Annotated in this window: 419 protein-coding genes, 1 tRNA gene, 16 pseudogenes and 1 riboswitch (1 of these 437 running past the window's edge); of the genes and pseudogenes, 202 read left to right on the top strand and 234 right to left on the bottom strand. The window is 63.9% G+C overall.

Annotation, left to right across the window (positions count from 1 at the left end):
• The 10 genes from QFZ70_RS02925 to QFZ70_RS02880 form a co-directional block, all read right to left on the bottom strand.
• A protein-coding gene (locus QFZ70_RS02925) for a dynamin family protein (protein WP_307094017.1) crosses the window boundary here: on the bottom strand, positions 1 to 202 show its 5' end (the start). The gene continues 1,289 nt to the left of window position 1, outside the view; the window shows 202 of its 1,491 coding nt (coding positions 1-202); it begins with the start codon at positions 200 to 202; the stop codon falls past the left edge of the window.
• Positions 199 to 2,103 carry a dynamin family protein gene (locus tag QFZ70_RS02920; RefSeq protein ID WP_307097780.1) on the bottom strand — a complete coding sequence of 635 codons (1,905 nt, stop codon included), beginning with the start codon at positions 2,101 to 2,103 and terminating at the stop codon, positions 199 to 201. The genes QFZ70_RS02925 and QFZ70_RS02920 overlap by 4 nt, the downstream gene beginning before the upstream one ends.
• 156 nt (positions 2,104 to 2,259) lie before the next feature.
• The gene (locus QFZ70_RS02915; protein ID WP_307094016.1) at positions 2,260 to 3,357 is read right to left on the bottom strand and encodes an IniB N-terminal domain-containing protein; all 1,098 of its coding nucleotides are present in this window, start codon (positions 3,355 to 3,357) and stop codon (positions 2,260 to 2,262) included.
• A gap of 164 nt (positions 3,358 to 3,521) precedes the next feature.
• Positions 3,522 to 5,594: a LuxR C-terminal-related transcriptional regulator gene (locus tag QFZ70_RS02910; protein WP_307094015.1), complete on the bottom strand. Its 2,073-nt coding sequence runs from the start codon at positions 5,592 to 5,594 to the stop codon at positions 3,522 to 3,524.
• A 1-nt stretch (position 5,595) separates the two neighbouring features.
• On the bottom strand, positions 5,596 to 7,659 hold the full coding sequence (locus tag QFZ70_RS02905) for an Hsp70 family protein (protein ID WP_307094014.1): 2,064 nt from the start codon (positions 7,657 to 7,659) through the stop codon (positions 5,596 to 5,598).
• A gap of 154 nt (positions 7,660 to 7,813) precedes the next feature.
• Positions 7,814 to 8,899, bottom strand: coding sequence for a c-type cytochrome biogenesis protein CcsB (gene ccsB, locus QFZ70_RS02900; RefSeq protein WP_307094013.1), 1,086 nt, complete (start codon positions 8,897 to 8,899; stop codon positions 7,814 to 7,816).
• A complete protein-coding gene (locus QFZ70_RS02895; RefSeq protein WP_307094012.1) occupies positions 8,899 to 10,668 on the bottom strand; it encodes a cytochrome c biogenesis protein ResB in 1,770 nt (589 codons plus the stop codon). The genes ccsB and QFZ70_RS02895 overlap by 1 nt, the downstream gene beginning before the upstream one ends.
• Positions 10,668 to 11,423 carry a cytochrome c biogenesis CcdA family protein gene (locus tag QFZ70_RS02890; RefSeq protein WP_307094011.1) on the bottom strand — a complete coding sequence of 252 codons (756 nt, stop codon included), beginning with the start codon at positions 11,421 to 11,423 and terminating at the stop codon, positions 10,668 to 10,670. The genes QFZ70_RS02895 and QFZ70_RS02890 overlap by 1 nt, the downstream gene beginning before the upstream one ends.
• 12 nt (positions 11,424 to 11,435) lie before the next feature.
• Complete coding sequence (locus QFZ70_RS02885) at positions 11,436 to 12,014, bottom strand: TlpA disulfide reductase family protein (RefSeq protein WP_307097779.1); 579 nt, start codon at positions 12,012 to 12,014, stop codon at positions 11,436 to 11,438.
• A 62-nt stretch (positions 12,015 to 12,076) separates the two neighbouring features.
• Positions 12,077 to 12,757 carry a histidine phosphatase family protein gene (locus tag QFZ70_RS02880; RefSeq protein ID WP_307094010.1) on the bottom strand — a complete coding sequence of 227 codons (681 nt, stop codon included), beginning with the start codon at positions 12,755 to 12,757 and terminating at the stop codon, positions 12,077 to 12,079.
• A gap of 200 nt (positions 12,758 to 12,957) precedes the next feature.
• Here QFZ70_RS02880 and QFZ70_RS02875 point away from each other — a divergent pair, with 200 nt between their 5' ends.
• The 3 genes from QFZ70_RS02875 (at position 12,958) to QFZ70_RS02865 (ending at position 14,981) form a co-directional block, all read left to right on the top strand.
• Positions 12,958 to 13,506, top strand: coding sequence for a YceI family protein (locus QFZ70_RS02875; RefSeq protein WP_307094009.1), 549 nt, complete (start codon positions 12,958 to 12,960; stop codon positions 13,504 to 13,506).
• 99 nt (positions 13,507 to 13,605) lie between these two features.
• Positions 13,606 to 14,061, top strand: coding sequence for a hypothetical protein (locus tag QFZ70_RS02870; RefSeq protein WP_307094008.1), 456 nt, complete (start codon positions 13,606 to 13,608; stop codon positions 14,059 to 14,061).
• A 161-nt stretch (positions 14,062 to 14,222) separates the two neighbouring features.
• Positions 14,223 to 14,981: a hypothetical protein gene (locus QFZ70_RS02865; protein ID WP_307094007.1), complete on the top strand. Its 759-nt coding sequence runs from the start codon at positions 14,223 to 14,225 to the stop codon at positions 14,979 to 14,981.
• Between the two features lie 50 nt (positions 14,982 to 15,031).
• Here the strand turns inward: QFZ70_RS02865 and QFZ70_RS02860 are convergent, their stop codons facing one another.
• On the bottom strand, positions 15,032 to 15,736 hold the full coding sequence (locus QFZ70_RS02860) for a redox-sensing transcriptional repressor Rex (RefSeq protein WP_307094006.1): 705 nt from the start codon (positions 15,734 to 15,736) through the stop codon (positions 15,032 to 15,034).
• Positions 15,737 to 15,839: 103 nt separating this feature from the next.
• Complete coding sequence (locus QFZ70_RS02855; RefSeq protein ID WP_307094005.1) at positions 15,840 to 16,094, bottom strand: glutaredoxin family protein; 255 nt, start codon at positions 16,092 to 16,094, stop codon at positions 15,840 to 15,842.
• Positions 16,095 to 16,172: 78 nt separating this feature from the next.
• Here QFZ70_RS02855 and QFZ70_RS02850 point away from each other — a divergent pair, with 78 nt between their 5' ends.
• Complete coding sequence (locus QFZ70_RS02850; protein ID WP_307094004.1) at positions 16,173 to 16,991, top strand: HAD family phosphatase; 819 nt, start codon at positions 16,173 to 16,175, stop codon at positions 16,989 to 16,991.
• Positions 16,992 to 17,072: 81 nt separating this feature from the next.
• On the opposite strand, the gene QFZ70_RS02845 is transcribed toward QFZ70_RS02850, so the two are convergent.
• The 8 genes from QFZ70_RS02845 to QFZ70_RS02810 all read right to left on the bottom strand — a co-directional run bounded on the left by QFZ70_RS02845 (position 17,073) and on the right by QFZ70_RS02810 (position 25,789).
• A complete protein-coding gene (locus tag QFZ70_RS02845; RefSeq protein ID WP_003792170.1) occupies positions 17,073 to 17,171 on the bottom strand; it encodes a 30S ribosomal protein bS22 in 99 nt (32 codons plus the stop codon).
• A 190-nt stretch (positions 17,172 to 17,361) separates the two neighbouring features.
• Positions 17,362 to 17,574, bottom strand: coding sequence for a helix-turn-helix domain-containing protein (locus QFZ70_RS02840; protein ID WP_307094003.1), 213 nt, complete (start codon positions 17,572 to 17,574; stop codon positions 17,362 to 17,364).
• A gap of 162 nt (positions 17,575 to 17,736) precedes the next feature.
• Positions 17,737 to 18,876, bottom strand: a complete 1,140-nt coding sequence (locus tag QFZ70_RS02835) for a 3-deoxy-7-phosphoheptulonate synthase (RefSeq protein ID WP_307094002.1) — start codon at positions 18,874 to 18,876, stop codon at positions 17,737 to 17,739.
• 212 nt (positions 18,877 to 19,088) lie between these two features.
• Positions 19,089 to 20,465, bottom strand: a complete 1,377-nt coding sequence (locus QFZ70_RS02830) for a glycoside-pentoside-hexuronide (GPH):cation symporter (RefSeq protein WP_307094001.1) — start codon at positions 20,463 to 20,465, stop codon at positions 19,089 to 19,091.
• Positions 20,466 to 20,598: 133 nt separating this feature from the next.
• Positions 20,599 to 22,107 (bottom strand): rhamnulokinase family protein, encoded by a 1,509-nt coding sequence (locus QFZ70_RS02825; protein WP_307094000.1) that lies wholly within the window; start codon positions 22,105 to 22,107, stop codon positions 20,599 to 20,601.
• Positions 22,104 to 24,155 (bottom strand): bifunctional aldolase/short-chain dehydrogenase, encoded by a 2,052-nt coding sequence (locus QFZ70_RS02820; RefSeq protein ID WP_373461517.1) that lies wholly within the window; start codon positions 24,153 to 24,155, stop codon positions 22,104 to 22,106. The genes QFZ70_RS02825 and QFZ70_RS02820 overlap by 4 nt, the downstream gene beginning before the upstream one ends.
• 2 nt (positions 24,156 to 24,157) lie before the next feature.
• A complete protein-coding gene (gene rhaI / locus QFZ70_RS02815) occupies positions 24,158 to 25,336 on the bottom strand; it encodes an L-rhamnose isomerase (protein WP_307093998.1) in 1,179 nt (392 codons plus the stop codon).
• A 105-nt stretch (positions 25,337 to 25,441) separates the two neighbouring features.
• Positions 25,442 to 25,789, bottom strand: coding sequence for an L-rhamnose mutarotase (locus QFZ70_RS02810; protein WP_307093997.1), 348 nt, complete (start codon positions 25,787 to 25,789; stop codon positions 25,442 to 25,444).
• 150 nt (positions 25,790 to 25,939) lie between these two features.
• Here QFZ70_RS02810 and QFZ70_RS02805 point away from each other — a divergent pair, with 150 nt between their 5' ends.
• Positions 25,940 to 26,962, top strand: a complete 1,023-nt coding sequence (locus tag QFZ70_RS02805) for a LacI family DNA-binding transcriptional regulator (RefSeq protein ID WP_307093996.1) — start codon at positions 25,940 to 25,942, stop codon at positions 26,960 to 26,962.
• Between the two features lie 32 nt (positions 26,963 to 26,994).
• On the opposite strand, the gene QFZ70_RS02800 is transcribed toward QFZ70_RS02805, so the two are convergent.
• A complete protein-coding gene (locus QFZ70_RS02800; protein ID WP_307093995.1) occupies positions 26,995 to 27,369 on the bottom strand; it encodes an STAS/SEC14 domain-containing protein in 375 nt (124 codons plus the stop codon).
• Between the two features lie 127 nt (positions 27,370 to 27,496).
• On the opposite strand from QFZ70_RS02800, the gene QFZ70_RS02795 reads away from it, so the two are divergent.
• The 4 genes from QFZ70_RS02795 to QFZ70_RS02780 all read left to right on the top strand — a co-directional run bounded on the left by QFZ70_RS02795 (position 27,497) and on the right by QFZ70_RS02780 (position 30,551).
• The gene (locus QFZ70_RS02795) at positions 27,497 to 28,111 is read left to right on the top strand and encodes a thymidylate kinase (protein ID WP_307093994.1); all 615 of its coding nucleotides are present in this window, start codon (positions 27,497 to 27,499) and stop codon (positions 28,109 to 28,111) included.
• 77 nt (positions 28,112 to 28,188) lie between these two features.
• Positions 28,189 to 28,398: a hypothetical protein gene (locus QFZ70_RS02790; protein WP_307093993.1), complete on the top strand. Its 210-nt coding sequence runs from the start codon at positions 28,189 to 28,191 to the stop codon at positions 28,396 to 28,398.
• A 149-nt stretch (positions 28,399 to 28,547) separates the two neighbouring features.
• Positions 28,548 to 29,045 (top strand): hypothetical protein, encoded by a 498-nt coding sequence (locus QFZ70_RS02785; protein ID WP_307093992.1) that lies wholly within the window; start codon positions 28,548 to 28,550, stop codon positions 29,043 to 29,045.
• Positions 29,046 to 29,288: 243 nt separating this feature from the next.
• Entirely contained in the window at positions 29,289 to 30,551 is a 1,263-nt protein-coding gene (locus QFZ70_RS02780; protein WP_307093991.1) for a Gfo/Idh/MocA family protein, read from the top strand.
• A 63-nt stretch (positions 30,552 to 30,614) separates the two neighbouring features.
• On the opposite strand, the gene QFZ70_RS02775 is transcribed toward QFZ70_RS02780, so the two are convergent.
• From QFZ70_RS02775 to QFZ70_RS02755, 5 genes are all read right to left on the bottom strand, one after another.
• On the bottom strand, positions 30,615 to 31,886 hold the full coding sequence (locus tag QFZ70_RS02775; protein ID WP_307093990.1) for an MFS transporter: 1,272 nt from the start codon (positions 31,884 to 31,886) through the stop codon (positions 30,615 to 30,617).
• Positions 31,887 to 31,980: 94 nt separating this feature from the next.
• Positions 31,981 to 32,610: a Poxvirus protein I5 gene (locus tag QFZ70_RS02770; protein ID WP_307093989.1), complete on the bottom strand. Its 630-nt coding sequence runs from the start codon at positions 32,608 to 32,610 to the stop codon at positions 31,981 to 31,983.
• Between the two features lie 24 nt (positions 32,611 to 32,634).
• The gene (locus QFZ70_RS02765; RefSeq protein WP_307093988.1) at positions 32,635 to 33,552 is read right to left on the bottom strand and encodes a carbohydrate ABC transporter permease; all 918 of its coding nucleotides are present in this window, start codon (positions 33,550 to 33,552) and stop codon (positions 32,635 to 32,637) included.
• Positions 33,549 to 34,502 (bottom strand): carbohydrate ABC transporter permease, encoded by a 954-nt coding sequence (locus QFZ70_RS02760; RefSeq protein ID WP_307093987.1) that lies wholly within the window; start codon positions 34,500 to 34,502, stop codon positions 33,549 to 33,551. The genes QFZ70_RS02765 and QFZ70_RS02760 overlap by 4 nt, the downstream gene beginning before the upstream one ends.
• A 45-nt stretch (positions 34,503 to 34,547) precedes the next feature.
• Positions 34,548 to 35,840 (bottom strand): ABC transporter substrate-binding protein, encoded by a 1,293-nt coding sequence (locus QFZ70_RS02755; RefSeq protein ID WP_307093986.1) that lies wholly within the window; start codon positions 35,838 to 35,840, stop codon positions 34,548 to 34,550.
• Positions 35,841 to 36,017: 177 nt separating this feature from the next.
• On the opposite strand from QFZ70_RS02755, the gene QFZ70_RS02750 reads away from it, so the two are divergent.
• A complete protein-coding gene (locus QFZ70_RS02750; RefSeq protein ID WP_307093985.1) occupies positions 36,018 to 38,033 on the top strand; it encodes a beta-galactosidase in 2,016 nt (671 codons plus the stop codon).
• Between the two features lie 131 nt (positions 38,034 to 38,164).
• Entirely contained in the window at positions 38,165 to 39,565 is a 1,401-nt protein-coding gene (locus QFZ70_RS02745) for an HNH endonuclease (protein WP_307093984.1), read from the top strand.
• Between the two features lie 140 nt (positions 39,566 to 39,705).
• On the opposite strand, the gene QFZ70_RS02740 is transcribed toward QFZ70_RS02745, so the two are convergent.
• The 3 genes from QFZ70_RS02740 to QFZ70_RS02730 form a co-directional block, all read right to left on the bottom strand.
• Positions 39,706 to 41,064: an ABC transporter substrate-binding protein gene (locus QFZ70_RS02740; protein WP_307093983.1), complete on the bottom strand. Its 1,359-nt coding sequence runs from the start codon at positions 41,062 to 41,064 to the stop codon at positions 39,706 to 39,708.
• 247 nt (positions 41,065 to 41,311) lie between these two features.
• Positions 41,312 to 42,256, bottom strand: coding sequence for a carbohydrate ABC transporter permease (locus QFZ70_RS02735; protein WP_307093982.1), 945 nt, complete (start codon positions 42,254 to 42,256; stop codon positions 41,312 to 41,314).
• Entirely contained in the window at positions 42,246 to 43,190 is a 945-nt protein-coding gene (locus tag QFZ70_RS02730) for a carbohydrate ABC transporter permease (RefSeq protein WP_307093981.1), read from the bottom strand. Before QFZ70_RS02730 ends, QFZ70_RS02735 begins: the two co-directional genes overlap by 11 nt.
• A gap of 484 nt (positions 43,191 to 43,674) precedes the next feature.
• Here QFZ70_RS02730 and QFZ70_RS02725 point away from each other — a divergent pair, with 484 nt between their 5' ends.
• From QFZ70_RS02725 to QFZ70_RS02710, 4 genes are read left to right on the top strand one after another with little or no spacing between them, the layout of a single operon-like run.
• Entirely contained in the window at positions 43,675 to 44,841 is a 1,167-nt protein-coding gene (locus tag QFZ70_RS02725; RefSeq protein WP_307097778.1) for an ABC transporter substrate-binding protein, read from the top strand.
• Positions 44,842 to 44,893: 52 nt separating this feature from the next.
• A complete protein-coding gene (locus QFZ70_RS02720; RefSeq protein ID WP_307093980.1) occupies positions 44,894 to 46,117 on the top strand; it encodes an acetylxylan esterase in 1,224 nt (407 codons plus the stop codon).
• Complete coding sequence (locus QFZ70_RS02715; protein ID WP_307093979.1) at positions 46,117 to 48,189, top strand: DUF6807 family protein; 2,073 nt, start codon at positions 46,117 to 46,119, stop codon at positions 48,187 to 48,189. The genes QFZ70_RS02720 and QFZ70_RS02715 overlap by 1 nt, the downstream gene beginning before the upstream one ends.
• Positions 48,186 to 49,304, top strand: coding sequence for a Xaa-Pro peptidase family protein (locus QFZ70_RS02710; protein WP_307093978.1), 1,119 nt, complete (start codon positions 48,186 to 48,188; stop codon positions 49,302 to 49,304). Before QFZ70_RS02715 ends, QFZ70_RS02710 begins: the two co-directional genes overlap by 4 nt.
• 154 nt (positions 49,305 to 49,458) lie before the next feature.
• Here QFZ70_RS02710 and QFZ70_RS02705 read toward each other — a convergent pair whose 3' ends face one another.
• Genes QFZ70_RS02705 through QFZ70_RS02685 form a run of 5 tightly spaced genes read right to left on the bottom strand, consistent with a single transcriptional unit; the run spans position 49,459 to position 55,381 of the window.
• Positions 49,459 to 50,910, bottom strand: a complete 1,452-nt coding sequence (locus QFZ70_RS02705) for an aldehyde dehydrogenase (NADP(+)) (protein WP_307093977.1) — start codon at positions 50,908 to 50,910, stop codon at positions 49,459 to 49,461.
• A 30-nt stretch (positions 50,911 to 50,940) separates the two neighbouring features.
• A complete protein-coding gene (locus tag QFZ70_RS02700) occupies positions 50,941 to 52,044 on the bottom strand; it encodes a mandelate racemase/muconate lactonizing enzyme family protein (RefSeq protein ID WP_307093976.1) in 1,104 nt (367 codons plus the stop codon).
• Positions 52,044 to 52,949, bottom strand: a complete 906-nt coding sequence (locus QFZ70_RS02695) for a 5-dehydro-4-deoxyglucarate dehydratase (RefSeq protein WP_307093975.1) — start codon at positions 52,947 to 52,949, stop codon at positions 52,044 to 52,046. The genes QFZ70_RS02700 and QFZ70_RS02695 overlap by 1 nt, the downstream gene beginning before the upstream one ends.
• Positions 52,946 to 53,911, bottom strand: coding sequence for an NAD(P)-dependent oxidoreductase (locus tag QFZ70_RS02690; protein ID WP_307093974.1), 966 nt, complete (start codon positions 53,909 to 53,911; stop codon positions 52,946 to 52,948). The genes QFZ70_RS02695 and QFZ70_RS02690 overlap by 4 nt, the downstream gene beginning before the upstream one ends.
• A 24-nt stretch (positions 53,912 to 53,935) precedes the next feature.
• On the bottom strand, positions 53,936 to 55,381 hold the full coding sequence (locus QFZ70_RS02685; protein WP_307093973.1) for a Gfo/Idh/MocA family oxidoreductase: 1,446 nt from the start codon (positions 55,379 to 55,381) through the stop codon (positions 53,936 to 53,938).
• A 363-nt stretch (positions 55,382 to 55,744) separates the two neighbouring features.
• Here QFZ70_RS02685 and QFZ70_RS02680 point away from each other — a divergent pair, with 363 nt between their 5' ends.
• Entirely contained in the window at positions 55,745 to 56,779 is a 1,035-nt protein-coding gene (locus QFZ70_RS02680) for a LacI family DNA-binding transcriptional regulator (protein ID WP_307093972.1), read from the top strand.
• Between the two features lie 169 nt (positions 56,780 to 56,948).
• Here the strand turns inward: QFZ70_RS02680 and QFZ70_RS02675 are convergent, their stop codons facing one another.
• Positions 56,949 to 57,659, bottom strand: a complete 711-nt coding sequence (locus QFZ70_RS02675; RefSeq protein WP_307093971.1) for a FadR/GntR family transcriptional regulator — start codon at positions 57,657 to 57,659, stop codon at positions 56,949 to 56,951.
• 106 nt (positions 57,660 to 57,765) lie between these two features.
• Here QFZ70_RS02675 and QFZ70_RS02670 point away from each other — a divergent pair, with 106 nt between their 5' ends.
• Positions 57,766 to 59,115: an alpha-hydroxy acid oxidase gene (locus tag QFZ70_RS02670; protein ID WP_307093970.1), complete on the top strand. Its 1,350-nt coding sequence runs from the start codon at positions 57,766 to 57,768 to the stop codon at positions 59,113 to 59,115.
• Between the two features lie 82 nt (positions 59,116 to 59,197).
• Here QFZ70_RS02670 and QFZ70_RS02665 read toward each other — a convergent pair whose 3' ends face one another.
• Both QFZ70_RS02665 and QFZ70_RS02660 read right to left on the bottom strand, forming a co-directional pair.
• Positions 59,198 to 59,776 carry a helix-turn-helix transcriptional regulator gene (locus tag QFZ70_RS02665; RefSeq protein ID WP_307093969.1) on the bottom strand — a complete coding sequence of 193 codons (579 nt, stop codon included), beginning with the start codon at positions 59,774 to 59,776 and terminating at the stop codon, positions 59,198 to 59,200.
• A 77-nt stretch (positions 59,777 to 59,853) separates the two neighbouring features.
• Positions 59,854 to 61,065 (bottom strand): acetoin utilization protein AcuC, encoded by a 1,212-nt coding sequence (locus QFZ70_RS02660; protein WP_307093968.1) that lies wholly within the window; start codon positions 61,063 to 61,065, stop codon positions 59,854 to 59,856.
• Between the two features lie 104 nt (positions 61,066 to 61,169).
• Here QFZ70_RS02660 and QFZ70_RS02655 point away from each other — a divergent pair, with 104 nt between their 5' ends.
• Together QFZ70_RS02655 and QFZ70_RS02650 are read left to right on the top strand one after the other, a co-directional pair.
• Positions 61,170 to 62,603, top strand: coding sequence for a TrkH family potassium uptake protein (locus QFZ70_RS02655; protein ID WP_307093967.1), 1,434 nt, complete (start codon positions 61,170 to 61,172; stop codon positions 62,601 to 62,603).
• Between the two features lie 40 nt (positions 62,604 to 62,643).
• Positions 62,644 to 63,282 carry a TrkA family potassium uptake protein gene (locus tag QFZ70_RS02650; RefSeq protein WP_172801511.1) on the top strand — a complete coding sequence of 213 codons (639 nt, stop codon included), beginning with the start codon at positions 62,644 to 62,646 and terminating at the stop codon, positions 63,280 to 63,282.
• Between the two features lie 33 nt (positions 63,283 to 63,315).
• Here QFZ70_RS02650 and proC read toward each other — a convergent pair whose 3' ends face one another.
• From proC to QFZ70_RS02625, 5 genes are all read right to left on the bottom strand, one after another.
• A complete protein-coding gene (gene proC, locus QFZ70_RS02645) occupies positions 63,316 to 64,149 on the bottom strand; it encodes a pyrroline-5-carboxylate reductase (RefSeq protein WP_307093966.1) in 834 nt (277 codons plus the stop codon).
• Positions 64,150 to 64,447: 298 nt separating this feature from the next.
• On the bottom strand, positions 64,448 to 65,434 hold the full coding sequence (locus QFZ70_RS02640) for a Ppx/GppA phosphatase family protein (protein WP_307093965.1): 987 nt from the start codon (positions 65,432 to 65,434) through the stop codon (positions 64,448 to 64,450).
• Positions 65,435 to 65,506: 72 nt separating this feature from the next.
• Entirely contained in the window at positions 65,507 to 65,959 is a 453-nt protein-coding gene (locus QFZ70_RS02635) for an SseB family protein (protein ID WP_307093964.1), read from the bottom strand.
• A gap of 47 nt (positions 65,960 to 66,006) precedes the next feature.
• On the bottom strand, positions 66,007 to 68,733 hold the full coding sequence (gene topA, locus QFZ70_RS02630; RefSeq protein WP_307093963.1) for a type I DNA topoisomerase: 2,727 nt from the start codon (positions 68,731 to 68,733) through the stop codon (positions 66,007 to 66,009).
• Between the two features lie 124 nt (positions 68,734 to 68,857).
• A complete protein-coding gene (locus QFZ70_RS02625; RefSeq protein WP_307093962.1) occupies positions 68,858 to 70,519 on the bottom strand; it encodes a methyltransferase in 1,662 nt (553 codons plus the stop codon).
• A 68-nt stretch (positions 70,520 to 70,587) separates the two neighbouring features.
• Here QFZ70_RS02625 and QFZ70_RS02620 point away from each other — a divergent pair, with 68 nt between their 5' ends.
• Complete coding sequence (locus tag QFZ70_RS02620) at positions 70,588 to 71,064, top strand: hypothetical protein (RefSeq protein WP_307093961.1); 477 nt, start codon at positions 70,588 to 70,590, stop codon at positions 71,062 to 71,064.
• Positions 71,065 to 71,102: 38 nt separating this feature from the next.
• Positions 71,103 to 71,672 carry a hypothetical protein gene (locus tag QFZ70_RS02615; RefSeq protein WP_307093960.1) on the top strand — a complete coding sequence of 190 codons (570 nt, stop codon included), beginning with the start codon at positions 71,103 to 71,105 and terminating at the stop codon, positions 71,670 to 71,672.
• Between the two features lie 45 nt (positions 71,673 to 71,717).
• On the opposite strand, the gene QFZ70_RS02610 is transcribed toward QFZ70_RS02615, so the two are convergent.
• Entirely contained in the window at positions 71,718 to 72,611 is an 894-nt protein-coding gene (locus QFZ70_RS02610) for a rhodanese-related sulfurtransferase (protein ID WP_307097777.1), read from the bottom strand.
• A gap of 159 nt (positions 72,612 to 72,770) precedes the next feature.
• On the opposite strand from QFZ70_RS02610, the gene QFZ70_RS02605 reads away from it, so the two are divergent.
• Together QFZ70_RS02605 and QFZ70_RS02600 are read left to right on the top strand one after the other, a co-directional pair.
• Positions 72,771 to 73,463 (top strand): GNAT family N-acetyltransferase, encoded by a 693-nt coding sequence (locus QFZ70_RS02605; protein ID WP_307093959.1) that lies wholly within the window; start codon positions 72,771 to 72,773, stop codon positions 73,461 to 73,463.
• Between the two features lie 84 nt (positions 73,464 to 73,547).
• A complete protein-coding gene (locus QFZ70_RS02600) occupies positions 73,548 to 75,923 on the top strand; it encodes a DEAD/DEAH box helicase (RefSeq protein WP_307093958.1) in 2,376 nt (791 codons plus the stop codon).
• A 90-nt stretch (positions 75,924 to 76,013) separates the two neighbouring features.
• Here the strand turns inward: QFZ70_RS02600 and QFZ70_RS02595 are convergent, their stop codons facing one another.
• The 7 genes from QFZ70_RS02595 to ssd form a co-directional block, all read right to left on the bottom strand.
• On the bottom strand, positions 76,014 to 76,394 hold the full coding sequence (locus QFZ70_RS02595) for an Rv3654c family TadE-like protein (protein ID WP_307093957.1): 381 nt from the start codon (positions 76,392 to 76,394) through the stop codon (positions 76,014 to 76,016).
• 32 nt (positions 76,395 to 76,426) lie between these two features.
• A complete protein-coding gene (locus QFZ70_RS02590; RefSeq protein ID WP_307093956.1) occupies positions 76,427 to 76,957 on the bottom strand; it encodes a TadE family type IV pilus minor pilin in 531 nt (176 codons plus the stop codon).
• The gene (locus tag QFZ70_RS02585) at positions 76,954 to 77,304 is read right to left on the bottom strand and encodes a DUF4244 domain-containing protein (RefSeq protein WP_307093955.1); all 351 of its coding nucleotides are present in this window, start codon (positions 77,302 to 77,304) and stop codon (positions 76,954 to 76,956) included. The genes QFZ70_RS02590 and QFZ70_RS02585 overlap by 4 nt, the downstream gene beginning before the upstream one ends.
• Before the next feature lie 199 nt (positions 77,305 to 77,503).
• Positions 77,504 to 78,121 (bottom strand): type II secretion system F family protein, encoded by a 618-nt coding sequence (locus QFZ70_RS02580; protein WP_307093954.1) that lies wholly within the window; start codon positions 78,119 to 78,121, stop codon positions 77,504 to 77,506.
• The gene (locus tag QFZ70_RS02575) at positions 78,118 to 78,792 is read right to left on the bottom strand and encodes a type II secretion system F family protein (RefSeq protein ID WP_373461514.1); all 675 of its coding nucleotides are present in this window, start codon (positions 78,790 to 78,792) and stop codon (positions 78,118 to 78,120) included. Before QFZ70_RS02575 ends, QFZ70_RS02580 begins: the two co-directional genes overlap by 4 nt.
• A gap of 191 nt (positions 78,793 to 78,983) precedes the next feature.
• Complete coding sequence (locus tag QFZ70_RS02570) at positions 78,984 to 80,249, bottom strand: TadA family conjugal transfer-associated ATPase (RefSeq protein ID WP_307093952.1); 1,266 nt, start codon at positions 80,247 to 80,249, stop codon at positions 78,984 to 78,986.
• Entirely contained in the window at positions 80,246 to 81,310 is a 1,065-nt protein-coding gene (gene ssd, locus QFZ70_RS02565) for a septum site-determining protein Ssd (protein ID WP_307097776.1), read from the bottom strand. The genes QFZ70_RS02570 and ssd overlap by 4 nt, the downstream gene beginning before the upstream one ends.
• A gap of 269 nt (positions 81,311 to 81,579) precedes the next feature.
• Between ssd and QFZ70_RS02560 the strand changes: the two genes are divergently transcribed.
• The gene (locus QFZ70_RS02560; protein WP_307093951.1) at positions 81,580 to 83,295 is read left to right on the top strand and encodes a bifunctional 3'-5' exonuclease/DNA polymerase; all 1,716 of its coding nucleotides are present in this window, start codon (positions 81,580 to 81,582) and stop codon (positions 83,293 to 83,295) included.
• A gap of 173 nt (positions 83,296 to 83,468) precedes the next feature.
• Positions 83,469 to 83,660 (top strand): DUF1508 domain-containing protein, encoded by a 192-nt coding sequence (locus QFZ70_RS02555; protein WP_307093950.1) that lies wholly within the window; start codon positions 83,469 to 83,471, stop codon positions 83,658 to 83,660.
• A gap of 46 nt (positions 83,661 to 83,706) precedes the next feature.
• Here the strand turns inward: QFZ70_RS02555 and QFZ70_RS02550 are convergent, their stop codons facing one another.
• The 3 genes from QFZ70_RS02550 to QFZ70_RS02540 all read right to left on the bottom strand — a co-directional run bounded on the left by QFZ70_RS02550 (position 83,707) and on the right by QFZ70_RS02540 (position 86,594).
• Positions 83,707 to 84,384 (bottom strand): CoA pyrophosphatase, encoded by a 678-nt coding sequence (locus tag QFZ70_RS02550; RefSeq protein WP_307093949.1) that lies wholly within the window; start codon positions 84,382 to 84,384, stop codon positions 83,707 to 83,709.
• Positions 84,381 to 85,175 carry an endonuclease III gene (nth, locus tag QFZ70_RS02545; protein WP_307097775.1) on the bottom strand — a complete coding sequence of 265 codons (795 nt, stop codon included), beginning with the start codon at positions 85,173 to 85,175 and terminating at the stop codon, positions 84,381 to 84,383. The genes QFZ70_RS02550 and nth overlap by 4 nt, the downstream gene beginning before the upstream one ends.
• A gap of 66 nt (positions 85,176 to 85,241) precedes the next feature.
• Positions 85,242 to 86,594: a hypothetical protein gene (locus QFZ70_RS02540; protein ID WP_307093948.1), complete on the bottom strand. Its 1,353-nt coding sequence runs from the start codon at positions 86,592 to 86,594 to the stop codon at positions 85,242 to 85,244.
• Between the two features lie 402 nt (positions 86,595 to 86,996).
• On the opposite strand from QFZ70_RS02540, the gene acs reads away from it, so the two are divergent.
• Together acs and QFZ70_RS02530 are read left to right on the top strand one after the other, a co-directional pair.
• Complete coding sequence (gene acs / locus QFZ70_RS02535; RefSeq protein ID WP_307093947.1) at positions 86,997 to 89,018, top strand: acetate--CoA ligase; 2,022 nt, start codon at positions 86,997 to 86,999, stop codon at positions 89,016 to 89,018.
• Positions 89,019 to 89,121: 103 nt separating this feature from the next.
• Entirely contained in the window at positions 89,122 to 89,910 is a 789-nt protein-coding gene (locus QFZ70_RS02530; protein WP_307093946.1) for a DeoR/GlpR family DNA-binding transcription regulator, read from the top strand.
• A gap of 11 nt (positions 89,911 to 89,921) precedes the next feature.
• On the opposite strand, the gene QFZ70_RS02525 is transcribed toward QFZ70_RS02530, so the two are convergent.
• Together QFZ70_RS02525 and QFZ70_RS02520 are read right to left on the bottom strand one after the other, a co-directional pair.
• Entirely contained in the window at positions 89,922 to 90,944 is a 1,023-nt protein-coding gene (locus QFZ70_RS02525) for a LacI family DNA-binding transcriptional regulator (protein WP_307093945.1), read from the bottom strand.
• A 10-nt stretch (positions 90,945 to 90,954) separates the two neighbouring features.
• Complete coding sequence (locus QFZ70_RS02520; RefSeq protein WP_307093944.1) at positions 90,955 to 92,160, bottom strand: Gfo/Idh/MocA family protein; 1,206 nt, start codon at positions 92,158 to 92,160, stop codon at positions 90,955 to 90,957.
• Positions 92,161 to 92,369: 209 nt separating this feature from the next.
• On the opposite strand from QFZ70_RS02520, the gene QFZ70_RS02515 reads away from it, so the two are divergent.
• From QFZ70_RS02515 to aroQ, 5 genes and pseudogenes are all read left to right on the top strand, one after another.
• A complete protein-coding gene (locus QFZ70_RS02515; RefSeq protein ID WP_373461513.1) occupies positions 92,370 to 93,311 on the top strand; it encodes a carbohydrate ABC transporter permease in 942 nt (313 codons plus the stop codon).
• Between the two features lie 9 nt (positions 93,312 to 93,320).
• Positions 93,321 to 94,248: pseudogene (locus QFZ70_RS02510) on the top strand (carbohydrate ABC transporter permease).
• 53 nt (positions 94,249 to 94,301) lie between these two features.
• Positions 94,302 to 95,639 (top strand): sugar ABC transporter substrate-binding protein, encoded by a 1,338-nt coding sequence (locus QFZ70_RS02505; protein ID WP_307093943.1) that lies wholly within the window; start codon positions 94,302 to 94,304, stop codon positions 95,637 to 95,639.
• A gap of 156 nt (positions 95,640 to 95,795) precedes the next feature.
• Positions 95,796 to 97,976 (top strand): alpha-galactosidase, encoded by a 2,181-nt coding sequence (locus tag QFZ70_RS02500; RefSeq protein WP_307093942.1) that lies wholly within the window; start codon positions 95,796 to 95,798, stop codon positions 97,974 to 97,976.
• A gap of 110 nt (positions 97,977 to 98,086) precedes the next feature.
• Complete coding sequence (aroQ, locus tag QFZ70_RS02495) at positions 98,087 to 98,545, top strand: type II 3-dehydroquinate dehydratase (protein WP_307093941.1); 459 nt, start codon at positions 98,087 to 98,089, stop codon at positions 98,543 to 98,545.
• A gap of 4 nt (positions 98,546 to 98,549) precedes the next feature.
• Here the strand turns inward: aroQ and QFZ70_RS02490 are convergent, their stop codons facing one another.
• Positions 98,550 to 99,734: a MarP family serine protease gene (locus tag QFZ70_RS02490; RefSeq protein ID WP_307093940.1), complete on the bottom strand. Its 1,185-nt coding sequence runs from the start codon at positions 99,732 to 99,734 to the stop codon at positions 98,550 to 98,552.
• Positions 99,735 to 99,918: 184 nt separating this feature from the next.
• Between QFZ70_RS02490 and QFZ70_RS02485 the strand changes: the two genes are divergently transcribed.
• Both QFZ70_RS02485 and QFZ70_RS02480 read left to right on the top strand, forming a co-directional pair.
• Positions 99,919 to 100,596 (top strand): Crp/Fnr family transcriptional regulator, encoded by a 678-nt coding sequence (locus QFZ70_RS02485; RefSeq protein WP_009359192.1) that lies wholly within the window; start codon positions 99,919 to 99,921, stop codon positions 100,594 to 100,596.
• An 89-nt stretch (positions 100,597 to 100,685) separates the two neighbouring features.
• Entirely contained in the window at positions 100,686 to 100,868 is a 183-nt protein-coding gene (locus tag QFZ70_RS02480) for a hypothetical protein (RefSeq protein ID WP_307093939.1), read from the top strand.
• Here the strand turns inward: QFZ70_RS02480 and QFZ70_RS02475 are convergent.
• Genes QFZ70_RS02475 through QFZ70_RS02465 form a run of 3 tightly spaced genes read right to left on the bottom strand, consistent with a single transcriptional unit; the run spans position 100,865 to position 102,482 of the window.
• The gene (locus QFZ70_RS02475; protein ID WP_307093938.1) at positions 100,865 to 101,776 is read right to left on the bottom strand and encodes an NUDIX hydrolase; all 912 of its coding nucleotides are present in this window, start codon (positions 101,774 to 101,776) and stop codon (positions 100,865 to 100,867) included. The two genes, QFZ70_RS02480 and QFZ70_RS02475, sit on opposite strands and share 4 nt — an antisense overlap.
• A 15-nt stretch (positions 101,777 to 101,791) precedes the next feature.
• On the bottom strand, positions 101,792 to 102,325 hold the full coding sequence (locus QFZ70_RS02470; RefSeq protein WP_307093937.1) for a RidA family protein: 534 nt from the start codon (positions 102,323 to 102,325) through the stop codon (positions 101,792 to 101,794).
• Position 102,326: 1 nt separating this feature from the next.
• Positions 102,327 to 102,482 (bottom strand): DUF4177 domain-containing protein, encoded by a 156-nt coding sequence (locus QFZ70_RS02465; RefSeq protein ID WP_146336647.1) that lies wholly within the window; start codon positions 102,480 to 102,482, stop codon positions 102,327 to 102,329.
• A 37-nt stretch (positions 102,483 to 102,519) separates the two neighbouring features.
• On the opposite strand from QFZ70_RS02465, the gene QFZ70_RS02460 reads away from it, so the two are divergent.
• The 5 genes from QFZ70_RS02460 to QFZ70_RS02440 all read left to right on the top strand — a co-directional run bounded on the left by QFZ70_RS02460 (position 102,520) and on the right by QFZ70_RS02440 (position 109,774).
• The gene (locus QFZ70_RS02460; RefSeq protein ID WP_307093936.1) at positions 102,520 to 104,883 is read left to right on the top strand and encodes a transglycosylase domain-containing protein; all 2,364 of its coding nucleotides are present in this window, start codon (positions 102,520 to 102,522) and stop codon (positions 104,881 to 104,883) included.
• Complete coding sequence (locus QFZ70_RS02455; protein WP_373461512.1) at positions 104,873 to 105,835, top strand: metallophosphoesterase; 963 nt, start codon at positions 104,873 to 104,875, stop codon at positions 105,833 to 105,835. Before QFZ70_RS02460 ends, QFZ70_RS02455 begins: the two co-directional genes overlap by 11 nt.
• 146 nt (positions 105,836 to 105,981) lie before the next feature.
• A complete protein-coding gene (locus tag QFZ70_RS02450; RefSeq protein ID WP_307093935.1) occupies positions 105,982 to 107,799 on the top strand; it encodes an ABC transporter ATP-binding protein in 1,818 nt (605 codons plus the stop codon).
• Positions 107,796 to 109,622: an ABC transporter ATP-binding protein gene (locus tag QFZ70_RS02445; protein WP_307093934.1), complete on the top strand. Its 1,827-nt coding sequence runs from the start codon at positions 107,796 to 107,798 to the stop codon at positions 109,620 to 109,622. Before QFZ70_RS02450 ends, QFZ70_RS02445 begins: the two co-directional genes overlap by 4 nt.
• 75 nt (positions 109,623 to 109,697) lie before the next feature.
• Positions 109,698 to 109,774: transfer RNA gene (locus QFZ70_RS02440), tRNA-Pro, on the top strand.
• 134 nt (positions 109,775 to 109,908) lie between these two features.
• Here QFZ70_RS02440 and QFZ70_RS02435 read toward each other — a convergent pair.
• Positions 109,909 to 110,133: a hypothetical protein gene (locus QFZ70_RS02435; protein WP_307093933.1), complete on the bottom strand. Its 225-nt coding sequence runs from the start codon at positions 110,131 to 110,133 to the stop codon at positions 109,909 to 109,911.
• 128 nt (positions 110,134 to 110,261) lie between these two features.
• Here QFZ70_RS02435 and QFZ70_RS02430 point away from each other — a divergent pair, with 128 nt between their 5' ends.
• Positions 110,262 to 111,536, top strand: a complete 1,275-nt coding sequence (locus QFZ70_RS02430) for a helix-turn-helix transcriptional regulator (RefSeq protein WP_307093932.1) — start codon at positions 110,262 to 110,264, stop codon at positions 111,534 to 111,536.
• Positions 111,537 to 111,590: 54 nt separating this feature from the next.
• On the opposite strand, the gene QFZ70_RS02425 is transcribed toward QFZ70_RS02430, so the two are convergent.
• Together QFZ70_RS02425 and purD are read right to left on the bottom strand one after the other, a co-directional pair.
• Positions 111,591 to 112,529, bottom strand: coding sequence for a phosphoribosylaminoimidazolesuccinocarboxamide synthase (locus tag QFZ70_RS02425; protein ID WP_307093931.1), 939 nt, complete (start codon positions 112,527 to 112,529; stop codon positions 111,591 to 111,593).
• 1 nt (position 112,530) lies between these two features.
• Positions 112,531 to 113,847: a phosphoribosylamine--glycine ligase gene (purD, locus tag QFZ70_RS02420; protein WP_307097772.1), complete on the bottom strand. Its 1,317-nt coding sequence runs from the start codon at positions 113,845 to 113,847 to the stop codon at positions 112,531 to 112,533.
• 92 nt (positions 113,848 to 113,939) lie between these two features.
• Between purD and QFZ70_RS02415 the strand changes: the two genes are divergently transcribed.
• Positions 113,940 to 115,499, top strand: a complete 1,560-nt coding sequence (locus QFZ70_RS02415; RefSeq protein WP_307093930.1) for a molybdopterin-dependent oxidoreductase — start codon at positions 113,940 to 113,942, stop codon at positions 115,497 to 115,499.
• Positions 115,500 to 115,535: 36 nt separating this feature from the next.
• Positions 115,536 to 116,552 carry an asparaginase gene (locus tag QFZ70_RS02410; protein WP_307093929.1) on the top strand — a complete coding sequence of 339 codons (1,017 nt, stop codon included), beginning with the start codon at positions 115,536 to 115,538 and terminating at the stop codon, positions 116,550 to 116,552.
• A 22-nt stretch (positions 116,553 to 116,574) separates the two neighbouring features.
• On the opposite strand, the gene QFZ70_RS02405 is transcribed toward QFZ70_RS02410, so the two are convergent.
• On the bottom strand, positions 116,575 to 116,787 hold the full coding sequence (locus QFZ70_RS02405) for a VOC family protein (protein WP_307093928.1): 213 nt from the start codon (positions 116,785 to 116,787) through the stop codon (positions 116,575 to 116,577).
• Positions 116,788 to 116,935: 148 nt separating this feature from the next.
• Between QFZ70_RS02405 and QFZ70_RS02400 the strand changes: the two genes are divergently transcribed.
• Positions 116,936 to 117,313 carry a sterol carrier family protein gene (locus QFZ70_RS02400; RefSeq protein WP_307093927.1) on the top strand — a complete coding sequence of 126 codons (378 nt, stop codon included), beginning with the start codon at positions 116,936 to 116,938 and terminating at the stop codon, positions 117,311 to 117,313.
• 7 nt (positions 117,314 to 117,320) lie between these two features.
• Here QFZ70_RS02400 and QFZ70_RS02395 read toward each other — a convergent pair whose 3' ends face one another.
• The 3 genes from QFZ70_RS02395 to QFZ70_RS02385 are packed head-to-tail and all read right to left on the bottom strand — an operon-like array spanning position 117,321 to position 120,470.
• Positions 117,321 to 118,085, bottom strand: coding sequence for an SDR family oxidoreductase (locus QFZ70_RS02395; protein WP_307093926.1), 765 nt, complete (start codon positions 118,083 to 118,085; stop codon positions 117,321 to 117,323).
• 58 nt (positions 118,086 to 118,143) lie between these two features.
• A complete protein-coding gene (locus QFZ70_RS02390; protein WP_307093925.1) occupies positions 118,144 to 118,887 on the bottom strand; it encodes an aspartate/glutamate racemase family protein in 744 nt (247 codons plus the stop codon).
• Between the two features lie 14 nt (positions 118,888 to 118,901).
• Positions 118,902 to 120,470 carry an NCS1 family nucleobase:cation symporter-1 gene (locus tag QFZ70_RS02385; RefSeq protein ID WP_307093924.1) on the bottom strand — a complete coding sequence of 523 codons (1,569 nt, stop codon included), beginning with the start codon at positions 120,468 to 120,470 and terminating at the stop codon, positions 118,902 to 118,904.
• 307 nt (positions 120,471 to 120,777) lie between these two features.
• Here QFZ70_RS02385 and aceE point away from each other — a divergent pair.
• Positions 120,778 to 123,520, top strand: a pseudogene (gene aceE, locus QFZ70_RS02380) (pyruvate dehydrogenase (acetyl-transferring), homodimeric type).
• Between the two features lie 82 nt (positions 123,521 to 123,602).
• Positions 123,603 to 124,292 carry a nicotine blue oxidoreductase gene (gene nboR, locus QFZ70_RS02375; RefSeq protein ID WP_307093923.1) on the top strand — a complete coding sequence of 230 codons (690 nt, stop codon included), beginning with the start codon at positions 123,603 to 123,605 and terminating at the stop codon, positions 124,290 to 124,292.
• A gap of 62 nt (positions 124,293 to 124,354) precedes the next feature.
• On the opposite strand, the gene QFZ70_RS02370 is transcribed toward nboR, so the two are convergent.
• The 8 genes from QFZ70_RS02370 to QFZ70_RS02335 form a co-directional block, all read right to left on the bottom strand.
• Entirely contained in the window at positions 124,355 to 124,546 is a 192-nt protein-coding gene (locus QFZ70_RS02370) for a DUF5655 domain-containing protein (protein WP_307093922.1), read from the bottom strand.
• Between the two features lie 64 nt (positions 124,547 to 124,610).
• A complete protein-coding gene (locus QFZ70_RS02365; protein ID WP_307093921.1) occupies positions 124,611 to 125,258 on the bottom strand; it encodes a uracil-DNA glycosylase family protein in 648 nt (215 codons plus the stop codon).
• An 18-nt stretch (positions 125,259 to 125,276) separates the two neighbouring features.
• Positions 125,277 to 126,257: an aldo/keto reductase gene (locus tag QFZ70_RS02360; protein ID WP_307093920.1), complete on the bottom strand. Its 981-nt coding sequence runs from the start codon at positions 126,255 to 126,257 to the stop codon at positions 125,277 to 125,279.
• Between the two features lie 84 nt (positions 126,258 to 126,341).
• Positions 126,342 to 129,179, bottom strand: a complete 2,838-nt coding sequence (locus tag QFZ70_RS02355; RefSeq protein WP_307093919.1) for a molybdopterin-dependent oxidoreductase — start codon at positions 129,177 to 129,179, stop codon at positions 126,342 to 126,344.
• Between the two features lie 2 nt (positions 129,180 to 129,181).
• Positions 129,182 to 130,102 carry an FAD binding domain-containing protein gene (locus QFZ70_RS02350; protein WP_307093918.1) on the bottom strand — a complete coding sequence of 307 codons (921 nt, stop codon included), beginning with the start codon at positions 130,100 to 130,102 and terminating at the stop codon, positions 129,182 to 129,184.
• Complete coding sequence (locus tag QFZ70_RS02345; protein WP_307093917.1) at positions 130,093 to 131,310, bottom strand: XdhC family protein; 1,218 nt, start codon at positions 131,308 to 131,310, stop codon at positions 130,093 to 130,095. Before QFZ70_RS02345 ends, QFZ70_RS02350 begins: the two co-directional genes overlap by 10 nt.
• A gap of 107 nt (positions 131,311 to 131,417) precedes the next feature.
• Positions 131,418 to 132,932, bottom strand: a complete 1,515-nt coding sequence (locus tag QFZ70_RS02340; RefSeq protein WP_307093916.1) for an NCS2 family permease — start codon at positions 132,930 to 132,932, stop codon at positions 131,418 to 131,420.
• Between the two features lie 9 nt (positions 132,933 to 132,941).
• Positions 132,942 to 133,436, bottom strand: coding sequence for a nucleoside deaminase (locus QFZ70_RS02335; RefSeq protein WP_307093915.1), 495 nt, complete (start codon positions 133,434 to 133,436; stop codon positions 132,942 to 132,944).
• A gap of 409 nt (positions 133,437 to 133,845) precedes the next feature.
• On the opposite strand from QFZ70_RS02335, the gene QFZ70_RS02330 reads away from it, so the two are divergent.
• On the top strand, positions 133,846 to 135,213 hold the full coding sequence (locus QFZ70_RS02330) for an 8-oxoguanine deaminase (protein ID WP_307093914.1): 1,368 nt from the start codon (positions 133,846 to 133,848) through the stop codon (positions 135,211 to 135,213).
• A 98-nt stretch (positions 135,214 to 135,311) separates the two neighbouring features.
• On the opposite strand, the gene QFZ70_RS02325 is transcribed toward QFZ70_RS02330, so the two are convergent.
• Positions 135,312 to 135,500 (bottom strand): hypothetical protein, encoded by a 189-nt coding sequence (locus QFZ70_RS02325; RefSeq protein WP_307093913.1) that lies wholly within the window; start codon positions 135,498 to 135,500, stop codon positions 135,312 to 135,314.
• Positions 135,501 to 135,861: 361 nt separating this feature from the next.
• Between QFZ70_RS02325 and pucL the strand changes: the two genes are divergently transcribed.
• Entirely contained in the window at positions 135,862 to 136,770 is a 909-nt protein-coding gene (gene pucL / locus QFZ70_RS02320; protein WP_307093912.1) for a factor-independent urate hydroxylase, read from the top strand.
• A gap of 177 nt (positions 136,771 to 136,947) precedes the next feature.
• A complete protein-coding gene (locus QFZ70_RS02315; protein ID WP_307093911.1) occupies positions 136,948 to 138,453 on the top strand; it encodes a nucleobase:cation symporter-2 family protein in 1,506 nt (501 codons plus the stop codon).
• Between the two features lie 104 nt (positions 138,454 to 138,557).
• Here the strand turns inward: QFZ70_RS02315 and QFZ70_RS02310 are convergent, their stop codons facing one another.
• Positions 138,558 to 139,313, bottom strand: a complete 756-nt coding sequence (locus QFZ70_RS02310; protein ID WP_307093910.1) for an IclR family transcriptional regulator — start codon at positions 139,311 to 139,313, stop codon at positions 138,558 to 138,560.
• Positions 139,314 to 139,524: 211 nt separating this feature from the next.
• On the opposite strand from QFZ70_RS02310, the gene QFZ70_RS02305 reads away from it, so the two are divergent.
• The 5 genes from QFZ70_RS02305 (at position 139,525) to QFZ70_RS02285 (ending at position 145,946) form a co-directional block, all read left to right on the top strand.
• Positions 139,525 to 140,961: an NAD-dependent malic enzyme gene (locus QFZ70_RS02305; protein ID WP_307093909.1), complete on the top strand. Its 1,437-nt coding sequence runs from the start codon at positions 139,525 to 139,527 to the stop codon at positions 140,959 to 140,961.
• Between the two features lie 37 nt (positions 140,962 to 140,998).
• Positions 140,999 to 142,597 carry a malate synthase A gene (aceB, locus tag QFZ70_RS02300; protein WP_307093908.1) on the top strand — a complete coding sequence of 533 codons (1,599 nt, stop codon included), beginning with the start codon at positions 140,999 to 141,001 and terminating at the stop codon, positions 142,595 to 142,597.
• A 3-nt stretch (positions 142,598 to 142,600) separates the two neighbouring features.
• Positions 142,601 to 143,878: an aldolase gene (locus QFZ70_RS02295; RefSeq protein ID WP_307093907.1), complete on the top strand. Its 1,278-nt coding sequence runs from the start codon at positions 142,601 to 142,603 to the stop codon at positions 143,876 to 143,878.
• A gap of 8 nt (positions 143,879 to 143,886) precedes the next feature.
• Positions 143,887 to 144,699 carry a bifunctional allantoicase/(S)-ureidoglycine aminohydrolase gene (locus QFZ70_RS02290; protein ID WP_307093906.1) on the top strand — a complete coding sequence of 271 codons (813 nt, stop codon included), beginning with the start codon at positions 143,887 to 143,889 and terminating at the stop codon, positions 144,697 to 144,699.
• A gap of 92 nt (positions 144,700 to 144,791) precedes the next feature.
• Positions 144,792 to 145,946, top strand: a complete 1,155-nt coding sequence (locus tag QFZ70_RS02285) for a serine hydrolase (RefSeq protein ID WP_307093905.1) — start codon at positions 144,792 to 144,794, stop codon at positions 145,944 to 145,946.
• Between the two features lie 62 nt (positions 145,947 to 146,008).
• Here QFZ70_RS02285 and QFZ70_RS02280 read toward each other — a convergent pair whose 3' ends face one another.
• Positions 146,009 to 147,184, bottom strand: coding sequence for a zinc-dependent alcohol dehydrogenase (locus tag QFZ70_RS02280; protein WP_307093904.1), 1,176 nt, complete (start codon positions 147,182 to 147,184; stop codon positions 146,009 to 146,011).
• Between the two features lie 178 nt (positions 147,185 to 147,362).
• Between QFZ70_RS02280 and QFZ70_RS02275 the strand changes: the two genes are divergently transcribed.
• Positions 147,363 to 147,611, top strand: coding sequence for a hypothetical protein (locus tag QFZ70_RS02275; RefSeq protein WP_307093903.1), 249 nt, complete (start codon positions 147,363 to 147,365; stop codon positions 147,609 to 147,611).
• 71 nt (positions 147,612 to 147,682) lie between these two features.
• Here the strand turns inward: QFZ70_RS02275 and QFZ70_RS02270 are convergent, their stop codons facing one another.
• From QFZ70_RS02270 to QFZ70_RS02260, 3 genes are all read right to left on the bottom strand, one after another.
• Positions 147,683 to 148,393 (bottom strand): HAD family hydrolase, encoded by a 711-nt coding sequence (locus QFZ70_RS02270; RefSeq protein WP_307093902.1) that lies wholly within the window; start codon positions 148,391 to 148,393, stop codon positions 147,683 to 147,685.
• Positions 148,393 to 148,683 (bottom strand): hypothetical protein, encoded by a 291-nt coding sequence (locus QFZ70_RS02265; RefSeq protein WP_307093901.1) that lies wholly within the window; start codon positions 148,681 to 148,683, stop codon positions 148,393 to 148,395. The genes QFZ70_RS02270 and QFZ70_RS02265 overlap by 1 nt, the downstream gene beginning before the upstream one ends.
• 117 nt (positions 148,684 to 148,800) lie before the next feature.
• Positions 148,801 to 150,609, bottom strand: coding sequence for a glycoside hydrolase family 15 protein (locus QFZ70_RS02260; RefSeq protein WP_307093900.1), 1,809 nt, complete (start codon positions 150,607 to 150,609; stop codon positions 148,801 to 148,803).
• Between the two features lie 87 nt (positions 150,610 to 150,696).
• Here QFZ70_RS02260 and QFZ70_RS02255 point away from each other — a divergent pair, with 87 nt between their 5' ends.
• The gene (locus QFZ70_RS02255; RefSeq protein ID WP_307093899.1) at positions 150,697 to 151,428 is read left to right on the top strand and encodes a DUF72 domain-containing protein; all 732 of its coding nucleotides are present in this window, start codon (positions 150,697 to 150,699) and stop codon (positions 151,426 to 151,428) included.
• A gap of 67 nt (positions 151,429 to 151,495) precedes the next feature.
• A complete protein-coding gene (locus tag QFZ70_RS02250) occupies positions 151,496 to 152,587 on the top strand; it encodes an App1 family protein (protein ID WP_307093898.1) in 1,092 nt (363 codons plus the stop codon).
• 72 nt (positions 152,588 to 152,659) lie between these two features.
• Here the strand turns inward: QFZ70_RS02250 and QFZ70_RS02245 are convergent, their stop codons facing one another.
• Positions 152,660 to 154,222, bottom strand: a complete 1,563-nt coding sequence (locus QFZ70_RS02245) for a glycoside hydrolase family 1 protein (protein ID WP_307093897.1) — start codon at positions 154,220 to 154,222, stop codon at positions 152,660 to 152,662.
• Between the two features lie 122 nt (positions 154,223 to 154,344).
• Here QFZ70_RS02245 and QFZ70_RS02240 point away from each other — a divergent pair, with 122 nt between their 5' ends.
• A complete protein-coding gene (locus QFZ70_RS02240) occupies positions 154,345 to 155,733 on the top strand; it encodes an ATP-binding protein (RefSeq protein WP_307093896.1) in 1,389 nt (462 codons plus the stop codon).
• 69 nt (positions 155,734 to 155,802) lie between these two features.
• Here the strand turns inward: QFZ70_RS02240 and QFZ70_RS02235 are convergent, their stop codons facing one another.
• The 3 genes from QFZ70_RS02235 to QFZ70_RS02225 form a co-directional block, all read right to left on the bottom strand.
• Entirely contained in the window at positions 155,803 to 156,180 is a 378-nt protein-coding gene (locus QFZ70_RS02235) for a hypothetical protein (RefSeq protein ID WP_307093895.1), read from the bottom strand.
• 88 nt (positions 156,181 to 156,268) lie between these two features.
• Positions 156,269 to 156,691: a J domain-containing protein gene (locus tag QFZ70_RS02230; RefSeq protein ID WP_307093894.1), complete on the bottom strand. Its 423-nt coding sequence runs from the start codon at positions 156,689 to 156,691 to the stop codon at positions 156,269 to 156,271.
• A 98-nt stretch (positions 156,692 to 156,789) separates the two neighbouring features.
• A complete protein-coding gene (locus QFZ70_RS02225; RefSeq protein WP_307097771.1) occupies positions 156,790 to 157,215 on the bottom strand; it encodes an Hsp20/alpha crystallin family protein in 426 nt (141 codons plus the stop codon).
• A 136-nt stretch (positions 157,216 to 157,351) separates the two neighbouring features.
• Between QFZ70_RS02225 and QFZ70_RS02220 the strand changes: the two genes are divergently transcribed.
• Positions 157,352 to 157,672, top strand: coding sequence for a MerR family transcriptional regulator (locus tag QFZ70_RS02220; RefSeq protein WP_307093893.1), 321 nt, complete (start codon positions 157,352 to 157,354; stop codon positions 157,670 to 157,672).
• A 98-nt stretch (positions 157,673 to 157,770) separates the two neighbouring features.
• Here the strand turns inward: QFZ70_RS02220 and QFZ70_RS02215 are convergent, their stop codons facing one another.
• Positions 157,771 to 158,574: a phosphatase PAP2 family protein gene (locus QFZ70_RS02215; protein WP_307093892.1), complete on the bottom strand. Its 804-nt coding sequence runs from the start codon at positions 158,572 to 158,574 to the stop codon at positions 157,771 to 157,773.
• Positions 158,575 to 158,715: 141 nt separating this feature from the next.
• Here QFZ70_RS02215 and QFZ70_RS02210 point away from each other — a divergent pair, with 141 nt between their 5' ends.
• Entirely contained in the window at positions 158,716 to 159,828 is a 1,113-nt protein-coding gene (locus QFZ70_RS02210) for a DNA alkylation repair protein (RefSeq protein WP_307093891.1), read from the top strand.
• Positions 159,829 to 159,864: 36 nt separating this feature from the next.
• Here QFZ70_RS02210 and QFZ70_RS02205 read toward each other — a convergent pair whose 3' ends face one another.
• From QFZ70_RS02205 to QFZ70_RS02195, 3 genes are all read right to left on the bottom strand, one after another.
• Entirely contained in the window at positions 159,865 to 161,664 is a 1,800-nt protein-coding gene (locus tag QFZ70_RS02205) for a S8 family serine peptidase (RefSeq protein WP_307093890.1), read from the bottom strand.
• 184 nt (positions 161,665 to 161,848) lie between these two features.
• Positions 161,849 to 162,721, bottom strand: a complete 873-nt coding sequence (locus QFZ70_RS02200) for an NAD(P)-dependent oxidoreductase (protein WP_307093889.1) — start codon at positions 162,719 to 162,721, stop codon at positions 161,849 to 161,851.
• Positions 162,718 to 163,311, bottom strand: a complete 594-nt coding sequence (locus QFZ70_RS02195) for an adenylate kinase (RefSeq protein ID WP_307093888.1) — start codon at positions 163,309 to 163,311, stop codon at positions 162,718 to 162,720. The genes QFZ70_RS02200 and QFZ70_RS02195 overlap by 4 nt, the downstream gene beginning before the upstream one ends.
• 291 nt (positions 163,312 to 163,602) lie before the next feature.
• On the opposite strand from QFZ70_RS02195, the gene QFZ70_RS02190 reads away from it, so the two are divergent.
• Positions 163,603 to 164,346 (top strand): GAF and ANTAR domain-containing protein, encoded by a 744-nt coding sequence (locus QFZ70_RS02190; protein ID WP_307097770.1) that lies wholly within the window; start codon positions 163,603 to 163,605, stop codon positions 164,344 to 164,346.
• Between the two features lie 146 nt (positions 164,347 to 164,492).
• Here the strand turns inward: QFZ70_RS02190 and QFZ70_RS02185 are convergent, their stop codons facing one another.
• The 5 genes from QFZ70_RS02185 to QFZ70_RS02165 form a co-directional block, all read right to left on the bottom strand.
• The gene (locus QFZ70_RS02185) at positions 164,493 to 165,329 is read right to left on the bottom strand and encodes an alpha/beta fold hydrolase (protein ID WP_307093887.1); all 837 of its coding nucleotides are present in this window, start codon (positions 165,327 to 165,329) and stop codon (positions 164,493 to 164,495) included.
• A 96-nt stretch (positions 165,330 to 165,425) separates the two neighbouring features.
• Positions 165,426 to 165,623, bottom strand: a complete 198-nt coding sequence (locus QFZ70_RS02180) for a hypothetical protein (protein ID WP_307093886.1) — start codon at positions 165,621 to 165,623, stop codon at positions 165,426 to 165,428.
• 244 nt (positions 165,624 to 165,867) lie between these two features.
• On the bottom strand, positions 165,868 to 167,052 hold the full coding sequence (locus QFZ70_RS02175; protein WP_307093885.1) for an acyl-CoA desaturase: 1,185 nt from the start codon (positions 167,050 to 167,052) through the stop codon (positions 165,868 to 165,870).
• 13 nt (positions 167,053 to 167,065) lie between these two features.
• Entirely contained in the window at positions 167,066 to 168,163 is a 1,098-nt protein-coding gene (locus QFZ70_RS02170) for a ferredoxin reductase (RefSeq protein ID WP_307093884.1), read from the bottom strand.
• 389 nt (positions 168,164 to 168,552) lie between these two features.
• Positions 168,553 to 169,071: a hypothetical protein gene (locus tag QFZ70_RS02165; protein ID WP_307093883.1), complete on the bottom strand. Its 519-nt coding sequence runs from the start codon at positions 169,069 to 169,071 to the stop codon at positions 168,553 to 168,555.
• A 327-nt stretch (positions 169,072 to 169,398) separates the two neighbouring features.
• Here QFZ70_RS02165 and QFZ70_RS02160 point away from each other — a divergent pair, with 327 nt between their 5' ends.
• A complete protein-coding gene (locus QFZ70_RS02160) occupies positions 169,399 to 169,803 on the top strand; it encodes a YidH family protein (protein ID WP_307093882.1) in 405 nt (134 codons plus the stop codon).
• A 4-nt stretch (positions 169,804 to 169,807) separates the two neighbouring features.
• Entirely contained in the window at positions 169,808 to 170,146 is a 339-nt protein-coding gene (locus tag QFZ70_RS02155) for a DUF202 domain-containing protein (protein ID WP_307093881.1), read from the top strand.
• 14 nt (positions 170,147 to 170,160) lie between these two features.
• Here QFZ70_RS02155 and QFZ70_RS02150 read toward each other — a convergent pair whose 3' ends face one another.
• Positions 170,161 to 170,559: a DUF3592 domain-containing protein gene (locus QFZ70_RS02150; protein ID WP_307093880.1), complete on the bottom strand. Its 399-nt coding sequence runs from the start codon at positions 170,557 to 170,559 to the stop codon at positions 170,161 to 170,163.
• Positions 170,560 to 170,615: 56 nt separating this feature from the next.
• Here QFZ70_RS02150 and QFZ70_RS02145 point away from each other — a divergent pair, with 56 nt between their 5' ends.
• From QFZ70_RS02145 to QFZ70_RS02135, 3 genes are all read left to right on the top strand, one after another.
• Positions 170,616 to 170,852, top strand: a complete 237-nt coding sequence (locus QFZ70_RS02145) for a DUF2630 family protein (protein WP_307093879.1) — start codon at positions 170,616 to 170,618, stop codon at positions 170,850 to 170,852.
• Positions 170,852 to 171,646, top strand: coding sequence for a carbon-nitrogen hydrolase family protein (locus tag QFZ70_RS02140; RefSeq protein ID WP_307093878.1), 795 nt, complete (start codon positions 170,852 to 170,854; stop codon positions 171,644 to 171,646). The genes QFZ70_RS02145 and QFZ70_RS02140 overlap by 1 nt, the downstream gene beginning before the upstream one ends.
• Before the next feature lie 278 nt (positions 171,647 to 171,924).
• Positions 171,925 to 173,262: an ammonium transporter gene (locus QFZ70_RS02135; RefSeq protein WP_307093877.1), complete on the top strand. Its 1,338-nt coding sequence runs from the start codon at positions 171,925 to 171,927 to the stop codon at positions 173,260 to 173,262.
• A gap of 19 nt (positions 173,263 to 173,281) precedes the next feature.
• On the opposite strand, the gene QFZ70_RS02130 is transcribed toward QFZ70_RS02135, so the two are convergent.
• Entirely contained in the window at positions 173,282 to 173,896 is a 615-nt protein-coding gene (locus QFZ70_RS02130) for a PadR family transcriptional regulator (RefSeq protein WP_307093876.1), read from the bottom strand.
• Positions 173,897 to 174,074: 178 nt separating this feature from the next.
• Between QFZ70_RS02130 and QFZ70_RS02125 the strand changes: the two genes are divergently transcribed.
• Positions 174,075 to 176,240 carry a transglycosylase domain-containing protein gene (locus QFZ70_RS02125; RefSeq protein WP_307097769.1) on the top strand — a complete coding sequence of 722 codons (2,166 nt, stop codon included), beginning with the start codon at positions 174,075 to 174,077 and terminating at the stop codon, positions 176,238 to 176,240.
• A gap of 46 nt (positions 176,241 to 176,286) precedes the next feature.
• The gene (locus tag QFZ70_RS02120) at positions 176,287 to 176,850 is read left to right on the top strand and encodes a GNAT family N-acetyltransferase (RefSeq protein ID WP_307093875.1); all 564 of its coding nucleotides are present in this window, start codon (positions 176,287 to 176,289) and stop codon (positions 176,848 to 176,850) included.
• Here the strand turns inward: QFZ70_RS02120 and QFZ70_RS02115 are convergent.
• Positions 176,847 to 177,440 carry a DUF1992 domain-containing protein gene (locus tag QFZ70_RS02115; protein ID WP_307097768.1) on the bottom strand — a complete coding sequence of 198 codons (594 nt, stop codon included), beginning with the start codon at positions 177,438 to 177,440 and terminating at the stop codon, positions 176,847 to 176,849. The genes QFZ70_RS02120 and QFZ70_RS02115 overlap by 4 nt on opposite strands.
• A gap of 71 nt (positions 177,441 to 177,511) precedes the next feature.
• Between QFZ70_RS02115 and QFZ70_RS02110 the strand changes: the two genes are divergently transcribed.
• Complete coding sequence (locus tag QFZ70_RS02110) at positions 177,512 to 177,808, top strand: PaaI family thioesterase (RefSeq protein WP_307093874.1); 297 nt, start codon at positions 177,512 to 177,514, stop codon at positions 177,806 to 177,808.
• Between the two features lie 128 nt (positions 177,809 to 177,936).
• On the opposite strand, the gene QFZ70_RS02105 is transcribed toward QFZ70_RS02110, so the two are convergent.
• Together QFZ70_RS02105 and QFZ70_RS02100 are read right to left on the bottom strand one after the other, a co-directional pair.
• The gene (locus tag QFZ70_RS02105; protein WP_307093873.1) at positions 177,937 to 178,434 is read right to left on the bottom strand and encodes an SRPBCC domain-containing protein; all 498 of its coding nucleotides are present in this window, start codon (positions 178,432 to 178,434) and stop codon (positions 177,937 to 177,939) included.
• Positions 178,435 to 178,448: 14 nt separating this feature from the next.
• The gene (locus tag QFZ70_RS02100; protein WP_307093872.1) at positions 178,449 to 178,781 is read right to left on the bottom strand and encodes a metalloregulator ArsR/SmtB family transcription factor; all 333 of its coding nucleotides are present in this window, start codon (positions 178,779 to 178,781) and stop codon (positions 178,449 to 178,451) included.
• A gap of 101 nt (positions 178,782 to 178,882) precedes the next feature.
• Between QFZ70_RS02100 and QFZ70_RS02095 the strand changes: the two genes are divergently transcribed.
• Entirely contained in the window at positions 178,883 to 179,611 is a 729-nt protein-coding gene (locus QFZ70_RS02095; RefSeq protein WP_307093871.1) for a Type 1 glutamine amidotransferase-like domain-containing protein, read from the top strand.
• A gap of 32 nt (positions 179,612 to 179,643) precedes the next feature.
• Here QFZ70_RS02095 and QFZ70_RS02090 read toward each other — a convergent pair whose 3' ends face one another.
• The 3 genes from QFZ70_RS02090 to QFZ70_RS02080 all read right to left on the bottom strand — a co-directional run bounded on the left by QFZ70_RS02090 (position 179,644) and on the right by QFZ70_RS02080 (position 182,134).
• Positions 179,644 to 180,378, bottom strand: coding sequence for a GAF and ANTAR domain-containing protein (locus tag QFZ70_RS02090; RefSeq protein ID WP_307093870.1), 735 nt, complete (start codon positions 180,376 to 180,378; stop codon positions 179,644 to 179,646).
• A gap of 552 nt (positions 180,379 to 180,930) precedes the next feature.
• Positions 180,931 to 181,188, bottom strand: a complete 258-nt coding sequence (locus QFZ70_RS02085; RefSeq protein ID WP_307093869.1) for a hypothetical protein — start codon at positions 181,186 to 181,188, stop codon at positions 180,931 to 180,933.
• A 154-nt stretch (positions 181,189 to 181,342) separates the two neighbouring features.
• Entirely contained in the window at positions 181,343 to 182,134 is a 792-nt protein-coding gene (locus QFZ70_RS02080) for a GAF and ANTAR domain-containing protein (protein ID WP_307093868.1), read from the bottom strand.
• A gap of 280 nt (positions 182,135 to 182,414) precedes the next feature.
• On the opposite strand from QFZ70_RS02080, the gene QFZ70_RS02075 reads away from it, so the two are divergent.
• Together QFZ70_RS02075 and QFZ70_RS02070 are read left to right on the top strand one after the other, a co-directional pair.
• Positions 182,415 to 182,963, top strand: a complete 549-nt coding sequence (locus tag QFZ70_RS02075; protein ID WP_307093867.1) for a GAF domain-containing protein — start codon at positions 182,415 to 182,417, stop codon at positions 182,961 to 182,963.
• A gap of 276 nt (positions 182,964 to 183,239) precedes the next feature.
• Entirely contained in the window at positions 183,240 to 183,434 is a 195-nt protein-coding gene (locus tag QFZ70_RS02070) for a hypothetical protein (protein WP_307093866.1), read from the top strand.
• A gap of 78 nt (positions 183,435 to 183,512) precedes the next feature.
• On the opposite strand, the gene trxB is transcribed toward QFZ70_RS02070, so the two are convergent.
• On the bottom strand, positions 183,513 to 184,511 hold the full coding sequence (gene trxB / locus QFZ70_RS02065) for a thioredoxin-disulfide reductase (RefSeq protein WP_307093865.1): 999 nt from the start codon (positions 184,509 to 184,511) through the stop codon (positions 183,513 to 183,515).
• Between the two features lie 128 nt (positions 184,512 to 184,639).
• Here trxB and QFZ70_RS02060 point away from each other — a divergent pair, with 128 nt between their 5' ends.
• The 4 genes from QFZ70_RS02060 to QFZ70_RS02045 all read left to right on the top strand — a co-directional run bounded on the left by QFZ70_RS02060 (position 184,640) and on the right by QFZ70_RS02045 (position 186,599).
• On the top strand, positions 184,640 to 184,990 hold the full coding sequence (locus tag QFZ70_RS02060) for a metalloregulator ArsR/SmtB family transcription factor (RefSeq protein ID WP_307093864.1): 351 nt from the start codon (positions 184,640 to 184,642) through the stop codon (positions 184,988 to 184,990).
• Complete coding sequence (locus tag QFZ70_RS02055) at positions 184,987 to 185,829, top strand: CPBP family intramembrane glutamic endopeptidase (RefSeq protein ID WP_307093863.1); 843 nt, start codon at positions 184,987 to 184,989, stop codon at positions 185,827 to 185,829. Before QFZ70_RS02060 ends, QFZ70_RS02055 begins: the two co-directional genes overlap by 4 nt.
• A 66-nt stretch (positions 185,830 to 185,895) precedes the next feature.
• Positions 185,896 to 186,174: a hypothetical protein gene (locus QFZ70_RS02050; RefSeq protein ID WP_307093862.1), complete on the top strand. Its 279-nt coding sequence runs from the start codon at positions 185,896 to 185,898 to the stop codon at positions 186,172 to 186,174.
• Positions 186,175 to 186,188: 14 nt separating this feature from the next.
• Positions 186,189 to 186,599: a nuclear transport factor 2 family protein gene (locus QFZ70_RS02045; protein ID WP_307093861.1), complete on the top strand. Its 411-nt coding sequence runs from the start codon at positions 186,189 to 186,191 to the stop codon at positions 186,597 to 186,599.
• A gap of 17 nt (positions 186,600 to 186,616) precedes the next feature.
• On the opposite strand, the gene QFZ70_RS02040 is transcribed toward QFZ70_RS02045, so the two are convergent.
• From QFZ70_RS02040 to QFZ70_RS02030, 3 genes are all read right to left on the bottom strand, one after another.
• Positions 186,617 to 187,393, bottom strand: coding sequence for a hypothetical protein (locus QFZ70_RS02040; protein ID WP_307093860.1), 777 nt, complete (start codon positions 187,391 to 187,393; stop codon positions 186,617 to 186,619).
• A gap of 181 nt (positions 187,394 to 187,574) precedes the next feature.
• Positions 187,575 to 188,615 carry an NAD(P)-dependent alcohol dehydrogenase gene (locus tag QFZ70_RS02035; RefSeq protein WP_307093859.1) on the bottom strand — a complete coding sequence of 347 codons (1,041 nt, stop codon included), beginning with the start codon at positions 188,613 to 188,615 and terminating at the stop codon, positions 187,575 to 187,577.
• 259 nt (positions 188,616 to 188,874) lie between these two features.
• Positions 188,875 to 189,060, bottom strand: coding sequence for a hypothetical protein (locus tag QFZ70_RS02030; protein ID WP_307093858.1), 186 nt, complete (start codon positions 189,058 to 189,060; stop codon positions 188,875 to 188,877).
• 137 nt (positions 189,061 to 189,197) lie between these two features.
• On the opposite strand from QFZ70_RS02030, the gene QFZ70_RS02025 reads away from it, so the two are divergent.
• Entirely contained in the window at positions 189,198 to 190,082 is an 885-nt protein-coding gene (locus QFZ70_RS02025; RefSeq protein ID WP_307093857.1) for a helix-turn-helix transcriptional regulator, read from the top strand.
• A gap of 13 nt (positions 190,083 to 190,095) precedes the next feature.
• Here QFZ70_RS02025 and QFZ70_RS18915 read toward each other — a convergent pair whose 3' ends face one another.
• From QFZ70_RS18915 to QFZ70_RS02000, 6 genes and pseudogenes are all read right to left on the bottom strand, one after another.
• Positions 190,096 to 190,308, bottom strand: a complete 213-nt coding sequence (locus QFZ70_RS18915) for a PQQ-dependent sugar dehydrogenase (RefSeq protein ID WP_373461509.1) — start codon at positions 190,306 to 190,308, stop codon at positions 190,096 to 190,098.
• Positions 190,262 to 191,233 (bottom strand): sorbosone dehydrogenase family protein, encoded by a 972-nt coding sequence (locus QFZ70_RS02020; RefSeq protein WP_373461508.1) that lies wholly within the window; start codon positions 191,231 to 191,233, stop codon positions 190,262 to 190,264. Before QFZ70_RS02020 ends, QFZ70_RS18915 begins: the two co-directional genes overlap by 47 nt.
• Positions 191,234 to 191,326: 93 nt before the next feature.
• Entirely contained in the window at positions 191,327 to 191,947 is a 621-nt protein-coding gene (locus QFZ70_RS02015) for a suppressor of fused domain protein (protein WP_307093856.1), read from the bottom strand.
• Positions 191,944 to 192,336, bottom strand: a complete 393-nt coding sequence (locus tag QFZ70_RS02010) for a hypothetical protein (RefSeq protein ID WP_307093855.1) — start codon at positions 192,334 to 192,336, stop codon at positions 191,944 to 191,946. Before QFZ70_RS02010 ends, QFZ70_RS02015 begins: the two co-directional genes overlap by 4 nt.
• A 281-nt stretch (positions 192,337 to 192,617) precedes the next feature.
• Entirely contained in the window at positions 192,618 to 193,430 is an 813-nt protein-coding gene (locus QFZ70_RS02005) for a phosphatase PAP2 family protein (RefSeq protein ID WP_307093854.1), read from the bottom strand.
• Between the two features lie 75 nt (positions 193,431 to 193,505).
• Positions 193,506 to 194,301 (bottom strand): annotated as a pseudogene (locus QFZ70_RS02000) (oxygenase MpaB family protein).
• A gap of 160 nt (positions 194,302 to 194,461) precedes the next feature.
• On the opposite strand from QFZ70_RS02000, the gene QFZ70_RS01995 reads away from it, so the two are divergent.
• From QFZ70_RS01995 to QFZ70_RS01985, 3 genes are read left to right on the top strand one after another with little or no spacing between them, the layout of a single operon-like run.
• A complete protein-coding gene (locus QFZ70_RS01995) occupies positions 194,462 to 194,971 on the top strand; it encodes a LacI family DNA-binding transcriptional regulator (protein WP_307093853.1) in 510 nt (169 codons plus the stop codon).
• Positions 194,972 to 195,026: 55 nt separating this feature from the next.
• Positions 195,027 to 195,167 (top strand): hypothetical protein, encoded by a 141-nt coding sequence (locus QFZ70_RS01990; RefSeq protein WP_307093852.1) that lies wholly within the window; start codon positions 195,027 to 195,029, stop codon positions 195,165 to 195,167.
• Between the two features lie 48 nt (positions 195,168 to 195,215).
• Entirely contained in the window at positions 195,216 to 195,641 is a 426-nt protein-coding gene (locus QFZ70_RS01985) for a universal stress protein (RefSeq protein ID WP_307093851.1), read from the top strand.
• Positions 195,642 to 195,838: 197 nt separating this feature from the next.
• Here the strand turns inward: QFZ70_RS01985 and QFZ70_RS01980 are convergent, their stop codons facing one another.
• The 12 genes from QFZ70_RS01980 to QFZ70_RS01925 form a co-directional block, all read right to left on the bottom strand.
• The gene (locus QFZ70_RS01980) at positions 195,839 to 196,081 is read right to left on the bottom strand and encodes a hypothetical protein (RefSeq protein ID WP_307093850.1); all 243 of its coding nucleotides are present in this window, start codon (positions 196,079 to 196,081) and stop codon (positions 195,839 to 195,841) included.
• Positions 196,082 to 196,234: 153 nt separating this feature from the next.
• Positions 196,235 to 196,450, bottom strand: coding sequence for a hypothetical protein (locus QFZ70_RS01975; RefSeq protein ID WP_307093849.1), 216 nt, complete (start codon positions 196,448 to 196,450; stop codon positions 196,235 to 196,237).
• Between the two features lie 4 nt (positions 196,451 to 196,454).
• Positions 196,455 to 197,396: a formyltetrahydrofolate deformylase gene (gene purU / locus QFZ70_RS01970; protein WP_307093848.1), complete on the bottom strand. Its 942-nt coding sequence runs from the start codon at positions 197,394 to 197,396 to the stop codon at positions 196,455 to 196,457.
• The gene (gene cycA, locus QFZ70_RS01965; protein ID WP_307093847.1) at positions 197,393 to 198,868 is read right to left on the bottom strand and encodes a D-serine/D-alanine/glycine transporter; all 1,476 of its coding nucleotides are present in this window, start codon (positions 198,866 to 198,868) and stop codon (positions 197,393 to 197,395) included. Before cycA ends, purU begins: the two co-directional genes overlap by 4 nt.
• The gene (locus QFZ70_RS01960) at positions 198,858 to 199,691 is read right to left on the bottom strand and encodes a methylenetetrahydrofolate reductase (RefSeq protein ID WP_307093846.1); all 834 of its coding nucleotides are present in this window, start codon (positions 199,689 to 199,691) and stop codon (positions 198,858 to 198,860) included. The genes cycA and QFZ70_RS01960 overlap by 11 nt, the downstream gene beginning before the upstream one ends.
• A 53-nt stretch (positions 199,692 to 199,744) precedes the next feature.
• Positions 199,745 to 200,752: a lipoyl synthase gene (gene lipA, locus QFZ70_RS01955; protein ID WP_307093845.1), complete on the bottom strand. Its 1,008-nt coding sequence runs from the start codon at positions 200,750 to 200,752 to the stop codon at positions 199,745 to 199,747.
• Positions 200,753 to 200,765: 13 nt separating this feature from the next.
• Entirely contained in the window at positions 200,766 to 202,193 is a 1,428-nt protein-coding gene (locus tag QFZ70_RS01950; protein WP_307093844.1) for an L-serine ammonia-lyase, read from the bottom strand.
• Between the two features lie 213 nt (positions 202,194 to 202,406).
• The gene (gene glyA / locus QFZ70_RS01945; RefSeq protein ID WP_307093843.1) at positions 202,407 to 203,708 is read right to left on the bottom strand and encodes a serine hydroxymethyltransferase; all 1,302 of its coding nucleotides are present in this window, start codon (positions 203,706 to 203,708) and stop codon (positions 202,407 to 202,409) included.
• A gap of 11 nt (positions 203,709 to 203,719) precedes the next feature.
• A complete protein-coding gene (gene gcvH / locus QFZ70_RS01940; RefSeq protein ID WP_307093842.1) occupies positions 203,720 to 204,103 on the bottom strand; it encodes a glycine cleavage system protein GcvH in 384 nt (127 codons plus the stop codon).
• Positions 204,104 to 204,201: 98 nt separating this feature from the next.
• Positions 204,202 to 205,338 carry a glycine cleavage system aminomethyltransferase GcvT gene (gene gcvT / locus QFZ70_RS01935; protein ID WP_307093841.1) on the bottom strand — a complete coding sequence of 379 codons (1,137 nt, stop codon included), beginning with the start codon at positions 205,336 to 205,338 and terminating at the stop codon, positions 204,202 to 204,204.
• Between the two features lie 9 nt (positions 205,339 to 205,347).
• Positions 205,348 to 208,212, bottom strand: a complete 2,865-nt coding sequence (gcvP, locus tag QFZ70_RS01930) for an aminomethyl-transferring glycine dehydrogenase (RefSeq protein WP_307093840.1) — start codon at positions 208,210 to 208,212, stop codon at positions 205,348 to 205,350.
• 161 nt (positions 208,213 to 208,373) lie between these two features.
• Positions 208,374 to 208,471: riboswitch (glycine riboswitch) on the bottom strand.
• Positions 208,472 to 208,670: 199 nt separating this feature from the next.
• Entirely contained in the window at positions 208,671 to 209,234 is a 564-nt protein-coding gene (locus tag QFZ70_RS01925) for a DoxX family protein (protein WP_307093839.1), read from the bottom strand.
• 376 nt (positions 209,235 to 209,610) lie between these two features.
• Here QFZ70_RS01925 and QFZ70_RS01920 point away from each other — a divergent pair, with 376 nt between their 5' ends.
• The gene (locus QFZ70_RS01920) at positions 209,611 to 209,949 is read left to right on the top strand and encodes a hypothetical protein (RefSeq protein WP_307093838.1); all 339 of its coding nucleotides are present in this window, start codon (positions 209,611 to 209,613) and stop codon (positions 209,947 to 209,949) included.
• 70 nt (positions 209,950 to 210,019) lie between these two features.
• Positions 210,020 to 210,124: pseudogene (locus tag QFZ70_RS01915) on the top strand (VOC family protein); the annotation flags it as partial.
• A 98-nt stretch (positions 210,125 to 210,222) separates the two neighbouring features.
• On the opposite strand, the gene QFZ70_RS01910 reads toward QFZ70_RS01915, so the two are convergent.
• The 3 genes and pseudogenes from QFZ70_RS01910 to QFZ70_RS01900 form a co-directional block, all read right to left on the bottom strand.
• A complete protein-coding gene (locus QFZ70_RS01910) occupies positions 210,223 to 210,567 on the bottom strand; it encodes a hypothetical protein (protein WP_307093837.1) in 345 nt (114 codons plus the stop codon).
• A 1,232-nt stretch (positions 210,568 to 211,799) separates the two neighbouring features.
• A pseudogene (locus QFZ70_RS01905) lies at positions 211,800 to 212,556 on the bottom strand (GPP34 family phosphoprotein).
• Between the two features lie 89 nt (positions 212,557 to 212,645).
• Entirely contained in the window at positions 212,646 to 214,289 is a 1,644-nt protein-coding gene (locus tag QFZ70_RS01900) for a serine hydrolase (RefSeq protein ID WP_307093836.1), read from the bottom strand.
• A 162-nt stretch (positions 214,290 to 214,451) separates the two neighbouring features.
• Here QFZ70_RS01900 and QFZ70_RS01895 point away from each other — a divergent pair, with 162 nt between their 5' ends.
• Both QFZ70_RS01895 and QFZ70_RS01890 read left to right on the top strand, forming a co-directional pair.
• A complete protein-coding gene (locus QFZ70_RS01895; RefSeq protein WP_307093835.1) occupies positions 214,452 to 214,775 on the top strand; it encodes a hypothetical protein in 324 nt (107 codons plus the stop codon).
• Positions 214,776 to 215,081: pseudogene (locus QFZ70_RS01890) on the top strand (GNAT family N-acetyltransferase); the annotation flags it as partial.
• 84 nt (positions 215,082 to 215,165) lie between these two features.
• On the opposite strand, the pseudogene QFZ70_RS01885 reads toward QFZ70_RS01890, so the two are convergent.
• Positions 215,166 to 215,638, bottom strand: a pseudogene (locus QFZ70_RS01885) (SRPBCC family protein).
• 215 nt (positions 215,639 to 215,853) lie between these two features.
• Here QFZ70_RS01885 and QFZ70_RS01880 point away from each other — a divergent pair.
• The 3 genes from QFZ70_RS01880 (at position 215,854) to fdhA (ending at position 220,752) form a co-directional block, all read left to right on the top strand.
• A complete protein-coding gene (locus QFZ70_RS01880; RefSeq protein ID WP_307093834.1) occupies positions 215,854 to 216,408 on the top strand; it encodes a hypothetical protein in 555 nt (184 codons plus the stop codon).
• Positions 216,405 to 219,248 carry an ATP-binding cassette domain-containing protein gene (locus QFZ70_RS01875; protein WP_307093833.1) on the top strand — a complete coding sequence of 948 codons (2,844 nt, stop codon included), beginning with the start codon at positions 216,405 to 216,407 and terminating at the stop codon, positions 219,246 to 219,248. Before QFZ70_RS01880 ends, QFZ70_RS01875 begins: the two co-directional genes overlap by 4 nt.
• Positions 219,249 to 219,534: 286 nt before the next feature.
• On the top strand, positions 219,535 to 220,752 hold the full coding sequence (fdhA, locus tag QFZ70_RS01870) for a formaldehyde dehydrogenase, glutathione-independent (RefSeq protein ID WP_307093832.1): 1,218 nt from the start codon (positions 219,535 to 219,537) through the stop codon (positions 220,750 to 220,752).
• A gap of 579 nt (positions 220,753 to 221,331) precedes the next feature.
• Here fdhA and metH read toward each other — a convergent pair.
• Entirely contained in the window at positions 221,332 to 224,994 is a 3,663-nt protein-coding gene (gene metH / locus QFZ70_RS01865) for a methionine synthase (RefSeq protein ID WP_307093831.1), read from the bottom strand.
• A 314-nt stretch (positions 224,995 to 225,308) separates the two neighbouring features.
• Between metH and QFZ70_RS01860 the strand changes: the two genes are divergently transcribed.
• Positions 225,309 to 226,400 carry a type I restriction endonuclease gene (locus QFZ70_RS01860; protein ID WP_307093830.1) on the top strand — a complete coding sequence of 364 codons (1,092 nt, stop codon included), beginning with the start codon at positions 225,309 to 225,311 and terminating at the stop codon, positions 226,398 to 226,400.
• Between the two features lie 430 nt (positions 226,401 to 226,830).
• Here QFZ70_RS01860 and QFZ70_RS01855 read toward each other — a convergent pair whose 3' ends face one another.
• The 4 genes from QFZ70_RS01855 to QFZ70_RS01840 all read right to left on the bottom strand — a co-directional run bounded on the left by QFZ70_RS01855 (position 226,831) and on the right by QFZ70_RS01840 (position 233,125).
• Positions 226,831 to 227,625, bottom strand: coding sequence for a hypothetical protein (locus QFZ70_RS01855; protein ID WP_307093829.1), 795 nt, complete (start codon positions 227,623 to 227,625; stop codon positions 226,831 to 226,833).
• A gap of 230 nt (positions 227,626 to 227,855) precedes the next feature.
• On the bottom strand, positions 227,856 to 229,163 hold the full coding sequence (locus tag QFZ70_RS01850) for a hypothetical protein (RefSeq protein ID WP_307093828.1): 1,308 nt from the start codon (positions 229,161 to 229,163) through the stop codon (positions 227,856 to 227,858).
• Between the two features lie 213 nt (positions 229,164 to 229,376).
• Positions 229,377 to 231,395, bottom strand: a complete 2,019-nt coding sequence (locus tag QFZ70_RS01845) for an ABC transporter ATP-binding protein (protein WP_307093827.1) — start codon at positions 231,393 to 231,395, stop codon at positions 229,377 to 229,379.
• On the bottom strand, positions 231,392 to 233,125 hold the full coding sequence (locus QFZ70_RS01840; RefSeq protein WP_307093826.1) for an ABC transporter ATP-binding protein: 1,734 nt from the start codon (positions 233,123 to 233,125) through the stop codon (positions 231,392 to 231,394). The genes QFZ70_RS01845 and QFZ70_RS01840 overlap by 4 nt, the downstream gene beginning before the upstream one ends.
• A gap of 203 nt (positions 233,126 to 233,328) precedes the next feature.
• Here QFZ70_RS01840 and QFZ70_RS01835 point away from each other — a divergent pair, with 203 nt between their 5' ends.
• The 4 genes from QFZ70_RS01835 (at position 233,329) to QFZ70_RS01820 (ending at position 235,159) form a co-directional block, all read left to right on the top strand.
• Positions 233,329 to 233,817, top strand: a complete 489-nt coding sequence (locus QFZ70_RS01835; protein WP_307093825.1) for a hypothetical protein — start codon at positions 233,329 to 233,331, stop codon at positions 233,815 to 233,817.
• Positions 233,818 to 233,826: 9 nt separating this feature from the next.
• A complete protein-coding gene (locus QFZ70_RS01830) occupies positions 233,827 to 233,991 on the top strand; it encodes a hypothetical protein (protein WP_307093824.1) in 165 nt (54 codons plus the stop codon).
• A gap of 406 nt (positions 233,992 to 234,397) precedes the next feature.
• Positions 234,398 to 234,769 carry a TM2 domain-containing protein gene (locus tag QFZ70_RS01825; protein WP_307093823.1) on the top strand — a complete coding sequence of 124 codons (372 nt, stop codon included), beginning with the start codon at positions 234,398 to 234,400 and terminating at the stop codon, positions 234,767 to 234,769.
• Between the two features lie 18 nt (positions 234,770 to 234,787).
• Positions 234,788 to 235,159, top strand: coding sequence for a PH domain-containing protein (locus tag QFZ70_RS01820; RefSeq protein WP_307093822.1), 372 nt, complete (start codon positions 234,788 to 234,790; stop codon positions 235,157 to 235,159).
• Between the two features lie 114 nt (positions 235,160 to 235,273).
• Here the strand turns inward: QFZ70_RS01820 and QFZ70_RS01815 are convergent, their stop codons facing one another.
• The 8 genes from QFZ70_RS01815 to QFZ70_RS01780 form a co-directional block, all read right to left on the bottom strand.
• Positions 235,274 to 235,564: a hypothetical protein gene (locus tag QFZ70_RS01815; RefSeq protein ID WP_307093821.1), complete on the bottom strand. Its 291-nt coding sequence runs from the start codon at positions 235,562 to 235,564 to the stop codon at positions 235,274 to 235,276.
• Positions 235,565 to 235,593: 29 nt separating this feature from the next.
• Positions 235,594 to 236,040 carry an HPP family protein gene (locus QFZ70_RS01810; protein ID WP_307093820.1) on the bottom strand — a complete coding sequence of 149 codons (447 nt, stop codon included), beginning with the start codon at positions 236,038 to 236,040 and terminating at the stop codon, positions 235,594 to 235,596.
• Positions 236,041 to 236,137: 97 nt separating this feature from the next.
• A complete protein-coding gene (locus QFZ70_RS01805; RefSeq protein WP_307093819.1) occupies positions 236,138 to 237,514 on the bottom strand; it encodes an NAD-dependent succinate-semialdehyde dehydrogenase in 1,377 nt (458 codons plus the stop codon).
• A 59-nt stretch (positions 237,515 to 237,573) separates the two neighbouring features.
• Entirely contained in the window at positions 237,574 to 237,816 is a 243-nt protein-coding gene (locus QFZ70_RS01800) for a hypothetical protein (protein ID WP_307093818.1), read from the bottom strand.
• 35 nt (positions 237,817 to 237,851) lie between these two features.
• A complete protein-coding gene (locus tag QFZ70_RS01795) occupies positions 237,852 to 238,946 on the bottom strand; it encodes a DUF3445 domain-containing protein (protein ID WP_307093817.1) in 1,095 nt (364 codons plus the stop codon).
• A gap of 11 nt (positions 238,947 to 238,957) precedes the next feature.
• Entirely contained in the window at positions 238,958 to 239,929 is a 972-nt protein-coding gene (locus tag QFZ70_RS01790) for a PDR/VanB family oxidoreductase (protein WP_307093816.1), read from the bottom strand.
• The gene (locus QFZ70_RS01785; protein ID WP_307093815.1) at positions 239,926 to 240,531 is read right to left on the bottom strand and encodes a dimethylamine monooxygenase subunit DmmA family protein; all 606 of its coding nucleotides are present in this window, start codon (positions 240,529 to 240,531) and stop codon (positions 239,926 to 239,928) included. The genes QFZ70_RS01790 and QFZ70_RS01785 overlap by 4 nt, the downstream gene beginning before the upstream one ends.
• 23 nt (positions 240,532 to 240,554) lie before the next feature.
• Positions 240,555 to 242,066, bottom strand: a complete 1,512-nt coding sequence (locus QFZ70_RS01780; protein ID WP_307093814.1) for an APC family permease — start codon at positions 242,064 to 242,066, stop codon at positions 240,555 to 240,557.
• A gap of 338 nt (positions 242,067 to 242,404) precedes the next feature.
• Between QFZ70_RS01780 and QFZ70_RS01775 the strand changes: the two genes are divergently transcribed.
• The 5 genes from QFZ70_RS01775 to katG all read left to right on the top strand — a co-directional run bounded on the left by QFZ70_RS01775 (position 242,405) and on the right by katG (position 248,426).
• Positions 242,405 to 243,166, top strand: a complete 762-nt coding sequence (locus tag QFZ70_RS01775) for a FadR/GntR family transcriptional regulator (protein WP_307093813.1) — start codon at positions 242,405 to 242,407, stop codon at positions 243,164 to 243,166.
• Entirely contained in the window at positions 243,163 to 243,864 is a 702-nt protein-coding gene (locus QFZ70_RS01770; protein ID WP_307093812.1) for a cache domain-containing protein, read from the top strand. The genes QFZ70_RS01775 and QFZ70_RS01770 overlap by 4 nt, the downstream gene beginning before the upstream one ends.
• Positions 243,865 to 244,095: 231 nt before the next feature.
• Positions 244,096 to 244,314 carry a hypothetical protein gene (locus tag QFZ70_RS01765; protein WP_307093811.1) on the top strand — a complete coding sequence of 73 codons (219 nt, stop codon included), beginning with the start codon at positions 244,096 to 244,098 and terminating at the stop codon, positions 244,312 to 244,314.
• Between the two features lie 215 nt (positions 244,315 to 244,529).
• A complete protein-coding gene (locus tag QFZ70_RS01760) occupies positions 244,530 to 245,933 on the top strand; it encodes an MFS transporter (RefSeq protein WP_307093810.1) in 1,404 nt (467 codons plus the stop codon).
• 198 nt (positions 245,934 to 246,131) lie between these two features.
• Positions 246,132 to 248,426, top strand: a complete 2,295-nt coding sequence (gene katG / locus QFZ70_RS01755; RefSeq protein WP_307093809.1) for a catalase/peroxidase HPI — start codon at positions 246,132 to 246,134, stop codon at positions 248,424 to 248,426.
• A 126-nt stretch (positions 248,427 to 248,552) separates the two neighbouring features.
• Here katG and QFZ70_RS01750 read toward each other — a convergent pair whose 3' ends face one another.
• The 6 genes from QFZ70_RS01750 to QFZ70_RS01725 all read right to left on the bottom strand — a co-directional run bounded on the left by QFZ70_RS01750 (position 248,553) and on the right by QFZ70_RS01725 (position 257,683).
• The gene (locus tag QFZ70_RS01750; protein WP_307093808.1) at positions 248,553 to 250,919 is read right to left on the bottom strand and encodes a multicopper oxidase domain-containing protein; all 2,367 of its coding nucleotides are present in this window, start codon (positions 250,917 to 250,919) and stop codon (positions 248,553 to 248,555) included.
• A 490-nt stretch (positions 250,920 to 251,409) separates the two neighbouring features.
• Positions 251,410 to 252,648, bottom strand: a complete 1,239-nt coding sequence (rlmN, locus tag QFZ70_RS01745) for a 23S rRNA (adenine(2503)-C(2))-methyltransferase RlmN (protein ID WP_307093807.1) — start codon at positions 252,646 to 252,648, stop codon at positions 251,410 to 251,412.
• Positions 252,649 to 252,969: 321 nt separating this feature from the next.
• Positions 252,970 to 254,013, bottom strand: a complete 1,044-nt coding sequence (locus QFZ70_RS01740; RefSeq protein ID WP_307093806.1) for an alcohol dehydrogenase catalytic domain-containing protein — start codon at positions 254,011 to 254,013, stop codon at positions 252,970 to 252,972.
• Positions 254,014 to 254,066: 53 nt separating this feature from the next.
• Positions 254,067 to 255,365 carry a four-carbon acid sugar kinase family protein gene (locus QFZ70_RS01735; protein WP_307093805.1) on the bottom strand — a complete coding sequence of 433 codons (1,299 nt, stop codon included), beginning with the start codon at positions 255,363 to 255,365 and terminating at the stop codon, positions 254,067 to 254,069.
• 1 nt (position 255,366) lies between these two features.
• Positions 255,367 to 256,632 (bottom strand): RuBisCO large subunit C-terminal-like domain-containing protein, encoded by a 1,266-nt coding sequence (locus QFZ70_RS01730; protein WP_307097767.1) that lies wholly within the window; start codon positions 256,630 to 256,632, stop codon positions 255,367 to 255,369.
• A 40-nt stretch (positions 256,633 to 256,672) separates the two neighbouring features.
• Positions 256,673 to 257,683, bottom strand: coding sequence for a 2-keto-3-deoxygluconate permease (locus QFZ70_RS01725; protein WP_307093804.1), 1,011 nt, complete (start codon positions 257,681 to 257,683; stop codon positions 256,673 to 256,675).
• A gap of 149 nt (positions 257,684 to 257,832) precedes the next feature.
• Here QFZ70_RS01725 and QFZ70_RS01720 point away from each other — a divergent pair, with 149 nt between their 5' ends.
• Positions 257,833 to 258,693, top strand: a complete 861-nt coding sequence (locus QFZ70_RS01720) for a GntR family transcriptional regulator (protein WP_307093803.1) — start codon at positions 257,833 to 257,835, stop codon at positions 258,691 to 258,693.
• A 277-nt stretch (positions 258,694 to 258,970) separates the two neighbouring features.
• On the opposite strand, the gene QFZ70_RS01715 is transcribed toward QFZ70_RS01720, so the two are convergent.
• Positions 258,971 to 260,071: a calcium:proton antiporter gene (locus QFZ70_RS01715; protein ID WP_307093802.1), complete on the bottom strand. Its 1,101-nt coding sequence runs from the start codon at positions 260,069 to 260,071 to the stop codon at positions 258,971 to 258,973.
• A gap of 378 nt (positions 260,072 to 260,449) precedes the next feature.
• Here QFZ70_RS01715 and QFZ70_RS01710 point away from each other — a divergent pair, with 378 nt between their 5' ends.
• The gene (locus QFZ70_RS01710; protein WP_307093801.1) at positions 260,450 to 261,472 is read left to right on the top strand and encodes an LLM class flavin-dependent oxidoreductase; all 1,023 of its coding nucleotides are present in this window, start codon (positions 260,450 to 260,452) and stop codon (positions 261,470 to 261,472) included.
• Between the two features lie 170 nt (positions 261,473 to 261,642).
• Here the strand turns inward: QFZ70_RS01710 and QFZ70_RS01705 are convergent, their stop codons facing one another.
• Positions 261,643 to 262,377, bottom strand: coding sequence for a GAF and ANTAR domain-containing protein (locus tag QFZ70_RS01705; protein ID WP_307093800.1), 735 nt, complete (start codon positions 262,375 to 262,377; stop codon positions 261,643 to 261,645).
• Between the two features lie 293 nt (positions 262,378 to 262,670).
• Here QFZ70_RS01705 and QFZ70_RS01700 point away from each other — a divergent pair, with 293 nt between their 5' ends.
• The 3 genes from QFZ70_RS01700 to QFZ70_RS01690 all read left to right on the top strand — a co-directional run bounded on the left by QFZ70_RS01700 (position 262,671) and on the right by QFZ70_RS01690 (position 264,975).
• A complete protein-coding gene (locus QFZ70_RS01700; protein ID WP_307093799.1) occupies positions 262,671 to 262,973 on the top strand; it encodes a DUF4193 domain-containing protein in 303 nt (100 codons plus the stop codon).
• Between the two features lie 318 nt (positions 262,974 to 263,291).
• Positions 263,292 to 263,717: a YciI family protein gene (locus QFZ70_RS01695; RefSeq protein ID WP_307093798.1), complete on the top strand. Its 426-nt coding sequence runs from the start codon at positions 263,292 to 263,294 to the stop codon at positions 263,715 to 263,717.
• 4 nt (positions 263,718 to 263,721) lie between these two features.
• Positions 263,722 to 264,975, top strand: coding sequence for an RNA polymerase sigma factor (locus QFZ70_RS01690; RefSeq protein ID WP_307093797.1), 1,254 nt, complete (start codon positions 263,722 to 263,724; stop codon positions 264,973 to 264,975).
• Positions 264,976 to 265,209: 234 nt separating this feature from the next.
• Here the strand turns inward: QFZ70_RS01690 and QFZ70_RS01685 are convergent, their stop codons facing one another.
• The 4 genes from QFZ70_RS01685 to QFZ70_RS01670 form a co-directional block, all read right to left on the bottom strand.
• Positions 265,210 to 265,527: a plasmid pRiA4b ORF-3 family protein gene (locus QFZ70_RS01685; RefSeq protein WP_307097766.1), complete on the bottom strand. Its 318-nt coding sequence runs from the start codon at positions 265,525 to 265,527 to the stop codon at positions 265,210 to 265,212.
• Positions 265,528 to 265,915: 388 nt separating this feature from the next.
• Positions 265,916 to 266,257: a hypothetical protein gene (locus QFZ70_RS01680; protein ID WP_307093796.1), complete on the bottom strand. Its 342-nt coding sequence runs from the start codon at positions 266,255 to 266,257 to the stop codon at positions 265,916 to 265,918.
• Positions 266,258 to 266,874: 617 nt separating this feature from the next.
• Entirely contained in the window at positions 266,875 to 267,354 is a 480-nt protein-coding gene (locus QFZ70_RS01675) for a hypothetical protein (protein WP_307093795.1), read from the bottom strand.
• A gap of 771 nt (positions 267,355 to 268,125) precedes the next feature.
• Entirely contained in the window at positions 268,126 to 268,452 is a 327-nt protein-coding gene (locus QFZ70_RS01670; protein ID WP_307093794.1) for a hypothetical protein, read from the bottom strand.
• A gap of 249 nt (positions 268,453 to 268,701) precedes the next feature.
• On the opposite strand from QFZ70_RS01670, the gene QFZ70_RS01665 reads away from it, so the two are divergent.
• Both QFZ70_RS01665 and QFZ70_RS01660 read left to right on the top strand, forming a co-directional pair.
• Entirely contained in the window at positions 268,702 to 268,935 is a 234-nt protein-coding gene (locus tag QFZ70_RS01665) for a hypothetical protein (RefSeq protein ID WP_307093793.1), read from the top strand.
• Positions 268,936 to 269,097: 162 nt separating this feature from the next.
• Positions 269,098 to 269,856, top strand: coding sequence for a diacylglycerol kinase family protein (locus tag QFZ70_RS01660; RefSeq protein ID WP_307093792.1), 759 nt, complete (start codon positions 269,098 to 269,100; stop codon positions 269,854 to 269,856).
• A gap of 27 nt (positions 269,857 to 269,883) precedes the next feature.
• Here the strand turns inward: QFZ70_RS01660 and QFZ70_RS01655 are convergent, their stop codons facing one another.
• A complete protein-coding gene (locus tag QFZ70_RS01655; RefSeq protein ID WP_307093791.1) occupies positions 269,884 to 270,363 on the bottom strand; it encodes a hypothetical protein in 480 nt (159 codons plus the stop codon).
• A gap of 679 nt (positions 270,364 to 271,042) precedes the next feature.
• On the opposite strand from QFZ70_RS01655, the gene QFZ70_RS01650 reads away from it, so the two are divergent.
• Complete coding sequence (locus QFZ70_RS01650) at positions 271,043 to 271,195, top strand: hypothetical protein (RefSeq protein ID WP_307093790.1); 153 nt, start codon at positions 271,043 to 271,045, stop codon at positions 271,193 to 271,195.
• 5 nt (positions 271,196 to 271,200) lie between these two features.
• The gene (locus tag QFZ70_RS01645) at positions 271,201 to 272,352 is read left to right on the top strand and encodes a N(5)-(carboxyethyl)ornithine synthase (protein ID WP_373461506.1); all 1,152 of its coding nucleotides are present in this window, start codon (positions 271,201 to 271,203) and stop codon (positions 272,350 to 272,352) included.
• Positions 272,353 to 273,306: 954 nt separating this feature from the next.
• On the opposite strand, the gene QFZ70_RS01640 is transcribed toward QFZ70_RS01645, so the two are convergent.
• The 3 genes from QFZ70_RS01640 to QFZ70_RS01630 all read right to left on the bottom strand — a co-directional run bounded on the left by QFZ70_RS01640 (position 273,307) and on the right by QFZ70_RS01630 (position 274,963).
• Positions 273,307 to 274,050 (bottom strand): GAF and ANTAR domain-containing protein, encoded by a 744-nt coding sequence (locus QFZ70_RS01640; protein WP_307093788.1) that lies wholly within the window; start codon positions 274,048 to 274,050, stop codon positions 273,307 to 273,309.
• A gap of 104 nt (positions 274,051 to 274,154) precedes the next feature.
• Positions 274,155 to 274,289: a hypothetical protein gene (locus tag QFZ70_RS01635; RefSeq protein WP_307093787.1), complete on the bottom strand. Its 135-nt coding sequence runs from the start codon at positions 274,287 to 274,289 to the stop codon at positions 274,155 to 274,157.
• 419 nt (positions 274,290 to 274,708) lie between these two features.
• Positions 274,709 to 274,963 (bottom strand): hypothetical protein, encoded by a 255-nt coding sequence (locus tag QFZ70_RS01630; RefSeq protein WP_307093786.1) that lies wholly within the window; start codon positions 274,961 to 274,963, stop codon positions 274,709 to 274,711.
• Positions 274,964 to 275,273: 310 nt separating this feature from the next.
• On the opposite strand from QFZ70_RS01630, the gene QFZ70_RS01625 reads away from it, so the two are divergent.
• From QFZ70_RS01625 to QFZ70_RS01610, 4 genes and pseudogenes are all read left to right on the top strand, one after another.
• Complete coding sequence (locus QFZ70_RS01625; protein ID WP_307093785.1) at positions 275,274 to 275,969, top strand: TetR/AcrR family transcriptional regulator C-terminal domain-containing protein; 696 nt, start codon at positions 275,274 to 275,276, stop codon at positions 275,967 to 275,969.
• 337 nt (positions 275,970 to 276,306) lie between these two features.
• A complete protein-coding gene (locus QFZ70_RS01620; protein WP_307093784.1) occupies positions 276,307 to 277,038 on the top strand; it encodes a GAF and ANTAR domain-containing protein in 732 nt (243 codons plus the stop codon).
• 91 nt (positions 277,039 to 277,129) lie between these two features.
• Complete coding sequence (locus QFZ70_RS01615; RefSeq protein ID WP_307093783.1) at positions 277,130 to 277,318, top strand: hypothetical protein; 189 nt, start codon at positions 277,130 to 277,132, stop codon at positions 277,316 to 277,318.
• Between the two features lie 127 nt (positions 277,319 to 277,445).
• Positions 277,446 to 278,077, top strand: a pseudogene (locus QFZ70_RS01610) (YsnF/AvaK domain-containing protein); the annotation flags it as partial.
• 89 nt (positions 278,078 to 278,166) lie between these two features.
• Here the strand turns inward: QFZ70_RS01610 and QFZ70_RS01605 are convergent.
• On the bottom strand, positions 278,167 to 278,433 hold the full coding sequence (locus QFZ70_RS01605) for a hypothetical protein (RefSeq protein WP_307093782.1): 267 nt from the start codon (positions 278,431 to 278,433) through the stop codon (positions 278,167 to 278,169).
• A gap of 138 nt (positions 278,434 to 278,571) precedes the next feature.
• Between QFZ70_RS01605 and QFZ70_RS01600 the strand changes: the two genes are divergently transcribed.
• The 3 genes from QFZ70_RS01600 to QFZ70_RS01590 all read left to right on the top strand — a co-directional run bounded on the left by QFZ70_RS01600 (position 278,572) and on the right by QFZ70_RS01590 (position 279,894).
• Positions 278,572 to 279,231: a TetR/AcrR family transcriptional regulator gene (locus QFZ70_RS01600; protein ID WP_307093781.1), complete on the top strand. Its 660-nt coding sequence runs from the start codon at positions 278,572 to 278,574 to the stop codon at positions 279,229 to 279,231.
• Between the two features lie 82 nt (positions 279,232 to 279,313).
• Positions 279,314 to 279,595, top strand: a complete 282-nt coding sequence (locus QFZ70_RS01595; protein WP_307093780.1) for a hypothetical protein — start codon at positions 279,314 to 279,316, stop codon at positions 279,593 to 279,595.
• Positions 279,596 to 279,720: 125 nt separating this feature from the next.
• On the top strand, positions 279,721 to 279,894 hold the full coding sequence (locus tag QFZ70_RS01590; protein WP_307093779.1) for a hypothetical protein: 174 nt from the start codon (positions 279,721 to 279,723) through the stop codon (positions 279,892 to 279,894).
• 970 nt (positions 279,895 to 280,864) lie between these two features.
• On the opposite strand, the gene QFZ70_RS01585 is transcribed toward QFZ70_RS01590, so the two are convergent.
• Positions 280,865 to 282,460, bottom strand: a complete 1,596-nt coding sequence (locus tag QFZ70_RS01585) for an IclR family transcriptional regulator (protein ID WP_307093778.1) — start codon at positions 282,458 to 282,460, stop codon at positions 280,865 to 280,867.
• A 158-nt stretch (positions 282,461 to 282,618) separates the two neighbouring features.
• On the opposite strand from QFZ70_RS01585, the gene QFZ70_RS01580 reads away from it, so the two are divergent.
• The 4 genes from QFZ70_RS01580 (at position 282,619) to QFZ70_RS01565 (ending at position 285,989) form a co-directional block, all read left to right on the top strand.
• On the top strand, positions 282,619 to 283,935 hold the full coding sequence (locus QFZ70_RS01580) for an MFS transporter (RefSeq protein ID WP_307093777.1): 1,317 nt from the start codon (positions 282,619 to 282,621) through the stop codon (positions 283,933 to 283,935).
• 10 nt (positions 283,936 to 283,945) lie between these two features.
• Entirely contained in the window at positions 283,946 to 284,935 is a 990-nt protein-coding gene (locus QFZ70_RS01575) for a hydroxyacid dehydrogenase (protein WP_307093776.1), read from the top strand.
• A gap of 30 nt (positions 284,936 to 284,965) precedes the next feature.
• Positions 284,966 to 285,607, top strand: coding sequence for an RraA family protein (locus tag QFZ70_RS01570; RefSeq protein WP_307093775.1), 642 nt, complete (start codon positions 284,966 to 284,968; stop codon positions 285,605 to 285,607).
• Between the two features lie 91 nt (positions 285,608 to 285,698).
• Positions 285,699 to 285,989, top strand: a complete 291-nt coding sequence (locus tag QFZ70_RS01565; protein WP_307093774.1) for a hypothetical protein — start codon at positions 285,699 to 285,701, stop codon at positions 285,987 to 285,989.
• Positions 285,990 to 286,022: 33 nt separating this feature from the next.
• On the opposite strand, the gene QFZ70_RS01560 is transcribed toward QFZ70_RS01565, so the two are convergent.
• Together QFZ70_RS01560 and QFZ70_RS01555 are read right to left on the bottom strand one after the other, a co-directional pair.
• Positions 286,023 to 286,652: a cysteine hydrolase family protein gene (locus QFZ70_RS01560; protein ID WP_307093773.1), complete on the bottom strand. Its 630-nt coding sequence runs from the start codon at positions 286,650 to 286,652 to the stop codon at positions 286,023 to 286,025.
• 50 nt (positions 286,653 to 286,702) lie between these two features.
• On the bottom strand, positions 286,703 to 287,797 hold the full coding sequence (locus QFZ70_RS01555; protein ID WP_307093772.1) for an LLM class flavin-dependent oxidoreductase: 1,095 nt from the start codon (positions 287,795 to 287,797) through the stop codon (positions 286,703 to 286,705).
• Positions 287,798 to 287,884: 87 nt separating this feature from the next.
• Here QFZ70_RS01555 and QFZ70_RS01550 point away from each other — a divergent pair, with 87 nt between their 5' ends.
• Complete coding sequence (locus QFZ70_RS01550) at positions 287,885 to 288,472, top strand: CGNR zinc finger domain-containing protein (RefSeq protein WP_307093771.1); 588 nt, start codon at positions 287,885 to 287,887, stop codon at positions 288,470 to 288,472.
• A gap of 177 nt (positions 288,473 to 288,649) precedes the next feature.
• On the opposite strand, the gene QFZ70_RS01545 is transcribed toward QFZ70_RS01550, so the two are convergent.
• From QFZ70_RS01545 to QFZ70_RS01525, 5 genes are all read right to left on the bottom strand, one after another.
• On the bottom strand, positions 288,650 to 290,098 hold the full coding sequence (locus tag QFZ70_RS01545) for an MFS transporter (RefSeq protein WP_307093770.1): 1,449 nt from the start codon (positions 290,096 to 290,098) through the stop codon (positions 288,650 to 288,652).
• 235 nt (positions 290,099 to 290,333) lie between these two features.
• Complete coding sequence (locus tag QFZ70_RS01540) at positions 290,334 to 290,600, bottom strand: heavy-metal-associated domain-containing protein (protein ID WP_307093769.1); 267 nt, start codon at positions 290,598 to 290,600, stop codon at positions 290,334 to 290,336.
• Between the two features lie 540 nt (positions 290,601 to 291,140).
• The gene (locus tag QFZ70_RS01535) at positions 291,141 to 292,304 is read right to left on the bottom strand and encodes an aldo/keto reductase (RefSeq protein WP_307093768.1); all 1,164 of its coding nucleotides are present in this window, start codon (positions 292,302 to 292,304) and stop codon (positions 291,141 to 291,143) included.
• A gap of 43 nt (positions 292,305 to 292,347) precedes the next feature.
• The gene (locus QFZ70_RS01530; protein ID WP_307093767.1) at positions 292,348 to 293,109 is read right to left on the bottom strand and encodes an SDR family NAD(P)-dependent oxidoreductase; all 762 of its coding nucleotides are present in this window, start codon (positions 293,107 to 293,109) and stop codon (positions 292,348 to 292,350) included.
• A gap of 259 nt (positions 293,110 to 293,368) precedes the next feature.
• Positions 293,369 to 294,214 carry an SDR family oxidoreductase gene (locus QFZ70_RS01525; RefSeq protein WP_307093766.1) on the bottom strand — a complete coding sequence of 282 codons (846 nt, stop codon included), beginning with the start codon at positions 294,212 to 294,214 and terminating at the stop codon, positions 293,369 to 293,371.
• A 127-nt stretch (positions 294,215 to 294,341) separates the two neighbouring features.
• On the opposite strand from QFZ70_RS01525, the gene QFZ70_RS01520 reads away from it, so the two are divergent.
• Positions 294,342 to 295,271: a helix-turn-helix transcriptional regulator gene (locus tag QFZ70_RS01520; RefSeq protein ID WP_307093765.1), complete on the top strand. Its 930-nt coding sequence runs from the start codon at positions 294,342 to 294,344 to the stop codon at positions 295,269 to 295,271.
• Positions 295,272 to 295,759: 488 nt separating this feature from the next.
• On the opposite strand, the gene QFZ70_RS01515 is transcribed toward QFZ70_RS01520, so the two are convergent.
• The 4 genes from QFZ70_RS01515 to QFZ70_RS01500 all read right to left on the bottom strand — a co-directional run bounded on the left by QFZ70_RS01515 (position 295,760) and on the right by QFZ70_RS01500 (position 299,614).
• The gene (locus QFZ70_RS01515) at positions 295,760 to 295,969 is read right to left on the bottom strand and encodes a hypothetical protein (protein ID WP_307093764.1); all 210 of its coding nucleotides are present in this window, start codon (positions 295,967 to 295,969) and stop codon (positions 295,760 to 295,762) included.
• Between the two features lie 222 nt (positions 295,970 to 296,191).
• Positions 296,192 to 296,935, bottom strand: coding sequence for a GAF and ANTAR domain-containing protein (locus QFZ70_RS01510; protein WP_307093763.1), 744 nt, complete (start codon positions 296,933 to 296,935; stop codon positions 296,192 to 296,194).
• A gap of 424 nt (positions 296,936 to 297,359) precedes the next feature.
• The gene (locus QFZ70_RS01505; RefSeq protein ID WP_307093762.1) at positions 297,360 to 298,823 is read right to left on the bottom strand and encodes a glycosyltransferase; all 1,464 of its coding nucleotides are present in this window, start codon (positions 298,821 to 298,823) and stop codon (positions 297,360 to 297,362) included.
• A gap of 335 nt (positions 298,824 to 299,158) precedes the next feature.
• A complete protein-coding gene (locus QFZ70_RS01500; protein WP_307093761.1) occupies positions 299,159 to 299,614 on the bottom strand; it encodes a hypothetical protein in 456 nt (151 codons plus the stop codon).
• Between the two features lie 310 nt (positions 299,615 to 299,924).
• Here QFZ70_RS01500 and QFZ70_RS01495 point away from each other — a divergent pair, with 310 nt between their 5' ends.
• Both QFZ70_RS01495 and QFZ70_RS01490 read left to right on the top strand, forming a co-directional pair.
• Complete coding sequence (locus tag QFZ70_RS01495) at positions 299,925 to 300,980, top strand: zinc-dependent alcohol dehydrogenase family protein (protein WP_307093760.1); 1,056 nt, start codon at positions 299,925 to 299,927, stop codon at positions 300,978 to 300,980.
• A gap of 71 nt (positions 300,981 to 301,051) precedes the next feature.
• Positions 301,052 to 303,487, top strand: coding sequence for an HAD-IC family P-type ATPase (locus QFZ70_RS01490; protein ID WP_307093759.1), 2,436 nt, complete (start codon positions 301,052 to 301,054; stop codon positions 303,485 to 303,487).
• 175 nt (positions 303,488 to 303,662) lie between these two features.
• On the opposite strand, the gene QFZ70_RS01485 is transcribed toward QFZ70_RS01490, so the two are convergent.
• The 4 genes from QFZ70_RS01485 to QFZ70_RS01470 form a co-directional block, all read right to left on the bottom strand.
• Positions 303,663 to 304,622 (bottom strand): IS481 family transposase, encoded by a 960-nt coding sequence (locus QFZ70_RS01485; RefSeq protein ID WP_307093758.1) that lies wholly within the window; start codon positions 304,620 to 304,622, stop codon positions 303,663 to 303,665.
• A gap of 89 nt (positions 304,623 to 304,711) precedes the next feature.
• Positions 304,712 to 304,936 (bottom strand): hypothetical protein, encoded by a 225-nt coding sequence (locus tag QFZ70_RS01480; protein ID WP_307093757.1) that lies wholly within the window; start codon positions 304,934 to 304,936, stop codon positions 304,712 to 304,714.
• Between the two features lie 38 nt (positions 304,937 to 304,974).
• Positions 304,975 to 305,409, bottom strand: coding sequence for a hypothetical protein (locus QFZ70_RS01475; RefSeq protein ID WP_307093756.1), 435 nt, complete (start codon positions 305,407 to 305,409; stop codon positions 304,975 to 304,977).
• A 110-nt stretch (positions 305,410 to 305,519) separates the two neighbouring features.
• Positions 305,520 to 306,695, bottom strand: a complete 1,176-nt coding sequence (locus QFZ70_RS01470; protein ID WP_307093755.1) for a DUF6544 family protein — start codon at positions 306,693 to 306,695, stop codon at positions 305,520 to 305,522.
• A gap of 655 nt (positions 306,696 to 307,350) precedes the next feature.
• Between QFZ70_RS01470 and QFZ70_RS01465 the strand changes: the two genes are divergently transcribed.
• Positions 307,351 to 308,775, top strand: a complete 1,425-nt coding sequence (locus QFZ70_RS01465) for an alpha/beta fold hydrolase (protein WP_307093754.1) — start codon at positions 307,351 to 307,353, stop codon at positions 308,773 to 308,775.
• A gap of 89 nt (positions 308,776 to 308,864) precedes the next feature.
• Here QFZ70_RS01465 and QFZ70_RS01460 read toward each other — a convergent pair whose 3' ends face one another.
• The 4 genes from QFZ70_RS01460 to QFZ70_RS01445 all read right to left on the bottom strand — a co-directional run bounded on the left by QFZ70_RS01460 (position 308,865) and on the right by QFZ70_RS01445 (position 312,336).
• Positions 308,865 to 309,743: a universal stress protein gene (locus QFZ70_RS01460; RefSeq protein WP_307093753.1), complete on the bottom strand. Its 879-nt coding sequence runs from the start codon at positions 309,741 to 309,743 to the stop codon at positions 308,865 to 308,867.
• A gap of 942 nt (positions 309,744 to 310,685) precedes the next feature.
• On the bottom strand, positions 310,686 to 311,168 hold the full coding sequence (locus tag QFZ70_RS01455; protein WP_307093752.1) for a pyridoxamine 5'-phosphate oxidase family protein: 483 nt from the start codon (positions 311,166 to 311,168) through the stop codon (positions 310,686 to 310,688).
• Positions 311,169 to 311,246: 78 nt separating this feature from the next.
• Complete coding sequence (locus QFZ70_RS01450; protein WP_307093751.1) at positions 311,247 to 311,708, bottom strand: pyridoxamine 5'-phosphate oxidase family protein; 462 nt, start codon at positions 311,706 to 311,708, stop codon at positions 311,247 to 311,249.
• Between the two features lie 142 nt (positions 311,709 to 311,850).
• On the bottom strand, positions 311,851 to 312,336 hold the full coding sequence (locus QFZ70_RS01445) for a pyridoxamine 5'-phosphate oxidase family protein (RefSeq protein ID WP_307093750.1): 486 nt from the start codon (positions 312,334 to 312,336) through the stop codon (positions 311,851 to 311,853).
• A gap of 91 nt (positions 312,337 to 312,427) precedes the next feature.
• Between QFZ70_RS01445 and QFZ70_RS18910 the strand changes: the two are divergent.
• Positions 312,428 to 312,736: pseudogene (locus QFZ70_RS18910) on the top strand (hypothetical protein); the annotation flags it as partial.
• A gap of 91 nt (positions 312,737 to 312,827) precedes the next feature.
• Positions 312,828 to 313,307, top strand: a complete 480-nt coding sequence (locus tag QFZ70_RS01440; RefSeq protein WP_307093749.1) for a hypothetical protein — start codon at positions 312,828 to 312,830, stop codon at positions 313,305 to 313,307.
• A gap of 408 nt (positions 313,308 to 313,715) precedes the next feature.
• On the opposite strand, the gene QFZ70_RS01435 is transcribed toward QFZ70_RS01440, so the two are convergent.
• Together QFZ70_RS01435 and QFZ70_RS01430 are read right to left on the bottom strand one after the other, a co-directional pair.
• Entirely contained in the window at positions 313,716 to 313,919 is a 204-nt protein-coding gene (locus QFZ70_RS01435) for a cold-shock protein (RefSeq protein WP_104046164.1), read from the bottom strand.
• A 224-nt stretch (positions 313,920 to 314,143) separates the two neighbouring features.
• On the bottom strand, positions 314,144 to 315,370 hold the full coding sequence (locus QFZ70_RS01430) for a GAF domain-containing sensor histidine kinase (RefSeq protein WP_307093748.1): 1,227 nt from the start codon (positions 315,368 to 315,370) through the stop codon (positions 314,144 to 314,146).
• A 219-nt stretch (positions 315,371 to 315,589) separates the two neighbouring features.
• Here QFZ70_RS01430 and QFZ70_RS01425 point away from each other — a divergent pair, with 219 nt between their 5' ends.
• Positions 315,590 to 315,754 (top strand): hypothetical protein, encoded by a 165-nt coding sequence (locus tag QFZ70_RS01425; protein WP_307093747.1) that lies wholly within the window; start codon positions 315,590 to 315,592, stop codon positions 315,752 to 315,754.
• Between the two features lie 564 nt (positions 315,755 to 316,318).
• On the opposite strand, the gene QFZ70_RS01420 is transcribed toward QFZ70_RS01425, so the two are convergent.
• From QFZ70_RS01420 to QFZ70_RS01395, 6 genes are all read right to left on the bottom strand, one after another.
• Positions 316,319 to 317,167 (bottom strand): ABC transporter substrate-binding protein, encoded by an 849-nt coding sequence (locus QFZ70_RS01420; RefSeq protein ID WP_307093746.1) that lies wholly within the window; start codon positions 317,165 to 317,167, stop codon positions 316,319 to 316,321.
• Between the two features lie 34 nt (positions 317,168 to 317,201).
• A complete protein-coding gene (locus QFZ70_RS01415) occupies positions 317,202 to 317,858 on the bottom strand; it encodes an amino acid ABC transporter permease (protein WP_307093745.1) in 657 nt (218 codons plus the stop codon).
• Positions 317,855 to 318,508: an amino acid ABC transporter permease gene (locus QFZ70_RS01410; protein WP_307093744.1), complete on the bottom strand. Its 654-nt coding sequence runs from the start codon at positions 318,506 to 318,508 to the stop codon at positions 317,855 to 317,857. The genes QFZ70_RS01415 and QFZ70_RS01410 overlap by 4 nt, the downstream gene beginning before the upstream one ends.
• The gene (locus QFZ70_RS01405) at positions 318,505 to 319,281 is read right to left on the bottom strand and encodes an amino acid ABC transporter ATP-binding protein (protein WP_307097765.1); all 777 of its coding nucleotides are present in this window, start codon (positions 319,279 to 319,281) and stop codon (positions 318,505 to 318,507) included. Before QFZ70_RS01405 ends, QFZ70_RS01410 begins: the two co-directional genes overlap by 4 nt.
• A 1,047-nt stretch (positions 319,282 to 320,328) precedes the next feature.
• Entirely contained in the window at positions 320,329 to 321,771 is a 1,443-nt protein-coding gene (locus QFZ70_RS01400; RefSeq protein ID WP_307093743.1) for an APC family permease, read from the bottom strand.
• A 393-nt stretch (positions 321,772 to 322,164) separates the two neighbouring features.
• Complete coding sequence (locus QFZ70_RS01395; protein WP_307093742.1) at positions 322,165 to 323,232, bottom strand: LacI family DNA-binding transcriptional regulator; 1,068 nt, start codon at positions 323,230 to 323,232, stop codon at positions 322,165 to 322,167.
• 126 nt (positions 323,233 to 323,358) lie between these two features.
• On the opposite strand from QFZ70_RS01395, the gene QFZ70_RS01390 reads away from it, so the two are divergent.
• Positions 323,359 to 324,621, top strand: coding sequence for an MFS transporter (locus tag QFZ70_RS01390; protein WP_307093741.1), 1,263 nt, complete (start codon positions 323,359 to 323,361; stop codon positions 324,619 to 324,621).
• A 78-nt stretch (positions 324,622 to 324,699) separates the two neighbouring features.
• Positions 324,700 to 326,463, top strand: a complete 1,764-nt coding sequence (locus QFZ70_RS01385; protein ID WP_307093740.1) for a glycoside hydrolase family 3 protein — start codon at positions 324,700 to 324,702, stop codon at positions 326,461 to 326,463.
• 342 nt (positions 326,464 to 326,805) lie between these two features.
• Here the strand turns inward: QFZ70_RS01385 and QFZ70_RS18905 are convergent, their stop codons facing one another.
• The 5 genes and pseudogenes from QFZ70_RS18905 to QFZ70_RS01365 form a co-directional block, all read right to left on the bottom strand.
• The gene (locus QFZ70_RS18905; RefSeq protein ID WP_373461661.1) at positions 326,806 to 326,976 is read right to left on the bottom strand and encodes a glycine betaine ABC transporter substrate-binding protein; all 171 of its coding nucleotides are present in this window, start codon (positions 326,974 to 326,976) and stop codon (positions 326,806 to 326,808) included.
• Between the two features lie 82 nt (positions 326,977 to 327,058).
• Positions 327,059 to 327,793, bottom strand: a pseudogene (locus QFZ70_RS01380) (glycine betaine ABC transporter substrate-binding protein); the annotation flags it as partial.
• A gap of 651 nt (positions 327,794 to 328,444) precedes the next feature.
• Entirely contained in the window at positions 328,445 to 329,695 is a 1,251-nt protein-coding gene (locus QFZ70_RS01375) for a glycine betaine/L-proline ABC transporter ATP-binding protein (protein ID WP_307093738.1), read from the bottom strand.
• On the bottom strand, positions 329,643 to 331,673 hold the full coding sequence (locus QFZ70_RS01370; protein ID WP_307093737.1) for a proline/glycine betaine ABC transporter permease: 2,031 nt from the start codon (positions 331,671 to 331,673) through the stop codon (positions 329,643 to 329,645). Before QFZ70_RS01370 ends, QFZ70_RS01375 begins: the two co-directional genes overlap by 53 nt.
• Positions 331,674 to 331,808: 135 nt before the next feature.
• The gene (locus tag QFZ70_RS01365) at positions 331,809 to 332,831 is read right to left on the bottom strand and encodes a glycine betaine ABC transporter substrate-binding protein (RefSeq protein ID WP_307093736.1); all 1,023 of its coding nucleotides are present in this window, start codon (positions 332,829 to 332,831) and stop codon (positions 331,809 to 331,811) included.
• Between the two features lie 1,090 nt (positions 332,832 to 333,921).
• On the opposite strand from QFZ70_RS01365, the gene QFZ70_RS01355 reads away from it, so the two are divergent.
• Positions 333,922 to 334,110: a hypothetical protein gene (locus QFZ70_RS01355; protein WP_307093735.1), complete on the top strand. Its 189-nt coding sequence runs from the start codon at positions 333,922 to 333,924 to the stop codon at positions 334,108 to 334,110.
• 11 nt (positions 334,111 to 334,121) lie between these two features.
• On the opposite strand, the gene QFZ70_RS01350 is transcribed toward QFZ70_RS01355, so the two are convergent.
• Both QFZ70_RS01350 and QFZ70_RS01345 read right to left on the bottom strand, forming a co-directional pair.
• Complete coding sequence (locus QFZ70_RS01350; RefSeq protein WP_307093734.1) at positions 334,122 to 334,517, bottom strand: DUF4913 domain-containing protein; 396 nt, start codon at positions 334,515 to 334,517, stop codon at positions 334,122 to 334,124.
• Between the two features lie 139 nt (positions 334,518 to 334,656).
• Complete coding sequence (locus QFZ70_RS01345; protein WP_307093733.1) at positions 334,657 to 334,869, bottom strand: hypothetical protein; 213 nt, start codon at positions 334,867 to 334,869, stop codon at positions 334,657 to 334,659.
• Between the two features lie 549 nt (positions 334,870 to 335,418).
• Between QFZ70_RS01345 and QFZ70_RS01340 the strand changes: the two are divergent.
• Positions 335,419 to 336,022, top strand: a pseudogene (locus tag QFZ70_RS01340) (amylo-alpha-1,6-glucosidase); the annotation flags it as partial.
• A 68-nt stretch (positions 336,023 to 336,090) separates the two neighbouring features.
• On the opposite strand, the gene QFZ70_RS01335 reads toward QFZ70_RS01340, so the two are convergent.
• Entirely contained in the window at positions 336,091 to 337,773 is a 1,683-nt protein-coding gene (locus tag QFZ70_RS01335) for a choline dehydrogenase (protein WP_307093732.1), read from the bottom strand.
• A gap of 355 nt (positions 337,774 to 338,128) precedes the next feature.
• Here QFZ70_RS01335 and QFZ70_RS01330 point away from each other — a divergent pair, with 355 nt between their 5' ends.
• The 5 genes and pseudogenes from QFZ70_RS01330 to QFZ70_RS01320 all read left to right on the top strand — a co-directional run bounded on the left by QFZ70_RS01330 (position 338,129) and on the right by QFZ70_RS01320 (position 342,708).
• The gene (locus QFZ70_RS01330; protein WP_307093731.1) at positions 338,129 to 339,580 is read left to right on the top strand and encodes an aldehyde dehydrogenase family protein; all 1,452 of its coding nucleotides are present in this window, start codon (positions 338,129 to 338,131) and stop codon (positions 339,578 to 339,580) included.
• Positions 339,581 to 339,613: 33 nt separating this feature from the next.
• Entirely contained in the window at positions 339,614 to 340,762 is a 1,149-nt protein-coding gene (locus tag QFZ70_RS01325) for an alcohol dehydrogenase family protein (RefSeq protein WP_307093730.1), read from the top strand.
• 61 nt (positions 340,763 to 340,823) lie between these two features.
• Positions 340,824 to 340,982 (top strand): annotated as a pseudogene (locus QFZ70_RS18900) (aldehyde dehydrogenase family protein); the annotation flags it as partial.
• On the top strand, positions 340,913 to 341,122 hold the full coding sequence (locus QFZ70_RS18895; protein WP_373461660.1) for an aldehyde dehydrogenase family protein: 210 nt from the start codon (positions 340,913 to 340,915) through the stop codon (positions 341,120 to 341,122). The pseudogene QFZ70_RS18900 and the gene QFZ70_RS18895, both read left to right, overlap by 70 nt.
• A 338-nt stretch (positions 341,123 to 341,460) precedes the next feature.
• A complete protein-coding gene (locus QFZ70_RS01320) occupies positions 341,461 to 342,708 on the top strand; it encodes an MFS transporter (protein WP_307093729.1) in 1,248 nt (415 codons plus the stop codon).
• A gap of 291 nt (positions 342,709 to 342,999) precedes the next feature.
• Here the strand turns inward: QFZ70_RS01320 and QFZ70_RS01315 are convergent, their stop codons facing one another.
• The 6 genes from QFZ70_RS01315 to QFZ70_RS01290 all read right to left on the bottom strand — a co-directional run bounded on the left by QFZ70_RS01315 (position 343,000) and on the right by QFZ70_RS01290 (position 350,207).
• A complete protein-coding gene (locus QFZ70_RS01315) occupies positions 343,000 to 343,776 on the bottom strand; it encodes an alpha/beta fold hydrolase (RefSeq protein ID WP_307097764.1) in 777 nt (258 codons plus the stop codon).
• 70 nt (positions 343,777 to 343,846) lie between these two features.
• Complete coding sequence (locus QFZ70_RS01310; protein WP_373461503.1) at positions 343,847 to 344,419, bottom strand: NUDIX domain-containing protein; 573 nt, start codon at positions 344,417 to 344,419, stop codon at positions 343,847 to 343,849.
• A 167-nt stretch (positions 344,420 to 344,586) separates the two neighbouring features.
• Positions 344,587 to 345,597 carry an alcohol dehydrogenase catalytic domain-containing protein gene (locus tag QFZ70_RS01305; protein ID WP_307093727.1) on the bottom strand — a complete coding sequence of 337 codons (1,011 nt, stop codon included), beginning with the start codon at positions 345,595 to 345,597 and terminating at the stop codon, positions 344,587 to 344,589.
• 40 nt (positions 345,598 to 345,637) lie between these two features.
• The gene (locus QFZ70_RS01300) at positions 345,638 to 346,147 is read right to left on the bottom strand and encodes a MaoC/PaaZ C-terminal domain-containing protein (RefSeq protein ID WP_307093726.1); all 510 of its coding nucleotides are present in this window, start codon (positions 346,145 to 346,147) and stop codon (positions 345,638 to 345,640) included.
• A gap of 18 nt (positions 346,148 to 346,165) precedes the next feature.
• A complete protein-coding gene (locus QFZ70_RS01295; RefSeq protein ID WP_307093725.1) occupies positions 346,166 to 347,008 on the bottom strand; it encodes a citryl-CoA lyase in 843 nt (280 codons plus the stop codon).
• A 307-nt stretch (positions 347,009 to 347,315) separates the two neighbouring features.
• Positions 347,316 to 350,207: an FAD-binding and (Fe-S)-binding domain-containing protein gene (locus tag QFZ70_RS01290; RefSeq protein ID WP_307093724.1), complete on the bottom strand. Its 2,892-nt coding sequence runs from the start codon at positions 350,205 to 350,207 to the stop codon at positions 347,316 to 347,318.
• Between the two features lie 379 nt (positions 350,208 to 350,586).
• Between QFZ70_RS01290 and QFZ70_RS01285 the strand changes: the two genes are divergently transcribed.
• From QFZ70_RS01285 to QFZ70_RS01255, 7 genes are all read left to right on the top strand, one after another.
• Positions 350,587 to 351,366, top strand: a complete 780-nt coding sequence (locus QFZ70_RS01285) for an SDR family NAD(P)-dependent oxidoreductase (RefSeq protein WP_307093723.1) — start codon at positions 350,587 to 350,589, stop codon at positions 351,364 to 351,366.
• A 111-nt stretch (positions 351,367 to 351,477) separates the two neighbouring features.
• Positions 351,478 to 352,524, top strand: a complete 1,047-nt coding sequence (locus QFZ70_RS01280) for a nitronate monooxygenase family protein (RefSeq protein WP_307093722.1) — start codon at positions 351,478 to 351,480, stop codon at positions 352,522 to 352,524.
• A 111-nt stretch (positions 352,525 to 352,635) separates the two neighbouring features.
• Positions 352,636 to 354,177 carry a class I adenylate-forming enzyme family protein gene (locus QFZ70_RS01275; protein WP_307093721.1) on the top strand — a complete coding sequence of 514 codons (1,542 nt, stop codon included), beginning with the start codon at positions 352,636 to 352,638 and terminating at the stop codon, positions 354,175 to 354,177.
• 84 nt (positions 354,178 to 354,261) lie between these two features.
• The gene (locus QFZ70_RS01270; protein WP_307093720.1) at positions 354,262 to 355,488 is read left to right on the top strand and encodes an FAD-binding oxidoreductase; all 1,227 of its coding nucleotides are present in this window, start codon (positions 354,262 to 354,264) and stop codon (positions 355,486 to 355,488) included.
• A 56-nt stretch (positions 355,489 to 355,544) separates the two neighbouring features.
• The gene (locus QFZ70_RS01265) at positions 355,545 to 356,030 is read left to right on the top strand and encodes a MaoC/PaaZ C-terminal domain-containing protein (protein WP_307093719.1); all 486 of its coding nucleotides are present in this window, start codon (positions 355,545 to 355,547) and stop codon (positions 356,028 to 356,030) included.
• 60 nt (positions 356,031 to 356,090) lie between these two features.
• Positions 356,091 to 357,017, top strand: coding sequence for a polysaccharide deacetylase (locus tag QFZ70_RS01260; RefSeq protein ID WP_307093718.1), 927 nt, complete (start codon positions 356,091 to 356,093; stop codon positions 357,015 to 357,017).
• On the top strand, positions 357,014 to 357,604 hold the full coding sequence (locus QFZ70_RS01255) for an adenylate kinase (protein ID WP_307093717.1): 591 nt from the start codon (positions 357,014 to 357,016) through the stop codon (positions 357,602 to 357,604). The genes QFZ70_RS01260 and QFZ70_RS01255 overlap by 4 nt, the downstream gene beginning before the upstream one ends.
• Before the next feature lie 120 nt (positions 357,605 to 357,724).
• Here QFZ70_RS01255 and QFZ70_RS01250 read toward each other — a convergent pair whose 3' ends face one another.
• Entirely contained in the window at positions 357,725 to 359,398 is a 1,674-nt protein-coding gene (locus QFZ70_RS01250) for a CdaR family transcriptional regulator (RefSeq protein WP_307093716.1), read from the bottom strand.
• A gap of 356 nt (positions 359,399 to 359,754) precedes the next feature.
• Here QFZ70_RS01250 and QFZ70_RS01245 point away from each other — a divergent pair, with 356 nt between their 5' ends.
• The 5 genes from QFZ70_RS01245 (at position 359,755) to QFZ70_RS01225 (ending at position 363,398) form a co-directional block, all read left to right on the top strand.
• Positions 359,755 to 360,957, top strand: coding sequence for an FAD-binding oxidoreductase (locus QFZ70_RS01245; protein WP_307093715.1), 1,203 nt, complete (start codon positions 359,755 to 359,757; stop codon positions 360,955 to 360,957).
• A 394-nt stretch (positions 360,958 to 361,351) separates the two neighbouring features.
• A complete protein-coding gene (locus QFZ70_RS01240; protein ID WP_307093714.1) occupies positions 361,352 to 362,257 on the top strand; it encodes a nitrilase-related carbon-nitrogen hydrolase in 906 nt (301 codons plus the stop codon).
• Positions 362,257 to 362,706, top strand: coding sequence for a thioesterase family protein (locus QFZ70_RS01235; protein ID WP_307093713.1), 450 nt, complete (start codon positions 362,257 to 362,259; stop codon positions 362,704 to 362,706). Before QFZ70_RS01240 ends, QFZ70_RS01235 begins: the two co-directional genes overlap by 1 nt.
• Before the next feature lie 63 nt (positions 362,707 to 362,769).
• Positions 362,770 to 363,132, top strand: a complete 363-nt coding sequence (locus tag QFZ70_RS01230) for a hypothetical protein (protein ID WP_307093712.1) — start codon at positions 362,770 to 362,772, stop codon at positions 363,130 to 363,132.
• A 14-nt stretch (positions 363,133 to 363,146) separates the two neighbouring features.
• Positions 363,147 to 363,398 (top strand): hypothetical protein, encoded by a 252-nt coding sequence (locus QFZ70_RS01225; protein ID WP_307093711.1) that lies wholly within the window; start codon positions 363,147 to 363,149, stop codon positions 363,396 to 363,398.
• Between the two features lie 272 nt (positions 363,399 to 363,670).
• Here the strand turns inward: QFZ70_RS01225 and QFZ70_RS01220 are convergent, their stop codons facing one another.
• From QFZ70_RS01220 to QFZ70_RS01205, 4 genes and pseudogenes are all read right to left on the bottom strand, one after another.
• Positions 363,671 to 364,054 carry an MmcQ/YjbR family DNA-binding protein gene (locus QFZ70_RS01220; RefSeq protein ID WP_307093710.1) on the bottom strand — a complete coding sequence of 128 codons (384 nt, stop codon included), beginning with the start codon at positions 364,052 to 364,054 and terminating at the stop codon, positions 363,671 to 363,673.
• Positions 364,055 to 364,454: 400 nt separating this feature from the next.
• Positions 364,455 to 364,598: pseudogene (locus QFZ70_RS01215) on the bottom strand (zinc-binding dehydrogenase); the annotation flags it as partial.
• A 333-nt stretch (positions 364,599 to 364,931) separates the two neighbouring features.
• The gene (locus QFZ70_RS01210; protein WP_307093709.1) at positions 364,932 to 366,392 is read right to left on the bottom strand and encodes an APC family permease; all 1,461 of its coding nucleotides are present in this window, start codon (positions 366,390 to 366,392) and stop codon (positions 364,932 to 364,934) included.
• A gap of 393 nt (positions 366,393 to 366,785) precedes the next feature.
• The gene (locus QFZ70_RS01205) at positions 366,786 to 366,989 is read right to left on the bottom strand and encodes a hypothetical protein (protein ID WP_307093708.1); all 204 of its coding nucleotides are present in this window, start codon (positions 366,987 to 366,989) and stop codon (positions 366,786 to 366,788) included.
• A gap of 189 nt (positions 366,990 to 367,178) precedes the next feature.
• Here QFZ70_RS01205 and QFZ70_RS01200 point away from each other — a divergent pair, with 189 nt between their 5' ends.
• Together QFZ70_RS01200 and QFZ70_RS01195 are read left to right on the top strand one after the other, a co-directional pair.
• On the top strand, positions 367,179 to 369,470 hold the full coding sequence (locus QFZ70_RS01200) for a molybdopterin-dependent oxidoreductase (RefSeq protein ID WP_307093707.1): 2,292 nt from the start codon (positions 367,179 to 367,181) through the stop codon (positions 369,468 to 369,470).
• Positions 369,471 to 370,162: 692 nt separating this feature from the next.
• Entirely contained in the window at positions 370,163 to 371,521 is a 1,359-nt protein-coding gene (locus QFZ70_RS01195; RefSeq protein WP_307093706.1) for an MFS transporter, read from the top strand.
• A gap of 1,344 nt (positions 371,522 to 372,865) precedes the next feature.
• Here QFZ70_RS01195 and QFZ70_RS01190 read toward each other — a convergent pair.
• On the bottom strand, positions 372,866 to 373,246 hold the full coding sequence (locus tag QFZ70_RS01190) for a RidA family protein (protein WP_307093705.1): 381 nt from the start codon (positions 373,244 to 373,246) through the stop codon (positions 372,866 to 372,868).
• 204 nt (positions 373,247 to 373,450) lie between these two features.
• Here QFZ70_RS01190 and QFZ70_RS01185 point away from each other — a divergent pair.
• The 6 genes and pseudogenes from QFZ70_RS01185 to QFZ70_RS01160 all read left to right on the top strand — a co-directional run.
• Positions 373,451 to 373,669 (top strand): annotated as a pseudogene (locus QFZ70_RS01185) (aldo/keto reductase); the annotation flags it as partial.
• Positions 373,670 to 373,826: 157 nt separating this feature from the next.
• The gene (locus QFZ70_RS01180; RefSeq protein ID WP_307093704.1) at positions 373,827 to 374,000 is read left to right on the top strand and encodes a hypothetical protein; all 174 of its coding nucleotides are present in this window, start codon (positions 373,827 to 373,829) and stop codon (positions 373,998 to 374,000) included.
• A 188-nt stretch (positions 374,001 to 374,188) separates the two neighbouring features.
• Positions 374,189 to 374,665: a hypothetical protein gene (locus tag QFZ70_RS01175; protein ID WP_307093703.1), complete on the top strand. Its 477-nt coding sequence runs from the start codon at positions 374,189 to 374,191 to the stop codon at positions 374,663 to 374,665.
• Positions 374,662 to 376,512, top strand: a complete 1,851-nt coding sequence (locus QFZ70_RS01170; protein WP_307093702.1) for a glycoside hydrolase family 15 protein — start codon at positions 374,662 to 374,664, stop codon at positions 376,510 to 376,512. Before QFZ70_RS01175 ends, QFZ70_RS01170 begins: the two co-directional genes overlap by 4 nt.
• Positions 376,513 to 376,544: 32 nt before the next feature.
• Positions 376,545 to 377,051: a DUF2231 domain-containing protein gene (locus QFZ70_RS01165; protein WP_307093701.1), complete on the top strand. Its 507-nt coding sequence runs from the start codon at positions 376,545 to 376,547 to the stop codon at positions 377,049 to 377,051.
• A gap of 90 nt (positions 377,052 to 377,141) precedes the next feature.
• A complete protein-coding gene (locus QFZ70_RS01160; protein WP_307093700.1) occupies positions 377,142 to 377,318 on the top strand; it encodes a CsbD family protein in 177 nt (58 codons plus the stop codon).
• A 310-nt stretch (positions 377,319 to 377,628) separates the two neighbouring features.
• Here the strand turns inward: QFZ70_RS01160 and QFZ70_RS01155 are convergent, their stop codons facing one another.
• Both QFZ70_RS01155 and QFZ70_RS01150 read right to left on the bottom strand, forming a co-directional pair.
• A complete protein-coding gene (locus QFZ70_RS01155) occupies positions 377,629 to 378,225 on the bottom strand; it encodes a carboxymuconolactone decarboxylase family protein (protein ID WP_307093699.1) in 597 nt (198 codons plus the stop codon).
• Between the two features lie 290 nt (positions 378,226 to 378,515).
• On the bottom strand, positions 378,516 to 379,082 hold the full coding sequence (locus QFZ70_RS01150; RefSeq protein ID WP_307093698.1) for a TetR/AcrR family transcriptional regulator: 567 nt from the start codon (positions 379,080 to 379,082) through the stop codon (positions 378,516 to 378,518).
• A 22-nt stretch (positions 379,083 to 379,104) separates the two neighbouring features.
• Between QFZ70_RS01150 and QFZ70_RS01145 the strand changes: the two genes are divergently transcribed.
• Positions 379,105 to 380,304, top strand: a complete 1,200-nt coding sequence (locus tag QFZ70_RS01145; RefSeq protein ID WP_307093697.1) for an MFS transporter — start codon at positions 379,105 to 379,107, stop codon at positions 380,302 to 380,304.
• A 147-nt stretch (positions 380,305 to 380,451) separates the two neighbouring features.
• Here QFZ70_RS01145 and QFZ70_RS01140 read toward each other — a convergent pair.
• The 4 genes and pseudogenes from QFZ70_RS01140 to QFZ70_RS01125 all read right to left on the bottom strand — a co-directional run.
• Positions 380,452 to 380,677: pseudogene (locus QFZ70_RS01140) on the bottom strand (IS30 family transposase); the annotation flags it as partial.
• 497 nt (positions 380,678 to 381,174) lie between these two features.
• Positions 381,175 to 381,363 (bottom strand): hypothetical protein, encoded by a 189-nt coding sequence (locus QFZ70_RS01135; RefSeq protein WP_307093696.1) that lies wholly within the window; start codon positions 381,361 to 381,363, stop codon positions 381,175 to 381,177.
• A gap of 73 nt (positions 381,364 to 381,436) precedes the next feature.
• Positions 381,437 to 381,856, bottom strand: a complete 420-nt coding sequence (locus QFZ70_RS01130; protein ID WP_307093695.1) for a YkvA family protein — start codon at positions 381,854 to 381,856, stop codon at positions 381,437 to 381,439.
• Positions 381,857 to 381,935: 79 nt separating this feature from the next.
• Entirely contained in the window at positions 381,936 to 382,772 is an 837-nt protein-coding gene (locus QFZ70_RS01125) for a response regulator transcription factor (protein WP_307093694.1), read from the bottom strand.
• Positions 382,773 to 383,100: 328 nt separating this feature from the next.
• Between QFZ70_RS01125 and QFZ70_RS01120 the strand changes: the two genes are divergently transcribed.
• Positions 383,101 to 384,192: a hypothetical protein gene (locus QFZ70_RS01120; protein WP_307093693.1), complete on the top strand. Its 1,092-nt coding sequence runs from the start codon at positions 383,101 to 383,103 to the stop codon at positions 384,190 to 384,192.
• 1 nt (position 384,193) lies between these two features.
• Here QFZ70_RS01120 and QFZ70_RS01115 read toward each other — a convergent pair whose 3' ends face one another.
• Together QFZ70_RS01115 and QFZ70_RS01110 are read right to left on the bottom strand one after the other, a co-directional pair.
• Positions 384,194 to 384,358: a hypothetical protein gene (locus QFZ70_RS01115; RefSeq protein WP_307093692.1), complete on the bottom strand. Its 165-nt coding sequence runs from the start codon at positions 384,356 to 384,358 to the stop codon at positions 384,194 to 384,196.
• Between the two features lie 4 nt (positions 384,359 to 384,362).
• On the bottom strand, positions 384,363 to 385,412 hold the full coding sequence (locus tag QFZ70_RS01110; RefSeq protein WP_307093691.1) for a glycosyltransferase family 2 protein: 1,050 nt from the start codon (positions 385,410 to 385,412) through the stop codon (positions 384,363 to 384,365).
• 264 nt (positions 385,413 to 385,676) lie between these two features.
• Here QFZ70_RS01110 and QFZ70_RS01105 point away from each other — a divergent pair, with 264 nt between their 5' ends.
• The 8 genes from QFZ70_RS01105 (at position 385,677) to QFZ70_RS01070 (ending at position 394,609) form a co-directional block, all read left to right on the top strand.
• The gene (locus QFZ70_RS01105) at positions 385,677 to 386,606 is read left to right on the top strand and encodes an aldo/keto reductase (protein WP_307093690.1); all 930 of its coding nucleotides are present in this window, start codon (positions 385,677 to 385,679) and stop codon (positions 386,604 to 386,606) included.
• A gap of 116 nt (positions 386,607 to 386,722) precedes the next feature.
• Positions 386,723 to 387,766, top strand: coding sequence for a LacI family DNA-binding transcriptional regulator (locus tag QFZ70_RS01100; protein ID WP_307093689.1), 1,044 nt, complete (start codon positions 386,723 to 386,725; stop codon positions 387,764 to 387,766).
• A complete protein-coding gene (locus tag QFZ70_RS01095; protein WP_307093688.1) occupies positions 387,763 to 388,737 on the top strand; it encodes a sugar ABC transporter permease in 975 nt (324 codons plus the stop codon). The genes QFZ70_RS01100 and QFZ70_RS01095 overlap by 4 nt, the downstream gene beginning before the upstream one ends.
• A gap of 7 nt (positions 388,738 to 388,744) precedes the next feature.
• Positions 388,745 to 389,704 carry a carbohydrate ABC transporter permease gene (locus QFZ70_RS01090; RefSeq protein ID WP_307093687.1) on the top strand — a complete coding sequence of 320 codons (960 nt, stop codon included), beginning with the start codon at positions 388,745 to 388,747 and terminating at the stop codon, positions 389,702 to 389,704.
• Positions 389,705 to 389,786: 82 nt separating this feature from the next.
• Positions 389,787 to 391,394 (top strand): ABC transporter substrate-binding protein, encoded by a 1,608-nt coding sequence (locus QFZ70_RS01085; RefSeq protein WP_307093686.1) that lies wholly within the window; start codon positions 389,787 to 389,789, stop codon positions 391,392 to 391,394.
• Between the two features lie 125 nt (positions 391,395 to 391,519).
• Positions 391,520 to 393,022: a glycoside hydrolase family 32 protein gene (locus QFZ70_RS01080; RefSeq protein ID WP_307093685.1), complete on the top strand. Its 1,503-nt coding sequence runs from the start codon at positions 391,520 to 391,522 to the stop codon at positions 393,020 to 393,022.
• A gap of 26 nt (positions 393,023 to 393,048) precedes the next feature.
• On the top strand, positions 393,049 to 393,981 hold the full coding sequence (locus tag QFZ70_RS01075; protein WP_307093684.1) for a carbohydrate kinase: 933 nt from the start codon (positions 393,049 to 393,051) through the stop codon (positions 393,979 to 393,981).
• Positions 393,982 to 394,135: 154 nt separating this feature from the next.
• A complete protein-coding gene (locus QFZ70_RS01070; RefSeq protein WP_307093683.1) occupies positions 394,136 to 394,609 on the top strand; it encodes a sensor histidine kinase in 474 nt (157 codons plus the stop codon).
• A gap of 57 nt (positions 394,610 to 394,666) precedes the next feature.
• Here the strand turns inward: QFZ70_RS01070 and QFZ70_RS01065 are convergent, their stop codons facing one another.
• Positions 394,667 to 395,278 (bottom strand): NADPH-dependent FMN reductase, encoded by a 612-nt coding sequence (locus QFZ70_RS01065; RefSeq protein WP_307093682.1) that lies wholly within the window; start codon positions 395,276 to 395,278, stop codon positions 394,667 to 394,669.
• A 212-nt stretch (positions 395,279 to 395,490) separates the two neighbouring features.
• Here QFZ70_RS01065 and QFZ70_RS01060 point away from each other — a divergent pair, with 212 nt between their 5' ends.
• Both QFZ70_RS01060 and QFZ70_RS01055 read left to right on the top strand, forming a co-directional pair.
• Positions 395,491 to 395,640, top strand: coding sequence for a hypothetical protein (locus tag QFZ70_RS01060; protein WP_307093681.1), 150 nt, complete (start codon positions 395,491 to 395,493; stop codon positions 395,638 to 395,640).
• Between the two features lie 174 nt (positions 395,641 to 395,814).
• On the top strand, positions 395,815 to 396,744 hold the full coding sequence (locus tag QFZ70_RS01055) for an SRPBCC family protein (protein WP_307093680.1): 930 nt from the start codon (positions 395,815 to 395,817) through the stop codon (positions 396,742 to 396,744).
• Positions 396,745 to 396,873: 129 nt separating this feature from the next.
• On the opposite strand, the gene QFZ70_RS01050 is transcribed toward QFZ70_RS01055, so the two are convergent.
• On the bottom strand, positions 396,874 to 398,871 hold the full coding sequence (locus QFZ70_RS01050; RefSeq protein ID WP_307093679.1) for a rhamnogalacturonan lyase: 1,998 nt from the start codon (positions 398,869 to 398,871) through the stop codon (positions 396,874 to 396,876).
• Between the two features lie 332 nt (positions 398,872 to 399,203).
• Positions 399,204 to 400,139, bottom strand: a complete 936-nt coding sequence (locus QFZ70_RS01045; protein ID WP_307093678.1) for a hypothetical protein — start codon at positions 400,137 to 400,139, stop codon at positions 399,204 to 399,206.
• A gap of 200 nt (positions 400,140 to 400,339) precedes the next feature.
• On the opposite strand from QFZ70_RS01045, the gene QFZ70_RS01040 reads away from it, so the two are divergent.
• A complete protein-coding gene (locus QFZ70_RS01040; protein ID WP_307093677.1) occupies positions 400,340 to 400,678 on the top strand; it encodes a hypothetical protein in 339 nt (112 codons plus the stop codon).
• Positions 400,679 to 400,711: 33 nt separating this feature from the next.
• On the opposite strand, the gene QFZ70_RS01035 is transcribed toward QFZ70_RS01040, so the two are convergent.
• The 3 genes from QFZ70_RS01035 to QFZ70_RS01025 all read right to left on the bottom strand — a co-directional run bounded on the left by QFZ70_RS01035 (position 400,712) and on the right by QFZ70_RS01025 (position 402,823).
• Positions 400,712 to 401,644 (bottom strand): threonine/serine dehydratase, encoded by a 933-nt coding sequence (locus QFZ70_RS01035; protein WP_307093676.1) that lies wholly within the window; start codon positions 401,642 to 401,644, stop codon positions 400,712 to 400,714.
• Between the two features lies 1 nt (position 401,645).
• Complete coding sequence (locus tag QFZ70_RS01030) at positions 401,646 to 401,906, bottom strand: hypothetical protein (RefSeq protein WP_307093675.1); 261 nt, start codon at positions 401,904 to 401,906, stop codon at positions 401,646 to 401,648.
• A gap of 86 nt (positions 401,907 to 401,992) precedes the next feature.
• Positions 401,993 to 402,823, bottom strand: a complete 831-nt coding sequence (locus QFZ70_RS01025) for a hypothetical protein (protein ID WP_307093674.1) — start codon at positions 402,821 to 402,823, stop codon at positions 401,993 to 401,995.
• 220 nt (positions 402,824 to 403,043) lie between these two features.
• Between QFZ70_RS01025 and QFZ70_RS01020 the strand changes: the two genes are divergently transcribed.
• Complete coding sequence (locus tag QFZ70_RS01020; protein WP_307093673.1) at positions 403,044 to 403,802, top strand: GntR family transcriptional regulator; 759 nt, start codon at positions 403,044 to 403,046, stop codon at positions 403,800 to 403,802.
• A 21-nt stretch (positions 403,803 to 403,823) separates the two neighbouring features.
• Here the strand turns inward: QFZ70_RS01020 and QFZ70_RS01015 are convergent, their stop codons facing one another.
• Positions 403,824 to 404,282, bottom strand: coding sequence for a PTS glucose transporter subunit IIA (locus QFZ70_RS01015; RefSeq protein ID WP_307093672.1), 459 nt, complete (start codon positions 404,280 to 404,282; stop codon positions 403,824 to 403,826).
• The gene (locus tag QFZ70_RS01010) at positions 404,282 to 404,512 is read right to left on the bottom strand and encodes a PTS glucose/sucrose transporter subunit IIB (protein WP_307093671.1); all 231 of its coding nucleotides are present in this window, start codon (positions 404,510 to 404,512) and stop codon (positions 404,282 to 404,284) included. Before QFZ70_RS01010 ends, QFZ70_RS01015 begins: the two co-directional genes overlap by 1 nt.
• A gap of 228 nt (positions 404,513 to 404,740) precedes the next feature.
• Here QFZ70_RS01010 and QFZ70_RS01005 point away from each other — a divergent pair, with 228 nt between their 5' ends.
• The 5 genes from QFZ70_RS01005 to QFZ70_RS00985 are packed head-to-tail and all read left to right on the top strand — an operon-like array spanning position 404,741 to position 410,755.
• Positions 404,741 to 405,991, top strand: a complete 1,251-nt coding sequence (locus QFZ70_RS01005) for a PTS transporter subunit EIIC (RefSeq protein ID WP_307093670.1) — start codon at positions 404,741 to 404,743, stop codon at positions 405,989 to 405,991.
• A 55-nt stretch (positions 405,992 to 406,046) separates the two neighbouring features.
• Complete coding sequence (nagB, locus tag QFZ70_RS01000) at positions 406,047 to 406,826, top strand: glucosamine-6-phosphate deaminase (protein ID WP_307093669.1); 780 nt, start codon at positions 406,047 to 406,049, stop codon at positions 406,824 to 406,826.
• A gap of 2 nt (positions 406,827 to 406,828) precedes the next feature.
• Positions 406,829 to 407,575 carry a copper homeostasis protein CutC gene (locus tag QFZ70_RS00995; RefSeq protein WP_307093668.1) on the top strand — a complete coding sequence of 249 codons (747 nt, stop codon included), beginning with the start codon at positions 406,829 to 406,831 and terminating at the stop codon, positions 407,573 to 407,575.
• A 2-nt stretch (positions 407,576 to 407,577) separates the two neighbouring features.
• A complete protein-coding gene (locus QFZ70_RS00990) occupies positions 407,578 to 408,828 on the top strand; it encodes an N-acetylglucosamine-6-phosphate deacetylase (RefSeq protein ID WP_307093667.1) in 1,251 nt (416 codons plus the stop codon).
• Between the two features lie 40 nt (positions 408,829 to 408,868).
• Complete coding sequence (locus QFZ70_RS00985) at positions 408,869 to 410,755, top strand: HNH endonuclease signature motif containing protein (RefSeq protein ID WP_307093666.1); 1,887 nt, start codon at positions 408,869 to 408,871, stop codon at positions 410,753 to 410,755.
• Between the two features lie 132 nt (positions 410,756 to 410,887).
• On the opposite strand, the gene QFZ70_RS00980 is transcribed toward QFZ70_RS00985, so the two are convergent.
• The gene (locus tag QFZ70_RS00980) at positions 410,888 to 411,790 is read right to left on the bottom strand and encodes a Rieske 2Fe-2S domain-containing protein (protein WP_307093665.1); all 903 of its coding nucleotides are present in this window, start codon (positions 411,788 to 411,790) and stop codon (positions 410,888 to 410,890) included.
• A gap of 107 nt (positions 411,791 to 411,897) precedes the next feature.
• The gene (locus QFZ70_RS00975) at positions 411,898 to 412,197 is read right to left on the bottom strand and encodes a putative quinol monooxygenase (RefSeq protein ID WP_307093664.1); all 300 of its coding nucleotides are present in this window, start codon (positions 412,195 to 412,197) and stop codon (positions 411,898 to 411,900) included.
• A 127-nt stretch (positions 412,198 to 412,324) separates the two neighbouring features.
• Between QFZ70_RS00975 and glgX the strand changes: the two genes are divergently transcribed.
• Both glgX and QFZ70_RS00965 read left to right on the top strand, forming a co-directional pair.
• Complete coding sequence (glgX, locus tag QFZ70_RS00970; RefSeq protein ID WP_307097763.1) at positions 412,325 to 414,523, top strand: glycogen debranching protein GlgX; 2,199 nt, start codon at positions 412,325 to 412,327, stop codon at positions 414,521 to 414,523.
• Complete coding sequence (locus QFZ70_RS00965; protein ID WP_307093663.1) at positions 414,520 to 414,648, top strand: hypothetical protein; 129 nt, start codon at positions 414,520 to 414,522, stop codon at positions 414,646 to 414,648. The genes glgX and QFZ70_RS00965 overlap by 4 nt, the downstream gene beginning before the upstream one ends.
• Positions 414,649 to 414,659: 11 nt before the next feature.
• On the opposite strand, the gene QFZ70_RS00960 is transcribed toward QFZ70_RS00965, so the two are convergent.
• Positions 414,660 to 415,058 (bottom strand): cupin domain-containing protein, encoded by a 399-nt coding sequence (locus tag QFZ70_RS00960; RefSeq protein WP_307093662.1) that lies wholly within the window; start codon positions 415,056 to 415,058, stop codon positions 414,660 to 414,662.
• A gap of 325 nt (positions 415,059 to 415,383) precedes the next feature.
• Between QFZ70_RS00960 and QFZ70_RS00955 the strand changes: the two genes are divergently transcribed.
• From QFZ70_RS00955 to bcp, 8 genes are all read left to right on the top strand, one after another.
• Positions 415,384 to 415,866 carry a hypothetical protein gene (locus QFZ70_RS00955; protein ID WP_307093661.1) on the top strand — a complete coding sequence of 161 codons (483 nt, stop codon included), beginning with the start codon at positions 415,384 to 415,386 and terminating at the stop codon, positions 415,864 to 415,866.
• A 194-nt stretch (positions 415,867 to 416,060) separates the two neighbouring features.
• Complete coding sequence (locus tag QFZ70_RS00950; RefSeq protein WP_307093660.1) at positions 416,061 to 416,861, top strand: hydroxypyruvate isomerase family protein; 801 nt, start codon at positions 416,061 to 416,063, stop codon at positions 416,859 to 416,861.
• Positions 416,862 to 416,899: 38 nt separating this feature from the next.
• The gene (locus QFZ70_RS00945; protein ID WP_307093659.1) at positions 416,900 to 417,814 is read left to right on the top strand and encodes a 2-hydroxy-3-oxopropionate reductase; all 915 of its coding nucleotides are present in this window, start codon (positions 416,900 to 416,902) and stop codon (positions 417,812 to 417,814) included.
• 50 nt (positions 417,815 to 417,864) lie between these two features.
• Entirely contained in the window at positions 417,865 to 419,655 is a 1,791-nt protein-coding gene (gene gcl, locus QFZ70_RS00940) for a glyoxylate carboligase (RefSeq protein ID WP_307093658.1), read from the top strand.
• Between the two features lie 15 nt (positions 419,656 to 419,670).
• A complete protein-coding gene (locus QFZ70_RS00935) occupies positions 419,671 to 420,870 on the top strand; it encodes a glycerate kinase (RefSeq protein WP_307093657.1) in 1,200 nt (399 codons plus the stop codon).
• A complete protein-coding gene (gene allB, locus QFZ70_RS00930) occupies positions 420,863 to 422,206 on the top strand; it encodes an allantoinase AllB (protein WP_307093656.1) in 1,344 nt (447 codons plus the stop codon). The genes QFZ70_RS00935 and allB overlap by 8 nt, the downstream gene beginning before the upstream one ends.
• Positions 422,207 to 422,215: 9 nt before the next feature.
• Complete coding sequence (locus tag QFZ70_RS00925) at positions 422,216 to 422,971, top strand: winged helix-turn-helix domain-containing protein (protein ID WP_307093655.1); 756 nt, start codon at positions 422,216 to 422,218, stop codon at positions 422,969 to 422,971.
• A gap of 81 nt (positions 422,972 to 423,052) precedes the next feature.
• Positions 423,053 to 423,532, top strand: a complete 480-nt coding sequence (gene bcp / locus QFZ70_RS00920) for a thioredoxin-dependent thiol peroxidase (protein ID WP_307093654.1) — start codon at positions 423,053 to 423,055, stop codon at positions 423,530 to 423,532.
• Between the two features lie 108 nt (positions 423,533 to 423,640).
• On the opposite strand, the gene QFZ70_RS00915 is transcribed toward bcp, so the two are convergent.
• Both QFZ70_RS00915 and QFZ70_RS00910 read right to left on the bottom strand, forming a co-directional pair.
• Positions 423,641 to 425,137: an MFS transporter gene (locus tag QFZ70_RS00915; protein WP_307093653.1), complete on the bottom strand. Its 1,497-nt coding sequence runs from the start codon at positions 425,135 to 425,137 to the stop codon at positions 423,641 to 423,643.
• Between the two features lie 59 nt (positions 425,138 to 425,196).
• Positions 425,197 to 425,400 carry a hypothetical protein gene (locus QFZ70_RS00910; RefSeq protein ID WP_307093652.1) on the bottom strand — a complete coding sequence of 68 codons (204 nt, stop codon included), beginning with the start codon at positions 425,398 to 425,400 and terminating at the stop codon, positions 425,197 to 425,199.
• Positions 425,401 to 425,503: 103 nt separating this feature from the next.
• Between QFZ70_RS00910 and QFZ70_RS00905 the strand changes: the two genes are divergently transcribed.
• The gene (locus QFZ70_RS00905; protein ID WP_307093651.1) at positions 425,504 to 426,076 is read left to right on the top strand and encodes a GNAT family N-acetyltransferase; all 573 of its coding nucleotides are present in this window, start codon (positions 425,504 to 425,506) and stop codon (positions 426,074 to 426,076) included.
• A gap of 181 nt (positions 426,077 to 426,257) precedes the next feature.
• On the opposite strand, the gene QFZ70_RS00900 is transcribed toward QFZ70_RS00905, so the two are convergent.
• A complete protein-coding gene (locus tag QFZ70_RS00900) occupies positions 426,258 to 426,614 on the bottom strand; it encodes a hypothetical protein (protein WP_307093650.1) in 357 nt (118 codons plus the stop codon).
• 251 nt (positions 426,615 to 426,865) lie between these two features.
• Here QFZ70_RS00900 and QFZ70_RS00895 point away from each other — a divergent pair, with 251 nt between their 5' ends.
• From QFZ70_RS00895 to QFZ70_RS00880, 4 genes are read left to right on the top strand one after another with little or no spacing between them, the layout of a single operon-like run.
• Complete coding sequence (locus QFZ70_RS00895) at positions 426,866 to 427,978, top strand: PP2C family protein-serine/threonine phosphatase (RefSeq protein ID WP_307093649.1); 1,113 nt, start codon at positions 426,866 to 426,868, stop codon at positions 427,976 to 427,978.
• Entirely contained in the window at positions 427,975 to 429,945 is a 1,971-nt protein-coding gene (locus QFZ70_RS00890) for a glycosyltransferase family 2 protein (protein WP_307093648.1), read from the top strand. The genes QFZ70_RS00895 and QFZ70_RS00890 overlap by 4 nt, the downstream gene beginning before the upstream one ends.
• Positions 429,935 to 430,267: an STAS domain-containing protein gene (locus QFZ70_RS00885; RefSeq protein WP_307093647.1), complete on the top strand. Its 333-nt coding sequence runs from the start codon at positions 429,935 to 429,937 to the stop codon at positions 430,265 to 430,267. The genes QFZ70_RS00890 and QFZ70_RS00885 overlap by 11 nt, the downstream gene beginning before the upstream one ends.
• Positions 430,260 to 430,682: an ATP-binding protein gene (locus QFZ70_RS00880; protein ID WP_307093646.1), complete on the top strand. Its 423-nt coding sequence runs from the start codon at positions 430,260 to 430,262 to the stop codon at positions 430,680 to 430,682. Before QFZ70_RS00885 ends, QFZ70_RS00880 begins: the two co-directional genes overlap by 8 nt.
• A gap of 44 nt (positions 430,683 to 430,726) precedes the next feature.
• On the opposite strand, the pseudogene QFZ70_RS00875 reads toward QFZ70_RS00880, so the two are convergent.
• A pseudogene (locus tag QFZ70_RS00875) lies at positions 430,727 to 431,954 on the bottom strand (ATP-binding protein).
• 266 nt (positions 431,955 to 432,220) lie between these two features.
• Here QFZ70_RS00875 and uraD point away from each other — a divergent pair.
• From uraD to QFZ70_RS00825, 10 genes are all read left to right on the top strand, one after another.
• Positions 432,221 to 432,718, top strand: a complete 498-nt coding sequence (gene uraD / locus QFZ70_RS00870; RefSeq protein WP_307093645.1) for a 2-oxo-4-hydroxy-4-carboxy-5-ureidoimidazoline decarboxylase — start codon at positions 432,221 to 432,223, stop codon at positions 432,716 to 432,718.
• Positions 432,715 to 433,053 (top strand): hydroxyisourate hydrolase, encoded by a 339-nt coding sequence (uraH, locus tag QFZ70_RS00865; RefSeq protein WP_163165858.1) that lies wholly within the window; start codon positions 432,715 to 432,717, stop codon positions 433,051 to 433,053. The genes uraD and uraH overlap by 4 nt, the downstream gene beginning before the upstream one ends.
• 91 nt (positions 433,054 to 433,144) lie before the next feature.
• The gene (locus QFZ70_RS00860; RefSeq protein WP_307093644.1) at positions 433,145 to 433,459 is read left to right on the top strand and encodes a hypothetical protein; all 315 of its coding nucleotides are present in this window, start codon (positions 433,145 to 433,147) and stop codon (positions 433,457 to 433,459) included.
• 59 nt (positions 433,460 to 433,518) lie between these two features.
• A complete protein-coding gene (purF, locus tag QFZ70_RS00855; protein WP_307093643.1) occupies positions 433,519 to 435,189 on the top strand; it encodes an amidophosphoribosyltransferase in 1,671 nt (556 codons plus the stop codon).
• Positions 435,186 to 436,334: a phosphoribosylformylglycinamidine cyclo-ligase gene (gene purM / locus QFZ70_RS00850; protein ID WP_307093642.1), complete on the top strand. Its 1,149-nt coding sequence runs from the start codon at positions 435,186 to 435,188 to the stop codon at positions 436,332 to 436,334. The genes purF and purM overlap by 4 nt, the downstream gene beginning before the upstream one ends.
• Before the next feature lie 166 nt (positions 436,335 to 436,500).
• Positions 436,501 to 437,316, top strand: coding sequence for an ATP-binding cassette domain-containing protein (locus tag QFZ70_RS00845; protein WP_307093641.1), 816 nt, complete (start codon positions 436,501 to 436,503; stop codon positions 437,314 to 437,316).
• Positions 437,313 to 438,116, top strand: coding sequence for an ABC transporter ATP-binding protein (locus tag QFZ70_RS00840; protein ID WP_307093640.1), 804 nt, complete (start codon positions 437,313 to 437,315; stop codon positions 438,114 to 438,116). The genes QFZ70_RS00845 and QFZ70_RS00840 overlap by 4 nt, the downstream gene beginning before the upstream one ends.
• The gene (locus tag QFZ70_RS00835; RefSeq protein WP_307093639.1) at positions 438,113 to 439,381 is read left to right on the top strand and encodes an MFS transporter; all 1,269 of its coding nucleotides are present in this window, start codon (positions 438,113 to 438,115) and stop codon (positions 439,379 to 439,381) included. The genes QFZ70_RS00840 and QFZ70_RS00835 overlap by 4 nt, the downstream gene beginning before the upstream one ends.
• Positions 439,382 to 439,471: 90 nt before the next feature.
• The gene (locus QFZ70_RS00830) at positions 439,472 to 441,037 is read left to right on the top strand and encodes an ABC transporter substrate-binding protein (RefSeq protein ID WP_373461501.1); all 1,566 of its coding nucleotides are present in this window, start codon (positions 439,472 to 439,474) and stop codon (positions 441,035 to 441,037) included.
• Positions 441,037 to 442,836 carry an ABC transporter permease subunit gene (locus tag QFZ70_RS00825; RefSeq protein WP_307093638.1) on the top strand — a complete coding sequence of 600 codons (1,800 nt, stop codon included), beginning with the start codon at positions 441,037 to 441,039 and terminating at the stop codon, positions 442,834 to 442,836. Before QFZ70_RS00830 ends, QFZ70_RS00825 begins: the two co-directional genes overlap by 1 nt.
• A 220-nt stretch (positions 442,837 to 443,056) precedes the next feature.
• On the opposite strand, the gene QFZ70_RS00820 is transcribed toward QFZ70_RS00825, so the two are convergent.
• Positions 443,057 to 443,290, bottom strand: a complete 234-nt coding sequence (locus QFZ70_RS00820; RefSeq protein ID WP_307093637.1) for a DUF3073 domain-containing protein — start codon at positions 443,288 to 443,290, stop codon at positions 443,057 to 443,059.
• Between the two features lie 264 nt (positions 443,291 to 443,554).
• On the opposite strand from QFZ70_RS00820, the gene QFZ70_RS00815 reads away from it, so the two are divergent.
• On the top strand, positions 443,555 to 444,283 hold the full coding sequence (locus QFZ70_RS00815; protein WP_307093636.1) for a septum formation family protein: 729 nt from the start codon (positions 443,555 to 443,557) through the stop codon (positions 444,281 to 444,283).
• 46 nt (positions 444,284 to 444,329) lie between these two features.
• On the opposite strand, the gene clpB is transcribed toward QFZ70_RS00815, so the two are convergent.
• Entirely contained in the window at positions 444,330 to 446,987 is a 2,658-nt protein-coding gene (gene clpB / locus QFZ70_RS00810; protein WP_307093635.1) for an ATP-dependent chaperone ClpB, read from the bottom strand.
• A gap of 155 nt (positions 446,988 to 447,142) precedes the next feature.
• Between clpB and QFZ70_RS00805 the strand changes: the two genes are divergently transcribed.
• Positions 447,143 to 447,526 (top strand): hypothetical protein, encoded by a 384-nt coding sequence (locus QFZ70_RS00805; RefSeq protein WP_307093634.1) that lies wholly within the window; start codon positions 447,143 to 447,145, stop codon positions 447,524 to 447,526.
• 156 nt (positions 447,527 to 447,682) lie between these two features.
• Here the strand turns inward: QFZ70_RS00805 and QFZ70_RS00800 are convergent, their stop codons facing one another.
• The 4 genes from QFZ70_RS00800 to QFZ70_RS00785 are packed head-to-tail and all read right to left on the bottom strand — an operon-like array spanning position 447,683 to position 450,780.
• Complete coding sequence (locus tag QFZ70_RS00800; protein WP_307093633.1) at positions 447,683 to 448,741, bottom strand: sulfate/molybdate ABC transporter ATP-binding protein; 1,059 nt, start codon at positions 448,739 to 448,741, stop codon at positions 447,683 to 447,685.
• Positions 448,738 to 449,586, bottom strand: a complete 849-nt coding sequence (locus tag QFZ70_RS00795) for an ABC transporter permease (RefSeq protein WP_307093632.1) — start codon at positions 449,584 to 449,586, stop codon at positions 448,738 to 448,740. Before QFZ70_RS00795 ends, QFZ70_RS00800 begins: the two co-directional genes overlap by 4 nt.
• Positions 449,587 to 449,596: 10 nt before the next feature.
• Complete coding sequence (modA, locus tag QFZ70_RS00790; protein ID WP_307097761.1) at positions 449,597 to 450,331, bottom strand: molybdate ABC transporter substrate-binding protein; 735 nt, start codon at positions 450,329 to 450,331, stop codon at positions 449,597 to 449,599.
• Positions 450,332 to 450,372: 41 nt separating this feature from the next.
• Positions 450,373 to 450,780, bottom strand: coding sequence for a molybdopterin-binding protein (locus tag QFZ70_RS00785; protein WP_307093631.1), 408 nt, complete (start codon positions 450,778 to 450,780; stop codon positions 450,373 to 450,375).
• A gap of 119 nt (positions 450,781 to 450,899) precedes the next feature.
• Between QFZ70_RS00785 and QFZ70_RS00780 the strand changes: the two genes are divergently transcribed.
• The 3 genes from QFZ70_RS00780 to QFZ70_RS00770 all read left to right on the top strand — a co-directional run bounded on the left by QFZ70_RS00780 (position 450,900) and on the right by QFZ70_RS00770 (position 453,057).
• Entirely contained in the window at positions 450,900 to 451,769 is an 870-nt protein-coding gene (locus QFZ70_RS00780; protein ID WP_307093630.1) for a DUF4031 domain-containing protein, read from the top strand.
• Positions 451,766 to 452,575 carry a 2-phosphosulfolactate phosphatase gene (locus tag QFZ70_RS00775; protein WP_307093629.1) on the top strand — a complete coding sequence of 270 codons (810 nt, stop codon included), beginning with the start codon at positions 451,766 to 451,768 and terminating at the stop codon, positions 452,573 to 452,575. Before QFZ70_RS00780 ends, QFZ70_RS00775 begins: the two co-directional genes overlap by 4 nt.
• Positions 452,576 to 452,670: 95 nt before the next feature.
• On the top strand, positions 452,671 to 453,057 hold the full coding sequence (locus QFZ70_RS00770) for a VOC family protein (protein ID WP_307093628.1): 387 nt from the start codon (positions 452,671 to 452,673) through the stop codon (positions 453,055 to 453,057).
• Positions 453,058 to 453,089 lie beyond the last annotated feature (32 nt).

The following is a 453,089-nucleotide window of genomic DNA, read 5'->3' as shown; positions in this document are numbered from 1 at the left end:
TGGGCGCTATCTCTTCACCGAGGATGGCGTTCAACAGGGTGGATTTTCCGGCTTTTACCATCCCGGCAACGGCGATCCGCAGTGGTTCGGCAAGCCGTTTGGCATAACCCTGCAGCGCTGCCACTGCTGCAGGATCGTCGCGGTAGACCTCCAGCGCCTCCTGGACCAGGTCCGCCGCTCCGGTGATGGTTGAGGCTGTCATCCCACTGCCGCCGACGGCGCCGACACCATGCGGGCTGCGCCGGACGTTGATCCGGAATTGTCCGGGCCGGCAGTGTTCGGGACGGCGGCCGGCCCGGCAGCCACTGCTCCCGCCGCCTGGGACAGGGCATCCACATTTTTTAGTTCGGCCTTGATCTCGCGGATGCGGACGTCCTTTTTCAAGGCGTACGTGGTGGCGGCCTTTTGCGCTGCGGCCACGGAATCCTGCAGGGAGCGGTGATGCTCGTCCGCGATCTCCGTGAAGTGGTCGCGGGTGGAGCGCTGCACAAGCCGCAGCCGGTCCTTTAGCTGCTTGCCCACCTGGAAGGTAACGTCGTCCAACTGCCGCCGGACAAGTGCCTTCGCTTCGCTTTGCCGGCGCTTGAGCCGGGCCTCCTTGTCTTCCCGGTAGGCCTTGCGTCCCAGCAACAGTCCGGCACCAACGGAGAGGGGGTTGATCAGTGCCATGCCGAAGATGCCGGTCAGGAGGCCAAACATCAGCACCCCGCCGTAGGACCCGCGCATGCCGATCAGCACTTTCTGCGCGGAGTTGAGGCGCCCGTCGTCGAGGGTTGGCATATCATCCACGGGGTCAAGGGCATCTCCCGTGTCCGAGACCTGCAGGACGGGCAATGTCACTTCCTCGGCGGCAAAGTGCTCGGCAACCTGGCCTGCCAGCCACAGCGCGCGCTCGTTGGTCCACACGAACGTGTCCGAGATGGCGGCAGCCGCGCATTCCTCAAGCCACTTGGAGAACTCGGGCCAGGCCGGCCCGGGATCGCCCTGGTCAATGGCGGCTTCGGCTTCGCGCTGTATCCGCCGCAGCCGGTCCCGGAGGTCATATTCCATGTCCGCGATGAGATCGCTGATGCCGTCGTTGAGCGTGATCTGCCACCGCGCGGACCGTTTGCGGAGGTCGTCAGCTTCGGCCCGCGCCGCCTCGAGGCCGGCGATCATCTGCGGGGTCCGTTCCGGGTTCTCGAGTGCTTCAAGTTCGGACTGCAGCGACAAGCGGAGGTTCTCGCACACGGAGAGCAGGTCCTGGCTGACTGATCGCCGTTGGAGGCGCTCGGCCTTGCCCACGATGTCGCTGCGGATATAGGCCATCAATCCGGGGAAGCCGGACTCCGCGTTCAGTTCGCCGTCCTGCAGCCGCGCCGCTTCCAGCCGGAGGTCGGAGGAAACGGAGAACAGCGGGATGTCCTGTGCCACGTGGGCGAGGTGCCCCCGGTCGATCTCTTCGACGCGCCGCCAGTCCGGATACAGGTCGGTCTTGGACAGGACACCCACCACGCTGGGGGTGATCCGCATGGCCTGGCGAAGGAAACGCAGCTCCGGTTCCGTGTACTCCTGGGAGGCGTCGGAAACCAGCAGCATGGCGTCTGCAGTGGGGAGTGCAGTCAGGGTGGTGAGAGTGTGGGATGAGTTCAGCCCGCCCACGCCCGGGGAGTCAATAACAGTAAGACCACCCATGAGCAATTTCCGCGGGAGGTAAACCTCGCCCGCCGCAAGTTTCTTGCTGTTTCCGGGGTTGCCCCGCTCGGAGACATAGTTGGCGAGCTCAGATATCGGGACGGGTTGGCGCTCGACGTCGGCCTCGTCGCCGGCGTCAGCGTCGGCTTTGGAAACCAGGATGGCGGCGGAGGCGGGGTCTCCATAGCGGACCACGGTGGGGACAGAGGTGGCGATGTCATCATCGACGGGACATACCGGAGCGTTCACCAGCGCGTTGATGAGCTTGCTTTTGCCTTGCTTGAATTCGCCGACGACGATGACGCGAATGCTGGGGTCCTTCAGCCTTCCCATGGCCTGTTCCAGGCGTTTACGGAGATCAGCACGGTCCCCCGGCCCCACCAACGCGAGGCCTTGTTGCACCAGTCGTACGAGTTGGGCCGCCGTCATGGGTGCTGACGGCGATGCCAGTCCTGCTTCTGCCACAGCGTGTCCTCTGCTCAGGTCTCGATCGGAAACGAGGGATAACCCGAGGAGAGCCCGGAAGGAGGTTAGGCCTCCTGCCGGGCCCCTACTGCACCTCGGGAACGGGTGCTTAGCGATTCATTAGTCCTCGATTGTGGCTTCCTCGCCGGCTACAGCGGTGTTAACCTCCGCAGCGTTGTCGGCCACGATGAGCGATTCCTCGATGCTGGTGAACTCAGCATCGACCTCAGTAACACTCACGGATTCTTCGTTGTTGCCAAAGTTCTCCAGCTCAGTGTTCTGGTTGGCGACATTTTCAAGCTCGATCTTGGTCGACTCAAACTCGTTTCCGACGTTTTCAAGCTCGGTGTTCTCGTTGCCGACGTTCTCCAGGTTGGTGGTCTCGTTGCCGACGTTATCAAGCTTGATTGTCTCGTTGCCCACGTTGTCCAGGTTGGTGTTTCCGATGTTCTCGAACTCGGTCTGGGAGTTGTCCGAATCGTCGTTGTAGGAATCGTTCGTGGAGTTGTCCGATTTGTCGTTGAAGGACTCATCGACGTCCACTTCAACCTCGTGGTTGAACGAATCATCGGCATCAATATCGGTGTTGCCAATGTTGACGTCCGCGCCGGCGTTGATGGAGTTGTCCTTCGAGTTATCCGAGGAGTTGTCCGTGTTGTAGGAATCCTCGATGTTGTTGGAATCCTTAACGTCCGCATCGTCGCCGGCAGCAATTGCGCGGTCGCCGGAGGCGACTACGGCGTCGTTGTCGAACAGCTGGTCAACATCACCCTCAGCCCAGATGTTCTGGTTGACGGACTGGTCGGTGATGGTGTCCCGGTCGTCCACGGTGGAGGTGTAGGAGTAGTTGTTGACTACGTGGTGGAGCTGCTGGACGGCGTGGGCGTGATCGTCGCCGCCGTGGTTTCCCCCGCCGTGTCCGCCGCCATGGTGGCCGCCGCCGTGGTTTCCACCGCCGGTGCTGCCGCTACCGCCGTTGTCATCAGTGCGGGCGCTGTTGCCACCGGTGTTGTACTCCCGGTCAAACCGGGAGGCGTTGACGGTTACAGGCGCGAAGTCCAGGACAACCGGCAAAGCTGCATCAACATCAGCGGAGCAGACCCCGCCCAGGCCGTGGTCCTCAAGGGCCTTTTCCGGATCATTCAGGAAGTCTTGTGCGGCCTGGCGGTCCCCGAAGAGGTTCATCAGGAACTGGACGAGGTCATTTGCGAGTGTCATTTGATGGTCCTCAATCTTCTCTAAGTGGCGGATCGCCCGGCGTCGTTACTGGGCTTGAATCAAACGTACGGTTCCCCTTGCGGACCGGGCATCGGGCCCTTTCCCCGTACTGGGGGTTCCCGCGGTGGGAAGCGGCAGGCACCGCTGTTAGGGGTATTAGGGGATCACTCCTCCGGAGGGTTTTCGGGACCGAGTGCCAGGCGAAGCCTCGCGAGCAAGTCCGAACGGTTTTCCGCGCCGAGGCGCCGGCGCATCCGGGCAATGTGGTGTTCGGCAGTCCGGGGAGAAATATAAATGGCCTCGCCAATTTCCCGGTACGTCTTGCCCTCCAGCACCAGCCTGGCCACTTCCTTTTCCCGTTCACTCAGTCCTGAGTCATCCGACTGCACGCCCTTGGCCGCATCGGCCGCCGGGGCGCTCCGGGACTCCGGCACCCCTGAGGCTCCGTTCCCGGCCGAGTGTCCTTGCGGATGCAGGTCCCTGGCGCAGGACAGCAGGCGCACCATGTCCTTGCGATCACCAGCACGGGCAGCAGCGTGTCCGGCCAGCCGGGCACCTTCCCAGGGCATTCCCACCCTGCCGAGCCCCCGCGCTGCCGCTTCGGCGTCGGCGGGAAGGGCCCTTCCTGCCAGTACAGACACCCAAGCCTTGCCCGCGGCTGCGAGCACCGCGGCCAGGTGGCTGTGCTGGGCGGCCCGCGCCAACGCAGTAGCATGCGGTGCAAGATCAGACGGACTCTCGGCGAGGAGTGCTGCCTGGACGGCCGCCCAGTGGAAGGGCACTGCCCATAGCGGCGGATTATCGAGGCGCCCCAAAAGTTGTTTGGCCTCGTCGAGGTAATGCGCCACACGGCGGGTTTCCCGCAGCCGTGCAGCCGTGATCATCAGTTCGCCCCACGGCAGCAAGCTGTAAAGGTCCACGGAAGTGTGCAGCATTGCTTCACGCGCCCGTTCCCAGGCCATCACCAGTTCGGCTATCTCGCCGTTCCGCCGGGCGAGGCCGACTTCCAGCGCTGCCCGCAGGAACTCATCCCTGGGTACCAAAGGCCAATGGTTGGCCTTCGACGCCTCATTGATCGCAAGCCTGGCGTCCTCGAATTTGTCCTGCTGCATGGCCGACCATGCCTGAAGCAGGAAGAGCCGCGGCTTTGCGGCGTTACCGCCCTGCCCCGCGGCAGCGGCAGACCGGCACACCGTTTCGGCCATGTGCGGCTCCCCACTGTGCAGGGCCATCAGTGCGGCAAGGGCGGCGGGAGTATCCGGAAGAGGAATGGCGGCACCGGTTGCGTTGAGCATGTCCGACGCATGAATCAGCAACGGGAGCGCCTCCTGCGGATCCTGCGCGAGCGACTCCAGAATCCCCTTTCCGGTCTGCGCCAGCGCAACGGCAAGCAGCGTGGGAGAAGCCGGGGGAACATCCGCCGGGAACAACGATTCGGCCCCGGACCGGCTGCCGCAGCCAATGGCGGCGACGGCGGCCAGCGGCGCCGAGGGCCCCAGTCTCGAGGCACCCAACCAACTGTAGGCGTCGGCACTGCGCGCCAGCATTCCCCGCTGGGCCCAAACCGCTGACGCTACGTCCACCCCGCGGCGAACGTCGGGCGGATCCGGACAGACCAGGAGGGTGTCAATCATTCGGGTGGCAGTGTCAAGGTCCCCATCTGCTGCGGCGGCCTGGGCGCGCCGTGCGGCGGTTGCCATTTCATCCGCTCCCGCCAGCAACGCTTCGTCGTAAAGCTGGGCGGCCAGCGCGGGATCATGCTCCAGTGCTCTGTCGCCCGCGTGCTCCAGCTCAGAAGCCACATGGGGATCTGCCAGGCCGCCCCGGGCCAGCTCACGGGCAAAGTCGCCCAGCGGCTGGCGGTCCGCAACGTACAGCGTTACAAGTTCGCGCTGGAGTGAGTGCACCCTGGCTGTGGGGGCTCCGTTCAGCAGTACATGCTGTGCCGGTCCGACGACACTTCCGTCCGGCGAGAGCAGACCGGCCGACTCTGCCCGTTCCACCAGGGCATCAACGCCCTCCACCTCGCCGCCGTCCATCCTCCGCTGCAGGTCTGCGGGCAACGGTCCGGGCAGCACGAAACCCACCGACAGTGCCAGCAGCAGTTCACGCACCGCGGCGTTCTCACCCTTGAGCTGCCGGGCCATCTGCTCGGCAACCTTGGGACTTTGGCCTTGGGGGTTCAGCTCCGGGTGCACGAAACCATGCACTTGCTCGCGCGTTTCCTGGCCAGTCATCCTAGGCCCCCGGCTCGGAGGTGGTTAAGGGCGCAGAAGCGGGAACCGTGCCCGTCGGTGTTACGGGGTCCACGGACTGTGTCACCAGTGTCGGCTCCGGAGCAGGCTCCACGGGCGCCGGGTCCGCAGGAGGCGGATCAGCAGGCGCCGGATCAGCAGGAGGCGGATCAGCAGGCGCCGGGCCCGCAGGTGGAGGATCCGCAGGAGGCGGATCAGCTGGCGCCGGATCCACAGGAGGCAGAGTGCCCGGCGCGGTACCGGGATCAGTAGTTCCAGGGACGGTCGGTTGGCCAGTCCCCGGATCAGTCCCGACGACAGGCGTCACGGCGGGATCCTGCGTTCCGGGACCCGCTCCGCCGCCGGCTCCAGCACCAGTTGTGCTGCCACCGGCCCCGGCAGGTGCACCCGTGCCCGAGCCGGCAGCCGCGCCGCCATTGGTGCCGGCACCTGCCTGGCCCTTGCCTGGGGCTGCACTCGATGGCGGCCTGCTGGTGGGCGAGGCCGCTACTTCGAGGCCCGCTCCGCCTGCTGGCGCGACGTTCGTGTTCAAACCTGCTTCTATGCCTGCCACCGGACCTCCGCCGGCTGCTGCGGCTCCCTGGCCGGGCCCGCTACCGCCGCCGCCGATGCCACCCGGGACGGATTCGGTGCCTGGGGCAGCTCCTGCCTCCGGCACAAGAATTGACGTGAGGCTGCTGAAGCCTCCGGGGCTCTGCGCGGCGGTGGCGGTAAGGACAGACACCACGGCTGCAGCAGCTGCTATGGCGGTCAGCCGTACGGCCGGCTTGGGAGCATGCGCGCCGCCGTGGCTGTGCCCGTGTCCGTGGGCTGCCGCGGCAACCGCACCAGCCGCCGTCGCGCTCTTGCGTGACCAGCTGGCCGGGTGGCCGGGGAAGTGGCCGGCAGCTGCCGGAAGCCCGACGGCGGTGAGGCCGGCTTCCACGGGCGCCGCCGCCGTCGCGTCCTTGGCTTCGGGAACTTCCGCGCGTGCCAGAACTGACGAGACTGCTGCCCCCATGCAGATGGATGACTTCGGATCGGCGTCGACGGCAATTGGCCGGTCCAGTTGTTCCGATATCAACTGGGCCACGAGCGGAATCCGCGATGATCCACCGATGAGCAGCACGGCGGAAAGGTCGGCTGGCTTCAGTTCCATCTCGGCCAGTGATTGTTCCAGCGCGTCCACGGTGTCGCGGACTGGATCCTCGATCAGTGCTTCGAACTCCGAGCGGACCAGGCGGACCTGTTGCTGGACGCCGGGAAGAAGCACGGAAATGGTTGCCTCACTGTCCCCGGAAAGCGCCTCCTTGGCTTCCACGCACTCCCGCCGCAGCCGGGCCAGCGCCGCGCGCACCCCTGCATCCGCCGGATTGAGTTTGGAAAGGGCATCTCCGGTGTGTTCGGCCACGTAGCGGAACACTTCCGCGTCAAAGTCGGCGCCGCCCAGGTTTTCGATGCCTTCCGGGCGCCCCACCAACTCAAACCGGCTGCTGCCGGCCTTCCTCAGGACAGCGGTGTCAAAGGTACCTCCGCCCAGGTCGTAAACCGCGATGGTGCTGCCGTCCCCCACTCTCACCTGGGAGGCGTAATACAAGGCGGCCGCTTCAGGCTCGGTGATGAGGGTGACGTTTTCCAGGCCCCGTGCGGCCATGGCCGCCAGGATCACCGAGGTGCGGTGGTTGCCCCAGGCGGCAGGATGGGTGAGGACAACCTCCGACGGAGGCTCGCCCTCCCGCTCCTCGGCCCGGTCGGCCACCCAGCGTGCCATCGTGGCAAAGACGTCTTCCGGGGGAAGCAACAGCGCCCCCACCGAAATAGGCACGGCGTCGCCTACCCGGCGCTTAAATTCGCGCACCACGCGCGATGGGGAATCGAGGCCACGGCGTTCTGCCGCCTCCCCTACCAGGATGGGACCATCCTCAGGATAGAAAATGACGGAGGGCACAGATGTCCCGCGGAGGCCCAAGGGCACGCATTCGGGGGCGGGGGAAGATCCTTGGTCAAACCGGGCGATTGCGGCAGCAGTGAAACTTGTGCCGACATCAATGGCGAGCGCGTAGCTCATGGGGACCTCGGTAAAGCTGGTGTTTCGCCGGCAAGCTTCATTACGGGCGGACTTCACCAAGGTAGCATCACGGCGGGACCGTCGAACAGCCCTTCTTGCTACACCGAATTGTTATTGCCTGAAAGTATCCTTGCCGCCCGCGCGTAAACCCCGTTTAGAGGCCTGAGTACGAATGCAGTCCATTGAAAAATTGGTTGACAATGGTGAAGTTGAAGATGACACAGAGGTAGCCCACGATTGACAGCCAGGCGGCCCTGGTGCCGGTCCAGCCGCGGGTTGCACGGGCGTGGAGGTAGCCGGCGTAGACAACCCAAATAACGAACGTCCACACTTCCTTTGTGTCCCAGCCCCAGAAGCGGCCCCAGGCTTTTTCAGCCCAGATGGCACCGAACATCAGCGTGAAGGTCCACCCGATAAACGCGATGGCATTGATGCGGTAGGAAAGATTCTCGAGGCTCAGCGCGGACGGCACCAGACGCATAAAGCCCAGCCTGTCCGCACCGCCGGCGGCGACGGTCTTCGACCGTCGTGCCTGAACGAGTTGCAGCGCCGACATCGCGAATGTCAGGGTGAACAGGGCAGAGGAGAGCACTGCGATGGACACGTGGATGATCAGCCAGTAGCTCTGCAGGGCGGGAACCAGGTGGCCCACGGGCGTCCAGTACGCCACGGAGGCGGCCACGAGCATAATGATGACCAGGCCCACCACGAACGTGCCGAGGAAGCGCAGGTCGCGACGGATCAGCACCAGCAGGAACACTGCGACGGCAACGAAGGCCCCGGTGGTGAGGAACTCATACATGTTGCCCCACGGCACCCTGCCCGCACCCAGCGCGCGGGTCAGCACGCCGGCGCCGTGGATCAGCGCACCAAGGACGGTCATGGCCACGGCCACCCTGGCGGGAGCGCGCCGCTCGCCGGCGTACCGCATGTCGGCGTCGGCGGTAACCACTCCCCCGGCCCCGCTGGCTGCTGCCTGGGCAGCAGACGACGACGGCCGTTCGGCCCTGCCCGCAGGCCCGGCGAGCTGGGACTCGCTGCGGTCCCCTGCACGGGCGCCTACCGGCACCCTGGCCGGTTCTTCGGCCTGCGCGGCCTTGAGGTCAATGGCGCGCAGGGCCTTGCTGCTCTTGGCCAGATCCCACGCGAATGCGATGAATGCCACCGTGTAGGTGCCAGCGGCCAGCAGCATAAAGAGCTCGCTGTACTGGCCCATCGTTTCGTTGATTCCGTAAGGCATTACTGGTCCTTTTCGGGCCCGGTGGGGCCTGCTGGGGTGGTGGCTGGGCCTGCAGTTGTGGCAGGGCCCGCGTTATTATCGCGCGCGCTGCTGGGAGTTTGTTGTGAGGGCCCGTTTGCGCCTGGCCCGGGGTCCAACTTCCATTCCTCCGACAGCAGCTTCCGCACTGCCGCGGCTTCAGCGGCGAGCCGGTGGTCCTCGCCGCGGGCCAGGAGTCCGTACTCCACCATGGTGCGGCCGTCGGCGTGGGTGCCGGTGCGGACCCAAACGCGGCGGCGGTTGACGTAGAGGGACAGGATAAGGCCGGCCACCGCGAGGAGCGCGAAGATGAGGGCGTAGAGCTGGCCCGGGTTGTGGTGGATGTCCACGCCGATGTAGCGCTTCACGCCGTCGAAGCTAATGGTGCCTTTGCCGTCGGGAAGGGTGTAGCTGCTTCCGGGGGCAAGGGTGATGCCGCCGGCGTCCAGGTTCCTGGCGTTCAGGGGCGTCAGGTCCTGCACATCCAGTTCGAAGACGTTCTGCGGGGAGCCGTCGTCCAGGCCCAGATCGCCGTAGTAGGAGTTCAGGGTCAGCTGCGGGTTGAAGAGTTCGGGGTCGCCGCTGAAGGAAATCCCCTCGTTGGAGATGAAGGCCGTGGGCAGGAAGAAGCCGGCGAAGCCCAGCTGGTCCGGCTTGGCATCGGGAACCTTGATCACCACTGAGGAGTAGTAGTTGTCTCCCTGCAGCTTGGCTACCACCGGTCCCTGCATGGCGACGTTTCCCTCGCCGTCCCGGATGGTGACCACGGGCGCGTAGCCGTTGCCGGTGAGGTAGATGCTGGTGCCGCCCAGGGTGACGGGGTCGTTGACCTTCAGGATCTCCTTTTGCGCGGGCGCATCCGGGTTCTCCTTGGTGGTCACCGCGGCGGAGAAGTCGATGGGCTGGCCTTCCTTGCCCTGCGACTCACGGTCGAACGTGATGTCGAACTTGTCCAGCTGCACGGAGTAGGGCTGGAGATGGCTGGACTGGAAGTTGGTGCCGGGGGTGAACTGGTCGTAGCCCACCAGGGTGTTCACAAAAGTATCGCCCTCCACCAGGATCCGCTGGCCGCTGTAGCCGAACAGGCCGCCGACGGCCACGGACACCAGGACCCCGATCAAGGAGGTGTGGAACACCAGGTTCCCCACCTCCTTCGCGAAGCCGCGCTCGGCGCCCAACGAGGGACGCTCGCCGCCGCTGTCCCGGACCTCCACGCGGTAGCCGCGCTTTTTCAGCACCCCGGCGGCACTGGTGATGGCGTCCGACGCCGGGATCCCGGCGTCGGACGGAATGACCAGGGTGCCGTGCTCGGGGAGGCGGGACAGGCGTCTGGGGGTCCGCGGCGGCTGGGAGCGCATCGCCTTGTAGTGGGCGATCGCGCGGGGCACCACGCAGCCGATCAGGGAAATGAAGAGCAGCAGGTAGATGGCCGAGAACCAGGCGGAGGAGTAGACGTCGTACAGCTGCAGGGTGTCCAGCAGCTCGCCGTAGTCCGGGTTGTCCTTGATGTACTGGGTGACCACTGACGGGTTGGCCGGACGCTGCGGGAACAGCGAGCCCGGGACTGCCGCGACGGCGAGGAGCAGCAGCAGGAACAGCGCAGTGCGCATGCTGGTCAGCTGGGTCCAGGCCCATCGGAGCATACCCAGCGGTCCGAGCGTCGGCAGCGCGGCTTCAGCCTTGGCTGCGGCCACCTTGGCGCCGCCCACCGGGTCCGAAGTCTTCTTCTCTACGTTCACACGCTCGCTCATCAGATCGGTAGTTTCACATCGGTTTGGAACCAGTACTGCAGCCCGGTTACCCAGGTTCCCCAGATGCCGCTGGCCATCAACAGCCCAAGGACCACCAATATGCCGCCGCCGATGCGCTGGATGGCGAGGCGGTGCTTGCGGAAGAACGCCATAACGCCCATCCCCCGGCGGAGCGCCAGGGCAATGAGCAGGAAGGGGATTCCCAGCCCGAGGCTGTAAACGAAGGCAAGGAATGCACCTTTGGCGGCGGACGAGCCGCCGGAAAGGCTCAGAAGCTGGACGGCTGAGTAGGTGGGCCCGATGCACGGGGCCCAGCCCAGTCCGAACGTCAGGCCCAAGAGCGGCGCCCCCCACAGGCCGGCAGGCGGTTTGGCGTGGATTTTGGCATCGCGCTGCAGCCAGCTGAAGCCACCCATAAACACGACGCCCATCACGATCACCAGGATGCCCAGGACCTGGGTGATCCAGGCATTCTGCGAGCCGGTGATCAGGCTGCCCAACTGGCCGAACGCACCGCCGAGGAGGACGAAGATCACGGAGAAGCCCAGCACGAACAGCCCGATGCCCGCCAGCATCCGGCCGCGCTTCTGCTTCTCCAGGTCCACGCCGCTTAACCCGGTGACGTAACCCAGGTAGCCGGGAACCAGCGGCAGGACGCAGGGTGACAGGAAGGAGACCAGTCCGGCCAGCAGCGCCACCGGAATGGCAAGGAGGAGTGAGCCGTTGAGGATGGCTTCAGCGAAGGGGCTGTTCACGGGGGTCCGCCGCTACTCTGCCACGGCGCCAGCGATGAGGGCTTTCAGGGTGCCCTTCTGGATTTCGCCGAGGACGCGGGAGGCCACGCGCCCCTGCTTGTCCAGAACCAGGGTGGTGGGGACGGCTCCGGGGGGAACCAGCCCGGAAACGGCCAGCAGGACGCCGCCGTCCTTGTCGTCGAAGCTGGGGTAGGTCAGGTTGAAGGACTTGTCGAAGGCTTCCGCCGTGGCCTTCTCGTCCCGCAGGTTGACGCCGAAAAACTGCACGCCCTGGGGCTTGAATTCCTGGTGGAGCTCTTCAAGGATGGGCGCCTCAACACGGCAGGGGGCGCAGGCAGCGAACCAGAAGTTCAGGACGGTGACCTTGCCCTGGAAGTCCGCGGGCGCAACAGCCGTGCCGTTGAACAGCGTTCCGTTGATCTGGACGGCGGACTTGCGGTCGCCCGCAGCGAACTCGGTGACGGAGCCGTCACCGGCCACATAGTTTTTGTTGTCCCCGGCCCTGGCCTGCTCGGCGAGGGCATCCTCCTGGGCGCACGCCGAGAGGCCCAGGGTGAGCGCGGTCAGGGCGAGGCCGCCGGCAGCGAGCACGCTGCGGCGGGAACTCACGGGCAGGCCGGGCCGTCCCTTGTGGGTAAAACTGTCAGTCACTTCTAGGCTCCAGGGGTGGTGGCAGCACCGGGAAGAAGGGACGCCGCGGGTTCGCTGTAGGTGACGCGCACAAGGGCGCCGTCGTCGTCGAACACCAGCGACGTGATGGAGGTCAGCGTGCACTCACGCTTGCGGGGATCGTGCCACAGGGGCTTGCCCTCGGCGCTGAGCCGGGTGGCCCAGATGGGAAGCTGATGGCTGACCATGATCGCTTCCGGCCCTTCTGTTCCAAAGTCGCCGTCAGCCAGCTCGATGGCCCGGAGGCGAGCCTCCTGCACCGCTTCCATGACCCTTGCGGCCTGCTGCTTGTAGGGCTCGCCCCACGATGGCCGGAGGGGGTTGACCAGCCGCGGCCAGTGCTTGGGCCGGCGCAGTTCGGCCTTGGTGACCTTCATGCCCTCGAAGTAGTTCTTTGCCTCGATGATCCGCTCCTCCGTGTGGATTTGCAGATGCAGGGCGTCCGACGTCGGCCGGGCAGTTTCCTGCGCACGGTCCAGCGGCGAGGCGGCCAAGTAAGTGATGCGGGCACCGCTTTCGGCGCGCTGCCGGAAGTGCTCGGCGAGGGTGCGTGCCATCTCCTGCCCCAGCTCGGAGAGGTGGAATTCGGGCAGCCTTCCGTACAAAACGCCGTCAGGATTGTGGACCTCGCCGTGGCGGAGCAGATGGACAGTGGCTTGGGGCATGTTTACCAGTTTCTCAAAGATGGCGTGCGATCCGAAATCTTCTACATCCAGTAGAACTCAACTTTTTGAAGAAATGTTCCAGAACCGGGAAGAAAACATGCAAATGCATGCTTATACTGGATGCAGCAGTTAGTTGATGCTTCAACCGATGAAGCTTCAATACCGATCCGACCTACAGGTAACACCTAAGGAGCAACACCATGGCACTTCCCGCAGACGTCACCACCGGCACCTGGACCCTGGACAACTCGCACAGCGAGATCGGCTTCACCGTCCGCCACGCGGGCATCAGCAAGGTCCGCGGCCAGTTCAAGGAAGCAGCAGCAACCCTGGAACTCGGCCAGGACGTGGCTGATTCCAGGATCGCCGCCACCATCCAGACCGCAAGCTTCGATTCCGGCGACGCCAACCGCGACGGCCACGTCCGCGGCGAGGACTTCTTCGACGTTGAGAAGTTCCCCGAGATGTCCTTCGTCTCCAACGGCCTGGTGGCCAAGGGCAACAGCTACGAGCTGACCGGCGACCTCACCATCAAGGGTGTCACCCGCCCCGTCACCCTCGAGACCGAGTTCAACGGCGTGGCCGTGGACCCGTTCGGCAACACCCGCGCCGGCGTCTCCGCTGAGACCACCATCAGCCGCAAGGACTTCGGCTTGACCTGGAACGCTGTCCTCGAAACCGGCGGCGTCCTGGTGAGCGACAAGGTTGCCATCAACCTCGAACTCGCCTTCATCGCTCCCGCAGCCTAATTCCCACTCAGATTCGGCGCCCCGGCACCGGCTTCGGCCAGTGCCGGGGCGCCGTCCTTTAAGCCGTCGCGCGTGGTCCGCAGGGCTACAGTGATGGCCATGAGCAACTTCGACAGCACCGGGCCCCGCAACGGCTTCGCCGGCATGTTCTCGGTGGCGGGACTTCCCACCGAGCTCAAAGTATCGTTCTGGATCTGGTTCGTCGCCGGCGTCCTCGGCCTATTGGGAGGAATGCTGGGCATGCTTGCCTCGCTGGTGCTTTTTGCCGCTGCCCCCGGTGCGGCGGTTGGGGTTCTGCTGCTCATGCTGCTGGCCGCTGCCGTGGGCGCCGCGCAGATCGTTTTTGCGCTCAGGATGAAAGAGGGAAGGCAGTGGGCGCGGCTGGCCCTCACGGTCCTGGCCGGCGTCACGCTGGTCCTGGCGCTTATCAATCTGGCGATGCGTGTTGGCCAAGGCGGGAACTGGGTGGGCTTCGTGATCAGCCTCGCAGCAACGGTCCTGCTCTGGCTGCCCAACTCGCAGGCCTGGTTTGCGGCGGTAAGGCACAGAGGCTGAGTAGGCGTGGCGGGGCAACCGCCAAACGAGGCGGAATACCTCCCAGGAATGACTCATCTGCCGCCAGTCCGGGGGTACGGTGGACTTAAGCCATGCTGGGGGTAGGGCGCAGGACCGAAACCCGGCAGCCTACCAGAACCCGACACGCCAAAGGACAGCTCATGAGCAACCCTCCCGTCCCGCCTCCCGTGCCCAACGATCCGGAGCAGGGCAACCAGCAGCCGCGCTACGGGGAGAACGCCCCGCAGTACGGGCAGAATGCTCCCCAGTACGGACAGAACCCGCCTCAGTACGGCCAGTCCGGCGCCCCGCAGTACGGGCAGAATGCTCCCCAGTACGGACAGAACCCGCCGCAGGCTCCGGGCTTCGGCCAGCAGCCGTACGGGCAGCAGCCATACGGCCAGTCCCCCTACGCCCAGTACCCGTCGGAGCAGCCGCAGCCCACGGGCAGCAAGGGCGTGCCGCAACTGGTCAACATCTCGTTCTGGCTGCTGATTGCCTCCGCCGCGATCTTCGTCATCTCGATGCTCACCGGACTCACCCAGCTGGATGATCCTGTTTTCCGCCAGACCTTTGAGCAGCAGGTGGAGGGCACCGGAGCCGGCGTCTCGTACGAGGACATCAAGGGCGTCATCGCCGGCACCCTGGTGGTGTTCGCGATCCTCGGCGCAGGACTCTACCTGCTGGTGGCCTTCTTCATCCGCAAGGGCAAGAACTGGGCCCGGATCCTGGGGACCGTGTTCGCGGCGCTGTCCATCTTCGGCCTGTTCGGCGTCCCGAGCCTCGGCACCCTCGGCACCCTCCTGGGGATCGCCGCCATCGTCCTGCTCTACCTGCCGGCGGCTGCCCCCTACTTCCAGAAGCAGCAGCCCTTCGCCAACCCTTACGGCGGCGGCATGGGGAACCCCTACGGCCGGTAAATAACGCACTTCCCACCCCTGCGGGCGTGGGTCCCGGAACTGCCTGAAACCTAGGCGGTCTGCCCCGGGGCCTGCGCCCGCTGTGCGTGGTAGGCCAGGATCTGCAGTTCCGTGGCCATGTCCACCTTGCGGAGGTTGACCCCCTCCGGCACCTGGAGCATAACGGGGGCGAAGCTCAGGACGCTGCGGACACCGGCGGCAACCACCCGGTCGCAGACATCCTGCGCCACGGCGGCCGGCAGCGCCAGCACCACCATGTTCGCTCCGGTCCGGTGCAGGACCGTTTCCAGGTCGGCCACGTCGCTGACGCGCAGCCACCCCACTTCATTGCCCACCACCATCTGGTCGGCGTCAAAGATGGCAACGACGTCGAATCCCCGGGACTCGAAGCCGCCGTACCGCGCCAGCGCCTTGCCGAGGTTGCCGGCACCAACGATGGCAACCTTCCAGTCATGCGTCAGACCCAGCGCCGCGGCAATGTGCCGGCTAAGATACTGCACTTCGTAGCCAACGCCGCGGGTACCGTAGGAGCCCACGTGGGACAGGTCCTTGCGCAACGTGGCTGAACTGACACCGGAAGCTTCAGCGAGGGATTCGGAGGAGACCCGCTCCACTCCCTCGGCGAGCAGGGTATTCAAGGCGCGCAGATAGAGCGTCAGCCGGGCCACCGCTGCGGGCGGAATCTGTTTGGCTGGCGTACCCGTGGTGTCCGGAAGATCCGGGACAGCCTGGGGAGTCGGTTCCAGCGAAGCCACCAGCCCCTCCCTCGCATCGCGTTGTGACTCCACTCTAGAGCCCTCCGGCCGGTGCCAACAAAGCAGCCGGCCACAAAACGTACGCGGTCACGGGCGCTGCTCCCTATTGGGCCATGGCCCGCTGCAGCACGCGTTCCAGCCGGATCTCATCGATCTTCCAGAAGTCGCGCTGCACGCCGTCCACCAGCACCACCGGGATTTCTTCGGCGTAGCGGTCCCGCAGTTCCGGCTGGTGGTCCACCAGCTCTTCCGTCCACTCAAGCCCCAGCGAGGCGGTAACCCGGCCAACGGCGTCGCGCGCTTCTTCGCAGAGGTGGCAGTCAGCTTTGGTGATCAGGACGACGCGAGGTGTGGCCATGACTTAACCGTAGCCCCGTTGACTATGCCCCGCGACGCCGCACGGTGGCCACTGACGGGATTGACTAGACTCAGCCTTATGCCCGAGGAGAAATACGTCGCCGTAGTTACCAAGCCGGTTGCTGCGCCACAGCCGGGCGAGGCGGCGTTCTTCGATGTGGACAACACCCTCATGCGCGGCGCCAGCCTCTTCCATGTTGCCCGCAAGATGCACCAGCGCGGAGCCTTCACCCTTGCCCAGGCGGCGGGGTTCGCGTGGAAGCAGTTCAAGTTCGTGGCCCGCGGCGAGAACATGGACGATGTCCACGCTGTCCGGGACTCCGCACTGACCCTCGCCGCCGGCATCACGGTCGACGACGTCAAAGCCCTCGGCGAAGAGGTCTACGACGAAATGATCGCCTCCCGGATCTGGCCCGGCGCAAAGGCCCTGGCCGAGCAGCACCTGCGGGTGGGCCGGCGGGTCTGGCTGGTGACCGCGACGCCGATCGAGGTTGCCACCGTGATCTCGACCCGGCTGGGGCTCACCGGGGCGCTGGGTACTGTCGGGGAGATCTCCGAAGGTGTGTACACCGGCCGCCTGGTGGGAGACATCCTGCACGGTTCCGCCAAGGCAGTGGCCGTCCAGGCCATCGCGGACGCCGAGGAACTGGACCTCAGACGCTGCTGGGCCTACAGCGACTCCTATAACGACATCCCGCTGCTCACCCTCGTGGGCCACCCGGTGGCCATCAACCCGGACGTCCGCCTCCGCCGCCACGCCCGCGACCACAACTGGCCGGTCTACGACTTCCGGGCCGGCCGCCGCGCAGCAACCCTCGGCCTGAAGGCAGCCACCGCCTGCGGCGCCGTCTACGGACTCTGGAAAGGCTTCGCCCGCATCCGCGGCCCCCGGGCGTAACAAACCGCCGCAACGTCCACAGAACAGAAATGCCCGCCGCCTCGGAAGGCGACGGGCATTTCCACGCTGTTCGAAGTATCTCTACTTCTTGTTGCGGCGCTGGTGACGGGTCTTGCGAAGCAGCTTGCGGTGCTTCTTCTTGGCCATACGCTTGCGACGCTTCTTAATAACTGAACCCACGAAAGTTCCTCACAAACTAGATGCAGTACCTGTCTGATGGAAAGTGTTCGTGGACAGAGCTACGAACTGAACAACTGACAGATTCTTACAATGACGTAAAACGTTCCTTAACAGGGTACCGCTTATCGGGAGCGGGTTCTGACCGCGGGGGCTCCGACCGGCGGAAATAGGGCCATGGCGACGGAAAGGCTCAGGCGGTTTCCGTGTGGCCGTCCACTACGGCGCCTTTGAGGTACTGCTCCACCGCGGTCTCGGGTACCCGGTACGAGCGGCCGAACCGCACTGCCGGCATGTCGCCGGAGTGGACCAGCCGATAGACGGTCATTTTGGAGACGCGCATGACCTGGGCTACTTCAGCCACGGTCAGGAACTTCGCGTTGGAGAAGTTCTGTTCTGCCGACATTTCGCTATTTTCCTTTGCTGACGGATGGACAACAGTGACCCCATGTACGTGCCAATGCGGTGTTCCGATGCTGAGCCATCCACCAACCACCTTCTAGATACTCTAGATGTTCCTGTGGCCAATGTGAAAGTACCGCAAGGGAGCATTTCGCCCCCCCCGCACTCACCTCCTGCGCTTGCGGGCGGATGCGGCCAGCTGGTCCAGCACTGAAACCGAAACGTCCCAGTCCATGCACGCGTCCGTTACGCTCTGCCCGTACACAAGTTCCGACCGGCCGGCCGCGTGCTCCGCGACATTGAGGTTTTGCGCGCCGCCCACCAGGAAGCTTTCCAGCATGACCCCGGCGATGGCCTGCGCCGATGCCCCGGCGTCCTCGAGCTGGGAGCCGATTTCCAGCGCCACCTCAGCCTGGCGGTGGTGGCTCTTGCCGCTGTTGGCGTGGCTGGCGTCAACGATGAGGCGCGGGTTCAGCTGCTTGTTGGCGAGCTTCGCCGACGCGGCCTCGACGTCGGCGGCAGAGTAATTGGGTCCCTTGCGGCCGCCGCGGAGGATGACATGGGTGTCAGGGTTGCCGGCGGTGGCAACCAGCGCGGCCCTGCCGTCCCCGTCAATGCCAAGGAAGGCCTGGGCCGCCGCGGCCGCCCCGCATGCATCGATGGCTACCTGAAGGTCGCCGTCGGTCCCGTTCTTGAACCCGATGGGCATGGAGAGTCCGGAGGCGAGCTGCCGGTGGATCTGGCTCTCGGTAGTGCGGGCCCCGATGGCGCCCCAGGAAATGAGGTCCGCCATGTACTGCGGGCTGATGGGCTCGAGGAATTCGGTGGCGGTAGGCAGCCCGAGCGCGGTGACCTGCTGCAGGAAGTGCCGTGCAGTCCGGAGCCCGGTGACCATGTCGTGGCTGCCGTCCAGCCGCGGATCGTTGATCAGGCCTTTCCAGCCCACGGTGGTGCGCGGCTTCTCGAAGTAAGTCCGCATGACGATCAGCAGGTCTTCCTTGTGCTTTTCCGCCTGGCTGACCAGCCGCCGGGCGTACTCCAGCCCTGCCTTGGGATCGTGGATGGAGCAGGGTCCCACGATCACCAGCAGCCGGTCGTCCACGCCGTCCATGATGGCGCGGACTTCGTCACGCCCGCGTTCGACGACGCCTGCCACCCGGGCGTCCAACGGCAGTTCGGTGATGAGTTCCTGCGGAGTGGGCAGCGCTGTGAATTCGCTGACGCGCAGGTTGGACGTCGATTTTTCGGTGGGTTCCCTGCGAAGGTTGCCGGCAGTGGTGCCTGCGGGGGCTGTTGCGGTGCTCATGTTCGGGTCCTGTTCCAGATAGGAGCGGGCCCAGTCAGAACCCGCCGGAGAAACGGCGAAGGGCAGAGAATGATCTCTGCCCTGTTGGCTCTGAAGGAAAGTTGGATGCGTGTCAGTTAGACGCGGGCCCCTCCAGAGCCAACGAAAAATACGCATACCAACGGTTTGTCATGCCATGAACCATAACCGCAGCCCGCCGCGGCCGCAAAGTGTTACGTCGCGTCACGCGACAGGCTGGCCACAAGCTCCGCGTGCTTTTGGTCCGTCAGGCGGTACCAATACATGATCCCGACGGATGTCAGCACCAGGGCCCCCGGCAGCAGGCCTGCCGCCGCCCTGATGGCGAGGGTAGCCGCGTCCGTCTGCTCAGCCGTCCCGGAGACGTAACCGCCCCAGGCGAGCGAGAAGGCCACCACGCCGGCCCCGAATCCCATGCCCAGTTTCCGGGTGGCGGCCAAAAGGGCGTAGTTGATGCCCTGGACCCGGACGCCGGTTTTCCACTCCCCGTATTCCACGGTGTCGGCGATCAGGGCCCACGTCACGATGCTGACCGAAGCAGAAGCCAGGAGCCCCAGGACGAGGCCCAACAGGCCGAGCAGTGGTGCGTCCGCCGGGGCCAGGAAAACCAGTACGCCGCCCAACGCCCCGAATCCTCCGCCAACGCTGTAGACCGCCCGCTTGCCCCAGCGGGCCACAGGACGCGGCATCAGCACAGCCAGCGTCAGGGTAATGACCACCTGCGCAGCGGCCATGACCGGGAACAGGTCCACCCGGGACAGGACATCGCGGAGGTAGTAGAACTGGGAGGCACCCGTCGCGGACGTTCCCGTGACGAAAAGGACGGAACTGACGCAGAGGATCACCAGCGGGGAATTTGCCTTCAGCGCCGCCATGCTCTGGCGAAGGGTGATTTTGGGGACGCTGCCGTAGACCTGCTCAACGCAGACGGTGCCCGTGAAGATGTAGAGCAGGGACCCCACGACGGCGAAGGCCAGGGTCAGCCAGGTGAAGATCTGCTGCATATCCTGGCCGGCACCCAAGAGCGGTGCGATAAAAAAGCCCAGGGTGGCTCCGACCGACAAACCGCCGATGGTCCTTGCCCCGGCAAGCCGCGCGCGGTCTTTGGCGTCCTGCGTCATGGCCCCCACCAGGCAGCCATATGGCACGTTAACCATGCTGTAGGTAACACACACGAGCCCATACGTGCAGGACGCGTAAAGCAGTTTCATGGCTGGGTCGACGTCCGGAACATAAAACACAGCCACGCTCAGCAGCAGGGGAACAAACCCGAACATCAGGAACGGGCGGAACTTTCCCCACCGTTTGCTGTGGACGCGGTCCACGATGCGGCCGGCCGCCACATCGGTGAAGGCGTTAAAGACCCGGGCAACCAGCAGCAGCGTTCCTGCCGCCGCTGCGCCGATGCCCGCGACGTCCGTGTAGTACACAAGCAGGAACATGTTCCCGGTACTGATGATCATGCTGTTGGCTGCGTCGCCGGCGCCGTAGCCGAAAACGCTGAGCCTGCTGAGTTTCTTCATTGCTTCCTTGTTCCCGCCGGGCTCGGAAACCGTTTTCTTGAAGCCCACAAAAGGAACTTACCCGAAGATTTTGCGCAGAAACAGCAATGGCCTGATCAAGTGGCATTCCTGGCCGGCCGTCGAAGGTATCGATGACGGACAGGCAGCCCCGGGTGCCCGAAGGCGCCGGGGGCCAAGGAAGCTACAGCCGCGAGAGCTCCGGCACAAAAACCTGCAGTGGACTGCTGCCCGCCACCAGGGCACGGAGTTCTCCGAGCCCGCCGGTAACGGAACCTGCAGCGCGCGCCTGCACCAGGACGTTGCCCAGCGCTGTGGCTTCCACCGGTCCTGCTACCACTTTCCTGCCCGTGGCATCCGCGGTGAGCTGGCAGAGCAGCCGGTTCTGGGAACCGCCGCCCACCACATGCACCACGTCCACCGTACGGTCGGCGAGCCGCTCGGCGTCGCGGATGGTGCGGGCATAGCCGGCGGCAAGACTGTCCATGATGCAGCGGGTGATGGCGGCAGGATCGTTCGGCAAGACGTCTCCGGCGCGGCGGACCGCGCCCCGGATGCGCTCGGGCATGTTGTCCGGGGCGATGAAGTAGGGGTCATCCGGATTGATCTGCGGCCCGCCCGTGGGCAGTGCGGCCGCTGCGCTCAGCAGGGCGGGAAGATCGGGCCGGAACCCTTCCTGTGCCCACGTCCGCTGGCATTCGCTCAAAAGCCAAAGCCCGCCCATGTTGCGCAGGTAGCGGATGGTGCCGTCCACGCCGCGCTCGTTGGTGAAGTTCGCCTCGCGGCTGGCCTCCGTCAGGACCGGGTGCTTCAGTTCCAGTCCCACCAGGGACCAGGTGCCGGAGGAGATATACGCGAAGTTCTCCTCTTCCTTGTCCACTGTCGCCGGAACTGCTGCGACGGCGGACGCCGTGTCGTGCGAGCCCACTGCCACTACCCGGGTGTCCTGGGGCAGGCCCACCTGCGCGGCGATGACCGGCAGGAGGGTGCCGACGGTTTCGCCGGGCTGGACCAGCGGCGGGAAGAGGTCCTTCCGGAGGCCCAGGGCGGCGAGGAACTCGGTGGCCCACTCCCCCGCGACGGCGTCGAACAGGCCGGTGGTGGAGGCGTTGGTGGCCTCGGTCCGGCGCTGTCCGGTGAGGAGGAACGCGATCAGGTCCGGGATCAGGAGTGCCTGCACCCCGTCCAGGTCCGGCTCGCTGGCCAACTGGTAGACGGTGTTGAACTGCAGGAACTGCAGCCCCGTCGTCCCGTACAGGCGCGCAGGGTCCAGTTTCCGGTGCACGGGCTCGACGGCGGCGCGGCTGCGGTCATCGCGGTAGCTGAACGGCTGGGCCGTCAGCTCGCCGGCGGCGTTGACCAGGCCGTAATCCACGGCCCAGGTGTCGATGCCGATACTGGCCACCCGCTCACCCTGCACGGCGGCGACGGTGGCTGCCGCTGAAAGTCCCTTGAGCACCTCCGCGAAGAGGGCGTTGAAGTCCCAGCGGAGGCCGCCGTCGATCTCCACCACGCCGTTGGGGAAGCGGTGAACCACTTCCAGTCCCACGCCGTCTCCGGTGACCCGGCCCAGGATGACCCGGCCCGAGGAGGCGCCAATATCGACAGCGGCGAACACCTGGCGGTGGGATGTGGCGGCGGACACCGCCCCGGCTGGTGCCGGGGCGGTGTCCGGTGCTGCTGCTTCGCTCATCGGAGGAAGGCTGCGGCTACGCCGGCGTCCACGGGGATGTGCAGGCCGGTGGTGTGGGACAGTTCGTTGCTGGTGAGGACGGCGGCGGCGTTGGCCACGTGCTCGGGCAGGACTTCGCGCTTGAGCAGGGTGCGCTGGGCGTAGTACTCGCCCAGTTTTTCCTCGTCAACGCCGTACACCGCAGCGCGCTTGGCGCCCCAGCCGCCGGCGAAGATGCCGGAGCCGCGCACCACGCCGTCGGGGTTGATGCCGTTGACGCGGATGCCGTGCTCACCGAGTTCGGCCGCGAGGAGCCGGACCTGGTGGGCCTGGTCGGCCTTGGTGGCGGAGTAGGCGATGTTGTTCGGGCCGGCGAACACGGAGTTCTTGGAGGAGATGTAGATGATGTCCCCGCCCAGGCCCTGGGCGATCATGACCTTCGCCGCGGCCTTGGCCACCAGGAACGAGCCCTTGGCCATGACGTTGTGCTGCAGGTCCCAGTCCTTCTCGGTGGTTTCCAGCAGCGGCTTGGAAATGGACAGGCCGGCGTTGTTGACCACCAGGTCCACGCCGCCGAACGCCATGACGGCGGCGTCGATCGCTGCCGCGACCTGGGCCTCGTCGGTCACGTCAGCCTGGACACCGATGGCAACGTCCGGGCCGCCAAGCTCTTCGGCGACCTTCTCGGCGTTTTCAAGGTTCAGGTCGGCGATGACAACGCAGGCGCCTTCGGCGGCGAGGCGGGTGGCGATGGCCTTGCCGATGCCGGACGCCGCGCCGGTCACCAGGGCGATGCGGGTGGCGTGGGACTTGGGCTTGGGCAGGCGGGCCAGCTTGGCTTCCTCCAGCGCCCAGTACTCAATCCGGAACTTCTCGGATTCCTCGATGGGGGCGTACGTGGAGATCGCCCCGGCGCCGCGCATCACGTTGATGGCATTGATGTAGAACTCGCCGGCAACGCGGGCGGTCTGCTTGTTCGCGCCGTACGAGAACATGCCTATGCCCGGGACCAGCACGATGGCCGGATCCGCGCCGCGCAGTGCCGGGGACTCGGCGTCCGCGTGGCGGTCGTAGTACGCCTGGTAGTCCTCGCGGTAGTCCGCGTGCAGCTCGTGCAGCCGGGCAATGGAGTCCTCGACGGATGCATCGGCGGGCAGGTCCAGAATCAGCGGCTTGACCTTGGTGCGCAGGAAGTGGTCCGGGCAGGAGGTGCCCAGTGCCCCCAGGCGCGGGTGCTCGGCAGCTTCAAGGAAGTCCAGGACGACGGCGTCATCGCTGAAGTGCCCCAGGACCGGCTTGTCCGTGGAGGCCAGGCCGCGGATCACGGGTGCCAGGGCTGCGGCCTTGGCGCGGCGCTCTGCCTCGGGCAGGGCAGCGTAGCCCGGAAGCTTGGCGCCGAACGGTTCGGCCTTGCCGTTGTCCGCGATGTACTTCTCGGCCTGTTCGATGATCCAGAGCGAGTTGGTTTCGGCTTCCTCGCTGGTGGTGCCCCAGGCCGTGATGCCGTGGCCGCCGAGGATGGTGCCGATGGCCTGCGGGTTCGCGTCCTTGATCGCGGCGATGTCCATGCCCAGCTGGAACCCGGGGCGGCGCCAGGGAACCCAGACCACCTTGTTGCCGAAGATCTTGGTGGTCAGCGCCTCGCCGTCCACAGCGGTGGCGATGGCGATGCCGGAGTCAGGGTGCAGGTGGTCCACGTGTGCGGCGTCCACCAGCCCATGCATGGCCGTATCGATCGAGGGGGCAGCGCCGCCCTTGCCGTGCAGGCAGTAATCGAACGCGGCCACCATCTCGTCCTCACGCTCAACGCCGGGGTAGACGTTCTTCAGCGCGTTCAGGCGGTCCAGGCGCAGCACTGCAAGGTTCTGGGCCTTCAGCGTGCCCAGGTCACCGCCGGAGCCCTTGACCCACAGCAGCTGGACGTCCTCGCCCGTGACGGGGTCCTTCGCGGTGCCCTTGGCGGAGGTGTTGCCGCCGGCGAAGTTGGTGTTCCGCTTGTCCGCGCCGAGCCGGTTGGAACGCGAAATCAGGTCTTCAACAGTTTTGTTAGCTGTGTTCTGCATGGTCATGCTTATGCGCCCCATCCGGCTTGCTGGCCGCCTGCGCGGTCCTCGTTGATCTTCTTCTGGTAGCCGCTGGCCTTGAACGCTGCCAGCGGGTCCCCGGGCAGGCCGCGGGATTCACGCCACTCGGCCAGGACCGGGCGGACATCGGTGTAGAAGGCATCGTTGAGGATGCCGTTGGCGGCCAGCACATCGCCGGCGCGCTGTGCCTCCGCCAGGGCTTCGGTGTCGATCAGCAGGGCGCGGGCGGTCATTTCCTGGACGTTCAGGACCGAGCGGATCTGGCCCGGGATCTTCTCTTCCAGGTTGTGGCACTGGTCCAGCATCAGAGCGACAGCGGAATTCCCCACAGCGTCCTTGCCGTAGCCGCCGCCGCGGATTACCTCGTGCATGATGCGGAACAGCTGGAACGGGTCAGCCGCGCCAACAATCAGGTCATCATCCGCGTAGAAGCGGGAGTTGAAGTCAAAGGACCCCAGCTTGCCCAGGCGCAGCAGCTGCATCACGATGAACTCGATATTGGTGCCCGGGGCGTGGTGGCCGGTGTCCAGGCAGACAAACGCCTTCTCGCCGAGTGCCAGGGTCTGGGCGTAGGAGGTGCCCCAGTCAGGAACATCCGTGTGGTAGAAAGCCGGCTCGAAGAACTTGTACTCCAGCACCAGGCGCTGCTCGTCACCCAGCGCGGCGTAAATTTCCTGCAGGGATTCGGCCAGGCGGTCCTGGCGCCCGCGCATGTCGTCCTGGCCCGGGTAGTTGGTGCCGTCAGCAAGCCAGATCTTCAGGTCCTTCGACCCGGTGGCGTGCATGATCTGGATGCAGTCCAGGTGGTGGGCCACGGCGCGGCGGCGGACCGTCTCGTTCGAGGACGTCAGCGAACCGAACTTGTACTCATCATCCTGGAAGGTGTTGGAGTTGATGGTGCCCAAACCAACGCCCAGCCCGGCGGCGTACTCCTTCAGGGCGGCGTAGTCATCCACCTTGTCCCACGGAATGTGGAGCGCAACGGTGGGAGCCAGCCCGGTCAGTTCGTGGACCTTGGCCGCATCCGCAAGCTTTTCCTGCACGGTGCGCGGGGTGCCGGGGGTACCGAACACCTTGAACCGCGTCCCTGAATTTCCATAAGCCCACGAGGGGACCTCGATGGCAAGCTCCTCGAGCCTGCCCAGCGCCGTTGCTACTTCATTCATGATGTTGGTTCTTTCCGGTGTCTTTGTTGGGCTGTTGCCTGATGGGTGTTGCTGTGTTGTGCGGCCCCGCTGCTGGAGCGCCCTGTGCGTGGAAGTTTGTGCCCGTCAGCCTGTGGAGGACTCCGCCGCCGTGAGCTGGTTGTCGAGGTTGAAGACTTCCTCAAGTACTTGGAACCCCTCATCGGGTGCCTGGTCCGTGTCTTCGAAGAGTGTGGCCATTTCAGCCTGCCAGCGGGCGTTCACGTCCGCGAGGGCCATGCGGGCCCGGGCTGCGTTGAAGTCGTCGCATTCCAGGTAGCCAATCAGGAGCCCGTCTTCGCCGAGGAACAGCGAGTAGTTGTTCCAGCCGGCATCCTTGAGCGCCCGGAGCATCTCCGGCCAAACGGCGGCGTGCCGGCGGCGGTATTCGTCGATCAGCGCTGGCTGGACCGAGGCACGGAAGCACACCCTCATTTGGAACTCTCCTGAACTCGCAAATCTTTGAATCGTTTCATTAGTACGATTCAAAGTACTCTTGAATCTGACTAGGTGTCAAGCATTCCGGGACCTGTTTCCCACCAAAACCGGGAGGCATGTGCACTCGGCCCACCAGCACGGAGAATCATGAATCGCTCAGCCAGCATCAAGGACGTAGCCAACCACGCGAACGTGGCGGTGGGCACGGTTTCGAATGTGCTGAACTACCCGGACAGGGTCTCGCAACGGACCAAGGAACGGGTGCTGCGTGCCATCGACGAACTGGGTTTCGTCCGCAACGACGCCGCCCGTCAGCTGCGCGCCGGCCACAGCCGCACCATAGGCCTCATTGTCCTGGACGTGGGCAACCCCTTTTTCACTTCCGTGGTGCGCGCTGCCGAGGATGCGGCCGCCCTCCAGGGCAGTGCCGTCCTGCTCGGCGACAGCGGGCACGACGCCGGCCGGGAAGCGAACTACATCGACCTGTTCCAGGAGCAGCGCGTCCAGGGCCTCCTCATTTCACCCGTGGGCGATGTCACGGAGCGCCTGGACCTGCTCCGCGAGCGCGGCGTGCCCACCGTCCTGGTGGACCGGTTGGCTGACGAGGATAAGTTCAGCTCAGTGGCCGTTGACGACGACGCCGGCGGGTACCTGGCTGCGCGGCACCTGCTGGACACCGGCCGCCGTCGGCTCGCCTTTGTGGGTGGCTCCGCTTCCATCCGCCAGGTGGCTGACCGCCTGCAGGGCGCCCAGCGCGCAGTAAAGGAAGAACCGGACGCCACGCTGGAGGTGCTGGTTTCGGAAGGCCAAACCGTCCTGGCCGGGCGCAGCGTCGGCAACATGCTGGTGGAACGGGAGCGCGGCGGGCTTCCTGACGGGATCTTCTGCGCCAACGACCTCCTGGCGCTCGGAGTCATGCAGTCGCTCACCATGACGCACACCTTCCGGATTCCGGAGGACATTGCCTTGATCGGCTACGACGACATCGACTTTGCGGTCTCCGCCGTGGTGCCTCTCTCGTCCATCCGGCAGCCCACCGAGGCCTTGGGCAGGACGGCCATCGAACTCCTGGCGGAAGAGGTTGAAGCCCAGCACCCCCGGCACCGCGCGGTCATCTTCACCCCGGAACTGGTGGTCCGGCAAAGTACCGCGGCGCCGTCCGCGGGCTGACCGGACTTTCGCCCTGCCTAGCATCAGGCGGATTAGCCTGCCTGCTGCAGCCAGTCCATGGACTCCGTCCTGGAAGTAAAGAATCGGGTGGGGCACGGCGGAACGTGCACCCCGAGGAAAAAGTTCGCCAGGATCCGGTCTACGGGGCTGGAACCCAGCAGGGCGATCCGGTTTGCAGCGCAAGGGATGGAGAACACCGAGCGGGCCGCCCTGGTGACGTTTTCCGTGGTGGCCATGTCCACGAGCATGGGGAAAGTCCCCTCCCCTGCTATCTCGTTGACAGCTGCCATTGCCGCCTGGGCGTCATGTTGTTCTATACGGACTTGCGGCTCCCAGATAAGGTGGATGACGCCGTCGGAACGCAACTCCACCGTACCTTTGCCACCATCGACAATTACAGGCTCCATGCCAGTCTCCCTCCAGTGCAGACTCCCCTATTCTGCTCCAACCTCGACCCGGGGGCGTCCTCACCTGCTCAGCCTGTCCACAGGCTTCCAGAACCGCAGCCACAGGGCACCACCGTATGAAAGAGATATGACACAACGCTCAAGACGACCATCAGCCCTCATTGTGGTGCTGGGCATTGATGGCGCGGGCAAGTCCACTGCCGTTCAAGGTGTGGAGGAACTCATGCCAAGCACACCGGTGCTGGTCCTGGGCAACTATTCGGGGCGCAAAACAATCTCCGCCCTCGCCCGGCGCTTCGGGCTGCCACTGCCCGCCCAGGTGGCGGATATCCTCGAAACCGTTGTCCGGGTCTACAACGTCCTGCTCAACCACCTGCGTGCAGGGCGCTTCGACGGGCTGGTCATTATGGACAGGCACCTGTACTGCCAGCTGGCCCTCCGGAAGGCACGGGGCATACACCGCCACCGGATGCTGGAAGCCCTGCTGGAGATGCTGCCGAAGGCCCAGGCAATAGTCTATTTCGACCTCACGGCTGAGCAGGCGTACGAACGGATTGCGCTCAGGGGCGAGGACCAGGAAAACCTCGAGGACCTCCAGAGGTTCAGGATGGCCTACACGGACCTGCCATGGTTTCCACGTTTCGTTGTTATTGATGCGGGCGGCTCCACCGAGAACAGTGCCCTGCAGCTGCAGCAGGCCATCGCCGGTGCGTTGGAATCTCCCTCCTCCTGCCCCCAGTGACGCCGCCACCACAATTCGCCACCGCAAACGCCGTTGATGCTCTTGTGGGGCGGGGGTAGCAGAAGCAAGGATTGGTTATGGACCACCTGCGGCACACAGCCAGACACCTGCTGCAGCGCAAGGACCTTGGCCTGATCGATCTCTGGATCTTGTACTGGAACCATGGCGGGCACTGCCACCCCTTTGACTTTGATGCCTTTATCCATGAGGTGCTGCCCGTCGAGTGGTTCGACATGGACGCCCTGCAGTCCGCGGTCGAGGAACTCTCACTGGAAGCCATCGCCTGACCTGGCTCCCCCGCATGGCCCAAACTGCCGCCGTCGGCATTCTCCAGGGGGATGCGCAGGCGCTCAAGGGCGGTTGCAGGTTAGGGCCTCCACCCTGCTGGGTACGTACCAAGGACTCGGGTACGTCTCAAGCTGGATTGGAGCAATACATGCAGGGCGAAATGAGGGGACGGCGACTGCTCGCAGCCGCGAGCAAGGGCGCGGTGTGCGGCCTGGTCGGAGTGGCGGTGATGACTGCCGGCGAGAAAGCCGAGCAGCTCTTCACAAAGCGGCCAAATTCCTATGTGCCTGCCCGCACCCTTCTCGCGCTCCTGGCCAAGGCTCCCCGGCAGGCGGAGAAACCCCTGGTGTGGAACCATGTGATGCACTGGGGCACGGGGGCGGTACTGGGCTCACTTCGCGGCATGTGGGCGGTCACCGGGATCCGCGGAACCCTGGCCAACACCAAGCACACGGCCGTACGGCTTGCCTTTGACCAAACCCTTGAGAATGCCAGCGGCATGGGCGCACCACCCGCCTCCTGGAGTCCGCAAGAACAGGCGGTCGACGTCCTGCACAAAGCTATCTATTCGATTGCGACGGGCATTGCAGCGGACCGCTGGATCCCACCTCTGCTGGAGTCCCGCCAAGGAACCACCAGCCACTAGGGGGCAGCAGTCAGCTGCAGCTTCTCCGCTACCACGTTCCGGCATACGGCACGCAGCGGCGCCATCTGTAGGAGCCTTATGTAGCCTCCGCCCCAGCACCTTGCCGAAGGAATCCGTCGGAATATTTGAATCGTTACATAACTGGACATTCACGACAGTCACCCCGCACACTGGGAAGCGGAAAGCGCTTGCCACAAGGGCGGCCGAAGAACGCCGTGCCCTGTCCGGGCGGAATGGAGCACCATGGAAACGCCAGCCGGCACCGTCGCCGGGACCCAGCCCCGCAACCAACACCGCCTGACCCCTGCCGCCACGCACGCCGCCGAGCCCGGTGCGGAGCACCCCGGCGTGCCCGCTGCAAGGGTGGCGCTGGTAGGTGTCCACGGCTTCGGCACACACCACCTGCGGAACCTGGAACGCCTTCAGGGCGCCGGCGTCGTCCACCTTGTTGCCGTTGCTGACCCCACTCCCCCGGCTCCCGGCTCAGTCCCTGCAACAACCGCCGTCTTTCCGGGGCTGACCGAACTGCTCGCGGACACCAGCGGGCTGGATCTGATTATTGTTGCCACCCCCATCCAGACCCATGCCCCGCTTGGCCTGGCAGCACTGGCCACCGCCGCCGACCTCTACCTGGAAAAGCCGCCGGTCGCATCGCTGGCGGACTTCAGCCGGCTCTGCGACGCTGCTGCGGCCAACGGCAGGAGTGTCCAGATCGGCTTCCAGAGCCTGGGTTCCCACGCGCTGAAGGCCATCGAAAAGCTCCTCGCGGACGGAACCATCGGCACCTTGCAGGGCATCTCGGCCACTGGCCGCTGGGTCCGGGACCGGGCCTACTACAAGCGGTCCCGCTGGGCCGGCAAACGCACCATCGACGGCGTGGACGTGGTGGACGGCGTGGCCACCAATCCGCTGGCCCATGCGGTGGCGACAGCGCTGAGGATTGCCGGGGCACGTACCACTGCAGACATCGCTTCCCTGGAAACCGAGCTCTACCGCGCCAACCAGATCGAGTCGGATGACACGTCGGTGATCCGGATCCGAACCAGCGCAGGGCTGCCCATCACCTGCGCCCTCACACTGTGCGCCACCGAGTCCGTGGAACCGTATGTGACCCTCCAGGGCTCGGAAGGAACAGCCGTCTTCCACTACACCGAGGACCGCCTGACGGTGGAGACAGCAGCCGGCCGCTCCGAGGAGGTCTTCGGACGGGACGACCTGACGGAAAACCTGCTGGCCCACCGCAACACCGGGGCTCCGCTCATCAGCCCTCTCCTGGACAGCGGTGCGTTTATGCTCGTCCTGGAAGCCATTCGAACTGCCCCGCTGCCGGCACCTCTTGACGAGGCGCACTTCCGCTGGGTGGGCGAGGGGGATGCGGCGCATGCAGTGGTCCCCGGCATCGAGGAGGCCCTGGCACGTGCCGCCCGGCAGCATGCCACCTTCAGTGAACTGGGGCTTCCCTGGGCAGGAACGGCCCCGCACGCCTTCGAACTTCCAGCTTCCTGACATGCCCCCCACCCCGGCCGCGGAACACGTAGCGTGATGGTCCATGCTTCGCCGAGGGACGGGTCAGGCGGACCGCACGCGGCGGGAATTACACCACAGTAAAAGACCGATCACGGCTGCGGACAGCATGCCCAGCCCGCCGGTGGTCACGAGCCCCAGCCGCACGCCAAACTGCTCCGTCAGCCAACCGGCCAGCAGGCCGCCCAGGGCGTGTCCGCCCAGCAGGAGGGGCAGATACAGCGCCATCACCCGGCCGCGGATCTCCGGGCCGGCCTCAAGTTGCACCGCGGTAGCGGCGCTGGTGAGGAACAGCAGGGTCATCAGGCCAACCACCACCAGCATCACAATGAAGAGGATGAGGCTGGGCATCAGTGCCGCAACCAGCTGGGACAGCCCAAACAGGCCTGCCGCAAGCACGATCCCCTTCCGTCCCAGGCTCCGAAGGCGGGCCGCCAGCAGCGCACCGGCAAGGGCACCGATGGCACTGACTGTGTTGAAGAGCCCGAACCCTTCAACCCCGTTATGCCATTCACGTTCCGCAAAGGCTGCCAGCACCACGGGCCCGTTCATGCCGAACATCCCCAGGAGCCCGGCCAGGGCAATAATCAGCAGCAGCGAAGGCCGCTCGCGGACATAACGGAACCCGGCCAGGAGTTGGCCCCGGCCCCGTTCCGCCGGGATGCTCGGATGCAGCTCGGCCGGACGGATGGCGGCAATCAGGCAAAGCACCAGCAAGCACAGCACCGAGTTCGCAGCAAACGCCGCCGCAGAACCAACCTGTGCAATAACTATTCCGGCCAGCGCTGGTCCTGCCATCGCGCCCAGTTGGCCGATGGCGTTGTTGATGCCGATGGCGGGCCTGAGGGCGGCGTCCCCCACGACTTCATTGACGAACACCTGGCTGGCAGGCTGGTTGATGGCTGAAGTCACTCCGAGCGCTACGCAGCTGGCGTAAACGGCCCAGACGGTGATGGTCCCGCTCGCCGCCCATGCGGCCAGGCCCATGGCCAGGAAGGCAATGACCACCTGGCAGAACAGCATGATCCGGCGTTTGGGAAACATGTCCACCAGTAAGCCGCTGAGTGGTCCCACAATCAGCATGGGCAGGAACTGCAGCGCAACGGCCACACCCACGGCGGCGGGGCTGCCGGTCAGTTGCAGCACCAGCCAGTCCTGGGCGAGCCGCTGCATCCACACACCAACACTGCCGGTGAATACCAGTGCCAGGAAGAGCCGGTAGTTGCGCTGCTTCAGGGGCTGGTACCACGGCGCCTGCTTGGGTTGGCTCGTCGGAGAAGGGAGGGACTGTTCGGAACGCTGGCGGTCGGAAGACACGTCGGACTCGTCTCAAATTAGTGACGGGCGGAACCTGAAAATGTTTACAGCGTGCCGTTCTTGCCGGCCGCCGGGGTATTGCTTCCCGCCGGGTTCAGGCGCGGGCGGAGCGCAGCTTTACTGCTGCGGCGGCGAGGATCAGGGTGCCGGGAACCACCACGAAAAGCGCCGCCAGCATCCACACAAACACCACTGCCCCGAAGAGCGCGGCGGCAAGCAGGAGGGACCCGCTCCAGTCCTTAAGTGACAGGGCTTGGCCGGCCTCAAGTGCGGAGCGCCAGGCACTGCGGGCGTCGTCCCGGGAGCCTGCGAAATCGGACCAGGCGGCCGTGGTGCGCAGGAGCAGGATGGCCGCCTTGGCAGCAAGGATCAGGGTTGCCGGCAGGACCACTTCCCGGCCCGGAAGCTGTCCCACCCAAGCGAGCAAAAGGTTCAGGACAATCACGACGGCGGCTGCCGCCGTCGTGATTCCAAGCTTCCAGCTGCCTGGCAGGGCTGCCTTGAAGGTGTCCCAGAGGCCGCGGACGGAATCGTCCCTCCCGGAAAGGTGCCGTTCAAGATGGGCGATCCCCGCCGCATATGCGGCGGGGATCGTTACCAGTGGAAGGGACAGCACCAGCACCAGCACCCCTGCCAGGAGGGTCTCGGAGAACAGCGCAAAGCGGTTCACCGGGACGGGTTCGTGGTGGCTGGGGGCGGGTATGGTGCTGTCCATAACGCTCATTTTCTGTCTCGGTTTTCCGGGCCGTTAGCCCTTGAGGCCCTGGGTGGAGACGCCTTCAACAATGTACCGCTGGAACACCAGGAAGAAGATCAGCACCGGCAGCAGGGCCAGGACGGACATGGCGATCATTGCACCGTAGTCCGAGCTTTGGGTCTGGTCCACGAAGAGGCGCAGGGCCAGCGGCAGCGGGTACTTGTCCGGGGTGTTCAGGTAGAGCAGCGGGCCCAGGAAGTCGTTCCAGCTCCAGATGAAGGAGAAGATCGAGGTGGAGATCAGGGCCGGCTTCATCAGCGGCAGCATGATGGACGTGAAGATCCGGACGTGGCCGGCGCCGTCGATCCTGGCTGCCTCGTCCAGCTCACCGGGCAGGTTGCGCATGAACTGGACCATCAGGAACACGAAGAACGCGTCAGCGGCCAGGAATTTGCCGATCAGCAGCGGCACGTAGGTGTCCACCAGGCCCAGCTGCTGGAACACGATGTACTGCGGGATGATCACCACGTGGAACGGCAGGAGCAGGGTGGCGATCATCATGCCGAAGAACACGCTGCGGCCCGGGAACTTGATTCTTGCGAACGCATACGCTGACACGCTGGCGGAGAGAACGGTGCCCACCACGGCGCCGATGGCCAGGATCAGCGAGTTGGTGAAGAACTGCAGCGTGGACACGCCGCCGATGCCGTCCATGGCCGTGACGAAGTTGTCGAAGCTGAAGTTGTTGGACCACAGCGACGTGTTGGCGCCGCCGATCTCGGCGTTCGGCTTGAACGAGGAGGCGATCATCCACAGGCCCGGGTACAGGACCACTGCCGTGAGGGCCAGTGCCACGATGTGGAAGAGGGTGCTCTTGGCGCGCTTGGCCCCAACCGATTCGGACTTGGGGTTGTAGTTAGGCACCTGAGCGTCCGGGGTGGACTGGGTGGGGGTTGCCGTGGTTGTCATTTTGCATCACCGCTGTAGTGGACCCAGGACTTGGACGTGCGGAAGAAGATCAGGGTGATAATGCCGACGACGATCACCAGCAGCCAGGCCATCGCCGAGGCGTAGCCCATCCGGAAGTCGCTGAAGCCCCGCAGGTACAGGTAGAGGGTGTAGAAGAGGGTGGAACCGGCTGGGCCGCCTTCACCGTTGGAGATGATGTAGGCCGAGGCGAAGATCTGGAACGCGTGGATGGTTTCCATCAGCAGGTTGAAGAAGATCACCGGGGAGAGCATGGGCCAGGTGATGTTGAAGAACTTCCGCACCGGACCGGCGCCGTCCATGGACGCAGCCTCGTAGAGGTCTGCCGGGATCTGCTTCAAACCGGCGAGGAAGATCACCATCGGGGCGCCGAACTGCCACACGGTCAGCAGGATGAACATCGGCATGGTCATGGACGGGTTGCCCACCCAGCCGCCCAGGTTGATCCCGAAGAAGGACAGGCCCTGGTCCACCGGACCGGCGTCGCCGAACATGGCCTTCCAGACGATGGCGATGGAGACGGACGCGCCGATCAGGGACGGTGCGTAGAACGCCGAGCGGTAGAAACCCTGGCCGCGGCGCTTGCTGTTCAGGAGCATTGCCACTGCCAGTGCGGCGGCGAGCTTGAGCGGGGTACCGAAGACCACGTAGCCCACGGTCACGCCCACGGACTGCAGGAAGCGTTCGTCCTGGAAGAGGGTGGTGTAGTTGTCCAGGCCAATCCACTTGGGCGGATCGAACAGGTTGTAGTTGGTGAAGGACAGGTAGAGCGAGGAAATCATAGGCCCAACAGTGAGGGCGATGAATCCCAGCAGCCAGGGCAGCAGGAAGGTGTAGCCGGCGCGGGCATCCGCTCCACGCTGCCGCGACTTGCGCGGCAGCGTGGAATCGGACTGCGCCGAACGCCTGCTCAATGTTGGGCTTTGAGTCACGAGTTCAATCCGTCAGTTGTGATCGTCGGGCAGACACTATGCTGCTCAGGCGTTCTGCTTGATGAGGTCTTCGGCTTCCTTGAACCATGCGTCGGCTGCGCCGTCGATGGTCAGCTTGCCGTAGTTCAGGTCCGAGCTGACGCGCTTGAAGGAAGCCTCGAGGGTGCCGAAACCGACAATGGGCGGCTCGGGGGCGTCCTTGAGGTACTGCTCGATGGACTTTTCGTAGTCCACCACGAGCTTGTCAGTACCTTCGAAGGTGGTGCCGTCACGCTGGGTCTTGGACGCCGGCACGCCGCGGGAGGTCTTGAAGATCTGGCCCACCTCGGGGTCGTTGACCATGAAGTCGATGAAGCGGGCAGCAGCATCCTTGAACTTGGTCTTGGCGCTGGCCACCATCAGCATGGACGGCTTCAGGAACAGGCCCAGGTTGTCCGGGCTGTCAGACGGAACGGGAACAAGCTTGAGTTCCTTGGCGCCGCTGTCCGCCAGGTATCCGGCCATGAAGTTGTCCCAGGTGACTTCGGTGGCGGTGACGTTGGAACCGAACGGGGACTTGGGTGCGAGCTGGGTGACACGCTCTTCGGTGATGATGGCGGGGGTGCCGCGAAGACCGGCGGTCTGGTTCCACCACTTCTTCATATCGTCCTTGGTGAAGCCGAGCTTGCCGTCCTCGGTGAAGGCCTCGATGTTGTTCTGGCGGAGCCAGATGTTGAACATCCACCAGACACCGGTGTAGTCGGTCGAGCCGAAGACCGCACCCTTGCTCTTGGTGCCCACCTCCGTCAGGAAGTCGTTGAATTCCTTGTAGGTCCACTTTCCTGTCGGCTCGGTGATGCCCAGGGACTTCAGCTTGGCCGGATCGTAGTAGACGGCGAACGCGTTGGTGCTGGTGGGGATGCCGTAGGTCTTGCCCCTGATCTGGCCCGAGGGCAAAAGGGACTTGTCAAAGGCGTCGGTGTTGATCTTCACCGTGCCCAGGTCCAGGAGCTGGTTGCGCTGGCCGTAATCGCGCAGGTACGAAAGGTCCCACTGCATCACGTCCGGCAGGCCGCCGCCGGCAGCCTCGGTGGCGCGCTTCTGCCAGTAGCCGGCGAAGTCAGTAAAGTTGCCGTTGACCTTGATGTCCGGGTTCTTCGCCTCGAACAGGGCAATTGCCTTGCGGGTACGCTCGGCGCGGTCGTCGTTGCCCCACCAGGTGTAGTTGATGGTGACAGGGTTTTCCGCAGAGCCAGTCTCGCCGGCGCTGGTGCCGCCGCCCGTTCCACAGGCCGCCAGGGCCGCGGCAGATGCGGTGCCTACGGCTACGGTGGTGAGGAAATTCCTTCTGTTGATCATGAGAGCCTCCTTGCTCGATGTGTGCAACCCCAGTCGCCCAACCTACAACGTGAGTAGTGAGCTGGCTTACACGGCTTCTGAAACGATACAATATCGGCATTCCCGGAAATGGGCAAGCGTTTTCCAAAGATCTGATTTTCAGGCCAGTTCCATCTTCCCAGCAGACAAAGGAGTCCCATGACTTTGCAGGAAACCTCCAGCCCGGCCAGCGTCTGGAACAACATCGAAGGCATCGCCTATGGGGGCGACTATAACCCCGAACAGTGGCCGGTCAGCGTCCGGCTGGAGGACCTGGAGCTGATGAAGGAAGCCGGCGTGAGCTTCCTCAGCGTGGGGATCTTCTCCTGGGCACTGCTGGAGCCGGAAGAGGGCAAGTACGATTTCGGCTGGCTGGACGAGGTGCTGGACAACCTCGCCGGAATCGGAGTCAAAGTAGCCCTGGCCACTGCCACCGCCGCTCCCCCGGTCTGGCTGGTACGCAGGCATCCGGAAATCCTCCCCGTCACGGCGGACGGAACCGTGCTGGGACCGGGCTCGCGGCGGCACTACTCGCCGTCGTCGGCCGTATACCGCCGCTACGCCACGGGCATCACGCGCGTCCTCGCCGAGCGCTACAAGGACCACCCCGCCCTGGCGCTCTGGCATGTGGACAATGAGCTCGGCTGCCACGTCTCCGAGTTCTACGGCGAAGAAGACGCCGCAGCATTCCGCACCTGGCTTGAGCAGCGTTATGGAAGCATCGGCGCGCTCAACGCGGCTTGGGGTACCGCTTTCTGGTCCCAGAACTACGGATCGTTCGAAGAGATCCTGCCGCCGGGTGTTGCGCCTTCCACCCTGAACCCGGGCCAGCAACTGGACTTCCAACGCTTCAACTCCTGGGCCCTGATGGACTACTACCGCGAACTCGCCGCCGTCCTCCGCGAGGTCACCCCGGGGGTCCCGTGCACCACCAACCTGATGGCATCCAGCGCCACGAAGTCCATGGACTACTTTGACTGGGCCAAGGACCTGGACGTCGTCGCCAACGACCACTATCTCGTGGCCGCCGATCCAGAACGGCAGATCGAGCTCGCGTTCAGCGCGGATCTCACCCGCGGCATCGCGGGAGGTGACCCGTGGATCCTGATGGAACATTCGACGTCGGCCGTCAACTGGCAGCCGCGAAACCAGCCCAAGATGCCCGGGGAAATGCTGCGTAACTCGCTGGCCCATGTGGCCCGCGGCGCGGACGCCGTGATGTTCTTCCAGTGGCGGCAAAGCTTTGCCGGCTCCGAGAAGTTCCACTCGGCCATGGTGCCGCACGGCGGGCGGGACACACGGGTGTGGCGGGAGGTAGTGGACCTTGGCGCTGCTCTGAAACGCCTCGCCCCCGTCCGCGGTTCCCGGGTGGAATCGCGCACTGCGATCGTGTTCGACTACGAGGCATGGTGGGCGAGCGAAATCGACTCCAAGCCGAGCCAGGACGTGAAGTACCTGGACCTGCTGCGGGCGTTCCACCGGTCCCTGTTCCTGCGGGGCGTGTCCGTGGATATGGTCCATCCGTCGGCCTCTTTAGAGGGCTATGACCTTGTGCTGGTGTGCACCCTGTACACGGTCACGGACGAGGCCGCCGCGAATATTGCCGCTGCCGCTTCTGCCGGCGCAACGGTCCTGGTGAGCTACTTCAGCGGGATCGTGGACGAGAAGGACCACGTCCGGCTGGGCGGCTACCCGGGCGCGTTCAGGGAACTGCTCGGCGTGCGCGTGGAGGAGTTCCATCCGCTGCTGGCGGGCGCTCAGCTGAAACTGAGCGATGGCGGCGTGTCTTCCATCTGGAGCGAGCACGTCCACCTTGCGGGCGCCGAGGCGGTCCAAACCTTTACGGAGTATCCGCTGGAGGGCGTGCCATCGCTGACCCGGCGGACCGTGGGCGACGGCGCCGCGTGGTACCTCGCTACGTTCCCTGACCGGGACGGGGTTGAGTCGATCGTGGACCGGTTGCTGGAGGAGTCGGGCGTTGCGCCCGCTACTGTGGCGGACCCGGGAGTTGAGCTGACGCGCCGGCGTTCCGACGACGGCCGCAGCTTCCTGTTCGCCATCAACCACTCACGTACTTCTGGCGCTGTTGAGGCTTCAGGCGTGGACCTGCTCTCCGGCCAGCCGTTCGAGGGGGTTGTGCCGGCCGGCAGCGTGGTGGTGGTTGCCGAGGACTGACGCGGAGTGCTGGGCGCCACTGCAGACACTTCAGGCTCCTGCGGTGGCGTCCTGCCGGCCCGCAAAACGGGGTTTTCCACATAAGGGTTTTGGCTGGGGAAATTGTCCCACCAGGCTGGAAGACTTTGTTCATGGAAGCGTTTGGGGCATCGGCAGGAGCAGCTGGGGCAGGGACCCGCTATGTACCCTCTGTCTCCGATGTCCGGACTGCCCTGCTTTCGGTCGCGGTCAGTACTGATGGCGCGGGAATGGTTGACCAGCTCCGAGAGCTGGAGGATTTGAAGTCGTTGGCTGCTGCCAGGCAGGCCGAGATCGCCGTGGCCTTCGATCATTCACTGCGGCAGGAGCGGGCCGCGGCCGGGGTTCCGGCCGACGAGCAGGGCACCGGAGTGGGGACGCAGGTCGCGCTGGCCCGGCGGGAATCGCCGGCAAGGGGCGGAAGGCTCTTGGGTCTGGCCAAAGCCCTGACGGAAATGCCCCGCACCTTTACTGCGTTCCGGTCTGGACAGTTAAACGAGTGGCGGACCACTCAGGTGGTGAAGGAAACGGCCTGCCTGTCGGTGGAGGACCGGTTCGCGGTGGACGAGGAACTCGCCGCCGACACCGGCACCTTCGACGGTGCCGGAGACCGCGCCATCACCGGCGCCGTCCGGGCTGCCGCCTACCGGAGGGACCCGCTGTCGGTCACGAAGCGGGCTTCGCATGCGGTCACAGAACGCACCGTCACCCTGCGCCCGGCACCAGACACGATGGCTTACGTGACTGCCCTGCTACCGGTCGCCCAGGGCGTCGCCGCCTACGCAGCGCTCACCCGGCAGGCCAACACTCTGAAGTCCTCCGGCGATGAGCGTTCCAAGGGCGCAATCATGGCCGATACCCTGGTCGAACGGGTCACCGGCACTCCGGGCGGCATCACCGGCATCGAGGTCCAGTTGGTGATGACAGACCGCACTCTGTTCCAGGGGGACAGTGAACCCGCCCGGCTGACCGGCTACGGCGTCGTCCCCGCGGGATGGGCCAGGCAAGCCACTCTGAGAGCAGCGGCTAGTCCGGAATCCGCAGGCACCCCGGAAAGGGCAGAGCTCAAAGTCTGGCTTCGCCGGCTTTATACAGCCCCCGGAACAGGCGAACTCGTGGCGATGGACTCGAAGGCCCGAATTTTTCCAACCGGACTCAAACGCTTCTTACAGGTCCGGGATGATACCTGCCGCACCCCGTTTTGCGACTCGCCAATCCGCCATCACGACCACGTCGTCTCCTGGCACAACAAGGGTGCAACGACTCATCAAAACGGCCAAGGCCTCTGCGAAGCGTGCAACCACACTAAAGAAACAACCGGCTGGGCGGCCCGCCCAGTTTCTGGAGCAAGGCATTCGGTGGAATTTACAACCCCCACCGGCCACACCTACCGCTCGATGGCGCCCCCACTGCCTGGCATGCCTCTGGAACCCGTGCGGACGAAACCAGGCGTCCTCGTACTCGGCCGCGTCGTGCCGCACCGGCCCCTGGTCCGGGCGGCCGCAGGACCTTAGCGGCAGGGCCTTAAACAGCTCCGTCCCGGGAGGAACCAAAGGTTCCCACCGGGACGGAGCTGCCACCCGCCGTCGGACGTTATGGGTGGAGGAGCCTTCCTCCCAAGTCGTCCAGAGTCGTGTTGTTGGCGGCCTGAAATCTAGCTGCTGATAGCGGACGCCATCTCGGCGTGTGCCTTCTTGCCTGCTTCCTCCGTGGAGAGTCGTTCGAAGAGAACCTCGGAGGTGTAGCGCTTGATGATTTCCTGGATTGCGCCGGCACCCTTCGGCGGCGGGGCGGGAGCCTCACCGAGCTCATCCTTGATCTGGTCGATGAACTTGACCACCTTGACGTCGGCAGGGGTCAGCTTGGATTCGATGGCTGTCCGGACGTCCGAGTTCGGATAAACGCCGCGATCGGCCAGGAGGGTTTCGCCGGCTTTGACGTTGTTGGTGAGGAAGTTGATGAACTTGGCGGTTTCCTCAGGGTGTTTGGTGCGTGAGGAGGCTGACCAGAACTGCGATGCCTTGTACCAAAGTCCGGCATCAGCGGAGGATCCGGTCTTGGTGGGGAACCGCAGGATCTTCAGGTCAGCGCCGGATGCCTTTTCCAAAGCAGGAGCCTGGTTGGACCACCAGAACGCCATGCCGTTCTTGCCGGTGGCGAGCCCGGACTGGTCAAGCGGGGCAGCTTCAGCTTCCACCACCTCGGATGCCGTGGGAACTGCCTTGTTCTGGCTGAGCTGCTTCAGGAATTCCCACCATTCGGAGATGTCGCTCGGCTCAAAGCCCAGCTTGCCCTCGGAGGTGTACAGGGACTTGCCGTTCTGGCGGAGCCAAACGCCAAGCGAAGCCTCATCCGTGCCATAGGCGGCGGCGCCGTAAGTACCCTTCGGGGACTTCTGCGTGATCTCGGAGGCGATCCGTTCGAAGTCGTCCCAGGTCCACTTGGAGTCATCGGGCAGCGGAACACCGGCAGCTTCAAATACCTTCGGGTTGGCCAGGATGGTGGCGGCGTTGATGCCTGCCGCAATGCCGGTCAGCCCGTCCTCGCTCTTGCCGGCGTTGAGTGCCGCTTCGTCGAGCTTGGAGGTGTCAATCTCGTACTTGGAGAGGTCAAGAAGGGCGCCGCGGCTGGAGTACTCGGTAATGTACTTCTCGTCCATCTGGATGATGTCCGGGGCATCGTTTGCTGCCACCTGGGTGGCGAGCTTGTCCCAGTAGCCGCTCCAGTCGCCGAACTCGGGCTTGATCTTGATGTTGGGGTTTTCAGCTTCGAACTGCTTGATGGCTTCCTGGGTCAGCTGGGCACGCTTGTCGCCGCCCCACCAGGAGAACCGCAGTTCAACGGGACCATCAGCGCTTTCCGAAGCGGCTCCCCCGCCACAGGCACTAAGGGCCATTACGACGGCGGCGGCCGCTGCTACGAGGCCGGTCTTACGCAGCGGACGGCGTGCGCCCGTGGAGGGTGTCTCTGCCGATAGCTTGGCAGCAGACGCAGGGCGGGAAAAAAGCGGCACTGGATACTCCGATCTTCTTTGATCATGGTGCTGGTTGATCAGGTGCGGGGATGTTGGGGAATAAAACCAAGAGCAGGAGGGGAAGCGGGAAACCGCTTTCTGAACCTAATGCTACAAGTGCTGAACTTGTATTACAAGAAGTTTTTGATGACTCTTTCGTAACGGCGGAGACGGCCCGCCAGCGGACGGGCCGTCTCACCAAAAGCCATTCCCCTGCAGCACAAACAGCGAGCGCGAGCGGCGGAGGCTACTTGATGCCGGTGGTCGCGATGCCCTTGATGAGGAACCTCTGACCAAAGAGGAAGACCAGGAATACCGGCAGGAGGGACACGATGGACATCGCGAACAGCGATCCCCAGCTCGTGGCGGACTGCGAATCGACGAAGGCCCGCAGCGCCACCGGGACGGTGAACATATCGGGATCCGTCAGGTAGATCAGGGCGCCGAAGAAGTCGTTCCAGGTCCAGATGAAGGTGAAGATGGTGGTGGTGGCCAAGGCCGGCACCATCAGGGGCAGGATGACCCGCAGGAAGATGCGCGGGTGCCCGGCGCCGTCGATACGGGCGGCCTCGTCGAGGTCCTTGGGTATGCCGCGAATGAACTGGACCATCAGGAAGACGAAGAACGCTTCCGTCGCCAGGAGCTTGGGCACGATCAGCGGCCAGAAGGTGTTCACCCAGCCAATCTGCGAGAACAGGATGTACTGCGGCACGATCACCACGTGGAACGGAAGCATGATGGTCAGCAACATGATGCCAAACAGCAGCTTCTTGGCGGTGAACTGCAGCCGTGCGAAGGCGTACGCGGCCATTGAGCAGGAAATCAGGTTGCCCAGGATCGATCCGATCACCACGATCGCGGAGTTGATCATGTAGTGGCCGAAGGGGTGGGTCAGGGCGGACCAGCCGGAGGTGTAGTTGCTCATTTCCAGGCTGTTCAGCCAGAGGCCGGGCTCGCGGAAGATCAGCTCGTTGGGCCGCAGCGAGGAAACCACCATCCACAGCAGCGGGTAGATCATCAGTGCGCCGGCCAGGATCAGGATTGCATGTTTCATCAGCGCTTTGCTGCGCTGCGCCTTGCTGAAGGCCAGGGTGCCCCGGGACTCCCTGACTTTGGGCTTGCGGTTCGTTGGCTTGCCCGCGTCGGCAGACTTCTTCTCCGGGGTGGGCAGCGTCTCAAGCTTAGTCGTCATAGAAAACCCAATACTTAGAAGCGATGAAGTTGATGGCGGTGAAGATGCCGATGATTACCAGCAGGAGCCAGGCCATGGCGGACGCGTACCCCATGTCGAACTGGCCGAACCCCTTTTGGTACAGGTACAGGGTGAAGAACATGGTGGAGTCCGAGGGCCCGCCGTTACCGCCGGAGACGATGAACGCCTGGGTGAACGACTGGAACGAACCGATGATTTGCAGTACCAGGTTGAAGAAGATGATGGGGCTCAGCATTGGCAGGGTGATACGCCAGAACTGCTGGAGGGTTGTGGCGCCGTCGACCTTCGCGGCCTCGTAATACATGGTGGGGATCTGGCGCAGGCCGGCCAGGAAGATGATCATGGGGGCCCCGAAGGTCCAGACGTGGAGCAGGATGATGGAGCCAAGAGCGGTGCTGGGGTCTGAGATCCAGCCCGGACCCTGGATGCCGAACATCGCCAGGACCTGGTTGACCAGGCCGGTTGTGCCGAAGATCTGCTTCCATAGGATGGCCACGGCGACCGATCCGCCCAGGAGGGACGGCAGGTAGAACACCGAGCGGTAAAACGGCAGACCGCGCAGGCCCTTATCCAGGACGAGGGCGATCAGCAGCGCCACAGCTAGCTGGAGCGGAACACCGACGAATACATAGGTGAAGGTCACGCCGAGCGAGTTGTGCAGCCGCGCGTCCGAGAGCATCCGGGTGAAGTTATCCAACCCGACCCACTCCGGGGGCTGGAGGAGGTTGTAGTCCGTGAAGGACAAGTAAAGGGACATGAGCATCGGACCGATGGTGATGGCAATGAGGCCCACCAGCCACGGCAGCAGGAAGATATAGGCCGCCTTGTTGTCGCGACTGTTCGCCTTCTTCTCTTCGGCGGTGGCCTTGCCCTTCCGCCGGGATATCGAGCTGAGTTCGCTGATGGCACTCACTGCGGCAACCCCGTTCCGTGAAGCAGGCCCGCTGCAGCCGGCTGTCCAGCCGGGCGCGGTGCCCTGGGTATGTGTTTAGCGGCCATGTGGTCTCCTTTGGTCATCGTGGCCTCCACGTGTTGGTATCGCCGGAGCGATGAGGGACGTGCGCGCTCCGGCCGTGCTTCCGTCAGAAGCGGACCAGGAGAGGCGATCATCCGATCTTCCACCTGTCGGTGGTTCGGATTCAAAAGCGGCTCCGTACCAAAGTAAACGGTTTCTTGACTCTTGTATAGCCCTTTGTTAGTTTTTGAGAAAGCGCTTTCTGTAACGAGCGTCACTTCAAGGTAGATCACTTACTGAGGGGCAGGACAATGAGGTTGAGTCTCAAAAAGTCATCAATGGCAGTCGCAGGGGCAACAGCTGCGCTGGCACTGGTTTTGACCGGCTGCGGAAACAGCAGCCCGGAAGCCGGCAAGGTGGGGACGGTTGAAGATCCGTCACCATCCGCTTCGCCTGGTGGGGCAACGATTCCCGTGCCAAGACCACCCTCGAAGTCATCAAGGACTTCGAAGCCGCGAACCCCACCATCAAGGTCCAGGGAGAAAACACCGAGTTCAGTTCCTACTGGGACAAGATGGCCACCCAGATCGCCGGCGGCACCACCCCCGACGTTTTCGCCATGAGCGGCGCCTACCCCAGCGAGTACGCGAGCCGGGGTGTGCTGCTGGACCTCGACAAGGTCAAGGACCAGATCGACACGTCAAAGTTTGCCGAGGGCACAGTGGATCTTGGAAAGATTGACGGTAAGCAGTACACCATCACCGCCGGCGTTAACTCCATGTCCATGGTGATCGATCCAAAGGTCTTCGAGGCCGCTGGAGTTGAGCTGCCCGATGACGAGACGTGGACCTGGGACGACTACGCGGACATCGCCGCCGAAATCACCAAGAAGTCCCCTGTCGGTACTTTCGGCACAACCCCCATGGCCAACGACTCATTCCTGGCCGCCTGGGCCCGCCAGCACGGCGAGGACCTCTACACCGACGACGGCAAAAAGCTCGGCATCAGCGAGGACACCGCCACCGAGTGGTTCGAGCTGAACAAGAAGCTCATGGAAACCGGCGGCGCACCCTCCGCCTCCCAAACCGTGGAAGACGGATCAGCCCAGCCCGAGATGACCCTCATGGGCCAAGGCAAGCAAGGAATGAAGATCTCCTGGAGCAACCAGATGAATTCCTACTCCGGTTCACCACTGGTCATGATGAAACTGCCTGGCGAGAACAAGCAACCCGGCACCTGGCTGCGGTCCTCCATGGAATACGCCATCTCGTCCAAGTCGGCGCACCCCAAGGAAGCAGCCATGTTCATCAACTACCTGGTGAACAACGTTGACGCCGCCACCAGGATCAAGAGCGACCGTGGCATGCCCGCCAACACCGAGCTCAAGGCGGCCATCACTCCCCTGCTGAAGGAGTCCCAGCAGAAGGAAGCTGAGTACCTGGACCGCATCGCTGAACTAAAGATCGAACCGCCACTGCCCTTCCCCGCCGGGTCATCCGCCACCATGGAGGTCCTCAACCGGCTCAACACGGACGTATTGTTCGGGAAGATCTCCCCGCGGGACGCCGCCAAGGGCTTCATCCAAGAGGTCAACTCGAACCTCGGCTAACCCCACGCACACAGCCAATTTCGCACTATCAAAGGGAAAAGGAGGCAGGCCAGTGAGCCGTGATATCGAACTGACCAATGACGCACGGCCGCCGCGGCCCAGCGCGATCGCCGGCTACGACGACTGGCCTCCCTACGTCCAGCAGCACCCCCGGTACAAGGGAGCAACCCCGGCGGCGCAGGAACTTGCGGACGCGCTTGGGGTACCGGGTGCGCAGCAGCGGCCAGAGGTAACGGTCCACTGGCAGGAGACGTACGACGGCGTCACCACCTCACAGCTCAGCTGGCAGCTGGGCTTCGGCCCCCGCACTACTGGCTGGCTGATCAGGCCGGCCGGCGTTCCCGGCGCCCTGCCCGGTGTCCTTGCCCTGCACTGCCACGGGGGCAACAAGTTCGGCGGCGCCGACCGGCTGGTGGAGCTCCCGGAATCCCACCCGTCGGCGGAAAACGCGCGGGCAGGCCACTACGACGGCCGTGCCCTCGCCACCGAGGTGGCCCGGCAGGGTTTTGCCGTCCTCGCGCACGACACCTTCGCCTGGGGCAGCCGCCGCTTCGACCTTTCGGTTCCGCCGTGGCGGACCGCGGCAGCGCTGGAGGCAAGGCAGGCGCAGTGGCGGGAGGACGGCGTCGTGCCTTCCGATGCTGTCGAATACAACGCCGCCGCCGCATTCCACGAGGAAACCGTGGCCAAGACCGCCGGCTTGTTGGGCACCAGCCTGGCCGGCATGGTGGCCCACGATGACCTGGCTGCCCTGGAAATCCTCGCCGGGCTGCCCGGCGTGGACCAGGACCGGCTGGGCTGCATCGGTTTTTCCGGTGGCGGCGGCCGCTCCCTGGCTCTTGCTGCCCTGAGCCCACGGATCCGCAGCTACGTGGTGACGTGCATGATGACCACTTTCCAGTCGCTGCTTCCCGCCCACCTGGACGCCCATTCCTGGCTGCTGCAGACTCCTGGGCTGTGGCGGCTCGGTGACTGGCCGGAGCTCACGGCAAGATCAGGGGCCCGCGGACTGCTGGTGCAATTCGCCCTGGCCGATGAACTCTTTCCCGAAATCGGCATGCGCGACGCCCACCGCACCTTGGAGTCGCTGCACCGCCCCGGAAGCTACACCGGAAGCTTCTGGCCGGGCGGCCACGTTTTCACGGCCGACATGCAGGAGGAAGCGCTCCACTTCCTGTCCGGCACGCTGCACGGCAAGCAGGCGGCCCCACCCAGCCCGGCAGCTGCCGGCACTCCCAACGTCCAAACCACCTTCAGCCCTCGAGGAACCTCCTGATGTTTCAGCAAGCCGCCACCGCGGAGAACAGCCCCCTCCCGGCTGGCCATCCGGCGCCAGCAACTGACCCGGCAGCAGTTCCGCGGATAGCCCTGGTAGGCGTCCACGGATTCGGCGAACGCCACCTTGCCAACCTGGCTCGGCTTGAGGCAGCCGGTGCGCTGGAACTGACGGCGGTGGCGGACCCCAACCCGCCGGCGGAGGGACGGCTGGCGGGGTCGGTTGCCGTCTTCGATGACCTGGCACAGTTGCTGGCAGCGGAGCCCGGCGTCGACGTCGTAATTCTTGCCACCCCCATCCAGACGCATGCTCCCCTTGCCCTTGCCGCGTTGGCAGCGGGCAAGGACGTTTATGTTGAGAAGCCGCCGGTGGCGTCCCTCGCCCAGTTCCAGGAGGTGCTGGCCGCGGCCGAGGCTTCAGGGCGGCTGGTCCAGGTGGGCTTTCAAAGCTTGGGGTCGCACGCGTTGCCGGCCATCAGGAACTTGGTGGAGTCCGGCGGCATCGGGGACGTCCTCGGCCTGAGCGCCAGAGGGCAGTGGGTGCGCAGCAAGGCCTACTTCAAGCGATCCCGGTGGGCAGGAAAGCGCAGCCTGGACGGCATCGACGTGTTGGACGGCGTTGCAACAAACGCCCTGGCCCACGCGGTTGCCACTGCCCTTCAGATGGCGGGGGCACACACGCTCGCGGACGTTAAGTCAGTGGAGACGGATCTGTACCGCGCCCATGAGACCCAGAGTGACGACACCTCCATCATCCGCGTCCGCACCACCGGGGGCACCACGTTGCTCTGCGGGCTGACGCTGTGCGCACCCGAACAACAGAATCCCTCCGTCACGGTGCACGGCACCCGCGGCGAGATCACACTCTTCTATACGGAGGACGAGGTGTTCATCAGCACAGCCGACGGCGAGCGCCGGCAGACGTTCGGCCGCACAGACCTGCTGGAAAATCTGTTGGACGCCCGCTCCACTGGTGCCCCGCTGCTTTGCTCACTTCCGGACACCGGCGCGTTCACCACAGTGCTGGAGGCCATCCGCACTGCACCGGCACCGCAGCTCATCAGCGCGGACTACATCACGTGGGAAGGTGAGGGCGACGACGCCCATCCAATAGTCCACGGCATCGGCCCCCTGATGGAACGCGCCGCCAAGGCCCAGGCCACCTTCGCCGAACTAGGGGTGCCCTGGGCACGGAAACTCCCGCCCGTCCGCACGTTGACCGTAGACGGCAAAGCCGTTGCCGATTACCAGGACGGCCGCCGGATCCGGGACGTTTCGTCGCCGCGGCCCTACCTGCACCCCGTCCGGACCCTCAACGGCGCCGTTGTGACGGACCACCAGCCACTGGACCACGTGTGGCACCTCGGCGCAGGCGTCGCGCTGCAGGACGTGGACGGCATCAACTTCTGGGGCGGCCGCACCTACACCCGTGAAGCCGGGCAGTACGTCTGGCGCTCGGACCACGGCAGCATCAGCAATACCGGAACGTCTGTTGAAGAAACGGACGCCCGGTCAGGCGGCCCGGCCGGCCGGCTGCAGGAAACCTTGAGCTGGAACCGGCCCGGCGGCTCTCCGATCCTGGTTGAGGACCGGACCTGGACGTGGTCCAGCGTCAGCTCGTCCGCCTGGCAGCTATCCCTGGACTTCGCCCTCTCCCCCGCCGGTGACCAGCCCGTCAGCCTGGGCAGCCCCGGCTCCAATGGCCGCCACGAAGGCGGGTACGGCGGATTCTTCTGGCGGCTGCCCGCCTGTGACGGTGCCGCAGTATGGACGCCGGCCGGCGCCGGCGAATCCGAGGTGCACGGCTCCCTAACACCCTGGCTCGCCTGGGCGGGCGAGTTTCCAGGCGGCAGCGCCACCCTCATTTTTGTGGCGGCGGAAGGCTCCACCGACCCCTGGTTCGTCCGGGTGGACGGCTATCCGGGAGTTGGACAGTCATTGGCCTGGGATACCCCGGTCATCTCTGAACCGGGTACTCCCGTGCAGCGCAGCATCACCGTTTTTGTGGCCGACGGCATCCTGGGCACAGCAGACATCGAAGCATTGATTAACCGGCAGGGGAACCGTTCATGAGCCAGACAACAGTAGACAACGTATTGCTTTCAGGTAGGGTGGCACCGGCCTCCCCGGAGGACCGCGCCATCAAGCGGCGCCGTGTCCTGGACATCCTCGATGCCAAGGACCAGGCTTCCCTGCTGCTCACCACCCACACGGCGCTGACCTGGTACCTGGACGGCAGCCGCGTGCATATCAGCCTGGCCGGCGATCCCATCGCGGCGGTCCTCGTGGACCACGATGGCGACCACCTGGTCACCTTCAACAATGAAGCCGGCCGCATCGCCGCCGAGGAACTGCCCTCCGGCGTCTCCCTCCATTCGGTGCCCTGGTACGGCAACCTCCACGAGGCGGCGGCCGCCGTCGGCACTGCCGGAAACGACGCCGCGCCGCTGGCCGAAGCAGCAGTAGTTGCTGAGTTGCGCGCGGCCCGCCAGCAGCTGCTCCCTGCTGAGAGCGCCCGCTACGCCCGCCTCAGCGCCGACGTCGCGGCCATCATGACGGACGTTCTCTCCACGGCCCGGCCGGAAACCACCGAATTCGAACTGGTATCCGCCCTCGCCGCCCGGGTTGTCGCCGCCGGCGCAGAGCCGCTGGTCCTGCTGTGCAACGGCAGCAGCCGGAGCGACTTCCGGCATCCACTGGCCACCCACTCGCCCCTTGGCCGCCGCGCCATGGCCGTGGTGTGCGCCCGCAGGGACGGCTTGGTTGCCAACATCACCCGCTGGGTGAGGTTCGACGCCGGCACTCCCGAAGAGCGCGACGCCGAGGCCCGGATCGCAGCAGTAGAGGCCGACATCTTCGACGCTACGGTCCCCGGCGCCCGGCTGAACCGGATCTTCAATGAGATCCAGGCTGCCTACACCCGGCATGGTTTCGGTGCCGAACAGTGGGAACAGCACCATCAGGGCGGGCCCGCCGGCTACGCAGGCCGCGACCCCCGCGTCACCGCAGCCGCAACTGACGCGGTGGTGGTGAACCAGGCCTTCACGTGGAACCCGTCGGGGCCCGGTGTCAAAATCGAGGACACTGTCCAGCTCACGGAATCGGGCCTGCAGGTCCTCACCGTGGATCCCCGGTGGCCCTCGACTACGGTCAACGGACTCGCGCGGCCTGCCACCCTCCAGCTGTAGGCAGGTACGACGCTCGCTCACATCCTGCCGCCAAACACAAAACGCTCTCTCAGCTATGGCCGTAAGCCCGGCCTTAACGGAGAGAGCGTTTCGCTTGAGACGACATCGTCTGAGAGAGCGTTTCGCTTGAGACGACATCATCTGAGCGGGCGTTCTACGGAAGTTGCAGTTCCCCATCGACGCGGCGCGGAATGCCCAGCGGGTTGCTCTCGCGCAGTGCCGGGTGCAGGACCGCCTCGGGGGCATCCTGGTAGGCGACCGGACGCTGGAACCGGCGCACCGCCGTCGCGCCCACAGAGGTGAACAGCGAGGTGGTGGCCGGGTAGGGGCCGCCGTGCTGCTGTGCCCAGTTGACGGCCACGCCCGTGGGCCAACCGTCGAAGAGTACACGCCCGGCGAGGTTGGACAGCTGATCGACGAGCGCGCTGACGTCCTCGCCCGGCTGGGCGTGCACCGTGGCCGTGAGGCTGCCGGGCACCTTGGCCAGGACCTCGGCGAGCTCCTCCTGGTCCGTGTATTCGATCAGCATGGTGGTGGGACCGAAGCACTCCTCCAGCAGTTCCTCGGGACGCTCCAGGACCTTCGCGGCGGAGGTGGAGAAGACCACAGGGGCGGCTCCGTCGGATACTGCATCCTGGTCCACGCTGCCGCTGACCACGTCCACGCCCTCGACGGAAGCGAAGCTGCGCAGGCCGTCCGGGTACGCCTCGGCGATCCGGCTGGTCAGCATGCCGAGGGCAGGCTTGTCCTTGCTGGCTGCTGCCACTTTCGCCGCGAAGTCGGTCCCGGCCGGAGTGAAGACCAGGCCGGGCTTGGTGCAGAACTGTCCGGCGCCAAGGGTGAAGGATCCTGCCAGGCCCTCCGCCAGTTGCCCTGAGCGCTCCGCCAGTGCTGCCTCGGTGACAACCACCGGGTTCAGGCTGCCAAGCTCACCGTAAAACGGGATGGGCTCGGGGCGCGACGTGGCCAGGTCAAAGAGGGCACGGCCACCGGGGATGGAACCGGTGAAGCCCACTGCCTTGATGGCGGGATCCTGCACCAGTGCGGTTCCCACCTCACGGCCGCTGACCAGGGCGAAGAGCCCCTCCGGCGCTCCAGCGCCACGCAATGCCTCCGCCACAATCCCGGCGGTCCGTTCAGAGAGCCGCAGGTGGCCCGAGTGGGCCTTGACGATCACTGAGCACCCTACGGCCAGGGCAGAGGCGGTGTCTCCGCCAGCCACCGAGAAGGCGAACGGGAAGTTGGACGCGGAGAAAACCGCCACAGGACCAATGGGCCGCAGGATGCGGCGGAGGTCCGGCTTGGGCGGTGTGGAACTTGGGTTCGCGTGGTCGATCACGGCTTCGAGGTAGGACCCCTCCGTGATGACGCGCGCGAACAGGCGCAGCTGGCCGGTTGTCCGGGCCACTTCGCCGGTGAGGCGGGGTGCCCCCAGACTGGTTTCGGAATCGGCAAGCTCCACCAATTCTGCGGCGTTGGCATCCAGCGCATCAGCCACAGCGGTCAGCCAGGCGGCGCGTTCAGCGTCGGTGGCCGCTGCGGAAATTTTGGCTGCTTCCGTGGCGGCGGCCGTGAGCTCGGACAGGGAAAGGGTTGCAGTTGTCACGTGGAGTACCTGTTCTGTGGATGTACGTTCTTACGGTGCGTCGTGAAACCGGAAGCCGAGCCCTGGCTGGTCCGTGAGTGTCACCCGGCTGTCGCTGAACCGGACCGGTGACGGGCCGGCCAGGATCCCCAGCTGCTCGAAGGATGCCTCCTCCACGTCCTCCACCAATGTGGGCTCGGCGAGCGTTAGGGCCAGCTGGCCGGACAGCTCCGGGAGCAGGTGCGGCATTACCTTGATGCTGTTGGTCCGGGCGAGTTCAACAATCCTCCGGAACGGTGTGATGCCACCCACCCGGATGATGTTCGGCTGGATGATGTCCACTGCTTCCGCTTCTATGAAATCCCGGAAGCGGTAGATGGTGTGCAGGTTTTCACCGAGGGCGATCGGCACGGGCGAGTGCTTGCGGAGCCTGCGGTAGGCCCAGAGGTCGTCCGCGCGGATGGGTTCCTCGAGCCACTCCAGGCCGAACCCGGACAGGACGTCCAGGGCTTTGAGCGTGGTGGGCAGGTCCCAGCGCTGGTTCGCGTCGATCATCAGCTTCCGGTCCGGCCCCAGGACGGAGCGGACCGCGGCCACGCGTTCGGCGTCTTCGCGGATGTCCGGTTTGCCCACCTTGATCTTCACCGCCGGGTGCCCGGCGGCAACCCACCGCTCGGTTTGGGCCACCAGTTCTTCCAGGGTGTAGTGCAGATTAACCCCGGAGCCGTACACCTCCGCGGATTCCTGGCGGTGCCCCAGGAATCCGGTGACGGAGGTATTGGCGCGGGAAGCCTGCAGGTCCCACAGCGCCAAATCCACCCCGGCCATCGCGATGGTGGTCAGTCCCCCGCCGCCGGCCTCGTGCAGCCGTTTCCACAGTGCGTCCCAGACCGTCTCCGGGTTGGCGGGCAACCCGGAAACGAACGGCGCGATGTCATAGTCCAGCAGTGCTTTGACGGCCTGCGGCCCGATGGTGGGCGTCCAGGAGAAACCATGCCCCGCGCCGCCGTCGTCCGTTCTGATTTCCGTGACGATCACATGGTTTTCCGGCGCCTCAGCACCCCAGCTGCGCCGCAGCGGAACCGTGATGAGCCGGGTGGAAAGGCCCGTGATGCGCGGGATGGTGCGGACAGCAACAGCTGCGGGGGCACTCATCAACGGCCAGCCAGCTCGTAGCCCCTGGCGAGGATGGCCTTCAGCTGCACCAGCTGCTCCTCGGTCGGATCCACCAGCGGCGGGCGCACGGGGCCCACCGGCAGGCCGCCCAGGCGCAGGCCCGCCTTGATCAGCGAAACGCCGAAACCGGGGGTCTGGTCACGGAGGCGGACCAGCGGTGCGTAGAAACCTTCGAGCAGGGCGTTGCGGCGGTCCTCGTCGCCGGCCACGTACGCGTCGTAGTAGGCCTTGGCAATCTCCGGGGCCATCGCGAAGGCGGCCGAGGAGTAGAGCGGGATGCCGAGGCCGCGGTAGGCGCCCTGGGTCAGTTCGGCGGTCAGCAGGCCGTTGAAGAAGGCGAAGTCCTCGCGTCCGGTGGCACGCACGGCAGACACGATTTCCTGGGCCAGCCCAACATCGCCTAGTCCGTCCTTGAAGCCGATGACCTTGGGGTTGGCGGCCAGGCGTGCCATCGAGGCTGCGGTGAACTTGGCGTTGCCGCGGTGGTAGACGATCACCGGCAGGCTGCTGGCACCGGCGACGGCCTCGATGTAGGCCACGAGGCCGTCGGTGGGGCCGGTCACCAGGTACGGCGGCAGCACCAGAAGCGCATCGGCGCCGGCCTCTTCGGCTGCCCGGGCCGCTGCCATGGCGTGGCCCAGCGGTCCGCCGGCTCCGGCTACTACGGGTACTTTTCCGGCAACAACCTCGACGGCGGCCGTCACTACCGTGCTGACCTCCTCAATGCTGAGGGCGTGGAATTCGCCCGTGCCGCAGGCGGGAAAAACGCCGCCGGGCCCGAACGGAAGCCGGGAGCTGATGTGCTCCTTGAGCAGTTCCACGTCAACGGCACCTTCGGCCGTGAAGGGGGTGACGGGAAAGAACAGTACGCCGTCGAATTTCATGGTGTCTCCTTGGCTCCGCTGCCGGCACTGATCAGCGCGGAGTTCTCGTCGTTGAGGGTGGGGTGGGACTTGAGTTCGGTGCGCCAGCTGCGCGTGGGGTGCCAACCCAGGAGTTCCTGTGCCTTGGCAATGGAGAACGCCGGGCTGGTGCCAGTGAGTCCTGCGCTGATGGCCTCGCTGCCGGGCAGGAATTGCGGCATCAGTTCCGCCAGGGGCGCGGTGGCAAGGGCGTCCGCGGCTCCGACGAAAAAGGTTTCCCCGTTAGGGATGGACGGCATCTTGTCCAGCAGCAGGTCCAGGAAGTCCGCTACGTCCCGGGCATCCACGTAGTTGAACAGCGCGGGTGCGGACAGGGCGGGATCTGCCAGCCGTTCAGCAAGGGTGTGGCCCTGCTGCGTTGGCGCCCCTTCCCATTCCTCCGGCGAGATCACGAAGCAGGGGCGGAACGCCGCATAGCGGATCTTTTCGCTCTGGGCGGCAGCGAATGTTTGCACGGTCTGCTCCGCAATGAGCTTGGACAGAGCGTACGCGTTCCACGGCTTTGGCGGGGTCCGCTCATCCAGCGGGAATGACGGCGGAAGCCAGCCCGCGGGTGAACCGTAGCCCAGCACGGTGGGGCTGCTGGCGGTCACGATTTTCTGCACGCCGACTTCGGTCGCCGCACTGACCACGGCAAAGGCGAGCCGCGTGTTGGTGGCGAAAATGACGTCCTCGGGAGCACTGAACGGTACCGCTATCGCCGCGAGGTGGATAACGGCGTCGGGCGTGGTTTGCCGGAGGAGGCGGAGCGCCTCGCCCGGGGCCAGGAGGTCGGCAGTTTCCTGCACGACGCCGGCCGGCAGCTGGTCCGCCGGGACGGCGTCGCGGTCCACCGAGATGACGTGGTGGCCCTTTCCGGCGAGTCCGGCCACAACGCTGCGGCCCAGGCGGCCGGAGCCGCCTGTGACAAAGATTTTGCTCATGGTGTTTTCCTTTTGGGCCGTGCGTCAGTTGCCGCGTCGGAGGTCGACGCCGAGGTCCAGGTCTTCGATGCGCACGGGTAGGGAGGACTCAAGGGAGCGGTTGCCGGCGATGCCCACCGAGACGGAACGCAGCCCGTCAAGGTAGCCGGAGGGGCGTCCCAGCGGATCCTCGCCCGGGCCGTTGAAGAGATCGGACAGGAGGAGCTCGTCGCCGCCGCCGTGGCCGCCTTCGCCGTTGACGATCGGCACTTCGTAGGCGGCTTCCCAGTGGCGCTGGACCACGAGGCGTTCGCCGTTGCGGCGGATGGCGTCATCCTCTTCGATGGGGGTTGCGCTCGGATCCACCACGGTCTTCTTGTCCGTGCTGGATTCGACGGCGGCGCGTTCCACAACCTCCAGCTCGGCGCGGCCTTCGGTTCCGTTGACCGCCACGCGGTAGCCCTCCCAGGGGCTGTGGGCGTTCAGGGAGTAGCTCAGGCGCGGTCCGCCCTGGTACTCCACTACCAGCGCGAGGTTGTCCTCGATGGTGATGCCTTCGGTGAAAACGTCCTGGTCGCGGCGGTAGCCGTCGTAGTGCTCGTTGTCCAGGAACAGCGCCTTAAGGCGCTCATCTTCCCGCAGGTCCAGGGTGAACGGGTCCTTTTCGGCGGTGGCCGGTGCACCGGCGTCCGGCGTACCGCGTTCGGGGCGGGGGCCAAGGCCGCGCTCTGCAGCGTTCTTGTCGCCGTAGAACTTCAGGCCGCCCGAGGCGAACACGCGCTCGGGGACGTCGTCGATCCACCAGTTGACGAGGTCGAAGTGGTGGGAGGCCTTGTGGATCAGCAGGCCGCCGGAGTTTTTCTTCTCGCGGTGCCAGCGGCGGAAGTAGTCCGCGCCGTGAACAGTGTCCAGGACCCAGCTGAAGTCGATGGAGGTGACCTTGCCGATCACGCCGCTCTGGATGATTTCCTTGAGGGCGCTGTTGCGCGGCGAGTAGCGGTAGTTGAAGGTGACCACTACGTTGCGGCCGGTTTCATGGACGGCCTGCGAGATGCGGCGGCAGCCCTCGGCGTCGATGGTGAGGGGCTTTTCGACGACGACGTCGGCACCTGCGCGCAGTGCCTCAACGATGTAGTCGGCGTGGGTGTAGTCCGGCGTAGTCACCACAACGCGGTCGATGGTGTTGTCCTGGATGAAGGCGGTGAGGTCGGCAGGATCAAAGGACGCGACGGGTCCTGGTGCGCCGAGTTCCTGGATAAGCTTCTGGTAGAACTCCACGCGGCCCGGGTTGACGTCCGAGAACGCCACCAGTTCGGCGGTGTCTGCGTGCTTGCCCAAGATGGCGCGGATGTACATCTCGGAGCGGCCGCCGGTGCCGATCAAGGCGATGCGCGCTTTACCGCCGCGTCCTGCGGCACGGACAGCGGTGGCGGTGTCTGCGGCAGTTCCAGCCGCCCCTGCAGCAGTACGTGACTCGGCTGTGTTGACCATGAGGGTCCCTTTCGAAAGCTGTTACCCGGCCGCGCCGGCGGCCTCTGACGTTCGACATTCGGTGCACGGGTGCACCTGCCTAAGAAAGCGTTTTCTCAGGTGGCTATTAGATTTGTACCAACCTGGACGGGCATCCGTCAACCATTATCAGCGTTGAGAGAAAGCGTTTTCTACTCTTTAACCGGGGGAAGTGTGCTGCTTGAGGCAGAAAGTTCCGGGAAAACTTGGGAAAACAATAGAAATCGCTTTCCCGCGCCGGTATATGCTTTGTCTCAGTACCCGTCGGGCAAAGGCGGCAAGAACCTGCCAGCGGGCAGCACAAAGCGCAGGGCAAGGCCCCGCCGCGCTACGGAAGGGACCACCATGGCCAGGAGATCGGCAACCGGCAGGATTGGGATCGCAGATGTTGCGGTCAAGGCTGGGGTGTCCCACGCGACAGTATCCCGGGTGATGAACGGCAACTTCACTGTGGACCCGGACATCGCGTCCCGTGTCCGGGCCGCAGCGGCGGAGTTGAAGTACCAGCCCAATCCGGTGGGCCGCAGCCTTGCCCTGGGCAAAACCGACACAATCGGTATTGTGGTGCCGGACCTTGCAAACCCCACGTTCCAGGCAATTCTTCGCGGCCTGAGCCGGGCCGCCGCCCAGGATGGTTACCGCGTTCTGATCGCAGACTCGTTCGAGGTATCCAGCGAAGAAACCATCCTCGCCGGCGAAGCCCGGCGCCGGTGCGACGGCCTGGTCCTCTGCGCCCCGCGCATGAGCGACGCTGAATTGGAAGAGATTGCGCCGTCGCTCCACCCCCTGGTGCTCATAAACCGCACCACTGCGGCCCCGAATGTACCCAGCCTGGTGGTGGACTACGGGCAGGGCGTGCAGGACCTCGCAGAGCACTTGGTGGACCTGGGCCACACCCGCCTGGCATTTTTGGCCGGCCCGCCGCGAAGCGCCTCGAACGGCATGCGGCTTCAGGGCCTGGAGGCCTTTAGGGCTGCCCATCCGCAGGTGGATGTCCGGATGCTTGAGGGCGGTTCGGACTTCGACACCGGGCATGAAGCCGTGGATGCCGTGCTGGAAAGCGGCGCCACCGGGATCCTTGCCTTCAATGACCTGGTGGCAATGGGGCTGATGAGCGGGCTGCACGAACGCGGCGTCGACGTTCCGGGCGACATTTCGGTGACCGGATTCGATGACATCCCCTTTGCCAGGTACACCACCCCTGCCCTCACCACAGCAGCCGTCCCCATCACGGAACTGGGCGAGCAGGCCTGGCAACAGCTTCGCGCATTGATCCGCAAGGAAGAGAATGACGCGCCCGGCAGCCGGTACCAGCCGCGGCTCCAGGAGCGGGCCAGCAGTGGCCCGGCCAAGGCCCCCCGTTCAACGGTGCACGGCTGACCCAGCCCCCGAACCGTCGGCTAACGCTGCGCCGGCGGCTTCAGGAGCACGTCGATGAACTGGGACAGTCCATCAGCTACGTCGTCCGCGCTCCCACGGCGGTCTCTTTCTGCGAGCACCGCCGTCAGCAGCTCCTGCTTACCTAAAACGCTCCGCCAGGAATACCGCGCTAAGGCCGGGCTGGCTCCGGACCTCCGGAAGCCAGCCCGGCCTCTTTGTAGTACCCCTCGATGTGCGCGGCCACAAGCTTTGCCGCCCGTTCGCCGTCGTCACTTTGCACTGCCGCAAGGATGCCATGGTGCTCGGAACGGAGCCGCGCCGCGGTGGCGTGCCAGTCCGGCAGGTTGCCGGTAAGCAGGGACGCGTAGCCCGTAATGGATTCGCGCAGGGATCCCATCATGGCGCTGACCACCGCATTGCCCGCGGCATCGGCGAGGGCCAGGTGGAAACGGACGTCCAGGGCGAGGAACTCCTCCACCGCTATCTCTTCCGCCTCCATCTCGTCCAGGAGATTTGCAGCGCTGGCGAGTTCCGGCGAGTCAGGCCTGGCATGGGACACCGCCCACGATTCCAGGAGCACGCGCGTCTCCACGATGTCCGCCACGGGAAGGTGCTGCGTGGCGACGTGCAGCCGCAGCGCAGATCCCAGGGCCGCCGTCGGATCCGATATAACCACCGTCCCCGCCTCAGGGCCGGACCCTACGCCGGCCCGGACCACGCCCATGGCCTCCAGTATCCGGATAGCCTCCCGAACGGAGGTCCGTGATACCTGCAGTTGCTCGGCCAGCGAACGCTCGGCTGGAAGTCGTCCGCCTACGGCCAGCCGTCCCTCGGAGAGCTCGTTCTCAATCCAGGTCAAAACAAGCTGGTGGGTCTTCATGTGGCAATAGTAGTTGATGTGGTCGGACCACATGGCCTACAGTGTGGTTAGACCACAGCAGGGTCCGAGCATTGCTGGACCTGCCACCGGCCCGACGGAGGACCTCATGACCCACACCATCCAGCCCAACAACCCCGAGGCCACCTCGGCGCCGGAGGCCATGGCCATTCCTGCGACGTCCGCACCTTCGGCAGCCACCAGCCACGGCGCTGCGGCTTCCGCCGTGCCGGCCGCCTTGAAGCGCCGTATCCCCAAGTACTCGGACCTCGCTCCCCTGATGCAGTTCAAGAAGCCGGAGTTCAGCAAGGAAGCCCGGCTCAAGCGCGCCAGCACCGTGTGGGAACTGCGCGACATCGCCAAGCGCCGCACCCCGCAGGCACCCTTTGATTACACGGACGGCGCTGCCGAAGAGGAGATCACGCTCCGCCGGGCCCGCCAGGCCTTCCTGGACATCGAGTTCCGTCCGGGCATTCTGCGTAACGTCTCCGCCATCGACCTGAGCACCGAGATCCTGGGCGAGCCTTCCCGCCTCCCGGTGGGCATCGCCCCCACCGGCTTCACCCGGATGATGCAGTCCGAAGGCGAGTATGCCGGGTCCCAGGCCGCCGAAGCTGCCGGGATCCCCTATACCCTCTCCACCATGGGCACCGCCTCGATCGAGGACGTTGCCGCCGCCGCCCCGAACGGCCGCAACTGGTTCCAGCTGTACCTGTGGACGGACCGCGACCGGTCCCTTGAGCTCATCGAGCGTGCGGCCAAAGCCGGCAATGACACCCTGATGGTCACCGTGGACACGGCTGTGGCCGGCGCGCGCCTCCGCGATGTCCGCAACGGCATGACCATCCCGCCGGCGCTGACCATCAAGACCGTCCTGGATGCGTCCTACCGCCCGGCCTGGTGGTTTAACTTTCTCACCCACGAGCCGCTCACGTTCGCCTCGCTGTCCCGCTACACGGGCACCGTGGCCGACCTGATCAACTCCATGTTCGACCCCACCCTCACCTTCGAGGACCTGGACTGGCTGCGCGAAACCTGGAAGGGCAAGCTGGTGGTCAAGGGAATCCAGACCGTCGAAGACGCCCGCCGGGTGGTGGATCATGGCGCAGACGGTGTGATCCTCTCCAACCACGGCGGCCGCCAGCTGGACCGGGCACCCATCCCGTTCCACCTGCTCCCCGAGGTCAAGCAGGCGTTCACCGCGGACAACACCGACGCCGCGATCATGCTGGACACCGGCATCATGAGCGGCGCGGACATCGTGGCAGCCCTTGCCCTCGGCGCGGACTTCACCCTGATCGGCCGCGCTTACCTTTACGGTCTGATGGCCGGCGGCCGCGCGGGCGTTGACCGCACCATCCAGATCCTCGAAAAGGACATGGCCCGCACCATGGCCCTGCTGGGTGTCAGCAAGATCTCCGAGCTGACCCCGGACCACGTGCGGCTGCTGGACAAGTAGGGCGCACCCCAACCTGACTCGCAGTCAACGCACCCAAAAAGCCATTTAGGGTCGGTATCTGCGAGTCAGTTGGGTAAAGGGGCTACTTTTTGCGGCCGAATTTGGGAAGGTTGGGCAGGTTCGCCAGCAGGTCGGCCGCCTTGGTGGCGGCGCGGCCCACTGTCCGGCCGATCTGCTGGGGCACGCTGTCATCACTAAGAGGCGCGGTTGTTCCGCCAGGGATCACGACGGCGGGACTCAGGTCAGTGCCGTCCGGTGCCAGCACCCCGGCTGAGACAGCGTCGGCGGCGACTGCATCAGCTGTGACGTCTTCCCGTGTGGTTTCAGCAGCAGGCGCCGCTGAGGCGCCGTCCGGGATGGGGACAACAGCCGCCGGTGACTGCGGAGCGGGAGCCGCAGCGCCGACGTCGAACGTCTCAAGCCAGCTGGCGATCCCTTCCAGCGGCTTGCGGTTCAGCGCGTAGTAGCGCTTCTGGCCCTGCGCCCGCATGCTCACCAGCTGGGCTTCACGCAGGACCTTCAGGTGCTTGGAAATGGTGGGCTGGCTTGCCGCCAGTTCCTCCACGAGCTCCCCCACTGCCTTGTCTCCGGAACGAAGGGAGGTCAGGATATCCCGCCGGGTCGATTCCGCAATGACGGCAAATACGTCGTCTGTCACCATGCCTCTTACCCTAGCGACATATGCCCCGAAAGGCATCAACTATTTCGCCGGTCAGGGGCATAAGGAAGAGGAGGTCCTCAATCGAACCAGGGGTCCAGTCCGTGCATCGGAAAGACTGCCTTGCGGGTGGCCATAACCGTGCGGTCCACGGCGTCGTTGGGGTCGAACCCCACTTCCCAGGACCGCCACCAGAGCTCCACGTCATCCCCCATCAGTCCAGGCGCCTCGGCCCCGAACTTCTCCTCGACGTACCTCCGCCAGTCCTCCGGCACCGGGGTCCGCAGCGGCACCGGCCTGCCCGCGGCGATGGCAATCAGGTGGCTCCAGGACCGGGGAACCACGTGCAGTACGTTGTACCCGCCGCCGCCGGTGGCAATCCAGCGGTTGCCGCAGTAACGGGCCGCAAGGTTCCCGACGGCAGTGGCCGCCTCCCGCTGCCCGTCCACGCTGAGGTTAAGGTGCGTGAGCGGATCCGTCCGGTGCGAGTCGCAGCCGTGCTGGCTCACGATCACCTCGGGCTCGAACGCTGCCACCAGCTGCGGCACCACGGCGTGGAAGGCACGCAACCAGCCGGCGTCATTCGTCCCTGACGGCAGGGCGATGTTAACGGCAGTCCCCTCAGCACGGGGTCCGCCGATTTCGTTGGAGAACCCGGTACCGGGGAACAGGGTGAGTCCGCTTTCGTGCAGGGACAAGGTGAGCACCCGGGGATCGTCCCAGAAGATGCTTTCCGTCCCGTCCCCGTGGTGGGCGTCCACATCGATGTACGCCACCTTGCGGATGCCGCCATCGAGCAGCTTCTGCACGGCAAGCGCCGCGTCGTTATAGATGCAGAACCCGCTGGCCTTGTCCCGGGCGGCATGGTGCATGCCGCCGCCGAAGTTCACCGCGTGCAGGGCAGACCCGTCCAGGATCCGGGAAGCGGCGAGCAGGGAGCCGCCTGCCAGCCTTGCGGCGGCCTCGTGCATTCCGGCGAACGCGGGATCGTCCTCGGTGCCCAGGCCGCGCGACTCGTCAGTCGCGTACGGGTCCTCACTGACCCTGCGGACCGCGGCCACGAATTCGGCCGAGTGCACGGACTCCAGCTCGGCGTCGGTGGCGACGTCGGGAGCTGCCACTGCGAGGTGCTCAAGGTCGAAAAGTCCCAGGCTTTGGGCAAGGCGGGCCGTGAGGTCCATCCGTTCGGGCGCCATGGGGTGGCCCGGACCGAAGTTGTAGGCAGTCATGTCAGCGCCCCACACCACCGTCGTTGGCGGCGCGGGCTTGCTGAGACCGGGCAGATATGTCATCAATCACAGGCTACCCGAGCCTGCAGCCCTTCCCGCCCGGCCATTACGCGGGCATAAGTGGTTTACTACTGAGGGAAGCAAACCAACCGAGGAAAAAGCCACACATGACGCAAAGCCAGTCGAGGCCCCGGACTCCGGCCAGCTGGCATCCCGCCGCGCAGGAACGGGAGGGCCTCTGGGTTCTCACGCGGATCCGCGATTTTATCGACGACATTGCCAACACGTCGCCGGCCCGGCTTGCCCTGAGTGCGTTCGCTGCTGTCTGCCTGGTGTTCACGTTCCTGCTGTCCCTGCCCATCTCCTCCGCTGCCGGCATTGTCACACCACCCCACCAGGCTTTGTTCACGGCCGTCTCGGCGGTCTGCGTTACGGGCCTGACGGTGGTATCGACGGCCGTGCACTGGTCCTTCTTCGGCCAGCTCGTAATCCTGATCGGCATCTTCATCGGAGGCCTCGGCACCCTGACCCTGGCGTCGCTGCTGGCGCTGATGGTGAGCAAACGCCTCGGTGTTCGCGGAAAAATCATTGCCGCGGAATCCATGAACAACGCCGGCCGCCTCGGCGAAGTGGGTACCCTGCTGCGGATCGTTATCACCACCTCCGTGGTTATCGAGGGAATCCTCGCGCTGGCGCTCATCCCGAGGTTCCTGACCCTGGGCGAGCCGTTCTGGCAATCCGTCTGGCACGGCATCTTCTACGCCATTTCCTCCTTTAACAACGCCGGTTTCACCCCGCATTCGGACGGCATCGTTCCCTATGAGACAGACCTGTGGATCCTGGTTCCGCTGATGCTGGGCGTCTTCCTGGGAAGCCTCGGTTTCCCCGTGGTGATGGTCCTCCAGCAGAACGGCCTGAACTGGAAGAAATGGAACCTCCACACCAAGCTCACCATCCAGGTGTCCCTGATCCTGCTGGTCGCGGGCACGTTCCTCTGGGGGCTGATGGAGTGGGACAACGCCCGGACCATCGGCGGGATGGACCTGGGTGAGAAGATCACGCATTCGCTCTTCGCTTCGGTTATGACGCGGTCCGGCGGATTCAACCTGGTGGACCAGAACCAGATGGAGTCCACCACCATGCTCCTGACCGACGCGCTGATGTTCGCCGGCGGCGGTTCAGCCTCGACGGCGGGCGGCATCAAAGTGACCACCATCGCCGTGATGTTCCTGGCCATCATCGCCGAAGCCCGTGGCGACGCAGACGTGAAGGTTTACGGCAGGACCATCCCCCAGGGCAGCATGCGCGTGGCCATCTCGGTGATCGTCGCCGGAGCCACCCTGGTGTCCGTCTCCGCCTTCCTCCTGCTGCAGATCAGCGGCGCTTCCCTGGACCGGGTGCTGTTTGAAACCATTTCCGCGTTCGCCACGGTGGGGCTGAGCACCAACCTCAGTGCCGAGCTGCCGCCGTCGGGCGTGTATGTCCTCAGTGCCCTGATGTTCGCCGGCCGTGTGGGCACTGTGACGCTCGCCGCTGCCCTGACCCTGCGCCAGCGCAGCCAGTTGTACCACTATCCCGAAGAGAGGCCCATCATTGGCTAGTTCCCCAGACGCTCCCAGGCGCCCCGCCCACAATGCCCCGGTGCTGGTCATCGGGCTGGGCCGCTTCGGTTCCTCCACGGCTGAGCAGCTCGTCAAGCAGGGCCGTGAAGTGCTGGCCATCGAACGCGACAGGACCCTCGTGCAGAAATGGGCGCCGCTCCTGACGCACGTGGTGGAGGCCGACGCCACCAACATCGACGCCCTCCGCCAGCTGGGCGCACAGGAGTTCAGCTCCGCCGTCGTGGGCGTTGGCACGTCCATCGAGTCCTCGGTGCTGATCACCGTGAACCTGGTGGATCTTGGCATCGAGCACCTTTGGGTGAAGGCCATTACACCTTCGCACGGCAAGATCCTTACCCGCATCGGCGCCAACCACGTCATTTACCCTGAGGCCGACGCCGGTGTCCGGGCAGCCCACCTGGTGTCCGGGCGCATGCTGGACTTCATTGAATTCGACGACGACTTCGCCATTGTAAAGATGTACCCGCCGCGCGAGACAGTCGGGTTCACCCTCGACGAGTCCAAGGTCCGGTCCAAGTACGGCGTGACAATCGTGGGCGTCAAGTCGCCCGGCGAGGACTTCACCTACGCCCGACCGGAGACCAAGGTGTCCTCCCGCGACATGCTCATTGTGTCCGGGCACGTGGACCTCCTGGAGCGCTTCGCCGCCCGCCCGTGACCACTGGGCCCTACCCTCGCAAGCTCGGCCAGGTCAACCGAGCTGTTTGGTGATCTCCGCGGCCCTGTCCGCAGCAGCACGTGCACCGGCAGCGATGATGGACGGAATGCCCCGCTCGTCGAAGGTTGCGATGGCCCGTTCCGTGGTGCCGTTGGGGCTGGTCACCGCCTTGCGCAGTGCCGAGGGATCGGCGCCCGGCTCGGCGAGCATAAACCCGGCCCCCGCCACGGTCTCGCGGGCAAGGAGCAGGGACAGTTCGGCGTCGAGGCCCAGCTCCCGGCCTGCGGCGGCCATGGCCTCGGCCAGGTAGAACGCGTAGGCCGGTCCTGAGCCGCTGATGGCCGAAAGCGCGTCCACCTGCTCCTCGGGAACTTCGACGACGGTTCCCGCACCCTGCAGGATGCCCTTGACCTTCTGGAGCTGTTCGGGGGTGCAGTTGGAGCCCGGCGAGACTGACACCACGCCGCGGCCCAGCTTGGCAGGAGTGTTGGGCATGGTCCTGATGACCGGCTGGCCGGCGGGGAGCGCGGCTTCCAGTTGGGCGATGGATACCGCCGCGGCCACGCTGACCACCACTGTATCCGGCGCGAGGGCGTCGCTGATTTCCCTGGCCAGGTCCGTGATGCCAACCGGCTTCACACCCAGAATCACGACGCCGGACCCCTTGGTTGCCTGCTTGTTGTTGTCCGGCTCCTCCTCACCGGCGATCGCCGTGATGCCGTGATGGCGTTCCGCCAATTCCGCGGCACGCTCGGCGCGACGGACGGTGGCGACGATGTCAGCCGGGTCCGTCCCGGCTTCCAGCAGACCGCCTAGGATGGCTTCGTTCATGGACCCACAGCCAAGGAATGCGATTCGGTTGCTCATGGCTCCATCATTGCAGTTCGGCCCTGCCCGTGCAGAAATCCGTTAAGCGGCGGAAACCCGGTAACGGGGAACTCGAAAAATTGGGTTCACAGGTGGCTCACATGTTGAATGCAGCTTCTTCACAAGTGGCGTCCCTAATGTAGTTATTACCTCATTGAGGGTGCGAGTGATGCGGCAGGCATGGGGATGCCTGCCCGGGCACCGGCGTACGCAACAGGTTTTCCCCCATTTTCCTGTCGCGGCCGCCGGTGCTTCCGCGTTTAAGCAGCGAAAGAACCGGTAAGCAGTGGCTTTCTTTTCAGACCGCAGCTTCGATGGCCGCCGGCGCAACGTGCGGGGCGGGCTCCAGGGGCCCGGAGAACACCAGCTGGTCGAGGCGGCGCAGGATCAGGCCTTCGCGGAGTGCCCACGGGCAGATCTTGATCTTTTTGAACTTGAAGAGCTCCAGCGCCGCCTCCGCCACCAATGCACCTGCCAGCAGCTGATGCGCACGGGCTTCTGAAACGCCCGGCAGATGGAGCCGGTCTTCAGCTTTCATGGCCGAGATCCGCTGTGCCCAGACCCCAAGATCCGAGGCGTGCAGGTCGCGCTTGACGTAAGGGCCGGCAGCGCTGGGGGCGGCACCCGCTATCCGGGCCAGCGACCGGAATGTTTTGGAGGTTCCCGCAACGACGTTGGCCCGGCCGAGCCCGTCGAATTCCCGGACGGCGGGCTTGAGGGTGGCCTGGATGTAGCGCCGCAGCTCTTTGACACTCTTGGCCGACGGCGGGTCCTCAGCCAGCCAGTCCCGGGTCAGCCGGCTCGCACCCAAGGGCACAGACGTGGCAACCTCCGGCAGTTCGTCCTGGCCGAAGGCCATCTCGAAGGAACCGCCGCCTATGTCCAGGTTCAGGATGGGTCCGGCGCCCCAGCCATGCCAGCGCCGAACGGCGAAGAATGTCATGGACGCTTCTTCGCTTCCCGTAAGCTCTTGCAGCGTCACGGTGGTTTCGTGCTTGACCCGGGCCAGGACCTCGGGGCCGTTAGTGGCCTCGCGGATGGCTGAGGTACAGAAGGCAAGCAGGTCCTCGGCCTTGTGCCGGGCCGCAAATTCCCACGCTTCCAGCACAAATTCGGTGAGCTCGTGCTGCCCCGCGTCACTGATGCTGCCGTCCGCCTCCAGATACTGGACCAGGGAAAGCGGGCGCTTGTGGGAGGCGAACGGCACTGGCCGCGCGCCTGGGTGGGCATCCACCAGTAGGAGGTGGACAGTGTTGGACCCGATATCGAGGACGCCTAGCCGCATGCTGCCATTATTCCCCGGCGCGGTGGTTCTGGCCCAACCGGCACGTCATGTCAAACCACCCCGGGGAGAACGTCAGTTCTCGGCCGGGTCGGCAGGTGCGCCGTCGGGAAGCTCATCGGCGCGCTTGAAGTCGCGCTTGATGTTGGCAACGCCTTCGGGGTTGATCTCGAAACCGTAGGCTGCGCCCGGGTTGATCACCATGCCCAGCTCCTCGCCGATGTTAGCGATGATGGCAGCACCCTGGGTGCCGAGGACGTTTGGCGCTGCCTCCAGGTACTGCTGGTCCACGCGGCTGGGGTGGGAGAAGACGGCCAGGACGGGATCGCCGTCGGCATTGGCCAGGACCAGCGGCTCCACCTGGGAATCCTCGCCCTCGATGCCGTCCGAGCTGATGATGTAGACCTCGCTGTTCAGGAAGGACAGGATGACGTCCACGGGACTGGCGTCTGGCTGTCCTCCCTGGGCGAGCTTTTCCTCGAGGTCATTAAGCGGAGTGGTGTCGGCAATTCCGGGCTGTTCAGTCATACATCTACCCGACCACGTTGCGGTGCGCTGCGCAAACGTAGCCGCCGCTACTTCTTGGCGGTGGCCTTCTTCTTGGCCGGAGCCTTGCGGGTGGCGGTGCGCTTGACCGGACCCTTGGCCCGTTTCTCGGCGAGGAGCTCAACGGCCTGTTCACGGGTGAGTTCCTCCAGTGAAGTGGCCCGTGGAACGGTGATGTTGGTGATGCCGTCGGTGATGTAGGGGCCGAAGCGGCCTTCCTTCACCACGATGTTCTTCTCCGACACCGGGTCCGGCCCGAACTCCGCCAGCGGCGGCACGGCTGCACGGGCACCGCGCTGCTTCGGCTGGGAGTAGATCTCCAGCGCCTGCTCCAGCGTGATGGTGAAGATTTCCTCTTCTGAGCCGATCGAGCGGGAGTCAGTCCCCTTCTTCAGGTACGGACCAAACCGGCCGTTCTGCACGGTGATGAGGTTGCCTTCGGCGTCCTCACCCAACGCGCGCGGCAGGCTCATCAGCTGCAGTGCCTCGTCCAGGGTCACGGACTCCACGGTCATGGACTTGAACAGTGAACCCGTCCGCGGCTTGGCCTTCACCGGTTTCTTGGGCGGCTTGGGCTTGCCGTTCTTGTAGTACTCCACCGGCTGGTTGGCGATTTGTTCCTCGGTCATCTCGGGGATAACTTCGGTGACGTAAGCGCCGTAGCGGCCGTTCTTGGCAACGATGGTGTGCCCAGTGTGGGGATCGGTGCCCAGCACGCGTTCCTCCGGAGCGGCCGTTTCCATCAGTTCGATCGCCTTTGCGGCGGTCAGCTCGTCAGGGGCGAGGTCCTCCGGCACGTTGGCACGGGCTGACTCCACCACTTCCCCGGTTTTGGCATCCACCGTCGGCAGCGAGCTTTCCAGGTAAGGGCCGAACTTGCCCACACGCAGGGTAATGCCGTCGGCGATGGGAACGGAGTTGATTTCCCGCGCATCGATCTCACCGAGGTTGTTCACAATGCTCAGCAGACCTGGATCGGCGTCTTCGCCGTAGTAGAAGTGCTTCAGCCAGGCGGCACCTACGGCCTGGCCGTTGGCGATCTTGTCCAGGTCGCCTTCCATGTCCGCGGTGAACTCGTAGTCCACGTAGTCGCTGAAGTGCTGCTCCAGCAGCCGGATGACCGAGAAGGCGATCCAGCTCGGGACCAAAGCGGAACCCTGTTTCCGCACATAGCCGCGGTCCTGGATGGTGGAAATGGTGGACGCGTACGTGGACGGGCGGCCGATGCCCTTTTTCTCCAGCTCCGCCGTCAGCGATGCTTCGGTGTAGCGCGGCGGCGGTGAAGTTTCGTGGCCCACTGCGATGATGTCGGAAGCCTTGAGGGCATCGCCCTTGGCGACATTGGGGAGACGGCGGGCTTCGTCCGAGTCTTCGTCGCCGCGGGTCTCGTCCTTGCCCTCCTCGTAGGCCGCGAGGAAGCCGGGGAAAGTGATCACGGTGCCGGACGCGGAGAACTCAGCGTCCCGTCCGTCGGAGGCCACCGCGCCCAGGCGGATGGTCGCCGTCGACCCCTTGGCGTCGGCCATCTGGGAGGCGACGGTCCGCTTCCAGATCAGTTCGTAAAGCCGGAATTCGTCGCCGGAGAGCTGTTTCGCCACCTGCGCGGGGGTGCGGAACGAGTCGCCGGCGGGGCGGATGGCCTCGTGCGCTTCCTGCGCGTTGGCTGCCTTGCCGGTGTACACGCGCGGCGACTGCGGGATGTACTCGGGACCGTAGAGCTCGGAGGCCTGGCGCCGGGCAGCCGTCACGGCCTCGTCACTCAACGCCGAGGAGTCCGTACGCATATAGGTGATGTAGCCGTTTTCGTACAGCCGCTGGGCCACCTGCATGGTGCTCTTGGAGGAAAAGCGCAGCTTGCGGCCTGCCTCCTGCTGCAGTGTGGAGGTGGTGAAAGGCGCAGCCGGACGCCGGGTGTAGGGCTTGGTGTCGACGGAGCGGACGCGGAACTCCGCGCCCTGCAGCCCGGCGGCCAGAGAGGTGGCCAGCTCCTCGTTAAGGTGGGTGACGTTCTTGGACGTGAGGACGCCGTCGTCGTTGAAGTCCCTGCCGCTGGCCACTTTGGCGCCGTCAACGTTGGCGAGCTTCGCCTTGAAGGAACCGGCGTCGGCGCCGAACTGGCCGGTGAGGTCCCAGTAGGACGCAGCCTTGAAGGCCATCCGCTCACGTTCGCGGTCAACCACCATGCGGGTGACCACGGACTGCACGCGGCCGGCGGACAGACCGCGTGCCACCTTGCGCCACAGCACCGGGGAGATTTCGTAGCCGTACAGGCGGTCCAGGACACGGCGGGTTTCCTGGGCGTCCACCAGCGCCGAATCAACGTCGCGCAGGTTGCCCATGGCGCGCTGGATGGCTTCCTTCGTGATTTCGCCGAACGTCATCCGGTACACCGGGACCTTGGGCTTGAGCACTTCCAGCAGGTGCCACGCGATGGCCTCGCCCTCGCGGTCCCCATCGGTTGCGAGATAAAGTTCGTCGGCGTCCTTGAGCGCAGCCTTGAGCTCAGTCACCTTTTTCTTTTTGTCCGCGGACACCACGTAGTAGGGCTTGAAGTCGTGTTCAATGTCGACGGCGAACTTGCCGACCGAGGTTTTCTTCAGTTCGGCAGGGAGCTCCGACGGCTGCGGCAGGTCGCGGATGTGACCAATGGAGGCCTCTACGATGAAGCCCTCGCCCAGGTACTTGGCGATGGTCTTGCTCTTGGCCGGAGACTCCACAATCACGAGTTTCTTGCCGGTTTTGGCCTTGCTTGGCACGGTGCTCCTACAGAAAAAGGTTGCTCGGGCAGATGCGCCCATACTGGCCTAGTTCACCATATTTTGGACAATTTTGCGCATTCATGTGGAAAACAAGGGGGTTATCCGGTAGGCCTTCCGCGCCTTATTCAGGGGCCGGGATCAGGAAGCCGTCGCGGACCAGGTTGGCCACTTCGGCGAGCAAACCAGTCCGGAACGAGCCGGCGTCGAACCCTTCCCCGCCCGCTCCGCCGCCGCCCAGCAGAGCCTCCAGGGCACCGGCAATCTGGCCGGCGCTCAGGTCGCCGTCGCAGGCGGAAATGAATCCGGCGAGTTCCGTGCTGAGGAGGTTGGTCCGGCGCAGGCCTGTGCCCTGCCGGAGCAGGATTACCCCGGGGTGCTCGGCGCCGGGCCGCTGGTGGCGTTCCTCAGTGACGTCGTCCGCCACCAGCAGGTGCGCGTCGCTGATGCTGTTCGCGGACAGCCAGTCCTGGCGCTCCAAAGCCGCGCCCAGGTGGGGCCCAATGGGCTGCTCAATGGGGTACGTGATTTCCTCGAACCGGCTGACCGGTTCCTGTCCGGGAGACAGGGGCCGACGGAGCAGCACCATCCCGAACCCGATCCCTTCCACGTTCCGGGACTCGAAGTCTGCCAAATAGGCCGCGTAGGCGTCCTTGTAATGCTGCCGGTCCCGGCTCTCGGACGCGTCGCGCAGCCACGTCTCGGCGTATTCCTCCGGGCTCACCACTTCGCGCTGGATGAACCAGGCGTCGGCGCCGTCAGGGACCCACCCCTCGGGGCGCTCCTGCCAAGCAGCGCCGGCGGGGACCTCCCAGTTTCCGAGCATCTGTGCCGTGCCGCCGGGAGCGAGTACAGCGGGCAGTCCCGCCACGAGGGCTGCCACAATCTGATCGCCCGGAAGGCCGCCGTCGCGGTAGGTAAATTGCCCGGACGCCTCCTCCCCGGCGCTCCGCGGTGTGATGACGAAGGGCGGGTTGGAGACCACCAGCCCGAATTCCTCGCCGGCTACGGGCTCCAGGAGCGAGCCAACCCGCAGGCTCACCCTGTCCTCAAGCCGGGCCGGATCCACCGACAGTGCCTCGGCGTTAAGCAGGATGTTGAAGCGGGTAAAAGCCAGCGCCCTTTCGGAGATGTCGGTGGCCGTCACGTGCTCGCAGTGGTGCAGCAGGTGGAAGGCCTGGATGCCGCAGCCCGTCCCCAGATCCAGCGTCCGCCTGGTGTGCCGCCGGAACGTGGTCTGCACCAGGGTGGTGGAGGCCTGGCCGATGCCCAAGACGTGATCGTGCCGGAGAACGCCCTCCTGCTGGTGTGCCGCCAAGTCGCTGGCAACCCACAGCTCGGCACCGCCGTTGCCGTCTGCCTTGTCATCTTCGGTACCCTCCCAGCCGTAGGGCCGCAGGTCAGCCTTGGCAGCCATAAGGGTGCCGCCGGGAACGGGCTCCACCAGCCCCAGCAGCTGCAGGCCTTCCGCGCGGATGCCCTTCAGCGCGGCATCGAGCGATTTGCTGGGCTGCGGCTCGGCGAGCAGCCACAAACGGACGACGGCGGCGAGTGCCGCGTTGCCCTCGTCCTGCCGCACCGCCCGCTCGGCAGCCAGCAGAGCCGGGATGATCTGGTCGCGGTTCAGCGCGGCGTAGGCCGATTCGCCGAGGAGCCGGGCGACGCCGTCGAGCGTGTAATCAACCAGGCGCAGGTCCTCGGCAAGTGCCGAAAGCAGCTCCGGGAGGTCGCTGCGGGGAGCGTCGGGGGTGTTGCCGGCGGTGAACTCGTATGGGGATTTAGGCACCGCCCAAGTTTAGTCCGGCGCCGGGAGCTGGAAACCGGGTTAGGCCCTGGACGGGGTAGCGTGGAGGTATGCCAGCACCGCTTTCCATCCTTCCGCGCGCCCGGACGCAGCCTGCCAACACCCGGCGCTTCCCGCTTACGGCCTGGGCACTTGCGGGTGTGGCGGCGGTGGCCCTGGCGGGGTGTTCGCCCGTGGTCTCGATCGAGAACGCGGACGTACCGGAGTGGCGCGCCACTGCGCTGCCAGCCGCCCCTGGCAGCGTTATCGGAGATGCCGGCAAGATCCTCAACCGGGACCGGATTATCCAGGAGGCGGCCAATGTCCCCGCCGGCCGGTACACCCTGACGGCAACCTGCGAGGGCGGCGGCAAGGCCTTCTTCGCGGTGTCGCTGGAAGGGGAGGCTGTGGTGGACGCGGGAGCGGCCTGCAACGGCAGCAAGGAAATCACCAGGATCACTTTGCCGCGGTCCGGCAAACTGGAAATCAGCACCTCCAGCGTGGACTCACCCCTTATTTATGCCTACCAACTGACGCCCGCAGAATAGGTATGGCCCGCAGGAGCGCGCGGGCTTAAAGTCGGACTATGCCCAGCGTGCGGACGTCCTCCGCGCCTTCTCCGGGGCGGACAGCCGGGGTGCCGTTGATGCGGAACCCGGCAGCCGCCGTCGTCCTCGGTGTGCTGACGGCAGGGCTGGCGCTGGGCGGCTGTGAATACTCGTACGACGACGGCCGGACCTGGGGCGACTCTGCCGAGGCCGGGGAGACGGTCGCCCCGGCGCCGGTGTTCACCCGGGACCCGCCACAGCGCGAGCCCGTCAGTGAGGCCGAGCTTGGAGCCTGGGTGGCGCGGACCCTGCCGGACACCGGGCATCCGGTGGTCGATGCAGGAGCCGGGCTGCTGGCCGCGGGCGAGGTGCGGACTGAAACCACCGCCGTGGTGGGAACCGGTACCTATGCGCTGGCGCTGACCTGCCGAAGCCAGCGGCGGGTGACGTTCACCGTAGAGAGCGACTCACTCACCCTGGTGGACCTGGGGCTCCGGTGCGGGGTCAACCGCGAAAACGTCATCTATCTTTCTGCTGAAACTGCCTTGACGATCACGGTGGAGGCCAGGAGGGATGCCAATTACGCCTACCGCCTCCGGCGGCTGTGACACCTGTTTGCCTGGCAGCCTGGCACCTTCCCCGCTTGACGGATTCTAGGCGGTGCAGCCTCCCGGGCACCGCAGGGTTTCCGGGCTGGAAGCGCACTCGGCGCAGTACAGGGTGAGGGTACGGCAACTGGGGTTGGAACAGTTTTCGAACTTGCTGGTGGGGGCCGCGCAGCGGGTGCATTCTCCGATGGTTTTGGCGTCCTCGCTGAACTCGAGGTGCATGCGCTTGTCGAAGACGTACAGCGAGCCTTCCCACAGGCCCTGGTCCTTGAAGGTTTCGCCGTACCGCACAATGCCGCCGTCCAGCTGGTACACCTCTTTGAAGCCGCGGTTGACCATGAGGCTGGAGAGCACCTCGCAGCGGATGCCGCCGGTGCAGTAGGTGACTACAGGCTTGTCTTTGAGGGAGTCGTACTTGCCGGAATCGAGCTCCTTGATGAAGTCGTGGGTAGTGGCGACGTCCGGCACCACCGCGTCCTTGAAGCGGCCAATCTGGGCCTCGAACGCGTTCCGGCCGTCGAAGAAGACCACCTCTTCGCCGCCCTGCTTCTTGGCGTCAACGAGTTCGTGCAGCTCTTCGGGCTTGAGGTGGGTGCCGCCGCCGACCACGCCGTTGGCGTCAACCTTGAGTTCGCCCGGCGCACTGAAGGAGACGATCTCATCGCGCACTTTGACGCTGAGCCGCGGAAAATCCTCCGCGCCGCCGTCGGACCATTTGACGTCGATGCCGTGGAACCCCTTGTATTCACGGGTGGTCTTGAGATACTGCTTGACGGCGCCGATCTCGCCGCCCACCGTGGCGTTGATGCCGTCCGTGGAGATGAGGATGCGGCCGGTCAGCCCCAGCTTCTCGCAGAGCGCACGCTGCCAGAGCCGCACCGCTTCCGGGTCCGCGATGGGGGTAAAGCCGTAAAAGAGCACAATTCGGTTCAAAGCCACGTATTTAAGGGTACCGGCTTGGCTTCCGGCAACCTCCCCGTCCCGTTCGTCCGGGCACTCCAGGAGGACAGCATCCTGGCTCATCACAATTGCATAAGCACCGGGTTTCTGCCCTGCCTACCCCTGTTGCTTGTGACCGCGCTGGAATAGTCTCATCCCATGAGCCCGGAAACCATGGTTAACGACATCACTGGCCTTCTCGAAGTATGGGTGGCCGGCTGGGCAGGTTGTCGCGGGTACCGGACATCCTCCGAAGGCCGGTTCCCCGCCGCACTCCGCGCTGACACCACCGGCGAATGGGAGTTCTTTGGTTCCGAGCCCACGGATGTGGAATTTGCGGCTTTGGCTGCGAAGACGGCGGAAGTGCCGGCCAGGGGCCTGACCATCCTGACCAATGACCTTGCCCGCTTCTCCGTCCTTGCCCTGCAGCATGGGCTCAACGTCACCTCCGATTCCCAGGCCATGATGATCGTGGATATGGAGACCCAGGATGCTGAGGATCCCTGGCTTTCGGATGACGATCTGGCCCTGACTACATCAGTGCAGGACGGTGTGCACTACGCGGTGGTCCGGTCCGGGGATACTCTTGCCGCCAGCGGCCGTGTTTTTGTGGTGGGCGAAACCGCAGTGTTCGACAAAATCATCACAGAACCGGCCTTCCAGCGGCGTGGACTGGGCAGTTTCATCATGCGGGCACTGGCGGCGAAGGCTTTTGAACATGACGTACAAACTGGCCTGCTCCTGGCTTCCCTGGACGGCCAAAAGCTTTATTCCCACCTGGGTTGGACCACCGTCTCACGCGTGCTGATGCTTTCGGCATCCCGCGACGGGGCCGACCTGTCCCTGAGCTGAGCACGCGTCACCGGCCCGGCTCGCCCGGTTACCCCTAGGGCGAACCGGGCCTGCTGGTCAGTTGCGGGGTGAAAGAATATTGGGGTGAACCCCCATGACTCGCTGATTCCCTTGCTGGGCCGCGGCCCGGACCCGGAACAGCTCCGTCATGTCCGCACCATCCCTGCCCGCGAAGCCGTCCACGAGCAGTGGCCGGGCTGGGTTCACCCGGATCTGGTGGCTGCTTATGGTTCGCTTGGCGTCCAGGAGCCTTACCGCCATCAGGTTGAAGCGGCAAACACCGCCCACGGCGGGGAACATGTTGTGGTTGCCACCGGGACCGCCTCCGGAAAGTCCCTCGCCTATCAGTTGCCGGCGCTGGATGCCATCCACCGCTCGGAACTGCGGGTTCTTGCCGACCCCGGAAAGATCCACGACGACGGCGCCGTCACCCTCTATTTGTCCCCCACCAAGGCCCTCGCGGCCGACCAGCTGAACGCCATCAGGGCGTTGAAACTGCCCACGGTCCGCGCGGAAACCTACGACGGCGACACCGACCCGGCTTCCCGGCGGTGGATCCGCGACCACGCCAATTTCATCCTGGCCAACCCGGACATGCTGCACTTCGGCATCCTTCCCAACCACGCCTGGTGGGCGGGGTTTTTCCGCCGCCTTCGCTACGTGGTCGTGGACGAGGCGCACAGCTACCGGGGCGTTTTCGGCTCGCACGTCGCCAACCTGATGCGCCGCCTGCGGCGGATCTGCGCGTACTACGGCGCGGGCTCGGCCTTCCCCGAACCTGTTTTCATCGCGGCTTCAGCGACCGCTTCCGAGCCTGACGTTTCCTTCGCCCGGCTTATCGGGGCGCCGGTCAAAGCGGTGTCGGAGGATGGTTCACCGCATGGTGCCACCACGGTGGCGTTCTGGGAACCTGCCCTGACCGAACTAAAGGGCGAGAACGGTGCCAACGAGCGGCGCACCGCCGTCGCTGAAACTGCGGACCTGCTGGCGAACCTGGTGTCAGCGCAGATCCGCACCATCGCCTTCATCAAGTCCCGGCGCGGAGCCGAGACCATCTCGTCCATCACCAAACGCCTCCTGGACGAGGTGGATCCGAGCCTTCCGCAACGTGTGGCTGCCTACCGTTCCGGGTATCTTCCGGAGGAACGCCGGGCGGTGGAGAAGGCGCTGCGCTCGGGCAGGCTCCTGGGTGTTTCAAGCACCTCCGCCCTGGAGCTGGGCATCGACATTTCCGGGCTGGACGCTGTCCTGGTGGCCGGCTGGCCAGGCACCAGGGCTTCGCTTTTCCAGCAGATCGGGCGGGCCGGCCGTGCCGGGCAGGACGCCATCGCCGCGTTTGTTGCCAGCGACGATCCGCTGGACACATTCCTGGTGAACCATCCGGAAGCCATCTTCGATGTCTCGGTGGAAGCTACCGTCTTCGACCCGTCGAATCCGTACGTGCTGGGCCCGCACCTGTGCGCCGCCGCGGCCGAACTTCCGCTCGGTGTCGGCGAGCTTGAGCTGTTCGGGAGCACCGCGGAAGGACTCCTGGACCGCCTGGTAGCCCAAGGATATCTTCGTCGCCGGCCGGCCGGCTGGTTTTGGACGCATTCCCAGAGCGCCGCGGCAATGGTGAACCTGAGGGCCGACGGGGGCGGGCCGGTGAGCATTGTTGACGCTGACACCGGCTCCCTCCTCGGGACGATGGACTCTCCCCAGACCCACTACCAGGCGCACACCGGTGCTGTTTACATTCACCAGGGCGACAGCTACGTGGTGGAGGACCTCAACGAAGACGACCACTGCGTAGTGGTCCGCCGAGCCAACCCGGACTACTACACCACGGCGCGGGATGTGACCCAGATCGAGGTGCTGGAAACCCAGCGCAGCGCAACGTGGGGTGACGTTTCGCTGCACTTCGGCGACGTGAAGGTCACCACACAGGTGGTCTCCTTTCAACGCAAGGCCCTGATTTCCAACGAGATCCTCGGCGAGGAACCACTCGATCTTGGCGCCAGGGAACTGTTCACCAAGGCCGTATGGTTCGTGGTGGACAACCGGTCCCTCGCAGCAGCCGGACTGATCGAAGCGCAGTTCCCGGGCGCCCTGCACGCGGCGGAGCACGCAGCCATCGGACTCCTTCCCCTGGTGGCCTCCAGTGACCGGTGGGACATCGGTGGTGTATCCACTGCCCTGCATGCCGACACCGGGGTGCCCACCATATTTGTGTATGACGGGCACCCGGGCGGGGCCGGCTTTGCCGAACGCGGTTTCGACAAGGCCAAGGTGTGGCTGGCCGCGACACGGGACGCCATCAAAGCCTGCGAGTGCGAATCCGGCTGTCCCTCCTGCGTCCAGTCGCCCAAGTGCGGGAACAAAAACAATCCCCTGGACAAGGCGGCCGCAGTCACCCTGCTCGATGTCCTGCTCAAGGACGCCACCGAAGCCAGCGCGCTGAGTGTGGAAGCCCCGCGCTGACAGTGAACCACCGCTTGCTTCGCGGGAGATCGCCTTCCTGGGAAGCTCCGCGCGTGCCAGGGAGCGCCCCCTCGTGGGAGGACCAGCCAGCTAAGGGGGAGGTCCCGCCCGGGCGCGGCCGGTGGCTGTGCCCACGATGGTCCTTTCCGTCAGCTCAGTCATGACTTCAAGGGTGTGGCCCTCCCCTTCGGAGCAGCTGAGCACGGCGGCAGCATGCCGTGCAGCAACTTCCGCGGCCACCGTACAAGGATTCCCGTCCGTGACGCCGCGCAGGGCATCCGCCCCGGCGAGCGCAGCAAGATCAGCGGCGGCGGCTGCCCTGCTGGCCATCACAGCCGACTGCGCCAGAAGCAGCAACAGCGCCATGGCCGTCATCACCACCAGGGCCAGTCCCGCGGCCAAGACCGTCCCGGATCCGCGTTCCCGGCGGTCCGGTCCTTGCTTCGCCGGCGCGGTGGACTTTCGTTGCACAGCGCTCCTTCCTGTTGTGCTGCACCAGCCCTTCATCCGGCGCCTGCCCCGGCCCCCGCCCCGGCAGTTAGCAGTGCGTGCGAGCGTGCGACTGCTGTTTCGCTGCGGGTCGACGCACGGGCCGTCAGCGTCCAGGGAATTGCTGCCCCCAGCGGGCCACCGACCCGGTCAGTGACGGTGACGTTGAGCCACTCGCCCTCAGTTGCGACAACCGCCGAGGCTGACGCGCCCGAGAGGGTCTTAACGATCCGTTCCACCGAGGCGGAATCGTCACCGCGGGCCAAGGCCCTGGCGCCGGCGCGTGCTCCCTCTTCCAACCGCAGCTGGGTAACACCGGCCGCGGCACCTGTGAGGAGCATGGCAAGCAGCAGCAGGACGGCAGGCAGCGTCACGGCAAACTCTGCGGTGACGGCACCGCGGGATTTGACCAGCCGCCAGCTCCTTCTTCTGTGCCAACGATCCCCTGGCCCGCGACGACCGGCCGCTTCCGCCATCAGCCACTGGCCCTTCTGGTTGCTTTCACCCGGAAGCAGGCGAAGGAGCGCGTCCGGTGCGCAGGTCATGGCAAGGCCAGCGCCGTGCGGATCAGATTCAGCAGGAACCCCCGTACTTCCTCGCTGCGGAGGATGAAGACCAGCAGCCCGGCAAAGCCGACAGCGGCGAGAGTGGTGATGGCGTACTCCGCGGTGGCCATCCCTGCTTCCGACCCCAACAGCCGGCGCATACCCGAACGGTTGCGGGCAGCAGTTACTCCGGGGTAAAGCTCCACGACGTTGGCCGGCTGCGAAGGAGTGCCGGAGTGTTGCGGGTAAGCGGACTGGCCGCCGGTGATGCGTCGCTTTGTGTTCGATCGGGCTGCTGCGAGCGCTGCTGATCCAGCGGCGTAGTGGCGGTCCTGATTGATGGACATGGGGTGCTTCCTTTCTGTGGGCCGGCAGGGTTGCCGGCTGCTTCGACTCTTCCGGGCCCCGCCCGGAGCGATAAGGCCAGCGCTTGTGTAAGTGGAAAAGTCAGGTCTGTTCCTCGTTGTGGAGGGAAAGAGCGGGGCCGTGTCAGTCCGGTGACGTCTCCGGCTGGCGGCCTTGATCCGGCTGATAACCCTGTCCCGGCTACGATCCGGACGGCACCAGGGCAAGCAGGACGGGTACTACGCCGAGGCAGATGAAGGCCGGCAGTGAACACAGGCCCAGCGGGACCACCAGCTTCACGCCCAGCGAGGCTGCCCGCTTTTCGGCAGCGCGGAACCTTTCGCGGCGGAGCCTGGCGGCTTGGGCGTAGAGAATTGCCGAGGACGGGGCACCCGTCAGCGCCGCGAACCCCAAAGCGTCCCGCAGCTCGATAATTTCGGGCAGCCGGACAGCAGAGCTGCGCCACGCGGTTTCCCAGTCCGCTCCAATCGCGAGCGCCGAAACAACCGGCCGGAGGGCCTCCCTGTACCGCACGGAGGCAGAGGCTGATACCAGTTCGAGGGAGCGCCCAATGCCGGACCCGGCGTCCAGCATGGCCGCCACGAGTTCGAGCATCATGGCAGTGTCCTTCAGGCCATCAGGACCTGCCCGGTTCCGAGGCCGCCCGTCCGCGTCCGGCGCGGTGTCCGAAGGCCCGATCTCCCCCGGCGCCAGGTGGAGCAGCCGCCTCCGAATACTGCCTTGGCCCGGACACAGGAGACAGGCGGCCCCGGCCATGGCGAGGAAGAGTGCTAAACCCAAAATACGAGGATCGGTCATGGTGCCCCCACGCCGGCCGCTGCTGCCACCAGCTTTGCGGACCACACCCTGCCCGCCACAGTCAGCGCAATCCCGGCTGCCAGCGTTGCGAGCCCCAGCGGAGTACCCAGCAGTATGCCCAGCGGGTCCACGCCAAGGGCGATTCCCAGGCCCAGCCCCATGAGCGGAAGCCAGGTCAACAGATTGACCGTGGCCTTGGGCCCGGCCAGGGCGGTCTGCCGGGCGGCGTCGGCGTCGTCCTCCACCTCGAGCTGAGCCGCGAACCTCGTGAGCACGTCGGCCAACGGGCAGCCGCTTGCTTCTGCGATGTCAAAGCACGCTGCCAGTTCCGACCAGATCCGGAATTCCCTGTCTGGCCTCGGGAAGGCCGCGGGTAAAGAACGGCGAATGGCGTTCGATACCGGAGTTCCGGTCCCGGCAGCAGCGCGGGCTGCGGCCAGCATTGCAACCGATCCTCCGGTCAGGCCGCTGGCCCTCAGTCTTCCCGCGTCTGCATCTACCGCGTCGGACGTTGATGCGGGTTGCATCCCGGGACCAAGCCCGGACGCCGAGGTGCCCGTGGACCCGTGCGGGGTGGCAGCGCCGTACACAAACCACAGCTCGTCCCACAGCCGTACGGGGGTTCGCCCGCCTTTGAGCAGTGCGGCCAGTTGCTGAACCACAAGGGTCATGGGTACCGCGGCACCAGGTTCTGCCGCTTTCCTGCCGCCGGGCCTGGACCCTCGGAGCCGAGGAAACCAGATCCTGCCAGCCATTAAACGGTCAGAACCACCAGTTGCACGGCGGAACCTCGCTGGCGCGCCCCGGGCCGGGCGAAGAATCATCACCGCAGCCAGCACCAGGGCACCGGCAAGAACAGCCGTCACAGAGATTCCCCCGGATCGAATCCGAGCCGGCCGGCGAGGGCCGGCCATCCGGGGCCCGGAACGGGGACGCCTGCAGCTGCTTCCAGCGCAGGCAGGACGCGCAGACCGTCGGGGCCGTCATTGATGACGCCAACACAGGTCACTTCCCTGCCGCGGATGGTCCGTTCGACATGGATCACTACGTCCAGGGCGCTGGACGCCTGAAGCCGTACCCCGTCCGGGCTCAAACCGGCCAACGCACCAAGTGCGGTAAGACGCGCCGGAACTGCCGTGGCAGTGTTCGCATGGATGGTTCCGCCCCCGCCGCTGTGGCCGGTGTTCATTGCAGTGAGCAGTTCCCGTACCTCCGCACCACGGCACTCCCCCACCACCAGCCGGTCAGGCCTCATGCGCAGGGCCTGCCGGACAAGTTCGCCCAGGCCCACTTCCCCGCCGCCTTCAAGATTTCCGTGCCGGGATTCAAGGGAAACCACATGCGGATGGACCGGGTTCAGTTCAGAAGCATCCTCAATGAGGACCAGCCGCTCCTCCGGTGCGCAGAGCCCCAGCAAGGTGGACAGCAGCGTGGTCTTGCCGGACCCGGTGGCTCCACTGATCAAGAAAGTCAGCCGATGCTCCAGCACCCTCACCAAAACGTCCTTGACGAGGGGACCGAACAGGCCGGCCGCCTGCAGTTCCTCCATCGTGAATACACGCTCGCGGCGGATCCTGATACTGAGCAGAGTACCTGCGGTGGACACCGGCGGCAGCACCGCATGGACACGGTAACCGCCCGGCAACCGCACATCCACGCAGGGGGAGCCGTCATCCAGGCGCCGCCCGCCGGCAGCAACCAGCCTGCAGGCGAGCGCCCGCAGCTGCGTCTCGTCGCCAAAAACCACGGGAACGCGTTCAATGCCCCGGCCACGGTCCACCCACACAGCGTCCGGTGCATTCACAAAGATGTCCGTGACTGCCGGGTCGCGGGTGAGCACCTGCAGAGGTCCCAGGCCGTTCAATTCGGCGCTGATCCGCTCCACCGCCGCGAGCGAACCCGCCGTGCCCAACAACCTCCCCGTGGCCTGCACCGCGGCTGCCACCCGGGAGGGAGTCACCACCCCGGCGTCCGCCATCATTGACTCGCGGACCGATTCCAGCAGCCCGGAGTCCAGCGGCAGGCGGGCATCCCGGCGCGGATCATGGCGCTGGCCCTCAAGGTTCCGGGTACGCCGCCGCAGACCATCCGCCTGCCCGGCTCCATGAGAGGAAGGTTGCTGCTTCATCCGGGCTCCCCTGCCGGCAACTCGTCCCCGAGGGAATCGAGCACCGAGGCAGCAAAGTGCCGGACACTTCGACGCTTGCCCAGGTCCAGGAGGCGGCCGGACTCCATGGCCGCACTGACACCGCGCAGCTCAGGTACGCGTCCCAGCACGGGAAGCCCGATGGCCTCGGAAATCAGTGAGCCGTCCAGTGCGGCGCCCGGCCTCCCCCGCACCAGGAGTGCAGCCTCAATCGGCGGAAACTCCTGCAGCAGCCGTACCGCCGCAACGGCCGCCTTCAGCTGCGCGGGAACCACCATCATGATGCGGTCACAGTCCCAGCCATAGGCCAGCAGCGGCCCTGTCCCCCTGCCAATGTCGACGACAACGAGCTCATAGCCACGGCGCGCGGCATCGAGGACCCCGGCGGTGGTAGCAGCTGCCACGGGAACAGGCTGTTCCCGGCTGGCTGGCCAGGACAGGAACGAGAACCCTCCTGAGACGGGCAGCGAATCAGAAAGCTGGCCGGGATCGATGCTGCCGCGGGCTTCTGAGAGGTCAGGCCAGCGCAGGCCGGCGCTCTCTTCCGCGGCAATGGCAAGTTCCAGCCCGCCACCCCATGGGTCGCCGTCAATCAGCAACACGCTGGCCCCCATCCCGGCGGCCGCCTGTGCTATCCAGATGGCGGCCGTGGTGGCTCCGGCCCCGCCGCACCCGCCGGTCACCCCGAGGATGAGTCCGCCAGGGCCGGGCGACCGGGAGCGGCTCAGGTGGTCGGCGAGCCACGCGGCGGCATCCGGCAGCACTGCCACCCGCTCGGCGCCGAGGGCGGCAGCGAGGTGCCACAGGCTGTCCCCTTCACCATCCAGCCCAACCAGGACTGCCGGTGCCTGCCGTCGGGGCGGCAGTTCCCGGATGTCACTTCCCACCAGAACTGCCGCCGTCCCGTCCCAATATCTGCCCGCCTCAAGTGCATCGGCCACAACTCGAAGGCGGGCTCCGGCCGCAGCGACAATACGCTCCACTTCCGCGCGCAGAAAGGGGGATGAGGTCACCAGCAGCACTTCTTCCGCACCGTCCGGCAGCCAGGCCTCGCCATTCTCTACCGAATTCCCGGCGTAAGCGGCCGCGCCCGGCGGGGGCGCATCTGCAACCCGCCGGGACGAGGGCACGGACCGGCTTGGATCAGAGTGGGAGGGGGTCAGCTGGTGCCTGCTCATGGAGCCACTGTCCACCCGCTGCCCCGCTTGGATAAGGAGACCGGGCCCGTATGTGGATAGCGCCCCTTTCAACAGCCCTGTGCAGGAAAAGTCGCCCGGCTTGAGGGGCCTCGCAGACAAGGCAGAATTGGAGCATGTACCTCCTGCTGGCCGCCCACCCCCAGGGCGCGGTCCTGCAGGAACTCACACAGGCCGGCCACCCCCACCCCTCCAACCCGGAACCCCGGCCTGTTCCCGCAAGTGAACTGCCCGCCGTCGTACGCGGCCTGGAACGCCGGCGGCAGGGCGGGCCTCCCCGCTGGATCTGGCACCGGACGCAGGACTGGTACCCGTCCCTGCTGGCATCCGGGGTGGAACTGGACAGGTGCCATGACCTGGGTTTGTGCGGAAACATCCTGGCCCATTCGCAGTTCACAGCGCACACCGAATATGCTCTGAACGCGGACCGGGTCACCCTCGACGACCCGCAACAGCCGCCCCGGGTCCTCCAACCGCCTCCGCCGCCACCCGAACAAGGCGCCCTTTTCGATGATCCGGGCACCGGCGTCGAAACCCGGCACACGCTGGAGGACCTCCGGGAGGAATACGCCGCCCAGCAGATAGCCCTGGCGTCCGTCAGCCCCGAGGAGAACCGGCGCAACCGGCTGCAGCTGCTCCTGGCCGCGGAATCGGCCAGCGCCATGATCGCCGCCGAGATGCAGCACGCCGGCGTCCCTTGGCGGGAGGACCTGCATGAGGAGATCCTGGCTGATTATCTCGGGCCCCGACCGCCCATGGGCCACCGCCCGGCGAAACTTGAGGCCTTGAACCTCGAACTGCGCGGCCTGTTGAACGCGCCAACCCTGAACCCGGATTCCCCGCAGGACCTGATGCGGGCCCTCCACCGGAACGGGATCGAAGTCAAGAGCACCCGGCAGTGGGAGCTGCAGGAATCCAAGCACCCCGCCATAGCCCCGCTCCTGGCCTACAAAAAACTTTCGCGGCTGCACGCGGCCAACGGCTGGGCCTGGCTTGATGCGTGGGTGGCCGGTGGCCGCTTCCGCCCTGAGTACGTTGTGGGCGGCGTGGTTTCGGGCCGCTGGGCGTCCAGGGGCGGTGGTGCCCTGCAGATACCGCGCCAGATCCGCGGCGCCGTCCACGCCGATCCCGGCTACAAACTGATCGTCGCGGACGCCTCACAGCTCGAACCCCGCGTCCTGGTGGCGCTGGCAAAGGACTCGATCATGGCCGAGGCCGCCAGGGACCAGGACCTCTACGCAGGCATCGCCGCCAAAGGGTTCGGCGGCGACCGCTCGAAAGCGAAAGTAGCGCTGCTGGGTGCCATGTACGGAGCCACCTCCGGTGAAGCCGGGCGCCTCATGCCGCAGCTCGCCAGGACGTATCCCCGGGCCGTGGACTTCGTGGAACGGGCGGCCCGCGCCGGCGAGTCCGGCGGAACGGTCACCACCAGGCTCGGCCGCAGCTCCCCGCCGCCGTCGGAACGCTGGTTCCAGAGCCAGCGCTCGTCGTCGGCGGAGGAGCAGCGGCGGGCGGAATCAATTGCCCGTTCCAGGGGGCGTTTCACACGGAACTTCGTGGTCCAGGGCTCCGCGGCGGACTGGGCAGCGTGCTGGCTTGCGGAATTACGACGGCGGCTGCGCGCCTTGGCCGCGGAAGGTCCGGCCCGGGCGGAGCTTGTTTTCTTCCTCCACGACGAAGTGATGGTCCACGCGCCTGAGGACCTGGTGGACGCCTGTATCAAAGCAATCGAGGATGCCGCGGGCGCGGCCAAGGACCTGCTGTTCGGACCTATACCTGTGGAGTTTCCAGTGAGTGTGGCGGTGGTTGATTCCTACGACCACGCAAAGTAGGACCTCCCCTGAACGGGCACCAGAAGCCCTCCAAGGCGACATTTGTCGAGAAAAGTAACCTACCCGGCGGTAGCTCGCCGGGTCCCCGTGACCCGGGATACAGTCGTGTGGTGACTGAAACAGATCGGTCCAGAGGTTGATGCAACGACGCACACCAAGGGGAGGTCCGGCACATGGCGGGCAGGTTTGAAATTCATCGGGTAGGGGACGAGTCGTACCGGCTTCGGCTGACGGACGGAGAGGGCAACATCGTTGCCGTCTCCCCGAACTTCAAGTCCCTCAATACATTGCTGGAGGGCGTCAACGCCATGCGGGAGAACGCGGCCACGGGAATCGTGGTGGATCTCCGCCAGCAGCAGGCCTGACACCCGTCGAGGCGAAAGAAGCCGGCCGGGGCCAGCAACCCGGACGTTAGACACCCATCGGGTGGACCCTGCTCCGGTCCCAGGGCACAGCCCAGCCGAGCTGTTCAAATAGGCCATTCAGGACAATTCCGGTAAACCCCCACACCACCACGCCATTGACGGTGAAAGCCGGGCTGTCGAAAGTGCGCCCGGCCCGGTGGACTGTGGCCATGACCCTGTTGTCCGGGTCCAGCAGGTCCCGCACCGGGACCCGGAACACCTGGGCAGATTCGGCATAGTCCACCACATGGACGGGCGACGGCGACTTCCACCACCCGAGCACTGGGGTGACGAGGAAGTTGCTGTGGGCAAGGCCAAGCTCCTGAAGGGTGCCCAGCACCTCGACACCGTCTGAGTCCAGGCCCGTTTCCTCTTCCGCTTCGCGCAAAGCTGCCTGTACCGGCGTTTCCCGGGCGTCAATGCCGCCGCCCGGAAACGCCATCTGGCCGGGGTGGGATCCTAAGGTGTGGGCCCGCTCCAGCAGCAGGACATCCAGGTCCGCCGGTGCCAGCGGTTTCCCGGAAACCGCCGGAACGTCGTCCAGTGCACCGAAAAGCATCAGGACGGCAGCCCTGCGCGCCCGTTGCGCATCAACGGTGAGGGCGGCCCACAGGGGATCAGGGGACGCCGCGGATCCGGCCTCTGCCCTGCGGGCCAATTCGATCAGGTCTTCACGCGCGCTCAAGGTGTCCTCTTCTGGGATTCCATCCTGATTTCGGCGGCCCTGTCCGTTTCGGCCAACAGTTGAGACAGCAGGGCTTCGTTGCCCGGGGCGAGCTCGTACTTGAGCAGCTTGGCTGCCTTGACGGGGTCCGTTTCGCCCAAGCCGTAGCTGGGGCACCAGTTCGCCACGGGGCATGCACCGCACGCGGGCCTCCGGGAGTGGCACACCCGCCGCCCGTGGAATACCACCCGGTGGGACAGCATGGTCCAGTCCCGTTTTTCGAAAAGTTCGGCGACGTCGTACTCGATTTGGACCGGGTCCTCGGATGTCGTCCAGCCGAACCTGCGGGCGAGGCGGCCAAAGTGGGTGTCCACTGTAATGCCGGGGATGCCGAAGGCGTTGCCGAGCACGACGTTGGCAGTCTTCCGGCCCACGCCCGGCAGCGTCACCAGGTCCTCCAGGCGCCCCGGCACCACGCCGTTGTATTCGTCCACCACCCGGGTGCACAACGCGATCAGGTTCCGTGTTTTGGCGCGGAAGAACCCCGTGGGCTTGATAATTTCTTCCACCACGGCCGGATCCGCTTCCGCCATGGACCTCGGATCCGGGAAACGTGCGAACAGCAGGGGCGTAACTTGGTTGACGGTGACGTCCGTGGTCTGCGCTGACAGGACAGTGGCCACCAGCAGTTCAAACGGGCTGCGGAAATCAAGCTCCGCGTGGGCGTAGGGGTACTTTTCGGCCAAAGCCCTGTTGATGCGCCTCGCCCGCCGCTTCAGGCCAAGCATCGACTCCGCGGAGACCACGGGCATGCCCGGAGCCGGGCCGGAGGGTGCTGCCACTCCGCCGGCCCTTGAAGCCCGGGGCGAGGCCATGTGTTAGCCGCGCTCGATATTGGTGAGGTCGCGCAGCACGCCCAGCCGTCCATCGGTGTGCTGGACCAGGAACTCGTGTCCGCGGTCTTCGAGGGCGAGCACCCAGCCGCCCGGCTCAATGACGAAAGCGGGGGCCCCGGTGCGGGGGTCGAAGGCTGTACGGTGCTGCGCCACAGCAAACCAGAAAGCCTCGTGGATGGGCTGTTCCTCTGATTCCTCGGGCCGGCTTGACGGGTCCACCGTTGCCCCGATGGGCTCTTCGACACGGACCTGCTGGTGCACCGCCGTAGCGGCGGGCGGCTCCCATGTCCCCTGGGCCGCAGGCGCCGCCGTGGCGCCGCCGTCGTGTTGGCCGGCAGACTGCTGGGCCGCAGACTGATGGGCCGCAGCAGCCGAGGCACCCGGGCCGGCAGCAGCACCGGCCGTGGGGATGTCTCCCAACTGCGTCTCTTCCGCCGCCGGAGCTGCGGAGGGACGGACGACGTCGGCGGCCTGGGTTGCAGGCCCCGGGTCACCTGCGGAGGTGAAGTCGGAAACCTCGGGTGCGGTTGAAACCGGGGCAGCGCCCGTGGCCCCGGCGGCGGGCGCCGCAGTGGGAACCGCTGCTGTTGCGGGTGCGTGGTGCGAGGTGCCCGGCTGGACGGCGGAGGAACCGGCTCCGGCACCGCCGAACAGCGCTCCGCCTGCTGCCTTGGCAGCGGAAGCGGGCACAGCCTTGCTGGAGTCTGCCTTGCCTGACTCAGCCTTCGGCGGTTTGGGCGCCCGCGGCTTCTGGACGGGAACGGCTGCTTCCCGGGCCACCACATGCGCCGGGGCTTCGGTCCGGCCCTGGAAGTCCGGGGAGATGTACGGAAGGAACCGGCCGAGGACCGTCACGGCGAAAAGCACCACGGCCCCGATCAGGCCCACCAGGAGACTGGGAACGTAGGCTCCGGCCACGGACAGGAAGAAAAAGGCGACGGCGAAAGACGCCACCACGGAAGCGAACTGGTCAATGGACAGCGAACCGATGCGGATCTTCGTGCCCGGCGCCAGCCTCCGCGCGGCAAAGAGGGCGCTCACTGCCAGGGGCAGGACGATGCCCAGCCCCAGGAAGAAGAGGTTGTTCAGGTTCCACAGGTTGTACCGCCCGCCGAACATGGGGAGCAGGGAAGCAACGAACAGGATTACGGTGGCGGCAAACACGGCGAGGTCGCGGATGGTGAATGGACCGAGCACCGCCTGGTGGGCGTTCGCGCCGCCCTTCAATCCGGTTGTGGCCTGTTGGCTGGTGCCCGAAGCCGGGCCGGCGCCGGTGGTGCTGGAGCCTGCCTCCGTATCGGGGCCAATTTTATGGCCAAAGCTCTGCTGGTTCATTCTGTTCTCCTTAGCGTGGCGGCACCAGGGCTGGTGGCCCCGAAACCGTGCCGTCTTAAAGCGGATCCGACCCGTCCCGGGCGCTTGCCCGGGGCGGGGAGGGCGGTCCGCAGTGAAGTCACAATTCCATCTCAGCCTAGTCAACAGCCTGACTGATCACTAGCTGGGCACGGCGCGGAATGCCTGCCGGAGGTTGGGCCTGCAGCCATTCATCGCTTAATAAATGCCGTTCACGGGGTGGTCTGTGACACCGCACACATGCACTGCCGGGCAAGCATTAGTCTTGATTCCGGAACGGCTCTTTGCGGAAGTCCGTACCCAGCAGGTGCCCGGCGTCGTGCAGGCGGCGGAGCCCGGCGGCGGATCTCCGCGCAGCAAAGATCGATGAATGATGAGGTTCACATGTCCCACGACACTTCAAGCTCCACGGCCACCGCTCCTTCAGGCTCGGGGCAGGGCGGCCAGCAGGGCGATGCCTTTGAAAACCTGCTTCACGAGACCCGGGCGTTTCCACCGTCTCCTGAGTTCGCTGCTGACGCCGTTGTCACCGCCGGGGAGTATGAGGAAGCTGCTGCTGACCGTCCCGCTTTCTGGGCGAAGAAGGCCCGGGAGCTGCTGACCTGGAGCAAGGACTTTGACCAGGCACTTGACTGGTCCAACCCGCCGTTCGCGAAGTGGTTCGTGGGCGGGGAAGTCAACGCCGCCTACAACGCGCTGGACCGGCATGTGGAGAACGGACGCGGTGACCGGGTGGCCATCTACTTCGAGGGCGAACCCGGCGACACCCGCACCTACACTTACTCCCAGCTCACCGAAGAGGTGAAGAAGGCCGCCAACGCCTTCGAGTCCCTGGGCGTGGTCAAGGGTGACCGGGTGGCCGTCTACCTGCCGATGATTCCCGAAGCAGTCATCACCCTACTGGCCTGCGCCCGGATCGGTGCCGTGCACTCGGTGGTGTTCGGCGGCTTCTCCGCGGACGCCCTGCGGTCCAGGATCGACGACGCCGAGGCGAAACTGGTGGTCACCGCTGACGGCACCTACCGGCGGGGCAAGCCCAGCGCCCTGAAGTCCGCGGTGGATGAAGCGTTGTCCCGCCAGGGAGATGCAGATGGCCACACGGTGCAGAACGTGGTGGTGGTCAAGCGCAACGGCCAGGACGTGGACTGGCACGAGGGCCGGGACCACTGGTGGGCCGACACCGTGGACGCCGCCTCCCCCGAGCACACCGCGGTGGGCCATGATTCCGAGCACCCGCTCTTCATCCTCTACACCTCCGGGACCACCGGGAAGCCGAAGGGCATCCTGCACACCACCGGCGGGTACCTCACCCAGACCGCGTACACGCATAAGGCAGTGTTCGACCTGCACCCGGACACGGACGTGTACTGGTGCACGGCCGACGTCGGCTGGGTCACCGGCCACTCCTACGTCGCCTACGCACCGCTCATCAACGGCGCCACGCAGGTGATGTACGAGGGCACCCCGGATTCCCCGCACCAGGGCCGCTGGTGGGAGATCGTGGAGAAGTATAAGGTCTCCATCCTCTACACCGCTCCCACGGCTATCCGGACGTTTATGAAGTGGGGCCGGGAAATCCCGGACAAGTACGACCTGATCTCCCTCCGGGTGCTCGGTTCCGTGGGCGAACCCATCAACCCCGAGGCCTGGATGTGGTACCGGAAGGTCATTGGCGGAGACCGGACCCCCATCGTGGACACGTGGTGGCAGACCGAGACCGGCGCGCAGATGATCGCCCCGCTGCCCGGCGTCACCGCCACCAAGCCGGGCTCGGCGCAGGTCCCGCTGCCCGGCATCGCCGTGGACGTGGTGGACGAGATGGGCGAATCCGTGCCCGACGGTCACGGTGGGTTCCTGGTGATCCGCGAACCCTGGCCCGCCATGCTCCGCGGCATCTGGGGCGACCCCGAACGTTTCAAGGACACCTACTGGTCCCGCTTCGAGAACATGTACTTCGCCGGGGACGGCGCCAAAAAGGACGAGGACGGCGACATCTGGCTCCTGGGCCGGGTGGACGATGTCATGAACATCTCCGGGCACCGGCTCTCCACCACCGAAATCGAATCCGCCCTCGTATCCCACCCCGCCGTGGCCGAGGCCGCCGTCGTGGGCGCAACCGACGAGACAACCGGGCAGGCCGTCGTCGCGTTCGTGATCCTGCGCGGGGACGCCGCCAACAACGGCGATGAAACCGTCCAGGAACTTCGCAACCACGTGGGTAAGGAGATCGGCCCCATCGCGAAGCCGAAGAACATCCTGGTGGTCCCCGAACTGCCCAAGACCCGCTCAGGCAAGATCATGCGGCGCCTCCTCAAGGACGTCGCCGAAGGCCGGGATCCGGGCGACGCCACCACCCTCTCGGACCCGACCATCATGCAACAGATCGCGGAGTCGCTCCGGAAGTAGGCAAAGCAGGCGCACGACGACGGCGCGGCCCACCGAACGGCCGGGCGGCGCCGTCGTCGTATGCTGGGAGCAGCCCTGCCCCCTGCCCTGAAGGATCGCTTAGATGCTTGCCGTCGCACGCCACCAGGCTATTTTGGACGCTCTTCAGCGCGAACGGGTTGTCCGGGTTTCAGACCTGGCGCAGCAGCTGGGCGTATCCCTGATGACAGTCCGCCGTGACATCGAAGTGCTGGAGGAGGGCGGCCGCCTTGAGCGCATCCACGGCGGGGCGAAAATTCCGGGCGACACCAGTACCCACGAGCCCGGCTTCGACCTCAAATCCACCCAGTTGACTGCCGAGAAGCGGGCCATCGCGGTGGAAGCAGCCGGCCTGGTGCAGGAAGGCATGGCGGTAGGCCTCAGCGCAGGCACCACCACGTGGGCGCTGGCCAAGGAACTCACCAACGGCCCCCGGATCACGGTGGTCACCAACTCGGTGCGCATCGCAGACTTGTTCCATCATGGCGCTTCCGCCGGTTCCGCCCGCTTCGCCTCAACGGTGATCCTGATCGGCGGCGAGCGCACGCCGTCGGACGCCCTGGTGGGCCCCATCGCAACCGGCGCCCTCAAGCAACTGCACCTGGACGTGCTGTTCCTGGGTGTCCACGGGATGGATGCCGCCGCAGGATTCACTACTCCCAACCTGCTGGAAGCCGAGACGGACCGGGCGTTCGTGGCCGCCGCACGCAAAACCGTGGTGCTCGCCGACCACACCAAGTGGGGGCTGCTGGGCATCAGTTCAATCGCTGCGCTTGAGGAGGTGGACGAGGTCATCAGTGATCCCGGCCTCGGCACCGAGGCGCAACGCATCCTGCAGGAGCGGGTGGGCCGGCTGCGGCTCGCGGAGCTCTAGCGCGGAAGGCATTACGGGCAGCCGCAGGATTGCCGGACGTGCAGGGTGGTGTCGAAGATCCGGTGCCGGGGCTTCTCGCCGCGGCTGGCTCCCACCAGCGCTGCCACCGCAGCTTCCGCCATGCCGGCAACAGGCTGTTCAACCGTGGTCAGCGGCGGCCAGGAGTATTCGGACTCGGCGGAACCGTCAAAGGAGGCCACCGCGATCTCGCCCGGGACGGCCAGCCCTGCCTCATGGACCGCCCGGAGCAGGCCGATCGCCTGCATGTCCGAGGTGGCGAAAATGGCTGTAGGCCGGTTCACCGACGCCAGCAGGCGCTGACCGGCAAGGTAGCCGCCGGGCCGGGTGAATGCGCTGTACACAATCGGGCCTTCGGGCAGGCCGGCCGCCTGCAAGGCCTCCCGCCAGCCCACCTCACGGCCGTCGGTGGCGCCGGAGACGTTGGTACCCATGGCCAGCCCGATGTTGGTGTGTCCGTGGCCAATCAGGTGTTCCACGGCAATCCGGGCGCCGGCCGCGAGATCCACGCCGATGCTGTTGAACCCGGGGGCGTCCCGTTCCTGGTTCAGCAGGACCGAAGGGATGTCCGCCGTTTCCAGGACCTCCAGGTCCGGTTCAAAAAGGACACTTGCCAGCAGCACGCCGTCCACCTGCCTTGCGGCGAGGTTCCGGATATTCCGCCGTTCCTTTGCGAGGTTCCCGTCCGAGTTACTCAAAACCAGGGCGTACCCCAGGGCAGCGGCGGCATCTTCCACGGCATGGGAGAAGAGGGAGAAGAACGGGTTGGAGATATCCGGAACCACAAGCCCCAGCGTCTCGCTGGAACCCAGCTTGAGCGCGCGGGCGGCCGCGTTGGGGCGGTAGCCCAGGACGCGGATGGCGTCCTGGACCTTGGCTTCGGTGGCAGGAGCCACCTTCTTCGGCCCGCCGTTGACAACGTAACTGACGACGGCGGTGCTGACGCCGGCATAGCGCGCAACGTCCTTACGGGTCACGGGTCCGCCTCGCGCCACCTGCACTGCCGGAGTAGTCATGCTGTCCATATTAAGTACTCGCACCCGGAGCATCACCGAAATCACGGATCGGAAGCCGCGCGCCGTTTTGAAGGGCAGACTGGTGGGCCACAATTCCCGGGAGGGTAAAGCGGGCCGCCACCCAGGCGTTCACGGGAGGAAGGGTGCCCTGGTTGACCGCCGTCACGAAGTCGTCCACCAGGAAGTGGTGGCTTCCTTCATGCCCGTTGGGTGCGCCCCGGAACTCCTCCGGAAGCCGCTCGGGGTTATGGACCGGGGCCAGACCGGAAACAAAAGCGTCCCGCAGCTCCGGGGCCACGTTGGCCAGCGAGGGATCGTCCAAGGGCAAGCTGGGCCGTGTCTCCAGTTGCTCGGAGATGTCGTGGACGCTGATCTTGTCCTGCCAGACAGTGACTTTCGCCAATTGCTCGAAGCTGGCCTCGGTGCCGAAGAACCGGAACCGGGATTCGCGGATGTGTGAGGGGTAACCCACCCGGCGCATCTCGTTGGTGCGCATCACGCCGCCGTCGTTCAGTTCAAAGAGTGCGGTGGCGTTGGAGAAGTCGTTGCCGGACATGCTGACGTCCTTGTCGAAGACGCCGTCGTTGCGGTCATCCCTGACCCCTACGCAGCTGACGCTGACCGCGTGGGCGGGAACCGCGCCCAGCACTCCCCCCACGGCGTGGGTGGGATACAGCATCGGCGGGTAGCTTGCGGTTTCCTTCCACCGGTCACCTCCGCTGTACTGGTACGCCTCGTAGAAGCCCAGGTCCATGTCGTGGACGTAGTCGCCTTCGGTGTAGAAGATCCGGCCGAACTTCCCGGCGGCATGCTGCTCGCGGGCATACACGGTGGCAGGGTTGTAGTAGCTGGTCTCCCCCATCATGTACACCAGGCCGGTCTCCCGGACCGCCTCAATGATGCGGGCAATCTCCTCCTCGGAAATTGCCATGGGAACAGCCGAGTAGACGTGTTTTCCGGCCCGGAGCGCCTGCTCTACGAGCGGACCGTGGGTCCACCGTTGGCTGAATATGGCCACGGCGTCGACGTCGGAGGCCAGGAGTTCTTCAAAGCTCCCCTTTGAGCCGGCGAGGTGATACCGGTCCACGGTCTCCGCAGCACGCTCCGGCAGCTCATCCACCATATGCACGGCGGTTACTCCGGGGTGGAGATTGAAAAGGTGGGCGAACTGGCTGCCGAACTGTCCTGCTCCTACTACGCCTATTGAAAACGTCATTGTTTGCCTTCCGTGGGTGGGGAGGGGCGCCGGGCAAGCGCTGTCCGTCAAAAGGCCAGTGTGGCAGGCGGATCTACTCGAGTCAACAGAACCAGTGAATGGATGAAAGCTCGGTGGAGAAGTAGCGAAATAATCCTTGCAACCACATTTCTACTCGTGTAGATTGCTTTCCAGTTGTTACCCCCATCACAGTCAGGAAAGGGTCGAAGATGACCACCCTTGCCAAACACTCAAGAGCCGTTTCGCCAACACTGGACTCCCCTAAGCCGCACGGCGGCCTCCGCCGGTTCGGGGACCTCAAAATCGCACTGCTCTTCATCGCCCCCGCCATGATCGGGTTCATCGTTTTCTACGTCGTTCCAACCATCCGCGGCGTGTACCTGAGCTTCACGGAGTACAACATCCTCGGCGACCCGGAATGGGTCGGAATGGACAACTACACGGCGATCACGAAGGATCCGCTTTTCTGGAATTCCCTGGCCGTCACCGGGCAGTACGTCTTCCTCAACATCGTGCTCCAGACTGCACTGGCTCTAGGCCTTGCCCTCCTGATGCACAACGTGGCGAAGTCCACAATCATCCGGGGCGCGCTGCTCCTGCCTTACTTGATGTCCAACGTGATCGCCGCATTGCTGTGGTTCTGGATGCTGGACTACCAGATTGGTGTGGTGAACCAGTTCATCGAGTGGAGCGGGCTCTCCCGGGTCGCGTTCTTCGGCAGCGAGGAGTGGGCCATCCCCACCCAGGCCTTGATCAACACCTGGCGCCACATGGGCTACACCGCTCTTCTGATCTTTGCCGGACTGCAGGCCATCCCCGGCCACGTCTACGAAGTAGCCAAACTGGACGGCGCCTCGGCGTTCCAGACCTTCCGGAAAATCACCATCCCACTGCTGCGCCCGGTCCTGGTCCTGGTCCTCGTGGTAACGGTCATCGGCTCCTTCCAGGTCTTCGACACGGTCGCCGTGACCACGGCGGGCGGCCCGGTCAACGCCACCCGCGTGATCCAGTACTACATCTACCAGCGCGCCTTCACGGAGTCGGACTTCGGCTACGGATCCGCCATCGCCGTCATTCTCTTCCTCATCCTCGCCCTCGTGGCCTTCATCCAGATGAAGTTCCTCAAGGGCAACGAATCGGACCTGGACTAGGAGTCCCGCATGACCACCACCACCAGCCGCGCATCGACGCCGGCCCCAACCCGCCGCCGTCGTCCTTTCAATGCCCGCCGCGCCGGCGCCTGGGCCCTCCTGGTCCTCGCCATCGCAGTCTCCGTCCTCCCGTTTCTTTGGGTCCTGCGCACCGCGTTGTCCACCAACAACGCGCTCGCCGCAAACGCAGCCAGTCTCCTGCCGGCAGAATTCAGCTTCGGCGCCTTCAAGCGGGTCTTCGGGCTGCAGTCGCCGGCGGAAGCCCTGGCAGAGGGCGGGTCAGGAGCAGACATCAATTTCTGGCTGTACCTGCGCAACTCGATCATCTTTTCCTCCATCACCACCGCAGGCGCCGTCTTCTTCAGCGCAATGGCCGCCTACGCCTTCGCCCGCCTGCGCTGGAAGGGCCGCAACGCGGTCTTCAGCCTGTTCCTGGGCACGATGTTGGTCCCCGCCGATCTTTACCGCCCTGCCCAACTTCCTGCTGATCAAGAACCTGGACCTGCTCAACACGATGCTCGGCATGGTCCTGCCCTACGTGTTCATGACCCCGTTTGCCATCTTCTTCCTGCGGCAGTTCTTCCTGAACATGTCCCGTGAGGTGGAGGAGGCGGCCATGCTCGACGGCGCCAAGCACCTGCGCATCTTCTTCCAGATTGTCCTGCCCAACGCCGCAGCCCCCCTCGCCACACTTGCCCTCCTCACCTTCATCGGGCAGTGGAACGAATACTTCTGGCCCCTGCTGGTGGGATCGCAGGATGAAGTCCGCGTCCTCCAGGTGGGGCTCGGCGTCTTCAAATCCCAGTCCCCGCAGGGCGCCCCCGACTGGTCCGGCCTGATGGCCGCGACCCTCATCTCGGCCCTGCCGGTGCTGATCCTCTTCGCCGCCTTCGGCAAGAAGATCGTCAACTCCATCGGCTTCTCCGGCATCAAATAAGCACCCTCACCACCCCTGCACTCCCATCCCATTCCCGAACGGAAAGTAGAACCATGAAGAAATCCCTCGGCGCCGTTGCCGTCGCCGCAGCTGTTGCACTCTCACTGTCCGCCTGCAGCGGATCCTCCTCCGAAGAAGCCGCCAAGGGCGAGATCAGCTACTGGCTGTGGGACGCCAACCAGCTCCCCGCCTACCAGCAGTGCGCTGACGACTTCACGAAGGCCAACCCGGACATCACCGTCAAAATCACCCAGCGCGGCTGGGACGACTACTGGAGCACCCTTACCAACGGCTTCGTTGGCGGCACCGCGCCGGACGTCTTCACGAACCATCTGGGACGCTACGGCGAACTGGCCGAGAACGGGCAGCTGCTGGCCATTGACGACGCCGTCGAAAAGGACAACATTGATCTCTCCGCTTACCAGGAGGGCCTAGCCGATCTCTGGGTGGGCCAGGACGGCAAGCGCTACGGACTTCCCAAGGACTGGGACACCATTGGCCTGTTCTACAACAAGGCCATGCTGACCGCCGCCGGCATCTCCGAGGACCAGATGAAGGACCTCACCTGGAACCCGAAAGACGGCGGCAGCTACGAAAAGGTGATTGCCCACCTCACCGTGGACAAGAACGGCAAACGCGGCGACGAGCCCGGCTTCGACAAGAACAACGTCGCTGTCTACGGCCTGGGCCTGAACGGAGGCGGTGACTCCTCCGGCCAGACCGAATGGAGCTACTTCACCAACACCACCGGCTGGTCCCACACCGACAAGAACCCTTGGGGCACCAGGTACAACTATGACGACCCCAAGTTCCAGGAAAGCATGGAATGGTTCGCCGGGCTCGCAGAAAAGGGATACATGCCCAAGCTGGAGACCACTGTGGGTGCGGCCATGGCGGACACCTTTGCCGCAGGCAAGTCCGCCATCAATGCCCACGGCTCCTGGATGATCGGCCAATACACCGGCTACAAGGGCATCAAGGTGGGCATCGCTCCCACGCCGGAAGGCCCCGAAGGCAGGCGTGCCTCCACCTTCAACGGTCTTGCCGATTCGATCTGGGCCGGGACAGAGAAGAAGGAAGCGTCGGTCAAGTGGGTTGAGTACCTCGCCTCGGCTGACTGCCAGGACGTTGTAGCCTCCAAGGCCGTGGTCTTCCCCGCGATCAAGACATCCTCGGACAAGGCTGCCGAAGCCTTCAAGGCCAAGGGCGTGGACGTCACCGCGTTCACCGACCACGTCAAGAACAAAACCACGTTCCTGTACCCCATCACGGACAACACCGCCAAGGTCAAGGGCATCATGGAGCCCGCCATGGACGCCGTCGTCTCAGGCAAGGCACCAGCCAGCTCCCTCACGGCAGCCAACGAACAGGTCAACGCCCTCCTCAAGTAGGCCCTGCCCCCTGCGTGGCTGTGTATGTGGTCGCAGCCACCCACTGGATGCCGCCGTCCCCTCCTCGCGGCGGCGGCATCCAGCCACCCTCTTCCCCCCTCTGAGCCACCCGTTCCGCGTCATTGGACGCACACTGTGAAGACCGAAAGAGATCCTATGGACCCCCTCCACCTCCGTTCCGCCGGCACCAGCCTGGTGATCAGCTTCAACAGCGGGGAGGCCGAGATCATTCACTGGGGCGCGGACCTCGGCAGTGCCCTGCCGGACCTCGCCATCCTCGGTGAGCCGATCCCCCACTCCGCCATCGACGCCACCGTTCCCGCCGGCCTCCTGCCCCAGGCCTCCTCCAGCTGGCGCGGCCGTCCGGGCCTCCGCGGCCACCGCATCGCCGACGGCGTCTCCGGACTCGACTTCTCTCCGCGCCTTCGCACGGTGTCAGCGCGCACCGAGGGAAACACTGCCCTCATTGGCCAGGCGGACCCGGACGCCGCGATCTCTGTCGAATCCACCCTGACGCTGCACGACGGCGGCCTGCTGGAGTTGCGGCATACCGTCACCAATGACGGCACCACGCCTTACCAGCTGGATGAACTGGCGACGGTCCTCCCGGTGGCCCCGGACGCCGTCGAGCTCCTTGACCTGACCGGCCGCTGGTGCCGGGAAAACCACCCGCAGCGCCGTGCCATCCAGCAGGGCACGTGGGTGCGGACCGGCCGGCACGGCCGCACCGGGCACGATTCGTCCCTCCTGCTGGCAGCCGGCACCGCCGGCTTCGGCAACCGTCACGGGAAGGTCTGGGCCACGCACCTGGCGTGGAGCGGCAACCATGAGCAGTTCACTGACACCCTTGGCGATGGCCGCACCATGATCGGCGGTTCGGAACTCCTGGGACCGGCCGAGGTCATCCTCGAGCCGGGCGCCAGCTACACCACGCCTGCCCTGTTTGCCGCTTACTCGGACCGCGGCCTGGACGGGATCAGCGAGGCGTTCTACAGCTGGTTCAGGTCCCGCCCGCACCACGTGCTCCCTGCCGCCGGCGGCGGCAAGCCCCGCCCGGTGGTGCTGAACACCTGGGAAGCTGTCTACTTCGACCACAATCTCTCCACGCTGATCGAGCTGGCAGACTCGGCCGCGGAGCTCGGCGTCGAACGCTTTGTGCTCGACGACGGCTGGTTCCGCGGGCGCCGTGACGACCACGCCGGCCTCGGTGACTGGTACGTGGACGAATCCCTCTGGCCCGAGGGGCTCACCCCGCTGATCGAGGCCGTCACGTCCCGGGGCATGGAATTCGGCCTGTGGGTGGAGCCGGAGATGGTGAACCTCGACTCTGACGTTGCCCGTGCACACCCCGACTGGATCGTGGGTCCGGCCGCCGTGTCCTACAAGGACGGGGGCCGCCTGCCGTTGGAGTGGCGGAACCAGCACATCATCGACCTGGTGAACCCTGAGGCGTGGCAGTACATCCATGACCGCATTGATGCCCTGCTGAGCGAAAACAACATCAGCTACCTCAAGTGGGACCAGAACCGGGACCTGCTGGAGCATGGCCACGGGGGACGCGCCTCGGTGCACGAGCAGACCCTTGCCGCCTACCGGCTGTTCGACGCGCTCAAGAAGGGACACCCCGGCGTCGAAATTGAAAGCTGCTCCTCCGGCGGCGCGCGCGTGGACCTGGGAATCCTGGAGCGGACGGACCGCATCTGGGCATCGGACTGCAACGACGCACTGGAGCGGCAGACCATCCAGCGCTGGACCGGGCTCGTGGTTCCGCCGGAACTGGTGGGCGGGCACATCGGGCCCACCACCTCGCACACCACGGCCCGCACGCACGACCTGTCCTTCCGGGCCATCACGGCCCTCTTCGGGCATTTCGGCATGGAATGGGACGTCCGGCAGGTCGCGGGTGCCGAGCGGGAGGAACTCAAGCGGTTCATCGCACTGTTCAAGGAGCACCGGGACCTCATCCACAGCGGTCGGATGGTCCGCGCCGACGTTCCGGACGAGTCCCTGATGCTGCACGGCGTGGTTGCTGCCGGGCCAGCACAGGCCGGCACGACGGCGGCGCTGTTCGCCCTTGTCAGCACACGCACTACGTTTGCCGAGCAGCCCGGCAAAGTGACCATCCCCGGCCTTGATCGGGACCGGACGTACCGGGTGGAGGCGATCTCCCCCACCCCTGGCGACACCGACTACGCCCACACGTATACGCAGGTCCAGCCGCCGGCCTGGCTGGCGGACGGGGCAGTGGCCAACGGCCGCTTCCTGGCCGAGGTGGGGGTGCCAATGCCGATCCTCAACCCTGAGCACGCGCTGCTGGTGCGCTTTACGGCTCTCTAAAATCCATCGATTGCTCCGTACGCGCCCTTTCCACGCCTCATAAGGGCGCGTACGGAGCACTGGATGGTAAGAATGCGCGCCAGCCGTTTCAAGGCACTAGATTTGCTGGCATGACCGAACCCTCTTCATCAATCAGCCGCGGAACAATCCTGGTAATCAACGGACCCAACCTGAATCTCCTGGGCACCCGCGAACCGGAAAAGTACGGCACCTCCACCCTGGCCGACGTGGAGGAACTGGCCGCCCGGACTGCAGAGGCGCACGGGTTTGCGGCCGAGTGTGTCCAGTCAAACCATGAGGGCGTCCTGCTGGATACCATCCACGCGGCCCGTGGCTCCGCCGTCGGAATCGTCCTGAACGCCGGTGCCTTCACGCATACGTCGGTTGCCCTGCGTGATGCCCTGGCTGCGGTGCAGCTGCCGGCGGTGGAAGTCCACATCACCAACGTGCACCAGCGCGAGGAGTTCCGCCACCACTCATTCCTCTCGCCGGTCTGCTCAGCTGTGATTGTGGGCGCGGGGGTGTTCGGCTACAAGCTGGCCATCGACTACCTGGCCGAGGTTTGTTAAGCAGCTATTTTTGAATGCACTGTCCCGAGGAAACCGGCGCACTCAGTGACGGCGCCTGGGCTGCCACGGGGTTGAGGTCGTCCATGGTGATGGCGAATCCCATCTCTGCATCCGACGTCGCCTTCGCAAAGATCACTCCCGCCACCTGCCCTTCGGTGGTCAGCAGCGGACCGCCGGAGTTCCCTGGCTGGACGTTTCCAGCCAGCCGGTAGATCTCTTCCGGGGAGGGGTTGGTGCCGTAGATGTCCGGCACCAGCACCGTGGTGATGTCCTGGACCGTGGCCGGCCGGGACTGGAAGGGGCCGCCGTGCGGATAGCCGGCGAACGCGGCCGCGCTGCCGTTCGGCAGGTCCGCGCTGAGGGCCAGCGGCTGGGCAGGCAGGTCCTCAACCGCCAGCACCGCCAGGTCATGCCGGGTGTCGAAGTAGACCACCTGCCCGGGCATCGCGCCGCCGTCGGGCATCTCCACGACCGGCTGCGACACGCCCGCCACTACGTGCGCATTCGTGACAACGCGGTCCTCGGATACAACGAAGCCTGTGCCGGTCTGGTTCTGGCCGCAGTGGTAAGCGGTGCCGGCAATTCTCAGGACAGATTCGGCGGCCCTGTTCAAGGCAGGGGTGTCGGTGCTGGCGTCCGGCACTGGTGCTGCCGGGCCATGGTCCAGTCCCTGAATCAGGGTAGGAATCCCGTTGCCGATGACCGTCGAGCGCAACTGCGCCATCGTAGCTTTTACGGGGTCCGGCGTCAGGCCGTCGATGAACCGGATGACCCGGGATTCGGCCAGCTGCTGGGAAACAAAGGGGACACCAAGGGAGCTGACGCTGAAGGCCAGCATGGACATAACCAGCGCGGAAACCACCACGTTGACGGCGCCGCCCACCAGCCGGTCAACGGCGCGGAGGGGCCGGATCCGCACTGCGCCGCGGATTGTCCGGCCAATCATGGTGCCGAGGCCATGCCCCAGAACCACCAGCGCGACGGCGGCGGCAATGATGGCGGTCAGCCGCCACCCGGAGTCCTCGACAAAGCCGCTGACGAGGGGGACCGCGAAGAAAGCTGCCACGGCTCCTGCAGCGAATCCGGCGATACCGCCCACTGTCACAAGGAAGCCGTTACGCAGGCCGTAGATCAGATAGGACAGCAGCGCCAGGATCAGGACCAGGTCCAGGACAGTCAAGCCGACCACTAAGGCTCCTTATAAGCAGTTGTAACCCCATTCTAGTGGCGTAGGCTGACAATCTTCTGTGGGTCCCCGTCGCCCCCGGCGCCCGCCGTTTGGGCGTTTTGGCTGCCAAGTTCGTCACAGAACCTTGAAAATTCTGAAACAATGGCACAAGCGCCACAGCCGACACTTTTATTCAGGAGATTTTATGGACATCGAGGTACTGCGCCGAGCACCACTTTTCGCCACGCTCGACGACGACGCATTCCGTCTGCTGACGGACGAGCTCACCGAGGTGGACCTTTCCCGCGGTGCTTCGGTTTTCCGTGAGGGCGACCAGGGCGACCAGCTCTACTTCATCGTCTCCGGCAAGGTGAAGCTTGGGCGCACCTCGCCCGACGGCCGGGAATCCCTGCTGGCCATCCTCGGCCCGGGCGAACTTTTCGGCGAAATGGCACTGTTCGATCCGAGCCCGCGCACTGCCACCGCCACTGCGGTGTCCGAGACCCGCCTGGCGGGGCTGAAGAACGAAAGCCTGAACAACCTGCTGCGCACCCGGCCCGAGGTTTCCGCGCAGCTCCTGCAGGCCCTGGCCCGCCGGCTGCGCCGCACCAACGATTCCTTGTCGGATCTGGTGTTCTCCGACGTTCCCGGCCGCGTCGCCAAGGCCCTCCTGGACCTGGCGGACCGCTTCGGCCGGCCCGCCACGGACGGTGTCCTGGTGGCCCACGAACTCACGCAGGAAGAACTGGCCCAGCTGGTGGGCGCCTCCCGCGAGACCGTGAACAAGGCCCTCGCCGAATTCGTCCAGCGCGGTTGGCTGCGCCTGGAAGCCCGCGCCGTGGTCATCCTGGACATGCAGCGCCTCCGCCAGCGCTCCCGCTAGTCCCCTCAGCACAAAGGCCGCCCCAAGGGGCGGCCTTTTGCGTGTCCACGGCAGCCCGGCGGTAAAATTAGGGCTAGAGGTGCATGGCAATGTCCGTGGCTATGGCTGTTGTGTTGATCCTGTTGGGCCTGGCGTCAGTTGCCGCGATAATCGGCACGGTGGTCCTGGTGGTCAAAGACGGCCACGGGCAGATTCCGCTGGAACCGCCCGTGAGGCGGTGGACCGCAGGCAACCTGCCCAGCCGCCCGTACTCAACGCTCCGCCGCATCTAGCGTTCGCGCTGGGGATCCCCGGCGGTGGTCTTTGCGGCTTCGACTTCGAGCAGCAGCCTTCCGTCTTCTTCCACGAGCTGCGGCTGGTACACGTGGGCCTTGCGCTTGTAGCTGAGGTAGGCGATGCACCCGTTGGCAGCCGCCATTTTTTCGAGCATGATTTCGGAACCTGGCACCAGGAGGCCGCCGAGGGTGCGCCCCACGGTGTTTTCCTGGCCCACCTCGTCGCCGAGGTCAGTGGTGTCACGTCCGGCGATGACATTGGCCGCATTCACCCACCGGCCCCACACCCCTTTGCCGTCAAGCAGGGTGGGCTGCTGGTTCAGGGGCACCGTTGCGGCGAAGTAGCGGGTGTCGAACCTGCGGTGCGCGAAGTCCGGGCTGCGCCAGTTCACCAGGGACTTCAGCAGGTCGGTCCGGACGGACAGCCCACGCTTGGCCAGCACCTCCGGAAAGGTTTTTTCCTGCTCGGCCACGGCAAGGCGGGCCCGCATGTATTCCGGCGTGGACGTGGCCTCGACTGTGCTTGCCATATCGGCACCGGCAAGCAGTACTCCGGTTTCCTCGAAGAGTTCGCGGATGGCGCCCAGCACGTGCCGCCGCGCCAGCCCGACGTCGTCCGTCCCCATCTGCTCAGCCCAATGCTGTGGTGAGGGGCCCAGCCAGCCGACGGGGTCGTCGTCGGCAGCGTCCAGGGAACCGCCGGGGAACGCGAGGACCCCCAGCGGCGAGGAGCCGGGCCGGTAACCCAGCCACGTTTCCAGGCCGGTGGGGGAATCACGCAGCAGGACAACGGATGAAGCAAGGCGCGCGGCCCGCGGGGTCCGTTCGCCGTGTTCGAGCCAGCTCTGCGCTGCCCCTTCAAGATCCTGAGGGAGTGCAAACAGGCGTCGGGCTAGCTGAGGCAAAGGAAGCGACCGGTCCTAGCTGAATTCGGCGATCAGTTCGACCTCTACGGGAGAGTCGAGAGGCAGCACGGAAACGCCGACGGCGGAACGCGCGTGCTGGCCTGCGTCACCGAGGACCCGGCCCAGCAGCTCCGACGCACCGTTGATGACGCCGGGCTGTCCCGTAAAGGAGGGGTCTGAAGAGACGAATCCCACAACCTTGACAATGCGGGTGATGCGGTCCAGATCCCCGATGACGCTCTTAACGGCGGCCAGGGCGTTGACGGCGCAGACTGCGGCGAACCGCTGTGCGTCCTCCGGCGAAACGGTGGGCTCGTCCGCGAAGCCCCCGGTCCCGGCGGAAACCTTGCCGGTGGCCTCGAGCTTGCCGTTGACGAAGGGCAACTGGCCGGAGGTGTACACGTGGTTGCCGGAGATTACTGCCGGAACGTAGGCGGCTACCGGCGCGGCAACCTCAGGAAGTGTGATTCCCAACTCGGCGAGCCGCTGCTCAACGGCCGAGATCGGCGCAGCGGACGTGCCGGAGTGGGCTTCTGCAGAAGCGCTCATGCTAAGGCTTCTCCCTCTTCAGGTAGGCAACCAGGCCGTTTCCGTCCGGTCCGGGGACTACCTGGACGAGCTCCCAGCCGTCATCTCCCCACTGGTCCAGAATCTGCTTTGTGGCGTGAATAATGAGCGGAATCGTGGCGTACTCCCATTTGGTCATGAGAGAAAGACTAGTCCTTGCCGGTAAAGTGGAAAACATGGCTCCTCGTAAGAACCCATTATTCGACACTGCCACCACCCTTGGAAAGATCCTGGTCTTCCTTGGCGTGAGTGCTATTTGCGGTGTCCTGGTAGCAGGCCTGTTGGTCCCCGCGGCGGCCGTTTCAGGCAGCGCAGCCAGCGGTTCGATCGAGTTCTTCGACACCCTTCCGGCGGAGCTGAAGGTGGATCCGCCCAACCAGACCACCCGGATTTTGGCCGCGGACGGCAGCGAGATCGCCAGCGTCTACAAGGAAAACCGCACCAAGGTTGCCCTCAACCAGATTTCGCCTTTCGTGAAAGAAGCTGTCATCGCCGTCGAGGACAGCCGTTTTTATGAGCACGGCGGTGTGGACACCACAGGCATCCTGCGGGCAGTTGTCAGCACCGCACGCGGAAACAGGCAGGGCGCCTCCACCATCACCCAGCAGTACGTGAACAATGTCCTCAACTCCAATCTCGCCGCCGAGGGCAGGGACGAGGACATCAAGCTCAATGGTGTGAACAAGGGTGTGGGCGACAAGCTCCGCGAAATGAAGCTGGCCATCGCCCTGGAGAAAGAGTTCAGCAAGGAGCAGATCCTTGAGGGCTACCTGAACATCGTCTTCTTCAACCGCGACGCGTACGGCATTGAAGCCGCCTCCCGTTTCTTCTTCAGCACCACAGCCAAGAACCTGAGCCTTCCCCAGGCTGCTCTGCTGGCGGGCCTGGTCAACAGCCCGTCCGCGTTCGACCCCATCAGCAATCCGGAGAACGCCAAACAGCGCCGCGACCTGGTACTGAGCCTGATGCTCAGCCAGGGCAAAATCACGAAGGCTGAGCACGACGCTGCTGTTGCCACTCCGGTGAAAACCAAGGTGACCCAGCCGAAGCAGGGCTGCGCCTACGCTTCCACCGCCCCGTACTTCTGTGACTATGTTCTCCACCTGCTGGAGAACAACCCGGCCTACGGCGCCGAACTTGCAGAGCGGCAACGCCTTATCTACGGCGGCGGCCTGACCATCAAGACCACATTGGATCCGAACGCGCAGGCCGTGGCTCAGGAGCAGGTCAACGCTTCGGCCGGCGCCAACCCGGACAAGTGGGGCGCAGCCATGGTCTCCGTGCAACCCAACAGCGGCAAAATCGTCTCAATGGCCCAGAACACGAAGTTCCTGCCGGCCAAGGGGTCCTTCGACTCGCAGGTGAACTTCAACGTGGACAAGCTGGATAAGGACGGCAACGACCTTAACGGCCTGGGTGGCGCCCAGCCCGGGTCCACCATGAAGCCGTTCACGTTTGCCCAGTGGCTCAATGAGGGCAAGTCCATGAACACCGTGGTTGACGCAGCCCAGCGCGTCTACCCGCTGGGCTTCCCCTGGCGCAACTCCTGCGGCCAGGTGACCGGCGGGTACAGCACCGAACAGAAGAACCAGAACCTGGGCACGGCAGATGACCTGCAGAACGCCGAACCCCAGTGGTACCGCCCCCTGTCCGTCCTTGAAGGCCTGTACAACTCCATCAACACCGTCACGTTCGCCTCAGCAGCGCAGCTGGACTTCTGCGGCATCCAGAAGATCGTGGACGCCACCGGACTCCACGGCGGGCTGCCCAAGATGGACCAGAACGGCAAAATCGTCCTCGATGACGCAGGCAGGATCGCCGAACCGAACCCGAAGGTCAACATGTCCACGCTGGCCAACCTGCTGGGTTCCACCCAGACGGCCCCGCTCACCATGGCCAGCGCCTTCGCTACGTTCGCCAATGACGGAAAGTACTGCGAGCCCATCGCCATCTCGTCCGTCACGGACCAGACCGGCGCCCAGCTTCCGGCACAGTCCACCAGCTGCCGCGACGCCGTGACGCCGGAGGTCGCCCGCGGCGTGAACTACGCCCTGCAGGAAGTCCTCAACCAGGGATCGGGTTCGTTGATCCAGCCCCGGATTTCCACCCGGACCAGCTTCCCGATCGGCGCAAAGACCGGTACGTCCAACAACAACGGATCCACCTGGGTTGTTGGCCACACCACCGGCCTGGCCACAGCTGCCTGGTTCGGTGACCCGCTGGGCGCCCAAGGCCGTTCCGGCCAGAACATCACCGTCAACGGAACGTTTTACCAGGGCATCGACGGCTACATGATCGCCGGACCCATGTTCTCCAACTTCATGTCGCGGGTCGCCCCGTCGTTCGGTACCGAACCCTTCCCGGCGCCGCCAAACGAGATGCTTTACGGCGGCGGTGGATTCAACCGCGACAACAATTCCGCCGCACCCGAAGCGCCCCAGGAGCAGGGGCCCGCTAACTCCACCCCGGCAGCCCCTGAGCCCGCCCCCGAGCCGAGCAACAACGGGAACGGCAATGGAAACGGGAACAATGACGATTAGCCCGATGATCCCGATCAGTGCATTGGCCGGCCGCGCCCGAACCATCGGGCGCGGCTTTGCCGTCACCGCAGGAGCCGGGGCTGCTGCCGGAATCGCCGCCTTTGGCTATGGCCTGTGGGAGAAGAACCAGTTTGAGCTCCGCGAAGAGACGCTGGACATCCTCCCTCCCGGGCAGGCGCCATTCCGCGTCCTCCATCTGAGCGACATCCACTTTGTCCCCGGGCAGCAAAAGAAGGCTGCCTGGCTGGAATCACTTGCCGGTCTTGAACCCGATCTGGTGGTCAACACAGGCGACAACCTCAGCCACGCCAAGGCGGTGGACCCGCTTCTGCAGGCTCTCCGCCCCCTCATGGAGTTCCCCGGCGTCTTCGTCCCCGGTTCCAATGATTACTTCGCCCCCAGCCTGAAAAACCCGGCTTCGTACCTGCGGGGACCATCCAGTGCCAAACCGAAACCCACCGTGCTGGACTGGCCGCGGCTGCGTTCCGGTTTCGGCATGGGCGGCTGGGTGGACCTGACCAACCGGCACCAGTCCGTGGTCCTGAAGGGCATCCGTTTCGACTTCTCCGGCGTGGACGATCCGCACCTGAACAGGGAACGCTACGCGGGCTGGCCCCGGGGCACCATCAACCAAAATGCCACTCCGCACCTCAAGGTCGCCGTCATCCACGCCCCCTACCAGCGCGTGCTGGACCACTTTACGGAGGACGGCGCGGACCTCCTGCTCGCCGGCCATACGCACGGCGGTCAGTTGTGCCTCCCCGGTTACGGCGCGCTGGTGTCAAACTGTGATCTCCCCACATGGCGGGCCAAGGGGCTTAACGACTGGCAAAGCAACGGAAGTACGACGCCGGTCAACGTCTCGGGCGGCATCGGCACTTCCCGCTTCGCCCCGGTCCGCATCGCCTGCAGGCCGGAAGCCGTCCTGCTTACCCTCACCTCACCCAGCTAACCGCCTTGCAGTTACGGGAGTCATTGCCAATCGCAATAACTGGCCAACCTCTGAACGCAGCATAGTTGCCTGTGAATCGGCTCACGCCATGGCATAGGGTAGTTGCTACGGGAAACTACATTCGTTTTAGAGCTTGAGAAGCGGGCATGGCCAAGCAGACATCTTTTTTTCGATCCATCAGCCGTCTCTATCCCCATGTCAGGCCAATCATCCCCCGGCTTCTCATGGGACTTCTGTGCGCACTTCTGGCCAGTGTTGTTGCCTTGGCCATTCCGCAGGTTCTCCGGGTACTGATCAACGAATCGCTCCAGCCGGGCGGCACCACCGAAGCCGTCTGGATCCCGGCCGGCGTCATCCTGGCACTGGGTGTGGCGGAGGCCGGGCTGGTGGCCCTTCGCCGGCAGTTCGTCATCAATCCTGCCACCTCCGTTGAGACCCGGATGCGGGTTTCCTTGTACGGCCACCTGCAGGACCTGACGGTCTCGTTCCACGACCGGTGGGGTTCCGGCCAACTTCTCTCCCGCGCCATGACGGACCTGAACTTCTTGCGCCGCTGGATGGCCTTCGGTGCCATCATGCTGGTGGTCACCACCCTGACGGTCATCATCGGAATCGGGGTCATGTTCGCGATGAGCTGGCAACTGGCCCTCATCTTCCTGGCCGCTGCCGCGCCCATCATGGCCTACAGCTTCCGGTTCCGGACCCGCTTCAGCAGGGTGGCGCGCCGCAGCCAGGACCAGGCCGGCGACCTTGCCACCACCGTGGAGGAGTCGGTCCACGGTATCCGCGTGCTCAAAGCCTTTGGCCGCAGCCGGGAAGCCCTCGAAAACTTCGAGGAACAAGCCGAGGAACTGCGCCAGACGGAGATCGATAAGGCGCGCCAGCAGGCCACCTTCACAATGGTGGTCACCTTGTTGCCGGAACTAGCCCTTGGCGCGGGACTCGTGGTGGGTGTGATGCTGTGTGCCAGCGGGCAGCTGAGCATCGGCGCGCTGGTGGCCTTTTTTGCCACTGCCGCCGTCATCGCCTCCCCCGTTGAGTTCTCCGGCATGCTGCTGGCCATGGCACTCACCGCCAAGACCGCCGTCGACCGTCACTTCGAGGTGATGGACACAGCCAACAGCATCACCAGTCCCCCTGAGCCCCGGCTGCCCAGCCGGCTCGCCGGTGCCCTCCGCTTCAACAACGCCACTTTTGCCTTCGAGGACGCTCCGGACAAGCCCATCCTGAAGGAGATCAACCTCGATCTCCGGCCCGGCGAGACGATGGCCCTGGTGGGCATCACCGGAAGCGGCAAAAGCGCCATGATCCAGCTCGTGCCCCGCCTGTACGACGTCACCGATGGCTCCATCACCATCGATGGCGTGGACCTGCGGGACTTCGACGTGGAGGAACTCCGCCGCATCGTGGGAGTGGCCTTCGAGGACACCACCCTGTTCTCCAATTCCGTCCGGGACAACATCCTCCTCGGCGCCCCGGTCCGCAACGATGCGGTTCTCGAGGAGGCGCTGGACGTGGCCCAGGCGCACTTCGCCTACTCCCTGCCCGAAGGCCTGGAGACCCTCATCGGCGAGGAAGGCCTGAGCCTGTCCGGCGGGCAGCGGCAGCGCATTGCCCTGGCCCGTGCCATCGCCGCACGCCCTCTCGTGCTGGTGCTCGACGATCCGCTGTCCGCCCTGGACGTTCACACCGAGGAACTCGTGGAGACCCGGCTCCGGGCCGTGCTGAAGGACACCACCACTCTGATCGTGGCCCACCGGCCGTCCACAGTCGCGCTGGCGGACCGGGTGGCGCTGCTGGAGGACGGGCGCATCACCGCCGTCGGGACCCACACCGAATTGCTGGCCGGCAACGATCACTACCGCTACGTCATCGCCAGCCTTGACCAGGAACCACGGGACCTGGACTCCGAGCTGTCGGAGCTCAAAGAAGCCGGTATCCAGGCAGAGGAAGTCACCCGATGAGCACGGCCACCTTCGGCACCGCCAACGAAGACAACGCCCACCTGAGCAGGAGTGACAGCAGGGCTGTACGACGGCGGTCGCTGGCACTGCTGCGCTCCCTCATCCGGCCCGTGCGGCTGCGGTTCTGGCTGACGATAGCCACAGTGGTCCTCTCGCAGGCGGCGCGGGTGGCCGGCCCGGCGCTCATCGCCTTTGGCATCGACCATGCCCTGCCCGCGCTGCAGGCCGGAGATAACCTGCCCCTGGTGCTCACCGGCGTCGCCTATCTGCTCGCGGCGATTGCGACGGCGGGACTCACCGCCCTGTACGTCACGTCCACGGCGAAGTTGAGCCAGGCCATGCTGCTGGACCTGCGCCTCAAGGTTTTCCGGCACACTCAGCGCCTAAGCCTCGAGTTCCACGAGAAGTACACGTCCGGCCGGATCATTGCACGGCAGACTTCGGACTTGGAGGCTCTTCGCGAACTCCTGGATTCCGGGGTCAGCTCGCTGGCGTCCGGAATGCTGTTTATGATCTTCACCGCTATTACCGTGTTCGCCCTGGACTGGCGCAGCGGCCTGCTGGTGCTGGCCGCCGGCGTGCCGATGTATTTCCTGGCCCGCTGGTACCAGAAGCATTCACAGATCGCCTTCCGCGAATCCAGGGTGGTGTCTGCCCGGCTGATCGTGCACTTCGTGGAGACCATGACCGGCATCCGGGCCGTGAAAGCCTTCCGCAAGGAACGGGAAAATTCCGAACGGTACGGAAAACTCGCGGAGGACTACCGGTTGGTCACCGTCCGCTCCATTAACCTCAACGGCATCTTCCAGCCAGGACTGGTGCTGATCGGCAACGTCTGCGTGGCTGTGGTCCTGCTCTTCGGCGGTTTCCGCGTCCTCACCGGCGATATTGCAGTGGGAGTGCTGTTGGCGCTCATCCTCTCCACGAAAAGGTTCTTCCAGCCGGTGGACCAGATGGCGATGTTCTACAACTCCTTCCAGAGTGCGCAGGCGGCGCTGGAGAAGGTGTCAGGGCTGTTGGAAGAAGTACCGACGGTGCGGCCGCCCAAAAATCCCGTCACGCTGAAAAACGCCAAGGGGGCAATCGACTTCAAGGACGTGGAATTCCGCTACGGCGACGGGCCGGTGATCGTCCCCACGCTTAACCTGCACATTCCGGCTGGCCAGACCGTTGCACTGGTAGGCCAGACGGGAGCGGGAAAGTCCACCCTGGCCAAGCTGATCGCCCGCTTCTACGATGTCTCCTCAGGCTCCCTCACCCTTGATGGGGTGGACCTCCGGAACCTGAGCACAACGGACCTGCGGCGGAACATCGTGATGGTGACACAGGAGGCCTTCCTGTTCAGCGGTTCCGTCGCTGACAACATCGCCCTGGGCCGGCCCGAGGCTTCCCGGGCCGAAATCGAGGAAGCAGCCAAGTCCGTAGGGGCACATGAATTCATCCTTGAACTGCCGGACGGCTATGACACAGATGTCAATAAGCGCGGCGGCCGGGTGTCCTCCGGCCAGCGCCAGCTCATCAGTTTCGCAAGGGCGTTCCTAGCCCGCCCGGCCGTGCTGATCCTGGACGAGGCAACGTCCTCGCTTGATATTCCTTCAGAGAGGCTGGTGCAGGCCGGCCTGGCCCGGCTCCTCGCGGGCACCGACACTGCCAGCAGGACTGCGCTGATCATCGCCCACAGACTGTCCACGGTGGAGACGGCGGACCGCGTGCTGGTGGTCCACAACGGCCGCATTGTTGAGGATGGATCGCCCGCAGAACTGATCGGGGGCGGCGGACGCTTCGCGGACCTGCACGGCGCCTGGAAGGACTCTTTGGTCTGACCGGCCGTGGAGGCTGCGGATTTCGCATCGAGGGCCCGCATCGGCTATTCTTGTAAAGTTGCTTTTGCAGCGGATCGGGATGTAGCGCAGCTTGGTAGCGCGCTTCGTTCGGGACGAAGAGGTCGCAGGTTCAAATCCTGTCATCCCGACCAAACAAAAGAGGGTCTCCACACGGAGGCCCTCTTTTTGCGTGACCGGATCCCCCGGACCTGCGGCTTCCCGGGAAAGGGAAAGGCCCCGAAGCAGATGCTCCGGGGCCTCCCTCGCCTCCTTGTTGAGGAAGCTACTACATCGGGTTAGGCCAGTTGCCGCTGTACGTGTCGTACGTAGCGTCCGTGCTCTTGACCTTCTTCCCTTTCTCTTTCTCTGTCATGGGGTTCGGCCAGTTGCCGCTCCCTGCAGAGATGCCGGCGTTATCCGCAGGGGAACCGGCCGCCAGTACGGCCGGGGCCGCGGCGGAAAACGCCAGGGCACCCGCAAGTACTGCGGCCGCTGCAATCTTCTTCAACATATTAGTTCCTCTATACGAGTCGGATACCTCACAAAGCCAGCACTGTCCTTGTTGACACTCATTGTAAAATGTTTTGCACAGGGACTGTCAAGCACCGGTTTCAGGCCGTCCGAATGAAAGGAGATCCCGTGGGCAACGGATTCGGGGAGAAGCTCCGGGCAGAGCGGCTCGAACGTGGGATGACGCAGGCCGAACTGGGGAAGGACCTGTATTCGCCAAGCTATATCTCACTGCTTGAAACCGGCCGACGGGAGCCCACGGCTGAAGTGATCGAGGAGCTGGCCAGAAGGCTCGAACTGGCGCCCAAAGCCTTGGAAGCCTGGAGCCAGCCAATCTCTCTCAGCGACGCGGAATACGTGCTGGCAGGTCTGTACGCCCGGCAAGCGTGGGATTTGCGGGATTACCCCCTGGCAGCCAGCCATGCTGCAACTGCCGCCAAAATCGCTCTCGAGGGTAAGAACACCAGCGCGTGGTGGAATATGACTTACATGCAGGCGGAATGCTTGTTGCGCCATGGTGATTTGGTGGAATGCCAGCAGATTACCGAACGCCTGCTGGAACACCCGATGGCGAGGGAGTCCGTGGGACTGGGTGTGCGCGCCCGTCAAATGCTTGCGGCTGTTTTGCAACGGCAGGGACAGCTGTCTGCCGCTGTGGATCAAGCAATGGAAGCGATGAAGCTGGCGGAGCAGCTGCCGCCAAGTTCCACCATCATTACGGGCGCTTTGCGGGTCCTCATCGGGGCTCTGGCGGAAAGCGGCCGACTGGACGAGGCGTGGACCCACTGCCGGGTCCTCGTCACGCAAGTGGACGAAGATTCAATGCCCCAGCTTGCCGGTGAAGTGGCATGGGTCGTGGGAAATGTCGCCTTTATGCGGCATGACTACGGAGAGGGAGTCAAGGAACACGAACGGGCGGCAAAGCTGCTTTCCCCGGCCAATGACATCGAGATGTGGGCACGGTTCAACAAAGCTTCTGCGGCCGTGCGGCTACAGGCCGGCATTGTGGAGCCCGAGACGCTCGCCTCGATCGAGCGGGCCGAACTCGCGTTTTCGATTGTTTACGAAATGAAAAGCGACGAGCTCGAAGTCGCTTTCATCCGCGCCCGCTGGCTGTACCTGACCGGTGACATTGTGGCCGCAATCCAGAAGCTCCGGGAGGTCCACGCACAGCGTGACGCACTCGCCAAGCACACGGCCGGCGAGGTTTCATTACTACTCGGCAAATCGCTTAAGGCCGCAGGCGAAGCCGATGAAGCTCTGATATTCCTTCAGGAAGCACAAAAGGCCTTCAGCTCCGCCGGGGCCCAGGATCTCATCCAGCAGGCATTGGACGCGATGCTGGAGATCCGGCTCGCCCAACAGCGGACAGATGCCGCGACTAAAGACGCAAAGGCCAGCTGACTAGAGCCAGCAGCGTAGGCGAGGGGCGGGCCGGGTCCGAACCTGCACAGCGGTTTACGCGAACGCCCGCCCGGTCAGCTTCTCGTAGGCCTCCACGTAGCGGCCGCGGGTCCGCTCTACAACTTCGGCGGGCAGGGCGGGCGGAGGCGTGTCCGTTGCCCTGTTCCAGCCGGACTCAGCCGAGGTCAACCAGTCCCGGACGTACTGCTTGTCGTAGGAGGGCTGCGCCTGTCCCGGCTGGTAGGTGGCAGCGTCCCAGAACCGTGACGAATCCGGTGTCAGAACCTCGTCGCCCAGGGTAATGGAACCGGAGACGGCGTCGTAGCCAAACTCCACCTTGGTGTCGGCAAGGATGATGCCGCGTGCGCGGGCGATTCCCTCGGCCTTGGTGTAGATCTCCAGGGTGAGCTGGCTCAACCGGCCTGCGATATCATCGCCGACCATTGCCACCACGGCGTCATACGGGATGTTCTCGTCATGCTCACCCACTGCCGCCTTGGCCGACGGCGTGAAGATGGCCTGCTCCAGCCGTGAACCGTCCACCAGGCCTTCCGGCAGCGGGATACTGCACACAGTCCCCGCGGCTTTGTACTCCAGCAGGCCTGAGCCCGTGAGATAGCCGCGGGCGATGCACTCCACCGGGAACATGTCCAGCTTCTTGCAGATCATGGCCCGGCCTTCAACGGCCGCCGGCACACCGTCCTCCACTGTGGAGGCCAGGACGTGATGCTCCACGCCCAGCTGGTCGAACCACCAGAGGCTGAGCTGGGTGAGAATTCGCCCCTTGTCCGGAATTTCGCTGGTGAGGACGTGGTCGAAGGCACTGATGCGGTCACTGGCCACCACCAGTACGCAGTCCCGGCCCACCCGCTGCCGGACGGACTCGTCGGCCGGTTCGTAAAGGTCACGGACCTTGCCGGAGTAGACGTGCGTCCAACCCGGCAGGTCCAGGGTGGTGGTACTAAAACCGCGTGCTGCGGAATTCGCGCTCATGCTAGGCCTTCCCCTTCGTTACGGGCAGCGATCCGGTAGCGGCTGATGATACCCGAATCTCGCCACGGGCGGCTTTGCGGCCGATGTCCGTGCGGAACTGCGAGCCTTCCAGCTGGACCAGCTCCACGCCGTCGTAGGCTCTTTCCCGCGCCTCCACCAGGTCGCTGCCCAACGCCACGACCGCAAGTACACGCCCGCCGGCGGAGACAACCTTGCCGTCCTCGTCAAAGGAGGTGCCGGCGTGGATCACGTGCACGCCGTCCAGGGCTTCGACCTTTTTCAGCCCGCGGATCCTGTCACCGGTACGGGGGCTGTCAGGGTAGTTTTCGGAAGCGACGACGACGGCGACGGCAGTGTCCTTCGCCCAGCGCAGCTCCTCTGCCTTGTCCAGTTCGCCCTTGGCGGCTGCGAGCAGCAGGGCACCGAGCGGCGTCTTGAGCCGCGCCAGCACGGCCTGGGTTTCCGGGTCGCCAAAACGGACGTTGAATTCGATCACGCGGGTGCCGCGCGAGGTCAGCGCGAGCCCCACAAACAGCACGCCCACGAACGGGGTGCCGCGGCTGGCCATCTCGTTGACCGTGGGCTGGGCTACACGGTCCAGGACCTCCTGGACCAGCCCTTCCGGTGCCCATTCCAAGGGCGTGTAGGCACCCATTCCGCCGGTGTTAGGTCCTTCGTCGTTGTCGAAGATCCGCTTGAAGTCCTGGGCCGGTGACAGCGCCACGGTGTTGTGCCCGTCGCAGAGGACAAAGAGGGAAACTTCGGGCCCGTCCAGGAACTCCTCGATCACCACGGAGCCGCCGGCATCGAAGCAGGACTGTGCGTGTGCCAGGGCCTCGTCGCGGTTCCTGGTGACCACCACACCCTTGCCGGCAGCGAGGCCGTCGTCCTTCACCACGTACGGCGCGCCGAACGTGTCCAGGGCCGAAGCGGCTTCGTCGGCGTTGGTGGCGACCATTGCCATGGCCGTCGGCACGCCGGCCTCGGCCATGATTTCCTTGGCGAATGCCTTGGAGGCTTCGAGCTGCGCGGCCGCCTTGCTGGGGCCGAACACCGGGATCCCGGCATCGCGGACGGCGTCGGAGACACCTGCCGCCAGCGGCGCCTCGGGGCCCACTACCACGAGGTCCACGGCGAGCTTCATGGCCAGGGCGGCGACGGCGTCGGGATCATTGCCGTTGATTGTGTGGGTGGGGACCAGCTTGCTGATGCCGGCATTGCCGGGAGCGGCATGGACCTCGGACACGTTGGGGTCGGCGAGCAGGGAGCGGACAATGGCGTGTTCGCGGCCTCCGGGGCCGATGACGAGTACCTTCACAGTCACCAAGGGTACTTTGTGCACCCGCCCGCTCCTAAGCTGTGTCAGCCTTGCAGAACAATCCCCGGCCCGCTTCGCTCCGAACCCATGTCATGAAAAAGCTTCGGAATTGGCTCAAGGGTCCCACCGCCATGGCTGCGCTGGCAGGCGTGGTGGCTGCCGCCGTCGTCCTGGCCGTGGCTGAGCTGGTTGGAGCCTTTTTCACCGCCCGCGCCACACCCGTCATCGCGCTGGGATCCACGTTCATCGACTTCACGCCGTCCTGGCTGAAGGATTTTGCGATCGCCACGTTCGGAACCAATGACAAAGCCGCCCTCTTTGTGGGCATGGGACTGACCATCGCCGTCCTGGCCTGCGTACTGGGAGTGGTGGCGTACCGGCGCTGGGCGCTGGGAGTTTTGGGCGTCCTGTTCATGGGTGCGGTGATCGTGGCCAGCGTGGTGACCCGGGCAGGCGTAGGGCCGGCGGATGCCATACCCTCGTTGGTGGGCACGCTCGCGGGCCTGGCCGCCCTGCGGTTCTTGATTGCCCCACTGTGGGACACGAATGTTGCGCCCGCCGACGCCGCAGCGGACACTCCGGGCGGCAGCCGCCGCCGATTCTTCACCGCAGCCGGGATCACCGCAGCCGCTGCCGGCATCGCTGCCACGGGCGGCCGCCTCCTGAGCACTGCCCGCAGCAATATCGCCCAGGCGCGGGATGCCGTGCAGCTTCCCGTGCCTGTGAAGGCTGCTGCTGCCGTTCCGGCCGGCGTCCAGTCGCCGGTGCCGGGGGTCGCGCCGTGGGTGACGCCCAATGGTGAGTTCTACCGCATTGATACGGCCCTCAGCGTCCCGGAAATTAACCTGGACGAGTGGGAGCTGCGGGTCCATGGGCTGGTGGAGGAGGAGGTCCGGCTCACGTTCCAGGACCTGCTCGACGCCGACCTGATCGAATCGCACGTGACCCTCACCTGCGTCTCCAATCCGGTCGGCGGCAACCTCGCCGGCAACGCCAAATGGCTGGGCCTGCCCATCCGCGAGGTGTTGAAGCGGGCGAAGCCGAAGGACGGGGCGGACATGGTGCTCTCAACCTCCGTCGACGGCTTCAGCGCGTCCACCCCGCTCGAGGTCCTGCAGGACGGCCGTGACGCCATCCTGGCCATCGGCATGAACGACGAGCCGCTCCCCCTCGAACACGGCTACCCGGTGCGGATGGTGGTTCCGGGACTCTACGGGTTCGTTTCCGCCACCAAATGGGTGGTGGACCTCGAGGTCACCCGGTTCGCCGACAGCAAGGCGTACTGGACGGAGCGGGGCTGGTCCGAACGGGGGCCCATCAAGACCATGGCGCGCGTGGACGTCCCCAAATCCTTCGCTAAAGTTCCCGCCGGGAAGGTTGCCGTGGGCGGTACCGCCTGGGCGCAGACCCGCGGCATCACCAAGGTGGAGATCCAGATCGACAACGCCGGCTGGGTGGAGGCGGACCTGTCCACCGAGGCGTCCCTGGTGACGTGGCGCCAGTGGTCCTATGAATGGGACGCCGCGCCCGGGCCGCACTACATCAAAGTGCGTGCCACCGACGGGTCCGGTGAGGTGCAAACTGACCAGCGGGCGGATCCCGTTCCCGACGGCGCTTCCGGCTGGCAGTCGGTCATGGTCACCGTGGAGTAGCCCGGCATCCGGCATGCGGGCCCCTAGACTGGCACCATGCCGCATAATCCGCACGCCACCTTCACCGTGGACTCCGCCGTCGAACTGGCCGTGATCGAGCGCAGCGGCTTTGTTGAGTCGCGGCACATCGGCTCGGCCGTGCTGCTCGCAGCAGACGGGACAGTGGTCACAGAGCTTGGCGACATCAGCACCCCCATTTTCGCCAGGTCAGCCCTGAAGCCGTTCCAAGCACTGGCGTCGATGCAGTCCGGAGTACCGCTCCGGGGCGCACAGGTGGCCCTGGCCTGTGCAAGCCACGTGGGCTCGCTGGACCATATGGACGTGGTGTCCGGGATGCTCAAGGCGGCCGGCGTCCGCGAGGACCAGCTGCAGTGCCCGGAAGCGTGGCCGCAGGATGAAACCGCACGCAACTGGCTGGTGCGCTCCGAACGCGGAAAAACGAGGCTGGCGTTCAACTGTTCCGGCAAGCACGCTGCCTTCCTGTGGGCGTGCACGGAAAACGGCTGGGATACCCACAGCTATTTGGAGCCCAACCACCCGCTGCAGCAGCGGGTCCGCACGGTCATCGAGGAGTACGCGGGCGAAAAGATCGCGCATCTGGGGATTGACGGCTGCGGCGCGCCCGTGGCGGCGGTTTCCCTCAAGGGTCTGGCCCGGGGCTTCTCCCAGCTGGCCAAGGCGCCCGGCGACCAGAGTTTCAGCGCCCGTGCCGCCACCATCGCAACGTCAATGCTCGACTACCCCTGGGCTGTCCAGGGGCGCGGCGAAGCCAACACCCTGGTGATGGACGAGCTGGAGGTCATCGCCAAGGTGGGCGCCGAAGGCGTGCTCGCCATGGCAACGCAGCAGGGTGTTTCCGTGGCCGTCAAGATATTGGACGGGAATGTCCGGGCCACCTCGCTGGTGGCGCTGACCCTTCTCGCTGCGGCCGGCGCGGTGGAAATTCCGGGGATTGCGAGTGTCCTGGAGAAAGTCGTGGAGCCCGTGCTGGGCGGCGGCCGCCCGGTGGGACAGATCCGGCTGGGCCCGGCCGTTTCAGCGCTCCTGGACTAGGGCTCGCGGCAGCAGCGGATTCTCAGACGTGCTGGTCCACGATCACCGGATTGCCGTCCGGATCCACCACAATGAAGCTCGCCGGCCCGGTTGTTCCTTCATCTGCTTCCGCGAGGAACTGGATGCCATGGCCCTGGAGTTCCTGCTGGAGCTCCCGCACGTCGGTGAAGGAGCCCACCGGCTGCGCGTCCTGGTCCCGGCCCGGATTGAAGGTCAGCGCGTTCCGCTCCAGCACTCCTTGAAGAGCCCGACGACGGCCGGGCCGTTCTTCAGGATCGGTGCTACCGATGGTACCCGCGGGCTGCCGCGATTCCGTCCCGATCGCTGTTCGCGGTACCCTGATTGCCTTGCCACTGCGTCCCCACCCGAAGGAAGCCGGAAACATGCCTGTAGCCCGCCGTCGTATCGACGTTGAAGAAGGCGCCGCGGCGCTGGCGGCGTGGCGGAAAGCCGCCGGGCCGCCGTCGGACGTTCCTGTCCCCCGGCCCCTTCTGGCCACCGCGGTGAGGTACACGCTTGAGGAGGTCACCGCGCGGGCGCCGGGAAATTCGGTAGAGGTGCGCGTCCCGCCCTTCGGCGTGACGCAGTGCGTGGAGGGGCCGCGCCACACGCGCGGTACGCCGCCTAATGTGATTGAGTGCGACGCCGCCACCTGGCTTGCGATGGTGACCGGCCAGTTGAGCTGGGCAGAGGCGGTCGCTGCCGGCAAGGTAGCCGCTTCAGGCCTGCGCGCGGATCTCTCTGCGTTGCTGCCGCTGTAACTGCTGCTCAGCCGCGGCCGATGAACGGCATGCCCGCAGCGGTCACAACTACTGATCCGACACTGGCCGTCGGCGGCATGTTGGCGATCATCAGCACCGCGCGGGCAGCATCCTCCACAGGAAAAGTGGGTTCCACCCGGCGGCTTCCGTCAGCTTGGAGCGCACCCGCCCCGACGCCGATGGTGTCCATGATCTCCGTGGCCGTGTTGCCTATGTCGATCTGCCCGCACGTGATCCCGAAGCCCCGCCCGTCCAGCTCGATGCTCTTGGTCAGGCCGGTCATGGCGTGCTTGGTGACGGCGTAGGCCACCGTCCGGGGCCGGGGTGAGTGCGCTGAGATGGAGCCGTTGTTGATGATCCGCCCGCCCTGCGGATCCTGCGCCTTCATCGCCCGGACGGCGGCCGCAGCACACAGCATGGATCCGGTCAGGTTGACCGCAACAACGGCGTCCCAGTCTGCCAGCGAGATCTCATCCACACCCGCCGCCGGCCCGAACACCCCGGCGTTGTTGAACAGGAGGTCCACCCGGCCCCATCGCTGGCGAACCGCCTCGAAAAGATGCTCGACGTCGTCGGGCCGGGTGACGTCGCAGGCCATCGGTAGCGCGTGCTCATGACCGCCTGCCGTCTCCACCAGTTGCGCCTCGCGCCGCCCGGCGAGGGCAACGGCGTAGCCATCGGCCAGGAGGAGGCGGACCACCGCCCGGCCAATGCCGGAGCCGGCACCGGTGACCACGGCGACTCGCCGCCCCGGATGCTGGGGTTGATTCAAACTCTTCTCCTGTTGCCGAGGGCTGCACGGTACTTTGCCCTGCCGGGAGGGGTGCCGGCTACAGCGCAGCCGGCACCCCTGTGTTGTTCAGCGGCCAGCCTACGACGGTCTTGGGCCGCGGCGCAGCGTAGGTCCGGACTTTGGAGGTGGACAGCCGCATGCGGACCAGGGATTCGGCGATGGCCACGGCAGACGCAACCCCGTCCACCACCGGGACGCCCGCACGCTGCCGGATCTGCTCATCAAGGCCGGCCATGCCGCCACAGCCAAGCACAATCACCTCAGCTTTGTCCTGGGATACGGCCAGCATCGCCTGGCCGATGATGGCTTCCACCGCACGCTCAGGATCCTCCTCAAGTTCCAGGACGGCCATGCCGCTGGCCCGGACCGACGCACAACGTGCGTCCAGGCCGGCAAGCTTGAGCCGGTCCTCGATGAGCGGGACGGTCCGGTCCAAGGTGGTGACCACCGAGTACTTGTGGCCCAGGAACATGGCGGTGCTGGCCGCTGCCTCGGTGATGTCCACCACCGGAACGTCCAGCAACTCCTGCAGCCCCTCGCGTCCATGCTCGCCGTATCCTGCCTGGATCACGGCGTCGAACGGTTCCGGGTAACGGGTCACGGCGTCCATCACGGCGATGGCCGCCAGGTAGCTTTCAAAGTTTCCTTCACAGGAGTCGGCGCCGAACCGCGGCGTTATCCCGACGATTTCCGTACCGGGAGCAGCGATGCTGCGGGCCTGGGCGGCGATGGAGTCCGTCATGGACGCGGTGGTGTTGACGTTCGCTACGAGTATGCGCATTGGGGTTTCCTCCCTCAGTGGGTGCTGGCGACGGCGATGGCCTCGCCGTCGCGGTCTTCCAGCCGCTGCGAGCGGTCCGCGATGAAGAAATACACCACGGCGGCGATCCCTGCCGCGAAGAACCATGCGAAGGGTGCCGCTGCTGCCAGCCCCGGGACGAAGGCAATGAGGAGAGCGACGACGGCGGCCGGCACCATGGCGACGATCGCCCGCGGGTTGACGCCGTTCCTGTAGTAATAGGCTCCGGCCGGGGAGGCGGTGTACAGCTCGGGAACGTTGACCTTGCCGCGGCGGATCAGCCAGTAGTCCGCCATAACCACGCCGAACAGCGGGCCGAGCAGCGCGCCGAGGCCGCCTAGGAAGTACACAATGACCACGGGGTTGTTGTAGAGGTTCCAGGGCAGGATGACCAGGCCGATGACGGCGCTGACAATGGCCGCTTTACGGAAGTTCAGTTTCCGGGGAAACAGGTTGGTCAGGGCATAGACGGGCGCCACGAAGTTGGCCATGAGGTTGACCGCGATGGTGAGGATCAGCAGGGCGAGGCAGGCCAGCACCAGGAAAACTGTATTGGGAATGGTCTGGACAATGTCCGAGGGACTTTCGATGATGGTGCCGTTGATCTTGAACTGCCCTCCGGCCATCACGACGACGATGGCGCCGAAGACCAGCATGTTGATGGGGATGCCCCAGAAGTTGCCCCGAACCACTGCCTTTTTGGATACCGCTGAGCGGGTGAAGTCGCAAAAGTTCAGGACGAAGGTGCCATAGATGGAGACCCACAGTGAGCCGCCGGCGAAGATGGTGAGCCACATTTCGGGCCCTTCCAGGGCGTTGTTGGAGGACCAGGCGATGGCGCCGCCGGCCTCGATGAAGATCCAGACAGCGATGGCTGCCATGGTGGCCAGGATGACCGGGCCCGCAAACGCCTCGTATTTGCGGATCATCTCCATGCCGAAGCTGACAATCACCAACTGGACGACCCAGAGGATGATGAACGCGATCCAGCCCAGCGTGGACAGTCCGAGGACGGAGTCCTTATCCATGGCGGCAAGGGGCGGAAACATTGCCACGATCATGACGCGGAAGACGACGGACGCAAGGTAGGTCTGGATGCCGAACCAGGCGATAGCCACCGCTCCGCGCAGGAGGGCGGCGATCTGCGCGCCCCTGATTCCGAAGCTGATCCGGCTCATCACCGGAAAGGGAACACCGGTCTTCACGCCCATGAAGCCGGAGAGGTTGAGGAGGCCGAACAGCAATGCTGCACCGATTCCGAGGGCCATCAGGATCTGCCATCCACCCAGGCCCAAGGCAAAGAGCCCGATGGCAAAGGCGTAATTGCCCAGGCTGTGCACGTCGTTGGCCCACAGGGTGAAGATGCTGTAACCGGACCAGCTGCGCCCGGCCCGCTTGGTGGGTGCGAGATCTACGTTATAAAGGGTGGGGCTGATGGCCTGGCCAGATGCGGCGCTTGCCGATTCGCACAGGGCGTCAACGCTCAGGGACGGGTGGGCGGCGGTAACTGACGGCGCTGTCAGATCTGTTGCCGCGTCAACACCGACCGGTGGAGGGGTCTGCATAGGTGTCTCAATTCTGGGAGGATTCCGCCGTGGTGAGGCCGGCTCGAAAGGCCGTTTCTGCTATTCCACAGTGCGGAATTGAGATATTGAATGGTGAAATAAGGGTATGACCCACGTCACCTCCGGTCAAGGAGCGGATGAATGACCGTCGGTCACAATCGGTTGGAAGGTAGCCGTTCCGCGCCCCGGGAACCCAGCGGACCGCTCCATATTGACCACCTCCCGCCTGCTTGCCTAATCTCATAAGACAAGAATGTTTTCTCACAATACGAAAACATGGGCCATTCAACGACGAAAAGAGGCTCCCGTGGCTGCAGGAGAAGATACCTCCCATATCCTCAGCGGGTTGACTAACCAGCTGCCTGATCGTGATCCGGAAGAGACCGCCGAGTGGGTTGAGTCCCTGGATTCGTTGATCAGGGAACAGGGCACCGAGCGTGCCCAATACATCATGCGGAGCCTGCTGCAGCGTGCCGGTGCGCAGAGCGTCGGGGTGCCGATGGTGACCACCACCGATTACGTGAACACCATCCCGGTGGACCAGGAAGCTGCGTTCCCGGGCAACGAGGAGTTCGAGCGCCGGTACCGGGCGTACATGCGGTGGAACGCCGCGGTGATGGTGCACCGGTCCCAGCGGCCGAACATCGGCGTGGGCGGGCACATCTCCACCTATGCCGGGGCCGCGACGCTGTACGAGGTGGGTTTCAACCACTTCTTCCGCGGCAAGGACCACCCCGGGGGCGGGGACCAGGTCTTCTTCCAGGGCCACGCCTCCCCCGGCATGTACGCCCGGGGCGTTCATGGAAGGCCGGCTCGGCGAGGAGGACCTGGACGGGTTCCGGCAGGAAAAGTCCCGGCAGGGCCACGCCCTGTCCTCCTACCCGCACCCGCGGCTGATGCCGGAGTTCTGGGAATTCCCCACCGTGTCCATGGGCATCGGGCCGATGAACGCGATCTACCAGGCCCAGTCCAACCGGTACCTGCACAACCGGGGCTTGAAGGACACCAGTGACCAGCAGGTCTGGGCGTTCCTGGGCGATGGGGAAATGGACGAGCCCGAATCCCGCGGCCTGCTCCAGCTCGCCGCGAACGAGAACCTGGACAACCTGAACTTCGTGATCAACTGCAACCTTCAGCGCCTGGACGGGCCGGTGCGCGGCAACGGCAAGATCATGCAGGAACTCGAGGCGTTCTTCCGTGGCGCGGGCTGGAACGTGATCAAGGTCGTCTGGGGCCGGGAATGGGATGACCTGCTCACCAGGGACACCGACGGGTCGCTGGTGAAGATCATGAACGAAACCCCCGACGGTGATTACCAGACCTACAAGGCCGAATCCGGCGGGTTCGTCCGCGAACACTTCTTCGGCAAAGACCCGGCGACGAAGGACCTCGTCGCGGACCTGACCGATGACCAGATCTGGAACCTCAAACGCGGCGGCCACGACTACCGCAAGGTCTACGCCGCGTACAAGGCAGCCACCAAATTCAAGGGCAAACCCACCGTTGTCCTCGCCAAAACCGTCAAGGGCTACGGACTCGGACCCCACTTCGAGGGCCGCAACGCGACCCACCAAATGAAGAAACTCACCCTCGACGACCTGAAGAAGTTCCGCGACCACCTGCGGATCCCCATCACGGACGAGCAGCTCGAAAAAGACCCGTACCAGCCCCCGTACTACCACCCCGGCACGGACGCCCCGGAAATCCAGTACATGATGGAACGCCGCGCCGCCCTGGGCGGTTCGGTCCCGGAACGCCGGTCCAAGCACGCCGAGATCACCTTGCCGGACGCCAAGTCCTACGAAGTGGCCAAGCGCGGCTCGGGCAAGCAGCAGGCCGCCACCACCATGGCCTTCGTCCGGCTCCTGAAAGACCTCATCAGGGACAAGAAGTTCGGGCACCGGATTGTGCCCATCGTGCCCGATGAATCACGCACGTTCGGTATGGACGCGTTCTTCCCCACCGCGAAGATCTACAACCCCAAGGGCCAGAACTACCTCTCCGTGGACCGGGACCTCGTCCTGGCCTACAAGGAATCCCCCGCCGGCCAGCTGATCCACCCCGGCATCAACGAAGCCGGCGCCGTCGCAGCCTTCACCGCCGCCGGCACCGCCTACGCCACCCACGGCGTGCCCCTGGTCCCGGTCTACGTGTTCTACTCCATGTTCGGCTTCCAGCGCACCGGCGACGCCTTCTGGGCAGCAGCAGACCAGATGACCCGCGGCTTCATCATCGGCGCCACCGCAGGCCGGACCACCCTCACCGGCGAAGGCCTCCAGCACGCCGACGGCCACTCCCCGCTCCTGGCCTCGACCAACCCGGCAGTGGTCACCTACGACCCCGCCTACGGCTACGAAATGGGCCACATCATCCGCGACGGCCTCGAACGCATGTACGGGCCCGACTCGGAAGACCGGAACCTCATGTACTACCTCACGGTCTACAACGAGCCCATCACCCAGCCCGCCGAACCGGAGGAGCTGGACGTGGAGGGTGTCCTCAAGGGCATCTACCTGCTGGCCCCGGCAAAGATCGACGGTCCCAAAAGCCAGATCCTGGCTTCCGGCGTGTCGGTGCCCTGGGCACTCGAGGCGCAGCAGATCCTCGCCGAGGACTGGGGCGTCTCCGCAGACGTCTGGTCCGTCACGTCCTGGAACGAACTGCGCCGGGACGGCATGGCGGCCGAGGAGCAAGCCTTCCTTTACCCCAGTGAACCAGCCCGCGTCCCGTTCGTGGCAAAGCAACTGGTTGACGCCCAGGGACCCATCGTCGCAGTGTCCGACTACATGAAGGCCGTCCCGGACCAGATCCGCCAGTTCGTGCCGAACCAGTTCGCCACCCTCGGCGCCGACGGCTTCGGCTTCTCCGACACCCGCGCCGCAGCCCGCCGCTTCTTCAAAAACGATACCCACTCCATCGTGGTGAAGACCCTGCAGATGCTCGCTGCAAGGGGCGACGTTGAGGAGGGCGCACCGCAATACGCCATGGACCGCTACAAACTCCTGGACGTGAATGCCGGGACCACCGGCGGGGCTGGCGGCGACGCCTGACCCCTGCCCGATATGCCGGCAGCCGGGACGGTTTCCGGGGGGGAGACCGTGCCGGCTGCCATTCATGATCTAGGGTGCAGCTATGGGCAGTAGTGGTGGGGACATACCGGACCGCCGGACGACCGGCATCGTCCTGGCGGCCGGAGCGGGTACCCGCCTTGGGCTGGGTCCGAAGGCAATGTTGCCGTACCGCGGACGTCCGCTTGTGGAGGTCATCGCCGGAACCCTGCTGGACGGGGGCTGCCGCGAGGTGGTGGTGGTGCTCGGCGCGGGCGCGCCTGACGTGGCCGCCATCGCCGACCTGGACCGCTACCGGATCGCCGTCAACACGGATTGGCGCACCGGAATGGGCAGCTCGTTCCTGCTGGCAGAGCGGGAGGCTGACCCGGCGGACCATCTGCTGATCGCGCTCGTGGACCAGCCCGGGCTGACCCGGGCAACTGTTGGCCGCCTGCTGGCATTCCATCGGCCGGGGCGGATCACGGCGGCGGCCTACCACCGCCGGCAAACGTCCGACGGCGGCAGGCCGACCACGCAGGAGGCTGGGCAGGAGGCTGGGGAGCAAAGCGGAAAGCAGGATAAGCTGCTTCGCGGCCATCCGCTGCTCATTGACGCCTCCCTGCGTGAAGCAGTGAGCGCCACCATAACCGGCGACGCCGGGGCGCGCGGCTTCCTGCAGTCGCACCCGGAGCTGGTGGACGAAGTGGATTGCAGCGACCAGTCCACGGGTGAGGACATCGACTCACCGGACCAGTTGCGGCTTCTCGACTAGGAGACTGCTGAAGAGGTGCACGGTCACGGCAGGTCAGCGCGGGTGCAGTCGACGCGACGAGATCACGGAGAATCCTGATGGAGGGCGTGCGGGTTGTTCAGCCACCGTTGCTTCCGGGCCGCACCGTAACTTACTTGGGTTCTCGAGAACTCTTCGACGATGTCGTCCCCCAGTCCGAGCACCCGGGCGGACAGGGCATCATAGATCTCGTCGAGGGAGCCTGGAAAAAGCTGTTGTGCATCCACAGTCGCCATGGTGGCGCACCTGCCCTGCAGGCAGCGGATTTCCGCCGGGCAAGTATTCGACGACCAGTATTCTTCAAGCCTGCATTCCACCGATAAGCAGCTGCTCGAGTCCGCGCTTGAAGCCGGACCGCCCGCCGTGCGAAGGATGCCGGACCTTCGGCACATCCATACCGCTGGAAAGCAGGCTGCGGTGCGCCACGTTGCCCACGGCCACGACGGTTTCGATGCGGAAGAGTTCCGTCAGCGCCTGCCAAAACGGGGCTCCGAGCCTGGCTTCAGTAGTCCGGGGCGTGCGGTTGGACTGCGGCGTCCCGGGCACGTGCGTATGCCAGGGGCACGCACTCCAGAGCAGTGGAAGGAACTCCAGTTCTGCCAGGACCTCCCACATCACCGTCGCCGTGGGCTCGGCAGCCACTCCCGCAGCCTCCACCGGCAGTACGTACCCCTTTGCCGGCCCGAACAAGCCGAAGCTGTTGGCCGGTCCCTGGAACATGGTGCGGTTGGTGAAGGGAACTCCGGTGATCCTCATGCCTCGAAATCCCGGGGCCTCGCCGAGCAGCAGCACCGTCGGGGAGCGGTCCAGCACCTCCTCGAGATAGAGCTCCAGGTTGCGCCGGCGTTCCGCATTTTCCGGCTCGCGGTGGTCAAAAAAGTTGTTGAGCCCCGGCCCCGAAGGCACAGCGGAGAGCCGCTCCACGAAGGTGCTGACGGAGCGAGGCATGGGGGCCGGCGGGGAATGCTACCAGCGCGGGTGGATGGCGTCGCGGAAGTAGTGGTCGTAGATCCAGCGGACTCCGCCGTCGAAGTCATCATCAACAGCGAAACCAGCGGCGGCCGCGTTCGCCGTCGCCTGCTCCACGTTGCGCGCGCCGGGGATCACGGTGGTAACGCCATCCTGCGCGGCGATCCACGCGATCGCGGCCTGGGCCGTGCTGGCGCCGGCCGGCACCAGCTGTTCGAACTCGGCCACCGCCTTCAGCCCCAGGTCGTAGTCCACACCCGAGAACGTCTCGCCGACGTCGAAGGAGTCGCCGTTGCGGTTGTAGTTCCGGTGGTCGTTCTCGGCGAAGGTGGTCTCCTTGGAGTACTTGCCGGAGAGCAGTCCGGAGGCGAGCGGCACGCGGGCGATAATCCCCACGTTTGCTGCCTTCGCGGCGGGAAGAACCTCGTCCAGGGGCTTGAGCCGGAAGGCGTTCAGGATGATCTGCACGGACGACGTACCCTCGTGGCGGATCGCTTCCAGTGCTTCGTCGGTGCGCTCAACGCTGACGCCGTAGTTGCGGATGGAACCTTCCGAGACCAGGGTGTCCAGGGCGTCGTAGACCTCGGCGCTGCTGAACACCGGGGTGGGCGGGCAGTGCAGCTGGACCAGGTCCAAGGTGTCGGTGCCCAGGTTCTTCCGGGAGCGGTCCACCCACTGGCGGAAGTTGGCAAGGGTGTAGTGCTCCGGCCGCTGGTCCACACGGCGTCCCATCTTGGTGGCCACCGTAACGCCGTGGCCGGGGTTGTCCGCGAGGAACTTCCCGATGGCCTGCTCGCTCTTGCCGTCACCGTAGACGTCTGCAGTGTCGAAGAAGTTCACCCCCGCTTCCACGGACGCCGCCAGGATGGCCTGCGCCTGGGCCGGGTCAACGTGGCCCCAGTCCGCGCCAAGCTGCCACGTGCCCAGCCCCACGATGGACACGTTCCGTCCGGTCTTGCCTAAAATCCGCTGTTCCATCCCATGACTATATGGTGTGGCCGGTCACCTTCCGGAATTTAACGGGTCCGATGCCCGGTTCATTGCTGCGGGACGCTGCTGTCCCTACCCCCTTGCCGAGGGTTCCAGCCTGGGCACCAGCCCCGCTTCCTTGAGCCCCAGGTAGATCTTGTCCCGGGCGATGGGCAACGAAGCGAAGCGCACGCCCGTGGCGTTGCGGATGGCGTTCGCCAGGGCGGGGGCCACCGGATTGAAGGGGCTTTCGCTCATGGACTTGGCGCCGAGCGGCCCCAGCTCGTCGTTGGTGTCCGCAAAGTACACCTCGCTGCGCGGCACGTCCGCAAAGGTGGGGATGTGGTACTGCCGCAGGATGTCAGTAGTGACCCGGCCGGCGTCGTCAACGACCACCTCCTCGTACAACGCGGCGCCGATGGCCTGGGCAATCCCGCCTTCGATCTGCCCGCGGCACTGGCGCGGATTCACCACCACACCGGCGTCCGCCGCCTGCACGCTCTGCAGGATCTTCAGCTCGCCCGTTCCCCGGTTCACGGCCACCCGGAAGCCGTGGACGTTGAACGCCACGGACCTGGGCGTCCCGCCCCAGCGCCCTTCGGCTGCGAGTTCGACGCCGGCTTCCGCAGCCGCCTGCGCCAGTTCCGTCAGCGGCACTGGCGTTCCATCGCAGACTACCGAGTCCCCGTCGAGGACGCAGGCGGAGGCCTGGGTCTGGTGGGTCCCAGCGGCAAAGGCCCGGATCCGGATGGCCAGTTCCTCGGCCGCGGCCAGCGTGGCCTTTCCGGCCACCACTGTCCCGGCAGAGCCAAAGGCACCGGTGTCGTGCTCGATCAGGTCCGTGTCCGACTGCCGGACTGAAACCTGCGTGGCCTTCGTTGACAGTGCCGTGGCGGCGAGTTGGGCATGGACGGTGGTGGTGCCGTTGCCGAACTCGGCGGTACCGACGTCGGCCTGGTATGTCCCGTCCGGCAGGAGCCGGAGCCTGGAGTGGGCAAAGTGTCCGCGCGGGGGCACGGTGTCGATCATGGACAGGGCGGTTCCCTCCCCGGTCAGCCAGTCGGGGCCGAGCTCATCCATCCCGGCAGCCCGGTAGCGTTCCCGGCCGCGGGCCAGTGCGTCGCCGACCAGGCTCAGGCACTGGTCCAGCCCGTAGCTGCCGTAGTGCACATCCTCCTCGGGCTCCGGCTGGGTGGACAGCATGCGGTCCCCCTCGCGCACCATGTTCCGGCGGCGGAACTCGGATGGATCCATGCCGATGCCGGCCGCCAGCTCATCCATGGCGGACTCGACGGCGAAAATCATCTGGCTCAGGCCGTAGCCGCGAAACGCCCCGGCCGGAACCGTGTGGGTGTACATGGCATGGGCGTCCACCTTTTTGTTGGCACAGTTGTAGACGCTCAGCGATTCGCCGCAGCCGTGGAACATCACGCCCGGGCCATGGTTGCCGTACGCGCCGGTGTTGGTCAGGACATCGAGTTCCAGGGCGGTCAGCCTGCCGTCCACGCTGGCGCCGGCCTTGAGTTTGATGGTGAACGGATGGCGGGTGGTGGTGGCTGTGAACTGTTCCGTCCGGGTCAGCTCGAGCTGGACAGGCCGGCCGAGTTTCAGGGCCGCGAGCGCCACGATGTCCTCGGTGAGGACTTCCTGCTTGCCGCCGAAGCCACCGCCCACCCGGCCGGCCACCACGTGGACCTTGTCCTCGGGCAGCCCGAAAACCCGGCACAGCGTCCGGCGGACCAGGAACGGGACCTGGCTGGACGTCCGCACCTGCAGTCGCCCCTCGCCGTCGACGCTGGCGATGGCAGCGTGCGTTTCCAGGGCGACGTGCTGGACGCGCTGGGTGCGGTAGGTCTCTTCGTGGATGAAGTCAGCGGCGGCAAAGCCCTCGGCGACGTTGCCCAATTCCGAGTGGAGTTCGGCCACCACATTGCGGTCCGGCCGGGAAATGCGCGACGCCGGGCCGTCCTTGTCCCCGTGCACCAGCGGCGCGCCGGGCTTCAGTGCGTCCTGCGGCGAGAAGACCGCTGGCAGTTCCTGGTATTGGACGTCCAGTGCCCGCACCCCGGCTTCGGCAGCGGCCACCGTTTCCGCCACCACCGCCGCCACCCGCTGGCCACGGAACCTCACCACGTCATCCAGGAGGCGGGTGTCGTCGGGATCGTCGGTGAAAAGCTCGTGCTGGGCCGTGGAGAACAGCTGGTCCGGTGCGTCCTGGTGGGTCAGGACGGCCACCACACCGGGGATCTTCAGCGCTGCATCAGTGTTGATCGAGAGAACCTTGGCATGGGCGTGCGGCGAGCGCAGGAGCTTGAGGTGGAGCAGGCCCCGCAGCTGGTCCGCAGGGACGTCGAGGGTGTAGCGGGCGGCTCCTGTGACCACTGCCCGGCTGGCAGGTGCCGGGACGTCATCGCCCAACTGACCCGGTTCCGGATCGGGCTGCCCCTTTCCCGCGATCCCGGAGCCCTGCCCCTTCGGATCCGGGTGCCCGGCGTGCCCGCAGACGGCGTCCGAGATGGCCCGGTAGCCGGTGCAGCGGCAGAGGTTCCCTTTGAGGTTGCGGGGCAGGTTCTCCTTTTGTTTGTCGTCGAACGTTGCGGCGGTCATCACCATGCCCGCCGTGCAGAAACCGCACTGGAAACCCTGGCGCTCCATGAACTTCTGCTGCACGGGGTGGAGTTCGGTGCTGCCTCCGCCGGAAGCCACAGCCAGGCCCTCGATCGTGGTGATCTCGTGCCCTTCGGCGCGGACGGCCGGATAGATGCAGCTGTGCACCGGAGTGCCGTCCACGTGGACTGTGCACGCCCCGCAGTCGCCGCCGTCGCAGCCCTTCTTAACACCGAGGTTGCCCTGCTCGCGCAGGAAGGTCCGCAGGCACTGCCCGGGGCGCGGTGCGGTTCCGGCCGGAACGCCGTTGATCTCGATGGCCATGCTCAGGCCCCTTCCTGGTGTGCGTAGAGTCCACGGTCCTTCGGCGGCCAGAAGTCGCCGGATACCCGGATCCCGGGGGCCCCTTCGGGGGCGGCGAGCTCGGCACGGATCTCCTCTGCCAGGCGGTATGTCATGTCCCGGCGCCAGGCCGGCAGGCCGTGGATGTCGTTGTGATAAAGGTCGGCGGGGATCGCTCCGTCGATGGAAGCGGCCAGACCGTCGGCGTCGGGCAGCCCGTCAAAGCGCAGCTGAACTGGCCGCTTTGTGGCTGCGGTGACGGTCAGGACAAAGGATGTGCCGGCGTCGAGCCTGCCGATCAGCAGCACCGCTGACCTGCCCAGATTGCTCAGGCACAGGCGGCGGAAGGCCACACGGGCTGCAAGGGCCGACGCCGGAAGGTGGATGCTGCGGAGCAGCTCGCCGGGTGCGAGGCAGTTTGTGGCCTCGCCCGTGACGAACTCTGTCACCGGGACGCTGCGGCTGGCGCCGCCGGGGCCGAGGATGTTCGCGGTTCCGTCCAGTCCGGCGCAGAGCGAGATGACGGGGCCGGCGGGCAGGGAGGTGCACAGGTTGCCGCCCACGGTGGACATGTTCCACACCTTGAAGGAGGCAACAAAGGAGTCGCAGCAGGGCCGGACCAGGTCCAGGGCGGGCCAGCTGTGACCGGCGGCTGCAGGTGAGCCGGGCAGGTTGTAGAGCTCGGTGACAGTACAGGTCGCGGCCAGCTCGATTCCGGCTTCGCTGACGGTCACGGGGGTCCAGCCCGCGCTGCCGAGGTCCAGCAGCCGCTTCAGCGGCCGGGGCCCGAACGCAAAGCTGCCGTAGGAGAACAGGACGGTGCCGCCGGCCAGCCAGGCATCGCCGTCGCGCCATTGTGCGGGGTCGGTGGTGGGGACCACCGCCTCGATGGTGTTCATGTCCATGCGATCTCCTGCTGTTTAACGTGGGTGGGCGCCGGCTGGGCGGCGCGCTGCTGGTGGATGGGGCCGGAGGTTTCCCTCAACGGCTGATGGGAGGCGGCGGGATGCCGGGCGGCAATGATTTCGGCCAGGACGGAAACCGCCGCTTCGGCCGGAGTGACGGCGCCGAGGTCCAGGCCGAGCGGTGAGTGGAGCTGGGCAATCCGTTCGGGGCGGACGCCGTTGTCCAGGAGTGCGCCCACGCGTTGGAGGTGGCTGCGCCTGGATCCGAGGGCTCCGATAAAAGCCACATCCAGCGCGAGCGCAGCCTCCAGCAGGGGAACGTCGAACTTGGGGTCGTGGGTGAGGACGCAGATCACGGTCCGGGCGTCCACCCGTCCCGCCGCCGCTTCGGCTGCGAGGTACTGATGGGGCCAGCCGGTCACCACCTCATCCGCAGTGCCGAACCGCGCCTGCGAGGCGAAGGCCGGCCGGGCGTCCACCAGGGTGACGCGGTAACCCAGTGGTTTGGCGGCGGGGAGCAGCGCGGCGCTGAAGTCGTTGGCGCCGAACACCAGCAGGCGCGGCGGCGCGAGCCGGGACTCCACCAGGAGGGTGGCTTCCCCGGGGCACAAGCCCGGCCCGGCCAGCTGCAGCACTCCGGTGGCGCCGCGCAGGAAGGACTCGAGCTGTACGGCCAGGGCCCGGCCAACGCCGGGATCCCCGTTCAGATCCAGGAGCTCCGCCAGGTCCGGGTACCCGGCTACGCTGGCGGAAGCAGGATCTCGGATGACGACGGCGTTGCTGCCGCCACCAACCGCGCCCGCATCCAGCCTTCGGACCAGTGCAACCGGCGCGTCAGGCCCGCAGGCCGCCAACTGCAGCAGCGCTGCACCCAGCCGGCAACCGGCGTTCCGATTGGCTGGCTGGATGTGCACGTCCAGCTCACCCCCGCAGGTGAGCCCGACGGCGAAGGCATCGGCGGCGCTGTAGCCGAACGTCTCGAGGCGGGTGGCGCCGTCGTCGATTGATTCCAGGGCCGCGACCACCACGGCTCCCTCAACGCAGCCGCCGGAGAGGCTGCCCAGGACGGCGCCGGATTCGGACACGAGCATGGTGCTGCCGACGGGCCGCGGAACCGAGCCGCCGGCCCGCACGATGGTGGCCGCCGCGAACCGCTGTCCGGCCAGGGCCGGAGCCCAGCCGGTCAGTGAAGGGATCAGGTCAAGCATGCCGGCACTCCTTCTTCCGCGCTGCGGTGGTGTCCATATTGTCGTTCCTATCCGGAGCCGGGCCAAGCTTTTGACCCGGCTCCAGGGAGAGATTGCCGAGGGTGCGGTCAGGCGCCCAGCAGCAGGTTGATCGGGCCGCGGGCGAAGTAGACCAGGAAGCCGGCGCTGACCACCCACATCAACGGATGGATCTTCTTCGCCTTGCCGGACGCCGCCCCGATGATGGCCCAGCTGATGAAGCCCACGCCGATGCCGTTGGCGATCGAGTAGCTCAGCGGCATGGTGACGATGGTGAGGAAGGCGGGCAGTGCCACGGTGAACTTGCTGAACTTGATCTCCCGGATCTGGGCCATCATCATCGCGCCCACCACCACCAGTGCAGCTGCTGCCACCTCGAGCGGAACCACGCTGGTCAGCGGCGTCAGGAACATCGAACCCAGGAACAGGACGCCGGTCACCACCGACGCCAGGCCGGTCCGTGCCCCCTCGCCGATGCCGGCGGCGGAGTCGATGTACACCGTGTTGGACGAGCCGGAGGTTGCTCCGCCCGCCACGGCGCCAACGCCTTCCACGATGAAGGCCGACTTCAGCCGGGGGAACGTGCCGTCCTTGTGGGCGACGCCGGCGCTTTTGGCCAGGCCGGTCATGGTGCCCATGGCGTCGAAGAAGTTGGTGAACACCAGGGTGAACACCAGCATGGTGGCGGCAAGCCCGCCGATCCGGCTGAAGGCACCGAACAGGTCGAACTGTCCCACCAGGTCCGGGGCGGACACGAGCTGGCCGGAGAGCACCGGGGTGTTCAGGTGCCAGCCGCCGGGGTTGGTCTCGCTGGCCGGGCCGATTTTCATGACCGCTTCGACGACGGCGGCCAGGAAGGTAGTTGCCACAATGCCGATCAGCAGGCCGCCCTGGACTTTGCGGGCCACGAGGATGCCCATGGCCAGCAGGCCAACGACGAACACCAGCGTGGGGATTGAGGTGATGGAGCCGCCGTTGCCCAGCTGGACAGGCGGGCCGCCTGCCGTTGCCTTGACGAAACCGGAGTCCACAAAGCCGATGAAGGCGATGAACAGGCCGATGCCCACCGTGATGGCGGCTTTCAGCTCCTTGGGGACGGCGCGGAAGATGGCGGTGCGGGCGCCGGTGACACCGAACAGCACGATCAGGATGCCGTTGATCACCACCAGGCCCATGGCTTCCGCCCAGGTGACTTCCTGGATCACGGACACGGCCAGGAAGGAGTTGATGCCGAGCCCGGCGGCGAGGCCGAACGGCAGGTTGGCCACGAGTCCGAAGAGGATGGTCATCACCCCGGCGGTGAGTCCGGTGACGGCACCCACCTGTGCTGCGGACAGCCAGCCCCCGGCGACGTCGGTGGGGGCATTGCCTGCGCTGAATCCGCCGAGGATCAGGGGGTTGAGGATGACGATGTACGCCATGGTGAAGAAGGTGACCAGGCCACCGCGGAATTCACGGGCCAGTGTGGAGCCGCGCTGGGTGATCTGGAAGAACCGGTCAAGGAAAGAGTCCGACGCCGGTGGTTGGGGAGTGCCCGTTGCGGGCTTTGGGGTGCGTGGGGTTGGAGCCGAATGCTCCTCGTGGGAACTATCCAGGATGGTCATCCCGGCCGCCTAGTAGTCGATCCTGGTATCGAGGGTGTTCCAGGTGTTGAACGGCTCCAGCGGGGCGGGGCCCTGCGTGCGGTCCAACTCCAGCTTCGAGACCGGCATCAGGGAGTTCCTGTCCTGGTTTTCGAAGTATTCGTAGAACACGGCGTCATCGAAGCCCACGGACGCGGCGTCGTGCCGGTCGGCAGCAAAGACAACCCGTTCAACCCGTGCCCAGAGCGCGGACGCCAGGCACATGGGGCACGGCTCGCAACTGGTGTAAAGGACGGCTCCGCTGAGGTCGAAGGTGCCAAGTTCGCGGCAGGCCGTGCGGATGGCGGTGACTTCGGCGTGGGCGGTGGGATCGTTGTCCGCGGTGACCCGGTTGACGCCGTCGAACGTCCGGCCGTCAGCCGTGACGATCATTGCTCCGAAGGGTCCCCCGCTGTTCAGGACGTTGGCCGTTGCCAACCTGATGGATCTGGCCAGGAATTCTTCGGCCGTGACGGTGGTACTCATGATGCGACTCCCTTTGCCGGGAAGCCTGTAGTCCGTTGCAGGACCAGTAGAACCAGGTGCGAACGGTTACCAGGCTTCAGCATGTGCTGTGAAGGTTAAGTTGCGCCTGGTAGATAGCTTCCCGAGGTCCGGGTGCCCGCCTTTGGCAAGATCGAGATTAGCACCGGAATGTGGGCTGCGCCATAGTTTTCTGGAAACTTATTTTCGTAATGTGAAATCCAGGTTTCGTGCACTTCACTTCCCCCGGTCACATTCGCGGCGCCGTTGACGCTGCCACTGGAAGGGTCCTAGCCTTGGTCCCAGCCGCGCTGCCTGTGAGCACTTCTGCTCGCAGGCGCGGCCACCTGGATCAGCAGACAGGGCCCCACTGAGCTGGCATGAACACCACCGCCCTCAGACAAGGACCGCCATGACGCCATCCATCGCACCCGCTTCCCGCCTCTGGATCAAGAATCCGCAGGCCGCTTTTACCGCCAATCACCTGGACGCCTCGGGCGGACTGGTGGTCAGCGGCGGAGTCATCGTGGAAGTGCTCGCCGCCGGGCAGGTGCCTTCCGAACCCTGCAGCGAGGTCTTCGACGCCGGCAGCCACGTGCTGCTGCCGGGCCTGATCAACACCCATCACCACTTCTACCAGACCCTCACCCGCGCCTGGGGTCCGGTTGCCAATGCCCCGTTGTTCCCGTGGCTGCAAAACCTGTATCCGGTGTGGGCCCGGCTTACGCCCCGCGATCTGGAGCTGGCCACCACCGTGGCGCTGGCGGAACTGCTGCTCTCGGGCTGCACCACGGCCGCCGACCATCACTACCTCTTCCCGGGCGGGCTGGAGAATGCCATCGACATCCAGGTTGAGGCGGTCCGCCGGCTGGGGATGCGGGCCACCCTGACGCGCGGGTCCATGACGCTCGGGACGGACGACGGCGGCCTGCCGCCCCAGTCCACTGTGCAGGAACCGGAGGTGGTGCTGGTCGACAGCGAGCGCCTGGTGGGCCAGTACCACGAGCGCGGTGACGACGCCGTGATCCAGATTGCCCTCGCACCCTGCTCGCCGTTTTCGGTGACCAAGGAGATCATGGCCGAAAGTGCAGCGCTCGCGGAGCGGCTGGACGTCCGCCTGCACACCCACCTCGCCGAGACCCTGGACGAGGAGGACTTCTGCCGGGAGATGTTCGGGCTGCGGACCGTTGACTACCTGGACAGCGTGGGCTGGCTGACGGACCGCACGTGGCTGGGCCACGGCATCCATTTCAGCGACGCCGAGATCGCCAGGCTGGGAGCCGCGGGCACCGCCGTCGCGCATTGCCCCACCTCCAACATGCGGCTGGCGTCCGGTACCGCGAGGGTCCTGGAACTGGAGGACGCCGGGGTTCCCGTGGGGCTGGGAGTGGACGGCTCGGCGTCAAACGATGCTTCGAACATGATCCTGGAAGCGCGGCAGGCGCTGTACCTGCAAAGGCTGCGGTACGGGGCGGACGTTCCGGTGGAGCGGGCCCTCGGCTGGGCCACCCGCGGTTCGGCCTCAGTGCTGGGCCGTTCGGGGCTGGGTCAGCTGGCCCCCGGAATGCAGGCAGACCTGGCCCTGTTCCGGCTGGACGACCTTCGCTTTTCCGGCAGCCACGATCCCATCGCTGCATTGTTGCTGTGTGCTGCTGACCGGGCGGACCGGGTGATGGTGGGCGGCTCGTGGCGCGTGGTGGACGGGCAGATTCCGGGCCTGGATATCGCCGGACTTATCGCTGATCATTCAGCGGCTGCGCGGCGGCTGGTGAACGGCTGACGCCCGTTTCGACGATTCCCCGCCTGGACGACGACTCGCATCATCGAACGGGCGGGGAACCGTCGAAATGGCGGTGCGCCGCTACGTCGCAAGTCCCGTCAGGACCGTTGGCCGCCGAAGCCGGGCAGGCCGTGCACCCAGCGCGAGAAGCGTCCCGGAACGTGCTCACGGTCTGCGGGCAGGTAGAAGTCCGGATCCGTCCCGCCGCCAAGGGGAAGGTAGAACTCCTGGACCGAGGGTGCCGCCGTTGGTGCCGGTGCTACCGGCGTGCTGTCCTGCTGGTACATCTGATCCTCCTTCAAAGGTTGCATTGTTTCCGCCTAACGGAAAATAACTTTTGTTATGTGGAATATCTTAAGGGCTGGCCACAGAAGCGTCAATGGCCCAATCGACCACCGAGGGGGCGGCCAGTCACAAAGCGGATTTTCAACTTGTGATGTACACCACCGGCTTGCGGGGGTACGCTGGATCTCAATTCGTGGTGTAAGTCACGTAACCTGGGAGCAGCAGGCAGGGTCGTAATGAGCTGGCATCAATGGATGCCGGCTCTTTTTTGTTGGGTCGGCTCCACCGGAAACGCGCTTGAAACGCGCGCTTAATTTCAGTGATGGAACCTAGGTTCCACTTACCGGGAGTTGGGAACAGACCATGAGCAGCAAGATCATCCTCGGCGAAAACCAGTACGGAAAGGCCGAGGTCCGGGTTGTCAAGATCACCCGCGACACCGACCGCCACGAAATCGAAGACCTGAGCGTCACCTCGCAGCTGCGGGGAGACTTCTCCGCCGCCCACCTCGAGGGCGACAACGCCCACGTGGTGGCCACGGACACCCAGAAAAACACCATCTACGCCTTCGCCCGCGACGGCGTGGGTTCCCCCGAGGCGTTCCTGCTTCGGCTCGGCGAGCACTTCACCTCCAGCTTTGACTGGGTAAACGGCGGCCGCTGGGAAGCCGAGTCGTACAGCTGGAACCGGATCCAGGCCCACGGCGCGGAGCACGACCACTCCTTCGTGCGCAACGGCCAGGAAGTCCGCACCGCCGTCCTGGTCCGCGACGGCGCCACCACCCACCTGATCTCCGGACTCAAGGACCTGACCGTCCTCAAGTCCACCCAGTCGGGCTTCACGGGCTACCCGAAGGACCGGTACACCACCCTGCCGGAAACCACGGACCGCATCCTCGCCACCGACGTCTCGGCCCGGTGGCGGTTCAAGACCGGAACCGATTTCAGCGCCTTGGACTTCAACAAGAGCTACGACGACGTCAAAGGACTCCTGCTCGAAGGCTTCACGGAGAAGTACTCCCACGCCCTGCAGCAGACCCTGTTCGACATGGGCACCAAGGTCCTCGAAGCCCACAGCGAGATCGACGAAATCAAGTTCTCGATGCCCAACAAGCACCACTTCCTCGTTGACCTCTCACCGTTCGGCCTCGACAATCCCAACGAGGTCTTTTACGCTGCCGACCGCCCCTACGGCCTGATCGAGGCCACCGTCCAGCGCGACGACGCCACCCCGGCCGATATCGCCTGGTCAGGCATCGCCGGCTTCTGCTAAACCGCAACACCAACCACCAAGCCCGGAGTTTTTGTCCACGTTTTCGACCCCTGAGCGGCTCAAAACGCCCATTACCTGGACAAAACTCCGGGCCATACCTCTCATCTTTCAGCCACACCGTTAGCCAGACCCCGTTAGCCAGACAATGTCGTCTGCCATGAACCAAGAAAGTCTGCCATGAACATCAGAAAGAAACCGGCTGCTTCCATCGCCGGAAAAGGCCAGCATTCAACCCGGCCTGAGGACCAGCGCCTCCCCATCGCCAGCACATTCGCCTACGGCTTCCAGCACGTCCTCACCATGTACGGCGGGATCATTGCCCCGCCCCTGATCATTGGCGCTGCGGCAGGCATGTCCTCGCAGGACATCGGCCTCCTGATCGCCGCCTGCCTCTTCGTCGGCGGCCTTGCCACCATCCTGCAGACCATCGGCGTCCCGTTCTTCGGCTCCCAGCTTCCACTGGTGCAGGGCGTTTCCTTCGCCGGAGTTTCCACCATGGTGGCCATCGTCCACGGCGGCGGCGGAATCCAGGCAGTCTTCGGGTCCGTTATCGCGGCATCACTGATCGGCCTGCTGATCACGCCGCTGTTCTCGAAGATCATCAGGTTCTTCCCTCCGGTGGTTACCGGAACCGTCATCACCACCATCGGGCTCACGCTTATGCCGGTGGCGGCCAACTGGGCCATGGGCGGCAATAACAAAGCGGAAAACTACGGCAGCATGGCCAACATCGGTTTGGCCGCCGCCACCATGGCCATCGTCCTGCTGCTGAGCAAAGTGGGCAGCGCCGCCATCTCACGGCTGTCCATCCTGCTCGCGATGGTCCTGGGCACGCTGATCGCCTTCGCCTTCGGCATGGCCGACTTCTCCAAGGTGGCCCAGGGCGAGATCGTCGCCTTCCCCACACCGTTCGCCTTCGGGCCGCCGGTGTTCGAGATTGCCGCCATCATTTCCATGCTCATCGTCATCCTGGTGACCCTGACCGAGACCTCTGCAGACATCATCGCCGTGGGTGAGATCGTGGGCACCAAGGTGGACTCCAAGCGGATCGGCGACGGCCTCCGGGCGGACATGCTCTCCAGCGCCATCTCCCCGCTCTTTAACTCCTTCACGCAGAGCGCCTTCGCCCAGAACGTAGGCCTGGTGGCGATCACCGGCGTCAAGAGCCGCTTCGTGGTCAGCGCCGGCGGCCTGATCCTGGTAATCCTCGGCCTGCTGCCGGTCCTTGGCCGAGTGGTCGCAGCGGTGCCCACGCCTGTCCTGGGCGGCGCCGGCGTCGTACTCTTCGGCACGGTGGCCGCCAGCGGCATCCGCACCCTCGCCAAGGTGGAGTACAAAAACAACATGAACCTGATCATCGTGGCGGCCTCCATTGGGTTCGGCATGATCCCGATTGCCGCTCCGGCCTTCTACGATCAGTTCCCGTCCTGGTTCGGCACCATCTTCCACTCCGGCATCAGCTCGGCCGCCGTGATGGCCATCCTGCTGAACCTGCTGTTCAACCACTTCAAGGCCGGCAACTCGGAGAACCAGTCCGTGTTCGTCGCCGGGACCGGACGCGTGATCCGGGAAGAGGACCTGAAGTGCCTGGCCGACGGCGACCGTTTCGAGGGCGGCAAGCTCATCGACTGCGACGGCAAGGAAGTCCCTGTCCAGTCGTCCGAGAAGGCGTCAGACCACTAACAACCCCGCGCCAAATGACAGTTCACCGCAATGTTCCTTCCGGGCACTGCGGTGAACTGCCATTTCACGTGTTTTGTACGACGGCGGGATGCCGCTTGGGTGCGTCAGGTGCGGTTGAGCTCCAGGGAGATCGCCTCGGCGGCTTCGCGGAGGATGGGCACGGCTTTGTCGGCGAAGTTTTCGTCCACCCGGGACACCGGCCCGGAAACAGAAATGGCGGCAGGGGTGGGGGCGTTGGGCACGGCCATGGCGAAGCAGCGGACACCCAACTCCTGCTCCTCCTCGTCGATGGAGTAGCCGCGTTCCCGGATGAGCTTGAGGTCGGCCAGAAGCTCATCGACGTCGCCGATGCTCTTCGCCGTGGGGGTGGGCATCCCGGCGCGGGTGACGATGCCGCGGACCGTATCGTCGTCGAGCTGGGCCAGGATGGCTTTGCCGACGCCGGTGGCGTGGGTATGGGCGCGCCGGCCCACCTCGGTGAACATGCGCATCGAGTGCAGCGACGGCACCTGCGCCACGTAAATCACCATGTCCGAGTCGAGCACGGCCATGTTGGAGGTTTCGCCCAGCCTGTCCACCAGCGTTTTCAGCTGCGGGCGCGCCACGGCGCCGAGCTGCTTGTTGGCCCCTTCGCCCAGCCGGATGAGCCGCGGGCCCAGGGCATACCGCCGGTTGGGGAGCTGGCGGATGTAACCCAGCGACACCAGCGTGCGCAGCAGGCGGTGGATCGTGGGCAGCGGCAGGTCGGTGGAGGAGGACAGTTCGCTGAGGGTGACATCCCCGCCTGCATCCGTGATCAGTTCCAGCAGTTCGAAGACGCGCTCAACGGATTGGACGCCGCCTGCGGCTTTTTCAGCCATGTACCAGTCTCCTGTGGACTCGGATTCCGACAAGTCTTATCCGCATCGTGAAAAGAATTGCCCTAATGCTCTCAAGATACAGCACAGGCTTAACGGAAGCGATGAAGGAACATGAGGGCTTGTAATTCCACAAAGTAGATAATAATATCCATAATACGAAAACATTCGGATTCAACAGCTGCCCGTACCGGGCCCAACAGGAGGACATTCAATGGCGAACCCCAGCCCCGGAAATTCGATCACCCTGCGCGTGGAAGCACCGTCTAGCTTCAGCGCCACCAGCGAGCTCGCCGCGGCCGTGGGCGCCGCCGGCGCCGCCATCACCGCCCTGGACGTCAGCGAGTCCCACCACGAGACCCTGGTTGTCGACGTCACCTGCAACACCACCGACGACGAGCACGCCGGCAGGGTCATGGACGCCCTCAACGCGCTCGACGGCGTCACGGTCCAACACGTCTCGGACCGCACCTTCCTGATGCACCTCGGCGGCAAGCTCGAGGTGGTCCCCAAAGTAGCCCTGCGCAACCGTGACGATCTCTCCCGCGCCTACACTCCCGGCGTCGCCCGCGTCTGCCTCGCCATCGCCGAGGATCCCGCAGCTGCCCGCAACCTGACCGTCAAACGCAACACCATCGCCGTCGTCACGGACGGATCCGCCGTGCTGGGATTGGGCAACATCGGCCCCGCCGCGGCACTGCCCGTGATGGAGGGCAAGGCCGCCCTGTTCAAGCAGTTCGCCAACGTGGACGCCTGGCCCGTCTGCCTCGATACGCAGGACACCGAAGAGATCATCCGGATCGTCAAGGCACTCGCACCCGTCTACGGCGGCGTGAACCTTGAGGACATCGCCGCTCCGCGCTGCTTTGAAATCGAGAACCGGCTCCGCGAGGAACTGGACATCCCGGTGTTCCACGATGACCAGCACGGCACCGCCATCGTCACCCTCGCTGCCCTGGTCAACGCACTCCGCGTGGTGGGCAAGAAGCTCGATGAGGTCCGGATCGTCGTCTCCGGCGTCGGCGCGGCCGGTTCCGCCATCATCCAGCTCCTCAAGGCACAGGGCGCCCGGCACATCATCGCCGCAGGCCGCTCCGGCGCCATCCACGCGGGTGAAACCTACAGCGACGAGCACCGCAGCTGGATCGCGGCGAACACCAACGAGGAAGGCTTCGCCGGCACCCTCCACGAAGCGCTCGTGGGTGCTGACGTGTTCATCGGCGTCAGCGCCCCGCACGTCATCGGCGAGGAACAGGTGGCCGCCATGGCCCAGGACGCCATCGTGTTCGCCATGGCCAACCCCACGCCGGAAATCGATCCCGTCATCGCATCGCGCCATGCGGCCGTGGTGGCCACCGGCCGGAGCGACTTCCCCAACCAGATCAACAACGTGCTCGCCTTCCCCGGCTTCTTCCGCGGCCTGCTCGACGCCGGGGCCTCGGACATCACCCCGGAGATGCTGGTGGCCGCCGCGGAGGCAATCGCCAACCGGGTAGCTGACGACGAGCTCAATGCCAGCTACATTATCCCCAGCGTCTTCGATCCCCATGTCGCCGCCGATGTTGCCTCCGCAGTGGCCGCCGCCGCCCACAACGCCAGCGTTGCCGCCGCAGCAGCACCGGCACCCGAAGCCGCCCTGGCCAGCGCCTGATTCACCGCCTGACTTCAGCACAAGGAAAGGACCAGAAATGGCCATCACTGTCACAGATCCCCGGCCCATCAACCGCGCAGAGGAGATCCTTACCCCCAAGGCGCTGGCCTTCGTGGAGGAGCTGCACACACGCTTCGCCGGCACCCGCAACGAACTCCTGGCCGCCCGGGCCGCCAAGCGCCAGCGCGTGGCGGAGACGGGCAAGCTGGACTTCCTGCCGGAAACGCAGGACGTGCGCGACGGCGACTGGAAGGTTGCGCCCGCACCGGCAGCTTTGCAGGACCGCCGGGTTGAGATGACCGGGCCCGCCTCACCGGCGAAGATGGCCATCAATGCACTGAACTCAGGCGCCAAGGTGTGGCTCGCGGATCTCGAGGATGCCAGCACACCCACCTGGGGCAACGTCGTCGACGCCATCCTGAATCTCCGCGACGCCGCCCAGGGCACCCTCAGCCACACCTCGGACGAGGGCAAGGAATACAGGCTCCGCACCGACGCCCCGCTCGCCGTCGTGGTGGCCCGCCCCCGCGGCTGGCACATGCCGGAGAAGCACCTGCTGATCAACGGCGAACCCGGCGTGGGCGCTCTGGTGGACTTCGGCCTGCACTTCTTCCATGTGGCCAAGCAGCTGGTCCTCAACGGGCAGGGCCCGTACTACTACCTGCCCAAGATGGAGAGCCACCTGGAGGCGCGGCTCTGGAACGACGTCTTTGTTTTTGCCCAGGATTACCTCGGACTGAACCAGGGCACCGTCCGTGCCACCGTCCTGATTGAGACCATCCCCGCTGCCTTCGAAATGGACGAAATCCTGTACGAGCTGCGGGACCACGCCTCGGGCCTCAACGCCGGCCGCTGGGACTACCTCTTCAGCATCATCAAGTACTTCCGCGATGCAGGCGAGGAGTTTGTGCTCCCGGACCGTGCCTCGGTTGTCATGACCGCACCGTTCATGCGCGCCTACACCGAACTGCTGGTCAAGACCTGTCACAAGCGCGGTGCCTTCGCGATGGGCGGCATGGCCGCCGTCATCCCCAACCGCCGGCACCCCGAGGTCACCGAGGCGGCCTTCGCCAAGGTTCGCGCTGACAAGACCCGCGAGGCTAACGACGGCTTCGACGGTTCATGGGTTGCGCACCCGGACCTCGTCCCCACCTGCCGCGAAGTCTTCGACTCAGTGCTCGGCAACAAGCCAAACCAACTGGACAAGCAGCGCCCGGAAGTTTCCGTCACTGCGGAGCAGCTCCTGGATGTGGCCTCCGCTGACGGGCAGGTGACTGAGTCGGGCTTACGGCTCAACTTGTACGTCGCCGTTGCCTACACCGCCGTGTGGCTGTCCGGAAACGGCGCCGTGGCCATCCACAACCTGATGGAGGACGCCGCCACCGCGGAAATCTCCCGCTCGCAGGTGTGGCAGCAAATCCGGAACAAGTCAGTGCTCGCTGACACCGGCAACACCGTCACCCGCGAGCTGGTGGAGCGGATCCTGGGCGAGGAAACGGAACGCCTGCGCACGGAGGTGGGCGACGAGGCCTTCCGCCGCTACTACCAGCCGGCCAGCGCATTGATCGGGGACATCTGTCTCTCGGAGGATTACACGGACTTCCTCACCACCCCGGCCTACGAACTGGTGGGCTGAGGCATGGCTGGACCAAAGCCTTCGCTGTCCCCGGGGGACCTCGCGCACATCGATGGGCAGCTGGCCCCCACGGACCGCCTGCTGGAGCAGAACTACCCGGGCGACGACGGCTCCCGCCAGCCCGTCCACACGGTGTACGTCCCCGCAGACCGGTTCACGCCGTCGCTCGCTGCCGACTGGGGCGCCGAGGCGCTGGCCACCGCGGCCGCGCACGGCGGGCTGGAAAAACTCGGTGCGCTGCTCGGCCAGGACACCGGCCTCGCCGGGGCCGTTGCCTCCCGCGTGGAGGCAAAACTTGCCAGCGAACCGATCGAGGACCTGCGGCTCGATTTTGAGGACGGCTTCGGGGACAGGGGCGACGACGCCGAGGATGCCGCCGCGGTTGCTGCGGCATCCGCTGTGGCCGCCGCCGTCGCTGCCGGCTCCGCTCCCCCGTTCATCGGGATCCGCTTCAAGTGTTTTGAGGCGCCGACACGGTCGCGCGGGTTGCGGACGCTTGACCTGTTCGTTTCCGGGCTCTCCGCGGCCGGCGAGCTGCCGGAAGGGCTAATCCTGACCCTGCCCAAGGTCACCACGGTGGCCCAGGTCCAGGCGATGGATTACGCCGTCTCGCGGCTGGAGGAAGTGCACTCGCTTCCGGCAGGGCGGCTCCGCTTCGAGGTCCAGGTGGAGACGCCGCAGCTGATCCTCGGACCCGAGGGCACCTCCCCGGTGGCGCAGCTGCCGCATGCCGTGCCCGGCCGGATCAGCGGCCTGCATTACGGCACCTACGACTACTCGGCGTCACTCCAGATTTCCGCCGAATACCAGTCCATGGAGCACCCGGTGGCGGACTTCGCCAAGGAAGTCATGCAGCTGGCAGTAGCCGGCACCGGCATTCGGCTCTCCGACGGATCCACCAACATCATCCCGGTGGGCGACAACGTGGAGAACGCCTGGCAGCTGCACGGGCGTCTCGTCCGGCGATCCCTGGAGCGCGGCTACTACCAGGGATGGGACCTGCACCCGGCCCAGCTCCCCAGCCGGTTCGCCGCCACCTACGCCTTCTACCGGCAGGGCCTGCCCGCCGCCGCAGCCCGCCTGCGCAACTACGTCGAACGGACCGAAGGCGGCGTGATGGACGAACCCGCCACCGCCCGCGCACTGGCAGCGTTCGTGCTGCGCGGCGTCCAGTGCGGCGCCGTAGGTGCCCATGAAGTCCAGGCGCTCGCCGGCGTCGGAATCCCCCAACTCACTGCACTGGCCCACCCACGGCTGGCCACCACTTCCAACTCCCAGTAAGGATCCCCATGGGCAAGTACTACTCCCCCGAAGGCGGCCTGCCGCCGCAGACCCACCTGACCACCGAGCGGGCCATCGTGACCGAGGCCTACACGGTCATTCCCAGGGGCGTGATGACCGACATCGTGACCAGCAACCTGCCGGGCTTCACCAACACCCGGTCGTGGATCATCGCCCGTCCCATCTCCGGGTTCGCCACCACGTTTTCCCAGCTGATCGTGGAAGTCGGCCCGGGCGGCGGCGCCCCGAAGGCCGAGTTCGAGGCCGGCGTGGAAGGTGTCGTCTTCGTGACCCGCGGCAAGGTCAACCTGACCCTGGATGGTGAACTGCACCAGCTCGAAGAAGGCGGCTACGCCTACCTTGCCGCCGGCTCCCAGTGGGGGCTGGAGAACGTTTCGGACGACGTCGTGTCCTTCCAATGGATCCGCAAAGCCTACGAGCGGCTCGAGGGGTACGAGGCGAAGTCCTTCGTCACCAGCGACCAGGAAGTGGAGCCGACGGCGATGCCGGACACCAACGGCGCGTGGAAGACCACCCGGTTCACGGACTCCAGCGACCTGGCGCACGACATGCAGGTGAACATCGTGACGTTCCAGCCCGGCGGCGTGATCCCTTTCCCGGAGACCCATGTCATGGAGCACGGCCTGTACGTCCTGGAAGGCAAAGCCATGTACCTGCTGAACAACGACTGGGTGGAAGTGGAGGCGGGCGACTTCATGTGGCTGCGCGCGTTCTGCCCGCAGGCCTGCTACGCCGGGGGCCCCGGCGAGTTCCGGTACCTGCTCTACAAGGACATGAACCGCCAGGTCCGCCTCACCTAAACTGCCCTCCCCTGTCCCAACCATGTAGTGCCACGACGTTTTGGAGCGTCAAAACGACACCGGGCACTACTCAGCGGGGGGAAAATTGGTCCATGGGCATCCGCCGGAGACGTGCGTGGAAACGGGTTGCAGCCTGCCTGTGCTCGGTCCTGCTGGTGGCATCCTCGACCGGCTGCATCGAGGAACCACCGCCCCCGGAGCCGGACCACCCGGCCTTCGCCCTTCTGAAGGACTTCAGTGCCCGGATGCTGGAGGAAGGCGCCCCTGCAGTCCTTATTGCCGTCAGGAACGGTGACAACACGTGGACGCACGCTGCCGGAGTCCGCAGCCTGGAGTCAAAAGAACCGGCGACAATCGCGGATCCTCTCCAGATAGGAAGCATCACCGAATCACTGGTGGCGGTCTCGGTGATGAAGCTGGTGGAGGAGGGCAGGCTCGATCTGGATGCAGAAGTCAGCACTTATCTCCCTGAGTTCGGAACCGTGCTGCACCCACCCGGGCCTGTCACAGTCCGCCAACTCCTGACCCACGAGTCGGGAATCCCCGACTTCTATGTTCCCCGGCTGGCCTCCGGAAATTGGGAGGCGACGATGAACCGGCCGCTCAGCCTTGAACGGCAACTGGCCCTTGCCGCCACCGTACCGTGGGACGGCCGGCTGGCGCGGATTTTCGACTACTCCCGTTCGAACTACTCAGCCCTTGCCCTGATAGTCGAACGGGTCCGCGGAAAAGGGATTGGGCCCGTCCTGGCCGCTGACATCGCGGAGCCTCTGGGCTTGGCGAATACCCGCCTGGACGGCGGGTCCCCGCCAGCCACCATGATTCACGGCTACATCACCGTCGAAGGAAAGCGGCTGGACGTGGCGCGGCCGGCCTGGGTCGGTGAGCTGCCCTCCGGCGGAGTCCTGTCCACAGTGGAGGAAGTGAACAGGTTCTACGCGGCACTGTTGCAGGGCAGGCTGCTGTCACCAGACACCGTGACGGCCATGAAGGGCGGCTACTCGCAGTATTACGGCTTTGCCCTGCGGCGGTGGAACAACACCTGCAACAACCGCTTCTACTACGGCCTTCCCGGAGACATCGACGGCTACGGCATGATTTCAGTGACCAGCGAGGACGGCAGCAAGCAACTGGCCCTTGCAGTCGCGTACCCGCCCGCGCCGCCGACCCTCGAGCTGAACCCATTGATCTCTGAAATGCAGGATGTGGCGCAGGAGGCCTTGAACAAGCTCTGCCCGGAAAACTGACCCGCAGTTAGCGCCGCCACAACGCGGTTTCGGGACGTTAACTGCGAGCCAGTTGGGTCAGGTCAGGGGTTGAGGACCACCTTGATGCAGCCGTCTTCCTTCTTCTGGAACTTCTCGTACAGGGCCGGCGCGCCTTCCAGCCCCGAGCGGTGGGTGACCAGGTCCATCACACCCAGCGGGTCGGCGTCGTCCTCCACGAGGGGAAGGATGTCATCGGTCCAGCGCCGCACGTTGCACTGCCCCATCCGCACCTGGATCTGCTTGTCGAACATGGTCAGCAGCGGCATCGGGCTGGCCTGGCCACCGTAGACCCCGCTCAGGGACAGTGTTCCACCACGCCGCACTGCGTCAATGGAGGTATGGAGCACCGCGAGCCGGTCCACACCAGCGGTTTCCATCGCCTTCTGCGCGAGCTTGTCGGGCAGGAGTCCCAGTGCCTGGTGCGCGAAGCCGGCAACAGGTGAGCCGTGGGCTTCCATCCCGACGGCGTCAATCACCGCGTCCGGGCCCCTTCCGGCCGTCATTTCCCGGAGTTGGTCGGCAACACCTTTGGCGTAATCGAGAGTTTCCACTCCGTGCCGCGCTGCCATGTCCCGCCGTTCTGCGACGGGGTCCACTCCGATGACGCGGAGCCCTCGCTGCACCCCGATGCGGCTGGCGAACTGGCCCACGGGCCCCAGCCCGAATACGGCGAGGGTGCCGCCGGGCGGGACGTCCGCGTACTCCACGCCCTGCCATGCGGTGGGGAGGATGTCGGAGAGGAACAGGTACCGCTCGTCCGGGAGCTCGGATCCCACCTTGATGGGGCCGTAATCCGCGTGGGGCACCCGAAGGTATTCGGCCTGGCCGCCCGGGACGGAACCATAGAGCTCGGAGAAACCAAAGAGCGCAGCGCCGGAACCCTTGTCCTTGACCTGCGTCGTTTCGCACTGGGACTGCAGGCCCTGGTTACACATGTAGCAGTGGCCGCAGGAGATGTTGAAGGGGACCACCACCCGGTCCCCCTTGCGGAGATTGGTGACGGCGCTACCCACCTCTTCCACAACGCCCATCGGTTCGTGGCCGATCACATCGCCCTTGTGCATGTACGGGCCAAGGACCTCGTACAGGTGCAGGTCCGATCCACAGATCGCGGTGGAGGTGATCCGGACGATGGCGTCCGTGGGTTCCTGGATCACCGGGTCCGGTACCTCTGCCACGCTTACCGAGCGCTTTCCCTGCCATGTCAGTGCTTTCACAATTCGCCTTTCCTGGAAGTTTTTCGCTGCAGTCGGGGCTGACAGCCAGTCCTTCGACGCTATCGGTTCCTGCAATAAAAAGTAAGCAGGCTGACTAAACTCCTTGTCGTCGCGCCCTGTGGCTTCTAGCGTAGGAAGAGGCACATCCGCAGACCCGCACCAGTGAAAGAGGAAAAACATGTCGCTCTACCAGCCCGAACCGGTTGAGATCTCCACCCGCATGCGGCCCGGGGAGTGGACGGAGGAGAGCCTGGAACTGCTCGTGCAAAGCTACCGCGAGCGGATCGTGGAGATGGGCGCCAGCCCCACGGCCGTTGTGACGGATATTGACCGGAGCGATGACGGCTCGGTGCGCGTGGCGGTTTCCTGGGACAAGCCCGCCAACGCGGGTGGCGAGGACGCTGTCACCGGCGGCCAGACGCTCTGACGCGGGCGTTGAAAGGTACGACGACGGGCGGCCGGGCAGGGAACGCGGCATCAGTAGGTGGGCGTGAGGAGTCAGGCGCCGGCGAGGAGCCTGCCGATGGCGCTTGAGGTCAGGTTCTGCAGCAGGTCGCGCGGGCCGTCGTAGACTTCCACCGCGCCCGCTTCGCGCAGTTCGCTTGCACGGACCCCGCCGCAGGTGACACCGATCGCCGGAATGCCCAAGGCACCCGCGGCCTTCATGTCCCACACAGCATCCCCCACGAAGATCGCATCCGCCGCTTCCACTCCGATGGCTTCCAGGGCGGCAACGAGGATGTCCGGGGCAGGCTTGCTTTCCTTGGCATCATTGGCACTGGTGGCGGCATCGAGGAAGGCATCTGAGTCCAGAACGGCCTTCATCACCTGCAGATCCTGCTTGCGGGCCGACGAGGCGAGGGCAACCGAGAGCCCCGCGGCATGGCATTGGGCGAGCAGGTCCTTGGCGCCGTCGAAGGTGCGCAGCGCGGGCCAGTGGGAGGCGTACAGCGCACCATGGCTGGCCATAATTTCGGAATCCAGGGACCGGTCCCGGCCCGCCGGCAGGAGGCTGTCCACCAGGCGGTCGCCGCCCATGCCCACGTAGTAGTGGATGGACGCCATCGGTATGTCATAACCCTGCTGGCGGAAAGCGCCCCACCAGGAGATGGTGTGGATGTACGACGAGTCGATCAGGGTGCCGTCAACATCGAAGAGAATCCCCTGGCGGCGGCCGCCGTCGGGGGACCCGGAGTCCGGCGGGGCCATCAGCTGACCGCTGCCCGCCTGGCCCCGGGAGTTTTCCTGGCCCGGGCGGCATCGTCCTTGGCTGTGCTCACGGGACGCACGCGCTCCCGGATCACGGTCCCTGCGCCGTCGTGGCTCTTATCCCTGATAAGGCCTGTCCCCGCGATCTCCCGCGCCATTGCCACTCCGGCAACCGCGGCCCTTTTCGTGGGGAAGGTTACCGAGATGGCCATCAGGTTCCCGGCTCCGTCCATCATCCGGATCCTGTAGCCGCCGTCAGGCGCATCCACGAGCTCAAAATACCCGGCCATTTGCAATCACTCCTCCATCAGTCACGGCACTGTGCTTACTGGGAGCACTCCATGAGGTGTTAGTAAGTATACTTATCTATTCTGCGAAGGAGAAGCCGCACCCTTGGACGCGCCGCCTCAGCGCGCTGCCGCCGTTTCCGGCGGAATGGGGGTGTCACTTCGCCGAACCGTATCCTGATGCAGCTCCAAAGCGCTAGTCACAAGTGCGAAGTGGCTGAAAGCTTGGGGCGTATTGCCCAGTTGCCGGCCCGACCGGACGCCCCATTCCTCACTCAGCAGCCCCACGTCGTTGCGTAATTCAAGGAGGCGTTCGAAGAGTTCCTGGGATTCGTTGTGGCGGCCTGCTCCCAGCAGCGCCTCCACCAGCCAGAAGGAACAAGCAATGAACACGCCCTCATCACCGGGCAGGCCGTCGTCGCTCTCGGCCGGGCGGTACCGGAGCACAAACCCGTCCTCGGTCAGCTCCCGCTGGATGGCTTCGATGGTTCCGATGACGCGGGGATCATCCGGCGGCAGGAACCCCACACGCGGGATCAGGAGGAGGCTGGCGTCGAGCTCCGGCCGGCCATAGGACTGCACGAAGGTGTTCCGGCGGGCGTCGAATCCGTTGTCCATCACGTCCCGGTGGATGGTGTCCCGGAGTGTCTCCCAGCGCTCCACCGGCCCGGGCAGTCCTGATTCACGGACGCCCTTCACCATCCGGTCCGCGGCAACCCAGGCCATGACCTTCGAGTGGGTGAAGTGGCGGCGGGGACCACGCATTTCCCACAGTCCGTTATCTGGCTGGTCCCAGATGGTTTCGAGATGCTCCATCAGTGCCACCTGCACGTCCCACGCCTCGTCGGAGTGCGTGAGCAGGGAGTTGCGCGTCAGCGCAAGGCAGTCCAGGACTTCCCCCCACACGTCCAGCTGGAGCTGTTCGGCGGCGCCGTTGCCGATGCGCACAGGTGATGAGTTTTCGTAGCCCTTCAGCCAGGGAAGCTCCATCTCGGGCAGGCGGCGTTCACCGTGGATTCCGTACATGATCTGCAGGTCCGCGGGGTCGCCGGCCACGGCCCGCAACAACCAGTCCCGCCAGGCCGCAGCTTCGGAGGTGTAACCTGCGGCCAGCAGTGCCTGGAGCGTCATGGTTGCATCGCGCAGCCAGCAGTAGCGGTAGTCCCAGTTGCGGGGGCCGCCCAGCTGCTCGGGCAGTGAGGTGGTCACCGCCGCCACGATGCCGCCGGTCGGGGCGTACGTCAGGCCCTTCAATGTCACGAGGGACCGGACCACAGCCTCCTTGTACTTGCCCTCCACGGTGCACTGCGAAGCCCAGCCGCGCCAATACGCAAACGTGGTGCCCAGCACTTCTTCAGCGTCAACGGTGTGCGGCCGTCCAACATGGCTGGGTGCCCAGGTAAGGACAAAGGGGACCCGCTCCCCTGCGTTGACGGTGAAGTCGCTGACGGTGTGCATGTTCTCGCTGTGAAGCGGGGCCGGGGTGACGAAGTAGACGGCGTCAGGGCCGGCGATGGCGTGCATGCCGTATTCGTCCCGGCGCACCCAGGGGATGATATGGCCGTAGTCGAAGCGAAGGGTCAATTCGCCATGCATCTTTACGCTTCCGCTGACGCCTTCGACGATCCGGACGATGTCCGCCACCGAATCCCGGGGCGGCATAAAGTCGATGACGCGGACTGTTCCGTCGGGTGTTTCCCACTCCGTTTCCAGGATAAGGGTGCCGTCCCGGTAGCCCCGGCGCGTACAGGCGCCGCCGCTCGCCGGCGCGAGGAGCCAGCGCCCCGCGTCGGGAGTATCCAGCAATGCGTTGAAGCACGCGGGGGAATCGAACCGGGGAAGGCAGAGCCAGTCGATGGAGCCCTCTTTGTTGACCAGCGCTCCTGTATGGAGGTCACCGACAACTGCATAGTCTTCAATTCGCGCCATGCCCTTACCCTGCCACAGCCGGCCCCCGAGTGGGCCGGGCGGCGGGGTGTAGCCTCAAAACATCGGCAGCAGTCACCGGAGGCATTCATGGCAATCCACATCGGCACCTCCGGATGGAGCTACAACCACTGGGAGAACGTGCTCTATCCGCCCAAGCTGCCGGTTAAGGACCGGCTCCAGCATTATGTGGCCCGTTTCCATACCGTTGAACTCAATGCCAGCTTCTACCGCTGGCCCCGGGACACAACTTTTGCCGGCTGGAACAAGCGGTTGCCGCCCGGCTTCAACATGTCTGTTAAGGCTCCCCGCGGCCTGACCCACGCCAGGAAGCTCTATGAACCCGAGGTGTGGCTGGAGCGCATTACGCGCTGCTGGCATGAACTTGGTGATAAGCGGGCCGTCCTCCTGGTCCAGCTGCCGCCCGGCATGGAACGCGATGATGCCAGGCTGGACTATTTCCTCGCCGCAGTTCCGGATTGGATCCGGGTGACCGTGGAGTTCCGGCACCCCAGCTGGGACTGCCCCGAGGTCTTCGCCCTGCTGGAACGCCACCGGGCTGCCTACTGCATTATGAGCGGGGCGAATCTTCCCTGTATCCTGCGCACCACCGCGCCCTTCACCTATGTCCGGCTGCATGGGCCGGACCACCAGCACCTGTACGCCGGTTCCTACTCAGATGCGGACCTGCAGTGGTGGGCGGACCGGATCCGGGAGTGGTCCGCAGATGGCCTTGACGTTTACGCCTATTTCAATAACGACGGCGAGGGTCACGCCGTGCGGAACGCCGAGACCCTGCGCGGGATCCTGGGAGAGGGTTGACGTCACACACCGCCCGCAGGGGCCGAAGTTCTCTTCCGCCGGCGCGGCCCTGTGGCAGAGTGGAGCCATGGACACGGCTCCGAACAATTCGTCAGAGAAAACAGCGCACACTCTGCTCCCGGACGCGCTCTCGGGAAACCAGGTGTTCCGGCTGGCACACCGGATCTCGGATGGCGTTAACACTGTGCGGATCCGGCTGGCCAAGCGCTGGAAGTTTATTCCCCAGACCATCGCCTACCAGGGCTACGGCTCCACCAGCCAGGTTCGGGTCCTGGGGCGGGTCCTGCTCACGCAGAAGCCGCTGCCGGGGAGCAAAGCAGAGCACGCCGCGCAGAATGGCAACCAGAACCTCCGCGGCTGGCGCGCCTTCACCAGCGTGCCGCTGCAGTTCACCGACGTCGAGATCACCATCGGCGATGTTGTCACCCACGTCCGGGCGGACCGGGGCGGGCTGATTGACACGGAGGTGAAAGTCCAGCTTTCACCGGGCTGGCACACGGCCGTCCTCCGGGCCGAAGGAACAGAACCTGTGGAGGCCAGAATCCGTGTCATCGCACCGGACGTGAAGTTCGGGATCGTCTCGGACATCGATGACACGGTGATGGTGACGGCCCTGCCCCGGCCGTTCCTGGCGCTCTGGAACACGTTCGTCCTGAGCGAGCGGGCCCGCATGGCCACCCCCGGCATGGCCGTGCTGCTTGACCGGCTCACCATCGAGCACCCCGACGCGCCGGTGATCTACCTGTCCACGGGGCCCTGGAATGCGGCCCCCACGCTGGCCAGGTTCCTGACCCGCAACATGTATCCGTCCGGCGCCCTTCTCCTTACGGACTGGGGCCTGACGCAGGACCGCTGGTTCCGCAGCGGCCAGGACCACAAGCTCCGGAACCTGGCGCGCCTGGCCAGCGAGTTCCCGGACATGCGCTGGCTCCTGATCGGCGACAACGGCCAGCACGACGAAGCGATCTACTCAGAGTTTGCGCAGGAAAACCCGAACAGGGTCGCCGCCATCGCCATCCGGCAACTGTCCGTCAGCGAGTCAGTGTTCGCCGGCGGACACTCGGAGGACGGCGACCACACCGCGTCCCAGGTGCCGTGGATCTACTCCCCGGACGGCGCCGGCATGGCGAAGCAGCTCACCACGCTGGACGTGCTCTAAAGCCCGGGCACGGGACGCGCGCGTGCTGACAGCCGCGCCTCCCGCCGCCCCAGGCTTGGCCAGCCCAACTACCTAGGCGCTGGCACCCAGCGGCGCCACGCCGTCGTCGGGCGCTTCCGTATCGAGAACCTCAGTATCAAGATCCTCGGAGGCCGCTGCCTGTGCGATGGCAACATCAGCGGCGATGGCGAGGTCGCGCTCCTCGATGAGTTCCTGGTACCAGTAGTAGGAGGCCTTGGGTGTCCGCTCCAGGGTGTCCCGGTCCACGTGAAGCAATCCGAAGGGCTGGTTGTAGCCGGCGGACCACTCAAAGTTGTCCATGAGGGACCATACGTAGTAGCCGCGCAGGTCGATGGACTCGGCGTCACCGCCCGGGGCGGTGGCCCGCAACGCTGCCTCAAGGTGGTCCGAGAGGTACTTCAGGCGGCGCTCGTCAGGGATGAACCGCGCGTTGGTGGATTTGTCCCGGACGATGATGTCCTCGAAACTGGCCCCGCCCTCGGTGAGGATGACCGGCGGCAGGTTGGGGTAGCGCTCGGCCATTTCCTTCAGGGCCACCGCCATGTACTCGGGCTTGACCGGCCAGCCGTAGGCGGTGATGTCCGCTTCCGGCCAGGTTTCCACGTGGAAGGGGGTTCCGCCGCTGCCCGCCGCGCTGAGGTCGCTGCCCATCGCCTCGGCCATGCTCGCGGGCACCGCGCCGGCGCCCGGCCCGACAGCCACCTTGGTGGGCATGTAGTAGTTCAGCCCGTAGAAATCGAGGGGCTGGGAAATGAGTTCCATGTCCTCAGGCGGGTGCTCGAAGGAGCTGAAGAACTTGGCCGCGCGGATCAGGTCCGGATATTTGCCGGTCAGCACGGGGTCCGCGTAGAGCCGGTTCTGGGCCAGGTCCATCATGCCCGCACTGATGTAGTCCAGCGGGTTGATGGAGTTCGGGACCATGGGTGAGTAGACGTTTGTCATGCCGATCTCGCCGGGGACTTTCGCCGCCCGCAGGGCCTGCACGGCAAGGCCGTGGCCCAGCAGCTGGTGGTGGACGGTGGGGAAGGCATTCAGGACGAGCTCCTCCCCCGGCGAGTGCAGGCCCAGCGAATAGCCATTGGTGCTCACGGTGGCGGGCTCGTTGATGGTCACCCACCGCGCCACCCTGTCACCGAAGGCCTCGGCAAGGATGCCGGCGTACTCCCCCAGCCGGTAGGCGGTGTCACGGTTCATCCAGCCGCCCGCCTCATCCAGGGCCAGGGGTGTGTCCCAGTGGTAGATCGTGGCCATGGGCGAGATGCCGTTGGCGAGGAGTTCGTCCAGGAGCCGGTCGTAAAAGGCCAGGCCGGCCTTGTTCGCAGGGCCGCTGCCGGTGGGCTGGATGCGGGGCCAGGCGAACGAGAACCGGTACGAGTCCACGCCCAGCTGCTTCATGAGGGCAACATCCTGCGGCATGCGGTGATAGTGGTCGCAGGCCACCACGGGGCTGTGGTCCTCGACGATGTTGCCCGGCTTGGCCGAAAACACATCCCAGCCGGCAGGTCCGCGGCCGTCCTCATCCAGTGCGCCTTCGATCTGGAAGGCTGCGGTTGCCACTCCAAGGGTGAACCCCGGCGGGATGAGTGCGGCGAGGTCCCTGGCGGAAATATGCATTGAACAAATCCTTACTACGGACAGAACGGTACCCACGAAAGTTTTTTGAACCCACGCGAGGTCAGGACCATATCCTCGCACGATTCCCGGGCTGCTGGTGCGCGTGCTGCTAGGGTCTGGGAATGGATGAAAAACTGGGGAAGTTCATCGACAATTTTGCTGATTTGGTGCAGCTGGCACAGGCCCGCAGCCATCGGCGCCAGGCAGGGGTGCAGCTGCTGGATACGCTGACCGGGCACCTGGGGCTGGCTGCCGAAGACCTCGCCGTGGTGGAGGAACAAATCCCGCCGCACAGGTTCGTGGACGCAGACATTGTGATGGCCGGGCTCGCCGCACTGGATCCGGAAAGCCGGCTGGTGGGGATCGGCGGCGGCGGCCAGCGGCACCACCAGTCCTTGAGCGACATGCTTCAGCAGTCACAGGCCTTCCCGCAGTTCCCGCTCGCCCAGCCGGACTACGTCAACCTGGCCGTGGGGCCGGATACCCAGCGCCAGGCGGTGGGTTTCGGCCTGCGGCTTATGACGTACGACGGCGGCCGGCTGGCTGTTCTGCAGCGCGCCGCGGATCCGCGCGCCGGCCGGGAGACGGCCTCCCTTGAAGTGGCGCCGGAAAACACCGAAACGGGCACGGCCTTCCTGGCTGAGTACCGGCGGCGGATGGACAGCCACAGTGTGCTGAAAGGGCAGGTTATTTCCCTGACCATGGGTGAATTCGGACCGAGCAGCGGCGGGGTTACCTTCCACCACCGGCCGCACCTGCCGGGGCAGGAAGTTATCCTTCCAACGGGCCTCCTACAGAAGGTGGCGGGCCACGCGGTTGGCATCGCCGCGCACCGGGAGTCCCTGAAGCGGCACGGCCAGCACCTCAAGCGGGGCGTCCTGCTGTACGGCCCGCCCGGGACCGGCAAGACGCACACCGTTCGGTATCTGCTCGGGCAGAGCGAGGGCACCACTGCAATCCTCCTCAGCGGCGGTTCCCTTGCCCGGATCTCGGAGGCGGCGCGGATGGCACGTGCGTTGCAGCCCTCGATGGTGGTGCTGGAGGACTGCGACCTCATCGCGGAGGACCGGAGTTTCGGCCACGGGCCGCAACCGCTGCTCTTTGAAGTCCTGGATGCCATGGACGGCCTGGACAACGACGCCGACGTCGCCTTTGTCCTCACCACCAACCGGCCGGACATGCTGGAGCGTGCGCTGGCGCAGCGGCCCGGCCGGGTGGACCTCGCCGTGGAGATCCCGTTGCCCGCTCTCAACGAGCGGATAGAGCTCATTCGGCTTTACGGCCGGCAGGCCAGTTTCAGTCCCGACGCCGTGGCTGCCGCCGCCGAACGTACGGACGGGACCACAGCGTCGTTTGCCCGCGAACTGGTACGCCGTGCCGTTGTGGCCGCGGCCCTCGAGGACGTGCCGGTGTCCGACTCCCACCTCGCAGCGGCTGCGGAAGAGCTGCTGGGTGACGCTGAATCCCTGACCCGGAGCCTGCTGGGCAGCGGAGCCGTGGAAACCGTCTGACGGCAACCGTTGCCGTTCGGGCGCCCGGCCTCCCGGGTTAACTGGCGGCCGCGGCGCAGAGGTTCAAGCTCACTGGTCGCCGAACAGGAATTCCTTGGCGTGAGCCACAGCCTTGCGGAAGGCATCGTTCCGGAGCGTGACCAGGTGCTCCGTGTCGCCGTCGGCCGGTTCCAGGTACCCTGTGTATCCCGGCCGCAGGACCCAGATGTCCCCTGACGGCGGAAGATAGAACACCCCGAAAGACCGCTGCTGCCTTTCGTCGTTCGTCCACACCGGGACCACAGCCAGCGCCGCGCCGGTGGTGGGGTTGATCCATTGGGCTCGGGGAAGGGGCTCCTCATGGGCTTCCGGATCCAGGAACGGCGCGGTGCCCTTGCCCCACCGCTGTTCGAAACGCTCATGGAACACCGGCATCAGGTGTGAATCGTAGCGGCGCCAATCGCTCATACAGTTTCCCGCCTCTCGAAGTGGTGGCCGGGGTCGATCCCCCGGGCCTGCAGGGTCCCGGTATGCGGTCCGGCAGGCCAATCGGCTATCAGGCCCACGGTCCGCTTTCCCAACGCACGGGGGTGATTCGGATGGTGTTTCCGGAAGAAGCCGGCTGGTGCCGGACCTTCCGGACCGGGATGTCCGTCCCGCTCCGGCTCGCCGGTGCTGCGCCGGTTGCCGGTTCTGCCTGCTCTTCCCGGTCATAGGCCTCCCGCCGGACTGGATCGCGCAGGACGGCAAAGGCCTGCATGATTCGCAGCAGCTCGGCCTCCCGCTGCTGCATACCTCCAACTGCGCCGGTATTGTCCACTCCGTTCTGCAAGCCCCTCGGCCCGCCGGCCGCATCCCTGCCACCTTCCAAGTCCGGATGGTGGCTGCGCATCAGGGCCCGGTAGGCGCGCGAGATCTGCTGCTGGGAAGCATCACGCGGGACGTGCAGGGTGGCATAGTAATCCGGGGTATTGCTCATGTCAGTTCCGGCTCCACAGGGCTGGCCCGGCGGACGGGCAGTGCCGGATGCGGGCGGCGCAGGACAACCCGGGTTGCCCTGCGCCCGCCACTGCCGGCCTAGGTTCCGATTTGGTGCAGCTGGCTCTGCTGCGTCTCGATTTCGATCTTGCGCGGCTTGGCCTGTTCCGCCACCGCGATTCGCAGCGTCAGGACACCTTGGTCGTAGCTGGCCTTGATGTTGTCCGTCTTCAGGGTGTCGCCCAGGATCAACTGGCGGCTGAAGACGCCGCGCGGACGCTCGGAGGCCACCAGCTCCACATTGGGCTGGGTGGGATCCTGGCGTTCCGCCCGGACCGTAAGCACGTTGCGCTCAACGTTCAGATCCAGTGAATCGAGCTTGACGCCCGGAAGATCGAAGGCCACCACAAACTCCCCGTCTTCCTGCCAGGCATCCATAGGCATGGCGGCCGGACGGGCGGCAGTTCCAAAGACCTGCTGCGTGAGCCGGTCCAGCTCACGGAACGGGTCCGTGCGCATCAACATCATTTCCCACTCCTTCAACTTGTTAGATGTTGGATCGGTACTGTATCCACCCCAGGATCTATGGTAGTGAACATAGATTTTTTATAGCACCTGTGAAACACTGAAGCAAGACTCATCGAAGTTTTTTGGAGAACTGATGGCAGAGCGGGAAGCAGGACGGGCGCCAGTGCCCGCAAAGGGTCGCGCACTTTACGCCATCTCTGTGGCGGCGAAGCTGGCGGGCACAGGCCAGCAGAACATCCGCCTCTATGAGACGCGGGGCCTGCTGACGCCGTCGCGTACTTCCGGCGGCACCCGGCAGTACAGTGACGCGGACATCGCGGTACTGCTTCGCATCGGGGAACTCCTGGAACAGGGCCTGAACCTCGCCGGCGTAGCCAAGGTGCTGGAACTCGAGGAAGCCAACGTCAAGCTCCATCTTGCCCTCAAGCGGGCCCGGTCCCGGCCGCCCGCCTGAGCGATCAGCGGCTGGGAGGGAACAGCCAACGGGACCGTGTCCAGGCGCGCTGCCTGCGGCTGACCGCCCGGTTCAGTCGCCCGGTTCAGTCGCCCGGTTCAGTCGCCCGGCGCGTCCGCCTTCGACAATTCGCCGGTGATCCGCTCGCCCGGAACCCTCGCCGTCCGCCACGTGTCCAGGGCGATAACTCCGCCCAGGATAATCAGGGACAACGAAAGCGACGCCAGCGCATCGCTGAGCCAGTGGTAGCCCAGGTACAGCCGGCTTAGTGCTGCCAGCACAATGCCGATGCCCGCTCCAATGAACCCGAACACGGCAGCGTGCCGGTTGCTGCGCCGGGAGTAGATCAGGAAGGCACCCACCAGCAGGAAGTCGCATGCTCCCAGGACATGTCCGGACGGGAACGAAAAGGTGTGGTCAATGCCGAAGAGCATCTGGTCCACGGGGGGACGCGACCGCCGCACAATCTGGAGGATGATCTGCGAAATGATGACCCCGGTGAGCATCGCGGACGCCAGGAGTATTGGACGCCAGGCATGCTTCGCAGCAAATCCCCACGCCACAACCACCACCAGGACAATGATGGGGAGGGCAATGGGACCGAAGACCACGGCCAGGAAGATCATGACCACCGTAAGGGTTTCGGATCTCAGCCCGAGCAGCCAATCCCGGGCAGGGCCGTCGGCGGCAGACAGGCCATCGGCCTGCACCACGCTGATCAGGGTCGCGAGGAAGAGCGCCACCCCCAGCAACGCAAGGATGATGGCCGACCAGTACAGGCCGCGCCGGTCGCCCGGCTCCAGATAGCGCTCCTCCACCACGAACTTGTCATGGAATACCCGCCATTTGCCGGCACCTTTCCCGGTGACTCCGGAACCCATAGACCCCTGCTGTCCTGCCATGCCCATCCCTAGGTGGTGAAGAAATGCTTAGGGTGAAGATTATCCCGCTTGCCCGCTGTGATCAGTAGCCAGGAACGGCCCTTTCCGCCAGGGTGCTGGTGGGCCGGCGGAATCGTCGTACCCCGGCGGTAGCCTGACTGCATGGGCGTTATGAACGAGCTGATCGATCCGCCGAGCATTGAAGCGCTCACCCGCATCCTGGCGGAAAGCGCACCGGCAGTGCAGTGGGCGCAAACGGCTGCCGCTGCATCCCTGCTTGGTGACCTGAACTTACGCGCGCGGACCGATCTCGTGGCCGAAGCCCTTGTGGCTGACATCAGCACGAGTCCGGTCCCGGGATATACGACCGCGTCCGTCAGCTTCCGGGCGGCGCTGTCAGTCCCGGAATTCACCGGCTGGGTCCTCTGGCCGGTTTCGGAGGCGGCCGTCACCCTCGCCCTCGCGTCCGGTGCAACGGAGGACTTCGACGACTGCCTGGCCCTGCTCGCTGAATTGACGCCAAGGCTTACCGGGGAATTCGCCGTCCGCCGCCTCCTTGCCAGGGACCCGGACCGGGCCTTGGCAGCAATCCTCGGCTGGACGGTCCACCCGGATGAGCACGTCCGCCGCCTCGCGAGCGAAGGCACGCGTCCCTACCTGCCGTGGGCCGTGCGAGTCCCGGCCCTCGTCCAGCGGCCCGAAGCCACCCTGCCCATCCTCACTGTCCTCTACCGCGACCCGTCCGAATACGTCCGGCGTTCCGTGGCCAACCACCTCAACGATCTCGCCCGGCATGCACCCGGTGCTGTTGTGGCCACAGCTGGTCAGTGGCTCTCCGCACCGGACGGCAACACCGGATGGGTGGTCCGCCAAGGGCTCCGCACGCTGGTCAAGAAGGGGCATCCCGGCGCGCTGGCGCTGCTGGGCTTCACGCCGGCGTCGGTGGCTGTGACCGGGCCGCGCCTCGACCAGGAAATCCTCTCGGTGCCAGGTGAGTTGACCTTTGCCTTTGAGATTTCCAATACCGGCACCGAGGACGTGCGTCTTGTGGTGGATTACCTGGTCCACTACCGCAAGGCCAATGGCAGCCAGTCCGCGAAGGTCTTCAAAATCTCAACCCTGACCCTTGCGCCCGGCGAGAGCAGGAGCGTGTCCAAGCGCCACGCGTTCAGGCAGATGACCACCAGGGTGCACCATCCGGGACTGCATGCGCTGGAGCTTCAGATCAACGGCGCCGTGCATGGGCGCACCGAGTTCCTGCTGGAAATGGCGTAGTTCCTGCTGCGATGGCCCAGTTCCTGCTGCTCTGGCCTAGAAGGAACCGGTGGTGAACTGCCAGCTCCTGCCGGCGAACGGGTTCCCGGCAAGGTCGCTCACCCCGCCGCTGCCGCCGGTCACCGTCACGGTGTACTTGGTCTTCGGCGCAAGGGCCTGCTGGGGGTTCAGGATCCATTGGTTGGTGGTGCTGTTCCGGTAAACGGCGGCCGGCACCACCGCGCCGGTAGCGGCATTCTTCACCGTGAAGGTGGTTCCGTTGACGCCCTGGACCGCTTCGCTGAAGCCCACGCTGATGTTGTTATTCCGGCGCACCAGCAGCTTGTTGCTGGTGGGCGTTGTGCCCGTAACAACGGGTGCCGGGCCGGTCAGGAAGGTCCAGCTGGTGGATGCCAGCGGGGTTCCTGCGCTGTCACGGATGGCTGAGGCGCCGCCCACCAGCGTGGCCGTATAGCGGGTGTCGGTTGCCAGGCCGGCGGCCGGGTTCAGGGTGGCAGTACGGGTGGTGGCGTTGTAGGTGACGGCGGCAGGGATGGTGCTGCCCGCCGCATTCTTGAGCGCAAACGTCCCCGTGGTGACGCCCTGGACGGCGGCACTGAAAGTGGCAGTGACATTTGTTCCCGTTGCCACGGCCGTTGCGTTTGCTCCCGGGGTAGCGGCGGTTACGGTGGGAGCCGGAGCCGGAGCCGGAGCCGGAGCGGGAGCCGGAGCAACAGCGCCGGCAAACAGCAGCCGGTTGGGGGTGCCGCTCGTGGCACCGGTAACCACGCCGGCCGTGGCGTTGGATACGAGTGCGCCTGCCACCTGGGCCGGTGAGAGTGCGGGGTTCTGGGAGAGCAGCACTGCGGCTGCCCCGGCCGTGTGGGGAGCGGCCATCGAGGTTCCGGACATGGATACCGTGGCGGTGGCAGAGGTGTGGTGGGCCGAGGTGATACCGACGCCGGGCGCGTAGAGGTCCACGCAGGAGCCGAAGTTGGAGAAGGATGCCTGCCGGTCAGCGGAGTCGCTGGCAGCCACCGTTACTGCTCCGGGGACGCGGGCGGGGGAATTGCTGCAGGCATCCACGGCGGAGTTGCCGGCTGCAACCACCGCGGTAACGCCGTCGTCCATAACAGCCTGGATGGCCGCGTCAACAGCGGAGCTGGCGGCGCCGCCGAGGCTGAGGTTGGCCACTGCAGGCGTCCCGGCTGTGTGGTGGGCGGCGATCCAGTCCAGTCCCGCAACCACGTCCGAGTTGTAGCCGGAGCCGTTGCAGTCGAGCACACGCACCGGCACCACGGTGGCGCCCTTGGCCACACCGTAGCTGGAACCGGCCACCGAGCCGGCCACGTGGGTGCCATGGCCGTTGCAGTCGCTCGAACCCAGGCCGTCGGCCACGGCGGACCAGCCGGCTGCCACCCGGCCGCCGAAATCTGCATGCGAGGCAAGGACACCGGTGTCCACCACGTACGCGCTCACACCTGCTCCGGACGCCGTCCACGAGTAGGACCCGGACAAGGGCAAGGACCGCTGGTCCACCCGGTCCAGGCCCCAGGGTGCGGGCTGCTGGGATGCGGAAAGATTGACGGGTGCATCCACTTCCACGGAAACCACGCGGCCGGAGCGGGCCAGCGCAGCCGCCTGTGCCGGGTTGGCGTTTACCACTGCGCCGCGGAAGGCGCGGGTAAAGGTACGGCCCACGGCCAGTCCCTGCCCCCGCATGCCGGCTGCCTCTGAGGCAACATCGGCATTGGCTGCGTACCGGACGATGTAGCGGCCCGTCGTTCCGGGATCGGCCGTCGGAGCGGCTGATGCCGGCACGGCGGCTGCGGAAAGGGCGACTGCGGAAACCAGCACTGCTGCGGCGGGCAGCAGAAAGGATGGAGTGCGAATTTTGGGGTCCTTGCTTCGGCGTTGCGCTCTGCGCGGGCAGGTAAACCATCCGCCCTACCTCAAGATTAGGACCCGTTTCCGCGCTGGAACGGGGTCTTGCAGGATCCTGCGCCAACCCTTTGCGATTCCTGCGGCTGGACGCCAGCGGTCAGATTGAGGCTCCCGCGGGGATGCTCGGCTGGTGGTTCCGCCAGGAGAATTCGGGCTCAAAACCGAGCAGGCGCCTGGCCTTGTCAATGGACAGCATGGTCTCGTGCTCGCCAAGGTCCTTGGTGACCTTGACGGCGGGGAACACCTCCGCCGCCAGTTCCGCACTGGACCGGCTCATCACGGTGTCCGCGTTGGCGATGATGTACGCCTCGAAGCCCGGCTTGGCGTTTTCGAGCGCGCAGACTACGGCCTGGGCGCCGTCGCGGCCGTCGATGTAGCTCCAGAGGTTCCATTTCCGCAGCGTGGCGTCGGCGTCGAAGGCGGGAAAGCTGTCGTAGTCCTCAACGTCCATGACGTTGGAGAACCTGAGGCCGGAGATGCTCAGCTCCGGGTCCCACCGCGTCAGCTCCACTGCCATCTGCTCCTCGAGGTGCTTCACCAGCGAGTAGGTGCTCTCCGGCCGGGCGGGGTACTCCTCGTCAACGGGAATGTAGGGCGGGTCGACGTCGAACGGCAGTCCCAGCACCGTCTCGCTTGAGGCATACACCACCTTCTTGATTCCGGCCCGCCGGGCCGCCTGGAACACGTTGTAGGTGGCGAGCATGTTGTTCTCGAATGTGGCGGCGTCCGGGATGATGCCGGGCGCGGGAACGGCACCGAGGTGGACCACTGCGTCAAACCCGCCGTGCCGGTCGTCCAGGCCGAGCAGGACATCCACAACCTGGCCGTAGTTGCGGAGGTCCACCACCACCAACCCGGGATTCCGCTCCCCCGCGCGGTCCAGGTTGAGCACCTGGTGCCCGTCGCCGGTGAGTCTGCGCACCACGTGCCGCCCCAGCTTTCCGCTGCCTCCGGTTACTGCCACCCTCATGCGCGTTCTCCTTTTTCATCAATGAAGCGTTCGACGGCGGCGATCGCCATTTTGGTGATGCCGCCGGGGTCGCCGCTGCCGTTCACCGGCACCAGCAAGCCCCGCCCTGCGTAGACGGACACGACTTCGTGCGTCTCACGGTGATAGAGATCCAGGCGGCGCCGGAACACGTCAACCGTATCGTCCCTGCGGCCCTCGTCCTGGGCACGCCGCAGCATCCGCTGTTCCAGCTCGGAATCGGGGACCCGGAGCTCTATGACTGCATCGATCCCGTGGCCCTTCGAGGCGAGCATGTTGTCCAGTTCCACCACCTGGGGCGCGGTCCGCGGGTAACCGTCGAGAAGAAAACCGGCCTGGACGTCGGCGGCCAGGAGCCGGTCCTGGACCAGGGCATTGGTGAGGCGGTCCGGTACGAAATCGCCGTCGTCGAGGTACTTTGCGGCTTCATTGCCCAGTTCCGTCTGCCGGCTGACATTGCTCCGGAAAATTTCACCCGTGGACACGCCGGGGATGCCGAAGTGCCGGGCCAGGTGCTCCGCCTGCGTACCCTTGCCGGAGCCGGGCGGACCGATGATGAGCAATCTGGTCATGTTTCTGTCCCTCCATAGCGCAGCAACCGCTGGTTTCCGGGTTGGACACCGGCAGCGCCGGCGCGTGCCCCATTCTGCCGGTAATGCCTGTTCCAGCGCCAGCGTCTGCGGACTGGCGGTGCGTCAAATGACGATTCCCGGCCCCGGGGAATGTATATACTTCTGGATATCGGTTTAGCAGCAGGCCGTTGGAAAGTTCGTCGATCCAGCGAGCATTGCCGCCTTCCGCCTGCTGGGTGGACGGGGCTTGTTACCTGCTCGTTTTGACCTGAGCGAATGGCACAAAAAACCGTGGCCAGCGAGTCAACTGTAAAAACTGATACATCCATTACTGAGCACCTGCATGAACTTGTCCTCAACAGCTCCGATGTTGAGGACTTCCTTAACGAACTCGCGCAGGTGTCCGCACGCAATCTCTCCGAGCCCGGCGATGAGATCCTGTGCGCCATAACACTGCTGCGGCAGCGGAAGGCCGCCACAGTGGCCAGCAGCAGTCCGGCCGCCGAGGCCGTCGCACGGCATGAGTACGAGTTCAACCAAACACCAAGCATGACGGCCTGCACTACTCAGGAGACCGTCCAGGTGCCGGACATCCGCGACGACGGCCAGTGGCCTGACTACTCCGCGGCGCTGCTGGGCGAAGGCGTCCGCTCCGTCCTGGCGCTGCCGTTCCAGCTGGAGGGCGGCACCAAGGCTGCGTTGCTGCTGTACTCGGGCCGTCCCAACCGATTTGAAGCCCGGATGCTGAAATTCGCCGAGGACTTCGTCAGCCAGACGTCCCTCGCACTCCGGCTTGCAGTCCGCTTTGCGCATTACAGCGAGACCGCTGCAAACCTGCGCGCCACCCTTGAATCGCGGACGGTGATCGATATGGCGGTGGGGATCATCATGGCCCAGAACCGCTGCAGCCAGCAGGACGCGTTCGAGATCCTCAAGACTGCGTCCAGCACACGGAACTCGAAGCTGCACGAGGTTGCCACGGTAGTAGTCAACTCGCTGGGCCAGGGCCCGGCACGCACCCACTACGACGGGTAGCAACCGGCGCCAGGCCTCTTTGTGTACCTACCCCACCAAGCCCTTCCACACGCCCGCTCACTCTTGGCAAACTTTTGCCCCACGCCCGCTCACTTCCGGCGACGGCGGATTCCCGCCGTCGCCGGAAGTTCTTGTGTTAAGGGCGACTACTGGGCGAGGAAGCGCAGCAGGACTTCGTTGACCTCCGCGGCGTGGGTCAAGAGCAGGCCGTGCGGGGCGCCTTCGATCTCAACGTACTCGGCACTGGGCATGGCCTTGGCGAACAGCCGTCCCGTGGAATCGATGGGGAGAATGTTGTCCGCTGTGCCGTGGAGGATCAGTGCCGGGACATCGATCTTGGGGATGTCCTTGCGGAAGTCCGTGAGCCAGGTGGGCTGCGCTGCAACGGATGCGGTGGCGCCGGCGCTGGCCGCGGTGTTCCAGCTCGCGGTGACGGCCTCCTGGCTGAGGCGCGGTGTGCCCAGGAACGTATCGCTGTTGTAGAAGTTCTTGAAGAACTCGGTGAAGAAGGCGTACCGGTCTGCCGTTACTGCTTCATTCAGGCCGTCGAAGACCTCCTGCGGGACGCCGTCGGGGTTGTCGTCGGTCTTCAGCAGGAAAGGTTCCAGGGAGCCGAGGAACGCTGCCTTGGAAACGCGGGCGGAACCGTAGGTGCTTAGGTACCGGGCCACTTCGCCGGTTCCCATGGAGAAGCCCACCAAAACTGTGTCGCTCAGGTCCAGGGTGGTCAGGAGGGTGTTGAGATCGGCAGCGAAGGTGTCGTAGTCGTAGCCCTCGGTGGTCTTGCTCGATTTGCCGAAGCCGCGGCGGTCGTAGGTGATGACCCGGTAGCCGGCGCCCAGCAGTGCAGTTGTCTGTTTCTCCCAGGAGGCGCCGTCCAAGGGGTAGCCGTGGATCAGCACGACGGGCTGGCCCGAACCATGGTCCTCGTAGTAAAGCTCGATGTCCGTGCTGTTTTCAGTTCCAACGGTGATGAAAGCCATCGCGGCGGGTCCTTTCGAGACTGTGGGATCGATGCGGGCGGGAAAACTGCCTTGCCCGCGCAATTCCTACTCTAGGGTGGTCCGCCGTGCCTTGGACTACTGGGACGGTTGCGGAAGCTCGCAGGTTATCTGCGGATTGGCGCCCATGTAGTTCAGCGGGCCGGCGGCGATGGTGATGGCTATCGTCCCGGCTTGCGCGCAGTTATCGGGCGCTCCCCCGAAATAGCCGCGCTGCCAGGCGGCCACACCGCCAATGATCAGCCAGATGACAACAAGGGCTCCGAGTATCCGCATGATTCCTCCATAGGCCGCGGCGGCTGTGGGATCAATTATGCGGCGTCCGCAGGAAAAGTGAGCGAGCGATTGAAGAACGTCCCCGAAAGGTGATAGAGCGTCGGGGGAAAGTATGCGAAAGGTGATAAAGCATCGGGGCGGGGGAACAGAAATGCACCTCCGGCGCCGGGGTTGTTCCCGGTACCGGAGGTGCATTCGGTGTTTTACTATCAGCCGCTAATTAATTCAGGCGTTGTTGCTTTGATCAGGCCGCGCCCGGCTTGCCCGGAAGTGCGAGCTTGAAGACCTTGGCCCAGGAGGAGCCGACCTGCTTGAGCAGCGGACCCGTGGTGTACTTCAGGCCGTAGCGCTGGCAGATCTCACGGACCTTCGGGGCAACCTCGGGATACCGGCTGGAGGGCAGGTCCGGGAACAGGTGGTGCTCGATCTGGTGCGACAGGTTACCGGTCATGATGTGCATGAACTTGGAACCGGAGATGTTGGCAGACCCGATCATCTGGCGGACGTACCAGTCACCGCGGGTTTCGCCTTCCACCATTTCCTCAGTGAAGGTGTCGGTGCCTTCGGGGAAGTGGCCGCAGAAGATGACCGCGTGTGCCCAGACGTTGCGGATGGCGTTGGCGGCCAAGGTTCCGTAGAGGGCCTGCTTGCCGGAGCCGGTGAGCATAGCGACGGCGGGGGTGGCAGCGTAGTCCTTGGTGAACTGCGTGACAACCTTCTTGCCCAGCGCCTTGAGGTCCTTGAGTAGGGCTTCCTTGGACTTCGTGCCTTCCTTGTACTCGGTCAGCTCGAGGTCATAGATGGCTATGCCCCACTCGAAGACGGGCGCCAGGATGGCGTTGAACAGCGGGTTGGCCAGGTTGATGGGCTTCCACGGCTGGTTCTCGTCCATGCGGAGGAGGTTGTATCCGACGTCGTTGTCCTTGCCCACCACGTTTGTCCAGCGGTGGTGCAGGTCGTTATGCGTGTGCTGCCAGGACCGCGACGGCGTGACGAAGTCCCACTCCCAGGTGGTGGAGTGGATGTCCGGATCTCGCATCCAGTCCCACTGGCCGTGCAGGATGTTGTGGCCCAGCTCCATGTTTTCGAGGATCTTCGCGAGGCTCAGCAGCGTGGTGCCCGTGACCCAGGCAGCCTTGTTCTTGCTGACCAGCAGGGCGGCACGGCCGGAAATCTCCAGGCCGCGCTGGATCTTGATCATGCGGCGAATGTAGGCGGCGTCTTCCGCTCCGCGCTTGGCCAGGACCTCGTCGCGGATCGCGTCGAGTTCACGTCCGAGCTCGGCCACCTGCTCGTCGGTCAGGTGGGCGGCAGCGGGAGGCCGGACCGTTGGACTGCCGGATTCTGCCAGCTTTCCGGGGCGCGTCCTTGACCCTCCGGTGGAACTGCCTTCGGTGGGTGTGGACTTGCTGGGTGTAATTACAGACATACCGTGGTGCTCCTCAGATTTCGAGGTTGACGGGTCCGGCGGCTGCCGAGACACACGTTTGGATCAGTTGGCCGGGTTCGCCATGGACTTCCCCGGTGCGAAGGTCCCTGACCTGGCCGGACAGGAGGGGCGTGAGGCAGCTGTGGCAAATGCCCATGCGGCAGCCGCTGGGCATTAGCACGCCTGCATCCTCGCCGACGTCGAGCAGCGGGGTGTCGCCGTCGGCATCCACCTCACGGTCGGATGCTTCGAAGGTGACCAGTCCGCCGTCGTGCCCAACACCGCCGGCGAAGGTGGTGTTGAAGCGTTCGATCATCAGGTTGCCGGGATCGCCGGCAACCGCGATGTCCGAGCCGGGTGCCGCCGTTGTCAGCGCTGCCTGCTTCCACAGCGCCTCGGCGTCGTCCAGGAAGCTGTCCGGACCGCAGGCGTAGGCGGCGCGTTCCTTCCAGTCCGGGCAGATTTCATCCAGTTGCGCGGTGTTGGTCAGGTCCATGCGCCCTTGCTCACCCGTAAACCAGTGGGCTAGGCGGAAGTTGGGGAACTGGTCGGCCAGCTCGGCGAGTTCTTCGCGGAAGAGGCTGTCACCGGGGGTGCGGGCCGAGTGGACCAGCACGACGTCGGCATCAGGACGCCGCGGAACAAGCGTGCGGATCATGGACATCACCGGAGTAATGCCGCTGCCCGCCGTCACCATCAGGAGGGGCCGGGGGTGCTCCGGGAGCACGAAGTCGCCCTGCGGGGGCGCCAGGAAAAGGACATCGCCCGGGCGGGTGGTGCGTACCAGCGTGCCGGAGACTGCGCCAACATCGGTGACCGTAATCGCGGGATCCTGGCCGGCGGGGGCGCTGAGGGAATAGGACCGCCAGTGGCGGACGCCGTCGAGTTCCACGCCGATGCGCGCCCACTGGCCTGCCAGGTGGGAGTGCCAGCCGCGGCCGGGTCGGAAGAAGATGGTGGCGGACTGCGCCGTCTCCTGCACTACCCGGGTGACCACACCGCGAAGCTGCCGCGCAGAGTAGACGGGGTTGAACAACGCTAGGATGTCCTCCGGCGCCAAAGGCGTGGTGAGCACAGAGGCCGCTTGGGCAAGCTGACGTAGCCGGATCATGCGATAAAGCCTAAAACGGCGCGGGCCATATTTCTCTCTCTCCGTCATATGACCGTTCCGCAGTCACGCTGTAGTGGGGGCGCTAAGCCCCCAAGCCGCACTTCAAGAGTAACGGCTGCAGTCCGCAGAAGGTTCCCCCACGTTTTCAATAAGCATGCTTAGTATACCGCGGTCCGGAGCGGCAAGAGACATATTTATGCTGTGGCCGGCCATCTTCGTTACGCCCTGCTTATTTGGTTCAGGACCGGTCCGGGCTCAAGCCGAGTGCAGGCGCAACGTAGCGGTAGCCGGGCCACTGCAACCCACCCACAAGACAAAGAACGACGGCAGCACCGCAGTGCCGTCGTCGTTCTCGTGTATCACTGGGTTGGCCTTTTCGGAACCCGGCTTTACCTGTAGCCGTAGAACTTAACGTCTACATGCTTGCTTTCATCGAAGTCGGACTTCCAAGAGCCCTTGCCGTTCTTGTAGACGATCTTGACGGTGTGGTAAACGGTGATCTGCTTCTTGTTCTTTTCCGGGAATACCTTGTCGACCTCAACCTTTATCTCTTTGTTCTTCGGGACCCACACCCAGCCCTTGCTGTACGGCCGAATCTGCTTGCCGTCCCCCTTCTTCGTTTCCTTGAACAGTTTCTGGTCAAAGTGAACGCGGGTGCCCTTGTCGCAGCTGATCTTGAACTTGAAGACGACCTTCACGGCCTTGCCGTAGTCTTTGGTCCCCTTCTTTTCATGTACGTCCGGTTTCTTGGCTTCGACCGTACACGTGTCCTTCTTGGGATATGCCGCGGCGTTGGCCGGGCCAGCGAGAACAATAGGACCGGCAACCAGTCCCAGAGAAACAGTGGAAACCAACGCCAGCCGGGCTGCCAGTGGCGGCCGCTGCCGGGTTGGAGGAGTGATGCTCATAGTCTTGCTCCTGCTTAGCGATGCACGTGTTACTTGATGTCAGGCAGCACTAGCCGATCACGTGGCACGTGGAGACCTATCAACCACTTCTGCCGCTTTATTATCGTCCGCCTGTACCTGCAGGCGGGCTTGGAGCCGGATCCCATTTTCGAGGCAACTCCTTGTATCCGGTACTTCAGAATTTTACCCCCGTAAGTGAAAGTGAGCGATTGTTTTGGCGGAATTGTAACCATTATGGGTTTGCCTGGGGTCCCCGCTAGAGGGGTTGCCTTGGGGTCAGACGGACCACGGCGGGGCCCGGAGGAAGCCCGTGGCTAAACTGGCACGGTGACCAACAGCGAGCAGCCTGACAGCGCCATCGTGCCGCCGTCGCGCGGGAAGATCGCCGAACGGCTGCTGCCCGGCGGCGAGGAACCGGACCCGAGGTTCACGCTCGCGAATGAGCGCACCTTCCTCGCCTGGATCCGCACGTCCCTGGCGCTCCTGGCCGGCGGCATTGCCGTCGAGGCCTTCACCGCGGACCTTTTCCTGGAGCCTGTCCGGAAGGGCCTGGCAGTGGTGCTGCTCCTGTTGGGCATGCAGCTGAGCGCCGGTTCTGCGGTGCGGTGGCTGCGGGTGGAGCGAAGCATGCGCAACAAGGCACCGCTGCCGCTGCCGCTCATTGTCCCGCTGCTTGCCGGGGCAGGGGCGCTGGCAGCCGCCGTCGTGCTGATCTTCATCCTCTGGCGCTGAACCTGTGCCGCCCACCCACTACCCTGCCGGCGGCCACGGGGATCCGGGCCTTCAGCCAGAGCGTACCGCCCTGGCCTGGGGCAGGACGATGATGGCCCTGGTGACGGTCAGTGCGATCTTCCTGCGCTGGCTTCCGGTCCACGGGCTCCCCATCCTGCTCCTGTTCGCCGTCTCGGCCGGGGCAGCCGCGGCGATTTACTTCACGCAGCGCCGCCGCTACGGCACCAGCTCCCGCGGCATCGCCAGGGAAAATGTCGACGCCGACATCACCGCAGTGCTCTGGACTGCTTCTGCAGGGGTTGCGTTGGGCGGCCTCGGCATCGCCGTGGTCCTTGCCTGGTAGGCCGGGTCCCGGCGTTAAAACATCGGCAGGACAAATCCCGCAAGAAGCGCAACCGCACCAATTCCGGTGAGGCAGCGGCCCAGCACGGCCGCAGTCTTGCCTTCTTCTTCCGGAGCCGCCATTTGCCACTGGGTGGGCCGCTTGGGGTGGTAATAGATGGGAAGGGTATCCCCCACAGCCAGGTCCTTGATGTCGTGCGGCGACATGGGCGCATGGTGCACCTGGTACTTCCGGTCGAACCAGCGGAAACCCACACCGGTGTTGTCCGAATACACCACGGCTTCGGCCACTGCCCACGGGTGCACAAAGCGGCGCAGGAAGCCTGTGTAGAAGAGCAATCCCAGCCCGGCGGGCAGGCACAACCAGGTGAGCATTTCCAGGATTGGACCTGCCATATCAAGCACAGTGGGCATGATTCTGATGGTACAGGCGTACGCTGAGGGAAAAGTTTCCGGCGGAAGGGGTAGACATGAACGACGAAGATCTTTTGGCCCGCATCCAGGCCCTGGTGGAGGAGGAACACACCCTCCGCGATGGTGCCGGCGACGGCCAGGCGCCGGACCAGGACCGGCTCCAGCAGGTGGAAGAAAGGCTGGACCAGGCCTGGGACCTGCTGCGCCAGCGCAGGGCCAAAGCGGAATCCGGTGAAAACCCCAACGAGGCCGAGCCCCGGCCCGTCAGCGAAGTAGAGGGCTACAAGCAGTAATGCGTCTGGCAGTCGCCCAAATCATCAGCAGTGCAGACCCTGCCGCCAACCTGGAGCTGATCCGGGACTACGCCGCCGAGGCCAAAGCCGCCGGCGCCGAGCTTGTGGTGTTCCCCGAGGCCGCCATGCGCGCGTTCGGGAACTCACTGACTGACATCGCAGAACCCCTGGACGGCCCGTGGGCGGAGAAGGTCCGGGCCCTGTCCAGGGAACTGGACATTGCGATCGTAGCGGGAATGTTCACGCCCGGGAAGGACGGCCGCGTCCGCAACACCCTGCTGGTCACCGGCCCAGGAGTGGATACGTCCTATGACAAGGTGCACCTATTCGACGCCTTTGGCTTTGCCGAATCCAAAACCGTGGATGCGGGCACCAACCCCGTCACTTTCGAAATCAACGGCACCGTGTTTGGCCTGGCCACCTGTTACGACGTCCGCTTCCCTGCCCTGTTCACGGCCAATGCCCGCGCCGGCGCTCAGGTCAATATTGTCTGCGCCTCCTGGGGCGCCGGTGAGGGTAAGGCAGAGCAGTGGGACCTCCTGGTGCGTGCCCGCGCTTTGGACAGCACCACCTTCGTCGTGGCCTGCGGCCAGGGCGACCCAGAGACCGTTGGAGCAGGCCCGGCGGGAAAGGCGCCCACGGGCATCGGCCACAGCGCCGTCATCACTCCCCTGGGCTCAGCGGTAGCTGCCCTTGGCGGAAAGCCGGAACTCGCCGTCGTCGACATCGATCCCTCGGTGGTGGACGAGGTGCGCACCAAGCTTCCTGTACTGGCTAACGCCCGCCAGTTCTGATTCTCCCGAGGGCCTGCCGGCCGCTCAATCTTCCCGGATTTCACAGCTCCCGACGCCTCGTCGTTTCCAAAAGTGGGGAAATCAGCTATTGGATGGGGTCCGTTTACACAGCTGAAACATTTCCGACACAGGCACTTCACAGAGCCGCAGCTTCCGTAACACCAGCGCAACTTTTCCGGCCACTTCCTGAAACACGGAACCCGAAAGATGGACGGCGGGGGAAATGCGAGGGCCAGCAAAGCGCCCCGCTTCGAGGCGCAACGCGAAGGGACCCGCAGGTGGAGATCACTGCCCAACATGTCTGGCTCATGATTTCTGCCGCGATGGTACTGCTGATGACGCCCGGGCTCGGCCTCTTCTACGGCGGCATGACACGGGCCAAAGCCGCCCTGAACATGATCATGATGAGCTTCATCTCCGCCGGGATCGTCGGGGTGGTCTGGATCCTTTGGGGCTACTCCATGACCACAGGCGACGGCGTGCTGGGCGTCTTCGGCAATCCCTTCGCCAGCTTCGGACTCCAGAACCTGCTGGGCTCCCCGGACCTGATCAAGGCCGGGTACAGCGCCACGTTCGCCATCGTCACCGTGGCCTTGATCAGCGGTGCCATTGCCGACCGCGCCAAGTTCGGCGCCTGGGCCGTGTTCGTTCCCGTGTGGGTCACCGTGGTCTACTGCCCCCTCGCCTACATGATCTGGGGCGGCGGCCTGATGAGTGCCGATGGAGCCCTCACCGCCATTTTCGGCCAGGTCATTGACTTCGCCGGCGGCGCAGTAGTGGAAATCAGCTCGGGCACCGCCGCGCTGGTGCTCGCCCTGATCGTCGGTCAGCGCCACGGTTTCGCCAAGGACCCCAACCACCGGCCGCACAACGTGCCATTCATCATGCTGGGTGCGGCCATCCTGTGGTTCGGGTGGTTCGGCTTCAATGGCGGAGCGGCGACGACGGCGGAACAGGCCGGCCTGATTTGGGTCAACACCCTGGTGACGCCGGCAGCGGCGATGCTCAGCTGGCTGGTGACCGAAAAGATCCGCCACGGCCACCCTACTTCGCTCGGAGCTGCGTCCGGCGTGGTGGCCGGGCTCGTTGCCATCACTCCGTCCTGCGCCAACATCAGCCCAGTGGCCGCCATCGGTCTGGGCCTGGTGGCCGGAGCAGCCTGCGCTGTTTTCGTGGACCTGAAGTACCGGTTCGGGCTGGATGATTCGCTCGATGTGGTGGGGGTCCACCTGGGTGCAGGACTGATTGGGACCCTGGCACTCGGTTTTATTGCCCTCCCGGTGGACGGCCAGGGCGGCGGTTTGTTTTATGGCGGCGGTTTCGAGCAGCTTGTGGCGCAGTCCGTGGCTGTGGTGATCACGGTGCTGCTGTCAGGTGGCGGGACCTTGGTTATCGGCCGCGCCATCAACACAACCATCGGGTTCCGCGTCAGCCGAGAGGCAGAAACCGCCGGCGTGGACCTGTCCGAGCACGCCGAGAGCGCCTATGCCTTTGGGGAAATGGGTGCCGGTTTCAACCCCGCCAGCCAGGCAGTCCCGCATTCCCCCGCCGTTTCCCACTCCCCCGCAGTCCATAACCCGGCCGGGCGCCAGGCCAAGGAAGACTCCTTCGCCTGACTGACCCGCGGGCTGCAGGTCAGTCAGCCAGGATCTTGTAGAGGGCCCGGCGGGTTTCGTCCAGCTTCACGATGGCAGCGGCCCGCTGTTCTTCAGTGACACCCGTACGGAACTGGTGGATAACGCCCATCAGCTTCCCGATGCTCTGGTGGAAGTCCTTGTCGGGGCTGTCAGGTCCGGAGTCCCAGGCATTTTCGAGTTCCTCAGCATGCTCTGCCACCCATGCCCTTCCGGCGTCCGTAAGCGTGAACTCAGTTCCGCGGCCTTCGCTGAGCGCCGTGATAAGTTCCTCGTCCACCAGCTGCTGCAGTGTGGGGTAGATCGATCCTGGACTCGGGCGCCAGGCTCCGCTGGTTTTTTCGGCAATCGCCTTTATCAGCCCGTAACCATTTGAGGGCGCTTCGGCCAGGAGCGAGAGGATGGCGGAGCGCACGTCACCCCTGCTTGCCCTGCGCGGGCCGCGCCCGAAACCTGGCCCGAAGCCCGGACCAAAGCCCGGCCCGGACCCGCCTCCGAAACCCGGTCCGAAGCCGCCGCCGCGGTGTCCGTGTGGTCCGCGCCTGCCGCGGCCACGCTCAAACCGGCCCCTGCCGGAGTGCGATCCGGAAATGTCGTCGTGAGAAATGCCTTTCATCGTGGCATCGTCCTTTCATTTTGGATGTTCGCCGTTAGAGTCGGCGATAGTTAACGATATGTCGGTATCTATCGCCGAGTCAATAATAGAATTCATCAAATCATGACCTTCCGCCCTCTGGATTGCCCTGCCAAGGCGACGTAATCTTGTGGCACTCTTCGAGCTCGAGGACTGGATCATGGCGAAGAAAAAGAAGCGCAGGCGCGGTAACAGTTCTCCGTGGGGGCGGTTCCTGGGATTCCTTGCAGCGAGCGTCATGTGCGGCGTGCTGGCCGCCAGCCTGGTTGTGCCGTCTGTTGCTGCGGCGGGCTACGGTGTCAGCACGTCCATCAACTTTTTCGAAAACTTGCCCGAGGAACTGACCGTCCAGCCGCCGTCGCAATCCACCAAGGTCCTCACCTCCGATGGCAAGGCGATCGCAACGTTTTACGCCGAGAACCGCGTCAGGGTCCCGCTGGACCAGATGTCCCCGTACATCAAGGACGCCGTCATCGCCATTGAGGACAGCCGGTTCTATGAACATGCCGGCCTTGATCCGCAGGGCATCCTCCGTGCCGTGGTAACCAACCTGACAAAGGGCGACCAGCAGGGGGCGTCCACCATTACGCAGCAGTACGTCACCAACGTGCTCAATGAGGCAAAGCTGTCCCAGGAACGACCGGACGAGGTGGTCCTCAGCGGCCAGAAGGACTTTGGGGACAAGCTGCGGGAGATGAAACTGGCTGTTGCCCTGGAGAAGAAGTTCACCAAGGAACAGATCCTTGAGGGCTACCTGAACATCGTGTTCTTCAACAGCGACGCCTACGGCGTGGAAGCTGCAGCCCGCTACTTCTTCAACACCCGCGCGAAAGACCTGAACCTTCCCCAAGCTGCACTGCTGGCTGGCCTGGTGAACAGCCCCACGTTCTATAACCCCGCCCTCAACCCGGAGAAGTCCGTTGTCCGCCGTGACCAGGTGCTTGGCGAGATGCTGCGGCAGGAAAAGATCACCCAGGTTGAACACGACGAGGCCGTTGCCAGCCCCATCGCACTGAAAATCAGCCCGCAGCGGCAAGGTTGTGCCAACGCCACCATGGCACCGTATTTCTGCGATTACATTTCGCACCTCATCCTGAACAACCCCGCGTACGGGTCCACGCAGAAGGAACGGGAGAGGAAGCTTTACCGGGGTGGCCTCACCATCACCACAACATTGGACAGCAGGCTGCAGGCCGCAGCCCAGTCACAGGTGAACGGGACCGCGGGCCGGAACCCTGACCGCTGGGGGGCAGCCTTGGTGACCGTCCAGCCCGGAACCGGCAAAATCCTTGCGATGGCACAGAACACCGTGTTCCTGCCCGAGCCGGGCAAGTTCGACACCCAACTTAACTTCAACGTGGACGCCAAGGATCCGCAGGGCAATGACCTTAACGGTGCCGGCGGGTTCCAGACCGGGTCCACCATGAAGCCGTTTACGTTCGCCGAGTGGCTGAATGAGGGCAAGCGGCTCAACGCGGTGGTGGACGCGTCAAAGCGGGTCTATCCGCTGGGGTTCCCGTGGCGGTCAAGCTGCGGAAAGGTGTTGGGTGCCTACAGCACTGCCCAGAACAACCCTGAACTGGGCGCGGCGGATGACCTCCAAAATGCCGAGCCGGGCTTCTACCGGAAAATGCCCATCAACTACGGCCTCTACAACTCCATCAACACCGCCACCTTCGCATCCGCTACACAGCTGGACTTCTGCGGCATCCAGAAGATGGTGGACGCCGTGGGCTTGCACAACGGCCACGACGGTTCCCCCATCAACATGCACCAGCTGGGCAACCTTCTGGGCGCCACCAATGTGGCACCGCTCCACATGGCGAACGCCTTCGCCACCTTCGCCAATGACGGAAAGTACTGCGCACCTATCGCCCTGCTGAAGGTTACTAACGCAGCCGGCGCGAAGCTTCCGGCTCAGACCAGCGAGTGCAGGGACGCAGTGAAGCCCAACGTTGCCCGTGGCGTGAACTCCGTGCTGCAGGACGTCATGAAGGTGGGCTCCGGGGTCTGGATCAAGCCCAAGGTCCACGACAAGGTTCCCGTGGCAGCAAAGACCGGCACTTCAAACAACAACGGAGCCACCTGGGTGGCTGGCTACACCACCGGGCTGTCCACCGCTTCCTTCTTCGGAGATGCGCTGGAAGGCCAGAAACGCTCCGGGCAGAAGGTCACCATCAACGGGACGTTTTACCCGCGCCTTGACGGCTATATGATCGCCGGGCCGCAGTGGGCCAAATACATGCTGAAGGTGGCTCCGCTCTATAAGGCGGCGCCGTTCCCGAAACCTCCGCGATCAATGTCCGGCCCCACTCCGGGCCGTTAGCCGGAAATCCTGCCCCAACTCCCCAGGTTCTGTCAGGATTGGCCGGGTGAAAAGCCTCGAAACCGAGCGACTGATCCTCCGTCAGTGGGAGCCTGAGGACGCCGACTTTGTGCTGGACCTCTACTCCCGCTGGGAAGTTCAGCGCTTCATCGGGAGCCCTCCACAGGTAATGGGGCAACGGGCCGAGGCTGCGGAGCGCATTCGAACCTGGCGGAACATCCATCAGCAGCCCATGGCCCACCCCAGCCACGCCATCTGGGCCGTACAGCTCAAGTCCCTATCGGGAACACCGGCACCTCTCGTCGGGACCCTGCTCCTGAAGTCCATCCCAGCATCGGGCGGGGCTTTGCCGCTCCAGCCCTCGGGGGACACGGAAATCGGCTGGCATTTCCACCCCGACCATTGGGGACATGGCTACGCAACAGAGGCGGCCGGCACGGCCCTCGCGTACGCGCTGGCCAGCGGGCTGGACAAGGTGGTGGCAGTCACGGCCCCGGCCAACACGGCCTCCCAAAAGGTCTGCCTGCGCATCGGCATGACCCACCGCGGACAGACCGACAGGTACTACAACTCCACCTGCGAGCTATTCGAGACGACAACACTCCACTAGCCGGTCCCCTTCCACAGCCTGCGCCACCACGAGCGAGGCATTTCCGGCTCGGGCGCGGGCTGCGGAACCTGTGAGGCAGCCCGGCGTTCGCGCCACCACCCCACTTCCTCCTCCACGTCCCGGGTCTTGGTGATAACCGGCGGGCCGCCCTGGAGCTGGCGCCGCGCATCGACAACCCGGCGGTTGAAATCCTCCAGGATGTCGCGGACCTGCTGCTCCGTGTACTGCGCATCGAGCTTGGCGTCCAGCTCGGCGTCCTCGGTGCGGAGCAGGATGGCCGCCGGGCCCAGGCCGCTGATGTTTTCGCGCTGGATGAGGCCTTTGACCCACCAGTCGGGGTCGTACGATTCTCCCAACCCCGGAATCGGTTTGCCCGCGTACTTGAGGTTGTCGAACTTCCCGTGCGCCATCGCATCCCTGACCAGGTACTCGGCCCGGGCGGCATCGCCCACCTTCCGGCGTTTCTCCCGCTCCTTTGCGTCGAGGGCGTCCAGAGCGGCTTCCTCCTCAGCGCTGATGCCGGCTCCCCGGTAGGACCGGACTTCGGCGGCACGCTCCAGCCGCTTCCGGAAGTCCTCACCGCTGCCCATTGCTGCCACCGCCTTACCTTCAGTCCGTCCTTCCAGTATTCAGAAGCTTTTCGCCCGGTTCAACGCCAGCCGTGCATTCCAGCCCGGGAGGTTTACGCTGGTCACTCGGGCCGACCGTGGCCGGGTGCGCCGCCCACAGCACCTTGGCCGCGGGGATCGGCTACACCTCCATTGACCTTTCGGTCAGCTACCTGCGGCCCATCACGGCTGACCGCGGCGTCCTCCGGGCCGAAGGTTCGGTGGTCAAGCAAGGGCAGCGCGTCATCTTTGCCGAGGGACGCATCCTCGGCCCGGCCGGCGAACTGCTGGCAACAGCCACCAGCTCGCTGCTTGTGATCGCCGCGGGTGCCCCGCCGCGCCTGCGCTGAACCGGCGCCGGAAAGCGCCGCGCCCGCCCTGCCCGCTGGTGCGTGGGTGCCGCGCACACAACGAAGCGGACGACGGCGGAGGTCCCGTCGTCGTCCGCCTTCCTTATGTTGCTGGGCGGGTTAGCGGCTCAGGCGTTGGCGTGTTCGGAGAGGATGGCGTCAATCTGGCCGACGGCCTCCTTCATGCCCTCCTCCATGCCCATCTGGACCATCTGTTCCATCTGCTCTTCGGACTCGAAGGTGGAGACAATGGTCATCCTGGTACGGCCGCCGGCCTCCTCCAACGAGACTGTTGCGTGCGTGATGCCCAGGTCCTCGACGGGCGCCCCGTTTTCGTCGGCGAAACCGTCGTCGAACTCCAGCTTGTTGGGTGCCTGGATGGCGGTGAAGCGCCACCAGCCGCCGGCCTTTTCGCCCTCGGGACCGGTCATGTAGTAGCCGGCCTTACCACCGGACTGGAATTCAAACTGCTCAAAAGTGGCGGGCCAGGTGGGCGGACCCCACCAGCGCTCCAGCTGGCGCGGGTCCTCCCAAAGCTGCCAGACACGTTCGACGCCGGCGTCGAATTCGGCCACGAGGGTGAAGCTGAGCGCCTCGAGATTCTTGGTGGAACTGATAACCGACATTGCAGAACCCTTCCTTATCCTTCAGCCAGAATGTCAGCGATGCGGCCTACGCGCTGCCGCCAGATCGCCTCGTACTCATCGAGCAGCCGGCGGGCTTTCTGCAGCCCTTCATGATTACCCCGCACGATCTGCTCCCTTCCGCGCTTTTCCTTGGTGACCAGGGAGGCGCGTTCCAACACCGCCACATGCTTCTGGACGGCGGCGAAGCTCATGGCGTAAAGGCCCGCGAGGCCGGAAACCGTATATTCGCCCACGGTCACTCGCCGGACGATGTCGCGGCGGGTGGAATCGGCGAACGCCTGGAAGAGGCGGTCAAGTTCAGTTTCGCGGATATGATCTACAACCATTTGGTTGTACGATAGTCCCGGCCGGCGCAGGTGTCAATGCTTCCTGCTTCCGTCTTTTGTCCTCACCGGGAAGAACCATCCGGCAGGGTATCTTGTAGCCCATGGGCATTTTCCTGGCCGGCGCCGGAGCCGACTATGACTCCTTTCCCGACGTCTTCAAGCGCTTCGTCGAGGACATCCCAAGGCCGGGCGTCGAGGGGCGGCCCCTCCGGATCGCGGTAGTGGTGCACCACCGCGGCGGCTGCCCTGAAAGCGTGCTGCAGGATTACGCCGCGCCACTGCGGTCCCTGGCCTACTGTGAGGTGGTCCCGGTCCTGCTGCGTGCCGGCGGCCCTGCGGATCCCGCGGTTTTCGACCGTGTGGACGCTGTGGTGGTGGGCGGCGGGCTGACCCCGGCGTACCTCACAGGGCTGCAGGGTTGCGGGAGTGCCATCGCGGCAAGGGTGGCCGATGGCTTCCCCTACCTTGGGTTTTCGGCCGGCGCCATGATTGCTCCCGGAGCAGGCATAGTGGGCGGTTACCGGATTGGGGGCGTCGAGGTGTGCGGTGAAGAGTGTTCAGAGGACCTGGACGAAGTAGAGGTCCGGGCGGGATTGGGGCTGGTTCCGTTCGCAGTGGACGTCCACGCCGCCCAGGCCGGCACCCTGAGCAGGGCCGTGGGTGCCGTGGCGGCGGGACTCGTGGACAGGGCCGTCGCCGTAGATGAGGACACCGCAATAGTCCTGCGCGACGGCGGCGGGGACTTCGAGGTGATCGGCAGCGGAAACTGCTGGGATATCCGCAGATCCGGGACAGGCTGCAGTGTTTCCATCCGCCCCGCCGTCAACTGAACGAGTACCGCCTGACTGGCGCGGGGCTTGGGTTACGAGTCGAAGTGGGTCTGGATGCTGGTGCCCGAAAGCTGTTCGATCAGTTCGGTTGCGACGTCGCGCAGTTTGCGGTTGCGGTTGCTGGAAACCTTGGTGAGGATCTCCATCGCTTCTGCCTGCGAGCACCTGTTCTGCGCCATGATGACTCCGCAGGCCAGGTTGATGGCGGTGCGGCTTTCCATCGCCGCCTCCAGATCCTCCGCCCGGTCCTGTGCCGAGTTGATGCGGACCGACAGTTGCAGCGTGCTGTGGGCGGCCGCAGCAAAACCAACGGCCTTGTCATAGACGTTAGGGGTGAAGACGTTGGGCTTTGACGCAAAGAAATTCAGTGCGGCACTGGCTCCATTGCCGATTTCGAGGGGCACACCCAAGGAGCTGTGGACGCCGGCCTCCATGAACTTCTGCGACAGCTCGGGCCACCGCAGATCCGAGGCGACGTCGTCGATAACCACCGGAGACATGTCCCGCAGCGCCTTGATGCAGGGGCCGTCACCCACTGCCTGCTCCAGCTGATCCAGCTCGACGGCCCGGGTGCTGCTGCCCGCGGCCGTGGAGGGCTTCCGCCTGATCTTGATGGTGACTGCGCATTCGACCTCGTCGCCTGCCGCCTCCGAAACCGCAGCGGCAGCCAATTTGGAGAGCCCGGAGAGGAACTCAGCGGCATCTTCCGTGCCCACGAGAATGCTCTGAAGCTGCTCGACGGGTTCGCTCTCTGGTGAATTCGACATGCGCCTATCCTATGTCCCACCCAGGAAAGGGGGGACGCAGTTGATTTATGTGAACCAGCGGGAAGTCCATTCTTGGCCGCCCCTGCTTCTGCGGACACTTGACGGGAGTAAAGCGGACACTACTCCGGTACCTCCATTTGAAAGCCGCACGGACAGTGCAGTACCTGCGTAGTGAGGTAGACGTCCAGGGCGTTTTCCATAGCCTGGTCGGTAAAGGCAGGTGCGCTGAGCCGACGGAGTTCGGAGCCGGTCTTTTGCATAGGCCGGCCGCAGTGGACATACTGCCCACCAAAGGCGAGGACATCCTCGGAGCTTCTGACACCATGCAGCACTGCTGCGACAGCAGTCACGTCTGCGCGATGGAGGTAATGGAGGCTGCACGTCCTGCAGGAATAGCTCACTTCCACGAAACCATCGGAAGGGGGAGCCAGGGCGGCAATGGAGTGCAGGGCAAGATTGCGGTCGGCACCGCATTTGGTGCACAGGAGCGGACGCCCCCCTGTCCACTCGCCATCCATGCGGCTGCCGGGGCCTTCGAAAAGGATTGACATGCTACGCGGCAGCAGGGTAGCTGGACAGGATATAGTCAGCTGCCGCCGGCCCAACCATACGCGGCCTGCAATCGTGGACGTCAATGCCTGCCCGGTGCATGGCGGCGCGGAAAGTGACATCGAGCTCCGCTTCCATGCCGTACAGGAGGCACCAACTGACGTACAGCCCGTACAGGCAGTCAGCGGACATGGGGCAGTCCGTGCCAAATTCGGGAACTGTGGCTTCGTCAAGGAATTTTGTGAAGTGCGAGGCAGCCATGGTCGGCTCTCTTTCGCCGGTGTGCATCTATTCGCCGTCTTGCTACAGCGGTTTCTCCTGACGGCCCTGCACAAGACCCGGAGGGAACGTCGCCACGGTGTGACGGCGGACACTTTGAATGTACGCACTCGCCGCGCTGCTGTCCAGAGCGGAGCTATTCGTCGAAGTGGGTGCGCAACTCCGGGTCGGGCGAAATGGAGTGGATCACGCCGGCCGCAACCTCCCGCAGCTTGATGTTGCGGCTGTTGGACGCCTTCCGCAGGATTCCCATGGCTGCGGCCTGGCTGCAGCGGTTCTGCGCCATGATGACTCCGACGGCAATATCGATGGCCGTCCTGGACTTCATTGCTGCCTCCAAGTCCTCCTTGGCGTCCCTCAACTGGGTCAGGCGCAGCTCCAGCCTGAGGGTTTTGGCCGACTGTTCGCCGAACAGTTCAGCCCGCGCGATGTCCTCCCGGGAGAAACCGAACACGGCCGAAGAATAGATGTTGAGGGCAGCGGAGGACTCCCCCTCCAGTTCCAGCGGAACACACAGAAGCGAGCCGACGCCGTGGGCTGCGACCGCCCGCGCATATTCTGGCCAACGGCGCTCGCTGGTGACGTCATCCACGTAGACGGTGTTGCCTGTTTTCATGGCCGAAAGGCAGGGCCCATCCGCGAAGGAGTACTGCAGCTCATCCATCTCCCGCGCCCGGGGTGTGCTGGAGGCAATAGTCAGTGGTTTCCTTCGGCGGGCCACGGTGACGTTGCAGATGACCTCACCGCCGGGCGGGGCCAGGAGGGAAGCCGAGAAAACGGCGAGTTCCTTGAAGAAGTCCTGGGCGTCAGCGGTCTGCAGGACAAGGTCCTGCAGACGGGAAACGATGCCGTCCTGGAAGGCCGCGGCATGAGAGACAGCGTCAGCAGGGCTGGATATATCGGCAGCAGTATTGGGTAAGACGTCCATTGCACGTTCCTGAAGTTGGGCTTCTACCGCTTCAGTTTTCCAATGCGGTTCTAAGACGCTCACTTCCAAACGATTGCCTAAGCCTACCTTGGTTCCTCTGGACCGATTCACGGACGGACCTGGCATATCAATGGGCCCTGCACGGGCGTAGTCTCGGTAGTAGGAGATTTCGGGGTGACGGGGTAACCCGGAGGTTGAATACTCCGGTCTGCCCGCGAAGAGAGCGGCGGCCGTTGGCCGGGGCAGAGGCCCATGGCGCATCCAAAGGGATCGAGGCTGCATGGCCCAGGACAGCAGGTCCGAACATCATCAGGAAACGCAGCCGCAGGATCCGTTCCCGGACGGTACGGACATCTCTGGCTTCCTGGCCGGACTGGCAGCCATTGCCTCCGCCAGGGTGTCCTCTCCGGGTAACCGGATTCATACGGGCATAACCATCATCCAGCGTGAAAAGGCCGAGGCCCTGGCCGGCAGCGACGCCGCTGCGCGTGCCCTGGATGAGTTGCAGAACGGGTTTGGGGACGGCCCCTGCCTGACGGCACTGAGATCCGGAGCGCCACTCCTGGTTCCTGACCTCACCTGCGAGCACCGCTGGCCCGCCTACGTCAAGGCGGCCGACGAGAAGGGCGTATCCTCCATCCTTGCCGTTCCGCTGGACCTCGGCGATGAGGCAGAAGGGGTCCTGAACCTGTACTCCGGCAGGAGCAATGGCTTCTCCGATGACGATGTATCAACCGTGGAGGCGTTCGCTGAACAGGCCGCAGGGTCGTTGCGGCTGGCCCTGCACATTATCCGGCTCAGCAGAGTCAGGAGTGACCTGGCCACGTGATGAGACTCACCTGCAACATTCCGCGTATTGGTTGAGGTACTTCCCGCGCTCTGGGCACTATGGAAAAGCAGGGCGGGCCACTTCTGAGCAAACACTTTGAGCGGTCCGTGTGCTTGGTCACATCAGCTCCGCTGCGGTTGCCAATCCTCCCGGCAACCTGCACCATTAAAGTACAGGGAATGCGCTTTCCCACCTGCAGTCCGTCCTCATCGACGAGGACACGTTCCGGGCAAAGAAGACTCCGGGATGCTAACCGCATGAAATGGAAGTTGAATAATGACGTTCGATACCAATGATTCCGTGACCCTTAAGATCTGGGACAGGTCCGTCCTCCACCACACGCTGGAAACCGCGGTGAGCGACCTCTCTGCACGCCACAACACCACCAAGTGCCGCATTGCCGTCACCTGCAGCGGACCCAACACCTTTACCCTCAGCGTCCGCGACGACCTGGCTCTGGCCTCCGCCTAAGCTCACACGGCCAAAAGAGAAGCGGGCGACGACGGGATGTCCCGTCGTCGCCCGCTTCTTTAGTGCTTTCCGGCAGGGTCAGCTGTGAGTGGGTTCCTCGACCAGGGCGGTGGCGATGCTGTCCGCATCGTTCAGCGCGGCGAGGTAGCGTTCGGCGTCGAGGGCGGCGGCGCAGCCGGTGCCGGCGGCGGTGATGGCCTGGCGGTAGCGGTGGTCCACGGCGTCGCCGCAGGCGAAAACGCCTGAAAGGTTGGTGACGGTGGTGGGTGAGTCCACCTTGATGTAGCCGTCCTCGTCCAGGTCCACCTGCCCGGTCAGCAGTTCGGTGCGCGGCACATGCCCGATCGCCACGAAGATGCCTGTGGCGGCGTGCTCCCGGGTTTCGCCCGTGCCGGTATCCGTCAGCGTTACGCCGCTGACTTTCCCGTCACCGTGGATCTTAGTGACGGCTGAGTTCCAGGCGAAGCTGATCTTGGGGTTGTCCTTGGCACGCTGCGCCATGATGCGGGAGGCCCGCAGTTCACCCTTGCGGACGACGACGGTGACGGACTTCCCGAACCGGGTCAGGAACATCGCCTCTTCCATGGCCGAGTCACCGCCGCCGACCACGATGATGTCCTGTTCGCGGAAGAAGAACCCGTCGCAGGTGGCACACCAGGAAACACCGTGGCCGCTGAACTTCTTCTCCTCCGGCAGGCCGAGCTCCTTGTAGGCAGAACCGGTGGCCAGGATGACGGCTGGGGCCTGATAGGTTTCGCCGCCGCCGGTGACCACGCGCTTAAGGTGGCCCTTCAACCGGACCTCAGTGACGTCGTCGAACTGCACCTTGGCGCCGAACTTCTCGGCCTGCTCCTGCAGCCCGTCCATCAGCTCCGGCCCCTGCACACCGCCGGGGAAGCCCGGGAAGTTCTCCACTTCAGTGGTGTTCATCAGCGCACCACCGGCGGTCACCGATCCGGCCAGCACCAGCGGCTCGAGGCCAGCGCGGGCCGCGTAAATGGCGGCGGTGTAACCGGCCGGGCCGGAGCCGATGATGATCAGCTGCTCGGTTGCGGGGGTGTTCGCGTCAGGGGTCACGGCAGGTTCCTTTGCTTCAGGCGTATGGGAAAAGGCTACTGGGCATCCGCCTGCTGAGCGGGTACCGGTTCGGTGCCGGGTAGGACCAGCCATATCGACGGCTGTCAATTAGCTGCATAATGGGGTGCATGACCGCTCTGCAAACTCTTGGGCCCGAGGTGGACGCCTCCTGCTGCACTCCGGCCGCGAAGCCGGCACTCAGCGCAAAGGAAGCACGGCAGAGGGCGCTGGTTTTCAAGGCGCTGGCTGATCCGAACCGGCTCCGCCTGCTCTCCATCGTAAAGGCAGGGGAATCGGGAGAGGCCTGCGTCTGCGACCTCACAGAGCCGCTGGACCTCGGCCAGCCCACGGTGTCGCACCACCTTAAAATCCTGGTGGAGGCGGGACTGCTGCACCGGGAAAAACGCGGCACCTGGGCCTACTTCTCGCTGGTTCCCGGCGCGCTCGACGACGCAGCCGGACTCCTGGCGACGCTGTGAAGCAGCAATCGGCGCAAGCACAACTGCGTGAAGCCGCGCCCGCTCACCTGCCCCGCACGCCGCTGAACGTCATCCCGGCGGCGCTGGTGTCGGCGTCGGGCTTCCTGCTGTTCGCACGGGAGGACCGGGTCTCCGGTTTCCTCCTCCTGGCCGCCGCCCTGGTCCTGGCCGCCATGATCAGCCGCCGCCTTGTTATTGACCTGGCGTTGATTGGTGTGGGGCTGACCGCCATGAGCCTGGTCCCTATCACCACTGATATCAGTACTGAACACATGGCGGTGATGGGCACGGCGATGATCCTCGCCGTCGGTATCCCCTACGCTGCTTCGCGGTTCCTCACCAAGGATCACGCCATCCGGTTCCCCATTCGGACGGGCCAGCCCTGGACGCGTGCCGAAAAGTGGTACCTGCCCGCGGTCCTGCTGATCGGGTACGCCCTGATGCCCGTCTACATGATCCGGACCGGCGTCTACAACAACTGGCCCGCCGTCAGTGACCCCGAGGGCATCGCCCGGCTCTTCCTGGGAACCAACGTGCTGGGGATCTGGGACGAGCTGTTCTTTATCTGCACGGCCTTCACGCTCCTGCGCCGGCACCTTCCCGACTGGCAGGCGAACCTGCTTCAGGCGGTGCTTTTCACGTCATTCCTGTGGGAGCTGGGATTCCACTCCTGGGCACCGTTTTTCATCTTCCCGTTTGCCCTGCTCCAGGCCCGGCTCTTCACGATTACCAAGTCTTTGTCCTACATTGTCGGCGTCCACCTGCTGTTCGACTTCGTGCTGTTCCTGGTCCTCATCCACGCCCACAACCGCGAGTGGATTGACATCTTCCTCTACTGACGGGGCTTCCCGAATTAGGGTCCGCCAGCTCTGGACGCGCGTGCGGCGGGAGCACATAGTTGGAGCGTGCAGACACCCGACCCTGAACTTGAGGCCCTGCGGCAGCGGGCGGCCCGCGGTGATTCCGACGCCGTGGATGAACTGATGGAGAGCGCCGCCGAGCGCGGGGATCTCGACGAACTCCGGCGGCTGGCTGATGCCGGCAGCCGGGACGCGGCCGCCCAGCTCGCTGAAACGGCGGCGGAAAAGGACGATCTTGAGGAGCTCCGCCGCCTGGCCGCCGCGGGCAACTATGACGCCGCCGACGTGCTGGCCGAACTTGAAGAGGACGACGACGGCGCGTAGCTCGGGAGGGCACAATGAGTGAGGTTATAGACAAGCTGCTGGCCGCCCTGAACGCCCACGACGTCGAAGCCGCGGCGGCGCTTATTCATGAGAACTACCGCAGCGAGCAACCTGCCCACCCGGGCAGGGCCTTTGTGGGCCGTGCGCAGATGCACGCCAATTGGCAGGCGATGCTGGGAGGCATTCCGGATTTCCATGCCGAACTGATCCGCTCAGCCGATGACGGCGACATGACGTGGAGCGAGTGGTCCTGGACTGGAACCCGCACTGACGGACAGGACTTCCAGGTCCGCGGAGTGACCCTCTTTGAGGTCAGGGACGGAAAAATCACGGCCGGACGGCTGTACATGGAGGACGTCGAACAGTCCACCAGCATCGATGAGGACGTCGAAAGCATGTCGGGCCGGCGGCCAGAGCACCGCTAAAGTGCTTCGGTCAATCCTTACCCCGCCGGCCGGAGCGACGTGATCATCCGCCTGATGTTTTGGTACTCCGGCGTGTTCATGTATCGGCGGGCCTGTTCCAGGTACGGCAGGTTCTCGGCACCAGGGGTCACGTTGTTGTCCGGGTTGTAGAACGCACCGAACATCGCGGAGGTGGGTGGCCAGGTGAAGAAGTGGACAATTGGGCACGCCGAATCACCGGTAGGCGCGGGAACGGACGTGATGCCGTAGGCCGCCGCCGGGGTATCGGCCGGCCCGGGAGCGCTGTCGTCGCCGCGGGTCTCGAAAACAAAGCGGGGCGATGTCCCGTTCTGGGCCAGCGCGGGCAGCTCCTGGGTTTCCAGCTCTGCATACGGGTACTTCTCGAGGCAGGTTGAACCAATGGCCATGTTGGTGCGGAGAGCAGCCATCGGCTTTCCGGCCCTATTCGTGACTTCGGCGAACGCCCCGCCGCCTTCTGGCAGTTCCCCTGCAGGGTCTGTCACGCTCCAGGCAGCGGGCAGGTCAAACGCGAGTTGCCCGTCCGCCGTCGTAAACGTCACCCAGGAGCCGCTGGCGTTGGTGGTGGCAGGGGCACTCGTGTCCGGGGCTGTGGCTGGCGGGGAAGAATCTGCCGGCGACGCAGTCGGCGCAGTCAGGGTCGCCGTCGCATCCGGTGACGCGGAGGCGCCGGGCGAGGTGCTTGTCGCCGTCGGCGGGCCCGCCTGCGAACCGCACCCTGCAAGTACAACAGCAACCAGAGTCATCGCGGGTAGCAGCCCGCCGGACCTACGCATTTCACCCTCCCGGAGGTCAGAAAACTTGTCCTCCAATTGTGGAACCGCCGGCAGGTTTCGGGACCGGCCGCCGCTGATTGGCGCCGAACCGTTGTGCCGAATAACAGAAAAGCTTTGGGCTGTTAAGCACGGCGGCGGCCCGCCCCCTGGGGAGCCGGCCGCCGTCGAACGCGTTTTGTTATTAGAGGGTGGCGGTATCGATTACGAAGCGGTAGCGGACGTCCGAGGCGAGAACCCGCTCGTACGCGTCGTTAATCTTCTCGGCCGGGATGACCTCGATCTCGGCGGCGAGCTGGTGCTCGGCGCAGAAGTCCAGCATTTCCTGCGTTTCGCGGATGCCGCCGATCATGGAACCGGCAAAGGAGCGGCGGCCGCCGATCAGTGCGAAGGCGTTGACCGGGAGCGGCTCGGCGGGTGCGCCGACGTTCACCAGTGCGCCGTCGAGGGCCAGCAGCTGCAGGTAGGAGCTGATGTCGATCGATGCGCTGACAGTGTTGATGATCAAGTCAAAGGTACCGGCGAGGTCCTTGAAGGTGTTCTCGTCGCTGGTGGCGTAGTAGGCGTCGGCGCCGAGGCGCAGCCCGTCTTCCTGCTTCTTCAGGGACTGGGACAGGACGGTCACCTCTGCGCCCATGGCATGGGCGAGTTTTACGGCCATGTGGCCGAGCCCGCCAAGGCCGACGACGGCCACCTTCTTGCCGGGTCCGGCACCCCAGTGGCGCAACGGGGAGTAGGTGGTGATCCCGGCGCAGAGCAGCGGGGCTGCGGCATCGAGCTCGATGCCTTCCGGAATGCGCACCACGAAGTCTTCGGTCACGACGACGTGGCTGGAGTAGCCGCCCTGGGTGATGGTGCCGTCGCGGTCAACAGCGCCGTACGTTCCAACGTTGCCCTTGAGGCAGTACTGCTCCTCGCCCTTCAGGCAGTTGGCACACTCCTTGCAGGAATTGACCATGCAGCCGACGCCGACGCGGTCGCCAACGGCGTGCTTGGTGACGGCGGAGCCCACCTCGGTGACGATGCCGGCAATCTCGTGCCCGGGCACCAGTGGGTACTGCTGCGGGCCCCAGTCGCCGCGCACCGTGTGGATGTCCGAGTGGCAGATGCCGGCGAACTTGATCTCGATCAGGACATCGTGCGGACCGACTTCGCGGCGCTCGATGGTGGTTGCAATAAGGTCCTCTGTAGCGGACGGGGATGCATAGGCCTTGACGGTAGTCATGGTTCTCCTGTGGTTTTTGGGGGATTTCTTAAATGCTACCGGGGTGGAAGATGGCCAGCCCGGCATCAGGGGCCTGTAGCGGGGGCCCTGTTGTAACTGGTTCTGGCAGTCCTACCCTTGGCGGCCTTCGTACTCGTCGTCGATGATGTTAGGGGCTCAGCCCAGGGCCGTACGGGCGCCGTTCAATGTTCATGGTGGTTCCTTTCCTCCGGCTATTTACCCAAAGAGCAGCACTTTGTTGCATTCGCAGGGTGTGGTTCTATTTGGCGAGGATGTTCGGGTCATCGGCCCGCGCGGTTTGCATGCGGGCGGGCCAGGACCAGGAGTCGAACAGGGACAGCAGCGCTCCGCCGATCATGAGCAGCGCCATGGGGACCGCCGTATCCGAGCCGCCCAGCCCTGCAATGGGTGCGACGATGTCGGCGGTACTGACGGTTCCGCGCATGCGTTGGTACTCCATCCGGTTGGCTGAAAGGGAATACTTCCATCAAACCCACAGCCGTCAGACCTAGCGAGGGCCCTGCTGTAACTGGTTATGGCAGAGCCTCCCAGCGCCTTTCGGATCCGTCGTAACGTGTCTGTATGGATAACCGAGCCGAGGTACGTCAGTTCCTCTCAACCCGCCGCGGACGCATCACCCCCGAACAGGCAGGGCTGGAACCGTACGGCGGCCGGCGCCGGGTGCCGGGGCTGCGGCGTGAGGAAGTGGCCCGGCTGGCCGGCGTCAGCGTGGACTACTACACCCGGCTGGAGCGCGGAAACCTGACAGGTGTCTCGGACAGTGTCCTGGACGCCATTGCCCGTGCCTTGGAGCTGGACCGGGCTGAGCATGACCACCTCTACGACCTCGCGCGCACCGCCAACACGTCAGGCCGAAAGCGGGCTACGGCACCTGTCCCTGCAGGGGTGCGGCCCGAGCTTCAGTTCCTCCTGGACACCATCACCGGGGCGCCTGCCTTCATCGGAAACAACCGAATGGACATTGTCGCTGCCAACACCTTGGGCTATGCCTTGTACTCCGATATGTACCGCAGCACGGCCCGGCCGGCGAACCATTCCCGGTTCATCTTCCTGGACCCACGTGCCCACAACTTCTACACGGACTGGGAGCGGGCGGCGAACACCAACGTGGCCATCCTGCGCCGCGAGGCCGGCCGCAGCCCCCACGACAAGGGCATCGCCGAACTTATTGGAGAGCTCTCCATGCGCAGCGATGATTTCCGTACCCGCTGGGCTGCGCACAACGTCCGCCGCCACTACGCCGGTACAAAGTTTTTCCAGCACCCCGTGGTGGGACTGCTGGAACTGAACTACCAGGTCCTGGGGCTCGAAGAGGATCCCGGGCACTCACTCACGGTCTACCCGGCAACCCCCGGCAGCCCCTCTGAAGAGGCCCTCAAGCTCCTCGCCTCCTGGGCCGTCACCGAAAACATCGTGGAGCTGGCCCTGGCCGGCGCCCGGGGCTAGCCGGCGACGGGGGTTATCCCCGGGCCAGAGGGACTTCGAGGATCCGGTCGTCCTCAGGGCCGGGGTCGCCGCGGCCGTCCGTGTTGTTGGTGACGAACCACAGTGCCCCGTCCGGAGACACTGTTACGTCGCGGATCCGGCCGTATTCGCGGCTGTAGTGGTCCGTGGAGGTGGTGGGGTCAGAGACGCGGCACCGACCGCAGAACTTGTCCCCGCAGGTTGGCAATGAACAGGGTTCCGCCGGAGTATGCCATGCCGCTGGGACTGGCAGACGTCGGCTGCCATTGCTGCACCGGGTTCACGAAGCCTTCCCTGTCCGCGATTCCTTCAACAATCGGCCAACCGTAATTTGCGCCCGGCGTGATGATGTTCAACTCGTCCCAGGTGTTTTGCCCGAACTCAGTAGCGAACATCGTCCCGTCCGCTGCCCACGCCATGCCCTGCGGGTTCCGGTGCCCGTAGCTGTAAACGAGGGAGCCCGGGAAGGGGTTGTCGGCCGGAGCCTGTCCGTCAGGAGTCATCCGGAGGATTTTGCCGGCAAGGGAGTTCCGGTCCTGGGCGCTGTCACGCTGGCTCGCGTCGCCGGCGGCCACGTACAGCATGCCGTCGGGGCCAAAGGCGAGCCGGCCGCCGTCGTGGATGCTCGCAGCCGGAATGCCCTCCAGGAGCGTGTCCGGCTGCCCCAGCGACAGGGAACCGGGCTCGCCGCTCACCGCGAAGCGCTGGACGCGGTTGCCGCCAGCCGCCGTCGAATACACGTAGAGGTCTCCCCCGCTTCCAACGGCAAGGCCCAGAAGCCCTGATTCTCCCCTGGCATCCACCCCCTCTACGGTTCCGATGGGACGTGCCGAGCCATCCGGGGCAAGTTCGAGGATGCGCCCGCTGTTCCGTTCGCTGACCAGCGGCGTCCCGTTGCGGAACACCACGGACCAAGGCGCGGCAAGGCCCGTTGCCACCGGCTGCGGCGTGCCGCTGATGGTGGCTGCCGCAGTGCTTGAGGCTCCGGTGGATGGCGTAGGGGATGCCGGGGCCGAGGTGGCCGGCGCCGAAGTACTGGGAGCAGGGGAACTGCTGGCGGTAGGCGCGGGTGGCGGGGCTGGTGTGCAGCCCGCGAGCAGAATGCTTGTCCCGATAACAGCTGCCGTAAGCACTGATTTATGCACCTTGTTTCCCCTCAGTTGCTGTTCCCGCGACCATTCACCGCGTGTTTGTACTTTTTCGCCCTGCACACATAGCTGCGTGCCTTACCGGCGACGTCTCCTGAGGGCAGCCACCAGCCTTGAGGCTTTGCTCTTCCTGAGGCTCGGGTGGAGCTCCCGGTCCAGGTCCCAGGATTTAACTTCCCATTCCTCCCACATACCCAGCAGTTCGTCGGCCCGGTTGCCGTACCGGAACTCGGCTTCCTCCGGGAAAACCGGCAAGGCGTCGAGGAAGGTTACGTGGCGTCCGTCTTTCAGCTGCAGGTCGGGTAACAGGTCATCCGCGCGCTCCGTCAGAACCCAGCCAGTGAACCTGCGGCCTTCGATGACTTCCCAGTCGCCTGCGACGAATACTCCGTGGCGGGCCGGGTGCGGGGTGTCGCTGCAGACCATGTTCGAAACTAAATTTGCAAAGGCCTCGAGCATCTGTGGGGAGTCATGGTTCACCCCGCAAAAAACTTCCACCGTATGTGAGTGGCTGCGGCCTGCAGGACCAGGAACACTGATGCCGGCCGAAGCGTAGAAGTTAACCTCCATCCTCGAGGATCCCTTGGGCCATCTGAAGATCCCCACCGTGGTGCCTTCCGTCGAGGTCATGGTGCCGAACTCAGGCTCGGCGCCGACCACCGAAGTGTAGTGTTCTTCCAGCTCATCAAGGTGCTTCACGCCGCCTCCACTTCCACTAGGTCCAGGCACTCGATGATGATTTTTTCCGGCTCCCGAGGGTGGTCACCCCACACCCGAAACTGCACGTCCTCGGTCAAGGTCCTGATGCTGGCAATCGGGTCAAGGTAAACGGTGATGAGCTTAACCAGCCGCCGGCTGGTGAGCAATGTTCCTTCGAAGAGGAGCACCAGGCCTGAATCCGGCGCTGCCGTCGCTATCCGCAGGTCCACCTCGCCGTCAACATCGTGTTGGACAGCTATGGCCAGCATGCTCGGCGTCTCCCACTTGTTCGCGATGCCGTCGATATCGGGCACTACGGGGTCGTCCTCGGTTTCCAGGAGAAGCAGGGCGTTGGGGAATGCCACCCGTTGGCGGAGGAGCGTGCTCACGCTGCCTGCTCAGTGAGCACGGCGCGCGGCACGCCGAGACAGTAGCTCACAAAATCGTCGATGGCACTTGATTCCCCACATCTGCTCCCCATGTAGACATTCTGCCCCACACTGTCCGGCCCGCACCCTTCACGTTGATGTCCCCAGCGGCGGGAGCCGGCTGGTGGCTGACTCGACGATGCTCAGCGAGCCATGCACCGGTACGAGCCGGAGCTCCAGTCACATTAACCTGCGTTGCGGATCATGGCGCCTCTGATGGGCGTGCACCTGCCGGACGCAGATCAGGCAGGGTGCACGCGGGTGGTGAGGTAGAGGCGGTGGGCCGTGATGACCAGCGCCAACCACGCGGCTCCCAGCGCCCAGGCGCCCAGGACGTCGGTGAGCCAGTGGTGCCCGAGGTAAACACGGCTCAGCCCCATCGTGGCCGCAAAGACCCCTGCAGCCACACCGGTCAGGACCCGAGCGCGGGCGGACTTGAGTCGGAGGATGATCAGGTAGGCGACGATCCCCGCAATGACCACGGAGTTCAGCGAGTGGCCGCTGGGGAATGAGGCGGAGTATTCGTACGGCGGCACGGCGTCTGCGAGGTCCGGCCGGGTCCGGCCCACCAGTTCCTTGCCGGCGATGGTCATCAGGAGTGAACCGATGCCGGCAACAAGCATCAGAATGACCGGGGTCAAGGACTTCCGTTTCACCGCGAGCCCGATCATGATGGCCAGCGCCAGCACGGGCATGCCCACGGTCCCGCCCACGTCCGTGTAACCGGTGATGACCGTGTCCAGCACCGGGGACCTGAGCGTTTTCGCGCCGTCCAGGATCGGATGGTCCAGCCCCGCAACGCCGTCGGCCTGGACCACGGATTCGTACACCTCGGCGAACACCGCGGCAAGCGCAACGGCCAACACGGCACCGGCGGCAAGTGTGAGAACCAAAGCCGCATGTGAACCCAGCAGCCGGCTGATCCGCTGGACAGTGGAGGCCAGGAGCTGGCCGGGTTTGGTATCCCACCGAGTGAGGTCCTGCCCGCCAACAAAGCGGTCCTGGTGGACTTCCCCACTCACCCCGGCTTCCGGCAGATTCTTACCTGCAACCATTTTCCTGAGCCTCTCCCGCCACCACGAACTGAATTAGTAAGCAAGCTTATCTTGCCCGGCGGGCTTATGCGGGAACTACGCAATGACTCCCTGGCGGGGTGAAGTTTCCAGCTGGTTCAGGCAGTAGTTCTTGAACCAGTGCCGGATGCGCTGCGGCAGCTTCGGGTAGATAGCAGCCAGGGCCTTCATGGTGCGGTCGAAGCGGCGCTCGTGGCGGTCGCTCCAGGGCAGGCCGAAGTCGTTGCGCAACTGGTGGGGAAGGAGACCCGCGGTGAGGAACCTGGCGAACGGCATGATGGCGCGGTACCAGGGCGCGGCGCGCTTCGGGTAGAGGAGGCCCCCGGCCCACGCGTACGGCGTTCTCATCGGCGCGCAATGTGCGGATCCGCTCGTCCCAGTAGCGGCGGAATGCTGCCCTGTCCTCGGGCCACATCCGCTCCGGAAGCTGCAGGGCCGTGCCAAGTTTCGCGTAGTCGCGGTACATCGCGTCGGCGGCATCGTCGTCGAGCGGTCCGTAGATTTTCTCGGTGATGGTGAGGGCGGTGTCGTAGAGCGTCGCCGTCACCCAGAGCTGCAGGTCGGCGTTGTAGGCGTTGTATCCCGCGGAGTTTTCATTGGCAGCGCCGCGAACGGGCACGTGGGCCCGGTTCACCCGGCGGCGGACCTCCTTCAGCTGTTCGTCCGAGCCGTAAACGACGGCGTAGACGTAGGTGAGGGTGCCTGTGAGCCTGTTGATCGGGCGGTCGGTGAAGGTGCTGTGTTCGGCGACGCCGCGGCCCACGGCGGGGTCGGCGAGCTGCAGCAGGATGGCCCGTCCTGCTCCGGCCAGCAGGATGCCCTCTGCCCCCAAGTCCGCAAGTCCACGCACCATCTCAACAGGGTACCGGAGGAGCCGAAAGAACGGACGACGGCTGAACGCTTCTGCAGGAGTGCCGCGGCAAGCCCGCTAACGCTGCTCCTGCTTTTCCTCCGCTTGAAGCAAGGCGGATCAGTGCGGAATCCCGCTCGGGTTCGAAAAGAAGATGGGCTACGTGGCGGCCGATGACTATGAAGGAGCCCGGGACGTCCTGCGGTACCTGCGGGATGCCGGCCGCCAGCGCATTGCCACTATCACGGGCCCCGAAGATACTTCGGGGGGCATCCGGCGGCTGGAGGCCTACCGCGACGATCAGGGTGCTGACCTCAACGAAGCCCTCATCGCCCACGGTGACTACAGCAAGGAGAGCGGTGCGAAGGGAATGCGGGAACTCCTGGACCGTGATCCTGGCATCGACGCTGTTTTTGCCGCCAACGACCTCATGGCCCTGGGCGCCATGGAAGTCCTGCACGAGGCAGGGCGGCGGACCCCCGAGGACGTCGCCGTGGTCGGCTTCGATGACATCAGCGCGTCCTCCGCTTCCACGCCCGCGCTGACCACTGTGCGACAGCCCTTCGAGCGGATCAGCGAGGAAATGGTCCGACTGCTCCTGGATGTCATCGGCGGCAAGCGCCCGGCAGCCATCACCATCCCCACGGAACTGGTGGTCCGGGAATCGGCTTGACCGTTCTGAGCTGACCAGCCAAACCTGACGTAGTTGGTGGCGTTGGCGGGACGGCATGAGGGTCACCCGCCAGGCCCAGGCCGAGGGTACGTCCCGGTGGACTATCAGGGACGACTTTGAGCTCCCGGCGCTCAGCGCAGTGCAAAGCGAGGCCATCCGCAAGATGACATGGGGTTTCCAGGCCCCTGTTCCCTAGACTGGCTACGGAACGCTTAGTCACAGATACCAGCAAAAGGAGCACGGCATGAGCGGAGTAGTTGTTGTAGGTGTTGATGGCAGCGAGTCGGCCAGGAAAGCCGCGGAAGCCGCAAAGGACCTGGCCACGTCGCTGGGAGCGTCGCTCCACGTGGTGACCGCGTTTGAGACCGAAAGCGCCGAGACTTTCGGCGTCGGGTCGGACAAGGTGAGGATTTCCAACGCCGACAGCGCCGAAAGAGTCGCCAATTGGCTGGCCTCTAACACGGGACCGGGCTTGGAGATCACCCACTCCGCTGCCCGCGGCAAGCCCGCTGATGCCCTGATCAAGGAAGCCATGCGCCTGGACGCCCGGCTGATCGTGGTGGGTAACCGCAGGATGCGCGGGATCGGCCGCCTACTGGGCAGCGTCGCCAACAGCGTGGCGCACAACGCCCCCTGCGATGTCTACATCGCCAACACCTACGACGACTAGCAGCTAAGCCAAGCAGCGGGCGACGCCGGGACTTCCCGCCGTCGCCCGCGTGCGTTTGCGGGCAAGAAGGTGCGGGCCACCTGGATCATTGGTATTGCTCCCCCGGTGTTGCTTTGGGAGCCATGCGCCCAACACGGCCAGCGCACTGATCCAGGTTGTTGCCTGCCGTTTCCGGCCCGCACCGTCAGTACTGTCTGCTAGCTCGACACGTCCCTTTCGATCTCTTCGGCGAGGTCGTCCACAGCCTCGGGACGCAGGTTGATGCCGGCCTCGTCGAACCGTTCCTCAAGCACGTGGCTCACGTCGTCCTGGACGTGGCCCAGGCGGATCTCGTCTTTGACGTCTTCCGCAATGCTTTCCGCAGTCTCCACGCCGTCAACCTCCCCCACGCTGTCATCATCATCAAAAGGGGCACCGGCGATATCAGCTGAGTCAGTCATACCTCATCGTTGCCCGTTGCCGGCGTGCGGTCAACCACGGACCATCAGCGCCCGAAAGCGAGCGACTGCGCAACGGTGACCGTGATCAGGACAAGGAATGTGACACCAACCGCCCACGCTTCCAGCCGCAGCCTGATTCGAGGTCGAGGCCCGTTACGCCGCGATTTCCACTTGTACATAGTCCTCCTTGAGGAACATTCGGCGTTCGTGCCAGCCGTCGAGTACAACCCAGATGATGGAGCCGTCGGGCGTCGAGGCGTCTACGAACCCCGTGCCGATGGGGAGCCCGTGCTGTGAAAGCCGCACCGGCTGCCCCATCGGCAAGGCGTTCCACGAGACCCGGCGCCACTGCTGGCCCTTTGCCTTCATGGCTTTACCGAAGGATGACCGTGCGGTTGCCCAGCAGCAGGATCCGCCCCTCGCAGTGCCAGCGGACAGCGTTACGCAGCGCCACGCACTCGGCATCCCGGCCCGCCGCCACCAGGTCATCGGCGGTGTACGTGTGATCCACCTCGATGACCTGCTGCGAGATGATCGGGCCCTCGTCCAGCTCGGCGTTCACGTAGTGCGCGGTGGCACCGACGGTTTTCACTCCCCGCTCGTAGGCCTGGTGGTAAGGCTTGGCACCCTTGAAGCTGGGCAGGAACGAGTGGTGGATGTTAATGGTCCGGCCCGCGAGCTTGGCAGAGAGCTCGTCGCTGAGCACCTGCATGTAGCGGGCCAGGACCACCAGTTCCACGTCGAGTTCGTCCACGAGCTCCAGAAGCCGGGCTTCGGCGTCGGCCTTGGTGTCCTTGGTGACCGGCACGTGGAAGAACGGGATGCCGTCCCACTCCACCAGGCTCGCCTGGTCGCGGTGGTTGGAGACGACGGCGACGATCTCCACCGGGATATCGCCCGTCCGTGCCCGGAACAGCAGGTCGTTCAGGCAGTGGCCCATCTTCGACACCATCACCAGCACCCGGCGTTTCCGGCCCTGCGGCTCCAGTTGCCAGTTCATCTGCCATTGCTCTGCCAGTGGCGTGAAGTCCCGGCGCAGGTCCTCGGTGCTGAGTGGCTCCTGCCCGGCGGGAGACACTGACGGCCCCGAAGAGAAGTGCACGCGCATAAAGAAGTGCCCGTGTGCCTTGTCCCCGTACTGCTTGATGTCGATGATGTCGCAGCCGTGCTCCAGCAGGAATGCCGACACCGCGTGGATGATGCCCGGCGACTCTGCACAGTCAACAGTCAGGACATGCTCGACGGCGGCGGCCGGCTCCGGCGTCGCGGCCCCTCGTTCAGGGGCGGTTACAGGCGCATCCAGTGCCGTGCTCATTTCTTCACCCCGTCAAAGTCACGCCCGATGGCCGACGCCTCAGTGTCCATGTCCTGCGCCAGCTCCGACTGGAACCGCGCAAAACGGGCCACGTGGGCAGGACGGCGGCGCAGCACGAGCCAGGCGGCGCCGAGCACCAGGAACCACACCGGGGTGACCAGCAGCGCCAGAAGGGTGTCGGGCTGCGTGGTCAGTGCCCACAGGACGAAGGCGAAGAACGCGAACACCACCCAGACCATCGCCACGCCGCCGGGCATCCGGTACTTGGACGCCGCGTGCAGGTGCGGGCGCCGGCGTCGGAAGGCCAGGTAGCTGGCCAGGATGATGGACCAGACGAACACGAAGCAGACCGCGGACACGGTGGTCACCATTTCGAAGGCCTTGCCGATGTCCTGGCCCGCGTACATCAGGATGACGCCGGAGAGCAGCAGCACGCAGGAGAGGAACAGGGCGTTCTGCGGCACCTTGCGGTTGGACAGGTTGCGGAAGACCGACGGCGCATCCCCCTCCTGCGCCAGCCCGTAGACCATGCGGGAGGTGGAGTAGATGCCGGAGTTGGCCGAGGACATGGCCGAGCTGAGCACCACCAGGTTCACCACGGTGGCCGCGGCACCGAGGCCTGCCAGGGAGAACATAGCGATGAACGGGCTGTGGCCGGCCTGGAACTGGGTCCACGGGGTGACAGCCATCAGGATGATGAGGGCGCCCACGTAGAAAAGCAGCACGCGGATGGGGATGGAGTTGATGGCCCTGGGCAGGTTCTTCTCCGGGTCCTTGGCCTCAGCAGCCGTGGTGCCCACCAGTTCAATGCCCACAAACGCGAACACCGCAATCTGGAAGCCGGCAACAAAACCCATGAACTCGTTCGGGAACATCCCGCCATGGCTCCATAGGTTCGAGAAGGTGGCAGGGCCGGCGTCGGACTGGAAGCCCGTGAAGATCATGAACATGCCCACGATGATCAGCGCAGCGATGGCGATGATCTTGATCAGGGCGAACCAGAACTCGGTCTCGCCGAACGCCTTCACCGTCACCAGGTTCAGGAGCAGGAGGATGGCCACGGTGGCCAAGCCCGGGATCCACAGCGGCAGCCCCGGCCAGAGCTCCTTAGAATAACCGGCGATGGCGATGACGTCCGCGATGCCCGTGATCACCCAGCAGAACCAGTACGTCCAGCCGGTGAAGAAGCCCGCCCAGGGGCCTAGGAGGTCCGCGGCGAAGTCGCTGAAGGATTTGTAGTTCAGGTTGCTCAGCAGCAGTTCGCCCATGGCCCGCATAACGAAAAACAGCATGAAGCCGATAATCATGTAGACAAAAATGACGGACGGTCCGGCCGCCGAGATGGTTTTTCCCGAGCCCATGAACAGGCCTGTGCCGATGGCGCCGCCAATGGCGATCAGCTGGATGTGCCTGTTGGTGAGCTGCCGCTCAAGATGCGGTTCCTGGTGCGTCGTTGCAGGGTTAGTTGTCACGTGCTGCTCCTCGAATCAATGCTGTCTGGAGTGCTGAATTGGTCGCCTGGTCACGGCCGGCTGGCACGGACTCAAGGCTGTTGAAGCTGTAGAGATGGATACCGGCGAGATTGCCCGGTTGGCTTTCCAGCCCGGTGATCAGGCTGTCCGGCGAGTAGCGGTCCCCGCTCAGGAGCTTGCGGGCCAGAGGGCCCTTGCGGCTCAGGAACTTCAGGGAACTTCCGACGCCGATCTGCGTGGACAGTGCCACCAGCTTGGTCCGCGGGACGGACCCCGCCACGCCCGCCCAGACGGGCAGGTGGACGCCTTCGCGGCGCAGGAGCGCCGCGAAGTCATGGATCTTTCCGGCGGAGAAGCACATCTGGGTGACCACGTGCGAGGCCAGGTGCTGCTTGGCCAGCAGCCCGTCCAGCAGGTCCACCGGGCTGACGAGGGGGTGCCCCTCGGGGTAGCCGGCGACGCCTGCGCGCATCATTCCGCTGCTGTACTGCGCGATGTCCTCGAGGACCGGAAGGGCCGAGTCATAGACTCCGGCGGGCTGTTTCCGGTCTCCCCCAATAACGAAGACCTCGCGGATTCCGGCCGCATCGCAGCCGCGGACAATGTCTGTCAGCTCTGCGCGGGTGCGGATACTTCTCGCGGCGAGGTGCGGAATGACTCTATAGCCGGCGTCGGACAGTTCCACGGCGGTACGCATGGTCCGCTCGATGCCGTGGTGCGGCAGGCACGTGACGCTCACCGTGGTGGTCGCGGGCACGAGGGCCTGGACCTGCTCAACGATGCCCTGGGCAGGGATGATTTCGATTCTGACGGGGAACTTCATTGGTCCTCTCTCAACATCAGGTTCTGGGCAACAGGGAAGCCTGCTACGGAAATTCAGGCCGTGGCGGCGAGCAGTGAGCTGGCTTCCTGGCGGGTGGTGCCGGAGGACTCGATGTGGGCGAGTTCGGCGGGGATTTCCCAGCCCTTCTTCCGCATCGCGGTGGCCCAGAGCCGGCCTGCGCGGTAGGAGGAGCGGACCAGCGGGCCACTCATGACGCCGAGGAAGCCGAGCTCGGTGGCCTCGTTCTGGAGGTCCACGAATTCCTGCGGCTTGACCCACCGGTCCACCGGCAGGTGCCGTTCGGACGGGCGCAGGTACTGGGTGATGGTGATCAGGTCACAGCCGGCCTCGTGCAGGTCCTTGAGGGCCTCGGAGATTTCCTCGCGGGTTTCGCCCATGCCCAGGATCAGGTTGGACTTGGTGACCATGCCCAGGTTCCGGCCCTGGGTGATGACGTCCAGGGACCGCTCGTAGCGGAACGCGGGCCGGATCCGCTTGAAAATCCTGGGCACGGTTTCGACGTTGTGCGCGAACACCTCGGGTTTGGAGTCGCAGATCGCCTTGATGTGTTCGGGTTTGCCGGAGAAGTCCGGGATCAGCAGCTCCACGCCGGTGCCGGGGTTCAGCTCGTGGATCTTGCGGACCGTCTCGGCGTACAGCCACACGCCCTCGTCCTCTAGGTCATCACGGGCCACGCCGGTGACGGTGGCGTAGCGCAGCTGCATCGACTGCACCGACCGGGCCACCTTGGTGGGTTCGAACCGGTCGACCGGGGACGGTTTGCCGGTATCGATCTGGCAGAAATCACACCGGCGGGTGCACTCGGAGCCGCCGATCAGGAACGTGGCTTCCTTGTCCTCCCAGCACTCGAAGATGTTGGGGCAGCCGGCCTCCTCACACACCGTGTGCAGGCCTTCCTTTTTCACCAGGTTCTTGAGCTGGACGAACTCCGGACCCATCTGGACCTTGGCCTTGATCCACTCCGGCTTGCGCTCCACCGGGACAGCAGAGTTGCGCTGTTCAACGCGCAAAAGCTTCCGGCCTTCAGGTGCCAATGTCATTAGTTTTCTTCCTTCAGCATTCGACGACGTTGACGGCGAGGCCGCCCATCGCCGTTTCCTTGTATTTGGAGCTCATGTCCCTGCCGGTTTCGCGCATGGTCACGATCACCTCGTCCAGGGAGACGCGGTGGGAACCGTCGCCCCAGAGCGCCATCTTCGTGGCGTTGATCGCCTTGGCGGCGGCGATCGCGTTCCGTTCGATGCAGGGCACCTGCACCAGCCCGCCGATGGGATCACACGTCAGGCCGAGGTTGTGTTCCATCGCGATTTCGGCGGCGTTTTCCACCTGCGCCGGGGTTCCGCCCATCACTTCGGCCAGTCCGGCGGCGGCCATCGACGACGCCGATCCCACCTCGCCCTGGCACCCAACCTCAGCACCCGAGATGGAGGCCTGTTCCTTGTACAGCACCCCGACGGCGCCGGCGGCGAGCAGGAACTTCACCACGACGTCGTCGCGGTCCTCCTGGGTGGCGTTCTCCATGCCCGGAGCAAAGTGCAGCGCGTAATACAGCACCGCCGGAATGATCCCGGCCGCCCCGTTTGTGGGTGCGGTGACCACGCGGCCGCCGGAGGCGTTCTCCTCATTGACGGCGAGGGCGATCAAGTTAACCCACTCCTGCCAATACTTCGGGTCGTGGAACTCCTGGTCCTGGCCTTCGCTGTCCGGCCGTGAACTTTCCTTTTTCAGCCGGTCGTACCAGTCCGGGGCGCGACGCCGGACCTTCAGTCCCCCGGGCAGCACGCCTTCGCGCTTCAGGCTGCTGGCCACGCAATCCTCCATGACCGACCAGATGTGCAGCAGACCCGCGCGGATCTCCTCAGGGGTGCGGCTGTCCTCCTCGTTGATCCGCATGACGTCGCTGATGCCGAGCCCGGTTTCCCGGCAGTGTTCCAGCAGCTCGGCAGCGGTGCGGAAAGGCAGCGGCAGTTCCTTTTTGGATTCCTCGAGCTCCTGCTGGGCTGCGTCCTCCTCACCCTCGCGGACGATGAAGCCACCGCCCACGGAGAAGAACGTGGCAGTATGCAGGACGTTGCCGCCGGCGTCGGACACCGTGAAGGTCATGCCGTTGGTGTGCCGCGGGAGGATGGTCAGCGGCCGCAGGACCATGTCCTTCACCCCGTACGGCAGCGGCACGGCACCGGCAAGCTGCAGCACCCCGGTTTCGGCGATGGTTGCCAGCCGTTCCTCCACCTCTTCGGGCAGGATCAGCTCCGGATGGTAACCCTCCAGCCCCAGCAGGATCGCGGTCATCGTCCCATGCCCGTGGCCGGTCGCCGCGAGCGACCCGTACAAATCAACCCGCAGCGAAGCCACGTCCGCGAGCTTGCCGAAGCCCTTGAGCTCCTCCGCAAAGACAGCAGCAGCCCGCATCGGCCCCACAGTGTGCGAACTCGAGGGGCCGATACCAATTGAGAAAAGGTCGAATACGCCAACGGCCATGCTGGGATTCCTTACTAGACGTGTAGCGAGCGGTAAAGCGTCACCAAGGCGACGTGGGCACGAGGGGCCGGCGGAGCCGGACTTTTCGAAAGCGTGCGTCAAAGCGACGAAGTGGGCCCACACCGGCAGGGTCCCTCGCCGAGCTTGCGAGGCAAGGGTGCCGGTGGGGCGCAGCACGCGTGAAAATGTCCGGTCCGACGGTCCCGGGGGTGATTAAAGCCCCGGGTAGAGGGGGTGGGCGGCTGCTAGTGCCTCTACGCGGTGACGCAGCCCGGAAAGGTCGGTGCCGGCGTCGGCCGTCAAAGCCTCGGCGATGATGTCCGCAACCTCGCGGAAGGCTTCCTCGCCGAAGCCGCGCGTGGCCAGCGCAGGGGTGCCGATCCGCAGGCCGGAGGTGACCATGGGCGGGCGCGGGTCGAACGGGACGGCGTTGCGGTTGACGGTGATGTCGATGTCCGCGAGGCGGTCCTCGGCCTGCTGGCCGTCGAGCTCGCAGTTGCGCAGGTCCACCAGGACCAGGTGCACGTCGGTGCCGCCGGAAATCACGCTGATGCCCTTGGCCGTGACGTCCGGCTGGACCAGGCGCTCGGCCAGGATCCGGGCACCGGCCAGGACGCGCTCCTGGCGCTCCTTGAACTCCGCCGACGCTGCGATCTTGAACGCCACGGCCTTGCCGGCAATGACGTGCTCCAGCGGGCCGCCCTGCTGGCCGGGAAACACAGCCGAATTGATCTTCTTGGCGATGTCGGCGTCGTTGGTCAGGATGATGCCGCCGCGCGGACCGGCGAGGGTCTTGTGCGTGGTGGACGTGGTGACGTGCGCGTGCGGCACCGGCGATGGGTGCAGTCCCGCGGCGACGAGCCCGGCGAAGTGCGCCATGTCAACCATCAGGTAGGCGCCCACCGAGTCGGCGATCCGGCGGAACTCGGCGAAGTCCAGCTGGCGGGCGTAGGCGGACCAGCCGGCTACGATCAGCGCCGGCTTGGTTTCCTGCGCCAGGCGCTCCACCTCGGCCATGTCCACGGTGTGGGTGTCCTCGCGGACGCCGTACGGCACCACGTTGTAGAGCTTGCCGGAGAAGTTGATCTTCATACCGTGTGTGAGGTGGCCGCCGTGGGCCAGGTTCAGGCCCATGATGGTGTCGCCCGGCTTGATCAGCGCGTGCATCACCGAGGCGTTGGCCTGCGCGCCCGAGTGCGGCTGGACGTTAGCGAAACCGGCGCCGAAGAGAGCCTTGATCCGGTCGATGGCGAGCTGTTCGATGACGTCCACGTGCTCGCAGCCGCCGTAGTAGCGCTTGCCCGGGTAGCCCTCGGCGTACTTGTTGGTCAGCACCGAGCCCTGCGCCTGCATCACGGCGACGGCGGTGTGGTTCTCGGAGGCGATCATCTCCAGGCCGTCGCGCTGGCGGGTGAGTTCGTCGTCGATCTTCGCCGCGACCTCCGGATCCAGCGCGGAGAGGTCCGCGTCCAGGGACGGGGAGACGATCTGCTCGAAAGCTACCGTGGTGGTCATGCCCGCGCCGCTCACAGCTCGCCGCCGTTGGCTGAGGCGTACTCTTCAGCGGACATCAGGGGGCCTTCTTCGGTGACGGCCACCTTGAACAGCCAGCCCGCGCCGTAGGGATCGTTGTTGATCAGCGCGGGGTCGGAGACCACCTCGTCGTTGATCTCGACGACTTCACCGGTCACCGGGGCGTAAAGGTCGGAGACGGACTTGGTGGATTCCACCTCGCCGCAGGTCTCCCCCGCGGTCACGGTTGAGCCAACCTCGGGCAGGTCCACGTACACAATGTCGCCCAGCGCCTCGGCAGCCACAGCCGAGATCCCGATGTTGGTGGGGCCGGATCCGTCAACAGCAACCCACTCGTGCTCGGCGGAGTACTTCAGTTCAGCAACAACTTTTGCCATGTGTATTTCCTTAGGTAGGTATGAAAACGTGAGAGAGCGTTGGCTCAAAACACGCATTAAGTGAGAGAGCGTTCCGCGTTAAGTGAGAGAGCGTTTGGCTACTTGGTGCGCTTGTAGAACGGGAGTTGGACTACTTCGAAGGGCTCGGGCTTGCCGCGGAGGTCGATGTCCAGCTTGGTGCCAAGTTCTGTGTGTTCGACGTCGACGTAGGCCAGGGCGATCGGGTACCCCAGGGTGGGGCTGGGCTGGCCGGAGGTCACCTCGCCCACCACGTTGCCGTTCTTGAGGACCGGGTAGTGGCTGCGGCCGGCGCGGCGTCCGAGGCCCTTGAGGCCCACGAGCTTGCGGCCGGACGTGGATCCTGCGCCCAGTTCCTTGAGCTCCGCCAGCACGGCCTTGCCGATGAAGTCGGACTCCTTCTTGAGCGAGACCACCGGACCCAGGCCTGCGGCGTAAGGGTTGCCGTCGCGGGAAAGCTCGTTGCCGTAGAGCGGCATGCCGGCTTCCAGGCGGAGCGAGTCGCGGCAGGCCAGGCCGGCGGGGATGAGTCCGTGGCCCGCGCCCACCTCCAGCAGCGCGTCCCACAAACGGGCGGCGTCCTCATTGGGAACGTAGATTTCGAAGCCGTCCTCGCCGGTGTACCCGGTGCGGGCCAGCAGCAGCTCCTGGCCGGAGATTTCCACGTCGACCGCTGCGTAGTACTTCAGTTCGTTCACCAGCGAGTGCTGCCCGGCGGGGACCAACTGCAGCAGAATGGCCTCTGCGTTCGGGCCCTGCACGGCAACCAGCGAGGTCTCAGCCGAGACGTCTTCCACGGAGACATCGAAGCTGGCTGCCCGCTCGGCCAATGCCGCGGCCACAACCGCAGCGTTGCCCGCGTTCGGGACTACCAGGTACTTGTCCACTCCTTCTTCAGGAGACGGGCGGCGGTAGGAGATGAGGTCGTCGATGATGCCGCCGTCTTCCTGGCAGATCAGCGAGTACTTGGCCTTGCCCACGGCGACGGCGGACAGCTTGCCGGCCAAGGCGTAGTCGAGGAAAGCTCCGGCGTCGGGGCCGGTGACCCAGACTTCACCCATGTGGGAGAGGTCGAACAGGCCGGCGGCGTTGCGCACGGCGTGGTGCTCGGCCAGTTCGGAGCTGTACTTCAGGGGCATCTGCCAGCCGCCGAAGTCGGTGAAGGAGGCGCCGGCGATCTTGTGCTGCTCGTAGAGCGCAGTGTAGTTCTCAGTCAACGGAATTCCCTAGTTCTCAAATTCGGAAAGCGGCGGGCAGGAGCAGACCAGGTTGCGGTCCCCTGCCGCGCCGTCGATGCGGCCGACGGGCGGGAAGTACTTATCCTGCCGGAGCGAGGCCACCGGGAAAGCGGCCTGCTCACGCGGATACGTCCGGTTCCAATCGGAGGAGACGACGGCGGCTGCCGTGTGGGGTGCGTTGCGCAGCGGAGACTTCTCCACGGTGAAGTCACCGGCGGCCACCTGGTCGATTTCCTTGCGGATGGTGATCATTGCCTCGATGAAGCGGTCGATCTCCGCGAGGTCCTCGGACTCGGTGGGCTCCACCATGAGCGTCCCCGCCACCGGGAAGGACAGCGTGGGGGCGTGGAAGCCGAAGTCGATCAGGCGCTTGGCCACGTCCTCCGCGGTGACGCCGGTCTTGGCGGTCAGGTCGCGCAGGTCCAGGATGCACTCGTGCGCCACGAGGCCGCTCTCCCCGGTGTAGAGGACCGGGAAGTGCTCGTCCAGCCGGGCAGCCACGTAGTTCGCAGCGAGCAGCGCGGACTTGGTGGCCTCGGTCAGGCCCTGTCCGCCCATCAGCTTCACGTAGGCCCAGGAAATGGGCAGCACGCCGGCGGAGCCGAAGCGGGAAGCGGAGATCGCGACGCCGTGTCCGGCCTCGTGCGCAGCCTTGTTGGCATCACCCGGCATGAACGGCGCCAGGTGTGCTTTCGCAGCAACCGGTCCGACGCCGGGTCCGCCGCCGCCGTGCGGGATGCAGAAGGTCTTGTGCAGGTTCAGGTGGGACACGTCGCCGCCGAACTTCCCCGGCTGCGCCAGCCCGACAAGCGCGTTCAGGTTGGCGCCGTCGACGTACACCTGGCCGCCGGCCGCGTGGATGGCATCGCAGACTTCGCGGACGTCGGCGTCGTACACCCCGTGGGTGGACGGGTACGTGATCATGATGGCCGAAAGGACGTCCTTGTTGGCCTCAATCTTGGCGTGCAGGTCGGTGTGGTCGATGGTGCCGTCGGCAGCAGTAGCCACCACAACCACCTTCATGCCGGCGAGGACGGCGGAGGCTGCGTTGGTGCCGTGGGCCGAAGCCGGGATCAGGCACACGTTGCGCTGAGCCTCGCCACGGGAGTGGTGGTAGCCGCGGATCGCCAGCAGGCCGGCCAGTTCACCCTGGGAACCGGCGTTGGGCTGGATGGACACCTGGTCGTACCCGGTGATCTCGGCCAGGTCGGCTTCGAGCCCGGAAATCAGCTCCCGCCAGCCGGCAGTCTGCGAATCCGGGGCAAACGGGTGGATGGAGACGAACTCAGGCCAGGAGATGGCTTCCATCTCGGCGGTGGCGTTCAGCTTCATGGTGCAGGAGCCCAGCGGGATCATGGTGCGGTCCAGCGTCAGGTCCCGGTCCGAGAGGCGGCGGATGTAGCGCAGCAGCTGGGTTTCGGAGTGGTGCGTGTTGAAGACCGGGTGCTGCAGGTAGGTGGAGGTGCGCAGCACGGACTCCGGCAGCTCGAACCCGGAAGCCGCCGCAACGGGACCGGCGCCAAAGGCGACAACAACCGCGGAGAGGACCTCCGGCGTCGTGGTTTCATCGACTGACACGCCAACTGTGTCCGCATCGATGAGGCGCAGGTTGATGCCGCGGGCTTCGGCGGCAGTGATCACCTTGGCAGCCTTGCCGGGCACGCGGACGGTGAGGGTGTCGAAGAAGGTGTCGGACACCAGTTCGCGGCCGGCGGTCTTCAGCGTGGTGGCCAGGGCGCGGGCGTTGTTGTGGACCGTTTCTGCGATCGCCTTCAGGCCGTCCGGGCCGTGGTAGACGGCGTAGAAGGAGGAGACGATGGCCAGCAGGGCCTGCGCGGTGCAGATGTTGGACGTGGCCTTCTCGCGGCGAATGTGCTGCTCGCGGGTCTGGAGGGCCAGTCGGTAGGCGGGGACCCCGGCGTCATCCTTGGAAACGCCCACGATGCGGCCGGGGAGGGTGCGCTCCATGCCCTGGCGGACCGCCATGTAGGCGGCGTGCGGGCCACCGAAGAACAGCGGGACGCCCAGGCGCTGGGTGGAGCCGACGGCGATGTCCGCGCCCTGCTCGCCCGGCGGGGTGATGAGGGTGAGGGCCAGGAGGTCGGCGGCGACGGTGACCAGCGCGCCGCGGTCCTTGGCCGCGGCGATGACGGCGGTCTGGTCCCAGACGCGGCCGGAGACGCCGGGCTGCTGCAGGACCACGCCGTTGATGCTGCCGTCGGGCAGTCCGTCGGTGAGGTCCGCGACCTCCACCTCGAAGCCGAGTGCTTCGGCGCGGCCGAGGACGATGGCGATGGTCTGCGGGAGGAGGTCGGCGTCGAGGACGGTCTTGCCGTCCTTCGCGCCTGCGTTCTGGCCAGTGGCCCTATTGGCCCTGCGCATCAGCAGCACGGCTTCGGCGACGGCGGTGGCCTCGTCGAGCAGGGAGGCGTTGGCCACGGGAAGTGCGGTGAGGTCCTGAACCATGGTCTGGAAGTTCAGCAGCGCTTCAAGCCGGCCCTGGGAAATCTCGGGCTGGTACGGGGTGTAGGCGGTGTACCAAGCGGGCGCTTCGAGAATGTTGCGGCGAATCACCGGCGGGGTCACGGTGTCGTAGTAGCCCTGGCCGATCATCTGCACGGCCATCTTGTTTTTGCCGGCGAGCTTTCGGAGCTCGGCGAGGACCTGGACTTCGCTGAGGGCGCTCTCGAGGCTGAGGGGCTTGTCCTGGCGGATGGAATCCGGGACCGCGCTGTCAACCAGGCCATCGAGGCTGTCGTAGCCGACGGCCTTGAGCATGGTGTCGATGTCGGACTGGCGGCGTGCGCCGATATGGCGGTCTGCGAAGGTGGTTGGGGACGATTGAACCGTCATGAGAGGAACTCCATAATTCAGGTGGCGCCTAAGCACCACGTTGATTCGGGTTCCTCCCCGCTCTGTATTGGACCTGAGAGTTTTGCGTTGCACTGCTCTTTAGCAGGGCGCCACTTGCACCGTCGGTGAGCCCGGTTGCCCGGACTGCTTTCCAGAGTTGCCTTGCCGCGGCGGTACGTGGGCCTGAGAGATTCCTGGGGAGGATTTGCTCCTACGGCGCCTGCAGAACGTACCGGCAGGACTCTCCCGCCGCAGATCATTAGCATGTGCCACTGGTGGGTGACACGACTCACACCTTACCGTCTTCAGTGCCGAGTGGCAAAATTACCGTCCGATGGGTCGGAAATCTGCCCCGCACCCGGACGCGTCGTTCCCAGGCGGCGGCGTACGACGGCGGGACGTCCCGCCGTCGTGATCTCACCAACGCGTCACAAGGCCCCGCCGGGGACGGAGCGCGTTCAGCTTTCTTCCGTCGCGGCGACCGGAGCCGGTGCAGGAGCGTCGCTGGCCAGCGCTTTCCGCCGGCGGTAGATCTGGGCGCCGGTGGCTGCGGGGATCACTGCCAACGCGGTAACCCGCATCCAGGGCCGGTCCAGGACATGGCCGGTGAGCGCATCCAGGGAGAAGGGCCCGGAACCCCCGATGGTGAACGCTGCCGCGGCCAGGCCCAGTACGGCGGGGTACTCCAGGCCGCCCTCGGTGGCGAAAAAGCCGTTGGGTGCGTGGACGCTCGCCGCGACACCCATCGTGGTTGCAGCGGCGGCGCCGGCGGCAGGGGTGGCGAGGCCCAGGGCCAAGGCAAGGCCGGCTCCTGCTTCACCTACACCGGCGAGGATGGCACTGGGTTTCGCCGGCCGAAAACCCATGGCGTGCATGCCCTTGCTGGTGCCTTCGAGGCCTCCCCCGCCGAACCACCCGAAGAGTTTCTGGGACCCGTGGGCAATGAGCACACCTCCGAGGGCAACCCGGAACAGGCTCTGCGCCGCGGCTGCGGCCTCAGGACTGGTAGTTACAGGGCTCATGGGACTCCTCCTTGTGGTGGCTGTGCCGTTGCGGCTGCACTTGCCATTTTGACTCAAAAAGCCTTCCCTGCACCCCCCCACCCGGGCATTCGTTCAGCGCAAGGGTGGTTCCACGCTCCAGGGACGCACCGCTACCCAGCCCGCGTTTCTGCTTCATGGAACTACTGCCATTCGAGGCCGCCATGCCTATCGCGGGACAGGCGTTGCACCGCCCGTGCCCATGGGGGTCGGTATCGCGGTGTCTACAGAGAAGAGCCGCATGTAGTTCTCACACATACTGACGCCTACATTGGCAGGGACTTGGCGCGCCAAAACAGCTGCACAGAGGCACGGCGTACGGGATAATTAAACCCCTTGAGAGGCGGGATGAGCCACGATGACCAGCCACACCATTGCCGTCCACATCACGGTGGATGACCAGTCCCACCCCGCTGCAGTCTCCGAATTGCTCGCAGAGTTGTCGTCCCGCTTCAAGGAAGTGACACGCGCGGAGTTCATGCTGGGCGGGCAGCGCTGGGGCGGCGCGGAAACGCTCAATGTCCGCCGGGTGAAGACCGCCGCCGACGTCGTGGCCGTGTCCGCGCGTGACAGGAGGCATCTGGCAGCCCAACTGGAAGCCGCACTCGCGCACCGCGAAGGCGGCTACGGGGACGCTGAAGTCACTGCGCTGAGGGAGTTTGCGAGCAGCCTCGCGCGCACGCTCCGGATCGGCTGATCGGACCTGCTGTGAAAGTGGCACAGGCCAGCTACTGGGTTTTGCTGCGGGGCTGTCCCGTCGGGATTACGCCCAACGTGTCGACTGGGACCTGTACCCTGAGGACCCTGACTTCGTAGTCCTCGCCGATCCCGACGGCAACCGCTTCTGCGTTATCGATATAAGCCCGCGGTAACGCTGCGTACCTGCGGGACAGCACCGGCCGACGGCGGGACTTCCCGTCGCCGACCGGTGCCTCTTAGGGCCCTCCATCGCGCCCTCTGCAGCACTGCGTCAGGCGGCCGGCGGCATATCGAACAGCTGCTCGGCCAGTCTGATGAGGTGCTGGGGAGCGTCGGCCCCGTCGCCCGGGCCTCCGTGGCCCAGGAACATGGCCGTCCCGTGGATGGTTTCGTCCAGGTCGACCCCCGCTTCGCGCATGAGGACCTCCGCCCGTACGTTCTCCGTGTATCTGATTCCCCCGCTGTCCAGATACACGTGCCAGTCCCCGCCGGCCACAACTCCAACTTCCCTACCGGCCAGCCGTTGCAGTGCTGGCAAGTCCAACTGGACCAGTCCGATGTGGACCGGATGGACGAGGCGGGCAGGGACAATCAAGGCATTGAAGGAAGTGTTCATGGCGGTGGTCCTCGTAACTGAGCAAGCGGCCTGGCCCGGCGACGGGGGCAGCGGCCCTCGGATTCTGTTGGGACGGCGCGGGCAGCCGGCCGGGCTAGGAGTCCCAAATTCGGCTGCCCGCTGGTTTGTTTAGCGCTGGTTCTTGCGCGGCTTTACGAAGTTAATTTCGCTGTTTTCGTTTTTAGCTCTTTTGTCGGCTCTTTTTTCCAGAATTGACTTGCCGGCCTTTTTAGCCGCGCTGCTTTTCGGAGACTTTCCTGACATCGGAATCACGCCTTTCCATGCTTTGCGTTACCCGATACCATACCTACTTTTATGTTTTTATCCAGTCCTTCAAAACTACCGTCAGGCCATACCCTGGGCGCCGTCGATGTGTAGGTGGAGCGTGACCAGTACGGTAAGGTCGCTTTCGCAATAATGACTAGCTGCAGGACTTCTTTAATTTTTGTCAACGGCTTCAACCAAAGTTGGAAACGCCGGCAAATTGCATCGCAGTTTTCTTACGCGGTGACGCCACCCAACTCCGCAGGGGGCTCAGTTCGGCGTTATCCGTGACGCACTTGCCCTTATCGACACCGTTCTCAGTAAGCATGTGAAGGTGCTTGAACAGGCCGGTTTCGCTGGCCTTAGCAAGGCCACCGTCAACACCGCACCCACACCTGGGTTCACCTGACAAAAGCCGGCTCACAAGCCTTTAAAGCCCACGTCCAAGAGTTGCGCGAACTAGCCGCCAGCGCGGACGACTTACCGGTCTAACCACCCGCTAGGTACTCAAGCGCTCCAAACGGCATGGTCAGGGTGGCACTCTTCGCTGCTGGGGCCGGCAAGTATCCCCCGTATCTTCCCGTAGTCGAACACACCTCTGCCCCAATCCACTTCCAGGGCGTGTAACGCCTGGCGGTTCCGGCGCTCGGCTTCACACTCAGGCATAGCCGTTGCTGTTGTGCCTTGCTCCAGAAGGAACAGGCCTGGCCGCTCACCAGGTGTGACAGCAGTGATGATCTGGTCGCTCATGGTCATCCCCCAATACTGCGCAGATACGGTCCGGTGCAGTGCTGATCACCGGGTGCCAAACTATCCCAGCAGCAGGTCGGTTTGGTCAAGACCCCGGCCAGTATTCGGGTATTACGCATCAGCCGGAACGAGTGGGCACAAAACCGGACCGGTGCCAGTGCTGGGTGATCGGCCAACACCCAGGCAGACAACGACAGCGCCCAGCGGCTTCGGCAGGGTTACAGGTTTGCGGCCTCTTCCTCCGCCAGCCTGATCAGGCGAAGCTCGTCCTCCACCGCGCGGGACGGCCAATAGTCCTTCGACAGCTCGCTGGCCCGGATCCTGTCTGCATCGGGGAAGAGCTTGCCGAGTAGCCCGGCAGCCTGAAGCAGGGCGATCAGCACTATGGTCCGAGGGTCGGGCGCCTTGACAACGGCCTTGGCAGAGGGCTCCGCGGACCCGGCCGTCCCGGACGCCCCACCGACAACGCCCGTCCCGTCAGCGGTTTCACTGGTATCCGGCGCCTCCAGGTTGGATGCAGGACCGCTGAGCGCGGCCTCGATCCTTTTCAGCAGCGCCGCCTCCGGAGCATGGTCCTTCTCCGGGAACCGCACGGCACGGAACCGGCCCAGGTGCTTTTCACCCACGTGTTCCACGATGCCCAGTGACACCAGCCCCTCGTAGACACGCAGCACTTCGGCGCGGCTCTCCCAGCACGCCCACCCACCACTTGGGAGTGTGCGGCCGGGACTTCGCCCGGATGAGTTCCAGTTCGTGCTCGAACTCGGTGGCCGGGGTGGCACCGGTTGCTTTGACGCGCTTCCCCTGCAGCTCCACAGCACCGAGCAGGTCCAGCTCGGCCAGAATTGCCCCTGCCACAGTGGTTCGAAGCGCGAACAGCGGCACTTCAGGTTTGCCGCTTGTGTCGTTTGTGGCCAAAAGCAGGAAGGCCTGGGGAAGGTTCAGCTCCACCGTTTGAGGCGTTTCAGCATCCATAGCATCATGGTGGCGCAGTTCGCCAGCCACCACAATGATGAGTTGAACGGACGACGGCGGGCCGTCCCGCCGTCGTCCGAATCCCGCCCTTACGAGGCCCGCGTGAAAGTCCCCAGCCCGGTCCTGTCGTAGAAATCCAGGGTGACGCTTGGCGCGGAGCCGCCGCCTACTCCGGCAAACAGTGCACCGGCCAGGCCATTGGCGTTCTCGCCGATGGATTCGAAACTGAACGTGTCGCCGTTAAAGTGCGTGAGCTGGAACGTGGTGGGGCTGCCGGTCGGTCCCAGTCTCATGGTCAGCTTCCCGCCTTCCTCGAGGACCACCAGCGGACCATAGTAGGAGTTCTCGTAAATGCCTGTGTAAGTACTGATCGCTTTTGCGGGAACCGGGTTGGGTGGAATCTTGGTGTAGTCCACCTTGGGCTTCTCGGACTCATCTATTTGTTTGAATACGCCGGCGGTGAATGCCAGCCAATCAACCGTGGGCGACCCATGCTGGGCTGTATCCAGGAAGCCTGCGGCGATTGCTTCGGGAATTCCCTGTGGGCGTCCGTTGGTCAGGACCACAATGCCCAATTGCTCACCGGGAAGCATCGAGACGGCGGTGGCGGCGCCAAGATTGAAGGCTCCCGAGTGTCCCAGCTGGACCCGGCCCTGGTCGTCGTAGGAGACGTTCCAACCGAGCCCATAGAAGCGGGAGCGGGCAGCCGGAGCCGACGCCGGCCCGGAGACCGCATGGGGAACGCGGGTTGTTTGAAGGGCCGCCGCATCAATAACGGGCTGACCCTCGTAACTGCCGTTGCCGAGTTGCAGCCGGAGCCATTGGGCCAGGTCCCGCACGGACGAACTCGCGCCCCCGGCCGGAGCCTGGGCATCGGCGTTGCGCTGGTACTTCGCCGCCCACTGTTTGTTCCCGAGCGGCACATGGATGATGGCCTTGTTTGCGGCTTTAGCGTAGTCCGAGTAGCGGTAGCTGCTGGCGGACATTCCCAGTTTCCGGAACAGGACCTCGTCGGCCAGGTCCTCCCAGGTCATTTTCATCGCGTCGGCTGCTGCCTGGCCGGCTTCCGTGAAGCCGAAATTGCTGTAGTTGTAGCTGGACCGGAACGTATCAAGGGGCTCCTGGTTAAGATGGCCGAGGATGTACCCACGATCGAATCCGAGGTCCTCCAGCAGGTCACCCGAACCCGTTTCCAGCCCGCTGCGGTGCGCCAGCAGATCCGCAAAGGTCGCGTTCCGCGTGACGTAGTCATCCTTGAGTGCGAAGTTCTTGTTATATCTAACGACGGCGTCGGTCCATTTGAAGACTTCCCGGCCCACCAACGCCGCCACCACTGTGGATGCCAGGGGCTTGGACACAGAAGCCAACTGGAACACCGTGTCAGCACCGACCTTCTCGGGCTTTCCGACTTCCCGCACCCCGAAGCCTTTGGAGTACAGCACCTCGTCCCGGTACACCACGGCGACAGCCACGCCCGGCAGCCCGGTGTGCTCCATGGCACCCTGGATCTGTCCGTCGAGCTGGCCCAAGGCATTATCGACCTTCGACCGGTCCAGCAGAGGTTCGACCTGTCCCGGCGGGGCAGGGAGAAGTGGTGCCGACCTCGCTGACGCCTGCTGGGCAGATTCGACGGTGCAAGCGGACAGCAGGGGCATGGAGGCGACTCCGGCCGCACCAATCCCGGCCGCTTTGAGCACCGTACGTCGGTTCGGCGTAACGGAACCATTATTCATTTCGAATCCTTGATCCTTGGGCGTTGAGTGCTTTCAGCAGGCCCCAGCCTTCCCGACAGCCTTAATGGTGAACCCCGCAGTGCAAGCAGGCAATGGATGCTGCGGAACTTGGGCGGGCTTAAGCTGTTACCAGCACGTCCTTCCAGCACCCGGGAAGTCATCATGGACACTGAAACCGCCGATGTGACCGGTCATGATGTCACCACCATCGTCTGCGTGTGCGGCAACACCGTCAGCCAGGACGGACTGATTCAGGCCAACTTCCAGGGCGTACCCGTTCACTCGGGAGGAGACACCCCAGTCCCCGCAGGGCTTGCGGCCTGGCCCGCGGATGAGGACCTCTACACCCTGTGCCCCAAATGCGGCCGGGTGTACCGCGACGCCGTCATTGAAGAAACAGGAACCGCGCCGGTCGCTTTCCAGGTTGACGTCGGCACTGGCCCCGTTGCAGAGGCAATTCAGGTCCACTGGCGGCTCAGCACCTAGACTCTGCTGGGCTGCGGCGCACTGAAGCTTCTGGAATCCCCGCCCGGTGCAGCCATGCACGGCGAGATAAAGGCCATGCGCACCAATGCCACGGCAAGGGGACGTGGCGTGGCCACCCGCATGCTCGGGCATATCCTCGACGACGCCAAGATCCGAAACTTCGACCGCGTCTATCGTGAGACCGGCACCGAGGACTACTTTGCTCCCGCGCGGCGCCTGTACGCCCGCAACGGCTTCACTGTATGCCCGCCGTTTGCCGACTATGTCCTGGACCCCAACAGCGTGTTCATGGAACTTCGCCTGTAGGCGGAAGACTTCCTGAAGCGGACGACGGCGGGTGCCCACCCGCCGTCGTCCGCTTCACTCTGTCTGGAGCCGGCAACGCCCACCCTAGAACTGCCCGGTGGGACCGCTGTCCTTGACGTCGCCGCGCCAGCCGCCGGTTTCGGTACCGCGCGATTCAATGAACTCCTTGAACTTGCGCATGTCGGCCTTTACCTGCATCTCGTCGATCTTCAGTGCCGCGCCTGCTTTTCAGTCAGGGTTTCCGGCGCCCACTCGAAATGGACCTTGACCTTCGTGTGGTTGGCATCCAGCGGCGTGAACCGGATGATCCCGGCATGGGACTTGCCGTCGGTGCTCCGCCAGGCGATCCGGTCGTCCGGTTCCTGGTCAACGATCTCGGTATCGAACTCCCGCTGAACACCACCCACCTTGGTAACCCAGTGGTTGGTGGTATCGGTCAGCTGGGTTACGGATTCCACCCCGGACATAAACTGTGGAAAGGATTCGAACTGGGTCCACTGGTTGTACGCGGTCCGCACCGGAACTGCGACATCAACGGTCTCTTCAACGTGTTCCATCTGCTTCCTCCTGTCATCGGACGGCCGCAACGACAGACCGGCAGCACTTGCCATCCTGCCAATCAGGCAGCCGCCACCTCTGCACGATAAGTCCGGCGGCTACAGGTGTCCAGTGCCTCGGAAATCCCCGGGAAGGGCCTACGACGGCGGGAGACCTGACGTCACACAACGCGACGGCAACCCCATCCAGACAGGCAACGCCCTACCCTTAACAGGTGACTTTGACTAAGATCCGCACCGCCGCCGCGAGCTCGCTCGCCGCCGCCGGTCTCCTGTTTACCCTCGCCGCGTGTTCCGCGCCGGCAACCCCCCAGCCAACCACTTCTGCACCCGCCTCCACGGCAGCAGCCTCAACCAGCGCCTCCGAGCCCTGCGCCGGCGTGAAGGTCATCGTCGATTCCGGCGCCTTGAAGCAGTCAGCCGCCGATAAGTCCGTCTGCGTTGCCGTGGACACAGCGACTCCCGCGTCGGAGGTACTCGCCGAAGCAGAGGTGAAAACCGAGGGCACTCCGAAGTATCCCAAGGACGTAGTGTGCCGTGTGAACGGTGTTCCCGCCGCGGACTTCGACATCACTCACAAGGCCGGCACGTACCGGGAAGAGTGCAAGGACATGCCCGCCGCCTTCGCCTACTGGTCCCTCTGGGTTAAGCCCGCCGCTGGCGACTGGGCCTACGCCCAGGAAGGCCTTGGCACCCTGAAGGTTAACCCCGGAGAAAGCCTGGAGCTGCTCTTCGCGGTCGACGGCGAACCGGCCGCACCCACCGCATGACCTTTCGACCCGCGCCGTTACGCGCAGCGGCGGCACTCGCCGTCGTGTTCATCGCGGCGCGGGTCATCTACCGTATTTTTTTCAACGGGACGGGTGCCGGCGAAGCGCTCCTGCTGGACCTTCCGGCGCTGCGGCTGCCTGCCCCGTTCGCGCATGTGGTCTTCCTCGGGCCAGTCACGGCAGAAGGGCTGTGGGCGGCGGTTCTGTCCGCCGTGCCAATTGCCGGCATGATCCTCGGTTTCGGGCTCCTTAACGCCTGGGTGGATGTGTCCCGCGGCTTCGTGGTCCTCGCCCGGCGCGGTCCCCTGCAGGGCATCGCCCGCATGCTTGTGGTGGCGTGGGCAGCGCTCCCTGCTCTTGCCGACGCCGTGACCTCCGTGCGCCTGGCTTTCCGGTTAAGGGGTGAACGCTTCGGCCCACGCGCCCTGGTGCCCGTACTTGAGCGAACCCTTGAGCACGCGGGCAGGGTGGCCGCGGCCCTGGAACTGCGCGGCTTCGGAAGCAGGGCAACGCACCAGCCCAGCCGAAGTGACGAATCACCGGTCCTCATCCGGGACGCCCTCTTCCGCATCGGCAACGCACAGGTGCGGGTCGATACCTTCGCGCCGGCAAGTGGTTCAATCACGGTGATCACCGGGCCAACAGGCTCCGGCAAGTCGACCATCCTGCGCGGCATGGCCGGTCTCCTCTCGCACGTCGACGGTGGAAAAATTTCCGGCACCCTGCTCGTCGGCGGAAAGGACCGGACCACCACTCCGCCACGCGATACCGCCGGACTCATCGGCGTCGTCCTGCAGAACCCCCGCGCCGCCTTCGCCTCCACGCGGGTCCGGGATGAAATCTCCCTCGCCCTGGAACTGCGGGGCCTGGAGTCCGGTGCCGCTAAGGCCCGTGTGTTCGAAGTGGCGGAGCGCGTCGGGGTGTCCGCGCTCCTGGATCGCGATCTCAGCACCCTCTCGGCAGGTGAAGCAACGCTCGTAGCCATCGCCGCCGCCGTCGTGGATTACCCGACTTTACTCCTAGTGGATGAACCGTTGGCCGACCTCGACACAGCGGCACGAGCACGCGTCATCGCCGTGCTGCACGCCCTGGCCCGCGATGAAGATGTCTGCATCATCGTGGCGGAACACCGCGCAGAAGCGCTCGTACCGGTTGCTGATTCGTGGTGGACCCTTGACGAAGGCGCCTTGTTACCCCGTGCCGCGCCCTCCCCTTCGACCGCTGTCCAGATCCCTGAAACGCCGGCAGAACCAACGCACCTCCCGCACGTCCTGACGGCAACCAACCTCGCGGTGCACCGTGGCGGCAAGCCGCTCGTGCGCAACGCATCCTTCGCCCTGCACCGCGGTGAGGTGATGGCCCTAGTGGGGCCGAACGGTGCCGGGAAGTCATCACTCCTCGTGGCGCTCGCCCTCGGCGAAGGAACGGTGGGAGAAGTAACGGTCGACGGCGGCAGGGTCGACGGGGGGCGGATCGCCCTCGTGCCGGATGCCTCGGACGACCTCTTCACCAGGGATACGGTCGCCGGAGAATTGTGCGCGGCCGAGCGACGCTTGGCACGCCGGAAAAACGGCGGTCCCATCGCGCCCGATGCCGCAGCTGCACACCTTGCCCGTCTTCGGGGAGATGCCCAGATGCCGATCGGGCACGAGCACCCCCGGGACCTCTCTGCGGGACAACGGCGGATCCTCGCCATTGCGCTGCAGACCTTGGACCACCCCCAAGTGCTCCTGATCGATGAGCCCACCCGCGGACTCGATGCTGAAGCGCGCGGGGCAGTCTCGGCCGCGCTGCAGGCCGCAGCCGACTCCGGCGCGGCAGTCCTGATCGCCACCCACGACGTTCATTTTGCGCACGGCCTCCGCGCCCGGGTCCTCCCGATGCGTGACGGCGTCGTGCCGTCCATGGCGACGCATGTATCGGAGCAGCCCCTCGTGCTTTCTCGGCAGGCAGGTCCGGTGGCAACACCACGGCTCAACGACAAAGGGACAGGTCCCCAGGGCCCTGCAAAACAGCCCCGCCTTAGGATGCCCCGGGCTGCGGAGCTGGCCATTCTCGCCGCGGCAAACCTGCTCGCCCTCGCCGCCTTCTGCTGGCCGTTGCTGGCCACGGCCCTCCCGCAGGATGCCGCAGCAGCCGTTCCCTACGCGGCGCTGGCGATGGCGCCCCTGGCCGCCGTCCTCGTCGCGGTGTCCCTCGACGGCTCGGTCCGATCGGCACACACTGTGGCGTTGCTCGGCGTCCTGGCTGCCATTGGATCGGCGGTGCGGGCGGCGAGTACCGGCGTCGGAGGTGTTGAAGCGGTCTTTATCCTCCTGATCCTTGCCGGCCGGGCTTACGGTCCCCGGTTTGGCCTACTTCTCGGCGCCGCCACCATCGCCGTCTCAAGCGTCTTGTGGGGTGGGGTGGGGCCATGGACACCATTCCAGCTCTTCGCCTGCGCCTGGGTGGGCGCAGGAGCGGGGCTACTCCCCAGCCGGGTGCGCGGCAAGGCTGAACTGTGGATGCTGTGCGGCTATGGCGCCGCGGCGTCCTACCTGTTCGGCCTGTTGATGAACCTGTGGTTCTGGCCGTTTGCGGTGGGCGGGGGCACCGGAATCTCGTACGTGGCCGGCGCGCCGCTGGGTACCAACCTCAGCAGCTTCGTGATCTACTCGCTGGTGACGTCGACGGCGGGCTGGGACACCCTGCGTGCCATCACCACCATCATCGGAATCGCTGTGGTGGGCCGGGCCATTCTCGCAGCACTCCGGCGCGTGAAGCCGGTCTCCAGCGCGGGCGGGCAGGCCGCGAAGGCACGTTCCGCCCCGGCCAGCGACCGGGTACAACTCAGGGCCTGAGAACCCCGCCGGAGAATAGCGGCCGGACCAACCTCTTGATCATGCATCAAATCTGCATGGTTATCCTCAAAATCTTGCGCTTTTATTGCAGCCCTTGTGACCCTAGTCTCAACGAAGCTGTCCCATGCCCGTGGAGGGTGCTTCGGTGGCTTGAAACCTGGGGAGGTATCCTCATCGAAGCACCGCTTTTCGGGCCATGGGGCAGCGCCTGCAACTTTGCCGGACCAGTGCAGGGCCATCCGAATGGAAGGCCTGGCACTAAATACCCCTACCAAAAGGAGTGTCCATGTCAGGAAACAGAGCCGTCGCCTACAAAGAACCCGGTGTCGTCGAAATCATCAACACCGACTACCCGACCTTCGAACTCAAAGATGGGCCTGGCGTCAATCCCGCCAACGTAGGCCGGAAAGTATCCCACGGCGCGATCCTGCGCACGGTGACCACCAACATCTGCGGCTCGGACCAGCATATGGTGCGCGGCCGGACCACGGCTCCCAAGGACCTCGTCCTCGGGCATGAAATCACCGGCGAAGTGGTGGAGGTCGGTCCGGACGTGGAGTTCATCAAGGTGGGAGACATCGTCTCTGTACCCTTCAACATCTCCTGCGGCCGTTGCCGGAACTGCAAGGAGCGCAAGACCGGCATCTGCCTGAACGTTAACCCGGACCGCCCGGGCAGCGCCTACGGTTATGTGGACATGGGCGGCTGGGTGGGCGGCCAGGCGGAATACGTGCTGGTCCCCTACGCTGACTGGAACCTGCTCAGGTTCCCGGATCGCGATCAGGCCCTCGAAAAGATCATGGACCTGACCATGCTTTCCGATATCTTCCCCACCGGCTTCCACGGCGCCGTCACTGCAGGAGTGGGCGTCGGATCCACCGTCTACATTGCCGGTGCCGGCCCGGTGGGCCTCGCGGCCGCCGTCGGCGCGCAGCTGCTCGGTGCCGCCGTCGTGATTGTCGGTGACATGAACGAAGACCGCCTGGCTCAGGCCCGCTCCTTCGGCTGCGAGACGGTGAACGTCTCCAACGGCGATCCGAAGGACCAGATCGAGCAAATCCTTGGCGTCCCCGAGGTGGATTGCGGCGTCGACGCCGTAGGGTTCGAAGCCCGCGGTCACGGCAAGGACGCCTCCCACGAGGCCCCCGCCACCGTGCTGAACTCGCTCATGGACATCACCGCTGCAGGCGGGGCTCTTGGCATTCCCGGCCTGTATGTCACCGGCGATCCTGGTGGAATTGACGAAGCAGCGAAGCACGGCTCCCTGTCCCTGTCTTTGGGTACCGGATGGGCAAAATCCCTGTCGTTTACCACTGGACAGTGCCCCGTCATGTCGTACAACCGCCAGCTGATGATGGCGATCCTGCACGACAAGGTCCAGATCGCTAAGGCAGTAAACGCCAAGGCGATCCCACTTGAGGATGCACCGCGCGGTTACGCCGAATTTGACGCCGGTTCGGCAACGAAATTCGTGCTGAACCCGAACGGATACGTCAAGGCGTAGAACCGCAACTGGTGGGGCCCGGAGATTGTGAAGCAAACACCACCTGGTGCAAGCCTCACGGTCCCCGGCCCCACCATTCAGCGAATTTTTACCTCGCGGGCCTTCCTGGCTCGGCCACCGGCGCGCAACCACCGCCCGGATTCGTATGTTGACAGCGACCTCGGCGTCCGCTGACACTGGCTGCACCGGCCTTCCGGCATGAGCCCGGAGATTCCTTATCGGCGTTTCTCAGCGGGAGTAGCCCCGTCGGCCAGCCGGGCGCTAGCGAGCGAAAGGCCCCGCAACATGGGGGGACGCCGCGGGGCCTTCCTAGTCGTTTCGCAATTTGGGGGATTCGCGAAACAACCGACAAGCAAAACTACTGGTAAGTAGAAACTTCAGCAACTTGCATTTTCGCACCTCCGGCCTGCATCGGTGCAGATTCAAGCCGCCACTGCGGAGGTTGGACACCACGTATCTGCCGCACATACTGCCACTCTGTGTCCCACAAGCCTTTCGGGCTCGAATCCTGTCTGGTGCATAGGTAGAGCCAGCCGCGCCCGGGAGGCAGACTCCCGCAGGCCACGGACCGGCTACGACTTACACCTTGAAGTACTTCGCCTCCGGGTGGTGGAACACAAACGCGTCCGTGGACTGCTCGGGGTGCAGCATCAGCTCGTCGCTGAGGATCACGCCCATCCGCTCGGGCTTCAGCAGCTCCGTCACCTTGCGCCGGTCCTCCATGTCTGGGCACGCGGGGTACCCGAGCGAGAACCGGGCACCGCGGTAGTCGAGCTTGAAATACCCTGCCGTGTCCTTCGGCTCCTCGGCCGCGAAGCCCAGCTCCTTGCGGATACGTGCGTGCCAGAACTCCGCCAGGGCCTCGGTGAGCTGCATGACCAGGCCGTTGAGCTCGTAGTAGTCGCGGTACTGGTTGGCCGCGAACATCTTTGACGTGAACTCTTCGATCTTGGAGCCGGCGGTGACCAGCTGCACCGGCAGGACGTCGATCTGCCCGGACTCGCGGGACTTCACGAAGTCGGCCAGGCACAGGTGCCGGTCGCGGCGCTGCCGCGGGAAGTCAAAGCGGAGCCGGTCGGTGCCGATCGGACCGCCTGAACCACCATCCGGGGCGAGGAGCCCCGCGGCCCCCAGGACGCCGTCGTCGTCCGTGCCGTGGTGCAGCACCACCACCTGCTCGCCTTCGGAGACCACCGGGAAGTAGCCGTAGGCGACGGACGCGTCCAGCATGCCTTCGGCGAGGATGCGGTCCAGCCAGTAGCGCAGGCGCGGCCGGCCCTCGCGTTCCACCAGTTCCTCGTAGGAGGCGCCGTCCTCGCCGCGGCCGGGCTTGAGCCCCCACTGCCCCATGAACGTGGCCCTCTCATCAAGGAACGCGGAGTAGTCGTGCAGCGAGACGCCGCGCACGATGCGCGTGCCCCAGAACGGCGGGGCGGGCACGGGGTTGTCGGCGGCGACGTCGGACCGGCCGGGCATGGCCTCCGGCTCGGTCACCGTGAACTTCGCGCCGCCCTTGTGGATGCGCTTCTTCAGCGGCGGGAGGCCGACGTCGTCCGGTGACTCGCCGCGCGCGACGCGCACCAGCGGCTCCATAAGGGCGAGGCCCTCGAAGGCGTCCTTGGCGTACCGGACCACACCGTCAAACTGCTCGGCGAGGTCCTGGTCCACGTAAGCGCGGGTCAGTGCGGCGCCGCCCAGGATCACAGGCCACTTCTTGGCCAGGCCGCGGGACTGCAGCTCGGCGAGGTTTTCCTTCATCACCACGGTGGACTTCACCAGCAGCCCGGACATGCCGATCACGTCCGCGTTGTGTTCCTCGGCCGCGGCCATGATCTCGGCGATGCCCTGCTTGATGCCGATGTTGATTACCTTGTAGCCGTTGTTGGTGAGGATGATGTCCACCAGGTTCTTGCCGATGTCGTGCACGTCGCCGCGGACGGTGGCGATCACCATGGTGCCCTTGCCGGAGGAATCGGACTTCTCCATGTGCGGCTCGAGCAGGGCGACGGCGTTCTTCATCACCTCCGCGGACTGGAGCACGAACGGGAGCTGCATTTCACCGGCGCCGAAGCGTTCACCCACCACCTTCATGCCCTCGAGCAGGTGGTCGTTGATGATGCCGAGCGGGGTCAGGCCCTCGCTGCGGGCCAGGTCCAGGTCCGCCTCGAGGCCCTTGCCTTCGCCGTCGATGATGCGCCGTTCCAGGCGTGCGCCGGTGGGCAGCGCCGCGAGTTCGGCGGCTCGCTGGTCCTTGAGGGCCGCGGTGTCGACGCCGGCGAACATGTCCAGCATGATGGCCAGGGGGTCGTAGGTGGTGTTGCCGTCGGCGTCGTATTCGCGGCGGTCCCAAACGAGGTCCAGCGCCACCTTGCGCTGTTCCTCTGGCAGTGAGGCGAGCGGCACGATCTTGGCGGCGTCGATGATGCCGCTGGTCAAGCCCGCCTGCACGGCCTCGTGCAGGAACACCGAGTTGAGTACGACGCGCGCTGCCGGGTTGAGGCCGAAGGACACGTTGGAGACGCCGAGCGTGGTGTTGATGCCGGGGTACTTCACGGTGATCTGCCGGATGGCCTCGATGGTTTCGATGCCGTCCCGGCGGGTTTCTTCCTGGCCGGTGGCGACGGGGAAGGTCAGGCAGTCGACGATGATGTCCTCGACGCGCATCCCCCATTCGCCCACCAGGGCGTCGACGAGGCGTGAGGCGATGGCCACCTTGCCCTCGGTGGTGCGTGCCTGGCCCTCTTCGTTGATGGTCAGGGCGATTACGGCGGTGCCGTGTTCCTTCACGAGCGGCATGATGCGCGCGAAGCGGCTGGCCGGGCCGTCGCCGTCCTCATAGTTGACGGAGTTGACCACCGGGCGGCCGCCGATGTGTTCGAGCCCGGCCCGAAGTACGGCCGGTTCGGTGGAATCCATGACCAAAGGGAGCGTGGAGGCCGACGCGAAACGCGAGACGATCTCCTTCATGTCGGCCACGCCGTCGCGGCCCACGTAGTCGATGCAGACGTCCAGCAGGTGCGCACCGACGCGGATCTGCTCGCGGGCGATGTCCACGCAGTCGTCCCAGCGCTCTTCGAGCATGGCCTGGCGGAACGCCTTGGAGCCGTTGGCATTGGTGCGCTCACCGATGGCCAGGTAGGAGGCGTCCTGGTCGAAGTTGACGTGCTGGTAGAGGGATGCGACGCCGGCTTCGCGCTCGGTGGGGACGCGGGCGGGTGCGGGCTTGCCGCCGTTGGTGGCAACGCCGTCGTCCGCGGTCTTGCGGGTGCGGAAGGGGGCAAGGCGTTCGACGACGGCTGACATGTGCTCCGGCGTCGTACCGCAGCAGCCGCCCACCAGGCCGAGGCCGAATTCGCGGACGAACTGTTCGTGCGCGGTGGCGAGTTCGGTCGGTGAGAGCGGGTAGTGCGCGCCGTTGGCGCCGAGGACGGGCAGCCCGGCGTTGGGCATACAGGCGATGGCGACGGAGGACTGCTTGGAGAGGTGGCGCAGGTGCTCGCTCATCTCGTCCGGGCCGGTGGCGCAGTTCAGGCCGATGGCGTCGACGCCGAGCGGCTCAAGGGCGGTGAGCGCGGCGCCGATTTCGGAACCCATGAGCATGGTTCCGGTGGTCTCGACGGTGACTTCGACGAAGATGGGGAGGCGGACTCCCTTGGAGACGATGGCCTGCTTGCAGCCGTTGACCGCAGCCTTGGTCTGCAGGAGGTCCTGGCTGGTTTCGATGAGGAACGCGTCCGCGCCGCCGTCGATGAGGCCCTCGGCCTGCAGGGCGAAGGTCTGCTTGAGGTAGTCGTAGCTGGTGTGGCCGAGGCTGGGGAGTTTGGTGCCCGGGCCCATGGAGCCGAGGACCCAGCGCATCCGGCCGTCTGTTTCTTCTGCCGCTTCAGCGCGTTCGCGGGCGATCTTGGCGCCCTTGAGTGCGAGTTCGGCGATGCGGTCATCGATGCCGTAGTCCGAGAGGTTGGACCAGTTAGCGCCGAAGGTGTTGGTCTCCACGGCGTCGATGCCGGTGGCGAAGTAGGCGTCGTGGATGTCGGCGATGACGTCCGGGCGCGTGTCGTTGAGGATCTCGTTGCAGCCCTCGAGGTTCTGGAAGTCTGTTTCGAGCTGCAGGTCCCGGCCCTGGAGCATGGTGCCCATGGCGCCGTCCGCAATGACCACACTGTGGTTCACGGCGTCCAGGAGTTCCTGCGCGCGGGCAGGGCGGGGCACGGATTCAATGTCGAGCGCAAAACGGGGCATCTAAACAGGTTACGGGGGACATACCGAAACAATGCTTCGTATGTCAGTGTGCTACGACGGCTGCGGCCTTCTAGGACCTTGAGTCGCTCACTCCCGGGAGACCGACCGAAGGAAGACTTGGCGCTTCGAGGTTTGCGCCACTGTCGGCTGGACGGGGAGGAAACAGACGCGGCGAGGTCAGGCTTCCGACATGAGGTTCTACTAGCAAGTAGTTGACTGTTATTTCGGACAATCACAGGTAACTTGTTGGTTCATTAGCTTGAATTGCTGCTGCACTTCCGTTGTGCAGCAAGCACAGCCTTGTAGGGGGACAAATGGAGTTTGCAGAAAAGCTTTCAGCGTTGGCAGCAAAGGTGCGTCAGCAGCGGGACATCATCCAGACAGAGGAAGCAACGAAGAACGCGTTCGTGATGCCGTTCATTTCGACGATCCTTGGCTACGACGTATTCAATCCTCTGGAGGTCGTGCCTGAGTTCATCGCAGACGTAGGGTTGAAGAAGGGCGAGAAAATTGACTATGCGATCGTCAAGGATGGCGAAGTCCAGATCCTGATCGAGTGCAAGAAATCTACCGAACCCGTGAAGATTGAGCATGCCTCCCAGCTGTTCCGGTACTTTGCGGTAACCAATGCCAGGATCGCGATTCTCACCAACGGTGAGGTCTACCAGTTCTTTACGGACCTCGACGCGCCTAACCGCATGGACGCGAAGCCGTTCCTGGTGCTGGATCTAAACGACATTGACCAGATGCTTATACCCGAACTGCAGAAGCTGTCCAAAGACGTTTTTGATCTAGACTCCATCATCAGCGCGGCCGGCGAACTCAAATACATCGGCGAGCTGAAGCGGACCTTGGCCGCGCAGTTCAAGGAGCCCGAAGACGAATGGGTCAAGTTCTTGACCGGGCGGGTGTATCCCGGCCCGTACACCCAGAAGGTTCGGGAGCAGTTCACTTTGTTGGTTTCCAAGGCCTCGAAGCAGTTCCTGAACGACCAGGTCAACGAGCGCCTTAAGAAGGCGCTCGGCAACCCCGGCTTTCCGCAGAATGAGGAAACCGCCGTTGCGGCAGCTGTTACAAGCGCTCCTGTAGCCGAAGCAGACCTGGCTGAAGCTGATGGTCTTGAGACGACACTGGAGGAAATTGAGGGCTACCAAATTGTGCGCGCCATTGTCTGCAGCGAGGTGAAGCCCGCCCGTGTAGTGCAGCGAGATGCAAAGTCCTACTTCGCAGTTTTGTTGGACGACAACAACCGGAAGCCCATCGCGCGCCTGCACTTCAACCGGACTCAGAAATACATCGGGATCTTCGACGACAACAAGGAAGAGACCCGAGTTCCCATTAGCTCTCTCGAGGAGATCTACGAGCACACGGAAGCACTGCGCGCGAGCGTCAAGAGTTACCTATGACGGTGCCTCCAACAGACCTGGATCTGCTTCTCGTCGCCATTGCCGCAATCCCAACGCCGTGGAAAAAGTGGCCCGGCGGATAGAGACGCTGACCACGGGTAACGGGGAGTTCCTGCTGCCCTTGGCGCCCCAGAGTTCCGTTGAGCGCCGCCTGTGGAACACTCCGGTCCCCCTTGCGGGGGGATGCCCGCCGGGGAGGCCATCATCGGGGACGTCTCCATCGTTTCCCTGCTGTACCGGAACTCCCAGCGGATCGCATGGAACCCCTACATGAATGAGGGCGGATCAAGCGGCGCGCTGGAGCCACGCGATTTGTTCCGCCGGAATGAAGTCGTTTTCAGGGCAGAATTCCGGGTTAGTCTTGAAATCCTTCCACCAAGACCCTTCGGATAGCGGAGCTAACGGCAGCATAACGGCTTACTCGCGAAGGTCAGGAACAGCCCACACCCTGCGGCCTGTTCAAAAGCTTCAGTCCCAGCGTTGCCAAGGAGGAATTCATCCAGGATTCCTCCTTGGCGCACATCTCCCGGCCAAGGACTTTTTCGCTGTCCGTCCAGACAGGCTTCCGGAGTTTATCCAATATCAACGTTTTGCCAGCCTGCTCACCTACAACGTAACCAATCAGCGGTTTGTCCGCGTTCTCCAACGTTATTTTCTCTAGCGGCTGCCAAGGCGTAATCAACGTCAGCATCAAGGTCGTGCCAAGAATCGTCGTGAGCACCCATGTCCCTTCCCCCTTGTAAGGGCTCGCCTTTTTGGAAGCCACTGCCTTGTCTTCCTGTTTCCTTCGCTTGCGCAGTGCAGCGATCCAAAGAAGAACACCCCCCAATAAATAACCGGCGATCAGAGCAGCGGAAAGAGTCGACAGGAGGATTGGCGCCAAGGGAACCCACACGATCCCAGTACGCAACTGGTCCTTGAATGGCGCGCCGGTTTGATTGCCAGCCAGCATCCACTGCCGGAGCGGAGCGATGAGAAGCATGAAGGGGGCAATTGTCACGATCGCATTTAGTAGCGTGGAAACCAGGACCTGCGTGCGATTGGCAACAGAAAGAACCGTGAGGGCCACATCTGGATTGAGCGCAGCAAAGTAATACACCCTGATGACGGACAGCAGCACAAGGGATGCAGAAGCAATGAGGGCAAGATGCTCTTTAACAAAGCCGGGTGCGTTGCCCCGGTCCTTCAGCCGCTGACGCCGCACGGCTACTCGTCGCTCGTTCATCCGAAGATCATGACATGAACCGCCGACGGGTCTTGTGCCTGCTCCCCCGGCGCGCCCCATGCCCTCAGAAAGGGCTTCTTGTGGGTAAAAGAGAACCCCACGTGAACTCAAGGGCTCACGTGGGGTCCATATCGGTTCTAAATCCCGTCATTAGGAGTCGGATCGATCATCAGCTTCCGGGGTTGCACATGCATGGCTCCTCATATCGACTTGCAACTGGTGAAAAAATATCACGACGTTGGTTGGCCGCCAAGCTCCGCTGTCTCCGAAAGATCTTTTTCGTATTGTCTGATCTCCGCCAGGAGGGGCCACTGAGCCCAGTGCCTTTGGGGTAACGCTTCCGAGGCAACAAGCTCACGGACCAGCTTCAGTCCTGCTTCCAGATCATCCAGCAGAGCAAGTTTTGCCAGCTGGAATATGGGGGCAAGGGTACTCGTCTTCCAATCCTCAATTTCCTTCCGACACTCCTCTAGCTTGCCGAGCCGCTTCTGGGCTAGCCAGCCGTTAATCTTGATAACAAGCCCGGAATAGTCGCTCTCGTAGGTCGCCAGATTCTGCGACTTCGATAGCTGATGGACGACCCAATACCGTTCCTGTTGGAGCAGCTGATAGCCAACGTCGCCGTACGTACTTTCGATATGATCGCACCCCTTGCCGTTCTTCAGCAGCAACCGGCCAACGTTTGCTGCGACACTAAGACCGACTGCCAGCAGCTTATCCGCTGCTTCCGTCAGGTACTTTTCGTCCACCAGCAGCTTCTGCCCCAGTTTTATGGGTACATTTCTTTTCGGAACATTCTCTAGGTAAATAGAAGAGACTCGGCCACCGTTGTGTACGATCACGTTCCGTCGTTGAAATACCTCCAACAGCCCCGCGTCTTTTGTAAGATCAGGCAAAACTATCTTGAACTTCTCGGCGATATACTTTGGCCATTCCTCGGCTGACTCGCGAAGGACCTTTTCCACCGCCTTATCAATAGCGTGCTCCCTTAGGTCCTGCAAAGTGTCAAAGGCGGTTATCTCCTTCCAAGTGAAGGACCGATTGCTGTCTCCAAGCGCACCCGGATGGAGAGTAAGCGCGGCGCGGAGCAAGCCACCTATGAACACCTCATACTCGCCTATCAGGGTAGCCAACAGCGACGAAAATAGAACTGGCGCGCCAGGATCCTTGACCGACTCCTGAACCAAACGGCTAATATAATCCGCCCCATAACCGTCAGGCAGCAGCTTGAACATCTCGTGCGCCGAGCGTTCAATTGCATCGGTGGTGTCCTGCTCTTTGGATTCGGCAGCAGCGCGGAACTTCTCAAATTCGACCCAAATTTTGTCGAAATCTACTTGCTCTGCTCTCGGGTAGCCGATCTTGATCTGTCGCCACGCCCGCGCTTTGATGCTATCGATCTCTGCGCTCTGGCTGGATATGTACGCAGCCAAACGGAGAACTTCATGCTGCGACTCGACGTAGGACTCGATCAGCGTACAAAATTGCGCCGAATCTTTATGGGCTGCGTGGGTGGCCCCAGCACCGCTTTCCCCCAACTTTTCCTGCTTCCTTGCTTCATACTGAGTTCCTCTGATCCTAACCCGCCCACGGGCTGGGCAAGGAAAAAGCGACTACCGTGCATCCCAAGAACGGGTATCAGCTGACGCTTGCGACCACTAGATCGCATATGGCACTCCAAAAGATCCTGCACCCAAGCGCGACGAACGTCTGCAAGAGGCGCTCCCACTACAGAGAAACGAGGGTAGCTTTTAAACCTCCGCCGCAGGAGCCGCGAACTGCGCATCGTACAGCCGGGCGTAAGCCCCGCCAGCGGCCAGCAGTGAAGCGTGCGTCCCCTGCTCCACGATCTGGCCGGCCTCCATCACCAGGATGAGGTCGGCGTCGCGGATGGTGGACAGGCGGTGCGCGATCACAAAGGAAGTCCGATCCGACCGCAACGCACTCATCGCCTTCTGCACCAGCACCTCGGTCCGGGTATCCACCGAAGACGTCGCCTCATCCAGGATCAGCACCGAAGGCCGGGCCAGGAACGCCCGGGCTATCGTCAGCAGCTGCTTCTCCCCCGCGGACACATTTGCACCCTCGTCCTCCAGCACCGTGTCGTACCCGTCCGGCAGCGACCGCACGAACCGGTCCACGTACGTCGCCCGGGCAGCCTCAAGAATTTCGGATTCGGAAGCAGAAGGCCGCCCGTATGCAATGTTGTCCCGGATGGTCCCGCCGAACAGCCACGTATCCTGCAGCACCATCCCCAGCCGCGAGCGCAGCTCGCGCCGGGGCACGGAGGTGACGTCCACGCCGTCGAGCGTTATCCGCCCCGAGTCCAGCTCGTAGAACCGCATCATCAGGTTCACCAGCGTGGTCTTGCCCGCCCCGGTGGGCCCCACAATCGCCACCGTCTGCCCCGGCTCGGCCACCAACGAAAGCCCGGAGATCAGTGGCTTGCCCGGCGAATACGAGAAGGACACGTCCTCGAACACCAGCCGCCCCCGCCTAAACACAGGCCCAGCAGAAGCGGGAGGCTCAACGGAGTCCTCATCTTCGTCCAACAACGAGAACACCCGCTCCGCAGACGCCACCCCGGACTGCAGCACATTCGCCATGGACCCCAGCTGCGCCAGCGGCATGGTGAACTGCCGCGAGTACTGGATGAACGCCTGCACGTCGCCCAGCTGCATGGCACCGGACGCCACCTGCAGCCCGCCCACCACGGCGATCCCCACGTACACCAGGTTCCCGATGAACGTCATGGCCGGCATGATCAGCCCGGAAATGAACTGGGCCCCGAAGCTCGCCTCATACAGCTCGGCGTTCTTCTGCCGGAACCGCTCCCCCACCTCCTGCTGCCGCCCGAACACCTTCACCAGCGCATGCCCGGTGTACGTCTCCTCGATCTGCCCGTTCAGCTCCCCCGTGTGCTTCCACTGCGCCACGAACAGCTTCTGCGAGCGCTTGGCGATCAGCGCCGTGATCCCCAGCGTCAGCGGAATGGTCACCAGCGCGATCAGCGCAAGCGTGGGCGAAAGGATGAACATCATCACCAGCACACCCAGCACCGTCAGCAGCGACGACACCGCCTGGCTGATGGTCTGCTGCAGGCTCTGCGAAATGTTGTCCACATCGTTGGTCACCCGGCTGAGCAGCTCGCCCCGCTGGATCGAGTCGAAATACCGCAGCGGCAGCCTGTGGATCTTCTCCTCCACATCCCCGCGCAGCTTGAACACCGTCCGCTGCACCACCCCGTTCAGCACATACGCCTGCACCCACATGAACGCCGAGGACAGCACGTACAGCACCAGCGCCCACGCCAGCACGCTCCCCAACGCGGCAAAAACGATCCCCCGCCCCGGCACCAGGTCCATCGCGCTGAGCATGTCCGCGCGCTGCCCCTCACCCGAGGCCCGCAGCTGCGCGATCACCTGCTCCTTGCTGGCCCCGGCCGGCAGCTCGCGGGAAACGACGCCGGCGAAGATCAGGTTGGTGCCCTCCCCCAGCAGCCGCGGCCCGGTCACGGACAGCGCCACCCCCGCCACCGCCGTCACGAACACCACCAGCAGCCACGCCCGCTCCGGCCGCAGCGTCCCGAGCAGCCGCCTGGCCGACGGCCAGAAGTTCATCGCCTTCTCCGCCGGGACGTTCATCCCCGCGAACGGTCCGCCCCGCCCCGGGCCGCCCGCCGGGCGGGGAATGCGCACGACGCCGGCGCCTCCCGTTGCGGAGGCGGGCGAGGCCTTGGTGCCGGATGAGGAAGTGGGTTCCGGGCTCATACCGTCTCCTCCGCCGCCAGCTGGGAGGACACGATCTCGCGGTACGTCTCGGACGTCTCCAGAAGCTCGCCGTGCGTTCCGCGCCCCACGATCCTGCCGTCGTCGAGCACCAAAATCTGGTCCGCGTCCACGATGCTGGAGACGCGCTGGGCGATGATCACCAGCGTGGCACCGGCGGTGCTGCGGTGCAGCGCCTGGCGGAGCCGGGCGTCGGTGCCGGTGTCCAGCGAGGAGAACGAGTCGTCGAAGATGTACAGCTCGGGCCGCTTCACCAGGGCCCGGGCGATGGCCAGCCGCTGCCGCTGCCCGCCGGAGACGTTGGTGCCGCCCTGGCTGATGGGCGCGTCCAGCCCGCCCTCCATCTCCTCCACGAAACTCCGCGCCTGGGCGATTTCCAGCGCTTGCCAGCACTGGTCGTCGGTGGCGTCCGGTTTGCCGTACTGCAGGTTGCTGCGGACGGTGCCGGTGAACAGGTAGGGCCGCTGCGGGACCAGGCCGATGTGCCCCCAGAGCAGGTCCGGGTGCAGCTCGCGCACGTCCACGCCATCGATCTTCACTGCACCGGTGGCGGCGTCGAACAGCCGGGGCATCAGGTTCACCAGGGTGGTTTTGCCGGCACCGGTGCTGCCGATGATCGCCGTCGTCTGCCCCGCCCTTGCCGTGAAGTTGATGCCGGAGAGGACGGGCTGGTCGGCACCCGGGTAGGCGAACCCGGCGTCGACCATTTCCAGCTCGCCGCGCCGGACATGGCTGCTCACGGGCTTCGAAGGCGGCCGGACGCTGGACTCCGTGCCAAGCACGGCACCGATCCGGTCCGCCGAGACGGACGCGCGCGGGATCATCACGGCCATGAAGGTGGCCATCATGACGGACATCAGGATCTGCATGAGGTAGCTCAGGAACGCGATGAGGGTGCCAACTTGCATAGACCCGTCCTCGATCCGGAACGACCCGAACCAGATCACCGCCACGCTGGATACGTTCATCACCAGCATCACCACGGGGAAGGCGAGCGCCATCAAACGGCCGGCCCGCAGCGCGGTGTCCGTGACGTCCTCGTTGGCCCGGGCGAAGCGCGCGGTCTCGATGTCCTCGCGGACGAACGCGCGGACCACGCGGATGCCTGTGAGCTGCTCGCGGAGGACCCGGTTCACGGCGTCGATCCGCTTCTGCATCTTCCGGAACAGCGGCACCATACGGATGATGATGAGCCCCACCCCGGTGAGGAGCATAGGCACGGCGACGGCGATCAGCCAGGACAGCTGGACATCCTGCTGGACTGCCATGATCACGCCGCCGATGGCGAGCATGGGTGCGGCCACCATCATGGTGGCGCCCATCAGCACCAGCTGCTGGACCTGCTGGACGTCGTTGGTGGACCGCGTGATCAGGCTGGGCGCGCCGAACTTGGTGACTTCCTGTTCGGAGAACTCCCCCACCCTGGAGAAGATGGCGCCCCTCAGGTCCCTGCCGGTGCCCATGGCCGCCTTCGCGCCGAAGTACACCGCGGTCACGGCGCAGGCGATCTGCAGCAGCGTGATTCCCAGCATCAGCCCGCCGAGGTTGAGGATAACCCCGGTGTCGCCCTTGGCCACGCCCTCATCGATGATGTCCGCGTTGAGCGTGGGCAGGTACAGCGACGCGATGGACTGCGCCAGCTGGAAAATCACGACGGCGGCGAGCAGCTTGCGGTGCGGCCGGAGGTATTCGACAAGCAGTTTCCAGAGCATGGGCGGCTCCTGGTCCTTGGCTCACGGGACGTGATGCGAAGGTCAGTTTACGTCCGGGCGCTGGGCGCGGTGCCTTGCCCGGGGAGGAAGTTGGGGCGGTTCTCGCAGGGCGCAGTACCCGCTGATTCTCCACGCCCGCGCAGCAGCATCGGAACTAAGCTCTTCGAAAGACTTCAACGCAAGGACCAGGAAGGGACCAGCTCATGGCGAACCAACCAACCCACGACGCAATCACCCAGGCGGCTGCCGACCACGAGGAGATGTTCGCTGCGCACCGCGAAGGGTTCGCAGCCCGGTCCTGGTACGACGTCGACCCCCGACTGGCGCTGCTGCTGGCTCCGATCGGGACTGACCCGGACGCAACGATGGAGCTCACGGTTGTTGTGGACGGCACCGTCATTTCCGGATCCGTCGTGTCCGAGCAGGCGTGGGCCAGGCGGCAGCATGACCAGGTCCGCCCCGGCAGCCCGGCCATGGCCGATGCGCTTGAGTCCTTACAGTCCACCGCGGACGAACAGAGGGTGAAGGCGGCAGAAACTGATGCGAACCGCCGGCTGAAGGCCCAGGACCGGTACATCCATTTCCTTGAACCGCTGGTCATTTCAGGAGGAGCCCAGATCCGCCTTCAGGCCACCAGGGTGGACCTGCGCGGGGTTTCCGCATGGAGTATCGGCCGGGTGCCCTCGGAGTAGCTGGCGGCCGTGGTCAACGGGCTGACCACCTTCGGCATCTGGGCAGTCGAGGGGCTGGCAACCATCCTCTCACCCGATACCCGCGGCAAGTCCCTTGACGACCTCGAGGCCCGCAAGCCTGAGACCGACGCGGCCGAGCCAGCGACCGTCCGCGAGAGCGGGACGGCGAGGTAACTGCCTCAGCCTGGGCGGCTCAGGCGAGCGGCACCCAGCGCAAAGCGGCCGACGGCGGGACCTCCCGGCGTCGGCCGCTTTCTTAAAACACCTGTCAACAGGAAACACTGCGACTAACAGAGTAATTTTCCCCGTGGTCCGTCACACTTATGAGGGCCATGGATTCTGGGGACGCCGTCGTTGACTGCCGCTGCCCGGTCACAAGGGCCGCATCATCATTCTCCGGAAGGCACCAACCATGACCCAGCAACACCCCGACGCGAACCCGGCCCCACAGGAAAGTTACGGCCAGCCCGCGCCCTCTCCTGACGGTGCCCAATCTTCACCTCGGCAGCCATTCCCCGGCCCCCAGTACTCTGCTCAGCCTCCAATGCCGCAGCAGCCGCAATACTCCGCTCAGCCGCCAATGCCGCAACCACCGCAATACTCGGCACAGCCGCCGATGCCGCAGCAGCCGCAGTACTCCGGCCAACCGCCCATGCCGCAGCAGCCCCACTACTCTGCCCAGCCCCCCATGCCGCAGCCGGGCTACGGCTACCCACAGTCCAAGTCGAAGATTGCAGCAGGTTTGCTGGGCATATTCCTGGGCGCCCTGGGTGTGCACCGCTTTTACCTGGGGTATACAAAGATCGGCATCATCCAACTCGTGCTCGCGATGGTCCTGAGTGCCCTTGGTCTGGGCTTCCTTGCCCTGTGGGGCGTCATCGAGGGCATCATGATCCTCGTAGGAGCCGTCTACTTCCAGCGGGATGCCCACGGCGTTCCGCTCCGCAAATAAGCCGAAGGAGGCTGCACCTTGACTGAGGTCATCCACGACAAGTGGGAACAGCTCGAGCAAATCAGGGCCGGGCTCCTGCAAGGCGAAATCGTCTACGCCGTTTACGACTGCATCGGTGTCGGTACCGGCTTCGTCGGTATCACCAACATGCGCGTCATCCTCCAGGACAAGAGCTTCGTAGGAAACAAGCTCGCCGTCGTGTCAGTGCCCTACAAGAACATCCGCTCGGTCTCCATGCTGTCCAACAAGTCGATGATGGGCAGGTTCGCGTCAACCTCGAGCATTGGAATCGACACGGGTGGCAGCATCAAGGAAGCGGACTTCCGCGGCGACGACAAAGCCAAACACGCCCACGACCTGATCCTTTGGAACATGCTGACTAATAAATAGCGATCAGCGCTTGGAAGGGCGGTCGGATACTCCGGCCGCCCTTTGCGTCTCCCTGTTGCCATTGGCAGTATGACGTCGCACGACAACGAGAGTGAAAACTTGCCATAGCTCCGCCTAAGGCCCACCGACCGCGGATCCGTAGCCCAACCAGCTCGACCTGAGGGGCTTCACGCCCAATGCCACCTTCGGCGTGAAGTACACCGCTATAACCGCGAACACGATCTGCATGGTGATCCCCAGCATCGTCCCGCCCAGGCTCACGATGTAGCCGATGTTCGCCGTAGCCACGCCCTCGTCGACGATGTCCGCGTTCAGGGTGGGTAGGACCAGGGCCGCAATGGACTGCGCCAGCTGGAAAACCACGACGGCGGCCAGCAGCTTCCGGTCCGGCCGGAAGTAGTTCACAGTCAGGCTCCGAGAGCTACCGTTCCTCGTCAGAACCAATATGTTGGGTACGTCGCTCCGCGGAGCCGGGACCCAACAATTCCAAACCCGACCAGGATGCATGCCGCAATACCGGAGCACACCACAAAGGCGACCTGCCCAGTGGTTGCCATGGTACCGATGACTGCGGTGGCAGCCGCCGGTGAATGAGGCATCCTCAGCCACAGGGTAGCTCCGATCGCCAGGCTGCCCGCAACAGCGGCGGCCCAGAACGAGTGGCTGACCAACCCCGTGCCCACACCAAGCAGGGCGGAAACAACCTGGCCGCCGATCACGCTCCGCGGCTGGGAGAGTGGCAGATGGGGCGCCGCGGCCACGAGTGCCATGGACGCGGCCATCGGCGGGATGAGCAGGAGGTGGCCCGACAACTTGCCCAACAGCACCAGGCAGGCGAGGGCGGCAACGCTGGTCAGGGTGGTTACAGCGAGCTTTGCCATAGGAGGCCGGTGGGGAGCTTGGGAGGACCAGCGCGTGCGGGGCTGAGGGGGAAGGACCGGTGACCGGGCAGGACTGGTAACGGACATGGTTATCCCATCAGTCGGCGACGAAGTACAGGCGCTTGTTGACGAATTCGCCCATACCCAAGGGACCCATTTCGCGGCCAAAGCCTGAGCGTTTCACGCCACCGAAGGGAAGTTCCGCTGCCTCCGCAGCGATGATGTTGACGTGCGCCATCCCAACGTTCAGGCGGGACGCAATGTTCGCAGCACGTGCCTTGTCGGTGGAGAAGACTGAGCCGCCCAGGCCGAAGTCGGAATCATTGGCGAGTTCGAGTGCCTCGTCATCGCTTGTTACCTTGAAAACGATTGCCACGGGCCCGAAAATCTCTTCGCGGAAGGAAGCCGATTCGCGGCTGATACCGGTTAGGACGGCGGGTGAGAAGTAAGCACCTTCCCCCTCGGAGAGGACCCCGCCGACTTCAAGAGTGGCACCTTCGGCGACAGCCCACTGGACTTGGGCGTTCACCTGCTCCGCTGCTGCCCTGCTGGAAAGAGGACCATAGGCACCCTCCGGCATGTTCAGGGGATCACCCGGCACGAGCCCGTCAGCGAGCTTCTTCAGCTGGGCCACGAACTCGTCATAGATATCTTCCATGACGATCATCCGCTTGTTGCCGTTGCACACCTGGCCCCCGTTGTAGACGCGGAAGTTCCAGGCGTCTGCAGCGACTGATGCGAGGTCATGGGAGTCGAGCACGATCATCGGGTCTGTTCCGCCGAGTTCGAGCACAGCCTTCTTCAGGTGCCTGCCGGCCTGCTCTCCGATGATCGAGCCGGCGCGTTCGGATCCTGTGAGGGAAACGCCCTGCACCCGGGGATCTGCGATGATCGCCGCGATCTGGTCGTGCGTGGCGAAGACGTTGGTGTAACCGCCGTCAGGAACACCTGCTTCTTCCATGATCTGCTGGATCGCCAGCGCCGAACGGGGGCAGATGTCTGCGTGCTTGAGCAGGATGGTGTTGCCGAGGACCAGGTTGGGTGCGGCGAAGCGGGCCACCTGGTAATACGGGAAGTTCCAGGGCATGACGCCGAGCAGAACGCCCACGGGGCAGTTCTCGAGGATCGCCTTGCCGGGAACAGTGCTTGGAATCTCCTGGTCAACGGCGAGGCCGGGGCCGTGCACGCCGTAGTAGTCAAGGATCGAAGCGGCAAACTCCACTTCCTCAATACCCTCCGCCAGGGGTTTGCCCATCTCCTGGGCGATGATCCTGGCGAGCTCTTCCTTGCGCTCTTCGAACAACTCAGCGATGCGGCGGACGACGGCGGCTCTGTCCTGGATGCTTTTCTCGCGCCACTGGCCGTAGGCGGCATCAGCACCGGACAGCACCTGCTGTATCTGTTCGTCCGAAGCTGCTTCAAAGGTCTCGACGACCTCACCTGTTGCAGGGTTCTGCACCCGGTACCGGGACATGTGTCTCCTATGTTGTGTTGCTTCTGTGACGGGTTCCTGGTGTCCAGGGTCTGCTGTGGTTAGGGCTGATAGGTGGACCGGCTGCCCGCGGTTGGTGCTTTCTCCACGGTCAGGTGATGCCCGGTGTTGTTTCGATACATACGGCGCTCCAGCGTGGGTGAAAGTACCCACAGAGCCGAACCACTCGTGGTTTTGGCCACGACTGTCCCGTGATGCAGGAGTTGGCCATTGCTGGAGAGTGAGACTTCGGTGCCGAGTTCAACTTTGGCCCACGCAGTACGTCCAGCAGGTTCCATTTCCATTTGGCTGCTCTTGTCGAGGGTATTTCAGGTGTCGGTCAGTGATCGCCGGGCTGGATGCCCTCGGGAGCCCACGGGTAGCCGGTGGCCAGTGGTGCGCCGTCGTCGTGGCGGGAAAGCCATTCGACCGCTGCACCGTGATAGCGGTGGAAGCCTTTGTAATCCACGAGTTCGGAGTCCAGCGAAGCGAGGGCCCGGTGGATGCGCTTGGCCCAGTTGGGAGCGTACTCCACCAGCTCGGCGAGGCTGACCAGGTAAGTACGGACGGGGAACACTATCGCGTTTGACCGGGGCAGACGGTGCAACGGCTGCAGTTCAATGCGCAGGTACACCTTTTCGCCGGCGTTCTCGCTGGTGACTGTGGTCCGGTCCGGCGCCCATTCCGGAAGCGTCTCCACCGACGTCTCAAGACGCGGGTTGACGGTAAGCGACCAGTTGACCCTCCTTACCGGGTGGCCGGCCTTCATGCGCAGCAGGAACTTGAGGGCCCTGTCCAGGATGCCCATCTCGTGCAGCTTCGGTACCGGGCCGTGGAACTCAAAGAAGCTCATGCCGAGGTTGAACTTCAGTGAATAGTCGGCCCGCTGGGTGGTCATGCCTGCGCCGATGACGAGGGTATTGTCCTTTTCCTCGAGGACTACGAACTCGCCCTGCGCCTGCCGGGTGGCGTACTCCATCGGGTCCATCGGCAAGGTGGCCGGATCACCGAACGTGAATGAATCGTCGATTCCGAGGAGCCGGTTGTGCCACCGCCACTCGTTTCCGTTCTTGGTGAGAGTGAAGTGTTCGGGAAAATCCCTGGCGTAAGACTCAAAGATGAGCTCGAGTAGATCCCACTGCGCTTCCAGCATGTGCGGCAGTGCAAGGTAGTGTACGTCCGGCATATCGCTGAGCATTTGGGCGCGGTGGGCGCACTCGGACACATAGTGTTCATCAATATCGAATGCGGCCCTGAGGGCACCGTCTCCGGCCGGAACGTGTGGTTCCAGGTTCATTGAGTACATGTAATCGTCGTCCGGGAACGGGAAGGGCAGCCGGCGAACACCCCCGGGCGAGTTCCGGAAGTCGTATCCGCCTTCGGGCGTGTACGTTTCATCCGTTTTGAATGCGGCTGATTCAGAGATCGCAGTCATGTGATTTTTCCTTAGGCGTTGATGACGAGTTTTGTGCAGGTGGCCCGCGATACGCAGGGCATGATGAGCTTGCATGTTGCCCGGTCCGATTCGGACAACCAGTCGTCGCGGTGATCGATGGTGCCGTCAAGTTCCAGGACCTCGGTCTCGCACTCCCCGCAGGCGCCTCCCCTGCAGAGGTAAGGGAGCTTGTGGCCGGCCTCCTCGACCGCTTCGAGCAGTGACTGCTCGGGCGAGACCTCAATGACTGCGCCGGAGCGTGCCAGGGTTACGGAGAAGGGATCACCGGTGGAACCGAAGTCCTCGAACCTTTCGAAGTGGATGTTCGCGTCCGACCAGCCAAGGGCGTGGGCGGAGCCGACGACGTCATCGATCATTCGCGTTGGCCCGCACACGTAGGCGTGCGTACCGAGCGGCCGGCCTGCCAGGATGTCCATCGTGTTGAGCCGGGACTGGCCGTCATGGCCGTAGAGCGTGACCCGCTCTCCGTAGCGCTCCTTAAGCTCATGACCGAGGGCAGCGTGCTCAGGGCCGCGGACGGCCAGGTGCAGTTCGAACGTACTCCCCTTGAGGCTGAGTTCTTCGAGTTGGGCAAAGACGGGGGTGATGCCCACGCCGCCTGCGATGAAGAGATGGTGGCGTGCATGTTTTGACACCGGGAAAAGATTCGCCGGGATACCCGCGAGGAGAACGTCGCCTTCGCGGACGTTGGTGTGCATGGCCAGCGAACCGCGCTTGCCGTCATCCACCCTGCGGACAGCTATCTGGTACTCGCTTGTGTCGTACGGCGAACTCATCAGCGAGTACGCGTTGCGCCTGGTCTCCCCACCGGCCGGGATCAGGACCGTGATGTGGCTGCCGCCCGAGAAGGGAGGAAGCCAAGAACCGTCGGCTGCGCCGAAGGTGTACCGGTTGATTTCCGGGGTGACCGCTTCGATCCGTTTGACCCGGAGCCGCAGGGCTCCATGCTGGGACTCGCTCACGTATCCAACTCCTCATTTTCCGGCATTTCGCCGGGCACTTCGCTGTCTGCTTTCACTCCTTGGAAGGCCGCGAGCCTCCCGGAGTAGTGATCGCGAACGATCAAATTCAATTCACACCCCGGGCATACAAAGACCCTGTGGGTGACATTCTCGGAATAGTGGCCACAGTGCGCGCACCACACGCGCCTCACAAAGGAACCGGCGTGCTCGCGCAGCACCTCGTCCCGGTTCATGCCGTATGAGGTAGCCACCTGCATCGAGGTGCCGATAAACCCCTCAGAACCGGCCAGGTACAGGCGCGTTCCCATCTTCGCCGTCGCCAGGAACGTATCGAGTCCGCGGACGGCATCCGCGTTCGTTGAGAACACTGCCAGCTCACGCACGTTGAATTGCTGGAGATCGATCAAGTAGTTCTGGCCGGTAATTGATTCCGTTGAATACAGAACGGTGGTAGTTGCCAACTGTTCGGGGGTCATCGCCTCGAGCAGGCGCACCAGGGGTTTCCCGCCGCTGCCCTGGGCGGCAGCGAGGTGGTTAAGGCCGCTCGCCATAGGCGATAGCTCGTCGTACACAGGTCGGCTCTTGATGCCGGTGATCAACATCGGATTTTGTTACCTTTCGTCCTTCACGCCGGCTGACGGGCCGAAAGTGCTGGAACTGCATCAGCTGCCGGAGCGTCGCCTTTGAGGTGCGGTTTCTTCCACGCCATGTACACCAGACCGATCGCGACAACCATTACGGCGGAAATCAGGACCACATGGTTGGCGAACCATCCGTCTTCCGGGGTCCGCGGCCAGGCCATATTGACCATGCCAAGCACGCCCCAGGCGAGAGCTGCGATATTTACGGGAATGCCCCATACGCCCAGCCGGAAAGCTCCGTTCGGCTTCCAGCCCAGGATGCGGGCCCGAAGCGCGGCAAGGACAACCATCTGGAAGCCCATGTACATGCCCATGGCAGCGAAAGAAATGATGACGGTCAACGCGTCGCTGGAAACCTTGGATCCGATGACGATGAGTGCCGGCACCAGCCCTGCCAGGAGCAGCGCATAAGGAGGAACATGGCGGGATTCGCTGAACGTGCTCAGGAGCTTGCTGGCCGGAAGGATTCCGTCACGGGCCATCGAGTAGGCCAGGCGGGATGTTGCCGCCTGCAGGCTCAGCACGCACGAGAGGAATGAGATCAGGACGACTGCGAGAACTGCCTTGAAGCCGATAGGACCGAACGCCGAAAGGAGAATGTTGCCAACCGGGTCCGTCTCGGTCCCTGAGATCACAGCAGTGAAATCGGGCACGGCGAGGATGAGGGACAGGCAGACGAACATAGCAGCGAAACCGCCGATGTAGATGGTCATCCTCATGGCTTTGGGGATGGTGCGGCCCGGGTTAGGGACTTCCTCCGCCACGTCGCCGCAGGCCTCAAAGCCGTAGTACTGGAAAATACCGATCAATCCGGCAGCCGCAAACGCAAAGAAATAGTTGCTGCCCTCTCCTGCGCCGAATGTCTGGAACAGGACGCTGAGGTCATGGTGCCTTGCGGTAACAAGCAACCAGACCCCCACTACCAGTGCGCCACCGAGCTCTGCCAGCAGACCGATCATTGCCACAGCGTTCAGGACCTTGGTGCCGCCAAGGTTCAGGATGGTAGCGAGCGCTATGACCACGAGACCACACAGGATCGTGGCGTCCACGCTGCTTTCCATGCCGACCAGGGTGCTCAGGAAGGGCCCTGCGCCATACGCGACGCTGGCGATAGTGGTCAGGAGCGCCACCAGGTAAACCCAGCCGTTCATCCAACCCCATTTGCGGCCCCAGAGCCGCCTGGACCAGGGATAGACTCCGCCAGCCACTGGATATGCCGCCACCACTTCACCGAAAACCGTTGCAACCAGGAGTTGCCCGACCCCCACGATGACCAGGGACCAAAACATCGGTGGGCCGGCCACGCTCAGGGATGCCGCGAACAAGGAATAGATCGCTACTACAGGCGACAGGTAGGTGAATCCCAGCGAAACGTTCCCCCAGAACGTCATCTCCCGCTTGAATTGCCTCTCGTACGAATAACCAAGGCTGGCAAGATGCTGAGCGTCGTCATCGACGTCAAGCTCCCCAACCGGTTCGGGGGTTTCTACACGCATTGGACTCCTTCTTTCGGTCACTACCGCTACCTGTGAGCGGGACCACGTCATAAAAACCATAGTTTCATATCTTTAGTTACGCAAGCCCTGCTCCAACGCCCTTATTCGAAGCGGTTTCTTGACAGCCGAGCAGCTTCTAGCAGTGAATAAACTATGGTTCCACTGTTTTTGCATCTTCTGCAGTACACTTCAGAAGTAGCGGAGCCAGAAGGTCTTGCTGGCAAGGGAGAGTCGTGAAGAAGAGATAAGCGAGGCCGGCGAATTGGCGCTGCATCGGCGGGCAGCCGTCGGTGCCCGGATTAGAGTTACTGCTGTCCCTATTTCCCATGGAGTCGTTCTTGGCATCTACCACCGCTTTCCAAGCCCAGGTGTACCGGGCATTGCCGGAAACAGAGCGCTCCGAAGCCATCGTCAACCGGATTTCCAAGGCGATCGCCCTTGGCCTGCTGAAGGTGGGCGAGCGGCTTCCCCCGGAAACAGCGCTATCGGAAATGTTTGGTGTTGCGCCATCTACCCTCCGGGAGGCGTTGTCCGACCTTCGGAATCAGGGCATTGTTGCCACGCGGAGGGGGCGCAGTGGCGGCACGTTCGTCGTCAAACAACCCTTCACATCCGCCGATGTCATCAAAAAATGGTTCCAGGACACGTCCATTGCGGAGATTCGGGACGTGGGTGACGAGCATGCTGCTATCGCCGCCGCCACCGTACGGTTGGCCTGCGAACGGGCCGAACCGCACGAGATCAACAGGCTTTTGGAGCTTGCCCGAGGCGTAGCCATGACGGATAAATCGGAGCTGCAAGCACGCGCGGACAGCAGATTCCATATAGAACTGGCGGTCTTGGCGCAGTCCCCGCGGCTGACGAATGCAGAAATAAGACTGCAGGCCGAGACAGTTCAGGCGCTGTGGGCACCCGTGTCATTGATCCGCGATCCGGAACAGGTGGCCGCCGAGCACCTGGCCTTGGCCCGCGCTATCGCCAACGACGCACCTGAGGACGCCCAACGGCTGGTGCTGGAGCACATCCGGCATGACGTTCACCATCTCGTGGACTCGAAATTGTCCCTCGGATACCCGACGTATCAGCAGGAGCGCTCATGACAACCACCACCCCTGCGATCAAGGCTGCACAGGAAATAGCCGCCTGGACGAACACACTCGGCCTGGGTGTCGACGAGTTCGCAGCCCGAACGGCGGCGCTGTGGACGAATCGCCAGAGTCCTTTCAGCGTCGCGCCACGGGACGTGGGGCAGCTGGTGAACATGACCAAGGCATTCCTTGAAACACATAGTTTCATTGTTGGAGCCGGAGTCATCTTCTCTGCGGACGCCATCGAGAACCGGGACGGCGTCCTCGAGTGGTGGATCAGGCGCGGACAGGGAATTGAAAAGCTGGAATTCGATCTCACCCCTGGCGGCGAGCGGTTCTACGACTATCAGAACATGCCCTTTTTCACCTCAGCCAGCCGTACAGGGGAACGGTCCATGTGGGGCCCCTACGTTGACTACCTGGGCCTGGACGAATACATCCTCACCTACACCGCACCGTTCCAGGTAGGCGGAAAATTTGCGGGCGTGACCGGCTGTGACATCAGGATCCGCAAGCTTGAAGAGATATTCATGCCTGCGCTCCGGGCCATCCCGGGAGACGCCGCCCTCCTCAACGGAAGCAACCGCGTGGTCGTAGGAAACTCCGGCGCGTACCTGGTGGGCGAAAGAATCCGCCACATCCCAGCCGACAAACAACTGCTCCCGGTCGAGGTGGCGCATCTGGAACTCTCACTATTGAGCGGCCGCTAACTGACTAGAACCGGGCGAGCCCGAAGCGCATGCCCAGTCAGGATTTTCAAGCGCCACAAGGTCGTTTGGGAGGTTTGAAAAACAGCAAGACCATCTACAGCGATTCTTCACTTCACCGTGATCGTGTCGGGGTGGCGAATTTGTGGTGGTCGGCGTCGGAATCGTGCTGGGCGCGGGGGTGGCGTCCAAGCTCGTCGTCCGCTTCCCCCTCGGATCATCTCGACAACCGGAATGCTGGTCGCCAGTACCGCGATGCTTTGGTTTTCCACGATCCAGAGCGGCACAACCTACCTCGCCCTGCTGCCGGGCACCTTCGCGTTGGCCTTTGGCTTCGCCCTCAGCTTTATACCGCTGACCCTCACCGCGGTGAACAAAGTTCAAGCCCAGGATTCTTGGTTACCGGCTACGCCACAGCGCTTTTCATCGCAGGAGCGAGCACAAATTCCTTGAGCGTTGCCAGCATCAGCCGGGTGTCGCATCGAGGTCGTTCTCAACGAGCCGCGCCCTCATCTCCGGCGTTGACGTAACCGGCGTCACCACCCTATCCTTAATGAATCGATTCAAGGGAAAGGGCTTTCCAAGCCCTGGAACCGTCAAGATCACCTTGACCATCCGGAACAGAACAGATCCGGTTCCTTGCCAATGACGACGAAGGAATTCATCGAATGAGCACCATCCCCGGTGAAAGCCGCCCCATCCCGGACGCCAGCGCAGCCCGGCGGGACCCGAAGAAAGCCGCGATGAGCGGCTGGATCGGCAGCGCGCTTGAGTACTACGACTTCGCGCTGTACTCCCTGGCCGCCACGCTGATCTTCCCCGCCATCTTCTTCCCGTCCGAGAACAAAACCGTGGCCATCATCGCCTCGCTCGCGACGTACGCGGTTGGCTACGTTTCCCGTCCCATTGGCGCCATCGTCCTGGGCGCCTACGGCGACCGGCACGGCCGCAAGCAGGTGCTCGTCTTTGCCATGCTGCTGATGGGCTTCGCCACTTTCGCCGTCGGACTTCTCCCCACGTACGGGCAGGTCGGCGCTCTGGCCCCGATCCTCCTGGTTATCCTCCGCCTAATCCAGGGGTTCGCCGTCGCCGGTGAACTGGGCGGAGCCAGCGCGATGATCGTGGAGCACTCCCCCGACGCCAAGCGCGGTTTCTTCGCAAGCTTCAGCCTCCAGGGGACGCAGGTGGGCTCCATTCTTGCCACCGCCGTGCTGCTTCCCCTCGCAGCCATCCTCCCTGCGGAGCAATTCCAGTCCTGGGGCTGGCGCATCCCGTTCCTGCTCAGCGCCTTCGTTATCCTGGCCGGCCACATCATCCGCCGCCGCGTGCAGGAGCCGCCGGCATACCTGGCGCAGACTGAAACGGGCAAGGCGAAGCCCCGGTTCCCCCTTGTTGACCTCGTGCGCAGCCACCCCTGGGTCCTGGTCCGCTGTGTCATCATGACGTTCACCAACGTGATCGGCATGGCAACGCTCATCTTCGGCGTCTCCTACGCCACCCAGGAGGGCTACGGGAACGGCTTCACCAGCAGCGAATTCCTCTGGGTAACCCTCATTGCCAACGTGGCCGCAGTGGTCACCATCCCGCTCTTCGGCGCACTGTCCGACAGGATCGGCCGGCGGATGCTGATGGTGGCCGGCGGCCTTGGCGGCGGCGTACTGGCCGGCGGATACCTGTGGGCCATCGAGCAGGGAAGCCTGGCACTGGTCTTCGTCTGCATCGTGATTGTCCAGGGCATCTTCTTCCAGATGTGGAACGCGACCTTTGCAACGTTCTTCCAGGAGCAGTTCCCCATGCGGATCCGCGTGACAGGGTTCGCGGTGTCGCAGAACCTGGGCCTGATGATCGCGTCGTTCTTCCCGAGCATCTTCACCGCGGTCGCTCCCCCGGGATCCACCAACGTCCCCATGGTCATCGGTCTGACCACGTTCGGCATCTGTGCCGTCGCGGCGCTGGCCACCTTCCTTTCGCCCGACACCAGGGGCAAGTCGCTCGATGACCTTGAGACGCACAAGGCCGGCACCGAATCTGCAGAGCCCGCCGATGCGCGGGAGAGCGTGTCGGCGAGCTGACTGAGCAACATGGGCGGGCCACCTTGAGTGGCACCCAGGGCCAAGCGGCCGACGGCGGGACTCCCCGCCGTCGGCCGCTTGTGTTAAGCACCGGCAACTATATGAGGGGCCTCGCCGCGCTCCCGCTCGTGATTACATAGGAGGGTTGAACCGGCCGCCCGAGTCCGACCACGGCCTCGGCCACATGGAAGGAAGCACATGACCGATCCCCAGGAACATCCTCCGGTTCCCACCCCAGGAAGTGCCCAAGGCCTGGACCAGAAGGTTGAGGGCGGATGCCCCGTGGCCCATGGCAGTGTGACCTCGCACGGCAGCGAGAGTGAGAACCCGGCGATCGACTCGCCGCAGCCCAAGGCGCACCGGCCGCGGACCGTCGCGGACTGGTGGCCAAACCAGCTGGACCTCACCGTTCTCCACAGCCACAATCCGTCAGGCAACCCCCTCGGCCCCTCCTTTAGCTACCGCGAGGAGTTTGGGAAGCTCGACGTCGAGGCGCTCAAGCAGGACATCATCCAGGTCCTCACCACCTCGCAGGACTGGTGGCCCGCGGACTTCGGCCACTACGGCGGCCTGATGATCCGGCTGAGCTGGCACGCCGCCGGCACCTACCGTGTCCACGATGGCCGCGGCGGTGCAGGAGACGGCAGCCAGCGGTTCGCCCCGCTTAACAGCTGGCCGGACAACGCGAACCTGGACAAGGCCCGGCGGCTGCTGTGGCCCGTGAAACAGAAGTACGGCCAGAAGCTTTCCTGGGCCGACCTGCTGGTCCTCGCCGGCAACGTCTCGCTCGAGTCGATGGGCTTCAAGACGTTCGGCTTCGCCTTCGGCCGCGAGGACGTATGGGAGCCCGAAGAGATTTTCTGGGGGCCGGAGGACACCTGGCTCGGCGACGAACGCTACATCGGCGAAGGCCAGATGTCCGAGGAGGTCGGCTCCACAGAAATGGGTCTGATCTATGTCAACCCCGAGGGGCCGATGGGCAATCCGGATCCGCTCCTGGCCGCGGCGTTCATCCGCGAGACCTTCAAGCGCATGGCGATGAACGACGAGGAGACCGTCGCGCTGATCGCCGGCGGCCACACGTTCGGCAAGACCCATGGCGCCGGTGACGCCGACGCGCACGTCGGTCCCGAGCCGGAAGGCGCCAACCTCGAGGCGCAGGGCCTGGGCTGGCTCAGCACGCATGGGTCGGGCAAGGGAGCAGACACGATCACTTCCGGACTGGAGGTCACCTGGACGGACCGGCCCACCCAGTGGAGCAACCGCTTCTTTGAGATCCTGTTCGAGCACGAATGGGAGCTGGTCAAGAGCCCGGCCGGCGCGCACCAGTGGGTGGCCAAGGACGCCGAGAGGATCATCCCGGACGCCCACGATCCCGAAAAGAAGCACCGGCCCACGATGCTCACCACGGACCTCTCGCTGCGCGTCGACCCCACCTACGGCGAGATCTCGCGGCGCTTCCTGGAGAACCCGGACGAGTTCCAGCTCGCGTTCGCCAAGGCCTGGTACAAGCTGCTGCACCGCGACATGGGGCCCGTCGGCCCGCACATGCTCGGGCCGTGGGTCCCCGAGGCCCAGCTGTGGCAGGACCCGCTCCCGGCGGTGGACCACGAGCTGATCAACGAGCAGGACATCACCTCGCTCAAGTCCCAGCTGCTGGCCTCGGGTCTCTCTGTTTCGCAGCTGGCCGGCACCGCATGGGCCGCTGCTTCCACCTACCGCAAGACGGACAAGCGCGGCGGTGCCAACGGCGCCCGGATCCGGCTGGAACCCCAGCGCGGCTGGGAGAGCAACGAGCCCGAGCAGCTGTCCGCTGCGCTGCAGGCGCTTGAGACGGTGCAGCAGCAGTTCAACGCCGCCCAGGTCGGGGGCAAGAAGGTCTCACTGGCAGACCTGATCGTCCTCGGCGGCTGCGCAGCGGTGGAGAAGGCCGCGAGCGACGCGGGCTTCGCCGTCACGGTGCCGTTCCGGCCCGGCCGCACCGATGCCTCCCAGGACCAGACCGACGTCGAGTCCTTCCAGTACCTGCAGCCGCGGGCGGACGGGTTCCGCAACTACATGCGCCCCGGCGGGAAGCTCCAGCCGGAGACCCTCCTACTGGACAAGGCGTACCTGCTGGACCTCTCCGCGCCAGAGCTGACGGCGCTCGTGGGGGGCATGCGTGCCCTCGGCACCAACGTGGGCGGTACCAACCACGGCGTCCTCACCGACCGGCCACAGGTCCTGACGAACGACTTCTTCGTCAACCTGCTCTCCCCTGGCACCAAATGGAAGGTATCGGAGGACGAGGAAAACGTCTACGAGATCACTGACGTTGCTACCGGCGAGCTGAAGTGGACCGCCACACCCGTGGACCTGGTGTTCGGCTCGAACTCCCAGCTCCGGGCGGTCGCCGAGGTGTACGCGAGCGACGACGCCAGGGAGAAGTTCGTCAACGATTTCGTGGCGGCTTGGGTCAAGGTCATGGAGCTGGACCGGTTCGACCTGCGCTGATCTCCCCGTACTGAGTGACGGGCTCCGGGCCGGCTGCATCTTGCGGCCGGCCCGGAGCCGTCTCAGTGAGGACGCAGCTGCTGATTGGCGGCCAGGAGTCGGAGAGACGGAGTACCCCTGCGTTGTTCATGCAGCGGTGACGGCCACAGTGCGGGTCGCGAGAACCTGGCCGGTGATCCAGTGCAGGAAATCGATGGCGATGGTGTACTTCCCAGCGGTAGGAGGACGCAGCAGGAAATCGAACTTCTCCGCCGCCCCGGACTTGATGATGCTGGTCATCAGTGGCTGCCCTGCCGAGGACGGCGGAACGGCCGGCCCGGTGGGGCTGGGGGTGTTCCAAAACGGACGGCCATCGTGCCCCACCAGTTCGGCGATGGCCACCGGCTTTCCGGCGGCATCGAGGAACCGCGTGCGGGTGGGGAAGTAGTCCACGTTCACCATCCGCACCAAGGTAGGAGCCTTTTTGCCGGCCACCACGTTCGCCTTCATTGCAGAGACGGCCCAGACCCGGTCGCCCCGGGGCCGGGCCGGTATGACGCCACCCAGCAGGAAGAAGTGCCGGGGCTGGAAGCGGTTAAGGCCTGCGTCCTCACCTGACAGGCCCGCTGCGTGGTTCAGTTCATGCCATCGCGGATCGACTGAATACGGGGCGATCAGCGTTTCCGTGGCGATGTCATAGAGGGGACCGTTGAACGAGTGACGGCGGGTCCCCGGGTTAACCGGTTTTGCCGGGTTTGCGGCGGGGTCCACGATCACCGCTCCAAACATGCCCATTTGCACATGGAGGGGTGTGTTGACGTGGCAGTGGTAGAAGTACGTTCCCGCCGCGCCGCGGTTCGGGTTGCCGGGTTCTGCAGCGTCCGGCCGCCACTGGTAGGTGTAATGCCCCGACACTTCGAAGGACGTGTGGCCCACGCCGTCGTTGCGGGGATCCGGTTCCAGGCCGTGCCAATGGATGGTGTGGACCTTTTTGCTGGGCTTGATGGTGGCGTGGAAAATCTGCCCTTCCATCACCCGCACAACCGGCCCCGGCAGCTGCCGTCCTGACTTGTCGTTCTCAAAGCTCCACACCTCGTGCTCAGAGCCGTCGGGAAAGTCGAGTTCCCTGCTGAAGAAATCCATTTCGACCGAAACGTTTGGGCGGAGAAGGAATTCGGTTTCAGGGCTGCCCTCATGCGGCTGGTCCGAAGCGAAGTCCACCTGGCTCCGGAACGTGTGGTGCGCCTCGTCCTCCACCGTTTCCGGAAGACCGGGCTCCGGGACAGGTTTTGCGGCCAGCACCCAGTCGGACATTAGGCCACCGGGGTAAAGGCCACCTGCGGCTGTCTGTGACGGTTCGGCGTGGCAGTGCATGGGGTACTTCCAGTCCTCGGTCCTGGCATCCCACACTTCGTCAATGACTTCAGGCGGACGCCGGACCGGCAGCATTGCTTCCTTGGTTTCAAGCGGCTGCAGCTGGACTGTGTCCTCCCACTGCTGAAGGATGACGTCGCCTGCAGGGCTGACCCTGCCACCTGAACGGGGGAAGTCCAGGCCGTTGGCCCGCACCGTCCACACATGGTTCCCGTGGTAGTGCAGCTGGTGATCCACGATGCCGGCGTTGACCATCCTCACCAGCTGCCCCGTGCGGACTGCACCCGGCTGCGGCGACGCGCTGAAGTTCCGCACATCTGTTTCCCTGGGGAAGCCCGAGGGCAGCGTGTCCTCCTCCCGGTGCTCGTTGAACACCTCGTCCGTGGTAAGTGCCAGCGCCTGGAAGCCGGAGTAGTCGTTGAGCGTGAAGTACCGCGGCACGGCAGGAGTGGTGGCAGGATTGACCGCTTGGCCTTTGGAGGCAATGCGCGCCCAGTTCGGTTCCACATCGTGGCACAGCCACAGCCATTGGCGCTCGAACTCGGCGCCAGTAGGGCTAAGGCGCCACGCATATCGAGGATCAATGACAACCAAGGCACCGTACAGGCCCAGGGTTCTTTCGACTGGCTCGTTTCCGGGGTCGGAGAACAAGTACGTGCCGGGAGCGGGGGCCACGAATTTCACTTCTTTCCTTTGCCCCGGGTTGACGATTCCGCTGCTGACGTCTCCCCTGGGCCCACCGGCAGTAGCCGCCGCACGGGCACCGTGAAAGCGCAGTTCGTGTGGTTGGGCCAAGTTGTTGTGGAGCAGGATGCTGACGGTACTGCCGGTTTCGGCAATGAGCGTCCGCTGCGGGAAGTAGCTGGCCCAGTGGGCGCGCCGGGGCAGAAACTGGCGCTCGAACTGCGGGTCCTCCCTTAGGGGCTGCGGCCTTCCGAAAGGAGGCAAAGGGGCGTTGAGGGGGTAGTAGCGGCTGGCTTTCACCGCACCGGCGGCCGTAAAGACGTGCGGGTTCATCTTCAGGGCGGGATTCGCGTCAGTTGTCCGGGTAGCCCTGTCGCCGAACCCCCGGTGGTAAACCAGTGATCCGTCCACCATGGGAAGGAAGCCATCATTGATATACATGTTCAGCGGGCTCATGAGAACGCCTCCATCGTGATAACCGACGCTGCCGTCCTATGGTTCATTACCGGGCTGTGGCCCCCGGCGTCCAGGCGGGGTAAGCGGCTGACGCGAATAATCGAGACCTTGCCGAAAGCCGTCCGACCGCTTGTTTCGGCGTTACCACGTTTGGCGATCGCCGCGGCGGCGTCGTGCAGAAAATTCATGACCACTCCGAACTGTTTGCTGGGGGTACGGCCAACATAGGCAATTCGAGTTATAAAAACCTTGAACTTTCCCCGGGTTGCCCTCACGGAGCTATTCGCCTGCAATCTGTCGCTGGCGTACATATCCCTCGGCTGCCGAAAATGGGCACGCCAACGGCACAGGGAAGGCGAGGGCGCGTTCAAAAAGCGGGTACGCGCGGAGCGGCCCGTTACGGAGGCATGGGCCGGGAGCGCGCCAAGTGCTCGTCCGCAGCAAAGGATGCCGCCGCCGTCGTAATCCGAGCAGCCGACAGCCGCGCTCGTTAGTCGGCGGCAGCCAGCTGCCCGCAGGCCCCGTCGATCTCCTTGCCGCGCGTGTCGCGCAGGGTGCAGGGCACCCCGGCGGCGCGGAGCCGCTCAATGAACTCCTGCGCCACCGGCTTTTCCGAGGCGGTCCAGATGGAGCCCGGGGTCGGGTTGAGCGGGATCGGGTTTACGTGCACCCAGCCGCGGCCGCGCTGGTTCAGCTTCTTGGCCAGCAGGTCTGCACGCCAGGGGTGGTCGTTCATGTCCTTGATCAGCGCGTACTCGATGCTGACCCGGCGGCCAGTCTTGCGGTAGTAGTTGTAGGCCGCGTCGAGCGCCTCGTCCACCTTCCACCGGTTGTTGACCGGGATCAGCTCGTCGCGGAGCTCGTCGTCGGGAGCGTGCAGGGACAGCGCAAAGGTGACCGGCAGGTCCTCCTCCGCAAGCTTGCGGATGGCAGGGACCAGGCCCACCGTGGAGACCGTGATGTTCCGGGCCGACATGCCCAGGCCCTCCGGCGAGGGGTCCACAAAGCGGTGGAGAGCGCCCATCACTCGCTTGTAGTTGGCTAGCGGCTCGCCCATCCCCATAAAGACGATGTTGGTGACCCGCTCGCCGTCGTGCTCGTTTTCGCCCAGCTCGCCTGCCGCGATGGCGCGGTTCGCAGCAACCACCTGGTCAACGATCTCCGCGGTGGACATGTTGCGGGTCAGCCCGGCCTGGCCGGTGGCACAGAAGGGGCAGTTCATTCCGCAGCCGGCCTGCGAGGAAACGCAGAGGGTGATGCGGCCGGGGTAGCGCATCAGCACGGACTCCACCAGCGCACCGTCGAAGAGCCGCCAGAGGAACTTGATGGTGTCCCCTTTGTCCGTGCGGAGGCGGCGGACCTCGGTGAGCAGCGGCGGGAACATCTGGGAGACGAGCTCTTCGCGGCCAACCTTGGGCAGATCGCTCATGGCTTCCGGGTCCGTGGTCCAGTGCTGGAAGTAGTGCGTGGAGAGCTGCTTGGCCCGGAAGGCAGGGACGCCAAGCTCCTTCAGCTTCTCGGCACGCTCGGCCAGGGTCAGGTCGGCCAGGTGCGTTGGCGGCTGTTTCACCCGCGGGGACGCGAACTGGAGCAGCGGACGGCCCTCGACAGTGCGCGCCTGCTCCCAGCCCTCGGCGGTGGGGAGGACCTGCGGGCGGGTGCTGTCGGCCGGCGCGCCGCCCTGTTGGCGGGCGCGGGCGGTTTCAGAGGAAGGAGTGGGGGAAGTCATCCTTGCCATTGTCCCATGCCGGTTTTCACTTTGGGGAATCGGGGCACTATGATGCTGCTCCCGCCCTGGCCGGTGGGCTGCCTGCCGGACCTGTACGCCCGCTACACTTCTGAGCTGTCGTGACCGGCCCCTGGATGGACGGTAGAGCGGCCAGCAGCTTCATACGGAGCATCGCTTGGTGTGGGAACGCCCCGTTGACCTGTGGAGCTCTCCGCTCGTTTGGCGCTCATTTGTGAAGAGGAAGCGGGGGTGCATCGCATATGCACACCCCGCTTGGTCTCTTTGATGCGACGCTGGACGGTTCAGCGGTTTGGGCTATGGTCAGCCGAGGCCCGGGATGAGCAGGACTTTGCAGGCGTCTCCGGTGAGGAGTTCGACGGCTTCATCGAATTGGCTGAGTTTCTTGCGGTGGGTGATGAGCCAGTCGAGCTCGAGCTTGCCGGAGTCCAGGAGCAGGAGGCTTTGTTCCCAGGTTTCCCAAAGGCGGCGCCCGAAGATTCCGCGCAGGGTGATGCCTTTTTTGTTGATGTGGGCTGCGATGTCGACTTCTGCGGGTCGGCTCGGGTGGCCGACGGTGACGACGGTGGCTTCACGGCGGACGGCTTCGAAGAGTGTTGCCAAGGTGCCGGGGGCTCCGGAGCATTCGAAGGCGACGTCGAAGCCGCCGCGGCGGCCTGTCAGTTCACGGCAGCGTTCGACGATGCCGTCGTTGGGGTGCAGTGCGATGGCGCCGAGTTTTTCGGCTTGGGCGCGCCGGTAGGGGTTGGGGTCGACGGCGATGACGTGGGAGGCGCCCATGAGCAGTGCCAGGTTCACGACCACCAAACCGACGGGGCCTGCGCCGCTGACGAGAACGGCCCGTCCTGCTACGGAGTAGTTGGCGCGCTGGATGGCGTGGACTGCGACGCCGGCCGCTTCGAGCAGGGCGCCGGACTCAAGGGACAGTCCGGTGGGGAGCTTGACGCAGATGTCCTGCGGCACGGCGGCGTATTGGGCGAAGACGCCGTCGATATGCATGCCCAGGATGCCTGTGTTTTCGCAGGTGTGGGCATCTCCTGTGCGGCAGGGGAAACACTGCCCGCAGGTCAAGTGGCTTTCAAGTGCTACCTGGTCACCCACCTTCAGTCCGCTGACGCCGGGCCCGACCTCGACTACGGTGCCTGCGCCTTCATGGCCCAGGATGACAGGGAGGTTGAGGTTGAAGGCCTGCGCGGAGGGGGTCCATTCATACAGTTCCCGGTCTGTGCCGCAGAGGGAGGCGGCGCCTACCTCGATGACGACTGTGCCTTCTGATGCTTTGGGGTCTCCGGCGTCGGTGACGTATTCAACGCCTCGTTCGGCCGCGGTTTTGACTACTGCCCGCATGGGGGCCGCCTTTCATTGGTTCTGGTGATGCGTGGGGAATGCTTGGATGGGTATCAGTCGGGAAGTTGGCCGGCGAAGCGGCGCAGGATGTTGATGGGACCGACCTGTCCGCCCTTGAGCAGCAAGCGGCAGCCGGCGACGGCGGAGCCGCCGTCAGCCTGCAGGACCGGGCCTGCGGTGACGAACTGGTCGGAGACGCGCAGTTCGCGGACGCCCATAGCGATGAGTGCGTGGCTGGAGGTATCTCCGCCGCACACGGCGATGTCCCGGGTGAGGCCGGCTGTGGCCATGCGGGCGGCAATCCCTCCGATCAGTGCTCCGACGTAGCCGGCATCAGCCGGTTTGGCGGCCCCGTAACGGGGATCCCCCGGTCCTCGGGTGGTGTGGACGATGACGTTCCGGCCCTTCTGAAGGGCTGCTGAAACGCGGCGGTCCAGGGCGGCTACGGCCGCGGCGTCGTGTCCGTGCAGCAGCTCGGCCGATACGGGCACGTCCTCCCAACCCTGGGAAACGGCGTCGTTGATCTGTTCGGCTGTGGTGCTGGAGGCAGAGGCGCTGATGGCCAGCACGGGTCCTGATGGCTGCTGCGGTCCAGGCCCGCGCGGAGTCTGGTCCGAGATGGACCGCGCCAGCGCTGCCATGATTCCGCCGGAGCCGACCACCACGGAAGGACCGTGCCCGTGTTCCTCGCGCGTCAGTGCTTCGGCGACGGCGTCCATGTGGCGTTCGTCCACGGCGTCCACAACAAAGGCCTGCGCTCCGGGCTCCCGCCGCCGGTCGGCCCAGGCGTCCTTGAAGGTGCCGTCCTCATAGGCGGGCAGGTGGATGGCACCGGGAACGTCCCCGGTGCCGAGCTGTTCAGCGAGGACCTGGCGCAGGTCGGCCTCGGCCATGGGGGTGGACGGATGCCCGGACATGACCGGGTGGCGGTCCAGCCGGTAGACCTGGCCGGCATGTGCCGCATAGTGGTTACTGAAAGCGGTGTAGCGGCCAAAGGCCGGTTGGGCCGGAACGACCGGGATGGGGCCGTGCAGGGGGAATTGCTCATGGAGAAGCTGGATTCCGCGGCCGATACTTCCGACCGTGGTCGAACTGTCGAAGGTGGAGCAGACCTTGTAGAGCAGCACTTCCAGGTTCAGCGGTGCGATGCCGGCCAGATCCCTGCGTACCAGGGTGTCGAATGCCGTCCCTGCCAGGGACCTGGAGGGTCCGGCGATTCCGACGACGTCAGCATCGGCGGGCAGGGGCGCGTCGCCAATGACCAGGACAGCTTCGAGTCCGTAGCGGTGGGACTGGGCCAGGACGTCGGCGGCTCCGGTGAGGTCGTCTGCGACGAATCCAAAAGCGGGCATGTCAGGCACCTTTTCCGAAGGTTTGGACGGCGTGCAGGAGTGCATCGTCACCGGTTTCGGACTGCTTTTTCGCTGCCGCCTGGAGGGGTACCCCGGACACGGCTGCTTCCCAGGCTTGGCGCAGGCTTCGCACCCCGGCGCCGGGACCGTCCGGGTGGGCTGCGACGCCGCCGCCGGCGAGCATCATCAGGTCCGTGGATCCTACGGCGTCGAAGGTGGGTCCGGGGGTGGTGACGTTCTGCCCGGAGGACAGGACAGGCAGCGGCGCGATGGTCTGTCCGAGGGGTTCGAGGAGGCTGCGGATGTTTGCGGCGACCTCTTCGTCCAGTTCGTAGAACTTGCTGCCGAGCCCGCTGGCGTGCAGGTGGTCGGCGCCGGCGAGGCGGGCCATCTGCTGCCAGACCCGGTAGTCCATGCCAAGGGCCTTGGACCGCATCGAGGCCGCAAGGCCTGCCCGGTGGCCGTGGATCGGTACCTCGGCGAAGCTGCGCAGCATGGCCAGGGCGGGCAGTCCCATCACGGGGATGTTCAGCATCACGCAAGTGCCGCCTGCTTCAACGACCAGGTCGTGGCGCTTCTGCAGTCCGGCGAGGTCACCGGTGATGTTGAAGGCGTACATGGTGGAGTGGCCGCTAACCTGCTCGGCGGCGCGGATTTCCTCAGTGGCGACCACGACCCGCCGCTCCAACGGCAGGTAGGCGGGGTCGGTCATCAGTTCGTCGTCCTTGATCAGGTCGATGGAGGCCAACGCCAGGTCCCGGACCACCAGCCGGAACTCCTCTTCCGAGAGTCCGACGTTGGGTTTGACGATGGTGCCCACCATGACGCCCTGAACGTCGCTGATGAGCTTGCGCGTCCCCTCGATGCCGAATGCCGGGCCAGCGTGGGCGGCGACGAAGTCCTCGGGCAGGGCTATGTCCTGCAGGCGGCAGGCGTAAAGGTCGCCCAGTTCGAAGAGGTTGCCGGCGATGGCGGTCTGCAGGGTGGCCAGGTCCGTGCCGACGTTCTCCATGGGGAAATCGACGGTGACAAGGGCGGCCCGGACCTTCTCGGGGGTTGTCCGTGACGGCAGGGAGGGCCGGCAAAAGCCAAGCTCCTGAACGTCCGAGACGCGGGCGGCGTGCCGCTCCCGGATACGTGCAGACTCGCCGGGTACCGGCAGGAAGGTGCCGCTTGACTGCTCGCCCGCCATGATGGCTGCGGCCTTCGCAGGGTCAATTTCGGACTCCAGGTAGTAGGTGCAACGCACCGAGCGCGGGTCGCGCATGGTTTCTCCGTCCATAAATGGGATGTAGGGGTGGTTTTATTCAGACTGCGGTGGGGACCGGGTCGGCCGGCTGGAGGCCTCCTGCCCGTTTCAGGGCCCAGGAGGCGACGATTGGGGCGAGTAGTGCTGTCACGAGGACGGCTGTGGCGGCCTGGGCTGAGGCGGAGGCGACGAAGGGTTCGAATCTTGGGTCGGCTACGGCTACTACCGCGGGTACGGCGACGGCGTTGCCGGCCGTGGTGCCGGCGGCGAACCCGATGCCGCTCTTGAAGCCTCGCTTGAGGACGAACCGGTATCCCAGGTAGGTCAGGCCTCCGGTGAAGATGACGACTATCAGGCCGAGGAAGATCCCGGCGAAGCCGCCGGTGAGCACGGTCTTCAGGTTGATGCCGGTGCCAACGGCGAAGGACATGAACGGGATCACGATGTTCGGCACGTGGTCCAGGGCCTTCGTCCACTCCCGGTCGACTGCGCCGATGATGAGGCCGATGATGAACGGAATCAATGCCGCGGCGAAGGCCAGCACCGGGATGTCGCCCAGCCCGGATGCGCCGAGGAAGATCAGTGCCAGAAATGGTCCGTCATCAAAGGCGCTGGCGACGTAGGCGCCGGTGTCCCGCTCGTCGCCGTACTGGCCGGCGAACGCCAGCCAGAGGGCGCCGTTGCTGTTTCCGAAGATTGCCAGCATCGCCAGGATCGATACCCCGGCGATGCCGTCGATGCCGACCATCAGGCCCAGGATCACCGCAATCGTGGCCGGGATCAGGGTCTTGCAGACCAGCACAACGGTGGTGGTGGAGGCGGCAGCCTTGCCGCTGTGGCTTCCGGTGATCTGGGCGCCGGTGGCGAGGATCAGCACCGCGATCAGTGTCAGGGCCCCCTCCTTGAACAGCGCGGTGGTGAAGCCGCCGATTTTCAGGGCTTCGGGCGCGAAGGTGTTCATCAGCACCCCCAGCATCAGCGGGATCAGCATCATGCCAGCGGGGACCTTTTGGAGGAAGGCAAACATTGGTAGGCGTGAGCGCCCGCCCCTCAAGTGCAGCTGAGTCATTACTCGACCTTTCTACGTCATTGTATGTTCCAGTCGCCGGATCAAGTCCGTACAATTAGTACGTACATTACCTGTGGTTTTGATCACCCGTCAAGCAGGAGATGCCACGCGTGCGGGCTATGATGTGCTCGAGCGGCAAAGGAGTCAGTGTGAGTGTGCAACCAGCCGGGGCAGAGTCCCGGGAGCGGGCTAACGGCCTGAATCGGGAGGAGGGGCCGCCCCTTCATGCGCAGATCCGGGACATCCTGCACCGGCAGATACTGGAACGGCCGCTGCTCCCCGGTTCTCCCCTTCCCACCGAAGAGGAACTCCAGAAACAGTTCGGTGTTTCCCGCAGCGTGGTACGTCAGGCCTTGTCCGGACTGTCCGACCTCGGGCTGATCCGTCGCCAGCGCGGCCGCGGCAGCGTCGTGGCCGCCGCACCGGTCCTCCGCCGGCATCTCCAGCGTGCCGGTGGGCTGGATGAACAGGCCGCCGCGCACGGCCAGCGCCTGCGCACCCACGTCGTCGCCGTCGAACATGCCGCCCCGCCCGAATCAGCGGCAGAGGCACTGAACACCACCAACACATGGAAAATTGAACGGATCCGCTACCTCGAAGAAGTCCCGGTAGCGTTCATGAGAACCTGGGTTCCCCGGGATCTCTTTCCCCACTTCACCAAGGAACTGCTGGAAAACGCATCACTGCTCAACCTCATGCGGGAGCACGGCTACCATCCGGCAGGCGGACCCAGACAGGTCCAGGCCGTGGCCGCAGATGCTGACCTGGCGCTCAAACTCCATACCAGTACCCGCGAACCCCTGCTCCTGCTCCAAGGCGTTACACGCGACGCCCTGGGCCACGGCCTCGAATGGTTCAACGTCTGGCACAGCCCCAACACCGTCTTTGACGTCGACGCACAAGTGACGTCGCAGCCGACGCCTATCTCCCAGGAACACGTCCGACGCCTGCGGACCCTGACGCAGCAACTGGAATCCGAGCTGGCGGACCTCGAACGAGGCCCACGCTGAAGGAAACGCCAAGAAGTGCAGATGACTTCCGACCCCAGGAGCAGATGCCTGAACTGACACCGCTGGTGCGTCATTAGCAGTGCGGACGGAGCGGACTACGCAACCCCACCGCGCTTCTGAGTCGTGCAGTTGTGGCACACCCCAACCTGACGTTAAAGCGAAATTCCCGATTTCCGAATGAGCCGACTTCTGTGGCCAAACGAATCATGGAAAAGCCCAGGGGCTTCAACTCCGGCGGAGTTATGGGACAAGGGCACAACTCCGTGGCGGATGGATCTCAGGGGCTGACGGCGAGGAAGAGGAAGGCCGCCAGCAGGATGAGGTGGACACCACCTTGAAGACGAGTTGCCCTGCCGGGGACCACGGTGAGCACGCTTACGAGGATGGTGAGGGCCAGCAGTACGATTTGGGTGGCACCCAGGCCCAACAGCAGGGGGCCTTCCAGCCAAATCGAGGCGATAGCTATGGCCGGGATAGTAAGCCCGATGCTTGCCATGGCAGAACCCAGGGCGAGGTTGAGGCTGATTTGGATGCGGTTGCGACGGGCTGCGTTCGCTGCGGCCAAGGTTTCTGGGGCAAGGACGAGTAGCGCGATTACCACGCCCACAAAGGAATGAGGAAAGCCGAGGGCCGCAACCCCGGCCTCGATGGCCGGAGATTCGACTTTCGCCAACCCGACCACGGCTACAAGGGACACCAGCAGTAGCCCGATGCTCAGGGCCGTCTGTTGAGTGGTGGGAGGAGGTGCGTGTTCGCCCTCAGTCTTCCCGGTATCAGTGGCGGCCACAGGTAGGAAGAAGTCGCGGTGGCGCACGGTCTGAGTGGAGACAAACATGCCGTAGAGCACCAGAGACGCCACGGCGGCAAAGGCGAGCTGGGTGGTGGAAAACTGCGGGCCGGGCGTGCTGGTTGTGAACGTGGGCAGAACCAGACACAGGGTGGCCAGGGTGGCGACCGTAGCCAGGGCCGCGCCGGTGCCCTCGGCATTGAATTCAGCCAACCGGTACCGGATTGCGCCGAGCAACAAGGAGAGCCCGACAATACCGTTGGTTGTGATCATAACGGCGGCGAAGACTGTATCGCGGGCCAGAGAAGCGGTCTCAGGACCGCCGGAGATCATCAGAGTGACAATCAGAGCCACTTCGATAATCGTTACCGCCACTGCTAACACCAGCGAGCCAAAGGGTTCCCCTACCCGATGGGCCACTACCTCGGCATGGTGAACCGCCGCCAGGACCGCCCCTGCCAGCAGTACAGCAACTACTGTCACCGCCACCATTCCCAGGTCCCGGCCCCGGGTCACGACCAAGGCCACGATCGCCAGTACCGGCACCACCGTTGTCCACTTCAAAAGAAACGGCCAAGCACGGATTCCCATGCACGTCATTGTGTCAGAAACGGCAAGATCTCCCAGCCGCATGACGCTGTGCCTACTGCTCGGCAATTGCGCCTTGAAGTGGGATATTGATTCTTGAAGATGGGCGGGAGCTCCGGCAGAGAGGAGCGCAACCGAGTTCTTCGTGTGGGTTGGTCCGTCGGGCCCGGGGAGGTCAGAAACCGTTCCAGGTTGCTGATGGGCAAGACTAAATCCGGCACTACCGGCCCGAACCCGCACGCGGAAACCGTTCACCTGTCAGGGAGGCGATGGACTGGCCGGATCTCCGGCTGTGGCGGAGGCGTCCCTTGTTTGGGAAGGGGTGCGAGTCCGGGATTCCGCCGGGGAATATGGCCGGCTGCCATCATGTTGGCCTCTGGTGTGAAGAACATCGGATTTCTGTCCTTCGGCCATTGGACCGATCACCCCGGGTCCGGCACGCGCAACGCGTCGGACGCGCTGTTGCAGGCGATCGACCTCGCGGTCGCGGCTGAGGATCTGGGGGCTGACGGCGCCTACTTCCGCGTCCACCACTTCGCGCAGCAATACGCATCCCCGTTTCCTCTGCTCGCTGCGATCGGGGCGCGGACCAGTCGCATAGAGATCGGTACCGGCGTGATCGACATGCGCTACGAGAACCCTCTTTACATGGCTGAGGAAGCAGGCGCGGCCGACCTTATCTCGGGCGGCCGACTGCAGCTGGGCATCAGCAGGGGTTCACCCGAGCAAGTCATCGACGGCTGGCGTTACTTCGGCTTCGCCCCCGCCGAGGGCGAGTCGGATGCCGACATGGGCCGCAGGCATACCGAGCGTCTGCTCGAGGTGCTCACCGGAGAGGGCTTTGCGGCGCCGAGCCCTCGCCCGATGTTCCCGAACCCTCCGGGGCTGCTGCGCGTGGAGCCGTACTCGGAGGGCCTGCGGGAGCGCATCTGGTGGGGTTCCGGCTCGAACGCGACGGCCATCTGGGCGGCGAAGCTCGGGATGAACCTGCAGAGTTCCACGCTCAAGGACGACGAGAGCGGCAAGCCCTTCCACGTCCAGCAGGCCGAGCAGATCGAGCTCTACCGGCAGGCCTGGAAGGAGGCGGGGCACGAGCGGGAGCCACGTGTCTCGGTCAGCCGCAGCATCTTCGCACTGACGGACGAACGCGACTGGAAATACTTCGGCCGCGACCGCCACAGCGCCGACCAGGTGGGCAACATCGACGAGAAAACGCGCGCGGTCTTTGGCCGGTCCTACGCGGATACCCCCGACGGGTTGGCCGCGAAGCTGGCCGAGGACGAGGCGATCGCCGCGGCAAACACCCTGCTACTCACGATCCCGAACCAGCTCGGTGTGGACTACAACGCCCACGTCATCGAGTCGATCCTGAAGCACGTGGCGCCGCAGCTCGGCTGGCGCTGACCCCGTGTGGCACCACCTGTCGAAGGGATCAGCACCGGTCCCGCCGGTGCCCACCGGCGCCGGGCGGGACCAGGACGCGGCGCCGACCATCGGCGTCGTGCCGGAGTAAAGGACGTGTCATGGTCGGCTCATTTTTTCTGGAAAAAGCGGATCCCGGAAACCGCTGACCCTTAGGCATCGAAGTGGGTTTGGATGCTGTGGCCGGATAGCCGTTCAACCAGTTCAACGGCCACGGCACGCAGTTTCTGGTTGCGGTTACTGGAGACTTTGCTGAGGATGGCCATCGCTTCTGCCTGTGAGCACCTGTTCTGCGCCATGATGACCCCGCACGCCAGGTCGATGGCGGTCCTGCCGTGCATGGCCGCCTCCAGATCTTCCGCGCGGTTCACTGCAGTGATAATGCGGACTGAGAGGTGCAGAGCATTATGGGCGGCGGCGGCAAAGCCGACGGCTTTTTCATAGACCTTGGGAGTGAACGCGCCGGGTCTGGACGCAAAGAAGTTCAGAGCGGCCTTGGCGTTCCCGCTGATCTCCAAAGGCACGCCTAAGGAGCTGAGCACGCCCGCTTCGGCGAACTTCCGGTTCAACTCCGGCCACCGATTATCGGCAGCGACGTCGTCAATCAGCACCGGTGACATCTCCCGGAGCGCTGCCATGCAGGGACCATCACCAACGGCCGGCTCGATCTGATCCAACTCCACCGCACGTTCGCTGCTCCCTGCGGCAGTGGCGGGACTGCGCCCTGCCTTGACCGTGACCGCACACTCGACGGTGTCGCCGGATTCCTCGGAAACTGCAGCGGCGGCGAGCTTGGAGAGTCCGGAGAGAAATTCAGCGCCATTCTCTGCACCCACCAGGATGCTCTGGAGCTGATCTTTGGGATCGTTACCTGATGGACTCAACACGGGCCCATCTTACTGTTTTGCCTGTACTTACCGCTGGTGGAGCCGCAAGAGCGACCTGCCGGCCGCGGCTCTACGACGGGAAACTTTCATCACCAGGACAAGCTCCGACCGATGGCGCCTATCCGTGCTGCCTCGACACGGGCCAGTTACCCGATATGGAATTCCTGCGTCTGACTCCGCATGGAATGACACCACAATGTCCGCGTCTGGCGGGCCCTGTTTTCGGGAACAATGACGCCTTGGCAGGCGTTGGAGTCTCGTCAGAAAAATCCATCAGGAATGAGAAGCACCAAGTGGCAACTGATTATGACGAAGTGCGTTCCGACGTCAAGGAGTCCCAGGAGCGTTCACTGGAGGACTTGCAGTCCGCGAATGCCCCGGATGCCCGCAGCGTCGTCACGGAACTGGACGAGTCCGACGCACTCGATGAGGGACTGACTCCCGGGGGAGAAATTGTCTCTGAGGAGCTCATCGTTCAGGTCATTCCCCAGGGCGCGGATGAGTTCACCTGCTACTCCTGTTTCCTGGTCCGGCACCGGTCCCAACGGGCGCGGGAGGCGGACGGCCACTCATACTGCATCGAGTGCGAAAGCTAAGCGCGGACGCCGTCTCCCAGCTAGTCTGCCGCCGCCGGCCCGGTCATGGCCAAGGTGTTCTTCCCGGGGGTGATGCCCCGGCCGATCAATACCTGCCACAGCGCGTCTGCGGACTCCTGAGGACGTATGGGCCTGGGTGTTCGAGTGTTCCAATAACCGGCCCAGGGGGATCGAGCGGCCGAGCAAAGACCGGGAATACTTTTGCTATCCAGCGTCTGTGAATAAGAATTTTCCTAGTCCTTGTCGATCCGGTGCTTGCCTGTTCGACGCGATAGTAGAAGGACGCATCAGGCGACCTCAATACGAAGGAGAAGAACAGTGAAGTTCATGCTGATCATGCGGTCTACCGATGAGGCGAAAAAGGCATACGAAACCGCGGATTCCGAGCAGATCATCAACGCCATGGGCGCCTACAACGAGTCCCTCATGAAGGCCGGGGTGCTGCTCGCCGGTGAAGGGCTCTCCGATGACATGAGCGAAGCGTTCGTTATCGACTTCTCAGCCGAGAACCCCATCGTGACCGACGGTCCATATGGGGAAACCCATGAACTGTTCAACGGTTTCTGGATCATCCAGACCGCCAGCAAGGAAGAAGCGGTCCAGTGGGCCAGCCGCTGCCCCCTTGGCCCGGGCAGCAAACTCGAAGTCCGCCGCGTGACCGATATGAGCGACTTTGAAGATTTCGCCGACAACGAGTACCTGCAAAAGGAAGCAGGTTGGCGCGAGGAACTCAACCAGCCCTAGCCACATGCCCGAGATGGACCTGCCCTCCCCCACGCCGGCTATTCAGCGGACCCTGGACGCGGTGTGGCGGATCGAAAGCGCCAAAATCATCGCAACACTTGCCAAGGTGACCGGCGATGTGGGGATGGCTGAAGATCTCGCGCAGGAAGCCCTGATCGACGCCCTGACGCAATGGCCCGGGTCGGGCGTCCCGGATAACCCGGGCGCCTGGCTCACGGTCGTGGCTAAACGCAAGGCAATAGATGCGTGGCGCCGCCGGGAGCGGCTCGACGAACGCTACCGCGCGATTGCCCACGACCTCAGGGAGGTGACTGAGGACCAGTGGCAGCCGATCCCCGATGACGTGCTTAGGCTCGTCTTCACCGCCTGCCACCCCGTGCTCTCCCGTGAGGGGCAGGTCGCCTTGACGCTGCGAACCGTCGGTGGCCTGACCACCGAGGAGATCGCACGGATGCTGCTCGTTCCCGTCGCCACCGTCCAGCAACGCATCGTTCGGGCAAAAAAGACTCTCTCGGCCGCCCAGGTGCCCTTCGACACCCCCGAACCGAACGAGTGGAACGCGCGCCTGAGCGCGGTACTGGCGGTGCTGTACCTCATCTTCACCGAAGGCTATGCCGCCACAACGGGCGACCGGTGGATCCGGACCGAGGTCGCCAACGAAGCACTGCGCCTTGGCCGCGTACTCGCCGGCCTGCTGCCACGGGAACCTGAAGTCCACGGACTCGTTGCGCTGATGGAATTCCAGGCGTCCCGGTTCGCCGCGCGCGTCAACCGCGACGGCCGCCCAGTCCTGCTCGCGGACCAGGACAGATCACGCTGGGACAGGACCCAAATCGGCCGTGGCCTCACATCCCTGGCACGGGCAGATGCGCTCGGCCGCGGAAGGGGAAACTACTGCCTCCAGGCTGCCATCGCCCAATGCCACGCGACCGCCCGCAGTTTCGAAGGAACCGACTGGAACAAAATCGTTCTGCTCTACGAAGCCCTCGGACGCCTGGCACCCAGCCCCGTCGTCGAACTCAACCACGCCGTAGCCGTTTCCATGGCCACCGGACCTGCCGCCGCCCTGAAGATCGTGGACCGCCTCGTTGCCGAGGGCGCCCTCCGCCGCTCACACCTTCTGCCCGGTATCAGAGGAGAACTGCTCACCAAACTCGGGAGAATCGACGAAGCCAAAACCGAACTGCTGCAGGCAGCCGCACTCACCGCCAACGAACAACAAAAAGACGTTCTGCTCAAAAAGGCAGCCACCCTCTGATCCTGACGAGGAGACTTGTGCTTGAAAAGAACCCGCGGTGGCACCTGCGTTGCCTCGTCCATTCAGCGCCTATCCGCTCGCCCATTTCTCTATGAAGACCACACCGCCACCGCCGACATCGGCAGCTAGCTTGACGGAATCACTGTTATCGGCTCTTTAAATGGCCGGGGAGGGCCTGCAAAAGGGGCCGTTTTCTGCCGTCATTCGTGGCATCTTCGCTTGGAATCCCTTGACTCAAGATAGCTCAGCCAGCATCCGATTCACGGCGGGGATGTCCAGGAAGGCAGGGTCAAACGGTGCATCGGAGCCGGTTATGTCGGCCACCCATGCGGAGTATTCAGCGTGGTCAGGATGCGACCGGTCGGCCAAGGCATCCATGATCTCCTCGTAGCCGGGAAAACCTCCGGAGTCTTCCAGCGGGCCGCGCCGGGCACCGTCGAGCAGCCGGGCCGGCAGACTCTCTTCGACTGCGGGCCGGCGGGACACTAGCTCGAGCCGGTGTAGCCAGCTGTCACCAAAGTCGTACTCGTAGAACGCGCCGCCCGATCCCAGCGCGAGCAGCTCGTCCAGGGAGCAATCCTCCTCAGGCCTGTCGGCTCAAAGCCAGGGAGCCCCGGATCTCGACCAGACGCCAAATCTCAGGCTCGCTGTCGACCAGTGTCACGCGAACCTACAGGACCGAGTCCTGTCCCACTCCGGTCGCGGCTTCAAATTTATTCATCCCACCATTTTTACAGGCCTCCCTGCCCTACTACTTAGACGGGGACCTCTGGCCCCGACGGGCCCGTAGCTTGACGAAAGGTCCATTTATCGGCGTTTTGTCATTAGGGGCAGCAAGTCCTCAAAGGATTGCGATTTATCTGCCGACGTGAGTCCTGTTTGGTCGGAGACACGAGAAGAGGACGAATCCGCTGCCCTAAGACGGCGTGCGGGATGATCCTCAGCGCCGCCTTCTGGGTCCTCCGGGATACCAGGTTGCCCAGTACTTTGCTGAGTCCACAGCGTCGGCCCCGAGCCGCCAGCTGGTGAAGAAGGCTGCCAAGGCGAGTGCACTACCGTACCCGGCGACCGGTTGAGCGTCCGCTGCTGCGCCGGGTTCGGATGTCCCGGTGACTGTTGCGGCGATGCCAGCCAGAACCGCCAATCCCAGGGCCACCCCAATTTGCTGCGCCGAGTTGAGCAGTGCTGAGGCAACGCCGGCCTCGTGGGATGCCGTGTTGTAGACCGCGGCCTGGGTCAGGGCAATGACGCCGAGGCCGAACCCGAGGGCGAGAAGGAACATGGCCGGGGCACTACCCTGACGCCAGCACGGAAGCGACGGCTGCCATGCCTTAACTCGTGAAAGGTGAAGCGCGCCTTTCTGCTCCCCAGGCCATAACCAACGGCGACCTGACGGAATCGCCATGATCGGCTCTTTGGCCTGCCGGTAAGGGTTCGTGAACGCCCACTTGCTGCCCTTGTTTCATTGACCGGCTTGAATTGCCGGTGACATGCCTAGCGAACTACAACGCTGGGGTGTACCTTTTGGACACGGAACTCCGGCCTACCGCTCTTGGTCGGAGTTCCCCGTGTTTGGCGGCCCTACTCGCATGAAGCGCCGGTAAGAACGTGCATCGCTCCGGCTCAGCTGTCCGTCGGCACGAATAGTATAGAAACACCATGCACGGACACCAGTAAGTTGCGCGCGGCAACGTATGGGGCCTCAGCAGCTTCAGTCTGACCTGGACACTCGAGTCCCCGCTCCTCCCCCAAATACGAAGGAACGGTTCCCGTGTCTAACTACTCGGAGGGTGTAGTTGGGGCGGGGGCAGCGATCCGGGTGTTCAACCATCCTGTTACCAGCGTCCGTCATAACAGCCCCTTACTCATCACCCCGACCATTCCCTGGTGCGCATCGGACTACCGGTACCAGCCCACGGAGCGGTCGAAGCTGGACACCAAGGCTCCTGTCCCTGGTGCGCGGCCCCCGCCTGCGGGGAAGTAAATGGCTCCAAATTCGGCACCGAGGGCCTCAATCCGTGCACGTGCCCATACCTTGGCATCCTCTATGTCCCTTACTGGGACGCCTTCCCTGGTGGTGTTCCCCTCACCGAGATGGACATCCAACTGGTACTCCCCCTCCTGGGAAGCTCCGGCATGGTGGTCAGGATCGCCCTCATCCCGCCTGCTGATCATCACCTGCGCAGAAGCATGGAGAATCGACGGATCTTTGGCTTCACAGCCGTCTTGCCGCTGTTCCATCCGCAGGCGCGAGACCACGCTCTCTACGGTGTCTTCATCACTGACCATGTAAGCAGGTCCGCTGATATCAGCTTCTGAACCCCCGACACTTTTCAGGTACCGCATAAATTGCTCGGAACTGGACTGCCTGGAGTACATGCACCCTGCTTGAGGGTAGTTCGCGCGGCGATAGCCGACCCACCCAACCCTAGCCCCGCGAGGCTCGTTTGCACCGGTGCGGACAGGGATATTTTTCATTACCGGGGCCGTAGTGCTTCCCCGCACGACCGTGATGGAACCCGGGACCACGATCGATCTCGCGGTCGGAGCGGTGATAGTCCAGAACCGCTGCAGCCAGGAATCGGCCCTGAAGATCCTCAAGATGCCGTCAAAGCAACATGAAGCTCCGTGATGTCCCAGCAGCCGTCATTGTGTCCGTCTCCAGGGACCCAAAAGTGCTGACGGACTCGACAACTGGAACCAGCCACACGCACCCCTCGCAGACGAGGAATTCCTCGCCGAAGGATCCGGACACGGCAAGATCGCGGACTTCGTCAATGCTTCGCACGGTGACGATGGTCGGCGTTAAGCTGACAGGCTCCTCCTGGGCAGAAATCGCGCTCCGCGGGGAGATTCTGACCGTGGGGGCGGTTCGCCGGCTTCAGGGCAATCCCATCCCTTGGTCGCCTACCAAGCTGCCCAATCTAGTACTGGACGGCCGGAGCAGGTTGATTCCGAACGACAGGGTGTTGTCCCAAAACCCCCGCCGCGATCTTCCGTCGGGATGACTTCGGTACTGTCACGACGGAAAATGGCGGAAACAAGTCCAAAGGGGGTGGGCTAGAGAGGCTACTGCGATCGATGCCGACAAGTTGGCGGGCTGCTTCCGGCAGTCTCACCACTGAAAGTTTCAAGGCTTTGCCACGGGCTTTATCCTTCTTCGTTACCCGTTTTAGGGATGGCCTGGTTGGTGATCAGATCGATGCGGTCCGGGGCGTTTACCTGGTCGTTCGCTTGGATGGTGGCAACGTCACTGGCGTCTACTTCCTCAGCCCCGAAATTTCCGGCGGCTCCCTCTGATTCAGCGGCTTGACGGTTTTCAATCTTCTGACGCGCTTCACGAAGGTGGGAACCCAGCTTCTCTTCCGATTCCCGTCGACGTTGCGCGACGGTTCGCATCGGCTGCGTGCTCGGGGCCGACTGCCCGTGCTGATGCAGGCTTTGGTCCTGCCGGTCCTTGCTGTGTTGGTCACTCATAGGGGCATGCTCCCATCGCAACTGCTCTTCAGGAAGCCCAGGTAGGAAACACCGAAGCATCCTCGTCCTGATGGCAGGTGCTGCCCATGACCTCACACTTTTCGGCCGCTGGTACTTTTTTTATTTCCATGTGGGAACTATCAACTGCTGGTGCATCCGGGGACCGAGTCGGCTGGGGTACCGCGGATGTATGGTTGTGCTCGTAGTGTTGCTACACGTCTCCTATGCAAGGAAGTGCGAGGTGCAGGTGTGAACGAGTACGAGGCCTCACTTGTCATCAGGTCCGGAGCTGAGCAGCTGTCGGCGGCTTCTTCCGACCCCCGCTCGGAGGAAGGATACGCGGCAGTCAAGGCCAATATCTCGGAAGCACTGGAGCGCATAGCGGAAGCTCTTGGCAACTTTGAAGCCAGTTCCGGAGCGCCCAGCCGTTCAACCGGCTGGGTTCAGGACCTTCGCCGCGTAGCGGACGACCTGGGGGAATGATAGGGCTGCAACGCCGATGACAGCGAGTGGACCTGACGGGGCGCCTAAAGCACGTTTTGATCGGGCTGTGCTGGTCTTCAATCCCGGTAAGCCTGGCATGACCGCCAGGATCTACGAACTGCAACGGAACTCGCCGCCGGCGCACCGGATCTGCAGGTTGATTTGCTGCCGACCGACTTTGCGGGGCACGCGCGGGACCTGGCGCGGTCCGTGGCGGCCACCGGGTCTCCGCTAATTGTTTCCGTTAGCGGCGACGGCGGGTACAACGAGGTTGTCAACGGGGTGATGGACGTTCCAGACAGCAAGGCGGTGTGCACCGTTGTCGCGGCAGGGAACGCCAATGACCATCACCGGAGCATGCCCGCTACAACGTTGCCGCAGGCTATCCGGGAAGGACAGGTCCGGCACATCGACCTGCTGCGCATAACGTTTGGGGAAGAGCCGCCGGCACAGGTTCACTACGCCCACTCCTACATAGGTTTCGGACTTACGCCGCTTATGGCAATCGGAATCGAGAGCGGGGGAAAGGGCAAATTCCTCGAACTTTTGTCCGTGGCGCGCACGCTCTCTCACTTGAGCCCGTTCGAGCTCGTCCGGGCCGACGGGGCCACCGCGGGCTTTGGCAGCCTGATACTGGCCAATATCTCGCGGATGGCCAAGTATGGGACGGTGAGCGAGTCGGTCGGCCCCGACGACGGCCGGTTCGAGGTCGTGACGCTCCCGCACTCCGGGCGCTGGAAGATGGCCCTGATGACTCTTCGGGCCGTGACGCTGGGACTCGGGAATCAACCAAGCGTCAGCAGCTACGCATTCACCACACGGGACCCTGTTCCTTGCCAAATTGACGGCGAGGTCAAGCATCTTCCCGCCGCCACCCATGTGATGGTGGAAAGCGCCAAGGGCGCCCTGGCCGTTATCTGACCCAGGGCGCCCTCGCCGGTTATCTGATCAATGCCGGGGATCGCTGCCCTGCATGGACCGGGCTTCAGTCGAAGTGGATTTCCGCGGCGGCCCGCCGGATGGCTTCCAGCCGCTGTTCCTCGATAATGCCGAGGGCATCAAGTTCCTCTGCCCGTTCTGTCCGTTCCCCGTCCGCCTGGTGGTGACTTCGTTCAGGATTATGCCGAGCAGTTGGGCCAACCCTGACTTGAGATCCACGAGGTTGGTGTTGGTGATCAGGAGGCGTCGGTCTGAGACGCGGAGTTCGACGTCGCTGTATCCGGCCTCGTCAAGGCGGCGGCTGATGCTGCTTCCTTGGAGCAAATCCAATTCCCGGGGCTCGGGCCGGCGGGAAAAGACTACCGGAACGACGTAACGCGAAGGTGCCCGCGCTGTGCCGAGGTCTTTCGGTAACGCGGAGGCGAGGATCCCAGTGAGTGTTAGTGGTGAATTGACGCGTACGGGAGGAAGGGCCTGAGTGGTGGTCATGGCGTTTTGCCAACGCTCTTCAAATGCACTACCGGGCCCGCGTGCGCGTGGAACGGCTGTGACTTAGGCTCAGTGACCCGGGACCGGGCCAACTGGAGGGGGGACATTGGCGGGTGCTGCAAACGCATTTCCGCTGATATCTGTCCGCTTTTTTGTCCCAACTCCTCGGCTGCATCCGAGTCAGCGTGACTCAATGCCGTATTCCCGGTTTTTCCCGGGGCCGCGCAGAGGGGTGGGCTCTCCTATCAGGAACCGGATATCCAATCGTGGCATCCCGACGTACTTCGAGCTTACGCCCAGAGCGCCGGACCAGACGCAAATGCAGCACATTTCCGGGAAGTTGAGCTAACAGCGTTAGATGGGCCGCTGGCCGCTGGCGGCAGTCCATCCACTATCGGCGCGATTGAAACGCCTGCTCCTATGCCCGCTTACTAACGAAGCTGAAAACGTTGCGTCTCCTGGCCCAATTTCGCGCAATAGGCGGGCACCAAAACCGGCCCTAGCCGCGTTGGCGCGTCAGGCAGGCGTCGGTGCTAACGGGGAGGGCAGATCCCGGCCGGCAGCAAGGATGTCTTGACTGCGCTCCCGAAGGCCTCGTATCGAGGGCTCTGCTGCCTGCACTCGTGGGTACCTGTATCGTTCGAAGCCAGGAACCTTCGGTTCCGCTACAGGAGTAATCATGGCCGACAAATCCCCCCGCCAAACAGCATCCAAGAAACCCGCCAGGACCATCAAGGAAAAACGCGCCGACAAAAAGGCCGCGTCAGCACCGCCGCCCGGCTTCGGAGACAAGGCCACCCCCGCCAAGTCAACAAGCCCCAAGAAGAAGTGACCAGTATGACGGATCACCTCACCCTCGGAGTCCTTTCCAGCACCCGAAAACCTGACGAGCGGCGCCTGCCGATACACCCCCTGCACCTGCAGCGCATCACCCCCGAAATCCGGCAGCACCTGATTTTTGAGGAAGGCTACGGCGAGCGTTTCGGCCTGTCGGACTCACATCTGGCACCACTCGTGGGGCGCATCGTCCCCCGCGCGCAACTGTTGGCGGAGGCCGACGTCGTGCTCCTGCCCAAGCCGCAGCCCGAAGACCTTGCCGAACTACGTGACGGGCAGGTCCTTTGGGGTTGGCCGCACTGCGTCCAGGACCGGGCCATCACCCAGCTGGCAATTGACAAGAAACTCACGCTGATCGCCTTCGAGGCGATGAACCACTGGGCCAGCGACGGCGGATTCGGGCTGCACGTGTTCCACAAGAACAACGAACTGGCCGGCTACTGCTCGGTGCTGCACTCACTGGCCCTGACCGGCTCCACCGGGGACTACGGCCGGAGACTCAGCGCCGTCGTCATCGGCTTCGGCGCGACCGCCCGAGGTGCCGTCACCGCCCTCAACGCCCATGGCATCCACGACGTCCAGGTCCTGACTAACCGCGGGGTGGCCGCCGTGGGTTCGCCCATCCATTCGGTGCGAATTGCCCAGTTCGATCACGACCCCAAAGCACCCTTCCTCAGCGAGGTCATCACCGAACGCGGACGGGTCCCGCTGGCGCCGTTCCTGGCCGAAAGCGACATCGTGGTCAACTGCACCCTGCAAAACCCCAACGCACCCTTGACCTACCTGCGTACGGAGGACCTGGACGCTTTCCGGCCCGGCAGCCTGATCGTGGATGTTTCCTGCGATGAGGGTATGGGCTTTAGCTGGGCGAAGACCACCACCTTCGCCGAGCCGATGTTCACAGTGGGCGATCACATCGATTACTACGCGGTGGACCACAGCCCCTCCTACCTCTGGAAGTCCTCCAGTTGGGAGATCAGTGAAGCCCTGCTGCCCTTCCTGGAAACCGTGATCACCGGCCCAACGGCCTGGACGGGGAACGAGACCATCAGCCGCGCAATCGAAATCCGCGATGGCGTGATCCTAAACCAGGACGTGATGCAGTTCCAGCAACGGGAACCGGAGTACCCACACTCCCCACTACCCGCCTAGAAGGTACGCCACCTCATCGCCCGGGGGACATTAAGCCAGGCCTAGCAAGAGAGGATCGGCCGGATGCGGGACCATCCTTCCACACGTTTGCGGTCGAACTAGGCGCTCAATATCGTCGCTAGCTGCCTCACCGACCGCTGCGGCAGCTAGCTTGGAGAGCCCGGTGAGGAACTCAGGGCGATTTCGGGCCACGAGAATGCTCTGAAGCTGACCCACGGGTTCGCTTGCGAGTGAATCGGCATGCGCCTAGTCGTATTGCGCCCATCTCGGTTGAAAGGGGTTCTCGTGTGGCTGAAACTCTTGGGCGCGTGATCGCGGCATCCGTTGGGCTAACCAGCGGGCATTTATATCCTTGAAGGCCAAGGCAAGTATCTGCTGGTCAAAGTCATCAGGCTGCCGTAGCCAGTGGAGGTAGGCGTCGAAGCCGAATCTGTCGGCCCTTCCGCCGTTGGCCCAGCACCGTAGCCACAAGTCACCAGGAAGCCAGTGTCATGGTTGACCATCAGCCGCGCCACTAATCGCGGATTCTTCATCAGGTGCCTCACCAAGGACGTGGGGGATGCTGCACTGCTACGGAAACCAATAACAATGCCAGCTAGGGAAAGGCACCACAACCCCGTGGGCTTAGGTGTCAGGTCGATCTCAGCAGGGACTTGCCAAAGTCCTTGCGGAAGCTGCCGATCGGTCGTCCATTAGCGTCCAGCACGTCATACGTCGCGCCGAGTCGGCGTAGCGTTCGTCGAAGGCTTGACCCCGATGTACGGGCTGTTCGCCATCATCGGTGAAACAGCCGCGATCTCCTGGCTCCTGATCAAAGGCCGCAGGCTCACCATCAGCTAACCCGCTACACCGCAAAAAAGTCTCACGGCCGGCCCGTCTCAAACGGGCCAGCCGTGCCGGTAGAGGTTCTTAACTTGTGGAGAATTGTTACCCGGCCGGGCAATGGAAAGAAAGTCAGGCGTCGAAGTGGGTGCGGATTTTCGGGTTGGCGGTCAGGGAGGCGACCACTGATGCTGCTACATCACGGAGTTTGATGTTGCGGCTGTTGGATGCGATTTTCAGGATCTTCATGGCCGCGTCCTGGCTGCAGCGGTTTTGGGCCATGATCGCCCCGGCTGCCAGGTCGATGACGGTGCGCGATTCCATTGCCGCGGCCAGGTTGTTTTTTGCTTCGGCGAGCTGGCTTATGCGTACCGCGAGTCGGAGGGCTTTGGAGGCGTGGTAGGCGTAGGACTGGACGTTGTCGATGTCCTCGCCGCTGAATCCATGGGAGCGGGTGGAGTACATGTTCAGGCCAGCTTCGGCTTCCCCTTCCAGGGCCAGCGGCACCGACAGGCTGGACCCGACCTTTTCCGCCAGCGCCGCTGCTGAGTAGCCGCGCCAGCGGCGTTCTGTCCGGACGTCCGGCACGTGGATCACGCTCCCTTCGCGGATGGCGGTAAGGCATGGACCATCACCGGCGCGGTATTGGGTTTCGTCGAGCCGGCGTGCGCCCTCTGCGCTGCTGGCGACCGTCACGGGCTTCTTTTGCCGCAGCAGGGTGATGCTGCAGAAGGCAACGGCAGGGTCCGAAAGTGTGAGAGCAGTGAAGTTCGCCAGTTCGTCCAGCATCACCTTCACGTCCTCGGTCTTCAGTACGAGGTCCTGCAGATGATCGACGAGCAGCTCTGGCTGCAGGTGAAGTGGTTCGGGGGCCATGACTTGGCCTCATTCCTATTAATGTCCCGTACGGCACCCTTTGATGCGCGTTCCGAACGGACGCTGCGGCCGCCCATGGCGACCGCATATGGAGTTTGGGTCTCTTAGCTGTTGCCGGTGTGGACGATGCTTTCCTGGTCCTCCTCATGGGCCGGGGCGTCGGCAAGACCCTCCGGAGTCAGATCCATGTCCTCAAGGGCGGCATGGGTGACAGCGGTGCTGGGGCTGGTGTCATTCATAATGAATCGTCCTTCGCGTCTGCCCTCAAGCAAGGGGGCTGGGCAGTCCAACGGGGCACTCGACCTGGAATCCGCAGCGCGGCACAGCGCCCCGGTGGCAGAGTAGGTGGCAAGTAATTCCTCGGTGCCGTTTGCTGGCCCGGGAACGTTCAGACGGTGGTCTTCGCCTGGCATCCGGACGGATCCCTGGGCTCTCCGCAGCCCCGGTAATCAGCACCGCGGCGGAATGTCAATCACCCGGGACTGCCGGCCTGCGGAGCAGTGGGTGCCACCGCGATTGACCTTCCTGCCGGCGCCCGGGGCGGCTGGGCACACCACCGCCAGGTGGAGGTTGGTGTCACGCTCGCAGCACCAGGGGGCTTCCCGCGCGGTTGGCGCGTCGAGCGGGCTATTACTCGGTGGAGTCGAGGTCATGGTGATTAGACCATCGCCGGGTAGCTGGTGAGGATGTAGTCAGCAGCGGCAGGGCACTTCTTCATGCGCAGCCCTTCTCCGGGACTGAGCCGCTGGGCCATTGCAGCCCAAAAAACGTGTTCTGGCTGCGGTTTCTGCCGGGACACGCAGCACCAGCTGGTGTAAAGGCCGTAAAGGGAGTCCCCGTGAAGGCTTATGCCGGCCTCGTGGTCTCTGTAAGTGGCTTCTTGGAGGAACTGGTCGAACTGTGAATGCGCCAATGTAGGGCTCTTTTCACTACGGTGCAGGTCTCCGCCGTTCGGCTACAGCGGCCTTAACTCAGATGCCGTGCACGGGGCACTGAGCGTACTACCTGACCATTCGCGTTTCCGACGCTCCGGCAGGCTCTACCTGGTGAAGCAGGTTCTCCCTGAATGAAAAGTGAGCAGCCAGGTCGGCCATGCCAACACTGATCCCTTTACTGAAACCATGTCGACAAGTTCTCTACACTGTAGACTCTAGGCGTAGGCTAGGTGTTTAGCAAGCTTACGTATCGCTGTATGGGTGCATGAAACAACTGGACGGACCGATATGCCCTCTGCCGAAAGTCGCGACGACCAAGCACCCCCACGAAGGGGGCGCCTGAGCAAGGACATCGTGTTGAAAGCGGCTTTGGAGCTGGTGGACTCCGAAGGCCTCGAAGCGTTGAGCATGCGCCGTCTTGCCCAGGAACTGGGCTGTGACCCCATGAGCCTCTACCGGCACGCAGCGAACCGGGCTGCCCTGCTGGACGGCGTCACCGAGCTCGTGTTCAACGAACTGGCGATCTTTCCCGATGACCCTGACTGGCAGGCACAACTGCGCCGGATAGCCCACGACCTCCGGCTCCTGGCCCTCCGTCACCCCAACGTCGTGCCCCTGCTGGTCACCCGACCACTATCCACTCCCCTGGGCTTACGCCCGCTGGGGACGCTCCGTCCGCTGGAACAAATCCTGACGCTGCTGATAGACGCCGGATTCGCCCCCACCGACGCCCTGCACGTCTACCGCGCCTACTACGGATTCCTCTACGGACACATCCTCAACGAACTCCAGGAATACATCGTGGACCCGGACGAAAACGAAGCAATCCTGCGCCTGGGCCTGCACCACCTGCCAGCCAAAAAATTCCCCCACCTCAGGGCACTGGGACCAGTCCTCGCAGACTACGACGGCGACGCCGAACTCGACCAAGGCCTCACCATCCTTCTCAACGGACTCAGCACCCAACTAGCTACAGGCCACTAAGCCCAGTAAGGGCTCGAGAACAGTCGAGATAGTCCAGAGAATCTGGACTTGATGAAGTCCGCTTGGGGCAGCGAGCTTCCCACCCCGATTTTCGCGCCCGCCGACTGTCAGCGTGGGACCTGAGAACATCACGAGCCACTGTCAATAAAAACGGAATTTGGCACTACCCTGACGCCAGCACGAAAGCGACAGCTGCAGACTACCAGCCGCTGCCCGTCGTACCTGGGCCCGTCCGAAGGCTAACTGCAGACGGTGGCTTGTGGAAGCGAGGTGTGCTCAAATGAGGGGAATAAGCAGATGGTTCACCTACGACCATAATGCTGGAATCGAAGCGGTCATGGATACTGAATTGCCGCTGGCTGACGAGCTGGCCGCAGTGTTTGCCCGGCTGTCCAACGTGCTCCTAAATGAGGAGACGGTCGCCCATGCCCTGAAGCTCATCACCGAAGCTGCGGTCCTGGCCGCGGATGGTGCCGCGGGAGCGGGTGTATCCCTGATTGACAGCAACGGCAGACGCAGCAGCGAAGCTTCCACGGGCACAATTGTGCTGGAGGCCGACTCCTTCCAATATGATCTCGGACAAGGCCCGTGCCTGAGTGCATGGGCCTCCGGACACCCGGTGGATATAGCGGATGTCCGCACCGACCTCCGCTGGCCTGAATGGGGTCAGGCAGCGGATGAGTTGGGCCTACGCTCCTGCCTCAGTGTCCCCCTCCTTGCAGGAAACCTGGCTTTCGGAGCCATCAAAATCTACTGGGCCAAACCCCACGCGGCAACGCATCGGCAGAGTCATTTGCTGGAACTGTTCGCAGCCCAAGCCTCGATCTTCCTGGTCAATGTCCAGGCCCGGGAGCGCGGCCGAATGTTGAGCGAGCAACTGAAGTCGACACTGACCCAACGGGACATCATCAGCACCGCCAAAGGGATCATCATGGCCGGCCAGGGCATCGGCAAGCACGACGCGATGCTTCACCTGATGGCCAGAGCCCACATCGAAAACCGGACGCTGCCGGACGTGGCAGAAGAGATCATCGAGTCCACGCCGGGACTCGATCATGACCAGGGATGAAACATGGGCCGCCGCAGGGGATGAGTACGCACAATGCCAGGACTTTCATCTAGCCTTCAGGGCTGCATCACTGACTCTTGAGCAGGTCTGGATGAAATACTTCGGCATTGGAGGGGAAGCCGGCCTGATCGAGGTCCAAGCCTACGTCTACGGCGCCCTTAGCTTCCCTGCCCTTGAGCGCGATCTCCTGGCGCACGCCCTAAACGAATCTCTGAACACCCTCGGCGTCAGCGGCCGACGGGCCAGTTACAGCCAAATAATCTACCCCTGCACAGAATAAGACGCTATTGGCGCAGCGCTTCCTCCATGCCCATGAGAAGGCGCATTCCCCCAGCGTCCAAGGACCGGCCCGAGTTGCTGAGGACCACGACGCCGGTGTCGAGTTCCGGCAGCAGGCCCAGATGGCTTCGGAGTCGTTCGTCCCGCTTCAGGATGCCCGCACCGAGGGCAATGACACCGTGGTCCCCTACAGAAGGGACCACGTCAAGGACGCTCCCCGGGTCGCCGAAGACGGCCATCTTGAGCCCTCCGAGGAGGACCGGCTGTACGCGCACTACAACCTCGGTCCGGCACCTCGTGCACGGACACCACGTCCCGGACCGGCACCGCCGATGCCGGGGAACGTACCGGAACGGTCGGGCACGACACCTCCGGCCCCACCACCGATGATGCGATGACCCGCTCGGAAGAGCCGCTCCACGTCGGTACCGAGAAGCAGGCCGCAGGCCGGGCCCGGCTTCGTAAGTACGTCACCACCGAGAATGTCACCACGACCGTCCCGGTGCAGCGCGAAGAAGTCCGGGTCGAGCGTGAACCCATTACCGACGCGAACGTCGGCGCTGCGATGGGCGGCCCCGCGATCAGCGAGGAAGAACACGAAGTCATCCTCCACGAAGAACGTCCCGTGGTGGAAAAGGAAACCGTCCCTGTCGAACGGGTCCGCCTGGACAAGGACACCGTGACCGAAAACGTCACCGTCAACGAAGAAGTCCGCAAAGAAAACATCGAAACCGACGGTATCGACGACACCCGCCGCTAACGACCAGCTGCGCAACGGGCCCGGGCACTTCGCCCGGGCCTTGCCATGCCCGCGGACATATCTAAAAGACCGGCGGCCAGCCGAACTGCCTAGGTCCGAGGTGCTGATTGTGCGGGCAGATGGGCCCTGCGGGAACTTTCTTCGACGCCTATCTCGTACCAGAAGATCGCGACCGGTTCCGGCGTCGGGTTATCAAGATGCCGGTACAGGGCATCGAGCAGTCCTGCGAGTTGTTCATCAGACAATCCGGAGATCGTCCCCTCCGGCCCCCGGGGATCATTGAGGATCCTGAATAGTCCCAGCTCGGTCATCGCCAGCCGGGACATTTCGCGGTGGCGTCGCCCCCGGCTGCCCATCCAATCGGCTGACCTGTGATTCGGCCTGAATGCCCTCTTCGGGTATTGGTGGCGGACATCTGCGCGACGTAGGCCTCTGCACCTGCATGGACAGTAGTTTACAGACCGGTCTGTCTGGGCTGGTGTACTGTCTTGCTGGTGATCGAACACTCGCGATACTCGTTAGCCGACCCGGTTGGCATCTCTGCCGCTCCACCGCCCGTGGGCGCTCGGGAGCGCATACTCGCCGCCGCAGATGAGTTGTTTTCGCAGCGGAGCGTCCGGGATGTAGGCATAAACGAGCTGATATCGCGGGCCGGTGTCGCCAAGGCCACTTTCTACGCACACTTCGCCTCGAAAGACGACCTGGTCCTTGCCTTCCTGGAACGCTGCCACCAGGACCTGACCGTCGAGGCCATCATCGCTGAATGCAGAAAAAAGACCAATGACCCGACTGCCCAGTTGCTGATCATTTTCGATGTCCTGGACGGGTGGTTCCGTCAGGACGACTTCCAAGCCTGCGCCTTCGTGAGCACCATGCTGGAAATGGGTCCCACCCATCCCCTGGGGCAGGCATCCATCAGCTATCTTGCCCAGGTCAGGGACTTCATGCGAACCCTGGCCGAGGAAGCCGGCCTCAACCAACCAGACGTCTTCGCCCGCTCCTGCCACATCCTCACAAAGGGATCCATCATCTCCGCGGTCGAAGGAGACAAAGAGGCGGCCGTGTTGGCCAAACGCATGGCCGCTTCCCTCATCTCCGACCATGGGGGCAGCGCCACTCCCACCGCCGGCGCCTCCTACGCCAGCGCGCCATAAAGTCTGCCTCCTTAAGCGCTGAAGGAAAGCAGCTGCAGGGTTGTCCATAGCTTCAACGAGTCACCGAAGACAGGAAACAGAGATGGAAACCTCGGAATACACCCGTTTTATCAAAGACTGCATCGCCGCAGACACTGCAAAAGAAACGGGGCTCACAGAAGACCAGCTGTACGGGGTGTACCTCAGCTGGTGCGGCCTCCACCGGCAACCGCCCACAACCTGCGAATCCTTCTCGACGGAAATGGCCAACCTCGGGCTCAGCGCAAGGCGCCAGGACAACCACCGCACGATCTGGCCCGGACTCCGAATGACCGGCCCCGCCGCCCTGGACTACATCCTCACAAGCCAACCCAGCCTGGTTTAGCGCGCCTACCCGGACAACTCTTTCCCGGCTCGCCAACCCCTCAATCCGCCAAGCACGGACTGGAAGGGCAGAGCATCCCTCCCCTGCCCTGTTCCCTCGAATCCGACTCGGAGAAGCCCCGGCCAATGCCTGAAGCCACAACGCTTTCCTTTGCCCTGACATACACCGGAACGTTGGCCATGGCTGCGCTGATGTTCCTGGCCCAACTCGCCGCCATCACCATCCTTCTTGCCCTGGCCGGAGTGGCCAGACTCCTGACCCTTCCCGTCCACACGGCCGTCCGTCGTCGGCAGCAGTAATCGACTGTACGTGGGGACTAAGGAGCCAAGTGCTCCCTCCGGAGTCGTCCAACCCGAGACCAAATCCTGCCTAAAACAACCACCTCGGCCTAACGACTGTCACCGCGACAAAAGCGCTCGTGAGATCGTACGACTCGCCTTCCGAGGCAGTGTGCGATCCCGTCAAGCAGCATCGCCTTATCCGCTGCTGCCTGCGATGGCGGTGCTGCGCTTGCATCTAGAAGAGTCACCGACACTTTCAACAGCTTCACTGGGTTGCCGCAGCCATCACCGCCACAGCTAGGCCGGACATGCCGTCCAGAGTTCCTTGATGTCCTCACCTCCGACCAGGGCACGCAGCCGCTCGGAGCCCCCGCTGTCGCCCTGCTCTGTGGTGGAAAAACATTTAGAAGCGACAGCACGGCTGCGATAAGACAGTGTACTTTCGGTCACACCGTTGTTTCGCCGCCCAGAGCGCAGGACAATCGCCGGGCTTGTCCACGGCGCTCTGAGCAGCAATGACATCGCGTCCTCTACTGTTTGAGAACGCGCTTGGCCATCGTCCAAGCCGTGCAATGGGGCACGTTTTCCTGACCAGTTCTAAAAACTGTGTCGGAGTCGGGGCGAATCTTGATCAAATCTTGAGGAACAGAAGAGACCCTGAGGGCTATCCGTTAAGCAAATGCGGTGCTTGGCCTGTTTGGACCTCTGTAGCAGAACGGAAGCCAGCCAGGTCCGCGTTGCTGCGAAAGCGGCGAGAGCCGGCGAGGCGCTCCACGGCAGTAGACCTTGCAGGATGCGTGCCGGGTTCCACGTCCTGCGGCACAAAATTCCGGCACGTCAGAGTGGGTCACACCCCAACCTGACAAAGACTCCTTGGCGGACTGCAGAAGCCGTAGGAACTGATTCTCCGCTCCACCTTGAATTAGCCGCTAAAGCCGCACTGACTTCAGCTGTAGCGGACTCTTTCGTGCCGTGAACCAGGCATGGCTTATTGCGCGGCAGCGAAGACTGCGTCACGTTCAGATTCCAGCTCTCCGGGCTTGCCTTCACGGCCGGCAGGGAGCCTTGCGCTTTTGACGGTGAGCAGGCGTGAGAGCCGGTGGGCCGTGGAGACTACGGCGCTGGTGAGCTCTGTCGGCGGGGTTCCGGCTACCCGGTGGTTGGGGACCGTGACGGTGACCGACCCTCGAATGATGCCGTTGACGAAGAATGGTGCGGCGATGCCGTGGGCGTCAGGGACTCTTTCACTGTCGGTGGCGGCCCAGCCCTGGGAGCGGATGAGCTCAAGCTCTTGTTCTGAAACTCCCGCTTCTTGGCTTATCCTGGCGCTTACGTGTCGGGGCAGGTGGGCGAGGATTGCTTTGCCGGCAGCTCCGGCGGTTAATGGAATTTTTTCGCCTTCTTCCAAAACGTAGCGGACATTCCTGGCCCCGGCGATCGTTCGTCCGATGTGGGCAACTTCGGTGTCCGCGTCGTAGAGGGCCAGGGTGGTGGTTTCACCCGTTTGTCCGCTGAGTCCGCGCAGATCCTCGTCCACCAGTTGCGGAAGGTCGTGGCTGAAGCCAAGCGAGGCTGACCAGCGCAGCAGCGTCGGCCCGGCCGTCCAGGCTCCGTTGTCCAGCTTCGTCATCAGCCCCATATCGCGGGCGGATTCCGCAAGCCGGCGGGTCGCCACGGACCGGGTTCCCCACAGACTCGAAAGGTCCTGCAGCGTCAGTTCGGCCAGCGGCTCGGAACAGAACGCCGCGATGATGGCGGCGATCCGTTGTATGAGTGCGGATGATTCGGCTTCAGGCAGAACCTCCCCCAACCTCCGGTTGCTGGGGCGGTCGGTGAGGAGGGATTCGAGTTCCCGGGCAGCTTCGCTGAGCAGTTCGGCACCGGCTTCGATGTCTGATTCCTTGAATTCGTTCCGCGGCCGGGACAGCGACAGGGACCCGAACAGCCTGTCGTTGACGGTGAACGGCACGCCGATGCCGGCGGCGTCGGGAATGTGCTGGCCGATGCTGACGACAGCGCCCGTCGTGGCATAGCTCTGCAGCGCATTCTCAATACGGGTCCTACTGTCAATGGACGCTTCGGTGTACTTCTTCAGTTCCTCCGGCAGCCCAGCTGTCCCGCGGCGGGTAAGGATAGCCAGCCCAAGGGCACCGGCATGGGTTGGCAGGTTCGTACCAGGTGGCAGCGTGTACCGGACGGGCGCATCAGGTTCCACGGAGGCCAGGACGAAGCACTGCTCCGGGTTGCCGGTTTCGACAGCCATCAGAGCAGTCGCCCCGGACGCCCGGCTTAGGCGCGCCAGAATTCTTTCCCCCTCGGCAAAGAGCGGATGGCCTTCCTGCAGCGCTGCGGACAGGACCTTCAGCCGCGGTCCGATGATATAGGCGCCACTGACGTCCCTGGACACCAGGCGTTCCTCAACCAGCCGGCTGAGTATCCGGTTCACGGTGCTTCGGCTCGCGCCCAGTTCCTCGGCCAGCTCCCGAACACCCCATCCGTAGCCGGCGCGGCCGATGACAGCCTCAAGGACGGCGACGACCTCTTTCGAGCCATCCCGCTGTGCCGACTGGTCCAGTTGCTCCATATGTGCAGTATCCCACGGCACCCGCCGGCCTCCTTCTTGATTCCGCTGCGCTTCACACCACCGCTTGACAGTGGCGTGGAACACAGGCATTCTTTAATCAATCCCCGAAGTGAGACAGTGTCCCACTTTTCTAAATCAAAAGACAGAGAGGTCTTCGGATGACCGTCCCCACATTGGCAGTTCCAGATGCTGCCCGGCGCACCAAAGCCAAGAAGGCGACCGGCGTTGCCGCCTTCGGTACCTTCATCGAGTACTACGACTTCAGCGTCTACGGCTACGTCGCCGCGACGCTGGCCATCGTCTTTTTCCCAGGCGATGACCCGGTCATCGGCCTGCTGAACACACTGTTGGTGTTCGGCTCCGCGTTCATTGTCCGCCCGCTCGGTGCGGTGTTCTTCGGCCGCCTGGGGGACCGGAAGGGCCGCCGGACGAGCCTGATCGCGAGCATCACCTGCATGGGTGTCGCCGCCACCCTGACCGGCCTGCTGCCGGGATACGCCCAGATCGGCGTCCTGGCGCCGATCCTGCTGGTGCTGCTGCGCATGCTGCAGGGCTTCTCCACCGGTGGCGAGATCGGCGGCGCGGCCGCCTATATCCATGAGTGGGCTGCACCGAACCGGCGCTCCCTCTTCGTCTCGTTGATCCCGTCCGTTGCCCAGCTCGGCAAGGGCCTTGCCGCCGGTTTGGCAGCCCTGGCCGCGGCTATGATGCCCGCCGCTGACCTGGCAGCGTGGGGCTGGCGCATCCCGTTCCTTCTGGCTCTTCCCTTGGGCGTCCTGTGCCTGGTGATGCGCCTGAAGGTCGAAGACAGCCCGGAGTTCCAGGCCATCAACAAAACCACTGAAGGTACCTCCAAAGCTCCGTTCAAGGAGGTCCTGACCAAGTACCCCAAGGCACTGGCCAAGGTCACCTCCATCTCCCTCGTGCAGAACCTCGGCACCTATATCGGCACCGTGTTCGTCGCCGTCTACTTCAGCGAAGTCCTCGGCTTCACCAAGGGCGAGGCCTCCACCATCGTTCTCTTGGCGGTCCTCTTCGCGGCGCTCCTGATTCCCATGGCCGGCCAGCTCGGCAGCCGCATCGGCAGCAAGAAGGTCCTGCTTTGGTCTTACGTGGCCTACGTCGCCATCACGATCCCGTCCTTCGCCATGATGAACCAGGGCTCCTTCGTCCTGGCCCTCCTGGGCTTGGGCATGGGCATCATCCCCTACGCCCTCTGCCAGGCCGGGACCTACGGCGCCATGCTCGAGTTCTACCCCACCCGCGTCCGCCACACCGGCGTCGCCTTCGGCCACAGCGTCGGAGCCGTCATCGGTGGCGGCGCCGGCCCCTACCTGGCCACATTCCTCATCGACCAGACCGGCAACACCTTCGTCCCCGCCTTCATCCTGGTTGGCGCAGGCGCCCTCGGGCTGCTGGTTGTCGGCCTCACCGTGCGGGCCAACTCCGACCCTTCGTCCCATCTCTACCGTTAGGCCCTGCACCGTGACCGAAATCTACATCTCCGACGCCATCCACGAGGACGTCCTGGCAGACATCCGCAAAAACGCCCTCGTGCACGTCGGCTACGGCCCCGACAAGGTCAACTACCTCGACATCAGCGAAAACGTAGATGCAGTGATCCTGCGGGCAGAAACCTTCACCCGCGAGATGATCGAAGCATCCCCCCGCCTGAAGATCATCGCCCGTCACGGGGTCGGCACCGACAACGTCGACATCCCGGCGGCTTCGGAAAACGGCGTCTGGGTCACCAGCACCCCGGGCTCGAACAGCAACGCTGTCGCCGAGCACGTCTTCTCTCTCCTGCTCTCCCTGACGCGCCGGATCGTCCCGGCCGCAAACCGTGTCCTGGCCGGCACATGGGCAGAGGGCCGCGGGGACCTGGTCGGTTTCGAACTCTCCGGCCGCACCCTCGGAATTGTGGGCTTCGGAGCCATCGGCAGACGCGTCGCAGCAATCGCAGGGGGCTTCGGGATGCGGGTCCTCGCCTCCGACCCGGTCGCCAAAGCAGCCGATGCCGCGGCCGCGGGCGCTGACCTGGTGGAACTGGACACCCTGTATGACGGGGCGGACATCATCACCCTGCACGCCCCGCTGCTGCCCGGCACCCGCCACATGATCTCCAGCCGCGAACTGGCCCTGATGAAACCCGGCGCCATTGTCATTAACACCTCCCGCGGTGGGCTGATCGATGAAGACGCCCTGGTCACGGCCCTGACCAGCGGCGACCTCGCCGGCGCGGCCCTTGATGTGCTCGAAGCCGAGAGCATCGACATGAAGGACCCGCTGTCCCACAACAGGGTGCCGCTGCACGAAGTGCCCAATCTGCTTATCACCCCGCACATCGCCGGCCAGACCCAGGAAGCATTCCAGGAAGCCGGCACCCGCTCCTGGTCAGAAGTACAGGCCGTCATGGCGGGCGAATCCCCTGCCTTCCCGGTCAACGCCACTGACCTGCACACGATCCCCGCCTGATCCGGCCCACCACACTCCAAGGAACCACACGTGTACATCAACGCCTCCGCCGAAAACATCACCGTCTACCCCGAATGGCCCCGCCCCGAACAGGAGCTCGTCCAGTCCCTGACCGCCTACCCCCCGGCGTTGATCGGTGACGTACGCAAACGCCTGGACATGATGTCAGCGGACATCCGGTGCCTGACCCCCGGCGCCCGATTGGCTGGCACCGCCCTCCCCATTCAGATCTGGGAAGGCGACAACCTCGCCATCCACCGCGGCCTCGACGAAGCCAAACCCGGGGACGTCCTGGTCATCTCCGGGAACGGCGTCACCAACCGGTCCGTTTTCGGCGGCATCCTCGCCGAAATCTGCCTCCACAAAGGCGTCACCGGCGTGATCGTTGACGGGGCTGTCCGTGACATCGAAGAGATGAACGAGATGGGCCTTGCTGTCTTCGCCCGCGCCGTCGTTCCCGCCGGGCCCTCCAAAAACGGTCCCGGGTACGTTGGCAAACCGGTCGCCTGCGGCAACGTCGTCTGCAACCCAGGTGATGTCGTCATCGGAGACCAGGACGGCATAGTGGTCATCCCGCAATCAGAACTTAACGAAACTCTTCAGGCCCTTCCCGCCCAAGAAAACCTCGAACGCCAGATCCGCGACCGGATCAAAGAAGCCGTCGCCTCCTAGAGGCCACCTCGGCTCCCTCCCCGCCCACAAGAGTGGCAGCGGCCCCGTATATGGGCCGCTGCCACTCTTATAGACCAGAACCTGAAAGCCCATGACACTGAACCGAGCAACACCGCGTAAACACGGTGAGTGGAGCCTGCTGATCAACGCTCTGGTGGAAATTCGCCAAAACGGCCGGATAGTCAGAACCGGGTTCGTCGAAGACGTCATGCCCGACTCCTCCATACTCTGGCTCGCGGCCGACCGCAACAACCCCCGCCAAATGTTCGAAGCGTGCCAAGGCCACCAGGTCTGGGTAACGCCCCAAGCACTCTCCGGCGAACTCAGTTACCGGATGACAACCACACAGATCTTCCGCAAAAACCCGACGATCTGCACATAAGCCGGGTCCGGTACGACCGCTGACTCGGGTTTTCTACCGGGTGCTGCGGCCTTGTGCGGCGGAGGTGATGAGGTCGCTCTTGGTCAGCGGCGCGCCCGTACGCAGTGCCGGGGCCCAGGTTGCGGTGTCGGTGACGGCGGCCCAGTTTGAATGCAGCAATGCCATGAGGGTCTCGTGGACTTGGCGTGCCGGCGCGGTGCCGGCGTCGTTGGTGAGGTCGATTGCTCCGGTCGCGTCGGAGAGGACTTCGACGGAGAAACCGAGGGGCTCGGCGGCCGCGGCGGAGGCGATCACACAGTTGTTTGTCATGAAGCCAACGAGCGTGATCGTGTCGATGCCCTGTTCACGCAGCCAGGCTTCGAGGTCGGTGCCAGCGAAGATGCTGGAGAACTGTTTGCTAATGCGCTTAGTTGCCGCGTCCTCACGGGCAGCGACTTCGGGGTGGTTCTGCCAGGTCGCCGACCCGGACCCGAACACCGGGGCTTCTGCCGGAAGTTCGTGCTGGACGAGCACGACGGGAGTTCCGGCCTGCTCCGCGGCGTTGATCGCGGCCTGGATGTTGGTGATTGATTGGTCACGGGCGGGGTACTGGATTGGAAGCAGTCCGTCGAAGTATTCCTGTTGGGCGTCGATGACGATGAGGGCTCGGTTGGGGGCGGTCATGGGTTCTCCTTCTAGGGGTGGGTTGTGGACGTCGAAGTGTCGAAATGTGTTTATTGCGCGGTGGCCGGTAGCGGTTCGTTCAGGTGCGGGAGTTTGTAGTGATCGGCGATGAGGGTGATCCCGCGCTGGTCGAGGGCTGCTGAGTGGCCGCCGACCACGAGCATCACTTCATCGACGCCGGTGCGCTCGTGCAGGGCTTCGAGACGGTCGGCGACAGCAGCGGCAGTGCCGTGGAAACTGTGTCCGATGTAAGCGTCCAGGATTTGCCGCTCCTGGATCGTGGCAGGGTACGCCTCGACCTCGTCCGGGGGCAGGAGCAGGTAGCCCTCGCTCCTGAACATGCGCAGCATCGCCATGGCTGATGTTGCCGCCTGCCGTTTTGCCTCCGCCGGGTCATCGCTGATCGCCGCGGGGACGCTGACGAGGGTGTGGGGCTCGGCAAGTATGTCGGAGGGCCGGAAGCTCTCACGGTAGAGACGCATGGCCGTGTCGACGTCGGCGTCGCCGAACTGCAATGCGAATGCATACGGCCGGCCGAGCTGCCCAGCCAGCTGAGCTGAGTACGGAGAGGAACCCAGCACCCATACCTCCGGCGCAGTCAATGACGCAGGCACCCGGTTTTCCTTTGCCTGCCAAGGGCCGGGAACTGCGTGAACGTGCCGGTATGGGTGCCCGGGAGGGAAGACGTCGCCCAGGAAGCCGAGCAGCTCGAGCACCTGTTGCGGGAATCCGTCGTTGGCTTCCGCGCCTCGCCGGAGCGCGGCAGCGGTCGCCCCGTCCGTGCCCGGTGCCCGGCCCAGCCCAAGATCGATCCGGCCTGGGGCGAGAGCCTCCAGCATCCCGAATTGCTCGGCAATCAGCAGCGGGGCGTGGTTGGGCAGCATCACCCCTCCAGCGCCGAGGCGGAGGTTCCTCGTCTCGGCGATGAGGCGGGCGATCATCAACGGTGGTGAAGACACCGATGTCGCACCCATCCCATGATGCTCAGACATCCAGAACCGGTGATAACCCCGCTGGTCCGCCGCTCGTGCCAGCGAGATCGTGCCCTCGAGCCCCTCCCCCGCGGTCATCCCGACACCAGTGCCGCCTGCGGACAGCACCGACAGTGTGAACGGGGACGTGCCGGATGGTCGTCCGAACTGCATAAAAACTCCTCATGGAAACAATTGCTCTTTACCGTGATGAAGCGTAGCAGGGCTATCACGGTTAATAGACCTGATAACATGAGAAGCATGTCAGATGCTTCACTAACTGCAGTCCCGGGCGCCGAGGAGCATCCCAGCCTTGCGTTGGTCAACAGCGCAAGTGAACTGCCCGGGGGCAGACGCTACGACGAATTGGACGGTCCTGATGACGCCGCGGCTTGGCTGATGGCGCACGATCTCATCGGACCGGAGACGGTGCTGCAGGAGCACTGCCGGGGCAGGCTCGCAGCCCTGCGTGCGGATTTGCGCGATCTCTTCACCGCGCACACCACGGGGGACGTCCCCCCGACAGCGGCCGTGCAAGCTCTAAATCGTGCGCTGACTGCTGCACCCGGGGCGCTCCTGCTTCAGTTCGACCCGACGGCTGGCTTCACCCGCAGCGCCAAGCATCCCGTGACACAGGTCATCGAGCACGTCATGGCCGTCATCGCCGACGACGCTGCCTCGCTGCTGAGCGGCGACCAGGCATCGGTGCTCGCGTCCTGTGAAGCGGACGGGTGCCAGCGATTCTTCCTCCGCACCCACGCGCGAAGGCAATGGTGCTCAACCCGCTGCGGGGACCGGGTCCGCGCCGCACGCGCGTACGCGCGCAAACGCGCGCTACACAGCGCATGAAATGATGTGTTGCCGGATCCCCCTTCGGTCCGCTGGGCCAAGCACGCACAGCTGCAAGGTAGCCTGTGAGCGGAATCCGGCCCACGCATCCTCGTATCCAGCCACTTGATTAGCTCCGGCTCCAATGGCGGGCATGCCGCCCTGATCGGGCGGCATGCCCAAGCTTCGTCTCTGCAGCTAGTGGCTCGGTTGGTCAACCCTAGCGGCACTGGGCTTGCCATGTGCTTGTGCCGTCGGTTTGGAGGGCAGTGTGGCGGCGGCCAGTATTCCGGCAGCTATGAGCAGGCCGGCGGCGACGGTGAGCGCACTGCCGTACCCGGCGACAAGTTGACCGCTTCCGGAGAGGTCCGCATGGCCCCCGCTGCCAGTGACGGTTGCGGCGATCCCGGCCAGAACGGCCAAACCGAGCGCGACGCCGATCTGTTGGGCGGAGTTCAGCAGGGCGGATGCAATCCCGGCCTCCTTTGATTCAGTGTGGTAGACCGCGGCCTGGGTCAGGGCGATGACGCCGAGTCCGAACCCGAGGGCGAGGACGAACATGGCCGGTGCCAGGTGCAGCCAGTAGTTCGTGTCGATCTGAATGAAGGAGAACCAAAAAGCGGCCAGTGCGCTGAGCAGCGCGCCGGCGGCGGCGACGAAGCGTGGAGCGGCCCGGTTGAGCAGTTTGGGGGCAGCGCCTGCGCCGACCACGAGCCCGGCCGCGAATGGTAGCCAGCCGGCGCCGGTCTGCAGGGGACTGTACTGCTGGACCTGCTGAAGATAGAGAGTGATGACGTAAAAGGTGCCCATGGGTCCGATGGCGAGCAGCAGCATGGACCCGTAGGCTCCGGCGCGGCTGCGGTCCCGGAACAGGCTCAGGGGGACCAGCGGAGTGCGGCTGCGGGCTTGTGTGGTGATGAACGCCGCGAGCAGCACGGCAGCGGCGCCGATGAGTCCGAGCCCGATCGGGTCTGTGAAGCCACCCTCACCAAAGCGGGTGATGGCGTACACCAGGGAGACCATGCCGCCGGTTCCCAGCACCGCGCCTCGGACATCGAGGCTACCGGGGTGGCGGTCTGCTTCGGGGAGGTTTCGGCTGCCAAAGAGGACGAGGATCCCAATGGGGATGTTGATGAAGAAAACCCACCGCCAGCCGAGCGTGCCGGTCAGGACCCCGCCGAGGAGCAGCCCAACTACGATTCCCAGGCCGGACATCGCACCGTACAGTGACAGCGCCGCGTCACGGGTCTTGTGCTCTGAAAAGGTGGTGGCGATCAGTGCCAACGCGTTTGGGGCCACCAGCGCCGCTCCCAGCCCTTGAACGGCGCGGGCGGCAATGAGTATTTCGCTGCTGATACCGATTCCACCGGCCAGCGATGCGAGCACGAAGATGGTCAGGCCTGCCCGCAGGACCCGTCGACGACCATAAAGGTCACCGATCCGCCCGCCCAGCAACAGCAAGGCGCCGAAAGCAAGGATGTATGCATTCACGATCCACGTCAGATGCACGGGACCTACCCCGAGTTCCTGCTGAATGCTCGGCAATGCAATATTCACGATCGAGTCGTCGAGCACCAGCATCAGCTGCGCCGTCGCAATCACCAGCAGCGGTATCAAACCGCGGCGCTGTCCTGCCTTTTCTGTCACAACATCTCCTAAAAATTTTGCGGGTGCAGCAGGGCCCCAAAGTCACGAAAGCTGGCTCGCACGTCCGTTGGGGCATGACCGACTGGTTATGTTCGCGGACAGGCTCCCGTACGCCGAAAGCAAGGATCACGCTTCCCGCTTCTGCCGGTTTATCCCGGCTGATCGCCGGGCCGGTCGGATGACCGGGTTACAAGTTCAGTTGTTGCTGGCGGTGTAGCCGGCGGAGGTGACAGCCTCACGGACATCGGCGCCGGCGGCTGCCGCTCACATGCACACGGGACCGGCCGCCGGAAACGAGTTCAACGGAAGCAGATTCCACACCATCAAGGGCTCTGACGGCGTCCTCTACAGTCCGAACACAATGCCCGCAGGTCAGGCCTTCAACGGTGAACTCAACTGCACCAGTGTCGGTGACCGAATTGGATGGCTCGGATGAGCAGCAGCTGCAGCCTGCAGCCGCCTGGGCAAGGGGGAGTTGGTAGCGGTTTCGAGATTTGGACATGCCAGTTTCCATTCCTTGACGAAGCATCAATGGGGCGCTGGGGATGACGGCTGTGAAGGCGGATGCAAAGCACCGGCCGGGACATACCAAGTCACTGACAATAAATCTAACATACCCCCAGGGGGTATATTAGGCAAAAGTTCGTGCGGCGGTAGTTCGCGGACGCAGCTCCTCTGCTCTCATGTCCCTAGCGAAACGAAGCCTGGCAGCAGGGCAGGGGTCCCCTGCAGGCCCTCCTGAGTCGCGGGCATCCTCGCAACTACGCGTTGCACTCATTGTTCCGATTTAGGCAGCCGGCGCCGGGTGCGCGACAGTACCAAGCAGTTATTCGCGGGCTTTGCAGCAAGGTGAGCTACACCCCAAACTGACCCAGCCTCGTTGAACGCCATTTCACTGGTTGACAGGAGACAACAGGACTCATTTCCGGCTCCTGCCCCGCGAAGTAAGTCATCCTCAGGTTCGCGAAGACGGTCAGGAACAGCGGGGCCAGGGCGAGGAAACGATCGGTAAACCTTCAAGGTCCACCGATCTGCGTTGGCTTTACGGCAGGGGCGAGTTGCCGTGCCCGCCGATTGAGCTCGTCCCTAGCTTGGCTCCGGTGTCGATGATTGCCAGCATCGGTTCGCTCAGTCGCGCGCCCTGCACTCGGATTTGAGCGAAGCCGTTCTCGATTTCCTGGATGTCGGCGGCGGTCAGCTGGACTTGAAGCGAGTCCATGTTTTGCTCCATGTGGTCCTGGGTGGTCGGCCCTGGGATGGGCACGATAAACGGCTTGCGTTCCAGCAGCCAGGCAAGCGCGATCTGGCCAGGAGCTGCTTGATGACGGGCCCCGACCTGCTGCAGCAGTTCGACGACGGGCCAGTTTTTCCGGCGGGCCTCAGGGGTGAAGCGGGGCAGACCAGCCCTGAGGTCTGCGGTGCCGTGGACCATCATTGGGGTGACGGTGCCGGTCAGGTAACCCATTCCGAGTGGGCTCCAGGGCACGAACCCGATGCCGAGTTCTTCGCAGGCCGCGAGGGCTTCGAGTTCCGGGTCGCGGGTCCAGACGGAGTATTCGTTCTGCACTGCAGTGACCGGCTGCACTTTGTGGGCACGCCGGATGGTCGCGCCGCCTGCGGCGGACAGGCCGAAGTGGCGGATTTTGCCCTCGCGGATCAGATCCTGCACCGCTCCGGCCACCTCCTCGATGGGTACTGTGGGATCGACCCGGTGCTGATACTGGAGATCGATGTAGTCAGTCTTCAGCCGGCGGAGCTGTTCTTCGGTTACCCGCTTAATGTTCTCCGGGCGGCTGTTGAGTCCCTGAACTTCGCCCCTCTTGGTGATGTCGAACCCGAACTTGGTGGCGATGACCACCTCATCGCGCACCGGTTTCAGGGCCTTGCCGACGATCTCCTCGCCCAGGAACGGCCCGTAGACTTCGGCGATATCGAAGAACGTGACGCCACGATCGTAGGCGGCACGGATGATCCGGATTGCCTCCTCAAAGTCCGTCGGTGGGCCATACATCCCGGCGAAGTTCTGGCAGCCCATCCCCAGGGCGGAGACTTCCAGTGAGCCGAGCATGCGGCGGTCCGTACGCAACGGCGCTGAGCCCGTCCCGGAATTTTTTGTGCCCGTCTGTGCTTGGGCGGGAAGCGGCAGCAAAGAGGCTGCGGCTACTCCAAGGCCTGCGCCCAGCAGGCTACGGCGATTCATTGTCATGGTTCGTGTGTCCTTTCGAGAAAAATGCTGTTTTGGCTTCGGTTCAGCCCTGTTCGGTGGGCATGATCCAGAGCTCACCGATGGCGGTGTGCCAGGGGCGGGTGACCATGTAGGCGACGCCGTCGGCGATGTCCTGTGGCTCCAGGACCTGGAACCCGCCGAAATTGGCCTCGATGTCGGCGCGTACTTCGTCGCTGTTGTGGGAGTCGAGCTCGGTGGCGACCTTGCCCGGTTCGAGGACACCGACGCGGACGTGCGCCTGGGCCAGTTCTTGGCGGAGGGCTTCGCTGAACCCGTTGACCCCAAATTTGGTCATGTTGTAGACGCCCATGATGGGGAAAGCTGTGCGCCCTGCGATGGAGGAGATGTTGACGATGTCGGCGACCTGGCGGAGGTCCTCGCCGGCTGCTTTCTGCAGATAGGGCAGGGCCGCCTTCGTCATGTACAGCAGCCCTTGCTGGTTGATCGCGATCATTCGTTCGAAGTCATCGATGCCGGCTTCGGTGAAAGGCCCGAGGATCATCAGCCCGGCGTTGTTCACCAGGATGTCCAGCCGGCCGAATGCCTCGATGGTCTTGGTGACGGCGGCTTCTGCCTGAACACGGTTGGAGATGTCGGTTGGTACGGCCAGCGCTGTTCCGCCGGTTTTCTCAATTTCTGCAACGAGCTCATCCTGGCGGTCCTGACGGCGGGCGACAAGAGCGACGGAAGCTCCCTGGGCGGCGAGCTCAAGGGCGGTGGCGTGGCCGATGCCGCTGCTGGCACCGGTAACGATCGCGACGGTTCCGGTAAGTACGGAAGTCATAGCAGTGTCCTTTTCATATGGGGCCAATACGGGCTTGGCACTGATTCAGAAGAATTCGCAGGGTCTGGCGCTGAGGTCCTATTGGAGGAAGCGCTGTTGGGCGGGCACGGCGGTGCCCGCCCGTTGGCAGGAACAGTGCTGTCCGCCACGGTCCGAAGGGGTGTTAAGGGGCGTCTGTCGTTCCGTTTTGTAGGCTTTAGGCCACGCTCCGGTGACCCGTGGTTGGAGCAGGCGCAGGGGTCACCGGACCGGACATTGTCTATTCGTCGTCGTGGGCGAGTGATGAGGACAGTTCGCGGTAGGCGCTGGCCTGTTCGAGGAGCAGTTTTGCTTTGTCTTCTGCGGTCTGGACGGCGTCGGCGCCGGCGAGGAAACGCAGCGGCGGCTGTTCCTGGGCGGCGATCGTGATGAGGGCGGCGGCGAGTTTGGCCGGGTCCCCGCCCTGCTTGCCGTTCATGCCCTTCCAGGCCTCAATGGTGCCCTGGGTGCGCTGGTCGTAGTCCCCAATGGAGAGCTCGGGCCAGATCGTGGAGGCACCTTCGACGAGCAGTTCGGTGCGGAAGAAACCGGGGTTCACGATGGTGGTGTTGATGCCATAGGGCTCCAGGTCGTACCGGAGGGATTCCATCCAGCCCTCGGTCGCGAACTTCGAGGCGCAGTATGCAGCGACGAACTCCTGGCCGGTGAGCCCGGCGGTGGAGCTGAAGGTGATGATGTGGCCGCTGCGCTGGGCGCGCATGACCGGCAGCACAGCACGCGTCACGTTAAGGGGGCCGAAGAAGTTCGTTTCCATCTGCTGGCGGAACTGGTCCGGGCTGATGACTTCGAAGAACCCGGCGTAGAAGTTCCCGGCGTTGTTGACGAGCCTGTCGATACGGCCGAACCGCTTTACGGCCGCTTCAACTGCGGTCTTGGCAGCGATTTCGTCGGTGATGTCCAGGGATGCGGCGAGCAGGTTCTCGTGCTCCCCGAGAGCTTCGGTGACGCGGTGTGCTTCCCGGGCGGTGCCGACGACGGCATGACCCGCGTTCAGGGCAGCACGGGCGATGTCGATGCCCATTCCGCGGGCGGCGCCGGTGATGAACCAAACTTCCTGAGCAGTCATGGTGTTTCCTTTTCGTGTAGGTGACTGTCTTCAGTCAATATCGGCTGCAACGGGCGTAGGGAGTCCTCGCTGATCGGGTTAATGCTGGTGACCCCCTAACACCGGGTTTTGGGCGTAGCGTCAAAGGATGGACAGCGCCAACGAGATCCGTGAATTCCTGATGACCCGGCGGGCCAGGATCACCCCGGAACAAGCGGGCCTGCCCGTCTTCGGCTACCGCCAACGCCGCGTCAATGGCCTGCGACGGGAAGAGGTCGCCCTGCTGGCGGGAATGAGTACCGAGTACTACATCCGGCTTGAGCGCGGCAACGCCAAAGGCGTCTCCGAATCGGTCCTGGAGGGCATCAGCCAGGCCTTGAAGCTTGACGACGCCGAACGGGCCCACCTCTACGACCTGGTCCGCGCCGCCAACGAAGGAACACACACGGCACGCCGGCGCAGCCCCGCCCGGGCGCCACAGGTGCGACCCGGCGTGCAAAGAATGATCGACGCGATAACCGCCCTGCCCACCATCGTGCAGAGCGAACGGCTGGACCTCGTCGCCTCGAACCAGCTCGGAAGGGCGTTCTACTCAGAGATGTATGTCCAGCCGCAAAGACCAGCGAACTTCGGGCGGTTCATCTTCCTCGACCCCCGCTCCAGGGACTTCTATCGGGACTGGGACGACACTGCCCGGCAAACCGTAGCGCTCCTGCGCAGCGCCGCAGGCCGGGCACCCTACGACCGGAACCTCAGCGACCTCATCGGAGAACTGGCCACCCGCAGCGACGACTTCCGCGCACTCTGGGCCGCCCACGACGTACGGCTCCACCACTCCGCATCAAAACAAGTTCACCACCCCATCGTCGGAGACCTGGACCTGACCTTCGAACGACTGGAAATCGCCACCGACAAAGGCCTGTCCATCATCGCCTACACTGCCGAACCGGGCTCCACCTCGCACGACAGCCTCCAACTCCTCGCCCACTGGGCCGCAACCAACAACCCAATAACCCAGCACCAGAAGCCCGAGACGCGCTCAACAACCGCACCCGCCGACAACACCGAACGAAGCTGAACGAACGTAGGTGCGACCAATGCCAGTCCTCTTCCGGGGTCGCCAGCGGAACGAAGGGGGCGGACTCCCCAGGCAAACCTCTTTACTGGTACAGAAAAATAGTCGACGTTGAACTATTCGTGCCTCTGCACAACCGTGGACTTCTCAGGTCGGAGAACGGATCCACTGCACAACGTTGTCAGGTTACGGAACACCCAAACCTGACGGATAGGGCCTGGGATGCCCTTGCTTCTTTCCGTGGAGGCCCTTAGGACTCAACCTGACGGTATGAGGTTCGGCGCCCCGGTCGGATGCAGCGCTCTCCTGCTGGCGCGCCGTGCTTTGCCGCCGCCGCGGATGAAGGTTGACGGAAGGTCCATTATCGCCGTTACCGATACTGCAAATAGAAGTAGTTGCGGTATCTCCCGATCCAGTGGCGACCTTGACCGGAGCTGGCCGTACGCCCGAAAGTAGGCGTGATCTTGCGCTTGCTCGGTTTTGTATGCAGACTACGCGGGATCAACAATGTCCAGCGATTCGGTGGTTTCAGGGGCCCCGGGGAATTGAACCTGCTGGACATCAACAACGGGTGGCGTCGGCGGAAGCCTTGCCGAACGCATGCGGATAAGAGCGATGGCGGAAATAACGAACCAGGCGACATTCGTGACCACCGAGGGCCATGCCTCGTGAAAGGCCCCGTTGATGATGAAGGCGACCAACCACGCGGCGCGTTGCTGGTAGCTAGGGATCTTCGCGTCAGGTCACGTAGTTCCGGACCAGGTAGGGCCAGGGAAGGATCTCGGGACCGCATTCGCAGCCAACGCCCTAAAGGAACCGCACGATGCCTGCCGCGGGAGGACCTCACGTTTACCGGGGAACGGGACTTCCGGGGTTCGCGAATGACCACATCGGACGGGCATGCCGGCGTTGGTGCGGACAGGCTATGCGTCGAAATGGGTCCGGACCTTCGGGTCCTGTGACAGTGACGCGACCACTGATGCCGCGACTTCCCGAAGTTTGACGTTGCGGGTATTGGAAGCAATTTTCAGGATTCTCATGGCAGCATCCTGGCTGCAGCGGTTCTGCGCCATGATTGCCCCGGCGGCCAAGTCGATGACAGTACGTGATTCAAGTGTGGCTGTCAGATGGTTCTTGGCTTCGGCCAGCTGGCTGATCCGTACCGCGAGCCGGAGCGCCTTGGACGCGTGATACGCATAGGACTCGACTGTTTCGATGTCTTCCCCGCTGAATCCGTGGGAGCGGGTGGAGTACATGTTCAGGCCCGCTTCCGCTTCTCCCGCCAGGACCAGTGGTACCGACAGGCTTGAACCGACTTTTTCCACCAGTGCCGCTGCTGTGTAGTCGGGCCAGCGGTGTTCCCGGCGCATGTCGGGTATATGGATGACTGTTTCTTCACGGATGGCGGTCAGGCATGGCCCGTCGCCGGCGCGGTATTGGGTTTCGTCGAGCCTGACTGCGCCTTTTTCGCTGCTGGCCACCGTCACGGGTTTCTTTCGTTGCAACAAGGTGATGCTGCAGAACGCAACGGCAGGGTCCGAGAGTGTGAGAGCCGTGAAGTCAGCGAGTTCGTCCAGCATCACCTTTACGTCCCCGGTCTTCAGGACGAGGTCCTGCAGGTGGTCGACGAGCAGCTCTGGCTGCAATTGACGTGGTTCTTGGGCCATGACTGGCCTCATTCCTCTTTATGCCCAAACAACAACCCCTTGACAAGGGGGGACACTGGAGGACTTGCGAAGCCACACACGCGGCACTTCCTTGAGTATGCGCGCCCGAGCGTTGAATAGATAGTCCGCCCCTGTTGGCCATCATTTTCCACCGCACACCGCACACCGCCCGCGGTGAGGCAGACCCGGGAACGCTGGCATCACCACAAAGCGACTGAAGCGGTCCAAAAGACGGGCACCTAAGGGCGTCTGTCCTTCGCCGCCGTCCCTGCACAACCACCTGTCTGACAGGGAGCAGCCTGGGCGTATTGCAGGGAAAGTTCGGCAACGCGAAGTCGTTGCGAGGCCCTGAGGGACCGATGGACGAGGAAGGCATCTGGGACGGTCGGACCGCCTGTGATCGATAGGGGTCGCGTGTCGCCGGTCAGCGGGGAAGGAAGCGAAGGGGTGACGGGAGCCCCTCGACCCGGACGGGCAGCGTGTCGTCCCCCCGCAGCATGGCGCGGAGCAACCGCTGCTCCTCCCACCTGAGTGACACCAGCGCTTGGCTGCGCCGCAGCACTAGACCCCCGTTCGGGGCTCCGTACCGCTTCTGCAGATCCCCCAGCTCCTCGGCTCGCAGCAGCGCGACCGTGCTACCCTCAGCCGAGTCGATCAACCGGACCAGTGAGGAGGGGCCCGTCAAATCGGTCGCCACGACGCGCCGCTCGCTCTCGTCGAGGATTGTCTTCTGCGCCGCGCGGGTCACGACCAGCGGACGGGACGGCCCGTCCAGCAGTCTGGACAGCACGTCCGCCGCAGCGCCAGGGCGGCCCGTTCTCCGCGCCGCCGCTTGCATCCGCTGCAGGCGGCCCGGCTCGCGCAGCACCTCGTCGATCTTCCAGCCGATCGTCGCAGCGGTGTTACAGCGGACCGCCGCTCCCTGCTCGATCAGGTAGTCCCCGTTGCGAACCTCCTGTCCCGGGATGGGATTTACTAACACCATGGGCAGCCCTGCAGCCATGCACTCTGACGCCGACAACCCGCCCGGCTTGCCCACAAAGAGGTCGGCGCGGCGCAGCAACTGCGGCATCTCCGCCGTGAAGCCGAGCACGCGGTAGCGGTCGCCAGCGGGCGTCACCAGCTGCTCAATACGCTGGCGCAACGCGTTGTTGCGCCCGCACACGACCGTGGCCGTGAACGACGAGCGCATGTGCAGCGTTTGCCGCACGACCGAGACGGCATAGGTGCCGCCTGTCGCGCCTGCCGAGATCAGCAGCTTCGGGGGCTCGTTTGCATCGCGTGCGGGCGCGAGGTTCAGCTGTGTGGCGATCGGGATGCCCGTGGCCGCGACGCGGTCGGGAGGCACGCCGAACGCCATCAGCTCCACCTTCCCCTCTTCCCTGGCCAGGAAGAGCGCATGGAACGCGCCCGTAAGCCACAGGCCCTGGAAGTCGTAATCGGTCGTGACGACAGCGGTCCTCGCGTCTATCACGCCGCGAAGGAGCAGTAACGCCACCAGCTGGGCTGGCAGGAAGTGCGTGCATACGATCGCGGTCGGTCGGAACCGCTTGATCGCAGCGATGACCGGCAGGGCGTTTACCCGTGTCCAGGGGTCTATTGGGCCCCGGCGCCGGAACGGAGGGTCGCTGATGTCATAGCCCAACTCGACCAGCCACGGCGAGTTCTCGACCAGGACGAAGTAACCCTTTCCCAGCAGTGCGCGGTACAGCACGCTGCTCACCTGCAGCACGTCCAGCACCTGCACCTCGGCGACGTCGGCACGGGCGGCGGACGGCTGCTGCACCGCCGCGGCGGCGCTGTTGTGCCCGGATCCCACCCCTGCGGACAGGATAAGAACACGCTCTCCCGCAGCGGTGTCGGGGGCTCGTGCAGACGTCCTGTTCATGAAGAGAGACTAGACGACATGAACTGAAGTCAGGTTATGTCTGTCGGGCCGGACCATTATCGCCGGAGCGGTTCCGCTCCCGCCAGCGCCAGCCTAATGTTGTCTGGGTCCCGGTTGCCAGGAGGTGCGCTGACGGGTCTGTGCCCCGGCGGTGATCCCCAATATCCGGACTGTCAGGCTCTGGCAGGAAAGCTAAGGGCCGAGCCCTCTGTTCATAATGTCGGTAGGCTGCCATTGGCGGCTCCGTGGCCGGCATAGCCCTTAGTCCCTGGTGATGTAAGCGGATGTGCGCCACCTCAACGGCTATTGGGCGGTACGTGGAGTGCCTGGTGTGGTTACCGGTACCAGCCCACGGAGCGGTTGAAACTGGACACGAGGGCTCCTGTGCCTGGTGCGGTGCTCCCGAGCGCGGGAGAGTAGATGGCTGCGAACTCGGCGCCCTGTGCTTCGATTCGTGTCCTTGCCCAGGTTTTGGCGTCCTCGAGATCCTTTACGGGGATAGCTTCACGTGTGCGATTGCTGGCGCTGTGGTGGATGTCCAGCTGGTACCTTGCCGCTCGGGAAGATCTGGCTTGGCGTTCGTTACGCCTGCTGATCAGGACCCGGGCGGAGGCACGGAGAATGAAAGGCTCGCTCTGGACGCAGCCCCGGGACTGCTGCGCCAGCCGCAGGCCGGACACCACGCTCTCCGTGGTGTCTTGTTCGGTGACCCGGTAGGGGCGGTATTTTGCACCGCGGACGGTTTTTAGGTACTGCGTGAATTGATCGGCGCTGGACTGGCTGGAGTTCATGCACCCTCCCTGAGGGTAATCGCGGCGGATGCCGTTACGGCCAACACTAGACCCGTCCCCCTCTTTTGCGCCGGTGGTGCCCGAAAGGTTTTAGGCTGGCAAAAGCCCATGGCTCTGCCAACGATGGGCGGCGGAAGGGCAAGGACAAGTAATTCCCGCATGGAACAGGTCAGGCCCTCCCTCGGAGAACGGGTGCAGCAGTGTTCCTCAGTGGCAGGAGGTATACGCTTAGCCCAACTCGTGTAGGACTGCGATACCGCCGAACGCAGCTCTCGAGCGAGAGCGCCTTGGCCAATCGAAGGAAACATCGATGAAAGCGCTTGTCTATCACGGTCCCGGCAAAAAGGCATGGGAAGTTGTTCCCGATCCACGGATCCAGAAGCCGACCGACATCATCGTAAAGATCGACACAACCACCATTTGCGGCACGGACCTGCACATCCTCAAAGGTGATGTCCCCGCAGTCGAAAACGGCCGGATCCTCGGGCACGAGGGCGTCGGCACAATCACTGAGATTGGATCTGCGGTTACGGCTCTGGTGATCGGTGACCGCGTGATCCTTTCGTGCATCTCCGCCTGCGGGCATTGTGATTACTGCAAACAAGGAGTCTTCTCGCACTGTCTGGGAGACGAAGGGGCTTCCGGGATTGGTTGGATCCTCGGGCACCTTATTGACGGGACGCAGGCCGAGTTCGTCCGCGTCCCGTACGCAGAGACTTCCGTGCACAAAATCCCCAACGGCGTCAGCCCCCAAGAGGGAACCTTGCTCTCCGATATCCTCCCTACAGGCCACGAGATCGGTGTACGGAACGGGGCTGTCAAGCCCGGGGACGTCCTCGCGGTCGTCGGCGCCGGCCCGGTCGGGCTCGCCGCCATCACCACCGCCCGGCTGTACGGCCCCTCCCGGATCATCGCACTCGACATCGACCCCAACCGGGTCGAGCAGGCCAAACTTTTCGGAGCTACCGACAGCATCGTGTCAACAGATGCCGACTGGAAAGATCAGGTACTAGCCCTCACCGACGGCCTCGGCGTGGATGTTGCCATCGAAGCTGTGGGAATACCGGAGACCTTCACCATGGCCCTGGACATCGTCAGGCCCGCCGGTCACGTAGCCAACGCCGGCGTCCACGGCAAGGGGGTTAACCTCCCGCTGGACCGGCTCTGGATCTCGAACATCACCATCACCACCGGCCTGGTGAACACCAACACCACCGGCACACTGCTCAAGCTCGTCGCGCAAAAGAAGTTGCCCGTTGACCAGTTCGTCAGTCACACCTTCGACCTCAACGACATCGAAAAGGCATACGACACCTTTTCACGTGCCGCCGAAACCAAGGCGCTGAAAGTGATGCTCAACGCCTAAGCCCCACCGGCTCCTGTCCACAGTGGCTGAATGTGTTCACGACAGCGGATCACTCCTATGAAGGGACCAGTGTGACAGGCGAAAAAAAGACCGCCGTCCTCCAGGTGCAGACCGCAGTCCCGATCCTGGGGCTCTCCGCTGGTGACGTCGCCGCGCGCGTGAAAGCCGGTTCGACCAACCTTGTCCCCGATTTTTCCAGCCGGAGCCTCTGGGACATTTTCAGGGCCAATGTCCTGACTCTTTTCAATGGCATCGTTGCCGGGAGCTTTTTGTTGCTTCTCCTGCTCGGGCAGTGGCGTGATGCGCTGTTTGGTTTCGCTGCCGTCAGCAACGCCCTGATCGGTGTTGTCCAGGAATACCGGGCGAAGAAATCGCTCGACCGCCTTGCCGTCCTGAACTCCCCGCGGGCACGGGTGCTCCGGGGCGGTGTGGTGCAGGACATCGATGTCGAGGACGTTGTTCAAGACGATGTTCTGGTCCTCCGCGCCGGAGACCAGGTCGCCGCGGATGCGGTCGTGCTGGATGCAGAGGGACTTGAAATTGATGAGTCGCTGCTGACCGGGGAGTCAGACCCCGTGGGAAAAGGCGCAGGCACCGAAGTGCTGTCCGGTTCCAGTGTCGTCAGCGGCCAGGGCAGGGCAGCGGTTATCCGGGTGGGCGCAGAGTCCTTCGCAAGCCGCCTGACCGTGGAGGCCAAACGCTTCTCCTTGGTCCATTCCGAGATCCGTGCCGGCCTCAACAGGGTCCTGCGGTGGATCACCGTGGGACTATTGCCCATCATGGCCATCGTCATTAACGCCCAGATGCAGGGCCAGGGCGGATGGCAGAACGCCATCACCACCGGAAACTGGAGAGTCGGGGCCGTCGGCGCCGTCGCCAGCGTCATCGCTATGATTCCGTTGGGCCTGGTGCTGATGACAAGTGTCGCCTTCGCCGTGGGCGCCGTGCGGCTGGCACGTCAGAAAGTACTCATTCAGGAACTGGCTGCGGTGGAGGGGCTGGCCCGGGTCGATGTTTTATGCCTGGACAAGACCGGCACGCTCACTGTGGGCAAAATCATTTTCGACGCCTTCCACAACGTCGGCACCGTACCGCCGGCAGGGTGGAACCAGGTTCTTGGCTGGTTCGGAGCGGATCCGAACGCCAACGCCACCGCCCGGTGCCTCGCCGACGCATTTCCACACAGCGGTTCATTGCGTCCGCTCTCCTCCGTTCCATTTTCCTCTGCCAGAAAGTGGAGCGCAGTCACCTTCGCCACCGGCACTTTGGCAGAGGGGACATGGCTGCTCGGGGCACCCGAGATGGTCCTTGACCCGGAGACCGCCGGGGCCGGCCATGCCCTGGACCTCGCGGCCACACTTGCCACCACAGGTTTACGGACACTGGTTCTCGCGCACGCACCCGCCACGACCTGGGCTGGCAGCGAGGACCCGGTTCTTCCTGCCGCCCCCGTGCCCACCGCCCTGCTTACCTTTCGTGAAAAGGTTCGCCCCGACGCGGCGCAGACCCTGTCATATTTCAAGGATCAGGACGTCGGGCTGAGAATTATCTCCGGGGATGATCCCCGTACTGTCGCAGCGGTCGCGCGTGAAGTCGGTGTGCCCACCAACGGCGGATATGACGCCCGTCAGCTTCCCACCGACCCCGGTGAATTGGCTGAGGTGATGGAGCAGCACACCGTGTTCGGCCGGGTCACCCCTGCCCAGAAAAAGGACATGGTCCGGGCCCTGCAGGCGCGCGGGCACGTCGTGGCCATGACCGGGGATGGCGTCAACGATGCCCTTGCCCTGAAGGAAGCCGACATCGGCATCGCTATGGACTCAGCTGCGGCCGCAACAAAGGCGGTATCGCGGCTGGTGCTGCTGGACGGCCGATTCGACAGGCTCCCGGGAGTCGTAGCCGAAGGCCGGCAAGTGATTGCCAACATTGAACGCGTTTCCATGCTGTTCCTGACTAAGACCGCTTACGCAGTCATCTTGTCGATAACGTTCGGCGCTCTGCTGTGGGAGTTCCCGTTCCTGCCCCGTCAATTCTCGGCGACGGACGGCATCACCATAGGGATACCGGCATTCTTTCTGGCACTGATGCCGAACGCGCGCCGCTACGAGCCCGGCTTCCTGAAACGCTCGCTCTCCTTCGCTGTCCCCGCCGGGCTCATCACCGCCCTCGCCGTCCTGGCAATCAACACCTACTCCCGGCAGACCGGCTCGGACACCCCCGCCGCCCGGACCGGTTCAGTTCTCGTGCTGACACTGATTACCCTATGGGTACTGGTCGTTCTCTCGCGGCCGCTGAACAGCTGGCGGCTGGTCATTATCGGGGCCATGTACGCCGGCCTTATTCTCCTGCTGACCCTGCCCCTGCCCCAGGATTTCTTCGGTTTTGTGATGCTGGGGGAACATCACCTCACCGCATCTCTGGTAGCCGGTCTCCTCGGTGCCCTTGCCATCGAATTCCTGTTCCGGTTCCACCGCCGCGGCCTCCGTACCGGCTCCACTCCGGCTTAGGCCGCCAGCCGGTCCAGCTTCCGGCCGGCAGGAGTGCCTGTCGCAGTCGCGAGGTTCCGCCAGTGAAGGGCCACGGCAAGGATGATCAGCGGGACATGGATGGCCGGGAGGTTTTTGGCCAGCCAGGTTGGAAGGTAGATGTCAGTGACGGATCCTGTGGCGTCTCCTAGATGTATTACCCACGGAGGTTGGTGACACGGCTGGCGGGTGGTTGACCCTTCAGTGAGGTGTGGCCCCGGGTGTGATTGTAGTGGTGCAGCCAGGCCGGAAAAGCGGCAACACGCTCGGCCTCTGATGCGTAGGGCTTCGCGTAGGCCCATTCATCAAGCATGGTGCGGTTGAACCGCTCGACTTTCCCGTTGGTCTGGGGCCGGTAGGGGCGTGTGCGTTTGTGCTTGATGCCAACACCGAGAGCTTCGGCAAAGGCGTGGGAGCGGTAGCAGGAGCCGTTGTCGGTCAGGACCCGGATCACCGTGATCCCGGCGGCGTTGAACGCTGCGTTTGCCCGTTCCCAGAAGCCGGCGGCGGTCTCCTTCTTCTCGTCGGCGAGGATCTCGGTGTAGGCAAAGCGGGAGTGGTCATCGACCGCGTTATGCAGGTAGGCGTAGCCGGGCCTGCGGTTGGCAGTGGTGCCGGTCTTGTTCCGGTTCCCCGCGGCCCGGCCGGTCACGCGGTGTCCGCCGCCGTCAGGGATCCGGCCGAGTTTCTTGATGTCCACGTGGACCAGGTCCCCGGGGTTCTGGTGCTCGTAGCGGCGGATCACCCTGCTGGTGGCCCGATCCAGCCATGACAGCCGGGCAAGCCGGAACCGGGAGAGGACCCGGTGCACGGTGGAGGGGTGGATGCCAAGCAGGTAACCGATCCTCGCCGGCCCCCAGCGGCGGTTGACCCGCAGCGCGATGATCCGTCGTTCCCGCCGGACAGGAGTGCGGCGCGGAGACCGGGACGGACGGCTGGAGAGGTCCTCCATCCCCTCTTCGCCCAGCTCCCGGTAGCGGCTGGCCCAGCGCGCCGCGGTCGGGACGGAGACCTGAAAACGCTCTGCGGCCCGGCGTAACGACCAACCCTCCTCGACAATGCACTTTGCCAGCTCAATCCGTCCCCTGCGGGCCAGGAAAGCATTAGGGTGGGACATTGAAGACCTCCGTTTGTGGAATTGGACTCTAGACAAGCCCCACTCCACTCGGAGGTCTTCTTCATGTCACCGCACCACGCCGATCGTCACTAACCTCTGTGGTTAATACACCTAGATTGCGTGCCACCGCGGTCAACGGGCAGTGAAAAACCGTTGGCGGCGAAGACCAGTGTTTCCAGGGCCACGACGGCCGCTGCGAGTCCCGCCCTCCGATCCGAGCGTCTCCGGAGGCCGGCGTACAGGACGTAGAGCATGCAGGCCTCGATTGTGAACCACGCCAGGGTGTGAAACACCTTTACTGCCTTGAGCAGCATGCTCCGTTCCTCCATACCTTTCATGACCGGACCCGGCCTCAGTAATACGAGTCCCACATCAGCGCCATAGGAAGTGTGTGCACGACGGCGAAGAGGAGTGCGGCGCTTAGATACATCCACGGCCGGTATCGGGGGATGAAACGCATTGTTGACTGCAAAGCGATACCGACGAACAAGATGATTGAGGTCCACGCCAATGCCGTGAAGCCGATGAGGCTGGTACTCCAGGTACTCGTTGGTGCCCAGACGACTGCCGCCCAGGCTGCGGTGTATGCGCCCAGGCCCACCAGGGAGACAGCAAACACGGGCCGGGAGGTAGGCGCCCGCAAGGAAAGGGGCATCAGCAATGGGGCACCCAGGACCGCGACCCGCAAAACAGTCTCGCTCAGTTCCAGCCAGACCGGGATTACCGGAGCCACGCTGGTGGGGGCAAGGGGAGGCGGGAGATGGCCGGTGAGGGCAAGGTCCAGCACTAGGATCGGTACGATTAGCCAGAACCTGTTCCGCACCATCGCCGGCCAGTTCCAGCGCGGAGGCGCCTTTTCTCGGAATGGGCCTGTTTGTCGGACCAGCGGCGAACTCATCAGCGGTTTCCGCTGGGCAGTGGGGCCACGTTGTACTCGATCGAGTCGAGGATGAAACGCAGATAGGAGTAGTCTCCGGCGGGGGCGTGCCAGATCCCTTCGCCGCGTTCCATGATCCGGTGCGGGCCGTACTGTCGATAGTTACTGAGCGGGGTTGACCACGGCATCTTCGTGAACGACTTTCCGTCCACGGTCCTGGCCCCGCGCCCGTCCGCGGCGAAATCCACTAGTTCCCCGTGGTCATTGAACGATAAAGCCGCAGTAATGCTATGGCTTCGGTTGGTGAAGGTTGCGCTGACGGTGAGTGGATTGATTTCGCGCCACTGGATGCCGGGATCCGCCAGCGCCCCTGGTGCGAACACGCAAAGGTCATTGAACAACGTCACCGTCTCTGCCTCGTCCATTTCCGGGCCTTTAGCATCGACTACCGTCACCGCTGATGCGAGTTTCACCCGCATCGTTGCGGATGGTCCGATGAACCGATGGAACGCCTGGAACGGGATTCCGGCCCGAGAGGCGTCCATGAGGAACAGGCGTGATGGCCGGTCGTAAAAGTTGCTTTGCCGACCGGTAAAAGGCATCCAGGGCGCGGACGGACCGCTGCGGATCTGTCCGTGATAGCGGGCTGAGAAGTTCTGCACTTTCGGCAGGCCCACAGCGCCGCTGAGACGAACATAGCGTTGCACAACGTCAGGGATCCCGGCCAGGTCTGCCTCGGTAAGTGCCGGCGGCCGGACGTAACGGGCGCGGCCGTGCCTGACGTCCTGGTCGTATTGGGCGTGGAAGCTGTGGGGCCCGTCGGAGAGATAACCAAAAACGACGCCGACGAACAGGATCAGGTTGGCGATTGTCCCGTAGGCGGCGTCGGCCCAGGACGTAATGATCACCACCTGGGAGAGGACGATGCCCACCACAGCCGGCACCCACCATCTCTTGGGCTGCACGAAAATGCTCACCGAACCGGCCAGGAGAAGTGCCGCCGCAACTAACCACAGAACACCCAGCGGTAAGGATATCTGCTGCGACAGTTCCGGAACGGCGGCGAACCCCAGGCCCTTGGCGGCTCCCAGCAGATGGATAAGCCCGTGGGCGCCGAGGACGGCCGCAAAGGCGACTTTTACGGCAACGTTCTTATGCGGCCTGGTCCGATGATGAGCACGCGGGGGTTGTGGCACGGGCTGACTCCTAGCGTTCATTGTGCGCGGCGGCTACGGAATGTACCGAGACAAGGTGTTCGCCGGTGCGGTCAGCGGCGAAAGTAGACACGAAGCAAGCAGGGCGATCAAGACACCGAGAGGTTGCAACCAGTGCGTCAGGCTGATGCTTTGAGCCTACTCCCCCCTGTCCATAGCCGGCAGGAGGATTACCGGGGCAGGCCACTAGGCACAGCTGCCGTTTCCCGCCCGAGGTGTGTACGACAACGGACGCATGCGGGGCTAAGGGCCGTATGCTGTGAAGACCGGACTCAGACACCTCAAGGGCCCGCCAGCTCCCTGCCTAGCACGCACGGGTTGCCCCGTACGGGCTGCAACTCACTCCCTTTCGGGTTGCCGCTTCCACTCAAGGGTCGGCCGCTGCCGGCAAAGGCCCAGCAAACCTCCCGCCTTCGTCTTCGCCGTCAGCGACAACTCGTGCATCATCTGGTCCGCATTCCTGCCCCTGCCAATGCTCTCGGAGGGCCGGCTTCACACCGAACCAAGGATGCAGGGCGGCCGCAGTTCCCCCAGGGAAGAAGCTCATCATGACCAACCAAGCCATCCCGCGCAGCATTACCAGGGTCTGGGCCGATCGCCGTATCGGTACGGCCGCCGTGCTGGCCACGACTGGCGGGTGGGGGGGCTCCTCGCGGGGTGGTGGATTCCCCGCGGCCCCCTGACCACTGCCGAAGCCCTCAGCACCATGGGCATAGGCCTGGCAGTGGGCGTCGTCGCAGGGTTCGTCCTTCGATCGCGTTGGGCCATGCTTGCAGCTCCGACAGTGGCCGCGGCGGTCTATGAACTTGCCCGGCTTGGAACCGACGGGCCCACCGTTGACGGAATTCATACAAGCCCCTACGGCATCTTCGCGCTGGTTGTGGGACGAGTCTTCCACACGCTCATCGGCCTGACTCCGATGGTTCTCGGCGCAGCGATGGGAGCCGGAACGGCACGAAGGCTCTCAGCACCAGAACGTGCAAGCGCCGGACTATACATTCGCCGCGGCGTCGCCGGGCTCACGGCGGTGGCGCTCATTGCGCTGGCCGCGTTGATTGCCCGCCCGCCCACTACCGCGCCCTTGCTCGCCGCCGACGCCAGGCCGGTTGTCGGCAGTATCAATGAATTGACCACGGTGGAAGCCGGAGGGAAGAACCTGGGCCTGATGCTGCGTGGGATGAGTACCGAAAAGCCCGTCTTGCTGTTCCTTGCAGGTGGACCGGGCGGCTCCGAACGCGGCGCCATGCGCAACCACCTCCCGGAATTGGAAGAGTCCTTTGTCGTCGCCATTGTGGACCAACGGGGCACCGGCACCTCCTACCCGGAACTCGACCCCGCCACCTCGCTCACCCTGGCCGGTTCCGTCGCGGACACCATTGCCGTCACCAACTACCTGCGTGACCGCTTCCACCAGGACCGGATCTATCTGATGGGCCAGTCAGGCGGGACCATCCCGGGAATCCTCGCCATCCAGGAAGCCCCAATGCTCTACCATGCCTTCATCGGCACCGGGCAGATGGTCAGTCCCTTGGAAACAGACCGAATTTTTTACCAGGACACGCTCGCCTGGGCTGGCAGGACCGGCGACACCGCGCTGGTCCAGAAGCTGAATCAGATCGGCCAGCCACCCTACGAGAACATGCTCGACTACGAAACCGCGCTGTCCCACGAACCGCAGGTATACCCGTACGACCGCTCTGCCAACTCAGAGGGAGTAGGCGGGTTCTCGGAGAACTTCCTCGTCCCCGAGTACACCCTCACAGACCAGGTCCACCTGCTCGGCGCGTTCATGGACACCTTTGCCGTGATGTACCCGCAGTTCCAGGACATCGACTTCCGGGTGACCGCGACCAGACTTGAAGTGCCCGTATATTTTGCACAGGGGGCCCACGAAGCGCCCGGCCGCTCCGGACCATTTCAGCAATGGTTTGCGATGCTTGACGCACCAAGCAAGGACGTCACGGTGCTGGCCACCTCGGGGCACCGGCCGCTCTTTGAACAACCCGCCGAATTCGTCGAATACATGACCAACACCGTGCTGCCACAAACTCCACGCTCCTGAGGGAAGCAGGCTGCGTCTGCTTACTCCCCGGAGGTGACTCAGCACTGGGCTCTGGGCTGCGGTCACGAACTTTTATTGGGACGTGCTGTTTACGGCTCGTCCTGGATGTCCTGCCCGGTGGTGTTGCGCCGGGAAATGAGAACTGGACCGTTGGCGTGGTGCAGGACCGCATGGGCCGTCGAACCGATAGTGCCTTTGATGAGCCCGTAGCCCTTGGTCCCCACGACGGTGAGGCGTGCACCTTCGGACGCAGTCAGGACGGCCCGAGCGACGGAGGTATCGGTGAACAGCCGGCTTTCGACGGTAATTCCCGGCGCCAGCTCACGGGCAGTACCGACCGCTGAGTCCAGAAGCGACTGCGCTGAAGGGTGAACGTCGACCGGGTCCCGAAGCAATCTGTAGCCAGCGGGGACGTGCTGGACGTGAACAATCACCAGCGTCGCTCCCGTCGCGGCGGCCACGGTGCAGGCATCCTCGAGTGCAGCCGTAGCACCTGAATGGTCGATAGCGACGACGACCGGCCCGTCAGGGTTTTCGTCGGATCTGATCACGGCAACTGGACATGCAGCGGTGGCTGCCATGTCCAGACTTACGGACCCGACCAACAGGCCGAGAAAACCGCCGATGCCGCGGCTTCCAACGACCAACAGTTCCTCGCCGACGGAAACTTTGGGCAGTTGTTCCCTGGGCCAACCGATCAGAAGGCTCGTTCTGACTTCCACCCCCGGCGCGGCCTGCTCTGCATGTGCCACACCCTCTTCGACTGTGACTTCAGCGGACCGGGCCAGTCCACTGCCCTCGACGCCGGGAACCGGGCCGAGGTCGTCAGTCAGCTCAGGCCACACCGAGCAATGCACCAGATGCAAGGGACGGCTGCGCAGGGCCGCCTGAACCGCCGCCCACCGGACCGCCTGTGCTGCCTGGGCCGATCCGTCATAGCCGACCACGACGCTCTTGGACTCCTGCACGGTATCTCCCTTGTCCGGTCTTCACACTCGGTGACTGAACCGCTGGCGTGTCCTCAAAGAGTACTGTGCGTCACTCAGAGCAGAGCTGCCAACCGCACGCCGCGCCCGAAACGGTTAAACTACCCGGCCTTCGCAGCCAGGAAGCCTGACGGCTCCTCCACTCAGGCCCTTCTCGGTATCCATCGTTTTCGAGAACCAGTCCATTGCCTATGCACGAGGGGATAGGACCAGTGGCTTGTGGCCGCCTCGCGAATCCAAATGCCTACAGCTGGGTGCCATCCCCGATGCTGGCGCCGGGCGAGGTGCCAGGCCGGAGAGCAGGAGCACTCGTAGGCTAATCAATGATGGTGCCGCTGTCGTGGCGGCGGTTTCGTGGTCCAGGTACGGGGTCCGGTTCGCTATTGAGCTGGTTAAGGCGCATGCTGCAATAGAGCCGCCCTAATGGTGACGCTGAAACGTCTCCGTTTGGTGGTGGTCTCGAGCAGCACCAGGCCACCTGAACGCCGGTCCGGGCTCCTTTGGAGCCGTCAAGCAGTCGGCGGTTCCGCTGGGCAGGCCGCCATGATGCTGCGTCCTCGAGAAGCCATGGCAATGAATGCAGCTCTAGTTACCGCCGTCAGCGCCACCCCGCACGCCACCAACGTCCCTCGCTGGATCTGCAGAAATGCTTCGCGGCCGCCGTTCCGGCGGTTGTAGCTCCCGGAACATCGATGAATAGTGGTCGGTCGGCTGGGCAGGTTCAAGTGGCACACCCCCGGGGTTTCACGCCGCCGGAGAAATCTAGAGCCGAGGTTAACGGGGGCTGAGGCCCCTCGCCATGCTGCACCGTACGCGTCGGGGGGAAGGAATAGCAGCAGAGATAGCCTTGCGCTTTACGTAAGGCATGAGCTGTAGCTTAGGCGGGCACGCCACACGTAGTTCTGCGGGGAGGCGCAGCTCGGCCTACTCTGGGGATGTGTGTACAGCACCGCTTAGCTGTGTCCACCACGTCAGCGGTGGTGTTACCTGAAAGCGTCTGCCGGTAATTGTGTCCGGGGTTATTCGGACGAAGTGGTCTTTTTGACCGGCCTGCCAGGGGAACAGGTGCAGGGACGCGGAATCAAGAATGTCCTCTGTCCGGGTCAGGGCGGCGGCTTTGCCTTTGACCACAACGCTCCAGGCCACACCGGAAGCGGCGTCGACACCGTCGGCCTCCAAAGCCACCGGGGTTTCACCCAGGGCGCCGCTAAGTTTAGATCCTTCGCCTGTCCGAAAGACGACGCTGCCGTGGTCCACAATGTAGTTCAGCGGGAAGATGTCGGGGTGGTCATCAATCCACACGGCTAGCCGGCCAACGGATACCTGCCGCAAGAGCTCCCAGCACTGCTGGGATTGAAGGTTCTCTACCGGCGAAGGCACCCCGGAAGCAGTGGGCTGGTTGGTCATGGACCTGAGCCTACGCGGGCAGAGTCACCCGCACCAGTGGGCTGCATCAGGTGCGCACTTGCAGGTACAGGCAGGGAACTACTCGAATGAGGCGCGGCGCTGATCATTGGTCCGGGTGTTCCATACGTCTGGTGCGTTGACTTTGAACCGCCGGCCAGTCAGGGCTTGCGGGGACAGCCGGACGTAGTGGGGTTTTGTTCCGGGCTCCCACGGTTCCAGGCCGAGGGTGTCAACGGCGGCTTGTTCGTCCGGGTCCTGAATCAGAGAGGTGGTACCCCTTACGATGACGCTCCACGCTTCCTGGGTTGCGAGTTCGTAACCGTCAATTTCAAAGGCAGCAGGCCCCTGTTTCGTGGATTCCCACAGCTTTGTCCCTGGGGCAGTCCGGAACACGAGGCTCCGGCGTTCGAGCACGAAATTCACCGGAAAAATTTCGGGGTGCCCGTTCACGACAAGGGCCAGCCGTCCAACAACGGACGAAGCCAACAGCTCCCAGCATTGATCGAAGGTGAGCTTGCTGTCATTGGGTAAACCGTTCATAAAGTACCTCGGGGTTCTGTGCACGACTTGGGCTGAATCAGGTGTTGCTCTTGGTTGTGAACGTCGAGTACTGGACAAATAAGCGTGTGCGACGCAAGTGGAACTTACCGAGCCGAGAAGCAGACGCCTCTGACCTGACACCTCACCTCGTTTCACCGACGTCTTCGTGCTCGGAAGAAATTGAGGCAAGGGGTGGCCACCACTCTGATGGCGAGCTGATAACAAATCGGCGGCCACTGACTTCTACCGGAGTCACCCGGACGAGGTTGTCTTTGACGCCCGGCTGCCACGGTGACAAGCCTGCCTCGACAGCTTCCTGAAGCTCTTCGCGTTCGGATACGACCTCAGCCTGTCCCTTGATCACAACACTCCAAGCGATCGTGCCGTAACGGTTCAGCCCGTCCGCTTCCAACACGATCACAGGTGATGCCAGCAGCGCATCCAGCTTGGTTCCCGGGCCCGTCCGGAAGATGATGGTCCCGTAGTTGGGCACGTAATTCACGGGAAAGATGTCCGGCCTGTCCCCGCTCAGCACAGCGACCCGGCAGACAGACACCGAGCGAAGGTACTTCCAGCAATCATGCACGCTGAGATTGTCAGTTATTGGTCCTGGCTCTGCAGTATCCATGGGCTGAGCCTACACACAGGACCATCTCTACAGTAGGGCCGTCCTACCGGGGTCACAGCGGCGGAAAGGGCGAAAAGCCCGTTCCAGGAACTTATACCGAAACTGGGACGACTCAGCCCGACCAACGACAGCGCTACTTCGCAGCGCTGCAGGCCGGGCACCCTATGACCGGGACCTCAGCGACCGTATCGGAGAACTCGCCTCCCGTAGTGACGACTTCCGCACGCTCTGGACACGACGTACGGCTCCACCCTCTCCGGATCAAAAACAAGTTCATCACCCGGTCGTTGGGGACCTGGACCTGACCTTCAGTTCCCCGCAGCGTTTGGAATTGGTTCAGGCACCGGCGTCGAGAAGTAAATCTGGTGGCCCACAACTACCCATTAGCAGGTGTGCTTAAATACTTCAGGCCGGCCCCGGCGCAAATGCGTCCTGGGGTCTAGTGTTGGGTGGGTCGGCATCCGCCGCGCAATTACCCTCAGGGAGGGTGCATGAACTCCAGGCAGTCCAGCTCCGAACAATTTATGCGTTACTTGAAGAGTCTCGGGGGTTCAGAAGCTGATGTCAGCGGATCCACTTACGTGCTCACTCCTGACGACACCGTGGAAAGCGTGGTCTCACGCCTGCGTATAGAACAGCAGGCAGACGGCGGTGATACCAAGGACCCATCGATTCTCCATGCCTCGGCGCAGGTAATGATCAGCAGGAGGGACGAGGGCGACCCGGGCCGCCATGCCGGGGCTTCCCAAGCAGGTGCTTACCAGTTGGACATCCGTCACAGCCCCGGTAGCACCACCCGGGAAAGCATCCCATCGAAGGACATAGAGGACGCCAAGGTTTGGGCGCGGGAACGGATCGAAGCCCAAGGTGCTCAATTTGGGGCCATCTTCTTTCCGGCAGGCGGGGGCGACGCCCCAGGGACAGGAGCCTTGGCTACGAGTTTCGACCGCTCCGTGGGCTGGTATCGGTAGCCGGGCCCTGCGTCCCTTGGGGTAGCGCCGATGTCGGCTAGGACCGCGCATGCCCCGAACCACTCTTTGCCGAATGGCACTAAAATGCATTTCCTTCGTATTTGGGGGAGGAAATGTCCACGTGTGCAGTGTTTGGCGGGCGCTGCGGGGCGCCTCCTGACGCCACCCCCAACAGGAGTAGGTCTGCCTGGAGCCTCAAAAGGCATCTGTTCAAAGCCGTTGGGTCCGCTCAGGGGGTGTTTCGTCAACTGCCACGGCGAAAATATCCAGGTGAAATGAGCTCAACTCATACATGCCGTGCAGGTACGCTTTGAACCGCCATAGGCAAAGTACTGCGGCCTTAGCTGCCATGGATTGTGGGAACAAAAAAGCTGACCGGCTTGTGCCGGTCAGCTTTTCGACAACCGCTTAGAGCGGCTGAATGTTCTCCGCCTGCGGACCCTTAGGGCCCTGGGTGACGTCGAACTGAACCTTCTGGTTCTCGTCGAGGGAGCGGTAACCACTGGATGCGATTGCCGAAAAGTGTGCGAACACGTCAGCGCTTCCGTCGTCGGGGGCGATGAAACCAAAGCCCTTCTCGGCGTTGAACCACTTGACTGTACCTGTTGCCATGCTTGTTTCCTTCAAGGGTCGCGGGCCGGATCCGCTTTTCAGATTGCCGTCCCCGCCACTCACCCCATGAGCCTATGTGGCAGCAGTGGGGCGGGCAAGAGGATGGTCAAAGGCGGGACTCCCGGAGGGCGGCCACACGAGGTTGCGGCAGCCTGACCTCGAGTGCGGTTTTGGAAAGAACCTAGGGGTGTTCCGCTTACTGCTTTTCTTCCAAAACTTGAGGATTAGGCGGCAGGAAAGCTGACAGCGACGGTGGTTCCGCCTCCCGGGGTTTCGGAAAGCATGAGGTCACCGCCGTGGGCTTTGGCAATGGTGCTGCATGTAGCCAGACCCAGGCCGGTGCCGGGACCGTCGCCGTCACGATGGAGCCGAACCAGTGGCTCCAGGACTTTCGACCGGTCTTCCGGTGCGATGCCCTTGCCATTGTCTGCGACTAAGACAGTGGAACCGTGGTAGTTGGAGACTCCACTGATACGAATCTGAAGGCCCCGGTGGTCGCTGCGGTAGTTCATCGCATTGGACAGCAGGTTCTGCAACAGCGCGCGCAACTGCACCCGGTCGGCGTAAACGGTTAGCTCCTGCACCTCAACGATGTTTTGGTCGGCGATGCCAAGATCCCACATTGCTTCATCGGCCGCCGCCTGGAGCGAAACGTTTTCCGGCTGGACGCGGCCACCGACACGGGAATAGGTCAGGACGTCTTCGAGCATCGCGAGCATTCGGCGCCCGGACGCGCCAATCATGTCCAGATCTTCGGCGGCGCCTGGGACAGCATTTATCTTGGGGTCGTCCTGCAGCAATTCCAGATAGCCGAGCATCGTGGTCAACGGACTGCGCAGGTCATGACTGACCCGGCCGGCGAAACCAGCGAGCCGGGCGTTGCTCTCTTCCAGCTCGACGTATGCCCTGTCGAGCTGGGCGGTCCGGTGCTGCAGCTCCAACAGCTCCACGACCTGCCTTGCCAGGACCTCCAGCATGTCCACCTGCGCAGGGTTCAGCTCTTGGGCAGTTTCGGAAAAGACACACAGTGTGCCAGGCACGAACCCGGACTCGGTTTCCAGGGGAACCGAGGCGTAGAAACGCACCCTGCCGATCTCACCGGTCACAAAGGGACTGTCCGCAAAACGGGGATCCCGGGAAGCGTCCGGGACGACCGTCTTTTCCCGGGACAGGAAGACTTTGGCGCACATGGAATCCTCGCGGGAGCATACTCCGGGGTTCACTCCCCACGCCCCGATCTGATGCTGGTGCCCGGCGCTGATGATGTTAACGACGCCAAACGGGGCACCGCACAGCTGCGTGGCCAACCGGACCAGATTCTGGAGTGCATTCATCACGGCCGCGTTGGGCAGCAGTGGGGTGTCCAGGGACGGGTCGAGGCCGTACTCCAGCAGTTCGAGGTCACGGCTGATGTCATTGCTGAAAGTTAACCGTCCTGCTGCACTTGTCATTGAACCCCCAGATCGTTAAGACTTCCTCGGGATCATACCGGTCCCCGGAGAGCTGGCCTCGAAGATGACACTGCAGTTGGAATACAACCAACCTGAACGAGATCAGGAAGCAGAGCACTAGGCCGAGCCCGCTTGAACTTTACAGAAGGCCGGTTATCGGCGAACGAAAATAGGCAGGGGAGTGCCTGCAAAGAACTCTTTCCTGCCATCGCTGCAGGCATGCCTGCTCTAGGTGCGGGCCGGTTTCGCCGCGACGCCAGGCTTGCCATGGAGCTGGACGAGATCGTTGAAGACGATGAAGACGCAGTACTGCACCCCACCGTCTCTGCCGGACAGGTCCCCGGGGATGGCTCGACGCCCGCGCTGCGACCTCAGCCGAACTGAGCGGCACCTGCCGCGCCGTCACCGACTCCAGCTCCATCGCAGTCCTGTAACCGCACTTCATTGGAACAGCCCTCAGTCTCGGCTTGGCAGACCTGGACGCCGCTGCCCTAAAGGACGCCCGGCCGCGCCAACTGACCCAGGCAATCGCCGCCTGGATCTACGAAGCGACAGACCTCGACGGAGTTACATTCGCTCCCGCCACGGCGATGACCTACAGCTCTGGGCAATCTTCGAACGGCCAGGTAACCCACCCGTCAGCCCAGCTCCGGGAAACAGGTCCGAGGAAATCCATCACGACAGCGACGCCATCCGCGACACCTTTCGGATGCTCGGGCTGACCTGGAGGAGCGACTCAGGATCCCCCTGCGTCTGTCGCCTATCTTGACGAAATCTCCTTATCGGCCAGTTGAAAACGAGCTGGGAGCGGCTTTCTCATTGTGTTCTGATGCAGACGTGCCCTGCTGGCCGCGAGCGTCGGCAGGGCACTTGGTGCAGTGTCAACTAGCTAGATGCCCTCATCGCCCTCGCCGCCGCCGTAAGAAGCATTTGTCGCAGCCTGGCAGATCAGCTAATCAATTTGAGTTCTTGGACATCTGCAGCTGAACGGTCCAGTCCATTTTCTCCCAAAATATTTGCCAGGCTTCCGTCGGAACGAAGCGTCTCGAGATCTTCCTTTATCGCTTTGGCTAACGCCGCGTTCCCCTTCGGAACGGGGAAGCAAACTTGGGCAGGATTTACGCTGGACGCTACCCGGTCATCGGGTTCAGGGACCTCGACCGTCCACTTATCACCGTGTTGGGCGTTGGAGTATTTGGCCGAACCATAGGAGTCCACGGCCACATCGATACGCGCGGCCTTGAGATCGCTGATCATTGCCGTTGCATTGGGGTAAATTTTTAGGCCAGCGCCGTAGATGGCCTTGAACTCGGCGTTCCAATGATAGCCGTCTACTGTTCCGACGGTTTTTCCTTCGAGCTCCGAGAAGGTCTTCGCGCCGGTGGAGGAGAGGATTCCGATCTGGTCGCCGTAGGCGGGGCCCGCCAGCGACATGGCATTGGCGCGTTCTGCCGTGCAATACCAGTTGCCGGCCGCGACATCCACTCGTCCGTTTTGTGCTGCTGAGATAACCGACGCCGTGTCGAGCGGCTGGGCAGCAAGGGTCAGGCATTCCATGGCTGCGATCTTTTCCAAGATCTTGCCTTCTGCTCCTGCAAGTTTCGTACCGTCCACCTGTGTGAAAGGCGGCAGGGTAGCTGCGGATACTGAGAGTACGCCCTTGGTGACGGTCGATAGATCTGGATGAGCGGGCGTGCAGTCGGCTTTCGCTGATGAGTTGCTGGAGTCCAGGGAACATCCAGCTAGGGCGGTTGCGGCAAGAAGCGTGGCCCCTGCAATGGCGGTGATTTTACGCATGTGTGTATCTCCTTGGGTTAGCAGTGTATGTGGGTTATTGCAGTTGAAGATGACGGGACATTTTCCGTTCCAACCGGTCTGTCAGAAGGCTTGCCGGGATCGTGATCACGGCATAGAGAAGGCCGGCGATCACGAAAACGTTGAAGTAGTGGAAATTGACATTCGCGATGGCCCTTGCTTGAGCCAGAAGTTCTGGGACGGCTATCGTGAACGCCAGGGACGTAGCCTGGAACATGATGATGCAGAAGCCCAGCAGGGGCGGGACGGCGATTCGAAGGCCTTGAGGAATCACAATGTCACGCATGACATGGAAATTTTTGAGACCAAGGGCATGACCAGCTTCAATCTCCGCCTCGGGAACAGCTTGGAGGCCACCTCGGATGATTTCGCTGGTGTAAGCGGCAGTTGTGAGCGCCAGAGCGATTCCTGCTGAGAGGAATCCTGTCAAAGTGACGGGGATCCCGTAGTAAACGAGCTGCAGCATTACCAGCGCGGGCGTTCCACGGCCGATCTCGACCAAAAGGATAGAGATGATGCGGACTGCCTTGGCTGGGCTGAAACTAGCGACCGCCAGCAGGAGTCCGGCGGGAAGCCCTATGGCAAAGGTCAAAAGTGCCAGACGGATACTCATGCTGAGGCCATCAATGAGTTCGAGACGGTGTGTCATGAAGTCACTCCAGATCTCATTCATCGGGCAACCTTTCTACGAAGCCGGTTATCAAGGCGGCGCGCGGCCCATGCTGAAGGGATCGTAAGGGCGATGTAGTAAGCGCCCGCGATAAAGAACGGCAGTGCCGAGCTCGTCGAGCCGGCTGCGGTGTTTGCGTAATAGGTGATTTCGAAGACGCCGATGGTGGACGCCAATGATGAGTCCTTGATGAGGCCAACTGCATATGCAGCAGAGGCTGGTACCGCAACCCGGATCATTTGCGGGCCAATGACTCTTGTTGCTGTGTCCATCCGGGGCATTCCCAATGCGTCACCAGCTTCCCACTGGGATTGACTGACAGCTTTTAGCGATCCACGGTAAATTTCAGCCATATGAGCGGCTGATACCAACCCGATTGCCGCAATGGCGGAAGCACCGGAAGTGAAGACCGAGCCGAGGCGCGGGTCAAACTGAGTCGGGCCGTTGTAAATGAGAAAAAGCCAGACAACCAAGGGGACACCCCGAACCAGCTCAATGAATGCTCTGCCTATCCAGCGGACGGGACCTATCTGGGAAGCCCGCAAAACAACCAAAGGAAGACCCAATACGGCGCCTAGGGCAAAGCCAATGACCGTGAGTTGGGCCGTGGCAAACACTCCCTGGGCCACGAATGACCAGACGTTCCCCGTCATCGACGGTCCAATACTGCCCGGAGAAAGTCCCGCGTTCGCTGCTGCTGAGGAGCAGCGAAGATGTCCTGGGGATCGCCTTCCTCTGTGATGCCTCCGTCACTCATCACCACCAAATGATCGCTTACGTCCCGTGCGAACTGCATCTCGTGGGTCACGATAGCCATCGTCATACCCTCGTCTGCCAACTCCCGCATAACCTTCAGGACCTCAAGGCCAAGCTCCGGGTCGAGGGCCGATGTTGGCTCATCGAAGAGCATGACCTTCGGGTCGAGTGCCAGGGCTCGGGCAATCGCGATGCGCTGCTGCTGGCCTCCAGAGCAACGGCCTGGATACTGTAAGGCTTTATCAGCAAGCCCCACACGTTTGAGCAACGTGTGTGCTCGTTCCTCTGCCTCTTCTTTACTTCGCCCAAGCACCCGCTGTTGCGGGAGCGCTATGTTGCGAAGGGCCGTCATGTGAGGAAAAAGGTTGAATGACTGGAAAACCATGCCGACACGGGAGCGCAGCGCCGCTAGCTCCCTGGCGCTGATCTTGTGGTCAGTCCGAACCGTCACGCCGTCAACCGTGATCGTTCCTGCCGTTGGTCGCTCAAGCAAGTTGATGCACCTGAGGAGCGTGCTCTTGCCTGCACCGCTGGGGCCGATCAAGGCAAGCACCTGACCCTCATCAACAGTAAGGGACACCTGCTTCAGGACGACGTGGTCGCCAAATCGTTTCTCAACACTCTCGAGTTTGATTGCGGGACCGGTGGCCGCCGCGGACGAGTCTCTCATGGTTACGGGTACCTGCTTGGTCACTGATGTCTACTCTCTGAACCTTGGCCCTGGTAAGTTCTTTCGCCTTCACCTTGCCCAGTGCCGGTAGTGGTATTGATGAGCAAAACCGTAGGCTCACAAAGCTCACGGGTCCCGCGACTGGAATAACTGCGAAAGCCGCTTTGCTTCGGGACCTACCGAATGGGATTGCTCACATTGCTAGTAGCAGAAGACTGTAGGCCGCGACGCGGGCCCGTAGAATTGGAAATTTCCTTGCTCTCTCAAGGTTCATCCGGAATAGTTCCAGTGTCCGTGCATAGTCCGTAATCTGCCGTACGGCGTCAGCTCTGGAGAGTCTCCCGTTGAGTCGCGGATCAGCGCACAGATGTGTGAAAGGTGAGGTTCTCCTGGACCACCGTTTTTAGTCGGTACTACCCGCGGCTGGTTAACGGTTAGTCGTTCGAGTGGCCGTGTTCGACGGCAGTCGATGCGTCCGATCTTCCGCGTCCCCTAGACGACGACGTCGTAAGAGGTGAAACACCATCCGTGGAGCGGCCCGAGTCAGTGGTGAAACGACCCGTCCGCTGGCTGGCCGGTTATCAGGAAACGCACCTGGCCCCGGCGGCTCCGAGAGCGTTGAAGTCCGGGTTCCCGCGAAGTCCTTTGGGCATTACGACGGCGGTTGGCAGTTTGAGCCGGGTACATTCCGGATGATCGTGGGCCGGAATTCCGTGGATGAGTTCCAGGCTCGGGACATCGAACTGCGCCAGCAACCCTCCCCCACATCACCACCATGCCTAAGTCCAGCCGTCTTGGTGTGTTCTTCTCCTGTTTGTGGCTCCCGGAAAAGGAACGCTTAGCGGGCCTTTCCGGGAGCCGCCGCCCGATCAGGGGACAGCTGTTGCAGCTCCTTCGGGGAGGGCTTATTTCCGTGCCGGCACGGCGGGCCGCATGCACCCCCGGGAGAATTGCTACAAAGCACGATGACCAGTACTCTCGCACACTTCCCAGTCCGTCCCGGGGAGCCTGTCGTAGGCGAGAAAATAGGGTTCTTCGCGGGACGGACTATTGGCGCCCAATCCGGGCGTACACCTGGGGTTTAGTCCGCTTAAACGCACTGGCAAGCAGGATCCCTCCTAGGAATACGACGCCGAGGAAGACCATAAGTGCCGTAGATAGTGCTTGTGACCCACCGGTCAATGCGTTGAAGTTCGTGATGGCGAGGTACGCGCAAATCCCGAGTCCCACCGCCGCCACGCTGGGAGCAATTACCCGCGGGAAGACGGAGAACTGGTCGCGGCCATGTCGATGCAGGTAGACGAGGATGGCACCATCACAGATTAAGAGGATCACAATCAGCACGAGGCTGGTCATGCCTAACATCGCCGCGTAAAACGCCACCGGATCTACGTTCGCCAAGACCGCCGCAATATTGACCACCAAACAGGCGAGGCTGGCCGCAAGCGAAGCCCGGTAGGGAGAACCCTGCTTAGCGTGAACCATGCTCAGTTGCTTGGGCAGGATGCCATCGGCGCCGAGATTGAAGAGATAGCGGGAGACGATGTTGTGCCCCGCGAGAATCACGGCGAACGTGCTCGTGAAGACGAGTACCGAGGAGATATCGGACAGTAGCTTCCCGCCGAAGGTCAGGAAGGTCGCGTGCATTGTTCCAGTGGGGTCACCTGCGGCCTGCACAACAGCGTCATTGATTCCGGCCGCGTTCACAAATGCCCAAGACGTGACCGCATACATGAGCGTCGCAACAATAACCACCATGTAGGTCGCAACCGGTACCGTCCGAGATGGGTTCCGAACCTCGGAACGGAACAGCGCTGTGATCTCGAACCCGCCGAACATACCGATAGCGAACAGCATCGCCATTGCGACGGAGCCGTTGACCCAGTTGGCGGGAATCAGAGGATCTGCAGAGATGACCCCAGTAGCGCCACCCTGCATAAACACCGCAATGTTATAGATGACGATGACGAGTATCTCAAGCCCGAGGAACACGGTGAGGAGGGTCGCCGAAAGTGAGAACTTCAGGAGACCGAGTATGGCCACGAGGAACCATAGGATGACCCCCCAAAGATACCAGGGCAGTTCGGGGAGTCCGAGGGTGTCGTGGAACAACTGATTCGATACGACACCTCCGAAGGCGAACGTCCCGGCATAAGCTGCAAAGTAGCCGATAAGGGTCAGCAGCCCGGAGCCTAGGCCAAGCTTCTTTCCCAACCCGGCAGTGATGTACGCGTAGAAGGCCCCGGGCGTCGGCAGTATCTTTGTCATGCGGGTAAATCCCAATGCGAACAAGCCGATTGTCACACCGGCGATAATAAACGCGCCGGCGGCCCCGATCCCGTTTCCGTATCCCACAACGATTGGGATTGCCGCAAACACGATCACGAGCGGAGCATTCCAGGCCATCACGGTGAAGAACAGGTGAAATAAACCAAGATTGCCCTTGAGGTCCGCCTGAACGTTCGCAGCCTCTTTCGTAATTGTGGCCATGAGGTCGTCCTATCTGGTGGATGTCAGTTGGTCCATGTGGGTCGGCAAGCTGGCTCCAACAAGGCCTTCTTGATCCACACCCTGCCAAGTTATGCACTTTGTGGCGATGGTCACATAGGCGCTTTTACTATGTACTGCCCCAGCGCCCGTGAACTCCACAAGCTATTGGGACAGCGGGACAGCACTGTCCTCAACGCCGGACTGGGGCGTGACGCCGCGCTGCGCCCCCGGGTGAGGCTCAGCATCATGTCCGTGACACATAAAGGGGGGCTATTGCTCAACCATGCTTCTCCGTCGTAGGGGCGGGCGACAGGCTGCGTGAGAGCTCCCTCATCAGGGGCCGCTGCCCATACCTGCGCCTGGCCAGTGCCAATTCTCCCTATCGGCGCCCGGCTATCTCCTGGGGAAACGTTTGCTGTCGGAGAGGGGCTGCGATCGAGTGGATGCACGTTCGATGAGCCGCGTAGCGAACTCGTAGCGCTTGAGTTCTGGTCTTTCACCAGCGAGTGATTGCAGGAGTAGTTCGACAGATGCCCTGCCCATTTCGGCATAGGGTTGCCTCACGGTGCTCAGTTGGGGACTGACGAGCAAGGCGGCTCGCTCGTCGTCGAAGCCGGCGACTGCGACGTCTTCGGGAACACGGAGTCCTCGGGCCGCCAGTTCGCGCATGGCTGGCGCGGCAAGCCCGTCAAAGGCGCAGAAAAGTGCATCAATGCTCTGGTTGGTGTCGAGCAGGTGGCCGAGTTCGGGACAACCGCTGGCGGTCTCGTCGTAGACGGTTTCAACGATGAGTTTTTTATCAATCGGGATGCCCGCCTCGGCCTGAACATCACGGTAGGCCTGCTCGCGCTCCCGGATAAAGAGTTCCCCATCAGGTGTCGAGCGGGTTTTTCCCGCTGGCGTACGAAGGAATGCGATGCGGGATCTTCCCAGCGAAAGGAGGTGCCGGGTAATGTCTGCGGCGCCCGAGTAGTTGGCAGCCGATATCGACGGGAAATGAATGTCATGGCTGGAGTCGTCGATTGCGATGCCGGGAATACCAATGCGATCACAGGCTTCTCGAACAGCTTTCTGGTCCGGAGCGCTAATAACGATGACCCCCTCGGTTGGAACGTTGGAGAGCCCTTCGATGACTGCAGCAAGCCCGCCGTCGACTCCCGCTACAGGGTGGACCAGCACCTGGTAGCCAGCTGCCGACGCCGTTTCGAAAGCGCTGCGGACAACAGGTTCCCACCAGCCCCAGGCGTTGTCGGGAACAATCACGCTGATCACATGGAACCCACCCCGTCGAAGCGCGCGCGCTGCCGCAGAGGGGCGATAGCCAAGCTGGCGGGCGACTGTCCGGATGCGGTCCCGCGTGGCGGGGCTCACGTCTTTGTGGTCACCCATTGCCCGGGACACCGTTGCGATGCCTACACCGGCCTCCCGGGACACATCAGCCAAGGTCACTTTTTGCGCCATCGTCGTTTCTCCAGGGATTGAGGTCTTGACCAAACCAAACGGGGTGGTCTAACTTTATCGGAAACGTCACCGGAAACGTTACCGGTCGCCTCCATCAACTTTCAGTACTCAACGACGAGGAATCCCATGTCGATAACCACAGCGGCCACGCTCAGCAGCCCCCGGGCAAAGGTCGGGCCCCTTTTCATCGCGGTATACGCGCTTGCCATGTTCGGCATTTGGATGGCCATCAACCTGCCAGCATCCGTAACTCTGGCTCTGCGGATCTCTGAAATTGACCCCGAGGGGAAGACAACGAGCTATTCGATTGCTGCGGGCGTGGGCACCCTCACCGCCGTGCTAGCGAACCCATTCTTCGGGCGGCTGAGCGACCGGACACGCAGCCGGTTCGGGCGTCGCCGCCCATGGATCGTCGTCGGGCTTATTGGAACCAGCCTCGGCGCCGCCGTAATCGCCTTCTCCAACACTTTCCCGATGCTCCTGATCGGCTGGGTGCTCATGCAAGCGTTCGTCAACGCGGCGATCGCGGCCACGCTCGCCATCGTGGCCGACCGTGTCCCGGACTCCCAGCAAGGCCTAGTCGGTTCACTTTCCGGTGCTGCCGCATCCGCGTCCATGGTCATCGGCGTGATCTTCATTCAGGCGTTCCCGACCAGCATCCTGGCGCAGATCGGCCTTCCCGTTGCCATGGCCCTCGTCTTCGCCGGCGCTTTGCTTACCGTATTCAAGGACGACGCCCCGGCCGCGGAGCCACTCCCTCCCTTCGGTGCTAAAGAATTCTTCGGATCGTTCTTCATAAGCCCCCGGCAGGAACCCGATTTTTCCTGGCTCCTCCTGGCCTTGTTCCTCCTATCGTGCGGGTTCGGCGTGGTCTCGACCTACACCGTGTATCTCCTACAGGACCAGATCGGCACGCCGGAACCCGAGCTGGCCAATGCCATCACGATGGCTTATGTCATCCCCGGTGTGGTTGCCTTTGTGATCGGTCCAATTGCCGGCTGGGTCGGCGACCGACTCGGTCGCCGGAAGCCACTCCTCATGATGAGTGCCATATCGGGTGTCGCGGGAATGGTCGTCATCGCAACGTCCACGACGATCGGTCAATTTTTGGTCGGCGTAACCCTTGTTACCGGCGTCTCGGCGGGCATCATGATGGGCACATACATTGCATTCGGCATCGCCACAATGCGGGACAAACTCGCGTCGGCACGCAACCTTGGCGTGGTCAACATCGCGCTCACCCTGCCGTTCTCGGTAGTGCCGTTTGTCGCTCCGGCGCTGCTCAGCATCGGAGGCGGGACCGCGAACTACGTAGCGCTTGTCCTCTTCGGCGCCGCGCTCACTCTTCTCGGAGCAATCCCGCTCCTCGGAATCCGTTCCACGCGCTGACGCCCCGCGCTTCCGCCCTCTCCGGGCGTTCAGTTCTACGGCGACAACCGAATTACCCACCTCCATCGAAGGAACCTAGTGAACGACTATCTTGACTCCTCACTGCCCATTGAGCGCCGTGTTGATGACCTCCTGCGCCGCATGACTGTCGCCGAAAAGGCTGCCCTCATGTTCCACCCGTCCACAGAGCCAGGCGGGGGCGCCCTCACTCATACGCAGGCGATGTCCGCTGCTGAACGCAACGTCGTCGAGCGTGGCATCACACACTTCAATGTCCTCGGTGGTGAGGACAGCGCCGCTGTCGCGCAATGGCACAATACTCTGCAGGAACTTGCGGAAAGCACGCGACTGGGCATCCCCGTCACGCTTTCTTCAGACCCACGGCATGGGTTCCGAAGCAATCCGTTCACGGGACAGGCCCTTGACAGCCTGTCCCGCTGGCCGGAGACGACCGGCATTGCCGCGATCAGCGGAGTGGACGCCGCCAGGGAGTACGGTGACGTCATCCGCCAGGAGTTCCTGGCGATGGGCATTCGCGTCTATCTCGGCCCCATGGCTGATATTTTTAGTGAGCCGCGTTGGTCCCGCGGTTTTGGAACCTTCGGCGAGGACCCACAAAGGGTTGCGGAGCTCACGGTGGCGTTCATCGAGGGGCTTCGCGGCAGTACCGATCTCGGCCCCGAGGCCGTAGCGGCCGTCGTCAAACACTTCCCGGGCGGCGGACCGCAGATGAACGGCGATGATGCGCACGACCCGCGATACCCCGAACAGGTCTACCCGGGCGGGATGCAGGCGCTCCATATCCGCCCGTTCGAGCGGGCGTTCGCGGCCGGAGCTACACAGGTGATGACCTACTACGGCAAGCCTGTCGGCACTGACTGGGAGGAAGTTGGTTTCGCATTCAACGCTCCCGTCGTCCGCGATATCCTCCGGCGTCATCTGGCTTTCAATGGCATTGTGGTGACGGACTGGAACCTGCTGGAAAGCGAGCAATTCGGTGATTTGACGTTCGGTCCGAACGGGTGGGGCCTTGAGCACCTCACCCCGGTAGAACGGGCCCGCATTGCCATCGACGTCGGCGTCGACCAGTTCGGCGGCGACCGCAACCCCGCACTTATCGAGGACCTCGTCAACAGCGGCGCAGTCCCCGAGTCACGCATCGACAAGTCCGCACGCCGCCTGCTGCGCGAGAAGTTCCGTCTCAGCTTGTTCGAGAACCGGCGGGTGGAGGTCGACCAAGCACGGAAGCTATGCGGTTCGCCGAGCTACTCCGAAAAGGGCATGGCAGCGCAGCAGGCGTCCCTCGTCCTTCTCTCTGACGGCGCGGCACCAATCCTCGACAACGCCCGACTGTTCGTCGAAGGCATGGAGGACGTTGACGGGTTCGAAACCGTGACTGACCCGGCAGCTGCCGACGCCATCCTGGTTCGCCTGGAAGCACCATTCGAAAAGGGGCGGGGGTCTGTCATCGGCGAGTACTTCCACGGGGGCACTCTCGCGTTTCCTCCAGAAACCCTCGACCGCTTGGCCGCATATGCGGCACAAGCCCCGCTTTATATCTCGGTGTTCCTCGAGCGTCCCGCGATCGTGGGCCCGTTAGTTGACCTCGGGGCAACCGTTATAGCCGAATTTGGGGCGAGTGATCGAGTCGTGCTCGATGCATTCTGTGAGCGTACGCCGATTAGCGGACAACTGCCTTTTGACATCCCCTCGTCCATGGAAGCTGTCGAGGCTTCGCGTGAGGACGTCCCATTCGACACGGCGTCTCCCCGATTCCGAGCGGGATTCGGCCTCAAGCGCAGTAGGCGCACGGCTGATTCGCTTACACACGTCAAGCTCTAATTGAGTTAGGAGAAGGAAGGTCCGGTACCAATGGGGAGCAGCAGGCGGCACAAGTTGGGCCGAATCGAGTACCCAAACCCGGCGCCTGTAACCGTACCTCGCTGGGACGCTTGGTACAGCTGTAACAGGGCCGGCTGTGGGACGAGCTCAGCACAAGCACCTCGCATAGAGGACTGCTAACCCGCCCGCCAAAGAGCCGTTCCTTCCCGCCCCGTGTTGTGCCCACAGGCGGCAAGGAACGGCTGACATCTGAGAGGTTAGTTCAAAGACGAGTGGAACTCCGCTGTAAGCCATAAGGCATGACAGGCTGGATCAAGGGAGCTATCAGTTCTCCCTTGGGTTTCACGCCCAGCTGGTCCACACGTCGCGGTTGTCCTGCATCCAGTCCTTGACGGCATCTTGGGGAGAAAGCCCGCCATCTATCACCTTCGCCTGCAGTTCCTGCAGCTGATCGTTGTTCAGATCGTAGTTCTGAAGAATCCTCCAGAGCGCTGGGTGGTCCTTCTCGATCACGGAAGAAGCCCCACTGATAGATGACAGTTTCAGGCCACTGGCACGCGTACGTCGTGCCCCAGCATTCTTTGGTGTGTTCGGGGAACTCAACGCGGGTGAGGTCGTACTTCTGCGTCATGTAGTTCGGGCGCCACATCAAACCGAGCCACGGTTTGCCCTGTTCATACGCGCGTGTCAGGTCTGCGTACAAAGCAGCTTCTGAACCGGCAAACACCATCTCGTAATTGAGGTCAAGGTTCTCGATGCGCTGTGGATCACCGTATGCAAACGCCCAGGACTCCGCACCCGACATGTACTGTCCTGTGTTGCCCGTCTTCGCCGTCGCAAACGTGGACACACATTCATTCAGTGCTTCCCAGTTCGGCAACCCAGGACATGCGGGGGCGATGCCTCGCTTTTCGTCTCCCTTGAGGACGTAGGTCGGGACGTACCATCCTTCCTCTCCGGGATAATCCGTGGTGCCGACTTCTACGACGCCCCCTTCCCGAATGACGTACTTGTCCCACAGTTCGGGTGTCTGCCACCTCCAGTACGCCATTCCGACAATCGGCTGACCTTTGGAGGCTGCTGCCATCGTTTCGGTCACGGCACCCTGGAGTACTTCAGCCTTACCCCCCAGTTCGTTGACCACCGCGACCATCAGGTTTGCCTGGATATCCTGTTCGATATTTCCCAATGTCGTGAACTGAACCTCGCCTTCCTCCTTCAGCGCAGATGCTACTGCCGAATCCACTGCTTCCGAGCCAGGGCCGGATGCTTCCGGTGGGGTACATCCGCTGATGAGCCCAATAGTGCACAGCCCGGCGGCGACCGCCATCGGCCATCGCTTATTTGCCAGAAAAGAAATCTTGGTCATGTTGCCTCCTAGGCACTCGATGTGGAAGGCGTTCTTGCGCCCTTTTACGACAGCAAAAATTGATTGGCATCACAGTTGTGAAATTTTGGGTGATTCGCCGTCTGTTTGCCGGAGCCATGAAAGTGATGGGCACCGCCGAGGAGGGCTCGCTCGGGTGAGCCATACTTCGTCGATGAGCCGCCTTGGCGGTCCAGGTGAGGCGTCAGCTTGTTAAGCAGTATCTGACAAATGTTCAACTCAACGCTTTGTCGGAATTCGGCAGCCAATGCGGCTACGCGTGTATTGGGGCCTTCTGAGCACTGCCGTGTCGTATTGCAGGGCATGGGCCCTAAGAGATGTTGATCGTGACGCCACAGCCCCTTCCCTGCGGTCCACGGAACCGCGCCAATTTATGCTCCCTGGATTTCTCGGACGTCTGCCTTCCGCCAATGCGCCAGGCGTCTCAACGGCGGTTCGTCGGCCATGGCCAGCACCACGAGCCCGCCCTTCACACCCGTGTTGTAAGCACGGGCGTGAAGGGCCGGTTCATCTGTGGCGTGAGCGAACCGAATCAGAGGTAGGGGCAATACTCTGAATTGTGCATGTGCTCTGGAAATTGACTGCCAACGTAGGCTACGAGGAGCTTTGCACCGAAAGTGCTCGCACAGCCAGGGAATCATCGATGGCTCCGAGTAAGCCACCTGAAGGCGATTCGACGAGCACAGGGCGCCCAGTGTCGATGAGTTTTTGCATAACACCTGCCAGAAGCTCGTCGCCGGTCACGGTGGAAGTTCGGAGCTGCAAGGAACCCAAAGTTCGGCTTGAGCCGTCCGATTTGAGGAGGTCCTGCGCCGTGATGACGAAAGGTGCACGCGCATCGGGACGGACCAGTGCTGAGCCGCCTCCATTCTGGGCAAGGGCGGTCAGGGCAGCCTCAACGGCCAATTCGGCGGACAGCTCAGGGAGAGCTTGCGCGATGGTCGCAGCACGAACGACCTTGGCGCGCGGAGCCTCCACAGCAAAGCGGCGGACATAGTCATCAGCAGGATTCAATACGATTTCCTCCGGTGTCCCTACCTGGACTAGAACACCGTCACGCATAATCGCGATGCGATCACCTACCTTTAGAGCCTCGGTCAGATCATGCGTAATGAATACCGACGTCTGGCTGCCGCCACGAGCAAGCCGCACTAGTTCGTCCTGCAGGTCGGCTCGGATTAGCGGATCAAGTGCGCTGAATGGCTCGTCCAGCAGCAGAAGCCGAGGGTTTTGAACAAGAGCGCGGGCAAGCCCCACACGCTGACGCATACCGCCGCTGAGCTCACTGGGGTACTTGCTTTCTGTCCCGGAAAGTCCGACCAGCTCGACCATTCGGTGCGCCCGTTCTTCCCGCTCTCGGCGTGGAACTCCAGAAATTTCCAGCCCATACGCGACATTCTGGAGCACTCGGCGATGAGGGAGCAACCCGAAGTGCTGGAATACCATGGCCCAATCGCGCCTCCGCTGCTCCGACAGCTGCGAATTCGATAACGTCAGCACGTGGCTGCCGTCGATGTCCACCCGGCCTGCCGTCGGCTCGATGAGTCTGGTGAGACAGCGGATAAGCGTCGATTTTCCGCTGCCCGAAAGCCCCATCACAACGAACGTCTCGCAAGGACGGACCTGGAATGAAACGCCGCGTACCGCTGTCATGTGACCCGGAACGTAGGTCGCGCCGTCGCGGTATTCCTGCAGCGCACGTTTGGGATTCGGACCATAGATCTTCCAAAGATCATCCACTTCAATGGTGGAGCCGGCGGTGGAAGGATCGCTTTCAGGGATGCGTGTCTGCTCAGTGCGAAGGTGCAGTCGCCCTGCTTGCGGGGACAGAACTTGTTTCGTCATTTGGCTTCCTAGCTACTTTGGTCATTGATGCATGCTGAGCGGATGCGATGAATTGTGCGCATCCGTTGAAGAGACGGTCCAGAACCACGCCCAGCAGGAACATTGCAAGACCCGCCTCCATCCCGGTACCCAACAAGGCGCGGTTAACTGACGTCAGGATGTTGGCGCCGAGACCAGGTGCCCCGATCATGGCACTGACGACTGCCATCGCAAGAGCCAAGAGCAAGGCCTGGTTGAGACCGACCATCATCGTCTGCAGTCCCATTGGAATACGGATCTGGCGGAGGATTTGGCCCGGCCTAGCCCCGAAAATCTGCGCTGCCTCGATCACCTCGTGGTCGGCTCCCCGAAGGCCCGCGTTGGTAAACCTGATCATTGGGGGAACTGCAGCGATGAAGGTGGCAAGCACTGCAGCTACTTCGCCTACTCCAAGGAGCATGACAGCGGGGATAACCAGCAGATAAATCGGCAAAGTCTGCATAATATCCAGCACAGGCCGGATGATTGCCGCTGCCGTGTCGTTCATAGCCATCAGCACACCAAGGGGGAACCCGATCAGTATCACGAGGACCAATGCCACGGTGACCACTGTCATGGTCAGTACCGTTGCTTCCCACATACCGAGGCAACCGATGAATGCGACGCCAAGCCCTAGAACCAGGCCTTGGATTCTACCAACGGTCAGTATGCCAACTGCCGCAGTGATCCCGACAACAAGTGCCCACGGAGTCGCGGCAAAGAAACTACCGAGCAGATTAAGGCCGTAAGTTTGGATCACCCCGCTGACTGAGTCCAGAAAAGGCCCCCAGGTGGTAGTTGCCCAGAGGACAGCTACCTCCACCGGTTCTCGAAGTCGTAGTGGCACTCCCCAGGGAGGATCCGAGAAGTACTGCCACCGACCGCGAAGAACCTGGGAAGCAAGTACGGTCAGCAGAAACAGCGCCAGGCAGACGTGAGCCGAACCGTACGGGGCGCGGAAGAACCCGATAAACCGTTGGAGCCAGCTTGAGGATCCATCGCGGTGTGATTTGAAGCTCCGCTCAACCTCACGGGGAGCGGTAGCGCGATCAATGATAACCGCGACCAGCACCAATGCAACGCCGGCTTGCAGGGCGTCACCGAATGCGAGACGGTTCAGCCCGCTCCAGATCGGAGCCCCGAGACCTGCGGCGCCAACCATGGCTGCCATGGTAGCCATGGCAATTGCGTACATGATCATCTGGTTGCTGCCCGCCCGGATACTGGGTTCAGCCATCGGTAACTTCACGCCGAACAAGAGTTGACGCCGGGTCGTACCAAGTGACGTTGCCGCTTCGAGCACCTCAGGCGAGACGTTGCGAAGCCCAACGCTTGTCATTCTGGCAAGCGGTGGCAGCGCCCAGATTACCGTCACTACCAGCGCTGCGGCATTGCCCATACCGAAGAGGAAGACGACAGGAACAAGATAAGCGAATGCCGGGAACGCCTGCATGGCATCGAGCAGCAACCGCACCATCGCGCTGGTTCGAGGACCCAACGATCCTATAAGACCGACGAGAATGCCCAACACAAATGCGGCTGAAACAGCAACAAGCATGAACGCTATCGTCTCTACTGTGTAGTCCCAGAACCCACCGAGGACAACCCATGCGAACAGGAGCGCGGTAAGTCCTGCGAGCTTAAGCCCCCGAAAGTGGGCAACCGCGAGCACTACTCCTGAAGCGAGGATAACCGGCGATATAGAACTCAGTATGGTCAGAAGGCCCTCGAACGTTTGCTCCAAGACAGCCGCGAATGGCTCGTAGGCCCAGGGGGCACTCTCTGCAAAAGAAGAGAATCCTGTTTCGAAGGCATTCCCTACTGGTAGACGCAGGGCTTCAGGGAAGCTCTTAGGTCCCCAGATCACGGCGGCGACTGCAACAATACCCACCAGGGCAACAAGACCGTAGTTCGAAAGAAGGCTGCTGCCCCTAGCAGGACTAATCCGGATCGCCACCATGGCCTCCTTTCTCGTAATTAGCACGCTCTTGGCTGAATTGTGTAGTCAGGGCCGCGTGATCAGTCCACCGATTCATCCGGTAACTCATCGCCCCAAGCTGCCTTTGCGGGCGCACGCTCAGTTCTCGGTTGTACTTCACGCCCAACTGGTCCAAACGTCCCGGTTGTCTTTCATCCATTCCTTGACGGCCTCTTGGGGTGACAGGCCGTCATCGATCACTTTTGCCTGCAGTTCCTGCAGCTGATCGTTGTTCAGATCGTAGTTTTTGAGGATCTGCCAAAGCGCTGGGTGGTCCTTCTCGACCACGGAAGAAGCCCACTGATAGATGACAGTTTCAGGCCACTGGCACGCGTACGTCGTGCCCCAGCATTCTTTGGTGTGTTCGGGGAACTCAACGCGGGTGAGGTCGTACTTCTGCGTCATGTAGTTCGGGCGCCACATCAAACCGAGCCACGGTTTGCCCTGTTCATACGCTCGTGTCAGATCGGCGTACAAGGCAGCTTCTGAACCGGCGAACACCATTTCGTAGTTGAGTTTGAGGTTCTCGATGCGCTGAGGATCACCGTAGGCAAACGCCCAGGACTCCGCGCCCGACATGAACTGTCCTTTAGTGCCCGTCTTCGCGGTCGCAAAGGCGGAAGCACAGTCGTTCAGCGCCTCCCAATTCGGCAACCCAGGACATGCAGGCTCGATGCCTCGCTTTTCGTCTCCCTTAATGACGTAGGTCGGGACATACCATCCTTCTTCCCCCGGGTAATCGGTGGTGCCGACCTCTACGACGCCCCCTTCGCCGGCATACTTGTCCCACAGTTCGGGTGTCTGCCATTTCCAATACGCCATTCCGACAATGGGCTGCCCCTTGGAGGCAGCCGCCATGGTCTCGGTCACGGCACCCTGGAGTACTTCAGCCTGACCCCCCAGTTCGTTGACCACGGCGACCATCAGGTTTGCCTGGATGTCCTGTTCCAGGTCTCCTACGGTGGTGAACTGAACTTTGCCTTCGTCCTTCAGCGCGGAAGCAATTGCGGAATCCACCGCTTCCGAGCCGGGACCAGCTGCCTCTTGTGGGGTGCAGCCGCTTATAAGGCCAATCGTGCACAGCCCGGCGACGACGGCCATTGGCCATCGCTTATTTGCCCAAAAGGATATCTTGGTCATGTTGCCTCCTAGACTTTCGGTATTGGAAGGCGATCTGGGAAGTCACCTGTCTCACCACTAGTGAAGAACTATGATGTGCGTCACGACACTGGGAAAATTCCAGTGATTCGCCGACTATTTGTGGGGGTCACGAAACGGAGGGTTCGGCGTTGAGCATGGATAGCTGTCCCAAATAGGTGAGCGTGTAGCAGAAAACGCCACGTCCCCCGTAACGCCGACGTAGAACCTTTTGACAAGACCATGGCTTAGCAATGGTTCGCTCTTATTCAGCCGCCTAGATTCTGGCCAGAGCTTCGTAAACCTCCCAAGAACCGGATGGGACCTGTTCGTAGGAAGTTTGATTCATGTTCAGAAGCAATCCGGAACAAAATCCGCATCGGGGTGCTCGTGGTAACAGTTCCGCTTTCAGCGCGGTCTCCAGCACATTCCTCGTGAACTGGTTCAGCAGCCCGCCCGGGCCTACCTGGCTCACGCCCTGCTCCTTGGCATGCGTGAGCAACGCTCCGCAAGCTCCTTCTGATCGATGATCTCTCCCGTCACAGGATCGATCATCACCTCTGTCATCTCGGTCGTGGATTCCGACACGGCCGTCTCCTTTCGGGTCAGGCCGGACCCTCACACACCGTTATTCAGACAGTCACGTGGCAGGACGCGGATCCGGCGCGCGACCGGGGAACCGGGCTGGATTCCCAGATCTTCTGGCCTCTTGGGGCATTGGCGCTCTTGGCGGCCCGCATTTGGACGTAGGGTTCGAACAGGTCGTGGGTGTGCATTCGAGATGTCGCAGAGCGCTGCGAAGGTCTGGGCGGGAATGCGTTCCGGGGTCCCCTCCGTCAGCGCTGTAGCGGAGGTGGTCTGCCACAGCCCCATAGCAATCAGAGCAACGGAGGCAACAATGAGCAGCACCCAGATTGCGGTGAGGGGCCAGCTTCGCGGGTACCTGGACTCGGACATAGTTCCCTGACAGCCCCTGTCCGTGTGCATTATTAGTCGCTAAGGTTTTGTTCTTGTGCCCATTGGGGGCAGTTCGAGCGCTTCGTAATCTTGTCCCATACGTTTGTTCTGCACCACACAAAGATGAGGTTCAACGATGAAGCGCATCACACTGCTTTTGAAGCATGCCGGCCGCTCCGGCGCCACCGGCTCCCATTGCCCTGCCACGGGGCTCTGGAGCCCGGAAGGGGAACCGCAAGTGGTCCAGCCGTTCGCGGAAGGACACGTCTTTCCGGCTTACAACGGTAAAGCCGCTACCTGGCGTCCCGCCGACGAGACGCCATGAGAGCGGCTAACTTAAGCTGCAGCTTTGACCCTTTTCAGCCGAGGAGTCGGTGGAGTTGGCGCAACGGGCGGAACTCTCTTGTGGGGAGAGGCGTGGGTCCGCGAGAGCCTGAATCCGGGTGGGAACCGCCCAAGGATGATGACACGGACCCTTGGCAGCCGAGGCCACCGATGGGTATCCCTTCCTGATCCAGCTCGTGGGCTACTTGGTGGTCTGCGTGGTTCCTCCACCACACGCCCATGCGCAGTGGGTCCGTCGAGGCGGAGGAATTCCCAAGCTCTCCATAGTGCTTCCGGTCGACTGATGGCTTCTTCGTGTTTCCACCAGGACGGGCCCCATGTTCGATTGGTTCCGCTGAGGCTGCGCCGGTAGGACGGGGAGAGGTGTTCCTGGACGAAGCTGACCACGTCCGGGTAGAAGAGCTCCGGCTAAGGGGTTACTTCTTCCAGCTCAATGGCCGGGGAGAGGTCTGAAATAGGCCCTCTGATACCTCCGGCTGAGGGTGTTTACTGCCGGCGGCGGGACGAAGGCGCGTCTGCGTCGACGCTAAACGGGCGGATTAATCCGCAGGACCACGTCGCTGCCCCACGCCTCATCAGCACCCACAACGTTGGCGCCCGCGGCAACGTAATCCTCATCACGGAACGAGGCGGACTCCCCCGCACCCTTCTCGACCACAACCTCGTAGCCCAACCCCAACAACTGTCTGACGGTGACCGGCATCGCCGCCACTCTCTTCTCGCGGATCAACTCGGCCACAATGCCAAATACGTGTCACTAACTTCACATTCTTTGATGTATGTTGCCGAAGATTCCGCCGAGCTGGTCAAGCGGCCGGGCAGCGGTATTCCGAAAGCCGTCCTTGCCCGTAATCACGCATCAGCCGGGAGCGGTCTGCCAGTACTTCGCCACGCCACGCTAGAGTGAACCGCTCCCCTGCCGGCGCCATTGTGGTCCCATAGCCGCCGTAGCTTGACGGAAGTTCCCTTATCGGCCTTCAAAGCACGGGAGTAAAAGTGGATGCGAGAACTCCGGACCAGGCCGCATTTGGCGAAGGGGTGCGTGGGCGGTGAGAAGCAGCGCAAGAAGTGTCATGCGGCAGAAGATCCCAAGTGGCCGGCCACCTACGGCCAGCCACCTGGGATCCGATCAACTCCCCCGCTCGCACCTTTGGCGAAGGGCTACGTCATCCAAGGCTCCGTCACTGTCGGCCGATGCTACTGTACGTTTCTGGCTTCGCTTTGCAATAAACGACGGCCATTACGATACCTAGAACAAACAGGTCCACAATCAAAGCCATTAGAGCGGGACCGGCGGCGCCAGGAATGGGTGACGAAGATGCCGAAGCTACACATGGGGGACCGCTCCTTCGAGCTGCCCTTTGACGCAGTTGAGTGACCTCGGGGCCATCCGGAGCGGATCGTAGTGGCGGCCGGTGCGCATGGTTCATGACGCTCTTCGGCCGGGACTCCCTTTGGGCCTCGAAAATGGCGTCGGGGGTAGATCCCTCTTCGGCGCTCGGCATCTTGCAGACTCTGGCTGACCGTCAAGGCAGCGTGGTGGATCCCGAGAGCGAGGAGGAGCCGGGCAAGATCCTGCACGAGGTCAGGTCCGGCGTCTCAAGCGGGCTTGCGCTGGGCTGCAGGTCCGCCTACTACGGCAGCGTCGACACCACACCGCTATTGGGGTCCACCTTGGGATCGGTGAGCCGCTGGGGCTTTGCCAGGGACACCATCGCTGCCCTGCTCCCCCACGCCGACAGAGCACTCGATTCGATCCGGAACTACGGGGACAGGACGCTGACGGAGTCGTCGAATACGAGCGTCTCAACGATCAGAGCCTCACCAACCAAGGGCGGAAGGACTCTTACCTGGACAACGACATTAGTCAAGCCACGCTCGGCTCGTGTCCAAGCCGAGCGTGGCGAAGAGGCAGACGGCCTGGACGGCTCATAGGCGCTCAGTCGGTCGAATTCTCGTGTTAGAGGCTGATACCTTCCGGTGCAGCATGCCGGTAGAAATCGACATATTCAGCAGGAAGTGGATCGTTGTTGAGGATGACGTCGGCGGCTTTTTCGGCGATCATCATGACCGGTGCGTAGAGGTTGGCGTTAGGGATAGAGGGCATCACGGAGGCATCGACGACTCGAATGCCTTGAACTCCGTGTACTCGGAAGCTGCGGGGATCAACGACGGACTGGTCGTCGTTCCCCATCTTGCAGGTTCCGCAGGGATGATAGGTCGTCTCGGCATCCTCGGAGACCCAATCGAGGATCTCCTTGTCGGTCTCTACTTCGGGGCCGGGCGAGAGCTCGCCGCCGTTGAAGGGTGCGAAGGCGGGCTGATTCATGAGGGCTCGTGTAGCCCGAACACCGTCAATCCATTCCTGCCTATCACGGTCCGTGGAAAGATAGTTAAAGGTTGCCACCGGTTGCTCGAAAGGATCCCTGTTCCGCAGTTTGATGTGCCCCTTTGACTGTGGCTGCTGCGGACCGAGATTGATTTGATATGCGTGAGGGGCCGGAGCAGGTGAACCGTCGTTCCGTACCCCAAGCGTGAGCATTGTGAGCATGAGGTTCGGCATTGGGGCGTCATCGAACGAGCGGATGAAGCCGCCGCCCTCGAAGTGATTGGACGCGCCCGGCCCGGTCCTACTAAACAGCCACTTCAGACCAGTCATCGGATAGGTGTACTTTTTGACGATGCTCTGGTTGGTGACGGGCTGCTTGCACTTGTAGTTGATGAACGCTTCAAGATGATCCTGCAGGTTCTCGCCGACGCCAGGCAGATCGGCAACGACGTCGATGCCGTGCTGCCTTAGCTCTGCGGCGTTACCAACGCCCGAGAGTTGCAGCAGTTGTGGCGAGTTGTACGCACCGCCGCTCAGAATAACTTCCGTGCCCCTCGCGATGGTTCGCCTGCGACGCCGGGTGGCAAACTCGACGCCGACTGCGCGTGTTCCCTCGAAGACCACCCGTGTTGCTCGGGCGCCGGTGATGACATGGAGGTTCTTGCGCTTCTTCGCCGGCTCGAAGTAGGTGCGTGCAGCGTTGTAGCGTTCGCCGTTCTCGATGTTTGAATCGAACGATGAGAATCCCTCTTGGCGGTAGCCGTTTACGTTGTTAACTAGCTCGTAGCCCGATTGCTTGGCCGCTTCGAAGAGCGCATCAAACAGTGGGTTTCGCTTACCGTTGTAGTGATGCTGGTTAACTGGAATGGGTCCCGATCGACCTCGGTACTCACCGGTCGGATCCGACCCTTTGAACTTCTCGATCCGCTTGAAATACGGAAGAACGTGCGCGTAGTCCCATTCTTCGGTTCCGGTTTCTTGAGCCCACCGCTCGTAGACGAGTGGGTTGGCGCGCTGATAAAACATCCCGTTGATTGAGCTGCTTCCACCCATGACCCTGCCGTGATAGTGGTCAATTCTGCGCCCACGAAGTTCGGCCTCCGGCTCCGACTTGGTGCGCCAATCATAGAGGGGGTGGCCCATGAGGAACAGGAATGCTGCGGGCACTCGCACGGGAATGTCCAATAAGGAGTGCCTGTGACCGGCTTCAAGGACTAGTACCTGGTTTCCCGGATCTTCGCTCAGCCGGTTCGCGAGAACACAACCAGCGGATCCTCCCCCAACAATGATGTAGTCGTAACCGTCAAGCTTCATCCCGTTATCCTCACTTGGTAAGTGGCGTTCTTCGAGCGGGCCAATCCGAGCGGACTGATCCGAGCAAGCGCCGTGGCCTTGCTCACATCCTTCCTAAGTTTCTGGGAGGACGGGATAGGAAGGATTACGAACTGGCAGACGGCGTTTTGTGATTGATGACAGGCTTGCAGATCTAAATGTTTCCGGAGGCAGTAGCCCAGAAGCTGAGCGGATAGCTTGAATCCTCGTCCAGTTGTGCCATGTCTCACTTTTTCGTGGCTGTTTCAGAGAATTTCCGAGGCGGTGTCCCTTACCGGCAAGCGATGATTGAGCACGGACGATGACCTACCTCGGACGACGACCACAGAAGGAATTGATGATGACCCTGGACAGCATGGACCTTACAGCCTTTGCGGAAACGTACCTCGCTAACAAGAGTGATGAAAACGCTTCAAAGGTGTTCAACCCGGCGACCGGAGAAGTGATCGCCAGGTTCCCGATTGCATCTGATGCCGATGTAGATGCGGCCGTGCAGCGAGCTTCGGAGGCGTTCAAGACTTGGGGAAGCACCTCCCCGGCTGAGCGCGCGGCCGTGCTGCTTAAAATTGCTGACGCGGTCGAGCAGGAGAGCGATGAATTCGCGCGGATCGAAAGTGAGAACGTAGGGCTTCCCCTTGAAGATGTGCGCGAGTTCGTGGTGCCGACAATTGTCGATGTTCTCCGATTCTTCGCAGGCGCTGCTCGCATCTCCACGGCGCCATCAGCCGATGAGTACGACAGCGAGAGCACTTCATGGGTTCGGCGGGAGCCGCTCGGTGTCGTCGGACTCATCACACCCTGGAACTACCCCCTACTGATGGGTGCCTGGAAGATCGCACCGGCACTCGCCGCCGGCAACACTATGCTGATCAAGCCGGCGACCGTGACGCCGCTCAGCACCATCAAGCTGGTCCAGATCGCCAACCGCTTCCTTCCTGAAGGAGTGATCAACCTGATTCTTGGTAGCGGAACGGCGGGGACCGCTATGGCTAAGCACCCTGGAATTCGAAAGATCGCCTTCACCGGTGCAACTTCGACTGGCAAGTTTGTGGCAGCAACTGCTGCAGAGACCGTCAAGAAAGTGGGCCTGGAGCTCGGTGGCAAAGCACCGGTGCTGGTCTTCGCTGATAGTCCAATCCGCAAGACGGCCAAAGACCTCGTGACCTTTGGGTTTTCCGGGGCTGGCCAGGATTGCACAGCTGCGTGCCGCATCATCGTCGAAGAATCTGTGTACGAGGAATTCGTTGATGAATATTGCAGGGCAGTCAGCGAGCTTATCCTCGGTGACCCATCAGATCCTGCCACGACGCTGGGCCCGGTGATTTCGGAAAAGCAACTGAAGTCGGTACTCGGGTTCATCGAACGCGCCCGGGAAGCCGGCAACACCATCAAGATGGGCGGAAAACAGGCAAATCGTCCGGGCTGGTTCATCGAACCCACTGTGATCACAGACGTGAAGCAGACAGATGAGATCGTTCAGAGCGAGGTGTTCGGCCCGGTGGTGAGTATCCAGTCGGCACAAAGTGATGACGAAATGCTGCAGTTCGCGAATGACGTCAACTACGGCCTGTCAGCCAGCGTCTGGACGACCAACCTTGCGCGCACCCTGCGCTTCACCAGAGAACTTCGCTTCGGCACAGTCTGGGTGAACCAACACACACCGAACGTCTCTGAGATGCCTTTCGGCGGATACGGCGAGTCGGGCTACGGCCGCGAGCTATCGCTGCACGGATTGGACGAGTACTCCCAGCTGAAGCACGTCATGGTCAAGCCTGGGCTGGACCTCTAGAACTGAGACAACTAAGAGATGACAGGGAGATCAATGACCACGATGACGAAAATTCCCGTAATGATGGCTGCGGTTCAACTGGTCGGGCACGGAGGGCTCGACCAGCTGGTGTACCGGACCGATGTGCCGACCCCTGTTGCGGAGCCGGGAGGAGTCCTGGTCAAGGTTGGTGCGTGTGCGCTCAACAATACCGAGATCAACACCCGCACAGGATGGTACGACCGGGTGGTGGAGGAGTCGGTCTCGGAGGAGCTTGGTCTGTCTGGGCGCGAGGACGGGGCCGGTGCCACCTGGAATAGCACGAAAATGTCGTTTCCTCGGGTTCAGGGGGCTTCGGTGGCTGGAACGATCGTGGCAGTCGGGGAGGGAGTGGATGAAAGCCGGATCGGTACCCGAGTTGTCGTCGACCCGTCTGTTCGGGATCCAAAGCTGCCTCGCCGTGCTCAGATTGTCGAGTACTTGGGCGGTGACCGAGACGGCGGATTCGCGGAATATGTAAACGTGCCGTCCGTGAACGCGCACAGGGTGAGCACTGACCTCAGTGATGCGGAACTCGCCACTTTCCCGTGCTCTTACGACACCGCCGAAGAGATGCTGGCTCGGACCGAGCTTAGTGAGGGCGAGACCGTCGTCGTAACAGGTGCGGCCGGCGGCGTGGGTACTGCAACTATCCAGCTGGCCCAGGCACGTGGCGCCCGCGTTGTCGCAATTGCGAGTGCGGGGAAAGAGGCCCGGCTGAGGGAACTCGGCGTCGACGGATTTGTCGCACGGGAGGAACCGGACCTAGTGCGTGCTGTTGCAGATATCATCGGTGAACGCGGCGCCGACGTTGTCATCGACGTTGTCGGTGGCAGCATGTTCGAGAGTTTGCTTCTCATGCTTCGGCGCGGGGGTCGGTACGCAACAGCAGGCGCTATCGGTGGACCGGTGAGTCGTATCGACCTTCGGGAACTCATCTATAAGGACCTGGACTTGCACGGGATCACGAACCCGACGCCTGAAACGTTCGCTCGTCTCGTCGGTCTCATCGAGGAGGGAAAGATCAAGCCTCTCGTAGAGGAAGTCTTTCCGCTCTCTAAGGTCGGAGAAGCTCAGGAGACGTTGCTTAGGAGAACCCATATCGGCAAGATTGTCGTGGTGCCTGACGGTTCTATGAGTTCCTACTCAAGTACCCACAATTGAAAAGAGGAACTTCTTGGACCTGGTTCAGTAGCCCGAGAACTCACCGCTAGAAGGATTCGGCCCTGTCGTCACGATCCAGTCGGCCAAGGGCCATGATGAATTGCACAGGCTCGCGAACGATGTTAACTTCGTGGGGTTGTCTGCGGGAGTCTGGACCACAAACCTCTCCCCCGCACACTCCGCTTCTCAAAGGAACTGCAGTTCGGTACTGCCTGGGTAAACCAGCACATATTCCCAGCGTCCGAAATGCCCTTGGCGGGTACGGCGAGTCCCGGGATGGGGCGCGAACTCTCTGCCAACGGAATAGACGAGTACTCGCAGCTCAAGCATGTGATGGTCAAGCCAGACATCACCGCCTAAAACTAAAGAGTCGCGTTTGGGGGCCCACTCTACCGGTGGGTCCCCAAGTCGTACCTGCCCATAATTTGACGGAGTAGAAAACGCACCGGTTCTTCATACGGTGAAAATTCTACCGCCGACGACAGATTGTTGGAGAAATTGATCCACGAGCAGTGGATACGGGGGCTCTGTCCTTAATGGAGCTGCGGCTCTTGGGCTGAGACCTTCGGGGGTGGATGCCGCATCTTTGTGCTGAACCTTTATACGTCAATGAGAGAGATGTCGACATTGGTGCTGGCCGCTGCTGCCACGCCTGTCGTGCCACTTGAGCCTTCACAGCCTGATCTGGAGGAAAGACTATGCTGTTGAACCTCGTCAGGGAGTTCCTGCTCCGCCCCATCCCCGCGCGCAGAGGCTGGGACGCGCCGCCCGCCGTGCGAATTGGTCTTGCCACTTCCAGCCTCGGATTACTCCCCTTGGGGACCAATCTAATAACCCCTCTTTTCCCAGTGTTCCAGGAACGTATGTCACTGGGCAACGGCGCCGTTACGGCAGCGTTCGTAGCCTATATCTTGCCGGTCGTAATTGGATTACCCCTTTTTGGCCACTGGTCCGAGTACATGGGCCGACGGGTTGTGCTCGTGACAAGCTTGACGCTTGGCATCCTTGCGGCAGTAGTTGTCCTCACGGCTTCGGGCCTCCCCGGACTACTGGCAGGGCGGGCACTTCACGGACTGGCAGTTGCTCTGTCGTTCGGGGCTGGCGCAGCAGCACTTAGGGACCTATTGCCGGGCGAACCGGATCTTTGCGCGAGGATCATCCTCCTTGCGTCCGTGGGAGGCGGCGCCGCCGGCCCCCTTGTCGGTGGATGGTTATCGGAGCTCGGCGATCCGGTTGGAGTGCCGTTCTCGGTGTATCTCGTGACTTTAGCGGTGGTCGTCATCTTGCTGGCCGCGGTGCGTGCGAATCCTCCAGTTCTTGCTCCCAGACCGCATGGCTTCTTCGAGAGTCTGCGCCCGCCCCGCCCATCGTTACCCAGAGCTGCCTCAAGGTCGTTCTTTATCACCTCGGGTACTGGTTTTGTATCATTTGCCGTGTTTGGTTTTTTTCTCTCCGTCGCCCCGGCGTTCTTTGCCCCTATGCTAGGCGGAGCCAGGATCATGGGCGGGCTCACAGGGGCGCTGATACTGGGCGCCTCAGCATGCGCGCAGTTACTACCGATTCATGGCCGTCAAAGAGCCGCGGTCAGCCTGATGGTTATGGCAGGAAGCCTTGTGCTGATCGTGTCCGCCCAAATTCAGCAACTCCCGGGGATGCTTCTGATTGCTGTAACCCTCACTGGACTGAGCCAGGGTTTGGGTTTCCGGACACTCTTCGGCGCACTTAACTCAGAACTCCCGCCAGGAGCCGCTGCCCAGAGCGTAAGCCTCATGTATGTCATCACCTATCTGGGTAGCGCCCTGCCGGTTCTTGGTCTTGGGTATGGCATGGATTATTGGGGCGCCGCGGCCGCAGTCAACACGTTCCTGCTGGGCGCTTCAGGATGCGTTCTTATCATCGCCGGCGTCTGCCTGGTGCATCACCGGCAAGCCCGAGGAGCCGAATAAGCCACACAAGTTGGTCATGCAAATGTCTTGAAGCTCAACCAATTCGACCGCGAAGATTCCACGCGAGAGTCTGCGGCTATGTGACGCAGCCACGCCCTAAGACGGCCTACGTGGACGAAGGTGGCGCCCAAAGCTGTGTCTAGATCGGGCTGGCCGGTTGCATCCGCCCGCAGGGGAAAGCAGAGGTCCGGAAAGGAAAAGGGGAGGGCAAGGAGCCGCCCGGAAGGAAATACCCGTTCGCGTTCTGGCCGGTCGTCTCCCCGCCACGTCCCGGGGTCAACGTCTGCGGGTTCAGTGCTGCGCGATGAACTCCAGGAGTTGAGCGTTGAACTCAGGATATTCGTTCAGGTAGGGGTCGTGGCCGCTGTGCTCAAATACACTTAGGCGGCCGTCGGGCACAGTGTCGGCAAACCAGCGCATTCCCTCAAGCTCGTAGAACGGGGTATGCCGGCCGGTGATGACCAGTGTCGGGACCGCGATCCGCGGCACGACGTCGCGCCAATCGGAGACCATGTGATCGATGAGCAGGCGGCGTGCCTTGTCGAACGGGAACGTCTCCCAAGAGGGCTCGATCGAATCGACCAACTCTTTCACGAAGTCGGGCATAGCCGGTTCACGGGCATTATCGAACCATTCGAACCGAAAATGGGCCGCATCGAAGACGTTTTGCTCCGTGATGCCACGGAGACCCCATTGCCAGTCCTCGCCGTTGACGATCTTCGGGGACTGGTCAACTGCGACGAATGCCGTTGTGCGCTCCCAGGGATTAGTGGCGATGGAAAAGTGAGCCAGGCTGACATTCGCTCCCATCGAGTGACCGACGAGAACAACGTCACGGAGGTCCAAGGCGGTCAACAGCTCGCCGAGATCCAGAGCGAGGCGGCTCATCCTCTGTCCGTGCTCCGGGAGGTCAGAGCGCCCGTGGCACCTGTGGTCATATCTGATCACACGGTATCCAGCTTGCACCAGAGCATCGCGCTGCCACACGAAGTGTGCGCTTTGCGCTTGGAAGCCGGAGGAGAAGACAACCGGGCGCCCTTCGCCCTCATCGTCGTAGCGGAGTGTCACTCCATCAGAGGTTTCGAAGGCCAAGTTAGTACCGCTCACGCAAATTCCCTTTCAATTGTTCTGACTGATGCTAGGCCTCGGCGCTGTTTTTTCTGGCACGGCGAGCCCGAAAAAAATCTTCTAAACCATCAGGACGTAGACGTACGGGTTCAATCGTTCGCTGACATACGAATACCTGCTCTGTAGCAGCGAGGTTAAGGAGGTCATCCAAGATGGCAAGCGTAGGCGGCAAAAACCTGAGATTCCCGGCACTTTCCCCGTCCAGGAGTTCCTGTACCGGCGACCACTGCGATTGCGATGCCTCAGTAGTAGCGTGACGCGGTTCCACGCCCGGCATCACCGCACTGACAAAAAAGTAAGTATCAAATCGTTTCGGCGAACCTTCCGGCGTTATCCAGTTAGCCCATGGTCTAAGCGCCTCTGGGTCTAAGGCTATGTTGCACTCCTCCGACACCTCCCGGGTCGCTGCAGCAATCAGCCGGCCAGCCTCACGCCGTGCCTGAGACAAGTTCTCTCCAATGCTGGTGCGCTTCCAAGCATCAACGTGCGCCTCCAGCAGGGAAGCGCTGAATTGCAGGTGTGAGGAGTCAATCTCGTCAACCCGCCCCCCGGGAAATGCGATGACGTCGGCAGCAAAATCCATGGTCGAGGCCCTATGCTGAACAAACACTTCGAGTCCAGCCGGTGAGTCCCTAAGCAGAACGACGCTCACCGCAAGGCGCGGACTAACCAAAGGTCCTGGCTGTGCTTGGGGTACCCGTGTCACTCTTGCCCCTTTCCTGAGGCTGGTCAACTTGCGTGGTTTGGGTCTCACGGTTTCAGCACGACTCTGCCGTAAACGCCGCCGGATTCGAGAAGGTCATGGGCGGCCGGAGCGGAATCCAAAGACAGGATTTCCTGTATCTCAGCCTGCACCATGTTGCGTTGTAGGAATCGCAGGCAATCCTCCAGTTCGGCAAGGCTGCACGCCTTTGAGCCTATGAGGCGTATCTCTCGGAGGATCAGCGCCCCCGGCAAAATCCCGACTGCCTTGTTTTCTAAATTCCCAACAACGGCGACAGTGCCACCACGCCGGACAGAGCGGAGACTGCTGTCCAGGGTTGCGTAGGCAGTCATCTCAAGAACAATGTCAGGTTGGATATTTCGTTGTCGAACCTCGCTGTCGAACCTTCCTCCCGCAGCAACGATAACCTCGTCGGCATACAACCGCAGCCGATCGACTTTTCGCTCACTAGACGTGACCGCCACAACCTCAGCTCCCATACTGCGGGCCAGCTGTAAGGCATGTATGCCGATTCCCCCGCTCGCCCCTGTTACCAGCACGCGCTGCCCTGGTTTTACGCCAGCGAGAGTCAGCGCATGATATCCGGTCCCAATCGCGCATGCAGCAATGGCGGCAGCTTCAGAGGAAACTTCATCAGGGATGTGGGCAAGGCTGAGTTCATCCATAAGGCAGTACTCGGCGTAACCACCATCCAAGCCCTCTCCGTAGAGGAGCCCCTCCATACAGAGAACTTCCCGTCCACCTAAGCAGTCCCGGCATCGATGACAGGACCGGCGTTGTGTCGAGGCAACCCGGTCCCCAACTCCGAGTTTGGTCAGGCCGGGGCCAGTGACGGCGACTGTGCCGGCAATTTCATGTCCGATGGTCGTCCCAAGGACGCGATCGACCTTGCCGCTTCTTCTCATGATGTCCTGGCCGCAAACGCCGCACGCTTCTACTTTCACAAGGACTTGGCCCCATCCTGGGACCGGGACATCTCGAGAACGCGCGTGGAGAACTTCACTGCCACCGAATGCTAAAAGGGGGAAGGCGACCATGGTCTCCGGGGTGACTCGGCTACTCACCATCCGACGCGGCCTACGCTGTGCCGCTGGGGGCATGCGCGGATGACCGGTACAAGAGGACCACCCAAAAGCCGCTCTGACAAGTCTCGCCTCGTTGATTGAGCACCTCAACTTTGGTTCTGACGATGCCGCGATCCGCCTTGGTTGCCGAGGGTCGGAGCTCCGTTACTTCTTCCCGCACTGAGATAGTGTCCCCGACCCGGACGGGTGCAGCCAGCTTCCAGTCCTGGATGCCGAGGAAAGCTATAGCGGATTGTTCTTTCCAACCGACGGCCATTTCCAAGCCAAAGGCGATGGCTAAGGCGCCGGGGCCGTGAAATATCCGTCCACCGAATTCGGTTGCTTTGGCATATTCCTCGTTGGTATGCAAAGGGTGCATGTCACCTGACCAGGTGGCGAAGGTGACAAGATCCGTTTCGGTGATGGTGCGGCCTTGCGAAAGCCAGGAATCACCAATTTCCAGGTCCTCGAGGAACCTGGTTGCCGACGGGATAAGACGATTGTCTATCGAGGGGGCCATCATGGCTCCTTTCAGTGCCGGCTAGGTGGAAGGTGATTTCCAGCCGGCTTTGGCTCGATCCGCATTAAAGTCTCTGTCTGTGACGCCGTTATAGCGCGCAGCGTCACGCGGAACAATGCGGATTGGCTTACCGGCGGAAAGTTCTTCGGATACGTGGGCGATGACTCCGGGAAGTGTGGAGAGTACAGCTATGCCCGTGCCCTCTTCTGGCGTGAAGCCCAACCCAAGCAGTATCGCTGCCATGACCCCCACATCGTTGATCGGAATGTCTGACTTGCCTGGGAGTTCAGTGAAGGCCCTGTGAACGGCCTCGTACACTTCAGCCGGTTCTCCCCAGACTCCCTCCTTCACTGCTATTTCTTTAAGACGTTCGCCACGGGGGTCAATCTTCTTGAAGACCGGATGACCGAGACCGGGGATCCTCTCCTTTATCTGCCGCATCGCGCTCACCTTTGCATCCGCGAATTCTTCCAGCGGCAGCCCCGAGCTTCGGTACTCGGCATGAGTCGCAAGGATGAAGCGGCCCGTCTCTTCGGTCGAAAGCGTGTGCTTACCGACAGACAAGCAGGCAGCGGACATGCCGATAGCCATACTGGGATTGGCGGAGACGGCAAACCGGGCAGCCAGTGTTCCTGGCTTTTCAAGGGCGTAGTCCAGTACGCCGCTGAGCACAGCGTCCAAACACCGCACCTCGTGCGGGGTGGGAACGCGACCGCGAATCAGCAGGAATATGGCTGCAGTAAATGGGATTTGCCCAATGAGATCTTCAAGGTCGTACCCACGCACGTACACCTTGGTATCGGTGACTTGGCTGACAGCCGATGACCAATAGTCCGTTGATTGCTCCGCGATTTCCGCTTCCAATGTAGTCTCCCGAACCGATAAGTGTCTTAAGAAGGGCGGATGGGGCCCGTACCCTTAGGGCGTACTTCTGGACAAATCTGCGCTAATAGAAGGAACTGTAGGTCCCATTTGGCGTTGCCGGCATTGGAGTTTCAACAAGGCTGTGTCCCGCAGGGGTAAAGATTCCAATGGCATCACACCTATCCATCCGTGGTTGCTGCAACATGAATGGTTCCGGGTCCTCCAACGCCCGCAGCAGCTGGAGGACCCGGGGGTCTTTGAGGGCGCACTGGAGTGCGTTTACTCGATGACTTGAGACCTGCAGAACCTACTGCCGATGATGTGCAGGTCCCGGATCGATGATTTCAGCCAGATGCCTTGACGCCTGGTCTGTGTGGTTTTCCAAGATTTGCCGGACCTGCATGTGGCAGCTGAATCCGTCCGTCAGGATTGGAGTCCCTTCCGACGTCTCCCGTAGCGCGGGAACCAGCGACTGTTCGGCCACTGCCATGCTGACGTCAAAGTGCTGGTGTTCGAAACCGAAGTTTCCAGCAACGCCGCAGCATCCGGTGGCTTGGTTGATACTGCTCACTCCTAGAGCAGCCAGCGCAGAAGTTTGTGATGCCGAGCCAAAGGTGGCGTATTCGTGGCAATGAGTTTGAACAGTTACTGCGGTGGGGATGGTCTGGGGACGCCAGCCTGCGTTTGCCTGTTCCAGGACCGCGCCCGCAAAGTTCTGGATTCGACTTGCAACGCGGCGGGCGGACTCTGTTGGCACGAGCTCAGGCAGGTCTTTTCGCAGTGCTGCTGCGCAGCTGGGCTCGATGACGACAATTGGACGATCCGTACCGTCATCCAGGGCTGCGGCGGTCTTCCTTAGGAGCTTCCGGGCGGTATCCAATTGACCTGTTGAGATCCAGGTCAAGCCGCAGCACTGGTCCGCGCTGCACTCAACCGATTTCTGGGCGTCCTCGAGTACCCGTTTCGCTGCACCCGCAACTGCGGGCCGGAAGCCGCGGGTGAAACTGTCAACGAAGAGTACCGTGTCCGCATCAGTTGGCCGGGCGGTGCCGATTTCCCTTTCAAGCTGGCCACGGGACGCGAAGTCAGGCATCTTGCGTTTCGTTGTAATTCCTGCGGCACGGGCGATAACCCCAGCAAGAGGGCTGCGAAGGGTCATGTTGATCAATGGGGCGATGCGGCCGGTGACCTTCAGCCACGTCGGCAGCCAACCCAGGCTGTAGTGCGACAGGGGACGCAGACGCCTCTGGTAGAAGTGGTGGAAGAACTCGGATTTATACGAAGCCATGTCGACTCCTGCAGGACAGTCACTTGAACATGCCTTGCAGGAAAGGCAGAGGTCCAAGGACTCTCGAACGTCTTTTGATTTCCACCCCTCCTGCGCCGTTCTGGACCCCATGACCATTTCCTGCAGCACACGGGCTCGGGCCCTGGTTGAGTCTTTTTCGTCCCGAGTGGCCCGGTAGCTGGGACACATAACTCCCGCTCCAGCCGTAGTGCGGCATCGTCCAACCCCGATACAGGATTGAACGGCGTCCGGAAACCCTTCCCGGCCTTTCAACGTCGGCTCGAGGGCAAAGGAAGTCCGGAAACCGCGTGCAGGGGCGCCAGCAAGAGCGAGATCGGACATGATTGGGGCGGGTTTGGTGATGATTCCTGGGTTTAGAAGTTCGTGCGGATCCCAGATGGCCTTGTAGTGAGTAAAGGCTGTGATTGCTGCAGGGCTATACATAATCGGAAGGAGTTCGGAACGGGCCCTGCCATCCCCATGTTCACCGGAAAGGGAGCCGCCGTGGCGGCTTACCAAAGCCGCGGCCTCCCGGAGAAACCGTTCCATGACATCCCGGCCCGACGCGCTTCGTGGGTCAAAGGTTATTCGTACATGAGTGCAGCCTGCTCCGAAGTGCCCGTACATAACGCCGCGAAGTTGATGTTCTTCCAGCAAGGCAGTGAAGTCCGAAAGATAGGCCGCAAGATTTTCGGGAGAAACTGCTGCGTCCTCCCACCCGGCCCATGACTGCTCGCCGTCAGCCAGCCGGGATGACAGACCCGCACCGTCTTCCCTTACACGCCACAGGTTCGCCCGGTCACTCGGATCGGGTACGGCCAATCCCTCCAGGAGATTTCCGCGCTCAGCCAAGCTTTGAAGAAGATTCTCCGCCTGCCGACGAACGTCTTCAGGGTTTTCACCATCCAGGTCGACATACAGGTAGGCATTGCCCTTTGGCAGGGCCCCGACTGCCGCGTCCCCCCGGCGATGGCGGACTGTCTGGACGATGGCATCATCGATACCTTCAACGGCTGCAGGATTAAAACGCAGAATCTCGGGTACATCTGACGCTGCGGCAACGACGTCGGGATAGCCCAGGCAAACGAGAAGCGCGGAGGGTGCGACCTTTGCCAACTTGACGGTGGCAGAGACAATGACGGCGCAGGTACCTTCGCTGCCGGCCAGAGCCTTGGCCGTGTCGAACCCGTTCTCAGGGAGGAGGTTCGCCAACTGGTATCCGGAAACTTGCCGTGCAAGTCGACCGAACTCAGTCCTGAAAACGGCGAGGTTGGAGTCAGCAAGATGCTTCAGTCCTTCCTGGATGCGAGCGGCCTCGGCCGCTGACTCGGCGTCCGAGGGATCGAGGGCCCTGACTCCGCCTGCTTCAGCAGTCACCAGGTGACCCGATGCCGTCACCAGGTCTACTGAAACGATATGGTCGGCGGTCCTGCCGTCCCTGACCGAGTGGTTGCCGCATGCATCGTTGCCTATCGCCCCTGCCACAGTTACGCGCCCCATCGATGACGGGTCGGGAGCGAAGGTATAGGTCCCACCTGTTGCTGCTTGTATTTCCTTTTGCAGGGTAGTCAGGATGATCCCAGGTTCAACCGTGACAGTCCGTGACTCCAGGTCCAATTCCAGCAAGCGGTTCATGTAACGGGAAAAATCCATGACGAGGCCAGTTCCGATGGCGTTGCCCGCCATGCTGGTCCCACCACCCCGACTTGTCACAGGGCATCCGTGCAGCCGGCAAACTCGAATAATCGATCTGACGTCGTGGCTGCTGCGGGGAAAGGCGACTGCTTGTGGCCGGACACGGTAGTTGGAGGCATCAAACGAGTACTCCGTCCGTCGCCGACTACTGCTGTCCACCTCTATGCCAGCGCCTTTAAGATCACGAACAAGCGCTTCGGTGATGTCTGAGCTCATGGTGCTGAAACTTTCCGTAAGGTGGCCTGTCGGGCCTATCTAAGACTGGTGGCGGATCTGCCCTGTCGAGGGCGTTACCTTCGCGATGGAATACGTTCTGAGATCTTAGGGTGGTCTCCGGGGAAGCAGCCGCCATAATTTCTTCGAAAGAAAGAACGGTACCTTGGTCCTTTTCCGAGGGCCCCCTGTGCTGCTGCCTCAACTCTCCACCTAAATCCGGGGGACAAACCCTGTCGTGCCCTACCGGTACGGGACGGGGCAGATCATCGCAGGATGTGGAGCTTCTGCGGGCACTACCTGTAGCTTCCACGAAGAGAACGGCCCAATGCCGTGAAGTTGCCAGTTTCGCACCAGCAATCACCCCCGTAGTTTGAATGGCATGGGAAGCAAAAGCGTAATTATCACAGGATCCGGATCGGGTATCGGCCGAGGCATTGCCCAGGCATTTGTCGAAGCAGGGTATGAGGTCTATGCCAGCGACCTCTCAGAGGAACGCCTCGCAGAGACCCGCAGCGAACTCGGCTCTCCGGAGTCACTTCACACAAGGGTTGTGGACGTCAGTGATTACCAATCGGTATCCGCACTCGTAGACGAGGTCGTGGACAAGACCGGGAAGCTGGACGTCTTTGTTAACAGCGCAGGTGTATTTGACGGATACGCCGACGTGCTTGAAACGACCCCGGAGCTATGGGCCAAGATCATCGGGGTCAACCTGACAGGAGCCTTTTACGGCTGCCGCGCCGCTGCACAGGTGATGACAAAGCAGAACTCCGGTCGCATCATCACTATTGGTTCAGTCGCAGGCCAGCGGGGCGCGGCAGACGGAATCTCGTATGTCGCCTCCAAGGCCGGCCTGGAAGGCCTGACCCGGCGGCTTGCCATCGATGTTGCCCCACACGGCGTGACCGCCAACGTCGTCGCTCCCGGCGTTATCAAAACCAACCTCCGCGCGACGTCGGAGGAAATCCTGGGCGATCTCGTCTCGACCCAGCAACGCGGCATTGGCGTTTCGCCCGAAATCATGGACTTCCTCATCCCCGCAAAACGGTCAGGTGAACCATCAGAAGTCGCGAGTGTCGTCCTCTTCCTCGCTTCCGACGCCGCCAGCTATGTCAACGGTCAGACCATTCAGGTCGATGGCGGCTGGAACGCCACCTAAACCTGCCGGGCTACGTCGGGCTAAAAAACCATCAACCAGGCCCCAACGCGGGACAACATAAACAGCCGGAGCAAAGCAGAATCTGAACTCCGGGACGTGAAAGGTGTATCAGTGATCAGGACAGCATTGACCGAGGCCCTCGGTCTCCAGTACCCCATCTGCTCCGCAGGCATGGCCCGGGTGGCACAAGCCGAGCTTGTCACCGCCGTTAGCAACGCTGGCGGCATGGGATGCCTCGGTGGTGTCAGCTTCATGCCTGATAACCTCCGCGCCGAAATCAAGAAGATCCAGGCTGGCACCGACAAACCCTACGCGATTAATTTGCTGCTCCCGGATTCGCTTACCACTGAGGATGAAGCACAGTGGGCACCGGTGCGTGAGCTGTGGGGATCACTGTCCGGAGCTGATCAGGAAAAACTGGCGGGCGTGGAAGCTCTTTTGACCCCTGGCGCCGTAGCAGACCAAGTCCAGATCGTCCTGGACGCGGCACCCGCTGCCATCGTCCTGACCTTCGCCACTCCCGACTGGTTCATCAAGGAATGCAAGGACCGCGGGATAACTGTCTTCTCACTTGTCGGCTCCGTGGGCAAGGCAAAGGAAGCCAGCGCCGCAGGCGTTGACTTCATTGTGGCGCAGGGAACAGAGGCTGGCGGTCACACTGGCTACGCATCAACCATGACCCTCGTCCCAGCCGTCGCAGATGTTGTAGATCAGCCGGTTCTGGCTGCCGGAGGCATCGCCGACGGACGAGGGCTGGCGGCCTCTCTCGCTTTGGGTGCGGCAGGTGTTTGGGTCGGAACCCGATTTATTGCCAGCCCCGAGGCTTACGGCCATGAAAACTTCAAGAACCGTGTGGTCGAAGGTACCTTCAAGGACAGCACCATTACCTACTCGTACAGCGGTAAGCGCATGCGCGCTTTCGAGAACAAATGGACCTCGGAATGGGAATCGACCGAGAAGAAGCCGGCAGGGTTCCCTGGCCAATACGCAGTCGCAGGCACCCGTGTCGAGACCGGGTATCAGGACGGTGACATGGACTTCGGAATGATGCCGGTCGGACAGACAATGCAGCTGGTTCATGAGATTCTTCCGGCCGGCCAGATCGTAGAGAACATGGGCTCGGAGGCGGAGAAGATCCTCAAAGGGCTTGCGGTCTGAAACTAACCGCACGCCGGTTCAAAGGCCCCACCAGCCCAACGTTGTTGATGCCCTGCGGCAGGTTAGCTGGCCTACAGCGTGTTCCAACCTCAAAATCAATGTGGAGCGGATATGAATAACTCGTCAACCGAGCAAATGGGCTGTGTTTCAGCACTCGAGAAGGTCGCGGGTCGAAACCCCGACCACGCGGCCATCATCGACGGCGATACCACTATCACCTATGGGGACCTGCAGGCGTCAATCGAGCGGCGCGCCGGGATACTGCTCAAAGCCGGACTCAAACCCGGTTACCGAGTGGCCCTCGTAGCTGAAAGCTCGGCCGACTACCTGGCAACCGCTTTGGCTGTATGGCGAAGCGGCGGCGTCCTGGTCACCGTCTACCCTTCCTCCGGGCCCGGCGACCTGGAATATGCCATTGATACGAGTGACCCTGCGCTGATCGTCACCTCTGAAGGCGTCGATGGTGCATCGATTACTACCGCGGCACGTAACGCGCCCATTGTCGATATTGCTGACTTCCGGGTTACCACCGTGCGGCATGACGCGTCGCCGAACCCGGAGGGTCTTCGCGAACCGCTCGCCATGATCTGCTTCTCGTCAGGCACCACAAGCCGGCCGAAGGCAATCATGCTCTCCGCAACAGCCATTTACAACTGCGCGGATACCTACGGCGAGGTTTGGCACCTCGGCCCCGAAGACACGGCCATCATCTGTCTACCAATGGCCTGGCTCTACGGGCTGGCCAGCACCTCATTGGCCGTCCTGCTGCGCGGCGGGACTGTCGTGGTGGTCCGCAGGGCCCGTCCGGAACTGATAGCGCCAGCCATTGAGAAGCACTCAGCCACATTCCTGGCAGGCGTCACTGCAACGTTCGGGAAATTGGCGCAATACGCAGAGCAGACCAACACCGGCCATCCCGCGTTTCCTTCACTTCGGCTCTGCATATCAGGTGGAGAGCCCAGAAATGAAGCCGCCTTCAGTCGTTGGCAAGCACAAACCGGGCTGCCCGTCCTGGACGCCTACTGCGCCTCCGAATGCCTACCGCTGGTGACGTACGACCCGGTCGCCAACCCGACACCCAAACCGGGATCCGCCGGCAAGCTGGTGCCCCGCTCGAGGCTGAAGGTTCTCGACGCCCAGGGACAGGAAGTCCCGGAAGGCGAGACTGGGGAGGCATACTCTACAGGCCCTGGTCTGATGCTTGGATATTGGCGAGACGAGGAACAAACGCGCGCCGTCATTACCGAAGATGGCTGGTATCGCACCAAAGACCTCGTAAGGGTAGACGAAAACGGCTTCGTTTACGTTGTTGGCCGCCTATCCGACGTCATCATCCGCGGCGGCACAAATATCTCTCCGGCAGAAATCGAACGAGTCCTTCAGCAACACCCATCTGTTGCTGAAGCTGCCGTCGTGGGCATCCCGGATGACATCTACGGCCAGCGCGTCGTGGCTGCCATTGTGGCCCAGGGAGGGTCACCCCTTGACCACGACGAGCTTAAAACGTTCACTGCCGCCCGTCTCTCGTCGTATAAGGTTCCCAGCCAGTTCGTCACCGTTGATGCACTTCCAGTGAACTTGACGACCGGAAAGGTCAGCCGGCGGGACGTGGCAGCGCTCCTGTCGGCAGAAGCACGTCAAAGTAGCTCATAACGGCGTAACTACACCCGCCATCACATTTAGGGGGCAGCGCTCCTAGACATGCTGCCAGACAAGAAGAGTTAGGACAGGAAGAAAATGAACCTCGACAAGGCCGGAGTTGTGGTCGTAGGCGGCGGGATAGTTGGCGTAACAACGGCGTACTTCCTCGCGACAAAAGGCCATGACGTTGTGCTCCTCGAACAGCGGGAACTTGGCCACGGAGCCTCTGGGCGTAACCTGGGATTCCTGCATATGCAAAATCGCCACGGCGACTACGCAGTGGAGCTGACACGCGCCGGCAGAGCTCTTTATGACGACTTTGCAGATATCCTCGGGCCGACCTTCGAGTACAGAAGCAATGGCGCCATGACGTTCTTTTATACGGACGACCAGCGCCGCGTCTACAAGGAATTCGTCGAAGCCCGCATTGCCGACGGATTCAAAGCGGAGCTGCTTGACGACCAGGCTGCTCACGAAGCCGCACCGATCTTGCCACCCGACGTCATAGGAGCCACCTTCAGCCCGGAGGACGGCCAAATTCGAACGCCCAAGTTCGTCCGCGCCCTGGCCCAGGAATGCCGCAGACTCGGTGTTCGCATCCACGAGAACACACCGGTCCTTGGCCCGCTGCGACGTGGTTCGAAGGTCGTAGGTGTCAGGACAGTTGGGGGCGATGTCTCCGCGGACAAAGTGGTGTGGGCGACGGGCATCTGGTCAACAATGCTTGAAGCGGAAGGCATTAGCGTACCCATAAAGGCACACAGGCTTGGAGCTGTAATGCTCGCGCCCGTCGAAGAGAAACTCGACAAGATTCTCAACGGACCGCTGGCGGCCAAGCAGTACGCCCACATCCGCAACCTTCCAAGCTATCGGGATGAATACTTCACCTCGCCTTCCGAGGACCAGACGCACGCCCTGGAACACATGGAGTGTGTGGCCAAAACAGAAAACGGCAATCTGTTCATAGGGTGCCCCATGGATTACCCTGACCAGCTCGATGACAGGATGCCCGCCGCCGGGCTGAAGCTTGCGATCGACTCCTTGCTCCGTACTTTTCCCAACTACAGGGCTCTCGGCATCGAGAGCGCCTGGGCCGGCCTGGTGCCTGCCACGGCCGATTCCCTGCCAATCGTTGATGAAGTAGAGGAACTTCCCGGGCTGGTCCTCGCCACAGGCCATGTCTACGGCAATCTCGCCGGGCCGATCACGGGACGTCTGGTGGCCGAGCTAATTTCGGGCGAGCAGACCAGCTTGTCCCTCGACGAGTTGTCTCTCTACCGGCCGTCCCTTGCCGCCCCCGTTGACGGGGTCATCAGGTACTGAACCAGCTGGTTCACCGTCTACAGCATCTAACGAATACTTGAGAACTGGAGCACGCTTTGACTACCAACCTCCTGGGCACGACCAGCTCTTCCGCTGTCCGGTATCTTGACGACCTTGAGCTCGGCCAAGAATGGATCTCCGCCGGCCGTACCGTCACCGAATTCGACGTCGTCACTTTCGGCACATGGTCGGGGGACATGCACCCGTTGCACACAAATGAAGAGTATGCGAAAACGACTGAATTCGGGACCAGGCTTTTCCACGGCCCTGGCGCCCTGTCCCTTGCATTCGGGCTTGAAATGGCTTTGGGATGGAAGAACGGGTCGGCCATAGCATTCTTGGGCATCGACAACTGGAAAATGTGCGCCCCGATACGAATCGGTGACACCATCACCGTTCGCGAAGAAGTGATTGGCATCAGGCCATCCAGCAGCAAGCCGGACCGGGGCATTGTTACGACCCGTGTTCAGATTTTGAACCAGAACGGGGTTGTTTGCCAGGAAGGCGACTGGGTCGTCCTCCTATCACGCCGGCCAGGATAAGGGGCGCGGCCCCTCAATCGTTGACCACCTCCGAATTTGGCCTAAAGAAAGCTGATTGTTGTGCCTCTCCAACTACCTGAAGGCAAACGGCTTGCCGTTTCGCTCAGCCCGGATTTTGATGCTCAAAGTGTCTGGCTGGGGACGTTTCGCTCGACCTCTCAGACTCAGCTGTCACGGGGTGAGTTCGGTGCCGTCGTTGGCGCACCGCGGCTTCTAGAGGTGTTTCAACGCTACGGAATAACAACGACGTGGTGTGTACCTACACACACAATGCAAACCTTCCCCCGCTCCGTGGAAGCGATCGTCGAGTCGGGCCATGAAATAGGGGCTCACGGCGTTTATCACGAGTATGTGCCCAAATTGGAACGGGACGAGGAACGGCGCCTGCTGGAACTACAGATCAGGCAACACGAAGAGTTTATTGGGAAACGTCCGCGAGGCTACCGCTCTCCCGCGCTAGACGTCACCGACAACACCCTTGAACTCTTGGAAGAGTTTGGCTTTGATTGGGATTCATCGCTGATGGGTCGCGACTTTGAGCCATATCGACCCCGTATGGTCGTCGATATCAGCCTGGAGAAGGGCAACACATTCGGCCCTGAGAGCAAGCTCCTGGAGTTTCCAGTTTCCTGGTTTCTTGATGACTTCCCCGAACTGGAGTCCTTTAAGGGCAGCCCCCTCATGCAAAGCAACGAGGCGGTGCTCGCGCGTTGGATCGACAGTTTTAACTTCGCCTATGAACGGTGCCAAGGCGGCGCAATGACCTGGACTCTGCACCCGCAGACGATCGGAAGAGCGCACAACCTCCTCATGCTTGAGAAATTCCTCGACCATATATCTTCCTTCGACGGTGTGTGGTTTCCCACACTCTCCGAGCTCTTCGACTGCTGGCGTGACGACGGCAGCGGCCAGGCTACCGCCGCTGCCATCCCGGTCATCGAACGTGCCCGTCATGCCCCCATTTATCTTGAAAGGACAACCCCATGATCAGGATGCTCCTGATAGGCCCCCCTGGCGCTGGAAAAGGCACCCAGGCCAGGCACATCACCGAAAAGCACGGAATCGTCGCCATCTCGACTGGAGATATCTTCCGGCATAACGTGAAGAGCCAGTCTCCGCTCGGCCGGGCCGCAGAGTCTTACATGAACGCAGGCAAATTCGTCCCCGATACGATCACGAACGAAATGGTGCGTGATCGTCTGAATCAGCCTGACGCGCAGGACGGTTTCTTGCTGGACGGGTACCCTCGCACGGCAGCTCAGGTCGGCTTTCTCGACGAGGCGCTGGCTGGCATGGGTCACAAACTTGATGTAGTACTTCAACTCGTCGTTGACAGGGACGAATTGGTCCAAAGGCTGCTCAGGCGGGCTGTCAGCGAAAACCGTACCGACGACACAGCCGAGGTCATACGGGAAAGAATGGCCCTCTATTTCGAGCAAACAACCTCCGTGACATCCCTGTACAGCCAACGCGGCCTCCTTACCAAGGTCGAAGGAATCGGCACGGTCTCCCACGTCGCCCAGAGGGTTGCAACCGCTCTGGACGTTAAATTGGGAGCGTCCTTGACGCTCTAACGGGTCGCGGCGTAGCAGCGCAAGGAGGCGTTCGGCTCTCGCTTTGTAGCCTGGCAACGAGTAGGGTCGGTCTTCCAGGAAGACCGACCCTACTCGCATTTCACGCGAACCGCAGGTAACTTATCGGCCAGGGGCCTGTACAACCCCGCCTCTTTGCGCCGGAGGCCTAGCGTAGGGCAGCACATCCGTTGCTTCGACGTCGGACGGCTTACGGTTCCCCGCCGTCTCGCCCGATGACTTGGGCCGTGGCTGCTGGAGCCGCCCGAGCTCCAAAGCTGTTAGGGCCAGGAAGACCGAAGAAACGGCTCCCGGCTCCCTCAAGTTAATTTCAAGAATCTCTTCAGCTTTTGCTAAGCGGTATCGCAGCGAGTTGTGGTGGATTTCGAGGGCGTCCGCCGCCGCATTGATATTCTGCGCATGCTCAAAGTAAGTCTGAAGGCCCTCAACAAGAAGCTCCCGCCCTTCAAGTGGCTTGAGAAACTCCTGAGCCCAGGTGATCATTTTGTCAAAGCCAACATCCGCAAATAGCCGCGTGGCGTAGCTGAAATCCTCATAGGCCATGATTTTCGGACCGCGGGAGTTCCTGCGAAGCGTTCTGACGGCGAGCTGTGCGTCTTGATAGGAGTCCAAGATGTCCCCAAGCGCGTGCACTTTGCGGCCGATGCCAATATGCGCGTTCGGGAGTTTGTTGCCTTCGGCTATGACGATCCTGCGCAGAGTCTGAATGCTGCATTGCGCAGTTATGGTGACCGTCTTGTCCCTCGCGGTCATAAGATACGAAACTGACTGCGACTCCAGCGCCATGCCCAAAAGTTCGGAAAGCTCGTCGATGGGGGGCAGAGGCCGGGACGCAACCGAAGAACGAATCGGACGGAAGACAATGGTGCGCAACTCTTCGGCGAAGGACAGTCCAAAGGCGGAGATTCGGCCGGCCAGTTCTGGATTGTGTGGCTCCCGGCGTAAGGCAAGGGCCTCCTCCAGCACTGCTGTCCGTATAGCGCGCTCCTGCTGCCTGGCTGCCACTGCCATCCGTTGACTGGCCTCAACCAGTGTTGCTGCAACATGAGCTGCCGACGTTGAGTAGGCGTCAGGAAAATTTGGGCGCCGTGTCGTAACGAGCAGCCACCCGAAATGTGATTCGTCTTGGATCGGAGCGGAAATTCTCGCCGCCACGCCCCGCCACCCGTCAATGTCCACCTTCTGCGAATCGGCTTCGGTACGGGCAATCTCTCCGAATAGCAGGGACATGGGTACGGGGCCTGTCGCTTGTACCGTAAGACCGGACCTGTCCACCAGTACTGCTGTGGCGTTGCATACATGCGCAAGGCGGTTCAGGAGCGCTGGTATCGGATCGGGTTCAGTCATGGCCTGGCTGAGTGCCCGCTGCAAGGAGGACAGTCTTCTTGATACTGATTCCTCCGGTACCTCCATCGACCGTGAAATGGAAACAATGATGTCGGCAACGTTTAAGCTGGCGTCAACGGCGACAACAAGGTGACCGCTGGCAACGGCTTGCACCTCCTCCACGGTGGCTGCCACCGTGGAGGATACAAAGAGCACCCGGCCTGCTCCACCAAGTTGAGCTAGAAACCCCTTTAGATCAGCATAGGTTTCCAGACGAGGACAGACTATGACGATGTCCGTGTCATCCGGGAGATCTTCTGGCTTTAAGAAGACCGTAGCGCCCCTGACCTGCCTGGACAGTTGGGAGTCTTCGCCGGCCAGCAACGTGGCAGCCGCACCCAAATCCGTCAGTACCGTTCCCAACGGAACGGAAATCGAATCATGGTTCATAAGGGAACTCTCTTGGAACAGAACCGGAACGGACGGACGCCCTCCCGCCGTCGCTTTTGCCCCAGACTAAACGAGGAACGCCACCGAACCATTGTAGGAATTCTAACTCCATTCGCGACCCTTTGGAGGAGTACCAATTACTGTCTCGTCTAAGGCCTTCTAACGTCACCTGCAGACCACTCATTTGAAGTACATGGACAATCAAAGCCAGGGGCCTGGCTCGCTGAAGGGCTGTTAACCAGGCAATGGGGCATGGTCCCGGCATTAAGTAGTCCGATCGTGCTTTCGGCCCGGGTGATCTGGAAGACTAAGGGTAGGGCTTTACAGAAGCACTCCCAGCAGGAAGGAAACGTGCTATGGGCGCTGACACCCTCGCGGCCGGCGACATTGTGGTCGTAGGAGCAGGAATCGTAGGCCTTTGCACGGCCTGGGAGCTGCGCAAAAGGGGCTTCGATGTTGTCGTTGTTGAACAGCGGTTTCCTACATACGGCGCGTCAGGGAGAAATCCTGGTTCCTTGTGGCTGCAAACTCGGCGTACAGGCACTGAGTTGGCACTCGCCAAGGCGGGCAAAGAGAAATACCAGGAGTTTCTTGGCGAGCTCGGTGACGTGTTCGACTATCGCAATCAGGGTGGGCTTTTCTTCTTTGAGACCGACGAACAGGGCAAAGTTTTGGAGGACTATGTCCTTAACCGGCGGGAGGCCGGTTTGGACATAAGCATGATCAGCCGGGATGAGGCGCTGAAACACTCGTCTATCCTTCCAGACAGTGCCGTGGGCGCTGTGTTCTGCGCAGACGACGTGCAGATCGACGGCGTTCAGTTCGTTAACTCCCTGGCCGCTGCCTGCGTTCGGGCCGGCATCCGGACATTTGAAAATACATCTGTGCTTTCTACTTTGCGCCACGGAGAGACCGTTACAGGTGTACGCACGGTCAGGGGTGAAATCCACGCTCCGGGTGTGGTATGGGCAACAGGCGCCTGGTCTACGAACCTCCGGGCAGAGGGCATCGACGTTCCCATCGACACTGCCCGGGTGGGCCAAATGCTAACGCAGCCCGTAGACGCACAGTCAAACGCGATAATGCACGGTCCCCGGGGCGTCTACGGGTGTGGGGCACTTACGGACCTTGCCACTTACGATCCTGCAATTTTTGCTCCCCCAAGCACTTTGTCCGTCAACTATGACGACTCAATCGCCCAAAATCGCGGCGGTTCAATATTTATTGGCAACAGCTTTGACGGTCGCGGCTCCCTCAACCCTCACATCAGCATTAACGCCACAAACGCAATGGTTTCGACAACGTTGGACAGGTATCAAGGGCTCGCGGATTACGGCGTTACCGGCCTCTGGGCCGGATTGGGGAGTGAGACCTCCGACCACCTGCCAATCGTTGATCGTGCTGATGGCGCATATATCAACGTCGGACACGCTTGGGGTATCGCCAGCGGTCCTATTTGCGGTCAGGTAATGGCTGAGGTCATCGCCGGTGAAGCGAGCAGCTTCGCCAAAGCTTTGAAGATGAATAGGCCGGCGCTACCCGCTGGGACCGACTCCTAGCCCCCTCCTTCATACGTCAGCCGCCAGGAGGGTCCTCCGTGGCGGCACGGCTACACGGCATCGCTCTCATTAGCCCTCTTCTGTAGCACTTTCCAGGAAAGCTCCCTCCGAGCTGACTGAGTTACCCCTCAGCCGTCCCATGCCGGCCGTGGCAGGGGTCCAGCGTTGGCAAGGGAACCAATGTCCGGCCAGACTTTTGAGAATCCTCCCAATGTTCACCCCCCTGGGGCTCCAGTACCGTCAGAGTCACAAGTCGGCCCGGCCATTCCGGGAACGGTTTCACCAACCACGCTCGACCTCGATCGTTCATCTGCCATCATCCGCGTGACCGGCGGGAATGCAAGTGAGGAGAAGAATCGCCGTCCACGCGGCCGATTCTAGACAGGAGTTTCTTATGACCACGGCGTCATTGAAGGTAGCCACCATTCAGTTCGAACTTCGACAGGAGAACAGCCTCCACGAATACTTGCAGCACATGGAGACACTTGTGAAGCGCGCCGCGGAACAAGGTGCCGAACTTGTGCTGTTCCCTGAGCTTGCAAGCACCGGACTTCTTGCTGCAATTGATGATCACGAGGTCACGACTGCCTCCATCACCTCCGACTATTGGCACTCCCTGCCGAAATTTACGGAGGACATCGTTGCCGGCACAGTCAGGATGGCCAGGGAGAACAACGTTGTCGTTGTCGGCGGAAGCCATAACCGCGTCGCCGAGGACGGATCCCTGAGGAACACCGCGTTCATCGCACACCCTGATGGGCGAGTCGAATCCCAAGACAAAATTCACCTGACGCCCCAAGAGCATTCCCTGGGCGCCAGAGGGGGCGACGAACTGCTCGTAACAAAGATCGGACCCTTCACGGTGGGACTCTTGATCTGCGCCGATATCCAATTCCCCGAACTGACACGGTACCTCGTGCATAAAGGAGTGGATCTGATCCTATGCCCCTCCCTTACCTGGAACCGTCGAGGGGTGCACCGGGTTCGCACCGGATGCCAGGCACGGGCTATAGAAAACCAGCTGTACGTCGTAATGTCCCCCCTTTTCGGTACCAGCGGACTTCCGACTGATTCGCCCATGTACGCCGTGGGTAAAGCACTCGTATCCGGACCGGTGGACAGGACCGTGGGCATCAACGACGGGATCCTGGCAACGACGGAATCAACTGAAGAACAAGTGCTGATTGTTGACCTCGATCACGACCTACTGCTCGCCTCAAGAGCCAATCCAGAAGCTCCCGGTCTCGCACTGCGCAGATTGGATCTCTATGCGAAGCTTCAGGCGGAAATGGGAGCGTAATGCCTCTTTACCAGCACCGGGTCAGAAATCATGAAGTTGATTCGCAGGGGTTTCTGTTCAACAGTCGCTACCTTGAAGTTGCTGACGTAGCGATGACCGAATTCTTCCGCAGCATCGGCTGGCCCTATCCCAAGCTCGTAGCCGAAGGCACTGATCCCTCCGTAGTCAACGCAGTCCTCACATTCAAGGCCCCGGCCTATTTCGACGAAACCCTCGACATTGATGTCGACTGCCACAAGGTCGGAACCTCGAGCTTCGTCCTGAATGTTCTAATTAGCCGTGACGACACCGAGCTGGCAGATGTCGAACTCACCTATGTCAACGTCGATCCCGCGAAAGCGAGATCCCGACCACTGCCGGAAGCCGTTGCCCTGGCGCTACGTGCTGCCTTGAAGGGCAATCCGCAGCAAGGTCGCGCCGGGTTCCTGCCCCAAAGCCAGCACGCCTAGTCTCTCCACCACGGAGAGCTCCTTACCATGACCCCACCGCCAACTCAACACCTAGGAGACCTTGTGTCGGTAACTTTGAGCTACAAACCAGCATTCGACCCGAACAACGTCAAAGACTTCGGCCCGGCGAAAATCGAGCACCGAACAGCCGCTTCCCAGCTGACGCAGCTGGGCACCTACTTCATGACCTTCGACGGGACAGGGTTCAGCGACCCCTGGACCGTACAGTACGAAGAAACCATTTACGTGATTGAAGGGCAGGCCCGCCTCCTCGTCATCGATGGTGAAAACGAGGAGTCTTTGATCGGCGACCGCGACGAGCTAATCGTTCTTCCCAAAGGAACCACCGTCCGGTACGGAGCCGTCCCAGGAACCCGTCTCCTCTTGTCCATTACGCCGGTTAACTGGCGCAATGCGGGCGCATAGGCTGTGGTGGGATCATGAAAGCCCCAACCCCTGAAGCCCTGCCCAAAGGTGGGACAAAAAGCGCGATAAAAGGTACGTCGTGGGGAAGCCTCGAACCGGGACAGGTCGTGACCCTCGAGAAGTGCAACCATCGCATCACCGGTAGCATCGACGCCTTGACGGAGGATGGGCATATCCTCTGGATCATCTCCTCGACGGGGGAAAGGCGCCTGTTTCATATCGACGACGGTTACGCCCTCTTCACTGCACTGCCCGAGCCTTCTTAGGCAGCGTGAGCTGTGCACGGCCATTTAGGATTCTGCCTACTTTAGGGGCAGTATCGGCGCAGGGGGCGGCATCGGCCCTTTTTTGACGCAGCGCTGCGATTCCAAGACAAATCCAAGCGCCCCGCCGTCCACGTATAGTGCCAGTGCCAGTGCCAGTGCCAAAAGTATTCGGCCATCGTCTGATTGTCCACGTCCTGGTGGCGGCCGTGGTTAGTAGGAGGAGACGATGCTGGTTACATCCTTCGCCTGTCCTGACCAGCGGCCGCACAGGATCATGCGTGCTGCCCGAATACTTCGGGGTCGACCGGCCGCTGGTTCTTCGGCAGGTTTTCCACGACCAGCAAATAGGACTCGGTGACGAGGTCGTCGACGAAAAGCGGGTCGAGGGCGCCATCCGGGTGCAGAGTGATCCAGTGCCTTTTGTTCATGTGGTAACCCGGAGTGATGTCCTCGTACGCCGTCCGCAAGGCCAGCCCGTCAGAAGGTGTGGCTTTGAGGATGACGATCGGTTGCCCCAGGACTGCGGTCTGAAGCATGAAGACCTTCCCGCGCACCTTATACACGTCCCAGTCATCCCCGAAGGGGTGTGTCAGTTCCGCTCCCGGAAGGTCTTGGGTCCGGGCAGCGGCGCGTTCCTGCAAGTTCTCGCCGTCCAAAATTTCCTCTCTTCATCCAGTATCTAATGGGTGGGCACCCTTCTCGGATTCTCGAACAAAGGATTCGGGATTCTCGGCCCTGTCGTCGCAACCCGAGGGAACAAACGGATCCAGTCGAACACATTAGCTGGAGGACTATGCCTACTTCATCACGCCCGGGTTTTCGGACGGCTATGGCCGCCCCATAAGAGCCAAGTCGCCCCCGTCGCCGCCTGTGCCGTCACGTATTCCCTGGCGCGTACCGCCGTTGGTTCCGGGCCACCGACGAAGCCGGAGCCTCCTTGCGGACACCCGCTTTCCTTGCGCAGCGAAGACGGCGGGAAGCCAGCTAGCTTTAAGCAGCGAACCGCGGCCGGCCGAAGTGCTTTCGGTCGACCGCGATTGCATTTGAAAAGTTCAGCTAAGGCGTGACGACGATCTTGCCGACGTGCGTCCGCTTGCGCAGCCGCGCCCGTGTTTTGGCTAGGTCCTGAATTCCGAAGGTTTCCTCAAGCAGCGGCTTCAGCTGTCCGCTCTGAATGAGCTCCACCAGGCGCGCAAACGTGGAAGCCGTGGGTTCGTGATGCCGTACATTTCGAGGTCCTTGTAGATAAGGTCGCGGAGGTCGATGCGGGTTGTAGGACCGGCGATGGCACCCGCGGTGGTGTTTCTGCCAGCCCTGCTCAGTCCCCTGATGTTTCTTCCGGAATTATGGTCGTTTTCCAAGGCTTAGGTACTAGTCGCCAACTGTAAGGGTTGTTCAGAGGCCGCAAGAGCTTTGGCAAACACGGAATGGGGCCCAGCTTCCCGGCGGGGCCACCGAGAAGAAGCACGCCGGCTCTTTAGCTAGGACTATCTTGGTCTTAAGGCCCTGCGTACGTTCGTGTTACTCAGTGCATTACTGCCGTCCAATGCAGCTATAGATGTGGGGTTTCCGGCTGCGGTACACCAGGGCTGCTGCAACACCGAGGACGAATAGCCCAAAAATTACCGTCAGGAGTGCCGCGGCAACCTCGTTTGAGCCTCCTACCAACATCGGGAAGTTTATTGCTGCCAGCACTAGGGCGATTCCGAGACCTACGGCCGCGAGGATCGGGCAGACTACCGTCGCCCAGGTGGAAGCCAGTTGGCCGCCGTTGCGGCGCATGTATAGGAAGACGGCAACATTGCAAATGAAGATTATCAGCAGCGCGATCATGCTGGTCATCCCAAGCACTGCGGTGTAAAAGGCGAGAGGGTCCACTCCTAGCACAGCGATAACCGCGTTCAGGACCAGGGCAGCGCCGCTTGTCGCAACAGAAGCTACATGAGGGGATCCATGGCGCTTGTGTACTGAGGACATCCGTTTTGGCAGGATCTTGTCTGCGCTGAGATTGAAGACGTAGCGTGCGGTGATGTTATGCGCAGCCAGGATCACCGCGAACGTGCTCGTGATGACCATGACAGTCGCCAGCTCAAACAGCAACGACCCGCCGAAACTCTCAATGCTGGTGTTCATTGCACCGGTGGGGTCCGCCTGCGCCAGCCCGACTACTTTGTCGATGCCCAACGAGTTCGCGAACATCAGTGATGACAAGGCGTAAATCGTCATCGCAATGGCAATGACCGCGAATGTGGCGCGCGGGATGACACGGACTGGATTGCGCACTTCTTCACGAAACAGAACAGTGACTTCAAACCCTCCGTACATGCCGATAGCAAGCAGAAGTCCCAAGCTGAAGTTGCCGTCGAACCAATGTGCGGGGCTGAGGGGTTCAAGGGAGATGCCGGATCCGTCGGCGCCTCCGTTGACAAAGACAAGCAAATCATAAGCAACGATGATGAGAATTTCGGCGAAAAGGAACAGTGCCAGCACTTTCGCCGACAGTTCAACCTTAAGATAGCCGAGAACTCCCGAAGCTAGCCAGAATGCCGCTCCCCAAACGTACCAAGGCAGTTCCGGGCCATTCAGGGTGTTGGTCACGAGTTCGCTTACGACGATACCTCCGAAGGAGAACGTCCCGGCGTACACACCGAAGTAGGCAAGCAGCGCGACGAAACCCGACCCCAGGCCAACCGCACGTCCAAGACCGGCAGTAATGAGGGCGTAAAAACCGCCAGGATTGGGGAGGACCCTCGCCATCCTCGTGAAACCTACAGAGAACAACGCAAGGATGAGCCCGGCTCCGATGAATGACAGGGGTGTTCCCAGCCCGGCGCCCTCCATCACCATGATGGGGATGACGCCGATCACGACCACCATTGGGGCGTTGTAAGCCATCACGCTGAAAATCAGCTGGAAAAAGCCCATATTGCCCTTGAGGTGGGGCTTCGACTGAGGCGGTCGCTCTGTCGCTGTCGGAATCGTTGTTTCCATCATCGTTCCCTTCTAAGTTGAAAAGCTGGTCGTCGTAACAACGGCCAGTTACGGCCCATCCATCACCAATGCCTGGAACCTAAACTCGGCGGTTCGTTTTAAGGCGGTTCCTGGGGCACGTGAGACTCGCATATCTGCCAGTAGCAAAGCCCGGCAACGCTAGGGCGCCAGACTGTTTGGAGCTGGCTCTCCAGGCGCGGCTGCTGCAGCCGTCCGACGCCCGGGATTTAGGGCAATAACCATGGTGCCCTCACCGCAGCCCCCACGGTATTGGCCATTTCACCAAGAGCCCTTAGACATGTTGGCCGCGTCACAGCCTTTCGCATGTCACGGTGCAAGGGAGAGAGCGGAGAAGGCGCCGAGACGCGACGGTGCCCCCGGGTACTGCCAATTGGCTCAGTCGTGCTCGCGCATGCTGTTCAGCAACGGCTTGCGGGGAAGAGGCAGATAGAGAGCATGGAAGGGCGCGTCGGAATTGACGCACCTTTCGGAGTAATGCGATGTCTGCGCACTGACCAGCTGCTGCTGGTTGTCTTCCTTAGTGAGGTCAGCAGCCTTGGCCCGCAAGGCGAACTGCCTCCACCCCTCCGGGGAATCCATTACAGTTCTTGGAGTTCCTACGATCACAGCATGGCAGTGTCGGCCCTTCTCCAATTCTCCCATCAAGGGCCATTTCCTAATGTTGGTGCAAATCTCCTGAACCGCCTGATGAGCGCTCCTGGCACGGACGGGCTGGGGCAACAGCCAATCAGCGGCAGTCACTAGGACAGCACCCAAGGAAACGGAAGCATGCGCACGCATTTGACACACTGGGGAGTCTTCGAAGCCGAGAGCGATGGAAAGGCTTTGCGGTCTGTTAGGCCCTGGTCGCAGGACCCGGACCCGCGCGACCTTCTGGACAACGTAGCTTCTGCACAACACCATCCGACCCGTGTATTGCGCCCGGCAGTTCGTGCCGGGTGGTTGGAACATGGGCCGGGAACCGGTTCCGGCCGGGGGAATGAACCCTTTGTAGAGGTTTCATGGGACCGTGCCATTGAGCTGGTCAGCGCAGAACTGGGACGCGTCTACTCTGAAAAAGGCCCCTCGGCTGTCTACGGATGTTCATACGGTTGGGCCAGTGCAGGTCGATTTCATCATGCGCAAAGTCAGATCCACCGATTCCTCAACTCATTGGGGGGATATGTCGCCGGCGTAACGGACTACAGCTATGGCGCCTCCGGGGTGCTTCTGCCACACATCATCGGAGCCACCCCCGACCAAATCATGGCCCGTGCAACCTCGTGGGAAGTTGTAAGCGAAAAAACAGAACTTTTCATCGCCTTCGGTGGAATTTCCGAGAAGAACAGCGGAATTGGCCCTGGCGGAATTGGGCGCCATGTCGCCAGAGACGCGATCCGGCAGGCAGTGGCCCGAGGATGCCGATTCATTGATGTGACGCCCATCGCTGACGATACATACAAAGAAGCCGACGCAGAGTGGATTGCGCCGCTACCCGGTAGCGACGCGGCCCTGATGCTCGCCCTCGCGTACGTGCTGGATTCTGAAAACCTTGCTGATCGGAATTTCCTTTCTCGGCACTGTGTTGGTCTGGACAAATTCCTGCCGTACCTCCGGGGTGAGGTTGACGGCATTCCAAAAGATCCACGGTGGGCCGAGAATCTCACAACCATTCCTGCGACTCGAATTGCTCAATTGGCGCGTGACATGGCTGCCTCCCGGACCATGATCAACCTCAGTTGGTCCATGCAGCGGCAGCAGCACGGTGAGCAACCGATCTGGCTTGGGGTCACGCTCGCCGCAATGCTTGGTCAGATAGGACTGCCCGGTGGAGGTTTCCAGCACGGATATGGTGCCTCCGCAGATGTAGGACTGCCCTTGCGAGTTTCCAGCGCGCCCTCATTCCCTCAGGGCCGCAACCCCGAGACGTCGTTTATTCCGGTGGCACGAATATCTGACATGCTGCTCGAACCAGGCACCCAGATCGACTTCAACGGCCAGAGAATCACCCTGCCGAAGATCGAGTTGATCTACTGGGCCGGCGGTAACCCGTTCCATCATCATCAGGATTTGGCAAGATTCCGGAAGGCTTGGTCCCAACCAGGAACTGTCATCGTGAATGAACAGTTCTGGACCAGCACGGCAAGGCATGCTGACATAGTGCTTCCAGCAACGATGTCATTTGAGCGGAATGATTATGGAGCCGGGCGTAACGACCCCTCATTTTTCCCGATGCGTGCTCTAACGGCACCTACCGGCAGCGCACGGGACGACTACGACATTTTCGCCGCCATAGCGGACAAGCTCGGACGGGGCGACGCTTTCACGGAGAAGCGGGACACGATGGGGTGGCTTCGCCATCTGTATGAAGCGTGGAGAAAAAGGCTTGGTGAACGGGGCGTCGATGTCGTTGATTTCGACACCTTTTGGGAAACAGAAAAGATTGAAATCCCGATTATTGAGCCTCGCCAGGTCCTGTTTTCCGACTTCCGGCGCGATCCTGAGATGCACCCGCTCGCCACGCCTAGCGGCAAAATAGAAATTTTTTCCTCGACAATAGCCGGCTTCGGTTATGCCGACTGCCCAGGGCACCCCGTGTGGATCGAACCTGACGAATGGCTCGGCTCGCCCGGCCCTTACCCCTTGCACCTAATCGCTAACCAGCCAAAGACAAAGCTTCACAGCCAACTCGATATCGGCGCTACCAGTCAGAAATCCAAAATCCAAGGACGAGAACCAATTCGAATGAACCCTGATGATGCCGCAGCGCGTGGCCTTGAAGACGGACAGGTTGTACTGGTGCGGAATGACCGCGGTAGTTGCTTGGCCGGCTTGGCGATCACTGCTTCCCTACGACGGGGCGTCGTTCAGCTTTCAGCCGGGGCCTGGTACGACCCTGCACCGGATGACCCTTCCTTCTGCCGACACGGGAACCCCAACGTGCTTACAGCAGACAGACCATCCTCAAGCCTTTCACAGGCTACAACGGCACAGCACGCGCTCGTCCAGGTCGAAGCCTGGTCGGGTGAGATCCCCGAGCTCACGGTGACGGCTCCACCCGTACTGATCCGGGAGGAATAGCATCTTCATCACGCACAGGAGGCAACACCGCTCCTGCCCGGCTTAGCAACACAATGCGTTCGGCCGCCAGCGATCTAGATACTCTCGCGCAGGACCTGCGGAATTGTCCGTGCGGTTCAGGGTTCAGGCAGCGGGAGAGTCCGAATAGGGGCAAGACTTGCAGTCACAATGGCTCACTTTTCCACCGTCACCGACACCGTCCATGGGCTGCGGGTCGAGACTGACGAACGACGCACTGCGAGCTAGTGCTTTGGGACATAGTGCAATCAATTTTTCGTCACGCTCTGTGCATTGAAGGTATGGTTTCGGATTTCGTCGATAGCAGACCAGACATCAGAAGTTCGCGGAATACATGAACCGGGCAGCAGGCGTCACCTCTCCAAGCACTACCCCTCTTCTCGTTCTATCCGAAGTCACTTCGCTATCTGGCTCCCCCGTCAAATTGGCAGGCGGCTACCTCCCCGGCAGCCACAGCGGGAGCGGGGCACAATCGGAGCTGGAAACAAGGTGAGACCCACTTGGCGCCATTGCCAGGATTGGGGGCTGTACAAGTTTGCAAGCGTTCCGCTGGCAAATGTCTTATGGATCACTTTGGATATAACTGTTTGAGTATCCCTAGAGATGCAAGACCTCGGCCGTTAGGCCTTAGATGCAGTCCATTGCGACCATCAGTGAATCAACGAAGGATACCAATGTCCACTGGAGACCAAAGATCTGGGAGTGCCACCGGTGCCCATCTTGGCAAGCGGCGTTTGAAAGTAAGCGACATCCGCATTGTCAACAAGGCCGCCCTAAGGCGCGCTGTCGCCGGAACAGTCGTCGGAAACATCATCGAGTGGTATGAGTTCGGAGTATTTGCCTACCTCATAACCATAATGGGCCCTGTTTTCCTGCCGCAGGCCGACCCGACAGTCCAGGCTCTGTACCTATATGGCACATTCGCAGTAACGTTCGTTGCCCGACCTCTGGGGGGCGTATTCTTCGGATGGCTGGGAGACCGGATCGGGCGACGGAAGGTCCTCACGTTCACGCTTCTCCTGATGTCCGTCGCCACGTTTGCTACCGGACTGCTCCCGGGCTACGCCGTCATCGGTCTATGGGCCCCGGCGCTTCTCGTGTTCCTGAAACTGCTGCAAGGGTTCTCGGCCAGCGGAGAATACACCGGTGGTGCGACTTTCCTGAGCGAATACGCTCCGGATAGGCGACGAGGTTTCTATGTTGGATTCATGGGCTCCAGTTACCTCGGGTTCGCCTTTGGAGCCGGTTTGGTAGCCGTTCTACAGCTGAGCTTAAGCCAAGACGCGATGCAGTCCTTCGGCTGGCGTATTCCGTTTCTCATTGCTGGGCCGCTTGCCGTCATAGCTCTGTATTTCCGCTATCGGATCGAAGAGTCACCCACCTTCAGTGCCGTCTTGAAAGAGCGGGCTGAGGAATCCCGGAAAACCGGTGAGTTGGCAAAAAACCCGGGTATCGTGCAGGTCATTCGGACCCACGGGCGCTTCATTCTGCCCGTAATGGGCGTCGCAGCCGCCGGCAACGTCATTGCCTACACCATGACCTCTTTCACTCCCACGTATCTAAACCAGACGCTCGGGTTCCAAGGAGCCCTCGGCACCCTCGTGATCTTTCCCCTGTTCGTCCTCGCAGCCTTTGCAACCCAGTTCTTTGCCTCGCTCTCGGACAAGATAGGCAGGAAGCGGATCTTGTACACCGGAGCCATCCTCGGCGTCGTGCTTCCGATTCCGGCGTTCATGATGATGGGATCCGGACAGGTCTGGGGCGCACAGCTCGGGACACTTTTCATTATGATCTGCGCAACTCTCTTTTCGTCGAGCTACGCTTCCTCGCTGCCCGAGCAGTTCCCGACCCCCTCGCGTTCCAGCGCTCTTGGGCTCGCATACAATGTGGGAAATGCTGCCTTTGGCGGCACAGCTCCACTGGTTGTTGCAGCGCTTATCGGAGTTACCGGGAACAAGATGGTGCCTGCCTACTACCTCATGGCTGCTGCCGTTCTGGGACTAATTTCCGTCTTTTTTTATCAAGGAAACTAGTAGGAAACCCCTGAATGGGTCCATGCCCAATGTGGAGACAAAGGAAGAGGCTCAACAGCTCGTTGATACCCAGGACACCAACATCCTCCTCGATTCCGCGGAAATGCCTCTCACCCTAGTTACTCATTCAGGCACAAGTACCGAGCGTAGAACGAGCATCTAACCGCTCGGAGCAGCTTTGGGCATCGGGCCGGCCGACCTCCGGGTGTACGTACTTGAGAATAACTTGCTTCTGCAGTAGCAATGACCTCACTATCGACAGGAACTGAGTCGTGGCCGCCGGGACCCCACTCCAGGAGCATCAAAGCCGCCAAGGCCACCCACTCTCGCAACTGGGTGGCCTTGGCCACAACAAAACAAAACCGCAAGGTAGCAGGCAAGGGACCAAGCCGTAGCCGAAGCAGTACGGAACTGGAAACCTCCGCGCATGGTGATCGACAGTTAGGATATGGCAGATCTGAGGCGCCCAAACCGGGACTTGTCATACAACCGCCCTGCGGAACGAACTGGATGTAGGCCAAGCAATTCTTCAGTTTTACCGGAAGTGGGGTCCCCCCTTACAAACCAATTCCTCTCCTCCCCCAGTCCTTCTGCAATTCTCTTGCTGCGTCGACTGCCAGGGGTCGCCGCTCGTGACGGGAACAGCCTTAGGAATGCATGCTCTTGCGGGGAAGAAAGGATGAATGAATTGGCGAAGAAACCATCAGACGACAGCACGACCAGTGGGCTCCACGTGGTTTTCTACGATCCCTTGGCGCAGCAGGAAACCGCGTCACGCACTGCCCACACTCGACTCCCAAAGCTTGCCGTTGCACGGCGGCGGAAACAGGGCGAAAGGGCCAATTCAAGGTCAGTTCGAGCCGAGGCGGTCCATCAGGTCATCGGTGACCTGGCTGTTCTGGCAGCAACCCGATTGGCGGCCTCGTGCTCAGGGTAGCGGGCCGCTACCCTCGAACGGACGTTGCGGCACAGTTACGACGATCTCTGCGCCCCTCACATCGAGAACCCGAATTACCCTGAGCAGGTGGTGGTGGCCACCGGCGGCGCTTTGGTTCATAACCCTGTTCGGCCGCCACTCGCCATGGGCCTAAGAAATGGCGTTGTCCGGCGGGTACACCCCAACCTGACGTCAGGCATGCGTGTACCGGCTGTCAGGTTAGGACCGAAAGTTCCATTTCTCGACATACGTTCTGGAACGTCTTAGGTGTCATACTGACAGCTTCGGTAGGGTCACGAAGGCAAACAAAGAATCGAAGAATGCGGCCGCAGTCGTACGATCCCCGCGGCCGGCAGCGGTGCTCGCTAGTCCGCCGCGACGGCGAATGTGAACCTGCTGAAGGTGTTTCAGCTGATGAAGGCTGTCATGCGAATCGAAACGAGAAGTCCGGGCAGGTCGACACCAAGCCGAGCAACATAGCGTGTGGGAGGGTCAGTCGGAAACCACCGTGCGTACTCCTCATTCAATCCTGCGAAGTCCGAAGGGCGTGTAAGCAGCACGCCCACCTCGACCACGTCTCCCAAGTCAGCACCCGCTGCGTGGAGGACCGCCTCGCAGTTCGCGAGAGCTTGGCGCGTCTGTTCCTGAATACTGTCACCCGCGAGGTGGCCGTTGCTCGGGTCGCTGCCAACGATCCCGGAGACAAACACGAACGGCCCAGCCTTGACGCCCTGGCTGAAGAGCGGCGAACTGGGCGCCTTGGCCGACTTCACGATTTCCCTCGTCATGGTCGCTCCTTCCCTACCAAATGGGATTTGGAAGCAGAATTACAGCCATCCCGGAATAGCGCAACCCTGGGCGCTCTGTGGTGCCCGCGCAAATGCCGTGTCCCATGTACATGGGCGGCTGGTCGTTGACACCCCCAGCTCCCGCACCTAGGCTCCTGCCAGCGTCAGCCAGCACGAGCCAGAACGAATCGAAAGGACAGTGTTGTGGACCAGGGCAAGGGGCAGTCACGGGAGCATCTTGGCCTCCTGGGCTTTGGCGGCACAGGGGTCGGCAACCTGTACCGTGCAATTTCCGATGAGCAAGCTGCGGCAACGGCGGAAGCAGCCTGGGATGCCGGGATCCGCTACTTTGATACGGCGCCCCACTACGGGCTGGGCCTGTCTGAGCGGCGCATCGGCGAAGTCCTCGGAAGCAAACCTCGGGAAGAGTTCGTCCTCTCCGCAAAGGTAGGCCGGGTCCTCGTGCCGTCGCCAGCGCAAACCCGAGCTGCCCGCCGATGCGCACTACAACTACTCCCAGGCTCCCGAAGAGATCCTGGAACGCGCCCGCCAGCTGGCCAACATCTGCAAAGAACACGGCGTGGAACTTCCCACCGCCGCCATCCAATTCCCCTTCCGCCACCCCGCCGTCGTCAACGTCACGGTCGGAGCCAGCAAGCCGGAGCAAATCAGCGAAAGCGCCAAGCGCATGTCCGCCCAGGTTCCGGATGAGCTGTGGCAGGACCTGCAGGAGCGGGGACTCCTACCGGCCTGAGCGCGGCTTCTAGCGCAGCCGCCGCAGCCCGTCCCCCTTTTTCTAAAATAACATCCCTTGTTTAAACCCCAAGCCCCTTCTAAAGTTAGTAGACCTACTTTTAGAAGGGGTCCACGATGCGGTGGTCAGGAACACTGGGCAGGGTTGCGCGCGATTGTGCGCTCAACCTCTCTGGGCAGTGATCTGAGATGGATTGGCAGGGTTGGGCACTGTTCGGGCTGGTGGCAACCTCCGTGCTGACAGCGGTGATGATCGCCGCGCAAATGGCAGGCCTGACCCGGCTGGATCTCCCGCTGGTGCTGGGGACCCTGGTAACGCCTGATCCCGACAAGGCACGGGTGGCGGGCTTCTTCATCCACCTCGCCGTGGGGCAGGGCTTCGCGCTGGGCTACGCCGCGGTCTTCGCGCTCCTGGGGCAGGCGACGTGGTGGATCGGAGCTCTGCTGGGAGTCCTGCACGTCGCCATTGCACTCACGGTCATCCTGCCACTGCTCCCTGGAATCCATCCGCGCATGGCCTCCACCAGGGCGGGACCGTCCACGACGGCGGTGCTGGAACCACCGGGCCTCCTTGGCCTGAACTACGGCATCCAGACGCCGGCCGTTGCCGTGATCGCCCACGTGATCTACGGCGCGGTGCTTGGTCTGCTTTTGGGGGCACGATGAGCGTGCGTCACCTGGATCGGGCGCAGCAGCGCGAGCAACCCGCTCCATTCCGGGCGCAGCAACCGCGTGCCGCGCCCATCGCTGACTACGGGTTGCTTGGTGACACCCGGACCGCCGCGCTCGTCTCCGCCGGGTCAGTGGACTGGCTTTGCGCTCCCGCGTTCGACGGCGACCCTGTCTTCGGTGCCTTGCTGGGAGGACCGGAGGCGGGCAGGTTCCTCGCCGGGCCCGCCGAGCCCGCTCCCCTGATATCCCGCCGGTACCGCCTGGCGACCGCAACCCTGGAGACGGTATGGGCGCAAGGAGACGGCCGGCTCATTCTTAGCGAGGCCATGATCGCAGAAGTGGCGGGCGGGCTGCTGCCCACAACTGTCCTGATCAGGCGCCTGGCCGCGGAAGGTTCGCCTGTCCGCGTGACTGTACTTTTCGATCCGAGGGTTGGGGAGCTGCACCGCCGTCCCCGCGTGCGCCGCGGACAGGACCTCGTCTGCGACTGGGGTCCGCTCGCAGCCTCACTGGGTACGAGCCCGTACCTCGACGTCGAGCCGGGGCGCCCCCTTACCGTCACCGTCGTTCCCGGCAAACCCCTCACGCTTGTCCTGGCTTTGGCCTACGGTGAACCGCTGATCCACATCGACCCTGCAGCAGCCTGGGATCTTGTGAAGAGGGATGAGTCCCGGTGGCAGGCCTGGACGGAGGAAATCGACGGCTCCCTCCCGTACCGCGACGAGGTGGTGCGGAGCCTGCTCACGCTCCGGCTGCTGACCTACTCCCCTTCGGGCGCCCCAGTGGCTGCGCCCACCACTTCCCTGCCGGAGGATCCCGGAGGCATCCGCAACTGGGACTACCGGTACGCCTGGCCGCGCGACGCAAGCATCGGCGTCGGCGCCTTCCTGCATGCGGGCAAGACGCAGGAAGCAGAAGACTTCCTCGGCTGGCTCCTGCATGCCAGCCGGCTGCAGCGGCCGCACCTTCCCGCTCTTCTCACCCTGGCCGGCGGACACGTCCCGAAGGAGCGGAACCTGCCCGCCTGGCCCGGTTATGCAGGAAGCAGCCCGGTGCGGACGGGCAACCTTGCTGCAACCCAGCACCAGCTCGACGGCTACGGCTGGGTCCTGGACGCAGCCTGGGCGTTTGTAGAAAGCGGCCGCAGGCTGAACTCGGAGGCGTGGCGTGCCATGCGGGGGTTCGCCGACCTGGTGGCGGCCACATGGCAACATCCCGACGCCGGTATCTGGGAAGTGCGCGGCGACGCAGCCCAGCACGTCCACTCCAAGGTTATGGCCTGGCTTGCGCTGGACCGGGCCCTGCGCATCTCGGCCACCCACCACCTCAGCAAGCGCCGCAGGCTCCGCTGGGAAACGGCGCGCAACCAGATCGCGGACCAGGTGAGAACCAACGGCTACGACTTTGCCAGGAATTCGTACACCCGGACCTACGGCTCCCACGACCTCGACGCTGCCCTCCTGGTCCTGCCGCTCACGGGTTTGGAAGAACCCGGCTCACCCCGTCTGAGGGGCACAATTGATGCGCTCCGCGAGGAACTGTCCGCCGGTTTCCCGCTCCTCTACCGCTATCCGCCCGGGCAGGACGGCCTGCCCGGAACGGAGGGGGCATTCCTGCCCTGCTCCTTCTGGCTCGTTCAGGCCTTGGCGTTCACAGGCCAGCACCAGGAAGCCGCCGCCCTGTTTAAAGCCCTGCTGCAAAAAGGCTCCCCGCTGGGCCTCTTCAGCGAGGAAATGGACCCGTCCTCCGGGGCGCTTCTCGGCAACTACCCCCAGGCACTGACGCACTCCGCCTTGGTTCAGGCCGCACTCGCTCTGCGCGACAACCCGCCCCGCCCCTAACAAGTACCGCATCCGACAACTAAGGAGCAGACATGGAGAATCTCCCGGCGCACCAACGGTCCAAACACCCCAAGACACCGTTGGCAGGGCCCTACGGGCACCCGCTGCACCCGACGCTGGTGACCATCCCCATCGGCGCATGGACAGCGAGTCTCATTTTCGACGTCGTCGCGCTGCTTGGGACCGACGACACGCCTTTCCTGGTCGGCGCGCAGTGGCTGGTGGGAATCGGCATTCTTGGCGCACTCGCCGCCGCCGTCTTCGGCCTGATGGATTTCTCAACACTCACCCGGGGCACACCCGCACACCGGACAGCGCTGGCGCACATGGCACTGAACCTCACCGCCGTGGCGCTCTTCGCCGTCGGCTTCTTCCTGAGGCTTGGAACCGATAAGCAGGAGTTCGTGCTCATTCCCTTTATTCTCAGCGCCGTGGGCTATGCCATCGTGGGTGCCTCCGGCTACCTCGGCGGCAAACTCGCCTATTACTACGGGGTGCGGGTGGCCGATGAAAAAACGCAGAGTGAGGGGTTTCTTTAGGATTCGAAGGATCCCCGGGGAGGCAGCGTTACGATGAAGGCGTAAGCCGTCCGCTTGATGCGGACGGATTCCGACCGAAGGAGAGACACCATGGGTTTGGACGACAAGATCGGTAACGCGGCCGAGAAGCTGGGCGGCAAGGGCAAGGAAGCTGCCGGAGAAGCTACCGGCGATGAAAGCCTGAGGACCGAAGGCCAGACGGATCAGGCCAAGGGAGACCTCAAGCAGGCCGGCGAGAAAGTCAAGGACGCCTTCAAGAAGGACTGACTTTCCCTCATAGGAAGGGCGCCGCTCCAGTCAGAGCGGCGCCCTTCTCTGTTCTCTCCCGGCCTGTCTCCCCTGGCACCACCCCTTCCGGCTCTTTCGCAGGTGGCGCCCTTGCCGTTAACGAGTACCGACTACTCGTGTTCACATGGCTAAAGCCACTTAGTGTTTCTAGCAGCGGCTCAAGTGTTCCGCTGCTGAGGTCTCAGCCCATTGATTTCCCTGGCTCCTTGCCGGGGATCAAGCTGGGGCCGGCGACGATGGTGTCCGTCTGAGACCGCGGGCACCGCCCCCCAGCCGTCGCCGGCCCCACTCACGTCCTCTCGGCCGCGGAATACGGCGGCAGAGGCGCCAGCAGCGCCTTTTTCAACTGCTCGCTCATGCCTTCGGGAACGTCCAACTCAACGTTCAGGGCCAGCAGTGCCCTGCTGAAAAAGTTCCTTGCGGCGGCAGCCATCGTGATGTCGGCGATCTCGCGGTCGCTGAAACCAACATCACGCAACCGCTGGGCATCGCCGTCGTCCATGGCCGCCGCGTCGGTGCTGAGCTTGACCGCGTAGTCCATCATGGCCACTTCCGCCTCGGGGAGGTCGGCGTCGTGGAAATCGATGGCGATGGCACACAGGTGCTCTTCGGGGATGATCGTGAGCGTCTTTTTGCCATGAGCCAGCCTGCAGTGGGTCGATCCGATCGCTTGGGCGGCTGCCAGCGTCACCAGTTCGTACCAACGCAGCCCCAGGGAAGTGCTGATGGCCTGGGTGAGCGACTCCCAGGCCAGGTAGGCCTCGGGGTTCAAGCTCATCGCTTTCGTATGGCTTGGCACATGCCCAAGCGAGCGCCGGTCGGCGTCGTAAATTTCAGCAGTCAGGCCGGATGCTTCGGCTTCCGGGGTTACCTTCAGGATGGTCATCAGAACTCCTCCCATTGGCCGCCCGCTGAAACAGCCGGCGCCGCCTCTCCCAGCAGGGCCATGATTTTGACTCATTGTTGCCCCCGGCTCCGCGTTTGTAAATGATCTGGTCCCTCGACCGCTCACCGCACCGCTCCTTAGACTTAAAGCGCTGGGACTGTTGCGCCGGGGGAGCCCTTGGCCGGGGGCGGCGCAGCTGCGGCCGCTCCTTCAGCTTCTCGGCATTTCATCTGGCGGCGTTATGAAAACGTCCTTTATGCCGTTCTAACCGCGGTTCACTTCCTACGCCATTAAGCTGTTCGGGCCTCAATCAGAAAGCTGGCAACCCTGCGTGCAGTTGTTGTTCCATGTCCGGCTTCACGCAGTCGCATCGCCAAGACGCCGGTGACCACGAGCAGCAGTTCCTCGGCCAGCGCCTGGGCTTGGCGCCCGACAACGGGCACGGCGAATTCGGCAAGCCGGGTTTGAAACGAAGTGGTGTCTGCCCGCACAACCTCGAGGATTTCGGCAGGCGTATCGGCATACTCAGCGGCAGAACCAAGGAATGCGCACCAGCGCGCACCACCAGGGCCTGCCATGAACTCGTCCAGTGCATCGAAGACCGCCAGCAGTTTTCCCCGGGCTGTTGCCTGGCGCTCGATGGCCTGGTCCCATGCAGCAAGCCATGCCTTATGACGTCTGGTAAGAGCGGCTGCGACCAGCGCTTCCTTACTTGGGTAACCGCGGTAAAGCGTTGCCGCCGATACCCCGGCCCTGTCAAGGATTACGTCAACCGGTGTAGCGGCGATGCCGCGGGTGAAGAAGAACTCATCCGCGGCATCGAGCAACTTTTCCTCAGTTTTTGAACGAATTCCCATAGGAATAGCCTAGGCTATGAAAATGAAACGTGCGTTTTCGTTTACACCCGCCAGGCACGGCATGTTGCTTGCCGCGGGCACTAGCTTCATCGCGATGACCTATGGTCTGGTCCGAATGGCGTACGGACTCTTTCTTCCGGACGTGCAGGCAGAACTTTCCCTCAACGCAGCCGCAGCGGGCCTGATTTCATCCGGCGCGTCTCTGTCCTACTGCGTGGGTGCGTTGATCGGCTTACGGGCGGGTGCGGCTCACCCGCGCCGACTGGTCATTGGGGCGGCACTCTGCGCCGGCATTGGATCCGCAGGCATGGCCGCAGCAATGCAGCCGGGCGTCTTTGCCGCTTTCGCAATCCTCAGTTCCACCGGCGCCGGTCTTGCCTCACCTGCCCTCGTGTCCATCATCGGACGCAACGTCGAAAGAAGGGACAACGACCGCGCACAATCGATTGTGAACGCAGGCACCGGGCCCGGACTGATCATCGCCGGGGTGCTGGCGCTGGTACTTCTCCCTAACTGGCGGCTCCCCTGGTTCGTCGTAGCCGGCTTCACCATCGTTGTTGCCGCCCTGGTTCTACGGCTTGACAGAGCACGCACCCACCGCTCAGTTGACGTGAATAGGCTTCCGCCCAGATCCTGGTTCTGTGCACACGGCCACATCATCGCCGCTGCACTCTTGATGGGTGCCGGCTCGGCTGCCGTATGGACCTTTGGACGAGCCCATCTGGTGGAATCCGGTGCCAGCGAGCCGGTATCGATAGGAGCATGGATAGCCCTCGGCATCGGTGGAACAGCAGTAATCGCCACTGCACGATGGATGAGCCATTTCCGGCCACGGGCCGCGTGGGCAGTCAGTGCCTCCGTTGTTGCCGGCGCTACTGTGATGCTTGGGATCACTCCCGGCTTTACCGCCCTGGCACTAATCGCCTGCGTTGCTTTCGGGTGGGGATATACCGCCGCCACGGGAGCGCTTATCGCCTGGACGCTGGATCGCGACTTCGGTCGTGCTGCAACGGGTACCTCGCTGCTGTTTGTTGCCCTCGTCCTGGGGCAGGCGCTCGGCGCGACGGTCGCTGGTGCAGTCGCCGCTGTCTGGGGGCTCGCTGCGGCTTTCGTACTGGCAGCCGTAGTCACCGGAGTGGCAGTGGCCGTCCCGCATTGGCCTAAAACCGTGAATGAGACACCCCAACCCGAACGACGATCGAAGCAATGGGACGCCCTTTAACGTCGTGCGACTAGAGGCATGATCCATACCCTGCTTTTAAGGAGCCTTCGCTCATTGAAGACGAACCAGCGTTAGGAAAGACGGTAGATCCCTCCAGCGGTGACTCTCGACTAACTCCTCATCTGTCCACAATGGGGTCAATTTGGGTTATCCACGGCTGAATTGGGGAGCCGTCCGGGTAGCAAACCATGCGGCCGCGCTATCCCACTCGAGGACGGCCCGGGGCCGTCCGTTGATTTCATCAGCGGCAAAGCGGACTTCAGCTTGTCCTACAATGCTGAGGTCTGCACCCTTAGGGAAGTATTGGCGGAGCAGTCCGTTGGCGCTCGTTGGGAGCACGTTGCCAGGGGCTGGCCGGATCGCAGAAGTTCACGAGAGTTCCCAAAAATTCGGCCGACGCGCACCAGGTCGTCCACGCCAAGGGGCAGTCGGTCAATTGCGAGGGCGCCTTCCACGTACTCAACAATGCTGCGGCCATCGTCGTCACGGCCCAGCGGCTGAGGAACATCCACCCCAGATGAGCGGAGCGCACCGAGATAACTTTGTACGGCCGCAGAGTTGTCCAACCAAGGCTTCCGTACGGTCCGGCCAACGCGCACAACACGTGCGGACGCGTTTCCCCCTGTCAGTTCCTGCTCGTACTCGGCCATTCCAGCAGGCTACCGGTGACTGGAAGCCCCCGCGCGAGTCGAGCTCGAGCGCAGGGGCTTCCGTTGTGCTTCCGCATCGGGGGAAACGTGGAAGCTCCTAAAATGTACCGGCTGGTAACCTGCCGATTAGCGGGTTTAGGCCGATCGCCGCGAATCTTGATTGAACCTTGAGGGGGCCGTACAGCCCGGTGGTGCGGGCGGCCCAATAAGCCGGCCGGCTTTAGTCCGTCTCCGGCCCGTCAGTTGCCTCCGGGTCCTCTTCGGGTTCGAAAGTGTTGGGCTCCGCATCGGCGCCAATGCCCACGCCATTGCTGCCGCCGGGAACACCGCCGTCGTCCTTGCCCTTGCTGGCCGCAGCGCCCTCCTGCAGCTCGTCATCAGGCAGTGAATCAGGTGAGTTGATGGTCATTGCTCCTCCTTCAGTGGCCGGGCCTCCACGCTAACAGCCCACTGCACGAAAGGTGCGGATCAAGCTAAAAAACTTACGTCCGACGGCGCACCGGGGCAGCTGCTTTCAGGATGATGTCCAGCCCGGGCTGGCTTCCGGGCCAGTGCCTTTCAAGCGCTCCGGGCCCCGCCCGGTTGAGCACCGACCGCAGCACCAGGGCCACGATGACGGCGTCGTCCGCGTAGCCGATCACCGGAATGAAGTCCGGCACCAGGTCAATGGGCGAGAGCAGGTAGGCGAGCAGCAGTACCAGCCGCACCCGGACTCCGACGGCGACCGTGCGGTCCGCGGCCAACCTCCTTATCAGCCGGAGCAGGTCCGGCAGCAGGCGCAGCGCGTCCTTCATGGTGACGGTCTCGGGATGGCGGCGGGCGTACCACCACAGCAGGAGGAGCAGCAGCGCGTACGCCAGCAGAAGCCCGGCCAAAATCCCGACGACGGCTTCCCAGGACATCCGCACCTCCCCTCATGCGCCGGACGGGGACCGGCTCCTGAACGAGGGTACTCCAGTTGCTCCGGCTGGCTTCCAGCCGCTACGGCGTCATGCGGTAGCCCACGCCACGCACTGTTTCCACCCATCGGGGATTTCGCGAGCTGTCCCCCAGCCGCTTGCGCAGGTTGCCCATGTGCACCTCCACGGCGCGCTCCTCGCCAGTGCTGACAAAGGAACCGGTGTTATAAGGCTCGTTACGGAGCCGCCGGACAAGATCAGCTTTGGTGAGGACCGTCCGCCCGTTCTCCATCAGAACCAAGAGGAGGTCGAACTGGGTCCGCGTCAGGTCCACCGGAACGCCATCGATGGCGGCCTGCCGGGAGCCCTCGTGCAGGGTTAGTCCGCGATGCGCAAAGTCGCAGCAGGGGTCCGGTGCTGCTGCAGGATCGCCCTCCGGAACCTCAGGTTCTCTTGCGGAACGGCCGACGGCGGAGGGCGGCAGCGGTGACTGCCGTCCCCTCACCATGGGCTGCTGCGGCCCGCGTTCGGTTGGAGCCGCCAGCAGGGTCCGGGGCCGCCGGAGCATGGCAGCAATCCGTGCACGCAGCTCCCTGGGTCGGAAGGGCTTAGTGAGGTAGTCATCGGCGCCTGCTTCGAACCCCATCAGCGCATCAGCCTCATCCACCTTGCCGGTGACCATGATCAGGTAGGCGTCGCTGAAGGTACGAATCCGGCGCGACGCCTCGATGCCGTCAAAATCCGGAAGGCCGACGTCCATGGTAACGATGTCCGGGTTATGTTCCCGGACTGCCTCGACGCCTTCGAGACCCGAAGACGTTGAGTGGACGGCAAAACCAGACTGCTGCAGAACCTCCGTCAGGGTCGACCGGATGTCGTCATCGTCCTCGACCACAACGGCAACACCGCGCTCCACCATGTACCCCCATACCCTCTGCCACTCTTATGCCCGGCAGCTTTCCGCAAGCAATTCATGAAGCATTCGGAGAAGTGAGGCAATTGGATTGCCTCAATCTGCATCGGCAGATAAGAGCCTAACAACCAAATAGACAGCACACGTATTTCTTTGGCATCGTTTGCGTCATTCTTGAGCTTTGGCAATTATTGAGTATTTCTTGAGTTTATTCGCAATTGGAAATTTAACGCATCGCACTATTGCCTTCGCACTTCCTCCTGACTGAAGATCAAGTTGTGCCCAATGGGGGCACGACATTGCTCGCTGGGAGCAAGTAATAAGGGGTTGCCGCATGGCTGGTCTTCGCTTTTTTGTCCTACATCCCCGCCGCAGGAACAAGCCGCCGGCACTGCTGGCGGCAGCCGCCGTCGCCATGCTCGCCTGCCTGCCGCCCGCCCACGCCGCAGACACCACACCCCTTGAAGCGAACCCAGGGCCTGCCGGTAACTTCGCCTGGAAAGGGTACAACTGGGAAAAACGTTTCTGGGGCGGCGCCCCGCAGTACAACAAGTCCTTCGCGGCTGCCAATGTCAGCAACCCGGACACCAACGGCCACATCACCATGAACCTGACCAACCCCACCGGCGATGCGCCGGTGGGGGCAGAGTTCCAGTCCACCCGGCAAGGCTTCGGCTACGGCACCTACAGCACCACGGTGGGAAAGAATCTGACCACCCTGCAGAAGGAAGTGGTCTGGGGCTGCCTGTTCACCTACGACCCGCTCGCCGAGCCCGGTTACAACGAAATCGACCTGTGCGAGGCCTCGGCCTGGGGCGGAGGCGCCGGCTACGGCGAGTCCTGGCCCGTGACGCAGGGCCACGGCTACTGGTTCGATGCCACCAAACCTCCCGGCGAAGGCAACAACACCACCGTTTTCGACGTTACGGCCGATCCCATCACCACTCACCGGATGGTGTGGCAGCCGGGCAGAATCACTTTCGAAACCTTTGCCGGCGAAGGTTTCGCAGGTCCCCTGCTGAAGCACACGGTCCTGGAAGGGTCCAGGGTTCCGGTCCCCGCCAAAGAGCAGATCCACTTCAACCTGTGGGTCACCGGCGGAGGCGGAGGAGATCCTGCCCATGTAAAACCGGAAAGCGTGGTCATCAGGGACTTCTCCTTCATTCCCGCCTCCGCTTCGACGCCCTCTGCACCCGCCTCCACCATCAAGCTGAGCGCCACCACCACTAAGACCAAATCCGTCAGCTCCACCACCCTGAAGTGGACCGGCGCCACCGGAACCAGCATCACGCTTTGGATCAACGGTAAACAGAGGATCCTCGCTAACACCGGCAGCTACGTCAACAGCTTCAAGGGAGGAAGCACAACAGCCTATAAGATCTGCGACACAGCCGCGTGTTCCAACGTGGTCAGCGTGGTGACCTGAGCTAGGACTTTGCGCCGCGGACGGGGAGGATCCTCTTGACGGCGAGCCCCAGTGCCAGGAGCGCAAACGCGGCAAGTGCAAACCAGAAAACATCGCCGGCGCCGGTCATCGCAAGGGTTCCCGACCCTGCTCCCGCTGCGGCCGGAACTGCTGGATTGTTGTACATATTTCTACCAAGCTTTCTTTTTGTTGAACGCTGCATCTAAGTACGCCTTCGCATGGACCAACTGAAGGAACAGGTCGATCACAAGCTCGTACATGGTGGCGGCTGCGAGCATGTACTTCCAGCCGCGCAGCCGCACTGTCACCACCCGTTCGATCACGAAGACACCGGTCACGGCGAGCCAAAACGGTTGCATGTGCAGCCCTTCCCCCGTGCCCAGTGCAAACGCGACCGTACTCAAATAAGCCAGCGTCACGGCGACGCCCACGACGGAAATTGCCTGCCTGCCCCAGTAAGGCCTGGTCACCCGGGTCCAGCCATACTGGACGCAGTTCTCCACGGCTCCCCGCTTCCAGCGCAGGCGCTGCGCCCACAGCTCGCGCCATGTCGGCATGACTTCGGTGACCAGGGAGCAGTCAGCGGGAGACCGGATTCTGTACTTCAGCGTCAGCAGGGCGAAGGAGAGTTCGTTGTCCTCCGTCAGGACCGAGGTGTCATACACGCCACCACGGCCGTTGCCGGGCGGAAGGGTGCCATCCAACCTTGCCGCCGCCACGTCCCGGAGCGTCCGCACCCGGAACAGTGCTGCCGTGCCGGTGACCACCAGGCATTTGCCGTTCAGCCGCCGCACATCCCGTGCGTAGCGGGCATACTCGTTCCGTTGCAGGTGGCCCACAAATCCGCCGCCGTCGCCGCCGCGGAAAACTCCACCAACAGCACCAAGCCGCGAGTCTGCGGTCAAGTGGCCGATGGAGCGTTCAATGAAGTCGCGGGATAACTGTGAATCCGCGTCCTGCACCAGGATCATGTCCTCCGGCGCAGCTTGGGGCAGGAGGTCTGCGAGGACAAAGTTAAGGGCTCCAGCCTTCCTGTCCGTGTTGCCGGCAGTGCGCACCACCTCGGCCCCGGCGGACAACGAAATTTCTTCCGTCGCGTCGGTGCAATTGTCCGCCACCACAATCACCCGGTGCGGGACAATTGTCTGGGATTGCAGCGAGCGGAGAGTATCGCCGATGCCGGCCGCCTCATTGTGCGCCGGAATGATGACCGTGATCACAGTGCTTCCCCGGCCGTAGATCGCGCTGGAAAAATCGTGCCGAATTCACGCGCGAAACACGTTCTTTTCATAACCCCCACCGGAAATTGCCCAAGCCTTATTGACATCGAGTTTTTCAACGGGAACTCAAATGAGCGGCAGAGAACCGGCAACGAAACTACAAGCTTCAATCAAGATGGACGCATGCAACTCAGGCTCAAGAAGCAAGCTGTCCCAGCTCAAGATAGGGGTACTCTTTTCCGGACACCCCCTTGAGGAGCAAGCATGGATTACCGCGTTCTGGGCCGCACCGGCCTCTCCGTTTCAGCCATCTGCGTTGGTACCAGCTCCCTGGGCAGCCACCCTGCTCCGCGCGGCACGGAGACTGCCGTTGCAACCATCCGCCGCGTGCTGGACAGCCCGTTCAACTTCATCGACACCGCCAATGAATACGGTGACGGCGGCAACAGCGAGAAGCGGATCGGCCAGGCCCTTGCGGAGGCCGGCGGCCTGCCGGAGGGCTTCGTTGTGGGCACCAAGGTGGATCCCATCCGCGGAACCAATGACTTCTCCGGGGACAGGGTGCGCCGTTCCGTGGAGGAGAGCCTTGAGCGGCTCGGCCTGGACTGGCTGCAGCTGGCCTACCTGCACGATCCGGAAAAAATTAGCTACGAGGAAGGAACGGGACCGGGTGGGCCCCTGGAGGCGCTGATCGAATTGCGGGACCAGGGAGTAATTGGGCACCTGGGCGTGGCCGGCGGCCCCATCGACCTGGAGCTGAAATACCTGGCCACCGACGTATTCGACGTCGTCATCAGCCACAACCGCTACACACTGGTGGACCAGACCGCCGAGCCCCTGATCCAGGACGCGATGGCGCGCGGAGTCGCCTTCATCAATGCGGCGCCTTTTGGCGGCGGAATGCTGGTGAAAGGGCCCGACGCCGCGCCCAACTACTGCTACCGACCGGCAAGCCCGGCCATCATCGAACGCGTGCGGAAGATGGAGGAGCTCTGCGCCGAGTACTCCGTGCCGCTGGCAGCCGCCGCCCTGCAGTTCTCCACCCGCGACCCCCGGATCAGCTCCACCATCGTCGGCATGTCCGAGCCTGCCCGTGTGGAGGAAACCCTACAGCTTGCCGGCTTGGACATCCCCGATGACTTCTGGGACAGGATTCTGCCCCTCACTGCTGCCGGGACCGGCGAGCTGGGCTGACTCGCTTCCTGGAGCCCCTTCGACGCTGCCCTATTGACGCTCCGTGTGACCCCCGCTACAGTTGACTCAGTTATACGAATAACTAACCCTATTACTAACGGCCCGAGGAGGTGCCCATGGCTGGAACACGGCCAAAGTCAGGACCGACAATGCACGACGTCGCTGCTGCCGCCGGCGTCTCGCAGGCAACCGTTTCCCTGGTGCTGAACTCAGCGTCCGGGTCCCGGTTTTCGGAGGAGACGCGCAAGAAGGTCCGGGATGCCGTGAACCGGCTGGGCTACCGCACCAACGCCCACGCCAAGACCCTTCGTGAAGGCGTGGCGGGCATGATCGGATTTATCGGCGATACCGTTGCCACCACTCCTTTTGCCGGCGCCATCATCGAAGGCGCCCAGCAGCGGGCGTGGGAGGACGGACTCCTCCTGCTCACCGTCAACACCGGTGGGGACAAGGAGCTTGAAGCGGCATCCCTGGACACAATGCTCTCCTACAAGGTCGCAGGAGTTGTTTACGCCGGCATGTATCACCGGCGCCTGGATGTTCCGGAGGCCCTCACGGGTGTGCGATCCGTGGTGCTGAATTCCCAGGACCGGGCTGGACGGGTTGCGAGTGTCGCTCCTGACGAAGTCAAGGGTGGATACTCGGCCACTCGCCGGCTGCTCGACGCGGGGCACCGGCGGATTGCACTCATCAACATCGAGAGCCTTGAAAGCGAACTGCCTGCCGCCGTCGGACGGTACGGGGGCTACAGGAATGCACTTGAGGAAGCAGGACTGGAACTGGATCCGGACCTGGTCCGATTCGGGACCGGCGGCGAGGAAGACGGCTACAAGTACGGGATGGAGCTGCTGACCTCCGGCAACCCGCCCACCGCGCTTTTCTGCGCCAACGACCGCGGTGCCTGGGGTGCCTACCAGGCCGTGTCGGACCTGCGCCTTTCAATTCCTGGGGATGTGTCCATTGTGGGCTTCGATAACCAGGCGACCCTGGCGCCGTTCCTCCGGCCGGGTCTGACCACCCTTGAATTGCCGTTCGTCGCCATGGGCCGGCGCGCGGTTGAACTGATCCTCCAGGATGCGGAACCCGATGGCCGGGTCGAGCTCATGGACTGCCCTCTGATCGAACGGAACTCAGTGACCCATCCCAAGGAGATGCCATGAGCCGCACCATCCCGGCCCGACGCGGCGGTCCAGCTGCGGCACCGTTGCCGCAGCAGAAAAATTCTCTTTCGCTCCGCCTCAAGAGAATTTCGCGTGCCTGGCAGTTATACGTATTACTAGCTCCGGCCGTCATCTACATCCTGGTCTTCAAGTACTGGCCGATGTACGGCGTGCAGATAGCGTTCAAGAACTACAACCCGGTGGACGGCTTCACTGACAGCCCCTGGGTAGGCCTGACCCACTTCATCCGGTTCGTGAACTCCTACCAGTTCGGCCAGGTGGTGGGCAACACCCTGTGGATCGCCATCCTCGGCCTGCTGGTGGCCTTCCCCATCCCGATCATCCTGGCGCTGCTGGTCAACCAGCTGCAAAGCGAAAAGTTCAAGAAGTTCACCCAGACGGTGCTCTATTCGCCGGCGTTCATCTCCACTGTTGTGGTGGTGGGCATCATGTTCGTCCTCCTCTCCCCCCGGTCGGGGCTGGTGAATAATGCCATCCAGCTTGGAGGCGGGGAGCCGATCTTCTTTATGGGCTCCGCGGAGTGGTTCCGTCCCGTCTACGTAATCTCGGACGTGTGGCAAAACGCCGGCTTCTCGATGATCGTCTACCTGGCGGCCCTTGCCGCCATCGATCCTGCGCTGCATGACGCGGCCAAGGTGGACGGCGCCTCAAAGCTCCAGCGCATCCGGCACATTGACCTGCCCGGCATCATGCCGGTGGTGACCATCCTGTTCATCCTGGCCATCGGCAACCTGCTCAACGTCGGTTTTGAGAAGGCGCTGCTGATGCAGACGCCGCTGAACATCTCCTCGTCGGAGATCATCCAGACCTACGTTTACCACGCGGGCCTGCAGCAGGCGCAGTTCAGCTACTCGGCCGCCATCGGCCTGTTCAACTCCCTCCTCAACCTGGCGCTGTTGCTCTTCTTCAACACCGTGGCTCGCCGGGCCAACCAAGCGACCCTGTGGTGATGCCGATATGTCCCTGACAACCAACCCCCGCACTACCGACACCCCGAAACGGACCGTCAACCAGGTCCGCCCCCAGCAATCGCTGCGGGACAGGTACGGTGACCGCGCCTTCAGCATCGCCGCCACATCCGTCCTCCTGCTGTCCATCCTGGCCGTGGTGTACCCGCTGTACTTCATCGTCATCGCCTCCATTAGCGATCCGAACGCCGTCTATGAGGGAAAGGTCTGGCTCCTGCCCTCAGGCATCACCACCGAAGGGTACGAACGGATCTTCGCCGACAGCAGGATCTGGAACGGCCTGGGCAACACGCTCGTCTACACCGTGCTCGGCACCGCCGTCAGCGTCAGCACCATCCTCTGCGGCGCCTACGCCCTGTCCCGCAAGGACATGCCGGGCCGGAAAATCCTGATGCTGCTGTTCGTCATCACCATGTTCTTCGACGGCGGACTCATCACCAAGTACCTGGTGGTCCGCGACCTGGGCATGCTCGACACCGTCTGGGCAGTGGTCCTGCCCGGGGCTGTGGGCGTCTGGAACCTGATCATCGCCAGGTCATTCTTCGAACACACCATCCCGAACGAACTGCGCGAAGCTGCGCAGATGGACGGGGCCACCGACTTCAAGTTCTTCTTCAAGATGGTCCTCCCCCTGTCCAAGCCACTGATCATGCTCATGATCATGATCCACGTGGTGGCGCACTGGAACTCGTTCTTCGACGCCTTGATCTTCCTCAACGACGACACCAAATACCCGCTGCAGCTCGTCCTGCGCAACATCCTCATCCAGTCAGACGTCTCATCCACCGGAACCACCGGCGGAGACATCGAATCCTATGCCGCAGCGCAACGGATCGCAGAGCTCACCAAGTACGCCATGATCGTCGTCTCGAGCCTGCCCCTCATGATTGCCCTGCCATTCATGCAGAAGCACTTCACCAAGGGCGCCATGATCGGCGCCGTCAAATAATCCCTTCCCAGTACCACCGCCGAGGCAACCGCCCCGGGCGGGCAACACCCACCTCAAAAACCACCTCAGAATAGGAATGACCATGGCATTCAGCCGCAAATACGCCGCCCTCGGCGCAGTCCTGGCCGGAACATTGACGTTCACCGCCTGCTCCGGCGGCGGCTCGGGCACCACGGAGATCAAAGACGCCTCCGCTGACTTCGGTTTCCAGGAATCAGGCCTCCCCATCGTCAGCAAGCAGCTTGACCTGACATTCTCCGGCACCAAGACCGCACTGGCTCCGGACTACAACACCATGGCAGTGGTGCAAGAATGGGAAAAGGCCACCAACATCCATATCAACTGGGAAAACCTGCCCGAGACGGTTTTCCAGGAAAAGAAGAACCTCATCCTCGCCAGCGGCGACCTGCCCGACGCGTTCTTCAATACCGGACTCACCGACGCGGAAATCGCCACCTACTCCGCCAGCGGCACCCTCATCCCGCTCGAGGGACTGATCGAGAAGAACGCCCCCAACCTCTCCGCACTGCTCTCCGAGCGGCCCGACATCAGGGCAGCGATCACCTCCTCGGACGGGCACATCTACTCCCTCCCGTCCATCGAAGAACTCGGTTTGGTCCAGTTCCCGCACGAACTGGCCATCAACACCTCCTGGCTGAAGAAGCTCAATATCCCGATGCCGAAGACTGTGGACGAATTCCACGATGCGTTGCTGGCCTTCAAGACCCGGGATGCCTCCGGGACCGGCAAGACCATCCCCCTGAGCTTTATGCCCGGCTCCTGGTGCGGGGACATCGTGGACCTGATCGCAGCCCTGGGCGGCGTGCCAGACAACATGGACCACCGCATTGTCCAGGATGACAAGGTCATTTTCACCGCCACCCAGGACGGCTACAAAAAGGCCATCCAGACCCTGCACGAGTGGTACCAGGAAGGCCTGATTGACCCCGAGTCCTTCTCCCAGGACGACAAGGCCTACCTGGCCAAGGGCAAGGCCAAGCAGGAAAACCTCGGCTCCTTCGTCTGGTGGGAAATCCCCGAAATGGTCGGCCCGGACCGCGCCAACAACTACTCCCTGGTCCCCGTGCTGGAAGGTGTGGACGGCAAGCGGATCGCAAGCCAGTCCAACAACCAGGAGATCGCCCGTGGCGCCTTCGCCATCACCCGGAACAACAAGTACCCGGCCGCGACCATGCGCTGGGCCGATAACCTCTACGACCCCATCCAGTCCGCCCAGGCCAACTGGGGACCCATCGGCGAGACCCTGCAGAAGGACGCCAGCGGCCTGTTGACCCAGATCCCCGCTCCGGCCGGAACCAGCGAAGGCGAACGCCGCCAGAAGGTCGCCCCCGGCGGCCCGAAGGCCAACACCGCCGAGAACTTCAAGACGGTCGTCGCTCCGGAACCCCGCGCCGCCGAACGGCAGAAGACCGTTGAGGAGCTCTACAAGCCCTTCGCCGGGAACGACGGCTACCCCCCGGTGGCCCTCTCCAACGAGGAACTGCAGCAGATCAGCACCATCCAGACCGATGTCACGTCCCTGGTGAAGCAGAACATGGCCAAGTGGATTGTCTCCGGCGGCATCGAGCAGGAATGGGACGGCTACGTCTCCCAGCTCAGGAACGTCGGCGTCGACAAGATGATCGAGGTCTACCAGCAGGCCTACGACCGCTACAAAAAGAACTCCTAACTACCCAAAAAAGGTGGGGCCGGCACCACCCGTGCCGGCCCCACGCCCCACTCATCCCCCTGCCGGCACTCCCACGGGACCCGCAGCGACCACACCTGCCAAGACAAGAAGAGAGACTCACCTTCATGACTGCCGCGACCACGACAGCCGAGACCTTCCGGCCGGCCCTGCATTTCGCAACAAGGAACACCTGGCTCAATGATCCCAACGGCCTGATTTACCACGGCGGCGTTTACCACCTCTACTACCAGAACAACCCGTTCGGCAGCGTTCACGGCAACCTGTCTTGGGGGCACGCCACGTCCACGGACCTGCTGAACTGGACTGACCACCCCGTTGCCATTGCCTGTGACGAGAACGAGGACATCTTCTCCGGCAGCATTGTTTTCGACCGGCACAACACCAGCGGCTTCGGCAGCGGCTCAACGGCCCCACTGGTCGCCATCTACACCAGCGCCTATAAGCCGGACTCCGCGCACCCGGGGATCCAGGCCCAGTCGCTGGCCTACAGCATGGACGGGGGCTACACCTGGACAAAGCACACCGGCAACCCCGTACTCAGCCGCAACTCACGGGAGTTCCGGGATCCCAAAGTCATCAGGTACGACGGCGCCGCGGGCAGCTACTGGGTGATGGTCGCCGTCGAAGCCAAGGACTTCCAGGTGGTGCTGTACAAGTCCGAGGACCTGAAGAGCTGGGAACTGCTGAGCACCTTCGGCCCGGCCAACGCCACCGGCGGTATCTGGGAATGCCCCGACCTGTTCCCGCTGCCCGTCGACGGCGACCCCGAAAACGTCAAATGGGTGCTCACTGTTAACCTCAACCCCGGCGGACCCAACAAGGGCTCGGCCGGCCAATACTTCGTGGGCGATTTCGACGGAACTACCTTCACCTCGGCCAGCACCGTGACCGAAGGCCTCCAGGACCCTGACCGGCTGGGCGAATACCAGTGGCTGGACTGGGGCCGGGACTACTACGCCGGGGTTTCCTTCAGCGACGCCCCGGACGACCGCCGCCTCATGATCGCCTGGATGAACAACTGGCAATACGTCAACGACATCCCTACGTCACCGTGGCGCAGCCCCATGAGCCTCGCCCGTGAAATTTCGCTCCAAACGAACGAAGGAAAACTGTGCCTGGTCCAGCAGCCCGCGGGTGACTGGACTGCCCTGGCCGACGCGGAGCCGTTTTGCCTCTCGGAGACCACGATTCACGAGGGTGTGCAGGTCCTGGCTGGCGCGGCCGGCACCGTCCAGCGCATCGACGTTACCCTCAGGCCCGGAAGCGCAGCGGAATTCGGCCTCATCCTGCGTGGGGACGGCGTTACCGGAACCCGTGTCGGCATCCGCCCCGGCGAAGCCAAACTCTTCGTCGACCGGCGGGAGTCCGGGCAGACAGACTTCCACGAATCCTTCCCCTCCCTTGACACCGCCCCGCTCCAGGCAACGGCAGGTACTTACCGCCTCACGATCTTCGTGGACCGCTGCTCGGTTGAAGTGTTCGCCCAGGGCGGCCTGGTCACCATGACCGAACTGATCTTCCCGGCCGAGACCAGCACCGAGCTCTCTGTCTTTGCCGTGGGTGGTACGGCCACCGTCAACAACCTTCAGGTCACCCAGTTCGCGTAGGGCAACCCAAGCCAGGAAAGACAGACATGCACTATAACGGCAAGCCGAACCCCCCGCGGCAGGTGCTGGACGTCGTCGTTATCGGGGAAGCCCTCACCGACGTCGTGACCACGCCCGGGGGCACCATCGAGCACCCCGGCGGGTCACCAGCCAATGTCGCCTATGGCCTGGCCCGGCTGGGAGTCAGCACCGGGCTGCTCACCGCCATCGGCACTGACCGGCGCGGCGCGGCGCTCGAGGAGCACCTTGCCGGCGCCGGCGTGACGCTCCTGCCAGGCTCCCGCTCACTGGAGGGAACCTCGACGGCGACCGCCACCATCGCGCAGGACGGCTCAGCCAGCTACGCCTTCGACATCATCTGGGATGTGCAACCGCTGGACCTCGTGCACACCCCGCCCAAGGTCCTCCACACCGGTTCGATCGCAAGCTTTCTCGCGCCGGGCGCTGCCACAGTCCGGACAGTTCTCCAGCAACTCCGCCACCAGTGCATCATCACCTACGACCCCAATATCAGGCCGTCCCTGCTCGGAACCCACGCCGAAGCACTGCGCACGTTCGAGGAACTGGTCCACCTCACCAGTGTCGTCAAACTCAGCGACGAGGACGCTGAATGGCTCTACCCGGACAAGACCCTGGGCGAAACCGCAACGCACATCCTCACGCTGGGAGCGGATCTTGCTGTTATCACCAAGGGCTCGTCAGGCTCACTGCTGGCAACGCCGGGCACCGTCCTCAGCATCCCCGCGGTGACGTCCACGGTGGTTGACACCATCGGCGCCGGCGACTCCTACATGTCCGCCCTGATCCTGGGAATCCTCACCCGCGGAACCGACGGCTACGCGCCTTCCGTCCTTGAACAGCTGGGCGGCACGGCCGCTGCTGCGGCCGCGATAACCGTAGGCAGGGCCGGTGCCAGGCCCCCAACAGGACACGAACTTCGCTTAATGCTTCAACGCTGACGGCAGGCTGACCGGGAAGGAAAGCAACCAGACTGCTCGAGCGCAACAAGGGCCCGCAGAATTGATGCGATCTTGAGGAAAACCTTGCTGCTCATTGACGTTGCAGGTCCACTCTGGAGGTATCGAACCAACAGCTTGCGGGGTGCAGGAAGTCATGGGAAACGAAACAGCTTTTGAAGAAGTAACAGCCGTGGCAGGCGTGCTGACAGATCAGCATCCACTCGACTTTTATACCCTGGGGCTGGCCGGCTGCATTGACCGGCTCACGGTGCCCCTTCGTCAGCAAGGGACCGCGGTCCACTGGGATACTCCACACTGGGGCATCGAGATTCCGGCGGACTGCGCGTCCCTGCTTTACCAGTCGGCACGCGAGGCCCTCAGCAACGCGTTCAAGTACTCCGAAGCATCGCAGCTCAACGTCCAGCTCGCCGCCGTCGACCACGGCATCCGCCTGGTAGTGGCCGACGACGGCACAGGCTTTGACAGCAAGCTCGCCACCTGCGGGCGCCACCACGGCTATGGACTTCGGCTCATGTCCGTGGCCGTCCACGAGGCCGGCGGCACCGTAGACATCAACTCAGTCCCCGGGCACGGTACGAGCGTGACCGTCACCCTGCCGCTGGACTAAAGACCCGGATGCCCGCCGTCGCTGGGACGGTGGGCATCCGCACTCCTGCCCTGACTGCTAGCGCGAAAGCTTTGCGGAGTCCGGTTCCAGGTCCCCAATGTGACCTGGTGCGTTGGCGGCCAGGACGCGGGCTACGAAGGCACCGTACTCGTCCATATAGTGGCGCAGGAACTTGGCGGTTCCCTCATCCTTGACCTCGCCGTCGGCACCGAACACGTCTGGTTTGTAGTGGATGTAAACCTCGGGGGCGTTCAGCTGCGGCGCATCCAGGAAGCTCAGGACACTGCGCATCGAGGACTGCATTACCGCGGTGCCGATGCTGCCCGGCGATGCTCCGATGATTCCCGTGGGCTTGCGGGCGAACGAGTTGCTTCCCCACGGCCGGGAGCCCCAGTCGATGGCATTCTTGAGGGCACCGGGGATGGAACGGTTGTACTCCGGGGACACGAACAGGATGCCGTCTGAAGCCTCGATGGACTCCTTGAGGGCGCGTCCTGCCGGCGGGAAGTCGGCGTCGTAATCGTAGTTGTAGAGCGGAAGGTCCTTGATGGGGATCTCGGTGAACTCCAGGTCCTCCGGTGCGAGTTTGATCAGTGCGTTGGCGAGGACCCGGTTGATGGAGCCCGATGCCAGGCTCCCCACAAAATATCCGATTCGGTACGGTGCCATGAGTGTTCCTTCCAATGGCCAGTCAGCGCCGGCCGTCCATGTTCTGCCTGGAAAAGATGCCGCCCGTGGCGGGACGGCGGTTGGTGCCCACTGCAGCACCAGTCCAGCACAGAAGAACCGTCCCGGCCAGAGCTTTCCAGGGTCCTTGACAGGCCGGGCCGGGGAGCGCTGAATGATCTGTAGTGAAGTCCCCGTCGCGGTCAGGAGCAGCCATGAGCGAGAATCCATTGCAGGATGAGCGGGTCCACACGGAAGCACCCGCAGAGGGCGACCCGGATGCGGACATCACAGAAATCAGGGTTCACTCGCAGGACCCGGCCGAGGGGCCGGACACTCCGGAAGCTGCGGTTGCTGGCAAATAGTCCGCGCCTACTGCTGGCCCGCAGCGGCGGCACCTGGCCCGGCAATCCGGCGCCGAGTGCCGCCGTCGTTTTTTCTTCCTCTGGAAACGAGCCAGCCCTTTAGGTATGTTGGTAAGCATGCTGATGATTTCTACCGATTCATCAGCTTTCCGGTAACAAAGCGAAGGAGACGTTATGAGCACGAAGGTGGAAAAACGCATTCTGGTGAACGTACCGGTAAGCACCGCTTACAACCAGTGGACCCAGTTCGAGGAATTCCCGCACTTCATGGGCGGCGTCAAGAGCGTGACGCAGCTCAGTGACGACCGGCTGGAATGGGTGGCAGAGATCGGCGGCATCCGCCGGCAGTGGGAAGCCAAGATCCTGGAGCAGGTCCCGGATCGCAGGGTTGCGTGGGCCGCCACGGAAGGCGCAACAAACGCCGGCGCAGTTGACTTTGAAGACATCGGCGGCGGCCAGACCTCCCTGCAGCTGACGCTTGAATACGAACCCGAAGGCATCATTGAAAAGGTGGGCGACAAGCTCAACGTGGTGGACCGCCAGGCCGAGGCCGACCTGCAGCGGTTCAAGGAATTCATCGAGGATGAGGGTTACGCGAGCGGCGCCTGGCGCGGCAGCGTCAGCACCGGAGCCCCTGCAGGCACTCCCGGCGTGGAGGACGCTGCGGGATCACGCGGCGATTCGGGCAAGGCAGGTATCTCCGGCAAGATGGCTGCGGGCTTGGGCGTCGCTGCGGCTGCGGGTGCGGCAGCGGCCATGGCAGGGTCCAAGAAGGACACCACTGAAGGTGCCGATGTAACAGTAACTCCCGTGGTTCCCAGCGAACCCGTCACCGTCACCCCGGTCCCGACGGACACGACCACCACTACAAGCACCACAACCACGGGCACGGCGGCTGCCGCCGGCACCACCGGTTCGGTCGCCGATCTGGGTGATGACAGGATCGGCCACGCCTTCGACCAGACCAACGGCCTGGTGGACACCACCGGCGAGTCCGACGAGACGGTTGAGGGCGAGAACCTGAGCGCCGGGGAACGGCGCGAGGGCGATCGCCGGCCCGACGGCGGCCTGCCGCCGGTGGGCGGGAACCTCGGCCAGCACTAAACCGTGACTAACCCGGCACCGGAATCACTGCGGCTGACAACTAAAGCCGGATCCGGCGTCGGACGTTCCGCATAACGAAAGCGCCGCCCACCTCCTTGTGGAGGCGGGCGGCGCTTCGCTGTTCCTGGATTACTTGTCTGTGCCGGCGTACTTCACGGACGGCGCGGCCGGGGTCTCCATGCCCTCGCCGATGAAGAAGCCCGGGTGCGGCGGCTGGTTGTAGGCCACGTTCTCGCGGGCAACGGCGGTCCGGTAGACGGTGTCGTGCATGAGGGTGCGGAGCCGGACCTCGGTGGGTGAGGTGCTGGTGTAGATCCGCAGCTCGGTGCTGTCCGACGACGGGAAGGCCAGTTCCTCACGCCAGTCACCCACGAGGTCTGCCTGTAGCGACGGGTTGCCCTTGGTGTGGTTGTTGGTCCTTGCGCCCGTGGCGGTCAGGAGCCGGTCGCTGGACCCGGTTTCCCAGTTCCACTTGGAGACGGTGGGGACACCCACGCCGGCTACGGCATCGAAGTCGTGGTCAACGATTTCGCGGAGCAGGTCGCCGTCCCACCAGGCCATGAAGTTGGCGGCGGGGATCTTTTGGGCGATCAGCTCGCCCTTGGCCGAACGCAACTGGCCCACCGGGGAGTTCCAGGCAGCGTCACCGCCAACAGCCCAGCCTTCAGCACCGGCGTGGCGTGGGTCGATGTCGCCGATGGCGCCGCGGCCGGTGTCCCGGGTGGCAGGAATGCTCCACAGGATTTCACCGGTGGCGGAGTCGCGGAAGGTGGCGCCGCGGTTTCCGCTCTGGCTCATGCTCTCGTGCACGGCGAAGGTCTCCAGGCCCGGGCGGGACGGGTCCCAGTCGCTGGTGTGGATAGCGTCGCCGTGGCCCAGCTTGGTGTTGTAGAGCGGCGTGCCGTCGTCGTCAATGGTCATGGAGCCGAAGACGAACTCGTCCTTGCCGTCCTGGTCCACGTCGGCCACCGAGAGGTTGTGGTTGCCCTGGCCCTTGTACTGGGCCCCCTCGACGTCCGAGTCAAACGTCCAGCGCTTCACCAGCTTGCCGTCCACCAGGTCGTAGGTGACCAGGACGGCGCGTGTGTAGTACCCGCGGCTGAACATCAGGGACGGCTTCTCGCCGTCCAGGTAGGCGACGCCGGCCAGGAATCGGTCCACGCGGTTGCCGTAGTTATCGCCCCAGGCCGCCACGGATCCGCGCGGCGGGTCGTAGGAAACAGTGTCCATGATGGTGCCGGTGGCTCCGTTGAACACCGTGAGGAACTCCGGGCCGGACAGGACGTAGCCGCCGCTGTTGCGGTAGTCCGCCGTTGCATCACCGATGACGGTGCCGGCGGCGTCCTTGGTGCCGTCCGCCGTCTTCATGGACACTTCGGCCTTGCCGTCGCCGTCGAAGTCGTAGGCAAGCATCTGCGTGTAGTGGGCGCCGGCCCGGATGTTGTGGCCCAGATCGATGCGCCAGAGCTTGGTTCCGTCCAGCTTGTAGGCGTCCACGTACACGTTGCCGGTGTAGCCAGACTTCGAGTTGTCCTGCGCGTTGGACGGGTTCCACAGCTGGACAATCTCGTAGCTGCCGTCTCCGTCCAGGTCTGCCACGGTGGCATCGTTCGCCGTGTACGTATACGGCTTGCCGTCCTTGCTGACGCCGTCGGCCGGCTTGTCCAGCTTGATGGCGAGGTAGTTCTGCGCCAGGGGCGTGAACTCGGCGCTGAGCTTGTCCTGCCCGTTGCCGTTGCCCACCGTCTTGATGACGTACTTTGACTCCGCCGTGCCTGCAGGGTCAACGAAAGTGGTGGTGCTCCGGATGGGTTCCTTGGTGATCTGGACGCCGTCGCGGATGACATGGAAGCCAACGCTTTCCTTGTCCAGGCCCAGCATGCGCCAGCCAAGGGTGACTCCCTGGTCTGACAGCACGGCGACAGGTGCCCGGTCCAGGTTCTCCACCTGTCGCTTCAGCTCTGCCTTTCCTGACTGGCCGGGGGCCATGCTGGGGCTGGCCTGTGCCAGGGGAACGCCGGTAAACGCGAGTGCGGCAGCCGTAAGTCCTGCTGCCGCGGCGAGCGGGGCTGCCTTCCAGGCGCGGCCTGCGCGGGGTGAAGGGGAACATTTCGAGGGAAAAACCAAAAGAACATCTCCTTGATGCGGCGGCAGCTGAGTCTGCCGCACGACAGTTTGGAACGTTTCACTCCCGCCGCCGACCGAGCCGTTCTGGGGCGGCTTGGGCGGTTTGAAGCAGGGGGGAAAGCGCTTTCTGCCCTTTAGGTTTATCAGCGCGCCGCGAGGAGGGTCAAGGGTTTCGCGGGACTAAGTGGGAGAATTTGTTCTATTGCGTTTCGTTATGGGCTTTGGACGCGAGGCTGAGCGGGCCTTAGTCCGGACACGCGAAACTGGCTGGCAGGTGATGTCCCGGAACTGCGTTTTGACGACGTCGCCTGCCAGCCAGTTGGGGGTTTTAGTCAGTCATCTGCCGGAACCAGGACCACTTCGTGCGGGCTGGCTGGCCGGTTGAACTGCGCATTCACTGCGGCGAGGGTATCGCCGAACTTGGCAACCGTCGTCGGGATATCAAAGTGTTTGCTGGTGATGACGTCCCGGACCGTCCCGGCAGACAGGTCACCGGCAAGCTTGACGCGGGAAATCTTGTTGGCCATGTTTTGCACCGCCCACAGCGTGCTGCCCTGCACGAGGATGCCGTCTACGAACTCAAGGTTCAGCCCTTGGATCCTGCTGCTTTCGCCGTTCCACGGATTCACCCTGTACAGGGCCTTGTTCTTGGTGTGGGCCACGATCAGCACGTGGTCATCCCTGGCTGCCGCAATGCCGTTGAGCCCAAAGTCCGCGGGTGCCAGGGCAGCGCCTGCCTCGCCTTTCACGGTCAGCGTCCTGACGGCTTTACGAACCTCTCCCCAGCGGCTGACCTTGACCTGATACAGCTCACCGTACTTCGAGTTCGTGAACCACGCTCCGTCATCGGTGAGGACCACGTCGTTGATGAACGAATCTTTCTTGGTGCTCAGTGTGAGGTTGGCGACCGTAGCTTTGGTTTCGGTGTTGTAGATGTACGCCTTTCCGTTCCCTCCGCCGGCCACGTACAGCAGGTCGCGGCGGACATCCGCCTTCATCCCGACGGCCATCCGCCCCTTAGGTACGTCGATGAAACGCTTGGCCTTGCCGTCACGAATGTCGCCGCGGAAAATATCGCCGGTCAAGAGCTCCCCGGCGTAGAAAGTCTTCCCCTTGCCGGCCGCGATGCCCTCGGCGGACTTGGCGCCGTCGAGCACAATAACATCGTCCCGGAAAGGCGGAGAGGCCGCTGCCGGCAGAGCGGTGGGTAACAGCAGGGCCAAAAGAGCGATGAATCCGACGGCGGTACGGCGCTGTACTCGGCGCATGGTGCTTCCTTGAATTGGGCTGATGCGCGGGGCCCAATCTGCGGCAGCTCCGCACGATGGTTCTGCCATTTTAAGCACTTCCAGGAAGGCCCGCCAGAGACCGATACCCCCTTCATAGTCGCGGGTGCGGGCATCCCGGACCACCACCGCGTCCGGGATTCTGCTTACAATCGAAACCTCAATCAACTACTGAGGGACCCATGAAGAAACTCGCCACAGCCCTGATCGCCGCCGGACTCGTTGTCTCCGCAACGGCCTGCACCGCTTCGAACCAGCTCACCACCGCGGAAACCTGCGAGCGGATCCAGAGCGTTGTGTCCAGCCCTGCAAACAACGCGGGCAAGACGGGCATGAACCGCCTCGCCAACCAGATCCGGCCGATCCATGCGGTTGCCTCCGATGACCTTAAGCCCGCCCTTGAGTCCATCCTTGAGTACACCGACGAACAGGCAAAGGAAACCCCGGACGAAGCCAAGCTGACCGAGCTCCAGGCCGGTTACGAGCAAGCCGGCACCACCTACAGCCAGTTCTGCAGCTAAGCCTTTCCCTTTGACCGGTCCCGGCTGCCCTGCCTAGAGGTCGGCCGGGTCCGTGTTCGCCCCGCAAAGGATCACCGCGACGCGTTCCCCGGCCTTGGGCTCATATGCACCCGAGGTCAGGGCGGCATACGCCGCGGCCGCACCGTGTTCCACCACCACCCGGTAGTCGTTCCAAAGAAGCGAACGCGCCGCGATGATGCCGGTGTCGGACACCAAAACGCTTTCGACGCCGGTGCGGACCGCGACGGAGAAGCCGATGTCGCCTACGCGTCGGGCTCCCAGGGAATCGGCAGCGACGCCGGACACCGCCACATCAACGGGTTCACCCGCGGCCAGGGCGGCATGGAGCGTCGGCGCGTTTTCCGGTTCGACGCCCACAACCTTCGCGGAGCCTTCCACGGCTGCGGCGATTCCGGCCATCAGTCCCCCGCCGCCCACCGCAACCAGCACGGTGTCCACGCCGGCTATCTGCTCCAGCAGTTCCGTCCCCACCGCTCCTGCTCCGGCTGCGATTTCGGGCTGATCGTAAGCGTGGCAGTAAACAGCGCCGGTTTCCCTGGCGTGCGCCACCGCGGCCTGGTAAGCCTCCGCGTATTCCGCTCCGCCCTGGATGACCTTGGCGCCGATAGCCTCGAGCTTCCTCACCTTCACCGGTGGCGCCGCAGCCGGGACAAACACGGTTGCCGGGACTCCCAGCTGGGCTGCCGCGTAGGCGTTGGCCAGCCCTGCGTTTCCACCGGATGCCACCACCACGCCGACGTCCGGCTTCAGCTCTCCGCGCTCCTTACTGGCGAGGATGCGGTTGAGCGCGCCCCGGGCCTTGAAGGTGCCGGTGTGCTGCATGTATTCGCACTTGAACCACACCTCACCGTGGAACGTGCCTGGGTCAGCCTGCAGGACCGGCGTCAGCCGGGTGAGGCCGGCGGTCCGCCGTGCCGCGTCATCCACATCGGCGCGGGTAATCACGTCAGACTTCGTCGTCCCAGGTTCCGGGCTCCTCCAAGGCTTCCTCGGGCTTGTGTTCCTCGGGCGGCGCACCGCTTCCGGAGTACGACGCCGGGACGGTTCCGGCTGCGTGCGCCTGCTGCTCCTCGCGGATGTTGCTGGCACCCGGCAGTTCCGGGTGCTGGCCGCTCTGCGGCGCCTGCGTCACCTGCTTCGCCTCGTCGGGGTCACCGGGACCGCGAAGGTCGGCCGCGTTCTGGGGCTCCTCATTCGAAGTGGTCATGCTCCTGCCTTTCACCTGGGATACCTGGGCAAAAGGCGGGCCGAACCCTTCGGTCCGCCCGCCTTTGCCTACTCTAACGCCACGCTTTAGCGTGACGAGGTCGGCGAAGCCGTGGACGTCTCGGCGCTCTCCGCTTCGGTCTCGGTTGCGGAAAGTGAGGCGGAGCCGCTCGGCGACGACGTGCTCGCGGAACCGGAGGTGCCGCTGGACGTCGGGCTGGAAGTCGCGCTGCCGCCGTCGGCCTTCCGGAGCACCTCATTGATGAGCTCCTCGAGCTCCTTCTGGTCCGGGTCGCCCAGGTTGGCGCCGCTCTTGGTAGCGACGACCAGCAGCTTGCCCTCGGCGGCGGAGACCTGCATCAGCTTCTGCTGATTCTCGCCGCTGCGGGTGCTGAGGGTACCGAAGGTCTTCTCCGCGTCCGTGCTGGCCTGGAGCTCCTCGCTGGTGACCTCATACGTCTGGCCCAGTGCCGTCACGGAGAACTTCCCGCATTGGCCCATTTTGCCGCTGATCCCGTCCAGGATCTCGACGGCGCCCGGTCCTTCGCTGCCCGACTGCGCGGAGACGGTGCGCGGCTGGTCACCCTCTGAGAGCGCGACGGCGATCCCACCGCTCTCCACCGTGTCCAGCAGTCCCGCGGTGGCGATGTCCTTGCAGTCTGCGGGGTCAACGGTCGCCGTGCTCAGGAGCAGGTTGGCGATGTTGCCGCCCTGGTCCACCTGCTCCTTGGAGTACAGCTTCAACTCGCTGCCGTCTTCGTCCTTCAATCCAGAGATCAGCTCGCGCAGCTCATCCTCGGTGTAAACCTTGGCTTCCGCCGTCGGGCTGGCCGAGGCACTCGCCGTTTCCGTGGCAGTTGGGCCCGCAGCGCCGCCGCCGCCCGTACAACCCGCCAGGGCAATCATCGCTGCAGTCATCAGTCCAAGCGCAGGTACTTTTCGCATCCGGTACAACCCCTTGAGAAAATAGGAAGCAGGCTTAGTGTTTTCAACACTAGAGGTTTTTCCTAGGAGCAGGAAATACCGGCGCGGGAAAGTTGCATCTCCTCCAGCTTGCCCAAGGCCAGGGGCGCCGCGCTGTGAAATAATCCGAAGCAGTGGTCCTTACCGGACCGCTCCACGAATTGGAGGGGCCGACGTGCCAGCCACAGCACCATCAGCCAGCAGCGCCCGGCCGGCGAGCGCGGCTATCAACAACTCGCAGGTCCCCAAGCATGAGCAGTTGAGGCTGATCATCCTCAAGCTGGCCAAGGAGGAGTTGGAGCCCGGTGCCCGGCTTCCCAGCGAGCGGACCCTGATGGACTCCTACAGCGTCAGCCGCATCACCGTCCGCGCCGCCATTGGCCGGCTCGTCAACGAAGGGCACCTGGTCCGCGTCCCGGCGAAGGGCACCTTCGTGGCGGACTCCCCCGTGCAGTCCACCTTGCACCTGGCGTCGTTCACCCAGGAGATGGAGTCCCTGGGCCATGTTCCCAGTACGGTGGTGCTGGTGGCGGAAGCCGCGGCAGCTCCCGATGACACGGCCGAGGCGCTCAGCCTGGCTCGGGGATCCGAAGCCATCCACCTCAAGCGCCTTCGGCTTGCCGACGGCCGGCCGGTCAGCGTCGATGACGCCTGGTACAACCCGGAGCACGCCCGCGGACTGCTGGACCTTGACCTGACAGGATCCGTCTACAAGGCCCTGGCCGCACAATTTGGCCACCAGATCGACAGGGCACGGCAGAGCGTCCGGTCCGAGGGTGCCCCGGCAGACGTCGGCGCGCTCCTCGGCACTGGAACGGGAGCGCCTGTGCTGGCTTTTGACCGCGTTTCCTATTCAGGCCGGCTCGCCATCGAACACTCTCGCTCCTGGTACCGCTCAGACCGCTACTCCCTCAACATGGAAGTCCGGCTCTAAGAGCAGGCCAAGCTTCCGCGGCTAGTCCAGCGAAAACAAGCTGGCCCCGGCCGCTACAGTGCCGGATGCCAGCAGCGTGGCCGCGTCGGGTTTCGTGTCAAGCACGACGACGGGGCTCACCATCGAGTATCCGGCGGTCAAGGCGGCGGCTGGGTCCACCCGCATGATGGGCGTACCGGCGTCAACGGTGTCTCCTTGCGCAATGAGCAGCTTGAAGCCCTCACCCTTGAGTTTGACCGTGTCGATCCCCACGTGGGTGAGGACACCGCGCCCTGATGACTCCACCACCACAAAGGCATGCGGCAGGAGCTTGATCACCTTTCCCGCGACCGGGGATACGACGTCGAACATCTCACCCGCCGGAGGCTCGACGGCTGCGCCGGACCCCACCATCTGGCCGGCAAAAACGGGGTCCGGGACATCTTCGAGGGGAACCACGGTGCCGCCGAGGGGGGCTTTGACTACGAGGGATTCCGCCACTAGAGCAGGTCCTCGATGTCTTCGGCCAGGTTGTCGGCCTCCGGCCCCACAACCACCTGGACAACAGTTCCGGCAGCCAGGACGCCGTGCGCTCCGGCTGCCTTGAGGGTGGCCTCGTTGACCAGTGAGCCGTCTTTGACTTCCGTGCGCAGGCGCGTGATGCACGCTTCGATTTCCACGATGTTGCCGGCTCCGCCCAGGCCTTCAATAATCTTTTCTGCTTTGGACATGGCTGCCCTTTCTGCTGGTGCCCGCTTGGAGCATTGATTCCTCACCGGGGCCGGCGGCCCAGGTGCGACCAATTATGGCTTCCGAGGCCGGGCCTTTGAATAGCCCGGCAGCTCTTCCACTGCCTTGACAGGCGATCGTGGGATGAATCACACTGAACTGGTCATAACCAGACAGTACCGGCTGAACCCGTCACTCCACAACCCCCAACGATCCCGCAGAGGTGCAACATGTCAACGTCTGATACCGCCGCCCTGGCCCCGGAGAAAAAGCCGAACAAGGTTTTTGCCACCCTGCAGCGCCTGGGCCGCTGTCTCATGCTCCCCATTGCTGTGCTCCCCGCCGCCGGCATCCTGCTGCGCATCGGCCAGGCAGATCTTCTGGGCGCGATTCCAGGGTTCGAAGGGGGCGCGGCTGTCATTTCCGCCGCCGGCAATGCCGTGTTCACGTGGCTCCCGCTGATCTTCGCGGTGGGCATCGCCATCGGCTGGGCCAAGAAGGCGGACGGGTCCACCGCATTGGCAGCCGTAGTGGGTTACATGGTGATCGACGGCGTCTTCAAGGCAATGTCACCGCTGGTTTTGGCAGGACAGGTGGACCCTACGGGCAAGCCCGCCGTGATCAACTACGGTGTGCTCGCCGGCATCGTGGTGGGCCTGTTTTCCGCGATGCTCTGGCAGCGTTTCTACCGCACCAAGCTTCCCGACTTCCTGGGCTTCTTCAGCGGCCGGCGCCTGGTGCCAATCCTGACCTCCGTCACCAGCTTGGTGGCCGGCGTCGCACTGGCCCTGGTTTACCCGTTCTTCAACGCAGGCCTTTCAGCCGTGGGTGAGGCCGTGGCAGGCAATGCCGTTGCCGGCGGCGGAGTCTATGGCTTTGCCAACCGCATGCTCATCCCTGCGGGTCTGCACCACATCCTGAACTCGGCTGTCTGGTTCCTGATCGGCGACTACACCGACGCTTCCGGCCAACTGGTCCGCGGTGACCTCAACCGGTTCTTCGCCGGCGACCCCACGGCGGGCATCTTCATGACCGGGTTCTTCCCCATCATGATGTTCGGCCTGCCGGCCGCCGCCCTCGCCATCTGGCGCCACGCCAAGCCTTCCCAGAAGAAAATCGTGGGCGGCATCATGCTCTCCACCGCCCTCACGGCATTCCTCACCGGCATCACTGAACCGCTCGAGTACTCGTTTATGTTCGTTGCTTTTCCGCTCTACATCGTCCATGCAGTACTGACCGGAACCTCCATGGCCCTGGTCAACGCACTGGATATCCACCACGGATTCACCTTCTCCGCCGGCCTTATCGACTTCATCCTCAACTTTGGCAAGTCGGAGAACGGTTGGCTCCTCATCCCCATTGGTTTGGGCTATGCGGTGATCTACTACTTCCTCTTCTCCATAGTTATCAAGCGCTGGAACCTGCGCACCCCGGGCCGGGAGGACGACGAAGTCACCGTGGAGACTGACGCGGCCAAGTAGGCCGGCCAGCCACCACATAACAGCGTCAGCAACAGCAACTGAAAGCACCCACACCATGGAAATCGTCATCCTTCCCGCTCCTGCAGACGTGGCCCGCACGGCTGCGGATGCCATCGAACAGCAGGTCCGCAGCGGCCCGTCCGTCCTGGGCCTGGCCACGGGGTCCACGCCTTTGGGCACGTACCGGGAGCTCATTGAACGGCGACGGAAAGGCGGGTTGAGCTTCGCCGGGGTTCAAGCCTTTCTCCTCGATGAGTACGTGGGCCTGCCCAGTGCGCATCCGCAGTCGTACCATTCCGTGATCCGAGAGGAATTCGTGGACAGCGTGGACTTTGCCGTTGGTGCTGTCCATGGCCTGGACGGAACAGCAGAGGACCTCGAAGCTGAGGCTGCCCGGTACGAGGCCGCGATTGCAGCGGCGGGAGGCGTGGACCTCCAGATCCTCGGAATCGGAACGGACGGCCACGTCGGTTTCAATGAACCGATGTCCTCGCTTGCCTCGCGGACGCGGATCAAGACACTGACCCAGCAGACCCGGCAGGACAACGCCCGCTTTTTCGCCCACCCGGCGGACGTTCCGGACCATGTGCTGACCCAAGGACTGGGCACCATCCGCGAGGCCCGGCACCTGCTGCTGCTTGCCATGGGTGAGGCGAAGGCAGAGGCTGTCGCGGCAGCCGTAGAGGGTCCCGTGGCAGCGCTGTGCCCTGCCTCTGCGCTGCAGCTGCATCCGCACGTCACCGTCCTGCTGGATCAGGGCGCGGCGTCCAGGCTGGCGCACCGCGAGTACTACCAGGACACGTTCGGGCGCAAACCCGCGTGGCAGGGACTGTGAGCATGGCCGGGAGCCTGCTTCAGGTGCCACAGCTTGAGCTGGCCGTGGAAAGTGCCGAGGACGTGCACCTCGCCGCATCCGTGGGGGCTGCACGGGTGGAACTTTGCGCAGCACTGGCCGAGACTGACGGCATTACGGCCAGCATCGCCACCATCGAGCAGGCCTGCAGGGTGGGCCTGCCGGTCCACGTCCTGGTCCGCCCGCGCCCCGGCAGCTTCACCTACTCCGAGGAGGAGCTCCAGGTGCTTGGGCGGGATGTGGAAGCGGCGCTGGATGCCGGTGCTGCCGGCGTGGTGGTTGGTGTATTGACGGACGACGGCGGACCTGACGTTGCGTCGCTCCTTCGGGTTTCGGAGGCGGCCCGCCGTCGTCATCCCGGTGCGGAGGTGACGTTCCACCGGGCGTTCGACGCCGCTCTGGCCGCTGGCGTGGACCCTGCGGAGGCGTTGATCCGGCTTGAACGCACCGGCGTCAACCGCGTGCTGACCAGCGGCGGAAGCCCGGACTGCACAGCCGGACTGCCGATGCTGGCGCGGCTGGTGGAGCTGGGACGGGAGCACGCGCCGTCGTTGCAGATCATGGCCGGCGGCGGAGTGCGACTGGAACTGATGTCCGCATTGGTCCGCAGCGGAGTGCATGCTGTGCACACCTCCGCGCGGAACAACGACTATTCCACCGGGACCAGGGCCAGTGCGGCCGACCCCTCACTCGCTGCCGCGATGGCAGCTGCGCTGGCAGCAGGCGGTTGATAATGGGCGAGGATCTGATTCTTCGCGGCCGTATCGTGACCGGGAGCATGGACGTCGAGGACGGCCTGGTAGCGGTAGACGGTGGGCACATCACCTATGCCGGGCCGGCGTCGGGCTTTCGTGGCGACCCTGGCATTGCCGCGGGCCGGGGTGCCGCCGGAAACCTGGATGCCGCCAACGCTGCCGGACGCATTTTGCTGCCGGGCTTGGTGGATCTCCACTGCCATGGCGCCCACGGCTCGGATTTCTCCGAGGGTTCCGTGGAGGGGGCACGTGATGCTGCCCGTTACCTGCACAGCAGGGGAACCACCACATTGCTCGCCAGCCTGGTCACGGCAGCGCCCGCGGACCTGTTGCGGAATCTGAAGGCGTTGCGGACCGTGGCAGAGGAGGGGCTGGTCGCCGGGTCGCACCTGGAGGGCCCCTTCCTGTCCGCAGGGCAGTGCGGGGCCCATGACCCGGGGCTGTTGCTTGAACCCGACGCTGGGCTCATGGGTGAACTGCTCGAAGTTGCGGGCCCTTCCCTGGCTTCCATGACCCTGGCTGCTGAACTTCCCGGCTCTGAGGCGCTCGTGGATCTGCTGGCTGCGCGCGGGGTCATTCCGTCGCTGGGGCATACGGCAGCGGATCACCAGTCCGCCGCCTCGTTCCTGGAGCGGGCAGCCGCCGGGCTTTCCAGAGCATCAACAGCGGCGAGCCGCGGAGGCCAGCGTCCAACCGTCACCCACCTCTTCAACGCGATGCCGAGCCTCCACCACCGCTCCCCCGGCCCCGTCTCCGCCTGCCTCAGCGCGGCACGAGCCGGGAACGCCGTCGTCGAACTCATAGCCGACGGCGTCCACCTGGCCCCCGAGACGGTGAAGACGGTGTTCGAACTGATCAGGGCGGACAACATCGCACTGGTTACCGACTCCATGGCTGCCACCGGCCTGCAGGACGGCCACTACAAGCTCGGTACGTTGGCCGTGACGGTTGATGGCGGCGTAGCCCGCGTGGACAGCACTGGCGCGATCGCCGGCGGAACGGCCACCCTCCTGGACGTTGTCCGGTCCGCTGTTGCCGCTGGCGTGTCCTTGCGGGACGCCGTTGCATCCGCGAGTGCTGTCCCGGCCGCGGTCCTGGGATTGTCTGGGCAGGCGGGGGACCTCCGGGCCGGGGTGCCGGCCGACGTCGTTGTCGTGGACACCGAACTAAACCTGGCTGGCGTGTTGCGCAGGGGTGAGTGGGTGGCCGAGGTGGGGCGGTCCGGGTAGCTGGCACGTCTCACCTGTCAGTGCCTCGCGGACGATGTGTATGGAGCAGGTTCTATCAGGTGCGGGGGCTGGTGAGGAGGTGATCCTGCCCGCCGAGCCGGCCGCTCCCACTCGAAATGTCATTGCCTCGGTGGACGATGTTCCCATGGAGCAAGGCCGGTCAGGTGTGGACACTGGTGAGGCGCTGATCCTGCCTGCCGTGCCAGTTGCGCCGGAAAGCGCACCCACTCAGAATGTCAGTGCCTCCATAGATGATGTTGGTATGGGAAACGGCGAGGGCGCAGTGGCAGCGATGGAGGGCATTCATGCCTCCGTTGCCGGCGTGGGGGCCCTGTTTCTTAAGGATGCCGCCCTGGCCACTACCGCTGCAGCCGGTGGCGGGGTTGACGTGCTCCAACGCGCGTACGAGATCCGTTTGGACCGGTTGGGGCTGCTGTCCAAGCTCGAAGCGCAGATAGCTGGGCTCAAGGCACGCGACGCAGCCGAAGCCTTCGAACTGCAACAAGCGGTGACCCCACCGGACGCGCCCGCGCACGAACGAACCTACAACGAGATGTCAGCGATCGAGGAAACCGCCGGCGTCCTGACCATCAGCGGACCCGCAGCCGGAGCGTTCATCACCCAGTCCCGCCAACTCTGCTCCCTCCCGCTGGCCCTGGAGGCACTGTCCTCCGGAACCATCTCCTGGCAACACGCGAAAATCATCGCCGACGAAACAGAAGGCCTCACCCCCGCCGGCGCCAACGCCCTGGTAGCGCATTTCCTCGACCCGGACGCACCCCACCCGGCCCGCGGAGCCGCCGCCGGGAAACTGGTGCCCTCCCGGTTCCGGGCCAGGATAAGGAGTTGGCGCGAACGCCACCACCCCGAATCCATCGAAAAGCGGCACACCAAAAGCGCGGCCGACCGCCGCATCGAATACAGCCCCGACCGCAACGGCATGGCATGGTTCTCCGCCTACCTGCCCGCCCACCAGGCATCCGCGATCTGGAACAAAATCACCGCCCTCGCCCGCGGCGCCCAAAGCCCGAACGAACCCCGAAACCTCACCCAACTCCGGCCCGACATCCTCACCAACCTCCTCCTCAGCGCAGGACCCACACTCAGCCGCGACGAACACACCAGCCCGCGCACCCCCGACGAGGGCCCCGCGGACACGCTCGGACGAGCCGCCCTGGCAATCACCGACAGCACCGCCACCAGCACCGCCACCGGCACCGGCGAGTACACGCGTGACCAGCACGAGGCCACCGCGCACGGGGGCACCGACGCCACCAGAGGCTCCGCCGGCGACAGCGGAGGCACCGACGCCACCACAGGCTCCGCCGGCGACAGCGGGTACGCGGATGTCGCCAAAGTCCCGGTCCCGAACACAACAGTGCTCGTGACCGTCCCGGTGTTCGCACTCCTCGGACTCACCGACGAACCAGCCGTCCTCGACGGGCACGGCCCCATCCCCGCCTCCATAGCACGCAAACTCCTCACCGACGGTGCCACCTCCTTCCACCGCGTCCTCGTGGACCCCCGCGACGGCGCACCGCTGGAAATCGGGCGCACAAAATACCGGCTCACCAAAGCCATGAAGCACGCACTGCGCCTGCGCGACGGAAAATGCACCTTCCCCGGCTGCAACAACCGCTCCCCCGACAACGAAACCGACCACCTCCAACCCTGGCAGCACGGCGGAACCACCGGAATCAGCAACCTGGCACAACTCTGCCCAAAACATCACCGCCTCAAACACAACAGCCGCTGGACACCCACCCCAGCCACCCGAAACGAACCACCCGGCTGGACCTCACCCACCGGCCGCCACTACCAAAGCGAACACCACAACTGGGAACCACCAACCTGGCCACCCGGCCTCCTGCCCGCCCCGGGACGCAGTTCCATCGAAGAGGTCTTCGTGGAGTACTTATCCGGCTGAGACGCTCTTTCGCGCTGGTCGTAATAGGACCGAACCGGCCGGAGCGTTGGTGCCCCAACGGGTACGTTCAGCGGCCCCTACGTCTAGCGGCACTACGTTTAGCAGCCGTTACGTGCAGTCGCCGTCAAATGCTCAGTCGGCGCCGGGGAGGTTCACTTCCACAAGCCCGCCAGTGACACGGGTTTCGAACCGCGGCTGCCTTGCAGTTGCCGGCCCTGCCTGGACTTCACCGGAGCGCAGGGAGAAGGTGCTGCCGTGCCAGGGGCAGACGACGCACGGGTCGCCGCCGTCGGTCCGGCTGCCGTCATTCAGCTTGCCTTCCTTCAGCTTGCCCTCGTGGAGCGGACCGGAAAGGTGGCTGCAGACGTCGGACAGCACGTTGACCGTTTCCCCTTCGCGGAAGACGAGCAACGGGAGTCCGGCCACCACACGCTTGTGGAGCTTCCCATCGGGCAGGTCCTGCAACGGCGCGAGGGCCTGCCACCCGCTCGGGAAGCGGTGCGGGATATCCTCGCTGTGATTGACCCCGGCGGCCTGGCGATAGCTGAGGTGGCCGCCTAAAAAGCCGCCAAAACTGACAACTCCGAGACCCAGATACGCGAGGACCTTGCCTGCGCCCTGCTGTCCATTTGCCCGCACCACCAGCGACGCACCGTAGAGGCTGGCTGCAGTGATATTGGCAGCGGCATGGACCAGTCCAACCCGCTGCTGCTGGCTGTGCAGCTGCGACCAGTCCATGAAGCCGGCCACCGCGGAAGGCAGCGCAGATGCGGTTCCGACGCCGATCAGTACGGTGGCAGCCCGGTTGTTGCCGGGGAGCGCATCCAGGACGGCTGCGGAGATCCAGGATCCCAAGGGAACCTGGACTGCCAGGGGATGGACCGGGTGGCCGATGGGCACCCCGTGGAGAATGTCCCGGGCCCACTGGGGGCGGACCGTACGCTTGACTACTTTCCGGACTTTCTTGGCCACGGGATCCAGCCACTCGGCATCTTCCAGGCGGGTAACAAGCTCAAGTGCAGGCAGCGGTTTCATGTGACTCCCTTACCCCGTTCGTCATTTGTGCAGACGATAGTGTCCAGTCGATGCCGGTCAGCCTAGCTGCTGCCCGGCGGAAGGGACAGGGGTGCCGGTAGAGGCTGTCAGCGCAGCGGAGACCCGAGCACGGTGAACTGGTTGCCGCCCATCTCGCCCGAAAGCAACGGCATCGCCTCAGCGATCGCCGCGCGAACACTGTCCAGCTGCAGTGACGCCTGATGTGCTTCCGGCGACTCCCACAGCTCGGACACAAACACCGTGTTTGGCATTTCGTCGTTGACGCCCACTTCGTACAGCAGGCAGCCGGCCTCCTTAAGCCCGGCCATGGGCCGGAGCAGGATGGACACGACGGCGTCGCGCTGGCCGGGATTGGTTCCGAGGCTTCCCACATTCGCAAAGGTCATGGAGACAGTGTGCAGCACGGGGGGGACAGACCCGCGAAGGCAAGGCCCGGCGTCGTACGCCTGCCCTACTTCCCCGATGAACCGCCAGCTTTATGATTCGATGGTGTCCTTGGGGATGGAGGCGGGCATGGAAGTCTGGACGGGGAACCCATACCCACTGGGCGCCACCTACGACGGCAGCGGCACCAACTTCGCGGTGTTCAGCGAGGCGGCGAACGCCGTCCAGCTGTGCCTGTTCGACGAGGACGGCACCGAACAGCGGATCCGCCTGGAGGCGGTGGATGCCTTCGTCTGGCACTGCTATCTTCCGCACATCCTGCCCGGCCAGATGTACGGCTACCGGATGGAGGGACCCTACGATCCTCCGCGCGGCCTCCGCTTCAACCCGCACAAGCTGCTGCTGGACCCCTATGCGAAGGCAACCAGCGGCGGCATCACCTGGGGCCAGCCGATGTTCTCCTACAACTTCGGCGACCATGTCTCCTTCAACTCCGAGGACTCCGCTCCCAACACCATGAGATCCGTGGTGATCAGCCCGTTCTTTGACTGGCAGCACGACCGTCCGCCGCGGATCCCCTACAGCGACAGCCTGATCTACGAAGCCCACGTGAGGGGCCTGACGATGACCCATCCGGAAGTGCCGGAGCGGGAACGCGGCACGTACGCCGGCATCGCCCACCCCGCCGTCATCGAACACCTGCAGAAGCTCGGCGTCACGGCGATCGAGCTGATGCCGGTGCACCAGTTCGTCCAGGACAGCACACTGAAGGACAAGGGCCTCCGCAACTATTGGGGTTACAACACCATCGGCTTCTTCGCGCCCCACGAGAGCTACAGTTCCAGCACCAAGCCGGGGCAGCAGGTGCAGGAATTCAAAGCGATGGTCCGTTCCCTGCACGCCGCCGGCATCGAGGTGATTCTCGACGTCGTCTATAACCACACGGCGGAAGGGAACCACCTCGGACCCACCCTTTCCTTCAAAGGTATCGATAACCAGGCGTACTACCGGCTGGTGGATCACGAGAAGCAGCACTACCTGGACTACACGGGCACCGGCAACACGATCAACGTCCGCCACCCGCACGCCCTGCAGCTCATGATGGATTCGCTGCGGTACTGGGTGCTGGAAATGCACGTGGACGGGTTCCGCTTCGACCTCGCCTCCGCCCTGGCGCGTGAGTTCTACGAGGTGGACCGGCTGTCCAGCTTCTTCGACCTCGTCCAGCAGGATCCCGTGGTGTCCCAGGTGAAGCTCATCGCCGAGCCATGGGATGTTGGGCCGGGCGGGTACCAGGTGGGTAACTTCCCGCCCCTCTGGACCGAGTGGAACGGAAAGTACCGCGACGCCGTCCGCGACTTTTGGCGTGGCGCGCCGGCCACGCTCGGTGAGTTTGCCTCCCGCCTGGCGGGTTCCTCTGACCTTTATGAGAGTTCAGGACGCCGGCCCGTAGCCTCAATCAATTTCGTCACGGCGCACGACGGCTTCACGTTGCGCGACCTGGTGTCTTACAACTCCAAGCACAACGAAGCCAACGGCGAGAACAATAACGACGGCGAGTCCCACAACCGCTCGTGGAACTGCGGTGTGGAAGGACCCACCACCGACAGTGGCATCCTTGCACTGCGGGCACGCCTGCAGCGCAACTTCCTGGCCACGCTCCTCCTTTCCCAGGGCGTTCCGATGGTGCTGCACGGCGACGAACTGGGGCGCAGCCAGCTGGGAAACAACAATGTTTATTGCCAGGACTCGCCCCTCTCATGGATCAATTGGGAGGAAGCGGACCAGCCCTTGGTGGAGTTCCTTGCAGCGGTCAGCAGGCTGCGCCGGGAACACCCCACCTTCCGCCGCACCAGGTTCTTTGAAGGCCGGCCGGTCTTGCGTGGCCTCGGTCAGCCACTGCCGGACATCGTCTGGCTCGACAAGGACGCTTCGGCAATGGTTCCGGAGGACTGGGACAACCCCCTCGCCCGCGCCCTCGGGGTGTTCTACAACGGCGCCGGGGTGGGCAAGGACCACCGCGGCCGGGTGATTCACGACCATAACTTCCTGCTGTACTGCAATTCCGGCGACGAACCGGTGGTCTTCACCATTCCCAGCGCCGAGTACTCGCCCAGCTGGGAACAACTCCTCGATACCGCCGGTGAGCACGCGGACACCGGCCTGCTCCATGCCGATGAAACTGTCGAACTGGCGGGCAGGTCCCTGCTGGTACTTCGGTCTTACGCCAGCCCGCCCGAGAAGCCCGACCACTCGGTGTCCGCCTCACTGGCCCTGCTCTCAACCCCCGAACCGGCAATCCTGCCTGCCTCATGGCCATGCCCGTGACCTCGTGGGCTGTCAAGTGGTTCGTGAACCTCACCGAAGTAGGAATGGCGGGAACGGGCACGCTGGAAGTACTGCCGCAGAAAAAAGCCGGCCAGCGCGTCAACGTAAGGCGCTGGCCGGCCTGACCGGAGGTGATCTAGATCAGCGCGTGCATCCCATGGCTCCGCGGCCTGCCGAACGAAGCGGCGCCAAGAAATTCGACGGCGACGAAGGGCTCATCCCCCACCACCCACTCGTCGTGGCCGGGAGGAAGCGCATAGGTGTCGTTCGCGCGTATGGTGGAGCGGCCGCCGTCGGACGTTTCAATTTGCAGCTGCCCGGAGATGCAGTAACCCAGGTGGTGATGCTCGCAGAAAGCCGTCAGCTCGGCAGGCTTGGCGGACTCGGACCATCGCCAGCCGGGCGCCAGGATCAGCCGCGCCACAGAATAGTCATCCACGGTGACAAGGTCGAACTCCGCCTTGTCCGGGCAGCGCTTCCTGTCTGGAACATCAAAGGACTTAACTGCCAAAGTTCTGATGAAATTTGCGGTCATTCGGGCACAGCCTAGGGATCGTAGTGGGACGCCTGGCCGCGAACCAGACGGTGGGTTCGGATACCGACGAGCGGTTAAGAATTTCGAGACCAACAGCCGTGCGCGCCTTTGCCCCCGGCGCACACGCGTTCGCCAGAGCGTGCTGGCGTATCTACAACCGTAGCCCCACGGCACCTGAAGTCAATGGGAAGAGCGCATCAAGAAAGACAGTTTTGGCCCTAGCGTCAGACCAACTACGAGCGCAACATTAACTACCGGGATCACAACGACGACGAGTCCGGATCCACGCCCCCCGTTGGTGAAACGCATCCTAACAGGAGCAAAAATGTCCATCGCTACAACAAGAAGCGGTTCAACTCAGGCAAGGATCGCCCTGGTCCCGGTTCTTGCACTAGGTCTGCTCGGGGGCTCCGCAGCAATCGCGGGCCCAGCCGCTGCAGACTATGACCAAAAGATACGCGGATGTACCGTCAAGCCCGTGAAGCCATCACACGAACGAGGCGGCGGGGTGAACTTTAAGATCAGCGTGCAATGTGATGACGGGAGAAAGGTCCACGTCAGGCAGAAACTCAACGAAGAGGATCCTGGCAAAGATACCAAGTTTTACGACAAGCTCATCAAGCGCCATGTGAACCGCTCCGACCGCTTCATCAACAGCCGCCACAGCGTCCCGCGGTACCTTGACCAACACGACGGCGAAGAGGTCTATCACGAGATCTCGTTCGCGGTTGAGGACGGCAACGGCAAGCTCTCAAAATGGTCCGATTGGAAAAAGAGCCCAACCCTGCACCACGTTAACGGGCGCTAACGCGCCACCGCGAGAAGTAGAGCCAGGGGCGGCGCCCCTGGCTCTACTTGTCTCCAAAAGCTTTTCCCTTGACTCCTCGGCACCTCCTTCCCTACACTTTTCATAAAGCAGAATCTAAATTCCACAAAGCGGAAACGGCGAAGGCGCCGGGAAGCACGGGAAGATAGATCAAAGCCCTCCTGGAAGGACCTACGATGACGTACACAGTGAACTGCTCCATCCTCCTCACGGAGCTGCCCCTGCTCAAGCGCCCCGCCGCAGCCAAGGCAGCAGGCTTTGACGCCGTCGAGTTCTGGTGGCCCTTCGAAAACTCCGTCCCCTCAGACGCAGAAACGACGAAGTTCGAGAACGCCATCAAGGACTCCGGCGTTCAGCTCACAGGCCTGAATTTCAATGCCGGCAACATGCCCGGCGGTGACCGCGGCCTCGTGTCCTGGAAGGGACGCTGCTCCGAGTTCAAGGACAACATCGATGTTGTCGCCGGTATCGGTGAGCGCCTGGGCTGCAGGGCCTTCAACGCCCTTTACGGCAACCGGCAGGACGAATTCAAGCCCGAAGAGCAGGACGAGCTGGCGCTGAAGAACCTCGCCGCAGCAGCAGAAGGCGTCGCCCGGATCGGCGGCACCGTCCTCCTCGAACCCGTCAGCGGCGCACCCAGGTACCCGCTCCTCACCGCCGAAGACGCGCTCCAGGTCATCGCCAGGGTGAAGGCGGAGGCCGGCGTCGGCAACATCAAACTCCTCGCCGACTTCTACCACCTGTCCGTCAACGGCGACGACGTCGAGTCCGTCATCGAGAACCACGCGAAGGACTTCGGCCACATCCAGATTGCCGACAACCCCGGCCGCGGCGCCCCCGGCACCGGCAGCCTCCCGCTCGGCGAGTGGATCGCCCGCAGCCGCGAACTCGGCTACGACGGCTACATCGGCCTCGAGTACAAGCAACCGCAGGAAACGGCCTTCAGCTGGGCCATCCGCGAACACGCCTCCCGCTGATCCCCCCGCACACCACAGACTTCAGAAAGAGAACCATCATGAGCAACGTTGCAGTTATCGGACTCGGAATCATGGGCCTGCCCATGGCCATCAACCTGGTGAAAGCCGGCCACACCGTCACCGGCTTCAACCGCAGCCAGGACAAGATCGACAAGCTCGTCTCCGAAGGCGGCAAGGGCGCCACAAGCGTCGCGGACGCCGTGAAGGATGCCGACGTCGTCATCACCATGGTGCCAGACTCCCCCGACGTGGAGGGCGTGGTCAGCGGCAATGACGGCGTTTTCGCCAACGCGAAGCAGGGCACCTTGTGGATCGATGCCTCAAGCATCCGCCCCGACGTCGCCAAGCGCCTCTCGGACGAAGCCCGCGAAGCCGGCATCCGCCCGCTGGACGCTCCGGTCTCCGGCGGCGAACAGGGCGCCATCGACGCAGCCCTCTCCATCATGGTGGGCGGCGACAAGGAAGACTTCGAGGCGGCCTCGGACGTCCTCAACGCCGTCGGCAAAACCATCGTCCACGTGGGCCCGTCCGGCTCCGGCCAGACCGTCAAGGCTGCAAACCAGCTGATTGTCGCCGTCAACATCGAGGTCCTCGGCGAAGCCATCGCGTTCCTTGAGGCCTACGGTGTGGACACTGATGCTGCCCTCAAGGTCCTCGGCGGCGGCCTGGCCGGCTCAAAGGTCCTCGACCAGAAGGGCCAGAAGATGCTGGACCGCAACTTCGACCCCGGCTTCCGCCTCGCCCTGCACCACAAGGACCTGGGCATCGTTACCTCGGCCGCCCGCGAAGTCAACGTCGCCGTCCCCCTCGGCGCCGTCGTCGCACAGCTCGTCGCCGCCACCGTCAACCAGGGCGACGGCGGCCTCGACCACTCCGGACTCTTCAAGCAGGTCCTGAAGCTCAGCGGGCCGCGAGTAGCCCCAGGCACAATCCACACACTTCTAATGCCCTGACCACCAGGGCTTCCTTCAGCACACCCAAAAACAGACTTCAGGAGCACACCATGAGCAAGATGCGTACCGTTGATGCAGCGGTTGCCATCCTGGAAAAGGAAGGCGCCATCGAGGCGTTCGGCCTGCCAGGCGCCGCGATCAACCCCTTCTACTCCGCAATGCGCGCCCACGGCGGTATCCGCCACACGCTGGCCCGCCACGTTGAGGGCGCCAGCCACATGGCCGACGGCTTCAGCCGCGCCCAGGACGGAAACATCGGCATCTGCATCGGCACCTCCGGCCCCGCCGGCACGGACATGATCACCGGCCTCTACGCAGCGTGGGCCGATTCCATCCCCATGCTCTGCATCACCGGTCAGGCACCGGTAGCCAAGCTGCACAAGGAAGACTTCCAGGCCGTGGACATCGAGTCCATCGCCAAGCCCGTTACCAAGATGGCCATGACCATCCTGGAACCCGGCCAGGTCCCCGGTGCCTTCCAGAAGGCCTTCCAGCTGATGCGCTCCGGCCGACCCGGCCCGGTGCTGCTGGACCTGCCCATCGACGTGCAGCTGGCCGAAATCGAATTCGACATCGACACCTACGAGCCCCTGCCCGTCGAGAAGCCCAAGGCCTCCCGCAAGCAGCTGGAAAAGGCCCTGGACATGCTCACCGCGGCAAAGCACCCGCTGATCGTGGCCGGCGGCGGCATCATCAACGCCGGCGCCTCCGCGCAACTGGTTGAGCTGGCCGAGACCCTGAACATCCCGGTCATCCCCACCCTGATGGGCTGGGGCACCATCCCGGACGACCACCAGCTGATGGCCGGCATGGTGGGCCTGCAGACCTCGCACCGCTACGGCAATGAAAACTACCTGCAGAGCGACTTCGTGATCGGCATCGGCAACCGCTGGGCCAACCGCCACACCGGAGGGCTGGAGACTTACACCGCGGGCCGCAAGTTCGTGCACATCGACATCGAGCCCACGCAGATCGGCCGCGTGTTCTCGCCGGACCTGGGCATCGCGTCCGACGCCGGTGCGGCGCTGGCCGGGCTGGTTGAGCTCGCTAAGGAGCGCAAGGCGGCCGGGTCGCTGCCGGACTACAGCGCCTGGGTAGCCGAGTGCCAGGACCGCAAGGCGTCCCTGCACCGCAAGACGCACTTCGAGAACATCCCCATCAAGCCGCAGCGCGTGTACGAGGAGATGAACAAGTCTTTCGGCCGCGATACCACCTATGTGTCCACCATCGGCCTGTCCCAGATCGCCGGCGCGCAGATGCTGCACGTGTTCGGCCCGCGCAAGTGGATCAACGCCGGCCAGGCAGGCCCGCTGGGGTGGACCGCTCCGGCGGCGCTCGGCGTCGTTCGCGGCAAGCCGGACGAGACCGTGGTGGCCCTGTCCGGCGACTACGACTTCCAGTTCATGATCGAGGAACTGGCCGTGGGCGCGCAGTTCAACCTGCCGTACATCCACGTGGTGGTGAACAACTCCTACCTGGGCCTGATCCGTCAGTCCCAGCGCGGCTTCAAGATGGAACAGAACGTGTCCCTGGCGTTCGAGAACATCAACAGCTCACACCTGTCCGAGGACACCCGCGGCTACGGCGTGGACCACCTGAAGGTGGCCGAGGGCCTGGGCTGCAAGGCTGTCCGCGTGGAGGACCCCAACGACCTCGGCGCCGCGTTCGACAAGGCCAAGGCCTTGATGGGCGAATTCCAGGTTCCCGTGGTGGTGGAAGTGATCCTGGAGAAGGTCACCAACATCTCCATGGGCTTGGAAATCGACGCCGTGAACGAGTTCGAGGAACTGGCCGAATCCGCGGCCGACGCCCCCACCGCCATCCTGGCTCTGCAGGGCTAGGCAGGAAAGACAAGCATGCGCATCATCATTGCCCCGGACAAGTTCAAGGGATCCCTGTCCGCCCCGGACGTTTGCACACACCTGGAAAAGGGACTGCAGCGCGGGGCCGGCGGCAACCTGGACGTGGTCCGCATTCCAGTAGCCGACGGCGGTGAGGGCACCCTGGACGCCGCCGTCGGCTCCGGCTTCACCCGCCGCAGCGCCGTGGTGGCCGGACCGACAGGCGAACCGGTCACGGCCGACTTCGCCGTCCGGGGCAATGAGGCAGTCATAGAGATGGCGGCGGCCTCGGGCCTGGCACTGCTCCCCGCCGGAGCATTGGTTGGGGGACGGCCGGGCCCCGTGGAGGCCCGCACCGCCACCAGTCTGGGCACCGGCCAGCTGATCGGTGCCGCCCTGGACGCCGGGTGCAACCGCGTGATCCTGGGAGTGGGCGGCAGCGCAAACACCGACGGGGGTGCCGGCATCCTGCAGGGGCTCGGCGCGGCACTCCTCGATGCCGGGGGCAATGAGCTTCCCGCCGGCGGCGCCGCCCTGGCCCGCCTCGACCGGATCGACTTCAGCGGGTTTGATACCCGGCTGAAGCACACACGCTTTGTGCTGGCGTCCGACGTCGACAATCCCCTGCTGGGCGCCCAGGGCGCCGCGGTGATTTTCGGCCCGCAGAAGGGCGCCACACAACAGGACGTCGGCTTGCTCGACGCCGCCCTGGCCAGGTTTGTCGAAGTCCTGGCCAGGGAAATCGGTCACCGCGCCATCAAGGCGGCGGAAGCCCCGGGAGCCGGAGCAGCGGGAGGCGTTGGCTACGCCTCCCTCGCCGTACTGGCGGCGACGCGCCGGCCGGGCATCGACGTCGTCCTCGAATTCACGGAATTGGAGCAAAGACTTGCCGGGGCCGACCTGGTGATCACCGGCGAAGGCAGCCTGGACGAGCAGAGCCTGCTGGGCAAGACGCCCATGGGTGTTGCCCGGGCAGCCGCCGGGCAGGGTGTTCCGGTGATCGCCGTGTGCGGACGGACCACGCTTGAAGCGGGCCAGGCGAGTGCCGCTGGATTTGAGGACGTTTACGCTTTGACCGAGCTCGAAAGCAATGTAGACAGGTGCATAGCAGAAGCAGGGCAGCTTCTGGAGCAGCTGGGCACGCAGATCAGCGGACGGCTGGCGGCAAATACGCTGTCCCGTTCCGCACGCACGAAGGAGGACCTCCATGTCTGAAGAACGTTTTGACCTGGTCATCCGCGGCCAGCGCATCCTCACCACTGCCGGCCTGGCACCCCGCGAAGTGGGTGTCCGCAACGGCAAGATCGTGGCACTCGAGCCGCTGGGCAACGGCCTGGCAGGGGCAGAGGTCATTGATTTGGCCGACGATGAAACCCTGATTCCCGGCCTGGTGGACACACATGTCCACGTCAATGAGCCGGGCCGCACCGAGTGGGAGGGCTTCGCCTCAGCAACCCGCGCCGCCGCCGCGGGCGGCGTCACCACCATCATCGACATGCCGCTGAACTCCGTTCCGCCCACCACCACCGTGGAAAACCTGAAGCTCAAGCGCGAGGTGGCCGAGGACCAGGCGTTCATCGACGTCGGGTTCTGGGGCGGTGCCATCCCGGGCAACAAGGGCGACCTGCGGGCGCTGCACGACGAAGGCGTGTTCGGCTTCAAGTGCTTCCTCCTGCACTCGGGCGTGGACGAGTTCCCGCACCTGGACGCGGATGAGATGGAGGAGGACATGGCTGAGCTGAAGTCCTTCGATTCGCTCATGATCGTCCATGCCGAGGATTCGCACGCCATCGATCGTGCCCCGCACCCCGGCGGCGACCACTACTCCACGTTCCTGGCGTCCCGCCCGCGCGGCGCCGAGAACAAGGCCATCGCCGAAGTGATTGAGCGGGCCCGCTGGACCGGTGCGCGGGCGCACATCCTGCACCTCTCGTCGTCGGACGCGTTGCCCATGATCGCCTCAGCAAGGCGCGACGGCGTGAAGCTCACCGTGGAGACGTGCCCGCACTACCTCACGCTGATGGCCGAAGAAATCCCCGACGGCGCCACCGCCTACAAGTGCTGCCCGCCCATCCGCGAAGCTTCCAACCGGGAGCTGTTGTGGCAGGGGCTCCTGGACGGCACCATCGACTGCATCGTCTCGGACCACTCCCCGTCCACTTTGGACCTGAAGGACCTGGAGAACGGCGACTTCGCCGTGGCCTGGGGCGGCGTCTCATCGCTGCAGCTGGGCCTGTCCCTGATCTGGACGGAAGCGCGGCACCGCGGCATCCCGCTGGAGCAGGTGGTGTCCTGGATGGGCGAGAAGCCGGCAGCTTTGGCCCGCCTGTCCAACAAAGGCCAGTTGGCGCTGGGCTACGACGCCGACTTCGCCGTCTTCGCTCCGGACGAGGCGTTTGTGGTGGACGTGTCCAAGCTCAAGCACAAGAACCCCATCACCCCGTACGACGGCAAAGCCCTCTCCGGGGTGGTCCGCAAGACCTTCCTGCGCGGCGCCGTGGTGGACGGCCAGACCCCCACGGGCAAGCTGATCCGCCGCGGCGGAGTCTAGGGACGCGCCATGGCAGTGGAAGCCCTCCATCCGAGGACGGTGGCACGGCCCCGGTTAGCTGTCACGGGCGCCGCCGCACAAAGGGCGGCTGCCGTTCCAACGGTGACTGCCATTCCAACGGCGACTGCCATTCCAACGGCGGCTGCCAGGGGCCTGGCTGTGTGGGTGGTGCCCGAGGATGGCACCAGCCCCGAACTGCTGGCCCGCGCCGCAAGGCTCGTCCTTGCCCGGGCCCTACAAACTGCTCCGGAGGCGGAAGTCCACTGGCCTGCCGCCGGAGCTCCCACGTCCGGGGTCTCCGCATCTTCGGAAGGAGCCGCAGACCACTCCTCTCGCACTCCTTCCGCGGCGGAGAACCCCGGCGTTCCCGGCGAGGCACCTGGGGGCGCGGCACTCAGCGAGGCCGACGGCGGTACCCGGCTGCCGCCGTCGGCCGGTCCAGTGAGCCGGGTTGCCGTGGACCTTGCCGCCGATAAGGTCCTGCTGGACGGCAATCCAGTGCCGCTGACCGGCGTCGAGTTCAAGGTACTCCGGTACCTGGTGACGCACCTGTCCCGCACAGTGGGCAGGGAGGAACTCCAGCAGTTCCTGGATTCGTTTGAAACCCCCGGCGCCTCGGCCCGGTCCATCGACGTTTATGTGGGCCGCATCCGGCGAAAGCTCGGGAATGCACGCCATGCGGTGGCCACCGTCCGGGGCGGCGGATACCGGTTTATACCAGGGCAGTGCGCAACTGTCCGGGGTCCGGCGGAATACTGCATATGACGCCGGAGTTGTATGACTGAGCGGCAACCCGCTTCACTTGATGTTTTGCCATTACCTGACAAAGACTTCCAAAGGAACGCCATGAGCCAGACCCTGACCACCAAGCTTCAGCCGGGAACCCAGGCCCCTGATTTCGCACTGCAGGACGCCCAGGGCCGCGGGACTGCCTTGGCCGACTACCGTGGCAAAAACGTCATCGTGTATTTCTACCCCAAGGCCGCCACCCCCGGCTGCACCACTGAGGCCTGCGACTTCCGCGACAGCCTGGCTTCACTCCAGGGCAAGGGCTACGAGGTCATTGGCATCTCCCCCGACGCCCCGGAGGCCCTGGCCGGCTTTACCGGCGACTTCTCCCTGACCTTCCCGCTGCTCTCCGATCCCGACCACGCGGTTGCCCTGGCTTACGGCGCCTGGGGCGAGAAGCTGGTCAACGGCGAAATTGTTGAGGGTATTGTCCGCTCCACCGTTGTGGTGGACCCCGAAGGCAAGGTCACGCTCGCGCAGTACCAGGTTAAGGCCGACGGCCACGTCGCTGCGCTGAAGGAAGCCCTGGGAATCTAACCCTCCCCGGACGCTCTCTCAGCTTTCGCAGCTTTTCGCCAGACGCTCTCTCAGCTTTCGCAGCTTTTCGCCAAACGCTCGCGCAATTTTTGCGTGAGCGTTCGGTGATTAAGGCTCGGCGTCGGCCGTTTCCGGCACCTCTGCGCGCGCCTCCGCATACTCGGCCGAGACCCGGCGGTAGACCGGCGTGAGGAAGGCCAGCAGCGCAGCGATGACCATGATGATCCCCGCCACCAGGAACACCAGTGCAATGCCCCGGGAGGTACCCTCGCCCAGCAGCGGGGCCAACTGGGCAGCGCCGTCGGCGGACCGTGCGTAGGGGATAATCCAGAACTGGGCGATCGGTGCAATGAGGAACGAGGTGACCGGCGCCGCCGCGGACTCGAACGCCATGGCGAAACCGAACACCCTTCCCTGCCGTGGCAGCGGAACCACCTGCTGGATGACGGTCTGCTCGGCGGCCTCCACAACGGGGACCAGCGTCAAGTACAGCCAGATTCCCACGATGTACAGCCAAGCCCACTCGCGCAGGGTAAACACCGCGCCGAGGACCCCCATGGCCACCACCGCAATGAGCAGCGTACGCAACGGGTTGGACCCGAGGCCGAATTTGCCGATCAGCGCCCCGCCGATAAGGAACCCGCTGGAGCCTACCGCCAGAAAAATCCCCCACAGCTCCACCGGAAACATCTCCAGGCCGTAGGGGTCCATCAACGCCATATAGACGCCGCCGATAAAGTTGTTGAACGTGGAGAACAGAATCAGCGCGAACAGCCCGGAGATAGCCAGTACGGCGGCGTAGGAGCCGCGAAGGTCGAATCCGCCGTGCGCATCGCTGGCCGCGACGCGGGTTTCCTCGGGCATGCGCAGAGTGAGCAAGTGTGCAAAGGCCAGCGCCGTGAGCACCACGGCCACGGCGATGGTCCAGCCCATGCCCAGCAGCCCCACCGACAGCCCGGAAAGCACCGAGGTGATAAGGAACATCAGCCCCTGCACCATGCCCACCAGCCCGTTGGCGTTGGCCCTGCGGTCCGGTTCGATGAGGATGGTGACAGTGGTGGACAGTGCAATATTGCGCATGTTCTCCACCACGGCACCGATCAGGATGACCAGGGTGAAGATCCAGAACCACGGCTGTGTCAGGTCCAGCAGCGAGGAGGCCGGCGCCAGCAGGAACATGACCCCGGACAGCACAAACATCACCAAGGTAAAGACGGCTGCAAAGCGCATTACAGCGAGCTTGCGGTAACGGTCGACGAAGGTGCCGAAGCTGATGCTGGAAAGGGCGATCAGCAGCATGTATGCGCCGCCCACCACCCCAGTGGCGATCACGTTGCGCGTCTCCAGGTACACCCAGAACGTCAGCGCAAACCACAGGTAGCTGGTGGTGATATTGGCCAGGGCTGTGTTCACCAGGATCCCGGCGAAGGTGCGGGATCTTTCTGCCGGACTGCGCAGGGAGGTGTCGACGGCGCCGGGAGCCGCCAAGTGCGCGGCCCCGCCGTCCTCAACCGCTGGGGATACGACGTTGGCGTCCTCGCCCAGGCCTTCCCCGCCGTCGGAAGCCGCAGCAGCCCTGCCCCGGGCCGGTTCCTGCTCGGTCATGCGTCCCAGTGTAATGAGAACCAGCAGGGGCGAACAGGGTCAGAATTCAGCGGGCGCAGTCAGCGTTTGTCGCGGTCCTGGAATTCCTCGTCCAGCTCGTAGTGCCTGAATTCCGTTTCACGGTCCGATTCCCCGTCAACCACCATTTCGTGGTCGAGCTGGCGTTGGATGCGGCTGTCCAGGACCTGTAATTCGTTGTCTGATACGTTTTTCAGGTTTTCCGGGAACTGGTCTTCCGGAGTGAGGTGCAGCTTATCGTTCATGAGCCCACCATGCCTTCCTACCGCTGTTGGATCGTTCAGTCTATCGCCGCTTCTGGCGAGTGAAGCCGTTGCCGGTGACCCAACCCGGTGACAGGATGGCCGCATGGCGATCGAGGTCCGTCCGGCTACCGAATTCGAGGACGTCCGGACGATGGTGGGGCCCAAGCGGCCCGACGCCAACGTCTGCTGGTGCCTGAGCTACCGCATTCCATCCAAACAGAACCTGTCGTTGCACGGGCCGGAGCGCGGGGACCTGGTCAAACAGTTGGTAGCCCAGGATCCCCCGCCGGGGGTCTTAGCGTACGACGGCGGTGAGGTAGTCGGGTGGGCCGGGGTCCACCCACGGGCGGACACCAGCTTCGCCGGGAACCGGAAGATCCCGCACGTGGACGGGCTGGATGTGTGGTCGGTGTGGTGCATCCGCGTGCGGCCCGGGCACCGCGGCAAAGGCATTTCGCACCACCTGCTGAAAGGCGCTGTTGAGTTTGCGCGCAGCTACACGGCGCCGGCCATCGAGGGCTATCCGGTGGACAATGGCAGCCGGAAAGTGGACCTCACCATGGCCTACGTCGGCACGCGAAAGCTCTTCGAGGACGCCGGCTTCACCAAGGCTGCGGACACGCAATCGGTTCTCAGCGGCTTCCCGCGGGTGCTGATGCGCCTCAACCTCCGCTGATTGGTGTCAGGGTTTCTTCCGCCAACTATTGGGCCAGTCCTCGTCGATGGCCCACAGCGCCAGGAGCAGGGCGTCCACGGTCATGAGTCCCGCAATGAGGTACGCCCACCCTGTAAACCCACCCCATAACAATCTCCTGACCCGGTAACCCCAGCCACTCGATTGCTCCTTAGTGTGGCACCTAAACCGCCGCGGCGGAACGCCCCAAATCCACACTTTTGAAAAGCGCCTCCAGCCTGTAATGCGCCTCAGTTTCCAGCTTGAGGCGGTGCGTCAGCTTCTCCACCTGCACCGACATCTCTTCACCGACAGGCAGCCGGTCCCCTGGCCAGCTGGATGCCTCCCTTGATTCCGACAGCGCCTGCGCCAGAGCATTGGCCGCGGCCCGCACTTTCCGTGAGTGGAAGTAGACCCGCATCAGCGCCCGGCCCTTGTCCAACGCGGTCCGCGCCAGTTCATGCGGCAGCACAGCCGTCACAGGTTCCCCGCAGGCGGCGGCATCCGCCGTCGTCCGGTCCTTGATGTTGAAGTGTCCCATGGCTGCTCCGCCCTCCTGCAAGCCGTCCAGCCTCCAGAGAGGCCGTCTTTGACCCTCGTCTTCGCGAAGCTGTTTCCTGCCTTTGAGTGTCCCGGCCGTTCCTCAATGTGCGGGCAAGCAGGTCCCAAGATTTGCGCAAGATCCCTGCGCGCCCGCAGACGGGCCGTGCCGCCGTCTCCGGTCAACAGACGGCGTAATGTAACAGTCCCTGCGACATGCCCTGCGGGGGTTAATACGGTAGAAGTAGAGTTATGGTCTCTCCCCCCGAACCCCGCCGTGCCGTTGTCATTGAGGATGACCCGGACATTCGCGGCCTGCTGGTCCGCGTCCTGGTCAAGCAGGGCTTCGACGTCACCGAGGCGGGAGCTGGCCTGCCCGGCGTGGAGGAAGTCCGCCGCCGCAAGCCGGACCTGGTCACCCTGGACCTAAACTTGCCAGACATCGACGGCTTGGAAGTCTGCAAGCTGCTCCGCCAGTTTTCGGACGCCTTCATCGTGATGCTCACCGCCCGCGCTGACGAATTGGACAAACTGACCGGCCTGGACAACGGGGCAGACGAGTACATCAGCAAGCCGTTCAGCCCCCGTGAGCTGCAGTCCCGCATCAACGCCCTCTTCCGCCGGCGCCCGTCCGCTGCTGCCGATTCGGCGGCCCGCGGTGAGCTGGAGCGTGCCACGGAAGTCCAGCAAAGCCTCCTTCCCAAGGAAGACATCCGGGTTGATGGTTACGACGTCGCCGGTATGTTCCGCCCCTCCCGCAGCGTGGGCGGGGACTTCTACGACTGGTACCAGACCCCGGACGGGCTGCACCTGACCTTCGCCGACGCCATGGGCAAGGGCATGGGTGCCGCGCTCATCGCGGCAACAGTCCGCGCCGTGATGCGCTCCATGGGCCACCGGCAGGACCTGGACGGCGCCTTCGCCTCCGCCAGCAAGTCGATAGCCACGGACCTGGACTCCTCCAACTCCTTTGTCACCCTGTTCCACGCGCGGCTCGAGGCTGCGTCCGGAACGGTCAGCTATGTCGACGCCGGGCACGGGCTGGCGCTGCACGTCCGGTCCGGCGGCGCTGCCGTCAGGCTCCCTTCCGGCGGCCCGCCCGTCGGCGCCTGGGCCGGGACCCAGTGGCCGCAATCCAGCATGGAACTCGCCCCGGGGGATTCCCTGGTGGTGGTCAGCGACGGCGTGCTGGACGTCTTCGAGTCCGTGGAGGACTTCACCGACGCCGTCCGCAGCGCCGCCCAAAGCCAGGAGTCGGCCCAGGCAGCCAGCAGCGCCATCCTGGCCCTGGCACCGGCCGAAACCGCCGAGGATGACGTAACGGTGGTCGTTGTCCGCCGGCTGCCGGAAGAAGCAGCTGGATGACCCGGTTCTTCACCCGGCTGGTGGTGGTGCTGACCGTCATCACCGGCGTCAACTACATCGCCTGGCGCTGGGTTGCATCGCTGAACTGGGACGCCTGGTGGATCGCCGTGCCCCTGGTGATCGCCGAAACCTACAGCCTGATCGACGTGATGCTGTTCGGCATGACGGTGTGGAAGCTGAAGATCCGCAAGGGCGCCCCGCCGCCACCGCATGATGCCACGGTGGACGTCTTCATCACCACGTACAACGAAGACCTGGACATGGTGATGACCACGGCTCTCGCCGCCCAGAAGATCCGGCACCCGCACGGCACGTGGATCCTGGACGACGGAGCGCGCCCCGAACTCAAGGCCCTCGCCGAACAGCACGGCCTGGGCTACGTCACCCGCAGCAACGACTGGACCTCGAACCTGCCCCGGCACGCGAAGGCCGGAAACCTGAACAACGCCCTGATGCAGACCCACGGCGAGTTCCTCCTGATACTGGACGCGGACCAGATTCCCGAGCCGGACATCCTCGAAAAGACCCTCGGCTACTTCAACAACCGCCGCGTTGCACTGGTCCAGACACCGCAGTACTTCAGCAACGTCCCGGCAGATGATCCCCTCGGCAGCCAGGCGCCCCTTTTCTATGGCCCCATCCAGCAGGGCAAGGACGGCTGGAATGCCGCCTTCTTCTGCGGTTCCAACGCGATCCTGCGACGTGAGGCCCTGATGCAGCTGGGCCTGGTGGGCTATGTCAAGGAAACCGAGAAGAGCATCCGCCGGGCGCTGGCCGCCTCCCGCTCGGCCATTAAGCAGGCCCGGAAGTCCGCGGACATGGAGACGCCTTTGGTGGCCCAGGTGCTCGACGAGGTGGAGGCGGCCACCGGCGAAGCCCAGCAGGAACTGGACGCCGGCGGAGCCTTGAGTGAGATTACCTACCGGGTACGCCGCCGCGTGGACGCCGCCGTGCAGACCCTGGTGATGGCCGACGTCGAGGCCCTCCAGGCTGACCTCGAAGAGATCGCCGCCATGGAACTGGCCCATGTGGGCGAGGCCGGCGTTCCGGTGGTGGCTGATGACGCCGTGCAGCGCATGTCCGCCCGCGACTGGTCTCCCCTGGGTGCGCTCGAATCCGTGCAGGCCGTCCTGGACGCGCTGTCCGTGGAGCGCAACGACGAAGCCCAGCCGGTTATGCCGCTGGCCACCATCTCGGTCACCGAGGACATGGCCACCGCCATGCGTATGCATGCCATGGGCTGGGAGAGCGTCTACCACCACGAGATTCTCGCGTACGGGCTGGCACCGGAGGACCTCAAGACCATGCTCACCCAGCGCCTCCGCTGGGCCCAGGGCACCATCCAGGTGTTCCTCCGCGAAAACCCGCTGGTGCAGAGGGGCCTCAAGCTGGGCCAGCGGCTGATGTACTTCGCCACCATGTGGACCTACCTCAGCGGCTACGCGGCAGTCGTCTATTTCGCGGCCCCCATCATCTACCTGCTGCTGGGCATCCTGCCGGTGACGAGCCTGAGCTGGGACTTCTTCATCCGGTTCATCCCTTTCATGCTGGTCAACCAGCTGCTGTTCGCCGTCGCCGGCCGGGGCATCCCCACCTGGCGCGGCCAGCAGTACAGCCTGGCTCTGTTCCCCACCTGGATCAAGGCGTGCTCGACGGCGGCCAGGAACGTCTGGTTCGGCCGTCCCCTTGGGTTTGCCGTGACCCCCAAGGCGCGCCAGAACGGCGGGCCCAGCTGGAGCCTGATCCAGCCACAGATCATAGTGTCGGTGCTGCTGGCCGTGGCCGCCGTCGTCGGAATCATCCGCCTGGCCACCGGGCTGGCGGAGCCGTTGGGCACCCTGGTGAACGTCGCCTGGGTCATTTTCGACCTGGTGGTCATGAGCATCCTGGTGCGGGCAGTGCTTTACAAGGGTTATGAACCGGCCGGAGAACCGGCTGCTACAGAGAGGAATCCCGATGAAGTTTAGTTATGAGGTCAAGGACTCGTACGCGGAGGTCAAGGCGGACGGGCGGCTGAACATGGTCTCCGCGCCGAAGCTGCGCGAATTTGTCACCGACGTGATCGCGGGCGGGTCCAACCGGATCGTGGTGAACCTGGAAAACACGGCGTTTATGGACTCCTCCGGCCTGGGCGCACTCATTGGCTGCCTCAAGGCGGCGCGGCAGGCGGGCGGGGACCTCCGGATCGCGGCCGTGCAGCCGCAGGTAAAGATGGTCCTGCAGCTGACCAGCATGGACAAAGTACTCACGTCCTACGGTTCGGCCGCGGAGGCGTTCAGCAATGACTGAGGTCCTGGCGTCCCGCAGCTTCCGCGGGCCGGCGGCCGAGGACGCCATCGAATCCGTCCACAATGACCTCGACAGCCTCTGGCTCGACGTCCCCTTTGTCCAGGACATGGACCAGATGACGTTTACGACGGCGGTCATCGAGTCGGCATCGAACATCGTCCAGCATGCGGAGCCTGCCGGGCAGGAGCAGGTGGAGCTCGGCGTGGACATCTCCGTCCGGCCCACGCTGCTCCAGGCCCGGGTGAGCGCCTATCACGCGAAGCCGCCGTTCGGACCCATGGAGCCGGCATCGCCGGGCGAGGACGCCGAGTCCGGTCGCGGCCTGGCACTGATCCAGGCGCTGGTCACCACCGTTACCTTCGAGCGGCAGGACGGCACCAACACCTGGGTCCTGACCCGGACCCCGCAGGGCTGATTCCGGCCGGTGCCGGGCAGGCTGAACCGGGAGGGCGGGCCGCCTCAGCCTTGCGCCGGGAACGTCACCGAAACCGTGGCTCCGCCCGCCCGGAGTATCGCTGATGGTGAGCTCTCCACCGTGCGCCTGCGCGATCCGGTGGCAGGTGGCCAGGCCCAGTCCCGTCCCGGGAAGGTCACCGGGACGGTTCAGCCGCACCAACGGCTCCACGGCCCTGGAGCGGTCGGCGGGGAGGATGCCTTTTCCGTTATCGGCAACATGGAGGGTCATTCCTTTGGGGCCCGCTTCTCCGCTGACGGTGACGCGCAGCCCCTGGCCGGGGTTCTGGTAGTTCAGCGAGTTGGCCAGGAGGTTCTGCAGAAGGGTGCGCAGCTGGGCGCGGTCTGCGAAGAGCTCGGCATCCTCGCACAGAATGCCGCTGGCAAGGCCCAGGTCAAGGCCCAGGTCCCGGACCGCCTCGGCCGTGACGGCGAGCAAGGACAGCCGTTCCCGGTTAAGCTTTCCGTCCGCTCGCGAGTAGTCCAAAACGTCCTCAAGAGTGGCCAGCATGCGCCGTCCACCGCTGCTGATGAGTTCCAAATACTCCACAGCCGGGTGGTCCGGCTGGATGCCAGGATCGTCCTCGGCCAGCTCCACATACCCCAGGATGGTGGTGAGCGGCACGCGAAGATCGTGGCTGACCCGCCCGGCGAACTCGGCGAGCATGGTGTTGCTGCGCTGCAGTTCGGCCAGGGCTTGGTTGAGCTGAAGGGTGCGGTGCTGCAGTTCCAGGAGCTCCACCACCTGGCGGGCCAGTACTTCCAGGAGGCTTAGCTGCTCGAGCGTGGGGAGCTCCGGGCGGTTGGAGAAAACACACAGGGACCCCAGAACCAGTCCAGAGGAGGTCTCCAGCGGCACGGAGGCGTAGAAGCGGACGGCAGCTTTCTCCCCGCTGACGAAGGGGTTTGCCGCGAACCGCGGGTCCTGCGAAGCGTCCCGGACCACGGTTGTCCCGCCGGCCAAAAAGACCGTGGCGCACATGGAGTCCTCGCGGGAGCAAATGCGGGGGTCGATTCCCGAGGCCGCTATCTGGAACTGCTGGTCTGAAGTGATGATATTGACCACGCCGTAGGGCACCCCGCACAAGGACGCGGCCAGCCGCACCAGGTTGTCCAGCGCACCTCTGGCCTGGGCGTCGGTCAGCACCGGCGTCTCACCCGCCGTAGTAGGTATCAGCCCGTACTCCCGCAGGCCAAGCTCCCGCGCGGCGTCCTGATCGGTCAGCATTTGCATAGCCGTCCCGTCCATATTCTTTTGTTTTCCCCAGCATTGTCGTTGAGCTTGTGGCTCTCCCGCGATAATACCGGCTGGGTCTCAGTGCTGCGGTAGTCTCTTGACACTGACCGCTTGCTCTACTTGAATATTACGTATGCTGAAATAACAGTTCCATGATGCGGAAGCCTGAAGCCGGCACCACCGGCGCTTGGGTGCCGGGAAGTCCGGCCTCCGCATAGCCGTCACCATGGATGCCAGCATTTGTCACTGAGGAAGCAGCCAGCATGAAGCTTGCCGAATTCAACACTGCGGACACCGCCCTGGCCGCGAACACCCTTCGACCATGCATCGATGTGCAGCGCTGGGTGGACACTGTCGCCGCAGCCCGGCCCTTCCCGTCCACGGACGCGCTCCTGGCTTTTGCAGCCGAAGCCGCGAACCCCTTCACCCCGGCTGAAGTGGAGTCCGCCATGGCGCACCACCCCCGGATCGGCGAACGTCCGACGGCGGCCACCGCCGAGGCGTCCATGTCCCGTTCCGAGCAGGCCGGGGTGGATCCCGCGGATACTGCCCTGGCTGAGGCTTTGGCCCAAGGCAACAGGGACTACGAGGAAAAGTTCGGCCGCGTCTTCCTGATTCGCGCCGCCGGCCGCACCGCCCCGGAAATTCTGCAGTCCCTGAAGGAGCGGCTGGAAAACTCCCCCGCCGAAGAAGACACCATCGTGGCCCAACAGCTGCGCGAGATTGCCGTACTGCGGCTTGAAGGACTGATCACCGAATGAGCGTCTCCCACGTCACCACCCATATCCTCGACACAGGCGCCGGACGCCCGGCGGCGGGGGTCGCCGTCGTGCTTTACAAAAACGACGGCGGCAGCTGGCAGGAACTTGCAGGCTCCACTACGGATGCCGACGGCCGAGCGAAGGATCTGGGCCCGGAGCAGCTGGAACCGGGGCACTACAAGCTAAACTTCGCCACCGGGAGCTACTACGCCGGTTTGCAGACCGCAACATTCTTCCCCGAGGTGGACCTGGTGTTCGAAGTCACTGGCCCCGAGCATTACCACGTCCCGCTCCTGCTCAGCCCGTTCGCCTACTCCACGTACCGCGGCAGCTGAACCCCCTCGTTGTCCTATCACTTATGGTCCTCAAACCGGGGGTGAAGCAGCCGTAACTGATAGGGCATCTGCGGAAATGTAGGCTTGAGGCATGGCTTCTGAACAACCCCCCTCCGAGCGCCGCGAGATCACCGTCCGCCGTGCGCCCAAGTACGTGCCGTTCCTGGTCCTGGGCGCACTGGTGGGCGTGGGGGTGGCTGCGGCGGTGGCCTACGGGCTGCCCGCAAGCGAGAACTTCGACCCAGGCTCGGTGTTCGGATTCTTCCTGGTGCTGTTCGCCGGCGCCGGCGCGGTCCTTGGTGCTGTGCTGGCGCTGATCCTGGACCGCCGCAGCGTCAAGCGGCAGCAGCGGGCCGTGGTGGAGTCCGTCCCGGACTCCGAACCGGATACCGATTCCCAGCCTTAGCCCGGGTCACAAACGGGCGGCCGGAAAAGTCTTACCCCATGTCGTGAGATAATCGACCAGTGGCACGCGGCGATGGAAAACTTTCCCATGATCTTCTCCCTGGCGAAAAAGGCCCGCAGGACGCCTGTGGCGTTTTCGGAGTCTGGGCACCAGGTGAAGAAGTAGCAAAACTAACCTATTACGGGCTGTATGCACTGCAGCACCGCGGTCAGGAGTCCGCTGGTATAGCCACCAGCGACGGCAACCGGATCAACGTCTACAAGGACATGGGACTCGTCTCCCAGGTCTTTGACGAAACCACCCTGAACACCCTCACCGGGCACCTGGCAGTGGGCCACTGCCGCTACTCCACCACCGGAGCCAGCCACTGGGCCAACGCCCAGCCCACCCTCGGCGCCACCAGCACCGGAACCGTGGCCCTGGCGCACAACGGCAACCTCACCAACACGGCCGAACTCAACGCCATGATCCAGGAACGCAACGGCGATCAGCTCACGGGCGAGATGAAACAGGGCAACACCTCGGACACCGCCCTGGTCACGGCACTCCTGGAAGGCGAGCCGGGCAAGACCCTCGAAGAAACCGCCATCGAACTGCTGCCCAAGATCAAGGGCGGCTTCTGCTTCGTCTTTATGGACGAAGGCACCCTCTACGCCGCCCGCGACACCTACGGCATCCGCCCCCTGGTCCTCGGCCGGCTGGAACGTGGCTGGGTTGTCGCCTCCGAGCAGTCCGCACTCGCCACCGTCGGAGCCAGCTTCATCCGTGAAATCGAGCCCGGCGAGTTCATCGCCATTGACGAGCAGGGCGTGCGCTCCCAGCGCTTTGCGGAGCCGACGCCGGCCGGTTGCGTTTTCGAGTACGTCTACCTTGCCCGTCCGGACGCCGCCATCGCTGGCCGCTCCGTGTACGAGTCCCGCGTGGAGATGGGCCGCCAGCTGGCCCGCGAAAACACGCAGGTGGCAGACATCGTTATTCCCGTTCCCGAGTCCGGCACCCCTGCCGCCGTGGGCTACGCCGAAGAATCCGGCATCCCCTTCGCCCACGGGTTCGTCAAGAACTCCTACGTTGGCCGGACGTTCATCCAGCCCTCGCAGACGCTGCGCCAGCTGGGTATCCGGCTTAAGCTCAACGCCCTCGAGTCCGTAATCCGCGGCAAGCGCGTGGTGGTGGTGGATGACTCGATCGTCCGCGGCAACACGCAGCGCGCCATCGTCCGGATGCTCCGCGAAGCCGGTGCCGCGTCCGTTCACGTCAAGATCTCCTCCCCGCCCGTGCAGTGGCCCTGCTTCTACGGCATCGACTTCGCCTCCCGCGCCGAGCTGATCGCCAACGGCGCCACCATCGAGGAAATCTCGCAGGCTATCGGGGCCGACTCCCTCGCCTACATTTCCGAAGACGGCATGATCGAAGCCACCCGGCAGCCGCGGGAGCGCCTGTGCACCGCGTGCTTCACCGGCAAGTACCCCATCGAGCTTCCGGGTTCGGACAAGCTGGGCAAGAACCTGCTGGAACGTACGGACCTCGGCGGGTTGAAGCCCTCGCCGTCCGCCCTCCCCGGCGTCACAGCGGCCCTTGCCGTGGATCCCCAGGTGGACCCGGCGGAGAAATCCGGCGCCACGGGCTGCGATCCCGGACCGGACTCCGAGTTTGAGAACCTGCTGACCGAAGCCGACCTTGTGCCAGACGTACACGCCGCCGCCGGCACTGACAAGAAAGAGTCCGTATGACTTCCGCTGCCCCCGCCTCCGGCAACACTTCCGGCATCACCTACGCCTCCGCAGGCGTCGATGTTGAAGCCGGCGACCGCGCCGTCGAGCTGATGAAGGGTGCCGTCAAGGCCACCCACAATTCCTCGGTAATCGGCGGGGTGGGCGGCTTCGCCGGCCTCTACGACGTCTCGAGGCTCCTGACCTACAAGAAGCCGCTGCTGGCAACGTCCACCGACGGCGTAGGCACCAAGGTTGCCATTGCCCAGGCCATGGACATCCACGACACCATCGGCTTCGACCTCGTGGGCATGGTGGTGGACGACATCGTGGTGGTTGGCGCAGAGCCGCTGTACATGACGGACTACATCGCCTGCGGCAAGGTAGTACCCGAGCGCATCGCCGACATTGTCCGTGGCATCGCCGCAGCCTGCTCGGTAGCTGGCACCGCGCTGGTGGGTGGCGAAACCGCCGAGCACCCCGGGCTGCTGGGAGAGCACGAGTACGACGTCGCGGGCGCAGCCACCGGCGTTGTCGAGGCCGACGCCCTGCTGGGGCCGGACCGCGTCCGCGCCGGCGACGTTGTGATCGGCATGGCATCCTCCGGCCTGCACTCCAACGGCTACTCCCTGGTGCGCCGCGTCATCAACCACGCCGGCTGGGCACTGGACCGCCAGGTCTCCGAACTCGGCCGCACCCTGGGCGAGGAACTCCTCGAGCCCACCCGTGTGTACGCGGCGGACTGCCTGGACCTCGCCCGCACCTTCCCCGTCACCGGCGCTTCCGCAGTGCACGGCTTCAGTCACGTGACCGGCGGCGGCCTGGCGGCCAACCTGGCCCGCGTCCTCCCCCAGGGCCTCGTGGCCACGGTGGACCGCGCCACTTGGGAACTGCCGGCCATCTTCAAGCTGGTGTCTGAACTGGGCAACGTGCCGCTGGCAGACCTTGAGCGCACCCTGAACCTGGGGGTGGGCATGGTGGCCATCGTCTCTGCCGACGCCGCAGACGCCGCCGTCTCGCGCCTGAACGACCGTGGCCTCCCATCCTGGGTCATGGGCACCGTCACCGAGGATTCGGACTCGATCCTCAAGTCCGGCCCGGATTACGTACAGGGCGCCAAGGGTGTGGACGGCGGCGCAGTCCGCTTGGTCAACGCCTACGCGTAAATCAGCATCGAAGTCCCACTAACCGCGCTTATGGACCTCCATAAGCGCGGTTACGGCTTTAAGGGATGAATGATGTCTGGTCAACCAAACACCCATTGTCTAATTGCGAATGATTATTGTTAGTATGAGGACCTGTCCTGAAGTCCTTCCACGAAACGATGCCCAGATGCCTGCACCCGCCCTCTCCGTGACGAACCTCGCGCTGTCGTATGACGGGCAGCGGCTGGTGCACCCCCTGACATTCTCCATGCAGGCCGGCGAGTGCGTCGCGCTGCTGGGCGCCTCGGGATCGGGCAAGTCGCTGACCGCGGCGGCCCTGACCGGAACCGTTCCGGACGGGATCACCGCCAGCGGGGAGGTCTCCTTCGGAGGTGAGCCTGGCATAGGCGCCTGGAAGGTGGCAGGCAGGACGACTGCCACCGCAGCGAACGCGGCACTCATCCGCCAGGATCCCCAAAGCTCCCTCAACCCGCTGGTTCCCGTGGGCAAACAACTCCTCATGCCGTTACGCAGGGCTGGGTTTCGCCGGACCGACGCCTGGACGCACGCTGCCCGGTTCCTGGCGCAGGCCGGAATTACGGAACCCGCAGCAATCCTTCCCCGCTACACCGGTGAACTTTCCGGCGGGCAACTGCAGAGAGTTTGTATCGCCCTGGCCCTGGCGTGCGGCAGCCGCGTCCTCGTAGCAGACGAGCCCACTACGGCGCTGGACGCCGTGACCCAGGCCAAGGTCCTCGCGACCCTCCGCACGTGGGGAGCCGAAGGCCGAAGCGTCCTCTTCATCACCCACGACCTTTCGGCCGCCGCATCGCTCTGCAGCCGCGCGCTGGTGATGGAGGGCGGCCGGATCGTCGAAGAAGCACCGATGACGGAACTGCTGTGCACTCCGCGCCACCCCTACACGCGGCGCTTGGTGGCAGCAGCCACAGGTGCACTGCCGCTTGCGGCTCCGGCAACACTAAAAACAGCGGTGGCAGCATGACCGGCGCCCTGGCCGCGGACAGCATCTCCTTCGCCTACCCAGCCCGCGGCTTCCGCAACCGGCAGCCCGTAGAAACACTCCGAAACATCAGTTTGAGCCTCGCCCCCGGCACCAGCACGGCGCTGGTGGGGAGTTCCGGTTCCGGCAAGTCCACCCTGGTGCGGATTCTCCTGGCCATGGCAAAGCCCTCTGCCGGCTCCGTGACGCTCGACGGCCAGACCATACGGCCCGGCGCTGTCCGAACGCTGCGCTGGTACCGCCGCGCCGTGCAGTACATCCCGCAGAACCCGGCAGGAAGCCTCGATCCCAGAATGACCATTTCGCAGCTGCTGATGGAGCCGCTGCGGCAGCTCCGGGTGGAGGGAAACCACCGGGCTCTGATCGGCCAAGCCCTGGAACGCGTCGAGGTGCCGGCTGCCCTGACGGAGCGCCGCCCGGGAGAGCTGTCCGGCGGTCAAAACCAGCGTGTGGCCATCGCTCGCGCTTTGGTTGTCTCGCCGTCGTATGTGTTGGCCGACGAGCCCGTCAGCGGCCTGGACCTCCCCCTGCGGGATACCGTCCTTTCGTTGCTGGACGGCCTGGTGCGGGAGGAAGGCCTGGGAATGCTCCTGGTAACCCACGACCTCGCAACGGCCGCCAGGATCTGCGGCACCACCGCCGTCCTGGCGGAAGGCAGCATTGTGGAACAAGGGCCAACAGGCCAGGTGCTGGATAACCCCGCCAGCCTTGCCGCCGTCGAACTCGTGCAGGCGTCAGCAGGCATGCAGCTCCACCGCAATGTCCCGGCGGCTGCCCTGTGACTGCACTCAGCGCCATAGACCCGGCAGCAACGAAGTCCCGCCCGGCCACTGGACTCCTGCTCGCCAGCCAGCTCATCTTCAACATTGGCTTTTATGCCGTGGTCCCGTTCCTCGCGCTGGTCATGACCAAGGACTTCGGCATGACGGCCACCGCCGTGGGTGTGGTCCTGGGCGCCCGCGTCTTCAGCCAGCAGGGGCTCTTCCTGGTGGGCGGCATGATCACCGACCAGTTTGGGCCACGGCGGGCCATGCTGGTGGGCTGCCTGGTCCGCATCTCCGGTTACCTCACGCTGGCCATGGCCGGCAGCTTTCCGCTGTTCCTCCTGGGCGCCGTGCTGACCGGGATGGGCGGTGCACTGTTCTCCCCCGCCCTGGAATCGTTGGTTGGCAAGGCAGAGGAACGACGGCGGAACACCAGCGGGAAGGCACCTGCCCTTTTCGCGCTCCTCGCCATCTGCGGAGAGATCGGGGCCGTGACCGGCCCCCTGGTGGGCGCCCTGCTGCTGGGGCTTTCCTTCAGTTGGGCCGCGCTGGCCGGGGCCGCCGTCTTCGCCGTGATGACAGGGCTGTTGTGGCACGGTGTGCCCGCCGGAGCCCCAAACCGGGAGGCGAACAAGCATTCCCCATCCGTGCCGCCTTCCTCGAGGCCCCCGGGTGACGGGGTCGCGGCGATGCTGCGGGACAAGCGCTTTGTAGCCTTCGCCGCCCTCTACAGCGTGAACCTGCTGGCCTACAACCAGCTGTACTTCGGGCTGCCCATCGAACTGACCAGAAGCGGTGCAGGACCCGCGGCACTGGCCGGTTTGTTCGCGGCCGCCTCCATCCTCACCGTTGCGCTGCAATGGCCAATCTCCCGGCTGACAACCCGGATCGGTGCAGGACGGGCACTGACAGTGGGCTTCCTCCTGAAGTGCCTGGCCTTCGCCACCATGGCGGTGCTCGCCCAATTTCCGGCCACCGGCACACTGCCGCTCCTGCCGCCGCTGCTGCTTGTGGTGGGGCTCTGTCTGGGACACATGTGCATCGGACCGGTGGCCATGCCCCTGGTCCTCGATTTTGCCCGCGGGCGCCGGACGGGCATTTACTACGGACTTCTGGCAAGCATGGGCGGTTGCGCGGTGCTGCTGGGCAACTTTGCCCTGGGACCGCTGTACTCGGGCGCCTCCCAACCGGGACCTGATGCCGTCTGGCCTTGGGCGGTGATGGCGGCACTCATGGTGATTCCCGCCGTCGGACTTTCAAGGCTCCTGCCGGCCAAGCGCTAAGCCAGCGCAGAACCAAACGCAAAACCCATAACGCTCAACCCGGCCAACAGCTGGCCATCCGCCCCTCCATACCCGAAACAGGTCATAAACGTGCCCAAAATTCGATACAAAACAGGTGTAACCGCCCTCTCGACCCTGCTGCTTGCTGCCGGTCTGACCGGATGCTTTTCCGGCGCCGAGCCGGCGGCGGAGGGCGGTGACGGTGACGGTGACGGCCGGATCAAACTGGCCATGCTTCAGCCGCCGCGGTCCGGGTTGTCGCCGCTGAGCGACGACGCCTTTAAACTCTCCCGCTGGAAGACCACGGAAACTCTCGTGATGCTGGACGAGCTCGGCGAAGCTAAACCCGCACTGGCCACCGGGTGGCGGCAGGTCGATCAGACCTCCTGGCGCTTCACCCTGAGGAACGGCGTCGAGTTTCACGATGGAACGGCCATGACGTCGGCGGAAGTCGTCGCCTCGGTGTCAGCCGCCGTGCAGGCCAGCCCCAAGCCGAGAATCCTCGACGGCGTGGAGTTGACTGCCGCCGCTGATGGTCCCGGAGCCGTGATCATCAGGACGGCGACGCCCGATCCGCTCCTGCCCCAGCGGCTGTCCAGCCCCCAGCTGGCCATCCTCGCGGCCTCGGCATACAAGGACCGCGGCGTGGTTGACCCCGTGAATGCCGGAACCGGGCCGTACCGGCTGGTTTCGGTGGACGGCACCACCTCCGCCCGGCTGGACCGCTTCGACGGGTACTGGGGCGAAAAAGCGGAAGCCGACGGCGTGGATGTCCAGTTTGTTCCGGACGGCACTGCCCGGGCAGCGGCGCTGCGCACCGGGAACGCGGACATCGTAGAAGCCATCCCGGTGGGCCAGGTGGCGCAGATCGATCCGGCCTTGGTGCATGAGGTCCCGATGCCGCGGACCAACACACTGTATCTCAACACGGCATCGGGTCCGTTCGCCGATCCCACAGTCCGCGCCGCAGCCCGCGAAGCGATCGATGCCGGCGCCATTGTGGACCGGGTTTATGAAGGCCGCGCGGACAAGGCGGCCGGGCTGCTTGGCCCGGCGCTTCCGTGGGCAGCAGACGAGCGGCGAAACAAAAGCTACGCCGCAGCGCTGGCCACCCGCGTTGCCGCAGCCACCGTCAAGGGAACGCCCATCCGACTTGGAACCTTCACGGACCGCGCCGAGCTGCCGGAGGTAGCAGTCCAGCTCGAGCAGCAGCTGGAAGCCGCCGGCTTTACCGTCGAGCAGGACGTCCGCGAGTACCAGCACATCGAAGCGGACGCCCTGGCCGGCAAATTCGATGCCTTCATCCTCTCGCGCGCCACGGTGCTGGACTCCGGCGATCCCGTGGCATACCTCTACAGCGACTTCTCCTGCGCCGGCTCCTTCAATATCTCCCAGTTCTGCGACCCTGCAGTGGACGCAGCCTTGGCCAAAGCCGCCGGCATCCCTGCCGGCCCTGAACGCCGTACCGCGATCGCAGCCGCGGAAAGCCTCATTCTCGCCCGGGACGCCGCCGTCCCGCTGCTCCACGAACGCGTCATCCAAGGAGAGTCCACCCGGGTCCGTGGCGTGGAGCGGGATCCGCGCGAGAGGGCACTGATCACGGGCATCACCGGGATCAGCAGCAGCGCGTCCACCAGCACACGCGCCGCAGGCTGATGCACACTCCGGCCTTCCTGAAAGTCACTGCTTCGCGGATCGTCGCCCTCCTCGGACTCGTGGTGCTGATCGGCATGATGCCGTGGCTTTCAGGCCATGGCGCCGAGTACACCATCCTCCGGGCCAGATACTCGGACCGCGAGCCCACACCCGAAACCCTGGCCGCCATCCGCGCAGAGCTCGGCCTGGAACAGGGCCCGCTGGCAATGCTCGTAACCTGGGTCCAGCGGGTCTTCGCGGGAGACCTCGGCACGTCCTGGATCAGCAATACGCCTGTGGCCCCCGGTGTCGTGGCAGCCCTCACCGTCTCGGCGACCCTGATGGGCTTTGCCCTCGCCACCGCGTCCATCATTGCCCTGCTGATCTGCGTACCCGCGGTGGTGGACGGGTTCCGGCAGCGGCGGAAGCCAGCGTCCGGTGCCCTGTCTGCTGCGCTCACCTCCCTGCCGGAGTTCCTGCTGGCCGCCGTACTGCTGGTAGTGGGTGCCATCTGGCTCCGGTGGTTTCCGCCCTTCGGCTGGAAGGGCCCGGAGTACGCCGTCCTGCCGGCACTCGCCCTCGGCATCCCGGCCGGCGGCCTGATGGGCCTGCTCCTGTCCGACGCCGTCCGTGCCGGCTTTGGAGAGACGTGGGTGGCAACCTGGCGCCTGGCCGGCGCGCAACCCGGGCAGCTGGTGCGGGCTGTGCTGCGGCGCGCGCTGCCGTCAGTGCTGCCCCAGTTCGGGCTGGTCCTCATTGGGCTGACCGGCGGGGCTGTCGCGGTTGAAAAGGTCTACGCGATTCCAGGGCTCGGCCGGGCGCTCCTGGGCGCTGCCAGCGCCCAGGACATTCCCGCGCTCCAGGCCGGCATGCTGGCACTTCTGGCGCTGGCACTGCTGGCGGGAACGCTGACGACGGCGGTGCGTTACGTACTGATCGGCCCTGCGGTCCGCTTCGGCACATTTCCGCTGCCGGAACCAGCGCGGTCAGGGAGCCGCCGTGGGCTGGCAGTACCGGCACTTGCGGCGGCCACGTTGCTGCTCATTGTTGTGGCCGGCCTGCTGCGTGACCCCTTCACCTCCGCACACCCAAGACTCGCGGTGCCCACCTGGGCGCTGCCGTTCGGGGCCGACGCCAGCGGCCGCGACCTCCTGGCCCGCGTGAGTCATGGGGCAGTGGGGACGCTGGGGACTGCGCTGGTAGTGGTGCTGGTCTGTCTGGCCGTGGGAATCGCGGTCGGCCTGTTCCCCTTGGCTGCCACGGGGCCGGTTGAGGTGGCCAACGCAGCGCCGCCCATCCTGGCTGGACTGGTGGCCGCAGCCATCACGGGGCCTTCGGCGCAGGGAGCTGCACTGGCTGTCGCCGCCGTAAGTTGGGCGCCGCTGGCGGCGCATACCGCCGCGTTGGCCCAGGAGGCGCGGGCACAGTCCTACGTGCAGATCCTCCCGGTGCTGGGGGTGGGCAGGGCGCGCATCCTGCTCCGCTACATCCTGCCGGCAGTGGTGCGGCCGCTCCTGCGCCACGCGATGCTCCGGCTGCCCGGTGTAGCCCTTGCCCTCGCAGCACTCGGGTTCCTGGGGCTGGGCCCTCAACAGCCGTCGCCCGAGTGGGGACTCATCCTTGCCGAGGGCATCGGTTATGTTGAGCGGGCACCTTGGACGGTCCTGGCACCGGCAACCGCGCTGGTGCTGGCGTCGGTGCTGGCGGTGAGCCTTGCGGGCGCCGGCGGCGCTGCTGTCCGGGTGCCACCGCCGCAAAAAACAGGAAAACTGCCAACAGCTCCTGCCGGAACCGGCCGGCAACGGGCGGCATTCCGCTGATTCCCGGAAGACAGCAGGAAGCCCGCTCCCGGCACCGGTTCAGGGCGCAGGGGGCGGGCTTCATAAACTGAAAGTCAGCACCCGTGATCCTTCTGGATCGCCGGTGTGCTGAAAAGAAGCGCTGCACTGGTCCAACAAAACGACCAGGATCCATCAGCTGAATCCGGAGTGCGACGGCGCCACAGGGCTGTCCGGTTATGGCAACAGCACCTTGCGACAGCTAGCCGATGCGACGAGTGTGTACCTCGTCGTCGTCCTCTTCCAAATCATCCGCGTACTTGTCCACGTAAGCCGAATAGTCCGGTTCAACCGGCTCGTTGGCGAAACGGCTGGGAGCGCGGACTTCTGAACTCTTGAGCTCACGCTGGAGAGCGGTGTAGTCAGTGTTCGGGGAGTAGTACTTGATGTCCCGAGCCTGTTTGGTAGCTTTTGCCTTTTGACGGCCGCGCCCCATGGCGTGACCCCCTTTTTGTACTCGGACCGGAGGTGGTCACCTTTGGCTATGGTGAGGCCCCGGAATGTTTGGTCAATTTGTCGTACACCTAGATTACATGCTTTCGACTGCCCCCGCTTGCCAGCCTCGGCGCGTGGCGGTCACATGCAGTACCATTCCTGCCCCTCCGGGGCCGGAATCCGGCGTTTTTCTTCTGTAGAGTCGCCTAAGAACTACTGATGCTGGCAGGAAATCCGGCTGACCGTGCGGACGAAACGCAGGAGGATGCACCCCGTGAACCACCAGGACGTTCCGCCCAAGCCCGCCTCCCCGCCCACCGCTGGCCTGCCCACAGTTCCCGCGGCCGAGCACGGAGTCCCGGCAGCCGAGCCACCGGCACGCAGCAAGGGACCATCGCGGGATCGGGGCGAGGCTTGGGACCAGGACCCCTCGATCCGGGCCGAAAGGCCCGCAGCCGGCCGTGGCAGCGTCAACCAGCGGACATTGTGGAAGGCGTTTTTCGTCGTCGTCCTCCTGGCGGTTATCGGCTCGCTGGTGTGGCTTGTCCTGTGGCTGAACGACAACGGGAACCAGGAAGCGTCCGCAGGCGCGGTTCCCGGCGTACTGCAAACCGCTGTCACGCCCCCGGCGACCCCCCTGCCCCTGCCCCGCGTGGTGGAGCCTGCCGCCTATGCTCTGGGCGACTGCTTCAAGGACTTCAGCCCGGAGGCGCTGAAGTCCACCGTTGTGCCATGCAATACCGGCCATTCCGCGCAGCTGGTTGCCTTGTTCCACTACCCGGAAGGCGAGCCCTACCCGGGGGCCGAAGCGCTGAAGGCCAAGGCCCTGGAAGCATGCCAGGCGGCAAAACTGGGCCCGGCAGCGAACGACTACAAGCTGAACTTCGAGCGCAGTTTCCCCAGCTCCACGAGCTGGGACTCCGGGGACCGCAGGCTGGACTGCTACGTAACGTCCCCCGGCGGCAACAATGTTAAAGCGAGCGTGCTGCCCTAGTGCTTGTGGCACCAGGGCAGCCCGCGTTAGCTCAACTCGGGCCGGCTTAGTCCTTCCGGCGGACCACCAGCCCCGTTCCCAGGGCAGCGCCGCCGTTGGGCCCGGCGAGCGCCTCCAGCCCTTCGATGGTGAGTTCGTCGACGTCGGTGGCCGTATCCACCAGCACGGTGTCGCCGTCCGCAATTTCGCCGGACAGGATGGCCTTGGCGAGGCGGTCGCCGATTTCCCGTTGGACCAGACGGCGCAGCGGCCGGGCTCCGTAGGCGGAGTCGAAGCCGGACATGGCCAGCCAGGCCCGGGCGGCTTCGGTGACATCGAGGGTCAGCCGGCGCTCGTGCAGCCTCCGGCCAAGTTCGGCTACCTGCAGTTCAACGATGCGGGCCAGCTCTTCGACGGACAGCGGATCGAACAGCACCACTTCGTCCAGCCGGTTCAGGAACTCCGGCTTGAAGGAGGCGTTGACGGTGGCCATCACGGCGTTCCGCTTGGCCTCGGCATCCAGCGACGGATCCACCAGGAACTGGCTGCCCAGATTGGACGTCAGCACCAGGATCGTGTTGCGGAAGTCCACGGTGCGGCCCTGGCCGTCGGTGAGGCGACCGTCGTCGAGCACCTGCAGGAGGATGTCGAAGACCTCAGGGTGGGCCTTCTCCACCTCGTCCAGCAGCACCACCGAGTACGGGCGGCGGCGGACGGCTTCAGTGAGCTGGCCGCCCTCCTCATAGCCCACGTAGCCCGGAGGCGCACCCACAAGCCGCGCCACGGAATGCTTCTCGCTGTACTCGGACATGTCGATCCGTACCATGGCACGTTCGTCGTCGAACAGGAAGTCCGCGAGGGCCTTGGCCAGTTCGGTCTTACCGACGCCGGTGGGCCCAAGGAACAGGAACGAACCGGTGGGACGGTTGGGATCGCTAATGCCGGCACGGGCGCGGCGGACGGCATCGGACACAGCGGTGACAGCCTTCTTCTGGCCGATCAGCCGCCGCCCCAGTTCCTCCTCCATGTGCAGCAGCTTCTGGCTTTCGCCTTGCAGCATGCGGCCGGCGGGGATGCCGGTCCAGGCGGAGATGACCTCGGCAATGTCGTCGGCGGTCACCTGTTCCGCCACCATCTGCGCGGACTTGTCCGTGACGGCGGCTTCGGCCTCCGCGGCGGCGTTCAGCTCGCGCTCCAGGGCCGGAATTTCGCCATAGAGGATCCGTGAAGCCGTCTCCAGGTCGCCTTCACGGGCGGCCTTGTCGTACGTGGAACGGAGCTCGTCCAGCTTGGCCTTGAGGTCGCCCACCCGGTTGAGGCCGGCCTTTTCGGCCTCCCAGCGCGCGTTCAGGGCAGCGAGTTCCTCTTCCCGGTCCGCCTTGTCCGCACGGAGAGCCGCGAGGCGCTCCACGGAGGCGGCGTCCGTCTCGCCTTCCAGGGCCAGCTCCTCCATGGTGAGCCGGTCGACGGCGCGCCGGAGCTGGTCGATTTCCTCAGGGGCCGAGTCAATCTCCATGCGCAGCCGGGACGCGGCCTCGTCCACCAGGTCGATGGCCTTGTCCGGCAGCTGGCGCCCGGAGATGTAGCGGTTCGAGAGCGTCGCGGCGGCCACCAGGGCAGAGTCAGCGATGGCCACCTTGTGGTGTGCCTCATAGCGCTCCTTCAGCCCACGGAGGATGCCGATGGTGTCCTCGACGCTGGGCTCGCCCACATACACCTGCTGGAAGCGGCGCTCCAACGCAGGGTCCTTTTCGATGTTTTCGCGGTACTCATCCAGGGTGGTGGCGCCGATCAGCCGCAGCTCACCGCGTGCCAGCATGGGCTTGAGCATGTTGCCAGCATCCATGGAGGACTCGCCGGTGGCTCCTGCACCCACCACCGTGTGGATCTCGTCGATGAAGGTGACGATTTGGCCGTCGGAGTTTTTGATCTCCTCGAGGACTGCCTTGAGCCGCTCCTCGAACTCGCCGCGGTACTTTGCGCCGGCCACCATGGAAGCGAGGTCCAGGGCGATGAGGGTCTTGCCGCGCAGGCTTTCCGGCACGTCCCCGGCCACCATGCGCTGGGCCAGCCCCTCGACGACGGCGGTCTTGCCGACGCCGGGCTCGCCGATGATCACGGGGTTGTTCTTGGTGCGGCGGCTGAGGACCTGGACGATCCGGCGGATTTCCGTGTCGCGGCCGATCACCGGGTCCAACTTGCCGGACCTGGCCATGGCGGTGAGGTCCGTGCCGAACTTTTCCAGGGACTGGAAGGTGTTCTCGGGGTCCGGGCTGGTGACTTTCCGATCGCCCCGGACGCCCGGCAGGGCGGCGAGGAGCGCTTCATGGGAGGCGCCGGCGTCGCGCAGCAATCGGCCCGCGGCGTCACTTCCGGCCGAAAGACCCAGGAGGAGTACTTCGGTGGAGACAAAAGTGTCGCCCAGCCGCTCCGCCTCCCCTTTGGCGTTCTGGATGGCCTGCAGGGCGGGCCGGGACAGCTGTGCCTGCTGGCTGGACGCACCTGAGGTGGCAGGCAGCGCTTTGATGGCACTGCTCGCCTGAACGCTGACGGCGTCCGGGTCAGCCCCGGTTGCACGGAGAAGCGCCACGGCGACGCCTTCACGCTGGTCCATCAACGCCTTGAGCAAATGGGCGGGCTCCACCTGCGGGTTGCCGGCGGTGGAGGCATTCATGGCCGCAGCCGAAAGAGCCTCCTGGCTCTTGGTAGTGAATTTGACGTCCAAAGAGAGCTCCTTTCAAGGGCAATTGATCTAGGTTGAGTCTACTACGCTCAACTTTGGGCGGGGTACCTTTTATTTCCTGTTTGCCGAGGGCGAACCAGCGCAGACGACCCGCCCACCCCGTTTTCAACCCGTCCGATCCACCCTAGGATCGCCTTGTGACCGGGGAGCACAGTGCCGCCGGCGCGCGGGAGACGGGACAGGCAATGAAGAAGTTTGTTGTTCTCTACATCGCAGCACAGTCAGCCCAGGCGCAAATGGCCGAAAGCTCGCCCGAGGCCGCCCAGGAGGGTATGAAGGCTTGGATGGCGTGGGCCGAGAGCGCCGGCGACGGCATCGTGGACCTGGGGAACCCGCTCGGGGCGGGGAAGGAGATTACGTCAACCGGCACAACCGACACCAACACCGGCGTGGCGGGTTATGGGATTCTCCAGGCCGAGGACCTCGCCGGCGCCCAGGCACTGCTGGACGGGCACCCGCACCTCATGATGCCGGGTGCGAGCATTCAAGTGTACGAATGCCTGGACGTGCCCGGGATGTAGGCAAGGAGCCAAACCAGCGCGGAACAGGGCATAAGAAACCGGCGGGCGGCTCCCCCAGCAAAGCCACCCGCCGGCCCTTTCGATGCCGCGGTCGTCAGGAGGCCCCGACCCCGGAAACGCTGGTGATCCAGCTCAGGTTTCGGGCCACGGAGTTGATCAGGCCCGGTAGATGGCCACCGCCATCGCCTTCACCACAAAATGCACGGGCAAGCCGGGGACCAGGCCCAGGTCCGCTGAAGCGGCAGGCGTAATGTCCGCAGCAAGGCTTCCCGCGCGGACCCGGATGAGGTCACCGTGCGGCTCCAAGTCCGTGATGGCCACCTGGAAGTAGTTGCGGGGACTGCCGTGGGCGTCGTCGAGGAATACCGAGACGGCCGACGGCGGGAAAACGGCCACCGCTGCAAGGTCCTCCTCTCCTGCCGCGCCGGGGTCCTCAACGTGGCCGGAGATGGTCTGGCCGTCGGCCGTTTTGAGTCCGTCGGCGGTGAGGCTTCCAGGAATCAGGTTCAGCCCCGCCAGCCCGGCGGCGAACCTGCTCCGGGGCCGCTCGAGTACCTCCCGGGTGGGCCCTTCCTCTGAAATCCGGCCCCTTTCCAGGATGACTACACGGTCGGCCAGTATCAGCGCGTCCAGGACGTCGTGGGTGATGATGATGGCCGGCCTGTCCGCGAGGACCCGCTTCAGCAGGCGGCGGAGGAGCGGTGCGGAGTGGATGTCGAGGGCGGCCATGGGCTCGTCCAGGAGGAGAAGTGCCGGATCCGCTGCCAGTGCCCGTGCCACTGCAACCCGCTGGGCCTGGCCACCCGAAAGTTCCGCCGGACGGCGTTCGTGGAGGTCCTGCGCTTCCACCTCAGCCAGCCAACGGACGGCTTGGGACTTTGCCTGTTGCCTTGAAGCCCCGGTGCTCCGCGGACCGAAGGCCACGTTTTCCAGGGCGCTGAGGTGGGGGAACAGCAGGGGTTCCTGGGCAAGCAGGGCGGTGCCGCGGTGATGCGGCGGCACCCAGGTGCTCCTGGCCTGTGAGAGATCGAACAGTGTCTTTCCACTGAGTTCTGCCCGGCCGCTGTCCGGCCGAAGCAGGCCCGCGATCACGGACAGCAGCGTCGATTTGCCCGCCCCGTTCGGCCCCATCACGGCTACCGTTTCGCCGGGGCCTACACGCAGGGCGACGTCAAATCCCCGCTCAGCCACGGCTGCCTCGAATGTGAACGTCACGCGGCGTTCCCGCCCGGCGCAGCCGCCGTCGTCGTCCGCTTCAAGGAAGGCCGCCAGGCGGCTCCGCCGGGCCGCCGGTACGCAAGTGCCACGACGGCGACCGCCACGGCCACCAGCACCAGGGAGAGTGCGACGGCGGCGTCCGGGTCCGTTTCACGCTGCAGGTAGATTTCCAGCGGCAGGGTCCGGGTCACCCCCTGCAGGCTGCCCGCGAACGTGAGGGTGGCGCCGAACTCGCCCAGGCTGCGGGCAAAGGAGAGCACGGCGCCCGAGGCCAGCCCCGGCAGCACCAGCGGCAGGGTCACGCGCCTGAACACCCGCCCGGGTGAGGCGCCAAGAGTGGCCGCCACGGCTTCGTAGCGTTCGCCGCCGGTCCGCAGGGCCCCCTCCAGGCTCACCACCAGGAACGGCAGTGCCACAAACGTCTGTGCCAGGACAACGGCCGTGGTGGAGAAGGCAATCTGGAGGCCGAGGAATTCCAGGGTCTGGCCCAGGAGTCCCTGGCGGCCGAAGGTGTAAAGGAGCGCTATGCCGCCCACAACCGGCGGCAGCACAAGGGGAAGGAGCACCAGCGAACGCAGCAGGCCCTGCAGCGGAAACCTGCCGCGGGCCAGGACCAGCGCCAGCGGCACGCCGAGCACAATGCACAGGACGGTGCTGGCGGCGGACGTCCGCAGGCTCAGGCCCAGGGCCGACAGCGCTGACTCTGAAGTGACGAGCGGAAGGAAGTTGGCCCAGTTGACCCTCGCCACCATGGCGAACAGCGGAAGGACCGCTACCAGGGCAGCCAGGACCGCGAGGGCATAGATCCCGCGCGGAACCCCGCTGTAGGCCTGGCGGTTCATGCGGCGCCGCTCAATTCCGGCCACTGCCGAAGCCCGCGGCTGCCAGCACCTGCTGGCCTTCGCGGGTGGACAGCAGTTCCAGGAATGCGCGCGCCTCTGCGCCGTTCCGGCTGCCGGACAGCACGGCGGCGGGATAGCTGTTGACGGCGCGGGCAGCTTCCGGGAAGGGAACCCCCTCCACCTTTCCCGCAGCGGACCGGACGTCGGTGACATAGACCAGCCCGGCGTCGGCCTCCCCGGAGACGACTTTGCCGAGTACGTCCGTCACGGAGTTTTCCTCGCTGACCGGGGTCGGTTCCGTTCCGGTTTTCTGCTCGATGGCGGCGGCGGCGGCACCGCACGGCACCTGCTGCGCACACTGCACCAGCCGTAGTCCTTGTTTGCTGAGGTCCGAGAAGGAGCGGATGCCGGCCGGGTTTCCCGGCGGGACGGCGATGGCGAGCGTGTTGGTGGCGAAGACCTGGGGTTCGCCGTCCACCAACCCGGCTTCCTGCAGTTTTTCCATGTTTCTGGTGTCGGCGGAGGCGAAGACATCGGCTGGTGCACCCTGGTTGATCTGCGCGGCCAGGTCGGCCGATCCGGCGAAGCTGAGCGTGACGGTGGTGCCGGGGTGCCGGGCCTCGAAGGTCTTTGCCAGTTCCGTAAAGCTGGCTTTAAGGGACGCGGCAGCGAACACGGTCAGCGACCCGCCCTCGTTGCCCGAGGCCCGGCCACTGCCACCGCAGGCTGACAGTGTGGCCGCCATCAGGACCGCCAGCACCAGAGCGGCCAACTTTTGGCTCTTTTTCACAGCGCCTTGCCCTGCGGCGTTTCGATGATGACAGTGGTGGCTTTGACCACTGCGGTGGCCACGGAGCCGAGTTCCAGTCCCAGTTCCCGTACGGCCTCACTGCTCATCAGGGATACCACCCGGAAAGGGCCGCACTGCAGCTCCACCTGGGCCATGACCTTGTCCGCGGTGATGCCGGTGACCAAGCCCACGAAGCGGTTCCGTGCCGAACTGCCGGTGCGGTGCGGATCGTCCGGAAGCTGCGCCATTTTCTGCGCATGCCGGGCAAGGTCCAGGCCGTCCACCGCAAGCCGCCCGCCGTCGTCCTTCACCGCGGTGAGGGACCCGTTGTCCAGCCAGCGGCGCACGGTATCGTCACTGACACCCAGGAACCGGGCAGCCTCGGCAACGCGAATAGTGGTCACGACGTAAGTCTAGGGCGCACTTGCGGAAGAAGCAGCAGAATTACACCGCACCTTCGGAATCGCCGCTTCAGCAGCTGCTACCCGGCACCCCTTGACGGGCGTCCCACTAGACTTCCTCCATGGCCATCTACATTGACCCGCCGCTCTGGCCTGCGCACGGGACCCACTTTTCGCACCTGGTATCGGACTCGTCGCTGGCGGAACTGCACGGATTCGCTTCCGCGGCCGGGATTCCTGAGCGCGCTTTCGACGGCGACCACTACGACGTCGCGGAGCGCCGCTTCGATGACCTGGTGGCAGCTGGAGCCATCCCTGTGGAGGCGCGGGTCCTGGTCCGCAAGCTGATCGCCAGCGGCCTGCGCATCCCCGCCCGGCAGCGGAACAAGTCACTCAAGGTTCCGCTGTTCAACCGGTGGGAGGCCATCATGCCGGGGCACGACGCACTGTTCCTAGACCTGCTTGACCGGTGGAGCGAGCCGCACCGCCGGTACCACGGCTGCACCCACCTGCTCTCGGTGCTGGAAGCCCTCGACCTGCTCACCGATCCCGCCGATCCTCCCCGCACCGTGCTGCTGGCCGCCTGGTTCCACGACGCCGTCTATCGGGGCGTGGCGGACCAGGATGAGGAGGAGTCGGCACGCCTGGCAGAGGACCGGCTGCAGCACGCCGGCCTTCCCGACGCGGAGGTGGCTGAGGTGGGACGGCTGGTGCGGCTGACATCGGATCACCGCCCGGAACCGGGGGACGGCGACGGCGCGCTCCTTTGTGATGCCGATCTTTCCGTTCTCGGCGGGGAACCGGACCAGTATGCGAGGTACGTGGCTGACGTCCGCCAAGATTATGCGCACATCGGCGACGCTGACTTCGTTGCCGGGCGAACCGCCGTCGTACGCCGCCTGCTGGAACTTGACCCGCTGTTCCACAGCGGCCGTGCGCGGGAGCTGTGGCTGGACGCCGCACACCGGAACCTGAAAGGCGAATTGGCGTGAACGCACCCGGCTCAACCCCCCGCCACACGCTGACGGCGAGCGCAGCCCACCGGCAACTGCCCTACACCGTGCGGCTGGAGTGGGGGCTCGACGGCGCCAGGACAGTAGCGCCCGGCGCCGACCTCGCGGTGGTGGTGGACATCCTGTCCTTCAGCACCTGCGTCAGCGTCGCCCTCGACCGGCGTGCCGTTGTTTTTCCCTTTCCCTGGAAGGACACCGGCGCCGAGGACTTCGCCGCCCACCACGACGCCCAGCTGGCCGGTCCCCGCAACGGCGGCGGGCTCAGCCTCTCCCCCGCCAGCATCCGGGCTGCGGCGTCCCTGGAGCGGGTGGTCCTGCCGTCCCCGAACGGTTCCGCCCTCTGCCATAAACTGGCAGGCGAAGTCCCGTTGGTAGCCGCCGTGTCCCTGCGCAACGCCGCCGCAACTGCGGACTGGGTGGCGGCCAACCTGCCAGAGGATGCTGTCATCGCAGTAATAGCTGCCGGTGAGCGCTGGCCTGACGGCACCCTCCGCCCGGCTGTGGAGGACCAGATCGGGGCGGGCGCCTTCATCGCCGGCCTGGTGGCCGCAGGCAAGGGCGGCTATGAGGCCGAAGACGGCAGGCACGGCTACTCACCGGAGGCTGTGGCGGCCATGGCAGTCTTCGAGTCCGCTGAGCCGCGGCTCCGCGAGATGCTGCACAGCTGTTCCAGTGGCCGCGAGCTGGCTGGTGCCGGCTACGGGAACGACGTCGATATCGCTGCTGAACTGGACGACAGCGGTGCTGTGGCCATCCTGGTGGACGGGGCATTCAGCCCCCACTGACGGTGGCCCCGTTTTTCTGGTGGTGCGCCGGCCGCTCGGAATGCCTGACGGCTGGACCCTTTACCGCCGCCGGCAGCGGATGCAAGACTGCTCGGATGACCTTGCGCATCCAATCCCTCTGCATTGATTCGACTGATCCGAAAGTGGCCGCGGACTTCTGGGAGAAAGCGCTGGGCTGGCGCCGGACCTATGAGGCGGACGACGAGATTGTGCTCGAGCCGCCGGCCGGCAGCCCTGAGGAGGGAGTATCCCCGGACCTGCTCTTCCTGAAGGTGCCCGAGCGCAAGGAGGTCAAAAACAGGCTCCACCTGGACCTGCGGCCCAAGGACCGGGACGCGGAGGTTGCAAGGCTGGAGGGTCTTGGCGCCGAGCGCATTTCTGTCGGCCAGGGTCCGGAGGTGACCTGGGTGGTGCTGGCGGATCCGGACGGCAACGAGTTCTGCGTCCTGCGGGCACTTCAACCCGAAGAACAGGCTGAATGACCGGGCGTCCCCTCCCCCCGCTGCCCAGGTCC

The sequence above is a fragment of the Arthrobacter sp. V1I9 genome (assembly GCF_030817075.1).
Lineage (GTDB): Bacteria > Actinomycetota > Actinomycetes > Actinomycetales > Micrococcaceae > Arthrobacter.
The sequence above is the reverse complement of the archived record's forward strand: the minus strand, read 5'-3'. Positions and strand labels throughout refer to the sequence as shown.

Bases quoted from the DNA above. Each gene is read 5' to 3' on its own strand.
- glgX (WP_307097763.1), top strand. From the start codon at position 412,325: ATGGAAGTCTGGACGGGGAACCCATACCCACTGGGCGCCACCTACGAC.
- QFZ70_RS01030 (WP_307093675.1), bottom strand. From the start codon at position 401,906: ATGACCACTTCGAATGAGGAGCCCCAGAACGCGGCCGACCTTCGCGGT.
- QFZ70_RS02295 (WP_307093907.1), top strand. From the start codon at position 142,601: ATGGCTGGACCAAAGCCTTCGCTGTCCCCGGGGGACCTCGCGCACATC.
- rlmN (WP_307093807.1), bottom strand. From the start codon at position 252,648: ATGACTTCCCCCACTCCTTCCTCTGAAACCGCCCGCGCCCGCCAACAG.
- QFZ70_RS01795 (WP_307093817.1), bottom strand. From the start codon at position 238,946: ATGACTGCGATCTCTGAATCAGCCGCATTCAAAACGGATGAAACGTAC.
- QFZ70_RS02170 (WP_307093884.1), bottom strand. From the start codon at position 168,163: ATGATCCGGCTACGTCAGCTTGCCCAAGCGGCCTCTGTGCTCACCACG.
- QFZ70_RS01135 (WP_307093696.1), bottom strand. From the start codon at position 381,363: ATGACCATCAACTCACCTGATTCACTGCCTGATGACGAGCTGCAGGAG.
- QFZ70_RS02040 (WP_307093860.1), bottom strand. From the start codon at position 187,393: ATGCGTAGGTCCGGCGGGCTGCTACCCGCGATGACTCTGGTTGCTGTT.
- QFZ70_RS02245 (WP_307093897.1), bottom strand. From the start codon at position 154,222: ATGCATATTTCCGCCAGGGACCTCGCCGCACTCATCCCGCCGGGGTTC.
- QFZ70_RS02035 (WP_307093859.1), bottom strand. From the start codon at position 188,615: ATGACTACCGTCAAGGCCTATGCATCCCCGTCCGCTACAGAGGACCTT.
- QFZ70_RS01330 (WP_307093731.1), top strand. From the start codon at position 338,129: ATGATGACCCTGGACAGCATGGACCTTACAGCCTTTGCGGAAACGTAC.
- QFZ70_RS01210 (WP_307093709.1), bottom strand. From the start codon at position 366,392: ATGATGGAAACAACGATTCCGACAGCGACAGAGCGACCGCCTCAGTCG.
- QFZ70_RS02345 (WP_307093917.1), bottom strand. From the start codon at position 131,310: ATGCTTGACCTGATCCCTTCACTGACCGGCTGGGCTCCGGCCCTGGCC.
- proC (WP_307093966.1), bottom strand. From the start codon at position 64,149: ATGAGCAACCGAATCGCATTCCTTGGCTGTGGGTCCATGAACGAAGCC.
- nth (WP_307097775.1), bottom strand. From the start codon at position 85,175: ATGCCCGTGGTCTCCGCGGAGTCGATGCTTGGCCTGAAGCGGCGGGCG.
- gcvH (WP_307093842.1), bottom strand. From the start codon at position 204,103: ATGGCAAAAGTTGTTGCTGAACTGAAGTACTCCGCCGAGCACGAGTGG.
- QFZ70_RS01440 (WP_307093749.1), top strand. From the start codon at position 312,828: ATGAACTCCAGGCAGTCCAGCTCCGAACAATTTATGCGTTACTTGAAG.
- QFZ70_RS01065 (WP_307093682.1), bottom strand. From the start codon at position 395,278: ATGGCACCGTACCGAATCGGATATTTTGTGGGGAGCCTGGCATCGGGC.
- QFZ70_RS01160 (WP_307093700.1), top strand. From the start codon at position 377,142: ATGGGTTTGGACGACAAGATCGGTAACGCGGCCGAGAAGCTGGGCGGC.
- QFZ70_RS02180 (WP_307093886.1), bottom strand. From the start codon at position 165,623: ATGCGGATACTCGGAGCCCTTGTTGTCATCTGGCTGATCATTGGCGGT.
- QFZ70_RS02735 (WP_307093982.1), bottom strand. From the start codon at position 42,256: ATGACGACTAAGCTTGAGACGCTGCCCACCCCGGAGAAGAAGTCTGCC.
- QFZ70_RS02710 (WP_307093978.1), top strand. From the start codon at position 48,186: ATGAGCCAGACAACAGTAGACAACGTATTGCTTTCAGGTAGGGTGGCA.
- QFZ70_RS00915 (WP_307093653.1), bottom strand. From the start codon at position 425,137: ATGACCGAGCAGGAACCGGCCCGGGGCAGGGCTGCTGCGGCTTCCGAC.
- QFZ70_RS00945 (WP_307093659.1), top strand. From the start codon at position 416,900: ATGAGCAACGTTGCAGTTATCGGACTCGGAATCATGGGCCTGCCCATG.
- QFZ70_RS01760 (WP_307093810.1), top strand. From the start codon at position 244,530: ATGAGCACCATCCCCGGTGAAAGCCGCCCCATCCCGGACGCCAGCGCA.
- QFZ70_RS02325 (WP_307093913.1), bottom strand. From the start codon at position 135,500: ATGTACCAGCAGGACAGCACGCCGGTAGCACCGGCACCAACGGCGGCA.
- QFZ70_RS02480 (WP_307093939.1), top strand. From the start codon at position 100,686: ATGTCCGTGGCTATGGCTGTTGTGTTGATCCTGTTGGGCCTGGCGTCA.
- QFZ70_RS02785 (WP_307093992.1), top strand. From the start codon at position 28,548: ATGCAGGGCGAAATGAGGGGACGGCGACTGCTCGCAGCCGCGAGCAAG.
- QFZ70_RS01240 (WP_307093714.1), top strand. From the start codon at position 361,352: ATGACCACGGCGTCATTGAAGGTAGCCACCATTCAGTTCGAACTTCGA.
- QFZ70_RS01895 (WP_307093835.1), top strand. From the start codon at position 214,452: ATGGACACTGAAACCGCCGATGTGACCGGTCATGATGTCACCACCATC.
- QFZ70_RS02620 (WP_307093961.1), top strand. From the start codon at position 70,588: ATGCCAGCACCGCTTTCCATCCTTCCGCGCGCCCGGACGCAGCCTGCC.
- QFZ70_RS02085 (WP_307093869.1), bottom strand. From the start codon at position 181,188: ATGGCTGCCTCGCACTTCACAAAATTCCTTGACGAAGCCACAGTTCCC.
- QFZ70_RS01560 (WP_307093773.1), bottom strand. From the start codon at position 286,652: ATGACCGCCCCCAACCGAGCCCTCATCGTCATCGACGCCCAACAGGAA.
- QFZ70_RS01010 (WP_307093671.1), bottom strand. From the start codon at position 404,512: ATGTCCAAAGCAGAAAAGATTATTGAAGGCCTGGGCGGAGCCGGCAAC.
- QFZ70_RS02335 (WP_307093915.1), bottom strand. From the start codon at position 133,436: ATGAGTACCACCGTCACGGCCGAAGAATTCCTGGCCAGATCCATCAGG.
- purU (WP_307093848.1), bottom strand. From the start codon at position 197,396: ATGAGCACGGCACTGGATGCGCCTGTAACCGCCCCTGAACGAGGGGCC.
- QFZ70_RS02315 (WP_307093911.1), top strand. From the start codon at position 136,948: ATGAACATCAGAAAGAAACCGGCTGCTTCCATCGCCGGAAAAGGCCAG.
- QFZ70_RS00890 (WP_307093648.1), top strand. From the start codon at position 427,975: ATGACCCGGTTCTTCACCCGGCTGGTGGTGGTGCTGACCGTCATCACC.
- QFZ70_RS01540 (WP_307093769.1), bottom strand. From the start codon at position 290,600: ATGTCCAAATCTCGAAACCGCTACCAACTCCCCCTTGCCCAGGCGGCT.
- QFZ70_RS02100 (WP_307093872.1), bottom strand. From the start codon at position 178,781: ATGGTTGTAGATCATATCCGCGAAACTGAACTTGACCGCCTCTTCCAG.
- metH (WP_307093831.1), bottom strand. From the start codon at position 224,994: ATGCCCCGTTTTGCGCTCGACATTGAATCCGTGCCCCGCCCTGCCCGC.
- QFZ70_RS01525 (WP_307093766.1), bottom strand. From the start codon at position 294,214: ATGACTGCTCAGGAAGTTTGGTTCATCACCGGCGCCGCCCGCGGAATG.
- QFZ70_RS02755 (WP_307093986.1), bottom strand. From the start codon at position 35,840: ATGATCAACAGAAGGAATTTCCTCACCACCGTAGCCGTAGGCACCGCA.
- QFZ70_RS02080 (WP_307093868.1), bottom strand. From the start codon at position 182,134: ATGGACGTCTTACCCAATACTGCTGCCGATATATCCAGCCCTGCTGAC.
- QFZ70_RS01080 (WP_307093685.1), top strand. From the start codon at position 391,520: ATGACTGCCGCGACCACGACAGCCGAGACCTTCCGGCCGGCCCTGCAT.
- QFZ70_RS01410 (WP_307093744.1), bottom strand. From the start codon at position 318,508: ATGACGGGGAACGTCTGGTCATTCGTGGCCCAGGGAGTGTTTGCCACG.
- QFZ70_RS01625 (WP_307093785.1), top strand. From the start codon at position 275,274: ATGCCCTCTGCCGAAAGTCGCGACGACCAAGCACCCCCACGAAGGGGG.
- QFZ70_RS01425 (WP_307093747.1), top strand. From the start codon at position 315,590: ATGCCTGCTCTAGGTGCGGGCCGGTTTCGCCGCGACGCCAGGCTTGCC.
- QFZ70_RS02770 (WP_307093989.1), bottom strand. From the start codon at position 32,610: ATGAGCGTTATGGACAGCACCATACCCGCCCCCAGCCACCACGAACCC.
- QFZ70_RS02810 (WP_307093997.1), bottom strand. From the start codon at position 25,789: ATGAGGGTGTGCTTCCGTGCCTCGGTCCAGCCAGCGCTGATCGACGAA.
- fdhA (WP_307093832.1), top strand. From the start codon at position 219,535: ATGTCAGGAAACAGAGCCGTCGCCTACAAAGAACCCGGTGTCGTCGAA.
- QFZ70_RS02555 (WP_307093950.1), top strand. From the start codon at position 83,469: ATGGCGGGCAGGTTTGAAATTCATCGGGTAGGGGACGAGTCGTACCGG.
- QFZ70_RS02365 (WP_307093921.1), bottom strand. From the start codon at position 125,258: ATGCCTCGCTCCGTCAGCACCTTCGTGGAGCGGCTCTCCGCTGTGCCT.
- QFZ70_RS01320 (WP_307093729.1), top strand. From the start codon at position 341,461: ATGCTGTTGAACCTCGTCAGGGAGTTCCTGCTCCGCCCCATCCCCGCG.
- QFZ70_RS01920 (WP_307093838.1), top strand. From the start codon at position 209,611: ATGACCAGCCACACCATTGCCGTCCACATCACGGTGGATGACCAGTCC.
- QFZ70_RS00980 (WP_307093665.1), bottom strand. From the start codon at position 411,790: ATGAAACCGCTGCCTGCACTTGAGCTTGTTACCCGCCTGGAAGATGCC.
- QFZ70_RS02920 (WP_307097780.1), bottom strand. From the start codon at position 2,103: ATGACGGCGGCCCAACTCGTACGACTGGTGCAACAAGGCCTCGCGTTG.
- QFZ70_RS02145 (WP_307093879.1), top strand. From the start codon at position 170,616: ATGAACGACGAAGATCTTTTGGCCCGCATCCAGGCCCTGGTGGAGGAG.
- QFZ70_RS01810 (WP_307093820.1), bottom strand. From the start codon at position 236,040: ATGGCAAAGCTCGCTGTAACCACCCTGACCAGCGTTGCCGCCCTCGCC.
- QFZ70_RS00815 (WP_307093636.1), top strand. From the start codon at position 443,555: ATGCACCCCGTGAACCACCAGGACGTTCCGCCCAAGCCCGCCTCCCCG.
- QFZ70_RS02835 (WP_307094002.1), bottom strand. From the start codon at position 18,876: ATGAGCACCGCAACAGCCCCCGCAGGCACCACTGCCGGCAACCTTCGC.
- QFZ70_RS02455 (WP_373461512.1), top strand. From the start codon at position 104,873: ATGACGATTAGCCCGATGATCCCGATCAGTGCATTGGCCGGCCGCGCC.
- QFZ70_RS02185 (WP_307093887.1), bottom strand. From the start codon at position 165,329: ATGGCTTTCATCACCGTTGGAACTGAAAACAGCACGGACATCGAGCTT.
- QFZ70_RS02360 (WP_307093920.1), bottom strand. From the start codon at position 126,257: ATGGAACAGCGGATTTTAGGCAAGACCGGACGGAACGTGTCCATCGTG.
- QFZ70_RS01505 (WP_307093762.1), bottom strand. From the start codon at position 298,823: ATGAACAGGACGTCTGCACGAGCCCCCGACACCGCTGCGGGAGAGCGT.
- QFZ70_RS01910 (WP_307093837.1), bottom strand. From the start codon at position 210,567: ATGAACACTTCCTTCAATGCCTTGATTGTCCCTGCCCGCCTCGTCCAT.
- QFZ70_RS01395 (WP_307093742.1), bottom strand. From the start codon at position 323,232: ATGGCGCAAAAAGTGACCTTGGCTGATGTGTCCCGGGAGGCCGGTGTA.
- QFZ70_RS01640 (WP_307093788.1), bottom strand. From the start codon at position 274,050: ATGGCCCCCGAACCACTTCACCTGCAGCCAGAGCTGCTCGTCGATCAT.
- QFZ70_RS01045 (WP_307093678.1), bottom strand. From the start codon at position 400,139: ATGCGCCGAGTACAGCGCCGTACCGCCGTCGGATTCATCGCTCTTTTG.
- QFZ70_RS01170 (WP_307093702.1), top strand. From the start codon at position 374,662: ATGAGCGTGCGTCACCTGGATCGGGCGCAGCAGCGCGAGCAACCCGCT.
- gcl (WP_307093658.1), top strand. From the start codon at position 417,865: ATGAGCAAGATGCGTACCGTTGATGCAGCGGTTGCCATCCTGGAAAAG.
- QFZ70_RS02255 (WP_307093899.1), top strand. From the start codon at position 150,697: ATGGCAATCCACATCGGCACCTCCGGATGGAGCTACAACCACTGGGAG.
- gcvP (WP_307093840.1), bottom strand. From the start codon at position 208,212: ATGACGGTTCAATCGTCCCCAACCACCTTCGCAGACCGCCATATCGGC.
- QFZ70_RS02695 (WP_307093975.1), bottom strand. From the start codon at position 52,949: ATGAAATTCGACGGCGTACTGTTCTTTCCCGTCACCCCCTTCACGGCC.
- QFZ70_RS02500 (WP_307093942.1), top strand. From the start codon at position 95,796: ATGGACCCCCTCCACCTCCGTTCCGCCGGCACCAGCCTGGTGATCAGC.
- QFZ70_RS02575 (WP_373461514.1), bottom strand. From the start codon at position 78,792: ATGACCCTTGTGGTTCAGCAACTGGCCGCACTGCTCAAAGGCGGGCGA.
- nboR (WP_307093923.1), top strand. From the start codon at position 123,603: ATGGGCAGTAGTGGTGGGGACATACCGGACCGCCGGACGACCGGCATC.
- QFZ70_RS01125 (WP_307093694.1), bottom strand. From the start codon at position 382,772: ATGGTGGAGCGCGGTGTTGCCGTTGTGGTCGAGGACGATGACGACATC.
- QFZ70_RS01580 (WP_307093777.1), top strand. From the start codon at position 282,619: ATGACCGTCCCCACATTGGCAGTTCCAGATGCTGCCCGGCGCACCAAA.
- QFZ70_RS01985 (WP_307093851.1), top strand. From the start codon at position 195,216: ATGAGCGGAGTAGTTGTTGTAGGTGTTGATGGCAGCGAGTCGGCCAGG.
- QFZ70_RS02640 (WP_307093965.1), bottom strand. From the start codon at position 65,434: ATGCGGCTAGGCGTCCTCGATATCGGGTCCAACACTGTCCACCTCCTA.
- aroQ (WP_307093941.1), top strand. From the start codon at position 98,087: ATGACCGAACCCTCTTCATCAATCAGCCGCGGAACAATCCTGGTAATC.
- QFZ70_RS02355 (WP_307093919.1), bottom strand. From the start codon at position 129,179: ATGGCCATCGAGATCAACGGCGTTCCGGCCGGAACCGCACCGCGCCCC.
- purM (WP_307093642.1), top strand. From the start codon at position 435,186: ATGACTTCCGCTGCCCCCGCCTCCGGCAACACTTCCGGCATCACCTAC.
- QFZ70_RS02140 (WP_307093878.1), top strand. From the start codon at position 170,852: ATGCGTCTGGCAGTCGCCCAAATCATCAGCAGTGCAGACCCTGCCGCC.
- QFZ70_RS02130 (WP_307093876.1), bottom strand. From the start codon at position 173,896: ATGAAAGGCATTTCTCACGACGACATTTCCGGATCGCACTCCGGCAGG.
- QFZ70_RS02090 (WP_307093870.1), bottom strand. From the start codon at position 180,378: ATGTCGAATTCACCAGAGAGCGAACCCGTCGAGCAGCTTCAGAGCATT.
- QFZ70_RS02765 (WP_307093988.1), bottom strand. From the start codon at position 33,552: ATGACAACCACGGCAACCCCCACCCAGTCCACCCCGGACGCTCAGGTG.
- QFZ70_RS01205 (WP_307093708.1), bottom strand. From the start codon at position 366,989: ATGGATTCCCCGGAGGGGTGGAGGCAGTTCGCCTTGCGGGCCAAGGCT.
- QFZ70_RS02515 (WP_373461513.1), top strand. From the start codon at position 92,370: ATGACCACCCTTGCCAAACACTCAAGAGCCGTTTCGCCAACACTGGAC.
- QFZ70_RS01990 (WP_307093852.1), top strand. From the start codon at position 195,027: ATGAGGGTCACCCGCCAGGCCCAGGCCGAGGGTACGTCCCGGTGGACT.
- QFZ70_RS00995 (WP_307093668.1), top strand. From the start codon at position 406,829: ATGGCCGGGAGCCTGCTTCAGGTGCCACAGCTTGAGCTGGCCGTGGAA.
- QFZ70_RS02880 (WP_307094010.1), bottom strand. From the start codon at position 12,757: ATGCCCCAAGCCACTGTCCATCTGCTCCGCCACGGCGAGGTCCACAAT.
- QFZ70_RS01480 (WP_307093757.1), bottom strand. From the start codon at position 304,936: ATGCTGCTCAAGGCAGTAAAGGTGTTTCACACCCTGGCGTGGTTCACA.
- QFZ70_RS01900 (WP_307093836.1), bottom strand. From the start codon at position 214,289: ATGAATAATGGTTCCGTTACGCCGAACCGACGTACGGTGCTCAAAGCG.
- QFZ70_RS02655 (WP_307093967.1), top strand. From the start codon at position 61,170: ATGACGCAAAGCCAGTCGAGGCCCCGGACTCCGGCCAGCTGGCATCCC.
- QFZ70_RS02915 (WP_307094016.1), bottom strand. From the start codon at position 3,357: ATGACACTCGCAAATGACCTCGTCCAGTTCCTGATGAACCTCTTCGGG.
- QFZ70_RS02635 (WP_307093964.1), bottom strand. From the start codon at position 65,959: ATGACTGAACAGCCCGGAATTGCCGACACCACTCCGCTTAATGACCTC.
- QFZ70_RS01445 (WP_307093750.1), bottom strand. From the start codon at position 312,336: ATGGATACTGCAGAGCCAGGACCAATAACTGACAATCTCAGCGTGCAT.
- QFZ70_RS02675 (WP_307093971.1), bottom strand. From the start codon at position 57,659: ATGAAGACCCACCAGCTTGTTTTGACCTGGATTGAGAACGAGCTCTCC.
- QFZ70_RS02870 (WP_307094008.1), top strand. From the start codon at position 13,606: ATGAGCAACTTCGACAGCACCGGGCCCCGCAACGGCTTCGCCGGCATG.
- QFZ70_RS01675 (WP_307093795.1), bottom strand. From the start codon at position 267,354: ATGTACTCCAGGCAGTCCAGTTCCGAGCAATTTATGCGGTACCTGAAA.
- QFZ70_RS02330 (WP_307093914.1), top strand. From the start codon at position 133,846: ATGACGCCATCCATCGCACCCGCTTCCCGCCTCTGGATCAAGAATCCG.
- QFZ70_RS00780 (WP_307093630.1), top strand. From the start codon at position 450,900: ATGGCCATCTACATTGACCCGCCGCTCTGGCCTGCGCACGGGACCCAC.
- QFZ70_RS02195 (WP_307093888.1), bottom strand. From the start codon at position 163,311: ATGACCAGATTGCTCATCATCGGTCCGCCCGGCTCCGGCAAGGGTACG.
- QFZ70_RS02660 (WP_307093968.1), bottom strand. From the start codon at position 61,065: ATGACATATCTGCCCGGTCTCAGCAAGCCCGCGCCGCCAACGACGGTG.
- QFZ70_RS01715 (WP_307093802.1), bottom strand. From the start codon at position 260,071: ATGGGAATCCGTGCTTGGCCGTTTCTTTTGAAGTGGACAACGGTGGTG.
- QFZ70_RS01950 (WP_307093844.1), bottom strand. From the start codon at position 202,193: ATGGCCGTTGGCGTATTCGACCTTTTCTCAATTGGTATCGGCCCCTCG.
- QFZ70_RS01375 (WP_307093738.1), bottom strand. From the start codon at position 329,695: ATGACGAAACAAGTTCTGTCCCCGCAAGCAGGGCGACTGCACCTTCGC.
- QFZ70_RS00960 (WP_307093662.1), bottom strand. From the start codon at position 415,058: ATGACCGCAAATTTCATCAGAACTTTGGCAGTTAAGTCCTTTGATGTT.
- QFZ70_RS01145 (WP_307093697.1), top strand. From the start codon at position 379,105: ATGAAACGTGCGTTTTCGTTTACACCCGCCAGGCACGGCATGTTGCTT.
- QFZ70_RS02605 (WP_307093959.1), top strand. From the start codon at position 72,771: ATGAGCCCGGAAACCATGGTTAACGACATCACTGGCCTTCTCGAAGTA.
- QFZ70_RS01855 (WP_307093829.1), bottom strand. From the start codon at position 227,625: ATGAACGAGCGACGAGTAGCCGTGCGGCGTCAGCGGCTGAAGGACCGG.
- QFZ70_RS02165 (WP_307093883.1), bottom strand. From the start codon at position 169,071: ATGAGCATCACTCCTCCAACCCGGCAGCGGCCGCCACTGGCAGCCCGG.
- QFZ70_RS02560 (WP_307093951.1), top strand. From the start codon at position 81,580: ATGTACCTCCTGCTGGCCGCCCACCCCCAGGGCGCGGTCCTGCAGGAA.
- ccsB (WP_307094013.1), bottom strand. From the start codon at position 8,899: ATGCCTTACGGAATCAACGAAACGATGGGCCAGTACAGCGAGCTCTTT.
- QFZ70_RS02615 (WP_307093960.1), top strand. From the start codon at position 71,103: ATGCCCAGCGTGCGGACGTCCTCCGCGCCTTCTCCGGGGCGGACAGCC.
- QFZ70_RS01415 (WP_307093745.1), bottom strand. From the start codon at position 317,858: ATGAATGAGATCTGGAGTGACTTCATGACACACCGTCTCGAACTCATT.
- QFZ70_RS01175 (WP_307093703.1), top strand. From the start codon at position 374,189: ATGGATTGGCAGGGTTGGGCACTGTTCGGGCTGGTGGCAACCTCCGTG.
- QFZ70_RS02540 (WP_307093948.1), bottom strand. From the start codon at position 86,594: ATGAACCAGCAGAGCTTTGGCCATAAAATTGGCCCCGATACGGAGGCA.
- QFZ70_RS01800 (WP_307093818.1), bottom strand. From the start codon at position 237,816: ATGGAAATGGAACCTGCTGGACGTACTGCGTGGGCCAAAGTTGAACTC.
- QFZ70_RS00860 (WP_307093644.1), top strand. From the start codon at position 433,145: ATGGCTTCTGAACAACCCCCCTCCGAGCGCCGCGAGATCACCGTCCGC.
- QFZ70_RS01655 (WP_307093791.1), bottom strand. From the start codon at position 270,363: ATGACCACCACTCAGGCCCTTCCTCCCGTACGCGTCAATTCACCACTA.
- QFZ70_RS00955 (WP_307093661.1), top strand. From the start codon at position 415,384: ATGTCCATCGCTACAACAAGAAGCGGTTCAACTCAGGCAAGGATCGCC.
- QFZ70_RS02150 (WP_307093880.1), bottom strand. From the start codon at position 170,559: ATGCCCACTGTGCTTGATATGGCAGGTCCAATCCTGGAAATGCTCACC.
- QFZ70_RS02075 (WP_307093867.1), top strand. From the start codon at position 182,415: ATGGCCCAGGACAGCAGGTCCGAACATCATCAGGAAACGCAGCCGCAG.
- QFZ70_RS02030 (WP_307093858.1), bottom strand. From the start codon at position 189,060: ATGCGCGGAACCGTCAGTACCGCCGACATCGTCGCACCCATTGCAGGG.
- bcp (WP_307093654.1), top strand. From the start codon at position 423,053: ATGAGCCAGACCCTGACCACCAAGCTTCAGCCGGGAACCCAGGCCCCT.
- QFZ70_RS01100 (WP_307093689.1), top strand. From the start codon at position 386,723: ATGGCTGGAACACGGCCAAAGTCAGGACCGACAATGCACGACGTCGCT.
- QFZ70_RS01450 (WP_307093751.1), bottom strand. From the start codon at position 311,708: ATGAACGGTTTACCCAATGACAGCAAGCTCACCTTCGATCAATGCTGG.
- QFZ70_RS01785 (WP_307093815.1), bottom strand. From the start codon at position 240,531: ATGTTGATCACCGGCATCAAGAGCCGACCTGTGTACGACGAGCTATCG.
- QFZ70_RS00845 (WP_307093641.1), top strand. From the start codon at position 436,501: ATGCCTGCACCCGCCCTCTCCGTGACGAACCTCGCGCTGTCGTATGAC.
- QFZ70_RS02825 (WP_307094000.1), bottom strand. From the start codon at position 22,107: ATGAGCGAAGCAGCAGCACCGGACACCGCCCCGGCACCAGCCGGGGCG.
- uraD (WP_307093645.1), top strand. From the start codon at position 432,221: ATGAAGCTTGCCGAATTCAACACTGCGGACACCGCCCTGGCCGCGAAC.
- katG (WP_307093809.1), top strand. From the start codon at position 246,132: ATGACCGATCCCCAGGAACATCCTCCGGTTCCCACCCCAGGAAGTGCC.
- QFZ70_RS02025 (WP_307093857.1), top strand. From the start codon at position 189,198: ATGGATAACCGAGCCGAGGTACGTCAGTTCCTCTCAACCCGCCGCGGA.
- QFZ70_RS02415 (WP_307093930.1), top strand. From the start codon at position 113,940: ATGAAAAAGCTTCGGAATTGGCTCAAGGGTCCCACCGCCATGGCTGCG.
- QFZ70_RS00795 (WP_307093632.1), bottom strand. From the start codon at position 449,586: ATGAACCGCCAGGCCTACAGCGGGGTTCCGCGCGGGATCTATGCCCTC.
- QFZ70_RS01290 (WP_307093724.1), bottom strand. From the start codon at position 350,207: ATGAGCTCAGACATCACCGAAGCGCTTGTTCGTGATCTTAAAGGCGCT.
- QFZ70_RS02270 (WP_307093902.1), bottom strand. From the start codon at position 148,393: ATGGCCCCGCCGGACTCCGGGTCCCCCGACGGCGGCCGCCGCCAGGGG.
- QFZ70_RS02590 (WP_307093956.1), bottom strand. From the start codon at position 76,957: ATGACCTGCGCACCGGACGCGCTCCTTCGCCTGCTTCCGGGTGAAAGC.
- QFZ70_RS02820 (WP_373461517.1), bottom strand. From the start codon at position 24,155: ATGACCATGCAGAACACAGCTAACAAAACTGTTGAAGACCTGATTTCG.
- QFZ70_RS01040 (WP_307093677.1), top strand. From the start codon at position 400,340: ATGAAGAAACTCGCCACAGCCCTGATCGCCGCCGGACTCGTTGTCTCC.
- QFZ70_RS01780 (WP_307093814.1), bottom strand. From the start codon at position 242,066: ATGCGTGTAGAAACCCCCGAACCGGTTGGGGAGCTTGACGTCGATGAC.
- QFZ70_RS02805 (WP_307093996.1), top strand. From the start codon at position 25,940: ATGAATCGCTCAGCCAGCATCAAGGACGTAGCCAACCACGCGAACGTG.
- QFZ70_RS02225 (WP_307097771.1), bottom strand. From the start codon at position 157,215: ATGTTGATGCGCACGGACCCGTTCCGTGAGCTGGACCGGCTCACGCAG.
- QFZ70_RS00895 (WP_307093649.1), top strand. From the start codon at position 426,866: ATGGTCTCTCCCCCCGAACCCCGCCGTGCCGTTGTCATTGAGGATGAC.
- QFZ70_RS01535 (WP_307093768.1), bottom strand. From the start codon at position 292,304: ATGACAATGAATCGCCGTAGCCTGCTGGGCGCAGGCCTTGGAGTAGCC.
- QFZ70_RS02265 (WP_307093901.1), bottom strand. From the start codon at position 148,683: ATGGCCGGGTATTTTGAGCTCGTGGATGCGCCTGACGGCGGCTACAGG.
- QFZ70_RS01925 (WP_307093839.1), bottom strand. From the start codon at position 209,234: ATGAGCCCTGTAACTACCAGTCCTGAGGCCGCAGCCGCGGCGCAGAGC.
- QFZ70_RS01305 (WP_307093727.1), bottom strand. From the start codon at position 345,597: ATGGTCGCCTTCCCCCTTTTAGCATTCGGTGGCAGTGAAGTTCTCCAC.
- QFZ70_RS00950 (WP_307093660.1), top strand. From the start codon at position 416,061: ATGACGTACACAGTGAACTGCTCCATCCTCCTCACGGAGCTGCCCCTG.
- QFZ70_RS02260 (WP_307093900.1), bottom strand. From the start codon at position 150,609: ATGGCGCGAATTGAAGACTATGCAGTTGTCGGTGACCTCCATACAGGA.
- QFZ70_RS01120 (WP_307093693.1), top strand. From the start codon at position 383,101: ATGGCTGGTCTTCGCTTTTTTGTCCTACATCCCCGCCGCAGGAACAAG.
- QFZ70_RS01155 (WP_307093699.1), bottom strand. From the start codon at position 378,225: ATGACCATCCTGAAGGTAACCCCGGAAGCCGAAGCATCCGGCCTGACT.
- QFZ70_RS02670 (WP_307093970.1), top strand. From the start codon at position 57,766: ATGACCCACACCATCCAGCCCAACAACCCCGAGGCCACCTCGGCGCCG.
- QFZ70_RS01150 (WP_307093698.1), bottom strand. From the start codon at position 379,082: ATGGGAATTCGTTCAAAAACTGAGGAAAAGTTGCTCGATGCCGCGGAT.
- QFZ70_RS02905 (WP_307094014.1), bottom strand. From the start codon at position 7,659: ATGAGCTACGCGCTCGCCATTGATGTCGGCACAAGTTTCACTGCTGCC.
- QFZ70_RS02435 (WP_307093933.1), bottom strand. From the start codon at position 110,133: ATGTTGAAGAAGATTGCAGCGGCCGCAGTACTTGCGGGTGCCCTGGCG.
- QFZ70_RS02370 (WP_307093922.1), bottom strand. From the start codon at position 124,546: ATGGCGACTGTGGATGCACAACAGCTTTTTCCAGGCTCCCTCGACGAG.
- QFZ70_RS01620 (WP_307093784.1), top strand. From the start codon at position 276,307: ATGGATACTGAATTGCCGCTGGCTGACGAGCTGGCCGCAGTGTTTGCC.
- QFZ70_RS02680 (WP_307093972.1), top strand. From the start codon at position 55,745: ATGGCCAGGAGATCGGCAACCGGCAGGATTGGGATCGCAGATGTTGCG.
- QFZ70_RS01255 (WP_307093717.1), top strand. From the start codon at position 357,014: ATGATCAGGATGCTCCTGATAGGCCCCCCTGGCGCTGGAAAAGGCACC.
- QFZ70_RS02385 (WP_307093924.1), bottom strand. From the start codon at position 120,470: ATGCAGACCCCTCCACCGGTCGGTGTTGACGCGGCAACAGATCTGACA.
- glyA (WP_307093843.1), bottom strand. From the start codon at position 203,708: ATGACCACCACGGTAGCTTTCGAGCAGATCGTCTCCCCGTCCCTGGAC.
- QFZ70_RS01245 (WP_307093715.1), top strand. From the start codon at position 359,755: ATGGGCGCTGACACCCTCGCGGCCGGCGACATTGTGGTCGTAGGAGCA.
- QFZ70_RS02285 (WP_307093905.1), top strand. From the start codon at position 144,792: ATGGGCATCCGCCGGAGACGTGCGTGGAAACGGGTTGCAGCCTGCCTG.
- QFZ70_RS02220 (WP_307093893.1), top strand. From the start codon at position 157,352: ATGGCAGAGCGGGAAGCAGGACGGGCGCCAGTGCCCGCAAAGGGTCGC.
- QFZ70_RS00900 (WP_307093650.1), bottom strand. From the start codon at position 426,614: ATGGGACACTTCAACATCAAGGACCGGACGACGGCGGATGCCGCCGCC.
- QFZ70_RS01825 (WP_307093823.1), top strand. From the start codon at position 234,398: ATGCCGCAACCACCGCAATACTCGGCACAGCCGCCGATGCCGCAGCAG.
- QFZ70_RS02485 (WP_009359192.1), top strand. From the start codon at position 99,919: ATGGACATCGAGGTACTGCGCCGAGCACCACTTTTCGCCACGCTCGAC.
- QFZ70_RS02340 (WP_307093916.1), bottom strand. From the start codon at position 132,932: ATGACCATCCTGGATAGTTCCCACGAGGAGCATTCGGCTCCAACCCCA.
- QFZ70_RS01270 (WP_307093720.1), top strand. From the start codon at position 354,262: ATGAACCTCGACAAGGCCGGAGTTGTGGTCGTAGGCGGCGGGATAGTT.
- QFZ70_RS02585 (WP_307093955.1), bottom strand. From the start codon at position 77,304: ATGTCCATCAATCAGGACCGCCACTACGCCGCTGGATCAGCAGCGCTC.
- rhaI (WP_307093998.1), bottom strand. From the start codon at position 25,336: ATGAATGAAGTAGCAACGGCGCTGGGCAGGCTCGAGGAGCTTGCCATC.
- QFZ70_RS00905 (WP_307093651.1), top strand. From the start codon at position 425,504: ATGGCGATCGAGGTCCGTCCGGCTACCGAATTCGAGGACGTCCGGACG.
- QFZ70_RS01005 (WP_307093670.1), top strand. From the start codon at position 404,741: ATGTCAACGTCTGATACCGCCGCCCTGGCCCCGGAGAAAAAGCCGAAC.
- QFZ70_RS01730 (WP_307097767.1), bottom strand. From the start codon at position 256,632: ATGCGCGACCCGCGCTCGGTGCGTTGCACCTACTACCTGGAGTCCGAA.
- QFZ70_RS01860 (WP_307093830.1), top strand. From the start codon at position 225,309: ATGGAGTTTGCAGAAAAGCTTTCAGCGTTGGCAGCAAAGGTGCGTCAG.
- QFZ70_RS02700 (WP_307093976.1), bottom strand. From the start codon at position 52,044: ATGAGTGCCCCCGCAGCTGTTGCTGTCCGCACCATCCCGCGCATCACG.
- QFZ70_RS02910 (WP_307094015.1), bottom strand. From the start codon at position 5,594: ATGACTGGCCAGGAAACGCGCGAGCAAGTGCATGGTTTCGTGCACCCG.
- QFZ70_RS01555 (WP_307093772.1), bottom strand. From the start codon at position 287,797: ATGCAGTTCGGACGACCATCCGGCACGTCCCCGTTCACACTGTCGGTG.
- QFZ70_RS01390 (WP_307093741.1), top strand. From the start codon at position 323,359: ATGTCGATAACCACAGCGGCCACGCTCAGCAGCCCCCGGGCAAAGGTC.
- QFZ70_RS02895 (WP_307094012.1), bottom strand. From the start codon at position 10,668: ATGAGCGAGCGTGTGAACGTAGAGAAGAAGACTTCGGACCCGGTGGGC.
- QFZ70_RS01835 (WP_307093825.1), top strand. From the start codon at position 233,329: ATGGCGAACCAACCAACCCACGACGCAATCACCCAGGCGGCTGCCGAC.
- QFZ70_RS01435 (WP_104046164.1), bottom strand. From the start codon at position 313,919: ATGGCAACAGGTACAGTCAAGTGGTTCAACGCCGAGAAGGGCTTTGGT.
- QFZ70_RS01485 (WP_307093758.1), bottom strand. From the start codon at position 304,622: ATGTCCCACCCTAATGCTTTCCTGGCCCGCAGGGGACGGATTGAGCTG.
- QFZ70_RS02410 (WP_307093929.1), top strand. From the start codon at position 115,536: ATGCCGCATAATCCGCACGCCACCTTCACCGTGGACTCCGCCGTCGAA.
- QFZ70_RS02105 (WP_307093873.1), bottom strand. From the start codon at position 178,434: ATGTCGGTTATCAGTTCCACCAAGAATCTCGAGGCGCTCAGCTTCACC.
- QFZ70_RS02795 (WP_307093994.1), top strand. From the start codon at position 27,497: ATGACACAACGCTCAAGACGACCATCAGCCCTCATTGTGGTGCTGGGC.
- QFZ70_RS01875 (WP_307093833.1), top strand. From the start codon at position 216,405: ATGACCTTTCGACCCGCGCCGTTACGCGCAGCGGCGGCACTCGCCGTC.
- QFZ70_RS00985 (WP_307093666.1), top strand. From the start codon at position 408,869: ATGGAGCAGGTTCTATCAGGTGCGGGGGCTGGTGAGGAGGTGATCCTG.
- QFZ70_RS01550 (WP_307093771.1), top strand. From the start codon at position 287,885: ATGTCAGATGCTTCACTAACTGCAGTCCCGGGCGCCGAGGAGCATCCC.
- QFZ70_RS02450 (WP_307093935.1), top strand. From the start codon at position 105,982: ATGGCCAAGCAGACATCTTTTTTTCGATCCATCAGCCGTCTCTATCCC.
- QFZ70_RS01500 (WP_307093761.1), bottom strand. From the start codon at position 299,614: ATGAACTCCAGCCAGTCCAGCGCCGATCAATTCACGCAGTACCTAAAA.
- QFZ70_RS01645 (WP_373461506.1), top strand. From the start codon at position 271,201: ATGACGGATCACCTCACCCTCGGAGTCCTTTCCAGCACCCGAAAACCT.
- QFZ70_RS02045 (WP_307093861.1), top strand. From the start codon at position 186,189: ATGAGTGAGGTTATAGACAAGCTGCTGGCCGCCCTGAACGCCCACGAC.
- QFZ70_RS01960 (WP_307093846.1), bottom strand. From the start codon at position 199,691: ATGAAGTTCCCCGTCAGAATCGAAATCATCCCTGCCCAGGGCATCGTT.
- QFZ70_RS01055 (WP_307093680.1), top strand. From the start codon at position 395,815: ATGAGCACGAAGGTGGAAAAACGCATTCTGGTGAACGTACCGGTAAGC.
- QFZ70_RS00885 (WP_307093647.1), top strand. From the start codon at position 429,935: ATGAAGTTTAGTTATGAGGTCAAGGACTCGTACGCGGAGGTCAAGGCG.
- QFZ70_RS01165 (WP_307093701.1), top strand. From the start codon at position 376,545: ATGGAGAATCTCCCGGCGCACCAACGGTCCAAACACCCCAAGACACCG.
- QFZ70_RS02210 (WP_307093891.1), top strand. From the start codon at position 158,716: ATGGGCGTTATGAACGAGCTGATCGATCCGCCGAGCATTGAAGCGCTC.
- QFZ70_RS01130 (WP_307093695.1), bottom strand. From the start codon at position 381,856: ATGTCCTGGGAAGCCGTCGTCGGGATTTTGGCCGGGCTTCTGCTGGCG.
- QFZ70_RS02780 (WP_307093991.1), top strand. From the start codon at position 29,289: ATGGAAACGCCAGCCGGCACCGTCGCCGGGACCCAGCCCCGCAACCAA.
- QFZ70_RS02685 (WP_307093973.1), bottom strand. From the start codon at position 55,381: ATGGTCAACACAGCCGAGTCACGTACTGCTGCAGGGGCGGCTGGAACT.
- QFZ70_RS02460 (WP_307093936.1), top strand. From the start codon at position 102,520: ATGGCTCCTCGTAAGAACCCATTATTCGACACTGCCACCACCCTTGGA.
- QFZ70_RS02800 (WP_307093995.1), bottom strand. From the start codon at position 27,369: ATGGAGCCTGTAATTGTCGATGGTGGCAAAGGTACGGTGGAGTTGCGT.
- QFZ70_RS02230 (WP_307093894.1), bottom strand. From the start codon at position 156,691: ATGAGCAATACCCCGGATTACTATGCCACCCTGCACGTCCCGCGTGAT.
- QFZ70_RS02250 (WP_307093898.1), top strand. From the start codon at position 151,496: ATGGACACGGCTCCGAACAATTCGTCAGAGAAAACAGCGCACACTCTG.
- QFZ70_RS01590 (WP_307093779.1), top strand. From the start codon at position 279,721: ATGCCTGAAGCCACAACGCTTTCCTTTGCCCTGACATACACCGGAACG.
- QFZ70_RS01495 (WP_307093760.1), top strand. From the start codon at position 299,925: ATGAAAGCGCTTGTCTATCACGGTCCCGGCAAAAAGGCATGGGAAGTT.
- QFZ70_RS00825 (WP_307093638.1), top strand. From the start codon at position 441,037: ATGCACACTCCGGCCTTCCTGAAAGTCACTGCTTCGCGGATCGTCGCC.
- QFZ70_RS01275 (WP_307093721.1), top strand. From the start codon at position 352,636: ATGAATAACTCGTCAACCGAGCAAATGGGCTGTGTTTCAGCACTCGAG.
- QFZ70_RS01635 (WP_307093787.1), bottom strand. From the start codon at position 274,289: ATGAATGACACCAGCCCCAGCACCGCTGTCACCCATGCCGCCCTTGAG.
- QFZ70_RS02400 (WP_307093927.1), top strand. From the start codon at position 116,936: ATGCCTGTAGCCCGCCGTCGTATCGACGTTGAAGAAGGCGCCGCGGCG.
- QFZ70_RS02840 (WP_307094003.1), bottom strand. From the start codon at position 17,574: ATGTCGGCAGAACAGAACTTCTCCAACGCGAAGTTCCTGACCGTGGCT.
- QFZ70_RS02750 (WP_307093985.1), top strand. From the start codon at position 36,018: ATGACTTTGCAGGAAACCTCCAGCCCGGCCAGCGTCTGGAACAACATC.
- QFZ70_RS02505 (WP_307093943.1), top strand. From the start codon at position 94,302: ATGAAGAAATCCCTCGGCGCCGTTGCCGTCGCCGCAGCTGTTGCACTC.
- QFZ70_RS02305 (WP_307093909.1), top strand. From the start codon at position 139,525: ATGGCGAACCCCAGCCCCGGAAATTCGATCACCCTGCGCGTGGAAGCA.
- QFZ70_RS01225 (WP_307093711.1), top strand. From the start codon at position 363,147: ATGAAAGCCCCAACCCCTGAAGCCCTGCCCAAAGGTGGGACAAAAAGC.
- QFZ70_RS01355 (WP_307093735.1), top strand. From the start codon at position 333,922: ATGAAGCGCATCACACTGCTTTTGAAGCATGCCGGCCGCTCCGGCGCC.
- QFZ70_RS00975 (WP_307093664.1), bottom strand. From the start codon at position 412,197: ATGACCTTTGCGAATGTGGGAAGCCTCGGAACCAATCCCGGCCAGCGC.
- QFZ70_RS02530 (WP_307093946.1), top strand. From the start codon at position 89,122: ATGCTTGCCGTCGCACGCCACCAGGCTATTTTGGACGCTCTTCAGCGC.
- QFZ70_RS01605 (WP_307093782.1), bottom strand. From the start codon at position 278,433: ATGGGCAGCCGGGGGCGACGCCACCGCGAAATGTCCCGGCTGGCGATG.
- QFZ70_RS01300 (WP_307093726.1), bottom strand. From the start codon at position 346,147: ATGATGGCCCCCTCGATAGACAATCGTCTTATCCCGTCGGCAACCAGG.
- QFZ70_RS01370 (WP_307093737.1), bottom strand. From the start codon at position 331,673: ATGGTGGCGATCCGGATTAGTCCTGCTAGGGGCAGCAGCCTTCTTTCG.
- QFZ70_RS01650 (WP_307093790.1), top strand. From the start codon at position 271,043: ATGGCCGACAAATCCCCCCGCCAAACAGCATCCAAGAAACCCGCCAGG.
- QFZ70_RS01105 (WP_307093690.1), top strand. From the start codon at position 385,677: ATGGATTACCGCGTTCTGGGCCGCACCGGCCTCTCCGTTTCAGCCATC.
- QFZ70_RS01680 (WP_307093796.1), bottom strand. From the start codon at position 266,257: ATGTTCCTTCTCGCCCTCGGGTTCGGCCTCGGCGTCATTGCCCTGACC.
- QFZ70_RS01585 (WP_307093778.1), bottom strand. From the start codon at position 282,460: ATGGAGCAACTGGACCAGTCGGCACAGCGGGATGGCTCGAAAGAGGTC.
- QFZ70_RS02665 (WP_307093969.1), bottom strand. From the start codon at position 59,776: ATGGTGACAGACGACGTATTTGCCGTCATTGCGGAATCGACCCGGCGG.
- QFZ70_RS01770 (WP_307093812.1), top strand. From the start codon at position 243,163: ATGACAACCACCACCCCTGCGATCAAGGCTGCACAGGAAATAGCCGCC.
- QFZ70_RS01025 (WP_307093674.1), bottom strand. From the start codon at position 402,823: ATGACTGCAGCGATGATTGCCCTGGCGGGTTGTACGGGCGGCGGCGGC.
- QFZ70_RS02470 (WP_307093937.1), bottom strand. From the start codon at position 102,325: ATGAGCGCTTCTGCAGAAGCCCACTCCGGCACGTCCGCTGCGCCGATC.
- QFZ70_RS02125 (WP_307097769.1), top strand. From the start codon at position 174,075: ATGGCGAAGAAAAAGAAGCGCAGGCGCGGTAACAGTTCTCCGTGGGGG.
- QFZ70_RS01200 (WP_307093707.1), top strand. From the start codon at position 367,179: ATGCGCACGCATTTGACACACTGGGGAGTCTTCGAAGCCGAGAGCGAT.
- QFZ70_RS01115 (WP_307093692.1), bottom strand. From the start codon at position 384,358: ATGTACAACAATCCAGCAGTTCCGGCCGCAGCGGGAGCAGGGTCGGGA.
- QFZ70_RS02715 (WP_307093979.1), top strand. From the start codon at position 46,117: ATGTTTCAGCAAGCCGCCACCGCGGAGAACAGCCCCCTCCCGGCTGGC.
- allB (WP_307093656.1), top strand. From the start codon at position 420,863: ATGTCTGAAGAACGTTTTGACCTGGTCATCCGCGGCCAGCGCATCCTC.
- QFZ70_RS02425 (WP_307093931.1), bottom strand. From the start codon at position 112,529: ATGAGCGCGAATTCCGCAGCACGCGGTTTTAGTACCACCACCCTGGAC.
- QFZ70_RS02290 (WP_307093906.1), top strand. From the start codon at position 143,887: ATGGGCAAGTACTACTCCCCCGAAGGCGGCCTGCCGCCGCAGACCCAC.
- QFZ70_RS01750 (WP_307093808.1), bottom strand. From the start codon at position 250,919: ATGAGCCCGCTGAACATGTATATCAATGATGGCTTCCTTCCCATGGTG.
- QFZ70_RS01670 (WP_307093794.1), bottom strand. From the start codon at position 268,452: ATGAGTGACCAACACAGCAAGGACCGGCAGGACCAAAGCCTGCATCAG.
- QFZ70_RS02115 (WP_307097768.1), bottom strand. From the start codon at position 177,440: ATGGGCAGCGGTGAGGACTTCCGGAAGCGGCTGGAGCGTGCCGCCGAA.
- QFZ70_RS02865 (WP_307094007.1), top strand. From the start codon at position 14,223: ATGAGCAACCCTCCCGTCCCGCCTCCCGTGCCCAACGATCCGGAGCAG.
- QFZ70_RS01765 (WP_307093811.1), top strand. From the start codon at position 244,096: ATGCTGGTCGCCAGTACCGCGATGCTTTGGTTTTCCACGATCCAGAGC.
- QFZ70_RS01740 (WP_307093806.1), bottom strand. From the start codon at position 254,013: ATGCGGGCAGTAGTCAAAACCGCGGCCGAACGAGGCGTTGAATACGTC.
- QFZ70_RS02070 (WP_307093866.1), top strand. From the start codon at position 183,240: ATGACGTTCGATACCAATGATTCCGTGACCCTTAAGATCTGGGACAGG.
- QFZ70_RS01565 (WP_307093774.1), top strand. From the start codon at position 285,699: ATGACACTGAACCGAGCAACACCGCGTAAACACGGTGAGTGGAGCCTG.
- QFZ70_RS02350 (WP_307093918.1), bottom strand. From the start codon at position 130,102: ATGGACATGAACACCATCGAGGCGGTGGTCCCCACCACCGACCCCGCA.
- nagB (WP_307093669.1), top strand. From the start codon at position 406,047: ATGGAAATCGTCATCCTTCCCGCTCCTGCAGACGTGGCCCGCACGGCT.
- QFZ70_RS00840 (WP_307093640.1), top strand. From the start codon at position 437,313: ATGACCGGCGCCCTGGCCGCGGACAGCATCTCCTTCGCCTACCCAGCC.
- QFZ70_RS02175 (WP_307093885.1), bottom strand. From the start codon at position 167,052: ATGTCTGTAATTACACCCAGCAAGTCCACACCCACCGAAGGCAGTTCC.
- QFZ70_RS02390 (WP_307093925.1), bottom strand. From the start codon at position 118,887: ATGCGCATACTCGTAGCGAACGTCAACACCACCGCGTCCATGACGGAC.
- QFZ70_RS01335 (WP_307093732.1), bottom strand. From the start codon at position 337,773: ATGAAGCTTGACGGTTACGACTACATCATTGTTGGGGGAGGATCCGCT.
- QFZ70_RS01190 (WP_307093705.1), bottom strand. From the start codon at position 373,246: ATGACGAGGGAAATCGTGAAGTCGGCCAAGGCGCCCAGTTCGCCGCTC.
- QFZ70_RS02235 (WP_307093895.1), bottom strand. From the start codon at position 156,180: ATGAGCGATTGGCGCCGCTACGATTCACACCTGATGCCGGTGTTCCAT.
- QFZ70_RS01075 (WP_307093684.1), top strand. From the start codon at position 393,049: ATGCACTATAACGGCAAGCCGAACCCCCCGCGGCAGGTGCTGGACGTC.
- QFZ70_RS00820 (WP_307093637.1), bottom strand. From the start codon at position 443,290: ATGGGGCGCGGCCGTCAAAAGGCAAAAGCTACCAAACAGGCTCGGGAC.
- QFZ70_RS00990 (WP_307093667.1), top strand. From the start codon at position 407,578: ATGGGCGAGGATCTGATTCTTCGCGGCCGTATCGTGACCGGGAGCATG.
- QFZ70_RS02005 (WP_307093854.1), bottom strand. From the start codon at position 193,430: ATGGTTGCAGGTAAGAATCTGCCGGAAGCCGGGGTGAGTGGGGAAGTC.
- QFZ70_RS01530 (WP_307093767.1), bottom strand. From the start codon at position 293,109: ATGACTTCCGTACTTACCGGAACCGTCGCGATCGTTACCGGTGCCAGC.
- QFZ70_RS01095 (WP_307093688.1), top strand. From the start codon at position 387,763: ATGAGCCGCACCATCCCGGCCCGACGCGGCGGTCCAGCTGCGGCACCG.
- QFZ70_RS01520 (WP_307093765.1), top strand. From the start codon at position 294,342: ATGGACAGCGCCAACGAGATCCGTGAATTCCTGATGACCCGGCGGGCC.
- QFZ70_RS01735 (WP_307093805.1), bottom strand. From the start codon at position 255,365: ATGCCCGCTTTTGGATTCGTCGCAGACGACCTCACCGGAGCCGCCGAC.
- QFZ70_RS02310 (WP_307093910.1), bottom strand. From the start codon at position 139,313: ATGGCTGAAAAAGCCGCAGGCGGCGTCCAATCCGTTGAGCGCGTCTTC.
- QFZ70_RS02580 (WP_307093954.1), bottom strand. From the start codon at position 78,121: ATGACCGATCCTCGTATTTTGGGTTTAGCACTCTTCCTCGCCATGGCC.
- QFZ70_RS02690 (WP_307093974.1), bottom strand. From the start codon at position 53,911: ATGAGCAAAATCTTTGTCACAGGCGGCTCCGGCCGCCTGGGCCGCAGC.
- QFZ70_RS01195 (WP_307093706.1), top strand. From the start codon at position 370,163: ATGTCCACTGGAGACCAAAGATCTGGGAGTGCCACCGGTGCCCATCTT.
- QFZ70_RS00770 (WP_307093628.1), top strand. From the start codon at position 452,671: ATGACCTTGCGCATCCAATCCCTCTGCATTGATTCGACTGATCCGAAA.
- QFZ70_RS01400 (WP_307093743.1), bottom strand. From the start codon at position 321,771: ATGGCCACAATTACGAAAGAGGCTGCGAACGTTCAGGCGGACCTCAAG.
- QFZ70_RS01430 (WP_307093748.1), bottom strand. From the start codon at position 315,370: ATGACAAGTGCAGCAGGACGGTTAACTTTCAGCAATGACATCAGCCGT.
- QFZ70_RS01250 (WP_307093716.1), bottom strand. From the start codon at position 359,398: ATGAACCATGATTCGATTTCCGTTCCGTTGGGAACGGTACTGACGGAT.
- QFZ70_RS01455 (WP_307093752.1), bottom strand. From the start codon at position 311,168: ATGACCAACCAGCCCACTGCTTCCGGGGTGCCTTCGCCGGTAGAGAAC.
- QFZ70_RS01615 (WP_307093783.1), top strand. From the start codon at position 277,130: ATGAAATACTTCGGCATTGGAGGGGAAGCCGGCCTGATCGAGGTCCAA.
- QFZ70_RS02790 (WP_307093993.1), top strand. From the start codon at position 28,189: ATGGACCACCTGCGGCACACAGCCAGACACCTGCTGCAGCGCAAGGAC.
- acs (WP_307093947.1), top strand. From the start codon at position 86,997: ATGTCCCACGACACTTCAAGCTCCACGGCCACCGCTCCTTCAGGCTCG.
- QFZ70_RS01310 (WP_373461503.1), bottom strand. From the start codon at position 344,419: ATGGATTTTGCTGCCGACGTCATCGCATTTCCCGGGGGGCGGGTTGAC.
- QFZ70_RS02875 (WP_307094009.1), top strand. From the start codon at position 12,958: ATGGCACTTCCCGCAGACGTCACCACCGGCACCTGGACCCTGGACAAC.
- QFZ70_RS01420 (WP_307093746.1), bottom strand. From the start codon at position 317,167: ATGCGTAAAATCACCGCCATTGCAGGGGCCACGCTTCTTGCCGCAACC.
- QFZ70_RS01595 (WP_307093780.1), top strand. From the start codon at position 279,314: ATGGAAACCTCGGAATACACCCGTTTTATCAAAGACTGCATCGCCGCA.
- QFZ70_RS00880 (WP_307093646.1), top strand. From the start codon at position 430,260: ATGACTGAGGTCCTGGCGTCCCGCAGCTTCCGCGGGCCGGCGGCCGAG.
- QFZ70_RS02465 (WP_146336647.1), bottom strand. From the start codon at position 102,482: ATGACCAAATGGGAGTACGCCACGATTCCGCTCATTATTCACGCCACA.
- pucL (WP_307093912.1), top strand. From the start codon at position 135,862: ATGAGCAGCAAGATCATCCTCGGCGAAAACCAGTACGGAAAGGCCGAG.
- QFZ70_RS02215 (WP_307093892.1), bottom strand. From the start codon at position 158,574: ATGGCAGGACAGCAGGGGTCTATGGGTTCCGGAGTCACCGGGAAAGGT.
- aceB (WP_307093908.1), top strand. From the start codon at position 140,999: ATGGCCATCACTGTCACAGATCCCCGGCCCATCAACCGCGCAGAGGAG.
- QFZ70_RS02445 (WP_307093934.1), top strand. From the start codon at position 107,796: ATGAGCACGGCCACCTTCGGCACCGCCAACGAAGACAACGCCCACCTG.
- modA (WP_307097761.1), bottom strand. From the start codon at position 450,331: ATGGCGGCCACACTGTCAGCCTGCGGTGGCAGTGGCCGGGCCTCGGGC.
- QFZ70_RS01070 (WP_307093683.1), top strand. From the start codon at position 394,136: ATGGGAAACGAAACAGCTTTTGAAGAAGTAACAGCCGTGGCAGGCGTG.
- QFZ70_RS01405 (WP_307097765.1), bottom strand. From the start codon at position 319,281: ATGAGAGACTCGTCCGCGGCGGCCACCGGTCCCGCAATCAAACTCGAG.
- QFZ70_RS01510 (WP_307093763.1), bottom strand. From the start codon at position 296,935: ATGGCCCAAGAACCACGTCAATTGCAGCCAGAGCTGCTCGTCGACCAC.
- QFZ70_RS01805 (WP_307093819.1), bottom strand. From the start codon at position 237,514: ATGTCCCGGTACCGGGTGCAGAACCCTGCAACAGGTGAGGTCGTCGAG.
- QFZ70_RS01235 (WP_307093713.1), top strand. From the start codon at position 362,257: ATGCCTCTTTACCAGCACCGGGTCAGAAATCATGAAGTTGATTCGCAG.
- uraH (WP_163165858.1), top strand. From the start codon at position 432,715: ATGAGCGTCTCCCACGTCACCACCCATATCCTCGACACAGGCGCCGGA.
- QFZ70_RS01090 (WP_307093687.1), top strand. From the start codon at position 388,745: ATGTCCCTGACAACCAACCCCCGCACTACCGACACCCCGAAACGGACC.
- QFZ70_RS01690 (WP_307093797.1), top strand. From the start codon at position 263,722: ATGCCCGAGATGGACCTGCCCTCCCCCACGCCGGCTATTCAGCGGACC.
- QFZ70_RS01085 (WP_307093686.1), top strand. From the start codon at position 389,787: ATGGCATTCAGCCGCAAATACGCCGCCCTCGGCGCAGTCCTGGCCGGA.
- QFZ70_RS01840 (WP_307093826.1), bottom strand. From the start codon at position 233,125: ATGCTCTGGAAACTGCTTGTCGAATACCTCCGGCCGCACCGCAAGCTG.
- QFZ70_RS00935 (WP_307093657.1), top strand. From the start codon at position 419,671: ATGCGCATCATCATTGCCCCGGACAAGTTCAAGGGATCCCTGTCCGCC.
- QFZ70_RS00910 (WP_307093652.1), bottom strand. From the start codon at position 425,400: ATGAACGATAAGCTGCACCTCACTCCGGAAGACCAGTTCCCGGAAAAC.
- QFZ70_RS02200 (WP_307093889.1), bottom strand. From the start codon at position 162,721: ATGAGGGTGGCAGTAACCGGAGGCAGCGGAAAGCTGGGGCGGCACGTG.
- QFZ70_RS01975 (WP_307093849.1), bottom strand. From the start codon at position 196,450: ATGAAGGCAAAGGGCCAGCAGTGGCGCCGGGTCTCGTGGAACGCCTTG.
- QFZ70_RS02570 (WP_307093952.1), bottom strand. From the start codon at position 80,249: ATGAAGCAGCAACCTTCCTCTCATGGAGCCGGGCAGGCGGATGGTCTG.
- QFZ70_RS01285 (WP_307093723.1), top strand. From the start codon at position 350,587: ATGGGAAGCAAAAGCGTAATTATCACAGGATCCGGATCGGGTATCGGC.
- QFZ70_RS01845 (WP_307093827.1), bottom strand. From the start codon at position 231,395: ATGAGCCCGGAACCCACTTCCTCATCCGGCACCAAGGCCTCGCCCGCC.
- QFZ70_RS02095 (WP_307093871.1), top strand. From the start codon at position 178,883: ATGGGCATTTTCCTGGCCGGCGCCGGAGCCGACTATGACTCCTTTCCC.
- QFZ70_RS00925 (WP_307093655.1), top strand. From the start codon at position 422,216: ATGGCAGTGGAAGCCCTCCATCCGAGGACGGTGGCACGGCCCCGGTTA.
- lipA (WP_307093845.1), bottom strand. From the start codon at position 200,752: ATGACATTGGCACCTGAAGGCCGGAAGCTTTTGCGCGTTGAACAGCGC.
- QFZ70_RS01980 (WP_307093850.1), bottom strand. From the start codon at position 196,081: ATGACTGACTCAGCTGATATCGCCGGTGCCCCTTTTGATGATGATGAC.
- QFZ70_RS02275 (WP_307093903.1), top strand. From the start codon at position 147,363: ATGTCGCTCTACCAGCCCGAACCGGTTGAGATCTCCACCCGCATGCGG.
- QFZ70_RS01325 (WP_307093730.1), top strand. From the start codon at position 339,614: ATGACCACGATGACGAAAATTCCCGTAATGATGGCTGCGGTTCAACTG.
- QFZ70_RS02850 (WP_307094004.1), top strand. From the start codon at position 16,173: ATGCCCGAGGAGAAATACGTCGCCGTAGTTACCAAGCCGGTTGCTGCG.
- QFZ70_RS02745 (WP_307093984.1), top strand. From the start codon at position 38,165: ATGGAAGCGTTTGGGGCATCGGCAGGAGCAGCTGGGGCAGGGACCCGC.
- QFZ70_RS02060 (WP_307093864.1), top strand. From the start codon at position 184,640: ATGACCGCTCTGCAAACTCTTGGGCCCGAGGTGGACGCCTCCTGCTGC.
- QFZ70_RS02525 (WP_307093945.1), bottom strand. From the start codon at position 90,944: ATGACTACTCCGGCAGTGCAGGTGGCGCGAGGCGGACCCGTGACCCGT.
- QFZ70_RS02240 (WP_307093896.1), top strand. From the start codon at position 154,345: ATGGATGAAAAACTGGGGAAGTTCATCGACAATTTTGCTGATTTGGTG.
- QFZ70_RS02520 (WP_307093944.1), bottom strand. From the start codon at position 92,160: ATGACGTTTTCAATAGGCGTAGTAGGAGCAGGACAGTTCGGCAGCCAG.
- QFZ70_RS02855 (WP_307094005.1), bottom strand. From the start codon at position 16,094: ATGGCCACACCTCGCGTCGTCCTGATCACCAAAGCTGACTGCCACCTC.
- QFZ70_RS01725 (WP_307093804.1), bottom strand. From the start codon at position 257,683: ATGACTCAGCTGCACTTGAGGGGCGGGCGCTCACGCCTACCAATGTTT.
- QFZ70_RS01365 (WP_307093736.1), bottom strand. From the start codon at position 332,831: ATGACCAAGATATCCTTTTGGGCAAATAAGCGATGGCCAATGGCCGTC.
- QFZ70_RS01060 (WP_307093681.1), top strand. From the start codon at position 395,491: ATGAGCGAGAATCCATTGCAGGATGAGCGGGTCCACACGGAAGCACCC.